Here is a 444,388-nt window from a genome sequence, read left to right on the forward strand (position 1 = left end):
CACGTGTTTGTGGCATAGGACCATCTGTAGCAGCAACTACTAAGATAGCGCCATCCATTTGTGCAGCACCAGTGATCATGTTTTTGATGTAATCAGCATGGCCAGGACAATCTACGTGTGCGTAGTGGCGAGTTTCTGTATCGTATTCGATGTGAGAAGTATTAATAGTAATACCACGCTCACGCTCTTCTGGAGCATTATCGATTTGTGCGAAATCTTTTACTTCACCACCGTGTACTTTTGTTAATACCGCAGAGATAGCAGCTGTTAACGTTGTTTTACCATGGTCAACGTGTCCGATAGTACCAACGTTTACATGTGGTTTCGAACGTTCAAATTTTTCTTTAGCCATTTTAAAATACCTCAGGGTAGATTAACAAAAATTAAGGATTAGTTTATATTTAATGCAGTATAAGGAAGAGTATCTTTAGAAATGGTGCTGATAGGCAGATTCGAACTGCCGACCTCACCCTTACCAAGGGTGCGCTCTACCAACTGAGCCATATCAGCATTTCATTTTAAAGATGGAGCGGACGGCGAGAATCGAACTCGCAGCTTTAGCTTGGAAGGCTAAGGTATTACCACTATACGACGTCCGCGTATTCTTTCAAACACGCAAAAAAATGGTGGAGGGAGGTGGATTCGAACCACCGAAGGCTGAGCCGTCAGATTTACAGTCTGATCCCTTTGGCCACTCGGGAACCCCTCCAAATTTTTATTCCTCTTTAGCAAAACATGCGTAAGAGTATTAATGGTGCCGACTGCCGGAATCGAACTGGCGACCTACTGATTACAAGTCAGTTGCTCTACCAACTGAGCTAAGTCGGCACTACATTAAGTGGTGCGAATTCTAGAGTAATGCTTTCTTGCTTGCAACAGGAAAATGCAAAAAAAAGCATGTTTTTCTCTGTTTGATGATTTTTCATCCGCATTATTAGCATTGTTATTGCTCATGAACCTTATAAGTTAGCTTGAAAACAGCTTAAACCATGAAATAACAGCTCAGGTATTAGCTCATAACTTTCAGGAACCAAATTAATAATTTGTTTACTATTTCCACCAGTTAAGATCACTTTATCAAGTGGCAACAAAGTATTTGCCTGATTCACCGCTTCCTTTATCGCACCAACAGTCATCGCCCAAGTACCATAATTAACACACTCCGAACTATCAACACCAAACGACACACTGGCTGTATTAATTGGGTCAGCAATAATTTTTTCTGTGTTACTAATTAGGCTATCAAACATGGTTTGTACACCTGGCATTATCCATCCACCGAGGTGTTCGCCATTTACCGTCAGCAGATCCACAGTTGTCGCAGTACCAGCATCAATAATCAATACATTCATTTTAGGATAAAGCTGATGAGCAGCAATTAGGGCTAGCCACCGGTCAACCCCCAAACATGCCGGTTGTTTATAACTAGAGCAAACGCCAAAGGCTTTTGCTTGGCTATGTACTTGCAAAAAAGCAATACTATGTTGTGAAGCCCAAGATTCAATTTCAGCCACTATTTCAGTAACTTTGACATTGGCAACAATAATCGAGTAAACATTAGAAAAAGTACTTTTTGCCAATTTTGAGAGAAAAGTAGTGTAATCGCAATAAATTACTTTACTAAACAATGCTGCGTTACTTTCTTGAAAGACATACTTTATTTGAGTATTACCAATATCAATAAGTAATCTCATATTCCGCCTCGTAAGCTCACTTCACCACCATAAACAGGACTTACTTTACCGTTGACTTCAAGTAACAATGCCCCTTGAGTGTTTATGCCTCGACAAACACCACGTGTAGCATTATTGCCGGTAACTAATACTACTGACTTATTAAGATAAAAATCTTGTGCTTGCCATTGAGAAATCATCGTGCTTATACCAGTTTGTCTATGTGTGCTTAGCCGCTCTATAAGTGCAGAAATAATTTTAGCCGCCAAAACATTTCTATCTATTTCTGCTCCTATGGCACTTGATAAATCAGTCCATGGTTGATCAACAAGTTCGGCACTTTTAGGTGGCATATTAATATTTAAACCTATGCCTACAACACAATGACATGCCTCCATCGCTTGCCCCTCCAAATCAATCAATATTCCGGCAAGTTTCACACCATTCAAATAAATATCATTTGGCCATTTTAACTGCACTTCTATGTTGTAAAGCGCTTTAATGGCATCACTCACGGCAAGTGCAGCTACGACACTTAAGCCCATAGCAGCTGACAGACCCTGTTCTAAAGGCCAATACATCGACATATAAATATGCGAACCAAACGGTGAAATCCATTGTCGCCCTCTACGTCCTCTACCAGCACTCTGATATTCTGCAATACAAACTTGGCCGGGCAAATTTTGATTTGGCAAGCGACGCATTAAATAACTGTTTGTAGAGTCAATGACATTATGAACTTCTACTTTAGCGGTAATATTGCCTTTATCTATATATGAAACTATTTTTTCTTCGCTCAATAATTCAATAGGTTCAGCCAACCGGTAACCTTTTCCCGTAACACTAAAAATATCAAACCCCATTTCCTGTAAGGCAGCAATATGCTTTGAAATAGCAGCACGGCTTACCCCAAGTTCGTCACCCAAAGCCTGGCCAGATAAAAAATCCCCTTTAACTAACTTTTGAATTAAGGTTTCTCTAATCGCTTTCATTATCCCTTTCCCACACTTGCACTATCTACTTCACCTTGCTGAGTGATAAAGCGAACTTCCGCTTGTAGTTGAACATTAAATTGCTTCATCACTTGCTGCTGAACATGTTTTGCCAGCTTGACAATATCTTGTCCCAAAGCATCAGCATAATTGATTAATACCAATGCTTGTTTTTCATGTACCCCAACATCACCTTCTTTAAACCCTTTCAGACCAGCTTGCTCAATTAGCCAGCCAGCAGCTAGCTTAACATTACCATTACTTTGTGGATAAAAAGGCATTGCAGGATACTTCTGCTGCAATGCCTTAAAGCAAGCATTTGTCACCATTGGATTTTTAAAGAAACTGCCTGCATTTGCTAAAACTTTAGGATCTGGTAATTTCTCCTGACGCAATTGTATGACCTTTTGCATAATATCTTGTGCAGAGACAGGGGGGGGTAGGCAGCTGAGACCTTGATAACTTATTATCGGATGCCAAATTTTAGGAAATTTAAAATACACATGAGTAATAACTCCTCTGCCATTTAATTTTTGTTTAAAAATACTATCGCGATAAGAGAACTTACATTGTGCGTTGCTATAATTTACTAGCGCTTGCTGGCTAAAGTCAAACCAAGACACTTTGTCAATAAAATCTCCTACTTCCACACCATAAGCACCAACATTTTGCACTGGCGCCGCACCTGCACTACCAGGGATTAACGCTAGGTTTTCTATACCATAGATTTTTTTATTTACGCAATATTCTACGAAATCATGCCAATTCTCTGCACACGCGACTTTGACATAAAAAGAATCATTATCTTCAGTCAGTTCAATACCTTTAAAGCTAGGTTTAATGAGAACCGGAGTTTTTTCATCACAGAAAAGTGTATTACTCCCCTCCCCCAAAACATAAAAATGAGTAAAATGCTTATTCGCTAGCTCAGTTAATTCAACAAGACTAGTAGGAAAGAATATTTTCGGCGCAATAGCCTGGATATTAAAACTGTTTAATGCTTTTACCGAAAATTGAAGATGTTTTTTCATAACGAAGTGTTTAGATGGTTTTTACTATTGTACGCAATATTGCTTATCGCATAAACCATAGTCACGATTATTAACCGCGTTTTCTTGCCGCCAACTTAATAATGTTATTACGACTGTTATAATATTTGTTCTGATACTTATCAGTATCAATATTTTCACTATGATTGATAACAACCCCCTCAATTGGAGCATTGACTTGCTTTAGCATCCGTAACCCTGAAGATATTTGCTCTCTTTTAGTTCTGTTACCGTGCACAACGTACAGTACACTCTCAACAAGTTTAGAAATAATAACAGCATCGCTAACCGCATTGACCGGTGGCGTTTCAATAATAATACGATCATAAAAATTCCCAAAAACCTTAATTAACATATTAAAACGCTTCATTGACAAAAAGGCTAATGGATTAGCAGGTGAAATACCCGAGGTTAGAATATCCAATTTAACATTTTTATCTCGAATGATACATTCATTGATTTGATGTGTTTTGGCTAATAAATTAGATAAACCAGGTCGGTGCTGATTCAAGTTCATATTTTTAGCAATTGTTGGATGACGCATATCAGCCTCAATCAACAGTACCTTTTCCATTTCACTAAAAGAACGAGCAAGGTGCAATGCAACCGTAGATTTACCTTCATTTGGTACCGATGATGTTATGGCTATGACTTTAGGCGGCGCCTTTTCATTGTTAAATAACAATGCTGTTCGTAGTGTTCTAATGGCTTCAGTAAAACGATTATCAGTGCTGTAAGCATCTTCCTTTTTCTCACTCGAGCTAGCTTTAATTTTAGGTAATACCGCTAAAATAGGTGCTTCATTAAAGTTATCTAACTTTCTACGTGAATTTAGCGTATCCATTAATAATTCACGCATAATAATGACTATGGAAATAAACACCATTGCTAGAATAAAGCTAATCATAACGGCTAATGTTCTATTTGGAGCAAATTGTCCTGTAGGCATTATCGCTTTATCAATAAAACGTACATAAAAATTTGCTTTATAATTCCCCATCGCATCAGCTTCTTTTAAGCGCACTAAATAATTATTATATAATTCTTTATTGGTATCAACTTCACGGCTAAGTTGCGAGAATTTATTTTGTAAGCGGCTCAAGCGAATATAATCTTTTTTCGCTTCAGCTAATCGTTGCTCTGTTGCATTTACTTTTTCCACCGCATTGAAATAATCTTTTTCAATTGATGTAACAACCGATAATATCTGTGCTTCCATACGTCTTTCTAAGGAATCAAGCTCAGACTGAGCAGCAATTCTTTTTGGATGTTTAGGGCCATAACGTTGAGCCAATTCATTCAATTTACGCGCGGCTTTCTCTTCATTACGCTTTAATAGAACAAATGCTGATTCATTATGTACCTCCTGCATTTGTAATAATTTTTCAAAGCTGAGGCGATTTTTTTGAATCTCCTGATAAGTAACACCTAAATCATCCTGCAACTTAGCAGCTTTTAATGCTTCTGATGTCAGCTCGGATAATTGACCACTGACTAATCCAACAATACCTTGAATATCAACGATACCTTCATTTTCACGATACTCTTGCAATGATTGCTCTGAAATTTCTAATTTTTTTCCTAACTCTTCAAGCTGATCAACTAACCACTGCGAGGTTGTTTCTTTCGAAGCACTATGAATTTCGTCTTGATATTGCAGATAAGTTACCCCCACTTGATTAGCCACTTTTTGTGATAATTCTGGCGAATAAGAAGAAAAGGTAATCTTTACTAATTCCGTACCTGAGATCGGGCTGATATTAAGCCGAGCAAGAAAATCCGTCACAATATCCCTAATAGAAGGATTTTTCTTTCGTTGCCCCATTTCAGCAAAGAAAGATATTTTGTCATTATATTTACCACTATTAAATTCACTATGTTGTACCAAATTTAATTGCGATATCACACGTTCAGCAAATTTTCTTGAACGTAGCAGTTCATACTGAGTTTGAATTTGCTCTTTACTAGCACTTGATTCATTAAAAGCGTCATCAATAGATAAGGTATTGGCTGGTTTGCTGCTACCAATCTGCAATATAGCTGTTGCCTTGTATGACGGTTTCAGCAAGGAAACATAAAAAGCAACAGAAAAGGAGACTAACAAAGTAAAAAAAACAATTTTCCAACGGCGAGCCCAAAGTGGCGTTAAAATTTCTTTTAACGCCACTTCGTCATTCACCAATACTGTATTTTCTTTATCTAATGTACTCAAAAAAAACTTTGCTCTATCTCAATAATATCATCAGGCAAAACAGCAGTTGCTACATTCACGGTGAATGTTTGCTTTACACCACTAACTATGCGAGTAATTTTCCAGTCAGATTTCGACGCTCTCGCTGCTAAACCACCAGCAATAGCAATAGCCTTATCTAGTGTTAAGTCTTCCTGAAATGGGTAACCACCAGGGCGCCTAACTTCTCCATGTATAAAAAAAGGTCTATAAATGACTACAGAAACAGCAACTTGTGGATCGATAATATAGTCACCACGCAAGCCGTCAGCTATTTTTTTCTCTAACAACTTAGGAGATAGTCCTAGTGCTGAAATATCCGATAGAAATGGAAATGATATCATCCCAGATTTATCTATCTTTACTTTGGTTGTTAAGTCAGGCTCACCATAGACCGAAATTTTTATTTGATCTCCAGCACCGAGACTATAATCACTTGCAATTGCCCCACAACAGAGAAGTGACAGGCAAACAATCAGAAATCGCATATTTTTTACTCAATTGGATTACAAATAATAACATTATCCTTGAATCAATTACTAATTTAATTCCACCAATATTATTATGAGATTTTATAATTTAATATAATTATAAAAAAACATAAAATAAACGATTGAAATTAAAGAGAATTCAAGACTTAATAACCAAAAGGTTTTAGTGAATTAATAATTAATTAGGTAAATATATTGTTACTTTAACGTTATAATATGATTTCGAAATTATAAATAAAACGCTTAAACATACATTATACTTTAACCACTAAAGCTCTACTTTAACCCCTAAAGATACGCTATTATATAGGTAGTCTATATCACCGTAATCAGCATCCAATGATTTATTTTGATAAGTAAGGTAAAAACCTAATCGCTCCGTGCGTTGATAGTTAACCCTTAGTATTGAAGACCAGTAATTTTCTTTACGTTGACTTTTCAGAGTAACAATTTTTTCGCTGTTATAACTCACCAACGCATTAATGCTAACATGGTCAGTAAAAGCGTGAACGATGTCAATCTCGTATATTTCTCCTAAACTATACGTGCTCGCTATGCGGTCTGCCTTATCAAATTTTCGATTTGACATTAGGTGCATGGTGGTAAAATCAGAAGGTCGCCAAATATAATCAAAGCGCCATTTAAAGGCGTCATCATCTAATAAACTATTTTCGAATTTAAGGTTTTGATAACCCACTAAAAAGCTTAGTTCACTAATCACGGTCGTTTGCCACTTCACCCCCGCTAAAGCAGTCAAACTATCACGATTACGGATGGGATCATTAGGGTAATCACCTATTTGATAATCAACATCAAATACCATATAGGTTTTACCGGAGAGTAAGTAATCAAAACTCGACTTGATATTTAGAGTGTCGCTATCCAACTCAGAGGTTTCAGCTCTTCGAGTAGTGAACTTTCCTTCATCATATTTGACCTCAAAATTTACTCTACCTTGCGAATCAAAAGTACCATATTCAAAACCAAAACTTGCTCCAAAATTTTCTTTCTCATCCCCTTCTTTGAGATTATTTAACTCTCCTAGCGACAAACCTGTCCCTCGGTAAACATAGCTATTATCCCAATGAGCAGAAATATTAACAGCTTGATTTTGTGTTATTTTATATTGGTATTTTGGATTTAATGAAAATTCAGAATGGTCATCATCTTTAAACTTATCAAAAAAATATGAATCTACATTTGCATCAAGGCTGACAATAGATTGTTGCCCCTTGCTCTCTAATGCCAATTGTGAAGATAGTTTATAAAAAGCAGTGCTTTGTTCATCGTCAGTTTGATAGAGAAAGTTGTCGATATAGCCAGCTTTAGCTGCGATATTCAAATCAAGGCTATTTTGCGAGTCAGAAAATGCCATTGCATTAAAACAGCTACAAGTTACCAAAATTGAAGCGAGAAAAGTAGCATTGCTAACAGGGAACTGGGAAAAGTTCATCGTAGACATTTACCTATTATTGTAATAGTGATTAATGCCCTCAGTATGCACAAAAATATGAACCTTTAAAATGCTTTGTTATACATTTGTTATTATTTCTAACTAATTTCAGTGATAAAGAGCGTTTACTATATTTTTTTAGTAAATGCCTTAGACTTTCGCTGTATGTTATACATTTTCTGCTTGCCTTCTGGCAGGTTCTCAATGGCTTGTTCAACGTAGCCTTGCTCAATAAACCAATGAGCACTGACCGTAGTGAGCACAAATATTGACGAAAGTTTTTGTCTTTTTGCTGCTTGCTCTAAAGCATTAATTAAACGAATACCTCGGTTGCCGCCACGATAATCAGGGTGAATAACTAAACAAGCGATTTCACCTGTATTAGCTTCAGCGTATGGGTACAAAGCGGCACAAGCGATAATCACATCTTCTTTTTTTATCACGGTAAAACGGTCAATTTCAACTTCCAGTAATTCGCGTGAGCGCTTAACTAACACACCTTCTTCTTCCAATGGTGCAATTAGCTCTAAGATACCACCAACATCATCAATATTTGCGGCAGATAATTGTTCATGATGATCTTTTGCAATCAAGGTGCCTGCGCCATCTCGGGTAAATAACTCTTGTAGTAACGCACTATCACTGGCATAACTGACACAATGACAACGATCTACACCTTGTTTAGCACTCTGAATTATCGCCTGTAGTAATAACTGACCAACATAGTCCTCTTGATCATTAAGTAAATTGGTAACCGTAGCTACACCACAGCTTCGGATCAATTCACCTTGTTGATCAAGTAACCCTGACTGTTTTGTTAAGGCGATTAACTTATCAGCTTTTAGGGCAATCGCGGTTTTTGCCGCTACATCTTCCAATGCTAAGTTGAACACCTCACCTGTTGATGAATAGCCAACAGGTGACAACAGGACAATAGAGCCAAAATCTAATTGGGTTTTTATGCCTTCAGCATCAATACGACGCACTCGACCGGTATGCTTAAAATCAATACCATCTCGCACACCTATCGGCTTGGCAATAACAAAGTTGCCAGTGCTAACGCGAATTTGCGCGCCATGCATCGGCGAGTTTACCAAGCCCATGGTTAGTAGTGCTTCAATATGAATACGTAATGAGCCTGTGGCATCTTTTACCGTTAGCAAAGTTTCAGCGTCAGTTATCCGTAAGTTTTGCTCAATTTGCGGAGTAATGCTTTGCGCTTTCAAGCGCTTTTCAACTTGCGGGCGAGCGCCATGAATAAGTACCAGTTTAACCCCAAGACTTCTGAGTAAAGCAATATCATGAATGATATTGGCAAAGTTCGCGTGTTCAACCGCATCACCGCCAAACATCAGCACAAAGGTTTTACCTCGATGGGCATTAATATATGGCGCGGCGCTTCTAAACCACTTAACGTTATTTTCGTTACTATTCATACTCTCAAACTACTATTTATGTTATTAAGCACTTTCATGCTGAGCTGAATGTGCGCAACGTTGAACAATATATTCCATTGCCACTTCATCGGCAGGATCTTTATGTGGACTAGGTTCGCTATCTTCAATAATATTTTCAGCTAATGAACTTTTCTCAATTAAGGTAAAACCTAATTTGGCAAAATACTGCGGAATATAGGTCAGTACAATAATTTGCTGTAGCTCCATTTGATGAGCGAACTCAAGCAGATATTGCACCAACGCTTCACCTTGTCCTTGTTTATGAGCACTTTCTTCAATCACAATAGAGCGAATTTCAGCTAAACTGGTTTGATAAATATAAAGTGACGCTGAGCCAACGACTTTGCCGTCAATTTCGGCTACAACAAAATTTTGAATATCGTGAATAATATTGTCACGTGTTCGAGGCAGTATTTCACCTTTTTCGGCCCAAAAAGCCGTTAACTGATAAATACTATCAACATCTGACATTTTAGCTCGACGTACTGACATTGCCGCTGCTTTTTGTGCATTTAAGCGCTGTTTAACTTGCTTTAACGCCACTTGAGTTTGTTGTTTACCTGGCGCGCCAACAACATTCTCATTAAGAATTTCACTTTCACCTGACTGAATACTCGCTAACGCTTGCTCAACTTGACCACGTGATGTGCCGCCAAGTGCTTCACGTTTATCCAATGTCGATTCAATTGATAGATGTTGATAAACATCTTGGCCAATTTTGTCGCTGTACTCTTGTAATTGCGTTAGTGTTAAATCTTCTAACGGTAAACCTTTATCAATAGCCGCAAGCACGACTTCACCAACAATGTGATGCGCTTCTCTAAATGGAATATCTTTACTGACTAGATAATCAGCTAATTCCGTAGCATTCGAATACCCTTGCTGCGCTGCGGCTAAGGTGCGTGAACGATTTACTTTCAAACCATCAGCTACCAATACTGCCATTTCCATACATTCTTGCCAGGTATCTAAGGCATCAAAAAGACCTTCTTTGTCTTCTTGCATATCTTTGTTATAGGCAAGAGCAAGAGCTTTCATGGTCGTTAACATGCCGGTAAGCGAGCCAAAAACACGCCCGGCTTTACCCCGAATTAACTCACAAGCATCAGGGTTTTTCTTTTGCGGCATTAATGAAGAACCAGAGCTAACTAAATCGCTCATTTCAACAAAGCCTGCTTCACCCGAATTGTAGAAAATTAAATCTTCGGCAAAACGAGATAAATGCATCATAGAAATACTCGCCGATGCCAGTAGCTCTATAACATGATCTCTATCGGACACCGCATCTAAACTATTTAGTGTTGCGGTTCTAAACCCCAACTTTTGCGCTAAATTGTTCCTATCAATTGGGTAAGCGGTACCCGCTAAAGCACCTGAGCCTAAAGGTGAAACATCTAAACGATACAAGGCATCTTTTAAACGGCCAATATCGCGGTTAAACATTTCAACATATGCTAAACACCAGTGACCAAAGGTAATAGGTTGAGCGCGTTGTAAATGAGTATAACCCGGTAATACCGTATCTTTTTCACGTTCTGCCAAATTCATCATGGCTTGCTGTAAATTCACTAAGGCAAATAACAATTCACCGCCGGTTTCTTTACACCAAAGTTTTAAATCTGTCGCAACTTGATCGTTACGACTACGGCCTGTGTGAAGTTTTTTACCTAAATCACCGGTTTTTTCGATTAGTGCAATTTCAACCCAACTGTGAATATCTTCTGCATCAGAGCCTAATATTTGCTGTGGATTTTCTTCAACAGAAGCTTTTAACTCATTTAATGCCGCCGTTAATTCAACCAACTCATTATCATTAATGATCCCAACCGAATGTATTGCACCCGCCCAAGCAATTGAGCCAACAATGTCTTGCACTGCCATGCGGTAATCAACAGGCAGAGAGTCATTAAACTTTTTAAACTGTAAACTTGGTTGCCCTTTAAAACGTCCCCCCCATAAGGCCATGACTACTTCTCCTTCTTGTCTGACTGTGAGAGCGCAGTAATTCTGCTTGAAAGACTGAACAAACGAATAAAGCCTTCGGCATGTTTTTGGTCATAAACATCATCAGCGCCAAATGTGGCAAACTCTTCCGAGTACAAACTATTTGGTGAACGACGTTGAATAACCTGCGCCATACCTTTGTAAAGCTTAACAACCACATCACCAGTCACTTTTTCAGCAAAAGATGCCGCAGATGCTAGTTGGGCTTTAGCAAGTGGTGTAAACCAACGGCCATCATAAATAACATGTGAGAATTCAAGGCCGACTGATTCACGATATTTTAATGATTCCTTATCAAGAATTAATGTCTCTAAGCCTTTATAAGCTGCCATTAATACAGTACCACCTGGGGTTTCATAACAACCACGTGACTTCATGCCGACTAAACGGTTTTCAACAATATCAATACGACCAACACCATGTGCAGCGGCTTTATCGTTAAGGTACATTAGCGCTTCATAAGCACCAGCACCGTCAGAAGAAAAATCTTTACCATCAATAGCAACTAACTCACCTTCAACAAAGCTTAACTGCACTTTTTCAGCAACATCTGGAGCATCCATAGGATCAACAGTCATGGTCCACACTTCTTTTGAAGGTTCACACCATGGGTCTTCTAGCTCGCCACCTTCGTGAGAAATATGCCAGGCATTGGCATCACGACTATAAATTTTGGTTAACGACGCTGAACATGGCACATTGCGCTCAGCCAAGTAATCTAATAAGTCTTCACGAGATACCATGTCCCATTCACGCCATGGCGCAATAACCGTTAGCTCTGGCGCTAATGCGGCAAAACAAGACTCAAAACGAACTTGGTCGTTACCTTTACCCGTACAACCATGACAAACAGCATCAGCACCGACTTTCAGTGCAATTTCAATATGTGCTTTAGCAATAATTGGTCGTGCCATTGAGGTGCCAAGTAAGTACTGACCTTCATAAACCGCACCTGTTTTTAAAATCGGATAAATATAGTCTTTAACGTATTCTTCTTTTAGGTCAGCGACATAGCATTCTGACGCACCTGAAGCGATGGCTTTTTCTTTAATACCTTCTAGTTCTTCTGCACCTTGGCCAACATCAGCACAAAATGCGATAACTTCGCAATTGTCATAATTTTCTTTTAACCATGGAATGATTGCTGAAGTGTCTAGTCCACCTGAATATGCCAGTACTACTTTTTTAATGTTTTTCTTTGCCGCTAAAGCCATGATTTGTTCCTTAACAAAATTCTTTAAATTACTTAACGATAACTGCTTATCGCTAAATTGATAATAGTTTCTAAAATGTCTGCACTTTTGCTTACTAGCTACTTTCTAGTCGCCTAAAAGCGTCACTAAAACAGCATTTTGTGCCCACATGCGATTTTCTGCTGATTGAAAGACCACTGACATTTCACTATCAAACAATTCAGTGGTAATTTCTTCTTCAAGGTGAGCCGGCTGACAGTGCATAACAATGCTTGCGCCTGCTTTTGCCATTAATTCGTGATTAACTTGGTAATCAGCAAATGCAGCTAATATTGCCGCCTTTTTACTTAGATCTTCATCACCCATTGATACCCATGTATCAGTATAGATAGCATCTTGCTGACCAATAGCATTGATATCTGTGGTGAAGGTAAATGCCGAACCAGTGTTTTTAGCTAACGCTTGGGCTTTCGTTAACATATCACCGCCTGGGCCATGTGCTGGTGGGCAAACCAAGGTAAAATCAACCCCTAAGGTTGCTGCCATTAACATTAATGAGTTTGAGACATTGTTAGCGTCGCCAACATAAGCCAATTTCACTTGTGAAAGATCTGAGAAGTTTTCAGCTAAAGTAACAAAATCAGCAAGTGCCTGACATGGGTGATACAAATCACAAAGGGCGTTAAGTACTGGCACACTGGCGTGTTGAGCTAAACCTTCTATCGCACTGTTTTCGAAAACACGAGCAACAATGGCATCAGCATAACAAGAAAGGTTTTTTGCATAATCGCTAACCCGTTCACGCTCACCCAATTTGCCATTTTGTTGGCCTAAATACAGTGCGTGCCCGCCTAATTTACTAATCCCCATGTCGAAACTAACATGTGTTCTTAATGAAGGTTTTTCGAAAATCATCGCCACTGATTTTCCAGCCAAGGCGTGACTGTATTTTTCAGGCTGCTTCTTAATATCGATTGCTAAGGTAATTAAGGCTAATATTTGTTGCTTGTTTAACTGATCATCAGCGAGAAAGTGCTGTAAATTATTTAATGAGTTCATGGTTTTTCCTGTGCGAAATTTAGTTTACAAAGTAATATTTAACAGCCGTCAGGCTGTATGCGGGTGCCAATATTGCCACCGTTTAGCAAATCAATGATTTGCTCTGGCGATTGCCAACTGGCAACCGCGATACTTCGTCGTAACTTATTCGCAGCGTGTAAAGCCGCATTTACTTTTGCTGTCATGCCGCCAGCAATCACACCTGCTTGGATCAATTCTCCAGCTTGTTTGTTATTCAACGTTGCTAAGTATTCACCACTCGCATCTTTAACGCCGTTAACATCCGTTAGCAGTAGTAATTCAGCATTCAGTAATTGGCAAATAGCAACAGCAGCATCGTCAGCATTCACATTGACTAACTCACCATTACTTAAGGCGCCAATAGAGGAAACAATAGGTAAGAAGTTGGCTTTCAATAAGGTATCTAGCAAAGCGCTGTTATAAGGTTTAGGCTCACCAACTTGCCCTAATTGCAGCGGGCTTAACTTGCACTTGACCATTTCACCATCGGTGAGTGATAAGCCCACAGCCGATAAATTTAAGCTTGCAGCACTCGCTACAATCGCTTTATTAACGCTGCCAGCGAGTGCACCACTAATAATCGGCATTTGTGCCTTAGGCGTAACACGTAAACCTTGTTTTTTCTCAGTGGTAAAGCCCGCTTGTGCCAGCATTTCATCAACCACACAACCACCACCATGTACGAGCACGACCGGTTGATTTTTTAAATTAGAAATTACTGTTAGCAAAGCATTTAATGCCGCCACTTTACCTTGATTGTAACCATCTAAAATAGCACCACCAATTTTAATTACGATTGGCTTTTTCATAAGCTACCACCTTGAGCGAGCAAGCTATATTCACTCGGTAAGCCTAAACTGATGTTGGCACACTGCACCGCTTGTGAAGCCGCACCTTTTAATAAATTATCAATGGCACAACTCACCACAATCACGTGTTTTTCTTCATCAACTTGCCAATGAATATCAGCAAACGGGGTGTAAGCTACATTGTCAATTTTTGGCCAAGTATTAACTAGTCTTACTAAAGGTTTATTTTGATATGCTTGAGTAAATGCATTATCAATTTGCTCCGCGCTCACATCTGCTTTTAATTGCAAAGTAATGGTAACTAGCAAGCCACGTTTATAAGGTGCTAAATGGGGATTAAAGATTACGTCGGCATTGGCTTCCTGACTAATTTCAGGTTGATGTCTATGCTGTAAAATATTGTAGGGAGTTAAGCTGACTTCATAAAAGCTAGTCGCTAGCGCAGCTTTTCTACCCGCACCACTAACACCACTAACGCCATTAACGACAATTAATGAATTTTCTAGGTGCAGGTGATTACTGATTATCGGTTTTAGCGCTAATAAACTCGCGGTCGGATAACAGCCTGGAACCGCAATTAAGTCACTCTTGGCAATTTCTTCTGCTTGCCATTCTGCCAAACCATATTGTGCTTGTTGTAATGCCGTTAATGATTGATGTTCAAAACCGTAGTGAATTGGGTATTGCTTTGCGTCTTTTAAACGAAAGCCACCAGAGAGATCAAATACCTTAATATTGGCATCGATAAATGCTTGTGCCCATTGAGCACTATATTCATGAGGTGTCGCAAAAAATACCGCATCAACACCGTGGTTGTCGATATTGATATGTTGGTCAAACCATTGTTGGGAAAAAGAATGCAAGGGTACTTCACATACCCCCTGCCAGCGAGCATGTAATTCCGCAAAAGTTTTACCACTAGAATCACTATTTTCTGATACCAACAAATGTTGCAGAAAAATTTTATCATGTTGCGTCAACAAGCCAACTAACTCAGCTCCGACATAACCACTTGCACCTATAACTACGACGTTCATTTACTTACCATACTTTATGACTAAAACGTTGATGACGATTAGAATTAACGCTTAACGTAATTATCAATACGGTAAATTTGCAATTCTATTCAATTTTTTCTATTTATTTTAAGGATCTAAACAGTAATTATTGATACATATCGTTAAAATAAAATCTTACAAGGCCTATCATTAATACTATCGTCGTCGGCTAGTTGAATACATTACAAATTTTTTCATAGTGTGCTTTAATTAGGCTATTTACATTATGTGGTTAAAGTATCATCATATAACTACTTATGCAACTATTCAGCATAAATACCCATAATTATTTTTAGGTTATTATTTCAATGCAAAAGCTTAACAAAAGTTTACCCAATTTCTCTCAGGCGTTTAGTCAGTTAATTGCACTGCCTAGTATCAGTTCATCACAAGCAAGTTGGGATCAGAGTAACCAGAGCGTGATTAACCTTTTAGCTACATGGTTTGAAACCTTAGGCTTTGACATCACTATTCAAGTGGTGCCAAACACCACAGGTAAATACAACTTAATAGCAAAATTAGGCTCCGGCGATGGGGGGCTGCTGCTAGCTGGCCATAGTGATACTGTACCTTTTGATGAAAATCGTTGGCTATCTGATCCAATGAAAGTTACCGATAAAGACAACAAGTTATTTGGCTTAGGTAGTTGCGATATGAAAGGGTTCTTCGCCTTCATTCTACAAGCTTGTCAGCAAATTGATCTATCCGCGCTTAAAAAGCCGCTGTATGTTTTAGCGACCGCTGATGAAGAAACAACCATGGCTGGCGCGCGATTTTTTGCCAACAGCGAATTAATAAAACCCGATGTTGCTATTATTGGCGAGCCAACTAACTTAGTCCCTGTTGTTATGCATAAGGGTCATATGTCACATAAAATAACCATTAAAGGACAAGCTGGCCATTCTAGTAAACCAGCCAATGGGGTCAACGCAATCGAAGTCATGCATCAGGTGATCAGCCAATTGTTTAAGCTAAAAGAGCAATTAGCACAAAGCTATAACAACGACGCTTTTGATGTACAAACACCTACGCTGAACTTAGGCGCTATTCATGGCGGTGATAATGCTAATCGAATTTGTGGCCATTGTGAGTTAGACATTGATATGCGCTCATTACCAGGGATGAAAGATGATGATTTAGTCGCTTGGTTAGCAGAAATATTAGCGCCAATTGCTGAAGAATATCCGGGCAGGTTGAGCATTGAAGAGCTTGATCCAAGCTCACCGAGTTTTCAGCAAAATTGTGATAGTGAATTAGTAATTACTGCAGAGAAATTTTCTGGTCATCAATGCTGCGCAGTGAACTACGCAACTGAAGCGCCCTTTGTGCAACAACTAGGCTGTCAAACCATAGTAATGGGGCCCGGCTCCATCGACCAAGCACATCAACCTAACGAATATTTAGCACATAGTGAAATACTAAAAACAAACAAATTTCTCATCGCACTTATTCAGCATTACTGCTCTTAATTTATCTACTCATTTTACCATAAACTGAATATCTTCAGTTTATGGTAGCCATATTATCGAGATCGATTCCATAGTTTTTGATTGTTTTTCATTGAAAAATACTCTGTCGGTTGCCAACATCTCGGCAGTAAATCTAAACTCTGTCTTTCATGATAATTAGATGATAAGAGCTCAAGAATTTCATTCAACCTTTCTTTGCTAATTTTGGAGAATAGCTTAGCCGTTTCAACGTAATATAAATTATTACTTTTTTTAACAACAATATCATGTCCGTAGCCAACAAAAGTTAAATTACGGGTTGCGGAGCGGCATATCGGCTCCTCGGGGTTTTCAGGGTAAAGCTGCGTAACGATAGCGTATTCATAGTGGACATTCCCTTCAATATCACTAGGGATGTAGGCTACACCATAGCCTTGTGGGAACGTGCCTGTAATTTTATAAAGCAAGTCAACAATATCTTTTCGACAAATTCCTCGTTCGGCATTTTGATACAAGGCCTGATAAACTTTCGGCAATAATTTATAGTTATAGCCTTCTTTCGTCGATAAAATAATTGAAGTATAAATTTGCGGTATTTTTAATAAATTACCTAAACCTAACTTGGGCTGAACACTACTTTTAAGCAAGTGCTTAATAAAAAGCAGCTTGCTATTCTCTTGCTTTTTAAATTCTTCTCGTTCAACTTTAGAATTACCGGTATACATATTGGCGCCAATACCATTGATTAAATACTTGACCGTTTCGCGATAATTAATTTGTAGTAAAGCTTTGCGTTCTTCAACACTTAAGGTGCGAAAGCAATCTTGCTGACCATCCTGCCCAGTAATTATTTTTTGCGCTTCAGGATGATAGTTACCAATATCTTGCAATAATGCCGCCATCAACACCGGTATCTTCACCCGATCCACAAACTGCTGATACAGTACTTTATTTTCTATGAATAAGTTTGCATACGCACTGTTACTAGCGCTTTCTATGGCTTGATCGATATAACTATTTGGCAGTAACTTTTCAAGGCATAACTGATCTAACAACCGCAGCGCCAATACCCCTTTATAGAGTGGTTTGCTACATTCATTAGTGATCGAAACTTTTTTACCTTCTGTAGGACACAATAATTGTATGCTACCTAGCAATTGCGCTGACTTTCGATTAGTTTCCGCGAGGTTTTCACCCTCAGACAACTCCAAAATTTCTAAGCATATGGCTTGTAAATGCTGAAACCTTTCATGACTCTCAAAGGTTAATTCTTGGTGGTATTCTTTCTGTTCACCTTCTAATCTAATAATTTTAGCTGCAGATTTATTATCCGGCTTTGATTTTAATTCGGCAATATTTTGCGCCAGTGCATCCAATTTTTTTTGGATAAAAGCACTTAAATCATAGTATGTTATCGCACGCTCTAACACTGAATCTTTCAATGGACTGCGACCATATATCTTGTTTAACAAGACTTTCAATTGTCCGGTGAAATTGGTATCACCTCTTGAGTATGTTGACATGTGTTTCGCTATCTATACCTAATTACTAATTTTACTATGTGAAAGCTAAAGTTAACTGAGCCTAACCAATAAAATGATGAAAAATACTAAATCGTTCATACCTGACTATAGCGGCTATAGTGTAGTGCGCCAATCTAAAAATGAATACTAAATTATAGAATGATTTATGCTTGCTTCATGATATTCATTAGCACATAATAATTAAATACCTTATTTAACATAACACTACACAATCACTATTTTAACTAAGGATAACAATGAGCTCACAGAATTTTAAGGAAACATTCAAAAGTGTTGGCGCGGCATTTTTTGGTGTACAAAGTGATAAAAACCGTGAACGTGATTTTACTCAAGGTAAGTTTAGCTATTTTATTATTGCAGGACTAATCGCCGTAATACTGTTTATCACGGTTTTGATCACCATAGTGTCATTAGTAATGCCAAGCTAATAGCATTCACTGCGATTAATAAAGTACCAATAACTCTGATACTTTATTACGCTTATTTGCTTTTTGACTTATAGTTCTCGACACTTCTATTGAGCGCTGTTTTTTCGCATGTTCATATATTTTTCGTGTCCAAATAGTGTCATGGTTACTGATCAATACCGATATATTTCGTTTATTCGTCACTTCTTCTGCAGCATTTGCTAAATCAGCTTGTTCATCTAAACCAAAGCCATTACCTGCATAACTAGTAAAACTCGCTGTTTTACTTAACGGAACGTATGGCGGATCGCAATAAATAACATCTCCGGGTTTTGCATGAGAAAATGTTTGTCGATAACCATCACAGATAAACACCGCTTTACTGGCTTTTTCAGCAAAGAAATTTAATTCAATTTCAGGGAAATATGGACGTTTATACTTACCGAAAGGCACATTATATCCGCCAGACTTATTATATCGGCATAAACCATTGTAGCCATGGCGATTCATGTAGAGAAAAATAAGAGAACGAAAATATGGATCAGCACTAGCATTAAATTCTTTACGAAATTGGTAATAGCGTTCTGCTTGATTATTTTCAGGGGAAAATAATCTGCGTGCATCTTTAATAAACTTATCTGGTGTGCGCTGTAAAATACGGTATAAGTTAATTAAGTCTTGATTGATATCACTAAGTAAATACTCATCATAATCGCTATTTAAAAATACCGACCCCGCACCAACAAAAGGTTCAACAAGACGATTACCTTTAGGTAACATGGTATTAATTACATCGCTTAGAGCGTACTTGCCGCCTGCCCATTTTAAAAAAGCTCGATGTTTTTTCTTCATGACACCCACAAACCTAAAAATTTCGCATCAGATAACTAGCACCTGAAAAGTAAGCGGGGATTGTATCCTGATTTAATCTTTATTGGGAGTCTTGAAATACATTGATTTCGTTATTAATGACCTCAAGAGATTTAATCCAAGGCTGACGAAGACGAATTGACTCAGGCATAACCGATAATTGTTGCTCTACTGAAATTCTATCGGCATATATTGGGCTAGTAATAACAAAAACAACAACGCCATTGAGCAGTCTCTGATAAACATGATATTCAACACCGACTAAATCTTTAATAAATTCATCTCGTTTAGTAATGTCACTAAAAGCAGCAATTTGAATAACAAAACCAGTTTCGTGTGAAAGATAATATTCACGACCTCTTTTTATCGAGTTATTTGCAACAATAGAAAGCTCAGTCGTTATTTCCTTATTAGCAATGTTTTTTTCAGCACGGGGCAACTCTACTGCTACTATCGTATCGTCCGCCTTACTCTCATTGACTAAAGGTAGCGATGTCATTGCTAACACCATATCGTTTGGCGTAGCCGGAATAGGGACTACTGACGCGTTAATCTTTGAAGGTATTGTCTTCGGCACTATCAAAGACAAATAAACATCATGTGGCTTAGCTACAAGCGCAGTATTATCATTCTTCTTATTTAGTACGGTTGTTTGAGGCTCAGTGAGTAGCTCACTTAAGTTGGTTTTTTTGTCATCCTCTACTTTCGGCAAACCAGTAAAATTAAAACTATCTTGTTGCAACAATAAAATAACAGCCGCAGCTAAAGAGAATAGCAAGACAAAAGCAGCTAGTAGCCATTTATTGATAGCAATGGCATACCATTTAACTTTCATTTTTCGAAAAATAGCCGCATTAGTTGACAACAACTGACCAGATTGAGCAGAAAGTAAGGTTAGCTTATTGTGGAAAAGATTTTGGTTTTCTTGAATTTTAATGCCCGCTTGCGGCGAACCAAACATAATAACATTAATAACTAAATTAGCTTTTTTAGCAATAGCTGTCAGCTGTGAGACTTCATGCAAAATTTGTAGTGATAAATGCTGAGTATTATCTAAAACAATGCTGATCGCTTGTTGAGATTTTCTCGCTAAATTGACAATGCTAACCGCTAAGGAGATTTCGGGATCGAATAATTCACCGGCAGATAATTGTTCGATGATACGACAACGAATTTGAATGTCGCTAAACTGACTCGATAAAGAAATATATGCCGCATTATGTTGTTCAGGAATTGTAGCAATGAATTGATTGGTAATTTGAGCATTTTGCTCGACACTTTCATCAATCACCAATATTGCTTGCTTAGTAAAGCGTAGAATATAATCGATGCGTGCGTTAGCACTAATTTTAGTTACACTGGTGTTATCATCGGATAAGTCAAGACTATTCATTAATGCAGACATCCTTCACCTATTCTGATTCAAATTACAGAATTTTTTGAAGTAATTCCTCAGTAACATCATCGTTAATTTCAGATTGGCCAATAGCAGTCGGGAGAATAAAACGTAACTTACCAGCTAAATTCTTCTTATCACGACGCATATGACAAATAAATTCTTCAAAACCCATATTTCTTGGCGCGACTAACGGTAAGTCAAACGCAGAAAGCAGTGCTTCAATACGACGAAGATCTGACACTTCAAGCAAATTCATTGCGACTGCTAGCTTAGCAGCAAGTACCATGCCAGTAGACACGGCTTCACCATGCAACCATTTTCCATAGCCCTGATCTGCTTCAATAGCATGACCAAAGGTGTGCCCCAAGTTCAATAAAGCTCGTACGCCAGCTTCGGTTTCATCTGCAGCGACAATGTCTGCTTTACACTGGCAACAGCGCTCAATCATATACGCTAAAGTTCTATTATCACCGGCTTTAATGCCGTCAATATTTTGTTCTAGCCAAGAAAAGAATTCACTATCACCTAGTATCCCATACTTAATAACTTCAGCAATACCAGCATTAAGCTCTCGTATCGGTAAGGTCGAAAGCGTGGAAATATCAATAATAACAGCTTTAGGTTGGTAGAAGGCTCCGATCATATTCTTGCCTAGCGGGTGATTAACCGCTGTTTTGCCACCAACAGAAGAGTCAACTTGCGATAATACCGTTGTTGGTACCTGAATAAAATCGATACCGCGTTGGTAACATGCTGCTGCAAAGCCTGTTATATCACCAATAACCCCACCACCTAGCGCAATCAAAGTCGTATCTCGACCATGATTACCTTTTAATAGGTCTGACATTATGCGCTCAAAATTAGCTAAGCTTTTTTCGGCTTCACCATCAGGCAAAATAACTTCGTCAATGTCAAAGTTTGCTAAGCTGTTTTTTAAAGCATCCATGTAAAGTGGCGATACGATATCATTTGAGATAATACAAACGCGTTTACTACGGATATGACAAGACAGCAGGTTACTATTTGATAATAATCCGCTGTCTATGTAGATAGGGTAACTACGTGTGCCAAGTTCAACCTGAAGTGTGGTCATTGTCTTGTCGTTTAAAAGTCTAAACGTTCTACAATTTTACTTGCAACCACTTTAGCGCTTTGGTCATCCGTTTGCACGATAACATCGGCAATTTCTTCATATAACGGATTACGTTCAACAGCTAAATTTTCAAGTACTGTTCTTGGTTCTTCATCGGTTTGTAGAAGAGGACGACGTCTATCTCTTTGAGTACGAGCGACTTGTTTGTCGATAGTCGTCTCAAGATAAACCACAATACCTCGTGCTGATAAGCGATTACGAACTTGGCTACTGATCACAGATCCACCACCAGTCGCTAAAACAATACCTTGTCTTTCGCTTAAGTCTTCAATCACTGATTCTTCTCTTTTACGAAAGCCTTCTTCGCCTTCAAGATCAAAAACCCACGCGATATCTGCACCAGTACGACGCTCGATTTCGTGGTCAGAATCAAAAAACTCTAAATGTAGCTTATCTGCTAATTCTCTACCAATGGTGCTTTTGCCTGCGCCCATAGGGCCTACAAGGAAAATGTTACGTTTTTCTGCCATTAGATTAATTAATACTCGTTTATTTATTACGTGAACAGGTAAGAGGGAACCTCCCTCGAAAATTTTAAGGGCGCAATTATCGCAATTGTTGGGTACAAATTGCAAGCATGTAAGGTGAAAACTCCATCATACAGGCAAATTAACTTAAAATCGTTCGGTAACTATGCGTGGAGTAACAAAAATTAGCAGTTCTTTTTTCTCATTAAAATTACTGCTACTCCTAAAAAGCCAACCAAAATATGGAATATCACCTAAAAATGGCACTTTAGATACAGAGTTTATGATTTGCTGCTGATAAATACCACCAAGTACTATTGTTTCACCATTATTTACCAATACTTGAGTACCAATTCTTTGTGTATCAATTGCTGGTGCTGAGTCACTTGAAACTTCTGATATGGTATCTTGCGTTACCACCAAGTCTAAAATAATTCTATTATCCGGCGTAATATGTGGTGTCACGGTTAAGCTTAATACTGCTTTTTTAAACTGTGTTGAAGTGGCACCACTAGACGCTGCTTCTTGGTAGGGAATTTCAACGCCTTGTTCTATGTAGGCTTCTTTCTGGTTTGCGGTAGTGATACGTGGGCTTGCAATAATTTCACCTTTATTTTCTTTTTCCATGGCACTCAATTCGAGATCCAAGATAGTGCCATCAGCTAGGCGTGCTACTTGAAATGCGATACTACCCGCAGGGCTCGTCACTGGTAAATTAACGTTTAATCTGTCTCCTAATGAAGGTAAGGTGCCGTTGTTAGCACTTTCTGCTCCACCTAAAGAACCTGATGTAGCAAAATCACTGCCAGTATTTGTTACTCCCCAACGTATGCCAAGGTCTTCTTTAAGGTTATCTTTTACGGTCACCATGCGTGATTCAATAATCACTTGTCGTACAGGAATATCAAGTACTGTCACCATCCTCTTAATAGCTTCAATACTATTAGCCGTATCACGAATCAATAAAGTATTGGTACGTTCATCAACACTGGCACTGCCACGTAAAGATAAAATGCTGTTATCTTCATTTTTTATTAAGGACGCAAGCTCTACTGCTTTAGCATAATTTATTTGTACATATTCTGAATACAAGGGTGCCAATTCTTCAGCTTGCTGTCTTGTCTGTAAATCACGCGCTTCACGAGCAGCCAGCTCATCGCTGGGTGCTACCATTAAAATATTGCCTTCCATGCGTTTATCGAGGCCTTTGACTTTTAAAATAATATCAAGTGCTTGATCCCAAGGTACCCCCTCAAGCCTTAGCGTGATACTACCGGTAACCGTATCACTAGTGACTAAATTGAAATCATTATAGTCAGCAATAATTTGCAACACAGTGCGTACCGAGATGTCTTGAAAGTTTAACGAGATTGCTCTGCCACTAAAGTCTTCATCATTAAGGTAGTTATTTTCTTCTGTTCTAGCTGATACTACTAATGAAAACACTTCATTAAGTTGTTGATATTCAAATTCAAAATCACCATTAATATCAACTACTAAACGCGCATTACGCCCTTCTTTAAAGGTTTCTACGCCGGCCACCAAAGTGCCGAAATCACTAACATCTAATTTATAAATGAATTCATCAAGTATTTCTGTGTTATGAAATTCAATATAAAGTTTGCCGAGTTTCTCGCTAACATCAACAGCAACCTTGCTATCAATTAGCGTAATTAGAAGCTGTGCTTCATTCTGTTGGCTACGTCTAAAGTCAATATCATCAATTTGATTAATAAAACCATCACGCAAGGGAATAAATTGTGTTACTGCTCTATTCACTTTGCCCGCATTCAAGGTTAAAGCAAACATATTATTCTTTTGGCTAATATCAAACCCCAATAACTGGTTTAGATTCACCGTTGCAACAACTTTTCCTGCTAACTTTTCCACCGTAATATTTTTCACACTAGCATGCTCAATTAACGTGTAAGCAACATTAGCGTTGTAATGCTCTGCATTAAAAACTATTTTCACCTGCGACAAAGAAGTTGATACTTTTGGCTCATAATTTATTTGTTGAGAAAACTCAAAAAATATTTTAATTTCATTAGGTTGAATAGTATTATAAGAGATGTTCGATAATGTGTTAGCCCGAGAAGTCGTAGAGAATATACAGCAAAATAATATGGTAATTAATATTACTTTTTTATGATCTTCTAACGTGCTCTCAAACTTTAGTTGTTTAAATAGTGCCATTACCTTTCTTGCTCCTTTACGCTTGTTTCCGTCATGGCAACGACAGTCTCGCGCTCCACCCAGCAGCCAGTATCATCTGGTACTAGCTCTAACAATGTCACTTTATCCTGGCTTACTGCTGTAATACGGCCATGATATAACCCCACATAGCTGCCAACAGCGACTCTATGCAAAGACTTATCAGAGGCTTCAACTAACGCCCAAGTGACCCCCAACTCTCCCAACGTGCCACGCATCACTAAATCACTGAGAGAAAATTTTTCTAACGGCTGCTTTTTACGACTAAGATCAGGGTTTAAACAACCTGATCTTTGCTGAATTTTTTCTTGCATTACTTCCGGTTTTGGCACGTCAAATGGGCTTCTACTCATTTGTGCTGAATAATCGAAATGATCAAACACCGTTACTGCAGGCATCGGGGCAATATGCGTAGTTGTATTTGCTTGTACGCTAGTAATATGAGCTTTCAAGTCACGAGTGTCATTAAAGCAACTAGCCAAAGACACAGTCAAAACCAACGCTATCCTTTTCATCATTGTGGCGTTTCCCGATACCGATAAGTTTTAGCGTGTAAGGTTAATTTTAGCTCTTCTGGGCGCGTGCCGATTAAATTTATACCAAAATCATGTAAAGTAACGATTCTTGGCAAACCAGCAATTCGACTAACAAATTGACCAAACTCGTGATAACTGCCTAACACCTCAATATCGATTGGCAATTCAATATAAATTTCTTGCTCAATTTCTGGCTGCCAGTTTAGTTTAACGAAATCCAGCCCGGACGTTGTACCAACAAAGGTAATGTCGTCTAATAAACCTGGTGTTTCATGACTTTCAGGTAAACTTTTTAACTGATTAGCAAACATAGATTCAGCTTCAAGCATTTGCTGCTCAAACAACTCCAGATTCGCCGCAATATGGTACTTTGCTTGATACTGCTGTTTTAGCGTTGCTTCCTCTGACTTGACTCCTTCTAATTCAGTAATCTGATTACTAATGATCAGAGCGTAACCAAGGCCAGTGATTAGTACGACAATAAATACTGATAAAAGCACTTTCGCAGCTTTTGGCCATTGATTGAGGTTATCTAATTCTAGACCACTAAATTGATCAATAAACTCCGATAAATTAACCTTCACTTTAACGACCCCTGATTAATAGAATCGTAATGGTTGAGCAACCCTTTTATTCGCACTCGCATTTTAAAGTCACTGAGCAATTTACTTTTGGCGTTATTAGCGGTAATTGATTCTAGTACCGCATCATCAAATAAACCTGAACGCTCGATTTTTCGAATCATATTAGCCAGATGGTTATTAGACTCACTTTTACCAATAATATTTAAGCTATTATCTTGCTTTTCTAAACGTGTTAAATAGATACCATTAGGCACAATGTTAGCAATCTCATTTAATACCTGTGTACCAACATTGCGGCTACGCTGCAATTGTTCAACAACATTAATCCGCTTTTCTAGCTCTTTTTTCTTTTCATTTAATAACTTTATTTTTACAATCCGTAAATCTAATACTTCAATTTCATCTTTAAGAAATTGATTACGTTCATTTTGCCCATCAATGCGCATTTGGTAAAACTGGCTGATCAAAAACACTACAACCAAAGCCCCTAAAGCGACGACAGTGAGCGCAGTAAAAAATGCCCGTTGCTTAGCTTTTTCAATTTTTTCACGCCATGGTAATAAATTTATATATGCCATGGAACAAAGCTCCTTAGCGCTAAACCCGCAGAAACCATAAAGCGTGGTGCAGTTTTAGCCAACTGCGCTTTATTAATTTTATGAGAAATTTCCACACCGGCAAATGGGTTTGCAATCACGGTGTGAATAGCCAGCTCCTCTGTTAACAATAGCTCAAGCCCTTCGACTAACGCACTACCACCAGAAATCACAAGATAGTCGATTCTATCCTTGCCGCTACTAGTTAAAAATATTTGAATGGCGCGACGGACCTGTTGTATGAGCACGGTGTGAAAAGGTGCTAACACTTCAATGGCATAATTTTCCGGCAACTCACCAGCTAATTTTGCCAATTCAGCTTCTTCAAATGACTTACTGAAATGAGCGGCAATTAAGCGGGTATATTGCTCACCGCCGAATAACTGATCACGGCTATAAATGTGATTACCCGCTTCACTGACAGAAAATAATGTCATGGTTGCACCTAAATCGACTGTTGCAACAACCTTATCAGCAGCATCATTTGGTAATTGGCTTAAAATTAAGTCATAAGCGCGACTTATCGCGTAAGATTCCACATCAATAACTTTAGCATCAAATCCTCCTGCCTCTAAAACCGCAACACGTGCTTCGACTGACTCAGTACGCGCCGCACTGAGTAAAACATTTACCTTACTCTGATCAGACTCATTTATATCAAGGGGTTCAAAGTCTAAGCTAACTTCATCAAGTGGGTACGGGATCAGACTATCAGCTTCAAATTCGATTTGGCTGGCTAATTCTTGCTCATTTAGCGCTACATCCATATAGACAATTTTGGTGAACACCGTTTTTCCAGAAACAGCTGAGGCGGTATGATTAACAGCTGAGGAAATTTTTTTGCGAATTTTCGCAATGACTTTACCTACCGCATCAAGATCTTGAATTTCTCGATCAACGATAGCACCGCGAGGCATCACTTCAACTACAGCAGCTTCAAGTACATAACCGTTATCATTTTGGTTTAATAGCACTGCTTTAATAGAGTAGGAGCCAATATCAATTCCGACAATTAAGGGCGCTTTCTTTTTCCATAAACCACTTAACATAAAAGCCTACTTGCACAGTTTATTATTACAATATTAGGCATAAAATTCGCATAAATACATTTCTTACCTGCTTTTACACGATATACTAAATACATTACGCCATTTTTCTCACATTTAATGAGCATCTGTTTGTGTTTTCTATTAAAAAATTATTAAAAGCAACATCCGTATTGATATTTATCGGTATATTGGCATTGGCTGGACTTTATTTTTCAATGCGAGAAAGTTTACCTAGTGTTGATTCACTTCGAGATTTACAGTGGCAAACGCCAATGCAAATATTCAGTGCTGACGGTAAGCTAATTTCACAATTTGGTGAAAAAAAACGTATCCCGCTAATGTTAAATGAATTCCCCCAACAACTGATAGATGCCATATTAGCCACTGAGGATGATAGATTTTATCTTCACTTTGGTGTTGACCCCATTGGTATGGCACGAGCCGTTATAGGTCAACTTACTGGCCAAAATAAGGGGGGCGCCAGTACGATAACTATGCAGGTTGCACGTAATTTCTTTTTAACTAGAGAACAAACTTACATACGAAAAATTCGTGAAATATTTATTTCTTTTCATATTGAAAGTCTATTAACCAAAGATGAAATACTTTCGCTTTATATGAACAAGATTTCACTTGGACACCGTTCATTTGGTTTTGGTGCCGCTGCGCAAGTCTACTATGGCAAAGATGTTAATGACTTGACCTTGGCACAAATTGCCGTGCTTGCCGGCTTGCCAAAAGCACCCTCAACAATGAACCCAATTAGCCGCCCTATTCGTGCTAAAAATCGTAGAGCTGTGGTACTCCAACGTATGTATGTCGCTGGCTATATTGATTCACAGCAACTATCTACCGCTAATACGGCACCTATTACAGCTAAAAAACACGGGGCAGAAATTGAGTTAAATGCCCCTTATATAGCGGAGATGGCCCATCAAGAGATGATTGAGCGTTTTGGTAAAGAGGCTGCATATACTGGTGGCTACAAAGTTTATACTACCGTTCCTTCAAAGCTACAAGAAGCAGCCAAACAAGCCGTTATCGATAATATTTTTTCTTATGATCAGCGTCATGGCTATCGTGGCCCCATCACTTCATTACGACCAGATAGCAAAAAGAAAACTAATGGGTTAGCTAACCAAAACTCTGTTGAAAGTGAAACCTCAGCGCTTAGCGACGATGAAATCACACAAGCGCTGCGTAGAGTGAAAAGCTACCAATCATTAGTACCTGCCGTTGTTACCAACGTTAATGAGCAGTCAGTCAGCGTGCAACTTAAAGATCAAAGTTTAATAACACTTAATTGGTCAGGATTATCTTGGGCTAGAGAGTTTCTAACCGATGATAAGCAAGGAGTTCCACCTAAGACTGCAAGCGATATTTTGCAAGTCGGCGATGTTATTATGGTTGCACGGTCAGTAAACGGCTATCGCTTAAGCCAACTCCCTGATGTTAGCTCAGCACTCGTTTCCCTAGCTACCGACAATGGCGCTATTCAAGCCGCAGTTGGTGGTTTTAGCTTTGCACAGAGTCAATTCAACCGCGTTACACAAGCAAAGCGCCAAGTTGGCTCTAATATTAAGCCTTTTATTTATTCTGCCGCATTAGACAGCGGCTACACCTTGGCGTCAATTGTTAACGACGCACCAATTAATCAGTGGGATAGAAGCTCTGGTGTTGTTTGGCGCCCTAAAAACTCACCACCTATATATAACGGCGAAATCCGCTTACGTTTAGCATTAGCGCAATCGAAAAATGTTATTGCTGTACGTTTACTACGAGATGTAGGCTTAGATAAAATTATTCCTTACTTAGCCTCTTTTGGTTTTGATCCCGATGATCTACCTCGTAATGAATCACTCGCGCTGGGTTCTGCATCATTAACACCGTTGGAAGTCGCAACTGGCTTTGCTAGCTTTGCTAACGGTGGCTTTTTAATTGAACCTTACTTAATCGAACGCATTGAAGACTCTTTCGGAAAAGTGCTATTCCAAGCGAATCCAGCTATTGCTTGTAATGATTGCACTACCACAGTTGGTGATGCAACGGTAACCGCTTCAGAAGATGGCATAGCAAAGCCACTTGCTGATAGCCAACTCTCTATCGACACTACTAACCCCATTATTATCAAGCAAGCAGAACGCGTCATTAGCGCGCAAAATGCTTTTTTAGTCACTGAAGCACTTAACTCCGCTATTTGGGGAGCAGATTGGAATATCAAACCATTTTGGATAGGTACCGGCCATCGTGCTAAAAAATTGAAGCGCAAAGATATTGCCGGCAAAACAGGTACTACTAATCAAGGTAAAGATGCTTGGTTTTCAGGCTTTAGTCGCCGAGTAGTGACAACCTCTTGGATTGGTTTCGATAATCCAAGCCGTAACCTGGGGCGTACAGCTTACAATAGTAATTTAGGTAAAGATCAAACAACTAATGGTGAATCTGGTGCTAAATCTGCTCAACCTGCCTGGATAAGCTATATGAAGACAGCTCTAGCAGAACTTCCCGTCGAGCCATTTGAGCAACCATCATCATTAATATCAGTTCGCATAGATAAAGCATCGGGCAAGTTATCGACAAAAGCGGATAGATCGAGTGAGTTTGAGTATTTTGAATTGGGTACAGCACCAACAGAATATATTAGCCAAGATAATAGTAGCGAAATCTGGGATGGAAATAATAATGATGACAGCTCTGACGAAGATATATTTGATTAATGACTAATTAATCATTCTAAAAGTTTCGTTAGATAACTCCGCAAATGATAATTTCGTTATCATTTGCGGTATTCTCTGAAAATATCACACTTTTTTTCGAACATTACAATTCAATTACAATTGCATTTTCCTGACCATTTAGTCAACTCAATAAATACGATAACATATTGTTTAATAAGATTTAAAACACAAAAATCACAACAAAAAAAATAGCTGTTGGCAACCCCGTCTTATTATCTTAATGCCCTTATGTTTCAAAAACATGAAAGTGCGAGTGAAAACTTTCACAACGAAAGAAAAAAAACTTTCGTTTTGTCTGTCGATCGCCTAAAATTGCGCTCCACAATCGGAATACCGAAACTAATCTTTACAAATCGTCATACTTTTAGGAGCGAATTCGCTATGGCAGCTTTAGAAAACTCAATTGATTTATCTTCATACGGCATCACAGACGTTGCTGAGGTTGTTTACAATCCGTCTTATGAGTTGCTTTTCGCTGAGGAAACAAAATCTGACCTCACCGGTTTTGATAAAGGTGTCGTTACTGAATCAGGCGCTGTTTCAGTAGATACTGGTATATTTACGGGTCGTTCACCTAAAGATAAATACATTGTTCGTGATGACACAACACGTGATACTGTTTGGTGGTCCGATCAAGGTAAAAACGACAACAAACCAATGACTCAAGAAACTTGGGATAGCTTAAAAAGCTTAGTGACTAATCAACTATCAGGTCAGCGTCTATTTGTTGTTGATACTTATTGTGGTGCAGATGATGCTACACGCTTAAAAGTACGTTTTATTACTGAAGTTGCATGGCAAGCTCATTTTGTTAAAAACATGTTTATTCGCCCAACTGATGCAGAATTAAAGGATTACGAGCCTGATTTTATCGTCATGAATGGCGCAAAAACTACTAACCCAAATTGGCAAGAACAAGGTTTAAACTCTGAGAACTTTGTTGCATTTAACTTAACTGAAAAAATACAACTTATTGGCGGTACATGGTACGGCGGCGAAATGAAAAAAGGTATGTTCTCAATGATGAACTACTTACTACCTTTAAAAGGCATCGCTTCTATGCACTGTAGTGCTAACGTTGGTGCTGATGGCGACACAGCAGTATTCTTTGGTTTATCAGGTACGGGTAAAACTACATTGTCTACTGATCCTAAACGTCAGCTAATTGGTGATGACGAACATGGTTGGGACGAAAATGGCGTATTCAACTTTGAAGGTGGTTGTTATGCAAAAACCATTAACCTAAGTAAAGAGAATGAACCTGATATTTACAACGCAATACGTCGCGACGCATTACTAGAAAACGTAACAGTTGATAGTAACGGAAAAATTGATTTTGATGATAACTCAAAAACTGAAAACACGCGTGTTTCATACCCTATTCACCATATAGATAACATTGTTAAGCCAGTATCTCGTGCTGGCCATGCAAAAAAGGTTATTTTCTTAACTGCTGATGCTTTCGGTGTATTGCCTCCCGTTGCTAAATTGACTCCAGCACAAACAGAATATTACTTTCTATCAGGCTTTACTGCTAAATTAGCTGGTACTGAGCGTGGTATTACTGAGCCAACACCAGCATTCTCAAGCTGTTTTGGTGCCGCATTTTTAAGCTTACATCCGACACAATATGCAGAAGTATTGCGCAACCGTATGCAAGCAGCAGGTGCTGAAGCTTATTTGGTAAACACCGGTTGGAATGGCACAGGTAAACGTATTTCAATTAAAGATACACGTGCTATTATTGACGCGATTTTAGACGGCTCTATCGATGATGCTGAAACGCAAGTATTGCCATTATTCAACTTAGATATTCCAACCTGTATTAATGGTGTTGATAACAGCATATTAGATCCACGCGACACTTATGCGGAGAAAGCTGAGTGGCAAACTAAAGCTGTTGACCTAGCTAATCGCTTCGTTAATAACTTCGATAAGTTTACTGACACTGATAACGGTAAATCACTAGTTGCTGCCGGACCTAAACTTTAATTTGGTTTAAGCATGGTATTAGTTATTTTTAATTAACTAAATACATTCTTATGCTCATATAGCATTGTGATCTAGCGTTCATTGCACATTAAAAAGCCATCGTAAATACGATGGCTTTTTAATAACTAAAATTTAATAGTTATTAATATCAATCATGGCTGATCGGCAAGCACACTTTCGCACTTAAACCACCTTCTTGCCTATTTGAAAGTTTTACGCGGCCACCATGGGTATCGACGATACGCTTTATAATTGCTAAACCCAAACCGCTACCTTCTGTACCTCTGGCTTTGTCACCTTGAGTAAATGGTTGAAAAAGACGCTCAATATCTTTTTCTGGAATACCCGGGCCTTGATCACAAACACAAAAACAAATTTCTTTTTTACGCTCATCATATGAGCTCGAAATGACTATTTTGCCATCTGAATAGCGTAATGCGTTCTGAATCAAATTAGCTAAAGCACGTTTCATAGCAACATAGCGTAAAGCTAGCTTAGGTAAAGGTTGCGCTTCAAATTCAATTGCACGATCTAGGATACTTTCAGATTGCACAACATCATCAATCAAGACATTAATATCAGAAAGCACTGCCTTGTCTTTGCTATCATGTCGAATATAATCAATAAATTGATCAATGATGGTGTTCATATCATCGATGTCACCTTCGATACCATCTTTTAGAAACTCATCTTGTTGGGAGATCATTTCAGTCGCCAAGCGAATACGCGTTAGTGGTGTACGTAAGTCATGAGAAATCCCCGCCATCAGCAAATTTCTATCATCTTCAAGCTGCTTAATTCCTTTCGACATATGATTAAAAGCCTGAGTTACTGCAACAATTTCAGTTGTTCCTCGCTCGCTTAACGGCTCAGGAAAGTCGCCACGACCAACATCATGTGCAGCACTTTGCAAAGCACCCAACGGACGGTTAAGCTGACGAACAAATAGCCAACCACCCATGACACTTAAAATACCTAGAATCATTAATACTAAAATAAGTGGTGAAAAATTTTCTTCTTCTAAGCCATTAATTGGTATTTTAACCCAGTAATCTGGCGCTTGCGGTGGTCGAATCCAAAAAAGGTATTCATCACCTTGTGATATACGTACCTCTGCAGGCCCGCCAAGTAAGTTAGACATTTCAGCTGAACGAAAAGCGTAATATACGGCGTCTTGCAAGCCAAGTTTCATTGCAGCCGCTTCACGGTAGACCCCAATTCCGGTTTCTCGTGTAAAAGCATCTCCCATTGCAGGGCTTAGCTCTTCTTCAGCAATATCAATAAAGACAACACGGACTTGCTTCGCTAATAATTGATTCACTTGCTGCGCATTAGGTTGAATGATATATATCGACATCGATATAAAGGACACCACCTGATTAATTAACAGCAAAACACCGATTAATAGCACCGTTTGGCCGAAGGCACTGCGTGGCAATATTTTCATAAACGTCTACTAGATAGAATTATTTCAAAGCTAAAGATCAAGCAACTGATTTCCCTTCGGGAACAAAAACATAACCTAAGCCCCAAACCGTTTGAATATAGCGAGGCTTGGCTGGATCTTCTTCTAACATTCGACGTAGTCGAGATACTTGCACATCAATACTACGTTCTAATGCTGAGTAATCTCGGCCACGAGCCAAATTCATTAATTTATCTCGAGACAACGGTTCTCTTGGATGTGTGATCAAGGCTTTTAATACCGCAAACTCACCACTAGTTAGTGGCATATTAACATCACCTTTAAGCATTTCGCGAGTAGCAAGATTAAGCTGATATTCACCAAACGAGATAACATTTTCTTCTTGCGATGGTGCTCCTGGTGCTTCTTGAACACGACGGCGTAACACAGCCTTAATACGTGCAAGTAATTCACGCGGGTTAAATGGCTTTGGCATATAGTCGTCAGCACCAAGCTCTAGCCCGATGATACGGTCAACTTCATCACCTTTCGCCGTTAGCATCACAATAGGAATATCATTTGAATTTTGTCTCAAACGTCGACAAATAGACAAGCCATCTTCGCCCGGTAACATAAGATCAAGTACTAGCAGATGAAAGTTTTCTCGCTCAAGCAATCGATCCATTTGCTCGGAGTTTGCAGCACTTCGTACAACAAATCCTTGCTCTACCAAATAGCGTTCCAGTAAAGCCCGTAAACGCATGTCATCGTCTACTACCAAAACCTTCGGTGTTTCATGTCCCATAATGCTTGTTCCATTTTTATTTTTAACTTAGCTTAACTATAAGCTATATTAAGGTGAATTTAAAAAACTGTTCTGTATCAGTCCAGTAGCATTTGTTACAAATTATGTTACTGATTAACCATACGAAGGTATAGAATTATATCAACTTTCCTACATTTCTCCCCCGCAAGCTTCAATATCGCAATATAAAAACTAATTAAGTCGGTAAGATTATCAGCCATTATCACAATGGTCAGAACTTAGCATTGTTAGAATGCTTACTTTCGTGATGTATTGTGGGAGAATGGCCCAATGAGAGTTTGGATTTATTTTCACAAAGCACCTATTCGAGTTTTGCTAATTAGCAAAAGGCGCCGTCTTGTGCAAATTAAGCGCAGTATGTTAAAAGTAAAAGTTGCCCTAGCCCAAGAAAAAGTTGAAACAAGAGAAATGCTTAGCATCTACAAACGCTATACAAAACGTCAAGCAAGCGCGGAAGAAATGCGCATTGCTAATCAGCAATTTATTGATGTATTAAAAGGGCTGGGTCTTGGTGTATTTGCTGTATTACCTTTTTCCCCTATTACCATACCCATTATGATAAAAGTTGGCCGTATGGTCGGTGTAGAAATACTGCCCAGCTCATTTATCGAACAAAAAAAAAATGAAAAGTGATTGTAAATTATTTCAAATAATTAATAGCTTGCTCTGTAACGCATTGAGTAAAACTTTTTTGCCGCTCAGCCCGAGAAAGTGAAGCAACAGCTTTAGTTACTAAAGCCATTTTTTGCTGTTTATCTTCAGCTGACAAATCAGATAACTGCTCATGAAAACAACCCATTAACCCATAATTTAAAGCAATATCTGACTTAGCCGATGCCCCCGCTAAGCACTCAATTAAATTTTCGGCTAAAACATTTCGATCAACTTTAGTGATCAAGGCTTTAATTGTTAAACTACTGTCTGTCTGCTTTTGTTGCTGGCAACTAAAATACATATCAGCAACAGCAACAATTGGAATAAGTTTTTCATGTTGAGCGCCAAAACGATCCTTAAGCCATTGATCCATATTTAGCTGCTGAGAGGTTTGAGCATACATCGGCATACTAAAAGCTAAACACATGCACGTTAGCATGGTGCTAACACCCGTATTTTTCATTATTAAAGCAATTCTTGCCATAATGTTATCCTTTAAGTGGCTTGGATATATAATATAAAAAGAAGCCTCGTATGTCTGTAAACAAATGAGTAAAAGCATTTACATTAAAATTTACTGATAAGCTTTTGCAATTTACTGTTGCATGTTTAAATAACGTAATAAACACAATTAATGATGACATGAGTAAACTTTGAAAATTAAATTTGTATTTTTATTGGTGAGCACATTGGCTATTTCTAAGCTAACTTTCGCTAAGCAGCCCACTGAAGTGAATACCGTTATGCAGTTAACCCAGCAACTACAAGCGCAAAAAGGTAAAGTGGTATACATTGATTTTTGGTCATCTTGGTGTGTTCCGTGTCGAGAATCATTTCCGTGGATGAATAAATTACAGCGAAAATACCAACAACAAGGCTTAACTATTTTAAGTATTAACCTAGATCATGATCGAAAATTGGCCGATGAATTTTTGATCGAAAACCCTGCACTATTTCCAGTCATCTATGATCCTAAGGGGCTTATTGCTAGAAAGTACAAACTTAGAGGTATGCCCAGCAGTTTCATCATTAACCGAACAGGTCAAATTGTTAGTGCGCATGTCGGTTTTAATAAGCAGAAGAGTTTAGCTTACGAGCAAGAAATTATTCAACTTTTAAACATGTCAGTAACTCTAAATCCATAGCATTTATTAACTATTCATTTATACGGTAAGGTTTTTATTACCTGCTCTCGTCAACCATCCGCAAGGAAACACTTCTGTTTTGTCTCCATCTTCGATTATTTTCTAGATTCAACTCGCAGGAAACGGCAAGACTAATATCATTTCGTATAAATGTGATACCCAAGCCACTTGAAGATATTATTTCAAATGTTTTGGGTATATTTTCAATTTAGCTTATTTAGGCTGAATCATGTGCACATCGCGTTGTGGGAATGGGATAGTAATATTTTCACGATCAAATGCTAATTTAACCTCTTCCATCACACCAAAATATACTGGCCAGTAATTTTCTGAGTTAGTCCATGGACGAACCAAAATGTTTATCGAACTATCAGCATGAGCAGAAACAAAAATATCAACAGCTGGCGATTTCAAAATACGTTCATCTGCATCCACAACACTTTGTAGTACTTCTTTAGCCTTTTTAATATCATCGCCATAACTAATACCAAAGGTTAAATCAACTCTGCGTGTTGGCTCTACAAACAGGTTTTTCACACAACCATTTGATAATAAGCCATTAGGAATAATTACTCGTTGATTATCTAAAGTCAGCAATATGGTATTAAAGATTTGAATTTCTTGTACTACACCAACATAGCCCTGTGCATCAATAACATCACCGGCTTTAAAGGGTTTGAAGAATAAGATTAAAATACCGCCAGCAAAGTTAGACAGGCTGCCTTGTAAGGCTAAGCCTACAGCTAAACCTGCTGCACCAAGCACCGCAATTAAGGAAGTAGTTTCAACACCTACCATAGAAGCGAATATAATAATTAATATCGCTTTAAGTAAAATACTGACGATACTCAACATAAATTGATGCAGAGTAATTTCAACTTTTTTCTTGCCCATCGCCAAATCAAATAGCTTTAGAATCCGTTTGATAATCCAAAGCCCAATAATTAGTACGATGATTGCGACAATTAATTTAGTGCCAAACTGAACAGCTAAATCTCCCATCATAGTGGCATATCGTTCGAGAGTACTGACATTCATTTCCATAGTGTGTTCCTATTCATTGTTTTGATTTTATCGTTAACGCATTACTTTCAATAGTATAGCTATGGAAAACTTAATTTCACACATAAAAAAAGCGAGCTTAATAGCTCGCTTTTTCAGATTTAGACAGTTGTTCTAAAAATTATATTTATAACCTAATGTCACACTGCGTGGTTTACCGACCATAATAGAACCATGTGTACGTGTTGCCATATATTCTTTATCAAGTAAATTATCAACATTGAAGGTGATTTCTTGATTATCTGCAACGCTGTAGTGAGCAGCCATATCAACAACTGTGCGACTGTCAATTGATTCATCAGAAATAATAGTGCCTTAACTAGCTAACGGACGATGGTCGTAAAAAACAACAAATATCTCGGCCGCAAGCGACCGAGCTTTAAGATAGTTTAAAGTTTCTACCATCATTTACATCAGCAGGTGTTGAAAGCATAATAACAACCTATAAGATAGATCAATACTGATTGCATAAGAGCAATATATTATGCTTTTTGTCGCAGAGTTAGACCAGCCAATAAAATAGCCATAAGAAACAATGAACTACTCGATGGTTCCGGAACTTCAACTCGACTCATTATTCTTTGATTATGGATCATCTTAATCGGGTTAATATTTACCACTTGTTGGTAATCTTTTACCAACAAAGTACTATAGAAAGAGCTACCACGCACACGCCAAGTATTAAAATTTGCTGTCTCTCCAACTAAATATGCTTTATCATCTTGAATATCCGACATTGAATTGTATAAATGAAAGTATTTTAAATTTCCATCATCCCCTTCAAACCAACCTAAAGAATACTTACTTCCCCCAACCAAATTATTAACCCCCATAACATTAAAAATATTTTCAATATTTTCAATATTTGAAATACCATTAATATCATTTGTTTGATTGGTTCGGCCAAAACCTTTTCCATAGTGGTTTATATTATTATATCCTTCACTAATATCACCAAAGACATTTGACCAAAGACCCATAAGGTCTTTTTGATTTGCTAGGCTCCAGCCGTCATATATTTCATTGTCTTCAAGTAAACTTGTTACTTTATTATACGATAATCCATTATTAACACCGAAATCCATTCATTCCAAAAGGGTAGTATCATCAATAAATGAAGCATTTTCCGTGTCAATCAATCCGGCGTTGGCACTTAAAGATAAAAGGTATAAAGCAAACAAGGTTGGGAACACTTTGATTATCATAATAATTTTAGGTTGTTAAGGGGGTATATCAACACTGTAAAAAAATATGACAAATAATTTAGCCTCTTTTTCTAATTATCTTCGCCGGAACTCCTGCAACGTAAACATTTTCAGGTACGTTTTTAGTCACTACACTACCTGCTGCAATGATTGCACCTTGTCCAATAGTAACTCCGGGCAGTATTATACAGCTAGCGCCAATCCATACATCATTATGAATAATAACAGCTCGCTTGATATGCCCTGCATTAAATATTCGATTTGGTAATGCTGGAACACTGTGGTTAGAAGTCAATATATGTGTATTGTAGCCAACTAAGACTCTATTCCCAATAGTTAGTCCCCCATCCGTTGTAAGCAGTACTCCTTTTGCTAAATCAACATCATCTCCCAATACAAGGTTTTTGCCGCTAAAAATCCAAACGCCAGGGTAAAAAACAACACGACTCCCCACCTTAGCATTAAAAAATAATGACAAATAGCTGGCTTTAACGAAATTAAAAAACCTCAAGCGAGGCAATAAAAAAACAAATGTAGAAAAATATTCGATCAAGCATATCAGATCGTACCTTAGGTAGTTTCTATAGAAACTCATTAATAATCTCCATGTATTGTTGAAATTTTTCATTTGAATTTGGCATTTGTTCTAATAGCTTACTGCCTTGCGCAGTATATTGATCAAATTTAGCTTGAGATTCAAATATCGTTAATATCTTTTTCGCAGATATCTCAGGTTCGTTTAAATCAACATATATCGCAGAGTCAAAGCACGAGTCATGAGCATATTCAGCATCTCGACAAATTAGCAATCTTTTTGCAGCCCATGATTCAACCCAATTATTCGAAAAGCTCTCAAGATACGCCACATTGATTAGAGCATGAGACTCACTAATAATTTTAGGTATATCATTTGACGACAAAAAACCACCGTTGGTAAGGTGCTGTTCAATATTCAACCTATTAAACGCACTTTTAACTTCCATGAAATAATCATCGTTTGGTAGTGTGCAAATTAAATTAAAACTTTTGTTCAAACAATTTATGTTTAAAAAATGAAATAATGGAGCTAACAAGGGAATATTTTTGTTAGGGTGACTCCCTGTTATATAGGTAATATTTATCGTTTGCATATCTTCTAATTTAACGGTTTCAATACAGCCTAACTGATCAACTATTAGACCGCTTGCGGCCATTTTTACAACCCGCACTTTGGCATCACCAAATACTTTGTTTTGGCTACTTAATCGACCAAGCCTTTCCGTTTCAAGAATGACAACATCGCTTAATTTCATCAACTGTAAAATGAGTAAATCATTAATTCGTTTAATCATTCGTTTATATCGAGGAAGGAAATTCCAAAACTTTTTATCCTTCTCCACAACATTTGAACGAGCAAAACCTGAAATCTTTATAGATTTCCCAGAAAGAATAGGGCAATTACCAAAAAGCGTAAAAATCACCTTTGCGTTATTTTTCAAGCAAACACGCCGAGCATAAAAAAACTCAAATAATAATCTGCCAAATAAACCTGAACCGAAAGATTCGAATTTAATATCATTTTCTTGGCAATACAATTCTAAATCACTTCCTTTTCTGACTAGGCATTGATAGTCCGTTAATTCACTTTTTTTTAATGCGGTTAACAACGAAAACGCGTTTTGTAAACCGCCGCCTTTGGCGACAGGGAATAAATTAACTATTATCATGGGCAACCTTTTTCATTTGAATGACTCACTATCTCTCTCTTAAATTACGCTTTATATATTTAGGGGCAAATCGATACATCAACCATAACGTTATTGCGCAGTAAACAAATGATTTAAGAAAAAAGCCAAAATCAGACCTTTGTCCTGCAATAAAAAAAGCAGCTAATAAAACAGATATCCCGAATTTAAAGTCGTTAGCACTATTTTCGTTTTTAACTATGTAATTGAGAATAAATATCGTCAGACACACGTATAAAAAATAGCCATAATATGAAAAATTCCAATAAAAATCAGCTATCATCATAAAATCATAACCCATGTTTTTATTAGTATTGAATAGGTCATCAAACAAATAAGATGCTCTCAAATAAAACTCATCACCGCCTACCAAATAAAACATAAAACTCGGGACTAGCAACCCCATAAAATAATTAAAGAAGGTAGCGCCAAATAAAAAACCCGTTCGCTCTGCTGCGTAGAATTTTACTTGCGCCAATATTTTCCCTACCCCTAAGCCACCAATGGTGCCGTTCAATAAGCCGTATGTCATGTGTTCCATTTTAGCGGTACCTGATGCTCTTATTGCATAAGATAAAACCAACATCCCTAAAATGAACAATAAATACATACCTTTTTTAGAAATCAAAAATTTTAATAAATTGCCTGTGTTTCCGTTTCTGAGCATCAAAAATATAAGCATAACAACAAATGAAAATAGCATTCGTCGATCGCCATTAGAAATATCTGACAAAGATACACTTACGACTAAAAATATAACAATGATCTTCGACAAAAACTTTTTCCAGTAGGCATTAATATAAAAAAGAGTAATTGGCAACGAAAGGATTATTAAACGAGAGAGAGAATCTATTATTGAACGATTAAATTGACCAGCACCACGATTAGCAACAGTAAAAGACCAATTAATATTAAGAAAAGAAATTAAAGCAAAAACGCATAAAATTGCAGAAACAAAATAATAGAATTCATCAATTTTATAATAGTACTTAGGTACCGCTTTTTTTCTCTTATTGAAAAGAGTTATAAAACAATATGAAATAACCAAGACTACAAATACGATGCTGCTGTCAAAAATTGCACCATTTTCATAGCCAGTTTTTTTAAACGCGGTTGACTCCTGTAAATTCAAAAACTTTACATAAGCACTGACAATATAACTACCAAAAAAATTACTAAAAATGGCAATTAAAACGAAAAGGCTTGCTCTCATGCTTTTTGCCTAAAGCGTAACTTAATAAAAACAATTGTAATGCCATAGCTTACCGACATGGCAATAGCTAATGTTAAGGTTGCAGGAAAATAGTGCAATCCTATCCACCCTACTAATAAATAAATAAATGCGTTTATGCCTACCATCTTAAGTGCTTTGTCAAAAGCAAACTCACTTAAAAACGTATTTAATTCGACATGATAAAATACCGACAACACCCCAGCAATGGCATATCCCGTAATTGCCGTTGCTAGCCCTTTTCCATTAAAACTATATAACGCTTCAGCAAAGCCAGAAACAGCAATAATTAATAACGCCAGTGCGCAGGCAATTGCATAAGATAGATAACGATATATTGATTGAGTTGCTGCTTTCTTTTCAGCTAAAAATTTCAATAACACTGCAGAAATCATTGTTGGAAGAAGAATAACCAGCATGTGCCATTGATAAGCTATGTTTAGCCTTGCTAATTCAAGCCCGGTTAAATCTAAAGCTTGCAATGTCGCAACCAAAACAAGTTGCACTGGGGCACCCATAACAGCGATTAGTAGTAATTTTATAATAGTTCTACGCTGATTTACTCGATTTGATTTTTTATTGATCAACTCAGCATTTGTTTTCAATAAGAAAGGAGAAATTATCAAGTTGGTTACTGGGATTGTTAAATATAAAAAAAAGTAGAAATACCAAGTAACGTTAAATCGAATAAAAACAAAAACTAATATCGCAAATAATATACCACCAATCAATGCTGAAACATTTAATTTATTGGCAATTCCAGAACCAATAAAAACAGCACTAACGCTGCCACTTAAAATGATTATAAGTGTGAAAAAGAAAACCATCGCAATGTTAGTCAATACAATAAAATCATTAAAGAAAATAGCATAGTACAAGGTAGAAAGCAGGCTTGATGATACTGATAATATCAATGCTAAGATTATCAAACTTTTCGCTTTTTCATTAACGATAGAAACATATTGATTTAACGAGGCGATAACCGGTGTAGCCATGATGGCAGCACATAAATAAATTTCAGACAATTGAGAAAAATGGTCGACTGTCAATTGATTTGCAGTGACTATATTTGCAATAAAAATGGCACCTTTGGCCATTACCATTGGTATTATCGACAAGAAAATATATTTTAATATTGTTTGGCTATTCATGTATTGCAAAGCAATTAATTTTAATAATCGATAGTACAGGTTTTACTTTAAAGAATATAATGTTAATAATGCTCAAAACAATAAACTATAAAAATAAATGAAACAAATATTACAAAATATGGGCACAGGTGAAACATCTTTAGTCACTGCCCCAGCCCCACAAGTAAAATCAGGTCATTTATTAATTTCTTCCTCGGTAAGTTTAATTTCCGCAGGCACCGAGAGAATGCTGGTTGATTTTGGTAAATCGTCATTACTTGATAAGGCACGTAAGCAGCCTGATAAAGTAAAAATGGTGCTTGAAAAAATTCACACTGATGGTTTAATGACAACGGTTGATGCCGTTCGCTCTAAGTTAGCTCAACCTTTACCGTTAGGTTATTGTCACGTTGGTACAGTTACAGATATTGGCAACAATGTTGGTGGTTACCAATTAGGCGATCGAGTCGTATCTAATGGTCCTCATGCCGATGTTGTGAGAGTTGCTAAAAATTTGACGGCAAAAATCCCCGATAACGTTGATAATGAAAGTGCTGTATTTACTGTACTAGCCTCTATAGGTTTACAAGGAATAAGGCTAGCACAACCTACACTTGGCGAAAGTGTTGTAGTTATTGGTGCTGGGCTTATCGGGTTATTGACCATTCAACTCTTGATCGCCAACGGTTGCCGTGTGCTTGCCATTGATTTTGACCCGCAAAAATTAACCCTAGCACAATCATTCGGTGCCGAGACTTGTAACCCAAATGAAGGTACTGATGTCGTCGCAAAGGCGCTAAGTTTCACCCGTAATAAAGGGGCTGATGCTGTCATTATTACCGCTTCAACCCAGTCAAGCGATCCCGTTTCACAAGCAGCTAACATGTCCAGAAAGCGCGGACGAATTATACTAGTAGGTGTAACAGGTTTGGAACTAAATCGAGCTGAGTTTTATGAAAAAGAACTTAGTTTTCAAGTTTCTTGTTCTTATGGCCCTGGACGTTACGATCCAAACTACGAAGAGCTAGGGCAGGACTACCCTGAAGGTTTCGTTCGTTGGACAGAACAACGAAACTTTATCGCCATACTCGATATGATGTCCTTAGGAAAAATTAATGTAAAACCATTAATTAGCCACCGCTATTTGTTCGATGATGCCTTAGAGGCATATGATACTTTAACTGATAATAAATCGGCTCTTGGTATATTATTGGATTATACGCAAGATAAAAATCAAAACGACAAACTACAACAGTCTATTGAGCTTAATAATACCGGTACTTTTGATAAATCACTGCCTGTTCTTGGTTTCATTGGTGCGGGTAACTACGCATCTCGTGTCTTAATTCCTGCATTTAAAGAAGCTAAAGCTCAATTACATACTATTGCAACATCTAGTGGCATCAATAGTGTTATCCATGGTAAAAACAACGGCTTTCAGCAGGCAACAACCGATACTGATACGATGCTTGATAATGACGAAGTTAATACAATTGCTGTTGTTACTCAGCACAATAGCCATGCTAATTTTGTTCTAAAGGCAATAACAAAAAATAAACACGTGTTTGTAGAAAAACCCTTAGCGATTACGTCAGAACAATTAGCTAACGTTAAAAGTGCGTATGAGAATGTCAGCAAAAAACATCATTTAATGGTTGGATTTAACCGACGTTTTGCGCCTCAAATTATAAAAATGAAAGCACTACTTAGCACCTGTAACCAGCCTAAGTCCTTTATAATGACCATGAACGCAGGAGCGATCCCGAAAGAGCACTGGGTGCATGATCCTGAACTTGGTGGAGGGCGAATAATAGGAGAAGCTTGTCATTTTATTGATTTGATGCGCTTCCTCGCAGGTAGTGAAATTATCTCAATACAATCAAGACGCATGGGTCATAGCGACACCATAGATCTTGTTGAAGATAAAGCAGCCATAACGCTAGGTTTCGCTGATGGTTCTTTTGGCACTATTCATTATCTAGCAAATGGCGCTAATTCATTTCCTAAAGAACGTATTGAAGTGTTCTGCGATAACAAAGTTATTCAATTAGATAACTTTAGAAAAATGACAGCTTATGGTTATAAAAACTTTAAGAAAATGAACCTTTGGCAACAAGACAAGGGGCAAAAGTCATGTGCAAAAGCTTTTATTGACAGCATTTCTTCAGGAACAGAACAACCTATCCCCATTGAAGAGATTTTTGAAGTAGCCCAAGCCACGTTGACCGTTGCCAAACAATTGGCTGAACAATCATAATATGAAAGAACTTACTTATTAACATCATGGGTATATTGAGTAAAATACAAACATATTGTCGATTAGGTATTAATAACCTTTTTTGGGTTGCCGACTATCGTATAAAACTCAAAAAGAATCACTTTGTTAGCACAATGCCGATTTCGGTAGCAAAGGTTGACAGTAATGCTGTATTTTTTTCATTAAATAAAAAAAACTCAGCTGCAAAAAGTAATATTACACAACCAACATTAAAAGCATTTGGTTGGTTAAACATACACACCAACGCCCTTCCTAATTGGGTGCGATCTTTAACTAATGATAAAGTAGTAAATAATAACGCTTGTCATTGGAGCATCTTAGATGACTTCTCGCTTGAAGTTGGTGATGTTAAATCGGTTTGGGAGCTGTCACGTTTTGATTGGCTACTAAACTTTAGCCTCGGGCATTTATCCAATAATAACAGCCTCTTTATTGATAAAATTAATCTATGGCTGAATAGTTGGTGTGAAGTTAACCCGGTGAACCAAGGTGTTAATTGGAAATGTGGCCAAGAGGCATCAATTCGAGTATTACATTTAGCCCTTGCCTGCTATCTATTGAAACAACATAAAAGCATTTCTCCAGCGCTTGGACAATTGATCTTTAATCATCTGCAACGCATCGCTCCCACTATTCGCTACGCCATGGCACAAAACAATAACCATGGTACAAGTGAAGCTGCGGCTCTTTTTATTGGTGCAAGTTTATTAATAAATAATAGCACCTGGCAAAGTAATGAAAGCCACAAAAAAACGCTCAATAAATGGCGTAACCAAGGGCGATTTTGGTTAGAAAACAGATCAAAAGTTCTTATTGATTCTGATGGTTGCTTTAGCCAAAATTCAGTTAATTATCATAGGCTAATGTTAGATACATTATCACTAGCTGAATTTTTTAGAAATGTATTTTCTGAACCCTTATTCTCTAAACCGTTTTATAAAAAAGCGAGTCTAGCATCTCTATGGCTGCACGCGTTTGTCGACCCTTGCACCGGTGATGCGCCTAATATGGGTCATAACGACGGTGCTAATTTATTACCACTGACCTTGTGTGATTATCGCGATTTCCGCCCATCCGTTCAATTTGCATATTCGCTTTTTCAAGGATGCTATCCCTATCCAATAACAGGTGAGTATCAGCAAATTTGCACACTATTACCTGTTTCAGTATGCCAATATCAACCGCAAAAGAAATTACATACGATAAACACAGGTTTTCAGTTACTCAAAAATAGCGATAGCCGGGTTTATATCAGAACACCTAACGTCAAGTTTCGGCCCGGATGTTGTGACGCGTTAAGTGTTGATTTTTGGCTTGGTTCGTTAAATATATTAAAAGGTACCGGAAGCTATAGTTATAACTGCCCACCTAACTTTCAAGAGTACTTTCCTAGTGTAAAAGCTCATAATACTGTAGCGTTTGACCAATGTGAGCAAATGCCTAAGCTGTCTCGTTTTCTTTATAACAACTGGCTCAAAACCCATACCAATAAAATAGCGCAAAATGTGCTAACAACAAGCTATATCAATAATGCCAAACATAAGCACATAAGAAAAATCACCTTATTAACAAATAGTATTGAAATAGAAGATCAGCTATCTGGCTTCCACAAAGAAATAGACTTACATTGGCATTTGGCATCACTCAATTGGCAACAACAAGGTATGCATTGGCGAGCTGATAACATTACGATTGAGATCGAGTCCCCCAATCCTTTGAAGGCTGAGCTTGTTGAAGGATTAGAGTCACGTTATTATCTTCAAAACAGTAAAATTCCGGTTTTAAAGGTAACAATGAAAACTTCTGGTTTACTAAAAACAACAATAAGATGGGTTTCATGAAAATAGTTTATTTCCATCAACACTTTTCCACACCGCAAGGTGCTACCGGCATTCGTTCTTATGAAATGGCTAAAGCATTAATTGCACAAGGTCATGACGTAACCATAGTTTGTGGTTCATACGACGCGGGGAGTACAGGCTTATCTTCACCCTTTGTTAAAGGGCGCCGACAAGGTATTGTAAACAGAATTCAAGTTGTTGAATTTGAACTTGGCTACGCAAATGCACAAAGTTTAAGCCAACGAGCAAAAATTTTTCTCAAATTCTCTTACCAAAGTGTCAAGTATGCTTTAACAGCAAAGTACGATATCATTTTTTGTACCACAACCCCCTTAACCGCTGCATTACCAGGGATATTTGCCCGTTGGCTACGAAGGAAATATTTCATTTTTGAAGTCAGAGATTTATGGCCTGAGCTGCCAAAAGCGATGGGGGTTATAAAAAATCCTTTCATTCTTGCTATGTTATCAGGATTAGAATGGCTTGCTTATAAAAGCGCTAATCATCATATAGGTCTCTCACCTGGCATCACTCAAGGCATAAAAAGACATTTAAAAACAAGCCAAAATGTAAGTACCATTCCAAATGGCTGTGATCTTGATATTTTTACTACAGAACAATTACCTTGGCAGCCCGCCGGTATTAGTGATACTGATTTCCTTGCTATTTTTTCTGGTACGCATGGCATGGCCAACGATTTAAATAACGTATTAAACACAGCTAAAATATTAAAAGAAAAACAAGTAACAAACATTAAAATATTATTAATCGGCCAAGGAAAGTTAAAAGCTCAACTAGAAAAAAGAGCACAACAAGAAGACTTAGAACATGTTATTTTTCACGATCCGGTCGACAAAGCAAAACTGGCTCAGTTAATGAAGCGTGCAGACTTAGGCTTACAAGTGCTAGCAAATATACCTGCTTTTTATTACGGTACCTCTCCTAATAAGTTTTTTGATTATTTAGCAGCAGGGCTGCCCGTATTGAATAACTACCCGGGTTGGGTCGCTGATTTAATCAATGAAAATCATTGCGGTATTGCTGTGCCTCCAAACTCGCCAGAGGACTTTGCACAAGCACTGATATTTTTAGCCTCACAACCAGCACAATTAGAGAAAATGTCGATTAATGCAAAACTATTGGCACAAACAACATTTGATCGAAAGCTATTAGCTCAAGACTTTGTTCAATGTTTTAATGACGTCAAGAGAGTCTCATGATTAAACGTCTATTTGATTTTTCTGTCGCATTAACCGCACTATTAATTCTTTTACCTTTGTTAGTAATTTTAGTTATTTTAGTCGCTATTTTTCTTGGCCGACCGGCATTATTTAAACAACAGCGTCCGGGTTCACATGCCGAAATTTTTGTTATGCGAAAGTTTCGTTCCATGACAAATGAGAAAGATAAAGATGGCAAGTTACTACCTGATGAAGTGCGCTTAACTAAATTTGGTAGCTTTATACGAAAATCTAGCCTTGATGAACTACCAGGCCTTTGGTCTGTACTAAGAGGCGACATGAGCTTAGTAGGACCTAGGCCATTACTAGTAGAATATTTGCCTTTATATTCGAAAGATCAAGCACGCAGACATGAAGTGAAACCTGGCATTACTGGCTGGGCACAAGTCAATGGTCGTAATACTATTAGTTGGCAAGAAAAATTCGAACTCGATGTTTGGTACGTTGATAATCAGTCACTTTGGTTGGATATGAAAATTTTATTCATGACGGTTAAAAAAGTATTTATGCAAGCAGATATAAGCGCTGATGGCGAAGCTACAATGACTAAGTTCAGAGGCAACCCATGAATAAAAATAAAACATTAGTGATCATAGGCGCAGGCGGCCACGGCCGAGTAGTTGCAGACTGCGCTGAACAAAGTGGCGAATACACTGAGATTGTTTTTCTTGATGACAGCGTTGCAGAACGTAAGCACAACGCCCACTGGGCAATAATCGACACTGTCGAACATTGGATTAATTATCGCCAAAAGGCTGATTTTATTGTCGCGCTTGGCAATAACGCAATACGAGCAAGCATACAGCAACAATTGCAAACAGCTGGCGTTAATATTGCCACGATAGTTCACCCTACAGCCGCTATCAGTAAGCATTGTCAACTCGGTAAAGGCGTAGTGGTTTTTGCTAACGCTGTAGTAAATGTTGGTACAGAGATCGCTGACGGATGCATAATCAATACCGGCGCTACAGTAGATCATGACTGCCACATCGGCCAATATTGTCACTTATCTCCTGGCGTCAATATTGCCGGAGGTGTACGTGTCGAAAGAATGTCTTGGCTAGGCATAGGTTGTTCAGTAATCGAAGGCATTACCATTGCAGAAAATAGTCAAATGGGCGCTGGCGCCGTTATTACGCAAAACACCAAAAACGGATTGCTTTATCTGGGTGTTCCCGCAAAAGCTGTACGCGCAATAAAGCTTTAATAAAAATAGGAATAAACGTGTTAAATACTCAATTTTCACCATGGCCGAGCTTTACTGAAGAAGAAACCTCAGCAGTTACCGCAGTATTACAGTCGAATAAAGTAAACTACTGGACCGGTCAAGAAGGTCGAGAATTTGAAAAGGAATTTGCCGCCTATACTGACAGCAATTATGCCATTGCCGTTGCTAATGGTACTTTGGCATTAGACTTAGCTCTACAAGCATTAGACATTAGTACTGGTGATGAAGTTATTGTTACCTCTAGAACCTTTATTGCTTCTATTAGTTCAATTATCAACGCCGGGGCAACACCAATATTTGCTGATGTAGAGCTAGATAGCCAAAATATCAGTGCGGCAACTATCAGCCCAGTACTAAGTGAAAAAACTAAAGCCATTATTTGCGTACATTTAGCGGGTTGGCCTTGCGAAATGGACGCCATCATGGCGCTCGCCGAGCAAAAAAAAATTTATGTTATTGAAGATTGTGCGCAAGCACATGGTACAAAATATAAAGGTCGATCTGTTGGTAGCATAGGTCATATCGGTGCTTGGTCTTTTTGCCAAGACAAAATAATGACTACTGGCGGTGAAGGCGGTATGTTAACCACCAATGATGAGTACTTATGGCGTAAAGCTTGGGCTTTTAAAGATCATGGAAAATCTTACGCCGCAGTTTATGAAAAACAGCATCCCCCAGGTTATCGGTGGTTACATGAAAGCTTTGGTACTAATTGGCGCTTAACAGAAATGCAATCAGCCATAGGTAGAATTCAACTTACGCGAATGCCAACATGGACAGCGCAACGTAATAAAAATGCCGATAAAATATTCCAGGTTTGCCAACAATATCCTTGGTTGATAGTACCTGAAGTACCTGAGTATATTACTCATGCCTACTATAAATGCTACGTCATCGTAGATGAGACCAAGCTACCTGCTGATATTTCTCGAGACAGCATAATCAGTGCTATCAACGAGCTGAATGTTCCATGTTACTCAGGCAGTTGTTCTGAAGTATATAAAGAAAAAGCCTTTGAAAAAACAACCTTTAGACCCAAAGCAGATTTGGTTAATGCAAAAAAGCTAGGAGAAACAAGTTTGATGTTTTTAGTGCACCCAACGCTCACCACCGATGAAATGAATACCATATGTCAGCTACTCATTCAGAGCTTGGATAGCATTAATAATAGAAAATAACAGCTAGATCTATTAACATAAATTTAGCTATTCGCTGATGAAAATGTAACAATATATTGCAAGAATAAAAATTACAGATCGTTAGCGTGTTTTTGCGTTAAGACGGCGTGTTGTAAGGTGTAGTTTCATGGTTAGACGAATTGATTTAATACCTAGTTCGATTAAGCTTTTGCTTGCAATTATTTATGATTTAATAGCGTTAAGCATCGCATTTTATCTTGCCTATATTATTCGTTTAGGCGTCGACAGTGTTCAAATATCATGGCATGAGAATATCGGTTTCATTACCGTTGTCACATCAACCATTGCGCTATTCTATGCCTTTGATGTTTATAATTCAGTCGTACGTTTTTTTAACGCTAAAGCATTTTTGAAGATACAGTTACTGCTCATTATTGCCAGTGCCATTTTATATCTAACCAGTTTTGCTTTTGACGCCTTCGTTCCCCGTTCAGTACCCATTGTATTTCTTGTGCTTGCTAGTATTCAAATAGCTGGCGCTCGTACTTTATTTAGCTTTGTCGTCAAAGAACACTGGTTTGATGAACGTGAAGGCGTTGTCATATATGGAGCAAGCAGTGCTGGTCGACAGCTATATCATGCGTTGTCTCAAGGCAATAAATACCAACCTTTAGCCTTTTTGGATGAAAAGAAACGCTATGTCGACCGAACAGTTTTAGGGCTAAAAATTCACCCTCATCAAAATATTGGAAAATTAATTAAAAAATATGGCCAATTCAAAGTTTTAATAGCCATTCCTAAAGTTGATCCAATACGGTTAAAACAAATTGTTGATAAACTCGAGCCCTACGCGCTTGAATTACTTACCATCCCTAATCTGTCTGATATTGTCTCAGGTAAGCGCAGCATTGATGAGTTAAGAGAAGTTTCCGTTGAAGAATTACTAGGCCGCAAACCAGTAAAGCCTATTACTGAGCTCTTGAGCGCCAATATCACAGGAAAAATTGTCATGGTTTCTGGCGCTGGCGGCTCTATCGGCAAAGAGCTTTGTCGACAGATAGTCATTAACAAGCCAAAAGAGCTAATATTGCTCGATGTCAGCGAAGCATTACTCTACGAGGTTCACCAAGAGCTTAGTGAAGCGCTAAAAGAAAATAATGATAATCTCATCATTAAGCCATTAATTGGTAATGTGCAAAATGGCAGACTAATGAATCAAATTTTTCATAAGAATAGAGTGCAAACTATATATCATACTGCGGCCTATAAGCATGTTCCTATGGTCGAAAGCAATGTTATTGCGGGTGCTACCAATAATGTTTTAGGCACTCATGAAATTGCTCAAGCAGCAATTGATTGCGAAGTAGAAACCTTCGTGCTTATTTCAACAGATAAAGCGGTTCGGCCGACTAACGTTATGGGAGCAACCAAACGCCTAGCCGAATTAGTATTACAAGGTTTTGCTCAAAAGGATCACAATACACGCTTTGTTATGGTTCGCTTTGGCAATGTACTCGGCTCTTCTGGCTCTGTTGTGCCGTTATTTAAGAAGCAAATTAAGCGTGGTGGTCCAATAACGATTACCCACCCTGATATTATTCGCTATTTTATGACTATTCCTGAAGCGGCACAATTAGTGATTCAGGCTGGTGCTATGGGTACAGGTGGCGATGTTTTTGTCCTTGATATGGGAAATCCAGTGAAAATTGTCGATTTAGCTTACAAAATGACTCATTTAATGGGCTTAACCATTAAAGATGATAAAAACCCAACTGGTGACATTGCTATAAACTATAGTGGCTTACGCCCAGGCGAAAAGCTTTATGAAGAACTGTTAATTAGTGACAATGCTAAAAAGACTAAGCACCAACGAATTTTAACCGCAAATGAACATTCATTACCTTGGCCAGATATTGATAAAATAATCAGCACATTAAAAGTTGCTATTGGCGATGAAGATGAAGCAAAAATTCGTCAATTACTACTCGATGCCCCGCTTTCTTATCAACCATCCCCCAACAGCGTAAAGTCAAATAGAGCAAACGCGAAAATTAATAGTAATGCCGCTTAGCTCATTAGGCGCTGCACTCCAAGGCTACAGCCAGGTTATTTAACCAGCATTAACCAAGCATCTGCATAATCAGGTAGATCCTTATTAGCTTGATGGTAATCTTGCCAACCAAAATAACTATCAACCAGTAAATCGAGTTGAAAGAGGTTATTATCAAATGCTCCCCCTTGATCAGACAACACCCCCAAGCGTGCTACCTTTTCATCAGCCAATTGATAACTCACCATAAATAACTTTCCTAAGCCCAGCTCGGCGACATTACCAGCAAAAGAAACCTGTGGCGAAATCGCTATTTTACTATCAAGTGTTTCACCGTAGCCCATAATGCTCGGAACTTCAGAGAAGTACCAATAACGCGCTTGTTCTCGCTTGCCAATGGCATAATCATAAGCAATACCATTATTACGGTGAACATTAAAATAACGACGTTTACCATTAACTTCAACAACACCTGTACCTTGCAATAGCACATCATGCAATGCTTCCTCAGTAAGCCATATTAAAGGCTTTGCCAGCATCTTATTGGCCAGTACGCCAGCAATCACTTGCTGACGGGTATATTGATGACGGGTTAGTGATAAATTGTCATTTGCTTCCTTTAATCCTAACCCTTGTTCATCGTACGGCAGAGCATAAAGCGCTTGATTATATTGCTCAGTTTTAACCTCACTCGCGGTTAATAACTTAGTATAATATTTGGTTAAGAAAATTTTATCTTTAGGTATGGCATTTAACATTCTACTTTTAACTTCATTGGTACTTTTTAGTGCAATAGCCCGTGCAGTTTTAACATCAGGCATCCAACGATAAAAGTCAAAATGCTCACGTAAAAACACCTCATCGTGCAGCCGGCTATTACGCTTAGCTCGCACATCTTCACGATAAGTCTGACAAATAAAGGCAAGGGTCTGTTTCACCTTAGGTAATGTCACTGTACTATCAAAAACCTTACCCGCATGCACAGCAAACTTGTCTTCTGAGAAGTCGTTCAAATAGTGCTTAGTTTCATCAGCAACATTACACAATGCACTCGCTTTAAAGCCTTTCATTTTCCCAAGTACTGGTGTTTTATCAAGGACAAAAAATTCGCTAGACGCTTGCGCAGCGTAATTAAATGTTACAACGATGAAAAGAATAAAAGGTAAGCAAAAACGCATAAAATGATGCCACTAAATTGAAAGTAACGCCATGGTATGTCAATCACTAAACCTGCGCTACTGTAGCGCCTAAATAATTACTAAACGATTGAATAATTTATAGAGAAAACCATAGCGAGTGGCTCATCATTAATAGCTAAATGAACTGATAATAATGTCTAATTCCAATAATAAAATTTCACGACTTATAGGCTCGCCATGTTAATTAGCGACATTAACGTTTTCAGTTGCTTATCCACCTCCTCTTGGTTGCCGCTATTCTTATTATTGCGCTCTGTTATCGTAAACCCTGTATTTAACCTAAAATAGTCTTGATACAAATCACGGGTAGTAAACTGCTCTCCAATACGTAGATCAATGTTATGTTGGCTCGCTTGTTTAAGCAGTTTAGCGCCATTTAAATTTGGCACTTGTATCCATAACACAAAGCCACCCGATGGTGAGCTGATTTTGCTGGCCGCAGGTAAATTTTTTGTTAAGTAGCGCTGATAACTCAAGGTTTGTTGTTGTATCACTATACGTAATTTTTTTAAATGTTTGGCATAATCACCATTACTAATAAAGTCAGCAAGCGCGAGTTGCACAGGTGAAGAAACCCCTTGATTGCAATACTTACGCCTTTGCAAATACTGCTCTGCAAAACGACCAGGCCAGCACCAGCCTAGTCGATAACCCGCGGCGATTGTTTTCGAAACCGAACCACACCATAAAATGTAGCCTTGCTTATCCCAATGCTTTGCGGGCAAGGGCATCACTTTATCGTGCGCCAATTCAATATAAACATCATCTTCTATGATCGGAATTTTATAGTTTTGTGCTAACTGCGCTAAGTGCTGCTTTTGCAATGCCGTCATCGAAATTCCCTGAGGATTCATATGAGAAGTACAAAACAAACCAGCTTTAATCTGCTTACTCTTCATATGTTGTTCAAGTTGAACCAGATCAATCCCCTGTTCTGTTGATGGTATTTCGACAACTTTACGCCCCAGTGCCGCCAGCATATCTAATAAACCATTAAAGCAAGGCGAGCTAATGGCAACGGCATCACCAATTTCAGTACATATTTCTAACGCAGTTCGAATGGCATCCATACAACCATTGGTGATCAACAGCTCATCGCTGGCTATATGAAAGTCGTAACTTTTAAAATGCGTGCTCAGGCTATCTCGTAGTATTTTCTCTCCCTGCACATCAGGATAAAAACTAATATTACTGCCCTGCCTTTTTAAGGCGCGACGAAAACTGTTTTGCAGCTTATCCAGTGGTATGAAATCAGTAGAAATACGTGCAACACCCAATGGGCCGACGATTGCTTTATTTACTGAGCAACGAGCGGAATAATGAAGCGAATGGCTACTCGAAAAGTTGTCTACACTGTCATCCGCCTTGTAACGTTCAACCACAGGGAGCTTTGGCGCGGTCATAATGCTTTTAAACGCAACCAGTTCAGGTTTTTCATTTATCGTTCGTTGACCACAGACAAAATATCCCGATTGTGGCTTAGCCACTATCCAGCCTAAAGATTCAAGATACTGGTAACAGTTAAGTGCAGTACTCATACTGACCAAATGTTGCTTTCGAAAGGTCCTTAACGATGGCATACGACTACTTTGCCGCAATATCCCGCTACTGATATCTTCAATGCACATTTCGGCAAGATCAATATATCTCATTTCTGCGTTTTATCCTTTCGACTGTAAAGCGAAAAACCTTGTTCTTTATAGCCAGTGGACTTACAGCCACTAGTGTTAAAAAAAAGAGAGAAAAAAAAATTGTACTCTTTTTTATATCATAAATTGTATCTGTTCTCTTTTTGTATTTCATCAATAATAACGGCTATTGCAAGAAAACAAATTTACCTGCTGGCTATTAAAAGGACAAACAATGAATAATCGAGATCTACTACTGGGCATTTTTGTCATGATAGTTTGGGGACTAAACTTTTCGGTGATCAAACTTGGCGTCAGCGAAATAGACCCGTTGTTGCTAACCGCATTGCGCTTCACTTTTGCGGTTATTCCAGCGGTGTTTTTTGTTAAACGACCACAGGTAAAATGGCGCTATTTAGTCGGTTACGGCTTAACCTTTGCGATTGGAGTTTGGGGCATGGGGAGTTGGTCAATTCAAGCTGGACTTTCTGCTGGCATGGCCTCGGTATTAATGCAAATGAATGTTGTTATCAGTTTGTTAGTTGGCTACTTTTTACTTAAAGAAAATATCACTTCCATGAGAATTATTGGCAGCGTCATTGCCATTATGGGCTTAGTGTTAAGTATATTGGTAACCGATGGTTCAGTAACGACATTAGGCTTACTGCTTATTTTAATCGCTTCTTTGTCTTGGAGTATTACCAGTATTATTGTCAAAAAGGCTGGCACCAAAGAAGTTTTTTCCTTTAGTATTTGGGGCATGTTATTTGCGCCTTTACCTTTGTTTATCCTCGCTTTTTTACAAGGCTCTCATCAACAGTTACCAACTTCAGATTTACTGATGAATCCCTCAGTTATCTTCTCTGTGCTATTCCAAGCCTATCCAGTTACGTTATTTGGCTACTGGGTCTGGAATCGTTTGTTAGTGAAATATCCTTTAAGTACTGTTGCCCCGTTATCTTTATTGGTGCCTATTTTTGGTTTATTGGGTAGTGCGATTTTTTACCAAGAGAAAATAGGCACAATGAAAGCCGTCGCCTGTATATTGGTACTTACTGGCTTAATGATTGGTTTAATAAACGCAAAAAAGCTGAAAGAGTATTTACGCCAATCCACTTCAGCAATAAAACTTAAGTGCAAACTCGCTAAGTGATCAGTGCTTTTTACCGATAAACCTTGCTGCATCGCTAAATATAGTGATAATCGGGCAAGGTTTATTTGCGTATAGATGATTAGTGAGTATGAAGTGCAATTATTAGAAGTTGAATGTTTAGGTAAAACACTACGATTAGAAGGTTCGATGGCCGGTTGGCAACAGCTTTTTTGGGACGAGCAATGTGTCTCACAAATTGATGCTAATGCCGATAATGAAGCATTTTTACACCAGTTTTCTTTACAAAGTGAGCAAGGTGAAATACAAATAGAACTTAAAGGCGTATTGCAATGGCAACCTTTTGCACTGCAATTTCAACTGTTAGTAAATAACGAAGTTTTGCTCGACAATACCCTGCATGAAAAAGATATAGAACAGCGACAAGTTATTCAAGGCGAAAAACAAGCGATTAAGTTTAGTTTTGTTGGCTTGGCAGGCCTTGGCTTAAAGCTATTGAAAAGCGCTAAAGTCATTAAGGTGCTGTTTGCTGCAGGTAGTTTAGCCGCGTATAGCTGGTTATTTTCAATTCAATTTGCCATTGCCTTAATTCTTTGTTTAGTTTTTCATGAATATGGTCATATCAAGGCAATGAAATACTTTGGCCTAAAAACCAAAGGCATTTACCTCATTCCTTTTGTTGGCGGTTTAGCCCTTAGCGACGACAAAATTAATACTCGCTGGCAAGATATCGTTATTTCCATCATGGGGCCCTTCTTCGGCCTAATACTTTCCATTGCCTGTTTAGTGGGTTATTGGCTGACTGATATCGAAATACTGGCCGGCATCGCGGTATTTAATGCCCTGCTGAATTTGTTTAACTTACTACCGATATTGCCATTAGACGGTGGCCACGTGCTTAAAAGCATCGCCTTTTCGATCAATTCAAAATTGGGGTTAGTGGCTTGTGTACTAGGGGCAGTATTTGGTATTTATATTAGTTATCACTTTGGTTTAGCGTTATTAGGCTTTTTACTGGCGATTGGTAGCATTGAAATATTCTTTGAATATAAACGCCGACATTTAAGCCCATTACTGCCACTTAATCGCTATGCGCAAATTGTCTCAGCGGTATGGTATGTGGTTACGGTTGCAGGTTTAGGTGGCATTATTTGGCTAGTTGGCCAAACAGGTAACGACGCTTTATCACTACCACTTAAAATATTAGGCAGTTAAGCTCAACGTTATTTAAGGTAGATGGCAACTAATACCTACTACCTTAATTTCTAACGCTATTCTATTAAATAAAATGTACTGCGAGTAATTTTATAGCTCTTTAAAGCAAGCAACTCAACACGAGTAGAGTTACTCTTTTAATTGCCCTTTTAAAAACTCTATCACTCTTTTATGGCGCATTTTCACAGCAGAAAGCTTTAAATTACAAATATCGGCTATTTCCTGAAACTCCAAATCAGTGCGGTAACGTAGTAGCATTATGTTACGATCAGCGAATGATAAATCTACCATTAATGAGGATAGTGCCGTCGCTAAATCTTCATGATTACTTTCATCAGCAACCAAGTTTTCTAGGTATTCTTCATTTTGTTCAATGGTATCCCAACGCCGGCTTCTTATTTTGTTAATACACTCGTTATGCGCAATTTTGAACAGCCACGCTTTAAAAGACACTGACCACTTAAAGTTTTTCAACTGGGTGAGTATCTTAATAATTATTTCTTGTACAACATCTTCTGCATCAGGCTGGTTATTCAGCAGTTTTGCACAATACCCCTTTAATAAAGGTAAATATGGTGTAATTAACTGCTGAAATAAACGCGTGTCATAGGGCAGATTTTCTTGTACTAAAGCAACAAGCTGACGTTCATTAAACGTAGTCAAACGTTAAAAAACTCCAGTTATTGTTTAGTAACTTTGTTAGCTAATAAAAAGGTATTAGGGATGGTTGTCATTGATTCACCTTCACCCATGACTTTGCTCGCTACACTACCAATAGAAGCCAATGTTCCTTTGATATCTTGTACTTCAATCGTATCACCTACTTGATACATTTCTCGTAAATACACGCCGGCAACAATTTCTTGTGCCATTGACTTAGTACCAATACCTAACGAAATGGCAGCAGCTAAACCAACACTAGCAATAACAACGGTCATAATATTATTAAGTAAGGAAACATCAATATCGAGTTGAGTAATTGATAATGAAACAGTGATAACGATGATAATACCGCGACACACTTCAGCAACAGAGCGTCCGTAATCAACACCGGTGTTTTTAGCTGCTATTTTTACGCCATTGAAAACAATTTGCGCAACAAAAAAACCACATAATAATACGGCAAGCGAAGCGAGTAACTTAGGCAAAAATAGTATTAAAGTATCAATTAGCCCTGAAAGTACCGTTAACCCAACAATGTCTAACGCCGCTAATAAAAATATTAATAAGAAAAAGGTTGAAATAATACTCGCAACTACTTGGCTACCGGTAACGGTCACTTCCATTTTATTCAGCAAAGTATTTAAACCCAGTTTATCTAAAAAAGTATCAAAACCAATTTTAGTTAACGACTTATTCAAAAAACTTTTAATCAGCGATGACACAATCCAACCAGCAAGTAAAAATAGAATGGCGACAATCAAATCAGGTAGAAAGGTTATCACTTTCTGCCAAATAGCGATAAAGCCTGAGTATGCTTTTTCAGTGATGTTATCAGTATCCATTATTTATTCCCGTTATTAGTTGTAGTCTTATTTATCGTTTTTGAGTTATTGGCCATTTGCTTAAATATTGGCTTTAAAATTTTCATAAATATGCTGACAAAAACCACCCAAATCGACGCCATACCCAGCGCTAAAAGATCTTTCGTCCCCTGCTGGTTATTGGCAGTTACTGTTGCACGTTTAAATAATTCGTCATCTGAAGTGCTAAAAGCTAATTCAGAATTATTTTTTAATTCTTCTGCTATGTTTTTTTCTATATCTTTCACTTCATCCTCCAGCAGTACGTTCATTGCTTAACCCTTTAACGCTTGAAAAGTTAAGAAGTCACATTAATTTTGTATAAATTTTATTCTTATCATTGAATACGCACTTTTAAATCGCGTGTATTTTACGCTAATTCATTAATTTTTACCGTTTTCATCATTAAATTAAAAAAATAAATAAAATTTGTGACTTTTACTTTCCCCATCCGTTATAGAGCTAACTAATAAGAATATTACATCAAAACTTAATAAGGATTTATCCATGAAAACTTTTAACATAACTCTCCTCGCTGCACTCATTAGCTCACCTTTAGCGGCAAACAACATTGATGAAACATGGAAAGTAGGCGTATTTGGCGATTATATAAAATCAAGTACAAGTAAAGACAACAACATTGACTGGCAACAAATTGAAGCCGGTAAAGGTATTGGTATTGATTTACAAAAAATAATTAATGACCAATGGAATGCCCGCTTTGAATTAGCAAAAACGCGTTACGACATTAACAATGGCCGTGATCATGATTACGGAACACGCGCAGGTATTGACGCTATTTATAAAGTTGAAGACAGCAACTTTTACCTTTTCACTGGTGTGAAACGTTTTAATAATGTGAAAAGTTACAACGCTATTAATGTTGGTGCCGGTCATACTTTTCAACTAAATGATCGCTTTTCTGTATTTAGTGAAGCCGTTGTTTACCGCGATGTAAATTATGGCTATACCGACCAAGGCTTTAAAGTTGGTTTACAATACACTTTTGGTGACGTCAAAAAATCTCCTATCGTTAATAAAGCAGTAAAAAAAGCAGTAGCACCAACGCCAGTAGCGAAAAAAGTAATGGTTGTTGATACTGACAATGACGGAGTTAGTAATGCACATGACAATTGCATGAATACGCCAGCAAGCGTAAAAGTCGACTCGAAAGGCTGCACCTTGTATGCAGAAAAAACAGCAGCAATTAATCTAAATGTTACCTTTGCAAATAATAGCTCGCAGTTAAAACCAGCCATGGTAAATGACATTCAACGCTTAGCTGACTTCATGAAAGCGTACAAAAACACCACGGTTGATATTGAAGGACACAGCTCTGCAGCTGGTGATAACGCTTATAACTTAATGCTTTCACAAAAGCGCGCTGATGCCGTTAAAAATAGCTTAATTAATCAGTTTAATATTGACGCTAGCCGTTTATCTGCAACCGGTTTCGGTGAAACACAGTTAATTTCTCAAGGAAATAGTCGTGCTGATCACCAGGTAAATCGTCGAGTAGTTGCCAAAATAGAAACAAAAATTAAGGAAGTAGTGACTAAAAAGTAGCAAGTAAAGCTAAAAAGCATTAATACCCAAGCTAACCAAAGATGCAAAGTTCAGTATCTACAAGTAGCTTGGGCTTACCTTGCTAAATTCAACATAAAACTCGTTATCTATCTTAATAAAGGAATGTAAAATGACATTAACAAAAAAAATGGGTGCTGAATTTATCGGCACTTTTTGGTTAGTACTGGGTGGTTGCGGTAGTGCTGTACTTGCCGCGGGGTTTCCAGATGTAGGCATTGGCTTATTGGGTGTCTCTTTAGCATTTGGTCTTACCGTATTAACCATGGCATTTGCGATTGGACATATCTCTGGTTGTCATCTTAATCCGGCGGTTTCAATTGGCCTTTGGTCAAGCGGCAGATTCCCTACTGCAGAACTTGCACCATACATAATTGCACAAGTTGTAGGCGGTATTACAGGCGCAGCAGTACTGTACGTTATTGCCACAGGACAAGCAGGCTTTGACGTATCAGCTGGCTTTGCATCAAATGGTTACGCAGAACACTCACCCGGTGGATACAGCTTAACCGCGGCACTAGTGACCGAAATAGTAATGACTTTTATGTTTCTTATCATTATTTTAGGCGCCACAAATAAACGTGCGCCACAAGGTTTCGCCCCTATCGCGATTGGTTTGGGCCTAACGCTTATTCACCTGATCAGTATCCCGATTACTAATACCTCGGTTAACCCAGCACGAAGCACCGGTGTTGCTATTTTTCAAGGCGACTGGGCGATATCACAATTATGGCTATTTTGGGCAGCGCCAATCGTAGGTGCAATTTTGGCTGGCATAGTTTACCGATGGTTTGAAGACGACGAAAAAGCTCAATAAAATCGATATAAACAGCTACTAGTAAAGTGTTACTTATTTCATGTAAACACCACGCTAGCAGCGTAAACCTTATAACTAATATAAAAAATCACAGGAGATTTATCATGAATAAACTCGTACATATTATCTTGGCGTTATTGTTACCGCCCGTCGCAGTATTTTTAAAAAGTGGATTAGGAAAAGACTTAATAATAAATATAGTTTTATGCTTAATATTTTATGTTCCAGGCATTTTGCATGCTATCTGGCTTATCACAAAAAAGTAGTGCTGTGCATTTCATTAATAAAGGTTAATTAAGAGTAATAATGACGAGTAAAATTATTGGTGTAATTCTTATTATCATCGGTGTCGTTTTAGCACTGTGGGGTTACGACATATATGATTCAGCTAGCGTGCAGTTAAACCGTACATTAACTGGTGATACCCCTATTAAAGTTTGGGCGGGTATGGCTGGCGGCATCGCTACCGTTTTAATCGGTTTCACATGGCTAAAGTGAGCATGAACTTTCTTCGATAGTTTGCTGCGATAACGAGTACTAGCTATGCGTACTAATTATTCGAACGGAATTGTTCTCGCGGCACATTGAAGTAAAAGCAAAAGCCTTTAACGTGAAGGTTATTGTTTTTCTAAAGCAAGCAGCCCCTAGCAGGGCTGCTTTTTAGTATATTAAGTTCCATATTTAAGTCAGTTAAACCAATCAACTTAATTAGTGAGTCAAATTTTAATAGCGATAATTCTTCATGAACAAGGCACTTGATTGACCAATAGCTGGTTATTAGGATTGAAAGCAACGATATTATTTGAGATTTAGGCCAGTTAAAATGCTGGCACTTATCAAAAAACATGTGAAAGGAACAAGCTGTGATTTCAAAAAAAGTAAGAGAATTATTTGTGTCATTAATGGAAGCAGGCGATGACGCTGCCGTTTCTTATGATATTGAAACAGAGCAATACAGCGGATATTTCAATAACACTGTTGTGGATAAGTACATTGAATTAGGCGCGCTAGAATTAGTAGAAGGCGGTAGTGGCGCCACCACCATTTTGATTAACAACCGAGATGACTTTTTAAGTTCATTTGCCGCTGGTGCTCGCGAAGCTAAAAACGGCGCTGATCAATCCTACGCCGACTACAACGCAAACCCTTTTGCCTTTTCTGTTGGTTATGAACACTTTCATCAAATTGCCAAGAAAAAACGGACAGTAGTTGGCTATATTTGTCATGGTTTTGAAAATGATGATACAGGGTTGGTGCATAACCAGTAGCCTTGTAAATTAGCATTCACCCTTATAGCGATTATTAAATGTTATTTATCCTACTGCCAACTTAGCTGTCTCATGCCACAAATACGCGGGCATGGGGTGTTTCAGCTTTCTTGTGATATTCATTGTATAATGCTCTCCTAACTTCCCTGACTATCTATAAATATAATATCTCGCTTACACAAAAAGCACCGAAAAATATAATCATAAACAACATCTATTCGGCAGAGTTCAATAGCGAATTACTTTTTCATTGCTGTAATGCGCTGACATGTATTTTATTTAAAATGTGTAGTAAGTTCCTATCTCATTAATTTAAAAGATTAAATCAGCTAATTTCGTTACTAATTGGTCGAGAGAAAATATAGTGCTCCGCGATTTTTTTGTAGAAAGAAATATAACTCTACTTAATAAAATTATTAAACAGTGAACGGCTTGGCTAAAGCGTTTGATGGGGCAGTATTATCGATCAAAAGTACGTAACAATAGTGGAAGTGGTGGTGTTTGATTTACAACTTTCTAAAATATTACAATTTTTATCCGGTAGGTACTAAGAATATATGATTTATACTGACATTGGCTCATTAGACGGTGACAAGTGGGAAAGCTTAATACAAGCAGTTTTTAAAAAGAAATATGATACCTATCAAGAAATGGTAGCTTCACCCGGTGACCTCGGTATTGAAGGATTTGTACTTAAGGAAGGTATCATGATTCAGTGTTACTGCCCTGATGAGGAATATGTTGCTGGGATTCTTCATGAAAAACAGCGTGATAAAATCACTACTGATATAAAAAAATTATCAGCAAATAAAGAAGAAATAGTTAAACACATTGGAGATTGCAAGATTTCACAATGGTTGTTTATTACCCCTCGGATCGGTAAGCATGATATCCATGCTCATGCTAGAAAAAAAGAAAAGGAAGTTGAGGCTGAAGATCTTGAATTCATAGCTGATGATTTTCAAGTGCTCGTAAAAGACCTTGGACATTTTATTCAGGACATCAGACAGCAACAAATTATTGAAGGAGAACAGCTAAGTTTTTCTTGTGCCATAGGTGAGATTATATCGGAACCTGAAATGACTACTGAGTATGATGACAATATTAGAGATAAAAACAAAATCCGTAGTGTTATCAAAAATGTATATAAGCCTAAAAATCATATTCGACTTAATGAACTAACCAAAAGGCTCTATTTGGATGGTTACGATATTTTAAGACGTATTTTCAATCAATCGCCAGAATTGTATGAGCGTATTGCAAAGTTAGTAAATAATTTTGAAGATGACGTGGAGGAAGTTTCTATGAGCTGGGTAGATAGCCCACAGAAGTTGATAACATCGATGGAAGAGAAACTGATTGAACGCTTTGGAAAAGATAGTCATATATCAACAATTGAACATGAGGACGTAGTTTCAATTACGAAACATATGGTGGCGAAGTGGATTGCTGAATGCCCTATGAGAATTGAATAATGAGTAAACTAAGGTTCTCTCGCAAAAAAGCGGCGGTAATCCCTGAATTACGACCCATGTATAAAATAGGAAAACTATTACTAATTCTTAAACTTTGCTGCTCTGGTGGAAAAGCTAGCTTATTGAAGTTGCATTTATTCAACTGGGCGATGTTGGATCCGAAACGTTTACAGGCTCTACAGCTTTCAGCAAAACAGAAAGAGTTATTACTAGGTGTCTGGGGAATAGATCCATCACTTAACATGGCTCTTAGCTATGCAACCTCTGAAGGTTTACTTACTAGAACATCCAATGGCGCTTATCAATTAACGGGTAAATCAGAACGCTTTATTTTAGGAACTAAACTTTTGGAATTATTCGATACAGAAACTAATGAATTAAAAACCATTGCAAAAAAAATAACGGAAACAATGGTGACACAAGCAGCGAAAAGGTGGGTAGATGAAATTTAATCAATTATTTGTAAAATTAGCAGCCACAGACAATTCAGATTATGGGTATCGCATTCCGTTTAGCTGCGGCCTTAACATCATTCGTGGCGATAATTCATCAGGGAAAAGTACATTTGTTAACTCTCTAATTTACGCTCTTGGTATGGAAGAAATCATTGGTTCTAAAGGTAGCGCAGCGTTACCTTACGCTTTAAAAAGTAGATTTGATCTAAATGGAGTTGATAAACGAATTATCAACTCTTCAGTGTACTTAGAGTTAGAAAATAGAGATGGTAGAGTTATTACGCTAAAGCGAGTGATTAAATCAGATGAAGCTGATACAAAGCTGATTCAGATTATAGAGGGTGCTTACTTAACGGATCCTTCTTTAACTAACTTACAAAGCCGGTATACTTTTTTGCACGATGCGGGTTCGGCTCAAGATGAGCAAAGAGGATTTTTTGCGTATCTAGAAAAATTTTTAGGATTGAAGCTTCCAAGCTTATCTGACAATAAAGGCAAAGAAACAAAACTTTACTTGCAAGCAATTTTTTCAGCTCTTTTAGTAGAACAAAAACGCGGTTGGACTGACTATATTGCAAATATTCCATATTACGGCGTAAGTAGTATGAGGGAAAAAGTGGCAAGCTTCTTACTTGACCTAGATGTATTTAGGAATACTAAAAAACTTAATGAACTTCAGTCTCAGCGTTCAAAACTCACGGCTGAGTGGTCAGAACTAATTACTGAAATTAAGCTTACGGTTGAAGGTAAATATTTATCAATTTCAGGACTTAGCAAAGCACCATCTATAGACTTCGATTCAAAGCTCGTTTCGATTAGCGAAAGGAAAGGGATTGAAATTCAGCCAATTAAATCGATAAGAGAAGAACTCAGGAAAAATATGATCGAGGTCATTCAAAATGAAAAATCTCAACTATCTGAAGAGCCTCTGGCTTTAATAAAAAATATTGAGCTAATTCAAAATAGAATTGATGAATTACTAGTTATGCAGAGTATGTGTAGTAGCCAGATAAAGATCAATGAATCTCAGCTTGGTCAATACGTTGAAAGCTTGAAAAGTATAAAAAAGGATTTAAAAGCTAACAAGTTAACTGAAAAACTGGTCAAGTTTGGAGCCGATGAATCAGAATTAGATTTTGCTAAAGGCAAATGCCACACTTGTATGAACCCTATTGATGACATCTTAATTTCACCAGATAGCGTTGCAATGCCAATGTCTCTTCAAGAAAATATTACACATTTGGACAATCAAAATAAAATGACTAAGTCTCTACTTGATGGACTAGAGAAAAATATTGAAAGAGACAAAGGACAACTGTTAACGATAAACAGAGAAATCATCAAATTCAGGAAAGAATTGATTTCATTGAAACGAGATATAAAATCAACTAACACAGTTAAAGAATCTGATGTCAGGCGCAAAATAACATTGGAAAACAGACAGGCAGAGCTAAGCAAACTAGAAGAAAAAGTAGAAAGTATCCTTACAATATTAGCTAATTTGTCAGTGGCGTATAAAGAGCTAAACGGTTCTATTTTAAATTTAACTAAGTACAGCTTTACTTATGAAGATAGAGCTAAAATTTCAAAATTCTCAAATGAATTTAAATTATTAGCATCTAACTTTGGATATCGTAGTGCAGAGATTAATGAGATCGAGATAAAAGCGGGAACTTTACTTCCTTACCTACAAGATCTTGAGTTGAGAGAGCAACTGGATACGCCATCTGAGTTGAAGAAAAAAGAAGGTGTAAAAAGTACTACAGATATCAAATCAGATTCATCTGCGAGTGATTTTGTAAGGTTGATTTGGTCTTATTTAATTGCTCTATATAAAACATCTGCTTCTACTGGTGGAAACCATCCTGGTTTGATTTTATTTGATGAGCCAGCTCAACACTCTATGAGTACAAAAAGTGTGAATAAAATGCTGGAAATATTATCAACAACACAAGGCCTACAAAGTATTGTTGCAGCATCATTTGATGAAAATGATGAAAACTACGCGACATCGGTTGCAGGGTTAAATGTTAATAATTTTAAACTTGAGTATTTACCGAGAAAAATTATAACTAAAATATCAACTAATTCTGTATCGAGACACCAAAGTACTTAAGATATACTTTAATATTTTGTTGTATATCCATATTGAACTAGCGTAAGTAAAATTAATACATCACTTTATTTACGCTAAATTTTAATTGTTTGGTTTAACCATCATGTAGTCCAGCTGCAATCGCACAGCTATAAAAAATACAACTTTTGCTCTTATTCAATCTAACCAACAAACAGAATTAACAAAGTCTATAATTTTGCCTGTGTCATTTTGCGTTTGCTAATAATCTAATGCTTTTCAGTACACGCGTTGAAAGATTAATAACAAATACTTCATCTATGTACACTATTTGTAGTTATTTCAACTTAACTTAAAAACACTTCTTTTCGGTGATATTCCAAAAAGTATTGCTGTTCTTCATTAAATGTACCGACATTATTCTTAACCGATAAATTAATACCCATACGAGAAAGAGATGAGGATTCTACGATAGGAGAAACTAAAATACCGCCAGCGCTTTCAAACGAAATGAAGCCGCGGTCAAATAAATGGTCAATTGTTGGCGTAAGAAGCAAACCATTATTGCCGTTTAATTTTTCGGTATGGTCTTCACAATATCGCCACGGTTTTATATGGCTAGCGCGTAGATGAGATATTTCATTCACTTCGGTTATACGGCAATGAGTCTCTTGAAGTGCAACTCTCTTTTTAAATACACCTTGCCCTCTGCGAGCCATAATGATCGACTTTCTCTCTGTTTCAGGTATCAAGATATCATTTCTAACATTGTCTTCTAGGTCTTCTTCCCACTCATTCAACCCTTTAGTTGGTTTAAAGTTGTATTCAGGCGTAATTTCATTAACAGATAATAAGTTATCAACTAAATTTCCTGCTTCAGATCCGATTAATTCGATCAATGCTGTTGCTAATGGTTCTGGTAACTTGGTTAGGTATACGCATTGATTCCCACGACCTGTTGATTGTAACGGTGAATACTTTTCAGGGAGCTTTGGCTTGAGTTCTTTCATATAGTCAGCGGGGCGTATTTTATTATTTAATAGAATGTAATGAACATCTACTTTCCAACCAACACTCCCCCACTGTGCGCCAATTTTGCCAAACTCTATAGGTCGAGGAGATGCATAAGCATTAGATTGAATGACTCCAATTGCTTTTATGTAGGTATCTGCAAAAGAAAAAACTATGTCTCCGGGCACAACACCTTTCATATATTCATAGAACGGGTTCATTTGCCCATTAGATTTTCTTTTCGGTGACCATAGATAATTACCGTTAAACTCTTTTTTAAAAGTTTGATTTTGGTTAACCCACCAATAATTCAATTACTACATCCCTATATTTTGTTTTTTACAAACTTATCTATCACTACCGTTGGTATTACAAATCAACAATCACTAATCTTCAAGCAACTCAGTTAAACAAGCGACTTGTTCTGTTAATGAAGCAATTTGTTGCTCTAGTTCCGTGACTCGATGAGCTAGTTGGCTGTTACTTACTGAAGGTTCAGTCACTGTTTGAGTAGCACTAGAGTCAACACTATAGCTTTCATCAATATCAGAGAATAAATGCACGTAACGAGACTCACGCTTTCCGGGTTCTCGTTCGAGTTTTTTAACCAGTGTTTGTCCGTTTAAATTTTGTAATTGTTCTAAGGCAGTTTCCACTTCACGCACATCGGAAAAGTCAGCTAGGCGATTAGTGCGAGTTCTTAATTCACCCGGTGTTTGTGGCCCGCGTAGTAATAGCACACAAATAATGGCCCTTTGCTGAGAGCTAAACTTCAAATTGCCAAATTCGGTATCACAGAAATAATGATAATATTTGCTGACTCGACCAGAGGCTTTGTGATCTATCATTAACTGGTTCATTTTTGACAGTTCATCGATAGTATTTTGCACGTCAGATTCTGACAACGACATAACCGGTTCACGGTTACTTTTTTGATTACAAGCTGTGGTAATGCCATTTAACGACATTGGATATTGCTCGGGTGTGGTGGTTTCTTTTTCTAGCATGACGCCGATAATGCGGCATTGCTCTGCTGATAGTGTGATCATACTGAAGGCATCCTTTTTAAAACTTCTAGTAATAGAGCTTTACGAATTAACTGTAACCTTTGCTAGTAAAAGGTACTCGCAAAGGTTACTTGTAAAAATCCATAATTTAACGTTGGTTTAGCTATGACATTAATTCTGGTTACTTCGCCAATATAGTTAGCACAGCGCTATTCATTGCTTGTGTCGCGGTAGCGATGACTTTTTCAGCATCAGGTGCCCAAAACGGGCTATGCAGTGATGGTAAAGTTTCACCGGTTTCTTTCGCTAATTGCCATTTATCGTGCGGTACGCCACCAACCCAAAATATCATGCTTTTAATGTTTTTATCTGCGCGGTAGTAACGACTGAAGTCTTCGCCAGCCATTACTGGTGGTACTTCTTCTACTCGTTCTTTACCAAACTCGCTAGTAAATAACTTAGCCATTCTCTTGGTAAATTCAGGTTCGTTATATGCTGCAGGCGTGTATTCGTCTTTTACGGTAACTACCGGCAACAATTCTTCCGGTAAACCCATGGCGATACCTTCACCTTTCGCTATTCTAGTAATGCCATCAATTAATTTTTGGCGGGTTTCATCAGAGTAGCTACGCACGGTTAGTAACAATAATGCCTGATCTGAAATGATGTTGTGCTTAGTACCTGATTGAAAACTGCCTACGGTGACAACAGCAGCATCTTGTGGGTCTAATTCACGGCTAACAAGGGTTTGTAAAGCTCCAACAATTCGAGCGCCTAATACGATAGGGTCTTTCGTTGCGTGCGGGTAAGCCCCGTGGCCACCAACACCTTTGACTAGAATATTTACGCTATCAACATTGGCAAGGGTAAAGCCTGAGGTATAACCAATAACACCCGCTTTTAAGCCTGCAGAGTTGTGAAATGCTAAGGCATAATCAGGTTTTGGAAAACGTTCATATAAGCCGTCGGCTAGCATGTCTTTTGCACCACGACCACGTTCTTCCGCTGGCTGTAATATCATCACTAACGTGCCTGACCAATTGGCTTTATTTTCACTGAGTAGTTTTGCTGTGCCGATCCAGCTTGTCATGTGGGTATCATGTCCACAGGCATGCATTACATGACTTTGTAAGCCTTCTTCAGTGGTAGTGGTAACTTTTGACGCAAATGCTAATCCGGTTTGTTCTTTTACAGGCAGTGCATCCATATCTGCACGCACTAATACCGTAGGGCCTTGACCATTTTTTAACACCGCAACAACACCGGTGCCACCAACGCCTTCTGTCACTTTAAAACCAAGTTCACGAGCCGTTTTAGCTAATTTTTTAGCGGTATTGAACTCGTAACTCGATAGCTCAGGGCTTTGATGTAAGTCTTTATATAGCGTCATAAGCTCAGGCATAGCAGCCTTTACTGATTTTACATTGTCATTTGCAGCATAGGTTAATGAACTGCTGGCGATGCATAAAGCGGCTGTTATAAATGCTATAGTTTTCATTGTATTACTCAGTAAAAATTGCGGATAATTCATCTTAGCTAAATGCGGACAAGGCTACAATGTTAATTGAAGTCATTGAAAATATAACTTAGAAAAGTAATTGATTTAGGTATAAAAAACTAAGCAGGTAGTATGGAAAGAGTGATTATTCTGCTTATCATTTTTAACTATTGCGAATAACGATTAAAGAAGGTTACAAAGTGGAAAGAAACCATCACAGTCCACTAACGCAAGGGTAGTACAGACTGTTGATGGCTTTAGGTGTCACATAACTCATTTAAAAATAATTGAGCTGTTATTCGATGTTCTGGATCTGCTCACGCATTTGCTCGATTAGTACTTTCAATTCAACGGCTGAATTAGTGATATCAGCGTTAATTGATTTTGAGCCTAAGGTATTCGCTTCTCGGTTGAACTCTTGCATCATGAAGTCTAAACGGCGACCTTGTGCGCCACCTTTTTTCAAAATACTACGAGTTTCTTTTACGTGACTAAATAGGCGGTCAATTTCTTCATCAACATCCATTTTTTGCGCTAACAACACAAGTTCTTGTTCAACACGTGATGATTCAAGCTCGATGTTCGCATCTGAAAATTTGTCGGTGATACGTTTGCGTTGCCATGCAATAACTTCAGGCATATGCCCTTTGACAACTTCTGACTGTTCAACGATACCATCAAGGCGTTGCTCAATAAGCGCTTTCATATTGGCGCCTTCATCAGCTCGGGCAACAATAAAGTCTTTCAGTGCTTGATCAAAACCAGCAAGAATTTCAGCTTGAATGGCATTCATGTCTGATTCTTCAGCTTCCATCACGCCAGGCCAGCGCATAATTTCTAACGGGTTAACTTGGCTATTCAATGTTTGCTCATTGATCCAATTTGCATGTTTAAGCAAGTTTTCAGCAAGCGCGGTATTCATTGATAAATTACTTTTTTCACCCGGATTAGCATTAAAACGTAAGTTACATTCCACTTTGCCGCGATTTAATTGCTTACGAAAGCGTTCACGTAATACTGGCTCTATGCTTCTAAACTGCTCAGGTAAGCGAAAATAAGTTTCGAGGAAACGTTGATTTACAGAGCGGATTTCCCAAACTGCATTGCCCCACTCGCCTTTTACTTCATGGCGAGCAAATGCTGTCATGCTGTGGATCATAGAATTTCCTAAATATTTAATATGGTCAATAGTTGGGATTATGCCCTAGCTAAGATCAGGGATCTAGTTTCCGAGCGTTTATATACTTGTATCAAACATGTATCTGATCCACTGAATGTTACTAAATATTCAATATCATGGTTAAACTCGATGAATTAAAAGTGTTGAAAAGCTATGATGATACTGAATACATTCTAATGGCATAAATCGTTTAAGGTCTTCAAATTAACTATGTACACAAAAAATTCCGAACACACAAAGCAATTACAGCAATGTCGTCAATACTTTTCGGATCGTGAGTTTGAAAAATTGAACGAGATTTTTTTGCCACTTTTAGACAAAAAAATTCCTGAGGCTTTACTTGCTCAAGTAGACTTTCAAATGCAAAAAGACCCTAATGAAGGCATTGGAAACTTATTACAACTGGCTCAAAACAATGTTCCTATGGCGAATTACAAAATGGCCATGCTGTTGTATTTTCATCCCGAGTTAACGCTAGATTTTAATGCTTTTTTAGAACAAGCCTACCTACGCGAAGAAGAGCCTGCAATAATGGTTTGTGTATATTTAGCTTATGCTAATGGAAGTACTGAGCTGGCGAAAAGAATATTATTTTCACACACCAAAATTGATGGTATTAGCGATATCATACTTGCGCTTGGTTTAGTTCATAAAACAACCGACATTGAAAAACCGAACTATCAAAAATTTAAACGCTCAGATAATACGCGGCATACGCTGCATTATCATAATCAAGAAATATCACTCGCAACAGCTGATAATTTTCTTAATGAGTTTGAATGTGCATGGTTAAAGCTTAGAGCTCAAAAATCACTTGAGCCATCAATGGTAGTGAATGCAGAGAGTGGTAAGAAAGAGCAAAGCCCTGTTAGAACGAACCAATTTAGTCAATTGATTCCAACGTCAAGTGATTGGGTGTTACTTGATATTGAACAGCGTATTGCCAAACTTATTCACTTGCCGATTAGTCATGGTGAAGTTAGTAATATTCTTTATTATCAGAAAGGCAACGAGTACAAGCCCCACTACGATTTTTTCCACCCAAAAGACCCAGGCTCTGCATTAGCAATGCAAGATGGTGGACAAAGAGTAAGGACTGCACTTTGTTATTTATCGCCAGCGAAAGAAGGGGGAGAAACGTACTTCCCTCGAATTTCAGAAAAATTACCAGGTCAAGTAGGCCAGCTAATTGTTTTCGATAATGTCAGCAAACAATTAGCTCCTTTACCACCTTCTCTACATCAAAGCTTGCCAGTAATCTCAGGCGATAAGTGGATATTAAGCAAGTGGTACCGCCTTAATGAAACTAGCTATAAACAGAACCTTATTGAGTTAAATTTATAGCAAGAAACTAACTAACGCTTTTCTGCCAGCGTTCTTTAATGTGATCAGCCACTCGGAAGGAGTTAGCGTAAATGGTAAACGTATAAGGCACGCTACCACCTGTTGGCATAAATGACGCATCAGTAACAAATAGATTATCAACTTCATGTGCTTGACAGTTTTTATTCAGCACTGAAGTTTTAGGGTCGTTACCAAAACGACAACCGCCAGCCATTAAGTTTGACGCTGGCGCACTACTAACTGATGATGAAATATTAGTTGCCCCCATTTCTGTTAATAGTTTTTCCGCTTTTTCAGCCAAGTACTCACCAACATCTAAATCGTGGTTATGGGCACCAATACGTATTTTAGCAACCGGATCCCCCCATTTATCAGTAACATCATCATCCAAGTCGACAAAACAATTGTCGGTTGGCAGCCAATCATTAAACACTTCAAAACGTAAGGTTTTATAGGTGGTAAATTCTTTTTTCATGCTTTGTTTAAGTTCTTCACCCCAAATTAGCTTTTCACTATCCTGAGCTTCATTGTATTGCCATTTAGTGCTTTGCGCGCGAGCAATAGGGTTTTGATAAAAGAGGAAGTCTATTGTGCCGCCCTTAGCTTTACCATCACGATTAAAGCCGTTAAAGGCTTTGTCATCAATCTGATACCAATCTTGTAATGCGCGATTAATAAAAGGCCCTACTTGCTTTAATTGCGCCTGTTTTTCTTTAGTTAAATCTTTATAAAAGAAGTCGCCACGACCTGTTCCGCCACCACTAAATATTAAGTTTTTACCAACATGCCCGGTGTTATTAGCAATGCCGTTAGGAAACTTTTCACCTTTTGACGCTAATAATAAACGCGAAGTTTCTACCGCTTGGCACGCAACAACATAATATTTAGCCGTTGCTGCATGTTGACGCCCTGCTTTGTCGTAGTAAAGCACGCCAGAGATTTTACCTTGGCTATCGGTTTGAATTTTATACACTTTTGCATGAGGTGTTATGGTGCAATTACCTGTCGCTACCGCGTGGTTAAGCAAGGCTGCTCGACCACTACCTTTAGCACCTGATGCACAGCCATAACTACTACAGTAACCTGAATATTCACAACTATTTCTGCCCATTGCTGGTTGTGACAATATTGCACGCGGCACTGGTACCGAGTGATAGCCAATATTTTCAGCACTTTTATCAATCCATGAGGAGATTCCATGTTCAGCCACTGGTGGAAATGGAAAGTCTGTTGAACGAGGCTCTTGATGTGGATGCTTTGAAACTCGACCTGAAACACCAACTACTTTTTCAACCATCGCGTAATAAGGCTCAAGTTCATCATAACTTATTGGCCAATCTTCAACATTGGCTCCTTCAATAGCGCCAAATTCTGATTTCAAGCGAAAATCAATAGGTTTTAATCGATGAAAATAACCGCTCATAAAGTTTGAGGACCCACCGACAACTTGTCCATTCCAAAAACTCCAACCTGACTCGCTAGTTGCTTCACCTTGCCAAAAGCTTTCACCGTCTTCGGTTTCATATTCTTCTTCAATAACGTGCTGCTCATCTTCAAGTTTTGGGTTATAAGCATCACGCAAGCTAATGGCTAGTTCGTCTTTATAAAATTCTTTTTCCGTTAACCAAGCCCCTTTTTCAAGTACTAATACTTTAGCGCCAGCTTTGGCTAAGGTATAAGCAACAGGTGATGCACCAGCGCCACTACCCACTATACAAATATCATATTTCATGCTTTTCGAGTTCCTACTTGCTTGCCGATATATTGCTGATGACTTACAACGTTTGTTGCTTTATTAACAGTCGATGTTTTACGACTTAACGTTATTGGTTGCTTGCCCGGTAATTCGTAATAGCGTTGCCCTGCTTTAGGTAGCGGAAAGCCAGCTTGATGCTCTAACCATTGCCAACCTATACCATTAGGATTACCACCGTAACTTGGCGGGGAAAGCATAGCCTCAAAAATATAACCGACTAAGTTACTTAACCAATTCTCGCCCGCGGTAGATTTACTAATTGTACGCAAAATGGTTTCTTTTTCATCAAAAGTTAATAACACAAAGTTTTTCTGTAATTGGCTATCACTAAAACCATTTAACCAACCAACACCTTTATAAATAAATTCAATTTCAGCTTTTTCTGTTGGTTGCTGAAAAACAACATTGAATAAGTACTGCGTAACCTGAATTTCTTTCGCACTGGGTCCTGTTGGTGATTCTGGTAATAAGTGCGCTAATACAGCATCTAACGTTAGCCAAGGGTCAGTTTTCAATGCACCATCAAGCTTATTAGCAGTAACAGCCGACCAACTGCGTATTGGCATAACTGCTACCATAGTAGCCCCTGCAGCAGATTTTAATGCGTTACGACGAGAAACTTTTTTTCGTAGCCATTGTGGTGTACGAAAATTTTTATCGAAGAATGAATTTACTTGAGACATTGCTTTAACTCTTTGTACTTGAGACATTGCCATTTACCTTGTTATTTTTTACTTGCCACTTATCTAAGAAAGCTGACCAATATTCTACAGAGTACTCTAATTTATCGAGTAATTCTGCCGTATCTTTAGACAGCAACATATTGCCACTACTGGTTGATACATACATATGCGGGTAACCTTGCACAGGAGGTAATGACTTCATAAAGGCTTCGTTTTCATTACTGTCACTTACGCTTATTTTTAGCAAAACATATTTATTGTGTAGTTGTTGATAAACTTCTGGGTTTTTTTCCAAAAAAGCATCCATTTTATGGCACCAGGTACACCAAGTTCCACCTATTTCAATAAGCACGTTTCGTTCAGTTTCTTGTGCTAATTTAATTGCCGCTTGCGCATCTTTAAACGGATCACGCTTATCGCTATAGATTTGGCTATATAGTGGTAACTCTTTGCCATATTCACTTACAGGTTCTTGTGCACGTGCTTGGCTAGTGACTAATAAGCTTGATAAAAACAAAATAATAAATAAGTGAAATTTCATAAATTCTCTCTATTTCGATGACATTCAATAACGACTAACGATAAATATACTCAAGCTACTTAAATATGCAGTTTGGATATACAAATAGAATGACCTTCTATTAATTAACTATATTTCAAATTAGTTGTTACGTCATTATGTCAAAATACCTTTTGAACGATTATAATGCGCAGCAATTATACTACGATAGGAATTTCAACATGCGTCCAAGCGGCAGAACTTTAGGGCAAATTCGCCCTGTAACCATTACTCGTCAATTTACAGCTCATGCAGAAGGCTCAGTACTTATTGAGTTTGGTGACACGAAAGTGATTTGTACTGCTACTGTTGAAGTAGGTGTTCCACGTTTTTTAAAAGGTCAGGGGAAAGGTTGGATCACTGCTGAATACGGTATGTTGCCTCGCTCAACACATACTCGTATGCGCCGTGAAGCAGCCAGCGGCAAGCAAAGCGGTCGTACGTTAGAAATTTCTCGTTTAATCGCCCGTTCATTGCGTGCTGCAGTAGATTTAGTTGCCTTAGGTGAAAATACGATTACCGTTGATTGTGATGTAATTCAGGCTGATGGCGGAACTCGTACTGCGTCAATTACCGGTGCTTGTGTTGCATTAGTTGATGCATTAAACCATATGCGTGCTAAAGGTATTATCAATAACAACCCACTTAAGCACATGATTGCCGCTGTTTCTGTTGGTATCTATAAAGGCGAGCCAATTGCTGATTTAGAATACCTTGAAGATTCAGCAGCTGATACTGATATGAACGTAGTAATGACTGAAACCGGTAAGCTAATTGAAGTGCAAGGTACTGCTGAAGAAGAACCATTTAGCTTCGACGAAATGCAGCAAATGTTAGAACTTGCAAAAAATGGTATCAATGAATTATTTGATGTTCAAAAAGCCGCTTTAAACTAAGAAACCGATAGGAATTGATTATGAAAGATTATCAACGCGACTTTATTGAGTTTGCTTTATCTAAACAAGTATTACGCTTTGGCGAATTTACCCTAAAGTCTGGCCGTACTAGCCCTTATTTTTTCAATGCCGGTTTATTCAATACTGGTGGTGATTTAGCGCGTTTAGGTCGTTTTTATGCTGCAGCATTACAAGACTCAAAAATTGACTATAACTTATTGTTTGGTCCTGCTTATAAAGGTATACCAATTGCCACAACAACAGCTGTAGCGCTTTCTGATATTTACAATATTGATATGCCATATTGTTTCAACCGTAAAGAAGCAAAAACACACGGCGAAGGCGGCAGCTTAGTTGGTTCTGCGCTTGAAGGTAAAGTGATGCTGGTTGATGACGTGATCACTGCTGGCACTGCAATTCGCGAATCAATGGAAATTATTAAAGCTCATGGCGCTGAATTATCAGGCGTGCTTATCGCTCTAGATAGACAAGAAAAAGGTCGTGCCGAACTTTCTGCGATTCAAGAAGTTGAACGTGACTTTAACACCAAAGTTATTTCTATTGTAACATTAGCGGACCTGATCAATTACTTAGAAGAGAAGCCAGATATGGCTGAAAGCTTAGCGAGTATCAAAAAATATCGTCAAGATTACGGTATCTAATTACTAGCGAGTGCTAAACGTAAAAAACCTGCATTTGCAGGTTTTTTTGTTATTGAATATATAAATTCGATATTGAGCTATACGGCCAAACTAGCTAGGCGGTGAGTTCGAATTGATGACTTGGCGGTTTTTCATAAGCATGATTAATCGTTGAATAAAACTGTTCGATACGACCTGCTCTTTCATTTACTGCATTCGCTCGACTTGGCGCTACAGTTTCTTGTGATGATAGCGTTTGTTGCATTTGATGATCGAATGCTTTACTACTTTCATTACTTTCAAAGTTATCGTCATCTTTTGCTAAAACTTCTTTATCACGAAATAAATTGCCTATTTCTGGTTTTGACTCAGAGTTTTCAGAATTTTTTGTAATTAAATCTGCCTGTGCTTCAACAATAATACTGGAAGCAGAAGCTGCAACACGGGTATCTTGTGCTGACGGGCTAGCGGGAGCAAGTGCTGCGGCTTGGACCCGTTTCATCTTAGCAATTGTTTCTTTAGGGTCACCTGCAACAGGAGTTAAATCGACAGATACTTCACCTTCAACAGCATATTTTTTGCCATTAGGGCCAATTTCAAATGAATATGAAGGGGAGCCTGTAAACGCCCCACCTACCGACGCATGAGCCATTTCGTGCGTACGTACTTCTTTATCACGACTTTCTAAACTTCTAATTTCTTGTGTTTCAGCCAAGACTTCTGCATCAGATTTTTGCTCACTACCTGCGGGCACTTGCCCTTCCGGTGCATCAGAATCATTACTATTTTGTTCATTATTTTCATTGGTAGGATCTTGCGAAGCATTTTGTTGCGAGTTTTGTGACGAACTTTCGTTGTCACTAGAGCCACCATTAATTGATGCGCTGGCTTGCTCTGCTTGCTTTCGTAAACTAGCAAAATCAACTTGTTCATTATTTTGTGCCGGTGTACGACCACGTTCTTTATCTGATGCTACACCTTTTTCACCAGCAGACTGGTTGGAAGCTTCAGGTTTAGCAATAACTTCTCGTTGTTGATTATCACGACGCAAGCTGTCCGTCTGCAAATTTACTGCAGTTTGTATCGGAAGGGTATATGCTTGCGGAGTAATATTCATACTAGTTAAACTCGAACATCAATTAACGTACCTAGATTTTCGTCTGCAGATTGAATCACTTCGGCAGATGACTGCGCTTGCACTTCGGCAACACGTAAATTAACAATTGATTCTGTTAAGCCATTAGGTTCATTAACTGCAGAAGCTTGAGTAACAGCGCTGCTAGTTGCAGGCTCGCTAACTTCATTATCTGAAAGTGTGCTACGTGCAATATCACTCGCCGCTTGATTAGCACCTTCTGTCGCTTTTTGAAAACCTTGCACGCCAGCATTAAAAGCTGATTGTATTTCCATAATCTTCTCCTGAAGATATATATTTACCGCAAAGCCAATAAAAATATATCAGTATGAACACCTGACTAATTATTAACCAAAAACAGTAAAAAGTAAACTACTTAGCCTGTAACAATGTGTTCGATTAGCCAAGTTTTCAATGTTGCTAAAAATTCCGTCTGATGAGAAATAAACGGTGCGTGTGAAGCTTGTTCAAAAATATGACACTGACTATGGGGTACAAGACTGTTTATCAAAGGAATAACGTGTTTAGGTACTAGGCCATCACGCTTACCATACAATCGTAAAAAAGGCTGATTAACATGACATAATTTATCCACTAGATTAGACGTTTCCAAAAGCTGTAACGAATCATCTAATATTTGGCGACTAGGCTGTTCGTATTGCATGACTAAATCACGAATCTTCTTAATATCTTGACGAAGGTGCGGACTACCCATTGCTTGAATTTTTAAAAAATTGCTGATGGTTTTTGTCGTATCTTGTGCAAGTTGCTGATGAAACATTGTCAAAACACTTTCTTTAATGCCCGGCCAAGCTTCACGCTCTACAAATTGCGGCGAGCTAGCCAAAGTGACCAAGCCAAGTACTTGCTCAGGGTGAGTGAGAGTTATTTGACTTGCCACTAAACCACCCAATGACCAGCCAATATAGACTGCAGGCTTTCCTACTGCTTGTTGGATAGCGTCAGCTATTTCTCTTAAAGAATAATCGGTAACTTGATATGAATAGTTTGTCGCAAAGCCAGGTAAATCAACGGTAATGACTTCAAAATCAGCCTTGAGCTCTGCTAAACACGGTTGCCAAACAGCCGAATTGAGCCCCCAACCATGAATAAAGACTAATGGAATACCTTGTCCTTGGCTCGCAATTTGTAAACTTTCTGCCATGCTTATTACGCTCGATACTTAGTGAGCGCGTAGTGTAACGAAAGGATGCTGAAAATGGAATTTGGCAGCAAACTCAACAAGGTGATTATTTTAAACTTAAGTAGAAAATTGCCACTGCTAATAAAAAAAATAAGGTTTCTGATAAGTTGCTGTACTTTATGCGGTAACGTCTGCCAACAACATCAATTGATTTGCCAATACTGCCAAAACGATTTACCTTATTTTAAAGAACACTTAATCGGTTTCGACTTATTATCGTGGCCAGCTATTAAGCAAGCCCTACCTAAAACATCGTTTGATCACCTGTTCAGTTTAGCGCCTTATCAATGGCCATTTTCTACCTGGATTAATCAGTTAAAATATCATGGAAAAACAGAATTAGCTGAGTTATTAGCTTATTTACTCGCCCAAAGATGGAAGCAATATTTAACTAGTCTCGACAAAGAGTTAAAACCAAAAGAAATCCTAGTACTCAGCGTGCCATTACATGTAACTAAGTGGCAAGAACGTGGGTTCAACCAGGCGCATTTGATTGCCCAATACTTTGCAAAACAGCTGAACTACAACTACCAACCAGAATTACTGTTACGAGACAAAATAACTCAGACCCAAGTTGGCAAGTCCGGGGCTGAACGTAGAAAAAATTTAGCCAATGCTTTCAATATTAATCCCGAATTTTTTGATGAACTTGCTGGCCATGTAGTTTTAATTGATGATGTCGTTACAACAGGTACAACGGCCAACGAGATTTGTCGATTACTGAAAAAAAGAGGAGTGCAAACTATTACACTCCTCAGTATTTGCTTAGCTCTACCGAACTAATACACTTTGTTTTAAGTTTTATTCAGCAGGGCGGGCATTAAAGGCTTTTGAAAAGAATAGGCTATTGGCAATAATTTTCATACTACCTAAAAAGTATCCACGAAAAGCTAAGTCATCAGTGCTAGCAATCACTCGTCCTTTTCCAACATTATGAGCAACAAGCGTCGGATTGTTTGCTAAGCGATTCACTAAATTTTGATCAGTATAGCCACTCAACAAAGGCGCATGACTATATTTAGCAATACTAATAAAAGGCGTCGTCGTCTGTTCCATAATAACGGTACTATTACGAAATACCGGCAATTCGCTAGCTTGATAACCATAAGCAAGTGGATGACTGGTATCAAGTTCAGCTTGATAAATTGCGCCAGCAATACGTTTTCTGCCCGCCAATGATTCCTTGTCACTATAGGTGAGTTTTTCAGTATCAAACAACTGGTCGATGTGATCTTTATTAACAAAGTCCATTTTTAATAATTCTTTATCTGACAACCAACGCGCAGCACGTTTTTGACCAAATACTACGCCACCGCTGGTTAGCCATGATTTAAGTTTATTGAAAACTAGACCATTTAACTTACCGTATTTACCATCAACCATAATGATATGACTATAGTCAGCAAAGTTCACCGCAGTCAAACGTTGCATTTCAACAACGGTAACTGGAATTTCCAATAAATTATCAAGGTAATAAAGCATTTCACCTGCTTCGTATTGAGACGTGTCTTTACCGCCAACCATCAATACTTTAGGTGTTGAAATTGGGCGGAAAGAGCTACTGCCAAGATCGATCCCTTTAACCGTTAAACCAGTATCTAAAGCAATAAGAGGTATTTGGTTATTCGCTGCAAAGTCACTAGAAATATTGCGCCAGTTGTCAACGTTTTGGTTTCCAGCAGGAATAATAATAGTGCCTTTATCGAATGCTTTCGTTACGCCATTAACGGTTGCTGAAAATACTTTCGTCGCCACCTTAGTGTTAATACCAGCACTTGTAAGTTTATGTAATAACTTAGGCGCTAAAAAGTCATGCCATTCAAAAACGTAAGCATAGGCTGAACTAACAGTTTTAAGTGTTTTTTCGCTGCTTGGCTGCCAAGGTAAGTCTTGAGTTTTTAAGCCCCAAGTACGGCCGACTTGGGCAAATTTAATATTCATTGCTAGTGGCAGTGTCCAACCCGACACATCATAAAAGGTGTTGTCTTGGAAATTCTTTTGCTGATTGAATAAGGCCTTAATTACACGATACTGTGCTTGAGCTAACGGAATATAATAACTTTGCTCAGCTATGTAGGTTATATCGTTAATTTTATAATCTTGCGTTAATGGGTAAACTTTAATTTGATGTTGCTGTAACTTATTTAAAAATACCTTTAAACGGTAGTTGTCTTTAGTTTCAGTAAAAATATAACCATTAAAATTTTCATCGCTCGCTTGTTGTTGAGCAAGTTGGTAAAAATCTTTACGATATGCTTTAAACTCCGCTTGGTTTTTCCATGCCCCTTCAATGGTAGAAAGCGATGTTAATACATGATTTTGCACACCGTATTCAAAAGTTAATAAGCCATTGACGGTTTCCTGTTGAAAGCCTCGACTACTCGCCTGTTCAAACAACACACCAATGCCGCCATTGATATCTGGGTAGGTCGAACCTTTGCCGTAATAAAAGTCATCAAAGCTTTCTTCGCTGTAATATAAACGACCTTTATCATCGAGTACCTTGGCATGATAAGTCGCTAATAACTGCGTTAATTCTGTGTTCTTAGTCGGTGTTAATGGATGTGTGCGAGTTGGAATACCTGGCTGGAAGAAGTAGCTACCATTTGCCCCCATTTCATGAAAATCACCTAAAACATTAGGCTGGTATTGATGAAAATAAGGGATGCGATTTTGACTTTCTTTTTGTGACAACAATAACCAATCACGATTTAAGTCAAAGCCAAAATGGTTAGTACGCCCAGTACGCCAGTTTTGGTGGTGTTCAATATGATTCGGATCAGGATTTTCGGTAATACCTCGATGCGTAGTTACCCAATTGACAAATCGGTCCATACCATCAGGGTTAAGACTCGGCTCGATGACAATAATGGTGTCGTTAAGCATATCTTTAACAGCTTTATCTTCAGAAGCAGCTAAATGATACGCCACCACCATAGCAGCATTAGTACCACTTATTTCATCGCCATGAACACTGTAACCTAGCCAGACAACAACAGGATCTTTAGCTGACGCTTCAATATCGGCGCGGCGAGCTAGAATTTGGTCAATATTAGCTAAGTTTTCTGGGCTAGAAATAGTCAATAATACTTGTGAACGAAACTGAGTCGTACGGCCTATTTCTTCTATGTTAACTCGAGATGATACTGTCGCTACTTGTTGCAAGTAATGCAAAACTTGGTCATGACGCGGATGACGTTCACCAATACCAAAGCCCAAAGAGGATTCTGGCGTTGGCACGTTTTCACTATATTTAGCACCATTTGGTAAGTAGGTACTTACATCGGTACTATGCGCAGTAAAATTCATGGTCAATGATGCAATAAATAGCATTAATACCAAGGTTCGAGACAACAATAACAACATATAAGATTTCCTTATTTAATTGTTGGATAAAATAGCAAAATATTACTTAATGAACCAGCTATGGCATTAAATCGACAACAAATTTCGCAATAATTTGAGCTTTTTTAGATTTATTCGACTTGGTACATAAATTATACCAACAAGTACTAGCACCAAATGACAGAGCAGAGTAAAATGCCTATACTTGAGTGATATAGTCGGGTATTGAACGTTCAATCCCAGTGGTAAAGAGTAAAATAGTATGATGATTAATATTTCAGAAACTGCACAAGAGCATTTTGTAAAACTACTGTCTCAACAAGCTGAAGGCACGAGTATTCGTGTGTTTGTTGTAAATCCAGGAACAGCCAGCGCTGAGTGTGGTGTATCATACTGTCCTGCTGACGCTGTAGAACCTGATGATATTGAATTAAAGTTTGAAAAGTTTTCAGCTTATATCGATGCGGACAGTAAGCTATTTTTAGAAGAAGCAGAAATTGATTTTACGACAGATCAAATGGGTTCTCAGTTAACCTTGAAAGCGCCAAATGCTAAGTTACGTAAAGTTGCTGACGACGCGCCATTATTTGAACGTGTTGACTACTTCTTAAAAGCCGAAGTTAATCCACAACTTGCAGGCCATGGCGGCGAATGTACGCTAATGGAAATCACTGAAGACGGTTATGCAGTGCTACAATTTGGCGGCGGCTGTAACGGTTGTGCGCAAATCGATGTAACGGTTAAAGACGGCATTGAAAAACAATTGCTAGAAATGATGGCTGGTGAAATTAAAGGTGTACGTGATATGACAGAACACGAACGCGGTGAACATTCATATTACTAAGCTTGTATAGCGTAAGTTAGCTAGCACCATGTCATTATTAGAAAAATTAGGCCAAGATCCACAGCGCAGCATGCAGCGCTTTTTATGTGGACTTGGTCTTTTTGTTTTCGGCGCCGGCTTAATATTTTTAGGCCTATACCAAAGCCACATTTGGCAAATTATTGGCATCGCTGTTTTAGCGCTTGGCTGTCTTATCGCTATCTACGGTTATATTGGCTTATTCGCCAATCGTTTATACCATATAGTCAATCGTACCAAACGTTAAAAACTCAACCTGTTTCGCTGATAATGCCATGCTAAAGTTACACCACGTGCAAGCATAAACACCGAAAACGCTGCCCACAAACCATGATTACCATAATCCCTTAATAACCACCACACAGGGAAGAAACAACCAAACGTTGCAATCAACATACTATTTCTCATAATACTTGCCTGCATTAAACCAACATAAACACCGTCGTATAGATAACACCAACAAGCTATTAGTGGCAGTGCGATAATCCAATCGATATGCTGCAGCGCATAGTCAACCACCTCAGGAATACTGGAAATATTGGCTATAAAATAACGGCCAGCAAAATAGAAGACCAAGCTATAAGCTATAGCAAAAATACCCGTCCAAAATAGCGCAATATTAACATTTACAAACATGCTCTTTTGATTGTTCTCACCCTTCGCTTTTCCTACCATCACTTCTGCCGCATTGGCTATACCGTCTAAACCAAAAGAAATTAATAACAGAAAATTCATTAGAATTGCGTTGGCTGCAACTACATCGTCACCAAGTCGAGCGCCTTGAAAAGTCATAAAAATAAAACAGACTTCTAAGCATAATGTTCTGATCAAAATATCACGATTAAGCTTGAAGTAGCTAAGTAAAGCAGTACGTTCTACTACTGCATCTAGCACTTGATTATAATTTGAAAAAACAGCAATAAACTTATCTTTAAAATGATGATAAACCAGTGCTAAACCAAGCAATAAACCGCTGTACTCAGCAATCAATGTTGCTAAGGCAACGCCTTTTACTTGCCATGAAAGTCCGATAACGAAAATCAAATCAAGTAGTAAGTTAATCAGGTTAGTTGCAATAACCAGCCACAGCACAACTTTAGCTTTATGATTACCCAGTAGCCAGCCAAGAATAACTAAGTTTGCTAATGCGGCAGGTAAACCCCAAACCCGAATAGCACTGTATTCACGGGCATAAAACTGTACTTGCTCTGAGCCGCCCGCTAAAGATAACGCGAGATCTAGGTAAAAAGTTTGAAAAAGAATAACAAAAAGCCCAATAGTAAACGCGACGATAATACCGCGCAGTAATATTAAACAATTTAACTGGCTATCATTTTTGCCAAAAGCTTGTGCAGATAATCCGGTAGTCGACATGCGTAAAAAACCACACAACCAGGTGATCGCAGTGATGATCATCGCACCAACAGTACTGCCACCTAAATAATAAGCATAATCAAGGTGTCCAATGACTGCCGTGTCGACTAAACCAAGAAGTGGAGCAGTAATATTTGACAAAATCATCGGCAAAGCAAGAATAAATAGTTGCTTATGACGTTCTATATCATTGAATTTCAAAAAAAGCCGACCTTTGTTGGCAAATGGGCTATATAAATAGTAGAAAAAAAGCTATTTTAGGCGAGAGCTTGAAGCCCTCTTAATATCTTAGGAAGATTACCATGAAATACCGCCTGTTGGCAGCGCTGTGCTATTGTCTTCACATGACAAGTTTTGCCACTGTCATTCTCCAATATCACCATGTTAGCGACAAAACTCCTGCTAGTACCAGTATTTCTCCGGAGCAATTTTCACTGCACATGCAGTACCTTAAAGATCACGACTTTAAAGTGATCCCTTTATCAACATTAACAAATTCGCTTAAACAGCAAAAAACCTTACCCAATAAGTCAGTGGTTATCACGTTTGACGATGCCTATTTAGACATTTTGACCAATGGTAAACCGATTTTAGATAAGTATGACTTTCCGTTTAGTATTTTTGTAAACCCTAGCATTGTAGAGCGAAATTCTGCCAGCTACTTATCATGGCAACAACTAAAAGAAATGGCAGATGACGGCGTGATTATTGCCAACCATGGTATGGAACATGATTCTTTAGCACGGATTCCAGCAGGAATAACTCAACAAGCATGGTTAGAACAAAATACAGCATCATTGCTATCGGCAGAAAAATTAATTGAAGAGAAAACAGGACAAAGCTGGCGTTATTTCGCCTACCCATACGGCGAATACACACCAGAAATTCAACAATGGATACAAGCAAATAACTTTACCGCCTTTAGTCAGCAATCAGGCGCTGTTGGTTTAGACACTGATACCACTAGTATTCCAAGGTTTCCTGCTTCACAGCCTTACGACCAAATTTCAAGCTTGCGTGACAAGTTAAACTCATTGCCGTTTAACATCACTTTGGCAGAAGAAAGCCAAGGAACCCTGTTTAACAAAGGGCAATCAACCTCGGTCACTTTCAATGTTGAAGTTGACGATTTTAACCCAGCACAATTACATTGTTATATTTCTGATTTAGGCCTGCAAAAAATTGAATGGCAAGGTGATGAAGTGTTTACTATCAATTACAGCGCACCATTACCAAGTGGTCGTGTACGCTGTAACTGCACTGCGCCAAGTCTTAGTGAACCTGGTCGTTATTATTGGTTTTCTAAACCTTGGTTTATCCTAAAAGAAAACGGTCAATGGTATCCACTTTAATCCGTTAACTAACTCAGTATAAAGCGACTATTTTAGCAAAATCACTAACCAGTTTATCGCCTTCAATCACAGGTACTTGCCCAAGTGCCTGTTCAGGTTTAAAAATAGCTTCAACGTTGCCAGCCGGATTAATCAATACCAGTGAGGCACTATGATCAACTAAATAGTTTTCCACACTTTGTCCATGGTCATCCTTCATCGCTTCTTCAGGCTCTGTAATCGCATACATCAAACCTAAATTACGAGCAAACGGAAACAAGACACCGTGGTCGCCACGTAAAGCTTTAAACTCAGGATTAAAATAACCAATATAACTGGCGAGTTTTTCTTGCGTATCACGCTGTGGATCAACCGAAACTAATAGCACCTGATTGTTATTGGCAACGGCTTTTAGTTCGTCATAAATAAAGTTCATTTCCTGCAAAGTTGTAGGACAAACATCAGGGCAGGAAGTATAGCCAAAGAATACCCAACTCCATTGCCCTTTCAATGACTCATTCGTAAAGCTTTCACCAAGCTGATCGGTTAACTGAAATGACTTTATTTCCCTTGCTTGTTGATAATGCAAAGCAAATTCCGCTGGTGCTTTTTTACTTAATTGACCGAATAAAACAACACCAGCAATTAAAGCTCCCAACGCGACAATAAACGTAATAACTTTATTCATTAGCTAACAACCGGTAATAAGTAGTGATCAAGCAATAGGATGATAAATAGCGCCATTAAATGGACAATTGAAAATTTAAAGGTGTCCATTGCGGTATTCTCATCAGCGTTAAACTTTAATTTCCACGCATAAGCAAAAAATATTAAGTTTAATACCACTGCACCAATTAAATATAACCAGTTACTCATACCTACTAAATAAGGCAACAAGCCAACAACAAATAGCAAAACGGTATAAAGTAAAATCTGTGTTTTAGTAAAATTAACGCCATGCGTTACAGGCAACATGGGAATGTTAACTTTTGCATAATCATCTTTACGGTGAATTGCTAATGCCCAAAAATGTGGTGGTGTCCAAGTAAAGATTAACAACACCAGCAATAATGCATTCGGGTGCACTTCATTAGTCATGGCTGTCCAACCAAGTAACGGTGGAATTGCCCCTGCTAAACCGCCAATAGTAATGTTTTGCGGCGTTGCGCGTTTTAAATACATGGTGTAAACAAAGCTATAGCCAACTAAGCCAGAAAACGTTAGCCATGCAGTCAATGGATTAACAAAGCTATATAAAATCGCAAAGCCTGTCACTGCTAATGTCATAGCAAACATCGAAGCATTACGCGCTGTCAATCTACCATTTGGCAATGGGCGGTTGTGGGTTCTGCCCATGACACTATCGATACGTTCATCAACAATATGATTAATCGCCGCTGCTGCAGAAGACAAAAAGCCAATACCGATCATTGACGGTACTAATACTTGCCAAGGTATTACTCCCGGACTCGATAAACACATGCCAACTAGTGCTGTTAGCACTAACAATGCCACTACACGGGGTTTAGTAATTTCATAATAATCACGCCAAATTGGCGTACTAGGTGCGCTATGACTCGCTGCTATTGTGTTACTATCACTCATAATTTGCCCCTAAATTTTACGTTTTAAACTATACGTCATGCTAATTAATGACATCATTAACATGGCAGCCACAACATTGTGGCTAACAGCAACACTAAGCGGCAATGAAAACCAAATATTACTGATACCTAAGCCAACTTGTACACTGAGAATAAAACCTAAGCTCATCGCAGCATTTTTAAAAAATGGAGATTGCGCTCGGCGATAAATGCTAAATACCAACCAAAATAAATATACCGCCGTGACAATTGCACCTAACCGATGCATAACATGAATGGTGACCCGAGAAGCATGATCTAAATGTCCAAATTCATAGCTCTCTTTCTCTGGCGGTATTAAATCAAAAGAATGCTCGAAGGTTAGTTGATTCATCCAATCCGCTTGGCAAATAGGTAATTCTGTACAGGTTAGCGCGGCATAATTAGATGATGTCCAGCCTCCTAAACTAATTTGCCCTGCTAAAATAAAAATACCAATGACCGCAAACTTAACATATTTTTTTAACGCATAATCTCCACCGGGCACACGATAATCACTCAAGCGTAAATACAGCAAAAGCAATAAACATAATGTAGTAAAACCGCCTAGCAAATGCCCCATCACAACCACAGGCATGAGTTTCATGGTGACGGTCCACATACCTAGTGCCGCTTGAAAGATCACCACCAACAAAATCAACAGAGGTAAGCCCACCGGCCCACCTTGCGAGCGCCTTTTTAATGACAAAAACGCAATAGCTAAGATCAATAAGCCTAAAGTGCCAGCAAAATAACGATGGATCATTTCATTCCATGCTTTTTCAGGCTCAACGGGGCGTTCTGGAAATGCTTGTTCAGCAAGACTAATTTGTTCACTGGTTTCAGGTACATCAAGCAAACCGTAACAGCCTGGCCAATCTGGGCAACCTAAACCAGCATGTGTTAAGCGAGTATATGCCCCTAAGCTCACTACTAAAATAGCGAGTAAAATACTGACAAAAACCAGTTTTCTAATATCGGAAAAACTTTGCACTCTCATTTAGCCAATCCTTGAATATTTCAGTAACTTTTTGAAGTCAGCCAAAATAGCTTTACCAAACCCTGGCAATTGTTCTGCATCTGCAGGTGGCATATGGCTAAGAATGACGTTACCTAAAGGATCAACAATGAATACTTGTGATTGCGAAATAGTAGTTTTCGCTAATGTGGGCATGGCTTGAACATGCCACTTTTTAATTTGAATTTTATCTGACTGTTCAGCTGTTAAAGTTTGCTGTGTTAACGCCACAGGTTTAACACGTGGCATTTCTTTACCTAAAGCAATATAGGTATTATTGACGCTAATTAAGGTTTTCTCGCACTGCTCATCACAATTTTCTGGCAAGGTGTACAACATCAACCATTGGTGGTCAAAATCATCGACATTTAAACCTAGCTTAGCTAAGGTTAATTCGTTTTCTATAAGTTGCCCTTGGTTAGTAACACCATAATTGAACCATTGCTGATTTAAAGCTAATTTAGCCAACACGATGGGAATGATAAACACCGCTAAGAGAATTAGCATACTGCGGCGCGATTTTTTTAATTCTGAAGAACTCATACAACTCAGCCTTTTATTCTTGTTTTTAGGTGTCAGTATCGGTACTTTTATTACTTATTATCAATTGCTATCTTGGTTATTTTTACTCATTTTTATTGCTGCCCAAGCCATTAAGCTTATCCAAGCAAGGGCTAAACTAAACCATTGAAAGGCATATGCCCGATGTTTTTCTGGTGGCATTACGATGGGCTGCCAGTTCTTTTTGTAACCAATACTCTCTTTTTTATCTAAGTAAACAACAAAGGGCAACAGTTTCTTGCCAATTAATGGTGAAAATTTGTCTAATTCAATTTGTTGAACTCTTAATGGCCACAATGGATTAACAAAATTTTGTGCTTGTAATTGAATACCTATTTCAATTTCTCGCACATGCCCAGTAATAATATGTTGCCCTGTAATTGCCGTTATTTCTGGCAATACATTACGGTCGATAGCCCCCTGAACCCAGCCCAGATTAACCAATATGGCATTACCATAACTTTCAATAATTTGATAAACGCGATAGCCGAAGCGGCCTTTGTCAGGTTGGTTATCTAGCAAGAAGACTTTATCACCATCAAATTCACCATCAAGTTGAATAGGTAAATCATTAATACCGTCTTGTAAGTCACTAAGTGCTAATACCTGAGCTAACGAAAGTGCCTGTTGTTGACTTAATTCACTGATACGCTGTTGACGTTGTTCTTTTTCAAATGCTCGGTCAATTTGCCAAAATCCAAGCTTGATTAATAACGAAAATACTAGCATGGTAAATATAACTATCGGCCAATTTAAAAGTTTTAACTTGTGCTGAAGTGATTCCGAATTCATAGACTACCGCATGTTGACTAACTGAGAGCTCACTAACTAAAAACAAAAAATAAAAAATAAAAGAGAGAATACTGTGTTAATTAAAATTATTGTTGTCGGCTTATTAGCCTTTATGGTTTATAACCTATTTAGGGCGTTATTTATCATGAATAAGAATGATCCAAACAAACCACCTATGTCTAAGTTTATTGGTCGACGGGTCATTACTTCCGTCGTCATCGTATTACTATTACTGCTTGGTATTCTCTCTGGCGCTATTACACCCAACCCTCGACCGTTTTAAACCATTACTGACACGATCAAGCTAATGAAAGTAGCGATTAAAGTACGCAGCAGCTAAGTTAACTGCGTACTCTAAAAGATCGACAAACTAGACAATATAAACAAACACAAACAGTATTACCCACACTACATCGACAAAATGCCAATACCAACTTGCTGCTTGAAAGGCAAAGTGGTTTTTCGGTGTGAAATGCCCTTTTAACACTCGAATGAACATCACCAACAGCATAATGGTACCCAAAGTAACGTGCATACCATGGAAACCAGTCAGCATATAAAAGGTGTTACCGTAAATACCACTATCGAGGTATAACTTCATTTCATCAGCATAGCCATGAGCGTACTCTAGGCCTTGGCAATACAAAAAGGTAATACCTAAAACAACCGTTAAACCTAACCAAAACTTCAATAAACCACGTTTCTCTTGCTCTAATGCTACATGAGCAAAGTGTGCAGTAATCGACGAAGTTAATAGTAAAATGGTGTTAATTAACGGTAAGCCATACCAACCCATCGCGGTAGTTTCAGTACCATCAGGGGTTTTTATTAATGGCCAAGTCGCGGTAAAATCAGGCCATAAAATGGCAGCTGTTGCGGCATTATTGCCAGCACCATCAAGCCACGGCACCGAAAACGTTCTGGCGTAAAGTAAAGCACCAAAAAAAGCGGCAAAAAACATTACTTCTGAAAAAATAAACCAACTCATGCCTTGGCGGAACGAATTGTCCATTTGGTGACTATATTTCCCAGACATTGACTCGGTAATAACATTGTTAAACCAGCCAAACATCATATAAATAATCAGTGCGATACCCGCTAGCAATATCCAACCACCACCAACGCTTTCAGGATCATTTAAATTGGCGACATAATTGCCAGCACCTACCGCAATTAAAAACAAGGCAATAGCACCAATGATTGGCCATTTACTTTGCGCTGGTACGTAATAACTTTCGTATTCTTTTGTTGTCATTGTTGTTCCCCTTATTTAAGTGCACTGCACTTAAGAATCAACCGAGCTTGTAATATCGTACAAAGTGTAAGATAGGGTGATGGTAGAAACGTCGTCAGGTAAGTCTAAATCAACATAAAACTGTAATCCCATTTCAACGTCCTCCGTGGCTTTTAGTGGCTGACTATTAAAACAAAAGCATTCAATCTTTTGAAAATATACCGCTGCCCTACCCGGTGAAACTGACGGCACTGCTTGTCCGACAATGTCATTTACAGACTCGTTTTTGGCATAAAATTTAACTGTTTTTCTTTCACCTGGATGAACTTTTATTTCGTTCATCATTGGCTCAAACTTCCAGGGAATACCCTTAGCCGTTCGAGTCAGAAATTGCACGGTAATCGTACGTTCTGTATCTATTGTTGCGGCGTTGTAAGTTGCAGCAACATTAGACGGTTTACCGTTTAATCCAGTGATATCACAAAAAACGTCATATAACGGCACCATCGCAAAGCCAAAGCCAAACATACCAAACACAATCAACATCAGCTTTTTAACTGTTTTTTTCACTGACACGTCTTTAGCGTTCACTTGTGCTTGCTTTGATACTTTATCTTGCGATTCACCGTTATTCATTTTGTGTCCAACTAATCAATTTTTGGTGGTGTTTCAAAGGTGTGGTATGGCGCAGGACTTGGCACTGTCCATTCTAAACCTTCCGCTCCATCCCAAGGTTTTGCAGGTGCTTTTTCACCGCCTTTCACACACTTAATCACTAATACTAAGAAGATTAATTGTGAGAGTCCAAAGGCAAAGCCACCAATACTGACCCACTTATTAAAGTCAGCAAACTGCAGGGCATAATCAGGAATACGGCGAGGCATACCCGCTAATCCTAAAAAGTGCATTGGGAAGAACAATAAATTCACCGAAATTAATGAACACCAAAAATGCCACTTACTTAACGTATCGTTGTACATGTAGCCAGTCCATTTAGGTAACCAGTAATAAGCCCCAGCAAAAATAGAGAATAGCGCACCAGTAACTAATACATAGTGAAAGTGAGCAACAACAAAGTAAGTATCGTGATATTGAAAATCAACTGGTGTCATTGCTAGCATCAAGCCAGAGAAACCACCAATAGTGAACAAAATAACGAAGGCAATAGAGAACAACATTGGCGTTTCAAAACTAATTGAGCCACGCCACATGGTTGCTGCCCAGTTAAAAACTTTCACGCCCGTAGGTACTGCTATTAACATGGTGCAATACATAAAGAACAGTTCACCAAACAACGGCATACCCGTGGTAAACATATGGTGAGCCCAAACAATGAACGACAAGAAAGCAATTGATGCTGTCGCGTAAACCATTGAGCTATAACCAAAGAGTTTTTTACGAGAGAATGCTGGAATGGTAGTAGAAACAATACCAAAAGCAGGCAAAATCATGATGTAAACTTCAGGGTGTCCAAAGAACCAGAAAATATGCTGGAACATAACAGGATCACCACCACCAGCGGCATCAAAAAAGCTCGTGCCAAAGTAGGTATCGGTTAACACCATAGTAACGGTACCCGCGAGCACCGGCATAACCGCTATAAGTAAGTAAGCTGTAATGAAGAATGTCCAAACAAACAATGGCATTTTCATGTAGGTCATACCTGGAGCACGCATATTCATAATGGTGACTACAATATTTATAGCCCCCATAATTGACGAGATACCCATGATATGAACAGCAAAAACAAAAAACGCTGTACTACCGTTACTGTAGGTTGTTGATAATGGCGCGTAGAACGTCCAACCAAAGTTTGGTGCACCGCTTTCCATAAAGAAAGACGATAATAAAATAGCGAAAGCAAATGGTAAAATCCAAAAGCTCCAGTTATTCAACCGTGGCAGTGCCATATCTGGCGCACCGACCATCATAGGTAGCATCCAGTTAGCTAAACCAGTAAACGCTGGCATTATTGCGCCAAAAACCATAATCAAACCGTGTACTGTGGTCATTTGGTTAAAAAAGTCTGGCTCAATTATCTGTAGTCCCGGCTGAAATAACTCAGCTCGAATAACCAGTGCCATTACGCCACCAGTTAAAAACATAATGAACGAGAACCATAGGTACATGGAACCGATATCTTTATGGTTTGTCGTATATAACCAACGCTTAAGGCCAGTCATTTTATGATCATGATGCTCACCATCATGTGAATCATGTTCGGGTTGATCATTAATTGCATCTGTAGTCATTATAACGCCTCCCTACTTCGCACTAGCAGCAACATCTGCTGGCTGGACTAAATCACCGGTGTTGTTACCCCAAGCATTACGCTCGTAAGTCACTACCGCAGCAATTTGCGTTTTAGTTAATTGGCCGCCAAATGCTGCCATCGCTGGATTTTTCTTACTACCGTTAAGTACCATGTCGATATGCACAGCCATGTCGCCTTTCGCGATAGGACTGTCTTTAAGTGCAGGGAAAACTGGCGCCATACCTTCGCCGCTAGCTTGGTGGCAAGCAACACATGCGCTCATGTAAACTTTTTCACCCATAGTCATCAATTCATCTTGGCTATAAACCTTAGATAAATCTTCTTCCGGTATCACTTTTGCCACTTCTTGCGTAATTGCCTGAGTAACTTCGTCTTTTACTTCAGCCGCAGCTTGTTTAACGGTATCAGTCATACTTTCGATTGCACCGCCAGCAGCAGCTTTAACATCTGCAGCTTGCACTGCATCACCAGTATTGTTACCCCAAGCATTACGCTCATAAGTCACTACTGCAGCAATTTCTTTCAAGCTTAATTGCTTACCGTAACCTTGCATGCCTGTGCCTGCTTTACCGTTATAAACAATATTAATATGCTCGCTAGCAGGGCCAGTTGTTGCAACTGCACTACCCTTAAGCGCTGGAAATGCTGGTGGTAAACCTTGACCACTCACCTGATGACAAGCTGCACAATAAGCAGTGTAAGTTGTTTCACCTAATTGCATTAGTTCGTCCATAGAAACTGAAGCATTTAATGAAGCGGCTTCAGCTGCTGCTGCGTTCGCTTTCATTTGCTTTTGCTCATCAAGCCAAATCGCGTAATCTGCCTCAGACTTCACTTCAACAACAATTGGCATAAAGCCGTGGTCTTTACCACATAACTCAGCACATTGGCCACGATAAGTACCAGGCTTATCAACCTTGGTCCAAGCTTCGTTAATAAAGCCAGGGTTAGCATCTTGTTTCACTGCAAATGCAGGTACCCACCATGCGTGGATAACATCATCTGAAGTAATGACAAAACGTACTTTTTTATTGGTAGGAATAACCAAAGGACGATCAACTTCTAGCAGATAGTTTTCACCTTTTTCTGCTGAAGTGCCATTTTGGTTTTCATATTGATCTCTAGGTGTAGAGAGTACTGAATAGAATTCAACATCTTGATCAAAGTACTTATAGTGCCACTTCCATTGCGAACCTGTTATTTGAACAGTCAAATCTGCATCATCGTTATTTTCCATATCAATGAGCGTATAAGTGGCGGGAACAGCCATACCGATAAGAATGACCACTGGAATCGCAGTCCATAGAATTTCTACTTTTGTGCTTTCATGGAAGGTTGATGGTTTAAAACCTTTTGATTTACGGTGAAACACCATAGACCAAAACATGGCACCAAATACCACAACACCAATAGCAGTACAGATATAGAGCACTAGCATATGTAAATCATATACGTCTCTACTAACCTCCGTAACACCTTTGGTCAAGTTCAGCGGCATATCTGCCCAAACCGAACTAGACAACAAGCCCCCTAGCAACAGCAAACCTAGGTTACGTCTTTTCACTCGACATCTCCTTCACCCTTTAAGGTAAAACATACTAATGAATCATTAAATCAACGTGATAAATCAGCTGCTTTACTCATACATTTATTATTATTTAAGTGACGCTTTTTTAGACAACTGTCAATTGCGCCCTATTGTTATGTTTGTACGTTTTCTAGACTAGAATTACTTAAAACTTGATCTGGGTCAAATCAAAATTTCAAAAGAATCATAAATAAAAGCTAACAAATACAATAGAGTAATAACCCTAAACCAGATGAAACATGTAATTCTAAAGGGATGTAAGATATGTTTAAATTTTGTTCAAGGTGTGATTTTTATGCAGAAAATTTAATAAAACACCATACGGTTGACTGTATAAAAAACAATCTATATAGATAAGTGGAACAGCTGAATGAGAATTGTTTTAGCTAAATGGACATTAAGAGAGGAAAAATGACTAAAGTACATAAACTGTCTGTTTTACATACACGACTGAAGTGAAAAAACATTGAGATATTATTTAACCCTAACTCTAGATAACAGCACACAGTTGAGTTTTTTTTATGCGCGCAAAGATATTTATACGTAATCAGTCATAGAAGAAAAAAGACAGGTAAATTAAAGCGGATAGCTGTTACAAAGCTAAAAATAAGCAACAGGCTCACAGGATATTCCCGCTAAACCTGCTGATAAAACACTTGAAATGTTAAATAGACTTACATCCAGTCAGCCGCACGGATAACACCAACTGCAATACCTTCAACATTAAAGTTTTGGCTTGTTAAATCAACTTTAATCGGATCAAAATCTTCATTTTCAGCATGTAGGTACACTACATTACCTTCACGTTTAAAACGCTTTACGGTAACATCATCTTCAACACGCGCGACAATTACTTGGCCATTTTTAACATCAGTGGTTTGATGAACAGCCAGTAAATCACCGTCCATAATACCGATATCTTTCATACTCTCGCCGTTAACACGCAGTAAATAATCTGCGGCTGGACGGAATAAACTACCATCAATTTTGTAATGTTCTTCTACATGCTCTTGCGCCAAAATTGGCTCACCAGCTGCAACACGGCCAATTAAAGGTAAGCCATCTTCTTCAATAAACTCTTCCGCCAAACGAATACCACGCGAGGTACCCGGCAGCATTTCAATATAGCCTTTTTTAGCAAGTGCTTTTAAATGTTCTTCTGCCGCATTAGCCGACTTAAAACCAAAGAAACTGGCTATTTCTGCACGTGTCGGTGGCATACCCGTTTCTGAAATTTTTTCTCTGATCAAATCAAAAATCTGCTGTTGCCTAGGTGTTAAAGGGCGCATAGTATTTCCTTAAACGACTCAATGAGTAAGCCTGTATTTTTAAACAGTATTACTGGTATTGTATACAGGCTGTAAATAAACGCAAGAAATATTGGTGAACAAATAAGGACTCTAGTCAATTACATTTTACTTAACAGGAACAGCATAATTAAGGAAACATGAAGCGGGTCACTATCATGATTTACCACCACAACTTTATCTTTGATACCCCAAAATTGGACATAACTTCTTTCAACTCAAAAAATTTATAGAAAGCGCATGCACGGCTGATCTCTTGGCAGAAAACATATCAGCAAATAAAACATTTGCTGATATGAGCATTTAAAGTAACACTTGGGCTAAATTTTAAAAATACTCGCCTCTTCATGTAGCTCACGAGCCAATGCAGCAACATCATCACTAGCTTGAGAGTTTTCTTGTGAGTCACTTGATACTTGCTCGCTAATATCTCGAATACGAATAATGTTCTCATCAACATCTTTAACAACAATAGCTTGCTCCTCTACAGCAGTAGCAACTAATACGGTCATTTCTGCAATCGCATCAACGTCTGTAATAATTTCATTCAACACTTCTTCTGTATCTTGCGCTTGATTCACACTATTTATACCTTGTTCCTTACAGATACTAACCGTATTAACAATTTCAGTTGTCGTCGCTTGTAACTCATTAATAATTGATGTTATTTCTGCTGTCGAATCTTGCGTTCTTACGGCTAAAGTCCGTACTTCATCTGCAACAACAGCAAAACCACGTCCTTGCTCACCAGCTCTCGCTGCTTCAATTGCTGCATTTAACGCTAATAAATTTGTTTGATCTGCTATACCTTTGATAACCTCCAGTACAGAAGTAATACCATTGCTTTTCTCCTGTAATTGTACAATTTCTTCACCTGCGTTAATTAACTGTTCTGATAACTGGTTAATATTTACGACTGTACTATCCAGTTTTTCTTTACCTTCAACGGCTTTCACTGATGCTTCATCGGTTTTTTCTTTGGTCATGCGGGCGTTATTAGCAATTTCACCGGCTACAATACCCATTTCAGTAACAGCCGTTGCAACCATATCACTTTGTTGTGACTGGCTAACAATGCCCTCAGTTGTTTTCGCAACACTAAGAGATACAATACTTGATGACTCACTAAGTGAATCAACTGTTTGGTCAATGCTTTGAATTAAACTCTGAAAGTGTGCCATGAAGATATTAAATTCTTTTGAAATCACACCAATTTCATCATGACGATCTTCCGTTCGCTGCGTCAAATCGTTCGCTTTTCTAATTTCCGATATCCGTGCCGAAAAAGCATTTAATGGTGTAATAATCTGTCTAGCTACAAGAATAATAACACTGGTTATTAGTAGTAAAGTAACTATTGTAAAAATTAAATGTTGTTGCTCTGTTTGTTTAATATTTTCATTAATGTAATTATTAAGTAGGGTGACTTCTTTATTTAATTCTGTTTCCACGTTATGCACTGCAGCACGCATTTCCCCACGAATTCCCAATTCTGAAGTTAAGCCTATTTTTTGAGATATTTGAAGAAATTTATTAATATTACCAAGATAACTAGCTAATTGATTTTTCGTATTATCATTCGCTAAACGTACTTTAAGTTGCTCCGCCGTTTTATTTAAACGTGTAATATACTTTTCATCGTTGCGCAAAATAAAATCTTTTTCGTGGCGCCTTAAAGTTAGCAAATAGGTTTGTGATTCAAAATCATTTATCGCTTTTATACTGCTTTCTAGTGCATGTGTCGCAGCTCTCAGGCTACCATAAATACCCGAGTCTTTATCAAGCCCCTTTGTTACATATGCAGTAATTAAGTTGTCGAATGCTTGCTGATAAGCCTGCATACCGGTAGCTATAATTGATAGCTCTGCTGTAGAGATATCTGCAATAACAAGCCGTTGCTTCATTTCATCAAGTAAATTTAATGCATGTTTAAAACTTTTAGAAAATTTTTCTCGGTATTTTACATCTTTACGTAATAAGAAATCTTTCTCGCTACGGCGCAACTGCAGCATGGTAACTTGTAAATCTTTAAGCTCTGACTTTATCTCAGTAAGATTCGCGACTTTACTTTGGTTAATATTATTTTCAATATAAAGTCCAAATAGACTTAAAAAAACTAAGGATACGATTACATAGAGCTTTTGTTTAATAGTGAATTTCATAAGTAGATCTCATTAGCATTAAGAAAGGCGTTTACCTAAAACATCATACGACCTAATTTTCATTTACGCCACGCTTGTTCACCTTATTTTTGAATATAAATCAAATAGAAGCACTATAATTCAGCTTGCTTTTCTTTAAATGCGTGCTTATTAATACTGGTCAAACCAATAGCAGTCATTTACCATCCAAATTACACCTTGTTTTTATATTTTTCTAGTTACCACTTATGATAAAAATTCGTGATTTAGAATACTTAATCGCTATCGCAGAGCATAAGCATTTTGGCCATGCAGCTGAAGCTTGCTTTGTCAGCCAACCAACATTGAGTGGGCAAATTCAAAAGCTTGAACAAAGATTAAAGCTCACCTTAATCGAGCGGAAAACGCGTAATGTTATGCTAACACCTGCCGGTGAAAAATTGATTAATGAAGCAAGACAAGTGTTAAACGCTGCTAGTAATTTTGAAGAGGCTGCAAAAGCATTACTTGACCCTTTATCAGGCGATTTACATATCGGTTTAATCCCAACTTTAGCGCCCTATGCTTTACCTCATATTATGCCTGCGTTAAATAGCACCCTACCTAAAATTAATTTTTATCTACATGAAAATAGAACTCAAGATCTACTTCAGCAATTAGAGCAAGGTAAGCTAGATATTCTAATTTTGCCTTGGCTGCCTGAAATGGAGCGTTTCGAGCGTTATGATTTATTTGCCGAACCATTGGTAATGGCAACATCTCAACAGCACGAGTTCGCCACTAAAGACCAAGTTAACTTCGATGATTTGCAACAGCAGAAAATTCTGACGTTAGAAGATGGGCATTGCTTGAGAGACCAAGCCATGGGTTATTGTTTCAGTGCTGGTGCAGAAGAAGACCATAGTTTTCGAGCAACTAGCCTAGAAACCTTACGTTATATGGTTGCGAGTAATATGGGGATTACCTTATTGCCGAAATTGGCAACATTGAATCCTTTATCGAATAAAGACATTCGTTATATTCCTTTTTTACAGCCAGAGCCAATACGAGAAATATCACTACTGTGCCGAGCAGGATACTCGAGAATGGACTGTGTTAGAGCTGTTGCTAATTCTGTACGTGAATCAATAACTCCTTTGTTTAAGAATCACTAATTCTGTTGGAACCAAAAAGCGCTACTCAGATAGAGTATGCGCTTTTAAAGCTTTAACACTGGCAACAAGCCAATTGCTTATGCCGCAACCTCTTGGCTTTCTGCTGCAGATTCATTAGGATTCGGCGTTCTAATTAAATAATCAAATGCCCCTAATGCTGCCGTTGCACCACTACCCATGGCGATAATAATTTGCTTATACGGCGAGTTGGTCACATCACCGGCAGCATATACACCCGCCATGTTAGTTTCACCTTTTTGATTAGTGATAACTTCACCACGTTCAGTTAATTCAACACTACCTTGCAAAAATTGCGAGTTGGGTACTAAACCAATTTGCACAAATATTCCCGCAAGTTCAATGCTTTCTTGCTCATTAGTTGCACGATTAAGATAATTGAGCCCTGTAACATGCTTGCCGTTACCTAACACTTCTGTGGTTTGTGCATTGACGATAATATCGATATTCGACAATGAACGTGCTTTATTCTGTAATACCGCATCGGCTCGCAATATAGAATCAAACTCCAATACGGTAACATGTTCAACAATACCCGCTAAATCAATCGCTGCTTCAATACCTGAGTTACCACCACCAATTACCGCTACTGATTTGCCTTTGAATAATGGGCCATCGCAATGTGGACAGTAAGCAACGCCTTTACCGCGATATTCTTGTTCGCCAGTAACATTCATTTCTCTCCATCTTGCCCCTGTAGCAATAATGGTAGAGCGGGTTTGCAAGCTAGCACCATTTTCTAATTCAACGGTGATTAAGCCGCCTTCTTCATCACTTTCTATAATCGTTTTCACTCGTTGATCATTCATAATATCAACGTCATAATCTTTTACATGCGCCTCTAGGCTAGCCACTAATTTAGGCCCATCAGTAGCACTGACTGAAATAAAATTTTCTATTGCCATAGTATCTTGTACTTGGCCGCCAAATCGGTCGGCAACAATACCTGTACGAATCCCTTTTCGAGCACTATAAATCGCAGAAGCTGCACCAGCTGGGCCACCACCAATGACTAATAAATCAAAGGCTTCTTTTTTATTAATAACAGCTGCTTGTCGAGCACCAGCATTAGTATCAACTTTATTTAAAATCTCAGTTACTGTCATTCTACCTTGACCAAACACCTGACCGTTTAAGTACACCGCAGGCACAGATAAAATATCGCGCTTATAAACTTCTTCTTGAAAAAGTGCGCCATCAACCATCACATGTTTAATTTGCGGGTTAATTGCTGCCATCATATTTAAGGCTTGGACAACGTCAGGGCAATTTTGACAACTTAATGAAATGTAGGTTTCAAAACTATATTCCCCCTCCAATGCTGCTACTTGCTGAATTACTTCTTTATCAAGTTTTATTGGGTGGCCGCCACTATGTAACAGCGCTAGTACCAAGGATGTGAATTCATGGCCCATAGGCACACCAGCAAAGCGCATTTCACCGCCAGTTTTTACTGATTTTACTAACATTGATGGCACACGTTCATTACTTGTGTCTGCTGCAACAACCGTTACTAATGCTGACATTTCAGCAATTTCTGTCACCAAGGTTGCTAATTCTTTTGATTTTAAGTCTTCGCCTAAAAATACTGACAATTCAACAGCCGAGGTTAAATTTTGTAAATAGGTCTTTAGTTGTTGCTTTAAGTTCGTATCTAGCATGGTTTATTCCTTCGAAAATACTGATGAATATGATTTTTATTTGTTTGCTTGGAAAGTACCGCGATATTTTCAATCATATCGCGGTGGTGTTAACTGTCGTTTAGATTTTACCCACTAAGTCTAGTGATGGTGTTAACGTTTCTGCGCCTGGCTGCCATGCCGCTGGACATACTTCACCGTCATGGTCAGCTACATATTGTGCGGCTTGAATTTTGCGAACTAATTCTTTCGCTGAACGACCTATGCCTAGGTCATGTATTTCAGCAATTTTGATTTCGCCTTCTGGGTTAACTACGAAAGTGCCACGTAATGCCAAACCATCGTCTTCAATCATGACACCAAAGTTACGAGTAATTTTTCCCGTTGGGTCACCAATCATTGGGTAAGTAATTTTGCCAATAGTGTCTGAACTAGCGTGCCATGCTTTATGAGTAAAGTGTGTGTCAGTAGATACTGAGTAAACTTCAACGCCCATTTCTTGTAATTGAGCATAATGGTCAGCCATGTCGCCTAACTCAGTTGGACATACAAATGTAAAGTCAGCTGGGTAGAAGAAGAATACAGACCACTTGCCAGCAACATCTGCCTCAGAAACTTCAACGAAGTCACCATTACTAAATGCAGTTGCGTTAAAAGGTTTAATTGTTGAATTGATAATTGATTGATACATGCTTATCTCCAATGTGTGTAAAGTTTGTGCTGTTTAAGTTGGGATAATATTAAGGCAAACTTAAAAATAGGTACAATCGTTTGATTGTATAATTACGATAGGAAAAACCTATTACGATAAACCCAGTAAAGCAGATATAACTTTTCGCTATAGGAGACAAAAACTTTACTACTGTTAAAAATACCCTGTTCAATAGATTATGGTGGTCAACACTTACTAAGGGTAAAAATCATGAACATCAGCCACACGCAAGAAAATATCGAACAACAAGAAAATGAATTTAGTTACATCACCAGCAAAAACATTGCTAAACAAGCAAAGCCTATGGCAAAAAGTAATGAAGTTATTATGAGTAAAATATTAGAGCTTTTAGAAGATAGCACTTCTAATCATGTATTAGGTTACAACTAAGCTAAGCATAAACTTCTAATCAATTATGCTGTTGAGGTAATGCCGCACTACGCGCATAAATATCAGCATAATGATCGAGGCGAATATTGAGTAAGTCATTGTTTTTAATTGCTTGTTCTACAATTAACTTGAGTTCATCTTGTCGGGTCGCCAACTTCGAGTGACTAGAAATAGCAAGGTAATGGAGAGTTTCATAATCTGGTTGATAAAGTGATTTAGTTATTTTGCCTTTCTTACCCATTTTACTCAGTAATGGCAGCGTGCTTTCTTCATAATGTATAAAGGCATCAATACGTCCACGTAATAACAATTCAATATTTTGTACTACACCTGTGGCACGAAATTTATTAATATTTTCATCGTTGTCAAAACGTTGAAAATATTTGGAATAATGATTAATACCAATATGCTTTCCTGCTAAGTCTTGATAACTTTTAATTTGATGATGGTTTTCTTTAAGCGTAAAAATGCGATGGGAGAGTAATTCATAATGCGGCAAAATATAAACAAATTCATCTTGACGTTCTTCTGTCTTTTGGATGCCAACAATTAAGTCTAATTGGCCATTTTCAATGTGTCGCAAACGTCGAGCAAATGGCATCGTTGACAACTCCAGAGTCACATTTAACTTGTCAGCAAAGTATTTTAAATACTTGCTATGTAAGCCATCTTTAAATTCTTCAGCAACTGCAGCCCTAATAACCAACTTTTTCGCTTTATAAGCGTATAGGTTTAGACAAGTAAATATTGCCAAGAAAAAAATAAACGCTCGCATTAATTTACCCTTGATACTCTTATCATTTCAAAATGCAATTTCTAGCATATCTTCCTTTGGGCATACCGAGAATAACGAACTTCTCCTATCAATGCCTTGGTACTACGCCTTTAGCTACTTACAGAACCTGTATTGTAGAGTAAAACGAGGATAGAAAAAAATCAGTGGACAAACTTGCCTGCAAATTTTTCTTGAAATTGTTTATCTTTTATAACCTGCTGACCGTTTAACCACACTTGTTCGATACCGGAAGAATATATATTCCAAGTAGAAAAATTTGCATTTGCTGCGAAGGTTTCAGCATCAAAAACAATAATGTCTGCTTGGTAACCTTTACGTAGCTGGCCTCGGTCTTGAAAACCTAATATTTTCGCGGTTTTGCTTGAACTTTGATTGATAAATTCACCTAAAGTTAGCAAGCCTTTTTTCTGAACATATTCTTGATATTTTTGTGGGAAACTAGCAAATTTACGCGGATGACCATTGGTGCCATCAGAAGAAGTCACCACCCAAGGTTTCACCATAAAAGCTTCTACGTCAGTAGGCGACATATTAAAAGAAGCGACTCGAACTTCACCTTCTTGTACCAACTTCATTGCCGCTGTTACAGGGTCAATTGCTCTTTTTTCTGCAACTTGCGCCAAATTCAAACCAACCAACTCAGGGGCGTTAAACGCCGTAATAAGCAAAGACTTTGGTCCACCGCGACGACGAATATTTTCTTTTATTTCGGCACTTAATTTTTCAGTTAAACTCGCATCATTTAGGCGCTGATGAAATGCTTGTTGTGAGTCGGCCATTACCCATTTAGGCATAACTGCGCTGCGTAGTTTAGTGCCAGAGGCAAGCCACGGGTATTGGTCGGCAGAAATACTTGTGCCCTGTGCTTGTGCTTGCTCTATTTTTTCAATAGCGACACTACTTTGCCCCCAAACATCAACGCCCAAGGCTTTAATATGAGCAAGGTGTAGATGAATATCAGCTGTGTCAGCAATATGAATTGCTTCAGCCAATGCAGCAATAAAACCGATATTAAAAGTGCTTTCATCACGCAAATGAGTATCGTATATGCCGTTATATTTACTGGCTATTTTTGCTAGCGTTACCACTTCTTCGGTATTAGCAAAGCTACCAGGCACATAGTACAAACCAGTTGATAGCCCTAATGCTCCTGCTTCCATCGCTTGCGTTAATAACTGTGACATTGATGCTAATTCTTCAGCACTGGCATAGCGTTGCGCGCGCCCCATCACCTGTTCACGTACACTACCATGACCAACTAGTAATGCGACATTGGTACCAATACCATTCGCTTCTAATTCGCGTGCCGTTTTTGCAATATCAACTGGGCCTTCGCCGTCATTACCGTTCACAACTGTAGTGACACCTTGGGTCAGGTAATTTAAGTTACTGTTTTTGTCTTTGCTGTATAGCTCTTCTAAAGTATGAGTATGCGGGTCAATAAAGCCTGGGCTGACAATTTTACCGGTAGCATCAAGGGTAGTTTTCGCGTTAACTGAATGCTTGCCTGTTGGATACACACCACAAATTTCGCTGCCACATATCGCAATATCTAATGCTTGTGGTGCTGTTTTAATACCGATGTAAACACTGCCATTGGTAATTAAAGTATCTACCGTTATCTGCTCTACATCACTTACGGCATTATTATCATTAGCTGGCTTGTTTTCAGAACAAGCGGAAAGTGCTAATACGCTACTAACTAGCAAGGCAGTGGGTAAAATTCGCTTGAATCTATTTGGCATGAATAACTTACTCTTTATTGTGATCGGTTGCTGACATCAAGGTTTTCATTAATAACACCGCGGCGTTATTGGCAATAATATCAATATTATCACGGTTAGTTTCATCACCCATTTCATAAGTTATTGCATGGACATTATAATTATCAGCAAAATATTGCTTTGAAACACCATTATTAGGTCGATTACCTGGCTTTTGAACCACCTCAAAATTTGGCATGGCTTTATCTAAAGCACCAAGCCAATGCTTAACAAAGTAGCGGTCTTCAACACCGTAATCAACCGGCATAGTATAAAAAACATCGTGCTGAGTAGAATGAAAATCAACAGCAAATTTTATCTTTTGCCCATCAGCAACTAGGCCTTGCAAGTATTGATGCACTTGCTGAGTTTCCGGTTGTTTGAATGTGATCCAATCACGGTTTAAATCAACGCCATTCGCATTGTGACGCCAGTTGCCCATGGCAACACCGTCTGGATTTAAATTTGGAATAATAAGCAGGTTGTATTTTTGGCGAAAACTGTCAGCAAATGAGTTATTCGCTAATAAAGTTTCAACAAAAGGAAATAACGCTAACGCGCCAGTTATTTCTGGTGGATGCAATCGACCTAAAATCACCAACCATTCTTTGCTGTTACTATGGCTTTCAATTTTATAAATAGGACGACCTTGTAGTGATTGTCCCAATACACTTTGCTTAACAGCGCTGGTTTGTTGTAATTTTTTAGCCCAATCAACATAGTACTGATTATTAATCACTTCTTGTCCAGCAATATAGATTGCATGTTGGTTAGCATTAACATTAAAAGTTAACACTTTTCCACGGTACCTATGCTCATGAACATGCCAAGATTTCATATCGCTACTTATTTTTGGTAAATAACGATTCTCTCGTTTACCAGCAATCTTAATCGCTACTTTCACTTGGGTAGGCTGGTCGGCAACAACCTTAAAGGCATACCAAGGGCTCGGATTTATTGGCGTGTTTTCAGGCTTAATAGTAATAATAAAGTTATTATTTCCTAAATTGACACACTCATCCATGCGGCTTGTTTCAAAGTCTGCTATTAATCTTACAGCGCCAGTATCACATGCTTGCGCATTATTACTCTCATTGATTTTCGTTGTTTCAGCGCATGACGCCAATAAAACAATTGAAAATAACCATGTGCAAATAAGTAGTTGTTTTTTCATAATAACATCTTAAAAATTAGTATTAATGTGAGAAAAAATGGCTCGACTATTTTTTAAAAGCCGAGCCATATTATATTATTGAAACCACTTGCTAAGAATTAGAAGTCTTTTCTTAAGCTCATGTAAAAATAACGGCCACGGTTAGAGTGCAATGCACCAAAGTAGCCATGTGCTAGCTCATCAGCAAGAGGCGGCTCTTCGTCAGCAATATTACGAATACCAAAGCGAATTTTAGTGCCGTCTAAAACACTATCATCAGCAAAACGATAGTCTGCATACAAATTTACCCGAGTAAAACTATCAACCGGCAACATCACAATTTCATCATTAACCGTTGCAGTCGTACTGGTATCAATCACTTCACTTACATAGTTTGCATTAATTCCCGCACCCCATTGGTTATAATCCCAATCAAGTGAGATTCTTGCACGCCATTCAGGGCGACCATTTTGCTTGATTAGATCCCCCGCACCAGCAACTGTTCTATCCGCAGGTACAGCAGCGTTACCCGCTGCTTGCGCAGCAATCAACAGTGCTGAGATTGCATCAGCTTCTTGCTCAAATTTCTTCAACTTAGCAGCATTAACTGTGAACTCCCAATCGCCAAAGCTTGTTTCAAAATCATAAATCAAGCTGAAATCAACACCTTCAATATTTCTCACACCTAAATTCAAATAGTCATTATTGATTTGGATGACTTCATTGGTATTAGCATCACGAACAACTGCTGTATTGCTTGAGCCTTCACTTCGCAGTAGTGAGTCGTAAAGTAAGTGCGATGAACCCGGTAAAATACCCACGAGATCTTTTTGCTTAATTTTCCAAGCATCCATAGTGAACGTCAGGTTCTCTAGTGGTTCGAATATTAAACCAAGCGACGTATTTTCATCATCTTCTGGTTTTAAATCAGTGGTACCACTGCGGATATCAATGATGCCATAACTATCGTCAAGCACAGGGTCATACAAGCTATTTGAACGTGGCACTCCTTCAGCTGAAACTTGTGGTAGGCCTGGCGCACGAAAGCCACCAGCGTATGACGCTCGGAAGCTAATCCAATCAGCAGGCTCCCAAAACAATGCAACTTTAGGCTTTACTGCGCTACCAACATCAGAAAAGTTTTCATAACGGCCAGCAACTTGTAATTCAACATAATGAGAGTCTGAATCAATCAATGGCACTAAGAATTCTGCATATGCTGATGCGACATTACGAGATGCTTTTGAATCAGGTGTCGGACTACTGCCTAACACATCACTACCAGAAAGCGTTACACCCGTAATTTGATCTACAAAAGGATTACTGCCATCAAGTAATGGATCGCGATCATCTTCAAAAGTCTCCCTTCTAAATTCAACGCCCATAGCAACGCCAACATCACCAGCAGGCACGCTAAAAAGTGAGCCGTTACTTACTTTAAAGTCGAACGATGTCAAGCTAGTTTTTGAATCACGATTAACATCAACCATGAATTGGTCAACAACACTTTGTGGATTTAAGCTTGTATCACCACTATTTATATTGTTTACATCACCACCGGTAAAGATGTTATATGCTGATGCTGCATCAGTACTATTAATTGCCGCCTGAAATTTGCTCGCTTGAATACGGTTAGCAGAGTCATTGGTTTCAGCTTCAGTATAAAACGCTGCAGTTTCCCAGTCCCAATCGTTATAGGAACCTTTCAAACCACCTAGTACTCGATAGCTGGTATCATCAACTTCGACATTTCTTGGCCCGGTGTCGATTGCTCTGTAACTACGTAACTTTACCTCTTCATCAAATGGGTTGTGAGCTGCATTAGCAGCAATTATAAATCGCTGAGCGGTTAGATTATGGGTCTGTTCACGAGTTCGCTCTGCTTTAGCTGAGTAATAAGTCACTTCTGAAAAGAAATTTAAATCACTGTTAATTTCATGGGTGAAATAAGTATATAAATTTAATCGTCTGACATCTGAAACTAATGATCGAGTAGTACCACGGTCAAAGCGTTGGTCTCTTGGAAAACTTCCACTATCAGCACAAACACCTCCAGCCAAATTAACCACGCAGCCTGAGCTCGTATCTGGCTGGATATGGAATCGGCCTAAATTGCTAGATTGGAAATCTCCCCAAGGTGTTGCTGTTGAACGATTATCAAGTTGTGTATCACCAATGAATTCTTCTGGTAAACCTGGGTATTCACGTAAATCATGACTTGCTGAGTATGGGCGTTCACTTGCCATCATGCCGTTACGGTCATAATAACTAAAAGAAGCAGTTAAATGTGAACGGCCTTCATTTAAATCAAAACCAGTCAAATAGCTAAAAGTGGTCTCATCAAGTGACGTACCTTCTGAGCCACCATAAGATAATTTAACTTGGTTGCCTTCGTAATCATCTTTTAATTGGTAATTTACTACACCAGCTACAGCATCAGAGCCGTAAATAGCGGCTGCGCCATCACGTAAAACTTGCAACGAACGTAGGCCTGAAACAGGTAAGGTATTTGAGTTAGAGGTAGAAACTGGAACAAAATTTTCTGATTGCGTACCTGGATGGGTAACCAGCCGACGGCCATTTAATAGTGTTAAGGTATTACCTGAGCCAACACCACGTAAGTTAATTGATGCTACATCGCCACGAGCATCATTAACGCCACCGTTACCGGTTGCTGCACCAAAGTTAACCGCACCGATTTGAGGGATAGAACGTAATAATTCATCACCAGACATAGCACCCGTATTTTCAATATCTTTCTCTGTTAATGCGGTTACAGGTAACGCACCAATGTCTGAGGCTCTTTTAATGTTCGAACCTATGATACTAATACGTTCTACTTCTTCGACTTTTGCCGCTTCTTCAGCATTGGCTTGTTGAATAAAAGTAGTTTGCGCTGCTAATGCTGTAATTACGCATAAGCTTAGATGCTTCAGTTTATGTCTGTTTTTAGTTATCTCTTTCATCACTCTCACCGTCATAAGTTGCATTTATTATGTTGTGTTGCCGAATATATTTTTATTCGATCCTAGTTTCTAGATTCACCATGCCCAATTATAGAAAGCAATACTATTGACACTTCGTTTACACCCCATAACCTAAAGTTATAGCAAAGTTACAAATTCAGCCAATTTATTCATTCAACCGCGCTACGTTACGGTTAATTATGTTAAGCTTCCGCGCAAAAAAACCACCTTGTTGTTATCCAGTAACGTTATCAAACAAGGTAAAGCTTTTGGTTATGACACTCATAAGTTTTTGAACTGCTGATCGCTCGACTATCTCTTTACAATCGAAATTCAATGCATTGTCCATATAAGAATCATGCGCTAACCAAAAACGAAAATATGCCACATTAAAAAAGGTTAAATGCTCATATGAATATAGAAATATCTACTGCAGAAACACTCTTAGTTGCTTTATTAATACTTTTTGCCGGTTATTATTTAAATGGCAAAATCGCTTTTCTTAAAAACAACAATATTCCAGAGCCCGTTGTTGGTGGCATCGCATTTTCAATTCTTTCCGCGATAGCGCATGTCTATTTTGATGTGAATTTTCAATTTGATATGGCTTTTAAAAACCCATTAATGACGGTATTTTTTACCACAGTTGGCTTAGGTGCTAGCTTTACGTTATTAATTAAAGGCGGCCCAAAAGTTGCGCTTTTTCTTGGTGTAGCCACTTTGTATCTGCTGGTACAAAATGCCATAGGTGTTTCCATTGCAACGGCCACAGGTATGGAGCCGTTAATGGGCTTAATTGGCGGCTCAGTTACGCTTTCAGGCGGACATGGTAATGGTGCAACTTATGCCGATTTATTCATTAATGAATATGGCATGCATAGCAGTGTATTTGAATTAGCCATGGCGGCAGCAACCTTAGGCTTAATTTTAGGTGGCTTAGTCGGCGGCCCCGTCAGTAAACGCTTAATCAAAAAATATAATTTAAAAGCCGATACCTCTTACCACGAAGAGTTAGACGACACGATTACCTTTGACCCTGAAGATCACGACTTAGTAACACCACGAAAAATGATGGAAACATTATTCGTTATTTTACTGTGTATGTACTTAGGACGTATGGGCTACGATGCATTGAAAGCAATTGATGTTGTGTTACCCGCATTTTTAATTCCATTACTATTTGGTGTGGTGATCACTAACCTCACTGAGTTCACCAAAGTGTATAAAGTCAGTAGTGCTTGTATCGATTTATGGGGCACAATGGCGTTATCAATATTTCTTGCTATGGCGCTGATGTCATTAAAAATATGGGAGCTGGTGAGTTTAGCTGGCCCGATGATATTTATGATTTTTGTTCAGGCAATCATGCTAATGTTATTTGCTTATTTCATTACCTTTAGGGTGATGGGCAAAAACTATAACGCCGCAATTATGGCTGGTGGGCATTGTGGTTTTGGCTTAGGAGCCACACCAACAGCGGTGGCTAATATGGAGTCACTCGTTTCTCGTCATGGCCCGTCACCACAAGCATTTTTAGTCGTGCCACTAGTTGGAGCATTTTTTATTGATATCACCAATGCTTTGATTATACAGTTATATTTAAGCTTGCCATTTGTGAGTGGCTAACACATTGTTAGCCAATAAACTTTACTGAGGACGTTAAATGCGCTTACGACACATTGAAATTTTTCACGCCATTTATACTACAGGTTCAATTACTAATGCAGCCAAAATACTGCATGTATCGCAACCATCGGTCAGTAAAGTATTGTCACATGCCGAGCTACAGCTCGGCTTCAATTTATTTGAACGTGTTAAAGGTCGGCTGATTCCAACTGATGAAGCAGAGATGCTTTTTGACGAAGTTGATAAAATTTATCAGCAAATGCGTTCAATTAAAAATACCGCACAAAATATTAAAAAATCAGAGTTTGGCAGTATTGCTTTAGGGGTAACACCAGCGTTAGGTTTTGATGCCATTCCAAATGTTATCGCTAATTATCATCAAGATTACCCAAATGTCACTTTCGATATTCAAACCATTCATAACGATGCTGTCATGCAGTCATTACTTGAGCATAAGTGCGACTTAGCTATTTTATTCTCGCCACATAGCATGCCTGGAATTACCTCAATTCCGTTGGCAGAATCTGAATTGGTGATTGTTTATCCAAAAAATAAGTTTCCTGATTGCCCAGATAAGTTAACCTTAACCCAAGTTTGCGATTCAGAGTTTATCGACATAAGTGACAGCGGCCCTTTGGCTGATATGCTGTGGACACGGGTGATGGAAGAAGACATTGGTATTACGTCATCTATCAAGGTGCAAACTTACTTTATTGCCGCTAGATTAGTCGCCAGAGGACTTGGGGTATGTGTAGTTGATCGCTACACCGCGGAAGGAAATTTATCTGACAATGTTGCTATCGCCTCATTTGAACCTGCGCTTACTTTTAACATCAATGCTGTGCATTTAGAAAACAGAGCTAAATCTAAAGTTATTGATGAATTCATACCATATTTAACCCTAGGTATTTCAAACAGTTAAATATAATCATAACCACAGGTTATGATCGATAAAAGCCTTCTCACTTTTAATGTTTGCTTACTAAGTTAAGCTCGGAATTAGAAAAACTCTGCTATTCCAGCATTTAAATTTAGGAACTTCATTATGCAAATTGCTTCTCCTTACCTGTTATTTATTGGTGACGCCACCGACCAGCTTTCAATTAAAATGGCACGTGGTGCAGCAGATTGGCGTCCTGAACTTTGTGTTGGTGAATACAGCGTTGATGGTTGTACAGTTAGCACCGGTATTGAAAAAATGGACATTGCACAAGCAGCAGCTAAAGGCGCTAAGTCATTCATATTAGGCTTTGCCAACAGTGGCGGTGTACTCGATAAGAAATGGTTACCTTATATTCTAGATGCAATGGACAACGGTATGGATATCGTTTCAGGCTTGCATGATAAATTAAGCGATTTTCCAGAAATATTAGAAAAAGCACAACAAACACAACAGCAATTGCTCGATATTCGTCATCCTAAGGCCGAATTTGTTACTGGTACTGGCGTAAAACGCACAGGTAAACGCTTACTTACCGTTGGTACGGACTGCTCGGTTGGTAAAATGTATACCTCATTAAGCCTTGAAAAATCGATGAAAAAACGTGGTTTTGATGTCGATTTTCGTGCAACAGGTCAATGTGGAATTTTAATCGCAGGCCAAGGTATCGCCATCGATTGTGTTATTTCTGATTTTTTATCAGGGGCAACCGAATCACTTTCTCCAAATAACAGCGCCGAACATTGGGATATTATTGAAGGCCAAGGCTCGTTGTCACACCCTGCATTTGCTGGCGTAAGCTTAGGTTTGTTACACGGCTCACAACCTGACGCACTGGTTATTTGTCACGACTTAAACCGCAGCCATATGCGCGGTTTGCCACAAAGCCAATTTCCTAGCGTTGAAGCAACCATAGCGTTAAACCTTCAAGCAGCTAAATTGACAAATCCAAATGTTAAGGTAGTTGGTATTACGGTTAATACATCAAGCGTGAGTGTTGAAGAAGGTCAGCGTATTTGCGCACAGCTCAGTGAACAATTTTCTTTGCCTTGTGCTGATCCTCTGCGTGATGGCACTGACAGTATCGTTTCAACGTTGGCATAGGCAAAATAACAATGAACTTAACAATTCAGGTTAGTCATCAACAGCTACCATTGAAAAATGTTTTTCGTATCGCTCGTGGCGCTAAAACACAAGCAGACGTTGTTGTTGTCACCATTAGTGACGGCATAAATACCGGCTGGGCAGAAGCCGTGCCCTATGCGCGCTATCAAGAATCTGTCGATAGTGTTAGTCAGCAAATACAACTGTTATCTAAGCAAAAACTTTCTACTGAAAACATCAATGAATATATCATTGCCCTTTCCTCTGGTGCCGCTCGTAATGCATTAGACTGTGCTTGGTGGGACCTACAAGCAAAGCAGCGTGGAACTTCAGTAGCAAAATTATTACAGCTTGCACCCGCGCAAGCTTGCATCACCGCACAAACATTAAGTATTGATACCCCAGAAGCCATGGCTAAAGCCGTCGCAGCACTAAACAACCCGCCGTTAGTAAAAGTAAAACTCGACAATCAAGACATCATCGAGAAAATGACCGCGATTCAACAGGCAGCACCTAACAGTGAATTTATCGTTGATGCCAACGAAGGTTGGAGTATTGATGATTTAAACAATTGTTGTGAGCAGCTAAAAGCACTGAATGTGGTTCTAATTGAACAACCACTGCCCGCTGGCCAAGACGAGGCATTAATTAACTTTTCTTCACCTGTGCCGCTATGTGCAGATGAATCATGTCATACCCGTGCCGAGCTTGATTACTTAAAAGGCCGTTATCAGGTAGTGAATATTAAACTCGATAAAACCGGTGGCTTAACCGAAGCGGTTTTATTAGCTCAAGAAGCAAAAGCGCAAGGCTTTGATTTAATGTTGGGCTGTATGGTTGGTAGTTCTTTGGCAATGGCTCCTGCCGCATTGTTAGTCAATAAAGCCAAGTTTGTTGATTTAGATGGTCCGTTGTTGATTAGCGAAGATCGCCAACATGGCTTTGAGTTTAATCAAGGAGTTATGCAACCATTATCTGAAATACTTTGGGGTGGCAGCCACACATTGAAAACGAAATCTGCTAATTTTACCTGAAAGCATTATTGAAATTCCAACAGCAACTAATGTATAGTCAATAATGTTCGTAAAAACAGTAAATTAAGTAGATAAACATGTTTTCATTACATTATGCCGAGTTGGTGGAGAGTTGGAATAAAACGCTCGCCGTTGTTGCAAAACTTGCCGATGTACCCGTTGCTTTGGTGATGAGGCTCGAAAATGAAAACATTTCTGTTTTTAGTAAAAGTCCAAACGACGAGAACCCCTACCAAGTGGGCGACTGTGAGAAAATATGTGGCTCTGGGTTGTATTGTGAACATGTCATTAATACACGTGGTTTGCTCAATGTGCCAAATGCCCTCACTAATACCATTTGGGATTCTAATCCAGATATAAAGTTAAATATGATCGCCTATTTAGGTTTACCTATTGAAGCTGAAAATCATGAAACCTTTGGCACTATATGTATTCTAGATAATAAAGAGCGTCACTTTCCAATAGCAACAATAGAGCTACTAAAGACCATACGAAATAACTTTGAAATGCAGTTAAAAATACTGCATCAACAACACCTTGCTGATGAACATCGTCAAGCAGAAGAGCTTGCAACACTCATTCGTGGTATTTCACACGAAATAAATACTCCGCTTGGCACAAGTATAACGGCCACAAGCATTATTGAATCACATATAGAAAAGCTACAAAAAAGCCTTAAAACGAAAACATTAAGTCACAAGTCTCTGCAGTCTCAGTTAAACATTATGGAGGAAAGTGTAAAATCGATGAGCCATGCGCTTCACACTACTTCAGAAAAGGTCAATACCTTACAAAACTTACTCATTGATCAAGAAGTTAAGGTTCACCAAAATGTTGATATTTCATTAGTTATTAATGATGTATTAAAACTATATCAGGTAAAATTATCTAAAAGAGCAATTAATTGCTCTTTTTCTCATGATTCGAAGACTTTAATTCAAAGCTATTTAGTGCCTACGTTACTACAAGAAGTGGTTGTTATCCTACTCAATAACTCATTGGAACATGGTTTAACGGCCGTCTCTGAACCAAAAATTCACTTAGATCTAAAAAGATATAAAGACACCATACAGTTGCATTATTACGATAACGGTATTGGTATCGAAAAAGCGCTTCAGGATCAAGTGTTCGCTCCTTTCTTTACCACAAGTAGGCGGACAGGTTGTATAGGCCTAGGACTGAGCGTGGTAAAGCGTATTGTATGCCAACAGCTTCGGGGAGGTATTGAGTTACTACCATCCGATACAGGCATTCACTTTCTGATTAACTTTCCTATAAGAAAGGATTTTTCAACCGTATAGGCGATAGATTGGATGTCATAAGTTAATATCTAAATGCTCAATAATCCTTCGTCTAATTTGTTCAATACTTTCAACATTAGTTGGAATAATTAAGATGGTATTATCACTAGCCATACACCCTAAAACACCTGATTGCTCGCCCATATTTTCGATCATTTTAGATATCAAAGTACCTGCGCCAATCACTGTTTTAATGATGATCTGAACATGGTTATGTTTAACATCAAGCACTACGGAATCAATTGCTTGTAGACCTCTTGGAATATGTTGCTTTTCAGGTAAACGGTAGACAGCGTCATTATTATGATTACGAATTTTTATTGCCCCTACTTTATTTAGTAAGCGCGAGACTCGCGTTTGCGTAACATTCTCAAAGCCACGCAATGATAACGCTCGGGCAAGTTGCAACTGTGAGCCAAACCTTTGATTTTGCAGTAGGGATTTAAATGTATCTAGTAATTCTGGCTCTGCAACACTCATATTCTGTAAACGTCCTCTTAGCCAATTTATCGTTAAATTGGCTTGAATTTTATTTAATTAAAATTTCACAACAACAGGCGAAGAAACAGCCTTATCGACACCAAGATACGCTGCTTGGTAACTTAAGGTGTTATAAAAATTAGGTTTAGAGTTCTTACTAAAAGCGCTTTGCCATTCAATTAAGGCAAAGTCATCAATATTAACTTGCGACGTTGCGCCATTTTGTAATTCAATTTCTGCCAGTACGCGATAACTTTTATAACCAATACGCGGCGAATTAAAATCAACCTCAACATTTTGCCAAGCATTACTGGCCGAAAGCTCTACCGTATCAATTAGCTGTTTAGAACTGTTTTTAAAGGCATCAAATAGCTTCTGACGTTTCTTTCGCCCTTGCCAGTAAAAGTTAATTTTTACCGATACTTGTACCTTAAATTTAGCTTTAATGGTCATGGCACTACTAGCTTTATAAACCCGTCTAAAGCTTTGCATACCAAAGGTAGTTGGCGATTTAGCATCAACGGCTATTGCTAAACTATGGCTGCCACTAGCGCCAAAGTTATTCAATGTCGTTGCACTGCGATCAAATAACCAACCACGTTCTGGGCTATCGAATAATGCGAAGCTTTCAAAATCACTACCGTTAATTAAATTTGTCCCTAAACGGTACGCAGTATTTGAGTTCGGCATTTGCACTTGAGTAATGCTGTGGTTCCACGGTAATTGATAAAGCGGGGTCGTTTTTTCATTGCTGGCGATATCAATAGCAATCTGCATTTTATTCGTCGGCTGTTCTTGCTCTTCAGACTGTTGATTATTTGACTGGATAACACCATGGCCACCTGACATTGAAATAGTAGTGTTTCGCTGTTTTGAAAGCTCAGTTAATCGTTTCATGACGGTATAGCGATGCATACCCGTTGCTGGCGTTGGTTTATAGCCCTTAACATATAACGGTACTATTTCTGCGCGATGAAATTTCCCTTCATCAAGCCAAACATAAAGAATAAAACTGTGCTGAGTTGCGCTGAAGTTTTGGTCAAAAATGAAGTTACCCATTGAATAGGCAATCAGTTTATTGTTATACAGCTCTAAACCTTGCGTTACATGGGGATGATGAGCAATGGCTAGCGCAGCACCAGCATCTAATGAAGACTTTAAACGTTGCTCCGTGACACCTGTTGGGTTGTTGGCATATTCTTGACTGCCGTGATATTGCACGATAGTGACTTTATCGTCAGCCACTTGCTTAGAAACTGATTGCAAAATGTTTTCCATTGAGCCGTAAGCTGCACCACCATGTTGATGATTCGCGGTTTGCGTTGGGTTAGCACTACCTTCCCAGCCAACATAACCAAGCATAGAAAATTCAGTGTTATTGATTGTTGCCGTGTGTGCTTTCAGTGCTGACTTTTCATCAACACCTGCCCCTGAATAACCTAATTCACTTTTATTCAAAAACGCTAACGTCGAATGCAAGCCAGAATCCATGTAGTCATAGGTATGGTTATTTCCCAATGAAACATAATCCACCCCAGCCCACGTAAGTGCGTCTAATATTTCAGGCTCAGAATAAAAAGTCACAGATTTTGGTGCTCGCTCAGCGGGTTTCTTATCGGCAATCTGAGTTTCTAAATTAACCGCAGCGTAATCAGCCAAGCTCATATAAGGTTTAATATGCTGAACAATAGCCTTGCTATCGCTAAGTTTATTATCGCGATGAATAAGTACTTCATCACCAAAGTAAGGCTTATAGAAGCGACGCCCCATCATAACGTCACCCGCGAAGGCTAACATCACGCGCTGTTTCGCTTTTTTGACTAAGGTAATATCGGCAATAGTCGATGAGTTTTGTTTCAATTCATAGTGGCTGAATGTTTGAATAGCAGAAAAGTAATCGGGTTTATCCAGGCTAAGTTGATATGTATCCTCAACGGCTGTCGATAACCGATAGATGCCTTGTTTATCAGTAAGTACGTTTTTTTCACTCAGCTTAACTTTAACGCCAGAGACAGCCTTACCATCCTCGCTAATAATCTTGCCTGTCAGCGTAATCAACTCGGCTGAAACCGTGGTAAAACTCATTAAAAGCGTGATAGATAATATCGACAATATACGTAACATTGTATTCCCAACCTAGTAACATTTTCACTGAGTATATCCTGTTCTAAAAACTAATTTCATTCCGAAAATGATGCAGTATATAACGTTAGGGTATGGTTAAAAGAAAATGGTCAATTACTGAAGGACAAATTGGAGGCAAAAAAAACGCCCCTCAAGTAAGGAGCGTATTACAAAACATAAAAACATGACAGAGGGGAGAGTCTCTTATTAAATAAGAGCATCAAATTTATGATAAGTTCAAAATATTATTTAAATAATCAAAATGAATCCAGGTAAGCACTAAGATTGTATTATCACGTTTATCAAAGTCACTGCAATTTATCGACCGCTTTATTACAGGCAAAAAAAACGCCCCTCAAATGAGGAGCGTATAACATAAATAAAATGCAATTTAATAAAAACAAAAACCGAGGGAGAATCTCTTGCTAAGTAAGACGATCTTCGTAGATGTTAGTTCAATTTTATTTAAAATTAATTCAAATAAAAATCAAAAACATTCAAAGCATCTATTTTTATTGGCCTGCGAGTAACAATAAAAATCTTAAATTTTTTCAAAACCTTGTTGCTGAGCAATTAAATTTAATACTTTAGTCAATTTTTTACCTAAATAGCCAGAAAGTAGTTTTGGCTTTTGCTGTAATAATGGCAATTCCGACGCCGTTATTGCCACATGGCAATCTAATAATTTGTTTGTTGATGACAATATAAAAACATCATCAGCGAGAAAGTCTTTTTTAATCATCTTTTCTGCGCTGTCATTGCTGCTATCAAACTCATTACTACCCACAAGATTAAAATTAATTAGCAATATGTTTTCTTCTTCACCATACCAATTCGCCGTCATGGTATGAAAATTCAATTGTGCTTCAAGCTTATTGCAAATCGCAGCAATATTATTAATTTGAGCAACTAAATCATCACTTACTTGAATAGAAATAGGCAGTTGTTCGGTCATAATGTCCATAGATACAAAACCTTTATATCGGTATAACACGTTGAGAAAAAGAAAATGGTTTATACTTATCGATAGTAAAGCCTTGTTAAGCTTACTTCAATCTTGATTTCTTAGCGTAATGCTTGCAATTTCAGGTTGAGTCTTTAAGCTAACGAGCGTTAATATTTAATTTATTCTATTTAATTGGTGTTTTAAAACTATTGTGAAATCATATTTTTCGACAAAATTCATTGTAATCATTATGCTGATGCTTAGCCTTATTGGCCAGTCATCTGCTAGTGTGATGATGTCTTGCGATATGATGAAGATGTCTGATATGCCAATGTCACATAGTATGGACTCTACCGAGCACACCATGGATATGTCGATGGACACGCCAATGAAAATGGCCATGGATGACAGCTCAACAACAAACATGACCGATGATTGTTGTCAGGAAAACTGCGATTGTGCAACAACCAGCTGCAAACCAAATTCTTACACCAATAGCTTGATGGCACTGACCATCACGTCAATACCAACTCAAAGCGATAGCCTGAGCATTGCTTTACCCCAAGAGCAATTTCTTAATTACTTATTCAAACCTCCTATTTCGTAATTCCCTAGGATCAATGCGCCTAAATTTAGGCTAACATCCACAATATATCCAGCGTTTAATTTCATTTATCAGCAGTATTTAGTCATTTTCAATGGCGATAACAAATAGAAATAAGCGCACTTTCAAAGATAAATTTGAGAAGAGCAATACAATGCTAGCATTACATTACTACTCACAGCTTAAAGATAAAATAAGCGACAATTTCATCGCAAAGTTAATAACTTCAACACTATTAATTTTGGTGACCGTGTCGTTGGCGTTTAGTCAAACTGTTAAAGCAGCGACACTACAAAAGAACAGCGTTAAAGCGCTAGGTTTTGTGCAAGCTGTGCAACAAGCACAAGCGGCTGACCCTTGGCTAACCGGCAATCGCCATCAGCAACAAGCGCTTGAATCACTCAGTATTGCTGCCAATACTTTGCCTGATCCGAAAGTGTCTATCGGCATGGCAAACATTGCTGCCGATACTTTGAGCTTTGGCCAAGAGCCAATGACACAGTTCAAACTTGGCGTTAGCCAAATGTTTCCACGCGGTGACACCTTAGCGTTAATGAATCAGCAGTTAAAAGCAGAAAGTAAACAATATCCGTTCTTGCGCCAAGACCGCAAAGCAAAAGTTGCTTTAACCGTTGGTATGCTTTGGCTTGATGCCTATCAAATGCAGCAAAGCATCGCCTTAATAGAAGAAAACAAAAGCCTATTCTCACAATTAATTGATGTTGCAGAAGCGCGCTACTCTTCCACTATTGGGCAGGCACAGCAGCAAGACATCATTCGTGCCGAGTTAGAATTAAGCCGTATTGATGACAAATTAGTACAATTTACTCAACAGAAAAACGCCTATATTGGTCAATTAAATCAATGGTTAATGAAAGCAGAACAAGGTAATGCTGCAGCAAATAGCTATCAAGCAACAAACACCTTTAACACCATGCTTGCAGCACAGCTACCTCAAATTGACTTGCAGAATAAAGCCTTAATTATGGCGAAACGACAATATTCTAATGCCGAATTAGTCAGTTATTTTACTAGCCACCCCGGTGTTGTTGCGATAGATAATAAAATTAAATCAGTGGCATTTAACAAAGCGCTGGCCAAGCAAAAATATCAGCCTGAATGGGGTGTTAGTGCTAGCTATGGCTACCGCGGCGATGATGCAGCAAGTAACAGCCGTGCCGATTTATTTTCTGTCGGCATCACTTTTGATGTTCCGCTTTTTACCGCCAACCGGCAAGACCAACAATTAAAAGCTGCGATATCAAAAACTGAAGCCGTTAAAACCGAGAAACAATTACGCTTACGACAATTGTTAGGCGCCTTTTCTTCTGCTAAAGGTCGATTATTACAACTTAACAAGCGCCAATCGTTATACGAACAAAAGCTATTACCACAGTTTCATCAACAAGCTGAAATCGCTTTAAACGCTTACACCAATGACAGCGGTGATTTCGGTGAAATTGTACGTGCGCGCATCGATGAATTAGACGCTTCGATAGATCACCTAGGCATTACCGTTGAGCAGCAAAAACTGCATTTAGAACTTAATTATGTTTTTAGCAAAGCTAATCAAGCATCAAAGTTTACGCCAGCCACATTAGCTCAGCAGAATCAGGAATAACATGATGACAACAAATAAAAAAACACTTATCAATCGCATCGCTAGTGGCGTTATTATCGCAATACCAAGTATCTTATTTGGTGGTTGGTTGAGCTTTAATTTTTTCGCTAATAACTCTGCTAGTAACTCTATGGCAGAAGCAACTGATGAAGCTGAGCCTATGTATTGGGTTGCGCCAATGGATGCTAACTTTCGCCGCGATAAACCCGGTCTTTCTCCTATGGGTATGGAGCTAGTTCCTGTTTACAAGAATGGCAGTGCAAATGACGCTGAAGTGGGTACGGTTACCATCAACCCAAGTATCGTCAATAACATTGGCGTTCGCACCGAAAAAGTAAAAAGTTCGCACTTACAAACGCAAATAAAAACCGTTGGTTATGTCAATTATAACCAAGACAAACTAGTCCATATTCACCCGCGTGTTAAAGGCTGGATTGAAACCCTCAATATCAATTCGGTTGGTGAAACAGTAACAAAAGGTCAGGCGATTTATTCACTGTATTCACCTGAATTGGTCAATGCCCAAGAAGAGTTTGTACTGGCGCTTTCACGTAAGAATACGCGTTTAATCAAGGCAGCAAAAAACCGTTTGTTAGCGCTAAATATTCCCGATGAAGCGATTGCTGAATTACAACGTAGCCGAAAAGTAAAACAGCAAGTAACCTTCTACGCCCCACAATCAGGCGTAGTTGAAAATTTATCAATACGTGAAGGCTTTTATGTTCAGCCCGGTACTATGCTATTTTCCATTGGCGATCTAACCGAAGTTTGGGTTGAGGCTGAGGTATTAGAACGCCAAGCAGGTTTTGTTTTTGTTGATGATAATGTCGCTATGACACTGGATTTTTTACCCGGTAAAACATGGCAAGGTAAAGTAGATTATATTTACCCTACTCTCGACAGCCAAACTCGTACTATGAAAGTGCGTTTGCGTTTTGATAACAAAAATTTCGCTTTGAAACCAAACATGTTCGCACAGGTGATTATTGACGGAAAGCCTAGCGCAGAAACCATCGTTATTCCTAAAGAAGCCTTAATAAGAACAGGTACTCAAGACCGTGTAGTACTAGCATTAGGCGATGGTCAGTTTAAATCAATCGCAGTAGATGTAGGTCGCAGTGACGGCAAAAAAATTGAAATCCTTGCAGGCTTATCTGCAAGTGACACCATAGTAACTTCAGCACAATTCCTATTAGATTCAGAATCGAGTAAAACCTCTGACTTCAAGCGTATGTCTGCTATGGAAATGGATATGGAAAACACTAGCCAACCAGTTGCCCATGCACAAGTGACTGGCACCATCAACAGTATTGATAGCGACACTAGAATCGCCAATATCAGTCGCGGAGCGATTGAGAAGTGGCAACGCCCTGCTGCGACATTAGATTTTTACATCGCTAATAACATTACGCTTTCACAGTTGAGCGCAGGCATAGAGATCGACTTTACTTTTGCTATCGAAAGTGGCGAATTTACGGTTATTACCCTGCATGATGAAACTCACGCTGATGCCGACAACAGTCATTAAGCCTCGACCAAGGAAATTGTTATGATAGAACGTATTATTCATTGGTCGGTGTTCAATCGATTTTTTGTATTACTAGTAACACTCGTAATTGTCGGCACCGGTATTTTTGCTTTTAAAAATACTCCTATTGACGCAATTCCTGATTTGTCTGATGTGCAAGTGATCATCAAAACTAGTTACCCAGGGCAAGCACCACAAGTGGTTGAAGACCAAGTAACCTATCCACTAACTACTGCCATGTTATCAGTGCCAGGGGCCCGCACAGTGCGCGGCTACTCATTTTTTGGCGACTCTTATGTTTACGTGATCTTTGATGATGACACTGATTTATATTGGGCACGTAGCCGAGTATTAGAGTATTTGTCACAAGTGGCCGCAGACTTACCTAGCAGTGCCAAACCTCAACTAGGTCCTGATGCAACAGGCGTGGGCTGGGTTTATCTTTATGCTTTGATCGACAAAACTGGACAGCACGACATCAGTCAGCTGCGCTCAATTCAAGACTGGTTTTTAAAGTATGAATTACAAACCGTAGAAGGCGTTTCCGAAGTTGCGGCAATTGGCGGTATGGTAAAGCAATATCAAATATCGGTAGACCCCGATAAATTGCGCGCTTACGGCATTCCTTTAAGTTTAATACAAACCGCAATCAAGCAAGGTAACCAAGAAGTTGGCGCCTCAGTAGTTGAAATGGCAGAAGCGGAATATATGGTCACAGCGTCAGGTTATATTGAAAATGTTGAAGACTTAGAAGCTATTCCATTAGGCATGAATGCGAAAGGCGTACCACTGCAATTAAAAGACGTTGCTGATATTAATTTAGGTCCACAAATGCGTCGTGGCATCGTTGAACTTAATGGCGAAGGTGAAACTGTTGGTGGTGTCGTGGTTATGCGTTTTGGCGCTAATGCCCAACAAACCATTAATGGCGTAAAAGAAAAGTTGAAGAGTTTACAACAAGGTTTACCCGACGGTGTAGAAGTTGTTACCGTGTACGATCGTTCAGGCCTAATTGAGCGTGCGGTTGATAACTTATGGTCAAAGTTGATTGAAGAATTAGCAGTAGTGGCTATTGTTTGTGTAGTTTTTCTCTTTCATATTCGCTCTTCCATTGTTGCCGTGATTAGCTTGCCACTAGGTATTCTGGTTTCCTTTATCATCATGTATTTTCAAGGTATTAATGCCAACATTATGTCGCTGGGTGGTATTGCGATTGCAATTGGTGCGATGACCGATGGCGCTATCGTAATGATAGAAAATATGCATAAGCATATGGAGAAAACCCCCCTTACTGAGCAGAACCGATGGCAAATTGTCGCTAAATCAGCCTCTGAAGTTGGCCCAGCATTGTTTTTTAGTTTACTCATTATCACGGTAAGCTTTATGCCAGTATTTATTTTAGAAGCACAAGAAGGCCGAATGTTCAGCCCACTTGCCTACACTAAAACTTATGCTATGGCAGCATCAGCAGGTTTAGCCATTACCTTAGTGCCAGTATTAATGGGTTATTTTATTCGCGGCAAAATTATTTCTGAGCGCAAAAACCCAGTCAACCGCGCGTTAATCGCCGCTTATATGCCGTTATTAAAAACCGTATTACGCTTTCCTAAAAGTACCTTGCTCGCAGCACTAGTTGTGACCTTAATTGGCTTTTCACCAATCGATAAAATTGGCAGTGAATTTATTCCACCGCTTGATGAAGGTGACTTAATGTATATGCCAACCACCTACCCGGGTATTTCAGTGGGTAAAGCGCGGGAAATTTTACAGCAAACCGATAAACTTATCCGCACCATTCCAGAAGTGAAAACCGTATTTGGCAAGGTGGGACGCGCTGAAACGGCAACAGATCCTGCGCCACTCACCATGATTGAAACTTTCATTCAATTTAAACCAGAAGCGCAATGGCGAGCAGGTGTAACCAAAGATACTATTCGCAAAGAATTAGATGCTATTGTTCGTTTTCCTGGTTTAACTAATGCTTGGGTCATGCCAATAAAAACTCGTATCGATATGCTAGCAACGGGCATTAAAACTCCTGTCGGCATAAAAATCGCGGGTAGTGATTTAGAAGTCATTCAAAATATTGGCTTAGATATAGAAAACATCCTTAAGGATCAACCGGGAACGGCGTCTGTTTACTCCGAACGCGTGGCAGGTGGGCGCTATATCAAGGTAGATATCAACCGTAATAAAGCCGCACGTTACGGTTTAAACATTGCCGATGTTCAACAAGTGGTAGCTACGGCCATTGGCGGTATGAATGTGACTCAAACTGTTGAAGGTTTAGAACGTTATCCCGTTAACTTACGCTACCCACAAGACTACCGAGACTCACCTGAGCAACTAAAATTACTGCCAATTGTTACGCCAGCGGGACAACGTATTTCGCTAGCAGATGTGGCCGATGTTTATGTTGAAGATGGGCCGCCAAGCATCAAAAGCGAAAATGCTCGTATAAACGGCTGGAGCTTAATCGATATCGAAAATATTGATGTTGGCACTTATGTCGAACAAGCAAAAGAGCGCTTAGCACAAGAATTAGTATTACCCGCAGGTTACTCAATTACCTGGGCAGGACAGTACGAATATATGGAGCGTGCTAAAGCGAAGCTTATTTACGTATTGCCGCTGACCTTAGCGCTCATTATTATTCTGCTCTACCTGAACTTTCGCAATTTTGTTGAAGTCGCGATTATTATTGCCACGCTACCCTTAGCCATGATTGGCGGTATTTGGTTAATGTATCTTGAAGGTTTTAACTTTTCGGTGGCAGTTGGCGTTGGCTTTATTGCCTTAGCAGGGGTCGCCGTCGAAATTGGCGTCATCATGTTGGTGTATTTAAACCAAGCTTTTAAAGAAACTATTGAGCAACATCAAACTAACAATATTCCTTTTACTATTAAGGAATTAACTCATGCTATTCTACAAGGCGCGGGCATGCGTGTGCGGCCTGTAATGATGACGGTAGCCACTGTTATTATTGGATTATTGCCGATATTATATGGCACAGGAACCGGTTCAGAAGTGATGAGTAGAATTGCAGCCCCGATGGTAGGCGGTATGGTTAGCGCAATTTTATTGACATTACTTGTGCTACCCGCTGTTTATCTTCTGTGGAGAAAGTCACAATTAAAACTGTAAGAAAGCCGCAAAAACTATTTAAAATCAGCCATAAAGTGCATAAATGGCTGATGTTATTTATTGGTATGCAATTTGTTATTTGGTCTGTTACCGGTGCTTATATGGTCTTTTTCGATATTGACTATATTCACGGTGACAGCCTGATCGTCAATCATCAAACAAAAATACAGCCCGAAAAATTAACTTATCCAACACAAACGCTTTTTCAGCAATATCCACAGGCTGAAAACTTAAGCGTTGGCATGTTAATCAACCGCGAAGTTTATCGTTTTAATATTGATAAACAAAAATTTATGCTTGATGCCACTAACGGACAGCAACTATCACCAATAACCGAAAGCTCAGCACTAGCCGTAGCAAAACATTTCTATTCTGGCGATGGCGAAGTGATTAACGCGAGGTTAATCACCGAAAACCCACCTTTTGAATTAAGCTCAAGGCATTTGCCAGCTTGGCGCATTAACTTCGACAACTTTGGCTCACCTGCGTTATACATATCTGCTAATAGCGGCAAAGTAGTGACTAAACGTCATGAATTTTGGCGACTGTTTGACTGGATGTTTCGCTTTCATGTCATGGACTATGACGATGGCGAAAACGTTAGCAATTGGTTTTTATTTATAATCGCATTATTGGCACAATTCGCAGTATTAAGTGGTTTAGTGCTAACTTACTTTAAAGTAATAAAACCAGCATTTACCAACAATAAAAAGCGCGGTAACAGTGCAACTTTTAATGGGCAAGATAAGCCATTAAATAACGGTGGTGAATCATGATGTTCTGGACCAAGAAAATACATAAATGGGCATCTTTACTGATAGGTTTGCAGTTACTTATTTGGGTATTCAGCGGCTTAGTGTTCAATGTAATTGATCATAAAAAAGCCCGCGGCAACGCGTATCGTCAAGCACCAGCCGCCTCTGAACATAGAGTAGCGGAAAAAGATTTACTGCCTGTTGAATCAATCTTAAAAGCCTACCCTGATACCGTAGAACTGACACAAACAAAACTGTTAGCAAAACCATATTACTTGCTGACACAACAGCAAGGCTTATACCGCCACTTTGCCAACCGTTATTTGTTGATCAATGCGGTAACTGGAGAGCTAACTAAGGTTAGTGAACAACTGGCATCGAACATAGCAAAAGCAAGTTACAACGGTCCTGGCGAGATAACATCGATTGCTTTATTAACTGCAAACATAGCGGATTACCCAAAACAGAAAAATCCAACCTGGCGGATAAATTTCAGTGATGATTTAGAAACTAGTGTTTATGTCGAACAAGGCTCAGGGCGATTAGTTGGGCACAGTAATAGCGATAAACGCTTTGCTGGCTTTTTCTTTATGCTGCACTTTATGGACTATGGCGATGAAGGTAGCTTTAACAACATTCAAATTATGCTGTTTGCGTTTGTTACTTTGTGGTTGGCACTTTCCGGTGGAATATGGACTGTGCATATGGTGAGAAATGGTCGGTATCGACTCAAGGCTTCGCGATAAATTCACTTCAATTTTATAAAAAAGCTTACTTGTAGTTACCCTCTTTTCGATATAAAAAATTGAACTATATGACTGTTCCATGATCGGCTCTTTCAAACAAAAAATGACTCAACCATATAAGGAACAGGCATGAGAAATTAGCCAACTCTTTTAATCTATGGCAAGCATCATTTAAAAATGCTAAAACACTAGGACTACTAACCAAAGAGAATAAAATAGATAGTTATTCTTATATAAATCACTCTAGTTACTGTCGTTTATAATATATTGACCTTGCAAAATCTTTTTGATAAGTTAATGAGGCTGACAGCGGATGTATCACGCAACACAATATAATATAAGGATATTTTATGAAAATTTCATCTGAAATCAAAAAACACATCTAAAATATTATTTTATGCATTTAGTGCATCATTACTAGAGTTTTCATTTATTTCTGCAGCTAATGCATATGATATATCAAGGCAAACTGTTTGCCATGACGGTGTACGTGTAGTCGTAAAAGTTAGGTTTTTCTACTAATACTCCCTTCATTCCAACCCTATAATTACATAAAGTAAAATGCGGATGTTGTAAGTGCAAAAATACTTAATCGAAAAAAAAACATTTATCTCATACAAACTAGTTTCGGTCGTAATCAGTTTTATTATTTTTCTATTCTTCTATTTTTCTTGGCTTGATAAACAATTGCCGAGCCAATATCTAAATAAATATAATGTTGAGTCAAAAATACTTAAGCTCACTGTTAGTGGACTCGGAACAGTCGTACCACGAAATGAAATTATTATATCGGCACCTAATAAAGGGAAAGTTTCGGAATTACATGTAAGGCAAGGACAAGCTGTTAATAAAGGTCAAACCTTAGCAAAAATTAGTAATTATTCACTGGAGCAAGATCTACAAAATGCAATATTTGAACATGAAGATCTCAAATCAAGTCTAGAGCAAAAAAAGAGTGATTTGCTTATTCAAGAAATACAATTAAATTCACAGTTATCTCGTTTGAAGATGTCGGTTCAAAAGTTAAAATTAGAGCTAGATGCCAATAAAACATTAGTTGAAAACGGCATAATATCTAAAATTAAATTTAACCAAACAGAAATGTCGTTTAAGCAATCAAGGCTCGAAGTAACGTCAAAAAAGAAACAGCTTACTCTTTATAAGCGTAACCGAAATTCTCAACTCTTGGCTTATAAAAAAAAAGTAACCTTACAAAAAAAGCGACTTCAGTATATCGAAGAACAAATAAAATCTTTAACGTTATCGGCTAAAAACACCAGTATAATTAAAGAAAGCACACTAAGTTTGGGGCAAAATGTTACACAAGGTGAATTGCTTTTTACCATGTTCGAAAATAATGATCTTATCGTTAAAGTTCAAATTCCTCAGTATTCGTCAAATATAGTATCCGTGGGGCAAGTTGCTCAGATTAAGACCCCAAATGGAACATTAAAAGCTTCCGTTGAACACATAGATAAAATCACGAGAAATGGTGCTATCAATGTTTTTTTAACTTTTGAAGCCAAATTACCAGACTGGATTAAAATCGACCAGTCAATTGAAGCAGTAATAACAACAGATACTGAAGAAAAAAAATTATTTATTGCGAATTTACCGCTTAAGCAATTAAATAAAACACCGCATATTTATACCTTGCATAAAAACAATAAAATAATAAAAACAGCTGATCGATTAATTCAAAATAATGGAATAATTTACATTGAATCAGAAGATATTCGTCAAGGAGATAGTATCTACTTATTACCTGATGAATTATCAGAAAACGATGAATACATAGTCCCTGAGGTAATCTAATGACATCAAGTCTTATGCAAATAAACAACTTAAATTATTGTTTTCCTAAAGCCGCTACAAACACGCTTAAAAATATTACTATGTCCATTAATAAAGGTGAATATCTATCAATAGTAGGTACTTCTGGTAGTGGTAAAAGTACGCTACTTTCTATTTTAGGGCTGATCAATCAACCTTCTTCGGGTGAGTATTTAATTTTAGGTCGAAACACGACAAATTTAACAAATAAATCAATATCACTGATTAAAAATAATGAAATTGGTTTTATCTTTCAAAATTTCAACTTACTCAATCAATTTTCAGTATATGACAATGTCGCATTACCATTAAGTTATAACCCTGCGATCAAAAGAAATGAATATAAAGAAAAAGTTATTTCTGCACTCTCTTTAGTCAATATGAGCAATTTTCAAGATCGCATGCCAGGTCAACTTTCAGGAGGACAGCAACAACGAATAGCTATAGCAAGAGCTCTCGTTAACTCTCCTTCAATAATTTTAGCTGATGAACCAACAGGTAATTTAGACTCAGAAAATAGTCGGCAGGTTTTTGAGTTGATAAAAAAGCTAAATAAAACAGGAATTACTATTTGCCTGATCACCCACGACATAAATTATGCAGAACAAGCCGATACGGTTTTTGAAATGCAAGATGGTGAATTAACAGCTAAAAAAAACACATTGTCTGAGGTATAAATGACGAGTAAGTTAACCTTAGACCTTATCATCACTTGGACTAAACAAACCTCCAAGAACTACCGGTTATTACTAATAGTGATGCTGTTAGCAATTCCTGTCAGTGTATTGCTTAATGTAAAAATGATTAGTAGCTCATACTTAACACCAACTTATACTGGTATTGAGAACTACTCATTAATAAACAACCTTATTGCAAAAGAAGGTGATAAGAGTAGCGCTATAGATAATTACTTAGTTGATCCTATTATCGCCAAATGGCCCTCATTAAAAGTCATCTACGAAGAATCAACAAGCTTAAAGCTTACTGGCCCAGAAAATAGTAATGTTATTAGCGTAAGTTTTTTTTCTGGCGGTTACTCAACCTTAGGTATTAATGCTTTCAAAGGCACGCTGAAAGCTTTGGAATTTCCAACTAATGGCTCAGATTTAGTCGCAGCCATTAGTTATAGTTACTGGCAAAGTAAATATAAAGGCAAAGAGGTGATTAATACTATCTTACCTCTTAATGGAAAAGCAGTTAAAATAGTGGCGATAATGCCAGAAAATTTTACTGCTTTTAATAAGCAATACAAAACCGATGTTGTAATACCTTATTCTCAAAAGTTAACGTTAATCGAAAATACTAGTAATGATATAACGCCTAATACTTTTAGTTACTTGTTAGGAAGTAGCCAACACTTAGCACATTTCTCACTTCATGCTAAAACGTATTTAAGCAATGAGTTATTGATCACTGATGATATAGATATAGTAATGAATAATGCTATTGGTATTAACAATTCAAAGTACCAAAAAATAAGTAAAAGAATTGATATTTTAGTCATAATCTTCAGTATATTATTAGTTTTTTGCTTTGTTTCATTTATTACGTTTTATGTTGGGGAGTATGCATCAAAAAGTAACGAACTTAGTATTAGAGGGCTTTGTGGTGCAAGCAAAAAACAATTGCTCTTTCAACGAGCAGTAGAAAACACCCTCCTAATCATTCTTATTACTATCGTCTGCATTGCAATACTACCCATCGGTAAAATGATTGTTCACTCAATGCTACCGACAGTCAACTTTTCAGATGTTGATGTACCTACTCTATCGTTTTTAAAACTTATTCTTTGTTTAACTTTATTAATCACTTTAATAATGGCGATAACATTCTTTATTCAAGAAACTTTCATTTCCAAAAATATTGGTAGAGGAGAAAATATAACCTTGAGCCAAAAGCTTCAAAGCTACATTTTATTAAGCTTTTTACTTAGTGTTGCCATAGTATCTATTTTCATTAGTTTAGAACTATTATCGGCACAAAAAAAATTAAACGAAAATGACAATGGTTTCATCACAAATAATCGTTACATAGCGAGTTTTGAACTCCCTAAAACTGTTCAAACACAAATTGCCAATAGCGACACAGGAAAACTACTCGTAAACAGGCTTGAAAACATACCGAATGTTCAATCTGCGGCCTTAACTTTAATGGCACCTTTTGCAAATTCATCAAGCTTTTTTCAATGGTATACCGTAGATGACCACCCAGTAGGATCAGGAATAAATAGTCAAACAGTTTCTGATCGAGTTTCACCTAACTACTTCACAGCGATAGGGGCAACATTTGTTAAAGGGAAATCTTTTTCTTGGCAGAGTAGTAATTCTATTGTCGTTAATCACACACTTTGGCAAAGATACTTTAAGGGACTTGATCTCTATAATGCTAAACTCATCATGAAAACGCGAAATAAAAATGGCGTAATCAAAGAGCATCCCTTTCAAATTATTGGTGTTGTTAAAGATATTTATATCGCAGGGCCCGATGTTCAGCCTAATGCAATTGTCTATGCCTTAACTAACTTTTTAGTTGGCGCAGAAGCAATTATCATACATTCAAGTAATGATGAAAAGACGCTAAAGAATGCAGTAACAGCACAATTAAACACCTTAGATGTCTCTTTTAAAAAGCTAGAGTTGACCTCATTAGGGAGCCTCGTTGAAATTGACAATCAGCCTAGAAATGCAATATTGCTAACAACGATAATAGCCACCTTAACGATTACCATATCCTCTATAATTTTCTGTTTAAGTACTGTTAATCAAATTGTTGAAAAAAGTGCTCGTGCATACGCTATAAACAAAATGCTAGGAGCCACCAATTTTAGAGTAATGACTTTTGAAGCTAGATTTCTTATGGCCATTTTCTTGCCAATAGTTTTTCTATCGATTTTTATACAGCTTTACTATGCTTTGCAAGCGAATTTCATTGCTGCAAATATCAATTTAACTACGCTAGTAAGTATTACGATAACTGTTATTGCTTTTATATTGGCCGCTTTGTATATCAATATAAATAATAAATTGCATAATTCTTGGCATTACCTAACTTAAAGGACTATACATAACATGAAATATACACTTGGCTTATTCATGGCATTATTTTTCACAACAAGCGTTACAGCAAATACCATACACATTCCTGTAACCAAAGTCTGGGAATCAAAAGTTGAAGCTGCAATGCCACAAATATATATTTTTAATAATACTGGAAAGTTAATACATTTCAGTAGAAAGTACACACCATCACTAGTCAAAGCCTTTTCCAACAAAACTTCTGTTGATAATGCTGAGTCACTAGCCAATAATTTTTTAAGTTTAATTGAAAAAAAAATTGATTTCAGCCAATACGACTTCACATTTTTTTACATGCACGCAGATCGCAGCATGGGTGAGTGCCCACCATGTGATAAGCAAGAAAAAGTGATTAATACCTTAAAATCAAAATATAAGAAATTTAGAATAAATTATACAACCATCATGATGGATGATGCTTAGTTTAAAACCGATTTTCGCAGTTAACCTTGAGAATATTGCGTCTCTCTTTTATTAGTAAAAGAGAGACGCAATGCAATTTAAATAATTTTTATCAATTTGTTGGTGCTATTTGTCATAGCACTGAATAAAGCAATCATGGAAGTCACCAATCACAAGCTTGGGAATAATTATCACCTCTATCCTAGCGATATTTTCACAATTTACTTCAATAAAGCAACAAGTTTTTCTTAATCATTGACTTAAACTCTGTGGAGACAATCATCACTTTACCTGACAGTGATTGTGAAGGTGAATTGATTTTATTTCGCTTCGTCGTGTTCTTTTAATAAACAACCAAAGCCCTGTAATGGCAAAAGTCCCTGGTAGTAAGGCAAGTAGTAGCCAAAAAACCTTAAGACCGACACCGAAAAAATCTCCGGTATGAAACGTATACTTAAAGTTCCAAATTCGGGTAGCTAAGCTGGCCTTGCTGGCATCATAGGTTTTGATCACCTCAGCCGTATATGGATTTACCGATACCCAACTAAAAGCAAAAAACTCATCGGGCATTTTAACTCTAAGTTTTAGTGCTTCACCGTTAACAGGTAAGTAAATTCGATACAGCTGCCCTTGTTTCATACTCTGTATTCCACGACTCAACGCGAGGTCAAGCTGTAACGGTTTATTTAACTCAGAGGCAATAACAGGGTGTTTATAGTGCACTACGGGTTCAGCAAGCAATGTTTCGATTATCATCTTTGTTTGGCTTTGCCAGTGAAAAGCTATGCCTGAAAAAGCAATAAGCAATAACGGAATAAAGGTAAATACGCCTATTACTGTGTGTAATTGGTAATATCTTACCCTTGGCCTGGCCTTAATGTTTATCTTCAAGCGTTGCAGACGATTCTTTGGTTTAAACCAAAGCCATAATCCCAATACCATTTCGACAATAAATAACAAACTAGCTATTGATACCAATGTTTTAAGAGGTTTTCCTCCTGTGTCATCGCTCAGCAATAACCAGCGGTGCCAAGCCATCACAAAGCCATAAAAGCTGTCTTGCTTAGCATAGCGGTGAAGAACTTCACCGTTAAAAGGATTAACATTAATATACTGGCCACTATCTAATTGAAATTGCCACGCCTTATCTTTTTGCGGTTGCAATTGGACTTTTTTTACTGTCTTTTCGCTACCTTCTTCAACTATAGCCACTAAGCTAGACAAAGGCAGAAAAGCGGCACCAGGTGCAACCTGCCAATGAGCAGGTTGCACCTGGTACTGAACTTCTTTACCAAAAACCAATAGTGCCCCAGAAATACTCAGGTTAACTAAAAAGAAAACCAAAAATATTGCTAGGCATAGATGAATACGCCTTAACCAGCGCTTAAACACTGAATGTCATCCAGACACCATTGGCAAAAGGAACGTCGATTTGCTATTAATTGCTTGAGGCATTAGAAGTTATAAGTCAGCCCTAAGTTCACTGTGCGCCCTTTCCCTTTCACATTCCAGCCAGAAAAGGTATGTGATTGAGCAATGTGTGAGTAATAGTCGCTGTTAAACAAGTTTTCGATACCTGCTGATAACTTTATTGCATCATTAATCGTGTAGCTGCCTGAAGCATTAATCACGTTATATGACGATACTGGTGCTTTTCTGCCGCTGTATTTGCCGTTTGTTGCGACAAAACGGTTACGACTTTGTATGCCGGTATAATTCATTGCAAGGCGCAGATTTTCACTTGCTTGATAATTAATATAAGCGGTGATTTTAGGCGGACTAATTGAGCCACCATCAAGGTAAGTATCATTTTCTTTATTTTTACCCTCTAACCAACTGTAGCTAAGACCTGCATCAAGTACATCTGTAAAAGTAACATCAATGGCAGCTTCGTAACCCCATATTTTTTGCGGTGCTCGCTCTAACCGATAAGTCCCGGTTAAAGGGTCTTCAGCCATGTTACCACCGTAGTTATTAGTTGAGTAAAAGGCAGCAGTTTCAAAGCGAATATTCTCATACACACTACTAAAGCCAATTTCTGAGTTTTTAACGATTGAAGCTTCTGTATCTATTTTATTTAACTCGGTGAATTGAGCATTACGTAATAAACTACCGACGTTAGCGATATCAAAACCTTCGGAGTAACTAATGAAAGGACTAAAAATCTCATGATTACTATAACGTAAGCCAATATTGTAAGTGGTTGCATCATATTCAAGTGTGCCACCTGATACTGACACCGGCACAGTACATGCTTTACCCGTCTTACAAATCATCAAGGTATTAAAATCATTAACACCTATTTCAATTGACTCTCTGCGCACACCCGCTTTAACGACCCAGTTTTCATCAAAAATTACTTTTGTTTGTAGATAACCAGCAATATTATCCATGTCCATTTCAGGCGTCCACATACGACCATCTACTAGCGGCTGGGCAGTTTTATCGTTTAGTACATCAACACCATAAATCAGTGTAGTTTCAACGTTATCAAAATCAAAAACGCTGTTAAAGTTCAACCGTAAACCCGTTTTTTCTGAAGTGATCATCGACTGACCACCGACTAAACCTGCACTTTCATCTTTAAATTTCGTGGAATAAAAAAACACGTTTTCAATTTTCTGCCAGTAGGCATCTGCGGTAAAGTCTGTATTAGTAAAAATTTCCATATCACGATATTGTAATTTTGCGTTATGGCTTCCTCGTGGACCTTGCGGATCACCGGGTACTTCTATGTTGTTTACATTTTTAATCGCATGGCTTTTTATGCCAGCATTCACATTGCTTTCTACCGCAATGTAGTCGGTATTTTGTTGCCCTTCAAAATAGTTATAACTAAATTGAAATGAACGTGAATCATCAACATAATAATTAAATTTGGTAAATAAATTATCTGATTTAAAATCAGATAAACCGTAGGTTAAACCGAGAGCATCACCTTCTGAATCGCGTATTACGCCACTTTCATCACTCACTAAACTTAGCACATAGTCAAACTTTCCTAATGTACCGTCTATTGCTACATCAAGGCGTCGACCGACACTGTCTTCAAACTTTACTGCTGAAAAATTACTGCTAATCCCTACTCGCCCCGATAATGCTTTTTCGCTATTTGCATTTTTGGTGATGTAGTTAACAATGCCGCCAGCTGCACCATTACCATATATTGACGTTGCCCCTTTAATGACCTCAATACGTTCGATAACACTGGGATCTAAAGAACGAATGCCTAACTTACCATTACGTAAAGGGGTTGACTGTGGTACACCATCTATCATTATTAAGGCATTCCGCCCTCGTAGTGTTTGCCCTGAGTTAGTATTAGTGCCAGTATTTGCTGCTGCCATACCGGGCACATGAATCGCTAGCATAGTTTGTAACTCGGCCGATGTCAGCATATCTTGCGCTATGGTTTGGTTGTTAATAATTGAAACCGATGCTGGCACTTCGTCAATGCTTTCTTGCATACGACTGCCGGTGACAATAACGTGTTCAATCTCCTGAGTGTTACTTGATGTGGATGTATCTTGGGCATTAGCTGCCATAGTTGCACAAACAGAAAGAGTGATGAGAGAGTAGCTTTTATAATTCACTAACTAAGTCCTTTATAAATATAATGATTAAATAACACTGTGATTTTTACGCGAATGATAATGATTTTTATTTGTAATGCAATAATTTAATTAATTATATTGAAAATAAATGCTCGGTATCAATTTCTTACCATGTAAAGAGGTGTTTTTTGTCACTACTGCGTTTAGGAAAATATATTTATGTGGAACAAGGCGTTGAATCAGATATCGAAATATAATAATCAAGCTGAAGGGCACGGCATACAAATATTGTGAAAAAAATACTCACTAAAGAGAAAAGCTGCACCCTTATTATTGAACGCAGAGCAACAAGCCTGATCAACAAAACTAACCACTTGAAAAAATTATAAATATCTTAGTTTACTGCTTTGAAAGTTTCTGTATCATTACCGCTCAACTTTATAGGTTCAAGTATCAGTAAAGTATTTTTAGCGAGAAGGACTCTCATGCGATTTATCTACTCATTTTTAATATTGGTTTTATTGGTAACTAGCTCCGTCAACGTTTTTGCTGAAATGTTACCGTCAGTCAAAAAAGCGCTAGATCTACAGCTAGTGAAAAATAGTGAACGGTATGGTGTTGTCGGCCAATCAGTCGTGATACTTAAAAACCATCAACCTTTATATAAAGGACATCACGGTTTTGCTAATGTCGAATTAGATGTCGCCATTAACAATAAGCACCTTTTTCCAAGTTACTCTGTCACTAAGTTATTCACCAGTGTATTGCTCATGCAACAAATTGAAAATGGTAATTTGGTACTAACCGATTCGGTACGTAAATATTTACCTTATCTTCCTGTCAGATGGCAAGCAGTCACTCTAGAGCACTTATTAAGTCATACATCTGGCGTTCCGCGTTATTTTGATACCGCGATGAAAAACAATCATTTTTTAGCTGATAAAAAGTCAGTTTTCTTATCTCTTGTTGATCAACCAGAGCATTTTAAAATTGGCACCAGAAATAGCTACAACAATACAAACTTTTTAATGCTGTCTGCGATTTTAGAAACGGTAACCAACAAAACGTATCAGCAGCTTGTTCAAGACGTTATTGTTAACCCTTTAGCATTAAAAAATACGGGACATGCAAGTGCGAAAGCCATCATTAAAAATATGGTCACAAGCTACCAAGGTAATAATGGTAGCATCAAAAGAAACATTGATATCGATTGGCCACAATACACCTTTGCCCACTCAGCTTTGTACTCAACACCTGAAGACTTAACAACGTTTCTTACCGCCTTAGTAACAGGAAAATTTGTTAGCGAAAAAACCTTGCAGCAGTTATGGCAACCGATGCAACTAACCAATGGCAAAGATGGTCGTTATGCCTTTGGTTTTGAATACTCGCTTGAGGATGGTTACACACATGTTGGGCATGATGGTGGTAATAGAGTTAAATTACGTCACTATTTTAAACCAGACAACTCTGCTGATAATTACACCATCGCATATGTCACCAATGGCAATGCCTTTAGTGTTTGGACTGATGTTTTAGCAGAAAGTGTAATGTCGATTGTTGCACCAGAAAAATTTAAATTGGCAGCACTTAAAGAGCAATTTGTCAGCGCCGTTATTGAAAACAATCTCGGCAGTCTCAACGATGTATTCGATAGCGTATCTACCATATTTAAAGATAATGCCCCATCAATAGAACGTTTCATACTTTATCGTGCTTATGCACTTAAATATGGCAGCGGTGCTAAATCATCAATACCTGCTTTTGAGTTTTTAACCTCTAAATATCCAAACTCAGTTAGTGCACGAGAAAGCTTAGCGGATACTTGGGCTGATATAGGTAATAAAAGTAAAGCAATTGAAAGCTACCGTTTGGTGCTAAAGATGTCTCCCACATCGAAAAGATCTCAGGAACAAATTACATTGCTTGAAGGCAAGTGATGAAAAGCTAAATACCAACCAGCGTGAATAAGTTATTACTTTCACACTGCTGTCTAACTACTTTTAATTATTAGCACCTTTACAATTTCAAGATGAAGTTATGTTGCTGTGCTTGCCATTGAAAAGTATCTAATAATTTTTCATATGAAATAGCATAGTCTTTGTCGTATAAAGCTAACGGCTTATCTAAACGATATTTATAATTTTTGTTAGTAAATTCATAGACAATACCTGATTGACGACTTATTTTAGACAAGTCAATTATACTGATGGTGTGAATACTAGACCAGTCAATACTGCTAGCGTTATTTTCGCTACCCCAAACTATTTTTTGATCAGTAATTGCAAGCTTATATTTTTTCACCTGCGTATGCTGATACCAGTAATATATGGTCACTAACCAAAACAAAGGCAAGATCGCTTTAACTAATTTAATCTTTTCAGGGTCAACATTAGCACTATTATATTCACCAAAAACAATGAGGCTAAACAAGCAGAATAGAGTTAATACAATCGCTCGCCACAACGCTCGGGATGCCGTGGCACTGACGGTGATATCAACAGCAGAATTGTTGCTCATTCTTTGCAATTTATCTCTGTTAGTATTCATCACTGCTCTAAAGTAAACTCAAACTCAATTTCCAAAAACTTATCACCACCCGCTGCTTCAGGATAACGCCATAGGCTTAATGCTTTTTTAGCTGAAAGCTCTAGTGCCCGATCGCTATGCCTATTCATCCCGCTAACATCAATCACCTTACCTGAATATGAAATACGATATTGCAGTTTTACCTTGCCCGATTTACGTGAATAAAGTGCTGATTTTGGATATTCAGGCATCACTTTATGGGTTGGTAGTAAAACTATTACTTCCGGCTTAATTTCGTCTATTTTCACCACTCGTACTGAGTGCTGTTTATATTGCTCACTAACACCATGCACGGCTGGCTCAGAAAAGTAGGTAATAATAGCCATAATGCAAAATGAAGCCGCACCACCGATTATTAGCAGCGCGAGCATATGCCAAAGCGAACGTGACGTGTTTATCGGCTCAGTTGGACTGATTAAGTCAACTATTGGCGCTTCTGCTTGTTGCTTGCTTTTTTGACAAGGTTCAGAAAGTTCTTTATCAAATTTATCTGCACTCATGATGGTGCTCCTAACAAATGACTTAAATTATTATAGGCGTAACGTAAACGGCTTTTAACCATTTTAAAACCGTCGTTGGTTAATTCAGCAATTTCGATCAATGAAAAGCCGACTTGCTGAAAAGTAAGCGTTGCACGTTGTAAAAAGGGTAATTGCCCAAGCGCTATATTGAACCGCGTTAATCTATCCGCTTCTTGCAGTGGCTTTTCCAAATTTAGCGTTAGCATTTTATTTTATCCTAACAGCTGACTAGCGCTATGAGTTTTTATCATCTTTAAGTAAGCAGTTTGTACCACACCTTCAGCTAACTCCTTATTCGACTAGCGCAATAAATAGTGATAAATCGACAAATTAAGTTGCTTAACTAGCAACTTTTCTGGATTAACGTTGGGGCTATGCCAATCTTTGATAATTAACGGTAACTGCAAATTTTCATCCTAAATGCACTGATAGTACGCTGAGTTATGTTGTTCATCCAGAATTCCGATTAATTATACGGTTAAGCCGTTTTGCGCCTTAGCTTTATCAGTTTCTGATTCTGCACGATACTTCCACTTTCTTACCATTAAAACGATGAAAAGTAGGGAATGAGGTTAAATGAATAGAAGTTTTTTAAGATAATTGATGTGTATAAGTACCTTCGCTATTAAGACACTAACTTTTAGCTCGTGTTAATATTGTTTTTCCAGTAAAAATTACTACAAAAAAACCTAAATACTGACCGCTTAAAAATATTATTATTTTCGGCCAAAATGACGTTTCCTCACTAAAAAAGCTCAATGTAAGCCTCGCAGGAACAGTAAAAAACTCATAACCCGGCATTGAGGCAGATACAAAAGTATAGTTATAGCCAAAAGCGATAATTCCGATCACAACACCTAAAAGTGCCCATAACAGTGATGACTTAAATTCAAATGACAACAATACTATTAACGCCTTTTGGTAAATATATGGATGAAACTTTATGTTACTCATTTTCTTTCATCACGAGAAGTCCATTTTTATCGACGATATTACGATTATGTTAATCGTTCACAGATACTCATCGACACACTTTACTTGAATTTGAGTTAACAGTGGTTACACTAGTTGCCCGATTTATTATCTAGAATGATGTAATGAAAAAATTAATTACCCTTTGTACAGTCGCACTAGCTTTTTTAAGCGCAACAACTTTTGCTGAAACGTTAAAAGTTGCTTCATGGAATATCGCTTGGTTAGGTTCGCACGAATACAACAAACGCAGCGATGCTGATTATAAAGAGCTTGCACGCTACGCTACACAGTTAGATGCTGATGTTATTGCCATGCAAGAAGTTGAAAGCGCCGAGTGGGCTAGAAAAATTTTAGGCGATGATTATGAATTCTTTTTCACCACTAAAGATTGGGTACAACGCGTTGGCGTTGCGATAAGAAAAAGCAGCGGTTATAAAGCTAAAGGTATTGAATACGTTGAACTTGACCAAGGTTTGGCTCGTCGTGGCATGGACGTTACCTTAACTAAAGACGGTAAAAGCGTACGCTTATTAGCTGTGCATATGAAATCAGGTTGTTTTGATAAAGCCTTAGACCAAGCCAGCATCGCTAAAATGCCAAGCAGCAATAAAAAAGAAGAATATGCTAAAACGGCCTGTGCTGAGCTAGCGAAACAAGCAGTACCTTTAGAAGCTTGGATTGATGCCCGTGCTAAAGAAGGCGTACCATTTATGTTACTTGGTGATTTTAACCGTCGTTTTGTTCGTGATATTGCTTTAAATCACACTGAAATTCAGGGTTTATGGCAGGCAATTGATGATGAAGGTGCAGAATCACTTTGGACACCTACCATTAAAGCTGAGTCAGGATGTTGGGGCGGATATTACAAAGACTATATCGACCATATTATTTTTGACCCGAAAGCAAAAGCTCGTTATGTGGAAAACTCGTTTGAGCAATTAGTATTCGAGCAAAAATATAGCCGAGAAGTTAGCCAAAACTTAAGTGACCACTGCCCTATTTCGGTAGAGTTAGCGCTGTAGTTTTAACGTTATAATTTAAATAGAAAAGCCCATTATTAAACACTAATAATGGGCTTTTATTTTTGATAAGCCGTAAATTTTAAACTAGTCTCGCCAATAGTTATTAGCGACAGACACAGTTTAAAAATTAGTCGCGATAACTTGTGAAGAGACAATTAGGTTTTCTGAGTTTTCGCTATAATCTGGCCTAAGCTTGCTTCTTACCGCATCTGGCGGTTGGGTATATGCCCCATTCTCGATAATTTAATGGCTAGTTCGTAACCTTCTTGCGCCGTTTCCGTCATTAAACTTGTTAACCATTGCTCTGACATAATTCATTCCTTATTTTTTATTAAATTAGAGCCTGAAAACCTTGTAAAGCAGCCACTTAGCGCACTTTAATTTAATATAAAGTGGAAAGAATGAGTGCTAATTATTCACTGTTAGGGTTAACAAGCTGATGACAAATTTCAATAACCGTTTCCGCTTGTTCTTTTGATAACTTACTCATACAAAAAGCTTGTTCAGTAATTTTTGAACTCTGCTGCGATAACAATTTACCGGCATCAGTTAGTGCGATATTTTTTTGTCGCTCATTACCCGCTAACATTTGACGTTCAATTAACTCTTTTTGCTCTAAACGCTTTAAGAGCGGGGTCATGGTTGCTTTACTGAGCTTGGCATTTTTTGCCAATTCACTTATCGAAATATTATCTTTTTCCCACAACGCCATCAGTACGATGAACTGCGTATACGTTAAGCCTAGTGGCTCTAATAATGGTCGATAAATACTGGTTAGGTGATTCGACGCTGAATACAACGCAAAGCATAGTTGTTCATTTAATTTGGCAACAGACAAAAAACTCTCCTACTTCAAAATAGATATAGATATAGATATAGATAAAAACACTGTCAATTTTGCCTGCATATTATTTAATTAACAACTATTCGTTGACTAATAGTTCGTGTACGTACAATAATATAAAACCTACAACAACTCAAGAGTAACGAAAATGATAAATTCAAAAATGATCACCTTAGCTTTGTTATTAGCAGCAGCACCTTCAGCATTTGCCAATAATACTGGAACCGCAACTGATGGTATTAACACCTTTGAAAAGCTTTTTGGCGTCACAGAGGGTAAGCGTCGAAATCACACCAAAGGTTTTTGTTTTTCTGCGACATTAAGTCCAAAAAACCAAAACATTCAGCAATATAGTAACAGTAATTTATTTACAGAAAACGCTCAGGTCATTGGCAGGTTGTCTCATAAAGGCGGTAAGTATTTAGCGGCAGACAATAAGCCTGGGGAATATGGCATGGGCTTGTCTATCACCACCGCGAGTAATGAAAGCCACCTGATGTCGATGAACACTTTAGACTTTTTCCCTGTTGCGACACCTGAAGCATTCGCTGAATTGATGCGCGCAAAAGTTGCAGGCTCTGCTGCGGTAAAAGCATTTAAGCAAGGTAATAAAGATCTTCAGCGCTTTAAAGCACATCAAGCAACAAAAACCAAAGCACTTAAACCTTATGAAGCAAACACTTTCAACAGTGTTAACAGCTTTTATTTAGTTAATGATAAAGGTGTGAAAACTGCCGTCCGTTGGTCTTTTTTACCACAACGTCAGCAAGAGTTAGTCGTCAAACCAGCGCAAGATTTTTTATTCGACAACTTACAGAAAAACCTAGCAAGCCACTCTGTTACATGGGATATGGTTATCACCTTCGCTAACCCAGAAGATGACGTCGATAATGCCGCTATTGCTTGGCAAGGTCAGCATCAACAATTGGTGGCTGCCGAGCTAACAATTGACGCGATACAATCAGAACAAGATGGAAAATGTGACTTAATAAATTTTGATCCTATGGTGTTATCAACTGGCTTTGCACCATCTGCCGACCCACTTTTGCAAGCTCGACGTAATGCTTACGCCGTTTCATTTGGTAGACGTTTAGCTGAGCAATAATGGTGTTTATTCAAGCAATAGTTTCTTTAACTGATGATTTATAGTAGATTTTTTAATCTACTATAAATCATAAAGGGAATACGTCAGCTATGACTAAAGCACACTCAGATTCATTAAAAGTTGGTTTAGCACAAATTGCCCCAGTATGGCTTAACCGCGCTGCAACCACTGAAAAAGTCATTCAGCAAATAGTTAATGCTGGTAAAGAACAGTGTGACTTAATTGCCTTTGGTGAAGCCCTATTGCCCGGTTATCCATTTTGGATTGAGCTTACCCACGGTGCTCGCTTTAATGCTCCGGATCAAAAAGCATTACATGCACACTATATGCAGCAAGCGGTTTCTATTACTTCAGGACATTTAGATAGTATTTGCGCAGCCGCGAAAGCCGCCGATGTTGCTTTATATTTAGGGATTATTGAGCGCGCTGGCGATCGAGGCGGTCACAGCCTTTACTGCTCAATGGTTTATATAAATAAACGCGGTGAAATTGGCTCTGTACATAGAAAGCTAATGCCAACCTATGAAGAACGATTAACTTGGTCACCGGGTGATGGCCATGGTTTACGTGTTCATTCGTTAGGTGAATTTACTGTTGGCGGTTTGAATTGCTGGGAAAATTGGATGCCGCTACCCCGCGCCGCCTTATATGGCCAAGGAGAAGATTTGCATGTCGCTATTTGGCCTGGTGGAGAGCATAACACTCATGATATTACCCGCTTTATGGCGAAAGAAGGCCGTAGTTTTGTTATGTCTGCCAGTGGCTTAATGCGCCCAGAAGACTTCCCCGCTGATACGCCTTATCGTGACGATATTTTAGCGAGCATTGATAAATCACACCTTGCAAATGGCGCTTCTTGTTTAGTAGGCCCTGACGGTGAATGGTTGATTGAACCTCAAATCGGTGAGGAAGGTTTATACACCGCAATAGTTGATCATAAAAAAGTTCGAGAAGAACGACAAAATTTTGATCCTGTTGGGCATTATTCACGCCCAGATGTAACCCAACTGCACGTTGATAGAACACGCCAATCAACAGTAGTATTTAAAGATTGATAATCAATAGTTAGAGCTCATAAACCTCCGAAGTCTCGCCATAACTTTGCAGCACGAAGCTTTGACTAATCAATCATTTTCTATTAAAAATTAGCCAATCATTCTAAAAGTTGCTGTCGTTTTTCCACAGTAATTTTTACTAAAAGAGCAGCTTCACATTGCGCTGTAGTGTGGCAACGTGAAAAATAACACTCAAAATACTTAAAGCCAAACCTCTATCGACATAATTAAACGCAAGTTAAATCAACTGAAGAAGAAATAGCGCGACTGAAACAGCAAGATACAACATTACCATTAGAAAACCGCCAGCATATTGGGTTACTATTAGCGATGTGACCTTGGGAATTACCGCACTTTCAAAAGCTTAGGCGGGTTAAAAGCTAAAATTGGAATAATTAAAAGCGTCTTCGTGTGTTTTATAAGGAATGTATCATTGCAAAATAACCATAAAGTTTTAGCTCGAACAATGCCAACGATTAGCAAAGCCCTGCTAAGTTTGCTACTTAGTTGTACGCTTTTCGCTTGCAGCGCACAAACCGTTAGAATTTCAGAGTCGTCAAACGACTATTGCGCAGCTATTCCAGCAACTAACAACACGATGCTGTCTAAGTATTTAGCCCCTGTTAGCAATAAAATGCAGAATAAAACCGGCGTTTATGTACTCGAACAAGGCATTGAAGCCATGCTTTCACGAGCTTGGTTAACCGAACATGCCGAGCACACCATTGATGTGCAATATTTCATTTTCTCAACTGACAACGTTGGCTTAATAGCAACTGATTACTTAGTAAAAGCTGCTGAACGTGGCGTTAAAGTGCGAGTACTGGTTGATGACATTATGGTTGATGCCAGTGGCGATGAATTACTTACCCTGACTGCACATGAAAATATCGAGATTAAAATTTATAATCCAATGGCCAATATTGGTAAAAATATTTTCGATAAAATCATCAACCTAACCACTGACTTTCATCAATTAAATCAACGTATGCATAACAAAACTTTTACCGTTGACGGAAAAGTTTCTATTACCGGCGGTCGAAACGTCGCAGATGAATATTTTGGTTATGATCATCAATTCAATTTCCGTGATCGCGATGTACTGTTGGTTGGCGGAATTACTGGCAAAATTCAAACCTCATTCGACCAATTTTGGCAAAGTAAGTTAAGTGTGGATGTCGCTGATTTAGTGAAAACGAAAAAAGCGACAAACTATGTTCCTGACTTTACTGCCCTACACCAGTATGCCTGTAACCCAGAAAATTTCGCACCTTCAGTTAGACAAAAAATGAAAGAAATGCCCTTAGCGATTGCAAAAATTCAGCAGCAACAGCAATTACAGTGGTTAGAAAACATAGAGTATATTTCAGATATTCCCGGTAAAAACAATGCCAATAAATTTTTAGCTGGTGGCGGGTTATCAACTGAAAAACTGGTGTCTTTACTGCAAAGTTCCCAAAGCAATGTGGTAATACAAACGCCTTATTTGATCACTACTAAAGCAACACGGAAAATTCTCAAAACCTTAGTAGATAGAGGCGTTGATGTTAAAATATTGACTAATAGTTTGGCGTCGAACGACAACCTTGAGGCATTTAGCGGTTATCAACGTGATCGAAAAGACCTACTAAAAACTGGCGCACAAATTTTTGAATTTAAGCCTGATGCAAAAATTCGCCAGAAAATTATGTCAGAAGTGATGCATAAGCAATTACAGCAAGCACCTATTTTTGGCTTGCACGCTAAATCAATGGTGATTGATGACCATACCAGCGTTATTGGCACCTATAACGTTGACCCACGCAGTGCTAACCTTAATACCGAAAACTTTGTCATTATTCCATCAAAAAAAATTGCTCAAGAAGTTAAGCAAGGTATGTTAGAAGAAATGCAGCCAGAAAATGCTTGGGCAATTACCTTAAATTGGAACCCAGACAGCGAAGAAAGCTTGATGAAAAGATTAAAAGTAAAGCTGCGTCGCATTGTGCCGAAAAGCATACTTTAATGGCAAAAAAATTAATTCGTAAAAACGCTTATATGGGAGTGAAATATGACCACACCAGCAACTGAATGCGTAATTTTACTGCATGGTTTAGCACGCTCTGCACATTCGATGGACAAAATAGCACAGCGATTAACAGACGAAGGTTACCGCGTGCTTAATATTGACTATCCATCTAGAGATTATTCAATTGAAGAACTAGCAGAACAAACCATTACAGATGCCTTAGCCCAGTGTGGAGATCTACCCGTTAGTTTTGTCACTCATTCCATGGGTGGCATATTAGTCAGACAATTTCTTAGTAACCACAGTATTGAAAATCTCAATAAAGTGGTAATGCTTGGGCCACCAAATAAAGGCACCGAAATTGTTGATAAACTCAGTCATTTACCGGGTTTTAGTTTCGTAAATGGCGAAGCTGGAGCACAATTAGGCACTGGCGCGTTAAGCCTGCCAAATAAACTTGGCAAAGCGAATTTCGATGTTGGCATTATCGCCGGCACGCAAAGTATTAACTTAATATTGTCGTCACTCATACCCGATATTGACGATGGCAAAGTTTCTGTTGAAAGTACGAAAATCGATGGTATGAATGACCACATTGAAATGCCAACCACGCATGTTTTTATGATGCGTAACGAAGCTGTAATTCAACAAGTTATTCACTATCTTCAGCAAGGTAAGTTTCGACACTAGGTTTGTAATTCAGAACTTAGTTTTATCTGTCATTTACATTTTAGCATCAATCAACTTTTTCAACGCTTTACCTACCAAATCATTTTTACGGCAAAAACCAAATGTATAGTGATGTTTTACACACTGAAAATGTTCACATATTAAGCGTGTTGTTGTAAAAACAATCTAATAATTTCAATCGCCCCTAATGTAGATCAAATAAAACTTGATAGATTAAAGTAGGATAAATGAATTGGGCTATGCTATTTAGGCTATTTTGCTCGTACTTTATTCACTTAGTAAATTATTACGGAAGAAAATTATGCTAACGTCTCGACAATACCGTATTTATTTACCGCTGCTATTGGCAGTAGGTATTGCAATTAGCGCCTTTCTCACACACCTTATCTCGAGCAATAACCTTGTCTTATTGATAGTTATTTTTTTCAGTGCTCTCGGCGGTAGTTATGTCGCGATAAATTATGCGATTGCTAAAAATATTTTACAGGAAAAAAACACACTAATAAAAATACTTAATATCGAAGATAAGCCAAGCTCTCTAAGGCAAATTATACAAGAGCAATCAAATAAAACGGCTCAAGTAGGTAAGACAATTGACGATAAAACTAGCGAGCTTGCAATAAACTCCGCTGAAGTCAGCTACTTTCTCACCAAGTTAAGCGATGCTATATCTACTTCAAGTGAAGATGTTGATCGGCTCTCTTATGCAGCTAAAGAAATGTCAAAGAGCATTGAAATTATGAATGAAAATGCTGCAATAGCCTATCAACAATCGAGTAAAGCAATGCAAGCAACAACAGTTGGTTCAGAACAACTCAACGGTAATGTGTCTACCATCAATGAACTCAATCTCGATATTATTGATGCGTCAGAAAAAATTGAATCTCTCTCAAAAAAAGCGACTGCGATGCAGAATATAACTAGCGTTATTGATGCTATTTCAGAGCAAACAAATCTACTGGCTCTTAATGCTGCAATTGAGGCTGCACGAGCAGGAGAACAAGGGCGAGGTTTCGCTGTTGTTGCCGACGAAGTTCGTACATTGGCATCCAAAACTGCAGAAGCCACCGAGGAAATAGCGACTATGCTTAGCCAAGTGAGCGCTGAAACAGGTGAAACAACACAGGTAATGGGAAAGATAGTCGAGCAAACATATCAAGTTGTTAACAGCATGAATGGTTTGTCTACATCACTAACTGACATCAATCAACAAATGTCTGAATCTTCACAAGCTAATGATCAAATCAGTAGTGCATTACAAGAGCATAAAGCAACAAGTAACGAAATATCAGATTCAATTAATAACCTCCATAATTTTTTAATCAGTAAAAGTAAAGAAACACATCATGTTTCCAATAAAGCAGAAGAGCTATCTCAAAGTACTGAAACGATATTTATTGAACTCGCTACTTTCAAAACCGATTCTCTAGTCGAGAAGATGTCTTTATTAGCCCAAAACTCAGCGCTGAAGGTGAGTGAAATGTTCAGTGAGAAAATAGCTGATAACGAGATTAGTCAACAAGCATTATTCAATTTCAACTATAAAAAAATTGATCGTACTGAACCACAAAAATTCAGCAGTGATTTTGATAATTTGACGGATAAATACTTACCAGAAATTCAAGAACCCTGCTTAAAGGAGCACCCAGAAGTAATCTACGCAGGTGCCGTTGATATTAATGGCTATTTTCCAACTCATAATAATAAATTCTCTCAGCCATTAACCGGTGATATTGAACACGATATGATACATAACCGTACAAAACGTATGTTTAATGATCCGACAGGAATTCGTTGCGGCAAGCATACTAGTAAATTTTTAGTACAAACTTACAAACGAGATACTGGTGAAATTATGCATGATGTGTCTGCGCCCATAATAGTTAATGGCAAACATTGGGGTGGCTTTAGAATTGGTTTTAGCGCTCAATAAAGCAAAAAAAAAATACCTAATGCAATTATGAAGTTATTATGATGATTGAAATTAGCGCTGGCATTCAGCTAAAAATTTAGTATGGTGTTGTTAGGTGTATTTAATTAATCTAGGCAGGGAATTAAGATGAAATTATTTAAAAAGACAACACTACTAATCCTTTCATTATCAATCACTTTGATAGGATTTACCTCAGCAAGTGAAATGGAAATCACATCAAAAAAACAATTTATTTCAAAAGATAATAAACACCATACATATAGTGGAGATGTCATAATTTCCTTTGCTAATGGTAACTTATCAACAAAATCTAGCCACGTATCATTACAAAAAAATACTACCGTGATGGAAGGTGACGTTGAAATTATTTTACAAAATGCTATCGCAAAAACACAACGAGTGACCTTCACTCCATCACAACAAGGCTTTATTGCCCAAATGGACCAGGTAACACTGACCTACAAATAACTAACATTTTATAAAATGAGGAGATTACTTAGCTTTAAAGTTCACAGTAACATGATAGCCATTAGGTCCTTGACTGACTGTGAATGGCCAAGCAAACTGAGTCGTAAGCTTTTCTACCAATTGCATACCTAAACCAAAGCCAAGTTCACCTTTGCTATCAGCAATCTCGTGTGCATCATGCTCGGCATTATTAATGATGACTTCGTTGCCACGTTGAAGAATATCAACATGGCCACTTTGCGTGTGTTGAAAGGCATTTCGAACTAAGTTGTTTAGTACTATCATTGTTGGCACTGTGGCAATTGGCACCATAGTTTTGTCAGTGCAAATATTAACTTCAACGGCTTTACCTGCTAATAAATAGCGCAATTCTGCTTGACTGTTTTGCATTAACTCACCTAAACAAATGTCTTGAATAGGCATATCAATATCACCTTCGCGGCTCAACCATAATAAGGTTTCTGTCATCGATTTCATGGTGAGACTTGCTCGTTGAATACGGTCACGTATTTCACGCTCTTTATCTGTAGGGCTCGGATTTACTTTTTCTAGTAATGCTGAATTACTTCTTAATACTGCAATAGGTGTACGCAACTCATGGCTAGCGTAGCTTAAAAAAGCTTGTTCCCGTTGCACCGAACCAGCAACAGAAGCCAAGTTACTGTGAATAATATCAGCCAGTTCATTTAATTCTCTAAACTTAAAGTCTGGCTTCTTATTTTCTAAGTCGCTCAAGGTTAATTGCTTACCCCACACTTGTAATGACTCGACCGGCACAGCAATTTTCTTAAAGACATAAAGCAGCACTAATACAAAAACCCCAATACCTGACAAGCCGACCAGAATAATAATCACCATAGGATCAATGACGAAGTCACCTTTATGCTCTGCGGCCATTTCGTCATGAATACTCTCATTAAAACGTGAAACAAAAACCTGTTTACCGTCTCTGTTAAGCACGAGCAAAGAGTATATTTTTTTTGGTGGAGCAATATATGCCCAATCAACAAATTTAGAATGTAGCTGTTCAGTTTCCTTTGGGATAACAGGAAAATAATTTCGTACTGGTTGCGGCACTTTTTGCCAATCGGTGGTGACATGGTATTCAAGAACAGTTTGTTCTACTTGATTATTTTTAGGATATTCCTGACCAATTTGCAGCATTATATCTTCAATTACCATGCCAAATGAACCAATAAAAAGCCGAGCACTTTGGTAAGACAATATCACCGCTATCAGTAGTACAAAACTAGTCAGTAGGGCAAAAATATAGGTTCGAATACTCATTTATATCGCTCTATTTCCTATCGTTATTTTGCGCGTAAGACGAAACCAAAACCGGTTTCCGTTTCAATCGCTAGTTTAGCATCAACTTTCTCAAGTTGTTTTCTAAGGTGATGAATATGCACCTTGAGGCTGTTGCTATCTGGCTGTTCATCACCCCAAACCACTTGCATTAAAGCGGCACGAGACACGGGTTTATTTGCTTCTCGCATGAGTTTTTCAAGTAACTTGAACGTGATCGGAGTTAGCTTAATGCTGTCCCCTGCATAAGTGGCACTACGTGCTTTTAACGTTAGTGTTAGCTCGCCAACATTTAAGGTACTTGCTTGGCCGCTACGACGTTTAGATAAGGCAATGACACGAATTAAAAGTTCCTCAATTTCAAAAGGCTTTACTAAGTAATCATCTGTACCCGCATCAAAACCCGCGACTTTATCACCGAGTGAATCACGGGCTGTGAGCATTAAAATTGGCGTATCATCACTATTTTCTCGAACTTTTTGACAAACCGATAAGCCATCAAGCTTTGGTAAATTCAAATCCAGTAAAATTACTTGATAATCATTGGCTTCGATTAGCGATAAACCTTGAATGCCATTCGCTGCATGGTCGCAGCGAATACCTTCAATTTCTAAATAATCAACAACCGTTGCCGCCAAATCAATATCATCTTCGACTAATAAAACATTAATGCTCATGCACCAATTCCTCTCGACGTTTTGCAGTGAATTTTTGCTTTAAGCGGTCGATTAAGTTTATTGCATCTTGATGCATCATCAGTAATGAGGGCACCAATAACAAGGTAATAAAGGTTGCAAATAAAATACCATATCCTAATGACGCTGCTGCAGGAATAATAAACTGCGCTTGCGCTGATGTTTCACTGAGCAATGGCATTAAACCCGCATAAGTTGTGATAGAAGTTAACAGTACAGCACGTAAACGTCCGGTACAGGCATCAACAATGGCTTCTGAAACTTTCGCTTTTTGCTGCTTCAGAGAGTTAAAACGCGACACTAACAATAAACTATCGTTCACCACCACACCACTTAACGCAACAATACCATTAAAAGAGAGAACACTCAGTACCATATCATTTAACCAGTGACCCAAAATTGCCCCTACTAAGCCAAATGGGATCGCCATCATAATAATCACAGGCTGCACGTATGAGCGCAGTGGAATCGCCAATAAAATATAGATAGCTGCCATTGCCATAATAAATAAGCGCGTCATTGAATTAGTGGTTTCGGCTTGTTCTTCCGCTTCGCCGGCAAAATGAATGGCCAAATCTGGGTACTTATTTTCTAAACGAGGAATAAGCTCTTTTTCTAGTTCAAGCACTAATTCATTAGAAGAAATAACATCTTTATCCACTTGTGCGCTAACATATACCGCCGGCAAGCCAGAAATACGGGTAATATCATTTTGTTGATATTCAGAGCTTACCGCTGCCACCAAGGCCAATGGCACCACTTGGCCATCAGTTAATCGAACATTGGCTTTCATGACGTCATCAACGGTTTGACGTTGCTTTTCAGGATAACGAATTCTGACTTTCACTTCGTCTTTACCACGTTGGTAACTTTGCACTATTTCACCACCAAATGCTTGTAGCACCTGACGAGATAACGCTTGTGTGGTCAGCCCTAACGCTAAGCCTTGCTCATTTAATTCAAAACGTAATTGCGCTTGGCCTGAATCAAAATTATCATCAATACCACTAACGCCAGCCACTTGTGATATCGCTGATTTTATTTCCTGCCCTGCAACGCGGATGGTCTCGGTATTCCACGCTTTCAGTTCAACTTTAAAGTTATCACCACCACCAAAACCCGAGCGAATATCTAACTTTCTCACACCTTCTGGCATTTTTACCTGTGCTTTCCAAATACGCACAAATTCATTTAAGCCATAAGGTGCACCCTCATCAAGCTCAACAACAATTGAGCCTGCTAAATCACTTTCACCAATCACTTCAATGGTATCAATGCCTGTGCCTAGTTGACCATATTTCGCCATCAACTCTTGGTCAGTGCTTTGCGCCGCAAGTTCAAGCATATTTAAGTTTTTATTGGTTTGACCAAAACTAGCATCATTTTGCATCGATATACTGGCTTCAATTACGCTACCTGGAATATCAGGGAAGAATGCCACACGCACACCACCGTTAGTTGGCATACCTATCACTAAAATGAAAATAGCAATAAAACCACATAGCACACCATAGCGATAATTTACCGCCCATTTAATTGCTGGTTGATAAATTCGGTCGCTAAACCACTGCAAACCACTATCGGCAGTGTCTTGAATACGTGGCCAAATGTTTTTCCAACCGCTTGTATTGGTTTTTCTCTGGGTATCTAAATGTGCTAAATGTGATGGTAAAATTAACTTTGATTCCACAACAGAAAGCAATAAACAAATCGTTACGATAACGGCAAATTGTGAGTAAACCTGCCCCATGCCACCTTCAACATTAGCCAGTGCGATAAAGGTCGCCACAGTAGTTAACACGCCAAATATGGTAGGTACAGCCACCTTTTGGGCGCCAACCACAGTACTTTTAATCGAGTCACCCTGCGCTTTTCGCGTCGCGTAAATACTTTCGCCGACCACTACGGCATCATCAACCACAATACCGAGTGCGAGAATAAAACCAAACGTGGTCATTTCATTAATAGTCATGCCGGTAAAGCTGTCGGTCATAAAGAACAAGGTACCGCAGAAAATAAAAGGTAGGCCTGCCGTGACCCAAAATGCGACACGTAGGTTTAGAAATATCGCTAAAACGATAAAAACCAGTGCAATACCTGATAAGGCATTTTTAACTAATAACGCTAAACGATCACGAATTAAGGTGCCGCCATCATTCCATGTTTCCATGACAACATTTTGTGGAAGTAATGCACTTTCTTGCCACTTACTGACAATTTTATTGGCCTGTTCAACAATTTTTAATACATCACCATTGTCATCAACGTTAATTTCCACGCCAATACCAGGTTGACCGTTATAACGACCAACAACAAAAACATCATCAGCGAAATCATCATTAATTTTCGCGACATCACCTAAGCGAATTTGGCTACCATCTGCCAAAGTAACTAAGGGAATATTGGCGAATTCTTTTTGTTGGTACGCTTGTTCAGCCACCTTTAAACGCACAACTTTGTCGGCATTACGTAAACTGGTGGAAATAGCGGTAGATGATTCACTATTAACTACATCTGCAACATCTGAAAACGATAAGTTATAAGCCTGTAGCTTTTGCTCATCAAGCTCTATCGACATCATCGGCTCAGCTTTGCCTTTTATCGACACATTTGAAATGGAAGGTTGCGCGAGTAAATCAACTTTTAAGCGTTCAGCAATGGTTTGCAATGCGGTGCGATCACTTTCGCCAAAAATTTTAATTGAATAAGCGTGATTCAATTGCGTCATTTTCTCTATGCTTGGCTTTTCCGCCGCGGCAGGGAAATTGTAAATAGCATCTACTTTGGCTTTTACATCACGCAATAAAACATCAAGATCATAGCTAGAAGTTGCTTCAACCGTGACATTACTGCCATTAGCATTTGAAGTTGAAGTAACCCGTTTAATGCCCTGTACTGTTGCTAGTGCTTCTTCAATTTTTATCGCAATGCCTTCCTCAGAAAGCTTGGCATCGCCGCTATCATAAGTCATCGAAATGCGAATAGAGTCAGTCGCCCACGGCGGAAATGCCTCTTTACGTAATTGATTAAATGACATTAAGCCAAGAAAGATGATGGATAGCATCAGCAAGTTTGCGGCTACTGAATTGCCAGCAAACCAAGCGATTATACCGCGTTGGTGGTGTGCAGGTGTCATTACAGTAACTCCTCTACTTTCGCTTCAACTTTCATATTTTTTAAGTAGCTGGCTAATGGGCGATTAACAATATTGACAGTTTTACCTGTAACATTTTTATCAATTGGCTGAACATAAACGGCATTGTTTTGTGAGAACATCACGTTAATAGCTAAATAATTAAGTAGGCCGTCATCATTAACCTGCCACACTTTATTGCTATCAACCAATGCTGATGCCGGCAATTGCCACAATTGCTCAATTTGTTCGCCATGAATATTGGCTTTAACAAATGAGCCTGGAAATAACGGCTGTGCTAATGCAATTGGCTGCTTAACAACGGCAATCAATGAACGTTGACGACTTTGCGCGTCAATATGCTGTTCAACACGGTCAACTACTGCTGGCCATTGCTGTTGCGTTGACTCATCGGTTAATTGAACTTCTATCGCCGTTATTTGCTGTGAATCATTTTTAGTCTTCGGCAATAATTGCCATTGCTGTGCAGATAACGGCAAAGCCACTTCAAATAATGAAATATCATATAAATCAGCTAAGGTAGTGCCCGTTTGCACATTACTGCCCACTTGTACTTGTTTAGAAACCACTAAGGCATCAAATGGTGCACGCAATTTGGTTTGTGCTAAATCATATTGTGCTTTTTCTACTTCTTTTAGCGACATTGCATATTTTGCCTTTGCTGCCGCTAATTGTGGTTTACGCAAGACTAAATCTGAGGCTTGTTCGCCTGCTAAACCTGATTGTTGCCACTCTTCTTCCGCTTGTCGGCTATTAAGTTGCTCTTGTGCTAAAGCTAACTCAGCATCCGCCAAGTTCGCTTGCGCGTTCGCCAATGCTTGTTGATAAACTATCGGTTCAATTTCTGCCAACAATTCACCTTTCTTAAAGGTGTTACCCGTTAAAAATTTATCTGACAAATAGGTGATTTGGCCGCTAACTTGTGATGTTAGTGCCAGTTGATTTCGCGATTTAACTTCACCATAGGCGGTCACTTCAGCACGTTGACTAATAGCAGCAACTGCCGTGACTGACACCACCGGATATTGTGGTGCTACTTTTGGCGGCGGTGTTTTTTGCTGATTGGCAGACAAGGCTCCATTGATAGCAATGGCGAGAAAAATACTGCTTAACCCTGCCACAGTAGCGATTGTTTTCTTATTGATAATTGGCATACCTATACTCCTAAGCCTAACGCAAGCCCTAAGGTAATGCGGTTGTTTAATAACTCGTAAGTTAATTGCGTAACTTGTGCTTGTAATGAAAATGTTTGTTGTTGAATTTGTAGCAGGTCGATTAACGACACTGTGCCTTGACGATAGCGAGAGGTATACGTTTGCTCGCTGCGCTTGGCACTCGCTAACGCTGATTCAGTCAACACTAATCTTTTGCTAACCGCTTGTTCTTGAGCAACGGCGTTATCGACTTCATTAACGGCTGAAAGTAACTTTTCTTGGAAATTCCAATAGCTTTTTTCAGCGGAAAACTTGGCGATTTCTACTTCACTGGTCAACTTGCCAGCATTAAAAATTGGTGCTGATAATTGCCCTAACAGTTGCCAAGCATTACTGCCAAAAAGTGCGTCATGTAAGTTAGCGGCACTATTAGTAATAGAGCCTGTTAAGGACAAACTCGGTAGTAGCGCTTTGTACGCCACTTTATGTTGATACTGGCTAGCAATAATATTTTGATATGCCTGTTGTAAATCAGGGCGTCGTCCTAAGCTTTGCGCTGAAACCTTATCTAGCGGCATCATCACTTCAGGATAAACTTCACGGTAATCCAGTGAATTTTCAGTCACGCCGGTTAATAGCACGATATTTCTTAATGCTTGTTGATACTGCGCCTGATAATCAACCAATGTTGCTTGGCTACTTTGTGTTGACGATTTGGCGGTATCGAGCTCATTTAACTCAATTAACCCTTTACGGTAGCGGTCAATGATCACTTGCTCATTGGTTTGATAAGCGCTAACACGCGCTGACTCTATGGCGATTAACTGACTCGTTTGTACTAAACCTAAATAAGCTTGCATAACGTTAGCGGCTAATAAGTCTTTCGCACCTTGATAAGCATAAGCACTGGCGGCAACGTTTGCTTGCTCAGCACTGCTAGCGTTGGCAAGTTGCTGCCAAATATCAAGGGTCCAGGCAACGTCAACACTGGCGCTATAATTTACCGTACTTGCTTCGGCTTTATTGGCATTTAAACCTGCTGAAATACTTGGCCATTGCGACGATGAAGTAACCGTTAGTTGTTGCTCTGCAGTTTTTAAGGTTAACAAGGTTTGTTGTAAGCTCGGGTTATTTGCCATGGCACTAGCAATTAAGGCATTCGCTTCATCGATAGCAAGCAACTCAGATATGGCGATAGCTTGTGGCTCATTGCTAACGTCAATACTAGTTTGCGCTAAATCTTTTAGTTGATTGCTTGCTTGTTGATCAAAAGTTACGTCTTCAAATGTTGAACATGCACTAATAAAACAAAAGTTTAGCGAGATAATAAATACTGGTGAAAACTTCACAATTCGCCCCATAATTAAAAATATGACGAAAGTGTAGCGAGTGAGGCGTTAAGCTGGGGTTAAGAGAGCCCAAATAACCACCTTAAGGAAGAAAACATTAGAAACTATTTCATACTATAAGGTTTTACTCAAATTTAGAGTTCCTCACAGATGCTAAGTAATTACTTAGAAAAACATCTTATAGAATGCAAACTAAGTACATAATATACTTGTTTATTATATTATTAAATGTGTAATACTGAGGCCAGTAATTTTGATGACGAGTACGACATTTGGCTTCCCAAAAGATTTTTAAAGTCAACAAAAGTAATAGAATAAAGCCCTTAGTTTTTTTAACTTTTTATTTTTTTTCGACCTTTTTTTGTACTAATTCATTAGCAGAAATAGTCATAGGCGTGGTTGGGAAAACCAAAAACGACAGCTTTTATATACAATCTTTCAAGGGCTGTTTAGCATTTGCAAGTACTCATCCTGACGTTAGCTGTATTTATGACGGTCCACAAGATTATCAGGATATTAGATCACAAACTTTTGTAGTTAATGAGTTAGTAAAAAAAGGCGTAGACGGTTTACTCATTTCAACTACAGACTCTAACTTTTTAGTAAACGGCTCTTTAAAATCAATAAAAGAAAATAAGATACCCGTTATCACCTTTGATTCAGACCTCCTACCGCAACATGAGCAATACCGTTTAGCCTATGTAGGCACAGATAATTATGATTTTGGTATGGCACTAGGAAACTATATTAAGCAATTTGGCAAAAACGCTTTAAATAGTATTTGTTTACAATCTGGTCATCCAACGACACCAAATCTTAATAAACGAATTGCAGGGGTTCGCTTTGCACTTGCTGGTGAAAATGTTGAGCGTTTAATTGGAGAAAATGGCTGGAGTGAATATACTCGTTGCCCTTTATATAGCTTAGGAAAAAGAGACATCGCACTCCAACAGTTTGAGTCTATAGCCAACATGAAGCAGCCCCCTATTTTTTTAGCTGTAGCTGGGTTTGCTCAATTTAGCCCCCATTACATTAATCAAACAATGAAGTATAAAAGCCGTATCACCTCAAAAGAAGTTATCATTGTTTCAGCAGATTCAGAGAGTAAGCAATTAGATGCTTTAAAGCACGGATTATCTGTTGCTAATATTGGACAAAAGCCTTTCGAAATGGGTAGGTTAGGTACAGAACTGTTATATAATTATATTACTCAAAATCAAAAACCAGCTAAGTCACACTATTATCTTGATTATCATTATTGTACAGAAAGCAACGCCGCAAACTGCACTGTTAACCATTAAGGTAATTTAACCGCTAACAGCATATATAAGCTATTTTTGTACTAATGCTTTGTCGTGTTGATCGATGCTCATAGTCACCGACTGATGCGGTCCGCTTTCAAAGTTAACCGAGGTTGAGTAGCCAATGATATCGTCAGGGCTTTTTTGATGCGGATTTTTACTCTTAGTAGCTTTCGCAACAATCACCACATTTTCAGCTTGTTGTAAGGTTAAATGCGGCAATAAGTACATACTCTGGTGCAACACTATTTCACTAGGCAGCTGTGATAACTTCCCTTTAAAGTTCGCTAACGGTAAACGTGCGCCCGGTTTAGAGGCATAAACATACAGCACCCAATCATCAGCATCATTTGGCATTAACTTAGGAGCTATATTAACCTGTACGGTAATTTTTCTATCTGGTTTATCGGCGGTTTGTTCTTGTGATTGTGCTGATGATTGCATCAACAAAGTCGACAATAAAACGCTACAGAGGAATAAAAAATTTTTCATAAACAGATCCTTAATATTTGTACCTTAGAAGTGATTGTATTTTTACCATTGCTTGCTAAAGATCAGCAAGCACGCAGTTGATAATAGACGAGGTTTCTGAAGAAAAAGTGACTTACCTCAATAAAGCTATTTTCACAGCAATACCTAGCCACCATTATCTACTTTTAAAAATCAGCGCTAAACTTCACCATTACCGCTCGCCCAGGAGCAAGCAATGATTGTGTTGCTGGGGTATATTTTTCATCGAGAATATTACTCAGTTCAACGTTGACTTGATATTGCTCTTGGTCATCAAGTACCGCTCCAAACGCTAGGTTAAGGGTTTGCCAACTTTGGAAAATTTCTGATGGCGCATCCACGTACGCAATATCAGCGCTGCTCGCTGCTCTGATATAAGCATCCATATAATAACTTGTAAAAAGTTCACTCTCGCCATTAAGTTTAACGCCAACCTTGCCATAAAGGCTCGGTGTACCTGTATCTTTGGTAATAAAGCTGTCATAAGTCTCTTCTCGCGATAACCAAGTCATATTGATATAAGGCATTACTTGCTCAGTTAACTGATAATCTACACTTAATTCAAGGCCAATAGTTTCAGCTTTATCAGCATTAATAAAAATTTTATCTTCTTCATTGATACAAGCTAACGAGGTTGTATTGCAGTCACGACTGGTAATGTAGTTCGAAGCATCGGTATAAAATAACGTACTGTCCAGTCGCCAATCACTTGCAGATAGTCGGTAACCCAATTCAATATTATCAGAAGTTTCTGGTTTTAAATCAGCATTAGGATTGATGTAGTTTCCAGCTGCCGTAGCGCCAGTGGCAATTTGTAACAACGTTGGATAATGATACCCTTGGCTATATGCCACGCGAAGGTTGCTATTTTGGTCAAGCATATAGTTTGCAGCTAACGAACCAATAAGTTTGGTGTTTTCATTCTTAGTCGGCGATAAACCTTCTTTACTGGTCGCATTTAAGTTAGCGTCAACCCAATAATGCCTAAGCCCTGCAGTAACAATTAACGGTTCAGCAACTCGCCATTCATCTTGAAGATAAATAGCTTTAGTTTTGAGCGTAGCGTCTTCAACACTAAATTTTTGTTCTTTCGCAAGAATATCGGGCACCGAAGGTATACTAATAATTCTTTGCACTTGGCTGTCAGTGGCTTTATTCAAATCATCTTGGGTGAATTGAAGACCAAATATCGTGTAATGGTTATCCGTCAACTCCAGATCAACTTGAGTGTTTACACCAAGAGTATCAAGTTGTTCTTGAATATCCGTATCAACAATAACCTTCATCGCCTTAGGTGGCGGCAATGGAATACTATTTTCAATGTGCTGCACAAAGTTCCGGTCAATACGCTGTTTATAAGCGTCTATTTTAATTTTTTTAAGGATATCGCCATCGTTTTCATATTGATAGAAAGCGGAAAGCTTTTTACGATCTCGCTGCGGCATATCTAAGGTAAAGTTTGGCATGCCTGTAGCAATTTCACTATCAAGGTTAAATTTATCGTAAGTAAAACCTAACGTGTGATCGTCAAACTCTTTGGCCAAATAAAACATTTGGCTATTGTTAGTAAAACTTGTGCTATCAGTTTTTCCGTCAGGCGTATCCCTATCTTCATGGTCATTATCTGAAAGCGCTATGCGGTAATCATAGCCGGCAATATTGCCATAAACAGTTGCGGCAAGCTGTTGACCATTAGTCGCAGAGTTATAACCGAAAGACGTACTAGCTTGGATAGCTTCAGTGCCGCCTTTCTTGGTAATAATGTTAACTACTCCACCTAACGCTTTACCACCATACAACACTGAACTTGTACCGCGAATCACCTCAATACGTTCAACAACAGAAGTATCAAGTAGCAAAGGTGCACCGTATGTTGAATGATCAGTTATTTCTTGACCATCAATGAGTATGGCAACACGTAAGGAGCTTTCACCACGTAAAGTAATTCTTTTCATGCCCGGTATTGCTGCATCCGCAATTTGAATACCCGGAATGTCTTGTAATGCATCAGCAACAGAGTCTGCCGATGAACGTTGAATGTCTTCAGCACTGACGGTAGAAATGGCGACAGGGCTTTCCATAAAACGTCGTTGTGTACGTGTCGCCGTAACAGTAATATATTCATCAGGAATAATATTGCTCTCGTCATCTGCCGCAACAGCATAAGTCACTGGCATTAAAGTACTTACTATTAGCAATGATAAAGTTGATCGCTTAAACATCTTCAGTCTCTATTTAACTTCTCAGAAACCCAATGATAATAGTTCTCATTTGCATAAACAGTGATCTATATCATAAAAGCTTGTGATAATGAAAATTAACTCACTGTTTTTCACGAAGAAAAACTTAAAGCCTGATTTTAAATCAGGCGATAGTTATTTCAGCTATCAGTTAACGCTAGAAAATGGCTTAAATCTCACATACGCTAACACTTTATATTTTCAATGGATGAGTCAATGAATAAAGTCGTATTAGTCACAGGCGCTGGACGAGGTATAGGTGCTGCCACGGCAAAATTACTCGCAAAGCAAGGTTACCGAGTTTGCGTTAATTACCGCACAAAAGCCGATAGTGCACAGCAAGTCGTTGCTGATATTAAAGCGCAAGGAGGCAAAGCATTCGCCTTTGCCGCAGATGTATCACAAGAGAGCGCGGTGCTTGAACTCTTTCAAGCCATTCATGAACAATATGGCACCGTAACGCATTTAGTGAATAACGCTGGTATTTTATTTACCCAATCAACCTTTGCTGGCTTGTCTGTTGAACGCTTTAACAAGGTCTTAATCACCAATGTCACTAGCTGTTTTCTGTGTTGCAGAGAAGCAATAAAACAAATGCCTAACGGCGGCGCTATCGTCAATGTTTCATCTGCGGCTTCAAGAATTGGTGCTCCTGGTGAGTATATTGACTACGCAGCGTCTAAAGGTGCCATGGATTCGCTAACTAAAGGTTTATCTTTAGAATTAGCTGAACGTAACATTCGCGTCAATGCCGTGCGACCCGGTTTTATTGACACCGATATGCATGCTGATGGCGGAGAACCAAATCGGGTACAACGCTTAAGCCCACAAATCCCATTAAAGCGTGGTGGCACCGCAACAGAAGTTGCCAATAGTATTGCTTGGCTTTTATCCGATGAAGCTTCCTATGTTACGGGCACTTTTATCGATATTGCCGGTGGCAAGTAGCTAAGTTAAAAATAATTCCATTGCAGGTGTAATGTTTTCAGTTTTTTGCCACTAACTGATTATAAGTAAGAAGAGCAATTAATTTAGGGTGAGAACTAAACAACATGGGAAGTGACTTTTATACGGCATTCATACTGCCTTACGCCGGAATTATCATTAAAATCTGTCGGGCATATACCAATTCTCAAGATGATTTTGAAGATTATTATCAAGAAGTATGCTTGCAAATTTGGCGCAGCCGTAACAACTTTAAAGAAAATTCACAGTGGTCAACATGGATTTATAAGATCTCCTTAAATGTTTGTTTAACTTACTTAAAAAAGAAAAATAGTCAACATCAGCAATTTGCTTCTGACACTTTACCCGACGAGGTAGTGGCTGACAGTCAAGCATTTTCTGGTGACGCTATCAACTTGCTATATGACGCTATTCGTCATTTATCTGAGACTGATAGAGCTTTGATTTTGCTTTATTTAGAAGAAAAAAGTTATCTAGAGATAGCCGAAATCATTGGTTCTAACCCAAATAATATCGGTGTGAGAATAACCCGAATAAAGCAACGTTTAAATAAAATACTTAACATGGAGAGCAACTAAATGACTAAATCAATCGAAACAATTTGGCAGCAAGGTTTTATCGACGAAAAAGCGTTAGTCGCGCCGAAAATAAACGACTTATACAATCAAAAGTCACAAAATGTCATCGATAAATTACAACGAACATTTAGGCTTAACAACCTAGGTATTATCATAGGTGCATGCTTGGTGTTGCTTGTGTTAAGTGCTTTTAGTATGCCAGTTTTAGGGCTGTTTATTGCCGCTATACTTTTTTCACAAGTCTGGATTAGTAAAAAACAATTAATCAAATTGGAGCGCATGGATAAAAATATTAGTAGCTACCAATACATTAAATCGTTTGATATTTGGCTAAAAACCGCAATTGCACAACATACGAGAATGTATCAATTTATTTATCCAGCACTATTTGTAGCCTGTATCACACAGTTTGGTTTTTCATGGGTCGGACAATCTATTATTCAAGGCTTTCAAATGGATTTTCCAAACATACCTGTACTATTTGGTGTCCCTATCGTATTTAGTGCCGGCGTATTATTTATTGCCTTTTTGCTGTCTTATTTTGCTAGTGCAATTTATCAATTAGACATGAAGCCGATTTATGGTCGAGAATTTAAAAAGCTTGAAGAAATTATTACCGATATGGAAACATTAAGGGTGTAACAAGTTTATATATTAGGGATGTAGCTTCGCGCATAGTTACATCTCTAATACTTTTCACTCTATGATTAACTACATTTCAATATTATTTAGACGGTAAGCGTTTTCTTGCGTCTGCGAGTAAAATTTCATAAAGCTGCTTGGCAGCAATACCCGTACTCGCTTCTTTTGGCGCGACAAGATGCACCGGAATTTGAAAGCGAGAGCCGCCCTGAATTTCCAACGCCGTTACCTTATTATCCAGCTTTTCTAACATATGTTCGGGTACCCGACAAAAGCCTAAACCAGATAAAACCGCGGTAATGGCATGATCAAAACTATCAACAGTAATTCGACGCTGAGCCTTCAACCAACCAGCATTTTCTTCTTCATTCGAGTTATCAGCCCCCAAATCACGAACCACAATTTGCGTTTCAACTAATAGGTCATCATTACAAACCTTTGGCTTAGACGCGAGTGTGTGAGTTCGCGCCACAATAGGCACCATATTTACAATGCCAAACGCCTCTGCTAAATGATTTGCTACCGGAATATTAACAAGCGCAATATCGGCACTTTTCTCAATTACTGCATTTTTAGTACTCGTTAAAGAGGTCTCACGAATTTGAATTGATGTCGCACTATTAACTGATAAAAACTGCTGAAGTGGCTGATATAACCAACTTCGGCAACACAAATGATCAATCGTTATAATAATTTCTGCTTCTACACCTTGTGACAATTGCTTGCTTATCACTTCAAGCTCTCTTGCTTGTTCTATCATCGGCTTCGCTCGACGTAACAGAGTTTGAGCATGTTCAGTAAGTACCGATTTTCGGCCTGCAATATAAAGTAGGTTTACGCCCATTTGCGCTTCTAACTTTCTTACCGCATACATTAGCGTGGTATGGCTTTTATTGAGTCGTAACGCTGCCGCTTGAATGCTACCAGCATTATCTATTTCAATTAATGTTAGCCATTGGTCGATTGTTGACTTTAATCTCATGGTCTATTTTTTCTACATATAAGCAGTAAATTATGAACTTTATTGTACATTTTTTACGAGTAAAATGGTGTTTATTAAAACGACGTTACTCAACATAGACAAATAGAGGCAATACCATGAAAAAATTACTACAACTACATTTCGCATTTAACGGCCCATTTGGTGATGAAATGGCAAGCACTTTAAAAGATCTTGCCGAGTCTATTAATCAAGAACCAGGCTTTATTTGGAAAATTTGGACAGAAAGTGAAAAAGATAAAGAAGGCGGCGGTATCTATTTATTTGAAAGTGAAGAAACAGCTTTGGCATATTTAGCCATGCACGCTGCTCGCCTTAAAAGCTTCGGGGTTAATGAAGTTATCAGTAAAATTTTTGATGTAAATGAAAATTTAACCAGCATCAACCACGGCGCATTTAAATAACCTTTTTACTGGTTTATCTACAAAATTAAACAGGATCAGCACATGAGCATCAAAATATTTTTGACCATACATAGCACAATTTATTTTATCTTTGCTTTTGCTTTATTTTTTATTCCCACGCTACTGTGGCCATTATATGGCTTAGAAATTAACGACAAATATGCACTTTTTTTGTCACAACACAACAGTATATTTCTTGTGGGAATAGGCATTGTAGCCTTTATGTTTCGCGAAATTGAAGCAAAAAGTCAGGCGATTAAAAAGTTACTACTAAGTTTGGCATTAACTAACAGCATAGGTTTTGCTATTACTGCATACGCCTGCTTTATTGGTACGTTTTCTAGCTTGGGTTGGTCAGACCCTGTTTTCTTTGCTCTACTTACGCTGGCATGTGTTTGGCAATTACGAAGTAATGCTTAATAGGGATTCAATCTCCATCTCAACATGCTTTTCCAAGCTTTAGACTAAGTGAGTCATTAGTGCTCAATGACTTACTTTTTCATATAACTCATTAACCAAGGTAAGCATTTTTGAGCTGCTTGCAGGTCTTGGCTGACGTAAGCTGAGGTAATTGCGCCTTCTTTAAGTAAGCAAATCATATCTAACAACTGTTCATCAATAGTTTGCATATGACTTGCTATTAACTGTCGCACTTGCCCCTTATGAAATCGGCAATAAGTGATAACTTCTTCACTTTGCCCAGCACATTCAGCCGCGGCATTAATAAAAAAACAACCATTAAAACTTGTTAGTTCAGGCACTTCATTATTGAACCAGCGTGTTAAAGCGTTAAACAAATATCTGACTAGTTCTTCATTTGTTGTCGAATTAGCTAAGCTTTGCTTCAGCCAGTGCAAAAAGACATTATGCCTGTATTCCAAAGTCGCAATAATTAACGCGTCTTTGCTAACAAAATGATTGTATAAAGTTTTTTTTGCGACACCAGAGGCTTTTAAAACTTCATTAATACCAACAGAATTTATGCCGTTTTTATAAAATAAATCCAAGGCAGTCATCGTCAGTAAATGCTTTTTCTCGTTCATATCATTCCTTATATTTGCACAACAACCTTGACACAAGGAGACCGATTTGTCTACCATATAAAGGTAGACAAAGTTGTCTCCATAAATTATTAAATAGCGAGGAAGTGATGAAAAACCTATATTCAGCAATATTTGCAGGTTTGAGTAGTGCATTAGCAATCGGTATATTGACCTTTCTCGATAGCAACCAAAGTGACTACCTTTTGATAATGGCCCCCTTTGGCGCAACTGCAGTATTAGTTTTTGGCGTGCCAACTAGCCCGTTAGCACAACCAAAAAATGTTATTTTTGGTCACTTAATTACAGCGATAGTTGGCTTAACGTTCATTTCATTTGTTGGCGTAACACCACTAACATTAGCATTGGCAACGGGCTTAGGAGTTAGCGCAATGTTGCTGAGTAAAACCACGCATCCACCTGCGGGGGCAAATCCGTTACTCATTATGATGACAGGGCAAAGTTGGAGTTTTTTGATCACACCAGTGCTCATTGGCGCTGTTACCATAGTATTGTGCGGAATATTGATGACTCATGTGCGTAGCCGATTGCTCACTGAGTCTTAGACTGTTGGTTTTTTATCTTTGATAACGTTAAACAATAGATCTCGGCGTAGCATTAAAGTGACGTTTAAATTCACGACTAAATTGAGATGGACTACTATAACCCACTAAGGCAGCAGCTTCTGTTGCCTGCTTACCATCAGTGACAATTAAATCTTTAGCTTTATTTAAACGTATTTTCTTTAAATATTGCAAAGGTGTTTCACTGGTAACTTGCCTAAATGCGCGATGGAACCCCGAGACACTCATATGTGCCTGCTCAGCTAAACTCTCTACCGAGATTAGTTCAGCATATTTGTTATGCAAGGTATCAAGAACTCGCGCTATTCTTGCGTAATGGCCATCATGATGGGCTAAATCAAACAAGATATGACCATTTTCTCCAATCAACGTACGATAAACAATTTCTTCGACAATGGCAGGGCCTAAAATGGCGGCTTCACTATCATTGTGTAAAACCTTAAGTAATCGAGTTACCGTATAATTGAAGTCTTCACATAAGGTATTAGCTTTAACACCAAAATCGAGAATACTTTTATCCTTTTGATTGACATGGTTCACAGCCTTACTTTGTGCTTCAATTTGACCAACAATTTTATGTAAAGTATGGGAGTCAACATCAATGGCTAGGCCTAAAATTGGCAAACCATTTTCAGCAAACGCCTCACATTCTAATGGCATAGGTACGCCAAGTACCAAGTAGTCACCGGGGCCATATTGCACACAATTGTCGGCAATATGAATATGTTTGCGTCCTTGCCCTATAACAATAATGCCCGACTGATAAAGCAAAGGTTGTTTATCACTACTATTGCTAGCACGATAAAATTTTACGCCGGGGATCACCGTACGATAGGCGCCATTGAGCTCATTCAATGATTTAAAATCTGAAAAAGACTGCATTAATGACGCTAACGTTGGCATAGTTTATCCGAGGAGAAAATTTAAGTCTTTGTTGATTTTACACAAATAGGCAATGAATATCGATAAATATGGCTATTTCATTAATTAAAAATACATTAATATGCAACACATCAAAAGTAAGCGTGCTTTTTCATTAGATAAAATATAAAGGTGTTTCATGGAATTTTCATACGTTAATCCAACTCATATTCATTTTGGTAAAGGCAAAATTGCCAGTGTTAGTAGCGCTATTCCAAGTACCAGCAAAGTACTGGTTATATATGGTGGCGGTTCAATTAAAAAAAATGGTGTTTACCAGCAAGTGCAAGATGCATTAGCAAATCACACTTGGTTAGAATTTTCAGGCGTTGAAGCTAACCCAACCATGGAAACTTTAGATAAAGCCGTCGCTATCGCAAAAGCTGAAAAAATTGACTATATACTTGCTGTTGGTGGTGGTTCAGTGATTGATGGCGCTAAATATGTTGCCGCTGCTGCATGTTATGACGGTGCTGGCTGGGATATTTTATTAGGCAAACATACCGTTACAGAAGCGATAGCTATTGGCGCAGTACTTACCTTGCCTGCAACAGGTTCAGAATCGAATGCAGCATCAGTTATCACCCGTGCTGAAACCCAAGATAAACTGCCATTCTTCGCTCCTGCAGTACAGCCGAAGTTTGCCGTGCTTGATGCCGATGCCATGAAAACCTTGCCAGAGCGCCAATTAATTAATGGTCTTGTTGATGCTTGGGTACATATTTGTGAGCAATACTTAACAATGCCGACAGGTGCAATGGTACAAGACGGTTACGCAGAAGCATTATTAAAGAACTTATTAGTATTAGCGGAACAATACGACCAACGCGAAACATTAAATTGGCGTGAAAACCTAATGTGGACTGCCAACCAAGCACTCAATGGTTTAATCGGTACAGGCGTACCACAAGATTGGGCTACCCATATGATTGGCCATGAATTAACAGCAATTTACGGTGTTGACCATGCCCGCTCACTTGCCATTGTACAACCGTCATTATTACGCAACCAATTAGTGGTTAAAAAAGCTAAGTTAGAACAGTTAGGTAGCAATGTTTTTTCCTTACCTGCTGGCGACGATTTAGCTGAGCGTACTATTGCTGCGATAGAAGCGTTTTACCACAGCTTAAATGTTGCAACACAATTGACAGAGCATGGTGAAGACAAGGCTGCAGCTATTGATAAAATCATCGGACAATTAACCGCTCACAACATGGTAAAACTAGGTGAAAACCAAGCGATTACCTTAACGCAAAGTCGTGAAATTTTAGAGTTAGCAATTAAATAACTCATCTAAAGTACAACCCTAAAGCAAAGTGAGTATAATTTTCAATACTCACTTTTTCCTTTCATCGCAATTATTGTCACTAATCGTTAAATAAAAAATCAGTTTCAACAGCTTTATATTGAACAGATAAAAAACCTAAACATACAATAAGTTAAAAGCATTAAGGTTAGGTTTCCTAAGCTAAACTTTATTTCCTATAATGAACATCAGACCACTTTAGTGTAATTTTATTGTTCTAGCTCAAGTTTTACATCCGGTAATTGTGAATAATGCTTTAACAAATTATTTAACTAAATCGTATTACTCACGTTTTAATCGCTACGAATTTACTTAACACCAAATATAGAGTGACAGTAAATATAGCGTCAAAAATCGAAAATTGAGCTAAAAAACGATCAACAAGTACTAGACATAGGAAACTTATGGAACTATTAAAAGGTATCACTCTTCTACTGGCGGCTTTGATGGCTTTCTCGTTATTCAGTCGTTATGCCCCTCACGGCAGCAAAGCGATGGGGGGCTTGGCATCAGCTGCAGTAGCAAGCTTTTTAGTAGAAGCTGTCCATGCTTATATTTCTGGTGATTTTTTTGGTATTGCAATGCTAAAAGAAACCGGTTTAGCTGCTGGTTCTATGGGAGGTCCCGCTGCCGCTGCACTTGTTGCTCTCGCATTAGGGGTTAACCCAGTATTCGCTTTGGTAGCGGCAATAGCCACAAAGGGTACAGGGATTCTTGCAGGCTTCATTGCTGGCTACATTTGCGCGTTCATAGCAAATAGAATTGAAAAGCACTTACCAGAAGGTATCGATATTATTGTCGGCGCATTAGTACTAGCTCCAATTGCCTATATGCTAGCACATGCTTCCGGCCCGTTTGTCGATAGCATAATGGCCATAATAGGTTCTGCGATTACTGAGGCAACATCAGCATCACCTTATGTGATGGGTTTTTTACTTGGTGGTCTAATTAAAATGATATGCACCTCACCACTAAGCTCAATGGCATTAACGGCGATTCTTGGCTTAACTGGTTTGCCAATGGGCATTGCGGCATTGGCATGTGTTGGTGGCTCTTTCACCAATGGTATTTTAATGAAACGTTTAAAACTGGGTGATAATAATAAAGTTGTTGCCATTATGCTTGAGCCACTAACTCAAGCTGACATCGTCACTCGAAATGCCTTTAAAATATATTCATGTAACTTCTTCGGTGGTGCCTTTGCCGGCTTAGCTGCCGTTTATTTTAATATTATAAACAACGCTCCTGGCACAGCTGCTCCAATTCCTGGCTTATTAGCACCCTTCGCCTTTAACGATGCAAGTACGGTGTTAATGGCAATATTTTTTGCAGCAATCGGTGGCATTGTTGCCGGCTATGTTGGTACTAGCATCCATCTAAAATTAGATCAAAAACGTACTAATAAAACGAACAATTTACAAACTGCTTCAGCTTAATTAGTCAGCTATTCATACTGACACGCCGCATATCCCAACTATGCGGCGTTTTTTACTTAACTTGACTCTTGAATGATAATTTCTCAACATTTAAGTGAAATCAAAGCATTAAATAACACCAAAAAAATTATTTTTCGATAATAAACTTAAAAGTTTATTAATAAAATCATCCGCAAAAATTTCTTATAAATTACGAAAATTTATTACTCATGTTTGGCTTCTATCCACACGTAACCAATACGTTAAATAATCTAACTAAAGTTTAGTGATGAGTAAATACAAGCGTGTATGGATTTCCAATACTCGCTTATATTTTGTTAGCTAATAAGTTATTCTTCTTAAGGCTGACTTGCTAGCTGGCTTCTCACCTCGTTTAGTGCTGCAACAGCAAAGCCTTGATCATAGAAGTACACTACCTTACCTTGCTTATTTAGCAATACTACCCGAGCATTCGATGCATTTTCGTTACCTGTAAAAGCTTGTACTTTATCGCCGTCGCTATATACGGTAATAACGCCTTTCCATAAAGGCTTCGGTATGCCAGCTCGCATACCATTATCAATCACCGTGCTAAACATTTGCGGGAACAAGCCTTGTATAGTCGGTATTTCATATGCACTCACTTTTGTTTCCGTCATATCTAATGCAATTAACCAACGGTCAATATCAAACTGTGAATTTTGTTTGTAGCCAATTAATAGTAAGGTCATTTCATCTTTAAAATCAGTTGGAATAGCGACCGTATTTTTTTCTAGTGATTGACCCGTCACTACCGGAAAGGCCAAACCAGTAATATCTTTATTTGGGTATACCGTGCTGCAGCCGGAGATAAACAGTAAGCCAATAATAAGTGTAAATGCTTTCATCAATATTATTCTCTATAAAGTACTTAAACGTTAAGAACCACTACGTAGTTATCGCGTAATAAGTTCACTTAAAATGAAAATTAACTCAGGTGCAATGTATGAGAATAAGCAAGATAAAAAAACTAAAGATGAACACTTTCAAAAGCATCCAGCTTTAGCTGATAGTTTTAAATATTCCACCTCACAAATTAAAGATGACTTCGATTAACTCGCAACCAATACGTTAAATACATCAGTCCAGCACCCACAGCAACAGCAATAACACTCACTTTTGACATCAATACTTTCATTGGCATTAAATGCATAGCACTTTCGTGAGTAAAATTATCTCGAAGCGTATTATCATTGATACCAAAATAATCCGTTAGTGCTTGTATGAAGAATGACGAATTGAAATTAAAGTAATGCACAATAAAAGCTTCTACCAAAACAAGCATAATAATGGGTAACAAGGCCCATAAAAATGGTGCTTTGTTAGCAAACATCGACATGAGCATTAACCAAGCAAATAGTGGAAATAGCCATAAAACAAAAGGAAAGAGACTTAACCAAATTAGCAAAATATTACTAAAAATATCGAAACTACCCCAGATATGCCATAACGATATATCGTAACCACTAGAAAGCACAAGGCAAAAAACAGCGGCTAATAATATGGCAATGAGTAGCGTCACCGTAGCAGCGAGCATAAATATTCCAGGAATAACAAAAGCACCAGTGAATAATTTAGTTCCTATTGTCGCCGCGTCAGATATCGGCATTGAACGCCAAAAGTAGATTGACATATCGCGTCTTTCATCAAATAAACACACTAGAAAGTAATAAAGCTGAATAATCACAGCAACGACCATGAACGGTATAAATAACCCCTGAATAGCCGCAAATGAAAACTGTGCTAACCCTTCATCTAAGGATCTGTGCTGTAATTGCGTTAGAAAATTAAGCAACCCATTCCATTGATAGTCCTCTATTATCATCAATTGCAATAACGGTGCTGCCACCATCATGGTCAGAATAATGATTGGTACCCAAAGCAATAGTTTATTGAATTCCCATAATTCTTTTTTAACACTCATGGTTAATAGTGAGATATTCATTACACCGTCTCCTTGGTCATCATACCAATAAATATATCAGCTAAACTCGGTGAACTAATGCTACCAAAAGGTTGTAGATCTTCAGTGCTTAGATGGTCAAATAACATTGTCGTTAAGCCCATTAAACTGTTGGTATGTATTGGTTTTAACTCTTTAGCTTGCGTTAGGTGCTCGTTAGTTAACGCGAGTAATTTAAAGCGCTCACGCATATCTTCAACACTTTCATTTAAGACTAATTCACCATTTTGAATAAACGCTACGTCAGTTAATATATGTTCAATTTCTTCAATTTGATGGGTAGTGACAATAATGCACTTTTCTTCAGAATAAAAATCTTCAAGTAAGTGATTATAAAATTGATGACGAGTAAGAATATCTAAGCCCAAGGTCGGCTCATCTAACACTAATACTTTCGCGTCAATGGCTAATATCAAGGCTAAGTGCAATTGCGTTACCATGCCCTTTGATAAGGTTTTCACTTTTGCAGCATGTTCGATATTAGTTTTTGCTAAAAAGAGCTCTGCCTTCTCGCGATTAAAGTTAGGATGAATATCTGCCATATAGGCCAGCGCTTGCTCAACTTTAAGCCATTTAGGCAATACTGCGACATCAGAGATATAAGCAACTTCATTAAGCATTTCAGCACGCTGTGTACGTGGGTTATAACCCAGCACATCAATATCACCACTAAAATTAGATAAACCTAACAGTGACTGTAAGCAGGTAGATTTACCCGCACCATTTGGCCCAACCAATCCTAATATTTGCCCTGCTTTAACGGTTAAATTAACATCGGAAACAACTTTTTTACTGCCATAGCTTTTAGTTAAGCCATTAATAGAGATTAATGTTGTCATTATTTAGTCTCCAATGTTGATGGTAATAAATCTTCAGCTGAAAGCTTCAAACGATTAATTTGTTGAAGAATTTTTGGCCATTGAGAAGAGAGAAAGCTTTCTCGTTCACGGTTTAGAATAATATCTTGCACACCATGCTTTACAAACAAGCCTTTACCACGTTGTTTTTCTACAATGTTTTCATCCTGTAGCATTTGATACGCCTTAGAAATAGTTATTGGATTCAATTTGTATTCCGCTGCAACTTTTCTCACAGAAGGTAGCGGCTCGCCTTCAGTGATATAACCATCTAAAATTCGTGTGACCACTTGCTGGTACAACTGAATGTAGATCGGTGTGTCTGGATCCCATGGTGTCGGCATTATTATTTCCTTGATTACTTTTATCCACTATAGTGTTATACATCACCAACACACCTTGTGCAAATATTTGAATATTGTTAAATGTAAATGAACGTTTCAGGATTAATATCAAGCAGTTAAATTTACTGACTGCTACTTTAAGACTAAATAAAAAAAACGCCGTTATCGATAAGCATCAATAACAGCGTTGTTTTTATTGCCTAATTAGCTGGTTATTGTTTAACCGCAACTTCCGGTGTAGCTGATAAGTTGCGATAAAAATTCATCACCTGCTGGCCTTGAGTATTTTTTTCAATAGTGAAATAACTCAAGCTGTTATCATAGTAAAAGCCATTATTCGACATAGGATAAACTTGCCATTTATGGCCGTCTCCGCGCATGGAAAAAACATTATCTCCTTCGATAAATATCTTTCTTATGTCACCTGAGTCCAGTTTGTAATCTCCCATCATTGTACTGAGATGTTTTTTACTTAAGGTAACTGTTTCAAATTTAGGTAGAGGAATTTCAAGGGCCACAGCCGCTAACATTCGCGCTATTTCGCTAGGATTGCCTGAATCGTAATTATTCAGTACCGCTACATAAAGATCTTCAGAAGGAATATATAAAGCATTAGTGGCAAAACCATGGATACCACCGCCATGTCCTATGCCATCGTATTTATTAAACTTAAACATACCTAAACCAAAACCATAATTTGACACACTGCCGTCATTTAATTTAACCGCTGAGGTCATCGACTTATAGCTCTTTTTAGAAATAAGTTTGCCATTACGTAATGCGCTGAACCATATATTTAAATCATCAACCGTTGATAATAATGAACCTGCAGCATGTGGCCACATCATATCAATGTAACCAGCATTAACGTAACCATTCTCACCTTGAGAATAACCGCTAGCGCGATTAGGAATAACTTGTAAGCCACCGAAACGACTGTTTTTCATTGCTAGTTTGGCAAAAATATTTTGCTCAATAAACTCTGCATAAGTTTTACCACTAGCCACTTCAATAATTTTACCCAGTAGCACATAACCTGTATTCGAGTAACGATTCGCTTCCCCTACTTTTAGTGCCATTGGATGTTCAGCAAAGCGCTTGATCATAGCGTCTAATGTGGTGGGTGTTTTTAACTCCTTTTCCATGATTTTTTCATCTTGCGTATAATTTGCAATACCAGAAGTATGAGTTAATAAGTGTTTAATGGTGACCGTATTACCTTCGGTTGGAAAGTCAGGAACATATTTATGTAAGTTGTCTGATAAAGACAATTTTCCTTGCTCAACTAGCATCATAATAGCGGCGCCAGTAAACTGTTTTGTGATTGAGCCTAAGCGAAATACCGTGTCGGCTTGAATCGGTACTTGTAATTCAATGTTCGCTAAACCCCGTGCCTGTTTATAAAGCGTTTCACCATTTTTAGTGACAATAACCGCAACGCCAGGGCCAGTGGTATCAATATATTTTTCTAAAACCGTGTCGTATTCTTTTAGCTCTACCGCATTTACTTGCAGTAATGGTGTCGTTAGCATGAGTGCTGCTAAAGCAACTTTTTTTATTGTAATATTTTTCATAACTATCCTTATTTTAAAGCTTTTCCTATCTTATCCTATTTATTTATAACTGCCACTTACAGCTTATTTTTAAGTGTAACGAGCTTTTTCTGTATAATTTTGGCAACAAAAAAGCCTCACAATAGAAGCTTTATAACCAAGCAAAGTTGATAATAAGTATGCAGCCTAGTCATTTGACACGCTAAGATATAATTGTATTAAAGAGATACTTTTAACTTTTGTTTCGGTTGCAATAAAGAATTGTTCGACAATTTATTCCAACGCACTAAATCTTGCACTTTCACTTTATATTTTCTACTAATATCCCACAGATTATCACCACTTTTAACCACATGGTAACGCCTTTTCGTGCCATATCGCGTAAACTCACTTAAATCGAGCACATGACTTGTCAGTGGCAGCACTAAAACTTGACCAACACGGATACTGTGTGAAGATAACTGATTCAACTGTTTGATTGCTGATACTTGAACCCCATGTTGGACTGAAATTTCGCTTAAAGTATCCCCTGATTTAACCTTATATTCATGTCGCCGTAGCCATTCTGTACGCTTGGTCGATGCCAATTTATTTTGCAACTTTGTGGCACTAGCGACAGGCACCAATAATTTATACCTATCATCCGGAGGGGTCACTCCGCGATTCAGGCCAGGATTAAGGCGAACTAATTCTTTTGCCTCAATATTTGTCCATTCAGCAGCTAGTGTGATGTCTAATTGGCTTTCCAACGAAATAGCAGTAACCGCAGGGGAGTTTTTAATCGGAGTGAAAACATAATTGAATTCATCTGCTCGTTGCAATATATCAATAATGGCCAAAAGCTTAGGTACGTAAGCGGTGGTTTCTCGTGGTAAATCTAGCGACCAAAAGTCGTAAGGCTTGTTTCCGCGTTTATTTTTAGCAATGGCACGGCCAACTCGCCCTTCGCCAGAATTAAACGCTGCCACGGCATTTAGCCAGTCTTGACCCAATGTACGGTGAAAAAATTGAAAATAATCTAAAGCAGCATTGGTTGACGCAACCACATCACGTCTGCCGTCGTACCACCAATTGCGCGTTAACTTGAAACGTTTAGCGGCAACAGGCATAAACTGCCATAAGCCCGCAGCACTTTGATTAGAAACACCATAAGGTAAATAGGCGCTTTCGACTATTGGTAATAAAGCTAACTCTATTGGCATATTACGGCGTTCTATTTCTTCAACAATATAATAAAGAAACGGTTCAGCACGCTCAGATATAGTCATCATAAAATTAGGGTGACGCAAATAGTACTTACGCCACTTAGCAACTTCTTTGTTATCCGGCACAGTTAGACTTAATTGGCTGCGAATACGCTGCCATATATTATCATGCACTATTGGCGTTGAAATAAGCGGTTCTGGCGATAACATTAATGCTTGAGCGATAGCATTCGGTGCCGCTAAATGGCCGTTAGTGGCAAGGTCATCATCATTAATTTTAGGAGTGTTTTGACAAGCAGTAATAGAAAAGAGTACAAGTAGCAGTATAGATTTTTTCTGAGAAAATAATGTCAACATATAGGAAAATATTGCTCAATAGATTGATGTTCGTACTGCACTGTGCGGCATTGGCCGCACATAAGTCAATTAAATATTGCCGAATAAACAACAAGTATATTCGCCAATAAAACGAATATTAGTCAGATTGCTCGTCCTCATGCTGTTTAACTTCCCGTAATCGATCACGATATTTATCACGAGCAAGCGCCTGCATATCAGTTACAGCATCACTTTCGTCAACAATCTCACGACCAAGCAAAGTTTCAATTGCGTCTTCTAAAGTCACCACCCCAGAAGTTTGCCCGTATTCATCTTCAACCAAAACCATATGTACATGGTTTTTAATAAACATATCCAATAGTTGCTGCACAGGCAGTTTTTCGGATACTCGCTTTAATGGAATAATGAAGTTACTGATGGCTTCGTGACCATGACCATTGCGTTCGGCTTCATACAAATCACCTTTAATCACTTTACCTGTAATATCATCTACCGTTTTTCCATAAACCGGCATACGAGTAAATTGCGAAGTTTGTTCATGATTTAATGCTTCAGTGACTGTAGCATCTTGGTGTAGCATATGTACGACAGTCCGAGGTGTAAATACTTGCCCCGTGCGTAATTCTCGCAGTTTTAATATATTCGATAAATATTCATTTTCTTGTGAAAATAAGCTGCCATCTTTATGACTTAATGACGCTAAAGCAATAATTTCTTCACGGGTAATTTCATTTTCTTTACCGGTTTTAAACAAACGTGTTAAGCGCGTTGAAATCCACACTAACGGATAAACTATTCTCACTAACCATGTAATAACATGGGCTGAAGGTGCTGCTAAGCCACGCCAGAATGTCGCGCCTAAGGTTTTTGGAATGATTTCTGAAAAATACAATATTGCTAACGTCAGTAATACAGCGATTAAGGTTTCCCATTGCTCGCCAAACACTTGGATTGCTTGCGAGCCTACACCTGCTGCCCCCATAGTATGGGCAAAGGTATTCAAAATTAAAATACTAGAAAGAGACTCATCTAAACGGCTTTTAACTTTCGCTAATACCGCACCAGCTTTAGGTTTTTTTGCTTTCGTTTGTTCAACAAAGCTTGGAGTAACCGATAATAAAACCGCCTCTAACACTGAGCACAAAAACGACACGCCAATAGCAATGCCTAAATATATAAAAAGTAATGTCACGTAATAATTCCAAATAAACCATAATGTATTTAAACTATGGAGATAGCATATCATAACCTTACGGATAAATTTCTGCTGCACTTAAGCATAGATAACTTTTATGAGTAGCATTTATTCATATTAAAAATAGCAACTGGCATGGTTAATATTGGTTCGATTCTATTAGCAATAGATAAAGCCATCTTGATCCTTCAGGCTCGTTCGTCATAATTAACTGATATTTTTTAGGAGAGAGTAACCGCTGAGATCGCTAGCCACGAGAAAATTAACGTTTATTGAATTTATCTAAACACTTTAATTACTTTTTATTGTTTGCTCAATCATATGAGTAAAAACCTACTGAGTTAGTAGGTTTTTAGCGATTATCGACTAACAGTGACCAAACTAAAGAAATAAATATATATAGGCACGCAGGATTAAATTTAACATATTAACCCTTCTTTCTATAGCGCAATCCTATTAAGCCCAACCCCAAAATGGCAAGTGTAGAAGGCTCTGGAACAGTGCTAGTTACACCTTTAACCATAAATACTCCATAATCCACATGCCCTATTGTTTCATACCCTGTAATATCATAAGCCCATTCAGGTCCGAAAATTGAATATGGAACGCCGTCAATAGTGCGCACACCCGCAGCTCTATATTTAAGATCTTCATCAAAATAAAAAGCTAATGAATATCTTGAACCAGAATAATTATTACCTGCGTATCCAAATGTGGTGATGAAGTTGGAGGCTTCAGCAAGAGTGTTTGATGAAAAATTAGTGCTAGTATACACACCATTGGCACCATAATTAAGATTCGAAAAAGTGCCACTGAATAGACTTTCAACCTCTGTGTTTGTAGCAACCCTCCAACCGGGAAAAGCATTTCCAACGTCAGCATATAACATACCAGATGTAAGCGCAGTATCTAACCAGGTTAAGCCAGTATTCTCATCGTATACGGCTAGGTTATCGTTTGCAGTGAGATAATCAGCTTGAATAAGTCCAGCCATTGTTACATTCGCAGTAGCTAAAATTGAACCAGCTAAAAGAGCCTCCCATAACTTAAATTTCATGTATGTTCCTTTTGTATTTACCTGTAAGATGTGAATAGAGATAACTAATATGTATATATCCCCCACAGCCAAGCAAATAACACACCAACCACCCAATCCATTGTTTTTAAAGCATTAACGACTAATTAATTATTTATTATATAAGTTTTTAAAAATGACAACTCTTTGACGTCATTGAACTTTATTAATGCGTTTACCAATAGAACAGAGAACTTTAGTGCATCCCGAAAAACACCTTCATCTATGATAGTATTTTTTCTTTTCTTGAAGATAAAAAGTTCTACCTTGCTTTCATATATACTTAAAACAATAGATATGCAAACCGCAACAGCTAGTGCGGTATACACGCTGAACAAAAGGGCATATTATAAATATCTTGCCCGCAAGCGACCGATTTTTAAAACAGGTTCAGTTGGTCTGAGTTAATTTCTTTACGATCTAATTCAAGTAGCTGGTCTTAAGCATATTTTCTGATCACTTCTTCCGTTGCATTTCCAATCGTTTCAACAAAGTAACTTTGAGTCCACAATTTACCACCCCAGAAGTATGTCTTTCTAACTTCAGGATAAATCCTGAAAAACTCACGAGATGTAATACTTTTAATTATCTGCATTACATCACTTGGTGATTGTTTAGGTATTCCCTTGATGACCATATGAATATGGTCTTCTGGAATTTCCAATTCGACAAGATCAATATCGTAATCATATCCAACTTTCAGGATTATCGCCTTCATCGTTGCACGATAAAGCTCATTAAAGATTTTATGACGATATTTCGGTACCCAAACAAAGTAATACATTAATCGACAAACGTGATGTGTACTTCTTTGGGTTTCCATGGACAGAATAGCATTTACTGGGGTTCCTCCAGTATACACTATCCAGCACCGGGGCTTGCCCCCGATATTTACGCTTCGCTAGTTAACAATCTAAGAAAATGAACATCCTAATAGAGCCTTTCAATGTTGAAGTGATTAATGTTAAGTGACAGATCTGTCAGCATTTAGCGTCGAAACCAAGTCAGCAATCTTTTAAAGTGCAGGTAATGCAGTTTTACTATCCAATAAACACACAATCGTCATAAAAAGCTACTTTTACGTGAGGTTATGCACAAAAAGCCTCCCATTTTTGAGAGGTTTCTTAATCATATGCGATACAGAAATTTAGCTTATTTTCGTCATTTCGTTCAATGTGAATTCTTCAACGGCACCTTCAGTGGCTTTCATATAGTCTTGCAAGTGTTGGTTAGCCATATGCATTTGCCATAATTCACGTGACTGCCAGTTTTCATAGAACATAAAATGCGCTGGGTTTTCATTGTCTTGATGTAAGTCGTAGTTAATACAACCAGTTTCTGCTCGCGTTACTTCAATCAGTTTTAATAACTCAGATTTTACTAGCGCAACTTTATCAGCATTAGCTTTGATATTGGCAACAATGGTTAATTTAGCCATGATAATTTCTCAATTTTAAGTTATTTCATTCATTAATAATATTGCTTTCGATAGCCTTTAAGACTGATTAAAAACCTTGTAGTACTAGCTTACCAATTGACTTACCTGCTTCTAACTCTTGATGCGCGGCTCTTAAATTTTCAGCGTTAATCGCACCTAAATTTTTACCAATAGTCGTTTGCACATAACCTTGGTCAATTAGCTCAGCAACACGATTTAACAAGTGACTTTGTTCTTGCATATCGGCCGCATTAAACATTGAACGAGCAAACATAAACTCGATATGAAACGATAAACTTTTAGACTTAAGCTTCATTACATCTAGCGGTATTTTCGGATCGTCAATCATGGCAATTTTGCCAAATGGCACTAATAATTCCGTATAAGTTTCAAAATAAGACTCTGTGCTATTTAAACTTGCAACATGAGTAACTTGGCCCATACCTTCATTAGTAATTAAGGCATCAATTTGTGGTTGTAATGGTAGATTGTGGTTCACTACATAGTCTGCGCCTAATTTTTTCACCCATTGCGTTGAGCTTTCACGCGAGGCTGTTGCAATAATAGTAGCGCCAGTGACCGCTTTAGCTATTTGCAGCAATATTGAACCAACACCACCAGCAGCGCCAACAACGAGAATAACTTCATTTGACTTTTCAATACTATTTGGTGATTGTTGCTTAATACCTAAATGTTCAAATAATAATTCCCAAGCGGTAATTGCGGTTAATGGCAAGGCAGCGGCTTCAGCATCAGATAAGCTTTTTGGTTTTTTACCAACAATACGTTCATCGACCAATTGATATTCAGCATTACTACCTTGGCGGGTTATATCACCAGCATAATAAACGATATCACCGGGTACAAAGTGACTAGTATTTTCACCTACGCTAACCACTTCACCCACAGCGTCCCAACCTAGCACTTTAAATTCACCTTCAGCGGGTGCAGCATTTAAACGCACTTTATAATCGGCTGGATTAACGGCGATTGCTTTTACTTTCACTAATAAATCACGACCGGTAGCAATCGGTTGAGGTAGTTCAATATCCATTAAAGATTGTGGGTTGGTAACTGGTAACGATTGTGTATATCCAATGGCTTTCATCATGCTTCTCACTTAATTATTTACTGGTTAACTTGCTTTTGATCTTAACTTGAAAGGAATGATAGCGCTTGATTTACCACCAATAAACAGCATAATAATTGAAATATTATCAAAAAATAATTGAAAGTATGCAGTTAGAAGATCTTCAAGTAGTACTAAAGGTGGCAGAGTTTCGCAGTATCACTGCAGCTGCCGCCAGCTTAGATATGCAAACAGCAACCGCCAGTGCTGCAGTTAAGCGCGTTGAACGCAGTGTAGGTATTGAGCTTTTTACTCGTACAACTCGCAGCTTGAAAGTCAGTAGCGCAGGAGAGCGCTATCTTCCTCACTGTCAACAAGCACTCGATATGCTTGAACAAGCCAAACAAAATGTTAAAGATGATTTAGCTATTGTTGACGGTGAATTACGTCTTGGAATTTCTTCTGATTTAGGGCGAAATGTTGTCGTGCCCTGGCTTGATGAATTTATGCAAACTCACCCTGCCATTAGCTTGAAAGTAAATTTAAGTGATAGCAACATAGATTTCTATCGTGATTCAGTCGATATTGCCCTCCGCTATGGCTCTCCTACTGATTCAAGCATGTTTGGCTTTAAAGTATGTAACGTGCCACGTTTATTGTGTGCCACACAAGGTTACTTAGACCAACATGGCACACCGAAAAACCCCCATGATTTAACGGCACACAACGGCCTTTTTTATCAACTTCACGACATTATTCACGATGTTTGGGATTTTACCCATCAAGAAAAAAAGTTTAAAATTAAAATGAGTGGTAATCGCGCCGGCAATGACGGTGATTTAGTCAGACGTTGGTGTGTTGCAGGGAAAGGCTTAGCGACTAAATCATCATTAGATGTTGCAGCAGACTTGCTAGCAGGTAAGTTAGTTAGTGTTTTACCTGACTACCAACCCACTTATACCGAACTATGGATTATTTGCCCAAGTCGACAGTCAATTACACCCGCAGTAAGGTTACTGCGAGATGAGTTTCGAAATAAGTGCCATGCGTTATTACAACAACTTGTTAATGCCGGAATTTTATCAGCACAGGCAATCAAAAGTTAACAAGGCTTACAATAAGTAGACTTTTCCTGAAAATCAATTAAATTGCCATGTTCATCCAACGACAACTCACAGCAATTGTTATATAAACCAAATAATAACTTACGGCTTTTTTGCACACGAGATTTTAAAGTCGAGTATTTAATGCCGTGTTGTTGCGCATATTCTTTTTGTGAAACACCATTAATTTCTATAGCCGTCAGTAACTCAGACTCGAATTTAGGTAAGGCATTAATAAACGGCACGGCACATGAAGCAAGTTGCTGTAAAATGCTTTCATCCTGCTCTGAATACCATAACACTTCATTTTCAAGTTGATGATGTTTACTGCGCTTACGATAAAAATCAATAATTGTGTTATTCGCTATTTGAAATAACCATGACTTCACTTTTTTGATGTCATTAACATGATTTAAATTCTGATAACTTTTTAACAAAATATCTTGTAGTAAGTCATCCACATCATCAGGATTCGCGACATTTTTATGCAAAAATCTCTTTAAACTTGCTTGATATTCACGCCAAACTGACTCTACATTCACCGCTCTAAACTCCTAAACGAGTATCAGCATAAAGATAAACACCCGTTTCAATATTACTGGAAATAACTGACTTACAACGTCAGAAGCTAGCCACAACAACTTGACTCGGCACAACGACTATCTTGCTGCTGACTATTGCCTGTTACTAAAAAAGTATTTGTTAGGTAGAAGTTGGTAAACAGCGCCTCAAAATCAGCAGATGTCGTATTTTCAGCAACGCCTGATGTTAATAAGGCCGCCTGCCATGCCTGCATTTTAGGTAACCCGCATAAAAAGTCGAAACCTGTGTGTTTTTTAATAATATTAGCGCGATGTAACAGCGGTAACCAGGCAATATCAACATTACTTAAAGCATTAAATTTAAAAAACGTATTAGCTGTCGACAGCTGCTGCTCTACTTTTGCAAAAACGGTGCTTAGTTTGGCTGACTTTTGCGTAAAGCTTTCTTCGTCTTTACTGCTCATGGTGCCACACTGTGCTAAATAGTTTTTTGTACCTAAATAACTCCAAGCTCTGTCTATTGCACGTTGCTCGTTCGTTACATGCCCTTCAATACCACCAAATTCGTCTTCGATATATTCAACAATAGCGTCCGACTCAAATAACGCTGTGCCCAGTTCAGTGATCAACACCGGCACTTGACCATTAGGCGAAATATCTAAAAACCATTGTGGCTTATCTTTAAGGTCAATATATTCTATTTCATACGGTACATTTTTAGCGTTAAGTGCGGCGGTTACCCGTTGAACAAAAGGGCAGATTTTAAAACTAATAACTTTAAGCATTTTCAATCTCACTTGTATTTAAATAATTAATACCTGTAAGACGGTGCCGACCTAAAAAAGACGAAAGTTATTTCGGATTTTTTGTATTAACCAAGGGAAAATAATCGCTAGACACTTGAAAATAACATTTCATTTACGCCGGTATCAAAGAGTTTTTGTGATGTTTTTTGCCTACTTATTGTCAGACACGTTCTATGTGCACCTTTATCCTGATCTATTTCCTCATTTGCATATTCTTTGCACATTTCAAGTGTATTCTTTAATTAGCTCCCAAAACATTGCTGCTAGTTTTGTATTCAGCGTCAGCAAGAAACTTGTTAAGTGCAATATAGTTAAGGAAATTGAACAATGAAAAAACATTTAGTACACAACCAACGCTATTTCTATCAAATGGTTAATTTTTTATTGCCATTATCATTACTTTTCTCAATACCCGTATTAGCAGATAGTAATACAAACCCGCATCAACTTATTGTTCATACTCATTCAGCAAGTGATATCAGCTTATCGTGGCAGGCACCAGAGGATGTCAGTAATGTTATCGGTTATCGCATTTTTCGCAATGACAGCGAAGTAGCCACAACAGCCAATACAACTTTTATCGATAATGGGCTAAATGTAAATACTCGCTACAACTACCATGTCATCGCTCTCAATAGCAATGGAACCCATAGTGAACCGTCAAATACTGATAGTACAAAAACATTACTAACGGCGGATAATGACGGTTTGCGTAATGGTGCAGGTTTTAGCCAAGGTGGTATGAGGCTAAGTGATGCTTGCCCACAAAATTCAGGACGTAATACAAAACTAGTTGATATTCCGTCAGAAGATTTAGACGGCTGTTTGAATACAGCAATTTCACATTACGGTTTAAAAGGTGGGCTTGAGGATATAAGGGCTTTTACCGCTCGCTTAAGACGACAAGAAGATCCAATGTTGATTAATCTTGGCATGCGACTATTTCATAGTAAAACCTTAAGTCAAAACAATGATACTGCCTGTTCATCCTGTCATCATCCAGCGCTCAGTTGTGGCAGCGACAACCTATCGTTATCTATTGGCGTGAATGCTGACAACCCTAATATTCTGGGTGTCGGTCGCTCTGACGGCAATACTGTTCCTTTAGTTGGGCGTAGCTCACCTCATATCTGTAACTCAGCATTGTGGGTAAAGAGTATGTTTTGGGATCAACGGGTTGGCTTACAAGAGCCCAATAGAAACTCACCTGTTGGCGTTGTTTCAACAGCTGACATCAGAACACCAGAAAAAACCGTCACTAACGCGATGCGAGCTGAGGTTGACAATACTGACCCCTTAAGGTTATTAATTGCTCAGGCACATTTTCCTATTACTGCTGCGGCCGAAATGGGAGATAGCGCGGGTTTTGGCTCACCACAAGATTACCGAGAACATATTGCCAGCAAACTAGTAGCCGATTGGAGCGATGAATTTAATCAAGTATATGGCTCTACAGACATAACCTTTTCTCTTATCGCCCGTGCAATTGCCGCTTATCAAGCCTCATACTTATTTATAGACAACCCCTTCTTTGACTATATTGATGGTGATGACCAAAGCCTAAATGAGGATGAAAAACGTGGTGCTTTGTTTTTTTATGCTGGTGCCGGTTGCGCCAACTGCCATGACGGTGTTTTCTTTAGCCCAGAAAAAACACGTGGCCCACTGTACCCACAAATTGGTGTCAATGCGGGTGGTGACGGTAACGATAAAAACCAATTTAGAATGCCTAGCTTATTAAATGTTGGTATTACTGCGCCTTACGGAGACAAAGGCGTTTTCGCAACGCTTGAACGTGTAATTCAACATTATTCAAATGTTTCCCAGTCGTTGAATGATTTTTATCGCAATAATGAAGTCTGTGATTTGCCACAATTTCAACACTTAAGTATTGCGGAATGTACTGAAATTTCTGGTGACGGTGAAGCGCATGTATTGGCATTAAATGCCGCTAATCGTGCAGTATCTGATCGTGGGGACATCGCAGTAACTCGTAGTTTTAGTACACAAGAAATTGGCTACCTTGCGGCATTTTTGCGCTCATTGACGGATAAAAGCGCACTCGCCGGCAGCAATGAAATGAATGCTTTAACTCCTCCTAGAGACGGTGGGCCAGATGGTCATCAGCTTGATGCGGTTGATAAGGACGGTAAGGCTCTATAACCGTTTATTTTAATAAAAATATGATTGTCAGCAATATTTCTGACAATCATACCTTCCTTATAAATATAGGCTCGATATTTGATTAGCTGTTACTTAACCCAAGTAAGGTTACTTACCCAAATCTTTTAACGCTCTTAAGTCAGTACGTTCAATTTCTTGTGCATAAATAGCCGTTGGCTTGTCAGTAATACTCGAGTACAGCACAACTTTACTGTCAGTGACTTGAATACCGTAATTACCTGATGTGAGATATACCCCACCTGAATAGCGACCCGATGTAGATAACCAGTCAGCTTTATTTTCTTCCAACCACGCTTTTAGCATAATATATTCGGGATCTGTTGCTATCAACTGTACTTTTTTATCGCTACCGTCACTTAAAAACACGGTTACCTTCTCATCAAGCTGCACATCCACCAACTTGCTACAACCGGTAAGCACAAATAACAACGCTGATAAAACTAGCAAATATTTTTTCATTTCATTATCCAATTATATTGAAAAACCAAGACGATACGTCGCAAAAACTGTCACTTCATTTTAGCCTAATCTAAATATGATGACTTGATAAAGCTCAATTTATTAGTTTTTTGTTAAATAAGACAACTTAAAATGAACATAACTTTGTCTATATGTAAAAAAAGATAAACAAAGAGTTTGTTTTATCTGTAACTTCTAAGCGCGAATAAATTGAGCTAAAAACATAAATTCATACACTTCTACTGCCACTTTCATGCTTAGTGCTTAGTGCTTAGTATTTGAACTTAATCTTATCAAAGGGCATGATACTAAAACATTCAACTAACAAATTATACAGGCCTCAATAGAGCGATCACTTTAGAAATTCGCTGAGAAAAAATATGAATCAAATAGCCATAAGTTTTACCTTACTAAGTATTATAATTGCTGCTGCCAGTCTAGCATCTTACTTTTCAAAGCTAAAAAAAAACCAAACACCTGAACACCCAATTGGACTAGCAACAGCACTACCAATAAGTATCGCGCTAGGAGTTTATGCGGTGTTTTCATCAAGCTCGTCGCTAGTAACTTTTGTTACTACGCTTTCTGTTAGCTTACTAATATTAATCAGTGCGATACTGCTGTTTTTTCTTGTGCAGAAAAGAACACCACTAGGAAAGCTGAAAGTAAAAGTTGGCGACAATATTTTACCGTTTACTACAGATGACTTTACAGGAAACATCTTCAACTCTGAGGTTTTAAAGGGCAAAAAAATGCTATTAAAATTCTATCGTGGTTCATGGTGTCCATACTGTAACGCAGAGCTGAAAATGATGAGTAACATGAAGCCAGAACTTGATGCTTACGGTGTCAGTGTGTTCGCTTTATCAGGTGATACCACAGCACAGGTCCAAGCACATATTAAACGTGACAATCTTAATATTTCACTGCTTTCAGATCCTGAATTAGCCGTTGTGAAACAATACGGTGTTGAGCACCAAAAGGCCGTAGGTTGGGAGTCTAATAATATCAAAACCATTTTTGGCATTTCAATGTCATTTAGCATGTTTACCTATCGTTCAATGTCGATACCAACCTCTATCTTAATTGATGAAAACGGTATTATTAAGTGGATTGATCAATCAAAAGATTATCGTATTCGTGCGAGCCATGAGAACTTAATGGCGGTCATTAAGGATAATTTTATACTTAGTTAATTGAATAAGTGCTAATAGTTAAGTATTTTTCATTTTGTATTTACAAGGATTTCACTTAACTTTTGTTTATCTTCTTCACTACGCCTTATATAAAGCTTATGCTATTTCGTAAAAATCACGTTAATACTTTATTTTTATAGTAAATACTAAGCTTCACCAACTCTTCACCAAAGCTATACTGTCTTTTTCATGTGTTCTGATAATGTAAATCATCTAAAAAATTGTCTCAGGTGTTTGGTTAATGAAAAAAATAATTTTTGTACTGTGCGGGTTAATTATTCTTAGTGCTACTGGTTACGCTGCTGAGACTGAACATGCCAGCAAACCTATTGTTAATGGTTACGAGCATCAACATTCATCAACAATATTTTCCGAAAAAAGACGTTACATGGTATCGCTGCCAGAGCGCTATTTGATGAATAAGCGACATTACCCAAGCCTGTACGTTATTGATGCTGACTTTCAATTTCAACATGTGTCAGCGGTAGTAAAAAATCTCACCCGTATGGGAAAAATTCCACCGATGATCGTGATAGGAATAGCGAATCAAGGCGGTGATGACTACCTGAAAACGACAACATGGCCAGATAAGAATGATGATGCTTTCGGTGATGCAGCAAAACTTCAACGCTATATTAGCCAAGAGTTACTGCCGTTAATTGATAAAAATTACCGCACCAATAAGCAAAAGGCGCTTTCAGGGTATTCACTTGGTGGTTTATTCACGCTTTACAGTATGATGCAACAAAATACACCATTTAATGCTTTTCTCGCCATGAGTCCTAGCGCTTGGTTTGATGGCAACAGCTTGCCAAAAAAACTGACACCATTATTAGCAGCAAATAAACTACAAGCACCTGTATTTATTTCTCTTGCTAATGAAGAAGACATGGGTGTTGACGAGGTTGTTAAAGTATTTGAAGCATCGGCAGCTAAATCATTAAGGTGGCAGTACAAGCATTACCCTAATGAAAATCACTTTACTACTGCCCTACCTGCACTTTATGACGGCTTACAATTTTTAGCACCTCATTATGCAATTGATGGCACAGATATGCTGGCAATTGGCGACTATAAAGCAGTATTCGCACACTTTAAAACACAACAAAAAAGTTGGGCAGGTTTTCAGTTTGAATGGTTACACGCCTACCAATTTGCTAAATACATGTTTTGGTCAAAACAAATTCAGCAAGTTGACGAGATATTAGCGGTGATTAAAGCAGAGTTTCCTGAGTCATACACTATGGTAAACATTCATCTTGCCAATGGCTTTAATAAAAAGAAAGATCATCCAAAAGCGTTACAGTTATTAAAGAATGTAAAAGCTGAAGGTGAAAGTTTTCCTGGTTGGCATAAACAAATGAGTGTTTATTATGACGCTATTGATAGACAAGATTTAGCACAAAAGCATCAAGATATTGCGTTAAAGCTAGCTGAGCAATATCAATTTGAAAGCTGGGAAGTGTGGGAACTAATGTAATCTCAACTTAAAATGTTAAATGGCGACTCATTACCTTAGCCGCCATTTATCATATTAACCGCTTTATATAGCTGAAGATGTTAGCCAAATACTCAAGCAGCATTTGTTTTTCATTACTTAGTGCTAAAGCGTGACAAACATCAACTTTAATTTTTAATCCCGATTAATTATTAAGTAAAAGACTGTCGGAAAAAAATAACTTATTCGAAGTCTTCTTCAGTTGACGTTGAGTAATATCACCGTTATTGAGTTAATCTATTAACAAATATTCATAGGTAGAAAGCAAGCTTTCTGCAATATAATTACTTTCATGAGCAACAGAGTCTAAATACGACAATGCCACTGAATTTACACAATCTGTATATTTTTCAGTTCGAGTTTCAGTGCTAGCCGCAGTAACACCTGCTTGAATTGTTTCTTCAATTACTGTGCTACAACCATTTTTATTCTGCCAAAATGCAATGGTATCAGGCACCGACGCAATATTGCCATTATCTCTACCAAAAAATGGGACTTCCTTATCAATAGTACTATGCAAATGGTGCACTGCAATTGAAGTAGAAGTAGAACAAGCATCGAAGTCACCTCTAAACTGACCTGCAAGTGATATCACAGCAGATAATCGCTCTGGTATTTTACACGCCAATTTATATGCCATAAATCCACCAGCTGAATACCCAAAAATAAAAATTTTATTATCTGTAAAAGTGTACTTACTTTGGGCCTCATCGATAACATTTATCAAATAGTCAACATCTGGTGTTTCAGAAAGAGTATTGTTGGTACTTGTCCATTCATAACTAGAGTTATTACCTTTAGGAGCAATGCTAACAAGGTTGAATTTATCTGCTATTGCTTTGGAACCGAATATTTCAGAGACTTTAGTTGGCGCACCTGGGGCGCCGTGTAAAAAAATTGCTAAACCAGAATATTCACTTGTGTCATTTGACGCGTAAGTAATAGCAGATCTATTCCCTATGGTTATGCACGACTGATCACTGTCAATTGAATATTGTCCGCACTTTGCAGTTGCGGTTGGCACTGATGGTGTAGGTGCTGGGACTGGTTGTGATTTTTCATTACTAGAGCCTCCTCCACAACCTGTTAATATCCCCCACAGTATCATATTAATCGTCAAAATTTTTGTAAGTGTGTGTTTACGCATGTCCATAGTTTATCCTTTTCAATATATTTGGAAATAACTTGTAGAAAAACCTTAAAAAGAGCAATAATGAAAATATAATGAAATGATAATTTTTTTTATAATCACAATAAAAACAAAGGCTAACATTCTTAAATGATATTTTCTTTTTCCTCTTTTATCATCCATGAAAATAATTTCACATTAAGCAAAAATGCTCAAAAAATTGAAATCGAGCCAAAAATATTCACTTTACTCTGTTATTTATGTAAAAATTCTAATCGAGCTATTTCACGCAAAGAACTTATCGAAAAAGTATGGCAGGGACGTATTATTAGTGACGCCGCTGTAAACCGCGCAATTGGAGAATTAAGAAAATTAATTGAAATAGATGTTCAAAAGCCTCTGTATATAGTTACTGTCAGTAAAGTTGGGTATCGCTTCAACGCTGTTGTTCATTTACAAGAAAGTGCCAAACTAATTGATAAAAATACAACTAACCTGCCAGGGACTGGTAAGCACCCAAGTCATACGGTTCGACGTCTGATAATTTTCGCTTTTATAGCGACTGTATTAATAGTATTCCTAAGTTATAAGCTCACAGTGAAAAGTGATTTGCTCTTTAGTCTTTCAAAACCTACACCTTTAACAACGGTTAAAGGTAATGCATTTAAACAGCAAATGTTTAAAAATGGCGATGTTGTTTTTATCCATAGAAATTCAAAAAATAAATACGCACAATTATGGCTTCAACCCGCAGGTCTAACAGCATCAAAGTTAACTAATGACTCTTATTATTATACGCATGTAATATTTAAAGACGCTGATACTATATTCGCAACAAGGTTCGATAGTTTGAAAGAAAGGAACTGTCAAATAGTTAAAATTACCATTTCAAATAAGCATATAGAAAAAATTACAGACTGTGCCAAAAGAGCCATTACCCATTTGGCATATAATGCCTCCTCTCGAAAATTATACTTTAACTTTCGAGATCAGGTTTCTCAGCCATATAGCATTCGAAGTATTCAATTAGATACCATGCGAATACAGCAGCTAACAAACTCAAATCCAGAAGGTAATACCAGAGGCGACTATCTATTTTCATTATCTCCTAATGGCAAAGAATTAGCTGTTTTTGAATACCAGCAAGATGGTGGAGCAATGCTTAAAGTGGTTGACTTGAGTGATATAAAAATAGTGAAAAGCTATAACATTTTTTATAGTGTTAATGGACTTGATTGGCTAGATAACCAAACGATACTCACATCTGATAATGAAGGGGTTAAGTCTTTTAATTTAATCACGAAAAAACACCAAGCGCTGCTTGATAGTAAGGGCATAACGCAGGCTGATTATTCCCAACATCTGTCATTATTATCGTATGTTAAGTTCGATGCTACACGAAATATCTATCAGCTGTCGCATCAAGACAACAAGCCAGCCAAAGCATTAACTCATTCACCTTTTACTAACTTTCATCCTATTTACGCTAATACTTCAGATGCGCTAGTTTATCTTTCCACCGATAGCGGAAAAATAGATATTCAATTGATAGATCAGCAGAATAAAGTATCTACGTTGCACTTTCCCGAGTCGATTAAACACATTGTAAATATGAAGTGGGCCAAAGACGATAGCTTCATCATCGTCAGTATAAATTCAAAGTTATATCAATACTCACTACACAACAAGCAGTGGCAAGAGATTAAGGTCAACTTAAAAAATATCCATTATGCAGAGGTAATGAATAACCAGAACGTAATTGTTAGCAGTGACCAAAGTGGAGATTGGCAGCTTTGGGAGGTAGAGTTAGCGTCAGGTAATACCAAAAAAATGACAAAAAATGGGGGCTATAGCGCGAACTATGTAGCTTCAAATAATACTCTATTGGTGAGTAAATATAGTCAGGAAGGTTTATTTCAATTTAACCTCGACACACAATTAGAAACAAAAATAAAAGAAGATTTTAAAATCACTGATTGGAATAAATGGCAAGTTCGTGGAGATAATATCTACTCATGGAAAAGTAATTATATAGTTAGGCGCAATTTGAAAACAAATAAAGAAACCACAATGTGGGAAATTCATGAACCAAATTCTTACTTCTTTAATATCAACTTTAACGAGAATAAAGTTGCATACAAAGTAACCGAACAAGAAAAGGCCAGTGTTTGGAAAAACACTTTATCGCTAAGTAACTAGTTTCAGAGCCAGGCTAGAAGATCAGCGCAAAGCGCAGTACTAAGGTAATAGTTACTCTCTTATCAAGTACTGCAACACTGAACAGATTTTCAGCGGCCGAAACTATTGGCAGAAACTTGGCTCTTCAATTGATAAGGCATAAGTTCGATACTCCATATCAGATTTCAAAATATGTTGCGCTAGCCAATTATAAAGAAACATACCAATTTTATGATGAATATCAGTATGGTAGTTATCAAGCTTATCTTGCAATAAGTGAAATTTTGCTCTCAATTCATCATGTTTTTTAATGTGCTCTTCGGTATTCGGGTAATTAATTTGTCTCAATAGATCTTCTTCTGTTGCAAAGTGCAAATCTATATAAGCAGATAAATTCTGGAACAGCATAATAGCCTTTGCTTTACTATCTTGCTTAAAAAAATCATTTATCATGAAAAAAAGCTCTTTATGTTGCTCATCAATGTCAGCGTTGCCAACCGAGTATTCTTCAACCCATTGAATATCTGTATTATTAGCATTACTACGATGAGGTATTATTTCAATTGGATTTTTAACTGCTTTTTCAATATTTTTTAAAATAGCACTTTTTTTAGACGGTTTAACTAAATAACCACTTAAGCCGAGTGGAATCCAACGTTTTACTTCCGCTTTATCCTTCTGGTGCACATAAGCGATAATAGGTACTTTATTACCTTGGGCACGAATAGTTTTTGTAATATCAAAACCATTAATTTTGGGTAAGTCATACGCTAAAAGCACTACATCGGGCTTAAAGTCGCTAATTTGTGTCAATGCTGTTTGCCCATCATTTACTAGTAGGTATTTAAATGCCGTTTCAGAGAATATCTCGGCTATTACACGAGTAAATAAATTAGATGGCTCAGCAATAAGTACCTTATAACTCACTGTTGCTGTAGGGTTTAATTTTATCTCATCTGACGTCAATAACTTAGTATTCATTCCTACAACAGTTTTCTTTTTCGGCGTACTACGCTTTTCAACGCCTTCTGTTAGCGCTTTACTGTTTAACTTCAAAGTGACAAGTTGATCTAAAATATTCTGAATACCTGCAGAGATGTTTTCATTCATGCCTTCTAAGCTCAAACCCACTAAATTTTGTAATACTAATCTGGCCTCATCACTGTCTAACGCTGCGGCATTCGATGCCGCTAAAATATCTGCTTTGCTATCATTCACTTCTTGAATGAACGATTTTTTCAGTATTACACCGTGCTCAATACAAGAAGCAAGTTCATCTTCACCTTCAGAAATAAGCTTTTCTAATCCTTCATTTTTATGACTCTCTATTAAGTGAAGCTCCTGTAGTAATACCAGTTTTAATCGATAAGGTTCATTAAGTGGATTTATAATAACGTAATTATCAAATAAACCGTTTTCACAGGCTAAATATGCCCGATAGGTTTCGCGACTGTTAATCAGCAATATTGCGTTATGAGGTGCTATTTGTTGCTCATACTTTTCTAAGTAATTAATATAAAGTTGTATGGTATTTTTAATATTATTTGATGATAACAACAGTATTTTAGGCTTAGTTTCGGCAATAGTACGCAGCTTTTCGGGGTTATATTTATAGGCATTAAACTTGAGCTCTAACTCCATAATTTGCTGAATGGCAGCTTCAACATTATCACGTTCTTGATAAATCATCACAACATCAGGCTGACTCGATATTTTCATAAATAGTTGATCTCACTTTGTCGATTAATATTCGCATACTTATGATTAAATTTAGTAAGCCACAGTTCAAAATCATTAATATTAAGTGGCTTGCTATAAAGAAAACCTTGCTGATTAAAACAGCCCAACAAGGTTAACTTTTCCGCTTGCTCTTTGGTCTCTATTCCTTCTGCGATCAAATCAATATTGAAAGTTTGTGATAGTAATATTACAGCCATCACAATTGCTGCGTCTTCTTGGCTATGTTCAATATGATCAACGAAGCACTTATCTATTTTCACATTATCAATCGGCAGGTTTTTTAAGCGTTGTAATGACGAATAACCCGTACCAAAATCATCAATAGCGACTTTGACACCTAATTTTCTAATCGCATACAAAATATCATTATTATGTTGATTTTTTTCAGAGAATATAGATTCTGTCACTTCGATTTCAAGGCAGTTACCTGGCAACATTTCTTCTGCTAAAGTTTGCTGTATCTGAGCTAAAAAGTCATTTCTTTCGAACTGTCGTAATGAAACATTTATCGCCAATATACCAGTAAACAAGCCACTTATTCGCCACTGTTTAAGCTGATGGCATGCGGTTTTTAGAACAAAATATCCCAACTCTCTAATAGAGCCATTAGCTTCGGCAATAGGGATAAATAGATCCGGAGCTATCAGCCCCTGTTCGGGGTGATTCCATCTAAGTAAACATTCAACACCATAGACTTCATTCGTCTTAGTGTTTATTTGTGGTTGATACCAGACCTCAAATTGTTTATTTTCAATCGCTTGGTAAATTTCATTTTCAAGCTCTAAACGCTGCTGTATCAGTTGCTTTTCTCGACTATCAAAAAATATATAGTGATTTCCGCCGATTTCCTTCACTTTATTCATAGCAACATTGGCAAATGAAATTAACTCTCTTACATCTGTAGAATCGGAAGGGAATTGGCTAACACCAATGCTGATAGTACTTTTAAATTCACCATATTCAGTATCAAATGGCATTTCAAAAAGTGACAAGATTTGCTGACAAATTTTATCTAAGTTCATTAATGGTTTTGTGCCTTCAATAACGACAATAAACTCATTCCCACCGCTACGAGCAATAAGGTCATTGTCACGCAACTTTGCATAGAACCGATTAGCAACACTCTTTAATAGCGCATCCCCCACTTCATGTCCAAGTGAATCATTAATAACTTTAAATCGGTCCAAATCACAAAGAAATACAGCAAAGCAGGTTGGAGTTTCTCTATGATTTAAAAATAAACGTTCGATTTTTTCAAAGAGTAACTCTCTATTAGGTAAGTTAGTTAATGTGTCATGATAAGCCTGAAAATGTAGCTCTTCTTCCGATTTTTTACGGTTGCTAATATCAGTAAATTGGCAAATATAGTTAGAAACTTTACCTTCTACATCCTTAGTGCTGCTGACGTTCAGCCATTCTGGATAAATTTCTCCATTCTTTCTTTTGTTCCAAATTTCACCTTGCCAACAACCTTCATTTTTGATTCTTCGCCAAAACTGCTTATAAAACTTTTTATCTTGTATTCCTGAGTTTAAAATAGCGGGGGTTTTACCTATCACATCTTTCTGTGTATAGCCGGTAATAAGCGTGAACCCCTTATTGATATTTTTTATGTAGCCTTGATTATCAGTTACGATAATGGCTTCATTAGTATGATTAAAAATTTTTTCAATAATAGAGGCATTAACTTTCGATATATCTGAATCATTAACTTCTTTCACAAATAATAAAATGTGATCTTTATTATCTATACGACGACAAAAAAAACAAATTTCAGCTGAAAAATTCGTATCACTTTTTCGTTTTAATATTGAATGATAATGACCAAAGGCTTCATTGTCAGTTTTACTACATATTTGCTTCGCAGAAAATTTATCAAATTGCTCAATTGATAAACCAATTAAATCTTCCTTTAAAAATCCTGTCATAACAAGGTATTTGGTATTCACATCAATCAAAACACCATCGGTGTTTAAGATTAGAATTCCTGCTGTCATTTCAGCTTTATCAAAGCTTTTCATTTTATATCCTATCCCTGACAGTAAAGTAAAAAGTCACCGCCTATTAGGCTTGCTAGAGCATATTAATAATATTAGTAAAGATTATATAAAATACAATTAATTAGGCACTATTAACTACTAAGGATTGTTAAGCCTTCTATTGAAGTCGAGAGCAAAATAATTTATCAGTTCGGTCAACGAAAGAAGGGCTAAGTCGTTACTTATCACTTACGAAATAATTAGGGTTCACGCCAACATATCCATAATATTAGTTGATATTCTATGCCTTACTAGTCATAGCCAAATTTTTAGGTTTCAGAGCAATAAACTTGAATACAAAAATGTACAAAAGCACATGAAAATGGTTCCAACCGATAACAAAATTGAAGTGAATTATGGCTACTCTAATGTAAGCCAAAACAAAAATTTTAAAAAATAATGGGAAGTAACTTCACCACGCAATAAAAAAGGCAACAGTGATGATAGCAGTTATTGCGCCCTTTACGTTTCAACAACTAGCGTAGTGAATGAGCAAGGCGAGTTCTAGGACAAAAAATTGCTAGTATTTCATAGTAGAATTAGGACATAAGGTTAAGTTAACGATTTTAAATATAGTGTATTAGTAAATAATCTTGGATCGTCAATTTTTTTTAACATAGAAGCATCAGGTAAACAATCATCATCAACATAATCAACAAAGTCGCCCGCAGAATCAAAAACTAAAATATCCAACGCTAACCGGTCTAAGCCATATAGACCACGATGAATCATATCTGCAGAAAAAACTAATAAGTCTCCGGCAGTCAATGGAATTTTTTTACCCGCAGGCAAATCTTCATTACTTGCTCTGCCCTTCTCTTCTTGTCTAATATTAAACTCTTCTTCGTTATCCCAACGCTTATGTGTACCAGGAACCAGTTCCATACCAAGTTCATCAAATAACGGCACTCTAAGATGTAACACCTGAGTTTCATGGATGACCTTTTTTTGTACATCAACATCATGGTCATACTGACAGTCTCGATGCCAAAAATCTTTGAGTTGCGGGTTAACCGGGTTAAAAAATAACTGCGTATTCATAAATGCTGGTTTGGTCGCTATAACCGTGTCTACAATATTCATTATTTTTTTTGAGCTAATAAAGTTGAAAAGTGTGACACGATCATTCGACGCAAGGTATTTACTCCCAGTAATTAAGGAAGAGTTAAAAGCGACTTCTTCATAGAAAGCTGTATTATCTTGCTTCCATAACTCATGAAATTTTAATATTACCTTTCTTAGAGACGATATTTCAACGTCACTAAAAAAATCTCTAATAACAAAATAACCTTGTTCATTATAGTCGTTATTCCATTGACTGCGCTTGTCTAACATTTACTACTAGTGCCTCTATTTTTAAATAAATTAAGGTTTGCCCTAAAGGAAAAAACGGCCCGACATTGCAATCGTAGTCTAATACAATCATTAATCAGAGCATTGCTTCATTATTTATTACGCTGGTAAAGTCATCTAGAAAACTCATCAATATTTAAAAGTTATATCTTTTTAAGAAGGCTATTTATCGAATTTATGCAGATAGATAAGCACTTATCTATGTTAACAAGCGTTTAGAGTTGCTTTATTTCTCACTTCAAACTCGATGACGCAATCATTTTTCATAGCAAATATCATTGATATACCAAACTTTTTCACCTGTAGGTGTTCGTACGACAACTTCGTCATCTACTTCTTTTTTCAAGCATGCCCGTGAAATCGGTGAATCGATTGATGAATAATCATTTCGGCCATATATTTCTTCCGGCCCGACAATACGAAACTTTAGTGTTTCTGCATCATCGTTTTCTAAGCTCACCCAAGCACCAAAAAATACTTTTCCTTCTTGTTGAGGGCCATAATCTACAATTTTAAGCTCTTCGAGTATTTTGCGTAAATAACGTACTCGGCGGTCAATTTCACGTAGACGTTTTTTATTATACTGGTAATCAGCATTTTCACTGCGATCACCTAAACTAGCAGCCCATGAGACTTTACGAGTTGTTTCGGGCCTGTCCTCTCGCCAAAGCTTATTTAACTCATCTTGAAGTAAGACATAGCCCCGTCGAGTAATTAATTTAGTTTTCATTGTCAATATTTTAGAATCCGTAATTCTTTCTACTGAAATAAACATCCATGAAAGAGTAGTCATTGCACGAGGTGAAAATTTAATCTCTATTTTTTCACTGCTCTTGCAAAAATAACATCATAAGAGCTAATTTTTTACTTGTCACTATTAATGCTTTTTTGAATTAGTCCATAAAGCTTATATATCTTTATTTTAATCTTATCACTATCTAGCGCGCTAAATTTTGAAGTAACATTTCAGCACATATCTTAGCGATAAATTTCCTAAAAAGTTGATCTAAACAATCAATAGCAGATTAAAAAGCAACTAAATGCACTAAAAATATCGAAGATAGCTCAATTCTCTTGTTAATACTGTAAAAAGTATCTACCTTTTATTATTATCAATTGAAATTTCAATAAAATTTGCGATATACCTTATTGGTGACTAAATTACCTCAGTAATGTTAAATTAATTTTCCCTATTGAATATTTAGCCACATATTAAAACCATAAAAGACATCGTCAATATATGACGCCGACCATAGATCATTAAGGATACACAATGAAGTTTTTGCACAAAATAATTATTACGGTGAGCATTATTTTGACCTTATCATTAGGGTTATTATCGGCCAATATTTATCTGCAGGTGAAAGCTGAAATTGATCAGCAAGTAAGCGACAGTGTTAACGAACTTACTTCTTCTATGTCTAATCACGTTGAAGAAGTGCTATCAAGTAAAGCCAACCTTACAGCTTATGCTACATCATTATTAGCTGAAGACTTCTCAGATGAAAGCTTTCTGAACTCGTTTGGTCAACCTATGATTATGGAACAGTTCGAATTAGCAGGCATTGGCCGTGAAGATGGTTCTTGGATTGGTAACAACCCTAATTGGCAGCCACCTAACTTTGTCCCAAGTGCTCGTGGTTGGTATAAACAAGCAAAATCGGAAGATAAATTAGTTTTTACACTACCATATGCTGACGCGTCCACAGGAGAAATTTTAATTTCAATTGCTGCCCCTCTAAAAAAAGGCAATCAATTTTTTGGTGCCATTTTTACTGATGTGAGTCTGAAGGACTTAGCTAGCATCAGTAATAGCGCTAATTTATTTGGCGCGGGTTATGCGTTTATTGTTAGTAACGATGGTAATTTTGTTGCACACCCAAATGCTGAGCTAAATGGCAAGCCAATGGCGGAATTATTCAACACTACGGTTAACATCACTAACCAGCCAATAGAGATGGAAGTTTCAGGAAAACAGAGCACGGTTGTTTTTCGTACATTACCTGACTATGGTTGGGCAATGGGGGTAGTACTTGATAATGAAATTATTAATCAGCCTATCACAAGTTTGCGTAATCAAGCTATTACCTACTCTCTTATCGCTATTATTCTTGCTCTTTTTATTATGCAGGCCGTATTGAATCATCTCATGAAGCCTCTAGATACTTTCAATCAAGCGATGGAAAGTATCGCTTGCGGAGAAGGTGACTTAACTCAGCGCTTAAACACTAAGCTTGAACCAGAGTTTGCGCAAATAGCTAAAAGCTTCAATCAGTTTTCAATTCGTATCCAAGAACTCATAAAACAGGTAAAAACCACAAGTAGCAGCATCATGGCAGAATCAACCCAGGTTGCGACTGGAGCAGGCGACTCTGCAAAATCAATGGAACAACAAAACCAAGAAGTAGTGCAGCTTGCAACAGCAATGACAGAGATGGCGCAAACCGCTGCTGAGGTGGCTAATAATGCTCAGAGCGCAGCTAAAATAGTGCAAGACGTCGACGAAGCGGTAATTCAAGGAGTTGAAGCGGTCGGGCATACCGTTAGTTCAATTACAGATTTATCAGTACAAATTGATCAGGCTGTTAATGTCGTTAGAGAACTTGAAAACGATACGGTTAGCATTGAGTCAATTTTGAGTGTGATCACTGAAATTGCCGGACAAACAAATTTATTAGCGTTAAATGCGGCAATAGAGGCTGCACGAGCAGGAGAAACGGGGAGAGGCTTTGCTGTAGTAGCTGATGAAGTAAGAGGCCTTGCTGCCAGAACTCAAAATGCTACTTCAGAAATTAAAGAAAAGATTGAGAAGTTACAATCAGGTGTTGCTGCTGTTGTTTCTGTAATGGATAGTAGTAAGGTCACCACAGAAACCACGGTGGATAAAGCAAACCTAGCTAATGAAGCCAATAGCCAAATTCGAGACAACGTTTCTCAAATTATTGATATGAATTTACAGATTGCCAGTGCAGCCGAAGAGCAAAGTGTTGTAGCTGAAGAAATGAGTAAAAACACATCAAATATTAATGATTTATCTGAAGGTGTTTTAAGAGTTGCGACAGAAACAAATGCTGCAATGAAAATACAAGTAGACGATATAACTAACCAAGAAGAACTATTAAACCAATTTAAAGTATAAACAGTCACTTAATAAAGTAAATGCAGGCAATATATCGCCTGCATTTTTAACTGACTTAATATCTAAAAGCTTAAGTTGAAACTCACGCAAAGCCCTCCATGTTCCCGATTTAACAGTTTAAGCTTCCCTTGGTGCCCCATCACTATCTCATTACATAATGCTAGCCCAACACCAGTACCCGTCGGTTTTGTAGTAAAAAATGGTAATAACGCTTGTTGCTGTTGCTTTACACTCAGCCCAGTACCACGGTCAAAAACATTAAAGATCAATTTCCCACAATGCTGCTTCATTTCAAAGCTAACATCTGTTAATTTAGAACCTGACTCTTTAGCATTTTTAACTAAATTAATAATTACCTGTTCAATCTGCCCAGCATCAAACACTGCTTCTACTCTCACCACATCAAAGTAACAAGACACGCCAACTAAAGTTTCAATTTGTTGAAAGAAATTTTTTAACGTTACCGCTTTAAAGTTTGGCTGGGGCAAACGGGAAAAACTAGCATATTGCTCAATAAAACCATGTAAATGACTGGCGCGATTACCGATGGTTTCTAATACATCGTTGAGCATATGACTATGCTCTGGTTGTGTAATAATTTTTTGTGCTGAGCGTGTTAGTGATGAAATAGGCGCTAAAGAATTATTTAACTCGTGGCTAATTAATCGAATGACTTGTTTCCACATATCAGTCTCTTTACGCGATATTTCGTTGGTCATGTTTTTATATAAATATAACTGGTGCTCACGACCATTAAGCATAAATTGTTGGCAGTTCATATTATAAACTAATGCTTGTTCGTCTTGTAAATCAGTAACTAAACCTTCATCGCGCGCCAGAGTTGCAGTTTGCAATACTGGTGTCAGGTTAGTCAAAAGAGCCGTAAAGTCTCCGCCCTCTAATTTTCTGCTCTGGCAAAACATTTCTTTTGCAGCTAAATTGCTATACACCACCTTATCATTACTATTCACCAGTACCATTGCCACGGGGGTACTTTGAATAACAGTATCGAGTAGCAGCTCACGTTGAAAAATATCCATACGCTCATTACGCAGTACCGTTGCTAGCTCATTATAAATTTTTACTAGGTTCGATACTTCACTGTAATTTTGGTTATGAATAGTGAGACTAAAATCGTTATCTTTAAACGCATCAATGCCGTTATCAATTGCTGATAGTGTTTTCATTAATGGCGCTAAGCACCACTTAGATACCAGTAATAACGCCAACAAGAAGCCAGCACTCACCAGAATCACTTCAATACTGATAAAGCTAGCTTCTTTGGGTAAAGCAAGTAGTACAACACCATAAAACAGCATCACTATGGCAGTGGCTGCATATAAGCGCAGGAATAAAGACCTTTTTAGCATTAACCTACTATCTCAAATTTTTTCATGCGGCGGTAAAGTGCAGAACGACTAAGTCCTAATAATTTTGCCGCTTCAGAAATAACACCACTGGCATCGGAAATCGCATGCTGAATATCTTCTGCGGTGAGCTCTTCAGTATTAGCCGATGAAGTAGTTGACTCAGGTAACTGAACATTTAATGCTAATATTTTTTCATCAATAACTTTATCACGAGCGAGTAATGACACTCTTTGCATAACATTTTTCAATTCTCGGATATTGCCAGGCCAAGCGTAATGTTTCAACGTTAAGCATGCTTGCTCTGTCAATTGAAAAGCTTCACCTAAAAAATGCTCTGCCAAAGGTAATATATCGGCTTTTCGCTGATTTAATGCCAACAAAGGGAGCTCTATAACATTTAAACGATAATATAAATCTTCTCTAAAATCGCCTTTGGCTATTGCGCCTTTAATATCGGCATTGGTGGCACTAATAATACGTACGTTAACTTTTATCGTTTCACTACCGCCAATGCGTTCGAATTCACCCGTCTCAAGCACTCGTAATAGTTTTGCTTGTCCATCTAGTGACAAGTTACCAATTTCATCAAGAAATAGCGTTCCGTTATTGGCTAATTCAAAACGCCCAATGCGACGTTTCGTAATGCCGGTGTACGAGCCTGCTTCAGCACCAAAAAGCTCTGCTGCCATCAATTCAGGTGAAAGTGCACCAACATTTACTTTAATAAATGGGCCTTGGCGACAACTTGAATTGGCTTGTACAATTTCAGCAACCTTTTCTTTACCTGCCCCATTAGGGCCGGTAATTAATACCGAAACATCAGCATGCGCAACTTGTGTGGTGATCTGCAATAAATTAAACATGGCATCGCTTTGGTAGCGAATACCACACAGATCATATTGTTGTGCCAGTTCTCGTTGTTGACGATTATGCTTTAAGGCACTCTTACGATGCGCTTGTTGTAACTCACTAAGCTCGATTAAGTTATTAACCGTAATGATGAGTTTGTCATCATCCCAAGGTTTTGAAATATAATCACTGGCACCAGACTTGACCAAATCGACGGCGGTTTCTAAATGCGTCCATGCGGTCATCAAAATTATTGGTAAGTCCGCAAATCGGCGACGAATTTCGTTAAATAACGTAATACCTTCTTCGCCAGAAGTCGTATCTTGTGTGAAATTCATATCTTGAATTACTAGATCGTAGTGCGAATTATCAAGCGCCGAAAGCCCTGTTTCTGGTGTTAAGCAATGATCACAGTCCAGCTGATTAATGGTAAATAAGACCTTTAGTGCGTGAGCAATATCTGGATTGTCGTCAATAACGAGTATTCGAGCTTTCATTTATCTTTATACCTTTATCCATGACATATATTTTCAGGGGTATTTGTAATATGTTAGTTACATTTAATGTACCGGCTTATTTGCTCTTAAATCATCACGTGCATGAACTTTTCCACGTAATATAATTTTATCAATAGCGTCCCAAGCCTCAATAGTTTTCAACGGGTTTTCATTTAGTAACAATAAGTTCGCTACCTTACCATTTTCTACGCTGCCATAGTCATCTGCTAAATTAAATTGTTTCGCGTTATTAATAGTCGCCGCTGCCAATACCCCTTTTAGACTAATTCCAGCTTGCGCCAGCATTTGCATTTCCTGATATGTGGTTAACCCCGGTTGATTAGCATAGCTTGGGCTTCCTGGAAAATCAGACGCTATAAGCATTGGATGATGGACACTATCAAGATAAGTGATTACCTGCTGATTTTTCCTCGTACGGCCATAAAGAAATATTTCTGCTATTTTTTCTGACGATAAGCCATCAAATCCTGCAATCAATTCCTTAGTAAACCATTGTGCAGCTGGTGTTTTATACCAGTTTAGTAATGCTTTAGGTGTAGTTTTTAAAAACGCTGAGTTGTGTTTAGTTTCAGGTAACATCACTTCACCAAGCCCGGCAATAACACGCTGTGTTGCCATAAATCCAATGTCTTTACTTTTTACTTCGTTCAACAACGTCAACATTTCATTTGGTAATTGCTGATTTCGACTATATTTACCCCAGTTCCAAAGTCCATGGGCAAGCATATCAACCTTCGCATTAAGCGCTGCTTGATACATATCTATGGCATTGGCGTGCGCTAAAATCATCAAATTATTCTTTACTGCTGCAGTTTTAATTCGCTTTAGTGTTGCAGGACTCAATAATGGCCACTGGTTACTGTCTCCATAACCATTTTCAAAATACAGTTTTATACACACCGCACCGGAATTAGCTATTTTTGTAACCAGACTTTCCGGTGAATTTTTGTCATCTACGGCAGTATTCTCTTGTACTAAATACGAGAAAATTTCATCTGCAATCTCTGGCATTTTTTCGATATAAGGAAAAGTCTCTTTTGAGGTGATCACTTCACAACGAAAATAGTCTGGATGTATTTCGCCGCTAACAAATTCTGACCAGTGCTTTCCAGGATTCGGATCAACAACATGCGTCACACCATGGTACAAAAAACTTTTTGGCTGTTGGGTAAAGTACTGCATTGCCAGTTCAGTGTTTTCAACTACATGCTTTTCTCCACCAAATCCCATGCCAGGTATAGAAGAGACATGAACGTGGCTGTCCATGATGCCCGGCACGAGAAACTGGTCACTACCATCGATAACATGGCGGTATTTTTCTTCCTCCACAATCCGTACATTATTATCGATAATACGATCATCAACAATGAGTACATTGCGATTCTCCTGCACCATTTCAAGCTCTGGCGATATTAAGGTGACATTTTTGACAAGTAAACCTTGCTTTGCCACGCTCAAAAAACTCATTACTGACAATAGTACGATACCTGAGACTTTCATTTGCTTCCTTTCCTAAATAAATTCAACCAGCATAATATTATGATTTTTTAATATTATGCTGGTTTTTCGGTCAACTACGCACTGCGTGTCACGATGGCAGGGGCAATATTAGCGGCACGTTTAGCTGGAAACCAAACCGCCAAAATATTCACGACCCAAAGTAATAGTGCTGTCATTAACAAGACACTGAGGTTGAAAAAGTTTTGACCTGCTTGCTCGGATAACTCAAAAGTAATCGACAAAGTTACCGCGACACCAATCACTAGTCCAATCAAGGTTAAAATACTATTTTCAGTCAAAAAGTAACGCATAATATCACTCTTTTTAGCACCTAATGCGCGACGTGTTCCTATTTGCTTACGCTTTTGTGTTACTTGAAAAGCGGTTAAGCCGGTAATACCTAGACCTGTAATTATCAGTAAAACGACGCTTAAGACTAAAAAGGTTAAGGCGCGACTACCACGACCATCATACATACGCTTTTGTGTACGCTTTAACAACTCACTGGAATTGATATAACGGCCACGCTCTAAATAGAATACGTCGATAATATCTTCTAGTAATGCAACCGCTGTACCTTGTTCCACACGCATTAAGTAATGCGGTTGTTGAGTTTGACTCCACTTAACTTGAGGGCGAATAATCGACTGATATGACTTACCTCGACCATTCAAACGCTCACCAGTCATAAAGTTACTATAAACACCAATAACTTTTACCGGATCAGCATTTTTTGCTAACCAGATAGTTTTGCCAATAGCAGAGTCATCGCCAAATAACACCTGCGCCATATCTTGACTGATCATTACTTCAGCAGCACTTTGTGGCGTCGATTCAATATCACCTTTAACCACATCGCTAGCAGTAATTAACCGTCCATCAACCAATGACAGCTTTAAAACATCAATAATTTGTTCATCTGATTCAAATACAACGGTTTTAAAACCCTGTGCGTCTTCCTCTGTTGCCAAGTAGACATCAATCATATTCTCAGCAGTAAAAGGCACAGCATTTGATGGCGCAGCATTAATAACTGATGGGATCTCTTTAACACGTTTAAGGTCATTGAACATTGCTTGGCCAACATCTTGGCTATCATCAAAAAACTCCGGTGAAATCCGCACAATATCCTCATGCGGAATGCCTGAGGGCTTATTCCACTCTTGTAATGTTGTGGTTGCAACCAGTACTGAACTGCTTAGCACGCCCATGGTGAAGGCAATCTGAATAATCATCAGCATCGCCATAAATTTATTTTGCTTTAGTCCAAGAAAAATCGGTTTAATATCCATACTTTTTCTCCTTATTGTGACTTCAGTTGGCTAGCGGGAGGAACATTACACAAACGCCAAATCGGATAAATACTGGCCACTATGGTGCAAATAATACCAGTTAAAAAAGCATGACCAATCATAGTCCAGTTCAGCTGAAAATAAGGTAGAACATCTTCTACACGTACTGTGTAATCAGAGGAGTACAGGCGAATACTCATCATACCTTGCAGGCCAAAGTAAGAAATAACAATGCCAAGTACGCCGCCTAAGAAACCAATAATGATCACTTCAAGTAAGTGCTGCATGATAATGGTTTTCTTTTTTGCGCCAAGGGCTCGGCGTAAGCTCACCTCTTTTTTCCGGCGCATAAATTTAGCTAATAAAATTCCCACGGCGTTCAACAAACAAACAGCAAAAAATAATGTTGCTAAGACAGAAAAGGTATTAAGAAATTGGTTTCGACCATGAACATATGCCAATTGGTCATTTAAATTGGTTAAATACATGACTAGCTCTCGCGGAAAACGCCCTAATGCTCGCTCACTTTCCATATAGCTGATAATTTGTTGACGATAGTCGGCAAATTTTTCCTCTGGAACCTCAGCCCAAAACGTTACCCAAGCACATTCAGAGTTAATTAAGCGTTCTGTATTCTCAGTGCGAAACGAACGAGCAATATCAGCATTCGCTGCCCAACAATCAAACCCCGCACGACGCGGTAAACCATTTTGCATAGCAAAGCTATAAGGAATAAAGAAATTGTCTGGGCGTGCGCGCGAAAAACTTCGGTCATAAAATTTATGTGTTAAATGCCAAGTATCTAATACACCAATAATTTTTAAAACATGGGTATTGATACGCACACTTTCACCAACACTATTACGGCCACCAAAAAGCTTGTCGTTCATTAGCTTACTAATAACAATAACCGCTTCGCCACTTTCTTCCGTCGCTTTGTCCCAACCATTGCCATGTAAAAAAGGTGGTTCAAACATGGTAAAAAAAGCACTATTTGTAACCGCGGCAAAAGTTCTTAGTGGATTAATATTTTCATCTTCAACATTTAAAATACCATACGTTGACCAGTTAAACGTTTGCTTTACACCTGGCATTTCCATCTGCATTAAGTTCAAAGTATCTTTGTAGGTAGTATCAACCATGCGTGCTTGGTGCTCTACCGCATCGGCGGTAACTTCACGATTGTCCATTTGCAATAGAAATACATTTTTACTCTTATGCGCTAACGGCACTTGGCCACTTTGGTAGCTCATGGTTTTAACTGTGGTGTATAAACCTAAACCTGTCGCTATCGCTAATATGGTTAATAAAGTTAGCGCAGGGCGTTCTTTCAAACTTTTCAGCGCCAAGTGAAAATTATAACTGAACATAATTAACTCCTATGCGCTGCGAATAACATCATCAGCAACTGATTTTTCAATATCACTGACTTGGCCATCAAAAATTTGAATATTGCGATGTGCACGGCGTGCGAGTTGATCATCATGCGTCACCATAATAATGGTTGTGCCTTTGCTATTAATATCTTCAAGTAATTCCATTACTTGCTGCGCCATTAATGAATCCAAATTACCAGTAGGTTCATCCGCTAATAAAAATAACGGATCACCCGCAATAGCACGAGCAATAGCAACACGTTGTTGCTGACCACCTGATAGCTGGGTCGGTAAATGCTGCATACGTGATGCTAAGCCCACAGTTTCTAGTGCATGTTCAATACGCTCTTTACGCTCTTTTGCGCTCATCCCACGGTAGCGTAGTGGAACATCAACATTGTCAAAGAGGGGTAAATCAGGCAAAAGATTAAAGCTTTGAAAAATAAATCCGATTTTTTGATTTCGAATTTCTGAGAGTTTGTCATCACTGAGTCCTTTTACGTTATGACCATCTAGAAAGTAATCACCTTCTTCGAAGGTTTCTAAAGCGCCGGCTAAATTTAAAAATGTAGTTTTTCCTGAGCCCGAAGGACCGGTAACTGATACAAATTCCCCACTCTTTATGTGTAAATCCACCTTACGTAAGGCATGCGTTTCTACTAAGTCTGTACGATATATTTTGCTGACATTTTCCATTCTTAACATTTGTTTTTCTCCTAATTAGTCAGATAGATTTGTTCGCGATTATTGAAAATATCAATACTTGAGATAACAATTTCATCACCAGCTTTTAAGCCTGAAACCACTTCTATTTCGCCAATACTACGAGCACCTAAGGTAACTTTTTGACGTGTTGCATTGCTGTCATTTACTCGGTAAATAATTCGTCCACCACCGCTTTCAACGAAAGCGCCACGGCGGACTTTTAAAATATTTTCTTTTGATTCAATTAAGATACGCGCGCTAACACGCTGGTTTTGACGCAAACTTGCTACAGTTTCCGCATTAAAGCGCAAACGCCCAACCACTTGTCCATTGGTAACTTCAGGTGAAATAGCCACTAATTGGCCATCGTGCTTTTCACCGTTAAAACTAATTTCTGACGCTAAGCCAACACCAAGGTCATCAGCAAAACTTTCAGGAATATTCACTTCCACTTCAAAGGCGCTTAAATCGATAACAGTAATTAATGAGGTATTACTGGCGACACTATCTTTTTCACGAATGTTGACGCTTCCAATGATGCCGTCGGTTGGCGCAAATAACGTTAGTTCATTCACTTGTCGTTGTAGGTCATTAACCACAAACTGCTGACGATTAAGTTGTGACTGGCGGGTTTTTAATTCAAATTCCATGCTTTCTTTTTGCAAGTCAAAACTTTGCTTAGCATGTTCATGCGATAAACTAGCGCGCTTGAATTCAGCAACTTTTTCTTCATATTCTTTTTTGCTGATCAGCGAGTCTTTAATGCTGGTCACCGCGCGATCTTTATTAACTTTCGCAGCCTCTAAATTAACCGCTGACATTTCTATCGTTTGCTGATTATTTAGCTGTGTTGTTTTCATTTCAATACGCTGACGGCCAACGGCTAGTTCTAATTGCTCTAGCGTTGCCAGTTCTTGTTCGTATTGATTTTTTAATTGCGGGCTATCAACCTCAGCTAACTTTTGGTTTTCACTAACCGCATCACCTGCTTTAACAAACAAACTGACAATACCTGGTGCCGTCGCATAGAGTGTTGGACTATTAGCTGCAACAATGCGACCTTGCACGCCAATATCACGTTGTAAGTTACCTTTTTCAACCACAGCAAAACGTAAGCGCTCTTTTGAAATCGCCATATCCGACGAAAACATATTATTAAATTTTGGCACAACGAAAATGCCGATAGCCGCTATCAATAAAACAACGGCTGTCACTTTCATCATTAATGATTTCTTTTTGCCAGTTTGGGCGATCTGTACATCTTGACCAGAAGTATCTTTTAACATTTTCTTTTCCCTGAAACTTTTAACATATGGGTATTGATGTACTGGTGATATAGCACAAACGATGCCAAACCTTAATCCATTGATATTTAAGGATAAATTTATTTTTTATTTTGTGCGAACAGACATGTGTTCGCAAAGCAGGGTGTGCGAACAGTAAGTTTTGAATTGCTTAAAGGTATAATGAAAAGTTATTGTTAAAATGAAAATACCGCGACAGTGCGCGGTATTTTATTGCTATTAAGTAGCTAACGAAGGAATTATGCTTGATTAGGAATAATTTGAATTTCTACACGACGGTTCAGTGCTCGGCCATTAGCAGTCATGTTATCTGCAACTGCACGACTTTCACCATAACCAATGGTTTTTAAGCGGCTAGCAACAATATCTTTATTAGTTAAGTATTGCTTAACGCTACCAGCACGTTGTTCAGACAAGTTTTGGTTAAACTGTTCAGCACCTTGGCTGTCAGTGTGGCCTTCAATGCTCAATAAGGTTTTTTCATACTTATTTAGCACTCGAGCGATATCATCTAACGTATTGTAAAAACCTGACGTAATATAAGCTTGCCCAGTTGCAAAAGTAATATTAGCAGGCATGATCAAGCGTAAGTTATCGCCTTCACGCACAATTTCAATGCCTGAACCGGCTAATTCATCACGAAACTCTTGTTCTTGCTTGTCCATGTAACCGCCTATTGCGGCACCAGCAATAGCACCAATAGCTCCGCCCCAAACGGCACGTTTATTCTTATGATTACTGGTTGACTTACCTAACACTGCACCAGCAATAGCGCCAATAGCAGCACCTTTTTCTTGGTTGGTACTAACACAGCCGGTAGCGGCCAATGAAAATGCAACTAAACTGATGATAATTTTTTTTGAATGCATGAATACTGCCTTATGTAGAAATACTTTGTTCGCATCATAACAAAACTAGCTGAATAACAGGTGAACAAAGCGCTATTTATTTCAATAGTACAGCACCTTACTTTAATTATTAGCTCTGCAAAATGACAATAGAATCAAGAATTTTTCGATGTTGTGTCCTTGACAAAGAATTGATTAATCAAACTTTGCAAAATGTTTAACTCTGTCATTAATTTATCGCCTAATTGCACCGATTGAGCACCATGTTCCACCCCTTGATTAGCAATATTCTGAATGGCAATAGTATTCTGGTTAACTTGCTCAGCAACAACTGACTGCTCTTCTACAGCCGTTGCAATTTGTAAATTCAAACTTGTAACTTTGTCCACTTCACCATGAATCTTCTCAAATGTGGTTCCTGAATTATTGGCAAAATCCAAACATTGATTAACTTGCTCTATCCCTATATCAATGGATGATGTAGCCTCAATAGACTTATTATTTAAGCTTTGTAAAGTCGCTTGAATTTCTTCCGTTGATTGTTGTGTTCTTAAGGCCAAAGCCCTCACTTCTTCTGCCACAACCGCAAAACCTTTACCTTGCTCTCCAGCTCTTGCCGCCTCTATTGCTGCATTTAAAGCTAACAGGTTGGTTTGATCGGCAATAGAACTAATCTCATCCGATATAGTAGCAATTGAATTACGTCCATCGGCCAAGTCTTTAATGATGACATAAATATTGGCTAACTGCTTTGACAGTGTTTCGGTAGCTTGGGTGGTTTGCTCGACTACTGACAAACCTTGAGTTGTCATTTTTTGGCTTTGAAAAGAGGTGTCAGATGCATACGTGACAGAAGCAGATAAATCTTGGATAGTGCTAGCCATTTGGCTCATTGCTGTTGCAACCTGTTCAACCTCAGTACTTTGCTCCACTAACATTTGAGAAACTTCATTGCCATTAATTTCCGTTTTTGCCGCTATATTACCGACATGCATTGACACATCTCGTACTCGGCCAACAATGGCATTAACCTCAGAGCTACTCATCTTTAATGCTAAATTAATATAACCGACGTCATCGGAACTCCCTGAATATAAATAGCTCATTAAAGGGTTATCAAAAATTTCTTTCGCTCTACTTATACTTCTAGTGTAATGGTTACGCCATCTTATAAATATAAATAATCCTATTGATAGAAGTACCGTACTGATCAAAGAAATGGTCACAGGCATAGTGCTATATAGAGGAGAACTGGCTATAAATAAAATAGCAAATACCATGCACAATAATGTATAAAGAGTGGAATCGTAGTTCTTTAATTTACGTTTAACAGACCTATCATTGCGGTTAACTTTATCATAAAGGCTGTCAGCTCGTTCGACGACATCACGGTCGAGCTTACTGCGTACTGATTGATACTCCTTAATTTCTCCATCGCAACTTTTAATTGGCGTGACATAGCCATTTACCCAATAATGGTCACCATTCTTACAACGATTTTTGACTGGTCCCATCCATGATTTGCCACTTTTGATTGTTTGCCATAAGTCTTCAAATGCTGCTTTAGGCATGTCCGGGTGTCTAACAATATTGTGTCCATGCCCAACAAGTTCCTCATTACTATAGCCAGCAATATCGCAAAAATCTTGATTTGCATAGGTAACTTTTCCTTTCAAATCAGTTGTTGAAAGTAAAATAGATGATGAAGAAAAAGATTTTTCGATTCCGCTAACCTGAACTGAAGATGACATAAATATACAACCAATAAATCCAATAAAATCAATGCGTGCTATATGGCTTATCGGTTTAACAAGCCATTAAAAGTGCTGGCGATTATATCCATATTCAATAGAAGAAGTTTGATGTAGCTCATATTTTGGACAGTATGTAATTAAGAAAGTTAAATATTGGGATATAGAGAATTACGCCTATAGAACTATGGATGGCTCAAATATTTATTTAGCGGGAATAAAAATAAAAACGCCACTGTGAATGTGACGTTTAATAGACAAAAATGACAACTTGGTGTTTGCATTAAAGTAAATGATTACCTACTTCCATGTAGGTAATATCGCAAGCCAACACAAATATGAAGCCATAGATAAACTAGTTACCTAAATACGCTTTCAGCCGCAATCACATCAACATTTTTTGCTGGTAGTGTGAGCTTATAGCTTTCGATAACTTTATCAGTTGCTAATAACTCAGCTGGCTTTTCAGAATTGTATTTCAATGGTGAGACTTGTTCTGATAACAAACGTTTTTTCATGTCTTCGCCATCACCTGAAATAAAGACATAATGAATATCATCAGTCTGCAAGTTTTCTTTAATTACGCGATTAACGTCGGCCAAAGAAAGCTTTGCAAACTGCTCACGGACATATTTAACAAACTCACCAGTTTGGTAGAACTCGCTATCAAGCGCATAGCCTAATTGTTGGTCTTGGCTAGCAACCAATTGCGGTGCATAGTTAGTTAAATAATTACGCGTTGCTTGAAAGTCTTTTTCACTCATGCCATTTTCAATTAGCTTGTCCAGCTCATATAAAGCGGCACGTGTAGCAAAATGGGCATCATTATTCGAACGTAATGGACGTAACCACACTTGGAAAATTTGGCTTGAACGACCTAAGTTAGCATCTGGCTTAGTTTGGAACATACCACGTGGAAAATACTCAATATAAGAATAATCACCGTAGTTCATGCCACGTGCTTGGCGAATTTGTTGGTACAAGTAGCTGTTTGAACTTCTGTGCTCGCCAAAGTACGAACGCACTAACCAAAGCGCTGCCCAGTCTTTATCATTACGGATAGTATCAATTGGAAAGCCAAATGAAACCGCAGTTGATTGTGCATTCTTCTCAACAATAGTCGCATGATGGCCTTTTAACACTGGCGCTTTTGCAATCGTTAAGCGTTTTTCATCACCCACGGGTAAAACCGTTAAATCTTTCATTAACTGTGCTTTTAAGTCACTTGGCATAGCGCCGGTAATACCTAAATGCAGCTTAGCTTGCGTTAACTGTGCAGCATAAAAAGCTTTAACATCATCAAGAGTTAGCGCTGCTAAATCAGATAAGTCACCACTATTAAAGTTTTCATAGGCATGACCTCGGTAAAGTTCGCTATAAAGCACCTCTTTACCTAATTCTTCGTCATTTGATGATTTTAAACCGGACTTAATACCGTCAATCAATTCTTTTTTCAGACGTTTAAAGTCATCTTCACGCCAGCCTGGATTCAGCAATTGGTCGCTAATTAATTGATACCATTGCTCAGCATTGTCTTTGTGAACTCGCCCCGTAAACGACATCATTTCTTTATCAAGCTGCGAAGAGAAGCTGCCCGCTAATGGATATAAACCTTTTTGAATGTCTTTATAGCTTTGCGTTGCTGAACCGCCCTGCGTTAACATTTGTGCAGTTAATGCTGCCACACCTTTCTTGCCGACAGGGTCTGCCGCAGCACCGGTGTAAAATAAAAAGTTAACATCAATTAACGGCGATTCGTTGGTTTTATCTAGTACGGTAAATCGTGCTGTTTTAGACTTAGCGCTATCCGCGGCAATTTTTGCAACGGCTGCGTTTAAATCAACTTCTTGCGCAAATGCTTCTACTTTATCAAGTGCTGAAAGCGTCACTGTCGTACGATTATCATCAATAAAATATTTATTTGCTACGCGTTTGATATCTTCAGCCGAAATATTATCAAAACTGTTATATAAGTGGTTTATCGTTTCTGGATCACGATCAAAATGCATATAACTAGCAAGTGTTGATGCAATTGACTCTGATGAGTCTAAGCTATTTACGAAGCTATATTTTAAGTTTGATTTTAAGTTATCTAACTTCTCTGTAGAAACAAGTTCAGTACGTGCTTGAGCGTATGTACGATTAATAGCATCGCGTACAGTCGCTAAGTCTTTTTCTTCATTCACTTTAATGAAAACGTGACGTAAGCCTGCATCTTTCGTTTCTGGGTTGTAGTTAAACATTTGGCTTGCCAATTGTTTATCAACCACTAACTCTTGGTATAACGCTGAGTTATTTGAAAAGTATAATTGCGAAATTAAATCGAGTGCGGCACGATCTTTCTTCTTCGGTTGCCAATCAGCACCTTTGTACGACACTAATAGCCAATGCCCAGGTAAGCCATCAAATTTTTCATGTACATAACGAGGTGCGGTTTGTGCTGGCTCTTGGGCGATATCATTTACAAAATCACCTTTTTTCCAGTTACCCCAATGCTTTTCAACCATCGCCATGGTTGCTTCTGGTTCAACATCACCAACAATTACCAAGGAGACATATTCTGGCTTATAAAACTGTTTAAAGAACTTTTCACCATAGGCTAGTTGATTAGGCATAGCTTCAACGTCTTCAAAAAATCCCATGGTGGTATGTTTATAGGTGTGGGTATCAAAAGCTTCTTTACGTACTGCTGCTAATAATTTACGAATAGGACTAGCATTATTTTTTAAGTATTCACCTTTAACCGTTAACGCTTCAGTTTTAAATTGTGCGTCGGTATAGTTTAAGTTTTTAAAATGATCGGCCTGAATTTCTAATACTTTATCTAAATGATCTTTAGAAAAATCTAAATGATAGTTGGTGTAATCATTAGTAGTATATGCACCGTTATCCACGCCAGCATTTTTAAATAAATCAGCATAAACGTCTTGTGGAAATTTATCTGAACCTTTAAACATCATATGTTCAAAAAAGTGGGCAAAGCCTGTTCGTCCCGCTTCATCTTCATCACGAGAACCAACAGAAACCGGAATTTGCACTGATACCAGGTCTGGGTAGTCAGTTTTTACAATCAATACTCGTAAGCCATTTTCTAATTCTTTAAAAACATAATTTTGGCTAAATACTTTATTTTGGTTAACTTCAACTGCCGCACTTTCTGGCGTTGAGCTTTGATTGTTTTGTGTTGCTACACAAGCTGAGAGGGTGAAGCTGGCCACAATGGCCGCTGCTAAATATTTAATTTTCATTATTGATCCCTTTATTGTTATGCTGCTATTTTATGAAAATCATTGACACTTTTCATCACTTTAACAATAACTTTACAATATTTTCTGTAACAGAATACATACAGCCTAAATCAACCACGTTTTACTAAAAATAGGTGAACTAGAACTATGAATTCCGACTTTAACAATAAAACGGTCATTATTACCGGTGCTTCCGCTGGCGTTGGTGCCGCCACAGCTAAAACCTTTGCCAGTCATGGTGCAAACTTAGTTTTGGTTGCCCGAGGGCAAGAAGGGCTTGATAGCATTGCTAAAGAACTTGAAAAAGTAACATCAGTACTAACCGTGGCAATGGACATTAATAATGCCAAAGCCAACAAAGTATTATTCCTAAAAGCATTTGAAGCCTTTGGCTCTGTCGACGTATTAATTAATAATGCCGGTTTTCATCAACGTGGTGATGTTGCGTTAAATCAGGCTGATAAATTGGCGCAAATGGTTGATGTGAACTTACGTGCTCCTATTCAACTTTCCACCTTAGCTTTACCTTACATGCGAAAAGCTAAAGGTGGCGCCATTGTTAATGTTGGCTCTTTAGCAGGTAGAGCGCCCTTACAAGGTGCAGCAACTTACGCGGCCACAAAAGCAGGTTTGCGAGCATTTACTTACTCGTTATCTGATGAATTAAAAGGTAGTGACATTAATGTTGGTATTGTATCACCGGGCCCCATTGATACGGGTTTTATCATGTCGGAAATTGATCAGGTTGAAGATATTGTTTTCTCACAAGCAATGAGCAGCGCACAACAAGTCGCTGATGCTATTGTCAGTTGCGCTCGTGGCGAAGCAGTAGAAATTTCATTACCACGCACGAGCGGTTGGTTAACAACAATAGCTTACTTATTTCCAACATTACGAAGAGCCTTACGACCTGCGTTATACCGCAAAGGCCGTAAAGCGAAAGAAAAATACAAACAAGGCGGGGATTAAGCTAACGACTCTTTATATTTCTAAACTTTTATTCAGTCACTATTCGAGTCAGTACCGGTGTTTGACAAACATCAAGCACAGGTGGTGGCTTCTTAAAGAAAAAAGCATTGTCACGTTTAATGCGCTCAGCTAATTTTGTAGCAAATAAGGCACTTTCGGTATTTTTAATTTCTAATTGAATTTGCTCTGCTTCTGGTACATCGGCCATCATTTTCATAGAAATTATCGGTGTATAAGCGCTTTTAGGCACTTCAGTATCACCGTCTATTGTTGCTGTTCGAGTGATTGCTTGCACGTGGTTCATACCGTAAATAACGCGGCCAAATATAGTCATAATACGGTCTAAGTATCTTGGTGCTTGGCCGTTAGTTATATAAAAATGGCTAGATGCTGAGTTTGCGTCATTGCCACGTGCCATTGCAATAACGCCAGGACAATGTGTTAACCATGCACGTTTTTCACTGGCATTGGTTGCCAAAGCAAAACCGTCTTTAAAACCTGTTTGCTCAGCAAATAAGTCTTTGTTTTGCACTAAGGTAAATGACCAATTTTTGTCTGTTTGCCATTCTCCTTCAAGATCTAACTCTGCAACTGAGCGATCAGAGCTACTGCCGTCTTCTGGCCCTGCTTGCGCGACAAAACCATCAATAACACGGTAAAATTTATTACCGTCATAGTGGGCTTCTTTTGTTAAACGCATAAATTGTTCAACATGCTTCGGTGAAAATTGTGGTGCTAATTCAATCACTACTTTACCGTGTGGCAAAGTCATCATCACCATATTTTCAATCGCTACTGCTCGCCATTCATCTTTATTTTTCAAGGCATTTTCAGCAGCAACACGTGCCATTATTTGTTCCTGAACACTTTGCTCTGCATTCGCCACTGAACTTAGCGATAAACTCACTGCACCAAAAGCCATCACTAAACCTGAAAACATTTTATTAAATTTCATGAGCACCCTTTATTATAATTTTTATATTACTTAGTAAATCAGAACTAGCTTTTCGGTGCTAGTTTTTGCGAAAAAAACGCCGAAAATAAATGAATTATTGGCGCAACTGCGGGCAATTGATAACATAGTCGCCATAAATTCAAATACCTACACTTATAGCTGCAAGCTATAAGGCATTGCGGAGCTTTCGTGAATAAAAGTTTTATCACTAATTTCTTAGCATTCATCGCTGTTATTCTTGGCTATGCATTTGCAAATAATATTATTTTCACCATAGGTTTATTTGCCTTATCGGGCGCAATAACCAATTGGCTGGCAATTCATATGTTATTTGAACGTGTACCTTTTTTATATGGCTCAGGCGTTATTCCGGCACGTTTTGAAGACTTTAAGCTCGCTATTCGTAGTTTAATGATGGAACAATTTTTTACCGAAGAAAACATCGATCGATTTTTAGCTGGTAATGATAACCCAGCGACAGCTATCGATTTAGCACCCGTGATCAACAAAGTTGATTTATCACCCGCATTTGACAATTTAGTTAGTGTTGTAGAGCAATCATCATTTGGTGGCATGTTGGCAATGGTCGGCGGCACCGAAGCGTTACAGCCAATGCGCGAACCTTTTATTGAAAAAATGCGCGCATCTGTTGTTGAGATCAGCCAAAGTGAAGAATTCAATACAATTTTACGTGAAGAGTTAGAGCAGCCAAGTGTAATGGCAGGTATGCGCGATAAAGTCAGTGACATTATTGAAAAACGCCTAAATGAACTAACACCGCAGCTCGTTAAAGAAATAGTGCAAAAAATGATTCACGAGCACTTAGGCTGGTTAGTTGTTTGGGGTGGTGTTTTTGGCGGTATCATTGGCTTAGTTGCCGCGGTTTCAAGAAACTTCTAACTTTCTTGTCACGCAATTAATTTCAACTATTCAAACCTAAATCTAAAGCCAGTAGTTAAGCGCTAACTACTGGCTTTTTCTTTCTGCCTTCTATGGCTTCCCTCTAGGTACATAAATTGAAACAGTAAAATAGTTTATATTTTAAACGATTAGCTTAAACTCAGTTTTAGTAGAAATAATAATAATACGCTAGGAATATTTACCAATGACTAACTTTACGCTTCGTTTAATTCAACTTACTGCCGTAATTGCTATCGCAATAAATTCTACGACAACCTTGGCACTTGATTTAGCCAATAGAACAAAAAGTGATATTCAACTCGACTCTTCTCGTAAACCGACAGAAATAATGAATTTTGTCGGTGTAAAGCATGGTGATAAAGTGCTCGATTTGTTGGCTGGTGGAGGTTATTACTCAGAGTTACTGTCACGCGTAGTTGGCAATGAAGGCGAAGTTGTTTTGCAAATTCCTAAAGCATATTTAGGCTTTGTTGGAAAAGAGTTAGAACAGCGCCTAGCTAATGATCGACTTAAAAATGTTAACTACCTGCTAAGTGAAGCGCCAGATTTACAACTACAGAACAATCATTTTGACAGTGCATTTTTAGTCTTAGGCTACCATGATATGTTTTTCAAAGACCAAGGTTGGGATTTTCCAGCTGACGTGGTGATGCCACAAGTATTAGCGTCATTGAAAGTTGGTGGTAAATTGTTAGTTGTCGATCACAGTGCTGTAAGCAAGCGCGGTGCACAAGACACGAAAACCTTACACAGAATTGAAGCTAAGTTTGTCATTAATGACTTAAAAAAATATGGTTTTACCTTAGTTAAACAAGCCACGTTTTTGGAAAATAAAAATGACACGCGCAACACATCTGTTTTCTCCCCCGAATTACGTCGTAAAACGGATCGCTTTGTTTTGCTATTTGAACGAACAAAGTAGCGCTGTTCTTCGCCAAAAGTGTAGATAAAAAGGCACTTTTAGGTACTTTTTAAACATTTTGGTTAATTAGAGCTAACGTTAAAATTAAAAAATAGTTTATTTAAAGTAAAAGACAAATAACTGACAATTATCAGCTATATTTTTTTAGACTATTTTCTAACGCTTTTTTTAACCTTAATGCTTTAATTTTAACCTTATTGCCGTTATGCTTGCCCTTTAATAACAGGGATTAATGCAGCGTATTCAACATCGGTGTTAAATCGCTTAACTCCCTCTCTTCGTAAAAGGTAAACCCAGAAATGTTTGGTAGCTTAACGGCGTTGCCTGCCGATCCTATTTTAGGCTTGTTGGCTAAATATCGTGAAGATTCAAATTCTCAAAAAATCGACTTAGGTGTTGGTGTTTATAAAAATGAAGCAGGCCATACCGCTGTTTTAGATTGTGTAAAAGCCGCAGAAAAATACCGACTCGATACCGAAGATACCAAAGTTTATATTGGCCCTACGGGTTCACCACTTTTTAACGAAGAGATGAGCAAATTAGTTTTCGGTCATCATAAAGTCTTGATTGAAGATCGTGCACGTACCGTTTCTACTCCTGGTGGAACAGGTGCATTACGCGTTGCTGCTGAATTTATTAACTCATGCAAAGCTGGCGCAACTATTTGGGTAAGTGATCCAACATGGGCAAACCACACTGGTTTGTTTCAAGCTGCTGGCTTAGTAGTTAAAACTTACCCGTACTACGATCATGAAAACAAAAACCTTAACTTTGATGGTATGTTAGCCGCTTTAAAAGAAGTTAAAGCTGACGATGCCGTGTTACTACACGCATGTTGTCATAACCCAAGCGGCATGGATTTAAGTAAAGAGCAATGGCAACAAGTTGCTGAAGTTGCGAAAGACATTGGCTTTTTACCACTTGTTGATATGGCTTACCAAGGTTTTGGCGAAGGCTTAGACGACGACGCATACGGTTTACGTTTAATGGCCGACAGCGTTAAAGAAATGATTGTATGTAGCTCTTGTTCGAAAAACTTTGGCTTATATCGTGAGCGTATTGGCGCCTGTACCATCATAGGTGAAAGTTCGCATAGTGTTGATGTTGCAAACTCGGTATTACTAACGGTTATTCGTTGTATCTACTCAATGCCACCAGCACACGGTGCCGCGATTGTTGAAACAATTTTACATTCTGATGAGTTACGTACTCAATGGCATGCTGAACTTAAAGAAATGCGTGATCGCATTAACGGTAACCGTCAGTTGTTAGTTGATAAACTTATCGAAAATGGCGTTACTCGTGACTTTAGCTTTATTCCTCGTCAAAAAGGTATGTTCTCATTCTTGGGCATAACGCCAGAGCAAGTACAGCAGTTGCAAGACGAATACAGTATTTACATGGTAGGTTCAAGCCGCATGAGTATTGCCGGTATTGCTAACCGCAATGTTGATTACTTAGCGCAATCAATAGCTAAAGTATTATAGTTACTAGCTCTTGACGTGCATGGGTGTACTAATACTTTAAAAGACAGAATGTCTAGAAAAGACCTAAACATAAGCCGCTATTAATAGCGGCTTTTTTATACTCAAAAATTAGAAAACCTAAATGGTTACTGCTTTCATCGGGTGGGTCGCTATACGTGCTTTTACCTTAGCTTTTATGACATTGTTTACCCGACTAAATGCCTCATAAAAACTATAAAATAGTAAAAACAAAGCAATAATAATCAACATACTTTTACCCCCACTGATATCGACTAAAACATCTCGAAAAACAATGATAGGGTGATGAATTATATCGCTACTTTCTAAGCGTTGGAAACGTCCTAAATACACACCAATAGCTGCTAGTAGATGAATAATAGGCACAAATGCTTTACTTAGAAACCCTTGATTAAGATGTTTTAAATATTGATCAGCCCATTGAATTGAAATGACATAAAACTCAAAATTTACCAATAAAAATATTATGTAAAACGGTACCAGCACTAGCAGCAAATATGCTGTTGAAATGTTAGGTGATTTCACCGCAGCAATAAAATGAATGATATCAGTCAGCACGTAAGCACTATTAGGTATAAATGCGACAAAAACCAAAGATAATATCCACCAAAGCACACTGCGATGATGGCTAACTTTAAATAAGTAAAATGCCAAAACAAAGGGTATAAACGCCAATATAAAATTGATGACTACCGTGAAATGTACAGGTATTGAATTCATTTATTTTCCTTTGAAAAACTCTCATCATGTTCAAAACTAAACATAGTTCGCCAATCATTTTTCATATCCACTACCTGCCAATTCTGCTCTTTAGCAAACTTTAATGTGCTTTTACCAAAATAAAGGCGAGGATCAGGGCCATATTTATATTCACGAACTTCATCAGTATGATGAATAAGTACACAAAGAGACTGCGCTGTAGTTCGAGCCCAACGCAGCATTTCAACATCACCTAAGCTATTACCAAACGCGGCAATAGGCCGTTTTGCTAACCGGCGCTCAATGCCTAATACTTTGCCCGAGCGGTATTCAAATGAAAATGGTAGAGCTTCAAGCTTTACCGCTAGTTCATCACCACGTTTTGATAAACGAGTTTTACTGCTACTAGCAATAATGCGATTTTCAGGCACGTTATATACTTCATCAGCCCAAGGACGAATAAAGTTTGCACTGCCACCAGAGACGATATAATTAGTAAAACCATGTTGCGCAAATAATTGTAGAACTTCTTGCATAGGTTGATAAACAAGCTCAGTATATTTGCATTTGTACCTTGGGTGCTCAGCTTCTGCTATCCATTTTGAAACGCGCGAACGATATTCATCGGTAGTTATTCCTACCCGAAAATAACCCACTAACATTTTCGTTAAACCGCCTAAGTCTTTAACACCACGAATGCTCCAATTTACCGCGCGTTTAAACTTTGAAGCATTTTCTAAGACATCAGCACCTAGCAGCTCTTTTTTATAAAAGGCCATTTGTGCAAGTAAAGGCTTTTCCACCCATAACGTACCATCATTGTCGAAAGTGGCAATGCGTTCGTCTTCTTCAACGTAGTGCGCTGAATCAGGTGTGGTAACTTTCTCTAGAAAATCAAGAATACGCTGTTTAACGCTACCTTCATGCCATGAAGGTAGCGGATCATTGTTACTATTTTTCATAACTATTATGAAGTGACAGTTTTGGTCGATTGACAATCTTCAGCATTCGGCACCGGCTTAATCAAAATATCTGAATCAAAGCCAACAAACTTACCACTCCAAATAAACACCTGCCAAACCAATACACCAAATGGGATATAACCAAAATAACCAAGCAACGGCATCTCAGAAAAAACATGAATAACATTGACGTAGGGAATGTCGTAAATCCAATAATTTGGATTAGTTGCCGGTAAAAGAGCATTAGCGCTACTACCATAATTCCACATTTCCCAAAACAAGCCATTAAGTAATGATGATACGCCAATTAACACACCAGCAGTCCAGTTACCTTTTGCAATATCCGTAAATGGGTTCCAAATATTTAGTCGCATTAAAATACCTGTCATAACAGCATATGGGCCAATCCAAACCGCCCAAAATAATTCATATGGCCAATAGACCATAGCCGCTATTAACACCGAACCAATGAAGATCATATGATTACCATTTAGCGCCATTTTAGGACCATTTTGATATCTGGCTTTCATATTTGGAAAAGTATGTAATAAGTTAAACCATTGAAATAATACCGGGGTTACCGTTGAGTATGTGATCAAAAACTCAATGGTGATTACCGTGCTAGACCACCCGACTTTATCGGCATTAGGGTAATACCAATTACCTAAAACAAAATAGTCGTAATATTCAAAATATAACCAGCCTACGATTGAAACACCGGCGGCAATTAATAATGTTAATGGCTTTTTGGAAAACAGCGATGCACCATTGTTTCGCTGATAAACAATGCCGTCTAGGAAAAAAATAAAGCCCCACCATAGCGGCGTAAAAGCCCAATGCACTAAGTCGCCAAATGGAGTTACACGAGTCCACATTAGCCACCAGAAAAAGCCCATGACAACACCACCAGTCCAAAACCACCACGGCAGAGACTTAGTCGATCGTGGCCTAGGTTCAACTGGAGCACCTTTAAAGCCAAAGTATTTTGGCATTAAAATCAAACCTCCAATATATAACACTCCAGCAAGCATCACTAAAAAATATGGCCAACTAAAACCAGGTGCATTGGCAACAAATTGTGGTGGGAATACACCAAATTTAGGTGGTAAATGGCTTGGATAAATAAACCAAGCCACAATAAGTGGGATAAGTAAGGTCAGTAATACTGGCCAAAGTAACTTCCATTTCATACGAAAATTCTCTTGTTATTCTTGTTATGGGTACTAACTAATAGTTAAGCTAAAATATCAAGCAGCTAGAGTAATGTAAACCTGAAAGTGTTTTATCGAAGGATTAAAAAACTTAATAAATATAATAATTTAGTAAAATTTTATTTTGGTTCAATACAAAGCATTGCCACCATGATGATCTAGTTGTTCATTAAAAACTAGATACAAAAAAGCTGAGATAAACTCAGCTTTAATTTTTTACTTACATATCAATTCAACGGCTAAAATTTATAACTTGCTTCGATACCCAACTGTCTTGCTGCCGCTTTTAATTCAGTCACAGCCCCAAGTGCAGCAATTGAGTTAAACCTCAGCTCACTATATTCAGTATTAGTTAAATTCTTCCCCCATACAGTCACGGTAAATGCTGAATCAAGCTCATAACTAACATGGCCATTAATTACTACAAAACTAGTTTGTTCTGTATAGCTATTTTCTTCTTGATCAAAATAGAAGTCAGATTGGTAATCAAAATTTAATTGTGCAGTTAAATCACGTCCCATTACTGACATATCACGAACAATAGCGCCGCTCAAATTCCATTCGGAGGCAAAAGGTAATCGATTGTCTTCAACTACGATGCCATTCTGATTAAATTCACCCATATTGGCTTCAGGTAGGTAACCAACATTTAAACGCAACTCCCAATCATGGCTTGGCACGAATACCAACTCAGATTCAAAACCGTATATGGTTGAGTCTCCAGCATTTTTTAAGACATGATCAACAGCAATACCTTGAGTCTGATTAACAAAGACCTGTTGTTCATGATAGTCATAATAAAATGCTGCTAAATGTATGCGCATATCCTGCTGCATAAACTGTAAATAAGCACCAACTTCATAAGCATCGAGCTTTTCAGGAGCATATTCAGACGCTATAGCTTGCGCTTTACTGGTAGAATAACCTGCGTTATAACCACCACTTTTGTAACCCCGAGAATAGCTATAATACACTGAAGAGTAGTCGCTTAACTTTTGATTTAATGATAACTTTCCAGAGAATTCATCATCTTCAACTTGTCCCTTTTCGTTCCATTTGTCAACTTCAAGACCAAAAGCTACCGTATCTTTATCAGCATTAGCATGATACTTAGTTGTTTCATCGGTGTAGCGTATACCTGCAGTAAGCGTGAACACATCGTTAAGCTTATGGTCAACTTGTGAGTAGAGAGCAAACGAATTATTTTTTAATTGATTATCATAGAAATATTGAGCAGCAACAGATTCAAATCCAGGAACCGGACGAAAGTCACGAAAAAGATCAAAACCATTATTTTGCTGAATATCTTCATTAACATAAAACACACCACTGACCCAATGGCTATTACCTAAATCAACTGCCACACTCAATTCTTGGCTGAAGATAGTATTATTAGTGCCCATAAAGCCTTCAACTAAATTACCCGGGCCATCAGAATCCCAAGAGTGAAAACGTTCTAATGAGCGATAACCGCTAATTGATGTTAACAAGATATCATTATTAAATTGCCATTCAAACTTAACACTAGCCCCCCAACTATCGGTGTCATGCTCTCTGTCAGCAGTATCTGCATTAACAGCCCAAAAGTCATTGCCACCAACTTGATTACCAAAGTTATCTTCACATAAACTTGACCCGGCTTGTGATGGTGTACATAACCCATCACTATCAACCTGATTAATACCGAGACTAGCGATGGGTTTAGGTCTCCCTGACCAACTTTCTGAGTGCAACTTGCTAGTAATCATTAAGTTATCAAACTCAGATTTAACTATTAAACGTAAGTTCGTTTGCTTTAAGCCTCCATTAGGTTGACCAAGCATTTGATTATTTGTCGAAAAGTCATAATCTTGATGGCTAATGGCAAAGCGCATTGCCGTATTATCACTAAGTGGAACATTTACCGCACTTTCTAACGACAGCGTGTCATACTCAGCAACACTGGCATTGATATAGCCGCCAAACTCCTGTTCAGGCTGTTTTGAGCGTAATAAAATCGCACCACCTGTAGTGTTACGGCCGAATAATGTACCTTGAGGCCCACGTAAAACTTCAACATGCTCTAAATCAAATAGGTTTACAGATAAATTATTGGCGCTACCGCTAACAATACCGTCAGAATAGACAGCAATAGGTGAAATAGTAGAAGTGTTGTAGTCAATCATGCCAACACCACGAATGTTAAACGCTGGTGGTGTACCTTCACCGGCATTATTAGTAATTTTTAAGTTAGGCACTAAAGCTGAAAGTTGCGTTGTATCTTTTAATTGTTGACGATCAATAGCCTCACCATCAATAACAGAAACTGCAACGGCAACATCATTAATTTTTTGTTTACGCTTTTGCGCATAAACTTCAATAACCTCTATATTCTCATCATTATCCAAAGACTTAATATTTCGAGTATTATCGGCAGGTATTTCCGCTAAGACAGAAAATGGTAACAGCGTAAACCCTGTAACAATTATCGCTACGAAAAGAAGATTTGACCTAAACATTTATTTCCCTTCAAAAACTTATTTTTAACCATAGCTACTATGGCTTAAATATATCTATTTTTTGCTCGCTTTACACCAAAAGTGCATGACGATGACATAGCTATCGCTAAGTGGTCCCTGAAGTTATATTCAAATCCTATTTGAGAGCGAAAAAACTAAATTATGCAGACATTATCTAAACAAAATGTAGCAATAGCAACTATTGTAGCAATTCGGCTGCGCTTTAGCTAAAAATGCTATCATTGAAGTCCTTGTTTATGAATATCCTTACTATTTCATCTGTACATTATTGTCAGTGGTGCTAAGCTAACCAAGCAAATATAAGCTTAATATTTAGTTAATAATTAAGTACTAAGCTCATTACTTTTGATTAGTTTTTTCGAAATTCGAGCTACTTTATCGGGTTTAGATTCAGCGGGGTTGATGTTATATAAATGGTAAATTTTCACGGATATACGTTAGTTAAGGGGCAACAAGAAATATCAAGCTCTACACAGTTATTTGTTGTCAAAAATACGCAAAACCATCACTTCCTCATGAAGCGAATAAAGAAAAAAAGCAATAATAGTCAATCAACTAGTCGATTTAAAAAATTTTTGGAACTACAGGGTAACTTAGCTTTAAAACAAGTCATTGCTGCAGAAGAGTTATTTGATGAGCAACAATTTAGTTATGCATTATTTCCATATTCTACGAAAACAAAGTCTCTTGCGGAACTTGCTCAACAAGCACTTTCTTTAACCAACAAACTACAAATATCACTCAGTATCTGTCAATTGTATGCTGAATTGCACCAGCTCGGCTTTATCGTCAATAATATTTCTCCTGACAATATTTACATTGATGAAAATTTTCAAGCAGTAATTTATGACTTAAGTTTTGCCACTAAAATATCAGCACTATATAAACGAGCATCAAATATTGGTGTTGATCGACAGTATCTATCTACGCTTTCGCCAGAGGCTAGCGGCCGAATGAATCATGCAGTTGAAGTTTATTCTGATTTCTATTCTATCGGTGCAAGTTTATACCAACTATTTAGCGGTCAATTTCCATTTTTATATCAAGATGATATTGAACTCGTTCATGCTCATATTGCTAAAAAGCCAAAGCTAGCAACTGAGTACAATGCTGAGCTACCACAGCAAATAGCAAAAATATTAGCACGATTATTAGCAAAAGATCCGAACCAGCGTTATCAAACAGCCTTAGGTCTCAAAGAAGATTTTAATCGTTGCGCTCAAGAATATGAGGAACAAGAAAGTATAAGTTTATTCCCATTAGGAGAAAGAGATTTTAGCAATAAGCTCGTATTCTCGTCGGCCTTATATGGTCGAGAAAAAGAACAAAAAACACTACTCGATGCTTATAGCCAAGTGGTTGCAAAAAAAAATACCCAAGTCAGCATTATAAGTGGTTACTCGGGCATCGGAAAATCACGATTAGTTAAGGAAATTCAACGACCAATTATCGAGAAACAAGGTTATTGTGTATCCGGTAAATACGAACAATATAAAAAACCTAGCGCTTACTTTTCTTTAGCTCAAGCTTTCACTGAACTTGTTGAGCAGCTGCTTGGTGAAAGTGCTGAAAGCCTCGATAGATGGCGCTGTGTTTTTCAAAACGCACTACAAAACAACGGGCAATTATTGATAGAGTTAGTACCTGAGTTTTCCTTGATTATAGGATTGCAGCCTGCTTTGGTAGAGTTGCCTCCTGAAGAAGCACGAAGTCGCTTTCATAATACCGTTAGCCAATTTATTGCAGCATTAGGACAACAAAATAAAGTAACTTCAATTTTTATTGATGATATGCAATGGGCCGATATTGCTACAGTGCAATTGCTAGAACATATTATCAAAAATGATAATAACCATAACTTGCTACTTATTTTGGCTTATCGCGACAATGAGATCAGTACCGTACATCCACTAAATCAATTATTATTAGATATCGAGTTTGCCCCTGCATTTCACAGCCACATTAATTTATTGCCTTTAGATACTAAGGCAATCAGTCAGTTTATTGCTAGCTCGTTAGCTTTAGAGCTCAATGAAATTCAATCTTTAGTTGATATTATTATTGCCAAAACAGCAGGTAATCCTTTCTTTATTAAAGAATTTATAAAGTCCCTGACTGAGCAAGGTATATTAGCAAAAAATAACCAGAACCAATGGCAATGGGATAGACAGTTATCTCATACAATCGCTGCAACAGATAATGTCATTGAACTGATGGCATTGCGTTTAACCCATGTATCAAAAGTAGGGCAAAGTATCTTACACCACGCGGCTTGCATCGGCAGCCTAATTCCCGTGAATTTATTATCTCACGTACTCGACATTACTCTTAAGGACATTGAGCGGGAATTACGACCATTAATTACTGATGGTCTATTAATAGCCTATTCACACAATCAAGAAGTAGAGGCTTTAGAACAAATTAAATTTTCGCATGACAAAATTCAGCAAGCGGCATATCTGCTAACAAATCCGGTTCCAAAGTCACTGATTCATTACAAAGTTGCACAGTATTACTTACTATCCAGCAGTGAAAATAATTCCAAACAGCAAGCTAACGAAGATAGAATATTTGACTTTATTGAGCATTTGAACTTAGCGGCATCACTATACCTGGAGCAAGACAAGCAAACATTGCTCGCCTACTTTAATAAAATCGCAGGCCAAAAAGCTTTGGAGGCAAATGACTATAACAGTGCGCTATATTACTTTGAACAAGCTGAAAATTATTTGATCAACCAACATTGGCAATCAGAATACCAACTGTGTTTTGAACTTGCTTTAGGCAAAGCTAAAGTACTGTATTTTACTCAAGACTATAATCAAGGAAATTTACACTTTCAGCGTAGTAATGCGCTATTAACACAGGTCATTGATCAAGCACAATTCGCAAAAATTCAGGTGTTGTCTTTAATCGCACAAAATAAAATGCAACAAGCATTTGATCTGGGTATTTCAATTATTCAAACTATTGGTATTTCCTTACCAGAAGCCCCTGAAGTCTTTAATTACTTAGCCATAGAGCAATATTATCAAATAGACAATATTGCTGAGTTAATCAATTTGTCGCCTATGACCAATGAAAGTCAGTTATTGGCGTTAGATACACTCAATGCAATTCAAACACCGGCCTATTTACTAAGCCCAATGGAATACATGCGAATTGCTTATACTTCACTCGAGCTCTGCTTAACAGCAGGCCTTTCTCCTTTAAGCGCAAAAGTATTTGTTACCCATGGCTTACTACTATGTGGCGCATTTAGTCGCTTTAAAGAAGGCTTAGCATTTGCTGCATTAGCTAGAAAGGTCAACCAGCAATATCCTTCGGAGTCGATACATGTTGAAATTGAATTTACTCGTAATGCTTCCATTGTTCATTGGACATCATCACTAAAAGAAACGTTGAAGCCATTAGAAACGAATTTCTATCATGGTATCGAATGTGGCAGTATCGAATATGCTTTTCATTCAGCATTATTTCAAAGTATGTATAGTTTATTCAGTGGCGAAGATTTAACACAATGCCAAACTAATTTCGCACGCCACATGACAGTAATGAAAAATAAAAAACAAAATTTTCAACTTGTTATGATGCAAGTTTGGCAACAACTAATCACTAAACTACAGCAAGAAGATAGCAATATTGATGATTTGCAAGGCAAGCACTTCGATGAAGCAGCACAACTTAAGATTCTCAACGATACCCAAAATCTAACGACATTATTTACCTATCATCTTGCTCGCATGATTCAAGCATTTTTATTCAATGATAATGCTCAGGCCTATGAGCAAATGCAACTAGCTCAGCAATACCAAAGTTCAGTGGTTTCTTTGTATCACTTTGGCGAATTTCAATTTTACGCTAGCTTGATTAGTGCTCAATACCTACGAAATCAAGCTTTAGATCTAAACGATGACGCTTTTCAAGAACAGGTCGAAAGTTTACGAAGTAGCTTAACATTACTTGAACAATGGGCAGCAAGTGCCCCGGAAAATTATGCCCACAAAGTTTATTTAGTAAAAGCAGAGTTACAATCATTATTAAAAGAAAACGCGGCATGGAAAAGTTATGATCAAGCCATTACATCAGCCAAAAAGTATAGGATTAATAACATACTCGCAATAGCCAATGAGCTAGCAGGTAACTATTGGCTAACAGCTAATAAAAAATCAATGGCAGCAGAGTACTTTCAAAACGCTTATAGTTGTTATCAAATTTGGGGAGCAACCCACAAAGCTGCACAATTAAATAAATTACACGCGACATTACTAAAAAGCAAGCATAGTAACAGCGACAATTTACCTAGCTACCAACATGAAAAAAATTCCCAAGTACTTGATCTCGCATCAGTATTAAAAGCCTCTGAGACCTTAAGTGGCGAAGCCGACCTAACAGCTTTTTTACATCGTATGATGGTGATTATTATTGAAAATGCTGGCGCGCAAAGTGGTGCATTATTACTACAAAATAACGGTATTTTAAATGTCGAAATAGCGCTTTCAAGTAATGGTGTCGTCAACCAAAGTCAACAATTACCTTATGCCATCATCAATCTTGTTTCTAGAACTTTAAAAGCGCAGGTAATTGGTAAGATTAGTGAACAAGAACAATTTTTATCGGACCCATATTTTGACGATCATCGCCCTAAATCTATTATCTGTATCCCCAGTATCGTCAAAGGTAATTTACAGGGTATTATTTATCTCGAGCATTACGATATTGAGGGAGCCTTTAGTGATAATCGCATTAATGTCTTACAATTATTAGCAGACCAAACCGCTATCTCTTTCGATAATGCGAAATTATACCAGCAAGTATTAAGTTATAGCCGCAACTTAGAAAGTCAGATTCATGAGCGTACCAAAGAACTCGCAGCGGAAAAAATAAAAGCTGAACAGGCAAGCCAAGCAAAATCAAATTTCTTGGCCAATATGAGCCATGAAATACGAACACCAATGAATGCTGTAATTGGCTTAAGTCAGTTAGCCTTACGTACTAACTTATCAGCAAATCAGCAGGATTACTTGGAAAAAATACAAGATTCCTCTAAATCATTACTTGGCCTGATTAACGATATTTTAGATTTTTCCAAAATCGAAGCACAAAAATTAACCTTAGAAAGTATTCGTTTTTCATTACAAGAAATTCTGCAGCGCGTGGTCAATGTTTGTACCTTTAAAGTGCATGAGAAAGGGCTAGAATTTGTTATCGATGTCGCCCCTGATGTACCCAAGTATCTCTTGGGCGATCCATTACGACTGCAACAAGTGATCATAAACTTAGCTAACAATGCGGTTAAATTCACTCAGTCTGGCGCTATTCACATCAGTGTGACTATGCAAGCAACGAATAGCCGAACCAGTACACTAAAATTCTCCGTGCACGATACTGGAATAGGCATGAGTCAAGAGCAACAATATGTTTTGTTTCAATCATTTACCCAGGCTGATGCTTCTGTTACTCGTAAATATGGCGGTACTGGCCTTGGCCTTGCTATCAGTAAGCAATTAACTGAGCTTATGGGCGGAGAAATCTCGGTTATTAGTGAACTGAATATCGGCTCAACTTTTAGCTTCACTGCTATTTTTGAACACACCGAACAAGAAGTTGAAATTGTTCAAACCGTTGATCGCCAAATGTTAACTAATTTAAAAGTGTTAGTGGCTGACGATATTGCCATTGCCAGAAAAGTGTTAATTGAAGCATTAGCTCATATTGAAATAGCTGCTGATGGTGTTGAAAATGGTGAGCAAGCATTAAATGCGGTATTATCAGCTGAAAAAAAAGGTGCTCCTTATGATTTGATCCTGATGGATTGGAAAATGCCAGAGATGGACGGCATTGAGGCGGCAAAACTAATTCAAGCACAAGCTAGAGGCAAACACCCACATATTTTAATGGTCTCTGCTTACGACAAAGATGAAGCAAGGGAATTAGCAAAATTTTCTGGCATCGATGAATTCCTTGAAAAACCGATCAATCAATCTGTCTTAGTTGATGCCATAATCGAATTATTGAGTAAGGAACACGTAGCCATTACCGTTAAAAATACACAACCACATGTAGAAACACCAAATTTAAGCGCTTATAAAGTACTATTGGTTGAAGACAACATGATTAATCAGCAAGTAGCAAAAGAATTTCTCTCTGATACTCATATCACGGTTGAGTGTGCCGAAAACGGCCTTATTGCGCTGGAAAAAATTGCCACTCAAAACTTTGATTTAGTATTAATGGATATACAAATGCCAGAAATGGATGGCCTGACTGCAGCAAAAGAGATCCGCCAAACGTTAAAATTACACGACTTACCTATTATCGCTATGACGGCACATGCCATGGAAGGAGACATTGAAAAAAGCATCATTGCGGGTATGGATCACCACTTAACTAAGCCCATTGAACCAGAACTATTATATCGAACTTTAAATCAATACTTAGTTAAGCCGAATAACAACACGGTTAATGAAATTGAACCTTCAAGTCAAAAAAATGAAACCAAAGCTATACTGGCAAAATTACGTCAGCAAACTATTTTATCTGTTGATGAAGCAATTAAAAAAATTCAAGGTAAAGAAACACTCTATGCGGAATTAATTTTTGATTTTTGGGCAAAATATCAATCACTTTCAAAAGAAATGAATGATTTTTATCAGGCGGGGGAAAATGAAAATCTTTATCGTTCGGCTCACTCATTAAAATCAACCGCACAATACATCGGTGCCTACGAACTCGCTGCATCGGCAGCAGCCTTAGAGAATGAATTACACCACGCAGGACACCATGTACAATTAAAACTCAATGAAGTTATCACCCATTTAGACTTTATTTTGGCGCAGTTAAATCGCCTTTACCGACATGCTGATAATGCCAAAATTGATCAGCACTTTAATCATATCAAAGCAGAAAAAATAATAGAAAAATTAAAGCCTTGCTTAATTTCAGCTAATATCCAAGCAGAAGATATCGTTAAAGATTTAATGACCGTAGGGCATGAAACACCTTATCATCAACAAATAGTTAATATCCAAAAATTAGTGAATGACTTTGACTTTGATGACGCTTTGACGGCATTATCAATGTTAGAACAAGAGATAGTCAACGCGAATTAGTCGTTAACATCGTGGCTATGGGGGTAGTATAAATGCATTCATTCACCAAGGAAGAGCACCGTAGAGTCGGTGAGCAAAATTACACTATTTTGTGTATTGACGATGAAAGCGTGAATTTAAAAGTATTAGCATCTATCTTTAAAGATCACTACAACGTTATTGCCTGTAAAAGTGCAAAACAAGGCTTCCAACGAGCCTTAAATGAAAACCCAGACATAATTTTGCTTGATATCCTTATGCCAGAAGAAAATGGTTTTGAGCTGATGGCAAAGCTTAAGCAGCATCCTCAGCTTACCAACATTCCAGTTATCTTTATCACGGGCTTACAAGATGCAGAAGATGAAGAAAAAGGCTTAATGATGGGGGCGTGCGACTATATTCAAAAACCATTTAATTACGGTATTGTTCGGGCTCGGGTGAATACTCACTTAGAAATTGTTCGCCAACGTAACCTATTACAAAAGTTTGCTTTATTTGATAGTTTGACTGAATTGCCAAATCGACGTAAATGGCAACAAGATAGTGTTGACTACTGGCTTTCAGCTAAAAGTGCTCAAACCGCTATGGTTTATGGTATTGTTGATGTTGACCATTTCAAGAAATACAATGATTATTATGGCCACCAACAAGGTGATGTTGCTTTACGCAAGATAGCCAATACCATACGAAGGACCCTATTTGAATTCGGCGGTGCCGTTTTTCGCTGTGGTGGCGAAGAGTTTTATTTTTATTTCCCTGGTAATCAACAGTTTTCAGACGAAGTAACTTTAACCGCATGTTTGAAAAGTATTGAAAATTTGGCTATTCCACACCTCGCCATTAGCCCGAATTGCCTAGTTTCTGTCAGCATTGGTGCGGTACGAGTCATTCCGAGTGATAACAACTCAGTTGAAAAAGTGATGAAACAAGCTGATGAAAGACTTTATTTAGTTAAAAACAGTGATCGCAATGGGGTCAGTTACCTAGACCTTAATATAGAAAAGCAACAAATTGTACTCGATATTTCCTAAATATGAATAAAATAAGCAATAGATAGCGAATTTACGGATAAATTTGGGTATAGTGCGCGCAATTATTTTTCAGCGCCATCAGCTGTAGTTAACACCATGACTGAGGATAAATTTTGACCACCAAAGGTAATCTATTCATTTTATCGGCACCAAGTGGTGCAGGTAAATCGAGCTTAATCTCTGCTTTGCTTAAACAAGCTTCAGCTAGGCCAATGCAAGTTTCAGTTTCACATACTACTCGAGATCCTCGTCCAGGCGAAACCAATGGTCAACATTATCATTTTGTCAGTAAAGCACAATTTCAACAGGCGATTACTGAAAAAACCTTTTATGAGCATGCTGAAGTTTTTGGCAATTACTACGGCACCAGTGAAATTTCAATTGATCAGCAGCTTGCACAGGGGATTGATGTATTTTTGGATATTGATTGGCAAGGTGCACAGCAGGTTAGAATGAAGAAACCTGACGTGACAACTATCTTCATTAGTCCGCCATCAAAGCAAGAATTAGAAAATAGATTACGTGGCCGTGGCCAAGACAGTGAAGAAGTCATTCAAAGCCGCATGGCACAGGCACAAGCTGAATGCTCTCACTATCAAGAGTTTGATTATATCATTATTAATGATGATTTCGAGCAAGCACAAATCGATTTAACCACCATTGTTAATAACCAGCGTCTTAAGCGCAGCCAACAAGCCCAGCAGCATCAAAGCTTGTTTGAAGAATTATTAGTGTAGAGTGCTTGCTTACCTAAGTAAGGATCGAGTAAACTACGCCACTATTTTGTATTTAAATTTAATTGTTGGAGTGACCAAATGGCTCGCGTAACTGTTGAAGGTGCCGTAGAAAAAGTCGGTAACCGTTTTGACTTGGTGTTAATTGCATCTCGTCGTGCTCGTCAAATTGCTACGGGCGGAAAAGATCCATTGGTTGAAGTTGAAAATGACAAGCCAACAGTATTAGCTTTACGTGAAATTGAAGCTGGCCTTATTACTACTGAAGTAATGGACAGTTCAGAGCGTCATGAGCAAATACAGCAAGATTCTGCAGAACTAGCAGCTGTTGCAGCAATTGTTGGTGGCAACCAATAGTTTTTACTAACATTTAACGTTAGTCGCAATACAAAAACGCGTAAATTATTCTTTAATAATTTACGCGTTTTTTATTATCTGCACACTTTTTAGCATATTCACAATAAAAAGCTGTGCTAGCATGCTAAAACATTGGCATCACGGCAAAATAATCGTATTCTAACTTTATCTACTAGACAGAATCACCATCATCATTAAGGAATGACTGGATGTACCTTTTTGAACCATTGAAAGAATATGTATCGAGCTATCTGTCTAAAGTGCAGATTGATCTTTTAAAGCAAGCTTACATTGTTGCTCGTGAAGCACATGATGGCCAAATGCGCTCGAGTGGCGAACCTTATATCACCCACCCTGTAGCAGTTGCGCTTAACCTAGCTAAAATGAATTTAGATCACGAAACTTTAATGGCGGCATTATTACATGACGTTATTGAAGATACCGCGACCACTAAAGATGAATTAGCTGAGTTGTTTGGTCATACTGTTGCTGAGCTTGTTGAAGGCGTAAGTAAACTCGATAAATTAAAGTTTGATAATAAAGAAGAAATGCAAGCGGAGAATTTCCGTAAAATGGTCTTAGCCATGGTACAAGATATTCGCGTTATTTTAATTAAGCTCGCCGATCGCACGCACAACATGCGCACTTTAGAGTCCTTACGCCCCGATAAACGCCGACGTATTGCTAGAGAAACCTTAGATATTTATGCCCCTATTGCCAACCGCCTTGGTATTCATGATGTTAAAAATGAGCTAGAGGTTTTAGGCTTTGAAGCACTTTATCCTATGCGTTCACGAGCATTAAAGTCAGCAGTAAAACAAGCGCGTGGCAACCGCAAAGAAATCATCAATAATATTCAAGACGCTGTCGCAGGGCGCCTAGCCGAAAGCGGTATCAAAGCGCAAGTCATTGGCCGTGAGAAGCATCTATATTCTATCTATCGCAAAATGCTGAACAAAGAGCTGATGTTCAATGAGGTCATGGATATTTACGCTTTTCGAATTATCGTTGATGATAAAATTGACGATTGTTATCGTGCTTTAGGTGCCGCCCATAATTTATTTAAGCCGATAGAGTCACGCTTTAAAGATTACATCGCCATCCCAAAAACTAATGGCTATCAATCGCTACATACTTCTTTGATTGGTCCACATGGTATTCCTGTTGAAATACAAATTAGAACCCATGACATGGACCAGATGGCAGATAAAGGTGTAGCGGCGCATTGGCTATATAAACAAGACGGCGAAGATACCGGTACTACTGCACAAATGAAAGCCCGTCGCTGGATGCAAAGCTTGCTTGAGTTGCAGCAAAGTGCCGGTAGCTCATTCGAATTTATTGAGAATGTAAAATCTGATCTATTTCCAGAGGAAATTTACGTTTTTACCCCAGACGGACGCATTATAGAGTTACCTATGGGTGCAACGGCAGTTGATTTTGCGTATGCTGTGCATACCGATGTGGGTAATTCATGTGTTGGGGTAAAAGTCGACCGTAAACCTTATCCATTGAGTCAAGCATTAGATTCTGGTCAAACTATCGAAGTTGTAACTTCAACAGCAGCTAGACCTAACGCGACATGGCTTAATTTTGTTGTTAGCTCTAAAGCACGTTTACAAATTCGCACTTACCTACGTTCACAAGAACAAACAGAATCACTAGCGCTTGGGCGACGTTTGCTCAGCCATGCCTTAGGGCCGACAAAGCTTGAAGACATTGCCAAGGATAAACTAACACAGGTAGTGAGTGACTCAGGCAATGACAGCATTGAAGACTTACTAATTAACATTGGTTTAGGTAATGCCCTCAGCATTGGTATAGCAAAACGCTTAAAAGACGAATTTTCTGAAGAATCAGATCTACAGCAAGCAACATCAAAAACTAAAATGCCAATTAAAGGTACTGAAGGCATGATGGTAAGCTACGGTAAATGTTGTCGCCCTATTCCTGGCGATACAATTGTTGCCTATCTCAGCCCAGGTAAAGGTTTAATGGTCCATCAACAAGGCTGTCGTAATCATAAAGGCCATGAACAAGGTAGCTTGTTTCCGGTAAAATGGGACAATGATATTGACCGTGATTTCATTGCTAAATTACGTACCGAAATTATCAATCATAAAGGTGCTTTAGCAGCCTTAACCAATGTAATTGCACGTGCAGGTTCGAATGTCCACTCATTAAATTCTGGTGAAAAGGACTCTGGTTTATACGTAATCGATATGGAAATTACTTGTCAAGACAGAATCCACCTCGCTGATATTATTAGAAAAATAAAAGTTATGGTTGACGTTCAACGCGTTGTCCGCAATAAATAAACAACTTTAGGAAAAATAATGAAAACCATTATCACCACAGAAAATGCACCAAGTGCCATTGGCACATACAGCCAAGCGGTAAAAGTAAATAATACCGTTTATTTATCAGGACAAATTCCATTAGTGCCTGCCACAATGGAAGTTATTTCTGACGACTTTACAGAACAAGCACAGCAGGTATTTAAAAACTTAGTAGCAGTTTGTGAAGCAGCTGGTGGCAATATCAATGACATGGTGAAAGTAAATATCTTTTTGCAAGACTTAGCCAACTTCGCCATCGTGAATGAAATTATGAGTCAATATTTTAATCAACCTTACCCTGCTCGCGCGGCAGTGCAAGTGGCACGTTTACCAAAAGACGTGGAGATTGAAATTGATGGCGTAATGGAATTGCCAAACTATAGCTAATTTTTGGCAAAGAAATATAAAATTGAAATGCATATATCGACAAGCTTTGAAAAAACAGAGCTTGTCATGATTTAACACAACCTTAGAACAAAATTATGAGCCCGGATAGACTACAACGAATTAATAGCATGTTAGACCAACGCCAACCAGACTTAACCGTATGTATGGAGGGTGTGCATAAAAGCCATAATTTAGCTGCAGTCGTTCGCACCGCCGACGCCATTGGTGTTAGTGATGTCCATGCCGTATGGAAAAATGAAAAAATGCGCGTATCAGGTGGTAGTGCAGCAGGTAGTCAAAACTGGATTGATGTCCATAATTATAGCGCCACAGAAGATGCTATTGCTGAGCTAAAAAAACAAGGTATGCAAATATTGGTGACTAATTTATCTGACACCGCAGTCGATTTTCGAGAAATTGATTACACTAAACCTACCGCTATCATTCTTGGCCAAGAAAAATTTGGCGCCTCAGAAAAAGCATTAGCTTTAGCCGACCAAGACATTATTATTCCTATGGTTGGTATGGTGCAATCTCTAAACGTATCAGTAGCCTGTTCGGTGGTACTTTACGAAGCACAACGTCAACGTCAAGCCGCAGGTTTATATAACAAGCCAACCATCAGCCATGAACGTCGCCAACGTACCTTGTTCGAAGGTGGTCATCCTATTTTTGCCAAAGCTTGTCAACGTAAAGGCTTACCTTACCCTGAGATTGATGAAGATGGACAAATAGTTGCCTCTGAGCAATGGTGGCAGCAAATGCAAATGACTCAAGATGCTTGGCAAAATATCGACGACGAATAGCCCAACCCATAAGGAAGCCTCGCCGTGCCACGTCAAATGGAAGCTCTGACCAATTTAGCCCAAATCCCAGTTACCACATTAAAAGGCGTTGGGCCCGGCATGGCGGCTAAACTAGAAAAAATAGGTCTGAACAGCCTTCAAGATCTACTCTTTCATCTGCCATTACGTTATGAAGATCGTACTCGAATAACCTCTATTCGTGACCTTATGCCCGGCATATTCACCAATATTATTGGTGAAGTCACCCAAAACCAAATAATGCAGGGTAAGAGAAGAATGATGTTAGTCACCATCAATGACGGTACTGGCAGTATTAACCTTAGGTTTTTTCATTTTTCCGCTAGCCAAAAAAATAGCTTAACTGTTGGTTTAAGCATCCGTTGTTACGGCGAAATTAACCGCGGTATGCGCGGCTTTGAAATTGTTCATCCTGAATATAAGCCGTTAGGACAAGACCAGACACTAACAGCAGTTGAAGAAACCTTAACACCGGTTTATTCAACAACCGATGGCTTACGACAAATTTCATTACGCAATTTAACCGAGCAAGCACTTATACGCTTACAACGTGGTCATGTTGAAGAGTTGTTACCGCAGGAAGTTGGCCTTGAACAATATGATTTATCAGATGCACTAGCATTAATACATCGCCCGCCACCTGATACCCCAGTTACTTTGATAGAAGAAGGTAAGCACCCTGCACAGCTCAGGCTAATTAAAGAAGAGTTATTAGCGCACAATCTAAGTATGCTTAAACTACGCGCCTCTAGCGATCAACATCCTGCGGTAGCGTTGCAACCAGATAAAACGCTCAATGATAAGTTTATTGATGCCCTACCATTTTCCCCCACTGGCGCTCAAGCAAGAGTAACAAAAGAAATTCAGCAAGATTTGCAAAAAAATATGCCGATGATGCGCCTAGTACAAGGTGATGTAGGCTCAGGTAAAACCTTAGTGGCTGCACTGGCTGCGATTACGGCCATAGGCCAGGGCTTTCAGGTGGCATTAATGGCACCGACTGAAATTCTAGCCGAACAACATGCGATAAACTTTGGAAAATGGTTTGAGCCATTATCAATTACCGTCGGCTGGTTGGCCGGTAAAACTAAAGCAAAGGCTCGTCGACAGGCACTAGAACATATCGCCAGCGGTAATATGCAAATGGTTATTGGCACCCATGCCCTGTTTCAGGAACAAGTAGTCTTTAATAAGTTGGCATTAGTTATCATTGATGAGCAACATAAATTCGGGGTTCACCAACGCCTTTCTCTACGCGAGAAAGGTGCATGGCAAGGGAATTATCCTCACCAATTAATCATGACGGCAACACCAATTCCGCGCACATTAACGATGACAGCCTATGCTGATCTTGATACCTCTGTCATTGATGAATTACCGCCAGGTCGAACACCAATAAAAACTATCGCTTTACCGGATAGTCGAAGAGATGATGTCGTAGAACGCATTCGCCAAGGTTGTATTAATGACAATCGCCAAGCTTATTGGGTTTGTACATTAATTGAAGAATCAGAAGTACTTCAATGCCAAGCAGCAGAAGATACCGCTGTTTATTTGCAAGCACAATTACCTGAACTGAAAATTGGTCTTGTACATGGCCGAATGAAAGCAGAAGAAAAACAAGCGGTAATGGAGGAGTTTAAACGCGCTGAATTAGATTTACTGGTCGCTACAACCGTTATTGAGGTTGGGGTTGATGTACCAAACTCTAGCCTGATGGTAATCGAAAATCCAGAACGGCTTGGCCTTGCTCAGTTACATCAATTACGCGGCCGAGTGGGTCGAGGTTCAATCGCGTCTCATTGTGTTTTAATGTATAAAGCACCTTTAACAAAAACAGCAACTAAACGATTAAAAGTTTTACGAGAAAGTAACGACGGTTTTGTTATTGCACAAAAAGATTTAGAAATTAGAGGCCCTGGTGACTTACTTGGAACCAAGCAAACTGGATTAGCTGATTTAAAAATAGCCGACTTACAACGCGATGCCCACCTGATCCCTGAAGTACAAAAAAGTGCTTGTTTGATCTGGCAACAATTCCCCAAATCAGCTGAAGCCTTAATTAACCGCTGGCTAGCTAATCGTGAAAAATATTCCAAAGCCTAGAGTCGTAATTTCACTGTTAATTACAAAATGACTACAAATATATTAATTTCTTCAAATCAAAATCAGCTACAATTTATTCTATCAATATTTTATAACATAAAAATTATATGCTTCGTCGAATCACCTTATTCATTTCACTATCATTTTTATTATTGTCAGAAAATGCCTCTGCACGTAATGAGAGTGTAATGGTCGTTGCTGAACACATGCCACCATTTCAAATTATTACTGATAATCCAAAGCATTTAATTGAAGGTTATAGTATTGATGTTTTGCGCACAACGTTAAAACAGGCACATATTGATTACTCTATTATGCCAATGGCTTGGGAGCGTGCCTATAACTTAGGACAAAAGAAACCTAACACTATCATTCTTTCGATGGTAAAAAAGCCTGAACGTGAAAAGACATTCCACTGGCTAATAAAGTTAAGTGATAGCAAAACAAGCATTTGGAGTTATCCAAGCAATCAAAAAAAAATATCCTCGCTTGCTGACATTACCGATGAAATCATTGCCGTCACTCGCAATGATCACCACCAATTGATTTTAAAAAACTATGCAAACTTAACCGAAAAGAACTTCATCTATACCTCCTCGAAAGAGCAAGCGATAGCCCTGGTCATGAAGCATAGAGCTCAGTACTTTCTAGGTAACGATTTTATTCTAAATTGGCGTTTGAAATTAGCACACCTAGAGCAAGATGATATTGTTGAAGTATTCCAACTTCCACAAGTTGCGAATGGGCTATACATAGCGGCAAGTCGAGAAACATCGCCACGAATTCGTAATAAGATAAAAAAGGCGTACGCAAAACTGCAAGTTAATGGTGAAATAAAAACCATCGCTGATAAATGGTTTAAGCCCTAACCACATAGAAAAACATAATTTTTGCCACTAACATCGATAATTTAAAACATCACCGCACTTAATAATTACCACCTTGATCTCAATGGTTAATTAATCAAAGAAAATACGGTAAACTATCGCTAATTTTAGTTAATAGTGAACTTATGATGTCAGCACACGATCAAAACCATCACAGCAATAACGCTAATAGCGATGAAAACACCACACATTTTGGTTTTCAAACCGTCGATAAAAACGAAAAGGAATCAAAAGTCGCCGGTGTATTTCATTCCGTAGCGCAGCAATATGATGTAATGAATGATTTGATGTCTTTTGGTGTTCACCGTTTATGGAAACGCTTCACCATTGATGCCAGTGGCGTACGCCCAGGTAATAAAGTATTAGATTTAGCCGGTGGTACTGGCGATTTAACGGCAAAATTCTCCCAATTAGTTGGTCGTGAAGGCAAAGTCATTCTAGCTGATATTAATAGCTCTATGCTTAATGTCGGTCGCGATAAGTTACGTGACCGTGGTTTAGTGCAAAATATTGAATACGTGCAAGCAAACGCTCAGTACTTACCTTTTGAAGACAATACTTTTGACGTTATTACTATTGCCTTTGGCTTAAGAAACGTTACTGATAAAGATATGGCGTTACGCTCAATGTATCGTGTACTTAAGCCTGGTGGCCGTTTATTGGTATTAGAGTTTTCTAAACCAGAACATGAAATAGTTAATAAGGCCTACGACTTCTATTCATTCAATATCTTACCGAAAATGGGTGAACTGGTAGCAAAAGACGGCGACAGCTATCAATATTTAGCGGAATCGATTCGCATGCATCCTGATCAAGAAACCTTAAAAAGCATGATGAACGATGCAGGCTTCGAGCAAACAAGCTATAAAAACTTAACTGGCGGCGTTGTAGCGCTGCATAAAGGCTATAAGTTCTAGCAATATGCAATCACCTCTTAGTCAGCAACTTATGTTTGCACAAGCGCTTAGCGCTGTTGTCGAAACATTAATTAACCAAGCGTTAGTTTATAACTTGCACGGTACTCGCGCATTAATTGCCTTAAATGAAAAAACCTTAACAGTAAAGTTGGCTGAACTGGGTTTTCCGTTGAATTTTTCGATTAATGCTGAAAAAATTCACCTCACAACGGGTATTGTGCAAAGTGACTGCACATTAACAACCAGTATTAAAACACTGATTGAGTTGAAAAATCAGCAGAAACTGACTGAGTTGATTAAGCAAGATAAGTTAGATATCGACGGTGATATTAAAATTGCTCAACGCTTTGCTGCGATTGCCGAAACACTAGATATTGATTGGCGCAGCGAGTTAGCAAAACGCATTGGTGATATTCCTACCTATAAAATAGGGCAGTTAGGAAAAAGCTTAGCTAAAAAATTCTCTTTTGCTTCAGAGCAAATTCAAGCTGACGCCACAGAATGGCTAGTTCATGAGAAAAATATGGTTGTCGCTAGTGGTGAACTATCTAACTTTGCTCAACAGGTTGAACAAGTTACTGAGCAAGTTGATGAAGTTAGCCAACGAGTTAATAAGTTAATTACCCAACAAAATAATAAGGCAAACCGTGAGTAGCAAACGTTTATACAAAATAGTAAAAACATTTTTGCAGTTTGGCCTTGATGAACTCGTGCCGAAAAAATACCTACCATGGTATGTAAAAATTGCCCGATCATCATTATTTTGGTTGCGAAATAAACATCAAGATAAAAACAAAGCCGAACGCTTTCGTATCGCCATTGAATCACTGGGGCCAGTATTTGTTAAATTCGGTCAAATGCTGTCAACACGTCGTGACTTATTACCTGATGATTTTGCGACTGAGCTAGCGTTACTGCAAGACAAAGTGCCGGCATTTTCTGGTGAAAGCGCAGAACAAATTATTATTGCAGCAATGGGCCAAGAAGTTTTTGACCAACACTTTAAAGACTTTGACTTAAACCCTTTAGCATCCGCTTCTATTGCGCAAGTTCATACCGCAACAATGCTTCATAATGATGAAGAACATGAAGTGGTATTAAAAGTACTGCGTCCGAACATTGAAAAAACCATCTTGGCTGATATTAAAGTCATGTCGCTATTCGCCGGTATTGTCGCTCGTTGGCTACCTGACGGAAAGCGGTTACGCCCAGTTGAAGTCGTCGGTGAATACAAAAAAACCATTTTAGAAGAACTGGATTTAAATCGCGAAGCGGCAAATGCTATTCAACTAAAGCGCAACTTTACCCAAGGTAGAGAAAGCGACAAAGTTCTTTATGTACCAGAGGTTTATAGTGAATATTGTTCAAGAAACGTCATGGTTATGGAACGTATTTACGGTGTTGGTGTTGGCGAAATTGAAAGCCTAGTTGCCCAAAACGTTAATATGAAATTGCTCGCTGAGCGCGGGGTTGAAGTATTTTTTACCCAAGTATTTCGCGACAGCTTTTTCCATGCCGATATGCACCCTGGCAATGTTTTTGTTAATGCGACTAACCCTGACGATCCCACTTGGATTGCCATCGACTGCGGTATTGTCGGGACATTAAATCGAGAAGATAAACGTTATTTAGCGGAAAATTTTGTCGCCTTTTTCAATCGAGATTATCGTAAAGTTGCACAATTGCACGTTGATTCAGGCTGGGTGCCAAGTGATACCAGTGTTGATGAATTTGAATTTGCCATTCGCACCGTTTGCGAACCAATATTTAACAAACCCTTATCTGAAATCTCCTTCGGGCAAGTGTTAGTAAACCTATTTAATACTGCACGTCGCTTCAATATGGAAGTGCAGCCACAATTAGTATTACTACAAAAAACATTACTTTATATTGAAGGCTTAGGCCGTCAGTTATACCCGCAGCTCGATTTATGGCAAACCGCAAAGCCGTTTCTAGAAAACTGGGTAAAAGAACAAATGGGCGTTAAAGCCGTTTTCAAAAAAGTAAAAGATAACCTACCTTTTTGGAATGAAAAATTACCTGAGATCCCTGACTTAGTTTATGACTATTTAAAAACTAATCGGGAAGCTCAACGTCAACAATTGCTGATGCTGAAAAAGCTAGAGCAGCAACAAAATCAACATAGTAAGCAAGTAGTGACGTTAACACTGATAGCAACATTAGCTATTTGCCTTACCATTGCCTTTACTTAACTCATAGATAGTAAATATTTATTAATGCCTAGTGAAACAAACTGAGGTATTAAATGAGTGTTTTCAACAGGAATATACATGACTAACAACGAAGCTTTACAGCACATTCGTTATATTTTTGCTTTAAATAGCGAAAAAATATCGACCATATTTCAACATGCAGAATGTGTACAAACAGCAGAGCAAATTGAAAACTATCTACGTAAAAATGGTGAAAGTGAGTTTTCTCGTGTACAAGATAATACGCTGGCGAGCTTTCTTGATGGCTTAATCATCGAGCTTCGAGGTAAAAAAGAAGGCGCACAAGCGCAACTAAACCAAGAAATTAATAACAATATAATTTTTAATAAAATTAAAATAGCTTTAGCGTTAAAAGCCGATGATATCATTGCTTTACTAGCGGCAGGGGAGCTGACTTTAAGTAAACATGAGCTTAGTGCTTTTTTTAGAAAGCCAGAACATAAGCACTTTCGCCCATGCCATGATGAAACCTTAATAAAATTCTTTAATGGCTTACACTTGCAATATCGACAAGTGGTTAAAGACATTAAAGAGTAATAGCAAAGAACTAAGCCTAGTTTTGGCTTAGTTCTTTACTCTTTCTCAACAGTAAAATGCTCACCCGTTCACACAACAGCGACTAATACTGGTTTACCTGTCATATTGACTAAGCTATATTATCTACCATAGAAGTTTTTCGCAGTTACCTCATGTTCACTTTCAAGACATTAATGCCAAAATTATTCATCTTATTGTGTGCCCTATTTGCAGGTACTTGCTTTGCTTTACAAAAGCCTTTGATATTTCTTGCTGAAGACCTACCACCATATCACTTTATCAATAACAACGGACAAGCAGACGGCGCACTAGTCGAGATAGTTCAGGCTGTACTCAAGCAGGCAAAATTACCAGGTAAGATAGCGATACAACCCTTTGCTCGTGGATACCAAGCTGCAAAGGCACAAAAAAATACTTTTTTATTTTCGCTATTAAAAACACCAAATCGTGAACAGCAATTTAAATGGGTCGGTGAAACTTATCGAAGCTACGCAGTGCTGGTTGGTCTTAAAAGTCGCGGTGATATAAAGCTATCATCATTAGAAGATGTTAATCCACTGATCGTCGGAACAATACGGGGCTATCATTCAGCAAATTTCTTAGTGGACAATGGCTTTAAGGAACATGAAGATTTATCGTTGAGCGTCACGAGCAAGCATATGTGGGCCATGCTATTTAACAACAGAATAGATCTAGTGCTGACAAATTATATGGCATTAGATAGGGACATCAAAAATGCCGGTTTCGATGAGCGAAAAGTTATCCCTTACTTATCAATCAAAGACTTCCCTAATAAACTAAACATAGCTACAGGGTTAGCCACCTCAGACAATATCGTTCAAAGGCTATCAAAGTCATTAGTTATACTAAAAAAATCAGGTCGTTACCAAGAGATATTAAATAAGTATCAACTATAGAATAGTAACTTAACAAGAGGGGATGCCGCTCTACATTACGTGACGTTATTAGTATTAGCCATTAACTCTGCAACCACTTGATTACGCCCAAAATCTTTGGCTTTATATAATGCAGCATCAGCACGTTCTATCCATGACTCAGCAGGTTCACCCGCCCGATATTCTGCAACTCCGATTGAAATTGTTAATGAAATATGACCAACGAACTTATGCTCTGCCACTAATATTCGTAACTTTTCAGCAATAGTCACTGCTTCCGCCAAATCAACCTTGAGCGGCACAATAATAAACTCTTCGCCACCGTAACGAAATAATGCATCTAATGCTCGAGTGTGACTTTTAATAAGTGTGGAAACTTCAATAAGTATTTGATCTCCAATAGCATGACCGTGACAATCATTAATTTTTTTGAATAGGTCTAGATCGAATAAAAGCAATGATACTTTAGATGCCTGACGTCGTTGGTCTGCAAGAATAATCGATAACTTCTCATCTAAGGCTCGTCGATTACCACTCAAGGTTAATGGGTCTATGGTAGCCAATAAAGTTAATTGCTCATTGGTTTTACGATAGTTTCTAAAAATCATATACGAAAGAATAGACGTCAGTGATAATGATAATGTGATGGTAAAAAAATCAATGACACTAACAGCAGGAAAAACTCGTATTGAAATGATAATAATCGCCACTAAACATATAAGACCTGCTAATCGTTCTGGAAGAATATAATAAAAAGCAATAATCGCTGGATACAACCAATATAGGTGCGTATTTCCCCGAATGACAACGAGAGTCGTAATAGCAATAGCTAAAAAAGTAGCTAGTGATAACTTAGCTTTTTCAACTTTTCCTGTTTTATAAACAAAGATAAAAAAACACGCGAGAGTCAAAATAATTAGAGCATCAATGGCGGCGACAATAAAATCATTATCGGTATAACGCAGATAAACGAAAGGAGATATTAAAACTGCAGATATGCCACTTAAAACAAGTAACATGATTTCTGATGTTGTACGTCTTATCATCCTTTCATCTCACCATATGCTTAATAATTACTTAAAAATTATAACTAAAGGTTAGTCGTCACTGTTGAAAATGCTAACAAAATAAAACAAAATAAAACAAAATTTATATAATCACACGAAAACGCGCTTTGTTATTTCTTTTTCAGCATCTCTCGTAGATTCGCCACACCCATTTTTGCAGTAGCCTGCTTCTTTTCAATGCTTTGCTTGGTTTGAGTTAACTCCCAACTTAAGTCATCTTGTGGTAATTCGTGCAAAAACCGGCTTGCTTCTGTACGTGATACTTCACCGTATTGACGGCGCTCTCTAGCGTAAGTGAATATCAGCTCTTTTTGTGCTCGAGTAATGCCAACATAAGCTAAACGACGCTCTTCTTCAACGTTACCTTCATCCATACTGGTTTGATGCGGCAATAAACCTTCTTCCATGCCAATTAAAAATACGTAAGGAAACTCTAGACCTTTCGATGCATGTAACGTCATCAATTGCACCTGATCAGTATCTTCTTCATCTTCATTACGTTCCATCATATCGCGCAAGGTTAACCGGGTAACAACCTGAGGCAAAGTCATCGGTTCTTCGTCATCATCACCTTCAAGCATTTGAGTTATCCAACTAAACAGTTGAGTGACATTTTTCATACGCATTTCTGCAGCTTTTGCACTAGGAGAAGTGTCGTATAACCAATCTTCGTAGTTAATCTCACGTACCATAGAGCGCAACACGGTTGCAGTTTCACCACGTTCAGCGTGATCAGCTGTTTCAACTAACCAACGGGTAAATCGCTGTACACTTGCCAAACCACGGCCACTAAGATGCTGCTCTAAACCCAGTTCAAAACTAGCGGCAAACATACTAATTTGTCGCATATTGGCATAGCTACCTAGTTTTTCTAAGGTTGTTGGCCCTATTTCTCGTCGTGGTACGTTAACAATACGAAGAAAGCCATTATCATCATCTGGATTCACCAATACCCTTAAAAACGCCATCATGTCTTTGATTTCAGAGCGTGAGAAAAATGACGTACCGCCATTAATCTTATAGGGAATACGGTTGGTCATTAAGGCTTTTTCAAGTAAACGTGATTGATGATTTCCCCGGTATAAAATCGCGTAATCTTTAAATTTACTTTTATTCAAAAAACGATGGCCGATTAATTCACCGACCACTCGTTCAACTTCATGCTCTTCATTTTTAGTTTGCAGTACCCGTAGTTCAACACCGTAATTTAGTTCACTAAACAAGGCCTTATCATAAACATGAGGATTATTAGCAATGAGGATATTGGCACATTTTAGAATACGACCACTAGAGCGATAGTTTTGTTCAAGCTTTATCAGCTTAAGATTTGGATAATCTTGCCCTAATAGCACTAAGTTTTGTGGTTTAGCACCACGCCAAGAGTATATCGACTGGTCATCATCACCTACTACAGTCAACAAGCCTTTCTCACCAGTGATTAACTTAACGAGTTCATACTGACTAGCGTTAGTATCTTGATATTCATCTACTAGCATATATTGAATTTTTTGCTGCCAACGTATGCGTACTTCAGGGAAATTTCGTAATAGCAAAGTTGGAATTAGAATTAAATCATCAAAATCTAGCGCGTTATACGCTTTCATATGTTTTTGATACATGGCGTAAAACTCAGCATAGAGAATAGTATCGGCATCACTAGCTTGTTTAATTGCGGCATCAGGTAATAACAATTCATTCTTCCAATTCGAAATCATTGTCTGCAATTTATTTAGTAAGTCTTTATCGCCATCAAGTTGTTCTTGAGTCAGCTCTTTCAATAGCGCTAGGGTGTCTTGATCATCAAACAATGTAAAACCAGGCTTATAACCTAAAGTTTTCAATTCTCGACGAATAATATCTAAACCTAAAGAGTGAAATGTACAAACAGTTAAGCCACGTGTTTGCGACTTATCCATCATTTTGATCACACGCTCTTTCATTTCACGTGCTGCTTTATTGGTAAAAGTTACTGCAGCAATATTCTTAGCTTTATATCCACAATTTTGAATTAAGTAGGCAATTTTCTGACAGATAACCCCAGTTTTACCACTACCAGCGCCTGCTAATACTAAACATGGACCGCTAACATATTTTTTTGCTTCGTTTTGACCTGGGTTTAATTTCATTGCTACGTTGTAACTCAAATTTGTGAATAAGGTGATCGGCCGCCAATTTTACCTGCTTTTAAGGCAAGACAACATCAACTTTCTGCAAGTTGGCTAATTTCTTACATTCTTTATTCGCGATCTTATTATCAAGTCCCAATATATTGGTTACAATAACGCCATAGCTTATCAATTAAGAAGATTGTGATGATTAACGCCAAGAAAATAGAAGATATTGCCAAGCAAGTAACTGATTCAATTCCTGCTGGCTTAAAAGATTTTGCTAATGAGATGGAAGATAAAACTAAGGTTGTTTTACAACGTAAACTATCTCAACTTGACGTAGTAACTCGTGAAGAATTTGACGTGCAAACGCAAGTATTAATCAAAACACGTGCTAAATTGACAGCACTTGAAGTGAAAGTGGCAGAGTTAGAAACATTAATATCAAATAACGAGAATACATAAGCAGTTATACGCATTCTCGCTTTCAGTTTTAATATTAAATTATAGTAGTAATTTATGCTGTTTGATGGGCATTGCAATTTCATTGTCATGCTCAACAATGAATTTATATATCCAGGTGTAGTGATCTTGCTGCCAGAATTGTGCTCGGTACTGAGTTCAATTGCCTGAGCAACCGAAAAACTACCAGCAAGCATAATATCGTTAGTAACAAACTAAAGGCTTGCTTACTAATGTTGATTAACATCTTCATTTAGACAGTTTTCTCTCCAAAACAAAGCCCATTATTCCTGCGCTAAAGAGGAGCACCCCGATAATTTGTAACCAGCCATTTATTTGCTGCGGAACAAGCTTCTTTTTATCAAATCGATAGAAACGACGGCCACCTTCAACCTGTTGAATAAACTGTTCACCTATGTCCTCATTCGACAGATATATTTTTTCATCTTTACGTTTTTCAATTTCAAGTTCCTTTTTAGCTATCGCGGTATGATGATCTGGTTGGGTTCTATCTAGCAATCGACGCCAGTTAGCAAAGATATTATTTGGTTCATCAGGTAATACAACACCTGACGATTCATATTGATACATCACATCCGAAAATATCATTTTACTGAAACCGGCATAAAAACAAGTGACAGCAAATACAATAAGAAAACTCGCGCTATATAAATACCGGCGTTGGTGGTTCGCATTTTTTTGTTCATTCTTTAATAACCAATGTTCAATATCTGGAATTTGTTTTAAATTATTGTTGAGATAATGATTATCTAAATCCGCTAAAAAATCATTTAAAGAAAGTGCGAGAGCACTTAACAACTGTCTAAAAATATCATTTGATGGCAATGACTTATCATTCTCTAGTTTAGAAAGATAAGACTGTTCGATGTTAGCTAAACTAGCCAGTTCTGGTTGACTTAATCCTTGAGCATTTCTTAGCGCTCTAATATGTTTGCCTAATGTCATAATTGTTTTCCTTACTGATAACTTAATTTTAATTTACCTAAATGCCGTCGACAGCAGCGTTATTCTCAAGTATTCCTAGACTAATATGAAGTTGAATATTGATGAATATTGATGGTTTGACAAAAAAAGCAGCTATAAGCTGCTTTCTTTAAAATGAGTATTACTGTTGACAGTGATGGTAATCAGGTTAAAAAGTCTTGATACGCCTTATTATCAGTTTCTTCCTGCCACTCATAACCTAGAGCTTTCAAATGAGTAAAGAACTCATTTTCTTGTACTTGCTTAACTTCAAAACCCGCTAATACTTGGCCAAACGCAGCACCGTGATTACGGTAATGAAATAATGTAATGTTCCAGTGTTCGCCAAGTGTGTCTAAAAAGTTTTCTAGAGCACCAGGGTATTCAGGAAACTGAAACCGGAAAATACGCTCTTGTGACGATGATGTATTTTTACCACCGATCATGTACCTAACATGTACTTTTGCTAACTCATTTTCAGTAAAGTCTGTTAACTCATAGCCTTGCTCTTGCAAGCTTTCTATCAGCTGCTCTCTGTCATTGGCTTCACCGCCTAATCTTGCTCCAACGAAGATATTAGCTTGTTGCACACGTGTAGAAGTATTAGCTCTATCGACATAGCGATAGTTAAACTCGGTGATTACTCTACCGGCAAGTGCTTGACAAAACCTTCTAAAGCTGCCCTTTTCTTCCGGAATTTTAACAGAAAACACAGCTTCTTTTTGTTCACCCAATTCGCAGCGTTCTGAAATATAGCGCAAGGTATGGAAGTTCATATTAGCGCCAGAAAGCACCGCTACCAAAGCTTCGTCACCTTGACTCGTTTGGCAATATTTTTGTAATCCAGCTAAGGATAATGCACCTGCGGGTTCAGAAATCACCCGAGTCTGCTCAAAAATATCTTTAATTGATGTACAAATTTCATCGGTAGATACCGTAATGACATCATCACAGTAGTTCTTAATTAAATCGAATGTATGCTCACCAATGCGCTTAACTGCGACACCATCGGCAAATAACCCCACCTGTGCTAGATCTACTGGCTTACCTGCAATTAACGCAGATTTTAAACACGCCGAATCTTCAGCTTCAACACCAATTACTTTAATATTAGGCTGCAACTGCTTTAAATAAACAGCCATACCCGCTAATAGCCCACCACCACCTACGGGCACAAAAACCACCTCAGTATTGGGTTGTTGCTGCAATAACTCTTTCGCTACGGTACCTTGGCCTGCAATAACGTCAGGGTCATCAAAAGGGTGAATCAAAGTTTTACTTTCAGCTTCTGCGTACTCAACAGAAGCTTGCTGCGCCTCATTAAAACTTTTACCAACTAAGCGTACTTCTGCGCCAAAACGCCTAACATTATCAACTTTAATATCAGGTGTAGTAATTGGCATAACAATAGTCGCTTTAATACCAAGCTTATGCGCTGCTAATGCTAACCCTTGAGCATGATTACCTGCAGATGCAGCCATTACACCATGTAAGCATTGCTGCTCAGATAAATTAATTAACTTATTGTAAGCACCACGTAATTTAAAAGAATGCACCGGTTGTTGATCTTCACGCTTAAGGAATATTTTATTTCCTAAGCGTGAGGATAGCTTAGTTAACGGCGTTAAATCAGACTCAATAGCAACATCATAAACAGGTGCTAATAATATTCGACGTAAGTAATCAAGCGCTTGCCCTTGCAAAGCCTTATCTTTAACTAATGTCTGCTGCTCAGTTTCAGTCATTATTTTTCTACCAAACCGTCAAGTAAAGTTCTGTTTCTCACTGCACCTTTGTCAGCACTGGTTGCTTTAACTGGATTGAGTGCGTAATTTTTCAATTTATGCTGCGACATTATTATTTTTCCACCAAGCCATCAAGTAAGGCTCTATTGCGAACTGCGCCTTTATCGGCACTGGTTGCTAGCATTGCGTAGTTTTTCAATGCATAACTAATTGGGCGAACACGATCAGCGGGTTGCCAAGCTTTCTTGCCTTTAGCTTCCATCGCGGTACGACGCGCCGCCAATTCTTCAGTCGACACTTGCAGTGTAATTTCGCGAGTAGGAATATCAATATGAATAATGTCACCTTGCTCAACTAAGGCAATCGTACCGCCATCAGCAGCTTCAGGTGATACATGACCGATCGATAAACCTGATGTACCACCAGAAAATCGACCGTCAGTTAATAGCGCACAGGCCTTACCTAAGCCCATAGATTTTAAGTAAGTGGTTGGGTAAAGCATTTCTTGCATGCCAGGTCCGCCTTTAGGGCCTTCGTAACGAATTACCACCACTTCGCCAGCAACAACCTTGCCTTCTAAAATACCTGCTACGGCAGCGTCTTGGCTTTCAAATATATGAGCAGGACCGGTAAATACTAAATTATCGTCACTCACGCCTGCAGTTTTAACAACACAGCCATCAACGGCAATATTACCTGAAAGTACCGCTAAGCCGCCTTCGGTTGAAAAAGCATGATCAATACTACGAATACAGCCATTAGCTCGGTCATCATCCAAGGTGTCCCAACGACAATCTTGGCTAAAGGCTTTTGTGGTACGAATGCCAGCAGGACCTGCACGATAGAATTTTTTAACCGCTTCATCCTCCGTAACTTTAATGTCATATTTGGCGATAACATCAGCTAACGTGGTACCCAAAACATTTGGCACATCTGTAGTTAATAAATTAGCACGGGCTAGTTCGCCCAAAATAGCAATAACACCACCAGCACGATGGACATCTTCCATATGATACTCAGGTGTCGATGGTGCAACTTTACAAAGCTGAGGCACAATACGTGATAGTTTATCCATATCTGCCATGGTGTAATCTATTTCAGCTTCTTGTGCTGTCGCGAGTAAATGCAAAATAGTATTAGTTGAACCGCCCATAGCAATATCTAAACACATGGCATTTGAGAAAGAGTCTTTGTTAGCGATATTGCGTGGCAATGCTGACTCGTCGTTTTGTTGATAGTAACGTTTAGTTAATTCAACAATTTGTTTACCAGCGTCTAAAAATAGCTGTTCCCTGTCAGCATGAGTTGCCAACATTGAACCGTTACCCGGTAAGGCTAACCCTAACGCTTCAGCTAAACAGTTCATTGAATTTGCGGTGAACATGCCAGAACAAGAACCGCAGGTTGGACAGGCAGAGCGTTCAACTTGATCGGATTGCTCGTCAGATACTTTTGGATCTGCGCCTTGGATCATGGCATCAACTAAATCTAGTTTGATAATTTGATCTGAAAGCTTAGTTTTACCTGCTTCCATTGGTCCGCCTGAAACAAAAATCACCGGAATATTTAAGCGCATAGCTGCCATTAACATGCCAGGGGTGATTTTGTCACAGTTTGAAATACACACCATAGCATCAGCGCAATGGGCATTTACCATATACTCTACTGAGTCAGCAATTAAGTCGCGAGACGGTAAACTATAAAGCATACCGCTATGGCCCATGGCGATACCATCATCAACAGCGATGGTATTAAACTCTTTAGCAACTCCGCCAGCTTCTTCAATAGCGCCAGCAACTAATTGCCCCATATCTTTTAAATGTACATGGCCAGGGACAAACTGCGTAAAAGAATTAACTACAGCAATAATAGGTTTGCCAAAATCGCCATCCGTCATACCTGTTGCACGCCAGAGCGCACGCGCGCCTGCCATATTTCGGCCTTGAGTCGAGGTTGCTGAGCGTAATTTTGGCATGACAAATTCCCTAAATGCGTTAAGTTTTAATATTATAAGTTTTGTATTTGTTATTTTAAAAAAACACTATCTGAATGATCTTTTAAAATAATTTAATTTGAACAACAAAATGCAGTTAATGCCGAAGTTGCAAAATCATTTATACAAATAAGCTAAATGACCAAGTTCGAGAGGTTAAATTAGCCCGCTACGCGGAACACGTAGCTAGGCTATAAATCAGCGAGCACTGAATTTAATCGAACATTATTCTACGTTGTCTAACCAACCTTCTGGTACTTCAGTAGTACCGTCAAAAATACCAAAAAAGGCTTCTTGAAGTGCTTTAGTAATTGGTCCTCGAGAACCATCACCTACTGGCATTCCATCTACTGATTTCACTGGCACTACTTCAGTCGCGGTACCACACATGAAGAATTCATCGGCTAGGTATAAAGACTCGCGAGAAATCGGCTCTTCACGTACTTCATAACCTAATTGCTCAGCAAGGAAAAATACCGTATCACGGGTTAAACCTTGTAAAATTGAAGCTGTTCCTGGAGGAGTATAAATAACACCTTTACGGATCAAGAATAAGTTCTGGCCTGCACCTTCACTCACCATGTTATTCACGTCTAGGGCAACGCCTTCAGCATAACCGTGACGAGCTGCTTCAGTAGAAATCAACTGTGAAGACAAGTAGTTACCGCCAGCTTTAGCCGCTGTAGGCATAGTATTTGGCGCTAAGCGATTCCAGCTTGATACACCAACTTCAACACCATTTTCAATAGCATCAGCACCTAAATAAGCTTCCCAGCTAAATGCAGCAATCATAACGTCAGCTACAGCGTCAATTGGTGGACGAAGACCCATACCAATATCGCCTAAAAATGCTAACGGACGTAAATAAGCTGACTTTAAATTGTTTTTAACTACGGCATCTTTACACGCTTGAATCACTTCTTCTTCTGTAAAAGGAATGTTCATACGGTAGATTTTCGCCGAATCAAATAAGCGCTTAATGTGCTCTTCTAAACGGAAAATACATGTACCTTTATGCGTATTGTAAGCACGAATACCTTCAAAAACTGATGAACCATAATGTAGTGCATGGCTCATTACATGTACTGTAGCGTTCTGCCACGGCATGAGTTCACCATTAAACCAAATTAGTTCTGCATTAACTTTAGCCATTTCTATTCCTAAATTTTGTTTTATCTCAATCAAACCACGCTGGTTAACCAGCATTTTCTGATTTAGTTTTTATTGCTTGTTGCGGTAAATTTTAACCCAGCATTATGCTATACATTGCTGCGATGCACTATTGTCTACCTTGACTTCTTTGATGTCGATTAGTTTATTTATTTGATCCACTAAAAGTTCGATTGGCCGCTCACTTCTGACCAATAATTCAATGGTGCCAATATTGGTGCCGGTATTAACTTGTGCATGAATACCTGAGATTAAAAAACCACGATAGCGAGCCACTTGTAAAATACGCTCAAGTACCACTTGCTTGTCATCTGCTTTGATCATCAATTGGTAATTGTTCATTTACGTACTCTCCATCATTTTATCATTGGCAGTATTCGGCGGTACTAGCGGCCAAACATTATCTTGGGCATTTATTTTTACTTGCAACAAATACGGGCCATCATGGTTCATCATATCTTCAATGGCATCGCTCACTTCCGATTTTTTTGAGATCAACTTTGCTTTAATATCAAATGCATTCGCTAGCATAACAAAATCAGGATTATCGGCTAAATCAGTTTCACTTAATCGGCCATTAAAGAATAAATCTTGCCATTGTCGCACCATGCCTAATTTAGCATTATCAATAAGAACAATTTTAACCGGCAACTGAAAACGCTTGATCGTGGAAAGCTCTTGCACATTCATCATAAATGAACCATCACCCGATACAGCAACTATACAATCGGTTGGTCGACTAACTTGAGCACCAACCGCCGCAGGTACGCCAAAGCCCATAGTCCCCATACCGCCACTGGTTAAAAAGTTACTTGGATCATCAAATAACATATGCTGTGCAGCCCACATTTGGTGTTGACCAACATCAGTAGTTACACAGGTATTTTTCGGCATTTTATCGCTAACTTCTTTCAGCACTGCAGGAGCAAAAATCGACTCCCCAGGGTGGTTGTAATCCCAAGCAAAATCAACTTTCATCTGCTGACATTTATCTTGCCAAGTAGCAATTGATAACGGGATAGCTAAGGCAGGTAAATTCACTTTTAAATCACCTAGTATCGCTGCATCAGCTACTCTACGTTTATTAATTTCAGCGGTATCGATATCAAAATGAATCACTTTCGCATTCGGTGCAAATTCATTTAACTTGCCAGTAACTCGGTCATCAAAACGCGCGCCGACTGCAATCAATAAATCACACTGTTGAACCGCCAAATTTGCCGCTTTAGTACCATGCATGCCTAACATGCCTAAATAGTTTTCATCTTCTGGGTCAATAGCACCTAAACCTTTCAACGTTGAAACGCTCGGCACACCCGTTATGCTAGCGAACTCTCTTAATTCATCAACAGCATTGGCCATACCCACACCACCACCAACGTATAACACTGGTTGTTTTGCTTGATTCAATAATGCAATCGCACTTCCAACATTGGCTGGTGGCAATTTAACTTTATTTTTCAAACTCACTAATTTATCTAAGCAACCGTTAACTTCTGCTAGTTGAATATCCTTTGGAATATCAACTAATACCGGTCCTTGTCGACCTTCTAATGCAATAGCAAAAGCTTGGTGCAATACTTTCGCTAAATCGTTAATGTCAGTCACTTGGAAAGAATGTTTAGTACATGCCAACGACAAACCGAAAATATCTATCTCTTGGAAAGCATCAGAGCCCATCGCTGAGGTCGCCACTTGTCCGGTTATCGCAACAACAGGAATTGAGTCAGCAAGTGCGTCAGCCAAGCCAGTAATTAAATTGGTTGCTCCGGGGCCTGAGGTGGCAAAACAAACGCCAACCTTGCCAGAGGCTCTAGCATAACCAACAGCAGAAAAAGCTGCCCCTTGCTCATGTCGACACAAAAAATGCTCAACGTTACTATCATACAAAGCGTCATAAATTGGCATAATGGCGCCGCCTGGGTAACCAAAAACATGCTCAACGCCATGCTGTTCCAAGACATTAAATAGTAAGCTTCCGCCAGTTAATTTTTTTTCTGTCGCCATGTTTGTTTCAACTTTCCAATTACTTTTTTATTCAAAAACCATTCATTTTTAGAAAGCAGCTGCAATAAATTATAATTTGTCAGCTTTCTTGCCAAAGTAAATGATGCCAAAGCGCTTTACGCAATTTATTTATCTCTGAAACGACAAACCCCCCGGTCTTTTCAGAGCGAGGGGTTTGTTATTTTAAAAGTTTTTCTTTAGCTCAACAAACAACCCCGCGATGATTTAATAATCACCACGACGAGAATGTTAATAATCACTGAGCTATTTTTTTGCATTTTTATATACTTTTTATGTAAATTTATTAAAAATAGATTTGCTGTTTTCAGCCTATTTAAATTAGTACCATAGCTCTAATCCTTAACGCAAGCATTTTTGTTATAGTTTTTTTTAGTCACTTTATTTTATTAGTTATAACCACTTCAGTTTTACCAAATATTAAATAACTTGTTTTTCGCACAAACACCATTCTTTGACTACAATTCCCTGATAACTTGGCACACTTAAAATGGATTTTTATGGCCTTAGCTTGTGTTTATAGTCGAGCCCGAATAGGACTCGAATCACCGTTAGTCACTGTCGAAGTGCACTTAGCAAACGGCTTACCGGCGTTCAACATCGTGGGTTTACCAGAAACATCGGTACGAGAAGCAAAAGATCGCGTACGTAGCGCCATCATCAACTGTGGCTATGAATTTCCCGCCAAGCGCATCACCGTTAATTTAGCGCCAGCTGACTTACCCAAGGAAGGCGGACGCTTTGATCTCCCCATTGCAATTGGCATTTTAGCCGCAGCATCACAACTGCCCGATACCGACTTGCAACAATACGAATTTGCTGGCGAGCTCGCATTATCAGGTGAATTAAGGCCAATCATAGGTGAAATTCCCATGGCAATGGCGTGTAAACAAAGTGACCGAACGCTTGTGATCCCCAGTGAAAATGCCGAGCAAGCAAGTTGGGTGAAACAAACAAAAATACTGAGCTTGTCGCATTTGACTCAACTATTTCCACACTTTCTCAAGCAGCAAACCTTACCTTTTGTTGAAACAACATTGAGCCATAACCCAACGATAAATTGCCAGTATGATATCGCCGATGTTGTCGGTCAGCCCTTGGCTAAACGCGCATTGGAAATTGCCGCAAGCGGTGGTCACAATTTGCTGTTCATTGGTCCTCCAGGTACAGGAAAAACGATGTTAGCCAGTCGCTTACCGGGAATTTTACCGCCAATGACTGAACAAGAAGCCCTTGATAGCGCAGCCATTCAATCTATCTGCCACAAAAGTGTTAACCCTGATTCTTGGCTAACACGGCCTTTTCGAGCACCACACCACACAGCGTCATCTGCCGCTTTGGTTGGCGGCGGCAGTCACCCGCAACCCGGTGAAATTTCACTCGCCCACAATGGGGTATTATTTCTTGATGAGCTACCTGAATTTGAGCGCAAAGTGCTTGATGTCTTACGAGAACCAATGGAATCTGGAGAAGTCACCATTTCACGAGCCTTAGTGAAGCAAACTTTTCCGGCTCAATTTCAATTGGTTGCTGCGATGAATCCTAGTCCAACAGGTTTTTACAATGATAAACGTAGCACGCCTGAACAGGTACTTCGCTATTTGAATCGGCTTTCAGGCCCCTTTCTCGACCGTATCGATATACAAATTGAAGTCACTCGATTACCGAAAGGCATGTGGGCCAATAGCACTGAAAAAGGTGAGTCTAGCTATGTCATCCAACAACGAGTTCATCAATGCCATCAGCGACAAATGCAGCGACAAAACAAAGCTAATGCCCAGCTTAGCAGTGCTGAGTTACGGATAGTTTGTCAACTTGACGCTGAAGATAATGAGTTTTTAGAGCTTGCTATTGAAAAGTTGAATTTATCAACTCGAGCACACCATAAAATTTTAAAAATTGCCCGTACTCTAGCCGACATGGAAGCGTTAGAAAACATTGAACGTAAACACCTTATCGAAGCGTTGTCTTACCGTGCCATGGACAGAATACTGCGCCATTTAACTGATGCCATTACGCTTTAACACACGTAAGCCACTTCCGTTTATCTATTGAATAGCATCAAAAAAAGCCTTTATCACTGGCTGATCTTTACTTTGATTCAAGCAACAAACACCAAGATCAAAGGGTTCAATTGCCCCCACGTTTTCTAGGTACTGCACGCGGTCTTTCACTGGGCTGTTTTCTACCACAACGCGCGGCACAATACCGACACCACAACCTAAAGCCACCATACTGACAAGGGCTTCATGGCCAGAAACTGTTGCATAAATATTGGCTTTACCTTGCTGTTTTTTACGAAACCAATATTCAAAACGTTTACGTGCCGCGCCATGCTCAGGCAAAATAATCGGTACATCAGACCAAATAAAATCACTTTGAATTTGCTGTTGGACTTGGCAAACCATGGTCGGTGCAATCACCGACAATGGAATTTCAGCCAAATGGTGAAAGGTGAAAATTCGCGATAATTGCTCAGGTCTGGCAGCAATGGCAAAATCAACCGCTTGTTTTTCGACTTGCTCTAAGGCGTCCGCAGCATCACCGGTGGTAAGCATTATTTCTACTAATGGGTGTTGCTGTCGAAAGCGTTCAAGCAGCGGTGGCAAATGGCTGTAAGCCGCGGTAACAGAACAGTAAATATGTAATTTACCTTGTAGCTCTGCCTGCTTTTGATTTAGCGACAATTGCAACATTTGCCACTGTTCAAGCTGTTGCTCAGCAAATTGACGGAATTGTTTACCCGCTTCGCTAAGTACCACAGTACGGTTATCTCGATGCAGCAAAGAGCTGCCAAGTTCCAATTCCAAGCGTTGAATAGCACGACTTAGCGTTGATGGGCTAACATGATGCAATTCGGCAGTTTTACCAAAATGAAGTGATTTTGCCAAATCAACAAACATGCGTAATGACTTAAATTCCATACTCGACCTTAAATTGACTAACAACGCTTATTTTGCAGTAGTTGCCAATACAGTATTGCGTTTTTCGCAACACTGCAATGCAAATATATCATTTTAAGCAACAATAAATTTGCGTTAGGATATTGCTCACATCATAAAATTGATAACTTTATTAAGATTCCTTGGTCTATAGCCAAGTACAGGAGAGCAAGATGGCTAACTATTTCAATACTTTAAGTTTGCGTGAGAAATTATCACAATTAGGCAAATGTCGCTTTATGCAACGTGAAGAATTCAGCGACGGTTGTAATTTTATTAAAGATTGGAATATTGTCATCGTTGGTTGTGGTGCTCAGGGCCTGAACCAAGGCTTGAATATGCGTGATTCTGGCTTGAATATTTCTTATGCTTTACGTGACGCTGCCATTGCAGAAAAGCGTCAGTCTTATCAATGGGCTAGCGAGAATGGTTTTACGGTTGGTAGTTACCAAGAATTAATTCCACAAGCTGATTTAGTACTTAATTTAACGCCTGATAAACAGCATACATCTGCCGTTAGCGCAGTTATGCCGTTAATGAAGCAAGGTGCGACACTTTCATATTCACACGGTTTTAATATTGTTGAAGAAGGCATGCAAGTGCGTCCAGATATTACCGTAGTAATGGTTGCTCCTAAATGTCCGGGTACTGAAGTACGTGAAGAATACAAACGTGGTTTTGGTGTGCCAACGTTAATTGCTGTACATCCTGAAAATGATCCTCAAGGTAACGGTTTAGCCATTGCTAAAGCATATGCTTCTGCTACTGGTGGTGATCGTGCTGGCGTTCTTGAATCATCATTCATTGCCGAAGTTAAATCTGACTTAATGGGCGAACAAACCATTCTATGTGGCATGCTACAAACGGCTGCCGTATTAGGACACAAGCAATTAATTGCCCAAGGTATGGATGCTACTTACGCTCGTAAATTACTGCAGTATGGTATTGAAACCACTACTGAAGGTTTAAAGCATGGTGGTATTACCAACATGATGGATAGGCTTTCAAACCCGGCTAAAATTAAAGCTTTTGATATGTCTGAAGAGTTGAAAGTGATTTTACGTCCGTTATTTGAAAAGCATATGGACGATATTATCGAAGGTCGCTTCTCTACAACTATGATGGAAGACTGGGCAAATGATGACGCTAACTTATTAAATTGGCGCGCAGAAACAGCGGAAACGTCATTTGAACTAGCTGCTGATTGCGACACAGAAATTACTGAACAAGAATATTATGACAAAGGCATTTTTGTGGTTGCCATGATCAAAGCCGGTGTAGAGTTAGCGTTTGAGTCTATGGTTGCAGCGGGTATTATTGAAGAGTCTGCATATTATGAGTCTCTGCATGAAACACCATTAATTGCCAACTGTATTGCTCGTAACAAACTTTATGAAATGAACGTTGTAATTTCTGATACTGCTGAATATGGAAATTACTTATTTACTCATGCCGCATTACCGTTATTAGCTGACTACGCAAGTAACTTAACCTTAGAGCAATTGGGTGAAGGGCTTTCTGCCTCTAACACTGGTGTTGATAACGTGCGTTTAATTGAAGTTAATGAAGCTATTCGTAGCCACCAAGTAGAAGTTGTTGGTAAAGAATTACGTGGTTACATGACAGATATGAAACGTATTGTTGAAGCGAATAGCTAAACTCTAGCACTAGCTTCGAGGCAATATAATTCAAACGATATTGACGGCATTGGTTATTTAACCAATGTCGTTTTTTGCATTATTACAGACAAACTTCGTATCATTTACAAGTTAACAAGTAAATTAGTTAGATAAATGGCACTCCAACCAACGCAAGAACACCTAAATATAGTCTCTATAAACTGATGTTATGTTCGAATAAGCAAATTAATTTAACTGTTCGACTATCAATAGCACTCAGTTAATGAAAAAATTCATCCAATTAAATCATCACTAGCGATAGTAAATAATGAAACTTAACAAAACCACACAAAAGCTCGATAACAACGTATGTAAAGCATTGACCATCGCTTGCGAAAACTCTTTGCATGAGGTTAAGGGCTTTTCTTGGTTAACGCATCGCGCGAATTATACCAACTTCCCGGCGAGTTTAGTGGTGACCTGTGTATTTGAAACTGATGATGAAATTATCGCGATGAAAGAAGCATCGTTAGATGAACAGTTACGTCAAACCATTCAAAAGCAACTATTGAAAGTCGGTGTTGTACTAAAGAATGTGCGTCAAAATATACATTTTGATAGTGAAGAATCATGCATGCGAGAGCATCAAGGACGTTGGCCAGACCGATTACAACTGAATAGCCCTAAACAAAAACCCACTAAAAGCCGTCATAAAATGCATTAGTTGACACTATTACCACTTCTTATGAAAGCCGCTTATTATAAGTCAGCGACGATACTACCTATTATCGTCACTGACTTTACCAATATGCAAAAATTAAGCTTAATCTCTAATTTGCCCATCGCCTAACACAACAAATTTTTCAGTGGTCAATGCCGTTAAGCCCATAGGTCCATAGGCATGTAGTTTGCTGGTAGAAATACCAATTTCAGAACCAAGACCAAGCTGACCACCATCAGAAAAACGTGAAGACGCATTAACCATCACCACCGACGAATTAATACTGCGAACAAAACGCTGACTGCGCGAAGTATCTTGCGTAACAATAACCTCGGTATGATCTGAACTATAGGCTTGAATATGCTCAATAGCCTGCGCAAAATTTGCTACAACTTTCACTGCAATTTCTTGTGCTAAGTATTCCGCTTGAAAGTCGGCTTCAGTAGCAATTTCTGCATTAGCAAAAGAGCTAATACTCTCACTACAAGCATGAACTTTAACCTGAGCAGGTAACAGTGCCGCAGCCATTTTTGGTAGCAGTTCATCAGCAATATCACCATGCACTAAAACTGTTTCTAACGCGTTACAGGCACTTGGTCGTTGAGTTTTTCCATTCACTAATATATTTAGCGCTTTCTCAACATCAGCATATTTATCAATATATAAGTGGCAAACACCTTTAAAGTGTTGAATCACGGGGATTTGGCTGTGCTCAGTAACATAGCGTATCAAGCCTTCACCACCACGCGGGATCACTAAGTCAATAGTTTCCCGTTGTTTTAATAATAATTCAATAACGTCACGACTGGTATCAGGAATGACAGTAATGCAATTTTTATCAATATTGGCTTGCTCTAATACCTGGTGTAAACATTTTGCTAAAGCAATATTACTATGAATAGCTTCAGAGCCACCGCGCAAGATCACGGCATTACCTGATTTTAAACATAACGCGGCCGATTCAGCGGTAACATTAGGACGTGCTTCATAAATCATCGCGATAACGCCCAATGGAATACGCATTTTTCCTACTTGTATGCCATTTGGCCTTAAAGTCATATTACTGATATGACCAATAGGGTCATCTAAGCGCACAATCTCTCGAATAGCGTCAGCAATATCGTTAATAGCTTGCTCAGTGAGCAGTAACCTATCAAGCATCGCTGACGATAAGCCTTTGGCTCTACCAGCCTTAATATCTTTTGCGTTTTCAACAATAATTGTCGCGCTACTGGCAACAATGGCATCAGCCATTTTCAATAATAAGTCATTTTTTTCAAGGCTAGTTAGCTGAGCAACGGTTAACGCAGCTTGTTTTGCCAACACCGCACTTTTTGCAATATCAAACATTATTTTTACTCTACCTATTAATTTACTGTGGCTAGACAACGACCATATCGTCACGGTGAATAACGACTTTACTTGGACAGCAGCCGAGTAAAGCAACAATGTCATCACTGTTTTTACCTTGAATACGTTTTAAGTCACGGTAACTGTATTGGCTGATACCTTTCGCAATATGTTGACCATTATTGCCATCACAAATATCAATACAATCTCCAGCGTTAAAGGTACCAGTGACTTCAATAATGCCGGATGGCAATAAAGAAGCACCTTTATTCATCAACGCATTTACTGCGCCAGTATCTAATTGCACTTTACCGGTGCTTTTAAGCGTATGCTTGAGCCAGTGCTTACGCGCACGTGTTGCTCCTTGTTTGGCAATAAAGTGTGTGCCTGGGTTATTACCTTGCAAGATTTTTTCAAAAACATCACCACGGCTACCATTTAAAATATAGGTTTCAATGCCGTTTTCTACCGCCTTTTCCGCCGCTTGAATTTTAGTTTTCATCCCGCCAGTAGCAATATGGTTATTGGTAGCCCCTGCCATAGCGTAAACGGACTCGTTTATTTCGCTAATTTCAGGTAGTAATTTTGCTTGCGGGTTTATGCGCGGGTCTTGGTCATAAACACCATCTACATCGCTTAATATAAATAAACTATCAGCTTCACTAACTAAAGCAACCAAAGCGGCTAAGTTGTCATTGTCACCAACTTTTAGTTCATCAGTTGCGACGGTATCATTTTCATTAACAATGGGGATAACGCCATTAGCCAGTAATATTCTTAAGGTATTTTTGATACTGATGTAACGCTCTCGGTCTTTCAAGTCACCATGAGTAATCAATAATTGGCTGCATGGCACATCAAAAAAGCGCTGCCAATTTGCCATCATTTGCATTTGACCAACGGCTGCCATAGCCTGTTTTGTGGGTATTGAGGGATTAGGAGAACCGTGCGTAATTAAACTTCTGCCAGCAGCAACGCTACCAGATGAGACCAGAATTATTTCTTTACCTGCTTGTTGGCATTGTGTAATAAAGCGAGCGATTGCAAGTAAATACTTGCCACTACATCCTTTGGCGTCTGGAGAAACCAAAGCACTGCCCACCTTAATAACTGCACGATTAAACTTCATTACAACTCCTTTATTTGGTGTTCATTAAGCTTGCCTTGAATGATGGTTAATTTGCAATCAACTTTTGCATTTAATCTAGACTTGTTTGCTATTTTCTACTGCTTAATGGAATTAGTACGCTTAAGTAATGATTTTACTATCCTAATATGGTCAATTATTTGATAATTATCGCTAGCAATAAATTAATGTTGCGTTTTTATCCAATTTATTTTCACCTTGCAAAGGTAAACAATAACTGAATTTCGACGAAGAAAAGCTAAAAATTGTATAGTTTAAATGCCACTTTCATGACTTTCGTCGGAATTTCCTATGCCACTGCAAATAATTGGCTAACGTTTATTTTATTAGCCGACTACTAATTTTTAACGATTTTTACTGAAAAAAAGCGTAAAACCCATTAAGATTATAACCAGTAATTATGCTCTCAATTATTTGGTTTTTGTTTTATGCTACATTTCTTACCTGCGCCCATTATCAGCTGTATCTCTTTTATTATATACATTGCTAATACTATATTATGGTTAATTCCCATACTTATATGCTCATTATTGAAGGCATTAGTTCCTTTAAACTTATGGCAAAAATTCTTTAGCTATTTACTCGACCAAATGGCAAGTAATTGGGTGCTATTTAATACCTTTAATCAAAAATTGTTCACTAAAACAACATTTCAAGTCACGGGGTTAGAAAAGCTAAAAATGAAAGACTGGTACCTAGTGATCAGTAATCACCAAAGCTGGGTAGATATAGTAGTTTTACAGCGAATTTTGCATGGTAGAATTCCTTTTTTAAAATTCTTTCTAAAAAGAGAACTAATTTACGTACCTTTATTAGGTTTAGCATGGTGGGCGCTCGATTTTCCTTTTATGAAACGCTATAGCCAGCACTTTTTAAAAAAGAACCCTCACTTAAAAGGTAAAGATATTGAAACGACGAAGAAAGCCTGTGAAAAATTTAAGCACAAGCCCGTCAGTGTAATGAATTTCATCGAAGGAACACGCTTTACCAATGAAAAGCATAAAAAACAAAATTCACCTTTCCAACGGTTATTAAAACCAAAGGCAGGTGGTATTGGCTTTGTTTTACAGGCGATGAAAGGAAACCTTAGTAAGGTAGTAAACGTGACAATTTATTATCCGGATGGTACGCCAAGTTTTTTTGATTTTTTAACAGGACGTGTCAAACAAGTTGATATTTGTATCGAAACTCAAGACATTGATGATTCGCTTAAAGGTGATTACGTCAATGATCGTGCCTATAAAATACAATTTCAGAAGTGGGTAAACCAACTTTGGCTTGATAAAGATCAGAAAATGCTGCAACTTGAGGAAAAAGCCAAAAGGGAATTTTAATGCAAGCAATTATTACATCATGGTTAACTGAACAAGGCATGGCTACGGCTTACATTGCCTTAAGTACAGCTGTTATAGGCTGTGCGGTAATTTTGCTGTTATGTAGCATTAGCTTTTACCTAACAAAGCATCAAGTGTTGGTCATTATTCATAAACTAATTACGACATCAAAAAATACTTGGGATGATTTATTATTCGATCACCAAGTATTTTCTCGTATCGCTTTGCTTGTGCCTTTTGTTTTGTTGCTATTGCTCACGCCAATATTTATTGATGCTGAGTCACTACTTGCCACCGTTATAATCATTTTTGCCAAGGTCGCGATTTGTTTCCAAATTGCTCGTAGTATCAGCTCGGTACTCAATGTTATTAATAGCGCCTATCGACAAAAAGCAAGTGAACGCTATTTACCATTAAATTCAACCTTACAAGTCATCAAGCTTGTAGTGTATTTAGTAGCAAGTATTTTAGCGATATCATTAGTTTTAGACCGTTCACCATTATATTTACTCAGTGGTTTAGGCGCATTAACTGCAGTACTGATTTTAGTTTTCCAAGATACTATTAAAGGCTTAGTCGCTAGTATTCAAATTTCAGCCAATAAAATGGTCGCACCAGGCGATTGGATTGAATTACCTAAATATGGCGCTGATGGTGATGTACTAGAAATTGGTTTGAATACCGTAAAAGTAAAAAACTTTGATAATACCATTACCACCGTACCGACCTACGCACTAACTAGTGGCTCATTTAAAAACTGGCGCGGCATGCTTAATTCTGGCGGACGACGCATTAAACGCTCAATTGTTATCGATGTACGAAGCATTCACTTTTATAACCAAGAACAAATTAAAGCACTACAATCGGTACAATTAATTAGTGATTATTTAGCAGGAAAGCAACAAGAGATATCTCAAGAAAGTGCAGATAAAGCCATTGGGAACTTAACAGGTAGAACAACGATAAATAGTCGACAATTAACCAATATAGGCACATTTAGAGCCTATATCACGGCTTACTTAAGACAACACACAAAAGTTCATCAAGAAATGACATGTATGGTAAGACAACTACCGTCTACTGAGGTTGGCTTACCACTAGAACTATACTTCTTTAGTAATGACAAAAATTGGGTAAATTATGAAGCCATACAGGCAGACATATTTGACCACCTATATGCCGCGGCTCCAATGTTTGATCTACGAATATTTCAACACCCAAGCGGTTACGACTGGCAGAGTCAGCACGCTAGCGCTGACGCATAACACCTTCTTGCATAGTGGATGCAACCAATAACCCTTCACGATTGAATATTTGTCCTTTGACTAGCCCTCGGCCACCGCTCGCTGATGGGCTATCCATACTATAAAGTAGCCACTCATCTAAACGAAATGGGCGGTGAAACCACATTGAATGGTCAATCGTTGCTAATTGAAAATTTGGCTGCCAATAACTAACGCCGTGCGGATAAAGCGCTGTTGGTAAAAAAGAAAAATCTGAAGTGTAAGCTAATAAATAAGTATGAATACGCAAATCTTCCGGTAGTTCTCCATTTGCTTTTATCCACGTATAACATTTGGCTTCAGTTTTTTCTGGCTTCAACCAGTTATATTGCTTCACTGGCCTCATCTCTATCGGTTTTTCCGATAAAAATTTACCGCGAATTTCTTCAGGAATCGCTGCTTGGTTATCAAAAATAAAATCAGTATAAGACTTTAATCCTTCAGGGCCAGGTACTTCTGGCATCACATCTTGATGATCAAATCCGGTTTCTTGCTGTTGAAATGAAGCCGTCATGTAAAAAATAGCTTTACCATTTTGAATAGCATTAACCCGTCTAGTATTAAAACTGCGACCATCGCGAATTTTTTCAACTTGATAAACGACCGGCTTACTTGCGTCTCCAGGTCTTAAAAAGTATGAATGTAATGAGTGAACATTATGAGTTACCGCAACGGTTTCTTGTGCCGCAGACAGCGCCTGCCCCATTACTTGACCACCAAACAATGCACGGAAGCCTAAATCCTGACTTTCACCCCGATAAATTCCTTGCTCTATCGCTTCTAACTTCAATAGCGCCGTTAAATCTTTTAACACCTGACTCATAAATACTCTTCATTTTATTTACAAACAACTACTTGCTTACATTATAACGCGCAATATCGCTATTCATAATGCTTTCAATGAATAAAGTCAGTGTGCTATCCATATTATTTACTCCGACCACCTGACTTACAGGCAAGACATGATTATTTAGTGTTGAATTTAGCAAAAATCTAAGATATGTTGCTTAATATCATTAAAATATCAAAAAGAGATTATTGTGCCGGCAGTTCTTGAGCGAGAAGTATTACTAGAAAGACGTCAATATATATCAGAACAATCAAATTTATGGGATAAGTTATCACTTGCTCAAAAGTTTGCTTCTAGTAGCTTAACTCAATTTGGCTATGATTTAGCTTTCATTCGTAGTAGTAAGTTAGGTAACATCGCGGTGTTGCAGTGTGATAATAATGCAGCAACCATCACCAAAGATGGTGAAATTAACACCTCGCCAAATATATCTATTCGACCTTAAGCAAGCACCCGTTTAGGGGACTAGAATAACTGCTAGCAGTTTTTAAGCTACAGTCCTTACTTTTTCTTATCTATTTGCAGTAGAGCATCTACAAGAAGAATACAACCGTTAATATTATTGCTCGACCAGGCACGCTTAATTTCTGTATTTGATTGAGTGATATGATTCGAAAATGCTTTATAAGAGTCTTTTTGGTAACCCTCATAAACTTTTTTTACTGCCGACTGCAATTTTCCTTTGGCACGAATACTATCGCTAAAAATTACTGCATAGTTATTAATCATGGGGGAGATCAACTCAAGCACCCTAGTATCTAAACTTTCTTTATCCTTTAAATACAGTAATTTCTGCTTGGCTATTTCCTCATAACGCTGGGCAATAATTGCCACAGAGTCTAAGTAAACTTTATTTTCTTTCTTGGTATTCGAAACTTCCCTTTTCATCAGAATTATTTCACGTTGTAAGCTCTCTGCTTTAAAAAAAAAGTACACACTTACCGCAACAAACATTGCAATAACAGCAAAAATAAAAATCATTCCTCTAACCTTTTACTACTCAACGGATTTCGCATCAATACTATCACTTAAACGCGAAAGAAAAACATATGGATCAATATCTTGAATATTGGGGGAAGCAATTGAAAACCTTACCTTGACTGAATAATCACCTAAATTAGCAAAAAACCGAGTATTAATTGCTAATTTAATACGTGTCAACTTAATCAACATTTCTTCAGTATCCTGATACGGGCACAAAAATAAATACTCACCAACACTTAGTTCACCAGAAAAGTCCTCTTCCTCAAGGTTTTCATTAACGATAATCGCGATTGCTTGATAAACATCGGTCAATATTTTTGCATTAAAATGAAAATTCAATTCTTGCCAATTATCCACCACCAAGTAAGCAACCGAAATGCCATATTGATACTTACGTGCCATCTTATATTGTTGTTGATACCATTGTTTAGTTTTTACTGGCGCGGCTAAGCGATTTTTGGGTAATTCTATCGCATCATAACCCTGATATAATTGGTTGCGGTAACCTCTAATATATCTAAAAACGAATAATGCCCCGACAATACTAAGCAAAATTAATAATAAGGTAATCAACACTGTTTGACGGTAATACTTTTCATCAAACTTTAAGCGTAACGTGCTTTGTTCTGCCAAATTTAGTGCCAAATCTTGGCTTTTATTACTTGCTTCTGAAGCAGTAACCTGCATGGCATTAACTCCAGAATTAAAGGCTTGATATAATTCAATATAGCGTCGCTGTACTTTAATGACCTGCTCAAAATTATTATTTGACTGGTAATGCCTCGCCAGCAATAAATATAATTCTATTTGTTCGGATGTTAAAACGATATTTGTTGCTATATTTTCTGCCGAGAGTAACAACAAAGTAGCTTGTTCTAGTTCATTTAATGCGTAATGTACTTTTGCTAAAACTATTTGTGTGGAAAGTTTAGTACGCGATAAATTATAGCGATCAAAAATAGCAAGTGCCGTATTCAAATGAACTTTAGATTGAATAAAATTCTGCTGCTGATATAACACTTTTCCTAAACCAAGTTCCGCATTCGAAGCACGAATATTTAGACCGTACTTCGAAGACAACTGCTTCGACTGCCAATAAGCATGAAAAGCATTATCGTATTGTTGCTGTTGGTAATATGTCTTTGCAAGTAAATGGTAAGTTCTTGCTATACCTTTCATTTTTGACATTTCAACACGTAGTTTTAATACTTGGTTCAATAATTCCGTTGCATTGCTATATTCTGCTAAATAAAAGTGCGCTTCAGCAATAATTTCCAATAATACAATCTGCTCAACACGATGTTGATTTTGGCTAAGTAAATACTCAACATTACTCAATTCACTTACCGCCAAAGCATAGTCAGCGCTTAACGCGTAAGCTACCACTGCATAAGCACTCGCTTGCAAATGATAATTCATATTACCCGCTTGCTCTGCTAACCATGAGGTTTCTTGTGAAATATCCCTAAGCTCATTATATTTCCCTTGGGAATAGTAGCCGCGTGCTACCTTCAATAGTAAATCAAGCTTGATTGTGATCTTAATATTTTCAATATCACGACCAAAGTGAGCAAACTGCAGCGCAGCAATTAGATCACCACGATTAAAAGCAATATCAGATAACAAAGAGAATGCCTTAGCAACCATATCATCACTATAGCTCTTCCTATTATGAACAATAGCCTGAGCAACCTTAACAACGTCCTGATAAAGTAACGACTCTTTGTCTTGTGAATAGTAACTATTCAGTGCTTTTCGATAGTTATCGTTATCATCTTGCACTTTGGCTTGGCTTGTAAAAACAGTAAAATAACTCAACAAAATATACAAAAACACTCGTATCATTTAGCAAAAACTTCCGTGTTGCACATTAAATTTATCGACCTTTTTAAATTCAATTAAAATATAACAATGAATTGTTATAGCCATTACTGCTTTTATCGAGTATTTCACATGTCGGTGGGGCTGCCAAGTTTAGATATAATAAAGGGTTATCCTCGTTGTTCAGTTCCTCACCATAGTATCCAGAACTTTGCGCGTCCTTCTCTGTCGTTTAATACTTTATCGTTTTGACATTCTGCTGCAAAGCTTTACGCTCGTTGATATATTCAGTGACAATAACTTCCAACATAGAAAGTGGCATAGAACCATTCTTTAAAATCTGATCATGAAAGTCTCTCAAATCAAATGCTTTAGCCAAATCAATTTCAGCTTTTTTGCGCAAGCGTTTAATCGTTAATTCACCAACTTTGTATGACAAAGCTTGGCCCGGCCAAGAAATATAGCGATCAATTTCTGTTTTAACATTATGCAATGATAACGCCGTGTTATTTGCAAGGAAGTCCATTGCTTGTTCACGACTCCAACCTCTAGCATGCATTCCCGTATCGACAACGAGTCGACTTGCACGCCACATTTCATAAGTAAGGCGACCAAAATCACTATACGGATTTTGATAAAAGCCAGCTTCGATACCTAAATACTCTGAATATAATCCCCAACCTTCGCCAAAAGCCGAAATATAGGTACTATTTCTAAATTTTGGTACATCTTCCATTTCGCGCGCTATAGAACCTTGCAAATGATGACCAGGCACAGCTTCATGTAAAGTTAATGCTTCAAGAACATACAACGGACGACGATCTAAACGGTAAGTATTGACCCAGTAATTACCCGGTTGATCATCTCTCGATGGTCCAGAATACCTGCCCGTAGTATACTTAGGTGCAATATTAGCAGGGACCTCAATAACACCATACGGGGTTCTAGGTAAGGTTTTAAAGAGTTTAGGTAATTGAGCATCCATCTTTTTTGCAATAAATGACGCTTCTTTTAATAATCCTTCAGGGCTTGTAGCGTAAAACTGTTTATCTGTACGTAAAAATTGAACAAAATCGGCAAAGCTACCATCAAAACCTACTTGTTCAATAATTTTTTGCATTTCAAAGCGAATGCGCTTTACTTCAGCTAGGCCTGTTTGATGTACTTGCTCAACAGTCATTGGCAATGTGGTGTAATGATGTAATCTATTTAAATAATATTGCTCGCCATTGGGTAATGACGTTGCGGCAATATCGATCCTTGCATTCGGCTGATAGCGCTGCACCATATAGTCATAATATTTTTGATAACTAGGCATAACCGATTGCAAAATTGTTTTAGCAGCTTCGGCTCTCAGCTCTAATTGCAAAGATTTAGTGAAGTGGCTTGGCATAACAACAAAAGGTTGATAATAAGTACTTTTGGTCGCATCCGTTTTTATAAATGCTTGAATTGACTTCTCAAAGCCTGCTAAGACTATTTTAGGTTGAGTAATTCCCTCTTTAATACCTTTATCCATCCATGCCATTTGCTGAGAAAAGTATCGCGGCAGAGCCGACAAACGAGTTAAGTAATCACGATAGTTTTGTACGGTTTTAAAACTTACCTGTTGATTAATACGGCTGATCCAAACATGAAAGCCAGATTCTGCCGTTAATGGCATATAGTGTTCTTTATTGAGGTAGCTATCGAGTTGATTTTTAATGGTATAAGACAGTACAGAGTAGTTAATGAGTGCTTGTCGATCTAAAGTTTTGCTGTCTATGGCAATTAAACGTTGATATATCAGAGCTAATTTTTGATATTGCTGTTTAAGATTACTCGGCGATAAATCAGGTAGCTGCCCATTGGTTTCACCGGCGACATCCTGATTAAACGGACTTTGATTATCTTTGAAAATTTGATAAGCATCAATTACCTGTCCGAGCTCTACATGTTCAATCTGTATTTGGCTTTGATGTGACTGACAAGCCATTAAGAAAAACGACATCATCACTGTTGAGAGAAATACTTTCATTTAAATTCCAAAGGTAACAAAACTACTTATATACAAGACTCTTGAAAATAAAAATGTTGCAAATAGTTTAAGTATATATCGCGATTTACCATAACAAAATCGCACAATTTATAAAATGATTATTAAAATCTCACTTTATAGGGATATATTTACAAGTAAACAAGCCTTTCATCATAATTTAAGTGATTTTACTATGGCACTTTCGTCCAATTTACTGGAGAATGCCTAATCCAATAAATCAACAGAACAGGTTTAAAAGGTTGGAATAGTGAAGTACCGTGATTCCATAGTACAAGCCGAAAAAAAAATGCACGCCGCCATAAAACAATTGCAGTTATGGCATATCCCAGCGACGCCAATTAATTATTCAGTCAGCTATGACTATGTCAACAAGACCTCAAAAGCGCTTAATCATGCCATTGAAAAGCAACTATCTTCAGGCATAAAACTGGATAATTTTTTTTTAGAAGAGCTTTATCGTCAATATGTTTTGGGACAAAGTGCCCTCACTGCTGAATTAATTGATAATTTGGATGATCTGCTTGTAGATTTGCATGACAATAATAAAAAATCTGCTCATTGTGCCGAACAATTAGTCAATCAACTTGACGATAACATTAGCCATTTAGTCTCTACTGACAAACATGAAGTTTTCACCGCAATCAAGCAGATACGCCAAGCAACACAGCAGTTTAAAATAGAACAACAACATATTGCTGAACAGTTACGTACTTCACAACAATCAACTGACGCGCTAATAACTGAGCTCGATGATGTCAAAAAAGAAATATACTTAGATCCATTGACGGGCTTATACAATCGTAAAGCTATGGCTAAGCATCTTGATATCTGGCTGTCAAAGGATCCCAATAAACATGTGGCAGCAATTATTGTCAATATTGATCATTTTTCAAAAATACATAGCCAGTTTGGGCAATTAATTAGCGATGTATTACTAACAAAGGTTGCTAATAAAATTAGCAGCTATGTCGGCGAAAGTGGCCTTCCTGTGAGATCAGCAGGTGATGAATTCGTAATTCTGCTACCGGATATCGAACGAAATGTCGCCGGAGAGATTGCAGAAAAAATTAGGCAAGGTGTTGAAAAATTAAAGTTTATTAGTAGTAAGTCTGGCACCCGTTTACCACAAATGACCTTAAGTATTGGTGTCAGTGATTACAATGTTACTACAAGTGCCCATTCCATCATCACAAAAACACGACAATTAATTGATAATATAGCAAAGAACATTACAAATCATGTTCACATTGCTGACGCATAACAGTATTACTTCAGGCTATCATGATGTACTTTCGATATCATAGCTAATACTACGTCGAAGCAATGGTGGCAAGCTCTAAACATAAAGCGGCCATTGTTTTCTCTGAATATACCTTTATACCATTTGCTGTTAGCAACCTTGTTGTTATCCCTTGTCCGGGTATCTTGCTTTGCTTAAATGAACCATCATAAATCGTTGAGCTACCACAGGATGGACTAGACTCTTTTAGCAATGCATAACGGATGCCATGCAATTGGCACACTCGTAAAGCTTCATTAGCGCCACGCTGAAATGCCACGGTGACATCACCACCAGTGTTGGTAACGACTTGAATGCCATCGTCATTATGGCACTTAATCTCAGCCGGCGCTCTCGGGGTAAGCAGACCCCCAGCTAATTCAGGACAAATAACAACTAAACGTTGTTCTTGCTGCCAACGTTGAATAAAGTTTTCAGTGAGTAAGTTATCTTTACCGTCGTAGCGTACTTTGTTGCCTAAAAAGCAGCTACTAATCAATATTTTTTCCAAGCTAATCTCCTCTTAACCGTTCTGTAATATAGCTTCTTTAAGCGCTAACAAGCCAGGCAAGTCTTGTTTGCTGGCACATTCAAACCAACATGAATGACTGTACTCTTCAAAATTTAACAAAAGTTCAGTATTTTTAAATTGTAAACGTATGCAATGTAGATCAGCGCCTTGAACACTTTCAATTACCTTAGCTGATGCTAACATCACTAATTTTTCACCTAGACCAACACTATCTTCCATCGACCAATCTAATGTAAATTTTACTTGTAATACGTTAGTACCAATCGATTCTATAGAGGCTATTTCAGCTAAGTTTAAATTTTTCATGACTAAATTATATTCCTATATTTGATATTTTATTGGCTAAAACTTGAGCTAGCGCAACAAAGTACAAGATAATTTTACCTGCTGACACGACATAAAAAAAAGCAAGGACAATTGATTACTTTTTACATATAATCAAGCAAGGATCCTTTAAAATTATTTATCAAAGAGAGATAATATTTATGAAAAAACTTACTTTAGCAGTTGCTGCTACTGTTATGATGGCTTCACCAGTATTCGCTGGCGACGCTGCGGCAGGTAAAGCTAAAACAGGCATGTGTGCAGCATGTCACGGCGCTGCAGGTATTTCTGCTGTTCCTATGTATCCTAACCTTGCTGGCCAAAAAGAAGCTTATCTTGCTAAGCAATTAAAAGATTTTAAATCGGGCAACCGTAAAGATCCAGTAATGGCGCCAATGGCTATGGCACTATCTGAAGAAGATGTTGCAAACATTGCAGCATACTACGCGAGCCTTAAGTAACACCAATATGTTTTTCACAAAAATGTGATGCATACCGTACTTTTTGTACATCGCCACTCTTTCACATCCATGTGATCGTGGCATACAGTTCGTCCTGAACATAAAAAAGCGCTCATTAGCGCTTTTTTTGTCTCTGCTATTCTACTGCAAATGCAGCTTAATTAGTGATAAAAATGGCTCCCCATAACGAGCAAGCTTAGTGTCTCCAATGCCACTTACATTAAGCATTTGTGATGAAGTGACTGGTTGCACACGCGCTAGCTCAGCTAAAGTTGCATCATTAAAAACAATAAAAGGAGCAATGTCTTCAAGTTGAGCAATTTCTTTTCGTAATGATCTGAGCTTAGAAAATAGCGCTCTATCGTAAACCTTACCTTGTTTATTACGCTGCCAGTAACTGGCTTTTTGCAAACGCGGTGCAGCTAACATCAATGGCTCTTGAGCTTTTAAAACCGTGCCTGATGCTTGTGTTAAACATAAATTAGACTGTGCAGCGATATCCTGTTGCAAATAGCCTAAGTGGATCAGCTGTCTAATAATAGAAAACCAATAGCCCGGTGTTTTATCTTTACCAATACCAAAGGTCGAAACTTTATCATGTGCTAATTGACGAATTTTTTCATTATTGTCAGCTCTTAATACTGCAATAACATGTTCAATATCACCACTTTGCTCTATGCGATAAACACATGACAGTACTTTCTGAGCAGCTTCTGTTGCGTCAAACTGACTAGGCGGATCCAAACAAATATCACAATTGCCACAACCTTGCTCAGTAAATTCAGCAAAATAACTTAAGACAACACGACGTCGGCAAGTTTGCGCATCAACAAAACCACGCAATGCTTGAAAACGTTGCATTTCAACATTAACCCTTTCTTCATTTTCCCCTTCGGAAATACGCTTACTAATGCGCTCAACATCTTTACTATCGTGTAAAAATAGTGCTTCCGCAGGCATGCCATCTCGACCTGCTCGACCAATTTCCTGATAATAAGACTCTAACGTTCTTGGTGGTTCGTAATGAATAACATAACGGACATTCGATTTATTGATCCCAAGACCAAATGCAACCGTTGCTACCACTACTTGTACATCATCTTTAGCGAATTTATCTTGAATAATATTGCGAATTTCAGATTCTAAACCAGCATGGTAAGCGGCACAATTAACCCCTGAGTTTGCTAACGATTTAGATAGTTTTTCTACTTGCCAACGGCTATTACAATAAATAATGCCACATTCATCTTTACGCTTTTTGATGTAACCCAAAATTTGTTGTTCGCCTTGATATTTTTCCGCCAAGGTAAAACGAATATTTGGTCGGTCAAAGCTATCAAGATGAATATAAGGGTCGTGCAAAGCCAGTTGCTGCAAAATATCTCTACGAGTTGTTACGTCGGCTGTTGCCGTTAACGCCATCACAGGCACATTGGGAAAGTTTTGCTTAAGCGTATGTAATTGGGTGTATGCAGGTCTAAAGTCATGACCCCATTGTGAAATACAATGTGCTTCATCAATAGCAAAAAGGCTAACAGTTAGCTGTGACAAGCCTTGCAGAAAATAGTAATTTTTTAATCGCTCAGGGGCAACATATAATAGCTTAATTTTGCCTTGGCCTAAGCGCTTAAAAATATCATTGATGGTGTCACTATCAAGCGATGAATTAACATAAGCTGCTGATATTCCCTGTCGTATCAAACCATCAACTTGATCTTTCATTAAGGCGATTAATGGCGAAACAACAATAGTGACTCCCGACATCATTGTTGCGGGAAGCTGATAGCACATAGACTTACCACCACCTGTTGGCATCAAAACCAAACTATCGCGACCTTGTAGAGCCTGTTGAATGATTTCTTCTTGGCCTGAACGAAAAGCTTGATAACCAAAATGGTGCTTAAGGGCTTCGGTTAATATCGTAGGGGAAATAGCTTGCAACAGACAATCTTCGGTAAGGGAAATCAGTCGATATTTTACCTCAGTCAACGCATAGTGCAGAGAATTATTTTCAATATATCACTAAATATTGCTATTCTTTAATCTCATCCGACCAGAAAGGGAATATCATGACGCAAGAAGAATCATTTCATCAAATTGCTCAGTTTTGGAATCAAGCTATGCCTTTTAACAAACTGCTGGGATTAGAAATAACGCAATTTGACGCGCAGGAGTCAGTAGTAAATATTGCGTGGCACGACAAGCTTATTGGGAATCCAGAGCAAAAAATTCTTCATGGCGGCGTTACCGCATCAGCACTTGACCTTGCGGGTGGTGTTGTCGCAGCCGCAAATATATTAAGTCAATTACCTGAATTATCACCTGAAATTATTGCACAAAGTTTAAGCCGTTTGAGCACTATAGATTTACGAACAGATTTTTTACGCCCTGGACGTGGCAAGTTATTTATCGCAACTGCAAAAATTATTCGTAGTGGTAATAAAGTCGCGGTAGCACGAATGGAAATGCATAATGAGCAAGGTGATCACATTGCCTTTGGCACTGGAACTTATATGGTAGGTTAAATAGCCGTTAGGAGTACTCGCTTATTGAATTTGTTGTTTACACTATTGGTGATATCATTACATTTCCTTAAAAATAATTATCAACAAGTACAAAATCCATGCCTACAACCCAACAAACTGCCTTACGTGGCGGTATTATTAGCGCGGTTAGTGCCTATACCATGTGGGGTATTGCGCCGCTATACTTTAAATTAATTCAACATATTAGTGCCGATGAAATCCTAGTACATCGTGTGGTTTGGTCTACGTTGTTGTTGCTAATTGTCGTTTTACTTTCAAATAAGTGGCAGGGGTTTATCAAGGTTGCTACGCAACCGAAAATGGTATTACGCCTGACTATTTCAGCAAGCTTTTTAGCAGTGAACTGGTTTATGTTTATTTGGGCGGTCAATAATAATCACTTACTTGACGCTAGTTTGGGCTATTATATTAATCCATTATTAAGTGTTGCTTTAGGCGTAATATTTCTCGGCGAGCGCTTACGGCCTTGGCAAATATTCGCTGTTGGCTTAGCGTTTGTAGGTGTAGTTATTCAGTTAGTGATGATCGGTTCTTTGCCTATGATTTCTTTGGCATTGGCCGGTACTTTCGGAATTTACGGTTTGCTGCGTAAACAAATGCATATTGACTCATTTGTTGGCTTACTTATTGAGTCGCTAATGATGTTACCTATTGCATTGGTTTATTGGCTGCTATTTTTGGAAACTAGCACCAGTAACATACTTTTGAATGGATGGTCGTTAAACACCACATTAATTTGTGCAGGCATTGTCACAACAGCACCATTGTTATGCTTTACTGCTGCTGCGAAGCGCATGACCTTAACAGCATTGGGTTTTTTCCAATACATTGGCCCAAGTATCATGTTTGTATTAGCTACTTTTTACTATCAGGAGCCGCTTTACTTTGCCAAACTACTCACATTTGCTTGTATTTGGGCTGCATTAGCAATATTTAGTTTCGATTCAATTAAAGCTCGAAGAAGTACCAAGAAAATAGCAATAAATTAAGCCTGTAGGCAAATAAAAAGAGTGTCTACCTAGACACTCTTATATTCAAGATGAACGACCCTAGTTTCACTAGGCTATGACTCTTCTAGTGCGCCAACAATACTAACCTGATTGCGGCCATTTTCTTTTGCATAGTACAAAGCACCGTCAGCTAAACTCATTTGCTTGCCTAGCGGCTCCTCGCTATTAAAAATCACCCCTAAACTAACAGAGAAGCTTATCTGTTCTTGTCCAAATGCTATTTGTGCTACAGAAATTTCACGGCGAAAGTCATCTAAACGATTATACAATTGGTCTTCATCTAAACCTGAGCATAATATTGTAAACTCCTCGCCTCCCATGCGAGCGATTAAGCCGGAGCCAAAATGTTTGCGCATATAGAGTGCAAACACTTTCAAAATATGATCGCCGGCATCATGACCATAGGTGTCATTAACCCCTTTAAAAAAGTCAATATCTAACATAGCCAAAGCATAAGGTGTTTTATTACTGGTATATTCTGCAATACTGGTTTCTGCATCACGAAGAAAAGCCCGTCGATTGGGTAAATCAGTTAAATAATCAGTATTAGCCGCTTTTTGAATTTGTTCGATATTATTCAAACTTTCAATATTTTGCATAATTCGACAATAGAATTCTTCCGGGCAAAATGGCTTTCTTAAAAAATCATCTGCACCATTCTTGATAAAGCGGGCTGAATGCACACCATTACTTGCGCCTGAAATACCAATAATGGCTAGTTGATCTCGACTATAAAGCTTACGAATTTCATTAGTAAGCTCAATACCATCCATCACCGGCATTTCAAGATCAGTAATAATCATTTTTATATCACTGTGCTGCTTTAATACATCTAAGGCAAGTTGACCATTTTCAGCAGTATAAACATTAAAGTTACGACGTTTTAGTAGCTCAACAACATGATTACGGGCCGATAAAGAATCATCAACAACCAAAATACCGTTGCCTTGATTAGTTAACTGGCAATGTAAAATTCGTTTCAAATATAAAAATGCTTGGCTGTTTTCTTTCGGGATATAATCAATAACCGGTTGCGATAGTATTTTCTGTCGTGTCACTTCATCCATCTTGCCCGTCATTACCACACTAGGAATACCACGAGATAAAACACTGGCAATTGCTTCGCCATCATTGGCGTCAGGCAAAGCATAATCAATGGTTGCGGCAAAGAAATCTCTTTCATTACCTTGTAGTATTGCCTCGACTTCTGCCAAGCTTTTAGCCACAGTAACTTGATAATCAAGCGCCTCAGCAATTTGTTTAATAACACGAGCTATTGGGCGACTGTCTTCCACCACTAATAATTTCTTTGACATAATTAACCCCACTTCCTCGTAATTGACTTATAACGCTTCTAAGTTAGCATAGGCAACAACCAGCCATTTACTACCAACATCGAAAAAATTTACTTGAATACGGCTTTGCGCACCACTACCTTCATAGTTTAATACTACACCTTCACCGAACTTTTTGTGTCGAACATTTTGCCCCAATTTAAAACCAGTACTTTCAAATGTTTCCAATGTGATCGTCGAGGCAAAACGCCCTGTAGTCTTTGGTCGGCTCACTTGGTTCTGCATGCGAATCTCTTCGGTATTCTCATCCGGTAATTCTCTTAAAAATCGACTAGGCTTATGATATTTTTCTTGGCCATATAAACGACGGCTTTCCGCATGACACAAATATAGTTTTTGCATGGCTCGAGTCATACCAACGTAACATAATCGACGCTCTTCTTCTAAGCGACTAATGTCTTCAACTGATTGCTGGGAAGGAAACATACCTTCTTCTAAACCAGCAATAAACACTAAAGGAAATTCTAAGCCTTTTGCCGAATGCATGGTCATCAACTGTACAGCAGCTTCGTAATCATCGGCTTGCGATTCACCAGACTCCAGCGCAGCATGAGTTAAAAACGCTGTCAGTTTGCTTTGTTCTTCTAGCTCAGGGTCAATTTCAAACGTTTGGCAGGCTGTCACTAATTCATTTAAGTTTTCTATACGGGCTTCAGCTCGCTCGCCTTTTTCCGCTTGATACATTGCTTTCAAACCAGTGTGCTGAATAATGTAATTCGCTTGCTGATCTAAATTTAAATTACATGAATCATCTTCAAGTTGATCAATCAAATGAACAAACTGCTGAATAACCTTAGCACTACGACCTTTTAGCTCTTCATTTTTTATCATATGCTGACATGCTTGCCATAAAGTACATTCCATACTGCGCGCGGCATCACGTACTAAACTAAGGCTTTGATTACCAATACCACGTGCAGGAGTATTAATAATACGCTCAAATGCTGCATCATCATCACGATTATTTAATATCCGTAAGTACGCCAACGCATCTTTAATTTCTTGGCGTTCAAAGAATTTCAGGCCACCGTAAATTCGGTAAGGTAATTGCGCTTGAATTAACGCTTCTTCCATCAAACGTGATTGTGCATTACTACGATACAAAATGGCAACATCATCCAATGAGCCACTATTTTTTCGCCAATCAGTAATACGACCGGCAATAAAGCGTGCTTCATCTATTTCATTAAACGCCGTATAAACAGATATTTTTTCGCCAGCATCACCTTCGGTCCACAAATCTTTACCTAGACGATTGTTATTGTTGTTAATCAATTGATTGGCAGCATTCAGAATATTAGCGGTTGAGCGATAATTTTGCTCAAGTTTAATGGTTTTCGCACCATCAAAATCATTTAAAAACCGCTGAATATTTTCAATTTTTGCACCACGCCAGCCATAAATAGACTGATCATCATCACCAACAATCATCACATTGCCACTTTTCTGACCTAGCAAGTTTAACCAAGCATATTGAATCGCGTTAGTATCTTGAAACTCATCAACTAAAACATGAGAAAAACGCTGTTGATAGTGTTGTAATAACTCTGGATTATTTAACCAAAGTTCGTGAGCTCGCAGTAACAATTCAGCAAAATCAACTAAACCTGAACGGTCACAAGTATCTTGATAGACGCGATAAACTTTAACAAAAGTTTCTTCGGTCACATCGTGCTGAGTATCTATATGCTGCGGACGTAAACCTTCGTCTTTTTTGCCATTGATATACCAAAGGAATTGTTTTGCTGGCCAGCGCTTTTCATCAAGCTCTAGTGAGCGGACGATACGCTTTACCATACGGAGTTGGTCATCAGAATCTAGCACTTGGAAGCTTTGTGGCAATTTCGCTTCTTGAAAATGCATGCGTAATAAGCGGTGCGCTAAACCATGGAAAGTACCAACCCACATACCGTGAACATTACCATCAACAGTTTGTTCAACACGAGCGCGCATTTCAGCCGCTGCTTTATTAGTAAAAGTTACCGCGAGAATGCTGTGGGGAGATGCTTGCTCGACTTTCATTAACCAAGCAATTCGCTGTACTAGAACACGTGTTTTACCACTGCCAGCACCTGCAAGTACCAGCATGTTTTGTAAAGGCGCAGCAACAACATCGCGTTGCTTATCGTTTAACGAGTCGAGTAATTCAGAAACATCCATAGAAAGGCAAAAAGTAATAACAAAAATATGACGATATCATAGCAAGTTCAGTACTTTTTTAATAACGCTAATGAAGATTTTATTGTAGTTAAAAATAGAATCATAAACACCACAACCGAGGTTAAAAGGTAACGAGAGACTAACGCACAATACTAGCGAGTTGCTCAACATCATCAAGTGCTAACGTCGGTAAAACGGTTAACGGCTTACCGACATGATATTGATTGAGCCAAGCCGTTTGACAGCCGGCATTAATACCGCCTAAAACATCATTTTTACCGCAATCTCCCACATGCAAGAGTTCTACAGGTTTAATGTTTAAAGCCAAACAGGTTTTATTAAACATATCAGGATCAGGCTTTAAGCGATTATCGATAGAGGCGTGAAAGTGATGACTAAAATACTTTGAAATACCTATTTTGTCAGTATCAACATTACCGTTAGTAATTGCTACTAATGGCCTTTTACTTTTAAGATAAGCAAGAAAGTCATGAGTGTGCTGAGGCAAAGAAAAGTTACTGCGTTGCTGAACAAAATAAGCCAGGGCCGAATTAGCAAACTCTTCTGCGGCCACACTATCAAGGCCTAATGCCAATGCGCCGAGCAAATAACTTTTTTGTCTCAACAAACCGACGTCATGTTTTAACAGTGGCCATTGAGCAATAGCCTGCTGGCGAAAAGGAAACCAATAACGAAAGTTAAATGATATTTTAGTGGTATCAACAGCATAATCAGTCAACACCCGAGTAAAATAGCCCATCATCTTCTTATCGGTGGCCTGCATAATCGGATGATTACTATACAGCGTATCGTCTAAATCAAAGCTGATTGCGTGAAATGGTAATAAACGACGATGAAATCTCATTAACCTAGCGCCTAATACAACTGTTGATGTAAAAGTTTAGCGACTAGTTTTTTAAATTGATTAAGTAATAATGTATCCATTCGAGGGTCGAAATGTTCAGCATCACGGCTACTAATGGCTAACAAACCAATTTCTTCATCATGGTGAGTTAAACGCACTAAAACCACTGAGCCTTCTGTTGGCTCAGCAAAAATCAACTCTTGTTCACTTTGTTGTAAACGACCAAAGTAATAACCCTCTTCACTTAATCTACTTTCTATGATTTCAGCACAATCCGCCGAAACAATAGAACTATGATTAACCGTTGTTGGTTTAACTAACCAAAGTTTCAAAGCATCTAAAGACAACAATTGTGTTGTTGCGACATGCAAGCAATCAATTAGCTCTTCTGCGGTTGTACAATCAAGTAAACGTAAATACATGTCACTATATAAGACAAATAACTGCTCATTTTGATTCGCAATCACCATAAGTTGAGTGATTTCTTCTTCAAGGTTATGAATTTTTTGTCGTTGCTGTGACAATTGACGTTCAACTAGTGAAACCGCGCCACGATGCTGATCAGGTAAGCGTAAGCCAGTAACCACTTCAGCTTGGCGATTAAAAAACTCTGGATGGTCTTGTAAGTAAGCCACCACTAATTCATCGGTTAAATTTATATCGTTCAGTAACATTTCAGATTCGTTTGATTGCATAGGTTTGTTTTTATCTTGTTTCATAAAGTAATTTGCCCGTCGAATACATGCACAGCGGGGCCGGTCATTTTTACCGAGTTACCAGGGCCTTTCCAATAAATTTTCAATTGACCACCAGGTAAATCAACAAGTACTTGTCGATTAAGTTTCTTTTGCATTTGCCCGATCACTACCGCTGCACATGCGCCACTGCCGCAGGCAAGCGTTTCTTCTGCACCACGTTCGTAAACACGCAGTTTAATATATTCTGCTGACACCACTTCCATAAAGCTGATATTAGCTTGCTGAGGGAAACGTTCATGGTGTGATAATGCTTTACCCAATCGTGCAACTGGGGCTTCTTTAACATTATCAATGGTTAATACACAATGAGGGTTACCTAGTGAAACAACACCACAAAGCACCGTTTCTTCTTCACTACGTAAAATATAAGTGCCCTCTGCTTTTTGGGCAGTAAACGGAATTTTAGCGGGTTCAAACTGTGGTACAGGCATGTTGACCGAGACATTACCATCTCGTTCAATAAATAAAGTCATTTTGCCAGATTGCGTCGAAACTTTAATCTTGTTCTTATTGGTTAGGCTTTTTAACCGTACGAACTTAGCAAAACAACGGGCACCGTTGCCACATTGTCCAACTTCACTACCATCAGCATTAAAAATACGGTAGTGAAAATCTAAGTCTGGATCATATGGCGGCTCAACAACCAAAACCTGATCAAAGCCAACACCAAAATGCCGATCGGCTAGCTGCTTTATTTGCTCATTCGACAAATAAACATTCTGCGTAACATTATCTAAGACCAGAAAGTCATTACCTAAGCCGTGCATTTTAGAAAAATTTACTAACATTACTATTTATTCTCACACCATCAAGGTAATAAGTGCTCACCTTGCCACAATTGGCTGAAGGTTTCACGTTGTCGAATTAAGTGGTTCTTGCCACCGTCAACCATCACTTCTGCTGCACGCGGTCGGCTATTATAATTTGAACTCATGGTAAAACCGTATGCCCCTGCACTGCGTATCGCTAATAAATCGCCAGCTTTTATTGCTAAACGACGTGCCTTACCAAGAAAGTCTCCGGTTTCGCAAATAGGTCCAACTACATCATATTCTGCACTCGCAACATCATCTCGTTGTTCAACAGGAATAATAGCTTGCCAAGCTTGATACAGCGCAGGGCGAATTAAATCATTCATCGCGGCATCAACAATGGCGAAATTTTTATCACCACCGAGTTTTAAGTATTCGACTTCAGTAACCAAAATACCAGCATTTGCCATTACGGCACGTCCTGGTTCGTAAATTAAACTTAGCGTTCGCCCAGTTAACTTATCGGCTATCGCTTTCGCGTATTCATTAGGGTGTGGAGGTTGTTCATCATCATAACAAACGCCAAGGCCACCACCGACATCGATATGAGAAATGATAATACCTTGCGCGGCTAACTGATCAACTAAGTGTAAAACTCGGTCTAACGCGTCTAAAAAAGGTAAAATTTCGGTCAACTGTGAACCGATATGACAATCAACCCCTTGAATATTTACATGAGATAAAGTCGCAGCGTAGGCATAAAGCTCAGGCGCATGTTCAATACTAATACCAAACTTATTCTCTTTTAAGCCCGTAGAAATATAAGGGTGCGTGCCGGCATCAACATCAGGATTCACCCGTAAAGAAATCGGCGCTACTTTGTCTAACTTTTTCGCTACCAGTTGAATTCTATCAAGTTCAGCAGCTGATTCGACATTAAAACAATGAATACCTAAGCCCAAAGCAAAGGCTATTTCATCTGAGGTTTTACCGACGCCAGAAAATACCACTTTTTTTGGGTCTCCACCGGCTTCAAGAACTCGCAGCAACTCACCTTTAGAAACGATATCAAAACCAGAGCCCAAACGAGCCATAACATTTAATACCGCAATATTGCTGTTTGCTTTTACCGCATAACAAACAAGATGAGGACGATCGCCTGCTGCTTGGTCAAAGGCATGCCAATGACGTTCAATAGTGGCTTTTGAATAGACATAAAGCGGTGTGCCGTATGCTTTAGCTAATTCAGACACCGCACATTGCTCAGCAAACAATGAGTTTTGCTTACGATTGAAAAAGTCCAAGGGGCTATTCCTACTGTTTTAGTGTACTTTTATTGGATTCATCGCTTGTTTTAGACGAGTTTTCTTGCTGTTGCTCAGGAGTTTGGTATAAAGGACCTTTAATACCGCATCCTGCTATTGTGGCTAAACCAAGCAAAGTGATGAAAATAATTGCAATTTGTTTACGCATAATTGATTTATTCGATTTTTTTCCCATGATAGACGTTTTATAATCCCATGACCAATAATTACCAAGTAAAGATTAAACAATCATAATACTTAGGTAGAAAGGAAGAGTTAATGAATGATAGCCAATATAATTTAGCCGCTGACGATATTCTACTAGCGATAGAAGAAGCCATCGAAGAAACCGGCTGTGATATCGATTTTGAAGGCATAGGTGGTTTACTTACCCTAACCTTTAAGAACGCGACTAAAATCATTATTAACAAACAAGCTCCCTTACATGAGATATGGGTAGCAACAAAATTTAACGGTCACCACTTTCATTTTGAAAATGACCAGTGGCTTGATAAACGCGGCGGTGATGAGTTATGGAAATTTTTATCTGACGCAGTCAGCAAACAAGCAGAAGAAACTATCGTCCTGTCTGCACAATAAATTAGTATATAAGGTAACTGAAATGACTCAACAAACTGTTCGTATTGCAACCCGAAAAAGTGCCCTCGCACTTTGGCAAGCAGAATATGTGAAAGCTCAACTTGAGCACTTTCATCCTGGTATTAATGTTGAATTAGTACCGATGACCACCAAAGGTGACATTATTCTTGATACGCCATTAGCTAAGGTTGGCGGTAAAGGTTTATTTGTTAAAGAACTTGAAGTCGCGATGTTAGAAGATCGTGCCGATATCGCTGTTCATTCAATGAAAGATGTACCTGTAGAGTTTCCTGAAGGTTTAGGTTTAGAAGTTATTTGCCCACGTGAAGACCCTCGTGATGCTTTCGTTTCAAATAACATAGCAAGCTTTGCTGATTTACCGCAAGGCGCAGTGGTTGGTACATCAAGCTTACGTAGACAGTGCCAAATTAAAGCATTACGACCTGATCTAATCATTAGAGATTTACGTGGCAATGTTAATACTCGCCTTAAGAAACTTGATAACAATGAATATGACGCCATTATTTTGGCCGCTGCTGGGCTAATTCGTTTAGAAATGCCTGAACGTATTCGTGAATTTATTGCCCCAGAAGTTATGCTACCAGCAAATGGCCAAGGCGCTGTTGGTATTGAATGTCGCACTGAAGATGAAACCATTAAAAAGCTACTTGCGCCATTAGGCTGTGAAGAAACACGTATTCGTGTTATTGCTGAACGCTCAATGAATAGAGCGCTTGAAGGCGGTTGTCAGGTGCCAATTGGCAGCTACGCAATTATTGAAAATCAAGAAATCTATTTACGAGGCTTAGTTGGCGCTGTAGACGGCAGTAAAATTCTTACCAGCGAAGTACGCGGAAAAACCCAAGATGCTGAAAAATTAGGCACTGACCTAGCAGCAACTTTGTTAGCCGATGGTGCTGATAAAATTCTTAGCCAGGTTTATGACCAACAATAGCTTTAATATTTTAATTACACGCCCGGAATCTGCTGGGCGTGATCTTCAACAACACCTCAATAACCAAGGTTTTGTCAGTTATTGCCAGCCTTTTTTTGATTACCAAGCCAACGACACTCTTTCGACGTTAACAGCACTGCAGCGTCAACTAGTAAAACCTATTCTTATTTTTGTTAGCGTAGCCGCCGTTGAGTTTGCCAATAAATTAAAACCTATTTCCTTATGGCCCCAACAAGAAGTTATCGCCGTGGGAAGTGCGACTTTGCAAGCGCTAAAAACGCTTGGTGTCAGCGCCGTTATGCCAGAACAGCATGACAGCGAAGGTTTACTCGCTTTAGCGTCATTACAAAATGTTCGGGCTAAAAAGGTACTTATTATTCGAGGTGATGGTGGTAGAGAATTAATTGCAGAAGAATTGTCTAATCGCGGTGCATCAGTAAATTACTTTGAAAGTTATCGACGCGTTTGGCGAAATTCATCAATTGAGTTCATCAAAACATGGCAACAACAACAGATAAATTGTATCTTAGTTACCAGTAACGCTTTACTCGAATTCATAGTAAACTTAATTAAAGATTCAGACACTTATTGGCAAGAAGATTGTATTTGGCTTGTTGCGAGCAACAGAATCGCTGATAAAGCCAAAAACTTAGGCCTAAAGCGAGTGATTAATGCTCATGGCGCGAACAAGCAAGCAGTTACCGCTGCATTATCTTCACTCACTTTATAAGCGTTTGAATAAAAAGCATCAGCGCCCAACATGTAAGACCAATCTAATTAACTTTGTTGTTTTACTTTGCGTAGAGAAGATAGGATCAGTTCATGAGCGATAAAAAAAAATCAGAGCCAAACAAACCTTCAGACGATAAAACGGCAACACCAAGTGGCCCTTCTGCTATTGATACAGAAAATCAACAAGGTTTATCTGCTTCCATTAATCTCTCTTCTTCATCTGCTGATGAAAAACCTAAGTTGCAAGATGAGAAACTCGCTGACACTAGCACCGAACGAAAGCCAGCAATTAATACAACCAGTAATATGAGTAAAGCACCAGTGAAAAAAACTTCTGCAGCCACATCACCAAAAGCGCGTGATAATAACGCAATAGAACAAAAAAACAAATTATCCAAAACAGCCGTTGTTGCATTACTCATTGCCTTATTAGCTATTGCCGCAAGTGCCGGGCATTACTATTGGAATGAACAGCAAAAAGCGCAATTTTCTCAACAGCTAAGTGATGAATTTCAGCAGCAATTACAGTTAAACCGAACAAAAGTTTCACAACAGTTATTACAACAAAAAAAGCAAAACAATTCACAGTTAAAAACTATTGAAGCTAATGTGCAACGTAATACTGAAAGCAATATTAAGCAACTTCAGCAACAGTTGGCTCAACTTGAGCAACAAATGGCGAATTTAAGTCAAAGCCAGCCTAGTGATTGGTTATTGCATGAAGCAGAATATTTAATTCGTGTGGCATCACGCAGCTTATGGTTAGAAAAAGATACTACGGCTGCCATTGGCCTTTTACGTGACGCTGAACGCCGCATTCAAGAACTCAATGATCAGCAATTCTTATCGCTACGCCAAACTATTCAACAAGATATTGCTAGCTTGCAATTGCTGCCAAAATTAAATACTGACGAAGTGATGTTAAAGCTAATGGCACTTGCGCACCAGTCTAAGCAACTCCCTTTAGCTATGGTAAATATTCCAAGCAGTAGTGAACAAAAAAGTGATTTAGAATTAACCGAGAATACTAGTGATTGGCGTGAAAATTTAGCTAAGTCATGGCGCAAATTTACTGCTGATTTCATTACCGTTAGTCGAAGAACAGGTAATGTAGAACCGCTAATGTCACCGACTTTTCAACAAAACTTACGTGAAAACTTAAACTTGAAATTACAAACCGCGATATGGGCAGCAAGTAAGGGCAATACAGAAATTTATCGCCAATCACTTACCGATATCAATGCTTGGTTGAATGATTATTTTGATATGGCTGAAATAAGCAATCAACACTTTGCCGAAGCTTTATTAGTACTTAAAAATGAAACCGTTAACGTTTCATACCCAAACAAATTAGTTTCATTGGCCGTCATTCGAGACATATTATCAAACAACAAAGCGCCAATAGCTCCTGAGCCTAAAAACGAAGTAGAACCAGCTACATTAGCGCCCGCAGAAGAAAAGCTAAATGAAGAAGCCAAGACCGAACAGCGAGAGGACGCATAATGAAACGACTACTTTTATTATTGCTATTAATATTTGCCGCTGTCGCTTTAAGCCCAATGCTTATTGACGAAAAAGGTTATATTCTCATCGCGATGGGCGACTTAACCTTAGAATCAACGGTAGTCACTGCATCTATCATGTTGATGCTAACTTTTATGGCTTTATTAATCACACTAAAAGTTTTTCGCGGCAGTTTAAATTTTAGCTTTGCCACTTGGAATAAAATTGCCTTTGCTGGCCGTCGCCGCGCTTTGAGAAACTTAAACAAAGGCATTGCCGCCTATGTGCTAGGTGACTATCAACAATCAGAACATTTACTGGCAAAATCTGCAGAAGCATCTTCACTAGAGCATATTGCTTATTTAGTCGCTGCTGATGCGGCACAAAAGCAAGCCTTAAAACCTAATACCGAGCATTACTTAGCACTACTAGAGAAAAGCACAGATACTCTGAAAGAAGCGGGTTTGGAAGCAATTTTAATTAAAATAAAATTACTGATCGGTCAGCAAAACTATCAATTAGCGCGTGAAGTCATTGATCAGCACCATAAGCATATTGGTCATGATGCTCGCTTGTTATCACTTGAAATTGATCTCAGCCTTATTGAGCAACGTTTCGATTACGTTGTTAAGCAACTTAATAGCGCTAAAAAACAAAAAGCAATTACTAGCGAAACTATTGCGAAATGGCAAAAAGTAGCGTTTTATGGCGCGTTCAATAATCAAATTAAGCAACACGATAACAATGCTTTAATGCAATATTGGCAGCAACTGGCCAAAAAAGTTAAACAAGATGAAGTGGTGGTATTGGCCTATTGTCAAGTATTGGCAGAAAACAACATTAACGAGCCACTGGCAAAAGTATTATTACCGGTAGTTAAGAAAGGTGCTGATAGTAAGCTACTAAAATCAATAAGAAGCTTACCAATAACACAGGCTAATGAATTAGTTGCTGCGGCACAAAAACACCTACATAACGATCCTCATAATGCCCTTTGGTTATCACTGGTAGCTCATTTCGCAGTTTTTTCTCAGCAATGGCCATTGGCAGAAAAAGCCTTTAATAGCTTAGTAAACCTTGAAGGTTCACCATACGACAAGATAGATTTATTAGCTTTCGCTTTAGTGTTAGAGCAACAAAGCGAATATGAGAAAGCGAATCAAGTGTTAAGAAAAATTCATACATAAATATTGAGAAGTTTTAAACGTCTCGGCTATAGGCTAATTTTAAAGATAACAAGGCGAAAGAGTACAATGTAGTTTTCTACTTTAGCGACTTTCAACGATGTTAAGTTGAAAATTAGCCATAGCATATTCATCTAAAAGCCCTATTTAATAACGACGTATTAAGCCGCTATTAAATAGGACTCTTGTCCCTTATGCTTTTGTTTACGTTGGTACGAACCTTTACCTTTTTTAGCACTAACCACTTGCTGCTTATAGAGCTTAGAAGTTACTAGTGCCGCGAGAAAGTTATCTTTAATAACACCCCGTCCGAATTCACTTTCAGCATTAATATACTGAGCTTTCTTTTGTTTATGTTTAGCCATAAAGCTAATTTCCTTTTATTCGATTATTAATTAAGTTTGGGATTATCATTGAATAGATTATCTCCATGTTCGTCGCGTATTATATCCTAAGCGACAAAAAATGCGTAATATATAACCATTAACCCATCTTTATAAAGTAATAATCAAGCTATGGTATCACCTGTTAAAAACATCAGAGAAACCATAAAGATTAAAGCGATTGCACGACATCATGGTTTGTTCATAACGTTAATGGGTTTTATTGCATTATTAGTTGTAGCAACACTTTGCAGCTACTTTTGGTTGCAAGCACGCTTGCCACTCATGTTTATGCTACTGGCATGCTTGGTGGCTATTTTCATTGGCTTACTTAAGCTAGTTGAGCCTAAGCACAGTTTAGTTTTGGCGCCAAAAATACTAACCTTTAATCACCGTCATGGTAGGTGGCAGTTTAACTGGCAACAAATCAGCAACATCCACTGTGTTACTAATACCATAGGTATAGCTAAAGAAGAACTAAACTATGTTGGTGTAAAATTGGCCGCTATAGATTCAATCGCTGAGAATATATCATTGCGTTTGGCTAATAGAATGATCCACGAGCAAAAACCATTACTGCAATATTGTATTAAGCAGCAACTGATCTCTTTTGAACAAGGTATTTTAAACTTTGAACCTTATGTATTACGTAATGGAGTTGTACTTAAAGGGCCTTTAGCCGCTTTTATGCATCACAGCGAAGTATTGCATCAAGCACTTGGTGCGCATTTATTTATATCAGCGAGTAATTTAAACGGTTCGATTAACGACTTTGTGGTTTTAGCCAATAATTACTTAGCCAAGGCAAAAGTTGAGGGCGCTAATACCAGCGGTTAATTTATATTGGTTTAATATGTTGTAACTTAAGCTCAGTCTGACTCTTTAATTTTATAGATTTTAATTAAAGCAGACAGTCGTAAAGCCACCAAAACGGTCATTTATCATGAAACTGCTAATGCTGGCTTTGGAGTCTAAAAAGGTAGTTTCTGCCAAGGTGTAACAAATTTATCATCTGATAGATTACTTTTTGATTATTTCGTACTTTTCCAATGAGTGCATATCATTAGTGCCAAACAATAATTTCAGTTGTTCCACAATCATTGAAAATGCATCAATCGGAATTTTCTTAAAATCTCGAACTTGGGCGATAGGTATAATTAATTCAAAGGTTGAAATAATTTCTATAAATAAACTTTGTTCATCAGGTTTTAGAATGTAAATTTCTTTAGCAATATCTTCAAATTCGGCTAGCATTTTTTTTAAACCATCATTATCAAGTAATTTATACGTTTCCACTCTAAGCCCTTTAATTTCACTAATATTTGGTTCCAATCTAGTGAGCTTAGATTTAATCCGAGCACGAAGCGTTTTTGCTTTAGCTCTATCATTAAAGTAACTTCGAAAAATTGGATAGAGAGCTATAATAACTGCACAAAGAGTACAAATTGATGAGAATGCTTGCCAATCGACCGTGTAAATAACCACTTAATCACCTTTATTTATTCTAAAGAGTAAGTATCTGAGGGATATGTCCCTATATTCAATCATCATATTGGAATAAAACGATAATTGTAAGATGAAAAATAAATTCAATCATGAATTTACTGTGGATTAGAATGGCTATGTTATTGCGGGCGGATGATATATAGGAATAATGAAGAGTGTATTTTTTAGGAGTCCTTAGAAGTAATGAAAGCTAAAAGTAATAACTGCTATAGATATTTATTTTAGTTTTGAGGCTAAATACGGTCGCGAGGAAATAACGAGAACGACCGTTTTGATGGCAAAGTTGGCTATTTCTTAAGGTAAATACACGCCTAAATTAAGTCGGCTTTGTGATATTAGTTATCGTTCAAATAATCAGATTCCAATGTTCTAGTTAGGCTCTGCTATTTAAAAGTGTCAGGTCAATTTGAGCTACTACACTTACATGACACATAAAAAAACTGAACACTCGCATGTTCAGCTTAACAATGAAATACACCCTTAAAACAAACTCTTAGATAAAGGCAAAGGCATCGGCATACATATGCTCAACTAAAGCGCCTTGTTCAACAAAGTCTTGTCGAACCGCACCAACCATTTCAAAACGGCCAGCTAAATAAATATCATAATCGGCTAAGTTGTCGATATCATTCATCACAACTTTATGAACCATACCCAAACGCCCTTGCCAATCATCATGTGGTGTTTCGATGACCGGAATAAACTTGCCATTAGCTAACTTGCTGATCATCACTTTAGTTTCATCAAGTTCATAACAAGCGCTTGGATCACGCAAGCCCCAATAAACTAGCACTTCGCGTTGAGAGTTCTGGTTTACTAAGTGCTCATACATAGATTTGATATAAGAAAAACCAGTACCACCAGCAATTAATAACAACGGACGTTCGCTTTCTTCGCGTAGTTGCGCGCTACCAAATGGCATTTCAATGGTCACTTCAGTATTGGCTTTAATACGTTCAATCACTTGCATTGGATAACTGTCTGAGCCAAAAGCGCCTATCTGCAATTCAATAAACTCAGCGCCTGGCGCACTTGCGATAGAAAACGGCCGTTTGTCTTCGTCACTCATGACAAAATTCAAGTATTGTCCGGCAGCAAAACCAACCGCCTTGCTTGGCTTTAACAGCACCTTATAAACATACTCGGTTAATGGAGTAAGTGCCGCTACCTGACATGTGATCTCATTCATTTAATTCTTTACCTTAGTTTCTGCTTTTAAGTTTGCGGTGCAGATTTTCATTATATTAATTGGCTAATGTAGTTAACGTGTTAAGTGATGTTAAGCTCGTCCCAAATATCATCAACTTGGTCTTTAATTTCTTTAGTCATTTCAATTGGCTCGCCCCATTCACGGTTGGTTTCACCCGGCCATTTATTCGTTGCGTCCATACCCATTTTAGAGCCTAAGCCTGAAACTGGTGAAGCAAAGTCTAAATAATCTATTGGGGTATTTTCTATTAATACCGTGTCGCGACTTGGATCCATACGCGTTGTCATCGCCCATATAACATCCTTCCAATCACGGGCATTAACGTCATCATCACAAACAATAACAAACTTAGTGTACATAAACTGACGTAAGAACGACCAAACCCCCATCATGACACGCTTAGCATGACCCGCATATTGCTTTTTAATCGTCACTACCGCTAAACGATACGAACAACCTTCTGGCGGCAAGTAGAAGTCTTGAATTTCAGGAAATTGCTTTTGCAAAATAGGTACAAATACTTCATTTAGTGCCACACCTAAAATTGCTGGCTCATCAGGTGGACGTCCAGTATAAGTACTATGGTAAATAGGGTCTTTTCGGTGTGTCACATGGGTTACGGTAAATACAGGGAAATCATCAACTTCATTATAATAACCTGTATGATCACCATAAGGCCCTTCTGGCGCCATTTCTTCAGGGTCAATATAACCTTCTAAAACAATTTCAGCGCTAGCTGGCACTTCAAGTTCATTACTAATACATTTCGCAACTTCTGTTTTGCTGCCACGTAATAGTCCAGCAAAAGCATATTCTGACAGTGTATCAGGCACTGGGGTAACAGCACCTAAAATAGTTGCAGGGTCAGCACCTAATGCCACGGCAACAGGATATTTTTCACCTGGAAAGGCTTTTTTAAACTCTTGAAAGTCTAATGCACCACCACGGTGTGATAACCAACGCATAATGACCTTATTAGGACCTAACAATTGATTACGGTAAATGCCTAAATTTTGACGTTCTTTATGTGGGCCTTTGGTAACGGTTAAGCCCCAAGTGATCAATGGTGCAATATCACCTGGCCAACACTTTTGAATCGGTAATTTAGTTAAATCTACATCATCACCAGTAATAACAACTTGCTGACAAAGTGGCTTCTTAATTACCTTAACAGGCATATTCAATACTTGTTTATACAGAGGTAACTTATCTAAAGCATCACGAAAGCCTTTTGGCGGTTCAGGCTCTTTTAAAGTGGCTAGTAGCTTGCCAACATCACGCAACGCGGCAACATTATCTTGTCCCATCGCCAACGCAACTCGTTCAGGTGTACCAAACAAATTGGTTAAAACAGGCATACCATGAGGGTTACCCTCTTTATCAATGGGATTTTCAAAAAGTAATGCAGGACCTTCTTGGCGCAGGGTACGATCACTAATTTCTGTCATAGTTAAATCAGTAGAAATAGGCTGACTGATACGCTTTAACTGGCCTAATTTCTCAAGTTGATCAATAAAATCTCTTAAATCACTATATTTCATATTAGATTTTGACTAAAAATTTGTTAGCTATTATAACGGTAAGAAACCCAAAAACCCTAATGCCAATTAGAATCATTCATTATCCAGCTTGTTCCGATTCGTATTAAAATTAGCGGTGCTTTTTCGTTTTTGCATAACCTCTTCATAAGCCATGCGAACTTTTTCAACCAAAATGTCATCAGTTAATTCGCTGAACGCCATATACAAATCAATAGACGATATATCGAGTTTATGTAGAGGTTTAAGTGCTTGGCAATTGAAAGCATATTCCAAACACACGGCCTGAAAACTCGATTGGTTGGCAGGAAATAAATCAATGCGTTTTTGCTCAAACAGATTAAAATTTTGTGTGCCTTGAACAACAGTCGTTAATTTTTTAAAATTGTTAGCTCTCAAGTATTGGTCAACTGCACTATCTCGAACGGTCCCTACTCGAAACTTCTTAAGAGTGGCTAATGGCGTTTTTAGGTTGATATCTGAATCAAATGAGCCGTATAAGTAATATTCTAACGCCATAATTCGGCCAACCCATTTAAATTTATTAGTCCTTGTTTTGGTACGTGCTAAGGAATAAATCAATATGTTAGGTTCAGTTAGTGCTAAGTGATACGCTCTAGCCCATGGTAGAACTTCAATCGTATAGCTAATGTTTGCCGCAGATAGTACTTGTTCTACCAATTTGGTTGCTGGGCCCGATATTTTTCCATTTTCAAAATATTGCACTGGAAAAGTATCTTCTGTAACTACTTTGATGCGAATATCAGCTTTATATTCAAGGGTAGCTCCACAAGAACTATAAAGGGATATTAATAGACAAAAAATATAAATTCGGTGCATAAATTGCCTTTAGTTTGGTTAAAATAACAACACATAATTTTTAAAAACGCGCATACTACACTAATAACTTTAGTTTGTCGTATAAAATTCATACAAGCATAACTACAATCGACAAAATGCCTTTAATAGGATTTAGTTTAATGAGAAAAGTACTTATTGTAATAATGACACTCTTTACTTATTCAAGTATTGCAGCAGATTGCAGTGATAAAAATTATCAAGATTTTGACTTTTGGCTTGGTGAGTGGCAAGTCACCAGTAAGGCTGACGATGTCATTCGGTTTAATAGTATTAGTAAAATAAACAACGGCTGTACAATTTTGGAAGAGTACAGTTCACCAAGCGGTTATGTCGGAAAAAGCTTAAACATTTACGATCAACATACAAAAAAGTGGTACCAAACTTGGACGGATAGTTCTGGGTTACTATTGCAATTACGAGGCGGTATCAAGCAAGGTACTATGGTGATGGTTGGCGAAACGCTTAACGATAGCCAGCAGACAACCATTAATCAAATTCATTGGATACCAAACGAAGATGGTACGGTTCGCCAACATTGGCAAGTTAGCCAAGATAATGGCAAAACATGGCAAACTACTTTTGATGGCCTTTATAAAAGGGTCACAAATAATTAAATTTACCAGAAATAAAAAATGCCAGCAATTGCTGGCATTTTCATTCAATGGTTGTCTAAATTACTGACGCTTCATTGAATCGAAGAATTCGTTATTAGTTTTTGTCATCGCTAATTTATCAATCATGAATTCCATGGCATCAATCTCACCCATCTCATGAACGATTTTACGTAAAATCCACATTTTTTGTAATTCATCAGGCTTAGTTAATAGCTCTTCACGACGAGTACCACTTCGGTTAAAGTGGATAGCAGGGAAAACACGTTTTTCAGAAATTTTACGTGAAAGGTGTAATTCCATATTACCCGTGCCTTTAAACTCTTCGTAAATAACTTCATCCATTTTAGAGCCAGTTTCCACTAGGGCTGTCGCGATAATAGTTAAACTACCACCTTCTTCAATATTACGTGCAGCACCAAAGAAACGCTTAGGACGATGTAAAGCATTAGCATCAACACCACCCGTTAGTATTTTACCTGATGATGGGATCACCGTGTTATAAGCACGTGCTAAGCGGGTAATTGAATCAAGCAGAATAACAACATCTTTTTTATGCTCAACTAAGCGTTTTGCTTTTTCGATAACCATTTCTGCCACTTGTACGTGACGATTTGCTGGCTCATCAAATGTTGAGGCAATTACTTCACCTTTTACTAGGCGACGCATTTCAGTAACTTCTTCTGGGCGTTCATCAATCAGAAGTACCATTAATTCTGCTTCAGGTTGATTATGAGCAATACTTTGGGCAATATTTTGTAATAATAAAGTTTTACCGGCTTTTGGCGGAGCAACAATCAAACCACGTTGACCTTTACCAATTGGTGAAGCCAAATCTAAAACACGAGCAGTAATATCTTCAGTTGAACCATTGCCACGTTCCATGATCATGCGATTTGTCGGATGAATTGGCGTAAGGTTTTCAAAAAGAATTTTATTACGTGAATTTTCAGGGCGATCAAAGTTAACTTCATTAACTTTTAATAATGCAAAGTAACGCTCACCGTCTTTTGGCGGACGAATCTTACCAGCAATAGTATCACCGGTACGCATACTAAATCGGCGTATTTGGCTTGGCGATACATAAATGTCATCTGGACCCGCTAAGTAAGATGAATCTGCCGAACGTAAAAAGCCGAAGCCATCTTGTAGAATTTCTAAAACACCGCTGCCGAAAATATCTTCACCACTTTTTGCATGAGCTTTTAAAATAGCAAAAATAATGTCTTGTTTACGGTTACGAGCTAAGTGCTCTAATTTCATTGATTCTGCGAGTTGAACTAGTTCGCTAATTGACTTTTCTTTAAGTTCGTTAAGATTCATAGTGGGGGTTTCTTAGACTATTTAGGTTGTTATGCTGTGCCGTTTGGCAATTTAGGATGTTTGAGTATGATATTTTGAGATGTTCTTTTCGTTCGAATGTTAAACTTAGCATTAAAAACAAAACAGGTAAAGGATCACATGCTTTATCTTTGACTTAAAAAACAAAAAGGCCCGATATACGGACCTTTTTCTTATAAGTTGTTATCAATAAACTCTTTCAATTGAGTTTTCGATAATGCGCCAACTTTCGTATCGGCAACTACACCATCTTTAAAAAGTAGCAATGTAGGAATACCACGAATACCGTACTTTGGTGGCGTATTTGAGTTTTGGTCAATGTTTAATTTACCAACAGTCACCTTGTCAGCGTATTCTTCAGCAACGTCGTTTAACAACGGCGCGATCATTTTACATGGACCACACCACTCAGCCCAGAAATCAACTAGAACAAGGCCTGATGCATTAATTACATCAGAGTCAAAACTATCATCAGTTAACTGAACAATTTTATCGCTCATTTATATCTCCATTAATGGTGGCACTATGCCAATTGGTTAAGATTATACCTTCATCATCTCGAATTACCAACAATCATATATAACAGATATGGGTATTTAATTTCAAAATCAACTAATACTACAATTTATCAAGCAATTTAGCTAAATCTCGATTCTATTAAATAGCGTAACCTGTTAAGCTATTGGTATGAAAAAAACACACTTAACTGAAATAAAGTTCTCTGAACTTAAGCTCGAGCCAACCGTAGTTACTGGTCTCGAATCTATGGGCTTTGAATATTGCACGTCAATTCAAGCAAAGTCTCTTCCTATTCTACTGACCGGTAAAGATATTGCGGGTCAAGCACAGACAGGCGAAGGTAAAACCATTGCCTTTTTAGCAGCAACATTCCACCATTTATTACAAAAGAAAGATGTTAAACACAATCAACCACGCGCACTTATTATGGCGCCAACCCGTGAACTAGCCATTCAAATTCATCGCGACGCGTTGGAGATGGCAAAAAGTACAGGGTTACGTTTAGGCTGTGTTTATGGTGGTGAAGGTTACGAAAGTCAACGTCAGGAGCTTGAACAAGGCGTTGATATCTTAATCGGCACTTGTGGACGCCTAATTGATTATTTAAAGCAGGGCATTTACAACCTTAACAATATCGAAGCTGTGGTACTTGATGAAGCAGATCGCATGTTCGATTTAGGTTTTATTAAAGATATTCGTTATATGTTTGGCAAAATGCCGGCAGCAACCGACCGTTTGAGCATGTTATTTTCTGCAACTTTATCATTCCGCGTCAAAGAGTTAGCCTTCGAGCATATGAATGATCCAGACAGTGTAGAAGTTGAACCTGATCAAAAAACCAATGTGCGCATTTCTGAGGAATTATTTTACCCTTCAAACGAAGATAAAATGCCTTTATTGCAAACGCTTATTGAAGAAGACTGGCCAGAAAAAGCTATTATTTTTGCTAATACTAAACATGTTTGTGAAAAAATACATGCACACCTTGACGCTGATAAGCTTCGCGTAGGGCTATTAACTGGTGATGTCATCCAGAAAAAACGTCTTAAAATTTTAGAGCAATTCACCGCGGGGCAATTAGATATTTTAGTTGCTACTGATGTTGCAGCTCGTGGCTTACACATACCAGCTGTTACGCATGTATTTAATTACGATTTACCAGATGATTGTGAGGATTATGTTCATCGTATAGGTCGTACAGGCCGAGCTGGTGCAACAGGGCATGCGATTAGTTTGGCTTGTGAACAATATGTATTTAACTTACCTGCTATAGAAACCTATATTGAACATGCCTTACCTGTCAGTAAGTATGATCATGAAGCCTTATTGACTGATTTGCCGAGACCTAAACCTCGTCAACGTCGTCATAAACCTCATAACGGTGGTCAGAATCGAAATCGTAATGCAGGTAATAGGACGCAAAGGAATAATTAGCTGATGACGAACACCGAGGAAGAGTCTTTATCGCCTCTGTACGCGGTGATCGATTTGGGCTCTAACAGTTTCCATATGCTAATTACTCGACAACTTGCCAATAGCGTGCAAGTTGTCGATAAAGTTAAGCGTAAAGTCCGCCTAGCTTCAGGTTTAAACAGCAACAACATATTATCTGAGAGTGTTATTGCGAAGGGCTTAGAGTGTTTAAGCTTTTTTGCTGAACGCCTGCAAGATATTCCAAGTAAAAATATTCGAATTGTTGCCACTGCAACTTTAAGGTTAGCGCAAAACCGAGATGATTTTTTTACACCCGCAGAGAAGTTACTGACCCATAAAATCACTTTATTAAGTGGTTTGGAAGAAGCTGAAAACATTTATTACGGCGTTGCCCACACTTCATGTAGTGCTGACAACCGCTTAGTTTTAGATATTGGCGGTGCAAGCACAGAGATAATCGCAGGCCATGGCTTTGAAGTCAAAAAAGCAATTAGCCTCGATATCGGTTGCGTTACTTTTAATCAGCAGTTTTTCCCAAATGGTACACTTAACACAGAAAACTTTACTAATGCCGTAACAGCTGCAGAAGCCGCCATCGCACCAATTCGTGATACTTATTGTAATATCGGTTGGCAATGTGCTTTGGGAGGGTCTGGCACTATGCAGGCACTGGCCGAAATATTGATTCACCAACGCAAGCCACCAACACTATCACTAGATTTTTTATATCAAATTAAACATGAATTACTGAGTTTTCATAATATTCAAGATATTGATATTTCTGGTTTATCATCAGAGCGCAGCGCCGTAATTGCTAGTGGCCTCGCTATTTTGATTGCTTTATTTCAGCAGTTCTCTTTGCAAAAGTTGTCGCTTTCAAGTGGCGCATTACGCGAAGGCTTACTCTATGAAATACTCCCGAATAGTCGACAAATTAATATTCGTCAACGCACAATAAATGCACTAGCACAAAGGTTTCACACTGATACCAAGCATGCAAACCATGTTAAGCAGAAAGTTAAAAAACTTTATCAACAACTTAGCTTGTCGTGGCAGTTAAGCAAAGACAATGCTTTTGATATTCTATTAGCAAGCTGTGACTTACATGAAGTAGGTTTGTTATTAGAGTATAAATACCATCAACGTCACACTGCTTATATTTTAACACACGCTGATTTAGCCGGTTTTAGCTATACCGACCGGCAATTATTAGTGATGTTGGTTACCTTATATAAAGGTGATATTGACCATAAATTATTAGTTGAACAGTCAGCTATTGATATGGAGCAGGCAACAAAATTATTAATTGTATTGCGACTCGCTATTATTCTATGCCGTCGCAGAAGTGATGACGTATTACCAGATTATCATGTTGATGTTATTCAGAAACAGTTAACACTTTCATTACCTAAAACTTGGCTTTCGCAACACCCATTAATTGCTGATGAATTAAACCAAGAAGGGCAACATCTAAAATACTTGGGTTTTTCATTTATAATCAAAAGTTAATTTACCTTGCTAATAGAAGTATATAAATTAGCAAAACCGCACTGTCTAGCACGGTTTTTACCATTTTATATCGTTTAGCTTTCTTCTTTTAACCAGCGCGCAACTTGCTTAGCAAAATAGGTCAAAATGCCATCTGCACCTGCGCGTTTAAAGGCAAGCAAACCTTCCATAACACAAGGTTTTTCAGCTAACCAACCATTTTGAATAGCAGCCATATGCATAGCATACTCACCACTAACTTGATAAGCATAAGTTGGTACTTGAAAGTTATCTTTCACTCGACGTACGATATCTAAATACGGCATACCCGGCTTAACCATAACCATATCGGCGCCTTCTTGAATATCCTGTGCAATTTCGTGCATAGCCTCATCACTGTTCGCAGGATCCATTTGGTAAGAGAACTTATTACCACCTTTAATATTACTGGCTGAACCAACGGCATCACGAAATGGACCATAATAATTCGAAGCATACTTTGCTGAGTAAGCTAATATTTTTGTATTGACAAAATGATAGGCTTCTAGTTCTTGACGAATAGCACCAATACGGCCATCCATCATATCTGAAGGGGCAACAACATCAGCACCGGCTTGTGCATGAGATAATGCCTGCTTCACGAGAATATCTTTGGTGACTTCGTTTAAAACATAACCTTCATCATCAATAATGCCATCCTGCCCATGAGTTGTGAATGGGTCAAGGGCGACATCGGTGATCACACCTAAAGAAGGAAACTTAGCTTTAACAGCCCGCACTGTACGCTGTGCTAAACCATCGGCATTATAAGCTTCTTCGGCCATCAGAGATTTTTTTTCTGCTGGGGTAACAGGGAATATGGCAATGGCAGGTACGCCTAAATCAACCAACTCCTGACATTCTTCAAGTAATAGATCGATACTTTGACGTTCAACGCCAGGCATAGATGTAATTGCTTCCCGCTGATTTTCACCTTCCAAAACAAAAACAGGGTAGATCAAGTCATTAACCGTAAGTTGGTTCTCCGACATTAAACGACGAGAAAAATCATCGGCACGCATACGACGCATGCGACGCGCAGGGTATTGACCAAAAGTGTTATTCATATTTAATTCCTACAATAATTTAAATTTCGCTTAACAAACCCACTTGAACTTGATTACGGCCAGCTTGCTTAGCTTTGTACAGTGCTTTATCCGCACTCGCGAAAATAACTTCAGGCGTAACATCTTTCTCTTGTTGATAAGTGGTTACACCGCAACTAACGGTTAAGTTAATAAAATTTTCGTTACTAAATATACGATGATGGCTAATGCTATTGCATACTTCTTGCGCTAAGGTGTAGGCACCTTTTTCGTCAGTTTCAGGTAAAATTAGGCAGAACTCTTCTCCACCATATCGACAGCCGACATCTGTACTTCGTTGCAGTAACGCTTTAATAACACCAGCAGTTTCAACAATACATTTATCGCCGGTTAAATGACCATAACTATCATTAACTTTTTTAAAGTGATCAATATCAACCAAGATAAGACTTAACGGCGTTAGATTCCGACGACTTCGTCTAAACTCTGCCAATAATTTCTGATCATAATGTCGACGATTATAAAGCCCTGACAATTCATCTAGAGTATTTCTTTCTTGCAGCTCTTGGTTTGCAGTTTCCAATTCTTGTAATGCTATATTAAGCTCAAGCGTCCTTTCCTGTACTCGACTTTCCAGCAACTCTTGCCCTTCTTGCTGAACAACTAACAACTCATTTTGTGTCATTTGAGAAGTTTTAGCACTTGCTATAGCACGCTGCTGTGCCAATTTTACATCTTGTAAATGACCATAATATCGACGCCCCATAATATAGGTGACCATAAGTGCCATAAACCAAAACGCTAGCATATCAAGGCAATTAACTGCTTGTGTGGGAACTCGGTTAAAGTGCAGAACATAACCCACTAAATTAAAGCTGAGTTGAACTAACAGCATAATAGAGTAAATAATAGGTAAAGGATCTTGGTTTTCTGATAGTTTTCTCGCAACATATAATAGTGCTATCAAGCTAAAACTGTTCAATACTTGGATTAATAACCAAAACTCTAATTGGCTCAAAAAATAACTTACCGGAGTGGTAATGATGAGAATTAGAGATAATCGGCGTAACAATAAATAATATTTTTGACTACGCTTTTTGAGTGAAAATAACTTGCCTGTAAAACCAACAAGGATAACGATGGATAAGACCGCTAATAAGCTATTTTCCATTTTTAACAGCAAAAAACTATCTGTTAATGCCCCTACAATGGAAATACCACCATCTGCCAATATCCATAAAGACTTTATTGAAAAATATAATGCTAAAAACGCCATACTATAGCTGCGCAATGCTCGAGCCCAAGCAAAGCACATCAAAGTTAAGATTAAACTACTACCGATAAACGTATATTGAAAATGTAAATGCATAGTCAAAGGTAAAGTTGATGTTTCGTCAGCAATAGTTGTCATTGCTTCAACCTGAGCCAAAGCTGCATGTGGTATCACCACAACACCAAGAAAAAAAATTAGAGCAACTAAGCTACGCATCTTTGATCCTCAGGTTAAAAACCTTCTCACTATTGATGGTTGTCTGTTGAATTAATTCTTCTTTGCTACAACCTATAAGCTCAGAGAGCATGTTTACGACATGGGGTAAATAACTTGGCTCATTACGACTACTTTTAGGCTTAGGACGAATGGTTCTTGGGGTTAAATACGGTGCATCCGTTTCTATCAATAATTGTTCCAATGGAATCAATGATACAATATCACGTAAAGCCTGCCCGCGGCGTTCATCACAAACCCAACCTGTAATACCAATAAAAAACCCTGCTTCTAGGCATTGCTGTAACTCATTTTCATTGCCAGTAAAACAGTGAGAAACTAAAGCTGGAATATCGTCGATATGGGGCTTCAAAATATTAAACCAAGGTTCAAAAGCATCACGTTGATGTAAAAATAAAGGTAGCTTTAGCTGTTTCGCTAATATAACTTGTTCGCTAAAAACACGTTGTTGGTTTTCCGGTGTTGAAAAATTACGATTGAAGTCTAAGCCACACTCTCCAATAGCTTTAACACAATCGTTCTGTGCTAATTTATCTAAAATTTCAAGGTAGTTTTTATCCACCCGATCAGCATCATGTGGATGTACTCCGGCAGTCGAATACAAATAATCAGGATATTGCTGACAAAGAGACACCGCTTGTTTGCTTTCTTCCACATTAGTACCGGTAACTAACATAGCACTAATGTTTACTTGCTTAGCACGCGCTATAACATCAATTCGATCTTTATCAAAACGTGTGTTGGTTAAGTTAACACCAATATCAATCAAAAGTTAACTACCTTTATATTTTACTTTAGGCGCTTAACACGAATTTTCTTATTTGAACTCGTTATATTTTTCTTTAAATATATCGAATTCAGCATGCCTTTTATCAACAGCACACTTTCACCTTCTTTCACTCTAAAATGGCTACCGTCGGTTTGTTTCCATTGTTGACCGTTTTTAAAAGTAAAGCGCAATTGGCCATACTGATCTTTTGTTAATTTTTCAACAGTAAAAACAATTTGTCGCTCACTTTCAGGGATATTAGACTTTTTCAAATGTTCAGCGCCGAAACTTGCTTCTTTGTCAGTTTTTTCCACAGCAACTGGCGCTATTTGGGTTACTGGAGTTGAAGTACTTGCTTGCTCTCCAGCTGTAAATGACTTGGTACTCTTAACCAAATCATCAAAACAAACCAAGCGTGCTAAACTATCTTTTACTTGAGCACATTGAGCAAGCTCAGCGTTTAACGTGTCAGCATTTGCTGACATTGAAGTTAAACTCATAAATGCAAACGATATCAGGGCAATTTTTTTCATTATTATTTTTCCTTTGATTCTGATTCTGATTCTGATTCTGATTCTGATTCTGATTCTTCACGATAATAAAAGGACGCAATAATAACGCCTACTTCAAATAATAACAGCATAGGTACTGCTAGCATTGTTTGCGAAATAATATCTGGCGGCGTTAATAACATCCCCATAACAAATGCACCAACAACAATATACGGTCGTTTAGCTCGTAAGCTATCTGGGCTAGTCACTCCTGTCCAGCACATTAAAATTATCGCAATCGGAATTTCAAAAGCTGCACCAAAAGCAAAAAACAGCTTCAATACAAAATCTAAATAACTACTTATATCAGTTGCTATAGTAACCCCTTCTGGCGCTACTGAAGAGAAAAATGCAAAGGCAACAGGGAAAACAATGTAATAAGCAAAAGCAATACCGCTATAAAATAACAATGTACTACCAAACATTAGCGGAGCAATTAGGCGCTTTTCATTTTGGTACAAACCAGGAGCAATAAATGACCACAACTGGAATAAAATATAAGGCATCGCAATAAATATAGCTAAGACAATAGTTAGTTTGAAAGGTGTAAAAAAAGGTGATGCAACATCGGTCGCAATCATTTGCGTACCGGTGGGCATAACCTCTAATAAAGGTTGAGCAACATATTGATATATATCTTGCGCAAAATAGATCATACAACAAAACACGACTAGCACCCCTAAAACAGCATGTAATAATCGTGTTCGTAACTCTAATAAATGATCAAATAGTGTATTGGTTTTCTTCGCGGCTGAACTCATTTATCCTGCTTTTCAATTTGTTTATCGTCAAGCTGCTCAGTTTCTACGGAAGAACTGCCTTTTTTCTCAGCTGTTTGATATGGATTAGTTACCATTTTTGCGGCTTCTTGCAACGATTTCACCGAAGCCGCCACTTCTGGCGTAAGGTCCTTCATACCAGATTGTTCAGCTTTTTTTAAATTGGCATGCAATTCTTGGATACGCAACTCTTCAGAAAGTTCATTTTTCACTCCTTCGCTAAAGCTGCGGACACTGCTTATCCAACCTCGAACAGTTCGAATCGCAACAGGTAATCGCTCAGGGCCAAGTACCACGAGGCCAATAATTGCAATTAACGATAGTTCCCAGAAGCCAATATCAAACATTAGGCTTGATCTTTTTCTTTTTCAGCAACCTTGCTTTGGTCAACTGATTTATCAGCTAAGCTATCAGCACTTGTCGATTCTTCTTCTGTTTTAGCCGTATCATCAGTTACTGCACTTTTAAAACCCTTAACAGCCGAGCCTAAATCAGAGCCCAAATTACGTAATTTCTTAGTGCCAAACAACAATACGACAATCACTGCAATAATAACTAATTGCCAAATACTTATACCGCCCATAAAAAACTCCTATAATTTAATTGAATTCATTATAAAGTTTATAGAAAAAAAATCATCAACTGTTATGCTAAATAATGAGGTAAAACAAATTTTGACAAAAATGTATTGTAAAAAACTGTGTTGTTGGCTATTTAGCTTGGTTTTATTTTACTTTGCGTTTGCAACTTCAGTATTGGCATACAACACCCAAAAAGTGAAAAAGCCGGCTGTACAAGAAGATGATCATTGGATGCAAGGATTACATGAAACAGTTTCTAACTCTGTTTACCAATCTGCGCATTGGTTTGATAGCTTTTTTATCGCGAATGATAGTGAGCAACAATCACCAACCACAACCGCAAAAATTCGCTTTGCTTGGTTGCCTAAAAGTCGTGATTGGAGTGAAGTTAAAACGCGTTTTCGGCTGAGAGTTAAACTACCCCATTTTCAAGATAAAGCTAGTCTAGTTTTATCAGATGACGCCGATGATGAACTTAATAACTTACCATTAGAATCGGCCCATGCAAGCCCACGATCTGACGATGAAAATTTTTCGTTAGCACTTAATTATACCGAAGATGAAAGCCATACTAGTTTAATGAACTATCGATTAGGTATATCGGGTGGTGATATATTTACCAGAGCTAAGTATAAACGTGCCTTTCATATTGATGAAACTCAAGGTTTCTTAGTTGAACCATCTGTCTATTACTACCTTGGTGATGGTCTCGGGGCAAAACTATTACTTGAGTATGACCATCAATTAAGTCAGAAGTCACAATTTCGTATAAATTATAGCATCCGAGGTTCTGCGGCATTTAGTGGCATTCGTTGGAAGCATGGCTTTTACAAACTAAAACAGATTGATAAAACCACTGCTTCAGTTTGGAGCTTACAGGTCGAAGGTGAACGCAACGGAAAACGCGGCTTTATTATTGACAACTATACTTTAGGCTATCGCTATAGATTTAACGCTTTACGTGACTGGATTTTTTTCGAAGTAGAACCCTTTCTAGAGTTTCCTGAGAGAGAAAACTATAACACCACTCCTGGCATAGCATTGCGCATTGAAGGTTTTTTCCATAAAGGTTAATCAAATTAGACTACCTTAGTTAAACTACTACATTACGCTCGATACATTTCTATCACATTGTCCGATTCTTCAACTTTCTCTTTAGAAATTTTTCCAGGACGGTTTATATGGTAACCTTGACCAAACTCGCAACCAACAGCTTGCAATTTTTTCAGCATAGCTTCAGATTCAATACCTTCTGCAACCAAACGATAACCAAAATTAGCGCCCAACTCATGTAACGCCTTAACCAATGACAAGTTCTTGTCGTTGTTATTCAGTGTCCGCACAAAACTTCGGTCAAGCTTAATAAACTCAAAAGGGTAACTATGTAAAAAATTAAAAGACGACAATCCTGCGCCGTAATCATCTAACGCTAACTTAACGCCAAACTCTTTCAATTTACGTAAACCTTTTAAAGCTAATTCAGTATGACGAGCAAAAGCAGACTCATTAAATTCTAGAATCAGTCTCTCTGGCTCGATAGTATTAAGACGTATTAGCTCTATCAGTTTTGCTAACTGATTGGCTTGGGTTAAATGCCGACCAGAAAGGTTAACACCAATATAAGCATGTTGATATTCATTTGACTGCCGCCATAATTTTAACTGTAAACAAACTTCTTCAATGACCCAAACTTCAATTTCTAAAATCATGCCGGTTTCTTCCGCCATAAAAAGAAATTCACTCGGCGTCAGTAGACCTTTAGTTGGGTGCTGCCAACGCAGTAACACTTCAAAGCCTAGTGTAGTTGTTGAAGATAAATCAGATATTTTCTGGTAATGCAATTCAAACTGTTTACTTTTAATCGCTTGCCTTAATTCTTGCTCTAAAGTCATACTCGCAATCAATTGTTCTCGCATACTGTCATCAAAAAAAACATAACGACCGCGACCTAAGCTTTTTGCTTGATACATAGCTGCATCAGCATCACGTAGCATTTCATTGGCGTCTTTATAACTGACTCGGCTTTGAGCAATACCAATACTAGCATTAGAATATAGTGTATGGCCTTCTAGCCCAAAGGGCTCTTCAATAGAGCTAATAATTCGAGATGCTATTTCTTCAACATCTTCAGATGACTGTAATGAATCCAATAAAATAACAAACTCATCTCCTCCCAGGCGGGCCAAGATATCATTATCGCGGACACACAGGCGTAAGCGTTGTGCTATTTCAATTAAAAATTGATCTCCAGCATGGTGACCCAGAGTATCGTTAATCATTTTAAAGCGATCTAAATCAATAAAGAGAACCGCAAAACGATGATTAGGGTGACGCTTCAAATGTTTAAGTGAATAGGTCAAACGATCTGAAAACATTGCGCGGTTAGGCAATTGCGTTAATGCATCATGATGCGCATCATGGTACAAACGCGCTTCCGCTTTACGACGCTCTTCTATCTGCATACGTAAATTAAGGTTGGTCGATTGTAACTCTTGCGTACGCTTATTGATCACTTGCTCTAACGCTTCATTACTCTGTAACACTTGCTGCTGAGTTTTATGGCGTAAAATTGCCACTGCAATATGCTGACTAACAAAGCGCATCAGTTCTAGATCTTTGCTTTGATAAGCCTTTTCATTTTGATAATGATGGACAGCAATAACACCGAAAATATCACCTTGATCCGATAAAGGTGCAGCCAACCAAGCTTGGGGGAGTTTTTCTTCAGGGTAATGTAGGGTAAAAGCCCGTTGAGTCACTTCACCTTGTTTTTCTAAGGTATAAATCATTTTTTCGGTTAGCAGTACAGGTTTTCTCGTACTAATAGCCAGTTCAGATAATCCACTGCTGAGTTTTCTGGCTTTTGGCGGCACGACTTTCTCATCACAATAATAAGGAAACTCTAGCTCGCTTTTGTCGCCCGATAGCAAAGCAATATAAAAATTCTTTGCTGGCAGAAGTTTGTTTACTTCTTGGTGTAATGCTTGGTAGAAATGCTCTATTGATTGTGTCTTTGCTGTTAATTCAGAGATATTAAGTAAAATTTGATGAGTTTTAACTGCCAATTGCCTTTCAACAATTTCTTTTTTCAATCGCTGATTAGTCTCTGTCAGCTTTGAAGTGCGTTGATGAATACTAAATTCTAATAGCTCTCTGCTGCGCACACGATCAATCGCCGTCACTAAATGCTCGGCTATAAACTCTAATATTTGACAATCACGTTCAGAAAAACACAATTTTTCATCGTAGCTTTGCAAGGCAATAACACCAATAACTTGCTGTCCGCGCATTAATGGTACACCTAACCAATCTACACATGCAGAACCATACAATACAATTTTATCAGCTTTAGCAAGTGCCATTCGTTCTTCTGCTGAACAATGCAAAGGCTGCTGCTTTAGTAGCACTATACCGGTTAAGCTTTTACGCCAATCGGCCAGCTCAACATGCTCACGTAATCTCATTTCAATAGGGTTGTGGCAATAACTTAGTTGCAACTCTTCTGCTGGATTTAATAGTGCAATATGAAAGCTATCGGTAACTAATAAAGTTTTAATTACCGATTCGAGGGCATGATAAAACGCATCCATATCAGTTACTGTACTAGCTAACTCAGAAAGCTGTAACAGACCTGATTGCATGGTTTTAAGTTGTCGATATTTTTTTAGTAACGACTTTAATTTTGGAAGTTGGCGTATCGCATGGATATTATCCGCCGCCCTTGAGCCCATTGTACAAATTCCATTTTTTATTAGTATTATTTTTATACGTTTAGTCTACCAAAATAAAAAAATTTGGCTAGGGCTGAGTTGAAATTATTCACTCTCATTTGTCATATTGTTATTTTCTCTATAAAACAAAAAATGGCGGTAATGCCACCATTTTTTATCAAACTAAACAGGTTTAGAAGCTATAAGAGGTACTAACAAACATAGTACGGCCAACAACATCGTAAATACTTGGTACCGTACCCATATCAGTACCACCTAGAACATTTTCAGGCTCAGTATCAAAGGCATTTTTAACACCGCCATTAACGGTCCAGTAATCATTAATATGGTATGACGCTGATACATTATGATAAACAACGTTATCTGTAGAGAACTGTTCTCCATAATATTCACCATTCATACCTTGAATAAACTGAGCGCTATAAAGGACGCTTAAGTCTTCTGTTAGGTTGCTCTGAACTGATAAGTTTGCTTTAACTTCAGAGTAGCCACCGATATTGCCATCAATCGTTCCGGTATAGTCAGTATCATCTTGTTCAAATTCGATTAAGTATGTGGTGTCTAACATCACTTTAAACAAATCGTGGCTATAGCTAATATTCCAATCAACACCCGATGTTTTTTGCGAGCCAATATTAGTTAATGCTGAGGTCATGTTTGATAAATCTCCGTCAGCCGTTACACTAATTGAATCACATGATGCTTGCATGCCAGAGAAACATGCATTTAGCTCTTTTTGCACATCAACACGGCTAATCGCATTGGTAATATCAAACGCCCAATAGTCTACCGTAGTTGATAAATTATTAGCTGCCTCCCAAACAACACCAAAAGTAAAAGACTCACTCTCTTCAGGTTGTAAATTATCATCACTGGTATAATTAACTTTAATCTGAGCGTCTAGTTCGTTACCCCACGGATCACTTAAGTAATCATATGAACCACTATCGCCACCGTATAGTTCGCTAACATTTGGCGCTCTAAAGCCAGTTGCTGCCACTGAACGCACCATGAAAGAATCACTAAAGCGATAGGTTGCGCCTAGCTTCCAAGTCATTTCACCGCCGAACGTTGAGTATTCATCGTAACGAGCCGCGGCTTCAACAGTTAACTCATCTGTAACCGGCACCGAAATCTCACCATAAACAGACTGTACCGAATAGTTGCCGTCAGTTGCCGACTGTTGAGCAGAAGTACTTTCACCATCTTGTGTTACTTGGTCTGGTGCGTAATAGCCACTTTCATGGCGGGTTTCAAAACCAATAGCATAACCAATATCACTTTCAGTGACACCGCTAAATCCCGCAGCTAAAGTAAACTGTTCATTGCCACCTTCATTATCTTCTGTATAAATAACACCTTCAGACATTAAAAAGCTGTTATCTATTGGTGCACCGCTAAACCATAAGTCTTGGTTATCATAGATACTTTTCTCCATATTGCCGGCATGAATCGAGTTTTGAACATGGTCTTTTGAGTCATTACGCCCATAGGTTGCTGAAATATCCCACATAGAATTATTTTCTAAGTAACCTTTTAAGCCTATTGAAGCTCGATATGTATCAGTTTCTTGTTGAAAAATACGAGGACCTGCATCTGTCATGCGACGACGATAGTTCAATTCTGTCGACGTATTACCATCTGCATCTTTAAATTGATCGGTGTATTTTTTATCTAATACTGCAGTCTCTAAGTCGATATTTGCTGGTTGAGGTGCCATTTGCTGATTTGATTCTCGGCGGGTATACATAAAATCAATACTTAGTTCAGTATCTTCATCTAATGCTGTATTGAAAGCAGTAAAAAGACTTAATAATTCATTTGGGGTTTGCGCATAACTATCGTCAGTATAATCGTATGATGTGTCACGTGGTTTAAAACCGTCATTGCCATCAGGTATCATGCCACCAAGTGAACCACTAGGTACAAACGAAGATTTTCCTGGATCAACAAAATCACGATCAGATTGAATAATTTCACCACGATCAGAGTACTGCAAGCCAACAACTAGGTTACCTTCAGCAAGCTCTAAGCCATGTAATATACTGGCACCTTTGCTAGTACCATCACCTTTATCTGTTTGGCTGCCATCTAGTGTTAATTCGGTACCAACAAAATCTTTCTTGGTAATAATATTAACTACGCCTGCAATAGCATCTGAACCATAAACCGCTGAAGCGCCATCTTTTAAAATTTCAATATTTTTGATCATAGCAACAGGAATCGTATTCAAGTCGACTGCGGAATCTGCACCTGTACCTGAAGACACCATACGACGACCATTCAGTAAAACTAGAGTACGCTGAGCACCCATACCACGTAGGTTGACAGTCGCTGAGCCGCCAGAGCCATTGTTCGTTGTTGCGCCTAAATTCATACCTGCGGCAGTTGGTTGTGCAGATAGAATTTCTTCTACAGAGCTATAGCCACTTTGCGTAATAAAATCTGATGAAATGACAGTCACTGGGCTGGCTGTTTCAACATCAGTACGATTAATACGTGAGCCAGTAACTTCTATGCGCTCAACGCTCGCTTCTGCAGTCTCTGCAGCGCTAACTTGACTCACAACTAGCAGTGAACTTGCAGCACTCGCGAATAAAGCCGCTCTTACCGCATTGCTTAAAGGTCTTTCTAAATACATTTATTTTCTCCGACATCGATTAACATTTTTATTTATTGGCTTGTTATCACCTTCATTCATCTTGCGATAAAAGTTCATCGAGGTTTGTTATTTCGTGCGGGAGATTTGTACGGAACAGTAAAGTGGTTACAATTAACCACAAACTAAAAGCCGAAACAAAAAAAAGAAAAATAAACTATTGAAATGATTACAGTAAATATTATTACACATAAATTTTCATGGTACATTTTTTCGAGGTAAGACTTTATAGACATTTATTATCTTGATTACATGCTTAGATTGCACTCAGGCCTCTATAATCGTAACAGTTAACGTACATTTACTTGTAAAATAAACCTTTTTATTTTACTGAGTGATTTCAAACTAAACACTGAATTTTTTTCATAAAAAAACCGGCAAAAGCCGGTTTTTTTAAATATCTTTTTACTGAGTTATGCTGCCATAGCGCCTTTTAATTTAGACAAGGCATTTTTCTCTAATTGACGAACACGTTCCGCTGATATTCCATACTTATTAGCAAGTTCTTGCAAGGTTGATTTATCATCAGTTAACCAACGTGTACGAATAATATCTTGGCTACGCTCATCTAGACCAACTAAAGCATTGCTTAATCTCTGGTTAGCATGCTGCTCCCAGTTATTATCTTCTACTTCTGTTGCTAAGTCAGACTGTTTATCTTCAAGATATTGTGCAGGAGAAAAACTGCTAGCACCTAAATTATCATCATCATCAGTTGATAATTCAAAAGCTTGGTCTTGATTACTCATTCGAGATTCCATTTCAAGCACATCTTTAGTAGTAACACCTAAAGCTTCAGCAACATTACTCACTTCGTCGTTACTAAACCAACCTAAACGTTTTTTGTTCTTTCTTAAATTAAAGAATAATTTACGCTGTGCTTTTGTGGTTGCAACTTTAACAATGCGCCAATTTTTCAAAACAAATTCATGAATTTCAGCTTTGATCCAATGCACAGCAAAAGAAACTAAACGTACACCAACCTCTGGATTAAAGCGTTTAACCGCTTTCATCAGCCCAACATTGCCTTCTTGAACTAAATCAGCTTGCGGTAAACCATAACCAGCATAGCCTTTAGCAACATGAATAACAAAACGAAGATGCGACATAATTAATTCTTGCGCCGCCTGTAAATCATTTTCAGAATATAAACGAGTTGCTAATTCATGCTCCTTTTCAGCAGTAAGCATAGGAATGCTATACGCCGATTGCACGTATGCTTCAATGCTACCACTTTGTGGGACAGTAAGAGCCATCGATTGCATTTTAATACTCATTTAATTACCTCTTTATCTAATCTAGCTCGCGATTATAGCATTTATTTGCTAGCTACCGCGACTTAATATGTCAACAGTAGCTTAGAAGACAGGGCGAAACAATAGTCTCTTTCGAATTTTCTATGAAATATTTGTTAAAGTTTGTCATCAAAGAAAAAATCAATAACAATAACAACGTGATGTTAGAAAATCGAAGTTCCTACATAACGACAAAATTAGTCAGCTGTTGGCTCAATAGCACGGATATGTTGTCGAACTGAAATAAAGCTACCAAGTAAGCCTAAAGCAATCGCTATCAGTTGCAAAAACAGAAATTCAGCGAAAGAAAGGCCAGCCAAAACAAATTGACTTTGATATAAATCGGTTAGCTGCACTAAGGCAATAGAAAAATAATTCGCTAAGATGGCAACACAAATACCGGCAATTAAACCACCGAGTACGCCATACCAAATACCGGCATATAAGAAAGGGCGTTGAATAAAGCTATCTGTTGCTCCAACCAACTTCATTACAGCAATTGCATCTTTTTGGTTTAAAATAGCCAGTCGAATAGTGTTACCGATAATTAGCACTACAGATAAGCATAATAATAGGGCAATACCTAAAACTATATCCTCAATTAATTCTGACATAGCTTCTAAGCGTGTTAGCCACTCCAAATCAAGTTTTCCTTGATCAACTTCTCTTTCTTTTTCCAATTTAACTAACAGCTCTCTAGCTGCTTGAACCTGGCTAAAACGCTTCATCGGTGTGACCAATACCGTGGCTGGTAATGGGTTATTATCTAAATACTCTAGCGCCTGACCAAAGCCTGAAATAAGCTTAAACTCACTTAAGGCCTGTTCCGCAGAAATATAAACAACATTATCCACTTCTGGGTATAGCTGTACACGTTGAACAAAGTTTTGTGCTGATTTATCTGATGTCGATAATTTCAAGAATAAAGTGATTTCAGAGGCAGAGTTCCACTGCTCCGTAACGGTTTGAGTATTTTTAACAAAAAGGTGTAGCGTTGCAGGTAAAGTAAGACTAATCCCTAAAACGAGCACCGTCATCACCGACGTAAATGGTGTTCGCCATAAGTCACCTAAGCTGCCGATGGCTTGCTGTAAGTGGCGAATGAAGTAAGCGGTAACTCGACCAGTCCAAGCTAATTGGCTTTTACTTTGGCGCGTATGATTAGTTTCCATCAACATCGCCTAAAGTTTGTAAACCATCAACAATGCCATCAGTGATCATATGGCCTTGTTTCAATGTTAATGTGCGATATTTCATGCGAGCAATAAGTCCAAGATCATGAGTCGCAATTAGCACGCTCACCCCCATATCGTTAAAATCTTCAAATAAGCGAATAATATCTAGTGATAATTTAGGATCTAAATTACCGGTCGGCTCATCTGCTAGTAGTATCGGTGGTTTATTAACGATTGCTCTGGCAATACCAACACGCTGTTGTTCACCACCTGAAAGCATATAAGGAAAGCATTTAAGCTTACTTGAAAGGTGCACCTTCTCAAGCGCACCTTCAACGCGTTTGCGGGTTTCTTTATGACTATAGCCTTCAATAATAAGTGGTAAAGCAACATTATCGAAAACTGTACGGTCCATTAGTAAGTTATGATTTTGAAAAATCATCCCAATACCACGACGTACATAAGGAATTTGTTGATATTTTATCGATGATAATTCTGTACCATTAATCTCAATACTGCCAACGCTAGGTTTCTCCATCATACTCATCAATTTGAGTAGCGTGCTTTTACCTGCGCCAGAATGGCCAGTTAAAAACGCCATTTCGCCAGGGGCAATAGTAAAACTCACTTGCTTAAGTGCTAAAAAGCCTCCTGGATATGTTTTACTGACGTTATTAAATCGGATCATAGTTATTCTTATTATTTATGTTATCACGACAGCAATAGATTAACTTTCATCGCTAAATAGTGCATCAATGAAATCATCGCCATTAAAAGGTCTTAAATCATCAATACCTTCACCAACACCTAAATAACGAATAGGAATACTATGTTTGTCAGCAACAGCAAAAACAACACCGCCTTTGGCAGTACCATCTAATTTTGTTAACGCTAAACCTGTTAGTCCAACCGCTTCATCAAATAGTTTAGTTTGACTCAGAGCATTCTGCCCAGTACCAGCATCAATAGTTAGCATCACTTCATGCGGCGCATTAACATCAAGTTTCTTCATCACTCGAACAACTTTTTTCAGCTCTTCCATTAAGTGACCTTTGTTTTGTAGACGTCCCGCTGTATCTGCAATAAGTACATCAACACCACGTGCTTTAGCCGCACTAATTGCATCAAAAATTACTGATGCACTATCAGCACCAGTATGCTGCGCAATAACAGGAATGTCATTTCGATCACCCCATACTTGTAATTGTTCTACCGCTGCCGCACGGAATGTATCACCCGCCGCCAACATCACTGACTTACCTTCAGCTTGGAACTGTTTTGCTAATTTACCTATCGTAGTAGTTTTACCAACACCATTCACACCTACCATTAACATAACAAATGGTCCGTCACTTGATTCAATCACAAGAGGCTGGCTTACAGGCTCGATAATTTTCTTTAATTCTGCTTTTAACAAACCATAAAGTGCCTCTGCATCTTTTAATTGATTGCGAGACGCAGATTCAGTTAAAGAGTCGATAATTTTAGTGGTTGTTTCAACACCAACATCGGCTAATAATAAATGTGTTTCTAACTCTTCGAAAAGATCTTCATCTATTTTTTTGCCACGGAATAAGCTAACTAATCCGCCACCTAAATTCTGACGAGTTTTGGTTAAGCTTTGCTTTAAACGCGCAAAAAATCCACGTTTAACTTCTGGCTCTGGCTCTGGCTCTGGCTCTGGCTCTGGCTCTGGCTCTGGCTCTGGCTCTGGCTCTGGCTCTGGCTCTGGCTCTGGCTCTGGCTCTGGCTCTGGCTCTGGCTCTGGCTCTGGCTCTGGCTCTGCAGGTAATTCTTCAGAAATAACCTCATCAACCGCAACTATTTCTTCAACTTGTTGTTCGTCTGTTTGTACTATTGGCGCTTCATCAACAAGTGTATCAACAGCATCGTGTTCAGGAGTAACTAAAGTATCTTCAGTTACTTCAACAACATTTTCGTTAACTTCTTCAACTGCAGGAATAACTTCTTTTTCCTGCTTTTTACCTAGACCTAACCAGGAAAACATACCTTTTTTCTTCGACATAAATGTATTTACAATATTAATTTGATGAATAGGTTTACCACTAAAACTACCTGCTTATGTATTACTCGATAGCGAACAATTCATTAGATCAGTTGGTATTCATTAGTAAACAAGGATAAAATTGTCGATATAGTATCACCTAACCCGCCGACAAAAAACAAAAGCTGTTGAAGTTATGAGCAAACTCAAAAAACAACCAAACAAAAGTGCTGCAAAAGGGCAAATACGTATTATTGCCGGCCAATATCGTGGTCGAAAGTTACCCGTGCTAATGGCCGACGGTTTACGCCCAACCACGGATAGGGTAAAAGAAACAGTTTTTAACTGGTTAATGCCTTATGTGCAAGATGCTAAATGCTTAGATTGTTTTGCCGGCTCAGGAGGCTTAGGTTTTGAAGCGCTTTCTCGCGGTGCTAAATCAGTCACTTTTATTGAGCTAAACAAAGCAGCGGCTCAGCAGTTAACGGCAAACAAAACATTATTAAAAGCCGATAATATCGATATTTTATCAACTAATGCTTTAGAATTTTTACAAAAAAATCAGCAAGAATTTTCCTTAGTCTTTATTGACCCACCGTTTAGAAAAGGTTTGGCGCAGAAAACTGCAGAAGCACTATCTCAACAAGGGCTTAGTGAAAATGCCTTAATTTATGTTGAAATGGAGTCGGATAACAACCAACAAGTTATGCCGAGTCATTGGCAATTGTTAAAAGAAAAAATCGCAGGGCAGGTTGTCTATCAACTCTACCAAAATAGTAAAGTGTAAATTAATCAAGACCTTACAATGAGAAAATTAAAAAAAGAGGCATTAGCCTCTTTTTACCTTTTAAGGCTCAATATTCTAAATTGAGCCCTTCAAATTAAACATGTTTAATTAATGCTGAGTAACCGGCGCTTTAGGCTGTAATTTTAAATCATGAAAATCAAAACTAAAGTCTGTTGCCCACGAAACAGCTTCCATCGTAGCGAAGTTAATGCTGCCATCAGGGTTTAAATTAAAATTAACATAAGCATCTGCTTCTAATGTTCTATCATCCCAACGGACAATAAAAGTATTGTGTTGGTAATGTTCTAAGGTACCGTGTAATGCTGGTGTATTGCCAAATTGCATGACTAACTTTTTATTTTCCAAAGTAATCGCTATTTCGCCATACCAATTATCAAGATAAGTTTGTGCATAATCTGCCAACGCCAGCGACGGTTTTGAGTTTTTATCAACACTGGCGGCAGCTTCAGCGATTTGTGCTTTTTTATCTGCGTTATATTTTTTCATTTTTATCACATAATGCTCAACCCAGTCTTTCTCAGGCAATTTTAAGTATTCATTCAATATCTGCTGCGATATGGCATTAAATGCAGAGCCTGATTGCTGATTGGTTAAAATCACCATCGCTAAGTTTTCTTCTGGTACCAGCACCACTTTCGATACCATGCCTAAAATGCCACCTGTATGCTGAATAACCTTGACGCCATGGTAGTCTTTAACAAACCAGCCTAAAGCATAAGCGGTAAAGTGGGTTTTATCTTGATCCGTAGCACTTTGCGGTACTGGTAATAATGTGCGAGCTTGCCACATAGCGCGGCTTTGCTTTTCACTAAATAGTCTTAATTCTTGCTCGCCATCTTGACCATATTGTCCACGGTTTAACTGGGCTTTAAGCCATAACGACATATCGTTCACACTTGAAGCAACAGAGCCTGCAGACGAGAACTTTTCTAAGAAATTACCGCCAACTACATTTAGCTTGCCATCAAGTGGCACATGAGCACGAGCAACATTTTTATTAGCTTGTGGAATTAATGAATATTTAGCACGGGTGTTTTTCATCCCCAAATTATCAAAAATAGTACTTTGAATATTTTCTTGCCAAGACTTACCGGTAATTTTGCCGATAACTTCACCTGCAATAACGTACATTAAATTGTCATAGGCAAATTCACTACGAAAGCTCGACACTTGCGGTAAGTGCTTCATGCCTTTAATAACATCTTGGTTGGTTAGCGTAGTTTCTGGCCATATCATTAAGTCACCAGCCCCTAGACCTAGGCCACTGTTGTGTGACAACAAATCAATAATAGTGAATTCACGGGTAACGTAAGCATCTGGCAATTGAAATTCAGGAATAATGTCGATGACTTTGGTTTGCCAAGTCAACTTACCTTCATCAACTAATTTTGCTAATAACGCTGCAGTCATCGCTTTGGTATTTGATGCAATGCCAAACAAAGTATCAGCGTTAACTTTTTGCTTGCTGCCATGTTTAAGTACGCCAAAACCTTTGCTTAAAACAACCTCGTTGTCTTTAACAATTGCTACGGCAATACCTGGCACTTGAAAAGCCTCTAATGCGTTAACTACCGATTGTTCAATACGAGTGACTTCGCTCGTAGGCTTTTCGGTAGATACGTTTGCTAAGGTAATAGTGGATACAAACAGTGCGCTTATATAAAACCATGAATAACCTAATTTCATTCAAATTCCTTATTGCTCTCACAAGAGCCTTATTTTTATTTTTCGCCGATACCGTAACTGAATTACTAAATAATAACTATCACTAGCAAAAATTAAAGTGCATGACTTTGTTCAACTAAATCAAGTGTTGCAGCTTGAGAAAACACTTGCTGCGGCAAAATATAATTAGTAAAACAAACTGAGTAGTTGTTGCTTAAATGCTGGCTAACTAACGACGTAGCAACATAATTTTTTGGTATAAAAATATCCGTTAATTCACTAAAATTAAATTCATTAAAACTAAGTAAATCAAATGATTTAGGTGACAAAATAGCTAAAAAAGTCGGGGCCAGTTTAATTAAGTTCACATTAGACTCAATACTGACATAACTGCTGTTTTCTTGGGGGGTCACATGAATCGTAAGATAGTTAAGTCCATTAATAGCATTGATGGAGTAGCCGAATGGGTCAAAAACAAAGTCATCTAAGATAAAGTCATTAAATAACGTTTCTAATTGTAGAAACGCTCTTATTTCTTTTGCTGTTAAGCCAACAGTCGTGAGCTTGTCAGATGCTTTCTTACTAATTTGATACGCCAATAACTCATAGGTTTTATCTTTATTACAAGCTTGGAAGTGATTATCTTGGTGAAAAATATAATTATGGTGACTATCTAGTTCGCCAAAACGATGTGCTTTACCTTTTGTATATTGCCTTAACAGCTTTATATCATCACCAAACGTACTCGGTTGCGCATGAGCAAAGTATTCATTCTTACGCTGATAAATAACTTGCTGAATTTTATTCATGCCGACTTGTTGGATAAAATATTCAACCGAACGCACTAACTGCGTATTGCCGCAGGTTATAATTAATAAACGGTCATGCCATATAAACAAGCTTGATTCTGACAAAAGAAAGGCTTTGCAATCGCTATTTTTGATTGAAGATAGAATATGGGCATCACTACATTGTACTAATTGCTGCCAAAAATTATTATCGAAGTCATCAAGCAACGAAAGCTGATTTTGATCTATAAGAATGGTCGCTTTTTTTTCTGAGCCTTCAAAAAACAAATAGTTATCCTCAACGTCCAACATCATCGTATGTCAACGTTACAACAGCATGGCCAATAAACAAATATGTCTAATAAACATGGAAAAGTGTGCGCTTATTATCGACACTAGAAATGTGAACGGCTTAGATTATTTATTTACAAGCACTACGTCAATGTATTAGCGATATAAAACTTAACTATACTCAAACTATTTTGGGATATATTTATCGTTCTAGATCATTTAAAAAACATCGAAAAAACTCACTAACAATTATGCAAAAAGCACAATCAGTGTTACTAAATTGATCTAGGTCAAATCCAGCTGCGACATAATGTCGCACTCTGTCTAACTTGCTTTGTTTTTAAGAAAAACTTCAGTAAAAATCATCCTGTTAGCCAATTTTTATTACCAGGATTTAGCAATGCAACCCTCAAAAATTTCCCAAGCACTTACTGTAGTTTTATCTATCGTGTCACTTAATGTTTTCGCTGAAAATATTAATGATAACAGCATCGAAGTAATTACTATCGAAGCTCCAAAATTAACGCATTCAGAAACTGCATTAGCAGAAGGCAACTTAGTAATGCCTGATGTCGCTGACTGGCTCAAAACCGTTCCTGGCGCAAATATTAATAAAAATGGCCCGATTACTGGTATCGCACAATATCGCGGTATGTTCGGTGAAAGAATTGCAAAAAGTATTGGCGGCCAACAAATTATTAGCGCTGGCCCTAATGCCATGGATGCTCCGCTCACCTACATTAATCCAATTATGGTTGAGTCTGTTTCAGTTTATCGCGGTATTGCCCCCGTTAGTAGCGGCATAGACACGCTAGGTGGCGCTATTAAAGTGGACCTGAAAAAAGCTGAAGTTGACACAGGGGCGGCATTAGGTGGTGACTTAGCGCTGAGCTACAACGACATTAATGACGCATCAACTTTCGCCGGTGACATTAACATTAGCAATGAAAATACCGGTGTTTTATTCTATTTAACCGATCAAAGTGGCGATGACTACGAAGACGGGAATGGCAATATCATTTCATCAACAGAATATGATAAAAAGCAATACGGTATAGACTTACGCCATCAAGGAGACGATTGGCAAATAGGCGCAACATGGCATCATGCTAAAACTAATAACTCCGGCACGCCAGCGTTACCAATGGACATCGACTATATTGACTCTGATCGCTACAACTTAGACGGTGAATTTCAGCTGACAGACTGGAAATTAAATTGGCAGTTAGGTTACCAAGACGCTACACATGGCATGGACAACTTCAGTCAACGCACTAATATGAATGCCAATATGTATCGCTACAATACTACCGATGCAAAAACCTTAGACTATAGGCTTTTATTGAGCCAAGGCGACTGGTTACTTGGTCTTGAAGGCTATGATGCTGAACATAACTCAGTGATCACCAACCCTGAAAATATGATGTTTGAGATTACCAATTTCAATCACATAAAAGACCAACGTAACTCTATTTTTGCCGAATGGACACCGAGCAATGGTGCCTTCTCGCATACTCTAGGTTTGCGTATCAAAAGTAATCACTCTGACGCTAATGAAATTTCTCACTCAATGGCAATGATGAATCCAAATACTAAGGCCTTACAAAGCGAATTTAATAGTGCTGATCGTAGCGTATCTGACACTACTTTTGATCTGGCATTAAACAGTCAATACCAATGGACAAAGACCACTACCATCAGTTACTCAGTGGCTATTAAGCAACGTGCGCCAAGTTATCAAGAACGCTATTTATGGGTGCCTATGCAAGCAACAGGTGGTCTAGCAGATGGTAAAACTTATGTCGGCAATATTAACCTAGATAATGAAACCGCTTATCAATTAAATGCCGGTATTTCATATGATCATGGTGATTTTACTATTGCGCCACAAGTGTTTTACCAAAAAGTGAAAGATTATATTCAAGGCACCCCATCAACTGATATGCGAGTGAAAATGATCGCAGGTATGATGGGCGATAGTAGCCCACTTATTTTTACCAACATTGATGCTACGTTATATGGTGCGGATATGAACTGGCAATATCGTCTAAATGAACAATTTAAGTTATCAGGTATTGTTAGCTATGTTCGTGGGGAACGAGATGACATTAACGATAATCTTTATCGCATTTCACCACTAAACACTCGCATCAATTTAAATTACCAATATAATAATTTTCAAAGTAACTTAGCACTGCACGCCTATAGCTCCCAAAATAAAGTCTCAGTTTTAAATGATGAAAAATCTTCAGCTGGTTATGCCATTGTTGATTGGCAGGTAGATTACTTTGTTAGTAGCGGTTTAGTGGTTCGAGCTGGTATCAATAACTTACTAGATAAACAATATAATGACCATTTAGGTGGCGTTAATCGTGCTAATGGCAGCGATATAGCAGTTGGAGATAAGATTACTGCTATGGGAAGAAATGTTTACCTGGCAATGGATTACCAGTTTTAACCATTATTTTTGATGTTAGTAGAGCCAGTATCATTTTGATACTGGTTTTTTTTGCAGCTTTCTTTGTAACGTTCGACGATGCATGCCCAGTTGTCTAGCTGTCGCTGAAACATTGCCATCATTACTATTAAGCACTTGGTTAATATGCTCCCATTCAACTCGCTCTGCTGACATCGTATCGATATCAAGATCAACCGCGCTTTCAACGTCCGGAGCAATATCTAACGCCGTTAATAGCATTTGAGTATTAACTGGTTTAGCCAAATAATCATCTGCGCCCAAACGCATCGCCTGAACCGCTGTGGCAACACTAGCAAAGCCCGTCAGTAAAACTAGTTTCACTTTCGGTAATGCTGCCCTAATCGGCTTTATCAAGGTTAGACCGTTCTCTGATGCCAACTTCATATCCAATAAAATACAGTCTGGTTTTTGTTGCAAACAAGCGTGTAAAGCTTGATCAGCTTGATGTACCTGCTGACAGCTAAAATTATGTTTAGTCATTCGTCTAACTAATGTTGTGGCAAATGAAACATCATCTTCAATAATTAATAGTTTCTTCACAATTCACTTTGCTCCTTGCCCGTGAGTAGTGGTAAATTAACCAAGGCAATACAGCCTCGCTCGGCATGGTTCATTAGCTTTAACTTTCCACCTAAGCGATGAAAAGTAGAGTTAGATAAAAATACCGCCATACCTAAACCCGATGTACTCGTTACCATTTCCTCACCCAACACCGCTCTCTGCGCTTGATTCATACTTGCTTCGATACCTAAGCCAAAATCACGTAACTGTAAGGTTAAATCATTATTTTCACGACTTATAGTTAAAATGATTTTGTTTTGTTTATTCTCCTCATTTGCACGAATAGCATTTTGCACCAAGTTTAATAATGCTGGTAGTAGCATAGCATCAGACTCAATCATTGCCTCAATGGTACAGACCTGAACGAGTGTTAATTCCTGCTCAGGAAAGTGAAAATGCATTTGATCAACTAATTGTTCAAGCAATTCACTAACGGATAATTGAGCTTTTTTATTTTCTCTAATCGATGTTGCCAAAGAACGAAAATAACCAAGCTGATCAGTACATTGATTTAGCGGCTGTGCCATTGCTAGTACAGCTTCATGTTCTGGATAATCTTCAGCAAGTTCTTCATATAATAATTGAATATTAGCTAACGGTGTTGCTACTTGATGCGTCACTTGTGCTGATGCAACACCAAGTGCCAATAACTGCTCACTTTTTAGTTGATCTTCACGTTGCAAAGCAATAGCTCGTTCGCGATTTGTAATAACCCGTGCCATAGCACCAACGACAAAAGTAACAACAATTACAGACAGCAAAAAGTTCGCCCACATACCAATAAAGTGATTACTCATATCCATCTGATGCATAGTATGCTCGGGCATCGTTAGCAACAAAAAGCTATAGGAAGTAATGGCAGATAAAGAGATAAATAGTAAATAGCGAGCAGGTAAGCTTACAGCGGCAATGACAATCGGTAACAAGAGTAAAGAAACAAAGGCATTAGTGGCACCACCACTGAAAGATAGCAACACAGTTAAGAAAACAACATCGGCAATTAATTGAAAAACTATCGCCAAATTACCAGCATTTCGTTTCCTGAAAACTAATATGCTCAAGGTATGAAAAACGATTTCCACCATGATAACAACAACTAATGGTAGCAGCGCTATTTGCAATGACATCACAAAATAAACAATTAATACTGTTAATAACTGAATGATAATTGCGACTGTTCTTAACAGAAATAGTCGCTGAATAATGGTCATATTTTGGTAATTAACTACTGGCATGGCAATCCGTTTTATAGACCAAAGCTAGGGTAGGTTAGTATTAAAGGTTAGTGGTTAATTTCAATGCCTAAATTCGATAACCCCTCTTCTAACACTAAGGCTTTTGCCCTAATACATGAGGTTTTATTTTCACTGGCTGTTTTTATGAAATCAAATAATTCGTGTTGTGTGGCGATTTCCCACTGCATCAGAGGGTGTTCTGTAATTTGCTCAGGAACAATAATGATTTCGTCACCTTCTGGCGCTTCGGCATCAATTTCTTGCGCTAAACTCAATTCCACATAATAACTAACGCTATTTTCAGATAGCTTGCCAATATTTTCGAAACTACTGTTTTGCGGATCTTGTATTGATTGAAATAATGACATCAGTGCCATTGCCCCATCTAACGCAGGGAATACCCCGAAAAAATCAAACTCATCAGGGTTAGGAACTTGTTCTTCCAATTTAACTATCTGCGCATCGTAGTTAATTTTACAGCGACTATCTTTATCCAGCCATTGCCAGATTAAATCAAGTTGATTTCTCAACACTTTATAATCACCAAAGTCAGCGTGTTCAGCAAACATTTGATAATTAGGTAGCATGCGTTCAAGCAAAGCCGCACAAAATGCCACTTTCTGCCATTGGCTTAAGTTTTTTAAAGGTAAATGAATCGCCACGTTGAGTCTCATTATCAATCTTAAATTAATGAATAAGTATAACCTAATTAACGGCAAACTACATGATTCAATTAGTGTTTTAAAGTTACATAACTAGAGTTAGTTAGCCATTGCTTTTAATTACGATAAGTACAAAATAAAACGGCTAATAATAATTTATATTCCTACTTTAAAATTTATATATTCACTATTTTTCTAATACGATAAACACAACGTCGATCACCACTATGTAAGTATTCACTTCGTTCAACAGCAAAACCTTCGCCAAAACATTGTTGAAAAATCATTAACTCGGACCGGCAAAAATTTTGGCATTGATTCGCTACAGCACAAATAGGGCAATGACTTTCAATTAACAAATACTCAATGGCTGATACTTTTTCAGTGCTAGCCATGTAACCTTCTTGTGAACGCATTAAAGCTAAGATTTCAATTTTGTCGTGCAGATCGCTGCATACACTCAATGCCGCTTGATACTTTTCAAGTATTTGCTTTTCACGCATGGAAATCACTTGCTCTAAACCCTGCTCTCCAAAAATATTAGTAACCGATTCAATGAGCTGCAAAGTTAACTCGGCATGACGATCAGGAAAACGCTTATGACCCAACTCCGTTAATTGCCACATTTTTTTAGGGCGGCCAACTTCAGCTCTTTGCAGGAAATGACCAACTAAATTTTTTTCTTCTAGGCGTAATAAGTGCTGCCTTGCTCCCATACTAGTCATTACTAGCTCTCTAGCTAATTCGCCAGAAGTCATCGCTCCTTGGCTTTTCAATTTAGCTAAAATGGTGTCGATATTTTTTATCTGTTCCATGGCGATTCAACCTAGCAAATATAAGTACAACATAATCAGCATTTAATTCATGCAACAAAGATAAGGCTTTAAAAAGCGAGGGTAAAGTTTTAGTAGTGAGTTATTGCCAACTTTTGTCAAACTCAAGCAAAATTCAACTTACTTAAAAAAAAAGGGCCAATAGGCCCTTTATTTAAAACAATAAATTATATTGATATTTATTTTTCTTCCGCTGTAGCTACTGCAAAACGAATACCATTAACTTTCGCCGAAGATTCACTTTGATTACGTAATTGTGCCAAACGATTAATTTGGCCCACTGAGCCTAACATTGCGTGAATTGGAATAAATAAACCACGTTTATGAAAGTCTAATACTTTATCATCACTTAACGCTTGAAGTTTCTTTTCATCAATGCCGTAAAGTCCAACAAGCTTTTTACTTTCACCTGAGCCGAAACTAATATTAAGCTCAAGTTCCATTAATAATTCGTTATCTAGTAATTCTTTAATGAACTTTTCATTCATCACTTCATTGTCATATAAACGACCTAGTGACTCTTGTACACCTTTGAAAAATTCAGTGTCGTTACCTTCAGCGTCGAATAAGCTGTGCTCTTTATCTTCACCAACGAATTTGTTATCTAAATCAACACAAGCCGTTAAAGTTTTTTCTTTTTCTGGATCTAAGCCCAAAGAAAATGGTGCCATAGAAATGCTTTGAGGAATATATACCGCATTCCAAGAGCCTTCTTTATGGTATAAATTCTCGCCCGCTTCAAGACCTAACATTGCCACACTGCGGTAACGCTCTGACTCTTGATCTTTCACTAGTACAATCGGGTAGCTCGTTGCAGCTTGTGCATATTCGGCAGCAGTGACTGGCGCAATATGTTGATTAGCAACATGTGATAAATCACGTTTTTCAGAAATTTTAATGTTTTGATGAGTTTCTTTTTTAATTGGGGTAATGTTAGCCATGAATAAGTTCTCTTTATACTGCGTCTATAATAGTTGTCGTTTTTGACACTTTTTTCTTGTTGATAATAGTTATGGAGACGCGCACTAACGCTTTCAATGGTATAATTGAATTAATATCAATATTATCTTTAATGCTTTAAATCATCGGCAAAAGATTAAAAATAAACTTCACTAAAACAACAAATTAAGCTATGACTCTTTTAAATTATTTTTGTGCGTTTTTACTTATTGTTAGCCCTGTTAGCTGGGGATTACCAAAAATAACTGTCACTTATAACGTGACCGCAACAGGTTTTACTCAAGTTAGAGTTAGAAATGAAACATTAGAGTCCCTAGCTTGTTATGTTGCGATCGATGGCTTTAAAAAGAAATTTAAGCTGAATCCTAAAACGAGTTCACAATGGATAACTGCAATTGACACTCGCTACAATTATCGAAACTTTAGTACTTGGTGTGATTATTTAGATATTCATCCTGAATATGATAGTTAGCAGAAATATTAAGGACTCCTGATCTTTCTTTAGTGATTCAATTAAAAGGTAAGATCACCTTAATTAAGACAAAAATAAGATGGTTTTGTTTTAGTTTCAGCCTTATGAGCAATACCTTGTTTTAACGTTAGCGGCATTAGAGTTTCATTTATTTGAAGCAATCGAACTTCATGTACTTTAGCTCCACTAATATTAAAATCATTCAACGTTTCCTAAAGTTTCTCTGCCAATAATAAGCTGTACCATAATTTCTCCATAGCGGTATTCCAAGTCCAGCCCTCACAACTACAAATGATAACAGTTATCAGTTGCGTTACGTTTTGTAACTTATTATAATCTCCTGATAACAAAAACCTCTCTCTTTGATACATTTAGGCTTTAACAACATGAAACTGAACTTTAATACCATCATGGCTGCTGCGATATCTGCAGCAACTTTTACCGCATCTGCTGGCGAAAATCTTTGGGTTTACGCAAAAGGCACCGATACACGCCCAGCAGGCAGTTATGAATTTAAAATTGCCGATACCATTCGTTTAGACAAAAACGCTGGTGATCACTACACGTTCCACGATATTCGCCCTGAAATTGAATACGGTGTAACTGATAGTTTAACGGTTGCTGTTGAAGCTATTATTTTTGATCATGACTACGATGTAGGTTCAGAAGCAGAAGGCGCACCTTGCCCAATGTGTGAAGCTGGCGACGGCACAGGTAAGTTTAGCGATACGCAATTTGCAGGTTATGAACTTGCTATGAAATACAACGTATTAAGCCCTTACAAAGATGCTTTCGGTTTTTCTTACGGCTTAGCATATGAACGTCGCGACAAATACCGCTTAGATGGTGCAGATATCGATCAGAATTCATTTGTTGGTACATTATTTTTTCAAAAAGATTTCTTAGATGACACTGTTGTAACAGTGCTAAATATTAAGACTGAATTTGAACGCAGAAAATCAGGTACAGTTGTAGAAGATGAATTCGCGATTGATATTGCCGCAGGTATTTCTTACCGCTTCGCACCACAATGGTTTGTTGGTTTAGAATTTAGACATCAGTCAGACTACTTAAACCCGCAAGACAAAGCTGAAAAAGGTAACACTGAAGACGGCTTTGATGCTGATGGTTACACGATTGGTTTAAAGAAATCTAATTTTGATCTAGGCGATTTCCGCATTGGTAGCCAACATCAACGTGGTAACTACTTTGGCCCAACACTACATTTTGCTGAGCAAAAATGGTGGGTAACAGGTGGCATTTTATGGCAAATCAGTGGCGGTGGTTCAGAGCATGCAGATGTTCGTAACGGCCGCAACTGGGATGAGCATGAAAAAATGCACATCGGTTTATCATACGGTTATGAATTCTAAAAAATTTAAGCACTTAGCTTAATTCGATAAGGCTTACAGATCCCAACTAATGGACTGTAAGCCTTTTGCATTTTTATCAATCACAAGTAAATTACAATCATGAGTATGTTACGTAGACGGTTTTTAAAAGGCTTAGTTGCTACCGCAGCAACTTTTGCACTTCCTATCCAAGTTGCTTTTGCAAAGAACTATTTAACCATAGAGCAGGCACAGAAAATATTATGGCCAGAGCAAAAGCTGACATCAGCACCTGTGGATTTGACAGAAGAGCAAGCTGACTTAATTGAAGACCTGTCAGACATTCGTGTTCGCAATCACCATATTAATGGCTGGCGTTCAGAAGATGGCGGTTGGTTCATTGTTGATCAGGTTATTGGTAAGCATGAAAATATCGACCTAGCTGTAGCAATAAGTGCTGAAGGTAAAGTCATGGGTATAGAAGTATTAACCTATCGAGAAACTTACGGCGACCAAATTATGCACCCCAAATGGCGCGCACAGTTTCATGGTAAAGACAGCAGTGAATTCCTCAAGCTTGATAAACAAATTAGAAACATTTCTGGCGCTACCTTATCGTGTCGTCATGTAACCGACGGTATTAATCGACTTAACCATACGTGGTCAAGTGTGCTTAGTAAAATAACACTGTAATAGGCACTTGTTTTGAACCAAGTTAGTATTAAACGTTGCCGACCACTATTAGGGACTTTTGTCGAAGTAAACCTAACAGCAAAAATGTCGGAAAAAGCACTAATACATTGGTCAAATATGGCGTTTGATGAAATTGAACGAATTCATCAAACGCTAAGCTTTCATCAGCTTGATAGTGAATTATCTGCTCTTAATATCGCATTAATAACTGCACCTAATGCTCAATTTACAATGTCGGCTGATTTACAAAACGTGGTCACTTTTGCTCAGCAGGTTTTTGAACACTCGAACGGTTATTATGACATCAGTATTGCTGCTCCGTTGGTGGCTTCGAAACATTTACCTGCTCATTTATTTACAGATAAAGCCGCATTATTAGAGCAACAATTTGGCTGCTTTGCTGATGTAAACCTTGAGAGCAATTTAATTAGTAGCACTAAGCCAATATTTTTTGACTTGGGTGGCATTGCCAAAGGTTACGCGGTTGATCAAGCCATATCTTTATTACCTAATGAGATTACGGGCAGCATCAATGCCGGTGGTGACTTGCGAGTAATTAACTGGCAAAAACAAAAGGTTGAGATAAAATACAGCCAGCGTAACAGCGCCTTAAAAAAGTTACCTATGCTCAATACAGCCTTAGCGAGTAGCGGTAGCTATTATCAAGAAAATGGCTCGCAATATTTTGACCCAAAAGCCAAATGTTATGTAAAGGTTAACGGTAGCACCTCCGTTTTTGCCGACAAAGCCATGGTTGCAGATGCATTAACCAAAATTATTGTATTGATGAATCGCAAGGATGCTGAAAAAGTACTAAATCATTTTAACGCCAAAGGCATTAGCATTAACCGCTTTGGCTTTAGTCGCCGTATAAATTAGAGTTTTATCATGTCCAATGTCAGTCGTAAAATTGCTAAAAAATACCGTTATTTATTTTACGGTTTTTTAAGCTTAAGTGTTTTTAGCGGTAGTGGTTTCTGGTTATTAAGAAACTTCGCTATGGTAGAAGGGGACTTTGGTCCTGAGTCGCATTTTTTGCAATATCCCTTTTTGCAATTACACGGTTTTGCGGCATTTATGATGCTAATGGCACTCGGTAGTATTTTTACATCGCATGTTTCAAAAACATGGACACTTGGTAAAGCTAAAAAATCAGGTATTACCCTGATGAGTTTTATTATTTTTTCGCTACTATCAGCCTATAGCCTTTATTATTTGGTGGGGGAAGATTGGCATACTTTACTGGGTAATTCTCATGCAGTTGTGGGCTTACTACTACCAACTCTTTTAATCGTACATATTAAAATCGCTCGTAAATCTCGTAAGAAAAAAGCACATTATCATTCTAAAACAAAAAAACGAGCACATTGATCGCAATGAAACGTCGAGAATTTTTAAAAACGGCCTGTTTAGCCACGGCCTGTATACTTCCTGCCTGTAAAAGCACAGTAAAATATGCTGATGCGATACAACAAGGAAATAAGCTCGTGGTCGATAAAAGCTTATTTTTAGCAAACAGTATTGTCACCATCGCTTATAATCAACATGGTATTGGTATTACTAAGTTAGATGACAATACCTTCGCCGCATCATTACTCACTTGTACTCATCAAGGTTGTGCTGTTTCTGTAGAAGAAAATGGTTTTATTTGCCCATGTCATGGCGCACGTTTCAATAATGTAGGGCAAGTGACTAAAGGCCCAGCAGAAGAAAATCTAACTAGCTTTATTACCAGCAACAATCAGCAATTTGTTTACGTTCATTTATTGTGAGCAATTACCTGAATAAACTTATGAAAAGCTTAATCCTATGTCATTTAATGCTGATATTTTTCTGCGCTAATCCTTTAGCCGCTCAGCATTCTGACAACTCGAAAAGTGCTGATAGCAATATGGGCACAGACACTGCTATTGAAGTGATGACGATTTCACACTCAAAAACCGTCAAATCACTCGATGATGTTAGAACCAGTGACAATATATTAATTTATCCTGAGCAAATTGTTAGCGCCCAAAACACAGTTGCCGATTTAATTTCACAAAGTGCTGGTGTTAACCTTAATGGCCAAGGGGGACTATTTCAAAGTTACAATATTAGAGGCTTTAGTCGTGCCAGAATTAAAACGGAAGTTGACGGCATTCCAATCATCACAGACCGCAGAGCAGGAAATTCTATCGCCTTTATTCCGGCAGAGTTAATCTCAGAGGTTTATATTCAAAAAGGGCCACAATCAACGCTTTATGGCTCTGATGCAATGGGCGGTGTCGTTAGTATTTCAACACAATCACACGAAACATCTGCGATTAGTTTTGCATTACAACCGCAAGATAACGCCAAACATTTATCTGCTAATTTTGTTGGTGACACCATCAATGCTAGCCTAGTCACTCGAACTGCAGATAATGCAAAATCAGCCCAAAATGAACAAAGCAGCGTAATTCCATTAAACAGCCAATACCAACAACGTGCCGCAACACTTTCAAGTGAATTTAGTTGGCACGACATTGATATTTTTGCATCTGCCATTGTCAGTCAAGGAGATGATATTGGCAAAAGCTCAATCACCTTCCCGACAGAACGCATTAGCAACTATCCGCAAGATGATCATCTGCTATCACAAATAGAATTTTCATCTGCTGGGCAATGGAAGTTTAAGCTCTACCAACATCAGCAGCAGTGGCAAACCAATGTTACTCGTCTTGATGATGAGCAAAATATTTCTCGTCGTAATGTCACCGACTATCAATCAAATACTTACGGTGCTTATGGCTCATGGTTAATCGATAACACCGTTGTCGGGCTTGAATGGCTTGGTCGTTACAATATTGAAATTAGCGAACAAGAATTTTCTGCAACCAATGAATTAGCATGGCAACATCAAATGATAAATGCAGATGAAGACACGTTCGCTGTATTTACCTTACATGATTGGCATTTTGACGACTTTACGCTAGCAACGGGAGCAAGGTACGATCAAATTAAGCTCAAACAATATCAGCAAATAAAAGAAGAGAGCTTCATCTCGTTATCGGCAAATGCTAGTTACCAACTATCAAAAAACACTGCGATGAGCCTACAACTAGCCAATGCCTTTCGTTTCCCGACCGTAAGTGAGTTATTCTTTTCTGGCGAAACCCCTAGAGGCAATACCCAAGGTAATAGCGAATTAACACCAGAGAAAAGTATCGGATTACAATTTTCACTTACTCACCATATTAACGAAAACGTTAGCGCGAGCTTCAATAGTTATCATTATAGAATTGATGATTATATTGAACGCTATACACAAGACAATGTCCGACGTTATCGTAATAACCAACAAGTCACCATCAAAGGGCTTGAAATAACCAGTCATTGGCAAATTAATCCGCACTGGCAATCAACTTTCGGCTTTCAATGGCAACAAGGTCAAGATGACGATAATTATATTGTCGACGACGGTATTCCAAAAGCATTTAAATGGTCGTTAAACTGGCAAAATGATAGTATTAGTATTCGCCAGCAGTTAAGTTATCAATTTTCACAACAAGATGTCGGCGCCTCTGAAATCGCGCGAGAAAGTGAGCTTATTTGGCATACTGAGCTCGATTATCAGGTAAACAACAATTTGCAGCTAAGCTTTTCGGTGATTAACTTAACCGACAACTTATACAAAAGCTCAAGCGATGAAGATGCAGCTTATCAACCAGAAAGAACCTTGAGTTTCAAAGGTGTTTGGCAGTTTTAAGTGTACATGTAACAACAGACAATTTTTAACTATGAGTAACAATGAACTTTAATAGAATTAACCGCAGCACCCATAAGTGGGCCAGTATCGTTATTGCGCTACCATTTTTGATCATATTGATCAGCGGCATTCTATTGTTACTTAAAAAAGATGTGGAATATATTCAACCAGCAAGTGCTAAAGGCAGCGTAAAAAACCAACCAAGCATCAGCTTTGAGCAAGTATTAATAATTGCAAAATCAGTTCCCAAAGCAAATATTGACTCGTGGCGAGCCATCGACAGGTTAGATGTTCGCCCAGGAAAAGGTATTATAAAAATAAGAGCAAAATCAGAATGGGAAATTCAAATAGATGCAACGACGGGTGAAATACTTAAAACCGCATATCGTCGCTCAGACTTCATAGAACAACTACATGACTTTACTTATTGGCAAGACAGCGCAAACTTGTGGTTTACACTGCCACTGTCAATTGTGCTACTGCTCATTTCAATAACTGGCATTATTTTATTCTTTTTACCGTATTACAAGCGTTATAAAAACCGCCAGCGTATTAAAGACTATAACTAGCCTTGCCAGCGCTTAAATATTAATGAGGTATTAATACCGCCAAAAGCAAAGTTATTGCTCATCACATAGTTTGTTTCGATATCTCGACCTTGCTCAACAATATAGTCTAGATCGCCACAGTACTCATCTACATTGTCTAAATTCAACGTTGGTGCGAACCAGTTGTCTTGCATCATGTTAATACAAGCCCAAGCTTCAATACTTCCACAGGCACCCAAGGTATGGCCTAAATAGCTTTTTAATGAGCTCATCGGCACTTTACCAAAGACATTAGCTGTTGCATTTGACTCGGCAATATCGCCTTTTTCGGTCGCAGTACCGTGGGCATTTACATAGCCAATAGCTTCTGCATTTAAATCAGCATCTTCAAGCGATAATTCTATCGCAACTTGCATGGTTTCAGCGGTAGGCTGAGTGACATGTTTACCGTCAGAATTTGAGCCAAAACCTACAATTTCTGCAAGTATATTGGCGCCTCGCGCTTTAGCGTGTTCGAGTTCTTCTAAAATTAAGGTACAAGCGCCTTCACCAATGACCAAGCCATCTCGGTCTTTATCAAACGGTTTTGGCGTTAGTTTTGGTTGATCATTGTTGGTACTGGTGGCATATAAGGTGTCAAATACAGCAGCTTCGGTCACACAAAGCTCTTCTGCACCACCAGCAATCATCGCTTTTTGCTTACCGAATTTAATGGCTTCATACGCATAACCAATACCTTGAGAACCTGATGTACAAGCAGAGCTCGTCGTAATTACACGGCCTTTAGCACCAAAGAAAACCCCAATATTAACCGGAGCGGTATGCGACATCATTTGAATATAGCTAGTCGCTGTTACACCATCCATCGTATGGTTTTCCATCATATTTCCAAAAGCAACCAATGGCGCTGTCGAACCTATCGATGAACCATACGAAACACCCGTGCGACCATCAGTTAATATGGCATCATTTAAAAGGTTCGCTTGCTCTAGTGCCAGCTCTGTTGCACGCGTTGCCATTAATGAAACCCGCCCCATTGAACGAACCATTTTTCGCTTATAATGTGCTGGTTTTTCAAAGTGCTTAACCGGTGCACCTAAGCAAGTATTCAGGCCATCTAATTTCTGCCACTCAGGCATCACTTCAACAGCATTTTCGCCTTTTTCTAGTGCCGCTCTGAAAGTTGACCAATCATCGCCCAATGCCGTTATCGCCGACATTCCAGTAACTACGACTCTTTTCATTACACTATTCCACCGTTTACTGAGATGACTTGCCGAGTGATATAGGCAGCACCGTCCGAAACTAAAAATGATACCGTTGCGGCAACTTCTTCAGGTTTACCAACGCGTCTAAGTGGGATCATTTTTTTCACTTCGTCTAACGGTAAGTCTTGTGTCATATCGGTATCAATTAACCCTGGAGCAACACAGTTCACGGTAATTTTTCGCTTAGCCAATTCTAAAGATAAGGCTTTAGTTGCTGCTATAACACCACCTTTAGCAGCGCTATAATTTACTTGCCCTCTATTGCCGGCAATGCCAGAAACAGAAGCCATAGTAACAATTCGCCCGCCATTTTTAGCTCTTACCATTGGCATTACAACCGGATGAATAACATTATAAAAACCATCTAATGCGGTATTAACAACGCTGCTCCAGTCATCACTTTCCATGGCAGGGAATGCCATATCTTTTGTAATACCGGCATTACAAACAACACCGTAGTAAACACCGTGCTCTTCCATGTCTTTTTCTATCGCGTGTTTTGCTGATTTTTGGTCACAAACATCAAATTGTAAAAGGGTCGCTTTACGGCCAAGGGCTATTATTTGTTCTTGAGTGTCTTTAGCAGCCTCAAGTCCATTTCGGCAATGTACGGCAATATCAAAACCATCTTCAGCAAGCTTTATCGCAATTGCCTTACCTAAACCTCGGCTAGAGCCGGTTACTAGAATTCTTTTAATATCGCCTGTCATTATCATTCTTCACTTTTCTTATTTATTTTGTTTTATTCAAAGGTATTTTATGCGTAACTTTCTTGTATAAATGCATCAGGATCTTTCGGCTGAAACACATTAATATTCGCCTGAGCTAACACTTCACTTTCAGCGCTTAATATTTCACACTCAAACACTCTTAATCCTGAATCTTCTCGATACAATTCTTTAATCGTTACCGTTAAAATTTCATTAAGCGCAAAATGTGAGCGCATGGTTTTATATTTTCGTGAGCCAAGTAAAAAGCCGATTTGTACCGAGTCTTTATCATCTAAAGCGTGAGCACCAGCAAATGCAGCAATAGCTTGTGCCATATATTCACTGCCAATATAACTGGGTACGCCTGTTTTTAATTCATTATAAAATGGGCTCTTTTGTGTAATAGCAACAGTGCATCGACAAGAGTCAACATCATAGAATTCTAGCGAGTCAATTAAGATCATCGGGGCTTGATGAGGTAAAATCTCGGTTATATCGTAGTTATTCATAATTTTTTCCAATAACTGCGCTGAAATTATTACCACCAAATGCAAAAGAATTACTCAGGCAATATTGCAGTTTATCGAGCTTTTCACCTTCGCTCAGCTTTATTGTTGGCATACGTTCATCAATAGCACCGCCTTTGCAGTTTGCAGGCAGCTTACGAGCGGTATTACCATCACTTAATAGTAACCAACAAAGTCCTAGCTCTAACGCGCCCGCAGCGCCAAGTGTGTGACCAGTCAAATGCTTGGTTGAACTACAATGAACCGTTTCACCACAAACAGAAGCCATTGCTAAGGCTTCCATTTCATCGTTCTTAATCGTGCCTGTGCCGTGTAAATTTACATAATCAATTTGCTTCGCACTAATGTTGGCATTTTCAATCGCTAATGCCATTGCACTGGCAGCGCCACTACCATCAGGTGAAGGCGCAGATATATGATAAGCATCTGATGTTTCGCCAGCACCCAGTAATTGAATGCCGTCATTATCTTTTGTCATAATGAACAATGCTGCCGCTTCACCGATATTAATACCGTCGCGGTCACGTTGAAAAGGCTGACATATATGTTTACTTATCGACTCCAATGATTGAAAACCATTGAGAGTTAATTGCGTTAAGCTATCCACGCCGCCAGCGATAACTACATCAGCTAAGTCATTATCAAGTAAGGTGCTTGCACTCACCAACGCTTTACCGCTTGAAGAACAGGCGGTTGAAATTCCGTACACTGGGCCTTTCGCATTGGCCAACGTTGCAATATAAGTTGCTGGCGCTGACATTTCTTGTACTTCATATTTAAAGTCACTCGGAAATTGCCCTTGTGTTGCTAATTCTTTTCTCGCTAACTCACCTTCATAAATACTTGCAGTACTGGTGCCTATAACCACGGCAACTCGATGCTCTCCGTATTGGCTAATGAGTGGCTGTAAAGCGTCAGCAATTTGTTGGTAAGCAATATAAGCCAGTTTATTGTTATTAGTCGATATTTGCTGAACGTCTAAATCTGCAGGCAAGCCTACACGTCCAACATACTGAGGCGCTTCAATCGGCAGCTCACTGTCGAGTGACAAATATTTTTTATCTTCACCAATTAACGCGTTTAATACTTGTTGCTTATCATTACCAAGCGCACAAACAACGCCAAACTCTTTCAAACAAATAGTCACTAACTTTCCTTATCTAGGTTGGTTAAGCGAATGCGATAACCTCTGATAATATTTTCTAATTCATAGCCATCATCAAACTTTTCAATTTTAATAATAACTTGATTATTATCTAAAATGATTCGCTGCCAAATAATTCGGTTCTGGCTTAGGTTATCGTGCTGACTGACACTAACATTGGCGCCTAACAATGATGCTTCAATCATACTTACGGGCCAATGACATAACTGCATATCGGCAATAATAAAACCTATACCAGCAAAAGGTAATGGCACATACTGATTAACTTCAGTTTCTTTTTTATCAAACCAGCGAAAGTCGAATAACGGCACGCCAGCAGGTGAAACAGCTGCCATAGCAATTTCATTATTGCGGTATTCTACTTGTGCAATAAAGCGGTGGCTTTTACCTTTATTAGCTATCTCGACTAAATGACTTTCAACTTTCCCAACTTTTTCACTCGGCGGTGCAGTTAACACTAACGCCAAGTTTTCCGTCAAGTGTATCGAATTCTTATTCGCTGTTAACGCACAACCCGATAACAAAAACATCAGGGAAAAGAGTAATAGCTTGTTGGCGAAATAATTCAATTCAACTATCCAGCTTGGCATATTTCAGCCAATACATTTAATCGTCTAACGCTTTTCGCTACGTAAGGGTTTTTTTCATCCCATGCATAGCCTGCCAGAATGGAACTGATCATACGACGCACCGAATCATCATGGTGATCATGATAAACAACATTTTGAAAACTCTCATTGTACCAAGCTTCAACAAAACACCTAAAAGTATCAACGCCAAATTTTAATGGCTCGGCGTATTCACTTTCCCAATCAACTTTTGAGCCTTGTATTTGCTTTTTAACTAATGGCGCAGCTAAAGACGCTGACTTCATTGCAATAGTAACACCCGAAGAAAATACCGGATCAAGGAATTCGCCGGCATTGCCTAATAAAGCAAAGTTTTTACCCCATAGCTTAGTTACATCTGCAGAATAACCTTTAATAACTCTAGCATCTTGCAATGGCGTAGCATTTTTCAATAATCGCTGAAGGTTTTCATCTTGCGCAATAAAATCCTGTAGCGTATCAATTGCCGGCAATGTTTCATCAAAACGTTCAGGTAAGCCGACAACACCGACACTTGCACTGCCATCAGAAAATGGAATTAACCAGTACCAAACATCACTATGGTTTGGATTAACAGTAATTAGAATTTTATCGCGATCAAATTCAGGGCAGTTAATGCCATCTTTAAAGTGACTAAAATAACTGTGCCTTATTGGAAAATCTGATGGTAATTCCAAATCAAGCAACCTAGGTAGCACACGACCAAAGCCACTGGCATCTAGCAGAAACTTTGCTTTAACTTGATAAGGTTGTTCATTGTCATCACGAACATCAAGGCAGACTTCCGGCTCAAGGTTGGCAACTGAGTTGACCTGATGGCCATAGCGAATACTCACGCCTTTTTTTTCAGTTTCGTCAGCAAGTAGCTTGTCAAAAAGCCCTCTTTTCACTTGATATGTTGTGCCACGCCCTTCACTAAACTTTTCAGTAAAATCAAACGATGAGTTTTTGCCTTTTTTGTGAAACGCCGCACCATTTTTATGCTGAAAGCCGAATTCTTTTGCGTATTTATCTAACGCCTGTTCAAGTCCAGCCTCTTTTAAAAATTCCATACATTGCGGTAACAAGCTTTCGCCAATAGAAAAGCGTGGAAAATACTGTTTTTCTAATATCAACACTGACATTCCATCAGCAGCAAGTAAAGACGCAGCAACACTGCCAGACGGTCCAGCACCAATAATGACTACATCATATTGCTCAGTAGTATTCTGTGCTGGCGACTTAATATCCATGAATTTTCCCTAAAATTTATTTACGTCTGACCACAGACATAGGCGCTAAAATAAAAATACTGATGATGCCAATCATGACAGTTAAACCAAAGCTACTCACCGCTGGTGTGGCACTAAATACAAGAATGCCAAAAACAGCGGCAGATGATAAGGCAGACAAACTTATCGCGAGAAATGTCTTAGCTTGTAAGCCTTGTTCTTGATAAAAAATAACATAATCTATTGCAAGAGCAATAATGAGTAAAACTGCCAACAAATTAAATATATTCAAATGGTTAGAAACAAACTGACTTATCGTTAATGCTAACAATGCACTACCTATAGTTGCAATAGCAGATAAAGTACCTGCGGTTAAACCATACTTAACAACTAAAATAATCATCACCACGACAAACGCGCTCATTAGTAATATCAAAATCCCTTGTCGATACTCTGAAAGGGCATAACTCACTTCGCTAGCTGGGTCGTATAGCATGGTATGCACATTTTGTTCTAGCCATAACAAGTTTTCGTCAGATAAAGGCTCTTTCGACAACTCAAGCCATAAAGCATATTTTTCATTGCCGGCTATCACACGACTTGCTGGCTTATAACTTGCCATATAAAACTCTCCGATAAATGCTAAAGGACTTCGAGCAAATTCATCGTAAGTTAATGGTGTAAACGTTCCAATGGGATCAGATAGACCCGTTATTGCTAAAACGCTTTGAAAGTGGCCTAACTTGTCGGCGTCAACCAACAGGTCATAATATTGTTTTTGTTGCTTGATTGACGGTAAAAGTTCGTAAATACCTTTTACCTTCAACGCTGGCTGAGTTGCGCGAAACTTTGCAATAGCTTGTTCTTGTATTTCTAAAAGCTGCTGAGGTGACTCTGCTTTTATAATAACGCGCTGAGAGTCGTTATAAGCTAGAACTTGTGCAGCCTTAGCTTCTTGCTCAAGTAACCACTTTGGACTTGAATTTAATAACCGAACATCATCATTAAACTGTATTGGCGAGAAAAAATAAGCAACTGATAATAAAAGTAATAATAGTGTAATAATGGCTGATTTATAGTGTTGTACTTTATTAAAAAATGTTACACCGCACTGACTAAAAAGCATCGCTCGTGGTGCTGGTTTAATGTTAACTAAGCGTTCAAGGTAAGGGAGCACAGTTAATACCGTAATTAGGGCACCAAAAAGGCCAAAAATCATAAATACCGCAACTTGACTCAATAATGATAACGGGGAGAAAACTAGCACAATATAACCCATTGCAGTGGTTATAAAGCCGAGTATTAAAGGCTTCGCAATAGTCCTGTTATCTTTTTGAGCTAAATGATCATTTTGTGTGCCGGCATAAACAAAAGCGTGAAAACAGTAATCGACAACAACTCCCACCAAAGTAACGGCAAAAACTAGCGTTAATAAATGCAAACTATCAAAAAACAACAAAATTCCAACAAAACCATAAAGGCAAGCAATTGATAGCACAACTAATGCGGCGGTTAATGGCAGCAAAGACCGAAAAACAATAACAATAAGCAAGATAACGGCGATGACAGAAAACACACCAAAACTTGATATTTCAGCTTTAGCTTGAGCGGTCGATTCTGCGGTATGAAACAAAATACCTGAGTAATTTAATTCAACATCAAAATCATCACGAATATCGGAAAATAACTGCTTCAGCCTTACCGCCATTAATTGGCTTACGTTAAGATCAAAACCATCAAGTGATAGTTGCAAGTGCATAACCAAATATCGCTGTTGTTGCACGTTTATAGCAGCAACACCTTGGTAAAACTCAATATCACTAAGATTTAACAGTGAACCCTGCAAATAGTCCGCTAAATTTAACCGTGGAGCAGTGGCTATCGTTTCACTAACAAAAGGGTTAGCAAGTTGAATAACTTGGTTACTGGCGAGTTGGCTCAACGCCTGACTATCAGCAATATTTTCTACATAATTTTGTGAGAGAACGTTATGACGATAAGGTAAATAAAATGCAGCTATATCAGACATTGCAGGTTCTGGCGTTGGTAAAAACTCAATTTGAGCTGTTTTACCTATACTTGTTGCGAGTGCCTTATACGCAGGAAGAGCATCATTGCCTGTAACTAAAACAACCAACTGCTGTGTTTTTTGCTGAAATAATGCCGTTTCTGCAGACTTGAAGCTTTCGTGTTGGGAAGAGTTCGGCAGAATGGACAGTAAATTAGTTTCAACATGCCACTGACCAAAAAATAGCAAATAAACACCTAGCAATAAAACGGCGAATAGCTGCAACCAGTACAGTATATGAAGCTTATTACAGACGCGCACGAACTGACTCTGGCAATGCTGATATTGCTGTTAGTTTAACGTCGATTTCCGTTCTATTTCCGCTATGCTCCCGTAACACAATACGATTAATGTGCTTTAAACCAAGTTCATTATCAACTTGAAGATTATCAACACATAACTCGATATTTTGCATCACTTTAGCCAATTGCGCTAATTTAGGCGTTAATATTCTACATTCAACAGCTTTACTTTCAGCGATAGTAAAATTTTCAGTAATTTTAGCGCGGTCACCCGACATTATGCTTAATAGCATCAAACTCAAGCTGCTAGCACCTTTGAGCTCTTTCGCAGGGTTGATTCCATCTTCAGTAAAAACACTGTTGTTCTTTAATATTAATGCCGAATGTACTGGCTTATTGGTTTGCCATAACAAGCCCTTATCAACATCAAAATACAGTTCACCTTGAGATTTAATTGGCTGTTTTAATACCGTAAAATATTTACGTTGTTCAAAGCTACCTGAAGCAATAGCAATATGACTAAGCGCCATCATTTCTACCGGCGCAACATCATGCTTTTCAGCAAAAGCATTTTGGCTTAACAAAGCAGCTAAAAATAGCAATGCTCGCAAGGCAGAAAATTGATGGCTAGCTAGTTTCATGATTATCTGCATTAAGCTTTTTAATTTTATTAAGTAAAATTTCTGGCGAAACATACTGCATTTCTAATGTCTCAATATCAACGGCAACTTGAACAGTGTTACCTTTAGTTAATTTTTTACCGGTTTCTTCACAGCAAATAACATAATTAATTTTCAACCGTGATTCATACTCAACAAGCTCAGCTTTAACAATAATTTTTTGAGTAAAAACAGCAGAGCCGATGAATTTAGTACGCATATCAACAATTGGCCACATATAGCCTGAAGCTTGCATATCTAAATAATCATAAGATATTTTCCGTAACAGCTCACAACGTGCTACTTCAAAATAACGCGCATAGTTACCGTGCCATACCACTTGCATTGGATCACAATCATGAAAAGGGACGTCAATAATAACTTCAGCAGATAAAAACACCTCTTTACTCATACAGACTCCAGCGCTGTGTTTGAATTGCATCAACGGTAAAGCGCAGTAATTTATCTAAAGGTCGATCATCTATCAATGGATCGAAGAACTGACAAATATCATCATACATTTCCATCACAGGCTTCGGTAAGGTATCGTGATCAAGCTCTTTGTTAGCAATACGAATACGAACACCTTGCACAGCAGCCAATAAGGTACTTGCCAGCACTTGCTCTGTTAACTGTAACACTCGCATAGCATCACGTGCCGCAATAGTGCCCATGCTTACCTTATCTTGATTATGACATTCAGTAGAACGCGAAAAAACACTTGCTGGCATGGTTTGTTTCAATGCTTCCGCGGTATATGCTGACGCACCAATTTGCACGGCTTTAAAACCATGATTGATATAACGCCGCGCACCTTCACTCATTGATAAGTTAGACGGTAAACCATTGTTGTAGCGTGTATCAACAAGTGATGCAATTTGTCGATCAGCTAAATCAGCTAAATTCGCGACTGCAGTTTTTAATGAGTCCATCACCATGGCAATATGGCCACCATAAAAATGTCCACCATGTAAGACATGCTCACCTGGACCATCAATAATTGGGTTGTCATTGGCAGAATTCAATTCATTCTCAATCATCTGGCGGAACCAAGGTAATGAATCTTGTAATACCCCAATCACATGCGGTGCACAACGGATTGAATATCGGTCTTGTAAGCGATCGGCATTACGGGGATGATCAACGTGATTTAAGTCATTACGGATCCAAGTGGCAATTTGCTGCTGCCCCGGATGCGGCTTCACCGAGAATAGAATTTCATCAAAGTGATGGCTGTTACCTTTCAACGCTAAACTAGATAGCGCGGTAATTCGAGTCGCTAATTTCGCGACATATTGAGAACGGTCAAATGCTAGGCAAGAAATTGCAGTCATTACTGCCGTGCCATTCATAATAGCTAACCCTTCTTTAGGTCTAAGCACTATTGGCTTTAAACCTAACGTCTGCATCACTTCAAGGCTATTTTTTATTTCACCACGGTAGTAAACATCGCGCTCACCAACCAATGCACCTGCAACATATGACAATGGTGTTAAGTCACCACTAGCACCTACAGAGCCTTCTTGAGGAATAACCGGAACAATATCATGTTGTAAAAATGCTTTTAGAAGCTCTAACAGTGGCCAACTAACTCCCGAGTATCCTTGCGAAAGTGAGCATAAGCGTGTTGCCAATATAGCTCGACCTTCATAGGAACTAAACATTTCACCTAAACCACAACCATGGAAACGTGTTAGGTGTAAAGGCAGTTCAGGCACAAGGCTTAAAGGTACATTGACCGTAACGGAATCGCCGTAACCTGTGGTTACACCATAAATTACGCCGTCTTCTTTTAAAAGTGCATCAAGGAATTTAACACCTGAATCAATTTTATGGCAAAAATCACCTGACTGACTTAACTCAACATCTATATCGTTTTTTGCAATATTAACGATATCTTCTACTTTAAGGCGTGCTTCACCAAATTTAATGGTGGTATTACTGATAGGCACTACTACTACTCCAATTATTCGTTTGTTGAGCTAGGTTTTTGTTCATCACGGATAACATCTTGATCATTCTGCCAGAAGTCGAAAAAATTAAACCACTGAAATGGATATGCTAAACAATAATGCTCTAATCGCTGTGCATATTGATTAATAACTGCAGTAAGCGACTCTTGTCTGTTTTTACGAGAAAATTTCAAGGTGTCAGCAACATGTTCAAAGACAACACGATAATGCGCTTTCTCTTTTAGACAAAATAAGAAATATACCGGACAATCTAAAATTGACGCTAAAATAAAAGCCCCTTGTGAGAACGCCGCTGGTTCACCTAGAAACGAACTATATATGACTCGACCTTGCGAAGTTACACTAGTACGGTCGCCTGCAATAACTAATATTTCGCCGTTATCAATACGCTCTTTCAACAGTATTGCTAAATCAGCACCTACATGTGTCGCTTGAATGAGATCAACATTAGAATCAGCATTAATTTTTTGCATCACTTTATTAAATTCGACGGCATGATGCGTAAACACCAAAACATTAATACGAGTATCGTATCTTCCATGCCCAAGTGCTCGACACACTTCTAAATTACCTAAGTGCGAGCCAATAAAAACTGCGCCTTGCTGCTTTTCTTGTAGTTTGGCAATGGGGTGTTCTTGACTATAAATAATATGCTCTGGCGTTATTCGTCCCATCCACGCGTCTATTTTGTCAAATGCGCTTTGGGCAAAACTATAGAAATGGGCAATACCAATGCTGTGACTAAATTTTTCTGATGAGTTTTTAGTAGCAAAAATACGTTGCCAATATGCTTTAGATGCTTGCTTACTTGCCCCACCAGTGAAATATAAATAAGCCACAACAGGGTATAGAAAAAATGACAGTATTCTTCTGCCAAATAATCGATAAACAAAAAGCAGCAGTTGTATACCTAGGTAGGTACCACGCTCCTGCATTTTAGACCAGTGTTTAGCTTCTGACATTGGTTTATCTAAACTTTCTAAAAATTAATTGCGGTATGCGTGGCAACATACCAAAAAATAAACGGGTATGCATCCACGAAATAAGTATATTGTCTTCTAGTGCCCTAAAATGGGAAACACCATGCTCAGGGTAATCTACAGCAGTATCAATAAATCGTAAATCTATATCTTTCCAGAAAAGTTTCACCATCACTTCAATATCAAAATCCATGCGTTTACCCAATTTTTTTTGCTGTAGCAACTGCACGGTTGAAGCCAAAGGATAAACTCGATAACCACACATGGTATCTTTTATCTGAAAAGATAATGTTTCAATCCATACCCAAAAGTGGGTGATATTACGGGCATAGTATCGGTGCTTAGGAATGGATTCATCATAAATAGGTTTACCGCTAATAAGCGCTTCTGGAAAATTTTTAGATTCAGTTATTAGCTTGTTGACGTCGCCTAAATCATGTTGGCCATCAGCATCAACTTGCAAAGCATGGCTGAAACCTTGTTCAAAAGCAGTACGTAAACCAGTTTGTACCGCACCACCTTTGCCTTGATTATTTTGATGTTCGATCACACTTAAATTAGGGTGTTTTTTCGATAAGTCACGGAAAAACTGTGTCGCATCAGCGCTACTGCCATCATTAACCATAATAATTGGCAGGTTAAATTGCATTAACTTAGCCATTAATTCATCTAATAAGATTGTATGATTATAATTAGGAATAACAATACAATAGCTCACGACGCGTCCTCAAAAACGATTCTTCCTGAGGCGTGCTGGCCTTTTTCTGAAGTATAAGAAAATAGCACTTTATTTGCTGTTTTTCTGGTTAGCGCTAGGTTAAGTTTTTGTCCTGGAATGATCACTACTTGAAACTTTAACACTTCAATATTTTTTACTTCAAGTTCAGTTAATGAGAGCTTTTGTTTACAGTATTCAACAGCCCAGTGCAGTTGAACAACACCAGCTAAAATTGGCGCATTTGGAAAGTGACCTTGAAAATAATCTAAGTCAGATGGGATATGTAGCTGCAATTCTACTCGATCATTGTCAACGTTTACCGCTAACACTTCAGGCCAAATTTTTACTAAATCGTTATTAGCATGCATAACATTAGTCAAACAGCTTCTCCAAATCGCTTAATACCAGTTTACCTTGCGAATTATACGGGTATTCATCTAAATATCGCCATTTTTTTGGTAAACAAATACGTTCAATGTCATTTAATAATTGTTGTTTTAAGGCATTGTTAAGCGCTAACTTGCCATTTTCAGCTAAGTATTGCTGCCCAACAGGCGTTAATATCAAAATGGCTGCCAATATCTTTCGTAAACCAGAAGATTTATTATTTATAACAATTATGCGTGCTTCTAAGATCCAAGGTTGCGCGGTTAAATTTCGCTCAACCTGATTCAAGTTAACCCTTTTTTCTTCTATTTTAATTGTTCGATCAACTCTTCCTTTCAGGAGAAAATGTTGAGAGTCAAGCAGTTCAACTTTATCGTCAGTTAAGTAGGGCTGTTCATCGACATAAGGAGAGAAGATCTCTAAACGCTGCTGATCTGCTGAAACTTGTAGCGTAATTTCAGGAAAAACTTGCCATGGTTCATTATTCGAATGTTGCCCACAACGCCAAGCTATACCGCCCGTTTCAGTACTACCATAAACTTCTGTTGGTGCAATTTGCATTTGTTGAAATAAGGTTTGGCTTGTTGACATTGACAACAAGCCACCAGAACTAAAAATAACACTAAGATTTTGCGACTGTGTTGCTAAAACATTATCTAACGCTAGTCTTTGCAAATGTGCCGGACTCGAAATAAGCGTCACACTATTAGGTAATTCAGAATACTCTTTCGAGGCTAATTCAGTCAGCAAGTGACTAATATGTTCAGGGTATTCAAAGGTCTGGTTAATTATCGTTTTACCCAATCGTAATGGCAGTAAAACCTTAAATAATAAACCGTATATATGTTGATGAGAAACTGTACTCACAAAAGCATCGGTGGCATTAAGCAGATCGGAAAACTCACTTTTTAAGGTCTCGACTTCTAAGCTCAACTGGTGACAACTTTTGTTAATTGCTTTTGCTTGCCCTGTAGAACCAGAAGTATAAAAAGTCATCTCACCATGAAAGAGAGCAAAAAATTCTTCGCGCGTAAATTGAGTGAAATATTTGCTGGTATCTAAATCTGCCAGCTGTATTTGTTGTTTACCTGTTAAGGCGACAGAACCCGCGGTCGCCTGACATTGTTCAGCAAGCTGAGTCAAAGTGCCTGCTTGAGCATTAGGTGGCAACAACACATGTTTTTTTTCAAAAATCAGAGCGAACAACCAAACTGCAAACTGGTAACTGTCAGCATCAAAAAGTAACACCTTAGTCGCTGGCACTTTTCTAATAGCGGTTCTAGCCTGAGAAACACTTTGGCAAAAGCTTTCGAAAGTAATGAATTCCCCATTACGATAAAAACAAAAATTATTCATTGAAAGTCGAACTCATTGGCGCTTGTGAACGATGCTTCTTTTTAACTTTTAGGCGTACTATATATTCTATTAGCATTAAAGTGCCCATCAAAATATAGGATACAAAGCCATTATAAATCATCCAAATATCTAACGAGGTAAACAGCGCCGTATATAAAGAAGCCAAGCCATTACAGATAAAAAACAAACACCAAACTAAAGTAACTCTTTCGGTATATTTAATGGCTTCAGGCGACATATCTTTTTCGCTCATGCGAGCAAACGTTTCAATCACCGTTGGCGGTCTAAAGTAGGAGTACGCAAAAACCATTAGCATCGCAAAATTTATTGCCAACGGATAAAGTTTAAAACCAATACTATTATTCGTAAATGCACTAATCGCTATAGCCGAAATACCCAAAAGTGACGCAGGCACAAGCCAAGGTAATTTTTTCAAATTACTTCGCACTAATAAAACTCTAATCACCACAAAAGCAATTAAAATAGCTGCTAAATACTTAGGGCTTAAATTATTTAAGCCAATATAAACAGCAAAGGGATACATCAATAGTATCCCTGTTGTTAGTGCAGTTATAAAAAATTTCACTAGCAGATAACCAGTTTTTCAACCTCAATAACCACGTCTTCAACCGTACGAACTTTTTTGAACGCTTCAGGATCTATTTTTTTACCGGTAATGGCTCTTAACTTAACCACTAAGTCGACCGCATCTATACTGTCTAGATCTAAATCTTCGTATAAGTTTGCTTCTAATACGATATCTGCTTCATCAACTTCAAAATCATCTCTAATTATTTCGAATAAAGTTGAAAATATTTCTTCTTTGGATTGCATACTGGTTTCCTTTACAACCTATTTTTACGCTTTTGCTTTGCTTACAAATTCACATAGGGCATTTATTGACGAAAAATGCTGCTTAGTTTCTTCTGAGTTAGCATCAATTTTAACATTATAATTTTTCTTAATCGCAAGACCTAATTCTAAAGCATCAATACTATCTAAGCCTAAGCCATCAATAAATAACGCTTCATCGTCTTGAATATCAGTGATTTCAATATCTTCTAAATCTAGGGTTTCAATGATTAATTGTTTTAATTCTACTTTTAAATCACTCATATTTGCTGAGTTCCTCTCTAAAAAAATTTTCCAAATCTCGATTGTATTGCCGAACATCTTTGGAGGTTTGCGAAACATTATTTTCCGGCAAAGTAGGCGAGTGGTCCACGACCATTGCTGAGAAATGTGCTTTTGTTTTCGGTATTCTATACCAAGGTACATTTTTTGTTAATGTTGAAGGTATAACCTTTAGCATCACCGACGTAATATTTGCCTGACACCTAATAGCGATATTTGCTGCGCCACGTTGAAATTGCAATTTATCATCTAGCTTAGTTCGAGTACCTTGTGGAAAAATGATTAAATTATTACCTGCTTTTAAAGAAGCTTCACAGTCATCCAAAAGTCCTTGCGGATCAGCATTGCTAATATAACCTGTGTTACTAACAACCCCCCTTAAGAAAACATTTTTAAATAAGTGTGTTTTAACAATACAATCGGCATTTGGGATCAAAGAGATCAATACTACAACATCGATTAAAGACGGATGGTTTGCCATAATTAAATGGCCATTAAGCGACTTTAATTGCTGTGCTTTCGTTGTATCAAACTTAAATATGCCAACAAATCCCATCATGCCAATAAAAAATTTAAAAGTGTAGTGTACCGTTCTTCTTGCTATTTTTTTTTGTACTTTTTTGTCGCGAACAAGAAGCCTTTGAACAGGAAAAACAATTAATGAAAGCAACAATCCACCAACACCAAAAAATGCAAAACATATACCGGTAGCAATAACGCGCCAATAATAGTTCAACAGCTTAAACATGTTTTTCTAGCGACCAATTATAGTTATTTGTTGCTAGTAACACCTGTTGTTGAGCACTATTAAACCAATGTGAAAACAACAGTGAACTGGGTATATTATCAATTAGATTTTTAGAAAACTGCTCAAAAGAAAAACTTATATTTTGCTCACCTTCAACTAACACTTTACTTGACGGTAGAGATACCAACATAGATAGCGCATGAGATAATTGTTGCTCGTCTTGAAAGCCAAGATAGGTTTCAGGCAGTTTCTGATCTGCATGAATAAAAAGAACTTCATCCGCTAAACCCGACTTAAGTCGAGCATAGGTATCAACTAACGCCATCATAAAGCTATCTTGACCCGCTGATATGGCATTTATAGCCTGTTTATTGTTAGTTAATATGCTAAATAAGCTTGGAATGGCGTTGTGAACAGATAAGCCAAATGCAGTTGGAGAAATGGCGCTTTTATCAGCTAAATCAGCTAATAATGTTGATGTTTTTGGCAGGTCACCATGTCGGCTGGAAAAAACTATCGGTAAATCGTTTTCAATACCGTCTATTGACTCGTTAGCAACCTTTAGTGCCATTTTGGCAAATGGACTTAAACGCCGACGCTGCATTGCAGGCACAAAAGCTAATTTAGGCCAGTTTACTTGTGTCTCATCGGAGTTTACAGCTTGCTCGATAGAAAGTTCATCACAGTGAGCATGCCAAACACTCAAGTGACGTATATTGACATCCATTGTAAATTCCCGAAACGCGCCTAACTAACGATAAAATAAAGTCGGAAATGGTATAGAATAGAGGGCAACAAAGCAATTAAAACAGTTGTTTTAATAAAAACATTTCAGCTGAGCCTTCATTATCACTAAACTTGTCAACGTCATGGAGAAATTTCAATTGTTTAAACCGATTTTCACTCCAATCGAAGACCTATGTTTCATCAAACACAAAAAACATCCTTGTTACGCTTTGTATAATGCAAATAACATTGATGAAAACGACATCGCTTTTTTAGCAGCAAAATTTCTACATGAAAATGAACAAAACATTATCAAACGAAGAAAAAATATTGTCGCAAAAAAGGAGTATATCGCCAGTAGATTTTTAATAAAGTCCTATATTTCCGAGCACCTAGCTATTTCATATCAAACACTTCAACTAAGTTTTGATACAGAATCAGCACAACTAAAAGCACTATATAAGGGTAAGCCACTCGCACTCAACATTTCTTTAACTCACTCAAAAGGATTTATTTTTTTTGCAATTACTACCGATGCAATAAATGTTGCTGTCGATCTTGAGTACCAGAATACAGCAAGAGACACACAAACATTGGCAAATGCCTACTTTCATCCTGATGAAGCAAAGTGGTTGTTAGAAAGAGATCAGACACAATTTTATCGATTATGGACACTTAAAGAAGCACTAGCAAAAATAACGGCAAGCAGTGTATTAGAAGTACTAAAACAAAATACCAAGCAACAATTAGCGCAATATCATCATACAACAGGGCAATACAAAGAATTCACCTTCGCTGTAATTCAAAGCATGCCATTTATAAATCAATACTGGTACTTAATTAACCACGAAAAGGCATTACAATTGAGCCATGAGTAAACTTATAAATTATTATCGTAATAACACTTTATTTAGATGGTTTTGGTGGTTAGCGGTTGTTATCCCTGGCATTCCATTTGTTTTATTTTCCGTTGGCTTTCAGCTATACGCACATTGGCCTAGAGACTATAGCGATATAGCATCTATTGCGATAAACCCAAAAACAGAATATTTATCGCTTTCAGCTCATGGTGTAAAAGATACGACTAAGAGTTGGAGTAATGAACTACAAGAAGCTATAAAGTTTACCAACAATAAACAGCTTTTAAATTATACAAAAGAGCAAGTGAGCTTATCTTGGCAACCATTTTCTGATAACGCTTTAGTTTGCTCTGTTACCGGCAAAAAACTTGGTGAAACACTTGCTAATAAAATTACGAAGCTGTCGAATATAAAAGCGGTGCATTTAATTGGCCACAGTTGTGGCTCATTTGTAATATATGGATTGTGTCAAAAACTCAAAAAAATAAACCCATCTATAAATGTACAAACAACTTACCTTGATCCTGTTGCTATTTATTCTGGAGTTTTTTGGCAATACGGTGTGAATAACTTTGGTAATTGTGCTGATTTTAGCGATAGCTATATTGATACCAAAGATACTGTACCTGGTAGCAATGAAAACATAGAAAATTCTTATACCTTTGATGTAACCGGTTCAAGGTTAAATAGAAACCTCCCGTATTCACCGCACGCTTGGCCTACGCACTTTTATATTGAAGCTTATAAAAACCAGCAAGTTCCAATTTATTTCAATCACCAAAGTGATTTACATGAACGTTTTGATGATAACGCACTAATTAAGTGGTAATCATCGCCATTTTTCACATTAACTTGATCATGGTATACCTAATTATTAAACATACACGCTCTTTCACATCCATGTGACCGCGAAATACCGTACATCCTGTACATGCACGCTCTTTCACATCCATGTGACCGCGAAATACCGTACATCCTGTACATAAAAAAGCCATAAATAAACATTTATGGCTTTAAGTTAAATAGCTAAATTTATTAATTACTTAGTAACGTTTTGTACGTCGATAGCTCTTAATAAGTTTGTTACCCAATTAGCATATTGACGATGAATTTTTTTACCGTCATATTTTAAATTCAACGAGCTTTGGTACTCAACAGTTAAATTCTTGTCATCATGCTTAATTAAAACAACTAACTGATGTTTACGAATATCCAAAGTAGCAAGGATTTCACCTTCCGATTTCACTTTAGTTTTCCAACCTAAAGATGCTGCGGCTCTTACGATTGAACGTTCAACATCTTTCGTTGTACTAATTGATTCACCATATTGCGCAACCGGTTGGTCAATATACTGTGGAACTGGAATTGTTGACTTACAACCCGTAAGAGCAACTAATGCCAAACTAACCGCTACAATGTAAAACTTCTTCATGAGATTCTTCCTAATTAATGTTGGTAAACCAACTTACATATGATCAATAACTTCAATAGTTGCTGCTTTTTGTTTCTCAATCGCTTTCAATTTCCATTCAGGAAGATATTTATTCATTTTTGAACTAATACTATTGCTATTGTTAATAGCCCATTGTTCTGCTTTTGGACCACTTTTAACAAACTTACTATCAGCTAACATTTCTTTAAAGTCTTTAGAATCGTATTTGAACTTCGCAGTATCATCATTTCTCACTGGGTGCATTGAAAAGCGCGCTTTCCAAAAGCCCATTCTTGGGCTAACAACCGTATAATAAGTTTTACCTTCAACAACACTAGCTTTTAAGAAGTCAGCACTTTCGCCAACAACCATAAACATATGTTCACCAGGAGATGTCATATAACTAATTTTAGTATCGTTCGACACGATACCAATAAATTCAGGAGATCCAGAAGTAACGTCATAAACAGACGCTTGAATAGCTTGACCAACAAATGCAGAGCGGATAAAGACAACTTGTGCTTTCCCTGCTTGAGTATTAGTTTGCGCTTGCTCAGTAACAGGTTCCATTAATGTCGATTGACAGCCAGTTAATAAAAATAAAAACAGTACGCTAACTAAAAAATTTTTAATCATAATTTTCCCTAATAATTTATTATTTTTCCAGCGGGGAATATAGCATAGTTTTTCATTATGATTACAACAGCTTCAACTTTTTAAGCCTTTTTTTACAAAAACTTGCATATAAATTTTGCTCCTCCTTTATGATTATTTTGTACGGATAATTCACAGTTCATGCGCTTACAAGCAGCCTTAGCAATAGCTAAACCTAACCCTAAGCCACCAGTTTTACGACTACGACTTTTATCCAAGCGGGCGAATGGAAAGAAAATGGTTTCTTGAGATTCAATGGGTACTCCCGGCCCATCATCTTCGACAGAAAGCTCGAAGGCACAGTCAATTGCTTTCACAACAATTTTTACACTACTCTTGCTATGGCTTAAGGCATTTTTCACTAAATTATCGAGTAATAGCCGTAGGTAAATTGGATTGGTAGTTATCTCTACACTTTCATCTATATCGAGCTCAATATTAATATTGCTGTCAGGCTTCAGTGTTTGTAATCTTGCCGAAATAAAGGGCTTCAATTCTATCGTTTGATAAAAGTCGGCTTCATCTTCATCTTGTTTTGTATTCAGTTTTGAAAATGCGACTACTTGTCCTATTAGCTCATCAATATCGTCAATGTAGGTATCGATATTATCGAGCAGTGCTAACTGGTTTACATCGACATTATTTTTTCGCAATAGACCTGCTGCCAATTGAATACGGCTAAGCGGTGTTCGTACTTCGTGTGGAACCGCTTGTGCAAAAATTTGATTTTCTTTTACCGTGTCTGCTATTGAACCCGCCATCGTATTAAAGCTATGCGCTAGCGTATTTAAAGGCTTTGCTAACACTTCATCTGCTCTAGCGTTTAATTTTCCAGTACCAAAAGATTTCGTTGTAGAGACTAAGCCATTGATTTGTTTTTGTAACTGCCTTACTGGCCAATAAATAGTAAGAGAGATAATAAGTAATAGAATAATAACAAATAAGACAAATACAGCCTCTTCCAAACTCAAACCTGTCAGCTGCTCAATTTCTTCGTCGTCATCATTATCGCTAGCAACGTCATGAACATGTAATTTATCTGCCACTAGTAACTGCACATTTAGACGAGGGATTTGGTGAACAGCAAGTAATCGCCCTTCTTCATCTAATGCAAAAGTGTCTGTGCCGTGGATCTTTCCTAAATATTCACATCGTTGACAAATACCTTCCGTACTATCAAGTGCTATCCAACGAATATCAAAATCTTCAGTGAAAGGTAGATTAAATACATATGTTTGTGGCTGCTCTACATTATTCAGCCCAATCTGTCGATTAACCTCAGCATATATGTATTGGGAATCTCTGACAAAATCATTAACCGAATCTTGTTGCATCATATCTTCAACAACATATTGTGTTAAAGCAAAACTGAAGATTATCGCGATCAGAATGCTAATATACAGGCGAGTAAAAAAAGACAATGTGAACAAACGAGAAATGTTAACCATTGAGCAGCATATATCCCTTGTTTCTTACTGTAGTAATAATTTTGTAAGGCATTTTATCGTCGTTAAGTTTCTTTCTAAGTGCAGATATTCGCATATCTATCGAACGATCATTAAAATCATAATCAATACCTCTCAGTGCTCGACAACAGTCATCTCGAGAGACTATTTTACCGACATTGTTATCCAGTAAATGCAGCATTTCGTATTCAGAGTCGGTTAAGGCTAAAATATTTCCTTCGAGAAAAACTTCTCTGTTAACTGAATTGATATGTAATTTACTATGTTGGAGTTTCCTTGATTCGGGATTTGTAACACTAGAGCGCCTAATAAGTGCTTCAATTCTAGCGACTAATATATGTGGTTTTAATGGTTTATTTAGAAAGTCATCGGCACCAAATTTTAACAAACTAACTTCGCTCACATCGTCATCACAAGCGGTTAACACTAAAATCGGACCGAGATAGAACAGTCGTGCTTGTTTACAAATATCAAGACCGCTCATTCCTGGCAACATTAAATCTAAGACAATTAAATCAGGGTGATAGCTTTTTATCGCTGCTAGCGCATCAGCACCATCATTAATGATTTTACTTTCAAATCCTTCAGCATTTAAGTACATCGCGGTTAATCGTGATATTTCAGCATCATCTTCAACAATCAATATTTTCATTTTATTGCTATCACCTCATTTTAGCTTCAGGACAGAGTTTACTGTTAAAAACTAATAAATATAAGCTAGGCTTACATACGCTTACACGACGAATAAAACTCAAAGTCTATGTTATTTTTAAGTATCCTTTATCCGGTTAATCCGGAAAGTTTATTGTGTTGTCTATCGTTAGTTCAAATGAAAAACGCAGCTAAACTTTAACTAATTAAACTGACAAAAAATTAACGAGGCATATTTGATAATAATACAAACCAAAGAAATTAGTATAAGCAAATTCTTACTTCTTTACTAAACAGACATTAATAGTGCCTTAACGCTTTTAAGCTAATTTATCCTGCTGAGTTTGGTTGAGCTTTCCTATATTGCCATTTGATAGCTGCTTAAGTTGCGGTAAAGCAAGTGTGTTAAGTAAATTAGCATTCAATTTGTTCAATTGTTTAGCATTAAGCTTCTTTAGTTCGCTTGGCGGCAATTTATTAAGTTCTGCGATCGAAAGCGCATTGAGTTGCGCAACAGTTAGTGCTTTTTTCTTAGATTTTTTTTTGCTCGCTGCAACGTCTGACAATTCGCTACCACCGCTAGTTATAGCCCTCGAAGTTACTTCCGAATTCCTTGTATTACCACCATTATTGGCTTGTTTGTTAGCGGCGGGATTATTATTTTCGTATTGTGCTAGTTGCGCTGATAGGCTTTCCATTTTGTTGGCAAGTTTATCAATAGTTTCATGCTCACTACTCGATAGTTTTTCAATGCTAGTGTTGTAAATTTTGTCCGCCTGCTCAAACAAAGCTGTTACCTTTTTTTCTTGCTTTTGAGATAAATCTTCGCTTTCGAATAAACCGTCAAGTTGCTGATAAATTTCATCTAGATTTTTCTTTTGCTCATTTGTCATGTTCTTTTCAAGCATGGTATCAATTTTGTCTGATGTTTCATCAAGAGCTTGTATTAGCTTACCTTCGGACGAAATTTTCACACTAGACACCGAAGCTTTACTTTCAGTATTCAGCGATTGTTTATCGACACTTTTTTGTGCAATTTCACTTGTCGATTGAACTCGATTTTTTCGCTCCGTACTTTCTATATCCGGCGGTGGGTTCAAAATATTTTTATTCTGCTCTATTTCCATCTTATTTGCCTTTTTTATATTGCGGGAAATAAGTGTAAAGCAATTATTTTTAGCTAACGTAAGGAATTGTAAGCAATATTCAGTGCAAGCTCTGACATCTATCAACACATGCAAATCAAAGTACATAGACCTATCAGCAAGCGCTTATATTCTCTACACCTTAATGTAATAAAGTGACTCTTCATATCGCTGTGCTTGCTTACATTGGCTTACTTAAGAATTCAGCTAAGCAGATTAAAATGCTTAGCCATCCACTTAACTACCTTTAAGAAAGGCAAATAAATGCATATCAATAAATTTAAACAATTGAGGTTAGTTGGTCTTGGTGCAATCATATGTTTGCATGGCTGTGGCGGCAGTTCGAGTGCTCCTGTGGCGACACCAACGACACCAACGACACCAACGACACCAACGACACCAGAAAACAATATCAAGACCGTGACTAATGGCAATGTAGTTTTTGAGCTCATTTTTATGGATAAGTTATCACTACAAAACAATAACGAAAAAAGTTGGAGTAGCGAATTACAACAACCTTACATAAATGCGGCAAATAAGTGGTTATCTGCATTAACAGCCGTAGAAGGCAAAGCGTTACATACCATTAAAATGAAAATTTTCGTCAAAGCCCTTGCCGGTGGTAATGGCCAAGCCGGTCCTGACTCTGAAGAAAAAGTCGGTAACTTTTTAATACCAACCAGTGGCGAGTTAACCATAGGTAACCATACTTATGCAGAAGGTTTCGATCCTATTGAGTTCTATGCCAATATATTGCATGAAATGGGTCACATTATAGGTATTGGTTCGTATACAGAAGACTATACAAAGCTTGATGCAACATATAAAGGTAATGTCTTTAGAGTGGACGACAGTGTCGCTGTAGAAAAGTACAATGAAATATATGGTACATCTTTCAATTTCGTACCTATGAGTGATGACGGTGGTCATTTATACGATTATGTTTTGCAAGAAGATAAAAAGCGAGTGCTTGATAATGGTACTGATATCCCTCCATTAACCAAGGAGTTTATGGCCAATGGTACGGTTTTTGGTGCAGTTACATTAGCTGTGCTCGACGATATTGGTTACCAAGTTTCCTATAGTGGTACCGACTCTTATATTCCATAAAATTGGGCTTTTAAGAAAGGGATGTTTGTCATTCAATGTAACAAACATCCTTAACTCATTTATAAACTACTAGTCTCTATTGTGGTATCCGAAAATGTCATACTTTCAACAGCAGTTAAGGTATTTACACCTTCTCGGTTATCTTGCATATCTTCTACTGTCACCACGTCATTATCCTTAGTAATGGTATATTCAGCAGAGGTGCCCGAAAAAGTCACTGTATTCACCCCGGCATTACCAGTAATGTTATTATCTAGTTGATTAACAATAACATTGCTATTATTAGTACCTGTTAAAGTAATGTCTTTTAGATACTGTGAGTGATGTGTGTATTTTATATCGGCATTAAACGCCAAGCTAAAGTCACCAACAAAGCTCTCATCAATACGAGCGTTATACGTTACATATGGGTGAAAGAATTTGTTATCAACAAGCATTGCCCCTTGTGGGTCTTCTATAGCAATATCACTACGAACTTTAGCAACGTATAAGCCATTCATGCCATGTGTGCTACTTTCAGTATCTGCTCCCCATAAGCCATAATAAACGTCAATAAGTGCCGCTAAATACTCTTGGCTCAGACTATTCTCAGCGGTTAATTCTGTGATCCAATCTGATGCCCCTATACCCCATAAATTCCCTGCTGATGCGGTAACTTGAGCAGCGCGAATTTCATTCTGAAAATCGGCTTGTGCGCCAACAAAAGTAGGATTTTGGTCTACACCGATGCCAAAGTCGTGCACCATATGTAAAATTTCTTCGTAAGATGCATCACGATGATTATAGTCCTGGTTAACATACCAACTATGCCCTTCAACTTGCATTTCACCGTAGTATAAAGGTTGACCATCCAATTCAGCTGCAGCATTGGTGCCATCATCAACACCATTTAATAACAGTAATACAGCGTTATTTTCAGCCATTTTATTAGCTACTGCACTTTTATCCGCGCCATATAACGACCCCGGGTAATCAGTTAAAAAATGCTGCAATATGGCACGTGAACGAACAATCTGGTTATCTAATACGCCATCTTGTGCAACAAGATGAATAACGCCACCGTTAGGGGTATTCACTTTGGTATAACGATCGAATTTTAATGCCGTTGTATAAGTGCTTTTAAGTGCTTCTGGAACTGCAGATATACCTAAATCATTTGCTGCTGGCGTAGGGATTGGTGCTGGAGTAGGAGTCGGCGCAGGAACTGGAGTTGGAATCGGTGCAGGGGTAACTTTTTTAGAGCTACTACCACATGCGCTAAGAGCGCCAATGATCATAGTACTAATGACAATATTTCTATAATTCATGATACTTAACCTTTACTGTTTGATTATTATCAAACAGTGTATAAAACCATGGCACTAATGTTTGTAAGGCTAAGTAAGCGTCGGTTCTTAAATTCATATAAAAGGCGATGTACGACTAGTACTTCAGTCATAAATCAACATATCGCCTTGAATTTAAAAGGTTACACTCTGCTTACAAACGCTTACTTATAAACCTTTTATGACTTGTTGTTGATAGTAAAATACATACCTTAATTAATTCATTGCTAACGCTGCCAATCTTTTCAACAGCATAATAAGTTCCTTAGCCATCGGCGCAGCAGATGCGGGGTTTTGTCCAGTGACGACACGTTGATCAACAACAACATGCACTTGTCTTTTTTCTTTCGCGCTGTACGTACCAGCAAACTCGGTTAATTTATCTTCCAACAAAAATGGATAATTTCTTCTCGCCCAGCTACCTTCTTCAATATTGGCTTTTCCGGTAACTGCTTTATCAGCAATAAGCCTTTTACCATCGGATAGCCTGACATTGAGCAATGCCGCGGGGCCATGACAATCTGCAGCAACAATTCCCCCAGCTTCATAAATTTCTCGCGTCACTTCATTTGCAGCAACGTTATCAACTAAATCAAACATTGGGCCTGCACCGCCGGCAAAGTAAATTGCACGATAGTTTTTACTCATTAGCTCCGATAATGGAATACTTTGCTGCAATTGTGCTTTTAAAGGCGAGCTCTCAAGCCACAACAACTGTTGTTTTGATAGTCGACCTCGTGCTGTACCTTCTCCGCCTTCTGGACTGGCTATGTCTATTTTAAAACCCGCTTCAGCCAATAGTTGATATGGCTCTAGTACTTCAGGTAACCAGAAGCCATTTTCGTGACTTGAAACTACAATAAGTACGCGTTCACCATAAGCTGGTTTTATTGATTTCGGCGGGCTAGCAACAGCATTATTCAAAACTAACCAAAGCAAGAGCAGCAATGAACTCGTTATCTTTTGTATAGTACATTTATTTTTTCGCATTATTTTTTCCTCTAGTTTATTTGAATAGCTAAGATAAATAACGAAAAGCTAAAAGAAATGAACAAGTAAGGAATAATGATGAAAAACTTGTGACTGAGCTATGACCAACTTTAAAATCAAGTGCTTAGCAAAAAAGTTAACACTTAAGTATTTACTTATTTTGTTACTAAAATAGATCGAGTGATAGAGACTTGCTACTTACGAAGTTGCTAAAAGTGCAGTACTATATTTACGCTAATAATAAAAATAACATGCAAGGAGCCGCATTGCGCTATCTTCAGTTCAATGAACTTTATATCGATACCGATAATCAACTACTTATTAAGTCAGGTGAACAAATAGCACTGGCGCCCAAAGTTTATGATCTGCTAGTATTTTTCTGTTTAAACCAACACAGAGTTATTAGTAAAGATGAATTGATGGAGCAAGTATGGAGTGGCACCATTGTTACCGAAAATGCCATTAGTCGCACGCTAGTAAAAGTAAGAAAAGTATTGGACGACGATCCTAAGAATCCTAAGTTTATCATTACAGTACCCCGTAAAGGCTACCGAATGGTTGTCGACTTTACAGCGACAGAGCACATAGCACTAACTGATAACAATAATCGACAAAGCACGGATGAAACACTAAGTACTCCAACCTTAAACCATACAGCAAGTGATAAACACAGCTATCAACCCTTATGGGGAAAAGATTCAGCTTTTAAAGTGATCATTTTAACGATAGTGCTGTTATCAATTAGCCTATTTTTTTATGCTAGCGACTTTCAATCGACAAAAAAAATTACCGCTAAACAGATAGAGCCCTTAACACGAAAGGTAGGTGAAGAGGTTTACCCTGCAGTTTCGCCTGATTTAACGAAATTAGCCTATACTAAGCAAGGTAAAGGCCAACGTGATCACATTAATATTGAAGATTTAAAAAACAAAACTATCAAAAGCATTACGCATTCAAGAGCAAATTTGTCGAAGCCAGTTTGGTCACCCACTGAAAACAAACTCGCTTTTTTATACCAACATAATCATGTTTGTATTATTTTTTCAGCTCTATTAGACGATATTAAAAACAAAGATTCATGGCAAAAAGTCAGTGAATGTAGCGCAGATAGCAGCCCACATTTTGTCTATTCTCCTGATGGTCGTCATTTGTATTTCAATGATCGACAATCTAAAACCAATGGCTATCAAGTGTTTCGTGTTGATCTAACTAATCGACAAAAAGATATTATCAATCAGCCTATTACTAGTGGCCAAGGCAATTATTCTTTTGATATATCGCCTGATGGCGAACGTTTAGTGATACTCAATAGTGAGTTCTCACCACAAACACGTATTTATACCTTAGATATTGCTAGCACTAAACTAAGTCAAACGGCAAAATTACCTTATTTAATGCGCTCGGTGAATTGGCATCATGATAACGAGAGTATCGTGCATCCATCTCCTCATCCTGCTTATGCTTTATGGCAAAGTAATTTAGCCGGTGAAACACTTGCTGTCGTGGCAAGTAACACTTCACGAGTCAAACATGTGTCGCGAATAAATAATGGCACAGACTTTAGTTTTGTTTCTTATTTACTCAACCGAGACCTGTTTTACCAAGCTGCAAAGCAAGTTAACAACACACAAGAAGCCGCAGTTTCATTCCCGCTAGATAATTCTTCAGTGATGGATTACTTACCGACCTTGGCAAATAACTCCAACCAATATGCTTTTGTCTCTAAACGCACCACTAAGGCCGAAGTGTATATTGCGGCTATTAATGCCAATAGCGTAGAAAAAGCACAACAGTTAACTTTTTTTAATAACCCGGTAAAAATTTATCATCTAGCGTTTTCTCCAAACGATAGTCAGCTTGCTATTTTAGCTGATAATCAGATTTTCATCGTTAATACTAAGAGCCATAAAATTAAGCAGTTACCACTTGAAAACACAGCGATCAGTGGTTTGAGTTGGCGAGATGAAGGCACTTTACTTTTTTCAACTGTTAAAAATAATGACTGGCACTTCATGCAATATCAAATTGATAGCCAGCAACTGTCATCGTTACCAATAGGTTATCAGGGCGGCGTTTACTCAAGCGTAGATCAACATTATTATCTTATGTCTGATGATAGCGGGCAAATTATGAAGTTTAAAAACCTCACTGAACAGCCGATTGCAACAAAGCTCGTTTGTAGCCCTAGCTTTATCAATCGAAAAATCAATTTACAGCAATCAGGCAGTGCTATCGTATGCCAAAGTCCGGCCCCAAAAAGCGAGTTATTGACTTACAACATTAACCAAACGCTCGAATACCAAAAAGCTTGGTTTTCTCATCTAACAAAAAGTGATTTCGACAGTAATGATGACGGGATCATATACACAAAAATGAGTCAGTCCGTCGCTGATATCATGCGAACAGTTAGCCAGTAGCCAATATTAACTTAACACTCAAACCAATTAAAACAACCTCAACCAATTGATTTAAAACAACTAAAGTTATGACCACGTTAATGGTCATAACTTTTTCATTATCAATCACGTTTAAATCCTCCTTTGTTCCTTCTTTCACCAAGTAAATCCATGACACTGCACTCAACATTTAACCAGCAGGTGTCATCATGGACAAACCCGTTAGTAAGAAAGCATCAAATAACAACTCTAAAAAAATCTTAGCAATATTAATCGCCTGTGGTGTCGCTGGTGTCGTTTACGCCGCAAGTAATACAACAAACTCGACGGGAAAAACTTATAACGTAGCCACACAAAACCTCGTGATTAGTAAAGTAACACAAGCACAATTTGCTGAGTTTTTGCCTTTACGCGGTGTTGTTGAACCAGAAGACACTATCTTTATCGATGCAATTGATGGTGGTCGTGTCGAAGAAGTGTTCGTTCAAGAAGGCGCTATTGTTGAACAAGGCCAAAAGGTTCTCAAACTCAGCAATACCAATTTACAACTCAATGTACTAGCACGTGAAGCAGAAGTATCAGAGCAAATTAACAATATGCGTAATACGCGTTTGGCGTTAGAGCAAAATCAGCTAAAACTAAAACGTGATGTTATTGAACTAGATTTCGAAGTACTGAGATTAGAAAAAAGATTTGCTCGTAATAAAACACTGATCGGCAAAAAATTAATTTCTACTCAAGCATTTGAAAATGTACAAGACGAATTAGCTTTCCAATTAAAGTACCGTGAAACCGTAAAAGAAAGCCAAGAAAAAGAAGCACTTTTGCAAACACAACAGCTTGAGCAATTAGCGCAAAGTATCAAAACCTTAGAAAGTAATTTATCTATATCTAGAGCAAGCTTGGATAAGTTAGTGATCCGTGTCCCAAGCGCCGGACAATTAACCTTTCTAGATGCCAAAGTCGGTGAATCTAAACGCAACGGTGAACGCTTAGGCCAGGTTGACTTGATTGAACAATATAAGGTCAGTGCTCAAGTTGATGAATTTTATATTAGCCGCGTTAATAAAGGTCAAACGGCAAGTTTCACACTAAATCAAGAAAACCATCAGTTAACCATTGCCAAAGTTTACCCCGGCATCGACAACGGAAAATTCAAAGTCGATTTTTTATTATCTGATACAAAATCAGTCAAACAATTAAGGCTTGGTCAAAGCCTGCAATTAAAATTCAACTTATCTTCAAGTGAATCAAAATTGCAAATCGCCAACGGTGGCTTTATGCAAAACACGGCCGGTAGTTGGGCATTCATTATCGACCCATCTAGCAACACAGCAACTAAACGTAACATCCGACTTGGCCGTAAAAATCCACAAGCTATCGAAGTACTTTCTGGCTTACAAGCGGGTGATCAAGTCATTACATCATCATACGCTAGCTTTGCTGATGCCGAACAACTCAATCTTTCAGCAGCAGATTAGCATTTGCCAAGTGACAATAATTTAACGAAATAATTAAGGAATTAACATGATCACATTTAACAATATCAGCCGTTCATTTATCGGTGATGAAGTAGAAACAGTCGCCATCGACAACATGAGCTTAACCATCAATAAAGGCGAATTCTTATCGATATTAGGGCCTTCTGGCTGTGGTAAGTCAACGTTACTCAACGTCTTAGGTATGCTTGATAGTATCGACCAAGGAGGCTTTAGCTTTATTGGCCATCAGGTTGACCAATGCAGTGAAAAGCAAAGAGCTGAATTGCGCAAACAACACATAGGTTTTATTTTTCAGAGTTTTAACTTAATTGATGAACTCACAGTTGAACAAAACATTGAACTGCCACTTTACTATCATAAGGTACCAAAAGAAGAACGTAAACGCTTAGTCGACAAAGTATTACAGCGGGTAGATATTGCACATCGACGTAAACACTTACCGGCAAAACTATCTGGTGGGCAGCAGCAGCGAGTTGCCATTGCTAGGGCAATCGTAACACAACCAGATCTAATCTTAGCTGATGAGCCAACAGGTAACTTGGATTCGAAAAACTCTGAACAAGTCATGGGGCTTTTGCAAGAACTCAACCAAGAAGGTTCAACTATCGTCATGGTAACCCACGCGCCAGAGCATGTTTGCTACGGTACTCGAGTGCTAGAATTACTTGACGGTAAAGTACTAAAAGATGAGTCAGTTCAACAAGAAACATTAGCAGCAGATCTTACGGAGGTGGCTTGTGGTTAAGTTATTATTTATTGTCGCTTGGCGCAATTTTTACCGAGATAAACTGACCAGTCTTATTCAACTATCCGGTTTAGTGATTGGCATTGCTTGTTTTATTTTAATTCAACTTTATGTTGATCATCAAAAAAGTTTTAATAGTCAATTTACGGCAGCGAAAGATATCTATCGTATTAATCTTATTCGTGATGAGAATAAACCGCAAGCCGCAACACCATTGAGACTATCTAAAGAGTTAACGAGTAATTTTCAACAAATTAATGACGCAACTCGAGTTTCTGATGGTGGTGTTTCAGTAAAGCACTTACAAGGTGTTTATGCTGAAAAGAGCCTATTTGTTGACCGCAATTATTTTGAATTTTTTGACTTTGAACTCATTGAAGGCGACGTACTAACCGCACTAAATGCCCCTGACAGCTTAATATTGCACGAAGATACGGCGGTGAAGTACTTTAGCCGTAGCCAAGGCATTATTGGTAAAAGATTAACCATCAATGGTAAAGAACATCAGGTAACCGGTGTTATTAAAAAAAGTAACACTCCTCATACTATGCCACTAACACTCGTATTACCGATTGAAAGCTATTTCAGTTTATTGCCAAGTCAGGCATGGCAAGAACGCTGGAATTATAACGCTACGGTTACTTTTGCTAAAATCGATAATGAATCAGCTATAGACAACTTAACTCGATTAGTAAGCGACTATTATGATCAACGAGCAAAAGGTTCTTCATCTTTTAAAACCAATAGGGTGGTAATAGAGCCACTGCTAGATATCTATTTAGACAATGTCACTACCTACAGTTTAACGCCGCCAGGCAGTGCCGTTATGGTGACCATATTCAGTGTTATATCTTTCATGATTTTAGTACTTGCCTGCGTCAACTTCACTAACTTATCTACCGCTGCGGCAATGCGCAGAGGTAAGGATGTTGGGGTACGTAAAGCGTTAGGGGCAAGTAAAAATCAATTGATCACACAATATTTAGTCGAAGCTATTTTATTAACCGCTTTAGCGACGCTAATAGCCGTACTAACAGTCAAACTCGCACTGCCAGCATTTAATACATTGATGAATGTAGAAATTAACCTAACATTTTCTTTGCTATCTAGTGCTCAATTATTTGGTTTAGCTATTTTTGTTGGTATTGTCGCAGGAAGTTATCCTGCTTTTTATCTCAGTAACTTGTCACCCGCACACGTGTTAAAAGGTTTAGTCGCCACCTCTAAGTCAGGAGTTTTACTACGTCAATCTCTGATCGTATTACAATTTGGCATTGCAGCATTTTTAGTGGTTACTAGCTTAATTGTGAATTGGCAAATGCAATATGTGAAAAATATGCCGCAGGGCTTTGATCGTGAAAATGTCATTATTGTCAGTCGTGGCGCAGATATATTTAATGCTTTCAAAATACAGGCGGTTAGACATCCCGATGTTATTTCGACGACGATGTCGCATACCGTGCCAACAAAGCCGACAAGAACGTCAAATATTGTTAGACCTAGTAACGACATTACTAATGAAATTTGGGTTGGTAGTAACCCAGTAAGTTTTGATTTTTTTCAAACATTTGGTATTAAACTGCTATCGGGACGTGATTTCTCGAAAGCCTATACCAATGATGTTTATGAAGAAAATAAAAACGACTGGCAAGCATCAACAGGTAAATTAATCATTAATCAATCGCTGGCGACTACATTAGGTTGGAGCCCTGAGGAAGCTATCGACCAAATGGTAACTTTAGGTGGCGGTGGTGATGATGGTTTGCACAATCACCAAATTATTGCTGTCGTTGAAGATAGTCATTATATCAATGCAAAAAATGCTATCCCACCGATGATTTACGTACTGTCAGGGCAGCCTCAAGACTTATCTCTACGTTGGACAGCGATTAGATTTAAAGCTGGCACTAGCTTGCAATCCATTAAAGATATGGAACAAGTTTGGTTAGGATTAAATGGTAGCTTAGCCTTCAAATATGACTGGTTAACTGATTTATTTTCTGCTTCATATCGCAATGAAAATCAGCAAACAAGTTTACTTAACGTTTTCACCTTTTTAGCCATCGCAGTAACAGCAATTGGCTTGTTTGGACTCGCAGCATTTAATACTCAACGACGAGTTAAGGAAATAGCGGTGCGCAAAGTATTAGGCGCAAGTACAGCACAGCTATGCTTTATGTTAGTAAATCAATTCTCAAGTTTAGTCGTCTTAGCGAATGTAATAGCACTCCCTGTTGCCTATTTCTTGATGAGAGATTGGCTGAATGGCTTTATCTATCGCATTGATATGCCATACAGCGCATACCTGCTCAGTGCCTTGTTTAGCTTAATCATTGCTTACGTCACCGTTATGGTTATCGCGGTTAAAGCCGCATCAGCCAAACCCGTTGACTCGCTTTCATGTGAATAATTAACAAGGCGCAATAGCCCTAAAACGTAATTCAATCATTTTAGGGCTAGCGACACAAAACAATCATTAGAGATAACCATGATAAAGATTAAGATAATGAAAATAGCATATCGCAAAGTATTACTACCATTCACATTAACAGTTTTACTTTGCTCAACCTTTGCTGCCTCAGCAAGCAAATTTCCTGTAACAGAAAGCAATAAGTCAATGGTCATGGCTGATAAGTTTACTTTCCAATCAAGCATTTTGAATGAAGTGAGAACTTTCTATGTTCATCTACCTACTGGCTATTCAAATCAAGGTAATAAATACCCTGTGCTTTATATTCCAGATGGCAAAAGAAAAATGCAAAAGACCGTTGCTATTACCGATGATTTGGCCGATTTCTCTCGACGCATTCCGAAGATGATCGTAGTCGGTATTGAAACTAACAAAAATAGAACAGCTGACCTAAGTACATTAACGAGCTCTAAAGCATTTCTAAATTTCATCACTACAGAGTTAAAACCTTATATAGAAAGTACCTATGCAACAAATGGTGAAAACTTATTAATGGGCAGTTCTATGGGCGGTGAATTTGTTGTTCGTGCCTTGTTAACGCAACCAGAACAGTTTGATGGCTACTTTGCGATTAGCCCAAGTATTTATTACAGTGATTTTCAATTGGTAACACAAGCAAATGACATTGCTAAAAAAGGCAAAATAATAGATAAAAAGCTGTACTTAAGTGTTGCGAATGAGGGGTGGAATCAAGGGGTTGATGAGTTTGTTTATCACTTGAAAAAACAACCCATTAAAGGGCTGAAGTGGCAGTTTGCAAAACATGAAGAAGAATCTCATGGTTCTATTTCGATGATGCAAGCTCATCAGGACTTACAAGATTATTATGGCACTTGGGCTGCGCCACATTTTAAAAATACGCTCGATTTTGAACAAAAAGGTGGGATAAAGGGATTACAGACTTACTATGCTCAGCGAACCCCTTCGGTATTGCCCATTGGCATATTAGATCATATGGCTTTGCTTTATGTTGACCAGCAGCAAAACAAAGAAGCAATTGAACTTTCATTACTGAGCGTTAAAGAGCACCCAACGTCAGGTAGAGCCTTGCGTAATTTGGCACATGTTTATGAAAAACTGGCCATGCCCAAACAAGCATTGTTGGCCTACGAGCAGGCACTAGCTATAGCGATTAAAAACAACCATAGAGCTAGTAGTGTTGCATCACATCAAAAGGCATTAGCTAGCTATAAAGCTAAAATAAATTTACATTAAAAAGCAGTTTAATAAGTATTTAAAAACAAAATCATATTGTTAGCATAGCCTTGAGATAACTTCACATGAAAAATATATTTATCGTAGCGAAACATCATACCAAGAAAATAATACAGACAAAAAGTAGCACTGTTTTATACTTTTGTTTTTACCTATTATTCACGGGGCAAGCCCAGGCTTCTTCTTGCTTTGATGGTCATACATTAGAGCCTAACTTCATCGCCTTAACCACTGACAGTAAAAGTTCTCTGGCTAGCTGGTATCAGCAAACATTCGCGCTAGAAACAGTGAAGCAATTTTCTTTTCCTGATGGCAGCGCCACAGGAGAGTTGATGAGAAGAGGCGAGTTTGTTGTTGAAATATTTTCCAGAAAAGAGTTATTCGATAGACTTGATTATCAAAGTTTATCTTCAGCAGAACACTGGCGCGGGGTGATGAAATTTGGCTTTTATACTGATGCTAAACTGCCCAAACTAAAGCAGTGTTTGATCAGCAAAGGCATAAAGGCTGGCCGTATTTACAAAGATGAAAATCTACAAGTAGATTTGTTACAAGTAATCGATCCGGAAAATAATGTTTTGGAAATAATTCAGCGCCAAATTAACTAATATTAAAGTCAATTTTTCTAAACTAGTCCTCAGGCTAGCCACTTAACTAAATTGGTGTTTTTTGATTTATTGTCTAAAAGAAAATAAGTCACCCTTAACATTAGCTAATACAATCAAAAGCTATTGAATAAAAATATCGCTTCGTTAAACAACCAAGCGATATTTACTTTTATCATTACCTTATTGTTGCAAAAGTGCCATTCTGCTTTGGTCAACTAAACGTAATTGACTTAAGCTATATGGTGGCAAAACGTTTAAGTTTTTGAGCAACCCCTCATCAAACATTAAATTAGCACTCTGTTCGCCCGGTCGGAGATAGTAAGCTGAACGACTTAACATTACCGCTTCTGGCTTCCCTTTTAAATTAATCCCTGAAACAATAGCGCTAATTTCATAACGACCTTCGCTTGCAACGTTTAATTCGACTTTGGCATGCGTCGCCTCAACATCCACTTTACCTGTCATTTTCGCTGTAGGCTGAGCAATAGCAAAAGCAACTTTACTGCTGCGTCTTATAATTAATCCTTTATCGTGAACTTGAGAATTAACGTGTAATTCATATAATTCACCTCTACTGTTCGTTACCAGTATATCGGGCAATTCAACACTTTGTTTGCCTTGAACTAGTTTTGTCTTTACAGGCAATGTCACTCCGGAAGGTGTTTTAATAAAGGCTTTATTCGCATTAAGAGTTAACTGGCCTTTAGAGTTGTGCATAGCCATATCGAACGTTAACGCTTGTTTTGCTAATAGTGATTGCGTTGGAACAGATAAAGTTAAGCCATATTCTGAGCCTTTTTCTTTAACATTCACTAAATACTTTTCATTGTAGTTAAGCGGTTGTGTAACTTTTAAACTAAATTGCCCTCGACCTATATGTTCTTGGAGCTTGACGGCACTACTATTTGGAAAAATATTCGCACTAGAAAATTGCTGTTTTGATACTTTTTGACTGAACGCACTATCTAGCGTTTTTGTGCCTTTTAATAATTCTATTTGTTGTGGATCAATAGCAATACTCTCAACAGCAGAAATGTCATTGCTCTTTTTGCCTGAAAGACGAATTAATGCCCCTGGGTGACTAACATCAAGCCTGATCCCAGAGTTTAATTGCTTACCACTAACTTCAAGCCAGTATTCATCACTCGTTGTTGTATATGCTTTAGCTCCAAATGAAAGAGCATTGTTACTATTAATAGCCTGGCTAAAGTGTAGTGCTTTCTGTTCTACTTTATAAAAAGGCGCATCAATTGAAACTAAGGCTTGCTCTGTACTATTGAGTGTTAAAGCATATAACTGTCCACTGGTTAACAAGGCAATTAGGTTAATGACTTTTATACTTGTTCTTATTTTTTTCATGGTTAGCTCCTTAAATATCGTTTCGTATAATTACGTCTAAATTAAAGCAATCACGTCGACTCTGTTGATGACTTAAAGGCTCTTTACCGCTTGTTTTATCTTTGTCTTTAAACCAAACAGTACCCGCGCCACTTTGTGAGCTGCACTCTAAAAACCCGTCAGAACAAGAATCTAACCAGTTTTGAGTGGTTTCTAACGCCACTTGATATTGATAACCCGCGCAATAGCTATCACTATCCCAAAACGCTGAGTCTACATCTGAACCGACTATAGCCTTAAATGTTGTAGGCAAAACAGGACGACCATTTGTGCCCGATAACCAGTTGTTATTATAGTATGTCATCCAGCTCACTTGCTGTTGTTTCACGGCATCAGAGTTATAGCCCAACAACCAGCCTAATGATGTTTCAAACGTATTACCTTGAGTAGCAGCATCAGCCAATGGAGTACCTAAGCTAGAAGGGGCAACAGCAATAACCTTATTAGTTTTGCTGATTATATTTGGGTAGCGGCTATCATAGGTTGGATTCGAAAGTATCCATCGCACTACATTGCCACCATTAGAATGAGTTAATAGTATGAGTTCTGTGATATTTTCGTTTGTTATAAAACTATTGAGTTGATCAGCCAAGCAGCCAACAGCGTCTTCATGCCACATAAATTTATCAAAATCACAGTTAACCACTGTAAACTTATTGCTATTAGTTAGACCCTGACGCACTGAGTTAACAAAACTTCCTGTCCAATAATCATTATATGCATCTGTTTGTTTGCCAGTACCGTGAATAAAGGCTAAGCCTTGATTAGCATACGAATTTCCCATAAGGAAAAAGCAGCCAAGTACTATGGTTATTATCGTTTTTTTCATAGTAATTCCTGTTATATTTTTTTGTTATAGAATTATTTAAAAAGGCTCGAGGTCCAACCTCTTACCTGTTGTGAGTATTGACTAGAACATTATCAATTAGCAAGTCATTAATTGATGAAAAAAACGCCGAAAAGCTTAGTATCTGTTCACTGTGTATTAAGTAGTTACTCTAAACTCAGCTGCACTTAAGTAAGGGTTTAAAAAGTGTTTTTCTTGAAAGTTAATGGGTTTGTTTAAAAGAGTGTAAAATTATTTTTTCTATGTCCCGCTAACCTACCATTATTTTTTTTAACAAAGGAAGTGATCGACTAACTCATTGTAAACATCATAATGCTATGGGGCTTTAAGGCTCAAAATCTTCTAATAAATTAAACAAATGAGGTACAACCGATGTCAAAGGTGTATTTACTAGTAATATTGCATATTTTATAAAGCTAGCTTTAACACCCAGTTAAAAAATACAAAATAATCATATTAAAGTTAAGTAGCTACTTTAGCTAATAGCTCACCTACTTTGTTAAACACTTTTTGCAACACTATTAATAACGATTTGCCACTTGAATTATCCCTTTTCATAACCACCTCTTTTGGAAGAGTACTCCCTGAGATCACATAATGAACGATAACAGCCAAGCCGTCAGTCAACCTATTTCAAGTGATAATCAGGCTAAAAACAAACCGAAAGCCTTCACCAGCCTGTTACCTATTTTCGCTTTTATAAAGCCTTACAAACTGATGTTGGCCTTAGCTTTATTGGCTTTACTAGTAACTGCAGCGGTTAACTTATCCCTAGGGCAAGGGGTAAAGTTTGTTATCGACAGTGGCTTTATTGCCGGTTCAGTTGAACAATTACAATCTGCTATTTTAGTATTAATAGGGCTAATTAGCTTACTTGCTTTCGGCACTTTTAGTCGCTTTTATCTAATGTCTTGGTTGGGTGAACGTGTCAGCGCTGATATTCGTAAAGCAGTATTTAATCGTATTGTTACTTTGCACCCGAGCTATTTTGAAGAAAACCGTAGTGGCGAACTAATGTCACGTTTAACCACTGACACTGCGTTACTACAGTCAATTATTGGTTCATCTTTCTCGATGGCACTTCGCAGCATATTGATGTTAATCGGCGGATTAATAATGCTAATGTTGACTAACTTTAAGTTAACACTGTTTGTTGTTTTTTCAGTACCTGTCATTTTAATACCTATGATGATTTATGGCCGTAAAGTCAGAAGGCTAGCCGAAAGTTCACAAGACGCAATTGCTGATGTTGGCACTTATGCTGGTGAAATCATTCAAAACATCAAAATTGTGCAAAGCTATACCCATGAAGTAAAAGAGCAACATGCCTTTTCTGATGAGGTAGAAAATGCTTTTTGTGTTGCTAAGCGACGAGTAAAACAACGGTCGCTCTTAATCGCTATTGTTATTTTTCTTACCTTTGGCGCGATCAGTGCCATGTTGTGGGTAGGGGGTATGGATGTTTTACAAGGAGAAATGACTGGTGGCGAATTAGGAGCATTTGTTTTTTACGCTATTATGGTTGCCATGTCGGTCGCAACTGTTGCAGAAGTATACGGTGAATTGCAGCGAGCAGCTGGCTCTGCCACTCGATTACTTGAGTTACTTAAGATTAAAAGTGATATCAAAGAGTTAGATTATCCAAAAACACTAAATAGTGATGCCCGATCAGTAATAATTTTTAAAGACGTCGACTTTTATTATCCGTCACGTCCTGACAGTGCTGCACTTAAAAACATAAACTTAGCCATACCTGCGGGAAAGGTTGTTGCCTTAGTGGGCCCGTCTGGTGCAGGAAAAACCACCTTATTTGAGTTATTACAACGATTTTATGATCCACAAAAAGGCAGCATTAGTTTTAATGCTTCCAATATTACTCAACTCAAATTAACTGACTTACGCCAAACCATGGGTATGGTGCCTCAACACCCAATATTATTTAGCTCTGATGTTTGGCACAATATTCGTTATGGTAAACCCGAGGCAACTGATGAAGAGGTTATTAGCGCCGCCAAAAGAGCCCACGCTCACGAGTTTATTGAGCAATTACCAGAAGGTTACAGCAGCTTCTTAGGCGAACAAGGCGTACGTTTGTCGGGAGGACAAAAACAGCGTATTGCTATAGCTCGTGCTATTTTGAAAGATCCTAATGTCTTGCTGCTTGATGAAGCAACCAGCGCTTTAGATGCTCAAAGTGAATATCACGTTCAAGCAGCACTAGATGAACTCATGACCAAGAGAACGACGTTAATTATTGCTCATCGATTAGCGACAGTTATTCATGCAGATGTAATCGTAGTAATGGACCAAGGAAAGATTATTGATACTGGAGATCATAAGTCATTACTAGAAAGTTCTAAGTTATATCGACGACTTTGTGAGTTACAGTTCGAAAAAGCTAATGAAGAAACCGACTAATCTGTTTCTTCAGCACAATTCTCTGGCACTTTTTTCTCTAGGTAGAGTACGTAGCGCTGAGCTAAATTTGCACCGAGACGATAACCGATATAACTAGCGATAAACCAAATCACTACATTTTCCATATCAAAAACGTCAGGCCAATAACTAAACCACAACAAGGCTTTAAGCATATTAACAAAAGACTCAATGATCATGCCTAAAATGGCATCAAAGGTGAGTAAATTTAGAAATGATTGCCAACCCGTAGCATGAATTAAGAACTGAATCGTTTGATCTAATTCAATATAAATAAAAGTTAATAATGCAAGTAAACCATAGAAGCCGCCACCAAAAGTCATCCATTTAGAATGCAGAAATAGTAAACTTTTTTTGTTAGCTTTCGAAAATTTTTTATCCGGATTCTTTTTATCAGTAAAAGCATCTCGTATATTAATATCAGAGGTAAGGTAGCCTTTGTTATAGGCATAATAAACCATTAAGAACGTGAATATTTGCACCGGTAAGCCGGCATAAAAAATAGCTTTAATTAAATCCATATTCATTTTTTAGTCCCTCACCAACTCGCTGATAATATAACTTAATTCCTTATAAGTAAAAAAGCGATTACTCTCTGAGTAAATCGCTTTTTTATTTTATAATCTTACTTAATGATGGGAAATAAAATTAATTATTCCACTGTCACTGATTTTGCCAAGTTACGTGGTTGGTCTACATCAGTACCTTTAATGATTGCCACATAGTATGACAATAACTGTAATGGCAAGGTATAAACGATTGGTGCAATAATATCGTCACACACTGGCACTTCGATGACTTTCATGGTTTCGTCACTAACGAAGTTTGTATTACTATCGGCGAAAACATACATTAAACCACCGCGAGCACGCACTTCTTCAACATTTGATTTTAACTTTTCAATTAAATCATTTTGCGGCGCAACAACGATAACTGGCATATCAGCATCAATAAGTGCTAATGGGCCATGTTTAAGTTCACCAGCGGCATAAGCTTCCGCATGTATATATGAAATTTCTTTCAGTTTTAATGCACCTTCCATCGCGATAGGGTATTGATCACCGCGACCTAAGAATAATGCATGTTGCTTGTCAGCAAAATCTTCAGCAAGGTCTTCAATTGAACTAGCTAACGCCAACACTTCTTCAAGCTTACTCGGTAAAGTCATTAACGAAGTAGCAATATTATTTTGTTGTTCAACCGACATACCATGATGCTTGCCAATAGCTAATGTCATCATTAACAAGCCAACAAGCTGAGTGGTAAATGCTTTGGTTGATGCTACGCCAATTTCAGCGCCCGCTTTGGTCATAAAAGATAAGTCTGATTCACGTACCAGTGATGAACCAGGGACATTACAAATACTTAAACTAGACGTATAGCCAATTTCTTTTGCTAAGCGCAACGCTGCTAATGTGTCTGCTGTTTCACCTGACTGCGATAAGGTAACTATCATCGAATTTTTAGGTACAAATGATTTACGGTATCTAAATTCACTAGCGATTTCGATATTACACGATACACCCGCTAGTTCTTCCAACCAATAACGTGCAACCATACCTGAATGGTAACTTGTACCACAGGCAATGATTTGTACATGCTGAACATTTTTAAAAATATCATCAGCACCATTACCAAAGGTATCTATATTAAGCTCTGTACCCAATAAACGACCTTCCAACGTGTTGCGTACAGACGTTGGCTGCTCGTAGGTTTCTTTAAGCATGTAATGACGATATTCACCTTTGTCGCCACTGTCATGTGATACGTTGGCTTCTTTTGCTTCTCGTACTACTGGCTTACCGTTAGTGTCAAAAATGTTCACTTCAAAACGACTAATTTGCGCAACATCGCCCTCTTCAAGGTAAGAAAATTTACGAGTAACAGGCAATAACGCCATGATGTCTGAAGCAATGAAGTTTTCGCCTAAACCATAACCAATAACTAGCGGACTACCTGAACGCGCAACAATAATGTTGTCTTTATCGCGTTTATCCATTATTACAGTACCATAAGCACCGTCTAGCTGTTTGACGGTTTTTTGTACTGCTGATAATAATGTTTCACTGGTTTTGAGTTCGTGATGAACCAAATGTGTAATAACTTCAGTGTCTGTTTGCGATAAGAATTCGTAGCCTAAACTTTGCAGCTGAGTGCGCAATGCCTGATGGTTTTCAATAATACCGTTATGCACTACGGCAATAGTGTTATTCGAAAGGTGGGGATGAGCATTAATTTCGCTTGGCACGCCATGTGTTGCCCAGCGAGTATGCGCGATGCCAGTACCACCAGATAATGTTTGTTGTTCAAGTGCTTGTGCAAGTTCTTGTACTTTGCCTAAACGTTTAGCGGTTAATAATTCATTATTGTTATCAATAATGGCAACACCAGCAGAATCATAACCACGATATTCTAAACGTTTAAGGCCTTCTACTAAAATTTCTGCTACATCACGTTGTGCTACTGCACCTACTATTCCACACATAACTACTGTCCTTTTTAACTAGCGATAACGAGGTTAACGCCTTGTTTAATTATTTCACTTCGTACGTTTTCAGGCATATCTGCATCTGTAATTAACGTATGAATTTTATTCCAAGGTAATTCTAAATTAGGGATTTTACGATTTAGTTTTTCTGAGTCCAACATTACGATAACTTCACGAGACACTTCCGCCATAACACGACTCAAGCCCAACAACTCATTAAAGGTAGTTGTTCCACGAGACATATCAAGGCCATCAGCACCAATAAATAATTGGTCAAAATCATAAGATCGCAACACATTTTCCGCTACTTGCCCTTGAAATGACTCTGAATGAGGGTCCCAAGTACCACCGGTCATCAATAATGTTGGCTCATTTTCTAAAGCATGAAGGTCTGAGGCAATGGCAAGCGAATTAGTCATTACCACTAAGCCTTGTTTAGCACTAAGCTCTCGCACTAAAGCCGATGTAGTGCTACCACTGTCTAGAATAATACGATTATGATCTCGAATTAGTGATGCTGCCGTTTTGGCAATCACTACCTTTCGTTTCGAAACTTTTTCTGTTTTTGGTTCTATAATTTCGCTCGGTAGAGGCACTGCTCCACCATATCGACGTAATAATAAACCACTATTTTCTAATACCGCTAAATCCTTACGAATCGTAACTTCTGAGGTATCAAACTTTTTGGCAAGGCTGTCAACGCTTACTTCACCTAAGTTGCTTAGCTCAGCAATGATGGTATGACGGCGTTGTTGAGTGTTTCGTTTTGACATTTCTTTCGTTTTACTCTTAAAAGTTTCGATTTAAAACTTAGCTATTAGAACAAAAGCAGAAAATAAAAACAATATTTATCTAAAGATCAGTTACTAATTAACCAAAGAGTCACTGAACCAAAGAGTCACTGAACCAAAGCGTCACTGAACCAAAGCTCTGATTATCGAAAGCCATTGTAATTAAGACAAGCTAAATATGAGTGAGTTTGTGATCTTGTTTTGGATAGAAGAATTGATTAGAGGGCGAGGCATTAAATTGAGTAATAACTATTATTATAACTTGGCACTAGAAATAAAAATGCACTAGCGAATAGCTAATGCATTTTCATAGCTTAGCGATCAGCCCTATTGCTCTTATTTCTTACTAGGGCGGCTCCAATCAGCAATATTACGTTGCTTACTACGAGCAACACTTAATTCGCTGTCTGCAACGTCTTTTACGATAACTGAGCCCGCTGCTGTTGTCGCCATGTCACCAATCGTTACAGGTGCAACTAATGAAGCATTTGATCCAATAAATGCGCCAGCACCAATAATGGTTTTAGATTTATTCACACCATCATAATTACAAGTAATAGTACCCGCACCAATATTTGCCTTAGCGCCAATTTCAGCATCGCCTAGGTAAGACAAATGACCCGCTTTTGCACCTTCACCCAAAGTAGATTTTTTCATTTCAACGAAATTCCCGACATGGGCATCACGTTTTAATTCTGAACCGGGACGAATGCGGGCAAATGGCCCTACAGACGCTAACTCACCAATAATGGCATCTTCAACTATACTATTAGGCTTAACTTCAGCATTATCACCGATACGACAGTTTTTCAAAATACAATTCGCCCCGATAACTACATTGTCAGCAATCTCAACATTACCTTCAAAAATACAGTTAACATCAATTACTACTTCTTGGCCAACAGTAACGTTACCGCGAATATCAATACGGTTTGGATCACGTAAGCTTGCGCCTGCAATCATCAACTCTTCAGCTTTTCTTAATTGATATGCACGTTCTAAACCAGCAAGTTGCACTCTGTTATTAGCCCCTTCAACTTCAATTTCACTATCAGGATGAGCCGTGGTAATTAGTTTACCTTCTCGATGACAGGCAGCAATAATATCCGTAAGGTAATATTCACCTTGAGCGTTGTCACTTGATAGATTTGACAACCAACGTTTCAAATCACCACCATTTGCTAACAATATGCCAGTATTGGCTTCATTAACTAATAATTGCTCTGCGTTAGCATCTTTTTGTTCAATGATGCCAGTAACTTTGCCAGACTCATCGCGAATAATACGGCCATAGCCTGTAGGATTAGCTAAATGCACGGTTAACAATGCCATACCATTGTCAGGTTTTGCGGCAATTAAACGCTGCAATGTACTCACTTTAGTTAATGGTACATCACCATAAAGTACCAATACATCTTCATCATTGGTTAAAAATGGTGATGCCATATCAACCGCATGGCCAGTACCTAGCTGTTCTTTTTGCTCAACAAAAGTTAAATCGTCACCAGTAATTTTACTTTTTAAAACATCGCCGCCAAAACCATAAACCACATAAGTGTTTGCCGCTTCGACCTGGCGTGCGGCATCAATAACATGCGCAACCATAGGTTTTTCTGCAACAGGGTGTAGTACTTTTGGTAATGAAGAACGCATGCGAGTACCTTTACCCGCAGCGAGAACAACAACAGAGAGAGCCATAATTTATCCGATTATTTTTATTAATTAAGGTGATGAACCACAACATTGTAGCGTTATTTTATATATCGCACTATTAAAATTCTATTAGCATAGTGTTTAAATTTCACTCTATACTTTTCATCAAAAGAACAAGCGCGTGGATATCGTATATCGACAGTGTTTGGGTGTATACCCGTGCCGCTTCAAAATGCGCTTTCAGAACTAAGCTAAGAAATCAGGGCAAGGCGCCATATGAGGATAATGGTTATTCCCTTATCAAGTATTGCAACGCTGAACTGTTTTTTTAGCTTAGTCCCCTACGGGCAAGCCGATAAAGGGTCATCTCCGGCGTTATTGATTTTGACAATAGAATAACTATTCTCTTCAATCAATGTCTTAGTGCTAACCCTTTCTCTACTTGCTGAAGGTGTATTTTGAAGTAGTACGGGTATATAATGCGATCTATATAAACAAATCAAACATCTTCACTTGTTATCTCACTAGGATCCCAGATAAATGATGCCAATTGCTGAGCAAATTGCCAAAGAACTTGATGTAAAAACTAGCCAAATAAATACTGCGATAAATTTGTTAGATGAAGGGGCGACCGTACCTTTTATTGCTCGTTATAGAAAGGAAGTAACTCAAGGACTTGACGATAACCATTTGCGCCACTTAGCTCAGCGTTTGGTTTATTTAAGAGATCTAGCAGCACGTAGAAAAGTAATAATTGCCAATATTGAGCAGCAAGGTAAATTAACACCCGCTTTAGCTAGCGAGCTAAACAATGCTGACAATAAAACTCGCCTTGAAGATTTATATTTACCGTTTAAACCGAAGCGAAAAACCAAAGGTCAAATAGCGATTACTGCGGGCTTAGAGCCATTAGCTAATAAAATTTATAATAATTGGCAGTTAAACCCAGAAAATGAAGCGAAAGCGTTTATCAATAAAGAGCATGGCTTCATTGACGAAAAGTCAGTACTAGAAGGCGCACATTTCATTCTAGTTGAACGTTTTGCCGAAGACGCGAATTTAATACAAAAGTTACGTCGTCATTTACTTAAGCAAGCGCATTTGTGTAGTAAGTTGGTTAAAGGTAAAGCGGGTGAAGCTGCAAAATATAGAGACTATTTCGAGCATTCTGAATTATTAAGAAATGTGCCTTCACATCGTATGTTAGCAATGCTGCGTGGTCGCAATGATAGCTTACTAACATTACGCATTGATGTTGACCCAGGGCAAGAAGGTGCTTTTTCTAGTGCTCAACAATTAATTACTGAACATTTCAATTTGCGCTTAACCGGACAGGCCGCAGCGGCCTTTTTAACTAAAGTAGTAAGCTCTACTTGGAAGTTAAAACTCAGCCAAAGTTTAGAAACAGAATTACTGGGTACTTTACGCGAACAAGCGGAAGTGGAAGCAATAAAAGTATTTTCTCGTAATTTGAATGATTTACTCATGGCTGCACCTGCAGGACCAAAAGTCACATTAGGTTTAGATCCTGGCATGCGAACCGGTTGTAAGCTCGCCATTGTTGATGCGACAGGAAAATTATTACAAACCGCGACTATATTTCCACACGCACCACAAAACCATTGGGATAAATCAGTTCGTACTTTGGTGAATTTATGCCAACAACATAAAGTAGAGCTTATTGCGATAGGGAATGGTACGGGCTCTCGTGAGAGCGATAAATTGGTTGCCGAAGTTATCACTAGCATTGAAAACAGCAAGCTAACCAAGGTAATGGTAAGTGAAGCTGGCGCTTCAGTATATTCAGCGTCAGAGTTAGCAGCAAATGAATTTCCTAATCTTGATGTTTCCATTCGTGGTGCGGTGTCTATTGCTCGACGCTTGCAAGATCCATTAGCAGAGCTGGTAAAAATTGACCCTAAAGCCATTGGTGTTGGGCAATATCAGCATGATGTTAGCCAAAGCCAATTGAGCCAAACTTTAGATGATGTTATTGAAGATTGTGTAAACAAAGTTGGCGTTGATTTAAATAGTGCTTCTGCACCTTTATTATCAAGAGTATCAGGTTTAAATAAAACCATGGCTAACAACGTGGTTAACTTTCGTAATGAAAATGGTCGCTTTAACAACCGTAACGAATTAAAGAAAGTGGCACGCTTAGGACCAAAAGCATTTGAACAAGCCGCAGGCTTTCTACGTATTACTAACGGTAATAATCCTATCGATTGTTCTGGTGTTCATCCAGAAACTTACCCAGTAGTAGAGCAAATTTTAAAACAGAGTGAAAACAGCATTACTGAGCTCATTGGCAACAAAGCTGCACTTGAGAAAATTAATATTGCAGCATTAACTAACGATAAGTTTGGTGTCATCACCATTGAAGATATTGTTAGTGAACTGGAAAAGCCTGGTCGTGATCCTCGTCCTGAATTTAAAACAGCGACCTTTCAAGAAGGTGTAAATACAATCGCTGACTTAAAAGTAGGTATGATTTTAGAGGGCGTTATTTCTAATGTTGCTAATTTCGGTGCTTTTGTTGATGTCGGTGTTCATCAAGACGGCTTAGTGCATATTTCATCACTGACCAATAAATTTGTTAGTGATCCACATGAAGTAGTTAAAGCGGGTGAGGTCGTTAAAGTAAAAGTGACTGAAGTTGACCCACTGCGTAAACGCATTAGCCTAACCATGCGTTTAGATGAAGCTGCGCCGCAAGCTAAAAGCCAGCCGGCAGCAAAACCAACTAAAGCGTCGCATAACGACAACAAAAATAAGCACCAACATAAAAATCAAGCAAGAACACAAAAACCTAAAGTAGAAAATAATGCCGCAATGGGTAATGCCTTTGCAGACGCTTTTGCCAAGTTAAAAAAATAATCGATTAAGATAAAATTTGTCTAGATTAATTAAAAGCCGCTAGTTAGCGGCTTTTTTAATGGTGATTAATGATACTTATCAAAAAAGTGGCAAACCATGCTATCTAAAGCTTGCACTTTTAGGCTCGCTCGCTACCATAGCCGCCTTTAAAACACCTTAGTTTATTCTCGTTCGGAATTCCATGGAACTCAGTAGTTACTCGCTTTATTTTAGTATTTCACTTCTTGCTTCAATCAGTATCGGTCCATCAGTCATATTGGCAGCAAGTAATGGCATAAACTTTGGTCGTAAAAAAGCATTAGCAGGCGTTTTGGGCCACGTTAGTGCGGTAATGATTTTAGCGCTGATTTCAGCATCTGGCTTAGGCATTATTTTAATGGCATCAGATCTCGCATTTACCCTAATAAAATATGCTGGCGCGGGCTATTTAGTCTATATCGGTATTGCGATTTGGCGTAGCAAAGGCAAGTGGGCATTCGCAGATAAAAACACGCAAACGCCAGCTAAACGAGCTCTATTTAAGCAAAGCTTTTTATTAGGGTTGAGCAACCCAAAAGCATTAGTATTTTTCTCAGCACTTTTCCCTCAGTTCATACAGCCAGCACAGCCAATATTGCCGCAATTTTTACTACTTGCTGGTACAAGTTTATGTAATGCTTTTGTTTTTACATCTGTTTACGTTGTTGTTGCCTTTCGATTTCGCCAATACTTTTTATCTGCTATTGGTCAACGTTGGGTAGGTAAAACAACCGGTGGCATTTTTATCGGTTTCGCTGCTGCGCTTGTTACAGGTTAATTACTGTGATTAAAAAATCATAATATCTGAAAGAATACCGAATATCGTCGTTCCATAATATTGGCATGACGGGATTTATTAATGTCGTGAAGGGTTATGAACGGTCCGAATATAAAAAAGGGGAAGCTTTGCTTCCCCAAAACAACCTCGGTTGGGAGGTTAACTAACGCAAACGTTAGCACTCATAATAAATTAATAGTATGAGCACATGACTACTGACTAAAGCACATACTTAGCAGAAAATTGCACATAGTCAGAATCAGCATTTTGATCAGCTGATTCGAAGTTACCCACCTCAAAACCAAATGAAAGTTCTTTAGTATAATTTTTAAAAACATTCACTCCCCAATGCCTCCTATCAGCATCAGCAACTTCAGTAGTTGTCTTACCATAAAATGCCGTGCTGCGAATATCATCAGTCCAGAAGTGGCGGTAAGCAACAGAGTATGAAGTGGTTTCTTCAACTTCTTCACCAACTAAGTCACGTGCAGCAACAACACCAACGTAACGACCTGTTTCACCACCATGGAGCTGGAAGCGGAAGTCATCTTTGCCAAAAGTTTTAATTTTACCAGCAATACCATATCCAAATGCTGACTCAGAGTTGCCACCAACGGTATTTAATTGACGGGCTAAGCCTGCAACAGAAACATTACCCCAGTCACCTTTAAAGGTATATTTAGCAATTATATCAGGTACAGAGTCTTGGCTCGGATCACCTTTGTCAGACTCTGGGTTTTCTACTGCAACCTGAAAATTACCATGAGTATAGCGAATTTGACCTTGTCGGATAAATGCTGCAGCATTAAGCGCGCCAGCAAAATCTGCAGCTTCAGCTAAAGCGCTAGTATTAACAAAGGTTGACCAAGTTTGGCCAACGAGAATGTTTTTATATTTAATAAAAGCATGGCGCAGTCTTGGGTTTGAAGAGTTTGAAACTATTTCATTACCACCGCCACCATGAAAATCCATTTCAATAAAGCCAGTGATATCACCATGAACATATTTAGTATTAAAACGTGATTCAGTGGCACGAAAACTGAATTGAGAAATATCACCAACATTACCGGCACCGACCCAATAATCTTTGGTAATACTATTAATGTTGCCATCGACGTAACGTGTATCGAGTTTAATGTAACCACCAAAGGTAATGGTATCTTTATCGCTCAATTTAATTTCATAACCTGCATTTGCACTGCCAGCAATAGCTAGAAGACCTGATGCTAATAAAAGCTTTTTCTTATTCAACATTTTACTTTCCCCATTTGTTTTACCTAAGAGCAACAACTTCAATACTCTGACGGTGTTTTATCGTTTTAATTATTGTATTAACATTTTCGCTTATTATTGTTATTGCTGAAAATCACTCTTTTAAACTTACTACGCTGCACAATGAATATTCATTGCTTGAGACTTTAATATTTGTCGACAAAGTTTCTTATTACTAATACCCGGTAATTCATCAACAAATTTAATCACTTCTGGCTCAGAAAAATCGCCCAAACAACCGACTAGCTTTGCACTTATCGCTCGCGACAAAACTGATAAGTCTATCGCAGCACCATTGAGTTGGGCATAAACATATATACCATTACCTTTATGCTCATGAGGCACTCCAAAAACAACAACTTGCTTAACAGCAGCTATTTGTTCAATAAGTGTTTCGATAACATGATTTTCAATACGATAACCACCAACTTTATGAGTTGTTTTTTCTTGGCATACTAACCAAATGTAGTCTTGCACTATTTTATCTAATGCATTACTTTCATTAGTGTTGTTCTCAAGAAAATAGACCCACTCACCAGTACATGACTGCAACCAAGATAATTGTGCTAACTGCCCATTACGGCTAGATTCAGGGTTTGGTAAATCGCTCATCACTCTCTCTATTAAATTCAATTGTTCAAAAAAAATGCAAAACTTTTTATTATGCTGTTAACACTAGAGAGTAAGCGCCAATTTTAAAATTAGACCTAAGTCTACATTGAATAAAAAACTGTCTAGACTTTAGTCTATAAAAGTTATAAATCAGCTTATTAACAAGCATGTTGCCGTTAGTCATCATGGTGGCTTATCAACTTGTCGATAAATACAGCCGTGAATATGGTAGAAGTGTTAGAATGCTGACAATCGAATTTTCATCATGGCTAAAGAAAGGTTATTCATGGCTTCTAAAGTAAAATATTTATCGTTAACTGTTGTTTTGGTTTGTTTAGTCAACATAGCTTTTAGTGCTAATGCACAAACACTTAATGTTGAAAAGTATGAAAAAGCTGAGCAGAAACTAGTTAAATTCACAGATAAGCTCATTACTGGCAACGTTGATTATCCAAGTTGGAGCAACAGCGATCAGTTGCTATATCGTAGCCACACAGAACAAGGTGAACAGTTCTTCATTTTAGATGCTAAAACCAAGCAAAAGAAATTGGCGTTCGATCATCAAAAACTTGCTACAGCGCTAGCTCGCATTACCGAAAAAGAAGTTAACCAAGAAAAACTGCCATTCAAAAGCTTTGAAATTGTTAGTAAAAATAAAATTTCGTTGAAAGTTAAAGGTAAGGCTTATCAATGTAATATTGAAAGTTACCTGTGTAAATTAACGAAAAACGTCGCGAAGAAAAACGAGTTAGTTGCACCTAATGGCGATCAAGCTGTTTTTATCCGTGAAAATAATTTATGGCTACGTAATATTAATGATAATAGCGAAAAACAGTTAACCACTGACGGCATTGAAAACTTTGGTTATGCGACGAATAATGCTGGCTGGGTGCGTGGTAAAAAACCAGTGGTAAAATGGTCTCCAGACTCTAAAAAGTTAACTACGTTTAAACATGATGGCCGTAACGTTGGCGAAATGGGTATAGTATCCACCGCAGTAGGTCACCCTAAAATTGATGTTTGGAAATACCCATTACCGGGCGATGAAAACATCTTCAAAATTCACCGTGTCGTTATTGATGTTGAGCAAGCGAAAGTTACACCATTAACTATGCCTGCTGATGATCACCGTTCAACCATTACCGATCACGTTGCTGGCCGCGATGGTAGCTTACTTGATGTTGATTGGTCAGCTGATAGCAGTCACTTTGCCTTTGTTTCATCAACACGTGATCACAAAACCGCGACATTAAAAATGGCGGATGCCACTACCGGTAAAGTACGCACTATTTTAAGCGAAGTTGAAGAAAGCTTTTTCGAATCAGGTGTAAGTGGTATTAGTTGGAAATATCTTGATAAAAGTAACGAAATCATTTGGTTTTCACAGCGTTCTGATTGGGGGCATTTATACCTAGTTGATGCGACGACAGGAAAAATTAAAAACCAAATTACTCAAGGTGATTGGACGGTTTTAGAGTTACTCGATATTAACCAAGATACTGGCAAGCTTATATTCACTGGCGCCGGCAAAGAGGGTGGTGATCCATACTTCCACTATCTTTATAGCATTAATAAAGATAGTTCGAACTTAACTCTGCTAACACCAGAGAAAAAACATCACCGCATTACGTTAAGTAAAGATGCTGAATACTTTTTAGACCGCGTATCAACACCAAACCAAGCTGAATCTAGCTTTATTCGCAGTACCAGTAGCAAGTCTGGTTTTGTTGTAGAACAAATGGACATTAGCAAACTTACAGCAACAGGCTGGCAGGCTCCTACGCCATTTATCGTGAAAGATCGTAACGGTGAACACGACATTCATGGCTTAATGTATAAGCCTAGCGATTTTGACGCCAGCAAGTCATACCCTGTAGTTAACTACTTATACCCAGGTCCACAGGTGGGTAGTATTCGTGGCCGTCATTTTAGAACCGCTCGTGGTGACAACCAAGCCATTGCAGAATTGGGTTTTATTGTTATTGAAATTGATGCGCTAGGCACACCAGGCCGTTCAAAAAGTTTCCATGAGTTTTATTATCAAAATATGGGCGACAGCGGTATTCCTGACCAAGTTGCAGCAATTAAACAATTAGCTAAGCAACACAGTTGGATTGATAGTTCAAAAGTCGGAATTTGGGGACATTCAGGTGGTGGCTTTGCCTCAACGCGTGCCTTGTTAACGTATCCTGACTTTTACTCTGTAGCTGTTTCTCAAGCCGGTAATCACGACAACAGAAACTATGCTGATGAGTGGGGTGAAAAATACCACGGTGTATTAGTGAAAAATGAAGATGGCACTACAAATTATGATAGCCAAGCGAATCAGTTAATTGTCGATAACTTAAAAGGTAAGTTATTAATCGCACACGGAACAACTGATACTAACGTACCGCCATACAACACTTTAGTAGTGGTAGAAGCGTTAATTGAGGCGAATAAAGACTTTGACATGCTGATGCTACCTAATCGTGGTCATGGCTTCGCACGTGAAGCTTACATGATGCGTAAACGTTGGGATTACTTTGTTCAGCATTTAATGGCTGTTACACCACCTAAAGAGTTTACCTTCAGCAAAGCTAAGTAGTTATTTCGTTTAAAATTAATTAGCAGCAAGTAATATGTAAAAAGCCAGTATGTAAAAATACTGGCTTTTTTGGTGATCGGCAATTAACGGGTTTTATGCGTCTAAATCATCATTGCTGCGATAACTTAAAGACCAAAAGTCTCTTTCACTTTCACTTCAAAGCTTTCATCACTGAGTTCTTTTCTCATTGGCATAAAGCTTGTTGCTTCAACACCAACAGGAATGGCAATTTTTGACTTTTCATCTTCAATAATGGCTTTTACCGCATCAGCAATCGGTTGTGGGCTTGGACCTTCATTAATAGCTTTAGCAACAACAGGTACAAAGTGAGCAACTAATGCACTATAAGGAGAATCTTCTTGCGTTGTTGCAGCGTTAACCATTAAGCCATTTTTAGCAAAATTAGTACCAAAAAAGCCTGACTGAATAGAATGAACACGAACATCATACGGCGCCATTTCAAAGCGAATAGAATCAACAAAACCTTCTACGGCGTACTTACTGGCATTATAGTGAGAAAGCAACGGTAAGCCCATTTTGCCAAGGAAAGAGCTAATGTTAATAATGACACCTGATTTTGCGGCACGCATGTAAGGTAAAACACTACGAGTCATTTTCATTAAACCGAAAACATTAACATCAAACTGCTGAAAAATTTCTTCATCAGTTGCATCTTCTGCTGTTGCAATTAAACCAAAACCAGCATTGTTGACTAGTACATCAATTTTACCTTCTTGAGCAATAATGTGCTCAACGGCAGCATTCATACTCTCGCTGTCGGTAACATCAAGATAGATGTTATTTACGCCTTTAATACTAGGCGCTGCTAATGTTTTACTTCTTGTGCCAGCATAAACGGTATAGCCATTATCATTTAGAAAACCTGCGGTAATTTTGCCCATTCCTGAACTTGCACCAGTAATTAATACGACCTTATTCATGATATTTACCTCAAAGTTATTTCACTGAGGGTATTTTACGGTGCAGAATAAGAACTTTTAATAGGCTTTTATCACTAACGGGATTTTAATCTGTCACTAAAAGGAGTTTTTTAAATCTTTTGGATAAACGCCGTAGGTTTTAAAAAAAATAGCGCTAAAATGCCCTTGGTGTTTATAACCAACTTCATTGGCAACCGCCTGAACACTCATTAAGTGCTCTTTGAGCAATAGATTGGCTTTTTCTAAACGCAACTTTTGCATATAACCATAGACTGTTGTTTTATGAACCTGTTTAAAATAGCGCTTTAATTTAAAGTCGTTTGTACCACATAGCCGAGCAAGCTCTTTTATCGATGGGGGAGTTTTATAACTCTTTAAAATAATGTTCTTCGCTTTGGAGGCAATAATGAGTTGTTCAATGGAATGCTCATCTTCATTGAGAATATCTAGCAATGAGAAGCGATGAATTAAATACTCAATAGCACGATGCTCGCTGATAATACTGTTCATTTTATCACTATTTTTCGCATGAATAATTTTATCTATTAAATACAAACTCAGCGCATCTGTTGGGGCTTCATGTATTAGCTCTAAACTAATATCGGCTTGTATTTTTTGATATAAGAAATTTATTGGCTCTTCATCGTTGTGACTTAAATAGCGCTTAATAAAGAAATCAGCAATAAATAAGATAAATATTTCAGTATCTTTAGACGGCTCAATAACAATGTCAAAGTCTTGCCTTGAGCTAGCAAACAAATAGGTATTGTTTTCTTTTAACCTTGTTTTTGATGAGGTTAACTTGTCATTAATCTGACATTTTCCACGAGTAACTGAAACAATAAAATTCATCCTGTCGATATTTTTCAAGCTAGTAATTTTTTCTTCATTTAGCTTAAGTGTGATATCAAAGAACACTAGACCATTCGAGACATCAACTCTAATAACATGTTGTTCTTTATGTTTAAAATGCTCCAATACTTGAAAGCACTTCTCTGCAGCGTTGAAAAAGAAGCTATCCATTTAGGTTGTAGTACTCCCGTACTCTACGTTCAAAATCTTCATCACTTAGCTCTTTACGCATAGGAAGAAATTGCCGCGCTTTTTCGCCAACGGTTGCTCTCGCTGGAGAATCTTCATTTTCGATCATGCTTTGTACTAATAATGCAGCTTCGAGTGTGTCATCACCATTATTAATTTGCTCAACAATATTAGGAACTAAGTTTTTTACGAGTGGGCTATAAGGAGATTTTATGTCAAAGGTTAAATCATTCGTGACTAAGTTGTTTTTGGCAAAATTTGTCTGAAAAAAGCCTGGTAAGATTGAGTGCACTCTAATATTAAAGTCTTTTAATTCGTAACGAAGGGAATCTGTAATACCTTCAACAGCGTACTTAGTTGAATTATAGAACGAGAATAACGGTAAACCGACTTTGCCAAGAAAAGAGCTAATATTGATAATCACACCAGAATTTTGTTGCCTCATTAACGGCGTTACAAATTTGCATAATCTAAAAATACTAAAAACATTAATATTAAATTGTTGATACATTTCTTCTTCAGTCACGTCTTCAACAGTAGACACTAGTGCATAACCGGCATTGTTGAGCAAAACATCAATTTTTTCATGCTGAAATTTAATATGGTCTACCGCACGTTTAATGCTGCCGCTGTTGGTGATATCAAGTTTTAAAACATGTAGGTTTTTAATATTGACTGAAATTTTTTCTGGTGTTCTGGTGGCGGCATAAACCGTGTAGCCCTGCTTAGCCAAGATAAGCGCGGTTCTATTGCCAATTCCCGAACTAGCGCCTGTTATCAACACAACCTTTGACATATAAATTCCTAAAATGATCGTGATAGTGAATATTATTATTACCTTAGACAGTATAGTGCCATTCTCAATGAATATTTTTTAGTGTATTTATTGCAAAAAAAGGGCCTTAGCCCCCTTTATTAATTGCTTTTTGATCTTAGACAGCTAAAACGCTATTTACTGCGGACATAAACATTCCCGTTATAGGTCGCTAAGGTAATATCTTGACCACCGCCATTAACTTCCGCGCTCATCATGCCGCCAATGACTATTTTTTGTTTACCGCCTTTGTTCTTACGCTGTACATCTTCTGAGGCGATAAACTCTGTCGCTAAGCCTGATAATATTTCACCTTTATAGCTTTGCACATTAACCTTTGCCGCGGTATTTTTATTGATGGTGATGTCAATATTACCGCTATGACTAGTTAGTGAAGTTGGGTTTTTCTGATTTAACTTATCAAACGACACAACAATATCGGTGTTGTGAGTTTCAGCTACCATAGGACCAGATACTCCACTAGCTATAATGTTACCTTTAAAAGCTTCAGCTTCAATAGCGCCGGAAATATTATTAATTTCAACATCGCCACCTTTGTACAATTCAATATCTAAACGAGTACGTTTAGGCACTTTTATATGCAGAATGACGTTTTGAGTGCTGTATTCACTCGATATTTCAATTTCATTATCTTCTTCTTCAATTTCTAACTGCATACTATTATTTTTGACTGACTTAAGTCCTTCAGTCGAGCGTTGTTTTCTCTTGTGCTTATTTTTATGGCCACTAATAATTTCACCGATTTTCTCAATATTGTTGCCTCTGCCATCATTTAACTCAGCACTAACATCCTTAATAATTCGCTCGATTTTATTCAGCTCATTGGTTTCTATTTCCTCCATTGTTGCTGATACTTCAATCGACTCACCATCAAAGCCTTCGATATAAATTGCCCCAGTATGCACCTCAATTTCTAAAGAAACCGGTTCGCCTGGATTAGACAACGGTAGGCTGTAAGTTTTCTCAATGGCATATGCACTTTGCATTAGTGTCGACAGAGTTAAACCAAGTAGCGCTAGGTTAAATTTTTTCATGTTTTATACTCCAAAATAAATTTATTTAGATGTGGGAAATGGCATTAATTCTCTGTAAAAAGTCGGCCATATCTGGATTCAATTCGCTTTCATTAAGTATTTTCAATAATTCGTTTTTGGTTTCCTGGGAGCCAACATTGAGCAATAAACTACACAGTTCGACTTTCACTAAGGTATTATTTTCTTTGACTGCAAGCGCTAAGATTTGGCTTTCTTGTTCGCTAATATCAGGCAAGTGATTTAAGGTATTAATAATCGCCAATTTAACTGCTGTTGAGCGGTCATGCTCTAAGGTCGACATCAATGTTTTCATTAATAGTGGGTCGGTCAAATCAGTTTGTTGACTATAAGCAACCCCCGTTAAACGCTCCGCAGCAGAAGATTTATCTAACATCGATAAGGCTAACATTGCACTCAAAGAAGAAACTTCTTGCTGTAAATTTTCAATACCACTGTTAGCTACTAGATTCTTCTCTTGCTGGCTTACACTATTGCTATTCTGATTCGCATTAAAGCCTAAAAAAAACACTAAACCTAAGGTTGCGAACTGTGCAAATGGCTTAATAGAGCTAGCGCTTAGCCAATTTTTAACACCAGTAAAAATACTACTTTGCTGAGGCTGCTTAACTACTTGGCTAGTTTCGATATTTTGTTGTGTCGTCTGTGCTTGTAACAACATTTTATAAAAGCGTTTATCAAGTTCGTTAGAAGGCAATTCTTGGTTGTCTTGCTGCCAAAAAGCATCAATAAATGCTAATTCTTTAACCAGCTCTGGATTCGCTTCAATATATTGCTGCATTTCATCTGTAAGAATTAGCTCTGCCGTAAGATCGTTATTAATACTCGATAATTTCCAATCGATGATCGTTTGATGATTCATCACTGTACCTCACCTGATAACTTGTTATATTGTTCATGTAACTTAGTAATTGCATTGCGCATTTTTGATTTCAGGGTGTTTAAGTTGCAATCGAGTAACGACGATATTTCATGATAATTTAATTGTTGAAAGCGGCTTAAAATAATAATTTCTCTATGTTCAGCTGAAATACTTGCTAATGATTCATCAAAAATATCTTGCTGCTGACTTGATACTGCTTGTTCCGTTGCACAATGTTCCGCAACAACCTCATGATCTTCAATATCTTCGTGAATAACATTACTTTTATTCTTTCGATACAGATCAGCGGCAGTATTTCTAGCAATGCCGTACATCCAGCTGGTAAAGGTACTCGAACCATTAAAGCTGCTGCGATAAGCTAATATTTTCATAAAGGTTTCCTGCACTAAGTCTTCACTTTGTGCTCGGTTGTTGCCTTTCTTGCGAAAATAATTAAACAACTTCACTTTATTGCTTTCATACAGCAGCGCTAACTTATCTAATTGACCTGCTTGTACTTGCAACATTACGTCCTTTTCATTAACCATTTCTGATATAGATTCCCGCGTTTAATGTTTGCTAATTTCAAATTTTTCGTTAAGTTACTTTTTCTTATAGTTATTAATACCGAGTTTTTAGTAAAAGGTTTATAAATTTTTTATTTATTTATAATCACCCATAAAAAAAGGGCCAAAGGCCCTTTATATCAATATTGGATATTGCCTTATTTGCGAATACCTTCAATGTGAAGCTCTAAGTCTACTTTTCCGAAGTCTTTCTTAAAGCCGAAATCACCCATAGCGATTGTTGCAGTGCCATTAAAACCGGCTCTGTAGCCACCCCATGGATCACTACCTTCGCCTACTTTAACTGCATTGATAACTAATGGCTTAGTGACGCCGTGCATTGTAAAGTTGCCGTTAATTGCTAATTTACCATTACCTTTATCTTCAACCTTGGTACTAACAAATGTTGCTTGAGCGTATTTACTAACATCAAGAAAATCATCTGAGCGTACATGTTTATCACGTTTTGCATGGTTTGAGTCAAAACTAGAGGTATCAATAGTTACTGATATTTTAGCTGCAGTAATGTTGTCTTTATCGTAAGAGAAGTTACCTGAGAATTTATTAAAACGGCCAGCTAAAACACTAAAGCCCATGTGACTTGCTTTAAAGTTAATTGAGGCGTGAGCACCCTTGGTGTCAATAACATAGTCAGCTGCAAAAGCAGGCATTAACGCGCTTGAAGTTAGCAGAGCACTAGCAAGTAATAATTTTTTCATTTTCATTCCTTTAATTATTTTTATATTAAAATTTGGGGTTTAAATTTCACTTAATCATTCGTTTAAGCGTATTATCTTTATCAATAAAATGGTGTTTTAAGGCCGCTAATGCATGTATTAGTGCCATAAATATTAGCGTGTATGCAATGTAATAGTGTATCGCGCCTGCAAGGTCCTCTTGATTTTCTGCAATAAGAATAAATGCCGAAACATTAAACCAGTCAAAAACGGCAATAGCCTTTCCGTCAGCACTTGTGATCAAATAGCCAGAAGCAAAAACCGTAAGCAAAATAAAATATAAGGCAAAAGTCATAATGGCAGAGCACTTTTTTTCTAGTGCACTATGGCTACTAATAATCTCTGGCTTAGTCGCTATAGTGCGCCATACCAATCTAAAGAGTGTGACTATACATAACAGTAAACCTGCGCTTTCATGCCAATGCGGTGCTCGTTGGTACCACTCACTGTAATAATCTAGATCTACCATCCAATAGCCTAAACCAAATAACGTAAAAACAGCCAATGCGGATAACCAATGCAACCCTTTACTGACCAAACCATATTTCTGTTTGCTAGTTTCCCATAATAACTTATTGCGAATCATTTTCTTTCTCAGCGCGTTTTATTTTAGTTTAGCGACTCGTAGTCTATAAGCCTAGTCATTTAGCCGTAAATAAATGTGATTTATCGCATTTTACCAACCCAAAAGGTTACAACTAAAAATCACTAAAACTCGTACCTGTTATTGAGCTAGATCAAAACGACATCACAGTAGAGGCATAGAATGAATTTAGGCCAAGGAGTAATACATTATGAACAAAGAAATTTTGAATAATTTGTTAGAAAAGAGAGTGGAATTACAACGCCGTGTAGATGCTATTGAAGCAGACTTTAAAAAAGGACGTTCTTCAGACTTTGCCGAGCAAACCACCGAAAATGAAAATAATGAAGTATTAAATGAAATTCATCATGAGGCAAAGTTGGAACTGCAGTTGGTTAATCAAGCTATTATTCGCTTTGAGAACGATGAGTATGGCATTTGTAGCCAATGTAGTGAAGCTATTAAGCCTGAACGCTTAAAAGTTTTACCTTATATCAACACTTGTATTAATTGTGCTAAATAGGAGCAACAAAAAATGATAGAAAAACACGATTTACACCACGAATTTCCAGAGTTTGAACAAGAAATCCGCCAATTGAAAATGGAGAATGCTCATTTTGCACGTTTATTCAAAGAGTACCATGAACTAGATCACGAAGTTCGTCGTATTGAAGAAGGTGTTGAAACAACATCTGACGAGTATTTGGAAACGAAGAAAATTGCTCGGTTACATAGAAAAGATGAGCTGTTTTCTATGTTAAAAAAAGTAAAGACTCCCGCATAATTTGTAGAATTAAAACAATAAAAAAGCGACTATTTACCAAAGTAAAAGTCGCTTTTTTTTATTCACTAAAACTGAATGTAAAACGCTAGTGCTATTTCTTACTTGTTGCTTGGATAACACGTAATTGCGCAACAGCACGAGCTAGTTCAGCTGCGGCTTCTGCATAATCAACATTGTTACCATGATCATTCAAGTGTTTCTCAGCGCGTTCTTTAGCCTGTAGTGCTGCTTGTTCATCTAAATCACCGCCACGTACCGCGATATCCGCTAATACTGTTACGTTGTTAGGTTGAACTTCTAGCATACCGCCAGAAAGATAAATGATCTCTTCATCACCACCTTTCTTTACGATTCTTGCCATACCAGGTTTTAGTGAGGTCAGCAAAGGTGCGTGACCAGGCATAATACCTAATTCACCTTCGCTACCTGTGATCTGTAATGATTCGATGCTGCCAGAAAATAACTCTTCCTCAGCACTTACTACATTAAGATTTACAGAAAGTATTGCCATGTGACCTCCTAATTGGTGACTAACTTATGTTAATCACCAGGCTTCATTACATGTTTTTAGCTTTTTCAGCTGCTTCTTCAATAGAACCAACCATGTAGAAAGCTTGCTCAGGTAAATCATCAAACTCACCTGCAAGTAAACCTTTAAAGCCACTGATAGTGTCTTTAAGAGATACGTACTTACCTGGAGAGCCAGTGAATACTTCAGCAACAAAGAACGGTTGAGATAAGAAACGTTGAATCTTACGTGCGCGATTCACCGCTAACTTATCTTCTTCAGATAACTCATCCATACCTAAGATGGCGATGATATCTTTAAGTTCTTTGTAACGTTGTAACGTTGATTGAACGCCACGAGCTGTTTCATAATGCTCAACACCAACTACTAACGGGTCTAATTGACGCGAAGTAGAATCAAGTGGATCGATTGCAGGGTAAATACCTTGCGATGCGATATCACGAGAAAGTACAACTGTTGCATCTAAGTGAGCAAAAGTTGTTGCTGGAGATGGATCGGTCAAATCATCCGCTGGTACGTATACCGCTTGAATTGAAGTGATTGAACCTTTCTTCGTAGAGGTAATACGCTCTTGAAGAACACCCATTTCTTCAGCAAGTGTTGGTTGGTAACCAACGGCTGATGGCATACGACCCAACAATGCAGATACTTCAGTACCAGCAAGTGTATAACGGTAGATGTTATCTACGAAAAATAATACGTCACGACCTTCGTCACGGAATTTTTCAGCCATAGTCAAACCAGTAAACGCTACACGTAAACGGTTTCCTGGAGGCTCGTTCATTTGGCCGTAAACTAACGATACTTTATCAAGTACGTTAGAATCGTTCATTTCATGATAGAAATCGTTACCTTCACGAGTACGCTCACCCACACCAGCAAATACTGAGTAGCCGCTATGCTCAATCGCGATGTTACGAATAAGTTCCATCATGTTTACGGTTTTACCAACACCAGCACCACCGAATAAACCAACTTTACCACCCTTAGCGAATGGACATACCAAGTCGATTACTTTGATACCAGTTTCAAGAAGCTCGTTAGACATCGCTTGCTCAGCATACGCTGGCGCTTCGCGGTGAATTGACCATCTTTCTTCTTCACCGATTGGGCCGGCTTCATCGATAGGCTCGCCCAATACGTTCATGATGCGACCCAATGTTTTTGTTCCTACTGGAACTTGGATGTTATCACCTGTGTTTACTACTGTCAGACCACGACGCAAACCATCTGAAGAACCCATAGCGATAGCACGAACTACACCACCACCAAGTTGCTGTTGTACTTCTAGTACTAAGCCACTAAGGTCACCTTCGGTTATATTTAACGCGTCATATACCTGAGGTACAGCATCTTGTGGGAATTCTACATCCACAACTGCGCCAATGATTTGGACGACTTTACCTGTACTCATGTTTAATCCTCTAATCTGTGCTCTTATTTACTATTAAAATAAACCAAGAACCTTTGCTTATACCGCTGCTGCACCAGCACAAATTTCACCCAATTCTTGAGTAATACCTGCTTGACGAGCTTTGTTATATACCAATTGTAAATCATCAATTAAGTCACCCGCATTATCTGTTGCAGCTTTCATTGCAACCATACGAGCAGCTTGTTCACATGCGAGGTTTTCAACCACACCTTGATATACTTGAGATTCTGTATAACGAACTAATAAGTGCTCAAGTATTGCTTGAGCATCAGGTTCGTATATGTAATCCCAGCGATGCTTAATATTGTCATCATCTGACTTAGGCAAAGGTAAAAGTTGATCGATTGTCGGTTTTTGCGTCATTGTATTAACAAACTTGTTATAAACAATGAACAATCTATCTATCTCACCATTATCATAGGCGTTTAGCATAACCTTAACACTACCGATTAAATCAGTAAGTGAAGGGTTATCACCTAATCCAGAAGTTTGTGAAACAACTTTAGCACCCATACTGTTAAAAAATGACGTAGCTTTAGAACCCACTACGGCAAATTCAACTTCAGCGCCTGCTGCTTGATGTTTACCAGCATCAGCTAGTACTTGTTTAAACAAGTTAATGTTTAAACCACCACACAAACCACGGTCTGTTGAGACAACGATATAACCTACACGCTTAGCTTCACGTTCAACCATATACGGATGACGATACTCTAAATTACCAAGCGCGATGTGACCGATCACATTTCGCATATTTTCAGCGTATGGACGAGAGGCAGCCATTGCATCTTGCGCTCTGCGCATTTTGCTAGCTGCAACCATTTCCATCGCGCTGGTGATCTTCTGTGTATTTTTTACACTTCCAATCTTCGATTTTATCTCTTTAGCGCCGGACATGACTATTCTCCCGAAAAGGTTAACTCAATTACCAAGTTTGGGTCGCTTTAAAAGCTTCAATAGCTTTAGCTAAACCAGACTCGATGTCTTTGTTATAGTCACCCTTTTCATTGATAGTAGCCATCAATTCAGCGTGATCATTGTTTACGTATGAACGTAATGCATCTTCAAAATCGACAACTTTGTCGATTGCAATATCATTTAAAAAGCCTTTTTCTGCGGCAAATAATGATACGGCTGTTTCAGCAATTGACAATGGGCTGTATTGCTTTTGCTTCATCAATTCAGTAACACGTTGACCATGCTCTAATTGAGCACGTGTAGCGTCATCTAAATCTGATGCAAACTGAGCAAAGGCTGCTAGTTCAGCATATTGTGCTAATGCTAAACGAATACCACCACCAAGCTTCTTGATGATTTTAGTTTGAGCAGCACCACCAACACGAGATACAGAAATACCAGCGTTTACAGCAGGACGAATGCCTGAGTTAAACAGGTTAGATTCTAAGAAGATCTGACCATCGGTAATTGAGATTACGTTAGTTGGTACGAATGCTGATACATCACCCGCTTGTGTTTCAATGATAGGTAAGGCAGTTAAAGAACCTGTTTTACCTTTAACTTCACCGTTTGTGAACTTTTCAACATACGCTTCGTTTACACGAGCAGCACGTTCAAGTAAACGGCTGTGAAGATAGAAAACGTCACCTGGGTAAGCTTCACGGCCTGGCGGACGACGTAAAAGTAATGAAATTTGACGGTAAGCAACTGCTTGCTTAGACAAATCATCATATACGATTAGTGCATCTTCACCGCGGTCACGGAAGTATTCACCCATAGTACAACCAGAGTAAGCTGATAAGTACTGTAGTGCAGCAGCTTCAGAAGCAGAAGCAACAACAACGATAGTATTATCTAACGCGCCGTGCTCTTCTAATGAACGAACTAAGTTCGCAACAGTAGAAGCTTTCTGACCGATTGCTACGTATACACACTTAATACCAGTGTTTTTCTGGTTAATAATTGCATCTAGTGCGATCGCTGATTTACCAATTTGGCGGTCACCAATGATAAGTTCACGTTGACCACGACCGATTGGAATCATTGAGTCGATTGATTTAATACCAGTTTGTACTGGTTCATCAACAGATTTACGATCGATAACACCTGGTGCTACTACTTCAACAGGAGCGAAACCATCGTTATCGATAGGTCCTTTTCCGTCAATTGGCTCACCAAGAGTGTTTACAACACGGCCTAATAAGCCACGTCCTACTGGTACTTCTAAAATACGACCAGTACATTTTACTTTTACGCCTTCAGCTAGATCCGCATAAGGACCCATAACTACCGCACCGACCGAATCACGGTCAAGGTTTAAAGCGATAGCGAAGCGATTGCCAGGAAGTTCGATCATCTCGCCTTGCATTACGTCTGCAAGACCGTGAATACGAATGATACCATCTGTTACAGAAACGATAGTACCTTCATTACGAGCTTCACTAACTACGTCAAACTGTTCAATACGACTCTTGATCAGTTCAGCGATTTCAGTGGAATTCAGTTGCATGCTCTGTTCCCCGTTAGGATTGCATTGTTGTTGCTAAGCGGTTCAGTTTACCTCGTACTGAACCATCTATTACCATATCACCAGCTTTTATTACTAAGCCAGAGACTACGTTTGCATCAATTTCACAATTAAGTTTTACTTTTCGAGCCAAACGCTTTTCAAGCGCAGCGCATAATGTAGTTTCTTGCTCTGTTGTTAATTTAACAGCAGAGGTTACATCCACAGCAAGCGTTTTTTCATGTTCAGCTTTTAATTCGCTAAAATGAGCAACAACCTGTGGTAGCACCAATAAACGTTGATTTTCAGCCATCACTTTAATTAAGTTTTGGCCATTGCTATCAAGTTGAACATCACAGACTTTCAAAAAGATGTCTTGTGCTTGTTCTACCGATGCACCACCAGAAAGATATTCTATAATGGTGGCATCGTTAGCAACTTCTGCAGCAAAAACTAGCATTTCTAACCAGCTTTCAACTGCATTCGCTTCAATAGCAAAATCAAACGCCGCTTTAGCGTAGGGACGAGCGATGGTAGTCAATTCAGACATAAGCTCATTTCCCTCTAAAGTTCAGCTACAAGTTTATCTAAAATGTCGCTATGTACAGCGGCATCAATTGAACGTTCAAGAATTTTCTCAGCACCAGCTAACGCAAGAATAGCCACTTGTTGGCGCAATTCTTCTTTAGCTTGGTTACGTTCAGTATCAATTTCTGCATGACCTGAAGCTAAGATTTTTTCTTTCTCAGCTTGTGCTTTAACTGCAGCTTCTTCAACTATCTGAGCTTCACGCTTTTTAGCAGCTTCAACAATTCCAGCTGCTTGCGCTTTAGCGTCTTTTAGTTGTGCTGTAGCTTTCTCTTGAGCAAGCTCAAGATCTTTAGCTGCACGGTCAGAAGCTGCAAGGCCATCAGCAATAACTGCTTGGCGTGCTTCGATGGCACCAATAATTGGTGGCCATACGTACTTCATACAAAAAATTACGAATACGATAAATGCGATTAATTCACCAACTAAGGTCATATTAAGATTCATTTATGTATCTCCTATTCAAATTCGCGTTATAAATTAAGCTGGAACACCAACTGCGAATAATAGGTATAAGCCGATAGCAACACCGATCATTGCGATAGCATCGATAAGACCCGCTACGATGAACATTTTTACTTGAAGTTGTGGTGCTAACTCAGGTTGACGAGCAGCAGACTCTAAAAATTTGCCACCAAGTAAGCCAAAACCAATCGCAGTACCAAGAGCACCTAGACCGATTAATAAAGCAACAGCGATATATAACATATTTATCTCCGATTATTTAAGTAAAGTTATAAAGTTAAAAATTAAGGTTGAAACTTGTATTAATGCCCCCTGCTAGTTTTATCTAATAAAGGGCAAAAAATTTAGTATTCTAGGCATCCTGCCTTACACCCCGAAGGGCCGAATAAATTCGTGCTAATTTGTTCCCTGCAAATTAGTGATCTTCGTGAGCTAGACTCAAATAAAGAATAGTTAACATCATGAAGATAAACGCTTGTAATGGGATAACCAACAAGTGGAAAGCAGCCCATAAAAAGTGTACTGGCAATTGGAATAAACCAATTGTCGCAATCAATAAGAAAATTAATTCACCTGCGTATAAGTTACCAAATAGACGTAGTGCTAGTGATAACGGACGAGCAAGTAAAGTAACCATCTCTAAAATAAAGTTCACCGGGTACAATGACCAGTGGCCAAACGGCTGAGTAGTTAGCTCTTTAATAAAGCCACCAATGCCTTTTACTTTAATTGAGTAATAAATAATTAAAGCAAATACACCTAATGCTAATGCAAAAGTCATGTTTGGATCGGTTGTTGGTACGGCTTTCATATAATGAACACCAAACAACTCAAAGATACGCGGTATTAAATCAACCGGCACCCAATCCATAGCATTCATCAGCAATACCCAAACAAAAATAGTTAAAGCTAATGGCGCGATTACAGGGTTGTTACCATGAAAGGTACTTTTAACGCTGTCATCAACAAACTCAACAACCATTTCTACAGCACATTGCAACTTACCTGGAACACCGGTACTTGCTTTTTTTGCAACTGAACGAAATAGCATAATAAAAACCAAACCTAAAAACACCGACCAACCAAGTGTATCTAAGTGAACGGTCATAAAACCTTCACCTACAGACAAATTGGTTAAATGGTGTTTAATATATTCTTGGCTGGTAATTTCCGCAGCAGACATATTAATTATCCCAATGATTAAAGTTTAAAAAAAAATGGTGTTAGTAATGGCAATACCACTACTACGCAAAAACTGCTGAAAAAAGCTATCGGCTCTATCGCTAAAAATTTGAAGGCTAGCGCAAACAAAACGGCCGTTAATACAATTTTCAATTTTTCGCCACTGTAAAAGGAATCTAAAACCTTTTCGGACGATCTTGCTCCAGCATATTTAAATGCTTTATGAGCAAAAATAAAATTAGGGATTATACTTATCGCTCCACCCGCTAATACCGAGTATGCGAAAGATAATCCCCAAATAAAATATGTCACTACACTGAAAGTTATTACGATGATTATCGAAATCAATATTTGCTTAAATGCAAATTGCCTTCCTGGTTTAGCTAACTCATTGCCAATAAATAAACTCACCAGAAACTCCATACGATAATTTTCGTAATTCTTACAGTTTTTTAAAGATGAAATATCCTCTTTAAAAAGCCGACGCAAGTATACTTAATTACAGCGCTATTGCAACAAAATAGGGCACTCATTGCCCAGATAATGTGCGAAATGTAACGCTAAATGACAAAATTACGACTAATGTATAATCGATTAGGAAAACTTTAAGTTTTTATGGCAAAGAGAGAAGAAAAACTGCATATTTTAAGTAACTTATCACTTTGAAAAGTTACTTACTTTTATTGGTCACATTTAATACGGTTTTAAAAAGAGTTAAAACGAGAGACTATTCCATCAAGTTCAGATAGGTCGCTGTATGATATAACTAACTTTCCTTTACCTTTTTTATTGTGATTAATAACAACTTGCGAACCTAACTTTTCAGATAAGTTTTGCTCAAGAGCTTTGGTATTAGGGTCTATTTCTTTTTCTTTTGGCTCTTTTTCAGGTAGTTGAACCTTTTTAATAAGTGCTTCAGTTTCTCGAACATTTAATTCTTTGGCAACAACTATACGGGCGGTGTTGGTTTGAATATCGTTATCTAATGCTAACAGCGCACGTGCATGACCCATTTCAATATCACCATGCTCAAGCAACGTTTTTACTTCACTGTTTAAGTTATTTAAACGCAATAAATTAGAAACTGTTGTTCTAGACTTACCAACGGCCTCAGCAACTTCTTGGTGAGTTAATTCAAATTCAATTAACAAACGCTCAAGTGCAATAGCTTCTTCCATCGCATTAAGATCTTCACGTTGAATGTTTTCAATTAATGCAATCGCAACTGCCGCTTCATCAGGCACATGTTTAATTAGGCAAGGAACATTATCAAGCTCTGCTATTTGTGCGGCACGCCAACGTCGTTCACCTGCAATAATTTCGTAACTATGATCACTAATAGGTCGAACAACGATAGGTTGAATAATACCTTGTGACTTTATCGAATTAGCCAAATCGTCTAGAGCTTCAGCCGACATATCTTTACGTGGCTGATACTTGCCTGGGTGTAATTGCTCTATCGGTAAGTTTTGTAATTCACTTTCTTTGTTACCTTTATCAACACCAGGTTCTTCTGAAGAATTACTTGTAGGTGTTGTTAATAGAGCATCAAGACCGCGACCTAGACCTCTGCGTTTACTTTGACTCATACTGTTCCTTGCTCTTGTTCGGATGTAGCTTGCGGTTTAGGTTGTTTGTTTTGTTCTGCTCGACGTAATATTTCACCCGCTAATGCAAGATAGGCTTTAGCGCCTGTCGAAGATTTATCATAATACATAGCCGGAGCGCCAAAACTAGGCGCCTCAGCTAAACGAACATTGCGTGGTATTACCGTACGATATACTTTATCACCAAAATGTCGTTTTAATTGTTCGGATACATCATTGGCTAAGCGATTACGTGGATCGTACATAGTACGTAAAATACCTTCAATATATAGTTTGCTGTTTACCACAGAGGTTAACTGCGAGATAGTATCCATTAATGCTGTTAACCCTTCTAAGGCATAATATTCACACTGCATAGGCACTAATACTGAATCAGCTGCAGTCATAGCATTTACTGTTAACATGTTTAAAGAAGGTGGGCAGTCAATAATAATAAAATCGTAGTCTTTTCTAACTTTAGATAAAGAATTTTTTAGGCGATGCTCTCGAGAATAAACTTCCATTAACTTAATTTCAGCCGCCGTCACATCACTATTGGCAGCAATTAAATCATAAACACCTGAGGTATCTCTACATACAACATCTTCGAAAGGACGTTCTTCAATTAATAATTCAAAACAGGTTGCTGGCACTTCATATTTATCAACACCACTCCCCATCGTCGCGTTACCTTGAGGATCTAGATCTATTAGCAAGACTTTACGTTTTGTCGCCGCAAGCGATGCTGCTAAATTTACTGAGGTTGTCGTTTTACCAACACCACCTTTCTGATTTGCAACCGCAATTATTTTTCCCACAGGATCCCCAAATACTTTTAGATCAAAAGCTTATTATTATTTATGATTTTACTAATTCAATCAAATGCCGCTCACCTTCTAATCGAGGAACGGCAATAGTATGACTTTTCGCTACGGAAACATTACTCGGTAAAGCTGCTACTTCATCATTTGGATAATGGCCTTTTAAGGCTAAAAATCGACCATGTTCAACAGTAACAAGATGATCACACCATGTCACCATATCAAGTAAAGATGAAAACGCGCGACTTAATACACCGTCAAATGGCTTTTCAGGGTAATACTCTTCAACACGTGCTTTAACAGGGGTTACATTGTTAAGTTTGAGTTGATAGACAACTTGACGTAAAAAAGTGATTCTTTTTCCTAAGCTGTCTAATAAGACAAAATTGCGTTCAGGGTACAAGATGGCAAGTGGAATCCCCGGTAAACCTGGTCCAGTGCCAACATCAATAAACGAATCACCTTCAAGTAACGGCCCGACCATTAAACTATCCATGATATGTTTAACAACCATATCTTTTGGATCACGAATTGAGGTTAGGTTATAGGCTTTATTCCACTTATTCAATAATTCAACATATTGAATAAGTAAGGCAACTTTTTCTTCAGAAACCTCTATTGAGGTTTCATTTATTAAAGTAGCTAGCTGATCAGATAATGTCATTAGGCGAAATCTTAATTAATATGTTGGTTTATTATGCTGTTTTGCGTAATAAACCATGTTTTTTCAGATAGACTAATAATAACGAAATTGCTGCGGGAGTAATACCAGAAATACGCGAAGCTTTACCAATAGTTTCTGGACGAGCATCGCTAAGCTTAGCGACCACTTCATTTGAAAGACCTGAAATTTGGGTAAAGTCGAATTCCATTGGGATTAACGTATCTTCATGACGTTTCTTTTTCGCAATTTCATCTAATTGACGATCAATATAACCAGCATACTTAATTTGAATTTCAATTTGTTCAGCAGCTTGTGTATCCGATAACTTTGGACCTAATCCTTCAATTTTCATTAAATCGTCATACCTAACTTCAGGACGACGAACAAGATCTTCTAGGTTATTTTCACGACTTAATGGTGTTTTTAATAATTCATTTATTTGAGGCGCTACCGCATGATCCTTTTGTACCCATACAGATCGCAAACGTTGACGTTCTAGCTCAACATTTTCCATTTTTTCATTAAAACGCTGCCAGCGTTGATCATCAACTAAGCCAAGTGAACGACCTTTTTCAGTTAAACGGATATCGGCATTATCTTCGCGTAATAATAATCTGTATTCCGCACGTGAAGTAAACATACGGTAAGGTTCTTTCGTCCCTAGTGTTGCTAAATCATCAACAAGTACGCCCATGTAGGCTTGATCACGTGTTAATACCAGCTCTTCTTTGCCTTGTACGCGTGCTGCTGCATTGGTTGCTGCCAATAGACCTTGAGCACCAGCTTCTTCGTAGCCAGTTGTACCGTTAATTTGTCCAGCAAAATATAAGTTTTCAACAAATTTACTTTCAAGTGTTTGCTTTAAGTCGCGAGGATCGAAGAAGTCATATTCAATAGCGTAACCAGGACGAGTGATATGAGCATTTTCGAAACCTTTGATCGATCTAACAAGATCCATTTGTACATCAAACGGTAAACTTGTTGATATACCGTTAGGATAAATTTCGTGTGTGGTTAAACCTTCAGGTTCAACAAATATTTGATGACTATCTTTTTCAGCAAAGCGATGAATTTTATCTTCAATAGAAGGGCAGTATCTTGGTCCTACACCTTCAATAACACCGGTATACATTGGTGATCTATCTAAACCTGATTGAATAATTTCATGAGTTTTTTTATTGGTATGGGTGATAAAACATGAAACTTGCTCTGGGTGATCATTACCTGATCCCATAAACGAAAATACCGGGCGAGGATCATCTCCTGCTTGCTCTTCCATTACGGAAAAATCAAGACTGCGCGCATCTAAACGAGGTGGTGTACCTGTTTTTAAACGATCCATTCTAAATGGCATATCACGTAAGCGTTCAGCTAGGTTAATACTTGCAGGATCACCCGCTCGACCACCTTGATAATTATTTAAACCAATATGAATTTGTCCTGCAAGGAAAGTACCTACCGTTAAGACAACACTCTTAGCTTTAAACTTTAAGCCCATTTGTGTTGAAATACCGACGATCTTGCTATTTTCTAGAATAAGATCATCACAAGGCTGTTGGAATATCGTTAAATTAGGTTGGTTTTCAAGGTAATTACGGACGAAATTTCGATATAAACTACGATCAGCTTGAATACGTGTTGCACGAACTGCAGGGCCTTTGCTGGCATTTAATGTTCTAAATTGGATCGCAGCATGATCAGCTGCCGTAGCCATTAAACCACCTAACGCATCAATTTCTTTTACCAAGTGACCTTTGCCAATACCACCAATGGCTGGATTACATGACATTTGTCCAAGGGTATCAATGTTATGGGTTAGCAGTAAGGTTTTACATCCCATACGAGATGCTGCAAGGGCTGCTTCTGTACCTGCGTGACCACCACCAACAACAATTACGTCATAAGACTCTTGATACCACATAAATTAATAACCTTAGTTTGGTTTATCTTTAAAAAATAAGAGCGATATTTTAACGCTTTTTTTACTCGAGGGGAATGATCAAATTCATGAAAAGATCTTAGCTTGATCCTTAAATAATATATAAAGATCTTTAAATAGATCTTGTTATTATTACTTATTAGGATCCTTGTTTTCTGTGGGTAAGTGCTTTTTACTTATATAAAACATGTAATTATATAGTATAAAACCTTGTGATCAAACGTTGATCAACTCACGTATAAGCTTTGATCAAAAGAGCTAGTTATCCACAGCTCTTTTAAAGTTATATATTATCTACTGAATAATAATAGAAAATTAATAGTTTTTACCCAGAGTTATCCACATTGCTTTTTTATTTCTTGGTATATTGTGAATAAGTTATGGGTAATTGGCTTATAAATGATCTTTATTTTCATTTAACCAGTTTTGAGATCGCTCTTCTGGATCAATATCTTCGCTCATATCTAGGGTTTTTATTGGTACTATTTCAATGAAACCTTTTGATATAAGTAGTTTATTTAAGTTTTTAGCCGCAAAGCAAAAAGTGTCATAGCTAGAATCGCCAACGCCGATCGTTAAAAACTTAACTGAGGATAGATCTTGATCGCTTTTTTCTAGATCCGTAACAAATGCTTGAATATTGTCTGGGTAGTCACCAGCACCATGTGTAGAGGTACAAATTAACCAGGTTTGATTTTCGCTGTTTATTTGCGCAAAATTTGGTTGGAAATGTAATTCAACATCATGGCCAAGTGCCGTTAATGTTTCTTCACAGGCTTCAGCAACATACTCTGAACCACCTAACATACTACCAACAATTACTTGAAATGAGCTCATTTAAGACGCCTATTTTTTGATTTTTTAAGTGAATTTATGTGTTATTTATAACTTTATTTACCAATGCAAAACGAAGAAAATATTTGGCTTAACAGATCATCATTAGTGAATTCACCTGTTATTTTGTTGAGTTCTTGTTGGCAAAAACGTAATTCTTCAGCCAAAATTTCTCCTGCGACATAGGATTCTAATTGCTCTAAACCTATTTCTAAGTGTTCATGAGCTTTTTCAAGAGCAACCAAATGACGTCGTCGTGCCATAAAGCCACCTTCAGCGCTACCTTGATAACCCATGATGTGCTTAAGGTGCGCTGTTAGGTCATTAACACCTTCACCTGTTTTAGCTGATAAAGTAATGGCAGGGGTATCGCTTAGCTCACTATATCCCGTTTTAGCCTGACTTATGTCGGCTTTATTTCTGACAATAGTTAACCCTATATTGGCAGGTAACTTATCGAAGAAATCTGGCCAAACTGTTTTAGGATCTATACTAATATCTGTTGATGAATCAACCATTAGTAGAACTCGGTCTGCTTGATTAATTTCTTTCCAAGCACGTTCAATACCTATTTGTTCTACTTTATCTGCGCTATCGCGTAAGCCTGCAGTATCTATAATGTGCAATGGCATGCCATCGAGGTGAATTTGTTCAGAAAGCACATCACGAGTTGTACCGGCGATATCCGTTACTATTGCACTCTCTTTACCACTTAATGCGTTTAGTAGGCTTGATTTACCGGCGTTAGGTCGCCCTGCAATAACAACGCGCATTCCTTCACGGATAATGCTGCCTTGCTGGGCTTTATTTTTAACTTCTGCAACTTGCGTGATAATAGCTTTAAGATCGTTGACAACTTTTTCATTAGCGAGAAAGTCTATTTCCTCTTCAGGAAAATCAATTGCTGCTTCGACATACATACGTAAGTGAATGGTATCATTAACCATTTGATGAACTAACTTTGAAAAATCACCTTGTAGAGAATGTAATGCACAACGAGCGGCTTGCTCTGAGCTTGAATTAATTAAGTCGGCAATTGCTTCAGCTTGCGTTAGGTCAAGCTTGTCGTTCATGAAAGCTTGCTCACTAAATTCCCCAGGGCCGGCCATACGCACATTTGGTAAAGCGAGTATTTCTTTCAACAACATATCAAGTATAACTGGTCCGCCATGGCCTTGAAGTTCAAGAATATCTTCGCCGGTAAATGAATTTGGCCCTTTAAAGTAAAGTGCTATACCTTGATCTAATGCTTGGCCTTTTTGATCATTAAAGGTTAAATATTCAGCTTTTCTTAATTCAGGCAATTTACCCAAAATAGCGTGAGCAACATTTTTCACTTCTGGCCCTGAAACTCTGATGATACCAACACCACCTCGTCCTGGTGCTGTGGCCTGTGCAGCAATGGTTTCTTTTTGGCTTGATGAAAAAGCAAGGTTGGTCATGAAGTATCTCTGTTTTTGGCAATTGTTTAATTGGCGATATTATAAACTGATAACAACAGACTGGAAATGCAGAGTTAATTATTGTTGTGATTAAAACTAAATTAACTGATGGAAGGTAGGGGAATATAGTGAATAGCTGATAAATTTCAGGCAATCGCCATTCAATCACACCTTTGTGATCATGGCATACCGTTCATCGACGTGTAGGGACACACTAATATATTGTAAAGCAGGGCGTATGAGAAAGATCAGAGCATAAAAAAAGGTAGCTAATTGCTACCTTTTTCAATTATAGAAATGAATTTACTTAGCTTTGGCTTTTTCGATGCCCGAGAATATTATTTTCATTTGTACAATAGAAATAATATTGCTTACTAACCAGTAAAGTACTAGTCCTGATGGGAACCAGAAAAAGAATACAGTAAACATAACTGGCATGTATTGCATTATTTTCTGTTGCATAGGGTCTTGCACCGTCATTGGCTGCATTTTTTGCATAATGAACATACTTATACCCATTAACACTGGCAGAATGTAAAATGGGTCTTGCGCTGAAAGATCTTGGATCCATAGCATAAATGGTGCATGACGTAATTCAACACTCTCTAAAAATACCCAATATAGTGCTAAGAAAATAGGCATTTGAATTATTAATGGTAAACAACCACCGGCTGGATTTACCTTTTCTTTGCGATAAAGTTCCATCATAGCTTGTGATACTTTTTGCTTATCATCGCCGTAACGTTCTTTCAGCTGTGTCATTTTTGGTTGTAATGCACGCATTTTAGCCATTGATGTGTATTGCGCTTTTGTTAAAGGATACATACCACCCTTAACAATAAGAGTAATAAGAATAATTGCGACGCCCCAGTTAGCTACAACTGATTGTATTTTAATAAGTAACCAAAACAAAGGTTGGCTAATCATGAATAAGAAGCCGTAATCAATTGTAAGATCTAAGTTTTCTTCAATGCTTTCTAAAACGTCTTGATCTTTTGGACCGACATAGAAAATAGCGGATGTTGTTGCTGTACTATTTGGCTCAACTGTAATCGCTGGGGCTTTAAAGCCGATAATCGCATCTTTATTTGCTGAATATAAACTATAAAGTTGATTTGTTGATGATTTCTCAGGAACCCATGAAGAGACAAAGTAGTGTTGCAACATAGCAACCCAACCACCTTGTGTTGAAACATTTAAGTTTGTTTCTGCAATATCGTCAAAATCGTATTTTTCATAAACATCTTCAGTGGTTGAATATGCAGTTCCTTTGTATGTAGGAATCAAACCACTTGATGTTTCAATTAATGTGGTTTGTTTTAATTGACCATACATTTGCACACTTGCTGGTGTATTCGCGTTGTTTCGAATTATATATTCAACGTTAATTGCGTAACTATCATGATTAAAAGTGAAGCGTTTAGTCACTGATAAGCCTGCTGTGTCAATATAATCTAAATCAACCATTAAAGGTGCATCTAGCGATGTTTGGTAAGCTGTAGCTGAAGTTTGGTATACAGGGCGACCTTTAATAACACGGTCTAAACCTTGAGCGCCTGTTAAACCACTCTGTGCAACATAACGGTCGGTGTCGCTACGTAAAATGGTAAATGGAATACCGCTGCCTTGTTCAGTATCAAACTTTAAAAGTTTAGCTTCAACAATGTCACCACCATTTGTATCTATTTTTAAAGCGAAAACGTTATTCGTTACTGAAATTACTGTTGCTTTTGCTACGGTAGTTTCATTATTTAATGGAGATACTGTTGCTGAAGACTCAGGAACAAAGTCGCCGTTACTAGTTGTAATTGTTTGTTGAGTTACTGCTGGTTGCTCAATAATTGGAGCATTGTCTGTTTGCCATTGATTAAATAGCAAATAGGTAACAACCATAAGCGCAATAAAAAGAAAACTGCGTTGGGATTCCATAATTTCTTATTTCTCTTTTTTTGATAGTGGTACGGGATCATGTCCACCCGCATTTAATGGATGGCATTTTAGTATACGTTTGCCTGCTAACCAACAACCTTTTATCACACCAAAGCGATTAATTGCTTCTATAGCATAAAAAGAGCAAGTTGGGTCAAATCTACAATTGGGGCCAAGCAATGGACTAAGCCAACGCTGGTAAGCTTTTACGAAGGTAATTGCTATTTTTTGTGGCGTTGAATTATTTTTCGCCATATTTTTTCCAATTGCTGATTAATTTCTTTGTTTTCGAGCTTGTCAGTACCCGACTTTACCATAACAACTATATCTATATGGGGGATATTATGTTGATTTAAACGGAAGCTTTCACGAATTTGTCGTTTGATACGATTTCGTTGAACGGCTAATTTGACCCGTTTTTTAGCTATGGCTAAACCTAAGCGATTATTATTATCAGAATTTGGTGTTACGAGGATAGTGATATGGCTAGAGCCAAAACGAAGAGGTTTTGAAAAGACAGATTGAAATTGACCGGGAGTCAAAAGACGAGACTCCCGATTAAATTCATAAGTAACCGTATTGGTCACCAATTTTTTAACCTAAACTTCTAGTTAAAAAATTAAGCACTAAGGCTTGCGCGGCCTTTAGCACGGCGACGTGCTATTACTGCACGGCCGTTTTTTGTAGCCATGCGAGCACGGAAGCCATGGTTGCGCTTACGCTTTAATACACTAGGTTGAAATGTTCTTTTCATTACGCTAATCCGTCTGTTGTCGTTGCCCTGGCAAAACAGCCTTCATGAGCACACTGGGTCTAAAAATGAGGCGAAATTCTATATAGAGAAGCAAACTTTGTCAATGATTATTCTTCAGCTATTTTAAAAAGATCGTTGCCGGATCGTCTCGATCTGAAAAGTATCCACAGTTTTATAACAAAATTGCTTTTCATTAGCAAAGAGCAGTCCATTATTTCGATAATAATTAAATAGTATATTTAAAGTTTTTTAGCACTAATTTACTCTAAAAAACTTGTGTAAAGCCTACTTTTACTGTGTTTGTTAAAAATAATTGAAAATAAAACCCTATTATTGAAATGTCAATATTGATGTTGTGGATAACTATGGTGATAATAGTGGCAATATAAAAATTATTATCTTTTTCTATGCTGCTTTTTTTTGTCATTGAGTTTAATGCGAAAATAATTCGTAAAGTATAGTCATTATCAGGAGTCGGTTGTTGGATCATTCACTTTGGCAAAAATGTTTGTCTGTTCTTCAAGAAGAATTACCCGCACAACAATTTAGTATGTGGATTCGCCCATTACAATGTGTGGTGACTGATAATATTATAACTTTATATGCACCAAATCGTTTTGTTTTGGATTGGGTTAGAGATAAATATGTAAATCGTATTAACGAACTTGTAAGTATGCAAGATAGCGCTAATCCACCTTTATTGCGTTTTGATGTTGGTAGTATTCCTAATCAGCAAGTGAGTGTTCAGGACAGCATTACTCGTGTTCAGCCTAATACTAAGCCAATGGCTAAAGAATCATCAGCGCCAGAAAGTAACTTACCGAAAACCACCAATGTTAGAGTTAAATATACTTTTGATAATTTTGTTGAAGGTAAATCTAACCAATTGGCACGAGCAGCTGCCTCACAAGTTGCTGATAATCCAGGTGCTGCTTATAACCCATTATTTATTTATGGTGGAACAGGTTTAGGTAAAACCCATCTATTACATGCGGTAGGTAATGGTATTTTGCTTAATAAGCCCAATGCCAAAATTGCTTATATGCATTCAGAGCGTTTTGTTCAAGATATGGTGAGGGCATTGCAAAATAATGCCATGGAAAAATTTAAACAATATTATCGTTCTGTTGACGCGTTATTAATTGATGATATTCAGTTTTTCGCTGGTAAAGATCGTACACAGGAAGAATTTTTCCATACTTTTAATGCGTTACTAGAAGGTAATCAGCAAATAATATTAACTAGCGATCGTTACCCGAAAGAAGTTGATGTTGAAGATCGTTTAAAATCTCGCTTTGGCTGGGGGTTAACGATTGCGATTGAACCACCAGAACTAGAAACTCGTGTTGCAATATTAAAACGTAAAGCAGAAGAAAGTCATATTAACTTGGCCGATGAAGTTGCATTCTTTATTGCTAAACGTTTACGTTCAAACGTGCGCGAGCTCGAAGGCGCCTTAAATCGCGTTATCGCAAATGCTAATTTTACTGGGCGTGCTATAACAATAGATTTTGTTAGAGAAGCTTTGCGCGATTTATTAGCTTTGCAAGATAAGCTCGTTACTATCGATAATATTCAACGCACGGTTGCAGAATACTATAAAATTAAAGTGGCTGATTTACTTTCAAAAAGAAGAAATAGATCTGTTGCTAGACCTCGTCAAATTGCAATGGCATTATCTAAAGAGCTAACCAACCATAGTTTACCTGAAATTGGTGATGCTTATGGTGGAAGAGACCATACGACCGTATTGCATGCTTGTCGAAAGGTAAAAGCGTTGCGTGAAGAGTCGCATGATATAAAAGAAGATTATTCAAACTTAACAAGAACATTATCATCATAATAATAAGTAAGTAAAAGTGGGTCATAAATGAAATTTTCATTAAATAGAGAATTACTCCTGAAGCCTTTGTTATTGGTTTCTGGTGCTGTTGAAAGAAAGAGTACGCTGCCTATTTTAGGTAATATTCTTTTTGATGTAAGTGGGCAATCACTTACGTTAACGGCTACTGATTTAGAACTTGAAATGGTTGCTTATGCGTCAATTGATAACCATGCTGAAGATGGAAAAGTTACTATTCCTGCTCGTAAACTTTTAGATATTTGTAAAAGCTTACCTGATGATTCTATGCTTTCTTTTGAGTCTGATAATGATGTTATTAAAATCAGTACTGGTCGCAGCAAATACTCACTTTCTACATTACCTGCAACTGACTTTCCTAATATTGAACAGTGGAAAGGTGATGTTGAGTTTAGTTTATTAAAATCTGAATTACTTCGGCTAATTGAAAGTACTCATTTTTCAATGGCAAACCAGGATGTTCGCTATTATTTAAATGGTATGTCGATTGAGACTGAAGGAAAAGAAATTCGTTCTGTCGCTACTGATGGCCATCGTTTAGCTATTTGTAAAATTTCTAACCAAGCACTTGAGCTGCCTTCTCGCCAAGTGATTGTGCCGCGTAAAGGTATTTTAGAAATTATTCGTTTACTCGATCCTGTTGATGAAAGTGTACAAGTATTTTTGGGTTCTAACCATATTCGAATTATTGATACAGAGTTCTCATTTACCAGTAAGCTCGTTGATGGTCGCTTTCCTGACTACCGTCGAGTGTTACCACGCAATGGTGACAAAATTTTAAATGCCAATAAAGATGAATTAAGGCAAGTACTTTCTCGTGCTTCTATTTTGTCTAATGAAAAGTTTAAAGGTGTTCGTCTTAACTTTGGTAGTACAGAGTTAAAAATTACGGCGAATAACCCTGAGCAAGAGCAGGCTGAAGAGGTTATTGAAATTAATTTTCCTTATGATGAAGTCGAGATTGGCTTCAACGTAAGTTATGTTTTAGATGTTTTAAATGCTATTAAAGAAACTGATGTGAAATTTACTTTAGCTGATGCCAATAGTAGTGTGGTTATCGAAGGTGGAGAATCAGGTGAAGCCTTGTATGTTGTGATGCCAATGCGACTGTAATGAGTATTGGTAAATTATTTATTCAAGATTTTCGCAACATAGAAAGTGTTTCTATAAATTTTCATTCAGATGTTAATTTTATTATTGGTGATAACGGTAGTGGCAAAAGTAGTTTATTAGAAGCGATTTTTTATTTGGGTCACGGAAAATCTTTTCGGAGTTCAAAAGTAGATAATTTATTACAACGTGAAAAAAGTTCATTTACTGTTAGTATAAAAACAGATAAAGATTGTCAGCTTGGTGTTCGTAAAGGATTTGATGCCAGCGCAGGTAGCACTGAAATTAGAATAGACGGTGAGAAGCAAACTAAGTTCTCATCTCTGGCTAAAAATGTTGCGGTGCAGGTGATTACTCCAGAAAGCTTTAAACTTTTTTTTGGTGGTCCGAAGCAACGACGACGTTTTATTGATTTAGGATTGTTTCACGTGAAACATTCCTTTTCAGAACACTGGAGAGAGTTCTCTAGAATATTAAAGCAACGTAATGCCTGTTTAAGAAATAAGGCTGACGCTGCAACATTAAGTTATTGGGCAGAGGTGTTTGCTGAAAGTTCTCAACAAATCGCAAACTTGAGAGCCGAGTACGTAAATGAGTTGACTAATGAGTTAAGTTTTTGGCTAAAAATCATGTTACCGTCGGTATCTGATGATATAGTAATTCAGTACTTGCAAGGTTGGAATTCTAAGAAATCATTGATTGATGTATTAGGTCAATATCAAGAAAAAGAATTGGCAATAGGATACAGTTTATTTGGTGCTCAAAAATTTGATGTAAGGTTTATATTAAATGGTACTTCTTTGGATAATCAATTATCCAGAGGTCAACAAAAGTTGTTTTTACTGGCATTAACTTTTGCACAAGCGAAGCTTATTGAAAGAGTTAATCGAGTAAAACCAATTTTATTAATAGATGATGTTGGTGCTGAATTGGATAACAATTCTAGAACGCTATTGAACAATGCTATAGCGGCAATAGAATGTCAGGTTATCGTAACAGCAATAGATAAAACAGCAGTGGAACAACTCGTTCCTCAAAAAGAAAACTATAAAATGTTTCACGTGAAACATGGCAAACTATCAGTAATGAGTGAGTAGGCTACAAGCTATGACAATAGAAAATGAATATGACTCGGCAAGTATAAAAGTACTTAAAGGCTTAGATGCAGTTCGCAAAAGACCAGGGATGTATATAGGTGATACTGATGATGGCACAGGCCTTCATCATATGGTATTTGAGGTATTGGATAACTCAATTGATGAAGCTCTTGCAGGTCACTGTAGTGATATTATTGTTAAAATCCACTTAGATGGCTCTGTTTCTGTAAAGGATGATGGTCGTGGTATTCCTACCGAAATACATCCTGAAGAGGGAATCTCTGCAGCTGAAGTTATTATGACTGTACTTCATGCCGGTGGTAAATTTGGCGGTGAAGACTCTGGCTATAAAGTTTCTGGCGGTCTTCATGGTGTTGGTATTTCAGTAGTAAATGCTTTAAGTAGTAAGTTGAAACTTAATATTCGTCGTGAAGGCAAATTATACGAGCAAATTTATAATGCTGGTGAACCACAAGAACCACTAAAGGTTGTTGGTGAAAGTGATAAAACTGGTACTGAAGTAAGATTTTGGCCAAGTGAAGAAACATTCTCTGATGTGCTATTTCATTACGACCTATTAGTAAAAAGAATTCGTGAGTTATCATTCTTAAACTCAGGTATATCTATTCGTCTTGTTGATGAGCGTGAAGAAGGTAAAGAAGATCACTTTCATTTTGACGGCGGTATTCAAGCATTTGTAGATTACTTAAACACTAACAAAACACCAGTAAACGAAGAAATATTCTATTTCGACTTAGAGCGTGATGATGGCATTGTTGTAGAAGTGGCAATGCAATGGAATGATGGCTTCCAAGAAAGTATTCATTGTTTCACTAACAATATTCCACAACGTGATGGTGGTACTCACTTAAGCGGTTTTAGAACGGCATTAACTCGTACGCTTAATAGCTACATGGTTAAAGAAGGTCTAAACAAAACTAAGAAAGGCGGTAGTACAGAAACCAGTGCTTCTGGTGATGACGCTCGTGAAGGTTTAACAGCAGTAATTTCAGTTAAAGTACCTGATCCTAAATTCTCTTCGCAAACTAAAGATAAACTTGTTTCATCTGAAGTTAAAACCGCAGTAGAACAAGCTATGGGTGAAAAACTAGGTGAATACCTACTCGAAAAACCTTCTGTAGCTCGTACTATCATCATGAAAATTGTTGATGCTGCCCGTGCACGTGAAGCTGCGCGTAAAGCTAGAGAGATGACACGCCGTAAAGGTGTTTTAGATATCGCTGGCTTACCGGGTAAACTAGCTGATTGTCAGGAAAAAGATCCTGCGCTTTCTGAACTATATATTGTGGAAGGGGACTCTGCTGGCGGCTCAGCCAAGCAGGGGCGTAACCGTAAAAACCAAGCTATATTACCGTTAAAAGGTAAAATCCTTAACGTTGAAAAAGCACGTTTTGATAAAATGATATCTTCTCAGGAGGTTGGAACACTAATCACAGCATTAGGTTGTGGTATTGGTCGTGACGAATATAACCCTGAAAAATTACGTTATCATAGTATTATTATCATGACAGATGCTGATGTCGATGGTTCACACATCCGTACATTGCTACTGACATTCTTCTATCGTCAAATGCCTGAAATAATGGAACGTGGCTATATCTATATTGCTCAGCCACCGCTTTATAAAGTGAAAAAAGGTAAGCAAGAACGTTACATTAAAGATGATGAAGGCTTAACTGAGTACCTAACAACGTTAGCTTTAGAAAATGCAGAGGTTCATGTTAATGAATCTGCGCCAGCATTATCAGGTTTACCGTTAGAACAATTAGTAAATCAGTTCCGTAAAGCGCATGAAACGATTAAACGTGTTTCTCGTTTAATTCCAGCAGATATTCTAGAAAAGATGGTTTACAGCGATGCTATTGCTAGTGAAGACTTTACTAGTAAAGATAAAGTTGAAACATGGACCGCCAATCTTCTTAAACAATTAGATGATCAAGATGGTAACGGCTCTATTTATACCGTCGAAGTTAAACAAGACCAAGAGCGTAATATTTACTACCCAAGCTTTAATGTTCGCAAACATGGTATCGATACCCTATACGATTGCACTTATGAGTTTATCGAGTCAAAAGAGTTCGCTGCCATTCAAAACTTAAATAAAGCAATTAATGGTCTGATGGAAGAAGGCGCTTACGTTAAACGTGGTGAGAAAGTTAAACCAGTTATTAATTTTGAAGAAGCATTAAACTGGCTAATGGCTGAATCAAAGCGTGGACAATATATTCAACGTTACAAAGGGTTGGGCGAAATGAACCCTGACCAATTGTGGGAAACTACAATGGACCCTGAAACACGAAGAATGTTACAAGTCACGATTGAAGATGCAATCGCTGCGGATCAGCTTTTTAATACCTTAATGGGTGATCATGTAGAGCCACGTAGAAACTTCATTGAAGAGAATGCGCTTAAAGTGGCAAACTTAGACGTATAGGTTTAAATTGCATAAATAAAAATGCCCGATTTGATGATCGGGCATTTTTTGTTTCTAAACCTTGCTGTTAGCTTGAATAAATTTCAAACATTGAAGCAAGGACACTAGGCTAATAAAGTGACAATAGGTATAATTAGCCTTATTTGATAAACATAACCAAAAATTCGGATTCTCATGAGCACGTTTAATATAAAGACCTTTCAAGGACTGATATTGCAATTGCAAGACTATTGGTCACGCCAGGGCTGTGTAATAGTTCAGCCACTAGATTTAGAAGTAGGAGCTGGTACATTTCATCCTATGACGTTTTTACGCTCTATTGGTCCTGAGCCGATGAGTAGTGCTTATGTTCAACCTTGTCGTCGACCGACTGATGGTCGCTATGGCGAGAACCCGAATCGACTACAACATTATTATCAATTCCAAGTAATGCTAAAGCCTTCTCCTGATAACATCCAAGAATTGTATTTAGACTCTTTAAAAGAGATGGGTGTTGATCCGCTAGTACATGATATTCGTTTTGTAGAAGACAACTGGGAATCACCAACATTAGGTGCTTGGGGTCTTGGTTGGGAGATTTGGTTAAACGGCATGGAAGTTAGCCAGTTTACTTATTTTCAGCAAGTAGGTGGCATTGAGTGTGCACCAGTTACCGGTGAAATTACTTACGGTTTAGAACGTTTAGCAATGTACATTCAAAATGTTGATAGTATCTATGACCTGGTTTGGACTGATGGTCCTATGGGGAAAGTGCTTTATGGAGATGTATTCCATCAGAATGAAGTAGAACAATCTACTTACAACTTTGAACATGCAGATGTTGAAGATCTTTTCAAAACATTCGATCAATGTGAAGCGGTTAGCCAAAAGCTTATTGAAGAAGGCTTAGCATTACCAGCATACGAACAAGTAATGAAGGCATCGCATGCATTTAACTTACTTGATGCTCGTCACGCAATTTCAGTGACAGAACGTCAACGCTATATCTTAAGAGTTAGAACTTTATCTAAAGCATGTGCACAAGCTTATTATACAAAACGAGAAGAACTTGGTTTCCCTCTTTGTAAGAATAACGATGCCAATGGAACTTCAGCAGAGGAGAAATCGTAATGACTACTGAAACTCTATTAATTGAATTAGGCACGGAAGAGTTACCACCAAAATCGTTAAAAACATTAGCGACAACGTTTCATGATCAAATTAAAGCTCAACTAGATGCAGCTAAGCTTTCTTATACTGCTATGCATTGGTATGCGACGCCAAGACGTTTAGCGGTCAAAGTTGACGGTTTAATTGCCAGCCAAGCTGATAAAGCCATCGAAAAACGCGGACCAGCTATCGATGTAGCATTTGACGCTGAAGGCAATGCCAGTAAAGCGGCAGAAGGCTGGGCACGTTCAAATGGCATTACTGTTGCTGACGCTGAACGTTTAGTAACTGATAAAGGCGAATGGTTGCTACACAAAACGGTAGAGCAAGGTAAGCATATTGAGCAGCTGATTCCTGATATGGTTAATCACGCCGTAGCTAAATTGCCAGTACCTAAGCCAATGCGTTGGGGCTCAGGTAGAACTCAATTTATTCGTCCAGTTCATACCTTAACTATGCTTTACGGTGAAAAAATTATTGCTGGTGAAACACTCAATGTTAAATCTAATAATGTTGTTACTGGACATCGTTTTCATCATCATGGCTTAGTTGCCATTAATCATGCTGACAATTATGAAACAACGTTACGTGAAGCACATGTTGTTGTTGATTACCAAGAGCGTAGAAACACTATTATCGAACAAATCAATATTGTTGCGAAAGAAATTGACGGTGTTGTTTTACCTGACGAAGAGCTACTTGATGAAGTTACTTCATTGGTAGAGTGGCCTGTTGTGCTAGTGGGGAGTTTTGATGAAGATTTCCTTAACGTTCCAGCAGAACCATTAATTTATTCAATGAAAGATCACCAGAAGTACTTTCCTGTAACTGATGTTAACGGTAAGCTATTGAATAAATTCATTTTTGTATCAAATATAGCTAGTAAAGACCCAAGCCAAGTTATTAAGGGAAATGAGAAGGTAATCCGTCCTCGTTTAGCTGACGCAGAATTTTTCTTTAAAACAGATAAAAAACAAACACTTGAGTCTAGATTAACTAGTTTAGAGTCAGTTTTATTCCAAAAGCAGCTTGGTACAGTAAAAGCAAAGTCAGAACGTATTGCTAGCTTAAGTGAATTTGTTGCGCAGAAAACGGGTGATGATAAAGCACTAGCTTACCGTGCAGGTTTGTTAAGTAAAACCGATCTAATGTCAGATATGGTACTTGAGTTTCCACAAGTACAAGGCACCATGGGTAAATACTATGCTCAACATGATGGTGAACCAGAAGCTGTTGCTCAAGCATTAGAAGATCAATACCGCCCACGTTATGCCGGTGACTCTTTACCTGAACAAACTATTGGGTGCGCTGTTGCTATTGCCGACAAGGTTGACTCTTTGGTGGGAATATTTGGTATTAACCAACCGCCAAAAGGTGATAAAGACCCGTTTGCACTTCGTCGTGCCGCAATTGGTTTGATCCGTATTATCATTGAAAAGCAATTGAACCTTGATATTGCAGAGCTTATCGAAAAAAGTGTCGAGTTATACCAAGATAAATTATCTAGTGACGATGTAGCAAAACAGGTTTTAGATTTTATCTCAGGCCGATACCGTGCCTATTATCAAGATCAAAAAATTGCTGTAGATGTTATTCAAGCTGTTTTAGCTAATGCACCATCTAAGCCTTTAGACTTTGATAAACGAATTAATGCTGTAACTCACTTTAAAACCTTAGCTGAATCAGCAACGTTAGCAGCAGCAAATAAACGTGTTGGTAATATATTAGTTAAATTTAAAGGTGAACTATTTTCTGAGTTTAACCAAGATTTAGCTTCAGAAACTGCAGAGAAAGAGCTTGCTGCAAACTTTGCTACGGTTAAAGTTAAAGTAATTCCATTAATGGCTGATAAAGATTACCAAAGTGCCTTAACGGAATTAGCTGCACTGAAACAGCCAATAGATAACTTTTTCGATAACGTGATGGTAATGGCTGATGATGAACAAGTTAAAACTAATCGTTTAACCTTGTTAAGTGAAATTCGTAATAGCTTTTTTGCTATCGCAGATATATCTTTACTGCAATAACGTTATGCCCTGATACTGTTTATCATGGACACAAAAAAGGAATGCACTGCGCATTCCTTTTTTTATAACTGAAGCATAATATTAACGACCTTATAACGCTTCAGCGCTTGCGGCTTATAACAAGCTACAAACCTTTTTTAATAACGTATTGAAAAGGTAACTCATCTGTTTGTTGCTTCACTAGCTGATGTTCCATAAAACGACAAAAGCTTGGAATATCGCGAGCGGTAGATGGATCATCAGCAGTAACGAGAAGGGTTTCGCCAGTATCAATTTTACGTATTTTCTGACGCAACATCATCACGGGTTCTGGGCAGCGTAATCCCAAAGCATCAAGTTGATGGTCTGTTTTAGGTAATAATGCATTATTCATAGTTTACTTTATTCCAATTTAATTAATTTACCCAAATAAATAAGTTAATTATTCGTTTGATAATACGGGTTAAAAGTAATGCGCCAATTTTAGCTATAAATTATTATGAAGCAACTGTAATTAGCTGCTTTTTCAATATTCATCGTTTGAGCGCTAATTAATATCAATATTTCTCATTATTTTTACAATTAAGTCGATAATAGCTTTGATTAAACTTGCTTTGTCACCTTAGGAGTGAATAATTGAATAATGCATTTTTCCCAAGGTCTCTCAATGCCACATATTCATTTTCCTAGTTTAACCGGATACATTAAAGCTGTTTTACTCAGTTGCTTATTTACTAGCTCAATATCTCAAGCAAGTGATGAAAGCGTGCAGCGAAAAAAATTCTTGCAAGCGGAAAAGCAGGTTTGGAACGCTAGCTCGGCAACATATCAAAATTTGTATAATCAGTTGCATTATTATCCATTACAACCATATTTAGACCAAAAACGTTTGATGACGAAAATGAAGTTATCGTCGGCGACTGAAATTGGTGACTTTCTCAAAAAATATGAAAGTAGTCCCTTAGATTGGCCATTACGCAAAAAGTGGCTAAATTATTTAGCAAAACGTAAAAAGCCTTTGTTATTCCAAAACTACTTTAAAGCCACTAGTAATGTTGGGCTAACTTGTCAGTACTATCGCTTTCAATTACAAACAGGAGTTTCTCCGTTAAAGGTTTTACCTAAGATATCAAAGCTTTGGTTGGTGGGAAAATCACAGCCGAAAGTTTGTGACCCATTATTCAAACAATGGCAGCAAGCAGGATATAGAACCAAAGACTTTATTTGGCAACGTATAGCGTTAGCTGCTGATGGTGGTAAACATACTTTAATTCCATACCTGACCAAATTATTGCCTCAGAATGAACAATATCTTGCGACGTTATGGCATAAAGTTCGTCGAGACCCTTCGTATATTAAAAACTTATCTAAATTTAAAAATAAATCTGAAAAAGCAGCTCGTATTGTAACTTATGGCCTTAAGCGGTTAATTTGGCGCTCGCCAAAACAAGCGCTTAAAATTTATAAGATAGCGAAAAGCTTATTGCCATTTACCGAGCTACAACATCAACAAATTACTTTGAAATTTGCGGTTGCATTGGCAAGTAAGAATCATGGTCAAGCTCATAATTGGTTGGAGCAAGTTGATGAAAAGTTATTTAGTCGGGGCTTAACACAATGGTATATAACCAATGCACTACGAGAACAAAATTGGCCAGATATTAAAGAAAAGTTATTAAAACTGCCAACATCAACACAAGAAAGTTTACAATGGCGCTATTGGTATAGCCGTAGTTTACTAGCAACAGGTGAGTTAGACGCTGGGAACAAATGGCTAGGCGAACTTGCTCAAAGTCGTCATTATTATGGTTTCTTGGCGGCTAGTTATTTAAATAAACCGGCTAACTTCCAAAATAAGCCTTTAGAGGTAAGCGCTGAGGAGCGGGCATTTCTTCTTAAAAATCCAGCAGCAAAGAGGGCTTTTGAGCTTTTTGCGATAGGGCGCTTTCATCATGCACGTAAAGAGTGGAATTATTGGTTATCAAAATTAAATAAGCGCGATAAGTTAGTCGCTTCAAAAATTGCTAACGAATTAGGGTGGTATGACAGGGCTATTTTTACTTTAGCACAAGAAGGCTATCTTGATGACGTAGATCTGCGTTTTCCGTTAGGTTTTGAAAAAGAAATTAAGCGCTATTCAGATAAGCAAAAGATAAACCCCGCTTGGGCATTTGCTATCGCTCGCAGAGAAAGCTCTTTTATGCCTGATGCTAATTCACCTGTCGGGGCTAAAGGTTTAATGCAAGTTATGCCCGGTACCGCTAAACAGTTAGCACGAAAGAAAGTACCGACAAGAGATCTACTTAATGCGAAAAAGAATATTAAGTTAGGCACTAAATATTTACGCAATCTACTCGACCGTCATGATGGAAATCAGGTGTTAGCTACAGCAGCATATAATGCTGGACCGTATCGAGTTAAAAGCTGGTTGAAAGGCAGTAAGCCATTACCAGCCGATGTTTGGATTGAAACCATTCCATTTAAAGAAACCCGTGAATATGTGAAAAGCGTCTTAGCATATCAACAAATATACCAGCAAAAGGTAGGTTCAAAAGAGTCATTATTTGACAACATTATTGCGATGGATATTAGCAATTAATAGCTGGCATAAATGTGTATTAGGTTATGGCGTTTGGTATACTAATCCAATCGAAATACAGAGATAAATTAGATGAATACATTAGCTAAGCTATATCCAGCTCATGCAATTGAGCTACAAAAACGCATGCAAGCCGCTTTATCACGAGATAACCTTGATGGCTTGGTGATTCATTCAGGTCAAGAAATCAAAGCATTTTTAGATGATAACAGTTACCCATTTCGCGTAAACCCACACTTTAAAGCTTGGTTGCCTTTGGTTGATGTGCCTAATTGCTGGTTAATCGTGAATGGTAGTGATAAACCTACTTTGATTTATTATCAACCAGTTGATTTTTGGCATAAAGTTATTGAGTTAGAAGTTAGCTACTGGAACGATTTCTTTGATATTAAAATACTGGCTAAAGCTAGCGAAGTTGATAAGTTACTACCATACGATAAGAAAGGCTTCGCTTATATTGGAGCTCATATTGAAGTTGCCAAAGCACTAGGTTTTGAGCAAATTAATCCTGAGGCATTAATTAATTATTTACACTTTCATCGTGCTTATAAAACACCTTATGAGCATGAGTGCATGCGTAAGTCGAATTCCATTGCGGTAAATGGTCACAAAGCAGCAAAAACAGCCTTTTTTGATGGTGCATCAGAGTACGATATTCAACAGGCGTACCTTAAAGCGACGCAACATGTAGAAAGCGAAACGCCATACGGCAACATTGTAGCCTTAAATGAAAATACCTCGATATTACATTACACCGCTTTAGATCGCGGTGTACCGCAAGCACATCGTTCATTTCTATTAGATGCAGGTGCTAACTTTCATGGTTACGCGTCTGATATTACTCGAACATACTCGTTTAAACGTGATCGTTTTGCTGAGTTAATTGCTCGTATGGACGAGTTAATGTTAAAAGCCGTAGAAGGTTTAAAGCCAGGAGTAAGTTATGTCGATTTACACGTAGCGACATACCGAGATATTGGCAATGTTTTACGTGAGTTTAACTTTATTAACGTTGATGTTGATACAGCAGTAGAGAGCGGTATTATTTCAACATTCTTTCCACACGGTTTAGGTCATCACTTGGGGCTACAAGTTCATGATGTTGGCGGTTTTATGGCTGATGAACGTGGCACTCATGTTAATACACCTGAGCAACATGCCTTTTTAAGAACATCACGTGTTGTTGAAGCAACTCAAGTATTTACCATTGAGCCAGGTTTGTACTTTATTGATTCATTGCTAGCTGACTTAAAGCAGTCTGAGCATAGTGAAATGGTGAATTGGCAAAATGTTGATGCAATGCGCCCGTTCGGTGGTATTCGTATTGAAGATAATATTATCGTGCACCAGTCACATAACGAGAATATGACCCGAGAACTAGAGTTAGATTAAGCGTATATTTTGTCTACACCATACCTAATAGCGGCTGAAGAGGTTATCGATGAAACGATAGTAACTCGCAGCCGTTTTATTTGTTATTTAAAGCCTTGCTCAAGTGCTGCAGACGCTAAGGCCTTCATTAAAGAACTACAGGTTTTACATCCTCAGGCAAACCACCATTGTTATGCTTTTATTGCTGGTCGTTCTGAGAACAGTCAGTTGTATGGCTTTTCAGATGACGGTGAGCCTTCAGGTACCGCTGGAAAACCGATGCTAACCATGCTGATGGGAAGTGATGTTGGTGAAGTTTGTGCTGTTGTTGTTCGTTACTTTGGTGGTACAAAGTTGGGGCCTGGAGGCTTACAGCGTGCTTATGGTGGTAGTGTTAGGCAAGCGTTGACGCTTTTGACAACAAAACTTAAAATTCCTATGGTGCGCAAAACTTTAGCGTGTCAATATACACAAATGAATGATGTTTTATACTTTCTCCAGCAGATAGGTGGAGAAGTTATACAGCAAGACTACAATGAAAATGTGCTACTAACGCTTGCATTACCTGAAGAAAAATTAAAAGATTTTCAACAGCATCTGCAAACATTGTCTTCAGGACAATTACAATTACAAGCAATAACTGCAAACCCATTAACTAACTAATAACTCAAAAAAGTTAACTGCCGTGCAAATTAAAAATATTATCCGAATACTAGGACTATTAGTTGCGCTTCTCAGCGTTACTATGCTCCCGCCCGCACTTATCTCTCTGATCTATCGTGATGGTGGTGGTGTTTCATTTCTTATGGCGTTTTTGTTTTGTTTATTTGCTGGCTTATTGTCGTGGTACCCCAATAGAGCAGAAAAGGGCGATTTAAGAGCAAGAGAGGGCTTCTTAATTGTTGTCTTATTCTGGACAGTATTGGCAAGTTTCTCCGCTGTTCCTTTGTTGTTACTTGATGAACCTAATTTATCCGTTGCTGATGCCTTCTTTGAATCATTTTCTGGCCTAACCACCACGGGCGCAACGATATTAACCCAAATTGATGGTTTACCTCATGCCGTACTTTGGTATCGCCAGCAATTACAGTGGCTTGGTGGTATGGGGATTATCGTACTTGCTGTAGCTATATTACCAATGCTAGGTATTGGTGGTATGCAGTTATATCGTGCTGAAACGCCTGGTCCTGTAAAAGACTCAAAAATGACGCCGCGTATTGCTGATACCGCGAAACATTTATGGTTAATTTACGTGACATTAACTATCTCCTGCGCTTTAAGTTACTGGGCAGCAGGAATGAATTTATTTGATGCCATATGCCATTCTTTTTCAACTATCGCTATTGGCGGTTTCTCTACTCATGATTTGAGTATGGGGTATTTTGACAGCCCTTTAATTAACTTTATTTGCGTATTCTTCTTACTGATTGCAGGGGTTAATTTTGCATTGCACTTTGCTGTGGTTAATAGCCGCTCTTTACGAAGCTACTTTTATGATTCAGAATTTAAGGCCTTTTTAGGTATACAGCTAATATTGACGTTAATTTGTTTTACGGTACTGATGAGTTTTAATGTTTATCAGTCAGGTTTTGATAATTTTGAACAAGCAATTTTTCACGCCGTTTCTATTAGTACTACTGCTGGTTTTTCTGCATCTTCTTCAGGTGAAGTCGGGTTTTCTGGCTGGCCAACGTTGCTACCCATACTATTAATATTTTCTAGTTTTATTGGCGGTTGTGCTGGAAGTACCGGTGGCGGTATGAAAGTTATTCGCGTACTACTACTCTACTTACAAGGTGTTCGAGAGTTAAATAAATTAGTTCATCCAAAAGCGGTGTTTACTATTAAGTTAGGTAAGAAGGCTTTACCTAATCGTGTGGTTGAAGCTATTTGGGGTTTCTTTTCTGCTTATGCGGCAGTATTTGTTATTTGTATGCTGTTGTTACTTGCGGCAGGCATGGAAGATATTTCAGCGTTTACAGCAGTAGCGGCATGTTTGAATAACTTAGGTCCAGGTTTAGGGCAGGTGGCAGCCAATTTTGCTGAAATAAATGACTTTAGTAAGTGGGTGTTGGTCGTTGCGATGTTATTTGGACGTTTAGAAATTTTCACTTTGCTGGTGCTATTTACACCAGCATTTTGGCGAACTTAGTTTACTATTCATGTGATCCGAGCCATTAGCTGATTAGAAAAAGGCTAATGGGTCGAGTTGGAATAAAGTTTCAACGTCATTAATGTAGCGTTTATTAACTAAAAATAGCACGACATGGTCTTCTGCTTGAATCTTAGTATTTGAGTGAGCAATAAGCACTTCTTCATCACGTACGATTGCCCCAATAGTTGTACCAGGTGGCAGCTTAATTTGCTGAATATTTTTACCTATTACTTTTGATGACTTATCATCACCTTTTGCCACTATTTCAATCGCTTCAGCAGCTCCACCACGCAAGCTATAAACATTATCAATGTTACCACGGCGTACGTGGGTTAATAATGCCGAAATAGTCGCGTGCTGCGGAGATACCGCAATATCTATATTACTACCATGGACTAAGTCTATATAAGCACTACGCTGAATTAGCACCATAGCCTTACGCACGCCTAAACGTTTTGCTAATAACGAAGACATGATATTGGCTTCATCATCATTAGTGACGGCAATAAAAACATCAAACTGATCAATATGTTCTTCCATTAATAATTCTTGGTCGGAAGAGTCGCCAGTAAAGACTAAAGTATCGTTTAATTCGGACGCTAAATAAGCCGCGCGTTTAGCAGAATGTTCAATTAATTTAACTTGATGATTTTTCTCTAATATACGCGCTAAGCCTGCCCCAATGTTCCCGCCGCCGGCGATCATAATTTTTTGATAAGGCGCTTCTAATTTTTGTAGTTCATTCATTACTGCGCGAATATGAATACTAGCGGCAATAAAAAACACTTCATCATCCGCTTCAATTACTGTCGTGCCTAACGGGCGAATTGGTTTACCGTTACGATAAATAGCCGCAACCCGGGTATCAATATTCGGAATATGTTCACGTAGAGTTGAAAGGGCATGACCGACCAATAAACCACCATAATAAGCCTTAACAGCAACTAAACTTACCTTACCTTTGGCGAATTCTAATACTTGTAGTGCGCCAGGGTAGTCAATGAGTCGAGCAATATCACGAGTAACCAACTGCTCAGGAGCAATAACATGATCAACCGGAATATTTTTATTCTGAAAAAGTTCTTTTTGATATTTAAGAATTTTGCCCGAACGAATACGAGCAATTTTATTGGCCGTGTTAAATAAAGAATAACAAATTTGGCAAGCAATCATGTTTGTTGCATCATCGCTAGTGACTGCAATAACAAGTTCAGCATCTTCAGCGCCAGCTTGCTTAAGCACATCAGGATGTGAACCTTGGCCAGTAACAACCTGTAAATCCATCTTATCTTGCAATTCACGCAGCGTTTCACTGTTAGTGTCTATCAGAGTGATGTCATTTTGTTCGCCAACAAGGTTTTCCGCTAATGTTCCGCCAACTTGTCCGGCACCAATAATTATTATTTTCATTTATAGTTGCTTTTATTATTGCTTATTTTAGTGTTTTTTAACGAGTTTGGCGTAATAGAAACCATCCATAGAATTGTTATTTGGCAGTATTTGCCAACCAATATCTGTGGCATTGTCAGTAATGCCTACTAGCTCTGCATCACTATTTTTCTCTATAAAGTGCTGAACTTGTTGGCTGTTTTCTTCTGGTAAAATACTGCATGTTGCATAAAGCAAAGTACCACCGGGTTTTAACAAAGACCATATGTTTTTCAATATATCTTGCTGTAATTCACCCAAAGCAGCAATGTCTTGCCCTTTACGTAACCATTTAATATCGGGGTGGCGACGTATTACACCAGTACCTGAGCATGGTGCATCTAGTAAAATTCGGTCAAATAATTCACCGTCCCACCACTTTTCAGCAGGCGCGGCTGCATCAGCAGCAATAACTTTTGCGGTTAGGTTTAAGCGTTGTAGGTTTTCTTCTACTCGTTCAAGTCTTGAGGCTTCAATATCGATTGCCGTCATTGCTTTTATTTTTGGACTATATTCGAGAATATGGCAGGTTTTTCCGCCGGGTGCCGCACAGCAATCAAGTACATTATCGTTTGGTTGACAATCCAATAAACGGGCGGCTTGTTGCGCCGCACCATCTTGTATTGATACCCAGCCTTGTTGAAAGCCTGGTAGTTTATTAACGTCAATTGCTTCACTTAATTGAATCGCGCCAGACTTTGCATCAACCAATAAAAACTCAATATTTTCGTTAGCTAATAAGGCTAAATACTCATCAATATTATGATGAAGCTGATTTACACGCAGCCACATTGGTGGTCGTTGCATATTGGCATTTAATACATCTTGCCATTTTTCAGGATAAGCGAGTTGAACTTTTTTAATGAACCACGATGGGTGATTAAAAGCGATTGCGTCAGGTAACTCAGTTGGTGATACTTCTGAACCTTCACTTTCTTTAGCCGCTTGCTGGCGCTGGAGGTTTCTTAATACACCATTAATTAAGCCTTTTAAATGATCACATTTTAAAGGTTTGCAGGCAGAAACGGTTTCATTAAAGGCGGCATGATCCGGTATACGGGTGTATTTAATTTGGTAGACGCCCACTAGCATTAAGAAATGGCTAACACGCTGTTTACCCGTTAATGGCTTTTTAATAAATTCACGGACATCATATTCTAGCTCGGGTAAGTGCCTTAACACGCCGTAACAAAGTTCTTGTAGTAGCCCTTTATCTTTACCTTCAACTTTTGCTAGTTGCTGTGGTAATTCATCAGCTAAGCTTCGACCTTTATCGACAACGGCAAAAGTACATCGTGCTGCTAACGCTCTAAGATTTACAGCCATAATTAATTCTGCTCTTGTTGAGTTGCAGTAAGGGAAGCTGAACCGTTGATCGATAAACCTGGAGCAAACCACTGGGCTTTACCATTGAGTATATCGGCCACTGCGAGTGCTTTTTTTCCAGGGAGCTGGATAACTTCAAGGCGCAGAGCACCATCACTGGTTGCTACTACAATACCTTGTTTATCAGCGTTGATAATATTGCCCACTGGCTGACTATGTTCAATGCTAATTGCACTAGCTTGCCAAACACGAATACGATGCTGCTTGCTGTTTTCGTTAAAAGTGAACTGGGTCACAGGCCAAGGAATATATGCTCTAACTCTACGATCAAGCACATCAGCAGATAAGTGCCAATTTAACTCAGCATCAGCTTTATCAAGTTTAGCGGCATGTGTTGCAAGGTTATTGTCTTGTGGTTCTCGTGTATAAGAGCCATCAGCCATTAATGTGAGTGTGTCTAATAGCGCCACAGGACCAAGTTTAGCAAGCTTTTCATATAAACTTGCGCTGGTATCTTGCAAAGTAATGTCACAAGTAGAGGTTAATATCATATCGCCAGTGTCTAGGCCTTTATCCATTTGCATTATGGTGACGCCAGTTTGCGGATCGCCTGCTTCTAATGCGCGTTGAATAGGTGCTGCACCACGCCATTTAGGTAAAATAGAACCGTGAACATTAATACAACCTAGCCTTGGTGTTTCTAAAATTACTGTAGGTAATAATAAACCATAAGCGACCACAACCATAACATCGGCTTGATAACCGGCAAGCGTAGTATGGGTTTCTGGCGCTTTAAAGTTTTCAGGTTGCTCAACAGCAATATTGTGCTCTAACGCTAATAATTTTGTTGCGCAGGCGGTTAACTTTTTACCACGACCAGCGGGTTTATCTGGTGGGCAGTAAACCGCGACAATATTATGCTCAGATTGAATTAATGCCGCTAAATGTTGGGCAGCAAAATCGGGTGTACCAGCAAAGATGATATTTAATGGTTTAGCTAAAGCGTTGGACAAGGGCAGTTCCTGAATGCAAGTTGGACATATGTTTGTTGGGTTATTAGGCGTTGGCTTTATCTAAGCGCGCTTCTTTTTCCAGTTTAGTTTTGATTCGTTGGCGTTTAAGTGGTGATAAATAATCAACAAATAAAATGCCATTTAAATGGTCAAGTTCATGCTGAATACAAATAGCGAGTAACTCTTCGCCATCCAATGTGAACTCCTTACCATTTTCATCAAGTGCCCTTACGGTAACATTAACGCTACGATCAACTTTTGCGTAACAGCTAGGTACAGATAAGCAGCCCTCTTCGTTAATTAATGTTTCATCACTCTTACTAATGATTTCAGGATTAATTAGTACGTAAGGGTGCTCTTTGTTCTCCGAAACATCAATCACCACAATTCTTTGGTGAATATCGACTTGTGTTGCCGCTAAACCGACGCCATTTTCGGCATACATAGTTTCAAACATATCACTGATTATCTTGCGAATTTCATCGTTTACATCAGTAATAGGTTGTGCTTTTGTTCTTAATTTTTCGTCTGGAAATCGTAATACAGGTAAAATAGCCATAATTTATAAAAGGGTTCGCGAAATACCGCATAGAGTGTTATGTTTCAATTTTAGCCATTAATTAAAATTAATCATAGTGGTTTAGAGTAAAACCTATAAGAATAGGCAGATTAACATGCTAATCAGAATGTTTTTATTAATAGTTGGCCTTGTTATCTCAGTCACGCTGTTGGCTGATGAGCTTACTTTGAATCCTAAAGCACCAAAATCTTATATTGTCCAGAAAGGTGATACCTTATGGGATATATCGGGTGTCTTTCTGAAACAACCTTGGCTGTGGCCGAAATTATGGCGTATTAATCCTAATATTAATAACCCTCATTTAATCTACCCGGGTGATGAATTACGTTTGTTTTTTGATGACAACGGTCTGCCAATGTTAGTAAAAGACAAGCCAGAATTAAAATGGTCACCTAAAATTCGCCAGCAATTGAAAGACCAATACCCTGTGAGTACTCTGCCATTACATGTGATAGCGCCTTTTATTCGCTATGACCAGGTGAAAACTGCGCAAGAACTTGATTTGTTGCCTTACATCATTGGTAATGATGAAGGCTATAATTCGAGCCTTGGTGGTTTTAAGGTTTATGTAAACAGTGACCTTATTGTTGGCCAAAGTTACGCTCTTTATCATAAAGCTAGTGCGATTGTTGATCCTGAAACTGCAGAAACAGTAAGCTATAATGTAAAGCTTGTTGGTACAGGAAAAGCTATACGACGTGGTGATGTGAATAAAAAACAGCCAAGTACGCTTTATTTGGAAGGTGTTATTCAAGAGCTTCACTCTGGCGCTTATGTTGTACCTTTGAATGAAGAACAACAATATCCATCTACGTTTACGATGCGAGCTGGAAATTCAGCCCCAGGTATTATTATTAGTTCTGCGACAAATCTACGAGGGTTCGCTAAATATGATGTGGTGATGATTAATCGAGGTAATGCGCAAAATGTGCAAGTTGGTGATGTATTAACCGTTACTCGACAAAGCCCAAGAGTAGTAGAAACTGATGAGGGACCTAAGAAGATAAGTGATATATCTCGTTGGAATAGGCTGATAGGTAGTAATAACGCAGATTACGATATGCCAACAGAAGCGATTGGCCAAATAATGATTTTTAGAGTCTATGAGAAGGTCAGCATGGCATTGATTCTTAGCTCAGAAAAACCATTACGTGTGCTTGATGGAGTAACTGCGCCGTAAGCCACTCTTAAGGAGAAGCAAGTGGTCATATGCAATGATGAAAAAAATTTAACAGCAGCCCATTATTGGCTGGCTGTGGGATTGATTCCTCGGCTAGCGATACCGAAAAAACTTGTTTTAGTCGAGAAGTTTGGGCTGGAAGTTTTATTTGATGCGAGTACCGATTTATCTCAGTCAGGGTTAACTAAAACGCAACTTGCTGCAATACAACAGCCCAACTGGCAAAAAATTAACAAAATTATTGCTGATAGTAACCGTTGTCACAGTCATATTATTCACTATGGATCTGCTGAGTACCCTAAGTTACTAAAAAAAATTTATGATCCACCACTTATCCTTTTTTGCTTGGGAAATCTTGAGCTATTGTCTTTGCCAAAAATTGCAATTGTTGGCAGCCGTAATGCCAGTATCTCGGGGCGAGAAATTGCCCATAATTTCGCAGGGAAATTAGCGCAACATTTCGCTGTTACCAGTGGTTTAGCATTGGGGATAGATGCGTACGCTCACCAAGGGGCATTGCAAGTCGGTGGTTTCACTATTGGTGTTGTTGCAACGGGTTTAGATATTATTTATCCAGCAAGACATAAAAAATTACAAAAAGATATTTTGCAAAAGCACGGTCTTATACTTAGTGAATTTTTACCCGGTGTTACGCCTAAACCTGGACACTTTCCAAAACGTAATCGGCTAATTAGTGGTCTAAGTTTAGGTGTGTTGGTTGTTGAAGCTTCACTTAAAAGTGGTTCTTTAATAACCGCTCGGTGCGCACTAGAACAGGATCGTGAAGTATTTTCTATACCAAGTTCTATATATAATCAGCAAGCCAAAGGTTGCCATTGGCTAATTAAACAAGGCGCTAAACTTGTTGAGGAACTTGCCGATATAGTAGAGGAACTGCAAGAGTTACCACTTGATACCCTAAAGCTATCTGGGGATAAAGCGAAATATAAATCAGTTGAAAAAAGTGATAAACAGGACTTGTGTAACGATTCAATGTTAGCTAGTGTGGGATATGAGATCACTCCTGTAGACTTGGTGGTTTCTCGAAGTAAACTACCCATAGATGTAGTGTTAACCCGATTAACAGTACTTGAGCTTAGAGGTCTGGTGTCTGCGGTTCCCGGAGGCTATCTTAAATTATAGAGGGGCTAGTTATGTTTGATATATTGATGTACCTTTTTGAAAACTATATTCATAGTGAAGCTGAAGTAATGGTAGACCATGACTTACTCACTGATGAATTAACCCGTGCAGGATTTCACCAAGATGAAATCTATAAAGCATTGGCATGGTTAGAAAAACTTGCTGCCTTACAAGATACCGAAGCCTACCCGTATTTAACGCGTGTTGGTAACCAGGCGTTTCGTATTTATACCGCTGATGAAAGCCAAATACTTGATGTCGAATGTCGTGGTTTTTTATTATTTTTAGAACAAGTTAATTTGCTCGATTTTACTACACGTGAAATGGTGATTGACCGGGTAATGGAAATAGACACCAAGTTTTTTTCTATTGACGACTTAAAGTGGGTAGTACTCATGGTGCTATTTAATGTTCCAGGCAAAGAAAAAGCTTACTCTCAAATGGAAGATTTAATTTTTGACGAGCAAGAAGGTCCTTTGCACTGAGGACCTTTAATTAGTTACACTGCTGCACGAAAATTACACTACATTATTCCCTATAATATATGACATAATATGCATCTAATTTCTTAGGTGCAGTTATCATGTCAAATCCCGAAAAACCTTTATTTTCTCTCCATGAGCATGCCTTAGAAAAGTCTTTTGAAGCTTGTCCCGAATGCAGTTCGAAATTAATGATTAAGCGTGGTAAATCTGGTGCCTTTTTTGGTTGTATAAATTATCCAAATTGTAAATACACTCGTCCGGTAGTTGAACATGAGCGCGTTGAAGAAAAAGTTCTAGCTGGTAGTGAGTGTCCTGAGTGTGGAAACGAGTTAGCGGTAAAGCAAGGTCGTTATGGCATGTTTATCGGGTGTACTAACTTCCCGGAATGTCATCACATAGAAGAAACTCATCATCATGAAGATGCTGGCGTTATCTGTCCTAAATGCCAAAAAGCAGATTTAATTGAGCGAACCAATCGTTTTGGCAAAATATTTTATTCTTGTGATGATTACCCTAAATGTAAGTATGTGGTTAATTATCAACCAATACAAGATGTATGCCCTGAATGTCATTGGAGTATTTTAGTTAAACGAAAAATGGCCAGTGGTATTGTTTTAATGTGCCCAGAAAAGAAATGCGCATACAAAAGAAATGACATATAATGTCAATGTGTATCAAATTGTAATTTACTAATTAATTTTTTAACCTTTTTAAATATTGGAAGAGAGTAGATATGTCATCAACATTTGTTGCTATTTTAATGGGATCAGATTCTGATCTGCCAGTAATGCAAGCCACTATTGAAATTTTGAAGCAATTCAATATTACTCATGAAGTACGTGTTCGTTCTGCGCACCGTACTCCTGACGCGGCAAAAGCATACGTAAAAGATGCTGAAGAACGTGGTTGTAAAGTATTTATTTGTGCTGCTGGGCTAGCTGCACATTTAGCTGGTGCAGTTGCAGGCATGACAACACGCCCTGTAATTGGTGTACCTGTAGACAATGGTCCATTACAAGGTCATGATGCTTTATTATCTACTGTTATGATGCCTGGCGGCATTCCAGTAGCAACTGTTGCTATTGGTAAAGCTGGCGCAAAAAATGCTGGTTATTTAGCTGCACAAATCTTAGGTGTAGCAGATCAAAGCGTTGCTGACAGTGTTAAAGCTGAGCGTATCTCAAATGCTGAAAAATTATTAGCTAAAGATGAAGCGATGCAAGCTAAATTAAACTAATTGTTTAAAAGTATTTTTATTAAAGGCGAACCTTAGGTTCGCCTTTTTTGTTTTTTATAGCTAGTAACTCCCCCCTATATTGTCTACATTTTTCTATCTATTAGCGCGTTGAAGTATTTTTTTTATGAGATATCTTATTTATTGTCGACAGTATTAGACCAAAGGATAATTTTTAAATTTTAATATACGCGTATGATTATTTGCATATTGAAATACCGAATATAATGAATATGACCCACAAAGTCATTTCGGTAAAATAAGCGAGGAAGGTCATGAATAACATTTATAACCAAAGTTTAGATAAGGTTGCAGCTAATAGCCTACCACTCACACCAATTAATTTTTTAAATCGCACTGCTGATGTTTATCCTGACAAAATCGCCATAATTCATGGCAAACAAGAAATAACCTATGATGAATACCGTAAAAACGTTCGACGACTCGCATCCAGCCTTATTAAGCAAGGGGTAAAATCCGGACAAACCGTTAGTATTATGGCAGCCAATATTCCTGCTTTTCTTGATGCCCATTACGGCGTGCCATTAACCGGAGCCGTGCTTAACTCAATTAATATTCGCCTTGATGCTGAAAATATCGCTTTTATAATGGATCACGGAGAGTGCGATGTGTTACTGACTGACACTGCATTTTCTGGTGTGATTAAACAAGCACTTGCAATTTCAAAACGTAAACCTCTAGTGATTGATATTGATGATATTGAAGGGCCAGGTGGTGAGCGACTTGGTACTCTTGAATATCAAGAGTTATTAGCGCAAGGCGATGAAAACTTTGAAGGCACGTTAATTCATGATGAGTGGCAAGCGCTAGCATTGAATTACACTTCAGGTACTACGGGTAACCCTAAAGGCGTAGTTTATTCGCATCGCGGGGCATATTTAAATGCCATTGGTCACAATTTTATTTGGCCGACGGATAGCAAAACTGTTTATTTATGGACGTTACCTTTATTTCATTGTAACGGTTGGTGCTTTCCTTGGACTATTGTTGCCGTGGGTGGCACGCAGGTTTGTTTGAGGCAAGTAGAGGTAGGGGCAATTGTTAATGCCATGATTGAGCATAAAGTCAGTCATTTTTGTGGTGCGCCTATTGTGCTAAATATGATCCTAAATGCTGATGAGGGTTTGCTTGCGCAATTACCAAAAAATATAAAAGCCATGACTGCAGGCGCGCCGCCGCCAGCTGCTGTTATTAAAGGTATTGAGAATTTAGGGATCGATATTACTCAAAGTTATGGCTTAACGGAAGTGTATGGACCATGCGTTGTGAGTGAATGGAAAGATGAATGGAATGATCGTAGTGATGATGAAAGGGCAGCGTTAAAAGCCCGCCAAGGTGTTCGTTATCCTACTCAAGAAGAAGTTGATGTGCTTAACCCTGATACCATGGAGCCTGTTCGTGCTGACGGCGAAACTATTGGTGAAATAATGTTTCGTGGCAATACCACCATGAAAGGATATTTGAAAAATGAACAAGCAACTTATGAAGCCTTTGCTCATGGGTGGTTTCATTCTGGGGACTTAGCCGTTAAGCACCCTGATGGCTATATTGAAATTAGAGATCGCTCTAAAGATATTATAATTTCCGGCGGCGAAAACATTTCTTCTGTTGAGGTTGAAGGGGTGTTGTACCAACATCCAGCTATTTTAGAAGCGGCCGTAGTTGCGAAAAAAGATGACAAATGGGGCGAAACACCTTGTGCTTTTGTTGGCGTAAAGCGTGGACACACCTTAACTGAGCAAGAAATCATTCAGCACTGTAGAGAAAACATGGCAGGCTTTAAAGTACCCAAGACGATTGTATTTAGTGAGCTACCTAAGACTTCAACCGGAAAAGTACAGAAATTTGTCTTACGACAAAAGATAAAGGAGTTGTTTGAAGCTTAATAAATCTTAAAGTATTAAACAAAAACGGTAATAGTCATACACTCTTACCGTTTTTTTGTACAAATTATGTTGTTTTTCGTTTAAAAAAGTATAATCACCAACAAATTATTTTTATTAACCAATGATAATAAAACTCAATGACAACAGCGATAGAAACATTTCAACAAGGTGGTATTTTAGCTTACCCGACAGAAGCCGTATTTGGTTTAGGATGCGATCCTGATAATAATGATGCAATTGAAAAACTATTGTCGATTAAATCACGTTCCGCAGATAAAGGACTTATTTTACTGGCAGGTAATTATTCTCAACTATTACCTTATATGGATGAAAGTCAAATACCACAAGATAAACGCTTAACTGTGCTATCTCGTTGGCCTGATGGTATAACCCAATTGGTCGCAAAAGCGCCACAGCTATCTCGTTTATTAACTGGGCGCTTTAATACTATTGCTGTGCGGGTTACTAGCCAACCTGATGTTGTTGCGCTATGTAACGCCACTAATAAGCCAATAGTATCTACTAGTGCTAATTTAAGTGGTCAAACACCTGCTAATACTTGGCAAGACATACCTAACGAGCTCTCTGAAAAAATTGATTTTATTATCAAAGGTAAAACTTTAGGCTTTGATCAGCCTTCCACTATTATCGATGCACTGTCTGGGGACATTATTCGCTCATGAGTACTATAAACATTAACGTTGTTATTGAATTTTTAAAATCATTACAAGATCAAATATGTTCCGAGCTGGAGCTAGCTGATGGTGGTGGTAAGTTTGTTGAAGATGACTGGAAGAGAGCTGAAGGTGGCGGTGGCAGAACTCGAGTGCTAACCAATGGTAATGTTATCGAGCAAGGTGGGGTTAATTTCTCTGTTGTTTCTGGTGACAAGTTACCTCCTTCTGCTACAGCGCACCGACCAGAACTTGCAGGTCGAAAGTGGCAAGCCTGCGGTGTGTCGTTAGTTATTCATCCTAAAAACCCTTTTATTCCAACTTCTCATGCCAATGTACGCTTTTTTATCGCAGAAAAAGAAGGTGAAGAACCGGTTTGGTGGTTTGGTGGTGGTTTTGACCTCACACCATTTTATCCGTTTAAAGAAGACGTTGTGCATTGGCACCAAACTGCAAAAAATATTTGTCAGCCATTTGGCGATGATATTTATCCGGCTCACAAAGCATGGTGTGATGACTATTTCTACTTAAAGCATAGAAATGAAACTCGTGGTGTTGGTGGTTTATTCTTTGATGACCTTAATAAGTGGGAGTTTGATAAATGTTTTGACTACATGCAGGCTGTTGGTAAAGGTTTTATTGATGCCTACGTGCCTTTAATGGCAAAGCGCAAAGAAACACCATTTACTGATAGTCATCGTCAATTTCAATTATACCGTCGTGGTCGTTATGTTGAATTTAATTTAGTGTTTGACCGCGGTACTTTATTTGGCTTGCAATCAGGTGGGAGAACAGAGTCAATATTGATGTCGATGCCACCATTAGCGCGTTGGGAATATAATTTTCAAGCTGAAGCCGGAAGTGCTGAAGAAAAGTTACAAGATTATCTTGTACCTCAAGAGTGGTTATTATAATTAGATTATTCTCTTTATAACGCACAAACGATTAATGAGCGAAAAACTTCGCTGTTAACACATTGTTTGTGCGTTTAATCACAAAAATTGATGCCTTAATGTAGAGTCACCATATAAAACCACAATTTATTTACGGTTTCTCACAAACCTTGTGCTAGATCAATTACTCTAGTATTTCGCAGGCGTAAAATTACCTTATTGAAAATCTAATATTCTTTATATATAACAAAAGGTAATGCTCTCATGAAAACATCAGTAATTAATGGATTAATTCTTTCCGCTCTTACATTATCTCCACTGGCTCTTGCAAACCAAGCTGGTGATTTTATTGTTCGTGGCGGTGCAACGAATATTACACCAGATAGTGGCAAATCTAACATTATGTTAGCGGGTGCTGATTCAACAATGACATTAACCGTTGATGACAATACTCAATTAGGTTTAAATTTTGTATATTTTTACAATAGCAATTGGGCTGTTGAATTATTAGCAGCAACACCTTATACCCATGACGTTACTATTCAAGATAAAAACGCTGTTCTTGGCGTTGATGGTGCAAACTTAGGTGAGGTATCACACTTACCACCAACACTAAGTGCACTATATTACTTTGATACAAACTCAGCATTTAAACCTTATATTGGTGTTGGTATTAACTATACGGTGTTTTTTGATGAAGAATTTGCAGAAGCGCCTAAATCATTAGGCTTAAGTAACTTAGAATTAGATGGCTCATTTGGTTTATCTGCACAAATCGGTGCAGATTATCATTTAGACGAAAAGTGGTCGTTAAATGCTTCTATTCGATATATCGATATTGATGCTGATGCGACGTTTGATGTTGGCGGAAATAACGTTGGTAAGGCGGATATCAATGTAGATCCTATGGTTTACTCATTAATGTTAGGCTACAAGTTCTAATTTAATTCTTAGCCAGATAGAATCGATATAAAAAGCAGTAATTCAATTACTGCTTTTTTGTGTTCATATTTTAATAACTACGGTAACCTACCGCTAAACACTCAAGTTAATAATCTCATGAAGCAATTTCGCGTTTTCGGCAATCCTATAGCTCAATCTAAATCACCTTCTATTCACCAACAGTTTGCCGTGCAAACTGCACTAATGATGAACTATGAAAGCGAGTTAGTTGAATTAGAGCAATTTGATATCGCCGTAAAAAAGTTAATAGCAAATGAAGGTAAAGGTGCTAACGTAACTGCGCCATTTAAAGAGCAAGCATTTGCATTGTGTGATGAGCTTAGTGAAAGAGCTAAATTAGCCGGTGCTGTTAATACTTTAATATTTTCTAACGGGCTTATTTATGGTGATACTACCGATGGTTTGGGGCTAGTAAATGATCTCCTTAGACATCATGTTCAATTAAAAGCGAGTAAGATATTGTTGCTTGGTGCTGGTGGTGCGGCTAAAGGAGTCGTGCAATCATTATTGGAGCAATTTCCGCAGTCGCTAACTATTGCCAATAGAACATTAAGCAAGGCGGAAGCAATCGCTGAGCAATACCCCAAAGCCGATGTTAGTGCTATTACTTTCGAAGATACAGAACATCTGGTCTTTGATATTATTATCAATGCTACTTCTGCCGGTTTATCCGGTGCAAGTTTACCTATATCAGACCAAACTATAAAAAACGCAGACACCTGTTACGATATGGTTTACGGTACAGAATCAACTGCATTTTTAAAGCAGGCAAAATTATTACGTGTTGATAACATCATTGATGGGTTAGGCATGTTGGTAGGGCAGGCGGCAGAAAGTTTTTATTTATGGAATAATATTCGACCAGATGTCGAGCCTGTTTTAATGTCTTTAAGAGCAGAATTAAACCAATAGATGAAAATAGTAGGTAATTAGCAATGAACCAAGCCATTTTATTTAATGATGATTTACATTTTAATAAGCAGCATGATGCTTGGTCTTTTACTGGACAAGTTTCAGGCCAAAGAATGACTATTTTCTTCCATTCAATGCAACTGAAAAGTTTGTCTTCAATAGACAATTGCTTAAAGTATGACTTAGAAGAAGTAACTGAACTCTGGCTCGAAAAGAACGAACCAGAGGGAGATGAAATACATATCAATATGAGATAAAAGCAGAACTAACAATTATCCGTTAAGTACTCATCTTTTAATTCAACATAGTTTATTGCTGATTGTTTTAGAAAGCTTGATTCACCCTCTTTTAATTCTCTAACTTGCTTTACAGGGTTACCAACATATAAATAGCCGCTTTCTAGCACCTTATTCGGTGGTACTAAGCTACCTGCACCAATAAATACATCATCTTTAACAACAGCGCCGTCCATAATAATGGCACCCATACCAACAAGAATACGATTTCCTAAAATACAACCGTGCAGCATGCACTTGTGACCAACCGTTACATCATCGCCTATTACTAACGGATTTCCATCTGGATTATTAGTACTCTTTCTTGTGACATGAAGCACGGTACCGTCTTGTATATTGGTTCGAGCGCCGATGGTAATTGTATTTACATCGCCTCGAGCAGCAACTAAAGGCCAAATACTCGAATTGCTGTCTAATGTAATATCACCTACTAGTACAGCCGATTGGTCGACATAGACGTCTTCACCTAATATAGGAGTAATATTACGGTAACTACGTAAGTTATTTTTATGCATAAATTTTAGTTATAGTGGTTTGGTGTAGTCATATTAGCAAAAACAAACATTAAATAGTCTTTTTCACTTAAGAGGTAACACTAATTGTAATTGTAACTAGAATAATCGATATTAGTAGAGCATATTCTTCTGCCGTAATTTACCGCATATCGAACAGAATAAACCCAATCATAGCAAGGGTTGTACAATTAAAAGGCAAACGATTCACTTTATGATATTTAATTGAAATTAAGTGTTGACGTGCTCTGAAAAATCGCCATAATGCGCTCCACTTCTTCGGGGCAACCCAAGAAGCTTGTTTTAAAGAGTTAACTACACTGGTTTAAGCCAAAGTAGCTGACTTAACGTTATAAAGTAGGGTTTTGAATCTTCTAAAAAGAAAGTTCAAAAAAACGAAATAAAATGT

Annotated in this window: 399 protein-coding genes, 4 tRNA genes and 1 pseudogene; 157 read left to right on the forward strand and 247 right to left on the reverse strand. The window is 38.2% G+C overall.

Features of this window, described 5'->3' with window-relative positions; all coding sequences use genetic code 11:
* From B7C41_RS15685 to argC, 17 genes are all read right to left on the reverse strand, one after another.
* A partial coding sequence (locus B7C41_RS15685; protein WP_211279545.1) for a GTP-binding protein occupies positions 1 to 352 on the reverse strand: 352 nt, incomplete at its 3' end.
* Positions 353 to 434: 82 nt separating this feature from the next.
* Positions 435 to 510 (reverse strand) — tRNA-Thr (locus tag B7C41_RS15690).
* A 15-nt stretch (positions 511 to 525) separates the two neighbouring features.
* A tRNA-Gly gene (locus B7C41_RS15695) sits at positions 526 to 599 on the reverse strand.
* A gap of 25 nt (positions 600 to 624) precedes the next feature.
* Positions 625 to 709, reverse strand: a tRNA-Tyr gene (locus B7C41_RS15700).
* A gap of 43 nt (positions 710 to 752) precedes the next feature.
* A tRNA-Thr gene (locus B7C41_RS15705) sits at positions 753 to 828 on the reverse strand.
* A gap of 131 nt (positions 829 to 959) precedes the next feature.
* Positions 960 to 1,694 carry a type III pantothenate kinase gene (locus B7C41_RS15710; protein ID WP_085299918.1) on the reverse strand — a complete coding sequence of 245 codons (735 nt, stop codon included), beginning with the start codon at positions 1,692 to 1,694 and terminating at the stop codon, positions 960 to 962.
* Positions 1,691 to 2,665, reverse strand: coding sequence for a bifunctional biotin--[acetyl-CoA-carboxylase] ligase/biotin operon repressor BirA (gene birA / locus B7C41_RS15715; RefSeq protein ID WP_211279546.1), 975 nt, complete (start codon positions 2,663 to 2,665; stop codon positions 1,691 to 1,693). The genes B7C41_RS15710 and birA overlap by 4 nt, the downstream gene beginning before the upstream one ends.
* The gene (murB, locus tag B7C41_RS15720; RefSeq protein WP_085299920.1) at positions 2,665 to 3,696 is read right to left on the reverse strand and encodes a UDP-N-acetylmuramate dehydrogenase; all 1,032 of its coding nucleotides are present in this window, start codon (positions 3,694 to 3,696) and stop codon (positions 2,665 to 2,667) included. Before murB ends, birA begins: the two co-directional genes overlap by 1 nt.
* 70 nt (positions 3,697 to 3,766) lie before the next feature.
* Positions 3,767 to 5,926 carry a GumC family protein gene (locus B7C41_RS15725; protein WP_085299921.1) on the reverse strand — a complete coding sequence of 720 codons (2,160 nt, stop codon included), beginning with the start codon at positions 5,924 to 5,926 and terminating at the stop codon, positions 3,767 to 3,769.
* Complete coding sequence (locus B7C41_RS15730; RefSeq protein ID WP_085299922.1) at positions 5,923 to 6,432, reverse strand: polysaccharide biosynthesis/export family protein; 510 nt, start codon at positions 6,430 to 6,432, stop codon at positions 5,923 to 5,925. Before B7C41_RS15730 ends, B7C41_RS15725 begins: the two co-directional genes overlap by 4 nt.
* A gap of 271 nt (positions 6,433 to 6,703) precedes the next feature.
* A complete protein-coding gene (locus B7C41_RS15735) occupies positions 6,704 to 7,888 on the reverse strand; it encodes an outer membrane beta-barrel protein (protein ID WP_158089147.1) in 1,185 nt (394 codons plus the stop codon).
* A 128-nt stretch (positions 7,889 to 8,016) separates the two neighbouring features.
* Positions 8,017 to 9,324: an amino-acid N-acetyltransferase gene (gene argA, locus B7C41_RS15740; RefSeq protein ID WP_085299924.1), complete on the reverse strand. Its 1,308-nt coding sequence runs from the start codon at positions 9,322 to 9,324 to the stop codon at positions 8,017 to 8,019.
* Between the two features lie 24 nt (positions 9,325 to 9,348).
* The gene (gene argH / locus B7C41_RS15745; protein ID WP_085299925.1) at positions 9,349 to 11,310 is read right to left on the reverse strand and encodes an argininosuccinate lyase; all 1,962 of its coding nucleotides are present in this window, start codon (positions 11,308 to 11,310) and stop codon (positions 9,349 to 9,351) included.
* A 2-nt stretch (positions 11,311 to 11,312) separates the two neighbouring features.
* On the reverse strand, positions 11,313 to 12,563 hold the full coding sequence (locus B7C41_RS15750) for an argininosuccinate synthase (RefSeq protein ID WP_085299926.1): 1,251 nt from the start codon (positions 12,561 to 12,563) through the stop codon (positions 11,313 to 11,315).
* 105 nt (positions 12,564 to 12,668) lie between these two features.
* Positions 12,669 to 13,601: an ornithine carbamoyltransferase gene (locus tag B7C41_RS15755; protein ID WP_085299927.1), complete on the reverse strand. Its 933-nt coding sequence runs from the start codon at positions 13,599 to 13,601 to the stop codon at positions 12,669 to 12,671.
* Positions 13,602 to 13,639: 38 nt separating this feature from the next.
* The gene (gene argB, locus B7C41_RS15760; RefSeq protein WP_085299928.1) at positions 13,640 to 14,431 is read right to left on the reverse strand and encodes an acetylglutamate kinase; all 792 of its coding nucleotides are present in this window, start codon (positions 14,429 to 14,431) and stop codon (positions 13,640 to 13,642) included.
* Complete coding sequence (gene argC, locus B7C41_RS15765; RefSeq protein WP_085299929.1) at positions 14,428 to 15,468, reverse strand: N-acetyl-gamma-glutamyl-phosphate reductase; 1,041 nt, start codon at positions 15,466 to 15,468, stop codon at positions 14,428 to 14,430. The genes argB and argC overlap by 4 nt, the downstream gene beginning before the upstream one ends.
* A 329-nt stretch (positions 15,469 to 15,797) precedes the next feature.
* On the opposite strand from argC, the gene argE reads away from it, so the two are divergent.
* Positions 15,798 to 16,958, forward strand: a complete 1,161-nt coding sequence (gene argE / locus B7C41_RS15770) for an acetylornithine deacetylase (protein WP_085299930.1) — start codon at positions 15,798 to 15,800, stop codon at positions 16,956 to 16,958.
* A gap of 53 nt (positions 16,959 to 17,011) precedes the next feature.
* On the opposite strand, the gene B7C41_RS15775 is transcribed toward argE, so the two are convergent.
* Positions 17,012 to 18,460: a hypothetical protein gene (locus B7C41_RS15775; protein ID WP_085299931.1), complete on the reverse strand. Its 1,449-nt coding sequence runs from the start codon at positions 18,458 to 18,460 to the stop codon at positions 17,012 to 17,014.
* 257 nt (positions 18,461 to 18,717) lie between these two features.
* On the opposite strand from B7C41_RS15775, the gene B7C41_RS15780 reads away from it, so the two are divergent.
* Positions 18,718 to 18,909 (forward strand): DUF2970 domain-containing protein, encoded by a 192-nt coding sequence (locus tag B7C41_RS15780; protein WP_085299932.1) that lies wholly within the window; start codon positions 18,718 to 18,720, stop codon positions 18,907 to 18,909.
* A gap of 15 nt (positions 18,910 to 18,924) precedes the next feature.
* Here B7C41_RS15780 and B7C41_RS15785 read toward each other — a convergent pair whose 3' ends face one another.
* From B7C41_RS15785 to B7C41_RS15825, 9 genes are all read right to left on the reverse strand, one after another.
* Positions 18,925 to 19,740: a Dam family site-specific DNA-(adenine-N6)-methyltransferase gene (locus tag B7C41_RS15785; RefSeq protein WP_085299933.1), complete on the reverse strand. Its 816-nt coding sequence runs from the start codon at positions 19,738 to 19,740 to the stop codon at positions 18,925 to 18,927.
* Positions 19,741 to 19,819: 79 nt separating this feature from the next.
* Complete coding sequence (locus B7C41_RS15790) at positions 19,820 to 21,151, reverse strand: SPOR domain-containing protein (RefSeq protein WP_143764423.1); 1,332 nt, start codon at positions 21,149 to 21,151, stop codon at positions 19,820 to 19,822.
* A 34-nt stretch (positions 21,152 to 21,185) separates the two neighbouring features.
* A complete protein-coding gene (aroB, locus tag B7C41_RS15795) occupies positions 21,186 to 22,250 on the reverse strand; it encodes a 3-dehydroquinate synthase (RefSeq protein WP_085299935.1) in 1,065 nt (354 codons plus the stop codon).
* A gap of 11 nt (positions 22,251 to 22,261) precedes the next feature.
* The gene (gene aroK / locus B7C41_RS15800; protein WP_085299936.1) at positions 22,262 to 22,780 is read right to left on the reverse strand and encodes a shikimate kinase AroK; all 519 of its coding nucleotides are present in this window, start codon (positions 22,778 to 22,780) and stop codon (positions 22,262 to 22,264) included.
* Between the two features lie 144 nt (positions 22,781 to 22,924).
* Positions 22,925 to 24,973: a type IV pilus secretin PilQ gene (locus B7C41_RS15805; RefSeq protein WP_085299937.1), complete on the reverse strand. Its 2,049-nt coding sequence runs from the start codon at positions 24,971 to 24,973 to the stop codon at positions 22,925 to 22,927.
* Positions 24,973 to 25,509: a pilus assembly protein PilP gene (locus B7C41_RS15810; RefSeq protein ID WP_085299938.1), complete on the reverse strand. Its 537-nt coding sequence runs from the start codon at positions 25,507 to 25,509 to the stop codon at positions 24,973 to 24,975. Before B7C41_RS15810 ends, B7C41_RS15805 begins: the two co-directional genes overlap by 1 nt.
* A complete protein-coding gene (locus B7C41_RS15815) occupies positions 25,506 to 26,111 on the reverse strand; it encodes a type IV pilus inner membrane component PilO (protein WP_169712446.1) in 606 nt (201 codons plus the stop codon). The genes B7C41_RS15810 and B7C41_RS15815 overlap by 4 nt, the downstream gene beginning before the upstream one ends.
* Positions 26,108 to 26,689 (reverse strand): PilN domain-containing protein, encoded by a 582-nt coding sequence (locus B7C41_RS15820; RefSeq protein WP_085299939.1) that lies wholly within the window; start codon positions 26,687 to 26,689, stop codon positions 26,108 to 26,110. The genes B7C41_RS15815 and B7C41_RS15820 overlap by 4 nt, the downstream gene beginning before the upstream one ends.
* Complete coding sequence (locus tag B7C41_RS15825) at positions 26,677 to 27,756, reverse strand: pilus assembly protein PilM (protein WP_085299940.1); 1,080 nt, start codon at positions 27,754 to 27,756, stop codon at positions 26,677 to 26,679. The genes B7C41_RS15820 and B7C41_RS15825 overlap by 13 nt, the downstream gene beginning before the upstream one ends.
* 131 nt (positions 27,757 to 27,887) lie before the next feature.
* On the opposite strand from B7C41_RS15825, the gene B7C41_RS15830 reads away from it, so the two are divergent.
* The gene (locus B7C41_RS15830) at positions 27,888 to 30,473 is read left to right on the forward strand and encodes a penicillin-binding protein 1A (RefSeq protein WP_235839748.1); all 2,586 of its coding nucleotides are present in this window, start codon (positions 27,888 to 27,890) and stop codon (positions 30,471 to 30,473) included.
* A 402-nt stretch (positions 30,474 to 30,875) separates the two neighbouring features.
* Positions 30,876 to 32,486 (forward strand): phosphoenolpyruvate carboxykinase (ATP), encoded by a 1,611-nt coding sequence (gene pckA, locus B7C41_RS15835; RefSeq protein WP_085299941.1) that lies wholly within the window; start codon positions 30,876 to 30,878, stop codon positions 32,484 to 32,486.
* A gap of 148 nt (positions 32,487 to 32,634) precedes the next feature.
* Here pckA and envZ read toward each other — a convergent pair whose 3' ends face one another.
* Positions 32,635 to 33,933, reverse strand: a complete 1,299-nt coding sequence (envZ, locus tag B7C41_RS15840) for a two-component system sensor histidine kinase EnvZ (protein ID WP_085299942.1) — start codon at positions 33,931 to 33,933, stop codon at positions 32,635 to 32,637.
* A 37-nt stretch (positions 33,934 to 33,970) separates the two neighbouring features.
* The gene (ompR, locus tag B7C41_RS15845) at positions 33,971 to 34,696 is read right to left on the reverse strand and encodes an osmolarity response regulator transcription factor OmpR (RefSeq protein ID WP_085299943.1); all 726 of its coding nucleotides are present in this window, start codon (positions 34,694 to 34,696) and stop codon (positions 33,971 to 33,973) included.
* Between the two features lie 291 nt (positions 34,697 to 34,987).
* Here ompR and B7C41_RS15850 point away from each other — a divergent pair, with 291 nt between their 5' ends.
* Positions 34,988 to 35,350, forward strand: a complete 363-nt coding sequence (locus tag B7C41_RS15850) for a hypothetical protein (protein WP_085299944.1) — start codon at positions 34,988 to 34,990, stop codon at positions 35,348 to 35,350.
* A gap of 7 nt (positions 35,351 to 35,357) precedes the next feature.
* Here B7C41_RS15850 and B7C41_RS15855 read toward each other — a convergent pair whose 3' ends face one another.
* Positions 35,358 to 35,855 (reverse strand): hypothetical protein, encoded by a 498-nt coding sequence (locus B7C41_RS15855; protein WP_085299945.1) that lies wholly within the window; start codon positions 35,853 to 35,855, stop codon positions 35,358 to 35,360.
* A 169-nt stretch (positions 35,856 to 36,024) separates the two neighbouring features.
* On the opposite strand from B7C41_RS15855, the gene B7C41_RS15860 reads away from it, so the two are divergent.
* Positions 36,025 to 36,516, forward strand: a complete 492-nt coding sequence (locus tag B7C41_RS15860) for a TlpA disulfide reductase family protein (RefSeq protein ID WP_235839749.1) — start codon at positions 36,025 to 36,027, stop codon at positions 36,514 to 36,516.
* A gap of 213 nt (positions 36,517 to 36,729) precedes the next feature.
* On the opposite strand, the gene B7C41_RS15865 is transcribed toward B7C41_RS15860, so the two are convergent.
* The 7 genes and pseudogenes from B7C41_RS15865 to B7C41_RS15890 form a co-directional block, all read right to left on the reverse strand.
* Complete coding sequence (locus tag B7C41_RS15865; RefSeq protein WP_085299946.1) at positions 36,730 to 37,560, reverse strand: mechanosensitive ion channel family protein; 831 nt, start codon at positions 37,558 to 37,560, stop codon at positions 36,730 to 36,732.
* A 132-nt stretch (positions 37,561 to 37,692) separates the two neighbouring features.
* Positions 37,693 to 37,845, reverse strand: a complete 153-nt coding sequence (locus B7C41_RS20090; protein WP_143764425.1) for a TonB-dependent receptor — start codon at positions 37,843 to 37,845, stop codon at positions 37,693 to 37,695.
* Positions 37,846 to 38,060: 215 nt separating this feature from the next.
* Positions 38,061 to 38,663 (reverse strand): PEP-CTERM sorting domain-containing protein, encoded by a 603-nt coding sequence (locus B7C41_RS15870; RefSeq protein WP_085299947.1) that lies wholly within the window; start codon positions 38,661 to 38,663, stop codon positions 38,061 to 38,063.
* Positions 38,664 to 38,847: 184 nt separating this feature from the next.
* Positions 38,848 to 39,003: pseudogene (locus tag B7C41_RS20690) on the reverse strand (DapH/DapD/GlmU-related protein); the annotation flags it as partial.
* A 361-nt stretch (positions 39,004 to 39,364) separates the two neighbouring features.
* Complete coding sequence (locus B7C41_RS15880) at positions 39,365 to 40,489, reverse strand: glycosyltransferase family protein (RefSeq protein WP_085299949.1); 1,125 nt, start codon at positions 40,487 to 40,489, stop codon at positions 39,365 to 39,367.
* Positions 40,490 to 40,517: 28 nt separating this feature from the next.
* Positions 40,518 to 41,720 (reverse strand): O-antigen polymerase, encoded by a 1,203-nt coding sequence (locus B7C41_RS15885; protein ID WP_085299950.1) that lies wholly within the window; start codon positions 41,718 to 41,720, stop codon positions 40,518 to 40,520.
* Complete coding sequence (locus tag B7C41_RS15890) at positions 41,717 to 42,889, reverse strand: MATE family efflux transporter (RefSeq protein WP_143764427.1); 1,173 nt, start codon at positions 42,887 to 42,889, stop codon at positions 41,717 to 41,719. Before B7C41_RS15890 ends, B7C41_RS15885 begins: the two co-directional genes overlap by 4 nt.
* A gap of 97 nt (positions 42,890 to 42,986) precedes the next feature.
* Here B7C41_RS15890 and B7C41_RS15895 point away from each other — a divergent pair, with 97 nt between their 5' ends.
* From B7C41_RS15895 to B7C41_RS15925, 7 genes are all read left to right on the forward strand, one after another.
* Positions 42,987 to 45,125: a bi-domain-containing oxidoreductase gene (locus B7C41_RS15895; RefSeq protein ID WP_085299952.1), complete on the forward strand. Its 2,139-nt coding sequence runs from the start codon at positions 42,987 to 42,989 to the stop codon at positions 45,123 to 45,125.
* A 35-nt stretch (positions 45,126 to 45,160) separates the two neighbouring features.
* A complete protein-coding gene (locus B7C41_RS15900) occupies positions 45,161 to 46,987 on the forward strand; it encodes a heparinase II/III domain-containing protein (protein ID WP_158089148.1) in 1,827 nt (608 codons plus the stop codon).
* Positions 46,984 to 48,207 (forward strand): glycosyltransferase family 4 protein, encoded by a 1,224-nt coding sequence (locus B7C41_RS15905; protein ID WP_085299954.1) that lies wholly within the window; start codon positions 46,984 to 46,986, stop codon positions 48,205 to 48,207. Before B7C41_RS15900 ends, B7C41_RS15905 begins: the two co-directional genes overlap by 4 nt.
* Entirely contained in the window at positions 48,204 to 48,797 is a 594-nt protein-coding gene (locus tag B7C41_RS15910) for a sugar transferase (RefSeq protein WP_143764429.1), read from the forward strand. Before B7C41_RS15905 ends, B7C41_RS15910 begins: the two co-directional genes overlap by 4 nt.
* Complete coding sequence (locus B7C41_RS15915) at positions 48,794 to 49,435, forward strand: acetyltransferase (protein WP_085299955.1); 642 nt, start codon at positions 48,794 to 48,796, stop codon at positions 49,433 to 49,435. The genes B7C41_RS15910 and B7C41_RS15915 overlap by 4 nt, the downstream gene beginning before the upstream one ends.
* A 17-nt stretch (positions 49,436 to 49,452) precedes the next feature.
* A complete protein-coding gene (locus tag B7C41_RS15920; RefSeq protein ID WP_085299956.1) occupies positions 49,453 to 50,634 on the forward strand; it encodes a DegT/DnrJ/EryC1/StrS family aminotransferase in 1,182 nt (393 codons plus the stop codon).
* Positions 50,635 to 50,761: 127 nt separating this feature from the next.
* Entirely contained in the window at positions 50,762 to 52,666 is a 1,905-nt protein-coding gene (locus tag B7C41_RS15925; protein ID WP_085299957.1) for a polysaccharide biosynthesis protein, read from the forward strand.
* Between the two features lie 35 nt (positions 52,667 to 52,701).
* Here B7C41_RS15925 and B7C41_RS15930 read toward each other — a convergent pair whose 3' ends face one another.
* A complete protein-coding gene (locus B7C41_RS15930) occupies positions 52,702 to 53,823 on the reverse strand; it encodes an MltA domain-containing protein (protein ID WP_085299958.1) in 1,122 nt (373 codons plus the stop codon).
* Positions 53,824 to 54,008: 185 nt separating this feature from the next.
* The gene (locus tag B7C41_RS15935; RefSeq protein WP_085299959.1) at positions 54,009 to 55,496 is read right to left on the reverse strand and encodes an aminotransferase-like domain-containing protein; all 1,488 of its coding nucleotides are present in this window, start codon (positions 55,494 to 55,496) and stop codon (positions 54,009 to 54,011) included.
* 211 nt (positions 55,497 to 55,707) lie between these two features.
* Between B7C41_RS15935 and B7C41_RS15940 the strand changes: the two genes are divergently transcribed.
* Together B7C41_RS15940 and B7C41_RS15945 are read left to right on the forward strand one after the other, a co-directional pair.
* Entirely contained in the window at positions 55,708 to 56,625 is a 918-nt protein-coding gene (locus B7C41_RS15940; RefSeq protein ID WP_085299960.1) for an EamA family transporter, read from the forward strand.
* 93 nt (positions 56,626 to 56,718) lie between these two features.
* Entirely contained in the window at positions 56,719 to 57,798 is a 1,080-nt protein-coding gene (locus tag B7C41_RS15945) for a metalloprotease (RefSeq protein ID WP_085300280.1), read from the forward strand.
* Between the two features lie 129 nt (positions 57,799 to 57,927).
* Here the strand turns inward: B7C41_RS15945 and sigX are convergent, their stop codons facing one another.
* Genes sigX through B7C41_RS15960 form a run of 3 tightly spaced genes read right to left on the reverse strand, consistent with a single transcriptional unit; the run spans position 57,928 to position 59,569 of the window.
* Positions 57,928 to 58,461 (reverse strand): RNA polymerase sigma factor SigX, encoded by a 534-nt coding sequence (sigX, locus tag B7C41_RS15950; RefSeq protein ID WP_085299961.1) that lies wholly within the window; start codon positions 58,459 to 58,461, stop codon positions 57,928 to 57,930.
* 17 nt (positions 58,462 to 58,478) lie between these two features.
* Positions 58,479 to 59,303 (reverse strand): mechanosensitive ion channel family protein, encoded by an 825-nt coding sequence (locus tag B7C41_RS15955; protein ID WP_085299962.1) that lies wholly within the window; start codon positions 59,301 to 59,303, stop codon positions 58,479 to 58,481.
* Positions 59,303 to 59,569, reverse strand: coding sequence for a hypothetical protein (locus B7C41_RS15960; RefSeq protein WP_158089149.1), 267 nt, complete (start codon positions 59,567 to 59,569; stop codon positions 59,303 to 59,305). The genes B7C41_RS15955 and B7C41_RS15960 overlap by 1 nt, the downstream gene beginning before the upstream one ends.
* A 259-nt stretch (positions 59,570 to 59,828) precedes the next feature.
* On the opposite strand from B7C41_RS15960, the gene B7C41_RS15965 reads away from it, so the two are divergent.
* The 8 genes from B7C41_RS15965 (at position 59,829) to B7C41_RS16000 (ending at position 67,036) form a co-directional block, all read left to right on the forward strand.
* Positions 59,829 to 60,887: an OmpA family protein gene (locus B7C41_RS15965; RefSeq protein ID WP_085299964.1), complete on the forward strand. Its 1,059-nt coding sequence runs from the start codon at positions 59,829 to 59,831 to the stop codon at positions 60,885 to 60,887.
* Positions 60,888 to 61,017: 130 nt separating this feature from the next.
* Positions 61,018 to 61,722, forward strand: a complete 705-nt coding sequence (aqpZ, locus tag B7C41_RS15970) for an aquaporin Z (protein WP_085299965.1) — start codon at positions 61,018 to 61,020, stop codon at positions 61,720 to 61,722.
* A 104-nt stretch (positions 61,723 to 61,826) separates the two neighbouring features.
* The gene (locus B7C41_RS15975) at positions 61,827 to 61,988 is read left to right on the forward strand and encodes a YqaE/Pmp3 family membrane protein (protein ID WP_085299966.1); all 162 of its coding nucleotides are present in this window, start codon (positions 61,827 to 61,829) and stop codon (positions 61,986 to 61,988) included.
* A 40-nt stretch (positions 61,989 to 62,028) separates the two neighbouring features.
* Complete coding sequence (locus B7C41_RS15980; RefSeq protein WP_085299967.1) at positions 62,029 to 62,220, forward strand: DUF3185 family protein; 192 nt, start codon at positions 62,029 to 62,031, stop codon at positions 62,218 to 62,220.
* A gap of 365 nt (positions 62,221 to 62,585) precedes the next feature.
* Complete coding sequence (locus B7C41_RS15985) at positions 62,586 to 62,990, forward strand: hypothetical protein (protein WP_085299968.1); 405 nt, start codon at positions 62,586 to 62,588, stop codon at positions 62,988 to 62,990.
* A gap of 557 nt (positions 62,991 to 63,547) precedes the next feature.
* Entirely contained in the window at positions 63,548 to 64,465 is a 918-nt protein-coding gene (locus tag B7C41_RS15990; RefSeq protein ID WP_085299969.1) for a hypothetical protein, read from the forward strand.
* Positions 64,465 to 64,917, forward strand: coding sequence for a hypothetical protein (locus B7C41_RS15995; RefSeq protein ID WP_085299970.1), 453 nt, complete (start codon positions 64,465 to 64,467; stop codon positions 64,915 to 64,917). The genes B7C41_RS15990 and B7C41_RS15995 overlap by 1 nt, the downstream gene beginning before the upstream one ends.
* The gene (locus B7C41_RS16000) at positions 64,907 to 67,036 is read left to right on the forward strand and encodes an ATP-binding protein (RefSeq protein ID WP_085299971.1); all 2,130 of its coding nucleotides are present in this window, start codon (positions 64,907 to 64,909) and stop codon (positions 67,034 to 67,036) included. The genes B7C41_RS15995 and B7C41_RS16000 overlap by 11 nt, the downstream gene beginning before the upstream one ends.
* 305 nt (positions 67,037 to 67,341) lie before the next feature.
* Here B7C41_RS16000 and B7C41_RS16005 read toward each other — a convergent pair whose 3' ends face one another.
* The 4 genes from B7C41_RS16005 to B7C41_RS16020 form a co-directional block, all read right to left on the reverse strand.
* Positions 67,342 to 68,319 (reverse strand): HNH endonuclease, encoded by a 978-nt coding sequence (locus tag B7C41_RS16005; RefSeq protein ID WP_085299972.1) that lies wholly within the window; start codon positions 68,317 to 68,319, stop codon positions 67,342 to 67,344.
* A gap of 72 nt (positions 68,320 to 68,391) precedes the next feature.
* The gene (locus tag B7C41_RS16010; RefSeq protein ID WP_085299973.1) at positions 68,392 to 69,054 is read right to left on the reverse strand and encodes a YceH family protein; all 663 of its coding nucleotides are present in this window, start codon (positions 69,052 to 69,054) and stop codon (positions 68,392 to 68,394) included.
* 139 nt (positions 69,055 to 69,193) lie between these two features.
* Positions 69,194 to 70,510: an amidohydrolase gene (locus B7C41_RS16015; RefSeq protein WP_085300281.1), complete on the reverse strand. Its 1,317-nt coding sequence runs from the start codon at positions 70,508 to 70,510 to the stop codon at positions 69,194 to 69,196.
* 295 nt (positions 70,511 to 70,805) lie between these two features.
* Positions 70,806 to 71,669, reverse strand: a complete 864-nt coding sequence (locus B7C41_RS16020) for a YicC/YloC family endoribonuclease (RefSeq protein ID WP_085299974.1) — start codon at positions 71,667 to 71,669, stop codon at positions 70,806 to 70,808.
* 231 nt (positions 71,670 to 71,900) lie between these two features.
* Here B7C41_RS16020 and B7C41_RS16025 point away from each other — a divergent pair, with 231 nt between their 5' ends.
* Positions 71,901 to 73,034 (forward strand): 2OG-Fe(II) oxygenase, encoded by a 1,134-nt coding sequence (locus B7C41_RS16025; RefSeq protein ID WP_085299975.1) that lies wholly within the window; start codon positions 71,901 to 71,903, stop codon positions 73,032 to 73,034.
* 7 nt (positions 73,035 to 73,041) lie between these two features.
* On the opposite strand, the gene B7C41_RS16030 is transcribed toward B7C41_RS16025, so the two are convergent.
* The 3 genes from B7C41_RS16030 to B7C41_RS16040 are packed head-to-tail and all read right to left on the reverse strand — an operon-like array spanning position 73,042 to position 76,014.
* Positions 73,042 to 74,766: a GMC family oxidoreductase gene (locus tag B7C41_RS16030; protein ID WP_085299976.1), complete on the reverse strand. Its 1,725-nt coding sequence runs from the start codon at positions 74,764 to 74,766 to the stop codon at positions 73,042 to 73,044.
* Positions 74,763 to 75,500, reverse strand: a complete 738-nt coding sequence (locus B7C41_RS16035; protein ID WP_235839750.1) for a gluconate 2-dehydrogenase subunit 3 family protein — start codon at positions 75,498 to 75,500, stop codon at positions 74,763 to 74,765. Before B7C41_RS16035 ends, B7C41_RS16030 begins: the two co-directional genes overlap by 4 nt.
* Positions 75,478 to 76,014, reverse strand: a complete 537-nt coding sequence (locus tag B7C41_RS16040; RefSeq protein ID WP_085299977.1) for a thioredoxin family protein — start codon at positions 76,012 to 76,014, stop codon at positions 75,478 to 75,480. Before B7C41_RS16040 ends, B7C41_RS16035 begins: the two co-directional genes overlap by 23 nt.
* A gap of 200 nt (positions 76,015 to 76,214) precedes the next feature.
* On the opposite strand from B7C41_RS16040, the gene rph reads away from it, so the two are divergent.
* Complete coding sequence (gene rph, locus B7C41_RS16045; protein ID WP_085299978.1) at positions 76,215 to 76,928, forward strand: ribonuclease PH; 714 nt, start codon at positions 76,215 to 76,217, stop codon at positions 76,926 to 76,928.
* A 20-nt stretch (positions 76,929 to 76,948) separates the two neighbouring features.
* Positions 76,949 to 77,590 carry an orotate phosphoribosyltransferase gene (gene pyrE / locus B7C41_RS16050; protein WP_085299979.1) on the forward strand — a complete coding sequence of 214 codons (642 nt, stop codon included), beginning with the start codon at positions 76,949 to 76,951 and terminating at the stop codon, positions 77,588 to 77,590.
* A 94-nt stretch (positions 77,591 to 77,684) separates the two neighbouring features.
* Here pyrE and B7C41_RS16055 read toward each other — a convergent pair whose 3' ends face one another.
* From B7C41_RS16055 to bioH, 3 genes are all read right to left on the reverse strand, one after another.
* Positions 77,685 to 78,686: a putative metalloprotease CJM1_0395 family protein gene (locus B7C41_RS16055; protein ID WP_085299980.1), complete on the reverse strand. Its 1,002-nt coding sequence runs from the start codon at positions 78,684 to 78,686 to the stop codon at positions 77,685 to 77,687.
* A gap of 5 nt (positions 78,687 to 78,691) precedes the next feature.
* Positions 78,692 to 78,979, reverse strand: coding sequence for a hypothetical protein (locus B7C41_RS16060; RefSeq protein WP_085299981.1), 288 nt, complete (start codon positions 78,977 to 78,979; stop codon positions 78,692 to 78,694).
* 101 nt (positions 78,980 to 79,080) lie between these two features.
* Positions 79,081 to 79,869 carry a pimeloyl-ACP methyl ester esterase BioH gene (gene bioH, locus B7C41_RS16065; RefSeq protein ID WP_085299982.1) on the reverse strand — a complete coding sequence of 263 codons (789 nt, stop codon included), beginning with the start codon at positions 79,867 to 79,869 and terminating at the stop codon, positions 79,081 to 79,083.
* A gap of 54 nt (positions 79,870 to 79,923) precedes the next feature.
* On the opposite strand from bioH, the gene B7C41_RS16070 reads away from it, so the two are divergent.
* A complete protein-coding gene (locus tag B7C41_RS16070) occupies positions 79,924 to 80,691 on the forward strand; it encodes a ComF family protein (RefSeq protein ID WP_143764432.1) in 768 nt (255 codons plus the stop codon).
* A gap of 18 nt (positions 80,692 to 80,709) precedes the next feature.
* On the opposite strand, the gene B7C41_RS16075 is transcribed toward B7C41_RS16070, so the two are convergent.
* Positions 80,710 to 83,274 (reverse strand): M14 family zinc carboxypeptidase, encoded by a 2,565-nt coding sequence (locus tag B7C41_RS16075; protein ID WP_085299983.1) that lies wholly within the window; start codon positions 83,272 to 83,274, stop codon positions 80,710 to 80,712.
* Positions 83,275 to 83,518: 244 nt separating this feature from the next.
* On the opposite strand from B7C41_RS16075, the gene nfuA reads away from it, so the two are divergent.
* Together nfuA and B7C41_RS16085 are read left to right on the forward strand one after the other, a co-directional pair.
* On the forward strand, positions 83,519 to 84,097 hold the full coding sequence (gene nfuA, locus B7C41_RS16080; RefSeq protein ID WP_085300284.1) for a Fe-S biogenesis protein NfuA: 579 nt from the start codon (positions 83,519 to 83,521) through the stop codon (positions 84,095 to 84,097).
* A 28-nt stretch (positions 84,098 to 84,125) separates the two neighbouring features.
* Positions 84,126 to 84,362: a hypothetical protein gene (locus B7C41_RS16085; protein WP_085299984.1), complete on the forward strand. Its 237-nt coding sequence runs from the start codon at positions 84,126 to 84,128 to the stop codon at positions 84,360 to 84,362.
* Here B7C41_RS16085 and B7C41_RS16090 read toward each other — a convergent pair.
* On the reverse strand, positions 84,359 to 85,690 hold the full coding sequence (locus B7C41_RS16090; protein WP_235839751.1) for an MATE family efflux transporter: 1,332 nt from the start codon (positions 85,688 to 85,690) through the stop codon (positions 84,359 to 84,361). The two genes, B7C41_RS16085 and B7C41_RS16090, sit on opposite strands and share 4 nt — an antisense overlap.
* Before the next feature lie 101 nt (positions 85,691 to 85,791).
* Here B7C41_RS16090 and B7C41_RS16095 point away from each other — a divergent pair, with 101 nt between their 5' ends.
* The gene (locus tag B7C41_RS16095; protein WP_085299985.1) at positions 85,792 to 86,841 is read left to right on the forward strand and encodes a polysaccharide deacetylase family protein; all 1,050 of its coding nucleotides are present in this window, start codon (positions 85,792 to 85,794) and stop codon (positions 86,839 to 86,841) included.
* Positions 86,842 to 86,854: 13 nt separating this feature from the next.
* Here the strand turns inward: B7C41_RS16095 and B7C41_RS16100 are convergent, their stop codons facing one another.
* From B7C41_RS16100 to B7C41_RS16120, 5 genes are read right to left on the reverse strand one after another with little or no spacing between them, the layout of a single operon-like run.
* Positions 86,855 to 87,508 (reverse strand): SCO family protein, encoded by a 654-nt coding sequence (locus B7C41_RS16100; protein WP_085299986.1) that lies wholly within the window; start codon positions 87,506 to 87,508, stop codon positions 86,855 to 86,857.
* Positions 87,508 to 88,425: a heme o synthase gene (gene cyoE, locus B7C41_RS20290; protein WP_085299987.1), complete on the reverse strand. Its 918-nt coding sequence runs from the start codon at positions 88,423 to 88,425 to the stop codon at positions 87,508 to 87,510. Before cyoE ends, B7C41_RS16100 begins: the two co-directional genes overlap by 1 nt.
* A 9-nt stretch (positions 88,426 to 88,434) precedes the next feature.
* On the reverse strand, positions 88,435 to 89,418 hold the full coding sequence (locus B7C41_RS20295) for a COX15/CtaA family protein (RefSeq protein WP_085300286.1): 984 nt from the start codon (positions 89,416 to 89,418) through the stop codon (positions 88,435 to 88,437).
* A 24-nt stretch (positions 89,419 to 89,442) separates the two neighbouring features.
* Positions 89,443 to 90,003: a hypothetical protein gene (locus tag B7C41_RS16115; protein WP_085299988.1), complete on the reverse strand. Its 561-nt coding sequence runs from the start codon at positions 90,001 to 90,003 to the stop codon at positions 89,443 to 89,445.
* A 60-nt stretch (positions 90,004 to 90,063) separates the two neighbouring features.
* A complete protein-coding gene (locus tag B7C41_RS16120; protein WP_085299989.1) occupies positions 90,064 to 90,813 on the reverse strand; it encodes an SURF1 family protein in 750 nt (249 codons plus the stop codon).
* Positions 90,814 to 90,886: 73 nt separating this feature from the next.
* Here B7C41_RS16120 and B7C41_RS16125 point away from each other — a divergent pair, with 73 nt between their 5' ends.
* Positions 90,887 to 91,096 carry a DUF2909 domain-containing protein gene (locus B7C41_RS16125; protein WP_085299990.1) on the forward strand — a complete coding sequence of 70 codons (210 nt, stop codon included), beginning with the start codon at positions 90,887 to 90,889 and terminating at the stop codon, positions 91,094 to 91,096.
* Between the two features lie 87 nt (positions 91,097 to 91,183).
* Here B7C41_RS16125 and B7C41_RS16130 read toward each other — a convergent pair whose 3' ends face one another.
* The 6 genes from B7C41_RS16130 to B7C41_RS16155 all read right to left on the reverse strand — a co-directional run bounded on the left by B7C41_RS16130 (position 91,184) and on the right by B7C41_RS16155 (position 99,379).
* Positions 91,184 to 92,068, reverse strand: coding sequence for a cytochrome c oxidase subunit 3 (locus tag B7C41_RS16130; RefSeq protein ID WP_085299991.1), 885 nt, complete (start codon positions 92,066 to 92,068; stop codon positions 91,184 to 91,186).
* Positions 92,069 to 92,098: 30 nt separating this feature from the next.
* Complete coding sequence (locus B7C41_RS16135; RefSeq protein WP_085299992.1) at positions 92,099 to 92,683, reverse strand: cytochrome c oxidase assembly protein; 585 nt, start codon at positions 92,681 to 92,683, stop codon at positions 92,099 to 92,101.
* Positions 92,684 to 92,694: 11 nt separating this feature from the next.
* Positions 92,695 to 94,230 carry a cytochrome c oxidase subunit I gene (ctaD, locus tag B7C41_RS16140; RefSeq protein WP_235839769.1) on the reverse strand — a complete coding sequence of 512 codons (1,536 nt, stop codon included), beginning with the start codon at positions 94,228 to 94,230 and terminating at the stop codon, positions 92,695 to 92,697.
* Positions 94,231 to 94,311: 81 nt separating this feature from the next.
* Positions 94,312 to 95,820: a cytochrome c oxidase subunit II gene (coxB, locus tag B7C41_RS16145; protein WP_085300287.1), complete on the reverse strand. Its 1,509-nt coding sequence runs from the start codon at positions 95,818 to 95,820 to the stop codon at positions 94,312 to 94,314.
* A 764-nt stretch (positions 95,821 to 96,584) separates the two neighbouring features.
* On the reverse strand, positions 96,585 to 97,199 hold the full coding sequence (gene lexA, locus B7C41_RS16150) for a transcriptional repressor LexA (RefSeq protein ID WP_085299994.1): 615 nt from the start codon (positions 97,197 to 97,199) through the stop codon (positions 96,585 to 96,587).
* Between the two features lie 338 nt (positions 97,200 to 97,537).
* Positions 97,538 to 99,379, reverse strand: a complete 1,842-nt coding sequence (locus tag B7C41_RS16155) for a methyl-accepting chemotaxis protein (protein ID WP_085299995.1) — start codon at positions 99,377 to 99,379, stop codon at positions 97,538 to 97,540.
* Positions 99,380 to 99,606: 227 nt separating this feature from the next.
* Between B7C41_RS16155 and oxyR the strand changes: the two genes are divergently transcribed.
* Complete coding sequence (oxyR, locus tag B7C41_RS16160; protein ID WP_085299996.1) at positions 99,607 to 100,512, forward strand: DNA-binding transcriptional regulator OxyR; 906 nt, start codon at positions 99,607 to 99,609, stop codon at positions 100,510 to 100,512.
* A 77-nt stretch (positions 100,513 to 100,589) separates the two neighbouring features.
* On the opposite strand, the gene ahpF is transcribed toward oxyR, so the two are convergent.
* The gene (ahpF, locus tag B7C41_RS16165; protein ID WP_085299997.1) at positions 100,590 to 102,191 is read right to left on the reverse strand and encodes an alkyl hydroperoxide reductase subunit F; all 1,602 of its coding nucleotides are present in this window, start codon (positions 102,189 to 102,191) and stop codon (positions 100,590 to 100,592) included.
* Positions 102,192 to 102,291: 100 nt separating this feature from the next.
* Positions 102,292 to 102,861 (reverse strand): alkyl hydroperoxide reductase subunit C, encoded by a 570-nt coding sequence (ahpC, locus tag B7C41_RS16170; RefSeq protein WP_085299998.1) that lies wholly within the window; start codon positions 102,859 to 102,861, stop codon positions 102,292 to 102,294.
* Between the two features lie 231 nt (positions 102,862 to 103,092).
* Between ahpC and B7C41_RS16175 the strand changes: the two genes are divergently transcribed.
* Positions 103,093 to 103,272, forward strand: a complete 180-nt coding sequence (locus B7C41_RS16175; protein ID WP_085299999.1) for a hypothetical protein — start codon at positions 103,093 to 103,095, stop codon at positions 103,270 to 103,272.
* A gap of 19 nt (positions 103,273 to 103,291) precedes the next feature.
* Here the strand turns inward: B7C41_RS16175 and B7C41_RS16180 are convergent, their stop codons facing one another.
* The 4 genes from B7C41_RS16180 to B7C41_RS16195 all read right to left on the reverse strand — a co-directional run bounded on the left by B7C41_RS16180 (position 103,292) and on the right by B7C41_RS16195 (position 109,950).
* Positions 103,292 to 104,047, reverse strand: a complete 756-nt coding sequence (locus B7C41_RS16180; RefSeq protein ID WP_085300000.1) for a substrate-binding periplasmic protein — start codon at positions 104,045 to 104,047, stop codon at positions 103,292 to 103,294.
* A gap of 161 nt (positions 104,048 to 104,208) precedes the next feature.
* Entirely contained in the window at positions 104,209 to 105,813 is a 1,605-nt protein-coding gene (locus B7C41_RS16185; protein WP_085300001.1) for an N-acyl-D-amino-acid deacylase family protein, read from the reverse strand.
* 7 nt (positions 105,814 to 105,820) lie between these two features.
* Positions 105,821 to 107,005 carry a M14 family metallopeptidase gene (locus B7C41_RS16190; RefSeq protein ID WP_085300002.1) on the reverse strand — a complete coding sequence of 395 codons (1,185 nt, stop codon included), beginning with the start codon at positions 107,003 to 107,005 and terminating at the stop codon, positions 105,821 to 105,823.
* A gap of 98 nt (positions 107,006 to 107,103) precedes the next feature.
* Positions 107,104 to 109,950 carry a TonB-dependent receptor domain-containing protein gene (locus B7C41_RS16195; protein ID WP_085300003.1) on the reverse strand — a complete coding sequence of 949 codons (2,847 nt, stop codon included), beginning with the start codon at positions 109,948 to 109,950 and terminating at the stop codon, positions 107,104 to 107,106.
* Between the two features lie 411 nt (positions 109,951 to 110,361).
* On the opposite strand from B7C41_RS16195, the gene gltS reads away from it, so the two are divergent.
* The 5 genes from gltS to B7C41_RS16220 all read left to right on the forward strand — a co-directional run bounded on the left by gltS (position 110,362) and on the right by B7C41_RS16220 (position 115,955).
* Complete coding sequence (gene gltS, locus B7C41_RS16200) at positions 110,362 to 111,576, forward strand: sodium/glutamate symporter (RefSeq protein WP_085300004.1); 1,215 nt, start codon at positions 110,362 to 110,364, stop codon at positions 111,574 to 111,576.
* A 37-nt stretch (positions 111,577 to 111,613) separates the two neighbouring features.
* Positions 111,614 to 112,498, forward strand: coding sequence for a LysR family transcriptional regulator (locus B7C41_RS16205; protein WP_085300005.1), 885 nt, complete (start codon positions 111,614 to 111,616; stop codon positions 112,496 to 112,498).
* 123 nt (positions 112,499 to 112,621) lie between these two features.
* A complete protein-coding gene (gene dgcN, locus B7C41_RS16210) occupies positions 112,622 to 113,620 on the forward strand; it encodes an N-acetyltransferase DgcN (RefSeq protein WP_085300006.1) in 999 nt (332 codons plus the stop codon).
* A gap of 11 nt (positions 113,621 to 113,631) precedes the next feature.
* Complete coding sequence (gene dgcA, locus B7C41_RS16215) at positions 113,632 to 114,654, forward strand: N-acetyl-D-Glu racemase DgcA (protein ID WP_085300007.1); 1,023 nt, start codon at positions 113,632 to 113,634, stop codon at positions 114,652 to 114,654.
* Positions 114,655 to 114,731: 77 nt separating this feature from the next.
* Positions 114,732 to 115,955 (forward strand): GAF domain-containing sensor histidine kinase, encoded by a 1,224-nt coding sequence (locus B7C41_RS16220; protein ID WP_235839752.1) that lies wholly within the window; start codon positions 114,732 to 114,734, stop codon positions 115,953 to 115,955.
* A gap of 15 nt (positions 115,956 to 115,970) precedes the next feature.
* Here the strand turns inward: B7C41_RS16220 and B7C41_RS16225 are convergent, their stop codons facing one another.
* The 3 genes from B7C41_RS16225 to B7C41_RS16235 form a co-directional block, all read right to left on the reverse strand.
* Positions 115,971 to 116,435 carry an arginine repressor gene (locus B7C41_RS16225; RefSeq protein WP_085300008.1) on the reverse strand — a complete coding sequence of 155 codons (465 nt, stop codon included), beginning with the start codon at positions 116,433 to 116,435 and terminating at the stop codon, positions 115,971 to 115,973.
* Positions 116,436 to 116,492: 57 nt separating this feature from the next.
* Positions 116,493 to 118,559, reverse strand: a complete 2,067-nt coding sequence (locus B7C41_RS16230; RefSeq protein ID WP_085300009.1) for a CapA family protein — start codon at positions 118,557 to 118,559, stop codon at positions 116,493 to 116,495.
* Positions 118,560 to 119,100: 541 nt separating this feature from the next.
* Entirely contained in the window at positions 119,101 to 119,523 is a 423-nt protein-coding gene (locus tag B7C41_RS16235; protein ID WP_085300010.1) for a hypothetical protein, read from the reverse strand.
* Between the two features lie 232 nt (positions 119,524 to 119,755).
* Here B7C41_RS16235 and B7C41_RS16240 point away from each other — a divergent pair, with 232 nt between their 5' ends.
* The 10 genes from B7C41_RS16240 to B7C41_RS16285 all read left to right on the forward strand — a co-directional run bounded on the left by B7C41_RS16240 (position 119,756) and on the right by B7C41_RS16285 (position 133,233).
* Complete coding sequence (locus B7C41_RS16240; protein WP_143764434.1) at positions 119,756 to 120,112, forward strand: hypothetical protein; 357 nt, start codon at positions 119,756 to 119,758, stop codon at positions 120,110 to 120,112.
* A gap of 151 nt (positions 120,113 to 120,263) precedes the next feature.
* Positions 120,264 to 121,730, forward strand: a complete 1,467-nt coding sequence (locus tag B7C41_RS16245; RefSeq protein ID WP_158089150.1) for a TolC family protein — start codon at positions 120,264 to 120,266, stop codon at positions 121,728 to 121,730.
* A gap of 4 nt (positions 121,731 to 121,734) precedes the next feature.
* Positions 121,735 to 123,258, forward strand: coding sequence for an efflux RND transporter periplasmic adaptor subunit (locus B7C41_RS16250; protein WP_085300289.1), 1,524 nt, complete (start codon positions 121,735 to 121,737; stop codon positions 123,256 to 123,258).
* Between the two features lie 21 nt (positions 123,259 to 123,279).
* Positions 123,280 to 126,402, forward strand: a complete 3,123-nt coding sequence (locus B7C41_RS16255) for an efflux RND transporter permease subunit (protein ID WP_085300013.1) — start codon at positions 123,280 to 123,282, stop codon at positions 126,400 to 126,402.
* A 50-nt stretch (positions 126,403 to 126,452) separates the two neighbouring features.
* On the forward strand, positions 126,453 to 127,178 hold the full coding sequence (locus tag B7C41_RS16260) for a PepSY domain-containing protein (protein ID WP_085300290.1): 726 nt from the start codon (positions 126,453 to 126,455) through the stop codon (positions 127,176 to 127,178).
* On the forward strand, positions 127,175 to 127,903 hold the full coding sequence (locus tag B7C41_RS16265; protein WP_235839754.1) for a PepSY domain-containing protein: 729 nt from the start codon (positions 127,175 to 127,177) through the stop codon (positions 127,901 to 127,903). The genes B7C41_RS16260 and B7C41_RS16265 overlap by 4 nt, the downstream gene beginning before the upstream one ends.
* A 576-nt stretch (positions 127,904 to 128,479) precedes the next feature.
* Positions 128,480 to 129,718, forward strand: coding sequence for an HlyD family secretion protein (locus B7C41_RS16270; protein WP_085300015.1), 1,239 nt, complete (start codon positions 128,480 to 128,482; stop codon positions 129,716 to 129,718).
* 14 nt (positions 129,719 to 129,732) lie between these two features.
* The gene (locus B7C41_RS16275) at positions 129,733 to 130,413 is read left to right on the forward strand and encodes an ABC transporter ATP-binding protein (RefSeq protein WP_235839755.1); all 681 of its coding nucleotides are present in this window, start codon (positions 129,733 to 129,735) and stop codon (positions 130,411 to 130,413) included.
* A complete protein-coding gene (locus B7C41_RS16280) occupies positions 130,414 to 132,789 on the forward strand; it encodes an ABC transporter permease (RefSeq protein ID WP_085300017.1) in 2,376 nt (791 codons plus the stop codon).
* 15 nt (positions 132,790 to 132,804) lie between these two features.
* Entirely contained in the window at positions 132,805 to 133,233 is a 429-nt protein-coding gene (locus tag B7C41_RS16285) for a hypothetical protein (RefSeq protein ID WP_085300018.1), read from the forward strand.
* 261 nt (positions 133,234 to 133,494) lie between these two features.
* Here B7C41_RS16285 and B7C41_RS16290 read toward each other — a convergent pair whose 3' ends face one another.
* Together B7C41_RS16290 and B7C41_RS16295 are read right to left on the reverse strand one after the other, a co-directional pair.
* Positions 133,495 to 134,604 (reverse strand): PepSY-associated TM helix domain-containing protein, encoded by a 1,110-nt coding sequence (locus B7C41_RS16290; RefSeq protein ID WP_085300019.1) that lies wholly within the window; start codon positions 134,602 to 134,604, stop codon positions 133,495 to 133,497.
* A 62-nt stretch (positions 134,605 to 134,666) separates the two neighbouring features.
* Positions 134,667 to 136,805, reverse strand: coding sequence for a TonB-dependent receptor (locus B7C41_RS16295; protein WP_085300020.1), 2,139 nt, complete (start codon positions 136,803 to 136,805; stop codon positions 134,667 to 134,669).
* 446 nt (positions 136,806 to 137,251) lie between these two features.
* Here B7C41_RS16295 and B7C41_RS16300 point away from each other — a divergent pair, with 446 nt between their 5' ends.
* Positions 137,252 to 138,706: a serine hydrolase domain-containing protein gene (locus B7C41_RS16300; protein ID WP_085300021.1), complete on the forward strand. Its 1,455-nt coding sequence runs from the start codon at positions 137,252 to 137,254 to the stop codon at positions 138,704 to 138,706.
* A 79-nt stretch (positions 138,707 to 138,785) separates the two neighbouring features.
* Here the strand turns inward: B7C41_RS16300 and B7C41_RS16305 are convergent, their stop codons facing one another.
* The 4 genes from B7C41_RS16305 to B7C41_RS16320 all read right to left on the reverse strand — a co-directional run bounded on the left by B7C41_RS16305 (position 138,786) and on the right by B7C41_RS16320 (position 140,779).
* Positions 138,786 to 139,316 (reverse strand): hypothetical protein, encoded by a 531-nt coding sequence (locus B7C41_RS16305; protein ID WP_085300022.1) that lies wholly within the window; start codon positions 139,314 to 139,316, stop codon positions 138,786 to 138,788.
* The gene (locus B7C41_RS16310) at positions 139,316 to 139,855 is read right to left on the reverse strand and encodes a TonB family protein (RefSeq protein WP_085300023.1); all 540 of its coding nucleotides are present in this window, start codon (positions 139,853 to 139,855) and stop codon (positions 139,316 to 139,318) included. Before B7C41_RS16310 ends, B7C41_RS16305 begins: the two co-directional genes overlap by 1 nt.
* Positions 139,852 to 140,082, reverse strand: coding sequence for a hypothetical protein (locus B7C41_RS16315; RefSeq protein WP_085300024.1), 231 nt, complete (start codon positions 140,080 to 140,082; stop codon positions 139,852 to 139,854). The genes B7C41_RS16310 and B7C41_RS16315 overlap by 4 nt, the downstream gene beginning before the upstream one ends.
* 427 nt (positions 140,083 to 140,509) lie before the next feature.
* Entirely contained in the window at positions 140,510 to 140,779 is a 270-nt protein-coding gene (locus B7C41_RS16320; RefSeq protein ID WP_085300025.1) for a hypothetical protein, read from the reverse strand.
* A gap of 194 nt (positions 140,780 to 140,973) precedes the next feature.
* Between B7C41_RS16320 and B7C41_RS16325 the strand changes: the two genes are divergently transcribed.
* Positions 140,974 to 141,873, forward strand: coding sequence for an endonuclease/exonuclease/phosphatase family protein (locus B7C41_RS16325; RefSeq protein ID WP_085300026.1), 900 nt, complete (start codon positions 140,974 to 140,976; stop codon positions 141,871 to 141,873).
* A gap of 120 nt (positions 141,874 to 141,993) precedes the next feature.
* Here B7C41_RS16325 and B7C41_RS20695 read toward each other — a convergent pair whose 3' ends face one another.
* The 3 genes from B7C41_RS20695 to B7C41_RS16335 form a co-directional block, all read right to left on the reverse strand.
* A complete protein-coding gene (locus B7C41_RS20695) occupies positions 141,994 to 142,116 on the reverse strand; it encodes a hexameric tyrosine-coordinated heme protein (RefSeq protein ID WP_211279551.1) in 123 nt (40 codons plus the stop codon).
* Positions 142,074 to 142,184, reverse strand: coding sequence for a hexameric tyrosine-coordinated heme protein (locus tag B7C41_RS20625; protein WP_211279547.1), 111 nt, complete (start codon positions 142,182 to 142,184; stop codon positions 142,074 to 142,076). The genes B7C41_RS20695 and B7C41_RS20625 overlap by 43 nt, the downstream gene beginning before the upstream one ends.
* A gap of 101 nt (positions 142,185 to 142,285) precedes the next feature.
* Positions 142,286 to 142,711: a MarR family winged helix-turn-helix transcriptional regulator gene (locus B7C41_RS16335; RefSeq protein ID WP_085300027.1), complete on the reverse strand. Its 426-nt coding sequence runs from the start codon at positions 142,709 to 142,711 to the stop codon at positions 142,286 to 142,288.
* Positions 142,712 to 142,865: 154 nt separating this feature from the next.
* Here B7C41_RS16335 and B7C41_RS16340 point away from each other — a divergent pair, with 154 nt between their 5' ends.
* From B7C41_RS16340 to B7C41_RS16365, 6 genes are all read left to right on the forward strand, one after another.
* The gene (locus tag B7C41_RS16340; protein ID WP_085300028.1) at positions 142,866 to 143,822 is read left to right on the forward strand and encodes a catalase; all 957 of its coding nucleotides are present in this window, start codon (positions 142,866 to 142,868) and stop codon (positions 143,820 to 143,822) included.
* An 89-nt stretch (positions 143,823 to 143,911) separates the two neighbouring features.
* Entirely contained in the window at positions 143,912 to 144,877 is a 966-nt protein-coding gene (locus B7C41_RS16345; RefSeq protein WP_085300029.1) for a carbon-nitrogen hydrolase family protein, read from the forward strand.
* A 433-nt stretch (positions 144,878 to 145,310) separates the two neighbouring features.
* Complete coding sequence (locus B7C41_RS16350; protein ID WP_235839756.1) at positions 145,311 to 146,882, forward strand: phospholipase D family protein; 1,572 nt, start codon at positions 145,311 to 145,313, stop codon at positions 146,880 to 146,882.
* A 45-nt stretch (positions 146,883 to 146,927) separates the two neighbouring features.
* On the forward strand, positions 146,928 to 147,575 hold the full coding sequence (locus B7C41_RS16355) for an esterase/lipase family protein (protein ID WP_085300030.1): 648 nt from the start codon (positions 146,928 to 146,930) through the stop codon (positions 147,573 to 147,575).
* A gap of 301 nt (positions 147,576 to 147,876) precedes the next feature.
* Complete coding sequence (locus B7C41_RS16360) at positions 147,877 to 149,508, forward strand: methyl-accepting chemotaxis protein (protein ID WP_085300031.1); 1,632 nt, start codon at positions 147,877 to 147,879, stop codon at positions 149,506 to 149,508.
* 126 nt (positions 149,509 to 149,634) lie between these two features.
* Entirely contained in the window at positions 149,635 to 149,976 is a 342-nt protein-coding gene (locus tag B7C41_RS16365) for a hypothetical protein (RefSeq protein ID WP_085300032.1), read from the forward strand.
* Positions 149,977 to 150,000: 24 nt separating this feature from the next.
* Here the strand turns inward: B7C41_RS16365 and B7C41_RS16370 are convergent, their stop codons facing one another.
* The 5 genes from B7C41_RS16370 to B7C41_RS16390 are packed head-to-tail and all read right to left on the reverse strand — an operon-like array spanning position 150,001 to position 157,633.
* Positions 150,001 to 151,263, reverse strand: coding sequence for a sensor histidine kinase (locus B7C41_RS16370; protein ID WP_085300033.1), 1,263 nt, complete (start codon positions 151,261 to 151,263; stop codon positions 150,001 to 150,003).
* A gap of 23 nt (positions 151,264 to 151,286) precedes the next feature.
* Positions 151,287 to 151,958, reverse strand: coding sequence for a response regulator transcription factor (locus tag B7C41_RS16375; protein ID WP_085300034.1), 672 nt, complete (start codon positions 151,956 to 151,958; stop codon positions 151,287 to 151,289).
* Complete coding sequence (locus B7C41_RS16380; protein WP_085300035.1) at positions 151,948 to 155,112, reverse strand: efflux RND transporter permease subunit; 3,165 nt, start codon at positions 155,110 to 155,112, stop codon at positions 151,948 to 151,950. The genes B7C41_RS16375 and B7C41_RS16380 overlap by 11 nt, the downstream gene beginning before the upstream one ends.
* Positions 155,112 to 156,284, reverse strand: coding sequence for an efflux RND transporter periplasmic adaptor subunit (locus tag B7C41_RS16385; protein WP_085300036.1), 1,173 nt, complete (start codon positions 156,282 to 156,284; stop codon positions 155,112 to 155,114). The genes B7C41_RS16380 and B7C41_RS16385 overlap by 1 nt, the downstream gene beginning before the upstream one ends.
* Positions 156,285 to 156,286: 2 nt before the next feature.
* Positions 156,287 to 157,633 carry a TolC family protein gene (locus B7C41_RS16390; protein ID WP_158089152.1) on the reverse strand — a complete coding sequence of 449 codons (1,347 nt, stop codon included), beginning with the start codon at positions 157,631 to 157,633 and terminating at the stop codon, positions 156,287 to 156,289.
* Positions 157,634 to 157,905: 272 nt separating this feature from the next.
* Between B7C41_RS16390 and B7C41_RS16395 the strand changes: the two genes are divergently transcribed.
* Entirely contained in the window at positions 157,906 to 158,934 is a 1,029-nt protein-coding gene (locus tag B7C41_RS16395; protein ID WP_235839757.1) for a substrate-binding domain-containing protein, read from the forward strand.
* A 30-nt stretch (positions 158,935 to 158,964) separates the two neighbouring features.
* Here the strand turns inward: B7C41_RS16395 and B7C41_RS16400 are convergent, their stop codons facing one another.
* Together B7C41_RS16400 and B7C41_RS16405 are read right to left on the reverse strand one after the other, a co-directional pair.
* Entirely contained in the window at positions 158,965 to 159,426 is a 462-nt protein-coding gene (locus B7C41_RS16400; protein ID WP_085300038.1) for a c-type cytochrome biogenesis protein CcmI/CycH, read from the reverse strand.
* 164 nt (positions 159,427 to 159,590) lie between these two features.
* Positions 159,591 to 161,621, reverse strand: a complete 2,031-nt coding sequence (locus B7C41_RS16405) for a TonB-dependent receptor plug domain-containing protein (protein WP_158089153.1) — start codon at positions 161,619 to 161,621, stop codon at positions 159,591 to 159,593.
* A gap of 279 nt (positions 161,622 to 161,900) precedes the next feature.
* On the opposite strand from B7C41_RS16405, the gene B7C41_RS16410 reads away from it, so the two are divergent.
* From B7C41_RS16410 to B7C41_RS16420, 3 genes are all read left to right on the forward strand, one after another.
* The gene (locus tag B7C41_RS16410) at positions 161,901 to 162,632 is read left to right on the forward strand and encodes a glucose 1-dehydrogenase (protein WP_085300040.1); all 732 of its coding nucleotides are present in this window, start codon (positions 161,901 to 161,903) and stop codon (positions 162,630 to 162,632) included.
* A 104-nt stretch (positions 162,633 to 162,736) separates the two neighbouring features.
* Entirely contained in the window at positions 162,737 to 163,228 is a 492-nt protein-coding gene (locus B7C41_RS16415; RefSeq protein WP_085300041.1) for an RNA polymerase sigma factor, read from the forward strand.
* On the forward strand, positions 163,229 to 163,870 hold the full coding sequence (locus B7C41_RS16420) for a hypothetical protein (RefSeq protein ID WP_085300042.1): 642 nt from the start codon (positions 163,229 to 163,231) through the stop codon (positions 163,868 to 163,870).
* Between the two features lie 82 nt (positions 163,871 to 163,952).
* Here B7C41_RS16420 and B7C41_RS16425 read toward each other — a convergent pair whose 3' ends face one another.
* Complete coding sequence (locus tag B7C41_RS16425) at positions 163,953 to 164,852, reverse strand: LysR family transcriptional regulator (RefSeq protein WP_085300043.1); 900 nt, start codon at positions 164,850 to 164,852, stop codon at positions 163,953 to 163,955.
* Between the two features lie 116 nt (positions 164,853 to 164,968).
* Here B7C41_RS16425 and B7C41_RS16430 point away from each other — a divergent pair, with 116 nt between their 5' ends.
* Together B7C41_RS16430 and B7C41_RS16435 are read left to right on the forward strand one after the other, a co-directional pair.
* Complete coding sequence (locus tag B7C41_RS16430) at positions 164,969 to 165,274, forward strand: monooxygenase (protein WP_085300044.1); 306 nt, start codon at positions 164,969 to 164,971, stop codon at positions 165,272 to 165,274.
* A 42-nt stretch (positions 165,275 to 165,316) separates the two neighbouring features.
* Positions 165,317 to 165,694 (forward strand): hypothetical protein, encoded by a 378-nt coding sequence (locus B7C41_RS16435; RefSeq protein ID WP_085300045.1) that lies wholly within the window; start codon positions 165,317 to 165,319, stop codon positions 165,692 to 165,694.
* Positions 165,695 to 165,765: 71 nt separating this feature from the next.
* Here B7C41_RS16435 and B7C41_RS16440 read toward each other — a convergent pair whose 3' ends face one another.
* Positions 165,766 to 166,317, reverse strand: a complete 552-nt coding sequence (locus B7C41_RS16440) for a TetR/AcrR family transcriptional regulator (protein WP_085300046.1) — start codon at positions 166,315 to 166,317, stop codon at positions 165,766 to 165,768.
* A gap of 107 nt (positions 166,318 to 166,424) precedes the next feature.
* Here B7C41_RS16440 and B7C41_RS16445 point away from each other — a divergent pair, with 107 nt between their 5' ends.
* The gene (locus B7C41_RS16445) at positions 166,425 to 166,880 is read left to right on the forward strand and encodes an HPP family protein (protein ID WP_085300047.1); all 456 of its coding nucleotides are present in this window, start codon (positions 166,425 to 166,427) and stop codon (positions 166,878 to 166,880) included.
* A 27-nt stretch (positions 166,881 to 166,907) separates the two neighbouring features.
* Here the strand turns inward: B7C41_RS16445 and B7C41_RS16450 are convergent, their stop codons facing one another.
* Entirely contained in the window at positions 166,908 to 167,801 is an 894-nt protein-coding gene (locus B7C41_RS16450) for an AraC family transcriptional regulator (protein ID WP_085300048.1), read from the reverse strand.
* Between the two features lie 157 nt (positions 167,802 to 167,958).
* Between B7C41_RS16450 and B7C41_RS16455 the strand changes: the two genes are divergently transcribed.
* On the forward strand, positions 167,959 to 169,107 hold the full coding sequence (locus B7C41_RS16455; RefSeq protein ID WP_085300049.1) for an iron-containing alcohol dehydrogenase: 1,149 nt from the start codon (positions 167,959 to 167,961) through the stop codon (positions 169,105 to 169,107).
* A gap of 422 nt (positions 169,108 to 169,529) precedes the next feature.
* Entirely contained in the window at positions 169,530 to 170,561 is a 1,032-nt protein-coding gene (locus B7C41_RS16460; protein WP_085300050.1) for a PTS sugar transporter subunit IIC, read from the forward strand.
* Between the two features lie 338 nt (positions 170,562 to 170,899).
* Here the strand turns inward: B7C41_RS16460 and B7C41_RS16465 are convergent, their stop codons facing one another.
* A complete protein-coding gene (locus B7C41_RS16465) occupies positions 170,900 to 171,430 on the reverse strand; it encodes a hypothetical protein (RefSeq protein ID WP_085300051.1) in 531 nt (176 codons plus the stop codon).
* A gap of 70 nt (positions 171,431 to 171,500) precedes the next feature.
* Here B7C41_RS16465 and B7C41_RS20535 point away from each other — a divergent pair, with 70 nt between their 5' ends.
* On the forward strand, positions 171,501 to 171,635 hold the full coding sequence (locus B7C41_RS20535) for a hypothetical protein (RefSeq protein ID WP_268875407.1): 135 nt from the start codon (positions 171,501 to 171,503) through the stop codon (positions 171,633 to 171,635).
* On the opposite strand, the gene B7C41_RS16470 is transcribed toward B7C41_RS20535, so the two are convergent.
* The 10 genes from B7C41_RS16470 to B7C41_RS16520 form a co-directional block, all read right to left on the reverse strand.
* The gene (locus B7C41_RS16470) at positions 171,616 to 172,524 is read right to left on the reverse strand and encodes a hypothetical protein (protein WP_085300052.1); all 909 of its coding nucleotides are present in this window, start codon (positions 172,522 to 172,524) and stop codon (positions 171,616 to 171,618) included. The genes B7C41_RS20535 and B7C41_RS16470 overlap by 20 nt on opposite strands.
* Entirely contained in the window at positions 172,524 to 173,381 is an 858-nt protein-coding gene (locus B7C41_RS16475) for an ABC transporter ATP-binding protein (RefSeq protein WP_085300053.1), read from the reverse strand. Before B7C41_RS16475 ends, B7C41_RS16470 begins: the two co-directional genes overlap by 1 nt.
* Positions 173,381 to 173,743 (reverse strand): GntR family transcriptional regulator, encoded by a 363-nt coding sequence (locus B7C41_RS16480; protein WP_085300054.1) that lies wholly within the window; start codon positions 173,741 to 173,743, stop codon positions 173,381 to 173,383. The genes B7C41_RS16475 and B7C41_RS16480 overlap by 1 nt, the downstream gene beginning before the upstream one ends.
* 212 nt (positions 173,744 to 173,955) lie before the next feature.
* On the reverse strand, positions 173,956 to 175,317 hold the full coding sequence (locus B7C41_RS16485; RefSeq protein WP_085300055.1) for a serine hydrolase domain-containing protein: 1,362 nt from the start codon (positions 175,315 to 175,317) through the stop codon (positions 173,956 to 173,958).
* 197 nt (positions 175,318 to 175,514) lie between these two features.
* Positions 175,515 to 176,858, reverse strand: coding sequence for a LysM peptidoglycan-binding domain-containing protein (locus tag B7C41_RS16490; RefSeq protein WP_085300056.1), 1,344 nt, complete (start codon positions 176,856 to 176,858; stop codon positions 175,515 to 175,517).
* A gap of 118 nt (positions 176,859 to 176,976) precedes the next feature.
* Positions 176,977 to 178,032: a CNNM domain-containing protein gene (locus B7C41_RS16495; protein ID WP_085300057.1), complete on the reverse strand. Its 1,056-nt coding sequence runs from the start codon at positions 178,030 to 178,032 to the stop codon at positions 176,977 to 176,979.
* Positions 178,033 to 178,462: 430 nt separating this feature from the next.
* Positions 178,463 to 179,092, reverse strand: coding sequence for a PEP-CTERM sorting domain-containing protein (locus tag B7C41_RS16500; protein ID WP_085300058.1), 630 nt, complete (start codon positions 179,090 to 179,092; stop codon positions 178,463 to 178,465).
* A 457-nt stretch (positions 179,093 to 179,549) separates the two neighbouring features.
* Positions 179,550 to 179,933, reverse strand: a complete 384-nt coding sequence (gene tnpA / locus B7C41_RS16510; protein ID WP_143764436.1) for an IS200/IS605 family transposase — start codon at positions 179,931 to 179,933, stop codon at positions 179,550 to 179,552.
* A 324-nt stretch (positions 179,934 to 180,257) separates the two neighbouring features.
* The gene (locus tag B7C41_RS16515; protein WP_085300061.1) at positions 180,258 to 180,548 is read right to left on the reverse strand and encodes a putative quinol monooxygenase; all 291 of its coding nucleotides are present in this window, start codon (positions 180,546 to 180,548) and stop codon (positions 180,258 to 180,260) included.
* A 67-nt stretch (positions 180,549 to 180,615) separates the two neighbouring features.
* Entirely contained in the window at positions 180,616 to 181,656 is a 1,041-nt protein-coding gene (locus B7C41_RS16520) for a zinc-binding alcohol dehydrogenase family protein (protein ID WP_085300293.1), read from the reverse strand.
* Positions 181,657 to 181,784: 128 nt separating this feature from the next.
* Here B7C41_RS16520 and B7C41_RS16525 point away from each other — a divergent pair, with 128 nt between their 5' ends.
* Entirely contained in the window at positions 181,785 to 182,723 is a 939-nt protein-coding gene (locus tag B7C41_RS16525) for a LysR family transcriptional regulator (protein WP_085300294.1), read from the forward strand.
* Here B7C41_RS16525 and sigZ read toward each other — a convergent pair.
* Complete coding sequence (sigZ, locus tag B7C41_RS16530) at positions 182,720 to 183,262, reverse strand: RNA polymerase sigma factor SigZ (protein ID WP_085300062.1); 543 nt, start codon at positions 183,260 to 183,262, stop codon at positions 182,720 to 182,722. The genes B7C41_RS16525 and sigZ overlap by 4 nt on opposite strands.
* Positions 183,263 to 183,348: 86 nt before the next feature.
* Positions 183,349 to 184,047: a glutathione S-transferase family protein gene (locus B7C41_RS16535; protein ID WP_085300063.1), complete on the reverse strand. Its 699-nt coding sequence runs from the start codon at positions 184,045 to 184,047 to the stop codon at positions 183,349 to 183,351.
* Between the two features lie 348 nt (positions 184,048 to 184,395).
* Here B7C41_RS16535 and B7C41_RS16540 point away from each other — a divergent pair, with 348 nt between their 5' ends.
* A complete protein-coding gene (locus tag B7C41_RS16540; RefSeq protein ID WP_085300064.1) occupies positions 184,396 to 186,231 on the forward strand; it encodes a cytochrome c peroxidase in 1,836 nt (611 codons plus the stop codon).
* A 108-nt stretch (positions 186,232 to 186,339) separates the two neighbouring features.
* Here the strand turns inward: B7C41_RS16540 and B7C41_RS16545 are convergent, their stop codons facing one another.
* Positions 186,340 to 186,711 carry a hypothetical protein gene (locus B7C41_RS16545; RefSeq protein ID WP_085300065.1) on the reverse strand — a complete coding sequence of 124 codons (372 nt, stop codon included), beginning with the start codon at positions 186,709 to 186,711 and terminating at the stop codon, positions 186,340 to 186,342.
* A 380-nt stretch (positions 186,712 to 187,091) separates the two neighbouring features.
* Between B7C41_RS16545 and B7C41_RS16550 the strand changes: the two genes are divergently transcribed.
* Both B7C41_RS16550 and B7C41_RS16555 read left to right on the forward strand, forming a co-directional pair.
* Positions 187,092 to 187,907: a peroxiredoxin family protein gene (locus tag B7C41_RS16550; RefSeq protein ID WP_085300066.1), complete on the forward strand. Its 816-nt coding sequence runs from the start codon at positions 187,092 to 187,094 to the stop codon at positions 187,905 to 187,907.
* A 241-nt stretch (positions 187,908 to 188,148) separates the two neighbouring features.
* Entirely contained in the window at positions 188,149 to 189,387 is a 1,239-nt protein-coding gene (locus B7C41_RS16555; RefSeq protein ID WP_085300067.1) for an alpha/beta hydrolase, read from the forward strand.
* Between the two features lie 250 nt (positions 189,388 to 189,637).
* Here the strand turns inward: B7C41_RS16555 and B7C41_RS16560 are convergent, their stop codons facing one another.
* Positions 189,638 to 190,558, reverse strand: coding sequence for an alpha/beta hydrolase family esterase (locus tag B7C41_RS16560; RefSeq protein ID WP_085300068.1), 921 nt, complete (start codon positions 190,556 to 190,558; stop codon positions 189,638 to 189,640).
* 126 nt (positions 190,559 to 190,684) lie between these two features.
* On the opposite strand from B7C41_RS16560, the gene B7C41_RS16565 reads away from it, so the two are divergent.
* Entirely contained in the window at positions 190,685 to 192,733 is a 2,049-nt protein-coding gene (locus tag B7C41_RS16565) for a winged helix-turn-helix domain-containing protein (protein ID WP_085300069.1), read from the forward strand.
* A gap of 102 nt (positions 192,734 to 192,835) precedes the next feature.
* Here B7C41_RS16565 and B7C41_RS16570 read toward each other — a convergent pair whose 3' ends face one another.
* The 4 genes from B7C41_RS16570 to greB all read right to left on the reverse strand — a co-directional run bounded on the left by B7C41_RS16570 (position 192,836) and on the right by greB (position 198,574).
* Positions 192,836 to 194,431 (reverse strand): bacteriohemerythrin, encoded by a 1,596-nt coding sequence (locus B7C41_RS16570; protein WP_085300070.1) that lies wholly within the window; start codon positions 194,429 to 194,431, stop codon positions 192,836 to 192,838.
* Positions 194,428 to 196,473, reverse strand: coding sequence for a sensor domain-containing protein (locus B7C41_RS16575; RefSeq protein WP_085300071.1), 2,046 nt, complete (start codon positions 196,471 to 196,473; stop codon positions 194,428 to 194,430). Before B7C41_RS16575 ends, B7C41_RS16570 begins: the two co-directional genes overlap by 4 nt.
* A gap of 570 nt (positions 196,474 to 197,043) precedes the next feature.
* Positions 197,044 to 197,826, reverse strand: coding sequence for a phytanoyl-CoA dioxygenase family protein (locus B7C41_RS16580; protein WP_085300072.1), 783 nt, complete (start codon positions 197,824 to 197,826; stop codon positions 197,044 to 197,046).
* A gap of 274 nt (positions 197,827 to 198,100) precedes the next feature.
* Complete coding sequence (gene greB, locus B7C41_RS16585; RefSeq protein WP_085300073.1) at positions 198,101 to 198,574, reverse strand: transcription elongation factor GreB; 474 nt, start codon at positions 198,572 to 198,574, stop codon at positions 198,101 to 198,103.
* Between the two features lie 543 nt (positions 198,575 to 199,117).
* Here greB and B7C41_RS16590 point away from each other — a divergent pair.
* Positions 199,118 to 200,983: a methyl-accepting chemotaxis protein gene (locus tag B7C41_RS16590; RefSeq protein ID WP_085300074.1), complete on the forward strand. Its 1,866-nt coding sequence runs from the start codon at positions 199,118 to 199,120 to the stop codon at positions 200,981 to 200,983.
* 62 nt (positions 200,984 to 201,045) lie between these two features.
* Here B7C41_RS16590 and B7C41_RS16595 read toward each other — a convergent pair whose 3' ends face one another.
* The 10 genes from B7C41_RS16595 to B7C41_RS16640 form a co-directional block, all read right to left on the reverse strand.
* The gene (locus B7C41_RS16595) at positions 201,046 to 202,353 is read right to left on the reverse strand and encodes a sensor histidine kinase (RefSeq protein WP_085300075.1); all 1,308 of its coding nucleotides are present in this window, start codon (positions 202,351 to 202,353) and stop codon (positions 201,046 to 201,048) included.
* Positions 202,353 to 203,699, reverse strand: coding sequence for a sigma-54-dependent transcriptional regulator (locus tag B7C41_RS16600; protein WP_085300076.1), 1,347 nt, complete (start codon positions 203,697 to 203,699; stop codon positions 202,353 to 202,355). The genes B7C41_RS16595 and B7C41_RS16600 overlap by 1 nt, the downstream gene beginning before the upstream one ends.
* A 63-nt stretch (positions 203,700 to 203,762) precedes the next feature.
* On the reverse strand, positions 203,763 to 205,220 hold the full coding sequence (locus B7C41_RS16605; protein ID WP_085300077.1) for an amidohydrolase family protein: 1,458 nt from the start codon (positions 205,218 to 205,220) through the stop codon (positions 203,763 to 203,765).
* Positions 205,221 to 205,294: 74 nt separating this feature from the next.
* Positions 205,295 to 206,512 carry an ABC transporter permease gene (locus B7C41_RS16610; protein ID WP_085300078.1) on the reverse strand — a complete coding sequence of 406 codons (1,218 nt, stop codon included), beginning with the start codon at positions 206,510 to 206,512 and terminating at the stop codon, positions 205,295 to 205,297.
* Positions 206,513 to 206,523: 11 nt separating this feature from the next.
* Positions 206,524 to 207,882: an ABC transporter permease gene (locus tag B7C41_RS16615; RefSeq protein WP_085300079.1), complete on the reverse strand. Its 1,359-nt coding sequence runs from the start codon at positions 207,880 to 207,882 to the stop codon at positions 206,524 to 206,526.
* A gap of 9 nt (positions 207,883 to 207,891) precedes the next feature.
* Entirely contained in the window at positions 207,892 to 208,593 is a 702-nt protein-coding gene (locus B7C41_RS16620; RefSeq protein ID WP_085300080.1) for an ABC transporter ATP-binding protein, read from the reverse strand.
* Positions 208,594 to 208,604: 11 nt separating this feature from the next.
* The gene (locus tag B7C41_RS16625; RefSeq protein WP_085300081.1) at positions 208,605 to 209,879 is read right to left on the reverse strand and encodes an efflux RND transporter periplasmic adaptor subunit; all 1,275 of its coding nucleotides are present in this window, start codon (positions 209,877 to 209,879) and stop codon (positions 208,605 to 208,607) included.
* 257 nt (positions 209,880 to 210,136) lie between these two features.
* Positions 210,137 to 210,766, reverse strand: a complete 630-nt coding sequence (locus B7C41_RS16630) for an OmpA family protein (RefSeq protein WP_085300082.1) — start codon at positions 210,764 to 210,766, stop codon at positions 210,137 to 210,139.
* Between the two features lie 134 nt (positions 210,767 to 210,900).
* The gene (locus B7C41_RS16635) at positions 210,901 to 212,496 is read right to left on the reverse strand and encodes a methyl-accepting chemotaxis protein (RefSeq protein ID WP_085300083.1); all 1,596 of its coding nucleotides are present in this window, start codon (positions 212,494 to 212,496) and stop codon (positions 210,901 to 210,903) included.
* Between the two features lie 359 nt (positions 212,497 to 212,855).
* Positions 212,856 to 215,744: a M16 family metallopeptidase gene (locus tag B7C41_RS16640; protein ID WP_085300084.1), complete on the reverse strand. Its 2,889-nt coding sequence runs from the start codon at positions 215,742 to 215,744 to the stop codon at positions 212,856 to 212,858.
* A gap of 147 nt (positions 215,745 to 215,891) precedes the next feature.
* Between B7C41_RS16640 and B7C41_RS16645 the strand changes: the two genes are divergently transcribed.
* Complete coding sequence (locus B7C41_RS16645; protein WP_085300085.1) at positions 215,892 to 216,713, forward strand: SDR family NAD(P)-dependent oxidoreductase; 822 nt, start codon at positions 215,892 to 215,894, stop codon at positions 216,711 to 216,713.
* Positions 216,714 to 216,741: 28 nt separating this feature from the next.
* Here the strand turns inward: B7C41_RS16645 and B7C41_RS16650 are convergent, their stop codons facing one another.
* On the reverse strand, positions 216,742 to 217,668 hold the full coding sequence (locus B7C41_RS16650) for a peptidylprolyl isomerase (RefSeq protein ID WP_235839758.1): 927 nt from the start codon (positions 217,666 to 217,668) through the stop codon (positions 216,742 to 216,744).
* Positions 217,669 to 217,857: 189 nt separating this feature from the next.
* Here B7C41_RS16650 and B7C41_RS16655 point away from each other — a divergent pair, with 189 nt between their 5' ends.
* The 3 genes from B7C41_RS16655 to B7C41_RS16665 all read left to right on the forward strand — a co-directional run bounded on the left by B7C41_RS16655 (position 217,858) and on the right by B7C41_RS16665 (position 220,998).
* On the forward strand, positions 217,858 to 218,568 hold the full coding sequence (locus tag B7C41_RS16655; RefSeq protein ID WP_085300086.1) for a DUF445 domain-containing protein: 711 nt from the start codon (positions 217,858 to 217,860) through the stop codon (positions 218,566 to 218,568).
* 205 nt (positions 218,569 to 218,773) lie between these two features.
* Complete coding sequence (locus B7C41_RS16660) at positions 218,774 to 219,511, forward strand: class I SAM-dependent methyltransferase (RefSeq protein ID WP_085300087.1); 738 nt, start codon at positions 218,774 to 218,776, stop codon at positions 219,509 to 219,511.
* Between the two features lie 299 nt (positions 219,512 to 219,810).
* A complete protein-coding gene (locus B7C41_RS16665) occupies positions 219,811 to 220,998 on the forward strand; it encodes an amino acid aminotransferase (protein ID WP_085300088.1) in 1,188 nt (395 codons plus the stop codon).
* 117 nt (positions 220,999 to 221,115) lie between these two features.
* Here the strand turns inward: B7C41_RS16665 and B7C41_RS16670 are convergent, their stop codons facing one another.
* From B7C41_RS16670 to B7C41_RS16685, 4 genes are all read right to left on the reverse strand, one after another.
* Positions 221,116 to 221,736 (reverse strand): DUF1361 domain-containing protein, encoded by a 621-nt coding sequence (locus tag B7C41_RS16670; RefSeq protein WP_085300089.1) that lies wholly within the window; start codon positions 221,734 to 221,736, stop codon positions 221,116 to 221,118.
* The gene (locus B7C41_RS16675; protein ID WP_085300090.1) at positions 221,733 to 222,677 is read right to left on the reverse strand and encodes an HAD family hydrolase; all 945 of its coding nucleotides are present in this window, start codon (positions 222,675 to 222,677) and stop codon (positions 221,733 to 221,735) included. The genes B7C41_RS16670 and B7C41_RS16675 overlap by 4 nt, the downstream gene beginning before the upstream one ends.
* Before the next feature lie 5 nt (positions 222,678 to 222,682).
* Positions 222,683 to 223,867 (reverse strand): mechanosensitive ion channel protein MscS, encoded by a 1,185-nt coding sequence (locus B7C41_RS16680; RefSeq protein ID WP_085300091.1) that lies wholly within the window; start codon positions 223,865 to 223,867, stop codon positions 222,683 to 222,685.
* Positions 223,868 to 224,127: 260 nt separating this feature from the next.
* On the reverse strand, positions 224,128 to 226,386 hold the full coding sequence (locus B7C41_RS16685; RefSeq protein ID WP_085300092.1) for a TonB-dependent receptor: 2,259 nt from the start codon (positions 226,384 to 226,386) through the stop codon (positions 224,128 to 224,130).
* A gap of 434 nt (positions 226,387 to 226,820) precedes the next feature.
* Between B7C41_RS16685 and B7C41_RS16690 the strand changes: the two genes are divergently transcribed.
* The 14 genes from B7C41_RS16690 (at position 226,821) to B7C41_RS16755 (ending at position 246,768) form a co-directional block, all read left to right on the forward strand.
* A complete protein-coding gene (locus B7C41_RS16690; RefSeq protein ID WP_085300093.1) occupies positions 226,821 to 233,519 on the forward strand; it encodes an ATP-binding hybrid sensor histidine kinase/response regulator in 6,699 nt (2,232 codons plus the stop codon).
* Between the two features lie 32 nt (positions 233,520 to 233,551).
* Positions 233,552 to 234,529 carry a GGDEF domain-containing response regulator gene (locus B7C41_RS16695; protein ID WP_085300094.1) on the forward strand — a complete coding sequence of 326 codons (978 nt, stop codon included), beginning with the start codon at positions 233,552 to 233,554 and terminating at the stop codon, positions 234,527 to 234,529.
* 113 nt (positions 234,530 to 234,642) lie between these two features.
* Positions 234,643 to 235,266: a guanylate kinase gene (gene gmk, locus B7C41_RS16700; RefSeq protein WP_085300095.1), complete on the forward strand. Its 624-nt coding sequence runs from the start codon at positions 234,643 to 234,645 to the stop codon at positions 235,264 to 235,266.
* Positions 235,267 to 235,344: 78 nt separating this feature from the next.
* Complete coding sequence (rpoZ, locus tag B7C41_RS16705; RefSeq protein ID WP_085300096.1) at positions 235,345 to 235,620, forward strand: DNA-directed RNA polymerase subunit omega; 276 nt, start codon at positions 235,345 to 235,347, stop codon at positions 235,618 to 235,620.
* A gap of 209 nt (positions 235,621 to 235,829) precedes the next feature.
* Complete coding sequence (gene spoT, locus B7C41_RS16710; protein WP_085300097.1) at positions 235,830 to 237,938, forward strand: bifunctional GTP diphosphokinase/guanosine-3',5'-bis pyrophosphate 3'-pyrophosphohydrolase; 2,109 nt, start codon at positions 235,830 to 235,832, stop codon at positions 237,936 to 237,938.
* An 18-nt stretch (positions 237,939 to 237,956) separates the two neighbouring features.
* Positions 237,957 to 238,346, forward strand: coding sequence for a RidA family protein (locus tag B7C41_RS16715; RefSeq protein WP_085300098.1), 390 nt, complete (start codon positions 237,957 to 237,959; stop codon positions 238,344 to 238,346).
* A 95-nt stretch (positions 238,347 to 238,441) separates the two neighbouring features.
* Positions 238,442 to 239,152: a tRNA (guanosine(18)-2'-O)-methyltransferase TrmH gene (gene trmH, locus B7C41_RS16720; RefSeq protein ID WP_085300099.1), complete on the forward strand. Its 711-nt coding sequence runs from the start codon at positions 238,442 to 238,444 to the stop codon at positions 239,150 to 239,152.
* A 36-nt stretch (positions 239,153 to 239,188) separates the two neighbouring features.
* Complete coding sequence (recG, locus tag B7C41_RS16725) at positions 239,189 to 241,276, forward strand: ATP-dependent DNA helicase RecG (RefSeq protein WP_085300296.1); 2,088 nt, start codon at positions 239,189 to 239,191, stop codon at positions 241,274 to 241,276.
* A gap of 107 nt (positions 241,277 to 241,383) precedes the next feature.
* Entirely contained in the window at positions 241,384 to 242,145 is a 762-nt protein-coding gene (locus tag B7C41_RS16730; RefSeq protein ID WP_085300100.1) for a substrate-binding periplasmic protein, read from the forward strand.
* A 146-nt stretch (positions 242,146 to 242,291) separates the two neighbouring features.
* The gene (gene ubiE, locus B7C41_RS16735; protein WP_085300297.1) at positions 242,292 to 243,080 is read left to right on the forward strand and encodes a bifunctional demethylmenaquinone methyltransferase/2-methoxy-6-polyprenyl-1,4-benzoquinol methylase UbiE; all 789 of its coding nucleotides are present in this window, start codon (positions 242,292 to 242,294) and stop codon (positions 243,078 to 243,080) included.
* A gap of 4 nt (positions 243,081 to 243,084) precedes the next feature.
* Positions 243,085 to 243,735, forward strand: coding sequence for a ubiquinone biosynthesis accessory factor UbiJ (locus B7C41_RS16740; protein WP_085300101.1), 651 nt, complete (start codon positions 243,085 to 243,087; stop codon positions 243,733 to 243,735).
* Positions 243,728 to 245,293, forward strand: a complete 1,566-nt coding sequence (gene ubiB / locus B7C41_RS16745) for a ubiquinone biosynthesis regulatory protein kinase UbiB (protein WP_085300102.1) — start codon at positions 243,728 to 243,730, stop codon at positions 245,291 to 245,293. Before B7C41_RS16740 ends, ubiB begins: the two co-directional genes overlap by 8 nt.
* 78 nt (positions 245,294 to 245,371) lie before the next feature.
* Entirely contained in the window at positions 245,372 to 245,851 is a 480-nt protein-coding gene (locus tag B7C41_RS16750) for a YehS family protein (RefSeq protein WP_085300103.1), read from the forward strand.
* A 173-nt stretch (positions 245,852 to 246,024) separates the two neighbouring features.
* On the forward strand, positions 246,025 to 246,768 hold the full coding sequence (locus B7C41_RS16755; protein ID WP_158089154.1) for a substrate-binding periplasmic protein: 744 nt from the start codon (positions 246,025 to 246,027) through the stop codon (positions 246,766 to 246,768).
* A 35-nt stretch (positions 246,769 to 246,803) separates the two neighbouring features.
* Here the strand turns inward: B7C41_RS16755 and B7C41_RS16760 are convergent, their stop codons facing one another.
* Positions 246,804 to 247,793 (reverse strand): GGDEF domain-containing protein, encoded by a 990-nt coding sequence (locus B7C41_RS16760; RefSeq protein WP_085300105.1) that lies wholly within the window; start codon positions 247,791 to 247,793, stop codon positions 246,804 to 246,806.
* 131 nt (positions 247,794 to 247,924) lie between these two features.
* Entirely contained in the window at positions 247,925 to 249,940 is a 2,016-nt protein-coding gene (gene rep, locus B7C41_RS16765) for a DNA helicase Rep (RefSeq protein ID WP_085300106.1), read from the reverse strand.
* A 186-nt stretch (positions 249,941 to 250,126) separates the two neighbouring features.
* Here rep and ubiK point away from each other — a divergent pair, with 186 nt between their 5' ends.
* Positions 250,127 to 250,387 (forward strand): ubiquinone biosynthesis accessory factor UbiK, encoded by a 261-nt coding sequence (ubiK, locus tag B7C41_RS16770; protein ID WP_085300107.1) that lies wholly within the window; start codon positions 250,127 to 250,129, stop codon positions 250,385 to 250,387.
* Between the two features lie 246 nt (positions 250,388 to 250,633).
* Here the strand turns inward: ubiK and B7C41_RS16775 are convergent, their stop codons facing one another.
* The 6 genes from B7C41_RS16775 to ilvG all read right to left on the reverse strand — a co-directional run bounded on the left by B7C41_RS16775 (position 250,634) and on the right by ilvG (position 258,283).
* On the reverse strand, positions 250,634 to 251,350 hold the full coding sequence (locus B7C41_RS16775; protein ID WP_085300108.1) for a helix-turn-helix domain-containing protein: 717 nt from the start codon (positions 251,348 to 251,350) through the stop codon (positions 250,634 to 250,636).
* 182 nt (positions 251,351 to 251,532) lie between these two features.
* Positions 251,533 to 253,113: a threonine ammonia-lyase, biosynthetic gene (ilvA, locus tag B7C41_RS16780; RefSeq protein WP_085300109.1), complete on the reverse strand. Its 1,581-nt coding sequence runs from the start codon at positions 253,111 to 253,113 to the stop codon at positions 251,533 to 251,535.
* Positions 253,114 to 253,225: 112 nt separating this feature from the next.
* Positions 253,226 to 255,088 carry a dihydroxy-acid dehydratase gene (gene ilvD, locus B7C41_RS16785; RefSeq protein WP_085300110.1) on the reverse strand — a complete coding sequence of 621 codons (1,863 nt, stop codon included), beginning with the start codon at positions 255,086 to 255,088 and terminating at the stop codon, positions 253,226 to 253,228.
* 243 nt (positions 255,089 to 255,331) lie between these two features.
* Positions 255,332 to 256,258, reverse strand: a complete 927-nt coding sequence (locus B7C41_RS16790) for a branched-chain amino acid transaminase (protein ID WP_085300298.1) — start codon at positions 256,256 to 256,258, stop codon at positions 255,332 to 255,334.
* Positions 256,259 to 256,360: 102 nt separating this feature from the next.
* Positions 256,361 to 256,618 carry an acetolactate synthase 2 small subunit gene (ilvM, locus tag B7C41_RS16795; protein ID WP_085300111.1) on the reverse strand — a complete coding sequence of 86 codons (258 nt, stop codon included), beginning with the start codon at positions 256,616 to 256,618 and terminating at the stop codon, positions 256,361 to 256,363.
* Positions 256,619 to 258,283 (reverse strand): acetolactate synthase 2 catalytic subunit, encoded by a 1,665-nt coding sequence (ilvG, locus tag B7C41_RS16800; protein WP_085300112.1) that lies wholly within the window; start codon positions 258,281 to 258,283, stop codon positions 256,619 to 256,621.
* A gap of 518 nt (positions 258,284 to 258,801) precedes the next feature.
* On the opposite strand from ilvG, the gene B7C41_RS16805 reads away from it, so the two are divergent.
* Positions 258,802 to 260,325, forward strand: coding sequence for a YifB family Mg chelatase-like AAA ATPase (locus tag B7C41_RS16805; RefSeq protein ID WP_085300113.1), 1,524 nt, complete (start codon positions 258,802 to 258,804; stop codon positions 260,323 to 260,325).
* A gap of 24 nt (positions 260,326 to 260,349) precedes the next feature.
* Here B7C41_RS16805 and ilvY read toward each other — a convergent pair whose 3' ends face one another.
* Complete coding sequence (gene ilvY / locus B7C41_RS16810) at positions 260,350 to 261,225, reverse strand: HTH-type transcriptional activator IlvY (protein ID WP_085300114.1); 876 nt, start codon at positions 261,223 to 261,225, stop codon at positions 260,350 to 260,352.
* Positions 261,226 to 261,416: 191 nt separating this feature from the next.
* Between ilvY and ilvC the strand changes: the two genes are divergently transcribed.
* Together ilvC and B7C41_RS16820 are read left to right on the forward strand one after the other, a co-directional pair.
* Positions 261,417 to 262,901: a ketol-acid reductoisomerase gene (gene ilvC / locus B7C41_RS16815; RefSeq protein WP_085300115.1), complete on the forward strand. Its 1,485-nt coding sequence runs from the start codon at positions 261,417 to 261,419 to the stop codon at positions 262,899 to 262,901.
* Positions 262,902 to 263,190: 289 nt separating this feature from the next.
* Positions 263,191 to 263,586 carry a Fis family transcriptional regulator gene (locus tag B7C41_RS16820; protein WP_085300116.1) on the forward strand — a complete coding sequence of 132 codons (396 nt, stop codon included), beginning with the start codon at positions 263,191 to 263,193 and terminating at the stop codon, positions 263,584 to 263,586.
* Between the two features lie 99 nt (positions 263,587 to 263,685).
* Here B7C41_RS16820 and B7C41_RS16825 read toward each other — a convergent pair whose 3' ends face one another.
* Positions 263,686 to 264,936, reverse strand: a complete 1,251-nt coding sequence (locus B7C41_RS16825; protein WP_085300299.1) for a glutamate-5-semialdehyde dehydrogenase — start codon at positions 264,934 to 264,936, stop codon at positions 263,686 to 263,688.
* A gap of 28 nt (positions 264,937 to 264,964) precedes the next feature.
* Positions 264,965 to 266,062 (reverse strand): glutamate 5-kinase, encoded by a 1,098-nt coding sequence (gene proB / locus B7C41_RS16830; protein WP_085300117.1) that lies wholly within the window; start codon positions 266,060 to 266,062, stop codon positions 264,965 to 264,967.
* A gap of 446 nt (positions 266,063 to 266,508) precedes the next feature.
* Here proB and B7C41_RS16835 point away from each other — a divergent pair, with 446 nt between their 5' ends.
* Together B7C41_RS16835 and B7C41_RS16840 are read left to right on the forward strand one after the other, a co-directional pair.
* Positions 266,509 to 267,414 (forward strand): acyltransferase, encoded by a 906-nt coding sequence (locus B7C41_RS16835; protein ID WP_085300118.1) that lies wholly within the window; start codon positions 266,509 to 266,511, stop codon positions 267,412 to 267,414.
* Positions 267,414 to 268,679: a mechanosensitive ion channel family protein gene (locus B7C41_RS16840; RefSeq protein ID WP_085300119.1), complete on the forward strand. Its 1,266-nt coding sequence runs from the start codon at positions 267,414 to 267,416 to the stop codon at positions 268,677 to 268,679. The genes B7C41_RS16835 and B7C41_RS16840 overlap by 1 nt, the downstream gene beginning before the upstream one ends.
* On the opposite strand, the gene tesB is transcribed toward B7C41_RS16840, so the two are convergent.
* Positions 268,663 to 269,520, reverse strand: coding sequence for an acyl-CoA thioesterase II (gene tesB / locus B7C41_RS16845; RefSeq protein WP_085300120.1), 858 nt, complete (start codon positions 269,518 to 269,520; stop codon positions 268,663 to 268,665). The genes B7C41_RS16840 and tesB overlap by 17 nt on opposite strands.
* A gap of 217 nt (positions 269,521 to 269,737) precedes the next feature.
* Between tesB and B7C41_RS16850 the strand changes: the two genes are divergently transcribed.
* Positions 269,738 to 269,992 carry a hypothetical protein gene (locus tag B7C41_RS16850; RefSeq protein WP_085300121.1) on the forward strand — a complete coding sequence of 85 codons (255 nt, stop codon included), beginning with the start codon at positions 269,738 to 269,740 and terminating at the stop codon, positions 269,990 to 269,992.
* Between the two features lie 56 nt (positions 269,993 to 270,048).
* Here B7C41_RS16850 and B7C41_RS16855 read toward each other — a convergent pair whose 3' ends face one another.
* The 3 genes from B7C41_RS16855 to B7C41_RS16865 form a co-directional block, all read right to left on the reverse strand.
* Positions 270,049 to 270,528, reverse strand: a complete 480-nt coding sequence (locus B7C41_RS16855) for a hypothetical protein (protein ID WP_085300122.1) — start codon at positions 270,526 to 270,528, stop codon at positions 270,049 to 270,051.
* 15 nt (positions 270,529 to 270,543) lie between these two features.
* Entirely contained in the window at positions 270,544 to 272,376 is a 1,833-nt protein-coding gene (locus B7C41_RS16860) for a nucleotidyl cyclase domain-containing protein (RefSeq protein ID WP_085300123.1), read from the reverse strand.
* A gap of 208 nt (positions 272,377 to 272,584) precedes the next feature.
* Complete coding sequence (locus tag B7C41_RS16865; RefSeq protein WP_085300124.1) at positions 272,585 to 274,369, reverse strand: DUF885 domain-containing protein; 1,785 nt, start codon at positions 274,367 to 274,369, stop codon at positions 272,585 to 272,587.
* A gap of 268 nt (positions 274,370 to 274,637) precedes the next feature.
* On the opposite strand from B7C41_RS16865, the gene B7C41_RS16870 reads away from it, so the two are divergent.
* On the forward strand, positions 274,638 to 275,651 hold the full coding sequence (locus B7C41_RS16870) for a GGDEF domain-containing protein (RefSeq protein WP_085300125.1): 1,014 nt from the start codon (positions 274,638 to 274,640) through the stop codon (positions 275,649 to 275,651).
* A 49-nt stretch (positions 275,652 to 275,700) separates the two neighbouring features.
* On the opposite strand, the gene B7C41_RS16875 is transcribed toward B7C41_RS16870, so the two are convergent.
* On the reverse strand, positions 275,701 to 276,180 hold the full coding sequence (locus tag B7C41_RS16875) for a DUF523 domain-containing protein (protein ID WP_085300126.1): 480 nt from the start codon (positions 276,178 to 276,180) through the stop codon (positions 275,701 to 275,703).
* A 12-nt stretch (positions 276,181 to 276,192) separates the two neighbouring features.
* Positions 276,193 to 276,507 (reverse strand): DUF3630 family protein, encoded by a 315-nt coding sequence (locus B7C41_RS16880; protein ID WP_085300127.1) that lies wholly within the window; start codon positions 276,505 to 276,507, stop codon positions 276,193 to 276,195.
* A 179-nt stretch (positions 276,508 to 276,686) separates the two neighbouring features.
* Between B7C41_RS16880 and B7C41_RS16885 the strand changes: the two genes are divergently transcribed.
* The gene (locus tag B7C41_RS16885) at positions 276,687 to 276,986 is read left to right on the forward strand and encodes a c-type cytochrome (RefSeq protein WP_085300128.1); all 300 of its coding nucleotides are present in this window, start codon (positions 276,687 to 276,689) and stop codon (positions 276,984 to 276,986) included.
* Positions 276,987 to 277,127: 141 nt separating this feature from the next.
* Here the strand turns inward: B7C41_RS16885 and recQ are convergent, their stop codons facing one another.
* Positions 277,128 to 278,927, reverse strand: a complete 1,800-nt coding sequence (gene recQ / locus B7C41_RS16890; RefSeq protein ID WP_143764441.1) for a DNA helicase RecQ — start codon at positions 278,925 to 278,927, stop codon at positions 277,128 to 277,130.
* Between the two features lie 128 nt (positions 278,928 to 279,055).
* Between recQ and B7C41_RS16895 the strand changes: the two genes are divergently transcribed.
* Both B7C41_RS16895 and rarD read left to right on the forward strand, forming a co-directional pair.
* Entirely contained in the window at positions 279,056 to 279,511 is a 456-nt protein-coding gene (locus B7C41_RS16895) for a thioesterase family protein (protein WP_085300129.1), read from the forward strand.
* Between the two features lie 98 nt (positions 279,512 to 279,609).
* On the forward strand, positions 279,610 to 280,521 hold the full coding sequence (gene rarD / locus B7C41_RS16900; RefSeq protein WP_085300130.1) for an EamA family transporter RarD: 912 nt from the start codon (positions 279,610 to 279,612) through the stop codon (positions 280,519 to 280,521).
* Between the two features lie 74 nt (positions 280,522 to 280,595).
* Here rarD and B7C41_RS16905 read toward each other — a convergent pair whose 3' ends face one another.
* The 7 genes from B7C41_RS16905 to lptM all read right to left on the reverse strand — a co-directional run bounded on the left by B7C41_RS16905 (position 280,596) and on the right by lptM (position 287,905).
* Positions 280,596 to 281,858: a diguanylate cyclase gene (locus B7C41_RS16905; protein ID WP_085300131.1), complete on the reverse strand. Its 1,263-nt coding sequence runs from the start codon at positions 281,856 to 281,858 to the stop codon at positions 280,596 to 280,598.
* Positions 281,859 to 281,885: 27 nt separating this feature from the next.
* The gene (uvrD, locus tag B7C41_RS16910; protein WP_085300132.1) at positions 281,886 to 284,057 is read right to left on the reverse strand and encodes a DNA helicase II; all 2,172 of its coding nucleotides are present in this window, start codon (positions 284,055 to 284,057) and stop codon (positions 281,886 to 281,888) included.
* Positions 284,058 to 284,196: 139 nt separating this feature from the next.
* Complete coding sequence (locus tag B7C41_RS16915; RefSeq protein WP_085300133.1) at positions 284,197 to 284,922, reverse strand: HAD-IA family hydrolase; 726 nt, start codon at positions 284,920 to 284,922, stop codon at positions 284,197 to 284,199.
* Positions 284,923 to 284,933: 11 nt separating this feature from the next.
* Positions 284,934 to 285,641, reverse strand: a complete 708-nt coding sequence (locus tag B7C41_RS16920) for a DUF484 family protein (protein WP_235839759.1) — start codon at positions 285,639 to 285,641, stop codon at positions 284,934 to 284,936.
* Positions 285,638 to 286,468 (reverse strand): diaminopimelate epimerase, encoded by an 831-nt coding sequence (gene dapF / locus B7C41_RS16925; protein ID WP_085300134.1) that lies wholly within the window; start codon positions 286,466 to 286,468, stop codon positions 285,638 to 285,640. The genes B7C41_RS16920 and dapF overlap by 4 nt, the downstream gene beginning before the upstream one ends.
* Positions 286,469 to 286,488: 20 nt before the next feature.
* Positions 286,489 to 287,736, reverse strand: coding sequence for a diaminopimelate decarboxylase (gene lysA, locus B7C41_RS16930; protein ID WP_085300135.1), 1,248 nt, complete (start codon positions 287,734 to 287,736; stop codon positions 286,489 to 286,491).
* Between the two features lie 10 nt (positions 287,737 to 287,746).
* Complete coding sequence (gene lptM, locus B7C41_RS16935; protein ID WP_143764443.1) at positions 287,747 to 287,905, reverse strand: LPS translocon maturation chaperone LptM; 159 nt, start codon at positions 287,903 to 287,905, stop codon at positions 287,747 to 287,749.
* Positions 287,906 to 288,015: 110 nt separating this feature from the next.
* On the opposite strand from lptM, the gene cyaY reads away from it, so the two are divergent.
* The 5 genes from cyaY to B7C41_RS16960 all read left to right on the forward strand — a co-directional run bounded on the left by cyaY (position 288,016) and on the right by B7C41_RS16960 (position 292,713).
* On the forward strand, positions 288,016 to 288,336 hold the full coding sequence (gene cyaY / locus B7C41_RS16940) for an iron donor protein CyaY (RefSeq protein WP_085300137.1): 321 nt from the start codon (positions 288,016 to 288,018) through the stop codon (positions 288,334 to 288,336).
* 22 nt (positions 288,337 to 288,358) lie between these two features.
* The gene (gene hemC / locus B7C41_RS16945) at positions 288,359 to 289,291 is read left to right on the forward strand and encodes a hydroxymethylbilane synthase (RefSeq protein WP_085300138.1); all 933 of its coding nucleotides are present in this window, start codon (positions 288,359 to 288,361) and stop codon (positions 289,289 to 289,291) included.
* Positions 289,278 to 290,021 (forward strand): uroporphyrinogen-III synthase, encoded by a 744-nt coding sequence (locus tag B7C41_RS16950; protein WP_235839760.1) that lies wholly within the window; start codon positions 289,278 to 289,280, stop codon positions 290,019 to 290,021. Before hemC ends, B7C41_RS16950 begins: the two co-directional genes overlap by 14 nt.
* A 92-nt stretch (positions 290,022 to 290,113) precedes the next feature.
* Positions 290,114 to 291,526 carry a uroporphyrinogen-III C-methyltransferase gene (locus tag B7C41_RS16955; RefSeq protein ID WP_085300140.1) on the forward strand — a complete coding sequence of 471 codons (1,413 nt, stop codon included), beginning with the start codon at positions 290,114 to 290,116 and terminating at the stop codon, positions 291,524 to 291,526.
* The gene (locus B7C41_RS16960; RefSeq protein ID WP_085300141.1) at positions 291,526 to 292,713 is read left to right on the forward strand and encodes a heme biosynthesis HemY N-terminal domain-containing protein; all 1,188 of its coding nucleotides are present in this window, start codon (positions 291,526 to 291,528) and stop codon (positions 292,711 to 292,713) included. Before B7C41_RS16955 ends, B7C41_RS16960 begins: the two co-directional genes overlap by 1 nt.
* A 158-nt stretch (positions 292,714 to 292,871) precedes the next feature.
* On the opposite strand, the gene arfA is transcribed toward B7C41_RS16960, so the two are convergent.
* Entirely contained in the window at positions 292,872 to 293,075 is a 204-nt protein-coding gene (gene arfA / locus B7C41_RS16965; RefSeq protein ID WP_085300142.1) for an alternative ribosome rescue factor ArfA, read from the reverse strand.
* 150 nt (positions 293,076 to 293,225) lie between these two features.
* Here arfA and B7C41_RS16970 point away from each other — a divergent pair, with 150 nt between their 5' ends.
* Positions 293,226 to 293,930, forward strand: a complete 705-nt coding sequence (locus B7C41_RS16970) for a DUF2982 domain-containing protein (protein ID WP_085300143.1) — start codon at positions 293,226 to 293,228, stop codon at positions 293,928 to 293,930.
* 183 nt (positions 293,931 to 294,113) lie between these two features.
* On the opposite strand, the gene B7C41_RS16975 is transcribed toward B7C41_RS16970, so the two are convergent.
* The 4 genes from B7C41_RS16975 to B7C41_RS16990 form a co-directional block, all read right to left on the reverse strand.
* A complete protein-coding gene (locus B7C41_RS16975; RefSeq protein WP_085300144.1) occupies positions 294,114 to 294,578 on the reverse strand; it encodes a hypothetical protein in 465 nt (154 codons plus the stop codon).
* A gap of 514 nt (positions 294,579 to 295,092) precedes the next feature.
* Positions 295,093 to 295,788, reverse strand: a complete 696-nt coding sequence (gene fre / locus B7C41_RS16980) for an NAD(P)H-flavin reductase (RefSeq protein ID WP_085300145.1) — start codon at positions 295,786 to 295,788, stop codon at positions 295,093 to 295,095.
* A gap of 80 nt (positions 295,789 to 295,868) precedes the next feature.
* The gene (ubiD, locus tag B7C41_RS16985; RefSeq protein ID WP_085300146.1) at positions 295,869 to 297,350 is read right to left on the reverse strand and encodes a 4-hydroxy-3-polyprenylbenzoate decarboxylase; all 1,482 of its coding nucleotides are present in this window, start codon (positions 297,348 to 297,350) and stop codon (positions 295,869 to 295,871) included.
* Positions 297,351 to 297,422: 72 nt separating this feature from the next.
* Positions 297,423 to 298,187 carry a substrate-binding periplasmic protein gene (locus B7C41_RS16990; RefSeq protein WP_085300147.1) on the reverse strand — a complete coding sequence of 255 codons (765 nt, stop codon included), beginning with the start codon at positions 298,185 to 298,187 and terminating at the stop codon, positions 297,423 to 297,425.
* 140 nt (positions 298,188 to 298,327) lie between these two features.
* Here B7C41_RS16990 and B7C41_RS16995 point away from each other — a divergent pair, with 140 nt between their 5' ends.
* Entirely contained in the window at positions 298,328 to 298,822 is a 495-nt protein-coding gene (locus tag B7C41_RS16995; RefSeq protein WP_085300148.1) for a hypothetical protein, read from the forward strand.
* 60 nt (positions 298,823 to 298,882) lie between these two features.
* On the opposite strand, the gene rho is transcribed toward B7C41_RS16995, so the two are convergent.
* The gene (gene rho, locus B7C41_RS17000) at positions 298,883 to 300,142 is read right to left on the reverse strand and encodes a transcription termination factor Rho (protein WP_085300149.1); all 1,260 of its coding nucleotides are present in this window, start codon (positions 300,140 to 300,142) and stop codon (positions 298,883 to 298,885) included.
* A gap of 191 nt (positions 300,143 to 300,333) precedes the next feature.
* A complete protein-coding gene (trxA, locus tag B7C41_RS17005; protein WP_085300150.1) occupies positions 300,334 to 300,660 on the reverse strand; it encodes a thioredoxin TrxA in 327 nt (108 codons plus the stop codon).
* Between the two features lie 187 nt (positions 300,661 to 300,847).
* Between trxA and rhlB the strand changes: the two genes are divergently transcribed.
* Both rhlB and B7C41_RS17015 read left to right on the forward strand, forming a co-directional pair.
* Entirely contained in the window at positions 300,848 to 302,113 is a 1,266-nt protein-coding gene (gene rhlB / locus B7C41_RS17010) for an ATP-dependent RNA helicase RhlB (protein ID WP_085300151.1), read from the forward strand.
* Positions 302,114 to 302,116: 3 nt separating this feature from the next.
* Positions 302,117 to 303,622: a Ppx/GppA phosphatase family protein gene (locus tag B7C41_RS17015; protein WP_085300152.1), complete on the forward strand. Its 1,506-nt coding sequence runs from the start codon at positions 302,117 to 302,119 to the stop codon at positions 303,620 to 303,622.
* A 74-nt stretch (positions 303,623 to 303,696) separates the two neighbouring features.
* On the opposite strand, the gene hemB is transcribed toward B7C41_RS17015, so the two are convergent.
* From hemB to tatA, 7 genes are read right to left on the reverse strand one after another with little or no spacing between them, the layout of a single operon-like run.
* A complete protein-coding gene (hemB, locus tag B7C41_RS17020; protein ID WP_085300153.1) occupies positions 303,697 to 304,707 on the reverse strand; it encodes a porphobilinogen synthase in 1,011 nt (336 codons plus the stop codon).
* Positions 304,708 to 304,726: 19 nt separating this feature from the next.
* The gene (locus tag B7C41_RS20445; RefSeq protein WP_235839761.1) at positions 304,727 to 306,175 is read right to left on the reverse strand and encodes a GGDEF domain-containing protein; all 1,449 of its coding nucleotides are present in this window, start codon (positions 306,173 to 306,175) and stop codon (positions 304,727 to 304,729) included.
* Positions 306,168 to 306,962 (reverse strand): TatD family hydrolase, encoded by a 795-nt coding sequence (locus B7C41_RS17030; RefSeq protein ID WP_085300154.1) that lies wholly within the window; start codon positions 306,960 to 306,962, stop codon positions 306,168 to 306,170. Before B7C41_RS17030 ends, B7C41_RS20445 begins: the two co-directional genes overlap by 8 nt.
* 20 nt (positions 306,963 to 306,982) lie before the next feature.
* The gene (locus B7C41_RS17035) at positions 306,983 to 307,495 is read right to left on the reverse strand and encodes a hypothetical protein (protein ID WP_085300155.1); all 513 of its coding nucleotides are present in this window, start codon (positions 307,493 to 307,495) and stop codon (positions 306,983 to 306,985) included.
* Between the two features lie 2 nt (positions 307,496 to 307,497).
* On the reverse strand, positions 307,498 to 308,274 hold the full coding sequence (tatC, locus tag B7C41_RS17040) for a twin-arginine translocase subunit TatC (protein WP_085300156.1): 777 nt from the start codon (positions 308,272 to 308,274) through the stop codon (positions 307,498 to 307,500).
* Complete coding sequence (tatB, locus tag B7C41_RS17045; protein ID WP_085300157.1) at positions 308,271 to 308,639, reverse strand: Sec-independent protein translocase protein TatB; 369 nt, start codon at positions 308,637 to 308,639, stop codon at positions 308,271 to 308,273. The genes tatC and tatB overlap by 4 nt, the downstream gene beginning before the upstream one ends.
* Positions 308,639 to 308,875 (reverse strand): Sec-independent protein translocase subunit TatA, encoded by a 237-nt coding sequence (gene tatA / locus B7C41_RS17050; RefSeq protein WP_085300158.1) that lies wholly within the window; start codon positions 308,873 to 308,875, stop codon positions 308,639 to 308,641. Before tatA ends, tatB begins: the two co-directional genes overlap by 1 nt.
* A gap of 136 nt (positions 308,876 to 309,011) precedes the next feature.
* Here tatA and B7C41_RS17055 point away from each other — a divergent pair, with 136 nt between their 5' ends.
* Complete coding sequence (locus tag B7C41_RS17055; protein ID WP_143764445.1) at positions 309,012 to 309,947, forward strand: hypothetical protein; 936 nt, start codon at positions 309,012 to 309,014, stop codon at positions 309,945 to 309,947.
* A gap of 32 nt (positions 309,948 to 309,979) precedes the next feature.
* Here B7C41_RS17055 and B7C41_RS17060 read toward each other — a convergent pair whose 3' ends face one another.
* The 6 genes from B7C41_RS17060 to ftsY all read right to left on the reverse strand — a co-directional run bounded on the left by B7C41_RS17060 (position 309,980) and on the right by ftsY (position 319,759).
* Positions 309,980 to 312,604 (reverse strand): sensor domain-containing phosphodiesterase, encoded by a 2,625-nt coding sequence (locus B7C41_RS17060; protein WP_085300160.1) that lies wholly within the window; start codon positions 312,602 to 312,604, stop codon positions 309,980 to 309,982.
* A gap of 172 nt (positions 312,605 to 312,776) precedes the next feature.
* The gene (locus B7C41_RS17065; protein WP_085300161.1) at positions 312,777 to 315,245 is read right to left on the reverse strand and encodes a TonB-dependent receptor; all 2,469 of its coding nucleotides are present in this window, start codon (positions 315,243 to 315,245) and stop codon (positions 312,777 to 312,779) included.
* A gap of 431 nt (positions 315,246 to 315,676) precedes the next feature.
* Positions 315,677 to 316,540 carry an RNA polymerase sigma factor RpoH gene (rpoH, locus tag B7C41_RS17070; RefSeq protein ID WP_085300162.1) on the reverse strand — a complete coding sequence of 288 codons (864 nt, stop codon included), beginning with the start codon at positions 316,538 to 316,540 and terminating at the stop codon, positions 315,677 to 315,679.
* Positions 316,541 to 316,755: 215 nt separating this feature from the next.
* Positions 316,756 to 317,730 (reverse strand): permease-like cell division protein FtsX, encoded by a 975-nt coding sequence (gene ftsX / locus B7C41_RS17075; RefSeq protein WP_085300163.1) that lies wholly within the window; start codon positions 317,728 to 317,730, stop codon positions 316,756 to 316,758.
* A complete protein-coding gene (gene ftsE, locus B7C41_RS17080) occupies positions 317,720 to 318,421 on the reverse strand; it encodes a cell division ATP-binding protein FtsE (RefSeq protein ID WP_085300164.1) in 702 nt (233 codons plus the stop codon). Before ftsE ends, ftsX begins: the two co-directional genes overlap by 11 nt.
* Positions 318,422 to 318,460: 39 nt before the next feature.
* Complete coding sequence (gene ftsY / locus B7C41_RS17085; protein WP_211279549.1) at positions 318,461 to 319,759, reverse strand: signal recognition particle-docking protein FtsY; 1,299 nt, start codon at positions 319,757 to 319,759, stop codon at positions 318,461 to 318,463.
* 175 nt (positions 319,760 to 319,934) lie between these two features.
* On the opposite strand from ftsY, the gene rsmD reads away from it, so the two are divergent.
* Positions 319,935 to 320,525: a 16S rRNA (guanine(966)-N(2))-methyltransferase RsmD gene (gene rsmD / locus B7C41_RS17090; protein WP_085300166.1), complete on the forward strand. Its 591-nt coding sequence runs from the start codon at positions 319,935 to 319,937 to the stop codon at positions 320,523 to 320,525.
* A gap of 108 nt (positions 320,526 to 320,633) precedes the next feature.
* Here the strand turns inward: rsmD and B7C41_RS17095 are convergent, their stop codons facing one another.
* Together B7C41_RS17095 and B7C41_RS17100 are read right to left on the reverse strand one after the other, a co-directional pair.
* Entirely contained in the window at positions 320,634 to 322,232 is a 1,599-nt protein-coding gene (locus B7C41_RS17095) for a serine hydrolase (RefSeq protein ID WP_085300167.1), read from the reverse strand.
* Between the two features lie 92 nt (positions 322,233 to 322,324).
* Positions 322,325 to 323,314, reverse strand: coding sequence for a hypothetical protein (locus B7C41_RS17100; RefSeq protein WP_085300168.1), 990 nt, complete (start codon positions 323,312 to 323,314; stop codon positions 322,325 to 322,327).
* A 376-nt stretch (positions 323,315 to 323,690) separates the two neighbouring features.
* Between B7C41_RS17100 and B7C41_RS17105 the strand changes: the two genes are divergently transcribed.
* Positions 323,691 to 325,748, forward strand: coding sequence for a TonB-dependent receptor (locus tag B7C41_RS17105; RefSeq protein WP_085300169.1), 2,058 nt, complete (start codon positions 323,691 to 323,693; stop codon positions 325,746 to 325,748).
* A gap of 30 nt (positions 325,749 to 325,778) precedes the next feature.
* Here B7C41_RS17105 and B7C41_RS17110 read toward each other — a convergent pair whose 3' ends face one another.
* From B7C41_RS17110 to B7C41_RS17130, 5 genes are all read right to left on the reverse strand, one after another.
* The gene (locus B7C41_RS17110; RefSeq protein ID WP_085300170.1) at positions 325,779 to 326,309 is read right to left on the reverse strand and encodes a response regulator transcription factor; all 531 of its coding nucleotides are present in this window, start codon (positions 326,307 to 326,309) and stop codon (positions 325,779 to 325,781) included.
* Positions 326,306 to 327,565, reverse strand: coding sequence for a sensor histidine kinase (locus B7C41_RS17115; RefSeq protein ID WP_235839762.1), 1,260 nt, complete (start codon positions 327,563 to 327,565; stop codon positions 326,306 to 326,308). Before B7C41_RS17115 ends, B7C41_RS17110 begins: the two co-directional genes overlap by 4 nt.
* A 47-nt stretch (positions 327,566 to 327,612) precedes the next feature.
* Positions 327,613 to 328,239 carry a YjaG family protein gene (locus B7C41_RS17120; RefSeq protein ID WP_235839763.1) on the reverse strand — a complete coding sequence of 209 codons (627 nt, stop codon included), beginning with the start codon at positions 328,237 to 328,239 and terminating at the stop codon, positions 327,613 to 327,615.
* A gap of 164 nt (positions 328,240 to 328,403) precedes the next feature.
* Positions 328,404 to 329,042 (reverse strand): helix-turn-helix transcriptional regulator, encoded by a 639-nt coding sequence (locus tag B7C41_RS17125; RefSeq protein WP_211279550.1) that lies wholly within the window; start codon positions 329,040 to 329,042, stop codon positions 328,404 to 328,406.
* 197 nt (positions 329,043 to 329,239) lie between these two features.
* Positions 329,240 to 330,001, reverse strand: a complete 762-nt coding sequence (locus tag B7C41_RS17130; protein WP_085300171.1) for a SapC family protein — start codon at positions 329,999 to 330,001, stop codon at positions 329,240 to 329,242.
* Positions 330,002 to 330,192: 191 nt separating this feature from the next.
* On the opposite strand from B7C41_RS17130, the gene B7C41_RS17135 reads away from it, so the two are divergent.
* From B7C41_RS17135 to B7C41_RS17170, 8 genes are all read left to right on the forward strand, one after another.
* A complete protein-coding gene (locus tag B7C41_RS17135) occupies positions 330,193 to 330,492 on the forward strand; it encodes a hypothetical protein (protein ID WP_085300172.1) in 300 nt (99 codons plus the stop codon).
* Positions 330,493 to 330,878: 386 nt separating this feature from the next.
* Entirely contained in the window at positions 330,879 to 331,865 is a 987-nt protein-coding gene (locus B7C41_RS17140; protein ID WP_085300173.1) for a DUF6662 family protein, read from the forward strand.
* A 99-nt stretch (positions 331,866 to 331,964) separates the two neighbouring features.
* Positions 331,965 to 332,516, forward strand: coding sequence for an FMN-binding protein (locus B7C41_RS17145; RefSeq protein WP_085300174.1), 552 nt, complete (start codon positions 331,965 to 331,967; stop codon positions 332,514 to 332,516).
* Positions 332,517 to 332,528: 12 nt separating this feature from the next.
* Positions 332,529 to 333,395 carry an FAD:protein FMN transferase gene (locus tag B7C41_RS17150; protein ID WP_085300175.1) on the forward strand — a complete coding sequence of 289 codons (867 nt, stop codon included), beginning with the start codon at positions 332,529 to 332,531 and terminating at the stop codon, positions 333,393 to 333,395.
* Positions 333,396 to 333,404: 9 nt separating this feature from the next.
* Complete coding sequence (locus B7C41_RS17155; RefSeq protein ID WP_085300176.1) at positions 333,405 to 333,887, forward strand: hypothetical protein; 483 nt, start codon at positions 333,405 to 333,407, stop codon at positions 333,885 to 333,887.
* A 5-nt stretch (positions 333,888 to 333,892) separates the two neighbouring features.
* A complete protein-coding gene (locus B7C41_RS17160) occupies positions 333,893 to 334,288 on the forward strand; it encodes a QcrA and Rieske domain-containing protein (protein WP_085300177.1) in 396 nt (131 codons plus the stop codon).
* Positions 334,289 to 334,308: 20 nt separating this feature from the next.
* Positions 334,309 to 336,243 (forward strand): TonB-dependent receptor plug domain-containing protein, encoded by a 1,935-nt coding sequence (locus B7C41_RS17165; protein WP_085300178.1) that lies wholly within the window; start codon positions 334,309 to 334,311, stop codon positions 336,241 to 336,243.
* A 41-nt stretch (positions 336,244 to 336,284) separates the two neighbouring features.
* Positions 336,285 to 336,812, forward strand: a complete 528-nt coding sequence (locus tag B7C41_RS17170; protein ID WP_085300179.1) for a PepSY domain-containing protein — start codon at positions 336,285 to 336,287, stop codon at positions 336,810 to 336,812.
* Here the strand turns inward: B7C41_RS17170 and B7C41_RS17175 are convergent.
* The 19 genes from B7C41_RS17175 to B7C41_RS17265 all read right to left on the reverse strand — a co-directional run bounded on the left by B7C41_RS17175 (position 336,809) and on the right by B7C41_RS17265 (position 353,272).
* Positions 336,809 to 338,035 (reverse strand): beta-ketoacyl-ACP synthase, encoded by a 1,227-nt coding sequence (locus B7C41_RS17175; RefSeq protein WP_085300180.1) that lies wholly within the window; start codon positions 338,033 to 338,035, stop codon positions 336,809 to 336,811. The two genes, B7C41_RS17170 and B7C41_RS17175, sit on opposite strands and share 4 nt — an antisense overlap.
* On the reverse strand, positions 338,035 to 338,769 hold the full coding sequence (fabG, locus tag B7C41_RS17180; protein WP_085300181.1) for a 3-oxoacyl-ACP reductase FabG: 735 nt from the start codon (positions 338,767 to 338,769) through the stop codon (positions 338,035 to 338,037). Before fabG ends, B7C41_RS17175 begins: the two co-directional genes overlap by 1 nt.
* A gap of 47 nt (positions 338,770 to 338,816) precedes the next feature.
* Positions 338,817 to 339,278, reverse strand: a complete 462-nt coding sequence (locus B7C41_RS17185) for an ApeP family dehydratase (protein ID WP_085300182.1) — start codon at positions 339,276 to 339,278, stop codon at positions 338,817 to 338,819.
* Positions 339,271 to 340,443 (reverse strand): beta-ketoacyl-ACP synthase, encoded by a 1,173-nt coding sequence (locus B7C41_RS17190; RefSeq protein WP_085300183.1) that lies wholly within the window; start codon positions 340,441 to 340,443, stop codon positions 339,271 to 339,273. Before B7C41_RS17190 ends, B7C41_RS17185 begins: the two co-directional genes overlap by 8 nt.
* A complete protein-coding gene (locus B7C41_RS17195) occupies positions 340,443 to 341,051 on the reverse strand; it encodes a DUF3261 domain-containing protein (RefSeq protein WP_085300184.1) in 609 nt (202 codons plus the stop codon). The genes B7C41_RS17190 and B7C41_RS17195 overlap by 1 nt, the downstream gene beginning before the upstream one ends.
* The gene (locus tag B7C41_RS17200) at positions 341,036 to 342,301 is read right to left on the reverse strand and encodes an NAD(P)/FAD-dependent oxidoreductase (protein ID WP_085300185.1); all 1,266 of its coding nucleotides are present in this window, start codon (positions 342,299 to 342,301) and stop codon (positions 341,036 to 341,038) included. The genes B7C41_RS17195 and B7C41_RS17200 overlap by 16 nt, the downstream gene beginning before the upstream one ends.
* Before the next feature lie 16 nt (positions 342,302 to 342,317).
* A complete protein-coding gene (locus B7C41_RS17205; RefSeq protein ID WP_085300186.1) occupies positions 342,318 to 344,537 on the reverse strand; it encodes an MMPL family transporter in 2,220 nt (739 codons plus the stop codon).
* Between the two features lie 58 nt (positions 344,538 to 344,595).
* The gene (locus B7C41_RS17210; RefSeq protein ID WP_085300187.1) at positions 344,596 to 345,231 is read right to left on the reverse strand and encodes an outer membrane lipoprotein carrier protein LolA; all 636 of its coding nucleotides are present in this window, start codon (positions 345,229 to 345,231) and stop codon (positions 344,596 to 344,598) included.
* Positions 345,218 to 345,661: an acyl-CoA thioesterase gene (locus B7C41_RS17215; protein WP_085300188.1), complete on the reverse strand. Its 444-nt coding sequence runs from the start codon at positions 345,659 to 345,661 to the stop codon at positions 345,218 to 345,220. Before B7C41_RS17215 ends, B7C41_RS17210 begins: the two co-directional genes overlap by 14 nt.
* The gene (locus B7C41_RS17220; protein WP_085300306.1) at positions 345,654 to 347,195 is read right to left on the reverse strand and encodes an HAL/PAL/TAL family ammonia-lyase; all 1,542 of its coding nucleotides are present in this window, start codon (positions 347,193 to 347,195) and stop codon (positions 345,654 to 345,656) included. Before B7C41_RS17220 ends, B7C41_RS17215 begins: the two co-directional genes overlap by 8 nt.
* A 20-nt stretch (positions 347,196 to 347,215) precedes the next feature.
* The gene (locus B7C41_RS17225; protein WP_085300189.1) at positions 347,216 to 348,184 is read right to left on the reverse strand and encodes an LpxL/LpxP family acyltransferase; all 969 of its coding nucleotides are present in this window, start codon (positions 348,182 to 348,184) and stop codon (positions 347,216 to 347,218) included.
* Between the two features lie 4 nt (positions 348,185 to 348,188).
* Positions 348,189 to 348,920, reverse strand: coding sequence for a glycosyltransferase family 2 protein (locus B7C41_RS17230; RefSeq protein WP_085300190.1), 732 nt, complete (start codon positions 348,918 to 348,920; stop codon positions 348,189 to 348,191).
* A complete protein-coding gene (locus tag B7C41_RS17235; RefSeq protein WP_235839764.1) occupies positions 348,917 to 349,300 on the reverse strand; it encodes an ApeI family dehydratase in 384 nt (127 codons plus the stop codon). Before B7C41_RS17235 ends, B7C41_RS17230 begins: the two co-directional genes overlap by 4 nt.
* Positions 349,293 to 350,663 (reverse strand): AMP-binding protein, encoded by a 1,371-nt coding sequence (locus tag B7C41_RS17240; RefSeq protein ID WP_085300191.1) that lies wholly within the window; start codon positions 350,661 to 350,663, stop codon positions 349,293 to 349,295. The genes B7C41_RS17235 and B7C41_RS17240 overlap by 8 nt, the downstream gene beginning before the upstream one ends.
* Entirely contained in the window at positions 350,656 to 351,249 is a 594-nt protein-coding gene (locus B7C41_RS17245; protein ID WP_235839765.1) for a COG4648 family protein, read from the reverse strand. The genes B7C41_RS17240 and B7C41_RS17245 overlap by 8 nt, the downstream gene beginning before the upstream one ends.
* Positions 351,249 to 351,497 (reverse strand): acyl carrier protein, encoded by a 249-nt coding sequence (locus B7C41_RS17250; RefSeq protein WP_085300193.1) that lies wholly within the window; start codon positions 351,495 to 351,497, stop codon positions 351,249 to 351,251. Before B7C41_RS17250 ends, B7C41_RS17245 begins: the two co-directional genes overlap by 1 nt.
* Before the next feature lie 24 nt (positions 351,498 to 351,521).
* The gene (locus B7C41_RS17255; RefSeq protein ID WP_085300194.1) at positions 351,522 to 351,779 is read right to left on the reverse strand and encodes a phosphopantetheine-binding protein; all 258 of its coding nucleotides are present in this window, start codon (positions 351,777 to 351,779) and stop codon (positions 351,522 to 351,524) included.
* Positions 351,772 to 352,467, reverse strand: a complete 696-nt coding sequence (locus B7C41_RS17260; RefSeq protein ID WP_328590811.1) for a lysophospholipid acyltransferase family protein — start codon at positions 352,465 to 352,467, stop codon at positions 351,772 to 351,774. Before B7C41_RS17260 ends, B7C41_RS17255 begins: the two co-directional genes overlap by 8 nt.
* 70 nt (positions 352,468 to 352,537) lie before the next feature.
* Positions 352,538 to 353,272, reverse strand: a complete 735-nt coding sequence (locus B7C41_RS17265) for a beta-ketoacyl synthase chain length factor (protein WP_085300196.1) — start codon at positions 353,270 to 353,272, stop codon at positions 352,538 to 352,540.
* Between the two features lie 157 nt (positions 353,273 to 353,429).
* Here B7C41_RS17265 and B7C41_RS17270 point away from each other — a divergent pair, with 157 nt between their 5' ends.
* Together B7C41_RS17270 and B7C41_RS17275 are read left to right on the forward strand one after the other, a co-directional pair.
* The gene (locus B7C41_RS17270; protein WP_158089155.1) at positions 353,430 to 354,149 is read left to right on the forward strand and encodes a 4'-phosphopantetheinyl transferase family protein; all 720 of its coding nucleotides are present in this window, start codon (positions 353,430 to 353,432) and stop codon (positions 354,147 to 354,149) included.
* Complete coding sequence (locus tag B7C41_RS17275; protein ID WP_085300198.1) at positions 354,142 to 354,960, forward strand: hypothetical protein; 819 nt, start codon at positions 354,142 to 354,144, stop codon at positions 354,958 to 354,960. Before B7C41_RS17270 ends, B7C41_RS17275 begins: the two co-directional genes overlap by 8 nt.
* Positions 354,961 to 355,170: 210 nt before the next feature.
* Here B7C41_RS17275 and B7C41_RS17280 read toward each other — a convergent pair whose 3' ends face one another.
* The 5 genes from B7C41_RS17280 to B7C41_RS17300 form a co-directional block, all read right to left on the reverse strand.
* Entirely contained in the window at positions 355,171 to 355,563 is a 393-nt protein-coding gene (locus B7C41_RS17280) for a hypothetical protein (protein ID WP_085300199.1), read from the reverse strand.
* Between the two features lie 33 nt (positions 355,564 to 355,596).
* On the reverse strand, positions 355,597 to 356,199 hold the full coding sequence (locus B7C41_RS17285) for a hypothetical protein (RefSeq protein WP_085300200.1): 603 nt from the start codon (positions 356,197 to 356,199) through the stop codon (positions 355,597 to 355,599).
* 92 nt (positions 356,200 to 356,291) lie between these two features.
* Positions 356,292 to 357,665, reverse strand: a complete 1,374-nt coding sequence (locus B7C41_RS17290) for a sensor histidine kinase (RefSeq protein WP_085300201.1) — start codon at positions 357,663 to 357,665, stop codon at positions 356,292 to 356,294.
* A complete protein-coding gene (locus tag B7C41_RS17295) occupies positions 357,658 to 358,335 on the reverse strand; it encodes a response regulator transcription factor (protein WP_085300202.1) in 678 nt (225 codons plus the stop codon). Before B7C41_RS17295 ends, B7C41_RS17290 begins: the two co-directional genes overlap by 8 nt.
* Positions 358,336 to 358,654: 319 nt before the next feature.
* Positions 358,655 to 359,461 carry a hypothetical protein gene (locus B7C41_RS17300; protein WP_085300203.1) on the reverse strand — a complete coding sequence of 269 codons (807 nt, stop codon included), beginning with the start codon at positions 359,459 to 359,461 and terminating at the stop codon, positions 358,655 to 358,657.
* A gap of 282 nt (positions 359,462 to 359,743) precedes the next feature.
* Between B7C41_RS17300 and B7C41_RS17305 the strand changes: the two genes are divergently transcribed.
* On the forward strand, positions 359,744 to 360,589 hold the full coding sequence (locus B7C41_RS17305) for a hypothetical protein (RefSeq protein ID WP_143764449.1): 846 nt from the start codon (positions 359,744 to 359,746) through the stop codon (positions 360,587 to 360,589).
* Positions 360,590 to 360,648: 59 nt separating this feature from the next.
* On the opposite strand, the gene B7C41_RS17310 is transcribed toward B7C41_RS17305, so the two are convergent.
* Positions 360,649 to 361,896 carry a hypothetical protein gene (locus B7C41_RS17310; protein ID WP_085300204.1) on the reverse strand — a complete coding sequence of 416 codons (1,248 nt, stop codon included), beginning with the start codon at positions 361,894 to 361,896 and terminating at the stop codon, positions 360,649 to 360,651.
* Positions 361,897 to 362,130: 234 nt separating this feature from the next.
* Positions 362,131 to 362,904 (reverse strand): type 1 glutamine amidotransferase domain-containing protein, encoded by a 774-nt coding sequence (locus B7C41_RS17315; RefSeq protein ID WP_085300205.1) that lies wholly within the window; start codon positions 362,902 to 362,904, stop codon positions 362,131 to 362,133.
* A gap of 215 nt (positions 362,905 to 363,119) precedes the next feature.
* On the opposite strand from B7C41_RS17315, the gene B7C41_RS17320 reads away from it, so the two are divergent.
* Positions 363,120 to 365,321, forward strand: coding sequence for a winged helix-turn-helix domain-containing protein (locus B7C41_RS17320; protein ID WP_235839766.1), 2,202 nt, complete (start codon positions 363,120 to 363,122; stop codon positions 365,319 to 365,321).
* Here the strand turns inward: B7C41_RS17320 and B7C41_RS20200 are convergent.
* Complete coding sequence (locus B7C41_RS20200; protein ID WP_158089156.1) at positions 365,311 to 365,460, reverse strand: hypothetical protein; 150 nt, start codon at positions 365,458 to 365,460, stop codon at positions 365,311 to 365,313. The two genes, B7C41_RS17320 and B7C41_RS20200, sit on opposite strands and share 11 nt — an antisense overlap.
* 49 nt (positions 365,461 to 365,509) lie before the next feature.
* Between B7C41_RS20200 and B7C41_RS17325 the strand changes: the two genes are divergently transcribed.
* The 5 genes from B7C41_RS17325 to B7C41_RS17345 all read left to right on the forward strand — a co-directional run bounded on the left by B7C41_RS17325 (position 365,510) and on the right by B7C41_RS17345 (position 371,840).
* Positions 365,510 to 366,781 (forward strand): efflux RND transporter periplasmic adaptor subunit, encoded by a 1,272-nt coding sequence (locus tag B7C41_RS17325; RefSeq protein WP_085300206.1) that lies wholly within the window; start codon positions 365,510 to 365,512, stop codon positions 366,779 to 366,781.
* Positions 366,782 to 366,827: 46 nt separating this feature from the next.
* On the forward strand, positions 366,828 to 367,547 hold the full coding sequence (locus B7C41_RS17330; protein WP_085300207.1) for an ABC transporter ATP-binding protein: 720 nt from the start codon (positions 366,828 to 366,830) through the stop codon (positions 367,545 to 367,547).
* Entirely contained in the window at positions 367,540 to 369,957 is a 2,418-nt protein-coding gene (locus tag B7C41_RS17335; RefSeq protein ID WP_085300208.1) for an ABC transporter permease, read from the forward strand. Before B7C41_RS17330 ends, B7C41_RS17335 begins: the two co-directional genes overlap by 8 nt.
* A gap of 96 nt (positions 369,958 to 370,053) precedes the next feature.
* Positions 370,054 to 371,232: an alpha/beta hydrolase-fold protein gene (locus tag B7C41_RS17340; RefSeq protein WP_158089157.1), complete on the forward strand. Its 1,179-nt coding sequence runs from the start codon at positions 370,054 to 370,056 to the stop codon at positions 371,230 to 371,232.
* Positions 371,233 to 371,297: 65 nt separating this feature from the next.
* Entirely contained in the window at positions 371,298 to 371,840 is a 543-nt protein-coding gene (locus B7C41_RS17345) for a VOC family protein (RefSeq protein ID WP_085300210.1), read from the forward strand.
* Positions 371,841 to 372,020: 180 nt separating this feature from the next.
* On the opposite strand, the gene B7C41_RS17350 is transcribed toward B7C41_RS17345, so the two are convergent.
* Entirely contained in the window at positions 372,021 to 373,199 is a 1,179-nt protein-coding gene (locus B7C41_RS17350; RefSeq protein WP_085300211.1) for a DUF4785 domain-containing protein, read from the reverse strand.
* A gap of 10 nt (positions 373,200 to 373,209) precedes the next feature.
* Positions 373,210 to 374,022 (reverse strand): lipase family protein, encoded by an 813-nt coding sequence (locus B7C41_RS17355; RefSeq protein WP_235839770.1) that lies wholly within the window; start codon positions 374,020 to 374,022, stop codon positions 373,210 to 373,212.
* Between the two features lie 660 nt (positions 374,023 to 374,682).
* Between B7C41_RS17355 and B7C41_RS17360 the strand changes: the two genes are divergently transcribed.
* Positions 374,683 to 376,503, forward strand: coding sequence for an ABC transporter transmembrane domain-containing protein (locus B7C41_RS17360; RefSeq protein WP_143764451.1), 1,821 nt, complete (start codon positions 374,683 to 374,685; stop codon positions 376,501 to 376,503).
* Here the strand turns inward: B7C41_RS17360 and B7C41_RS17365 are convergent.
* The 4 genes from B7C41_RS17365 to glmU form a co-directional block, all read right to left on the reverse strand.
* The gene (locus tag B7C41_RS17365; RefSeq protein ID WP_085300213.1) at positions 376,500 to 377,048 is read right to left on the reverse strand and encodes a hypothetical protein; all 549 of its coding nucleotides are present in this window, start codon (positions 377,046 to 377,048) and stop codon (positions 376,500 to 376,502) included. The two genes, B7C41_RS17360 and B7C41_RS17365, sit on opposite strands and share 4 nt — an antisense overlap.
* A 125-nt stretch (positions 377,049 to 377,173) precedes the next feature.
* Entirely contained in the window at positions 377,174 to 379,006 is a 1,833-nt protein-coding gene (gene glmS, locus B7C41_RS17370; RefSeq protein ID WP_085300214.1) for a glutamine--fructose-6-phosphate transaminase (isomerizing), read from the reverse strand.
* A gap of 14 nt (positions 379,007 to 379,020) precedes the next feature.
* Positions 379,021 to 379,782 (reverse strand): DeoR/GlpR family DNA-binding transcription regulator, encoded by a 762-nt coding sequence (locus B7C41_RS17375; protein WP_085300215.1) that lies wholly within the window; start codon positions 379,780 to 379,782, stop codon positions 379,021 to 379,023.
* A 354-nt stretch (positions 379,783 to 380,136) separates the two neighbouring features.
* Positions 380,137 to 381,498, reverse strand: coding sequence for a bifunctional UDP-N-acetylglucosamine diphosphorylase/glucosamine-1-phosphate N-acetyltransferase GlmU (gene glmU / locus B7C41_RS17380; protein WP_085300216.1), 1,362 nt, complete (start codon positions 381,496 to 381,498; stop codon positions 380,137 to 380,139).
* 495 nt (positions 381,499 to 381,993) lie between these two features.
* Here glmU and B7C41_RS17385 point away from each other — a divergent pair, with 495 nt between their 5' ends.
* Together B7C41_RS17385 and B7C41_RS17390 are read left to right on the forward strand one after the other, a co-directional pair.
* A complete protein-coding gene (locus tag B7C41_RS17385; protein ID WP_085300217.1) occupies positions 381,994 to 384,330 on the forward strand; it encodes a Tex family protein in 2,337 nt (778 codons plus the stop codon).
* A gap of 181 nt (positions 384,331 to 384,511) precedes the next feature.
* A complete protein-coding gene (locus tag B7C41_RS17390) occupies positions 384,512 to 385,126 on the forward strand; it encodes a LysE family translocator (RefSeq protein ID WP_085300218.1) in 615 nt (204 codons plus the stop codon).
* A 219-nt stretch (positions 385,127 to 385,345) separates the two neighbouring features.
* Here B7C41_RS17390 and B7C41_RS17395 read toward each other — a convergent pair whose 3' ends face one another.
* Together B7C41_RS17395 and B7C41_RS17400 are read right to left on the reverse strand one after the other, a co-directional pair.
* Positions 385,346 to 386,380, reverse strand: coding sequence for a DcaP family trimeric outer membrane transporter (locus B7C41_RS17395; protein ID WP_085300219.1), 1,035 nt, complete (start codon positions 386,378 to 386,380; stop codon positions 385,346 to 385,348).
* A 129-nt stretch (positions 386,381 to 386,509) separates the two neighbouring features.
* The gene (locus B7C41_RS17400) at positions 386,510 to 387,010 is read right to left on the reverse strand and encodes an AMP-binding enzyme (protein WP_085300220.1); all 501 of its coding nucleotides are present in this window, start codon (positions 387,008 to 387,010) and stop codon (positions 386,510 to 386,512) included.
* Between the two features lie 286 nt (positions 387,011 to 387,296).
* On the opposite strand from B7C41_RS17400, the gene B7C41_RS17405 reads away from it, so the two are divergent.
* Complete coding sequence (locus B7C41_RS17405; protein WP_085300221.1) at positions 387,297 to 389,597, forward strand: S9 family peptidase; 2,301 nt, start codon at positions 387,297 to 387,299, stop codon at positions 389,595 to 389,597.
* A 125-nt stretch (positions 389,598 to 389,722) separates the two neighbouring features.
* Here B7C41_RS17405 and B7C41_RS17410 read toward each other — a convergent pair whose 3' ends face one another.
* The 8 genes from B7C41_RS17410 to B7C41_RS17445 form a co-directional block, all read right to left on the reverse strand.
* Positions 389,723 to 390,538: an SDR family oxidoreductase gene (locus tag B7C41_RS17410; protein WP_085300222.1), complete on the reverse strand. Its 816-nt coding sequence runs from the start codon at positions 390,536 to 390,538 to the stop codon at positions 389,723 to 389,725.
* 96 nt (positions 390,539 to 390,634) lie between these two features.
* Entirely contained in the window at positions 390,635 to 391,561 is a 927-nt protein-coding gene (locus B7C41_RS17415) for a helix-turn-helix domain-containing protein (protein WP_085300223.1), read from the reverse strand.
* On the reverse strand, positions 391,554 to 392,375 hold the full coding sequence (locus B7C41_RS17420; protein WP_085300224.1) for an SDR family oxidoreductase: 822 nt from the start codon (positions 392,373 to 392,375) through the stop codon (positions 391,554 to 391,556). The genes B7C41_RS17415 and B7C41_RS17420 overlap by 8 nt, the downstream gene beginning before the upstream one ends.
* A gap of 152 nt (positions 392,376 to 392,527) precedes the next feature.
* Positions 392,528 to 393,448 (reverse strand): DUF4097 family beta strand repeat-containing protein, encoded by a 921-nt coding sequence (locus B7C41_RS17425; protein WP_085300225.1) that lies wholly within the window; start codon positions 393,446 to 393,448, stop codon positions 392,528 to 392,530.
* A gap of 25 nt (positions 393,449 to 393,473) precedes the next feature.
* Positions 393,474 to 394,328, reverse strand: a complete 855-nt coding sequence (locus tag B7C41_RS17430) for a hypothetical protein (RefSeq protein WP_085300226.1) — start codon at positions 394,326 to 394,328, stop codon at positions 393,474 to 393,476.
* The gene (locus B7C41_RS17435) at positions 394,328 to 394,876 is read right to left on the reverse strand and encodes an RNA polymerase sigma factor (RefSeq protein WP_085300227.1); all 549 of its coding nucleotides are present in this window, start codon (positions 394,874 to 394,876) and stop codon (positions 394,328 to 394,330) included. The genes B7C41_RS17430 and B7C41_RS17435 overlap by 1 nt, the downstream gene beginning before the upstream one ends.
* A gap of 176 nt (positions 394,877 to 395,052) precedes the next feature.
* Positions 395,053 to 395,613, reverse strand: a complete 561-nt coding sequence (locus B7C41_RS17440; RefSeq protein ID WP_085300228.1) for a YceI family protein — start codon at positions 395,611 to 395,613, stop codon at positions 395,053 to 395,055.
* Positions 395,614 to 395,659: 46 nt separating this feature from the next.
* Positions 395,660 to 396,217, reverse strand: a complete 558-nt coding sequence (locus B7C41_RS17445; RefSeq protein WP_085300229.1) for a cytochrome b — start codon at positions 396,215 to 396,217, stop codon at positions 395,660 to 395,662.
* A 208-nt stretch (positions 396,218 to 396,425) separates the two neighbouring features.
* Here B7C41_RS17445 and B7C41_RS17450 point away from each other — a divergent pair, with 208 nt between their 5' ends.
* Positions 396,426 to 396,737: a TraR/DksA family transcriptional regulator gene (locus B7C41_RS17450; protein WP_085300230.1), complete on the forward strand. Its 312-nt coding sequence runs from the start codon at positions 396,426 to 396,428 to the stop codon at positions 396,735 to 396,737.
* Positions 396,738 to 396,749: 12 nt separating this feature from the next.
* Positions 396,750 to 396,998, forward strand: a complete 249-nt coding sequence (locus tag B7C41_RS17455) for a YdcH family protein (RefSeq protein ID WP_085300231.1) — start codon at positions 396,750 to 396,752, stop codon at positions 396,996 to 396,998.
* 91 nt (positions 396,999 to 397,089) lie between these two features.
* On the opposite strand, the gene B7C41_RS17460 is transcribed toward B7C41_RS17455, so the two are convergent.
* From B7C41_RS17460 to rpmH, 19 genes are all read right to left on the reverse strand, one after another.
* A complete protein-coding gene (locus B7C41_RS17460) occupies positions 397,090 to 397,509 on the reverse strand; it encodes a F0F1 ATP synthase subunit epsilon (RefSeq protein WP_085300232.1) in 420 nt (139 codons plus the stop codon).
* Positions 397,510 to 397,555: 46 nt separating this feature from the next.
* Positions 397,556 to 398,941, reverse strand: a complete 1,386-nt coding sequence (atpD, locus tag B7C41_RS17465) for a F0F1 ATP synthase subunit beta (protein ID WP_085300233.1) — start codon at positions 398,939 to 398,941, stop codon at positions 397,556 to 397,558.
* Positions 398,942 to 398,998: 57 nt separating this feature from the next.
* The gene (atpG, locus tag B7C41_RS17470; protein WP_085300234.1) at positions 398,999 to 399,859 is read right to left on the reverse strand and encodes a F0F1 ATP synthase subunit gamma; all 861 of its coding nucleotides are present in this window, start codon (positions 399,857 to 399,859) and stop codon (positions 398,999 to 399,001) included.
* Between the two features lie 28 nt (positions 399,860 to 399,887).
* Positions 399,888 to 401,429, reverse strand: a complete 1,542-nt coding sequence (atpA, locus tag B7C41_RS17475; protein WP_085300235.1) for a F0F1 ATP synthase subunit alpha — start codon at positions 401,427 to 401,429, stop codon at positions 399,888 to 399,890.
* Positions 401,430 to 401,442: 13 nt separating this feature from the next.
* On the reverse strand, positions 401,443 to 401,976 hold the full coding sequence (gene atpH / locus B7C41_RS17480) for a F0F1 ATP synthase subunit delta (RefSeq protein WP_085300236.1): 534 nt from the start codon (positions 401,974 to 401,976) through the stop codon (positions 401,443 to 401,445).
* A gap of 14 nt (positions 401,977 to 401,990) precedes the next feature.
* A complete protein-coding gene (gene atpF, locus B7C41_RS17485; RefSeq protein WP_085300237.1) occupies positions 401,991 to 402,461 on the reverse strand; it encodes a F0F1 ATP synthase subunit B in 471 nt (156 codons plus the stop codon).
* A 33-nt stretch (positions 402,462 to 402,494) separates the two neighbouring features.
* Positions 402,495 to 402,722, reverse strand: a complete 228-nt coding sequence (atpE, locus tag B7C41_RS17490; RefSeq protein WP_077284459.1) for a F0F1 ATP synthase subunit C — start codon at positions 402,720 to 402,722, stop codon at positions 402,495 to 402,497.
* Positions 402,723 to 402,894: 172 nt separating this feature from the next.
* Positions 402,895 to 403,662, reverse strand: coding sequence for a F0F1 ATP synthase subunit A (gene atpB / locus B7C41_RS17495; protein ID WP_085300238.1), 768 nt, complete (start codon positions 403,660 to 403,662; stop codon positions 402,895 to 402,897).
* 17 nt (positions 403,663 to 403,679) lie between these two features.
* Positions 403,680 to 404,072, reverse strand: a complete 393-nt coding sequence (locus B7C41_RS17500) for an ATP synthase subunit I (protein WP_235839767.1) — start codon at positions 404,070 to 404,072, stop codon at positions 403,680 to 403,682.
* A 293-nt stretch (positions 404,073 to 404,365) separates the two neighbouring features.
* Positions 404,366 to 405,250, reverse strand: a complete 885-nt coding sequence (locus B7C41_RS17505; protein WP_085300240.1) for a ParB/RepB/Spo0J family partition protein — start codon at positions 405,248 to 405,250, stop codon at positions 404,366 to 404,368.
* The gene (locus tag B7C41_RS17510) at positions 405,247 to 406,065 is read right to left on the reverse strand and encodes a ParA family protein (RefSeq protein WP_085300241.1); all 819 of its coding nucleotides are present in this window, start codon (positions 406,063 to 406,065) and stop codon (positions 405,247 to 405,249) included. Before B7C41_RS17510 ends, B7C41_RS17505 begins: the two co-directional genes overlap by 4 nt.
* A gap of 40 nt (positions 406,066 to 406,105) precedes the next feature.
* A complete protein-coding gene (gene rsmG / locus B7C41_RS17515) occupies positions 406,106 to 406,732 on the reverse strand; it encodes a 16S rRNA (guanine(527)-N(7))-methyltransferase RsmG (RefSeq protein WP_085300242.1) in 627 nt (208 codons plus the stop codon).
* A gap of 31 nt (positions 406,733 to 406,763) precedes the next feature.
* Entirely contained in the window at positions 406,764 to 408,653 is a 1,890-nt protein-coding gene (gene mnmG / locus B7C41_RS17520) for a tRNA uridine-5-carboxymethylaminomethyl(34) synthesis enzyme MnmG (RefSeq protein ID WP_085300243.1), read from the reverse strand.
* Positions 408,654 to 409,064: 411 nt separating this feature from the next.
* Positions 409,065 to 409,508, reverse strand: a complete 444-nt coding sequence (locus tag B7C41_RS17525) for a flavodoxin domain-containing protein (protein ID WP_085300244.1) — start codon at positions 409,506 to 409,508, stop codon at positions 409,065 to 409,067.
* 53 nt (positions 409,509 to 409,561) lie between these two features.
* A complete protein-coding gene (gene mnmE, locus B7C41_RS17530; protein WP_085300245.1) occupies positions 409,562 to 410,947 on the reverse strand; it encodes a tRNA uridine-5-carboxymethylaminomethyl(34) synthesis GTPase MnmE in 1,386 nt (461 codons plus the stop codon).
* Positions 410,948 to 411,250: 303 nt separating this feature from the next.
* A complete protein-coding gene (gene yidC / locus B7C41_RS17535) occupies positions 411,251 to 412,876 on the reverse strand; it encodes a membrane protein insertase YidC (protein WP_085300246.1) in 1,626 nt (541 codons plus the stop codon).
* A 6-nt stretch (positions 412,877 to 412,882) separates the two neighbouring features.
* On the reverse strand, positions 412,883 to 413,131 hold the full coding sequence (yidD, locus tag B7C41_RS17540; protein WP_085300247.1) for a membrane protein insertion efficiency factor YidD: 249 nt from the start codon (positions 413,129 to 413,131) through the stop codon (positions 412,883 to 412,885).
* On the reverse strand, positions 413,098 to 413,463 hold the full coding sequence (gene rnpA, locus B7C41_RS17545) for a ribonuclease P protein component (RefSeq protein WP_085300311.1): 366 nt from the start codon (positions 413,461 to 413,463) through the stop codon (positions 413,098 to 413,100). The genes yidD and rnpA overlap by 34 nt, the downstream gene beginning before the upstream one ends.
* A 32-nt stretch (positions 413,464 to 413,495) precedes the next feature.
* Entirely contained in the window at positions 413,496 to 413,630 is a 135-nt protein-coding gene (gene rpmH / locus B7C41_RS17550; protein ID WP_033080930.1) for a 50S ribosomal protein L34, read from the reverse strand.
* A gap of 481 nt (positions 413,631 to 414,111) precedes the next feature.
* Between rpmH and dnaA the strand changes: the two genes are divergently transcribed.
* From dnaA to glyS, 6 genes are all read left to right on the forward strand, one after another.
* Entirely contained in the window at positions 414,112 to 415,473 is a 1,362-nt protein-coding gene (dnaA, locus tag B7C41_RS17560) for a chromosomal replication initiator protein DnaA (protein WP_085300249.1), read from the forward strand.
* A 27-nt stretch (positions 415,474 to 415,500) separates the two neighbouring features.
* On the forward strand, positions 415,501 to 416,604 hold the full coding sequence (dnaN, locus tag B7C41_RS17565) for a DNA polymerase III subunit beta (RefSeq protein ID WP_085300250.1): 1,104 nt from the start codon (positions 415,501 to 415,503) through the stop codon (positions 416,602 to 416,604).
* Entirely contained in the window at positions 416,604 to 417,698 is a 1,095-nt protein-coding gene (gene recF, locus B7C41_RS17570; RefSeq protein ID WP_085300251.1) for a DNA replication/repair protein RecF, read from the forward strand. Before dnaN ends, recF begins: the two co-directional genes overlap by 1 nt.
* A gap of 10 nt (positions 417,699 to 417,708) precedes the next feature.
* Positions 417,709 to 420,153 (forward strand): DNA topoisomerase (ATP-hydrolyzing) subunit B, encoded by a 2,445-nt coding sequence (gene gyrB, locus B7C41_RS17575; RefSeq protein ID WP_085300252.1) that lies wholly within the window; start codon positions 417,709 to 417,711, stop codon positions 420,151 to 420,153.
* A 174-nt stretch (positions 420,154 to 420,327) separates the two neighbouring features.
* Positions 420,328 to 421,263 (forward strand): glycine--tRNA ligase subunit alpha, encoded by a 936-nt coding sequence (glyQ, locus tag B7C41_RS17580; RefSeq protein ID WP_085300253.1) that lies wholly within the window; start codon positions 420,328 to 420,330, stop codon positions 421,261 to 421,263.
* Complete coding sequence (gene glyS / locus B7C41_RS17585) at positions 421,263 to 423,329, forward strand: glycine--tRNA ligase subunit beta (protein WP_085300254.1); 2,067 nt, start codon at positions 421,263 to 421,265, stop codon at positions 423,327 to 423,329. Before glyQ ends, glyS begins: the two co-directional genes overlap by 1 nt.
* A 124-nt stretch (positions 423,330 to 423,453) precedes the next feature.
* On the opposite strand, the gene tusA is transcribed toward glyS, so the two are convergent.
* Positions 423,454 to 423,702 (reverse strand): sulfurtransferase TusA, encoded by a 249-nt coding sequence (tusA, locus tag B7C41_RS17590; protein WP_085300255.1) that lies wholly within the window; start codon positions 423,700 to 423,702, stop codon positions 423,454 to 423,456.
* Between the two features lie 273 nt (positions 423,703 to 423,975).
* On the opposite strand from tusA, the gene B7C41_RS17595 reads away from it, so the two are divergent.
* The 4 genes from B7C41_RS17595 to B7C41_RS17610 all read left to right on the forward strand — a co-directional run bounded on the left by B7C41_RS17595 (position 423,976) and on the right by B7C41_RS17610 (position 429,430).
* Positions 423,976 to 425,907 carry a transglycosylase SLT domain-containing protein gene (locus B7C41_RS17595; protein ID WP_085300256.1) on the forward strand — a complete coding sequence of 644 codons (1,932 nt, stop codon included), beginning with the start codon at positions 423,976 to 423,978 and terminating at the stop codon, positions 425,905 to 425,907.
* 72 nt (positions 425,908 to 425,979) lie between these two features.
* Positions 425,980 to 427,299, forward strand: a complete 1,320-nt coding sequence (pepQ, locus tag B7C41_RS17600) for a Xaa-Pro dipeptidase (RefSeq protein ID WP_085300257.1) — start codon at positions 425,980 to 425,982, stop codon at positions 427,297 to 427,299.
* Between the two features lie 9 nt (positions 427,300 to 427,308).
* Positions 427,309 to 427,941 carry a YigZ family protein gene (locus tag B7C41_RS17605; RefSeq protein WP_085300258.1) on the forward strand — a complete coding sequence of 211 codons (633 nt, stop codon included), beginning with the start codon at positions 427,309 to 427,311 and terminating at the stop codon, positions 427,939 to 427,941.
* Positions 427,942 to 427,963: 22 nt separating this feature from the next.
* The gene (locus B7C41_RS17610; protein ID WP_085300259.1) at positions 427,964 to 429,430 is read left to right on the forward strand and encodes a TrkH family potassium uptake protein; all 1,467 of its coding nucleotides are present in this window, start codon (positions 427,964 to 427,966) and stop codon (positions 429,428 to 429,430) included.
* A 33-nt stretch (positions 429,431 to 429,463) separates the two neighbouring features.
* Here the strand turns inward: B7C41_RS17610 and trkA are convergent, their stop codons facing one another.
* Genes trkA through def form a run of 4 tightly spaced genes read right to left on the reverse strand, consistent with a single transcriptional unit; the run spans position 429,464 to position 433,759 of the window.
* Positions 429,464 to 430,843 carry a Trk system potassium transporter TrkA gene (trkA, locus tag B7C41_RS17615; RefSeq protein ID WP_085300260.1) on the reverse strand — a complete coding sequence of 460 codons (1,380 nt, stop codon included), beginning with the start codon at positions 430,841 to 430,843 and terminating at the stop codon, positions 429,464 to 429,466.
* Between the two features lie 27 nt (positions 430,844 to 430,870).
* Positions 430,871 to 432,187: a 16S rRNA (cytosine(967)-C(5))-methyltransferase RsmB gene (gene rsmB / locus B7C41_RS17620; RefSeq protein WP_085300261.1), complete on the reverse strand. Its 1,317-nt coding sequence runs from the start codon at positions 432,185 to 432,187 to the stop codon at positions 430,871 to 430,873.
* Between the two features lie 2 nt (positions 432,188 to 432,189).
* Positions 432,190 to 433,200 carry a methionyl-tRNA formyltransferase gene (gene fmt, locus B7C41_RS17625; RefSeq protein WP_085300262.1) on the reverse strand — a complete coding sequence of 337 codons (1,011 nt, stop codon included), beginning with the start codon at positions 433,198 to 433,200 and terminating at the stop codon, positions 432,190 to 432,192.
* Between the two features lie 43 nt (positions 433,201 to 433,243).
* The gene (def, locus tag B7C41_RS17630; RefSeq protein WP_085300263.1) at positions 433,244 to 433,759 is read right to left on the reverse strand and encodes a peptide deformylase; all 516 of its coding nucleotides are present in this window, start codon (positions 433,757 to 433,759) and stop codon (positions 433,244 to 433,246) included.
* Positions 433,760 to 433,886: 127 nt separating this feature from the next.
* Between def and B7C41_RS17635 the strand changes: the two genes are divergently transcribed.
* From B7C41_RS17635 to B7C41_RS17685, 11 genes are all read left to right on the forward strand, one after another.
* Positions 433,887 to 434,960, forward strand: a complete 1,074-nt coding sequence (locus tag B7C41_RS17635; protein ID WP_235839768.1) for a LysM peptidoglycan-binding domain-containing protein — start codon at positions 433,887 to 433,889, stop codon at positions 434,958 to 434,960.
* A 21-nt stretch (positions 434,961 to 434,981) separates the two neighbouring features.
* Complete coding sequence (dprA, locus tag B7C41_RS17640; protein WP_085300265.1) at positions 434,982 to 436,103, forward strand: DNA-processing protein DprA; 1,122 nt, start codon at positions 434,982 to 434,984, stop codon at positions 436,101 to 436,103.
* 11 nt (positions 436,104 to 436,114) lie between these two features.
* Entirely contained in the window at positions 436,115 to 436,588 is a 474-nt protein-coding gene (locus B7C41_RS17645; protein ID WP_085300266.1) for a DUF494 family protein, read from the forward strand.
* A gap of 98 nt (positions 436,589 to 436,686) precedes the next feature.
* Positions 436,687 to 437,250, forward strand: a complete 564-nt coding sequence (locus B7C41_RS17650; protein ID WP_085300267.1) for a DNA topoisomerase family protein — start codon at positions 436,687 to 436,689, stop codon at positions 437,248 to 437,250.
* A 71-nt stretch (positions 437,251 to 437,321) separates the two neighbouring features.
* On the forward strand, positions 437,322 to 437,825 hold the full coding sequence (gene purE / locus B7C41_RS17655; protein ID WP_085300268.1) for a 5-(carboxyamino)imidazole ribonucleotide mutase: 504 nt from the start codon (positions 437,322 to 437,324) through the stop codon (positions 437,823 to 437,825).
* Positions 437,826 to 438,097: 272 nt separating this feature from the next.
* On the forward strand, positions 438,098 to 439,729 hold the full coding sequence (locus B7C41_RS17660; protein WP_085300269.1) for an acyl-CoA synthetase: 1,632 nt from the start codon (positions 438,098 to 438,100) through the stop codon (positions 439,727 to 439,729).
* Between the two features lie 137 nt (positions 439,730 to 439,866).
* Positions 439,867 to 440,412, forward strand: coding sequence for an L-threonylcarbamoyladenylate synthase (locus B7C41_RS17665; protein WP_085300270.1), 546 nt, complete (start codon positions 439,867 to 439,869; stop codon positions 440,410 to 440,412).
* Positions 440,409 to 441,317, forward strand: coding sequence for an oxygen-dependent coproporphyrinogen oxidase (gene hemF / locus B7C41_RS17670; RefSeq protein ID WP_085300271.1), 909 nt, complete (start codon positions 440,409 to 440,411; stop codon positions 441,315 to 441,317). Before B7C41_RS17665 ends, hemF begins: the two co-directional genes overlap by 4 nt.
* Positions 441,318 to 441,560: 243 nt before the next feature.
* The gene (locus tag B7C41_RS17675) at positions 441,561 to 442,238 is read left to right on the forward strand and encodes an OmpW/AlkL family protein (RefSeq protein ID WP_085300272.1); all 678 of its coding nucleotides are present in this window, start codon (positions 441,561 to 441,563) and stop codon (positions 442,236 to 442,238) included.
* Positions 442,239 to 442,355: 117 nt separating this feature from the next.
* Positions 442,356 to 443,171 (forward strand): shikimate dehydrogenase, encoded by an 816-nt coding sequence (aroE, locus tag B7C41_RS17680; RefSeq protein WP_085300273.1) that lies wholly within the window; start codon positions 442,356 to 442,358, stop codon positions 443,169 to 443,171.
* Between the two features lie 23 nt (positions 443,172 to 443,194).
* Entirely contained in the window at positions 443,195 to 443,428 is a 234-nt protein-coding gene (locus tag B7C41_RS17685; protein ID WP_085300274.1) for a hypothetical protein, read from the forward strand.
* 8 nt (positions 443,429 to 443,436) lie between these two features.
* Here B7C41_RS17685 and B7C41_RS17690 read toward each other — a convergent pair whose 3' ends face one another.
* A complete protein-coding gene (locus tag B7C41_RS17690; protein WP_085300275.1) occupies positions 443,437 to 443,982 on the reverse strand; it encodes a gamma carbonic anhydrase family protein in 546 nt (181 codons plus the stop codon).
* Between the last annotated feature and the right edge of the window lie 406 nt (positions 443,983 to 444,388).

Origin of the sequence: Cognaticolwellia mytili (assembly GCF_002104475.1) — a bacterium.
GTDB lineage: Bacteria > Pseudomonadota > Gammaproteobacteria > Enterobacterales > Alteromonadaceae > Cognaticolwellia > Cognaticolwellia mytili.

Coding starts and splice junctions, on each gene's coding strand:
- B7C41_RS17665 (WP_085300270.1), top strand. CDS start 439,867: ATGACAACAGCGATAGAAACATTTCAACAAGGTGGTATTTTAGCTTAC.
- B7C41_RS16990 (WP_085300147.1), bottom strand. CDS start 298,187: ATGCACCGAATTTATATTTTTTGTCTATTAATATCCCTTTATAGTTCT.
- argC (WP_085299929.1), bottom strand. CDS start 15,468: ATGAACGTCGTAGTTATAGGTGCAAGTGGTTATGTCGGAGCTGAGTTA.
- B7C41_RS17115 (WP_235839762.1), bottom strand. CDS start 327,565: ATGCCAGTAGTTAATTACCAAAATATGACCATTATTCAGCGACTATTT.
- B7C41_RS17315 (WP_085300205.1), bottom strand. CDS start 362,904: ATGCGAAAAAATAAATGTACTATACAAAAGATAACGAGTTCATTGCTG.
- B7C41_RS17430 (WP_085300226.1), bottom strand. CDS start 394,328: ATGAATCATCAAACGATCATCGATTGGAAATTATCGAGTATTAATAAC.
- B7C41_RS16525 (WP_085300294.1), top strand. CDS start 181,785: ATGCAGTTAGAAGATCTTCAAGTAGTACTAAAGGTGGCAGAGTTTCGC.
- B7C41_RS17505 (WP_085300240.1), bottom strand. CDS start 405,250: ATGAGTCAAAGTAAACGCAGAGGTCTAGGTCGCGGTCTTGATGCTCTA.
- B7C41_RS17445 (WP_085300229.1), bottom strand. CDS start 396,217: ATGATTCGCAATAAGTTATTATGGGAAACTAGCAAACAGAAATATGGT.
- proB (WP_085300117.1), bottom strand. CDS start 266,062: ATGAAGTTTAATCGTGCAGTTATTAAGGTGGGCAGTGCTTTGGTTTCT.
- B7C41_RS17295 (WP_085300202.1), bottom strand. CDS start 358,335: ATGAAAATATTGATTGTTGAAGATGATGCTGAAATATCACGATTAACC.
- ilvA (WP_085300109.1), bottom strand. CDS start 253,113: ATGACTGAAACTGAGCAGCAGACATTAGTTAAAGATAAGGCTTTGCAA.
- tatC (WP_085300156.1), bottom strand. CDS start 308,274: ATGAGTTCAGCCGCGAAGAAAACCAATACACTATTTGATCATTTATTA.
- B7C41_RS16790 (WP_085300298.1), bottom strand. CDS start 256,258: ATGGCTAAAGTTAATGCAGAACTAATTTGGTTTAATGGTGAACTCATG.
- B7C41_RS15785 (WP_085299933.1), bottom strand. CDS start 19,740: ATGAAGAAAAAACATCGAGCTTTTTTAAAATGGGCAGGCGGCAAGTAC.
- B7C41_RS15885 (WP_085299950.1), bottom strand. CDS start 41,720: ATGAGAGCAAGCCTTTTCGTTTTAATTGCCATTTTTAGTAATTTTTTT.
- B7C41_RS16685 (WP_085300092.1), bottom strand. CDS start 226,386: ATGTTTAGGTCAAATCTTCTTTTCGTAGCGATAATTGTTACAGGGTTT.
- B7C41_RS15750 (WP_085299926.1), bottom strand. CDS start 12,563: ATGGCTTTAGCGGCAAAGAAAAACATTAAAAAAGTAGTACTGGCATAT.
- B7C41_RS16220 (WP_235839752.1), top strand. CDS start 114,732: ATGTTTTCATTACATTATGCCGAGTTGGTGGAGAGTTGGAATAAAACG.
- ctaD (WP_235839769.1), bottom strand. CDS start 94,230: ATGACTGGCCTTAAGCGTTGGTTATATACGACAAACCATAAAGATATC.
- B7C41_RS15930 (WP_085299958.1), bottom strand. CDS start 53,823: ATGCGTTTTTGCTTACCTTTTATTCTTTTCATCGTTGTAACATTTAAT.
- argB (WP_085299928.1), bottom strand. CDS start 14,431: ATGAAAAAGCCAATCGTAATTAAAATTGGTGGTGCTATTTTAGATGGT.
- B7C41_RS15775 (WP_085299931.1), bottom strand. CDS start 18,460: ATGTCAACATACTCAAGAGGTGATACCAATTTCACCGGACAATTGAAA.
- B7C41_RS15880 (WP_085299949.1), bottom strand. CDS start 40,489: ATGATAATAGTTAATTTATTCCCTGTCGCCAAAGGCGGCGGTTTACAA.
- B7C41_RS16490 (WP_085300056.1), bottom strand. CDS start 176,858: ATGTTGACATTATTTTCTCAGAAAAAATCTATACTGCTACTTGTACTC.
- B7C41_RS16195 (WP_085300003.1), bottom strand. CDS start 109,950: ATGAAAGAGATAACTAAAAACAGACATAAACTGAAGCATCTAAGCTTA.
- B7C41_RS16660 (WP_085300087.1), top strand. CDS start 218,774: ATGACTAACTTTACGCTTCGTTTAATTCAACTTACTGCCGTAATTGCT.
- B7C41_RS16950 (WP_235839760.1), top strand. CDS start 289,278: ATGACCAACAATAGCTTTAATATTTTAATTACACGCCCGGAATCTGCT.
- lptM (WP_143764443.1), bottom strand. CDS start 287,905: ATGCGTAAACAAATTGCAATTATTTTCATCACTTTGCTTGGTTTAGCC.
- B7C41_RS16180 (WP_085300000.1), bottom strand. CDS start 104,047: ATGCGAGCGTTTATTTTTTTCTTGGCAATATTTACTTGTCTAAACCTA.
- B7C41_RS16560 (WP_085300068.1), bottom strand. CDS start 190,558: ATGGACATGCGTAAACACACACTTACAAAAATTTTGACGATTAATATG.
- B7C41_RS16135 (WP_085299992.1), bottom strand. CDS start 92,683: ATGAATAACGGTGAATCGCAAGATAAAGTATCAAAGCAAGCACAAGTG.
- B7C41_RS17350 (WP_085300211.1), bottom strand. CDS start 373,199: ATGAAAAAAATAAGAACAAGTATAAAAGTCATTAACCTAATTGCCTTG.
- B7C41_RS16010 (WP_085299973.1), bottom strand. CDS start 69,054: ATGATCACACTATCAGCAGAGCAATGCCGCATTATCGGCGTCATGCTA.
- ubiE (WP_085300297.1), top strand. CDS start 242,292: ATGTCAGCACACGATCAAAACCATCACAGCAATAACGCTAATAGCGAT.
- B7C41_RS15780 (WP_085299932.1), top strand. CDS start 18,718: ATGAGCTCACAGAATTTTAAGGAAACATTCAAAAGTGTTGGCGCGGCA.
- atpE (WP_077284459.1), bottom strand. CDS start 402,722: ATGTTATATATCGCTGTTGCTTTATTAATCGGTCTAGGTGCTCTTGGT.
- B7C41_RS20090 (WP_143764425.1), bottom strand. CDS start 37,845: ATGGCTGCTCACTACAGCGTTGCAGATAATCAAGAAATCACCTTCAAT.
- dgcA (WP_085300007.1), top strand. CDS start 113,632: ATGAACTTAACAATTCAGGTTAGTCATCAACAGCTACCATTGAAAAAT.
- B7C41_RS17120 (WP_235839763.1), bottom strand. CDS start 328,239: ATGAGACTCAACGTGGCGATTCATTTACCTTTAAAAAACTTAAGCCAA.
- B7C41_RS16070 (WP_143764432.1), top strand. CDS start 79,924: ATGGAATTTGGCAGCAAACTCAACAAGGTGATTATTTTAAACTTAAGT.
- B7C41_RS17280 (WP_085300199.1), bottom strand. CDS start 355,563: ATGAAGAAGTTTTACATTGTAGCGGTTAGTTTGGCATTAGTTGCTCTT.
- B7C41_RS17405 (WP_085300221.1), top strand. CDS start 387,297: ATGGCTTCTAAAGTAAAATATTTATCGTTAACTGTTGTTTTGGTTTGT.
- yidC (WP_085300246.1), bottom strand. CDS start 412,876: ATGGAATCCCAACGCAGTTTTCTTTTTATTGCGCTTATGGTTGTTACC.
- B7C41_RS17250 (WP_085300193.1), bottom strand. CDS start 351,497: ATGCAATCCAAAGAAGAAATATTTTCAACTTTATTCGAAATAATTAGA.
- B7C41_RS17395 (WP_085300219.1), bottom strand. CDS start 386,380: ATGTTGAATAAGAAAAAGCTTTTATTAGCATCAGGTCTTCTAGCTATT.
- B7C41_RS16605 (WP_085300077.1), bottom strand. CDS start 205,220: ATGAAAGTCTCAGGTATCGTACTATTGTCAGTAATGAGTTTTTTGAGC.
- B7C41_RS17140 (WP_085300173.1), top strand. CDS start 330,879: ATGAAACTGAACTTTAATACCATCATGGCTGCTGCGATATCTGCAGCA.
- B7C41_RS17400 (WP_085300220.1), bottom strand. CDS start 387,010: ATGAGCGATTTACCAAACCCTGAATCTAGCCGTAATGGGCAGTTAGCA.
- B7C41_RS16545 (WP_085300065.1), bottom strand. CDS start 186,711: ATGAAAAAATATTTGCTAGTTTTATCAGCGTTGTTATTTGTGCTTACC.
- B7C41_RS16885 (WP_085300128.1), top strand. CDS start 276,687: ATGAAAAAACTTACTTTAGCAGTTGCTGCTACTGTTATGATGGCTTCA.
- B7C41_RS16600 (WP_085300076.1), bottom strand. CDS start 203,699: ATGAAAGCTCGAATACTCGTTATTGACGACAATCCAGATATTGCTCAC.
- B7C41_RS16750 (WP_085300103.1), top strand. CDS start 245,372: ATGACTAACAACGAAGCTTTACAGCACATTCGTTATATTTTTGCTTTA.
- B7C41_RS15820 (WP_085299939.1), bottom strand. CDS start 26,689: ATGGCATATATAAATTTATTACCATGGCGTGAAAAAATTGAAAAAGCT.
- B7C41_RS17635 (WP_235839768.1), top strand. CDS start 433,887: ATGTTTTTATTAATAGTTGGCCTTGTTATCTCAGTCACGCTGTTGGCT.
- B7C41_RS16225 (WP_085300008.1), bottom strand. CDS start 116,435: ATGAGTGTTGCAGAGCCAGAATTACTAGATACATTTAAATCCCTACTG.
- B7C41_RS16240 (WP_143764434.1), top strand. CDS start 119,756: ATGCTGATGCTTAGCCTTATTGGCCAGTCATCTGCTAGTGTGATGATG.
- B7C41_RS15915 (WP_085299955.1), top strand. CDS start 48,794: ATGAATAAAAATAAAACATTAGTGATCATAGGCGCAGGCGGCCACGGC.
- argH (WP_085299925.1), bottom strand. CDS start 11,310: ATGGCCTTATGGGGGGGACGTTTTAAAGGGCAACCAAGTTTACAGTTT.
- pepQ (WP_085300257.1), top strand. CDS start 425,980: ATGAATACATTAGCTAAGCTATATCCAGCTCATGCAATTGAGCTACAA.
- B7C41_RS16595 (WP_085300075.1), bottom strand. CDS start 202,353: ATGCTAAAAAGGTCTTTATTCCTGCGCTTATATGCAGCCACTGCCATA.
- B7C41_RS16895 (WP_085300129.1), top strand. CDS start 279,056: ATGACGCAAGAAGAATCATTTCATCAAATTGCTCAGTTTTGGAATCAA.
- B7C41_RS17155 (WP_085300176.1), top strand. CDS start 333,405: ATGTCCAATGTCAGTCGTAAAATTGCTAAAAAATACCGTTATTTATTT.
- B7C41_RS16680 (WP_085300091.1), bottom strand. CDS start 223,867: ATGAAATGGAAGTTACTTTGGCCAGTATTACTGACCTTACTTATCCCA.
- atpG (WP_085300234.1), bottom strand. CDS start 399,859: ATGTCCGGCGCTAAAGAGATAAAATCGAAGATTGGAAGTGTAAAAAAT.
- B7C41_RS15975 (WP_085299966.1), top strand. CDS start 61,827: ATGAATAAACTCGTACATATTATCTTGGCGTTATTGTTACCGCCCGTC.
- B7C41_RS17100 (WP_085300168.1), bottom strand. CDS start 323,314: ATGATGTTGGACGTTGAGGATAACTATTTGTTTTTTGAAGGCTCAGAA.
- B7C41_RS16020 (WP_085299974.1), bottom strand. CDS start 71,669: ATGATCCACAGCATGACAGCATTTGCTCGCCATGAAGTAAAAGGCGAG.
- pckA (WP_085299941.1), top strand. CDS start 30,876: ATGGCAGCTTTAGAAAACTCAATTGATTTATCTTCATACGGCATCACA.
- B7C41_RS17595 (WP_085300256.1), top strand. CDS start 423,976: ATGCCACATATTCATTTTCCTAGTTTAACCGGATACATTAAAGCTGTT.
- B7C41_RS16035 (WP_235839750.1), bottom strand. CDS start 75,500: ATGTCTCAAGTACAAAGAGTTAAAGCAATGTCTCAAGTAAATTCATTC.
- B7C41_RS16130 (WP_085299991.1), bottom strand. CDS start 92,068: ATGACAACAAAAGAATACGAAAGTTATTACGTACCAGCGCAAAGTAAA.
- B7C41_RS17195 (WP_085300184.1), bottom strand. CDS start 341,051: ATGCCAAGCTGGATAGTTGAATTGAATTATTTCGCCAACAAGCTATTA.
- B7C41_RS15895 (WP_085299952.1), top strand. CDS start 42,987: ATGAAACAAATATTACAAAATATGGGCACAGGTGAAACATCTTTAGTC.
- B7C41_RS17645 (WP_085300266.1), top strand. CDS start 436,115: ATGTTTGATATATTGATGTACCTTTTTGAAAACTATATTCATAGTGAA.
- B7C41_RS17065 (WP_085300161.1), bottom strand. CDS start 315,245: ATGTATTTAGAAAGACCTTTAAGCAATGCGGTAAGAGCGGCTTTATTC.
- B7C41_RS16690 (WP_085300093.1), top strand. CDS start 226,821: ATGGTAAATTTTCACGGATATACGTTAGTTAAGGGGCAACAAGAAATA.
- B7C41_RS20625 (WP_211279547.1), bottom strand. CDS start 142,184: ATGTCAGAGCAATGGTTAACAAGTTTAATGACGGAAACGGCGCAAGAA.
- tesB (WP_085300120.1), bottom strand. CDS start 269,520: ATGAGTCAGGTGTTAAAAGATTTAACGGCGCTATTGAAGTTAGAAGCG.
- B7C41_RS15865 (WP_085299946.1), bottom strand. CDS start 37,560: ATGGAAATGAATGTCAGTACTCTCGAACGATATGCCACTATGATGGGA.
- B7C41_RS15955 (WP_085299962.1), bottom strand. CDS start 59,303: ATGGATACTGATAACATCACTGAAAAAGCATACTCAGGCTTTATCGCT.
- bioH (WP_085299982.1), bottom strand. CDS start 79,869: ATGGCAGAAAGTTTACAAATTGCGAGCCAAGGACAAGGTATTCCATTA.
- aroB (WP_085299935.1), bottom strand. CDS start 22,250: ATGACCACACTTCAGGTTGAACTTGGCACACGTAGTTACCCTATCTAC.
- recF (WP_085300251.1), top strand. CDS start 416,604: ATGAGTATTGGTAAATTATTTATTCAAGATTTTCGCAACATAGAAAGT.
- aroE (WP_085300273.1), top strand. CDS start 442,356: ATGAAGCAATTTCGCGTTTTCGGCAATCCTATAGCTCAATCTAAATCA.
- B7C41_RS16120 (WP_085299989.1), bottom strand. CDS start 90,813: ATGAATTCGGAATCACTTCAGCACAAGTTAAAACTTTTAAATTGGCCG.
- rho (WP_085300149.1), bottom strand. CDS start 300,142: ATGAATCTTAACGAACTTAAAGAAAAGTCAATTAGCGAACTAGTTCAA.
- B7C41_RS17185 (WP_085300182.1), bottom strand. CDS start 339,278: ATGAATAACTACGATATAACCGAGATTTTACCTCATCAAGCCCCGATG.
- B7C41_RS16300 (WP_085300021.1), top strand. CDS start 137,252: ATGCGATTTATCTACTCATTTTTAATATTGGTTTTATTGGTAACTAGC.
- B7C41_RS15805 (WP_085299937.1), bottom strand. CDS start 24,973: ATGGCACTATTTAAACAACTAAAGTTTGAGAGCACGTTAGAAGATCAT.
- B7C41_RS16500 (WP_085300058.1), bottom strand. CDS start 179,092: ATGAAATTTAAGTTATGGGAGGCTCTTTTAGCTGGTTCAATTTTAGCT.
- B7C41_RS17015 (WP_085300152.1), top strand. CDS start 302,117: ATGACGAACACCGAGGAAGAGTCTTTATCGCCTCTGTACGCGGTGATC.
- B7C41_RS15710 (WP_085299918.1), bottom strand. CDS start 1,694: ATGAGATTACTTATTGATATTGGTAATACTCAAATAAAGTATGTCTTT.
- B7C41_RS16055 (WP_085299980.1), bottom strand. CDS start 78,686: ATGAATATTACTCCGCAAGCATATACCCTTCCGATACAAACTGCAGTA.
- B7C41_RS17450 (WP_085300230.1), top strand. CDS start 396,426: ATGAACAAAGAAATTTTGAATAATTTGTTAGAAAAGAGAGTGGAATTA.
- B7C41_RS16470 (WP_085300052.1), bottom strand. CDS start 172,524: ATGAATATCTCACTATTAACCATGAGTGTTAAAAAAGAATTATGGGAA.
- B7C41_RS16630 (WP_085300082.1), bottom strand. CDS start 210,766: ATGCATTCAAAAAAAATTATCATCAGTTTAGTTGCATTTTCATTGGCC.
- B7C41_RS15940 (WP_085299960.1), top strand. CDS start 55,708: ATGAATAATCGAGATCTACTACTGGGCATTTTTGTCATGATAGTTTGG.
- B7C41_RS16255 (WP_085300013.1), top strand. CDS start 123,280: ATGATAGAACGTATTATTCATTGGTCGGTGTTCAATCGATTTTTTGTA.
- purE (WP_085300268.1), top strand. CDS start 437,322: ATGTCATCAACATTTGTTGCTATTTTAATGGGATCAGATTCTGATCTG.
- B7C41_RS16620 (WP_085300080.1), bottom strand. CDS start 208,593: ATGTTAAGAATGGAAAATGTCAGCAAAATATATCGTACAGACTTAGTA.
- B7C41_RS16855 (WP_085300122.1), bottom strand. CDS start 270,528: ATGATTTTTATTTTTGCTGTTATTGCAATGTTTGTTGCGGTAAGTGTG.
- glyS (WP_085300254.1), top strand. CDS start 421,263: ATGACTACTGAAACTCTATTAATTGAATTAGGCACGGAAGAGTTACCA.
- rsmB (WP_085300261.1), bottom strand. CDS start 432,187: ATGGCTGTAAATCTTAGAGCGTTAGCAGCACGATGTACTTTTGCCGTT.
- B7C41_RS16760 (WP_085300105.1), bottom strand. CDS start 247,793: ATGATAAGACGTACAACATCAGAAATCATGTTACTTGTTTTAAGTGGC.
- B7C41_RS16555 (WP_085300067.1), top strand. CDS start 188,149: ATGAAAAAAATAATTTTTGTACTGTGCGGGTTAATTATTCTTAGTGCT.
- trxA (WP_085300150.1), bottom strand. CDS start 300,660: ATGAGCGATAAAATTGTTCAGTTAACTGATGATAGTTTTGACTCTGAT.
- B7C41_RS16835 (WP_085300118.1), top strand. CDS start 266,509: ATGCTACATTTCTTACCTGCGCCCATTATCAGCTGTATCTCTTTTATT.
- tatA (WP_085300158.1), bottom strand. CDS start 308,875: ATGGGCGGTATAAGTATTTGGCAATTAGTTATTATTGCAGTGATTGTC.
- B7C41_RS16100 (WP_085299986.1), bottom strand. CDS start 87,508: ATGAATAAAGTTATTACGTTTATTGTCGCGTTGGGAGCTTTAATTGCT.
- B7C41_RS16955 (WP_085300140.1), top strand. CDS start 290,114: ATGAGCGATAAAAAAAAATCAGAGCCAAACAAACCTTCAGACGATAAA.
- B7C41_RS16275 (WP_235839755.1), top strand. CDS start 129,733: ATGCAAATAAACAACTTAAATTATTGTTTTCCTAAAGCCGCTACAAAC.
- mnmG (WP_085300243.1), bottom strand. CDS start 408,653: ATGTGGTATCAAGAGTCTTATGACGTAATTGTTGTTGGTGGTGGTCAC.
- B7C41_RS17365 (WP_085300213.1), bottom strand. CDS start 377,048: ATGAATATGGATTTAATTAAAGCTATTTTTTATGCCGGCTTACCGGTG.
- B7C41_RS16920 (WP_235839759.1), bottom strand. CDS start 285,641: ATGAAACAAGATAAAAACAAACCTATGCAATCAAACGAATCTGAAATG.
- B7C41_RS16480 (WP_085300054.1), bottom strand. CDS start 173,743: ATGCCGACACCATGGGATCCAGACACACCGATCTACATTCAGTTGTAC.
- B7C41_RS16715 (WP_085300098.1), top strand. CDS start 237,957: ATGAAAACCATTATCACCACAGAAAATGCACCAAGTGCCATTGGCACA.
- B7C41_RS15870 (WP_085299947.1), bottom strand. CDS start 38,663: ATGGATTTCGGTGTTAATAATGGATTATCGTATAATAAAGTAACAAGT.
- B7C41_RS16340 (WP_085300028.1), top strand. CDS start 142,866: ATGATAAATTCAAAAATGATCACCTTAGCTTTGTTATTAGCAGCAGCA.
- ilvC (WP_085300115.1), top strand. CDS start 261,417: ATGGCTAACTATTTCAATACTTTAAGTTTGCGTGAGAAATTATCACAA.
- tusA (WP_085300255.1), bottom strand. CDS start 423,702: ATGAATAATGCATTATTACCTAAAACAGACCATCAACTTGATGCTTTG.
- B7C41_RS16085 (WP_085299984.1), top strand. CDS start 84,126: ATGTCATTATTAGAAAAATTAGGCCAAGATCCACAGCGCAGCATGCAG.
- B7C41_RS16970 (WP_085300143.1), top strand. CDS start 293,226: ATGGTATCACCTGTTAAAAACATCAGAGAAACCATAAAGATTAAAGCG.
- rpmH (WP_033080930.1), bottom strand. CDS start 413,630: ATGAAAAGAACATTTCAACCTAGTGTATTAAAGCGTAAGCGCAACCAT.
- B7C41_RS16515 (WP_085300061.1), bottom strand. CDS start 180,548: ATGGCTAAATTAACCATTGTTGCCAATATCAAAGCTAATGCTGATAAA.
- B7C41_RS17160 (WP_085300177.1), top strand. CDS start 333,893: ATGAAACGTCGAGAATTTTTAAAAACGGCCTGTTTAGCCACGGCCTGT.
- B7C41_RS16315 (WP_085300024.1), bottom strand. CDS start 140,082: ATGCTAACGCTAAATTTGGAAAAGCCACTGCAAGAAGCGGATAGATTA.
- cyaY (WP_085300137.1), top strand. CDS start 288,016: ATGAATGATAGCCAATATAATTTAGCCGCTGACGATATTCTACTAGCG.
- B7C41_RS16960 (WP_085300141.1), top strand. CDS start 291,526: ATGAAACGACTACTTTTATTATTGCTATTAATATTTGCCGCTGTCGCT.
- B7C41_RS16520 (WP_085300293.1), bottom strand. CDS start 181,656: ATGAAAGCCATTGGATATACACAATCGTTACCAGTTACCAACCCACAA.
- B7C41_RS16645 (WP_085300085.1), top strand. CDS start 215,892: ATGAATTCCGACTTTAACAATAAAACGGTCATTATTACCGGTGCTTCC.
- dnaN (WP_085300250.1), top strand. CDS start 415,501: ATGAAATTTTCATTAAATAGAGAATTACTCCTGAAGCCTTTGTTATTG.
- B7C41_RS17375 (WP_085300215.1), bottom strand. CDS start 379,782: ATGTCAAAACGAAACACTCAACAACGCCGTCATACCATCATTGCTGAG.
- ilvG (WP_085300112.1), bottom strand. CDS start 258,283: ATGGCGACAGAAAAAAAATTAACTGGCGGAAGCTTACTATTTAATGTC.
- B7C41_RS16565 (WP_085300069.1), top strand. CDS start 190,685: ATGATATTTTCTTTTTCCTCTTTTATCATCCATGAAAATAATTTCACA.
- B7C41_RS17300 (WP_085300203.1), bottom strand. CDS start 359,461: ATGGAAATAGAGCAGAATAAAAATATTTTGAACCCACCGCCGGATATA.
- B7C41_RS16445 (WP_085300047.1), top strand. CDS start 166,425: ATGAAAAACCTATATTCAGCAATATTTGCAGGTTTGAGTAGTGCATTA.
- gltS (WP_085300004.1), top strand. CDS start 110,362: ATGAATATAGAAATATCTACTGCAGAAACACTCTTAGTTGCTTTATTA.
- B7C41_RS15935 (WP_085299959.1), bottom strand. CDS start 55,496: ATGAGATATATTGATCTTGCCGAAATGTGCATTGAAGATATCAGTAGC.
- B7C41_RS16865 (WP_085300124.1), bottom strand. CDS start 274,369: ATGAAAGTATTTCTCTCAACAGTGATGATGTCGTTTTTCTTAATGGCT.
- B7C41_RS17355 (WP_235839770.1), bottom strand. CDS start 374,022: ATGGGAAATTCGTATGCTAATCAAGGCTTAGCCTTTATTCACGGTACT.
- B7C41_RS17460 (WP_085300232.1), bottom strand. CDS start 397,509: ATGGCAATACTTTCTGTAAATCTTAATGTAGTAAGTGCTGAGGAAGAG.
- B7C41_RS15850 (WP_085299944.1), top strand. CDS start 34,988: ATGAGAGTTTGGATTTATTTTCACAAAGCACCTATTCGAGTTTTGCTA.
- B7C41_RS16265 (WP_235839754.1), top strand. CDS start 127,175: ATGATGTTCTGGACCAAGAAAATACATAAATGGGCATCTTTACTGATA.
- B7C41_RS16405 (WP_158089153.1), bottom strand. CDS start 161,621: ATGCCAGTGACTTATGCTGTTGCGGCAGATGACGAGAGCAATATTATT.
- ompR (WP_085299943.1), bottom strand. CDS start 34,696: ATGGGACATGAAACACCGAAGGTTTTGGTAGTAGACGATGACATGCGT.
- aroK (WP_085299936.1), bottom strand. CDS start 22,780: ATGGCAGAAAAACGTAACATTTTCCTTGTAGGCCCTATGGGCGCAGGC.
- B7C41_RS16370 (WP_085300033.1), bottom strand. CDS start 151,263: ATGAGTATTCGAACCTATATTTTTGCCCTACTGACTAGTTTTGTACTA.
- B7C41_RS16670 (WP_085300089.1), bottom strand. CDS start 221,736: ATGAATTCAATACCTGTACATTTCACGGTAGTCATCAATTTTATATTG.
- B7C41_RS16840 (WP_085300119.1), top strand. CDS start 267,414: ATGCAAGCAATTATTACATCATGGTTAACTGAACAAGGCATGGCTACG.
- trmH (WP_085300099.1), top strand. CDS start 238,442: ATGAGCCCGGATAGACTACAACGAATTAATAGCATGTTAGACCAACGC.
- B7C41_RS16995 (WP_085300148.1), top strand. CDS start 298,328: ATGAGAAAAGTACTTATTGTAATAATGACACTCTTTACTTATTCAAGT.
- B7C41_RS16650 (WP_235839758.1), bottom strand. CDS start 217,668: ATGAAATTTAATAAAATGTTTTCAGGTTTAGTGATGGCTTTTGGTGCA.
- B7C41_RS16805 (WP_085300113.1), top strand. CDS start 258,802: ATGGCCTTAGCTTGTGTTTATAGTCGAGCCCGAATAGGACTCGAATCA.
- B7C41_RS16740 (WP_085300101.1), top strand. CDS start 243,085: ATGCAATCACCTCTTAGTCAGCAACTTATGTTTGCACAAGCGCTTAGC.
- ahpF (WP_085299997.1), bottom strand. CDS start 102,191: ATGCTAGATACGAACTTAAAGCAACAACTAAAGACCTATTTACAAAAT.
- hemC (WP_085300138.1), top strand. CDS start 288,359: ATGACTCAACAAACTGTTCGTATTGCAACCCGAAAAAGTGCCCTCGCA.
- B7C41_RS15735 (WP_158089147.1), bottom strand. CDS start 7,888: ATGAACTTTTCCCAGTTCCCTGTTAGCAATGCTACTTTTCTCGCTTCA.
- B7C41_RS15730 (WP_085299922.1), bottom strand. CDS start 6,432: ATGCGATTTCTGATTGTTTGCCTGTCACTTCTCTGTTGTGGGGCAATT.
- B7C41_RS16325 (WP_085300026.1), top strand. CDS start 140,974: ATGAAAAAATTAATTACCCTTTGTACAGTCGCACTAGCTTTTTTAAGC.
- B7C41_RS16665 (WP_085300088.1), top strand. CDS start 219,811: ATGTTTGGTAGCTTAACGGCGTTGCCTGCCGATCCTATTTTAGGCTTG.
- B7C41_RS15890 (WP_143764427.1), bottom strand. CDS start 42,889: ATGAATAGCCAAACAATATTAAAATATATTTTCTTGTCGATAATACCA.
- B7C41_RS16190 (WP_085300002.1), bottom strand. CDS start 107,005: ATGAAAAAACAACTACTTATTTGCACATGGTTATTTTCAATTGTTTTA.
- B7C41_RS17455 (WP_085300231.1), top strand. CDS start 396,750: ATGATAGAAAAACACGATTTACACCACGAATTTCCAGAGTTTGAACAA.
- B7C41_RS16755 (WP_158089154.1), top strand. CDS start 246,025: ATGCCAAAATTATTCATCTTATTGTGTGCCCTATTTGCAGGTACTTGC.
- B7C41_RS16820 (WP_085300116.1), top strand. CDS start 263,191: ATGAAACTTAACAAAACCACACAAAAGCTCGATAACAACGTATGTAAA.
- B7C41_RS20535 (WP_268875407.1), top strand. CDS start 171,501: ATGAAAATTAACTCAGGTGCAATGTATGAGAATAAGCAAGATAAAAAA.
- argA (WP_085299924.1), bottom strand. CDS start 9,324: ATGAATAGTAACGAAAATAACGTTAAGTGGTTTAGAAGCGCCGCGCCA.
- rhlB (WP_085300151.1), top strand. CDS start 300,848: ATGAAAAAAACACACTTAACTGAAATAAAGTTCTCTGAACTTAAGCTC.
- B7C41_RS16250 (WP_085300289.1), top strand. CDS start 121,735: ATGACAACAAATAAAAAAACACTTATCAATCGCATCGCTAGTGGCGTT.
- B7C41_RS16355 (WP_085300030.1), top strand. CDS start 146,928: ATGACCACACCAGCAACTGAATGCGTAATTTTACTGCATGGTTTAGCA.
- B7C41_RS16590 (WP_085300074.1), top strand. CDS start 199,118: ATGAAGTTTTTGCACAAAATAATTATTACGGTGAGCATTATTTTGACC.
- B7C41_RS17255 (WP_085300194.1), bottom strand. CDS start 351,779: ATGAGTGATTTAAAAGTAGAATTAAAACAATTAATCATTGAAACCCTA.
- B7C41_RS16615 (WP_085300079.1), bottom strand. CDS start 207,882: ATGTTCAGTTATAATTTTCACTTGGCGCTGAAAAGTTTGAAAGAACGC.
- B7C41_RS17145 (WP_085300174.1), top strand. CDS start 331,965: ATGAGTATGTTACGTAGACGGTTTTTAAAAGGCTTAGTTGCTACCGCA.
- B7C41_RS20445 (WP_235839761.1), bottom strand. CDS start 306,175: ATGCGTAGCTTAGTTGCTCTAATTTTTTTTCTTGGTGTTGTGGTGATA.
- B7C41_RS16435 (WP_085300045.1), top strand. CDS start 165,317: ATGAGCATCAAAATATTTTTGACCATACATAGCACAATTTATTTTATC.
- B7C41_RS15990 (WP_085299969.1), top strand. CDS start 63,548: ATGATTTATACTGACATTGGCTCATTAGACGGTGACAAGTGGGAAAGC.
- lexA (WP_085299994.1), bottom strand. CDS start 97,199: ATGCGCCCTTTAACACCTAGGCAACAGCAGATTTTTGATTTGATCAGA.
- B7C41_RS16360 (WP_085300031.1), top strand. CDS start 147,877: ATGCTAACGTCTCGACAATACCGTATTTATTTACCGCTGCTATTGGCA.
- B7C41_RS17415 (WP_085300223.1), bottom strand. CDS start 391,561: ATGGATAGCTTCTTTTTCAACGCTGCAGAGAAGTGCTTTCAAGTATTG.
- glyQ (WP_085300253.1), top strand. CDS start 420,328: ATGAGCACGTTTAATATAAAGACCTTTCAAGGACTGATATTGCAATTG.
- B7C41_RS16410 (WP_085300040.1), top strand. CDS start 161,901: ATGAATAAAGTCGTATTAGTCACAGGCGCTGGACGAGGTATAGGTGCT.
- B7C41_RS16915 (WP_085300133.1), bottom strand. CDS start 284,922: ATGAGATTTCATCGTCGTTTATTACCATTTCACGCAATCAGCTTTGAT.
- B7C41_RS16860 (WP_085300123.1), bottom strand. CDS start 272,376: ATGATACGAGTGTTTTTGTATATTTTGTTGAGTTATTTTACTGTTTTT.
- rarD (WP_085300130.1), top strand. CDS start 279,610: ATGCCTACAACCCAACAAACTGCCTTACGTGGCGGTATTATTAGCGCG.
- B7C41_RS16575 (WP_085300071.1), bottom strand. CDS start 196,473: ATGAAAAGCTTTGATAAAGCTGAAATGACAGCAGGAATTCTAATCTTA.
- B7C41_RS17425 (WP_085300225.1), bottom strand. CDS start 393,448: ATGAAAAAATTTAACCTAGCGCTACTTGGTTTAACTCTGTCGACACTA.
- B7C41_RS15965 (WP_085299964.1), top strand. CDS start 59,829: ATGAAAACTTTTAACATAACTCTCCTCGCTGCACTCATTAGCTCACCT.
- envZ (WP_085299942.1), bottom strand. CDS start 33,933: ATGAAAATATTGCCACGCAGTGCCTTCGGCCAAACGGTGCTATTAATC.
- arfA (WP_085300142.1), bottom strand. CDS start 293,075: ATGGCTAAACATAAACAAAAGAAAGCTCAGTATATTAATGCTGAAAGT.
- B7C41_RS17330 (WP_085300207.1), top strand. CDS start 366,828: ATGATCACATTTAACAATATCAGCCGTTCATTTATCGGTGATGAAGTA.
- aqpZ (WP_085299965.1), top strand. CDS start 61,018: ATGACATTAACAAAAAAAATGGGTGCTGAATTTATCGGCACTTTTTGG.
- tnpA (WP_143764436.1), bottom strand. CDS start 179,933: ATGGAAACCCAAAGAAGTACACATCACGTTTGTCGATTAATGTATTAC.
- B7C41_RS16455 (WP_085300049.1), top strand. CDS start 167,959: ATGGAATTTTCATACGTTAATCCAACTCATATTCATTTTGGTAAAGGC.
- B7C41_RS16030 (WP_085299976.1), bottom strand. CDS start 74,766: ATGAAATATGATATTTGTATAGTGGGTAGTGGCGCTGGTGCATCACCT.
- B7C41_RS16905 (WP_085300131.1), bottom strand. CDS start 281,858: ATGTCAAAGAAATTATTAGTGGTGGAAGACAGTCGCCCAATAGCTCGT.
- B7C41_RS15925 (WP_085299957.1), top strand. CDS start 50,762: ATGGTTAGACGAATTGATTTAATACCTAGTTCGATTAAGCTTTTGCTT.
- B7C41_RS17200 (WP_085300185.1), bottom strand. CDS start 342,301: ATGGATATTAAGTCGCCAGCACAGAATACTACTGAGCAATATGATGTA.
- B7C41_RS17345 (WP_085300210.1), top strand. CDS start 371,298: ATGAAAAATATATTTATCGTAGCGAAACATCATACCAAGAAAATAATA.
- uvrD (WP_085300132.1), bottom strand. CDS start 284,057: ATGGATGTTTCTGAATTACTCGACTCGTTAAACGATAAGCAACGCGAT.
- trkA (WP_085300260.1), bottom strand. CDS start 430,843: ATGAAAATAATAATTATTGGTGCCGGACAAGTTGGCGGAACATTAGCG.
- B7C41_RS15825 (WP_085299940.1), bottom strand. CDS start 27,756: ATGTTAAGTGGTTTATGGAAAAAGAAAGCGCCCTTAATTGTCGGAATT.
- B7C41_RS17035 (WP_085300155.1), bottom strand. CDS start 307,495: ATGAAAAAAATTGCCCTGATATCGTTTGCATTTATGAGTTTAACTTCA.
- B7C41_RS16245 (WP_158089150.1), top strand. CDS start 120,264: ATGCTAGCATTACATTACTACTCACAGCTTAAAGATAAAATAAGCGAC.
- B7C41_RS16380 (WP_085300035.1), bottom strand. CDS start 155,112: ATGACACCTGCACACCACCAACGCGGTATAATCGCTTGGTTTGCTGGC.
- B7C41_RS17325 (WP_085300206.1), top strand. CDS start 365,510: ATGGACAAACCCGTTAGTAAGAAAGCATCAAATAACAACTCTAAAAAA.
- B7C41_RS17170 (WP_085300179.1), top strand. CDS start 336,285: ATGAACTTTAATAGAATTAACCGCAGCACCCATAAGTGGGCCAGTATC.
- B7C41_RS16675 (WP_085300090.1), bottom strand. CDS start 222,677: ATGAAAAATAGTAACAATGATCCGCTACCTTCATGGCATGAAGGTAGC.
- B7C41_RS16485 (WP_085300055.1), bottom strand. CDS start 175,317: ATGAAAAATATTACAATAAAAAAAGTTGCTTTAGCAGCACTCATGCTA.
- rph (WP_085299978.1), top strand. CDS start 76,215: ATGCGTCCAAGCGGCAGAACTTTAGGGCAAATTCGCCCTGTAACCATT.
- B7C41_RS16610 (WP_085300078.1), bottom strand. CDS start 206,512: ATGGATATTAAACCGATTTTTCTTGGACTAAAGCAAAATAAATTTATG.
- B7C41_RS17095 (WP_085300167.1), bottom strand. CDS start 322,232: ATGAAATTAGGTTATTCATGGTTTTATATAAGCGCACTGTTTGTATCC.
- B7C41_RS16430 (WP_085300044.1), top strand. CDS start 164,969: ATGAAAAAATTACTACAACTACATTTCGCATTTAACGGCCCATTTGGT.
- B7C41_RS17225 (WP_085300189.1), bottom strand. CDS start 348,184: ATGTCAGAAGCTAAACACTGGTCTAAAATGCAGGAGCGTGGTACCTAC.
- B7C41_RS16580 (WP_085300072.1), bottom strand. CDS start 197,826: ATGTTAGACAAGCGCAGTCAATGGAATAACGACTATAATGAACAAGGT.
- glmS (WP_085300214.1), bottom strand. CDS start 379,006: ATGTGTGGAATAGTAGGTGCAGTAGCACAACGTGATGTAGCAGAAATT.
- B7C41_RS16155 (WP_085299995.1), bottom strand. CDS start 99,379: ATGAAATTCACTATTAAACAAAAGCTCTATGTAATCGTATCCTTAGTT.
- B7C41_RS16415 (WP_085300041.1), top strand. CDS start 162,737: ATGGGAAGTGACTTTTATACGGCATTCATACTGCCTTACGCCGGAATT.
- B7C41_RS16880 (WP_085300127.1), bottom strand. CDS start 276,507: ATGAAAAATTTAAACTTAGCTGAAATAGCCTCTATAGAATCGATTGGT.
- B7C41_RS17310 (WP_085300204.1), bottom strand. CDS start 361,896: ATGAATTATAGAAATATTGTCATTAGTACTATGATCATTGGCGCTCTT.
- B7C41_RS17525 (WP_085300244.1), bottom strand. CDS start 409,508: ATGAGCTCATTTCAAGTAATTGTTGGTAGTATGTTAGGTGGTTCAGAG.
- greB (WP_085300073.1), bottom strand. CDS start 198,574: ATGAAAACTAAATTAATTACTCGACGGGGCTATGTCTTACTTCAAGAT.
- B7C41_RS16000 (WP_085299971.1), top strand. CDS start 64,907: ATGAAATTTAATCAATTATTTGTAAAATTAGCAGCCACAGACAATTCA.
- B7C41_RS16450 (WP_085300048.1), bottom strand. CDS start 167,801: ATGCCAACGTTAGCGTCATTAATGCAGTCTTTTTCAGATTTTAAATCA.
- B7C41_RS16260 (WP_085300290.1), top strand. CDS start 126,453: ATGTTATTTATTGGTATGCAATTTGTTATTTGGTCTGTTACCGGTGCT.
- B7C41_RS16440 (WP_085300046.1), bottom strand. CDS start 166,317: ATGAACGAGAAAAAGCATTTACTGACGATGACTGCCTTGGATTTATTT.
- B7C41_RS16280 (WP_085300017.1), top strand. CDS start 130,414: ATGACGAGTAAGTTAACCTTAGACCTTATCATCACTTGGACTAAACAA.
- B7C41_RS17240 (WP_085300191.1), bottom strand. CDS start 350,663: ATGAATAATTTTTGTTTTTATCGTAATGGGGAATTCATTACTTTCGAA.
- B7C41_RS16310 (WP_085300023.1), bottom strand. CDS start 139,855: ATGAGTGCAGATAAATTTGATAAAGAACTTTCTGAACCTTGTCAAAAA.
- B7C41_RS16460 (WP_085300050.1), top strand. CDS start 169,530: ATGGAACTATTAAAAGGTATCACTCTTCTACTGGCGGCTTTGATGGCT.
- rep (WP_085300106.1), bottom strand. CDS start 249,940: ATGAAATTAAACCCAGGTCAAAACGAAGCAAAAAAATATGTTAGCGGT.
- B7C41_RS17125 (WP_211279550.1), bottom strand. CDS start 329,042: ATGGAACAGATAAAAAATATCGACACCATTTTAGCTAAATTGAAAAGC.
- B7C41_RS17135 (WP_085300172.1), top strand. CDS start 330,193: ATGACTCTTTTAAATTATTTTTGTGCGTTTTTACTTATTGTTAGCCCT.
- hemF (WP_085300271.1), top strand. CDS start 440,409: ATGAGTACTATAAACATTAACGTTGTTATTGAATTTTTAAAATCATTA.
- B7C41_RS17265 (WP_085300196.1), bottom strand. CDS start 353,272: ATGGATGTCAATATACGTCACTTGAGTGTTTGGCATGCTCACTGTGAT.
- ilvY (WP_085300114.1), bottom strand. CDS start 261,225: ATGGAATTTAAGTCATTACGCATGTTTGTTGATTTGGCAAAATCACTT.
- fabG (WP_085300181.1), bottom strand. CDS start 338,769: ATGACAGGCGATATTAAAAGAATTCTAGTAACCGGCTCTAGCCGAGGT.
- B7C41_RS17690 (WP_085300275.1), bottom strand. CDS start 443,982: ATGCATAAAAATAACTTACGTAGTTACCGTAATATTACTCCTATATTA.
- ilvD (WP_085300110.1), bottom strand. CDS start 255,088: ATGCCAAAATTACGCTCAGCAACCTCGACTCAAGGCCGAAATATGGCA.
- ftsY (WP_211279549.1), bottom strand. CDS start 319,759: ATGTCGAAGAAAAAAGGTATGTTTTCCTGGTTAGGTCTAGGTAAAAAG.
- B7C41_RS17175 (WP_085300180.1), bottom strand. CDS start 338,035: ATGAAAAGAGTCGTAGTTACTGGAATGTCGGCGATAACGGCATTGGGC.
- dgcN (WP_085300006.1), top strand. CDS start 112,622: ATGCAAATTGCTTCTCCTTACCTGTTATTTATTGGTGACGCCACCGAC.
- B7C41_RS15790 (WP_143764423.1), bottom strand. CDS start 21,151: ATGAATAGTCTTGACTTATCCGATGATAACACCAGTGTAACTAAAATT.
- B7C41_RS16625 (WP_085300081.1), bottom strand. CDS start 209,879: ATGTTAAAAGATACTTCTGGTCAAGATGTACAGATCGCCCAAACTGGC.
- nfuA (WP_085300284.1), top strand. CDS start 83,519: ATGATTAATATTTCAGAAACTGCACAAGAGCATTTTGTAAAACTACTG.
- B7C41_RS16205 (WP_085300005.1), top strand. CDS start 111,614: ATGCGCTTACGACACATTGAAATTTTTCACGCCATTTATACTACAGGT.
- B7C41_RS16060 (WP_085299981.1), bottom strand. CDS start 78,979: ATGGAAATACAATCAGCTTTTAATGCTGGCGTGCAAGGTTTTCAAAAA.
- B7C41_RS16175 (WP_085299999.1), top strand. CDS start 103,093: ATGAACATCAGCCACACGCAAGAAAATATCGAACAACAAGAAAATGAA.
- hemB (WP_085300153.1), bottom strand. CDS start 304,707: ATGAATAACACTTTTGGTCAATACCCTGCGCGTCGCATGCGTCGTATG.
- B7C41_RS17305 (WP_143764449.1), top strand. CDS start 359,744: ATGCATATCAATAAATTTAAACAATTGAGGTTAGTTGGTCTTGGTGCA.
- B7C41_RS17130 (WP_085300171.1), bottom strand. CDS start 330,001: ATGGCTAACATTACCCCAATTAAAAAAGAAACTCATCAAAACATTAAA.
- atpB (WP_085300238.1), bottom strand. CDS start 403,662: ATGTCTGCTGCGGAAATTACCAGCCAAGAATATATTAAACACCATTTA.
- B7C41_RS17685 (WP_085300274.1), top strand. CDS start 443,195: ATGAACCAAGCCATTTTATTTAATGATGATTTACATTTTAATAAGCAG.
- B7C41_RS16550 (WP_085300066.1), top strand. CDS start 187,092: ATGAATCAAATAGCCATAAGTTTTACCTTACTAAGTATTATAATTGCT.
- argE (WP_085299930.1), top strand. CDS start 15,798: ATGCAAAAGCTTAACAAAAGTTTACCCAATTTCTCTCAGGCGTTTAGT.
- B7C41_RS16635 (WP_085300083.1), bottom strand. CDS start 212,496: ATGTCATCTTCAGTTCAGGTTAGCGGAATCGAAAAATCTTTTTCTTCA.
- oxyR (WP_085299996.1), top strand. CDS start 99,607: ATGATAAAAATTCGTGATTTAGAATACTTAATCGCTATCGCAGAGCAT.
- rsmD (WP_085300166.1), top strand. CDS start 319,935: ATGAGCAAACTCAAAAAACAACCAAACAAAAGTGCTGCAAAAGGGCAA.
- B7C41_RS16185 (WP_085300001.1), bottom strand. CDS start 105,813: ATGCCAAATAGATTCAAGCGAATTTTACCCACTGCCTTGCTAGTTAGT.
- B7C41_RS17285 (WP_085300200.1), bottom strand. CDS start 356,199: ATGATTAAAAATTTTTTAGTTAGCGTACTGTTTTTATTTTTATTAACT.
- ilvM (WP_085300111.1), bottom strand. CDS start 256,618: ATGAACAATTACCAATTGATGATCAAAGCAGATGACAAGCAAGTGGTA.
- B7C41_RS16425 (WP_085300043.1), bottom strand. CDS start 164,852: ATGAGATTAAAGTCAACAATCGACCAATGGCTAACATTAATTGAAATA.
- glmU (WP_085300216.1), bottom strand. CDS start 381,498: ATGGCTCTCTCTGTTGTTGTTCTCGCTGCGGGTAAAGGTACTCGCATG.
- B7C41_RS16075 (WP_085299983.1), bottom strand. CDS start 83,274: ATGTTGTTATTGTTGTCTCGAACCTTGGTATTAATGCTATTTATTGCA.
- tatB (WP_085300157.1), bottom strand. CDS start 308,639: ATGTTTGATATTGGCTTCTGGGAACTATCGTTAATTGCAATTATTGGC.
- def (WP_085300263.1), bottom strand. CDS start 433,759: ATGGCTATTTTACCTGTATTACGATTTCCAGACGAAAAATTAAGAACA.
- B7C41_RS16235 (WP_085300010.1), bottom strand. CDS start 119,523: ATGGACATTATGACCGAACAACTGCCTATTTCTATTCAAGTAAGTGAT.
- B7C41_RS16535 (WP_085300063.1), bottom strand. CDS start 184,047: ATGCTTAAAGTTATTAGTTTTAAAATCTGCCCTTTTGTTCAACGGGTA.
- atpF (WP_085300237.1), bottom strand. CDS start 402,461: ATGAATCTTAATATGACCTTAGTTGGTGAATTAATCGCATTTATCGTA.
- B7C41_RS17060 (WP_085300160.1), bottom strand. CDS start 312,604: ATGGGCTCAAGGGCGGCGGATAATATCCATGCGATACGCCAACTTCCA.
- B7C41_RS17275 (WP_085300198.1), top strand. CDS start 354,142: ATGAGTAAACTTATAAATTATTATCGTAATAACACTTTATTTAGATGG.
- B7C41_RS17340 (WP_158089157.1), top strand. CDS start 370,054: ATGAAAATAGCATATCGCAAAGTATTACTACCATTCACATTAACAGTT.
- birA (WP_211279546.1), bottom strand. CDS start 2,665: ATGAAAGCGATTAGAGAAACCTTAATTCAAAAGTTAGTTAAAGGGGAT.
- B7C41_RS16015 (WP_085300281.1), bottom strand. CDS start 70,510: ATGAAAACTATAGCATTTATAACAGCCGCTTTATGCATCGCCAGCAGT.
- B7C41_RS16375 (WP_085300034.1), bottom strand. CDS start 151,958: ATGAGCATTAATGTTTTATTAGTCGAAGATGATATTGATTTGGCGGCA.
- atpH (WP_085300236.1), bottom strand. CDS start 401,976: ATGTCTGAATTGACTACCATCGCTCGTCCCTACGCTAAAGCGGCGTTT.
- B7C41_RS15755 (WP_085299927.1), bottom strand. CDS start 13,601: ATGAACTCATTAAATAATTTACAGCACTTTCTCGCTGATGATCAGTTA.
- B7C41_RS17210 (WP_085300187.1), bottom strand. CDS start 345,231: ATGAAACTAGCTAGCCATCAATTTTCTGCCTTGCGAGCATTGCTATTT.
- B7C41_RS15855 (WP_085299945.1), bottom strand. CDS start 35,855: ATGGCAAGAATTGCTTTAATAATGAAAAATACGGGTGTTAGCACCATG.
- B7C41_RS16420 (WP_085300042.1), top strand. CDS start 163,229: ATGACTAAATCAATCGAAACAATTTGGCAGCAAGGTTTTATCGACGAA.
- pyrE (WP_085299979.1), top strand. CDS start 76,949: ATGAAAGATTATCAACGCGACTTTATTGAGTTTGCTTTATCTAAACAA.
- B7C41_RS16230 (WP_085300009.1), bottom strand. CDS start 118,559: ATGTTACGTATATTGTCGATATTATCTATCACGCTTTTAATGAGTTTT.
- B7C41_RS16345 (WP_085300029.1), top strand. CDS start 143,912: ATGACTAAAGCACACTCAGATTCATTAAAAGTTGGTTTAGCACAAATT.
- recG (WP_085300296.1), top strand. CDS start 239,189: ATGGAAGCTCTGACCAATTTAGCCCAAATCCCAGTTACCACATTAAAA.
- B7C41_RS15905 (WP_085299954.1), top strand. CDS start 46,984: ATGAAAATAGTTTATTTCCATCAACACTTTTCCACACCGCAAGGTGCT.
- B7C41_RS17385 (WP_085300217.1), top strand. CDS start 381,994: ATGATGCCAATTGCTGAGCAAATTGCCAAAGAACTTGATGTAAAAACT.
- B7C41_RS15810 (WP_085299938.1), bottom strand. CDS start 25,509: ATGATGAAAAGGATAGCGTTGGTTTTGACTGTGTCTTTGGCTAGTTGC.
- rpoH (WP_085300162.1), bottom strand. CDS start 316,540: ATGAGTATTAAAATGCAATCGATGGCTCTTACTGTCCCACAAAGTGGT.
- ubiD (WP_085300146.1), bottom strand. CDS start 297,350: ATGAAATATAGTGATTTAAGAGATTTTATTGATCAACTTGAGAAATTA.
- ftsE (WP_085300164.1), bottom strand. CDS start 318,421: ATGATCCGATTTAATAACGTCAGTAAAACATATCCAGGAGGCTTTTTA.
- B7C41_RS16040 (WP_085299977.1), bottom strand. CDS start 76,014: ATGAAATTTCACTTATTTATTATTTTGTTTTTATCAAGCTTATTAGTC.
- B7C41_RS16540 (WP_085300064.1), top strand. CDS start 184,396: ATGAAAAAACATTTAGTACACAACCAACGCTATTTCTATCAAATGGTT.
- B7C41_RS17435 (WP_085300227.1), bottom strand. CDS start 394,876: ATGGTTAATGAAAAGGACGTAATGTTGCAAGTACAAGCAGGTCAATTA.
- B7C41_RS16025 (WP_085299975.1), top strand. CDS start 71,901: ATGTACACAAAAAATTCCGAACACACAAAGCAATTACAGCAATGTCGT.
- ubiK (WP_085300107.1), top strand. CDS start 250,127: ATGATTAACGCCAAGAAAATAGAAGATATTGCCAAGCAAGTAACTGAT.
- ahpC (WP_085299998.1), bottom strand. CDS start 102,861: ATGTATCAATCAATTATCAATTCAACAATTAAACCTTTTAACGCAACT.
- B7C41_RS16475 (WP_085300053.1), bottom strand. CDS start 173,381: ATGACAACATTAATCTCTATTAATGGCTTAACTAAAAGCTATGGCAGT.
- B7C41_RS15910 (WP_143764429.1), top strand. CDS start 48,204: ATGATTAAACGTCTATTTGATTTTTCTGTCGCATTAACCGCACTATTA.
- coxB (WP_085300287.1), bottom strand. CDS start 95,820: ATGCCGCTGAACTTGACCAAAGGTGTTACGGAGGTTAGTAGAGACGTA.
- B7C41_RS15995 (WP_085299970.1), top strand. CDS start 64,465: ATGAGTAAACTAAGGTTCTCTCGCAAAAAAGCGGCGGTAATCCCTGAA.
- B7C41_RS16640 (WP_085300084.1), bottom strand. CDS start 215,744: ATGAAAATTAAATATTTAGCAGCGGCCATTGTGGCCAGCTTCACCCTC.
- mnmE (WP_085300245.1), bottom strand. CDS start 410,947: ATGACCAACCTTGCTTTTTCATCAAGCCAAAAAGAAACCATTGCTGCA.
- B7C41_RS17410 (WP_085300222.1), bottom strand. CDS start 390,538: ATGAATAAGGTCGTATTAATTACTGGTGCAAGTTCAGGAATGGGCAAA.
- B7C41_RS15980 (WP_085299967.1), top strand. CDS start 62,029: ATGACGAGTAAAATTATTGGTGTAATTCTTATTATCATCGGTGTCGTT.
- B7C41_RS17290 (WP_085300201.1), bottom strand. CDS start 357,665: ATGGTTAACATTTCTCGTTTGTTCACATTGTCTTTTTTTACTCGCCTG.
- cyoE (WP_085299987.1), bottom strand. CDS start 88,425: ATGAGTGATAGTAACACAATAGCAGCGAGTCATAGCGCACCTAGTACG.
- fre (WP_085300145.1), bottom strand. CDS start 295,788: ATGAATGAGATCACATGTCAGGTAGCGGCACTTACTCCATTAACCGAG.
- B7C41_RS17215 (WP_085300188.1), bottom strand. CDS start 345,661: ATGAGTAAAGAGGTGTTTTTATCTGCTGAAGTTATTATTGACGTCCCT.
- B7C41_RS17650 (WP_085300267.1), top strand. CDS start 436,687: ATGTCAAATCCCGAAAAACCTTTATTTTCTCTCCATGAGCATGCCTTA.
- B7C41_RS17420 (WP_085300224.1), bottom strand. CDS start 392,375: ATGTCAAAGGTTGTGTTGATAACAGGCGCTAGTTCGGGAATTGGCAAT.
- B7C41_RS17390 (WP_085300218.1), top strand. CDS start 384,512: ATGGAACTCAGTAGTTACTCGCTTTATTTTAGTATTTCACTTCTTGCT.
- B7C41_RS16365 (WP_085300032.1), top strand. CDS start 149,635: ATGAAATTATTTAAAAAGACAACACTACTAATCCTTTCATTATCAATC.
- B7C41_RS16305 (WP_085300022.1), bottom strand. CDS start 139,316: ATGAATACTAACAGAGATAAATTGCAAAGAATGAGCAACAATTCTGCT.
- dapF (WP_085300134.1), bottom strand. CDS start 286,468: ATGTTAGTAAATTTTTCTAAAATGCACGGCTTAGGTAATGACTTTCTG.
- B7C41_RS16775 (WP_085300108.1), bottom strand. CDS start 251,350: ATGACATTAGGCAAACATATTAGAGCGCTAAGAAATGCTCAAGGATTA.
- B7C41_RS17660 (WP_085300269.1), top strand. CDS start 438,098: ATGAATAACATTTATAACCAAAGTTTAGATAAGGTTGCAGCTAATAGC.
- B7C41_RS16400 (WP_085300038.1), bottom strand. CDS start 159,426: ATGAAAAATTTTTTATTCCTCTGTAGCGTTTTATTGTCGACTTTGTTG.
- atpD (WP_085300233.1), bottom strand. CDS start 398,941: ATGAGTACAGGTAAAGTCGTCCAAATCATTGGCGCAGTTGTGGATGTA.
- B7C41_RS16285 (WP_085300018.1), top strand. CDS start 132,805: ATGAAATATACACTTGGCTTATTCATGGCATTATTTTTCACAACAAGC.
- gyrB (WP_085300252.1), top strand. CDS start 417,709: ATGACAATAGAAAATGAATATGACTCGGCAAGTATAAAAGTACTTAAA.
- B7C41_RS16385 (WP_085300036.1), bottom strand. CDS start 156,284: ATGCCAATTATCAATAAGAAAACAATCGCTACTGTGGCAGGGTTAAGC.
- B7C41_RS16115 (WP_085299988.1), bottom strand. CDS start 90,003: ATGAGTTCTTCAGAATTAAAAAAATCGCGCCGCAGTATGCTAATTCTC.
- murB (WP_085299920.1), bottom strand. CDS start 3,696: ATGAAAAAACATCTTCAATTTTCGGTAAAAGCATTAAACAGTTTTAAT.
- rpoZ (WP_085300096.1), top strand. CDS start 235,345: ATGGCTCGCGTAACTGTTGAAGGTGCCGTAGAAAAAGTCGGTAACCGT.
- ftsX (WP_085300163.1), bottom strand. CDS start 317,730: ATGGAAACTAATCATACGCGCCAAAGTAAAAGCCAATTAGCTTGGACT.
- B7C41_RS16095 (WP_085299985.1), top strand. CDS start 85,792: ATGAAATACCGCCTGTTGGCAGCGCTGTGCTATTGTCTTCACATGACA.
- B7C41_RS16695 (WP_085300094.1), top strand. CDS start 233,552: ATGCATTCATTCACCAAGGAAGAGCACCGTAGAGTCGGTGAGCAAAAT.
- B7C41_RS17440 (WP_085300228.1), bottom strand. CDS start 395,613: ATGAAAAAATTATTACTTGCTAGTGCTCTGCTAACTTCAAGCGCGTTA.
- atpA (WP_085300235.1), bottom strand. CDS start 401,429: ATGCAACTGAATTCCACTGAAATCGCTGAACTGATCAAGAGTCGTATT.
- B7C41_RS17675 (WP_085300272.1), top strand. CDS start 441,561: ATGAAAACATCAGTAATTAATGGATTAATTCTTTCCGCTCTTACATTA.
- B7C41_RS17360 (WP_143764451.1), top strand. CDS start 374,683: ATGAACGATAACAGCCAAGCCGTCAGTCAACCTATTTCAAGTGATAAT.
- B7C41_RS17165 (WP_085300178.1), top strand. CDS start 334,309: ATGAAAAGCTTAATCCTATGTCATTTAATGCTGATATTTTTCTGCGCT.
- B7C41_RS16570 (WP_085300070.1), bottom strand. CDS start 194,431: ATGAAAATATCGAGTCAGCCTGATGTTGTGATGATTTATCAAGAACGT.
- B7C41_RS16730 (WP_085300100.1), top strand. CDS start 241,384: ATGCTTCGTCGAATCACCTTATTCATTTCACTATCATTTTTATTATTG.
- spoT (WP_085300097.1), top strand. CDS start 235,830: ATGTACCTTTTTGAACCATTGAAAGAATATGTATCGAGCTATCTGTCT.
- B7C41_RS17105 (WP_085300169.1), top strand. CDS start 323,691: ATGCAACCCTCAAAAATTTCCCAAGCACTTACTGTAGTTTTATCTATC.
- rsmG (WP_085300242.1), bottom strand. CDS start 406,732: ATGACATTATCTGATCAGCTAGCTACTTTAATAAATGAAACCTCAATA.
- yidD (WP_085300247.1), bottom strand. CDS start 413,131: ATGGCGAAAAATAATTCAACGCCACAAAAAATAGCAATTACCTTCGTA.